The 368,556-nt window shown below is 48.4% G+C and carries 315 protein-coding genes, 3 tRNA genes and 1 other RNA gene (1 of these 319 running past the window's edge); 188 read left to right on the forward strand and 131 right to left on the reverse strand.

Annotated elements, in window-relative coordinates; translation table 11 throughout:
• The 3 genes from J3369_RS08345 to J3369_RS08355 all read right to left on the reverse strand — a co-directional run.
• Window positions 1-632: the 5' portion of a copper resistance protein B gene (locus J3369_RS08345; RefSeq protein ID WP_349585720.1), read on the reverse strand. Its footprint begins 121 nt before the window's first position; 632 of the gene's 753 nt are visible here — the first part of the coding sequence; its start codon is at window positions 630-632; its stop codon lies beyond the left edge, outside the window.
• Window positions 625-2,529, reverse strand: coding sequence for a copper resistance system multicopper oxidase (locus J3369_RS08350; protein WP_349585722.1), 1,905 nt, complete (start codon window positions 2,527-2,529; stop codon window positions 625-627). The genes J3369_RS08345 and J3369_RS08350 overlap by 8 nt, the downstream gene beginning before the upstream one ends.
• 63 nt (window positions 2,530-2,592) lie before the next feature.
• The gene (locus tag J3369_RS08355) at window positions 2,593-2,901 is read right to left on the reverse strand and encodes a hypothetical protein (protein ID WP_349585724.1); all 309 of its coding nucleotides are present in this window, start codon (window positions 2,899-2,901) and stop codon (window positions 2,593-2,595) included.
• Window positions 2,902-3,150: 249 nt separating this feature from the next.
• Between J3369_RS08355 and J3369_RS08360 the strand changes: the two genes are divergently transcribed.
• Window positions 3,151-3,279 (forward strand): hypothetical protein, encoded by a 129-nt coding sequence (locus tag J3369_RS08360; RefSeq protein WP_349585726.1) that lies wholly within the window; start codon window positions 3,151-3,153, stop codon window positions 3,277-3,279.
• 4 nt (window positions 3,280-3,283) lie between these two features.
• Here the strand turns inward: J3369_RS08360 and J3369_RS08365 are convergent, their stop codons facing one another.
• Both J3369_RS08365 and J3369_RS08370 read right to left on the reverse strand, forming a co-directional pair.
• Window positions 3,284-4,507, reverse strand: a complete 1,224-nt coding sequence (locus tag J3369_RS08365; protein ID WP_349585728.1) for an MFS transporter — start codon at window positions 4,505-4,507, stop codon at window positions 3,284-3,286.
• A gap of 41 nt (window positions 4,508-4,548) precedes the next feature.
• Window positions 4,549-5,037, reverse strand: a complete 489-nt coding sequence (locus tag J3369_RS08370) for a GAF domain-containing protein (RefSeq protein WP_349585730.1) — start codon at window positions 5,035-5,037, stop codon at window positions 4,549-4,551.
• Between the two features lie 225 nt (window positions 5,038-5,262).
• Here J3369_RS08370 and J3369_RS08375 point away from each other — a divergent pair, with 225 nt between their 5' ends.
• Window positions 5,263-8,151, forward strand: a complete 2,889-nt coding sequence (locus tag J3369_RS08375; protein WP_349585732.1) for a response regulator — start codon at window positions 5,263-5,265, stop codon at window positions 8,149-8,151.
• Window positions 8,152-8,153: 2 nt separating this feature from the next.
• On the opposite strand, the gene J3369_RS08380 is transcribed toward J3369_RS08375, so the two are convergent.
• From J3369_RS08380 to J3369_RS08390, 3 genes are all read right to left on the reverse strand, one after another.
• A complete protein-coding gene (locus J3369_RS08380; RefSeq protein ID WP_349585734.1) occupies window positions 8,154-8,678 on the reverse strand; it encodes a response regulator transcription factor in 525 nt (174 codons plus the stop codon).
• The gene (locus J3369_RS08385) at window positions 8,678-9,739 is read right to left on the reverse strand and encodes a hypothetical protein (RefSeq protein ID WP_349585736.1); all 1,062 of its coding nucleotides are present in this window, start codon (window positions 9,737-9,739) and stop codon (window positions 8,678-8,680) included. Before J3369_RS08385 ends, J3369_RS08380 begins: the two co-directional genes overlap by 1 nt.
• Window positions 9,740-9,847: 108 nt before the next feature.
• On the reverse strand, window positions 9,848-11,956 hold the full coding sequence (locus J3369_RS08390; protein WP_349585738.1) for a TonB-dependent receptor plug domain-containing protein: 2,109 nt from the start codon (window positions 11,954-11,956) through the stop codon (window positions 9,848-9,850).
• Window positions 11,957-12,228: 272 nt separating this feature from the next.
• On the opposite strand from J3369_RS08390, the gene J3369_RS08395 reads away from it, so the two are divergent.
• Both J3369_RS08395 and J3369_RS08400 read left to right on the forward strand, forming a co-directional pair.
• Complete coding sequence (locus tag J3369_RS08395; RefSeq protein ID WP_349585740.1) at window positions 12,229-12,759, forward strand: hypothetical protein; 531 nt, start codon at window positions 12,229-12,231, stop codon at window positions 12,757-12,759.
• A 406-nt stretch (window positions 12,760-13,165) separates the two neighbouring features.
• Complete coding sequence (locus J3369_RS08400; RefSeq protein ID WP_303574555.1) at window positions 13,166-13,552, forward strand: response regulator transcription factor; 387 nt, start codon at window positions 13,166-13,168, stop codon at window positions 13,550-13,552.
• Between the two features lie 58 nt (window positions 13,553-13,610).
• On the opposite strand, the gene J3369_RS08405 is transcribed toward J3369_RS08400, so the two are convergent.
• Complete coding sequence (locus J3369_RS08405) at window positions 13,611-14,597, reverse strand: endonuclease/exonuclease/phosphatase family protein (RefSeq protein ID WP_349585742.1); 987 nt, start codon at window positions 14,595-14,597, stop codon at window positions 13,611-13,613.
• Window positions 14,598-14,859: 262 nt separating this feature from the next.
• Between J3369_RS08405 and J3369_RS08410 the strand changes: the two genes are divergently transcribed.
• From J3369_RS08410 to J3369_RS08435, 6 genes are all read left to right on the forward strand, one after another.
• Entirely contained in the window at window positions 14,860-15,462 is a 603-nt protein-coding gene (locus tag J3369_RS08410) for a BON domain-containing protein (RefSeq protein WP_349585744.1), read from the forward strand.
• A 407-nt stretch (window positions 15,463-15,869) separates the two neighbouring features.
• Window positions 15,870-16,037 (forward strand): hypothetical protein, encoded by a 168-nt coding sequence (locus J3369_RS08415; protein ID WP_349585746.1) that lies wholly within the window; start codon window positions 15,870-15,872, stop codon window positions 16,035-16,037.
• Between the two features lie 53 nt (window positions 16,038-16,090).
• A complete protein-coding gene (locus J3369_RS08420) occupies window positions 16,091-16,432 on the forward strand; it encodes a hypothetical protein (protein ID WP_349585748.1) in 342 nt (113 codons plus the stop codon).
• On the forward strand, window positions 16,419-17,321 hold the full coding sequence (locus tag J3369_RS08425; protein WP_349585750.1) for an MlaA family lipoprotein: 903 nt from the start codon (window positions 16,419-16,421) through the stop codon (window positions 17,319-17,321). The genes J3369_RS08420 and J3369_RS08425 overlap by 14 nt, the downstream gene beginning before the upstream one ends.
• The gene (locus tag J3369_RS08430) at window positions 17,272-19,719 is read left to right on the forward strand and encodes an efflux RND transporter permease subunit (RefSeq protein ID WP_349585752.1); all 2,448 of its coding nucleotides are present in this window, start codon (window positions 17,272-17,274) and stop codon (window positions 19,717-19,719) included. Before J3369_RS08425 ends, J3369_RS08430 begins: the two co-directional genes overlap by 50 nt.
• Window positions 19,720-19,809: 90 nt before the next feature.
• Entirely contained in the window at window positions 19,810-20,361 is a 552-nt protein-coding gene (locus J3369_RS08435) for a DUF6942 family protein (RefSeq protein WP_349585754.1), read from the forward strand.
• Window positions 20,362-20,405: 44 nt separating this feature from the next.
• Here J3369_RS08435 and J3369_RS08440 read toward each other — a convergent pair whose 3' ends face one another.
• Together J3369_RS08440 and J3369_RS08445 are read right to left on the reverse strand one after the other, a co-directional pair.
• The gene (locus J3369_RS08440; RefSeq protein ID WP_119500971.1) at window positions 20,406-20,600 is read right to left on the reverse strand and encodes a hypothetical protein; all 195 of its coding nucleotides are present in this window, start codon (window positions 20,598-20,600) and stop codon (window positions 20,406-20,408) included.
• A 30-nt stretch (window positions 20,601-20,630) separates the two neighbouring features.
• Window positions 20,631-20,807: a DUF1328 domain-containing protein gene (locus J3369_RS08445; RefSeq protein ID WP_070125299.1), complete on the reverse strand. Its 177-nt coding sequence runs from the start codon at window positions 20,805-20,807 to the stop codon at window positions 20,631-20,633.
• Window positions 20,808-21,100: 293 nt separating this feature from the next.
• On the opposite strand from J3369_RS08445, the gene yfbR reads away from it, so the two are divergent.
• Window positions 21,101-21,745 carry a 5'-deoxynucleotidase gene (gene yfbR / locus J3369_RS08450; RefSeq protein WP_349585756.1) on the forward strand — a complete coding sequence of 215 codons (645 nt, stop codon included), beginning with the start codon at window positions 21,101-21,103 and terminating at the stop codon, window positions 21,743-21,745.
• Window positions 21,746-21,769: 24 nt separating this feature from the next.
• On the opposite strand, the gene J3369_RS08455 is transcribed toward yfbR, so the two are convergent.
• The 14 genes from J3369_RS08455 to J3369_RS08520 form a co-directional block, all read right to left on the reverse strand.
• A complete protein-coding gene (locus J3369_RS08455; protein ID WP_349585758.1) occupies window positions 21,770-22,231 on the reverse strand; it encodes a ferritin family protein in 462 nt (153 codons plus the stop codon).
• Between the two features lie 238 nt (window positions 22,232-22,469).
• Window positions 22,470-23,015, reverse strand: coding sequence for a type II secretion system protein (locus tag J3369_RS08460; protein WP_349585760.1), 546 nt, complete (start codon window positions 23,013-23,015; stop codon window positions 22,470-22,472).
• Window positions 23,016-23,166: 151 nt separating this feature from the next.
• Window positions 23,167-23,742, reverse strand: a complete 576-nt coding sequence (locus J3369_RS08465) for a CC0125/CC1285 family lipoprotein (protein ID WP_349585762.1) — start codon at window positions 23,740-23,742, stop codon at window positions 23,167-23,169.
• An 8-nt stretch (window positions 23,743-23,750) separates the two neighbouring features.
• Complete coding sequence (locus tag J3369_RS08470) at window positions 23,751-24,008, reverse strand: hypothetical protein (protein WP_119500975.1); 258 nt, start codon at window positions 24,006-24,008, stop codon at window positions 23,751-23,753.
• Window positions 24,005-24,583 carry a hypothetical protein gene (locus tag J3369_RS08475; protein ID WP_349585764.1) on the reverse strand — a complete coding sequence of 193 codons (579 nt, stop codon included), beginning with the start codon at window positions 24,581-24,583 and terminating at the stop codon, window positions 24,005-24,007. The genes J3369_RS08470 and J3369_RS08475 overlap by 4 nt, the downstream gene beginning before the upstream one ends.
• Window position 24,584: 1 nt before the next feature.
• Complete coding sequence (locus J3369_RS08480; protein ID WP_349585766.1) at window positions 24,585-24,914, reverse strand: DUF883 domain-containing protein; 330 nt, start codon at window positions 24,912-24,914, stop codon at window positions 24,585-24,587.
• Window positions 24,915-25,100: 186 nt separating this feature from the next.
• A complete protein-coding gene (locus tag J3369_RS08485) occupies window positions 25,101-27,155 on the reverse strand; it encodes a response regulator (RefSeq protein ID WP_349585768.1) in 2,055 nt (684 codons plus the stop codon).
• 35 nt (window positions 27,156-27,190) lie between these two features.
• Window positions 27,191-27,643 (reverse strand): response regulator, encoded by a 453-nt coding sequence (locus tag J3369_RS08490; RefSeq protein WP_119500978.1) that lies wholly within the window; start codon window positions 27,641-27,643, stop codon window positions 27,191-27,193.
• The gene (locus tag J3369_RS08495) at window positions 27,633-29,144 is read right to left on the reverse strand and encodes a sensor histidine kinase (protein WP_349585770.1); all 1,512 of its coding nucleotides are present in this window, start codon (window positions 29,142-29,144) and stop codon (window positions 27,633-27,635) included. Before J3369_RS08495 ends, J3369_RS08490 begins: the two co-directional genes overlap by 11 nt.
• 6 nt (window positions 29,145-29,150) lie before the next feature.
• The gene (locus J3369_RS08500; RefSeq protein WP_119500980.1) at window positions 29,151-29,375 is read right to left on the reverse strand and encodes a histidine kinase dimerization/phospho-acceptor domain-containing protein; all 225 of its coding nucleotides are present in this window, start codon (window positions 29,373-29,375) and stop codon (window positions 29,151-29,153) included.
• Window positions 29,376-29,386: 11 nt separating this feature from the next.
• Window positions 29,387-30,721, reverse strand: coding sequence for a sigma-54-dependent transcriptional regulator (locus J3369_RS08505; RefSeq protein WP_349585772.1), 1,335 nt, complete (start codon window positions 30,719-30,721; stop codon window positions 29,387-29,389).
• Window positions 30,722-30,813: 92 nt separating this feature from the next.
• On the reverse strand, window positions 30,814-32,670 hold the full coding sequence (locus J3369_RS08510; protein ID WP_349585774.1) for a putative bifunctional diguanylate cyclase/phosphodiesterase: 1,857 nt from the start codon (window positions 32,668-32,670) through the stop codon (window positions 30,814-30,816).
• A gap of 178 nt (window positions 32,671-32,848) precedes the next feature.
• Entirely contained in the window at window positions 32,849-33,766 is a 918-nt protein-coding gene (locus tag J3369_RS08515; RefSeq protein ID WP_119500983.1) for a LysR family transcriptional regulator, read from the reverse strand.
• A gap of 131 nt (window positions 33,767-33,897) precedes the next feature.
• A complete protein-coding gene (locus J3369_RS08520) occupies window positions 33,898-34,248 on the reverse strand; it encodes a rhodanese-like domain-containing protein (protein ID WP_349585776.1) in 351 nt (116 codons plus the stop codon).
• Window positions 34,249-34,454: 206 nt separating this feature from the next.
• Between J3369_RS08520 and J3369_RS08525 the strand changes: the two genes are divergently transcribed.
• Window positions 34,455-34,775, forward strand: a complete 321-nt coding sequence (locus J3369_RS08525; protein WP_119500985.1) for an ArsR/SmtB family transcription factor — start codon at window positions 34,455-34,457, stop codon at window positions 34,773-34,775.
• Window positions 34,776-34,819: 44 nt separating this feature from the next.
• On the opposite strand, the gene J3369_RS08530 is transcribed toward J3369_RS08525, so the two are convergent.
• Window positions 34,820-35,569 (reverse strand): PRC-barrel domain-containing protein, encoded by a 750-nt coding sequence (locus tag J3369_RS08530; protein ID WP_349585778.1) that lies wholly within the window; start codon window positions 35,567-35,569, stop codon window positions 34,820-34,822.
• 223 nt (window positions 35,570-35,792) lie between these two features.
• On the reverse strand, window positions 35,793-36,149 hold the full coding sequence (locus J3369_RS08535) for a MaoP family protein (RefSeq protein ID WP_303574533.1): 357 nt from the start codon (window positions 36,147-36,149) through the stop codon (window positions 35,793-35,795).
• A 316-nt stretch (window positions 36,150-36,465) separates the two neighbouring features.
• On the opposite strand from J3369_RS08535, the gene J3369_RS08540 reads away from it, so the two are divergent.
• The 8 genes from J3369_RS08540 to J3369_RS08575 all read left to right on the forward strand — a co-directional run bounded on the left by J3369_RS08540 (window position 36,466) and on the right by J3369_RS08575 (window position 47,871).
• Entirely contained in the window at window positions 36,466-36,630 is a 165-nt protein-coding gene (locus J3369_RS08540; protein ID WP_303574532.1) for a hypothetical protein, read from the forward strand.
• A 126-nt stretch (window positions 36,631-36,756) separates the two neighbouring features.
• Window positions 36,757-37,590, forward strand: a complete 834-nt coding sequence (locus J3369_RS08545; protein ID WP_349585781.1) for a LysR family transcriptional regulator — start codon at window positions 36,757-36,759, stop codon at window positions 37,588-37,590.
• Window positions 37,591-37,836: 246 nt separating this feature from the next.
• Window positions 37,837-38,988 carry a peptidase M16 family protein gene (locus J3369_RS08550; protein ID WP_349585783.1) on the forward strand — a complete coding sequence of 384 codons (1,152 nt, stop codon included), beginning with the start codon at window positions 37,837-37,839 and terminating at the stop codon, window positions 38,986-38,988.
• Between the two features lie 8 nt (window positions 38,989-38,996).
• Window positions 38,997-39,362: a DUF2750 domain-containing protein gene (locus J3369_RS08555; RefSeq protein ID WP_303574529.1), complete on the forward strand. Its 366-nt coding sequence runs from the start codon at window positions 38,997-38,999 to the stop codon at window positions 39,360-39,362.
• Between the two features lie 58 nt (window positions 39,363-39,420).
• Window positions 39,421-39,654, forward strand: a complete 234-nt coding sequence (locus J3369_RS08560) for a DUF2789 family protein (protein ID WP_303574528.1) — start codon at window positions 39,421-39,423, stop codon at window positions 39,652-39,654.
• 175 nt (window positions 39,655-39,829) lie between these two features.
• Window positions 39,830-41,995 carry a S46 family peptidase gene (locus tag J3369_RS08565; RefSeq protein WP_349585786.1) on the forward strand — a complete coding sequence of 722 codons (2,166 nt, stop codon included), beginning with the start codon at window positions 39,830-39,832 and terminating at the stop codon, window positions 41,993-41,995.
• A 142-nt stretch (window positions 41,996-42,137) separates the two neighbouring features.
• Entirely contained in the window at window positions 42,138-43,445 is a 1,308-nt protein-coding gene (locus J3369_RS08570; protein ID WP_349586221.1) for a ribonuclease J, read from the forward strand.
• Between the two features lie 262 nt (window positions 43,446-43,707).
• Window positions 43,708-47,871: an EAL domain-containing protein gene (locus J3369_RS08575; RefSeq protein ID WP_349585788.1), complete on the forward strand. Its 4,164-nt coding sequence runs from the start codon at window positions 43,708-43,710 to the stop codon at window positions 47,869-47,871.
• A 66-nt stretch (window positions 47,872-47,937) separates the two neighbouring features.
• Here J3369_RS08575 and J3369_RS08580 read toward each other — a convergent pair whose 3' ends face one another.
• Window positions 47,938-50,196 carry a xanthine dehydrogenase family protein molybdopterin-binding subunit gene (locus J3369_RS08580; RefSeq protein WP_349585790.1) on the reverse strand — a complete coding sequence of 753 codons (2,259 nt, stop codon included), beginning with the start codon at window positions 50,194-50,196 and terminating at the stop codon, window positions 47,938-47,940.
• Window positions 50,193-50,648 carry a (2Fe-2S)-binding protein gene (locus tag J3369_RS08585; protein WP_349586223.1) on the reverse strand — a complete coding sequence of 152 codons (456 nt, stop codon included), beginning with the start codon at window positions 50,646-50,648 and terminating at the stop codon, window positions 50,193-50,195. Before J3369_RS08585 ends, J3369_RS08580 begins: the two co-directional genes overlap by 4 nt.
• 191 nt (window positions 50,649-50,839) lie before the next feature.
• Here J3369_RS08585 and J3369_RS08590 point away from each other — a divergent pair, with 191 nt between their 5' ends.
• Window positions 50,840-52,516 carry an AMP-binding protein gene (locus tag J3369_RS08590; protein ID WP_502877423.1) on the forward strand — a complete coding sequence of 559 codons (1,677 nt, stop codon included), beginning with the start codon at window positions 50,840-50,842 and terminating at the stop codon, window positions 52,514-52,516.
• Window positions 52,517-52,607: 91 nt separating this feature from the next.
• Complete coding sequence (locus tag J3369_RS08595) at window positions 52,608-53,003, forward strand: hypothetical protein (protein ID WP_349585794.1); 396 nt, start codon at window positions 52,608-52,610, stop codon at window positions 53,001-53,003.
• 65 nt (window positions 53,004-53,068) lie between these two features.
• Here the strand turns inward: J3369_RS08595 and J3369_RS08600 are convergent, their stop codons facing one another.
• A complete protein-coding gene (locus J3369_RS08600; RefSeq protein ID WP_349585796.1) occupies window positions 53,069-53,722 on the reverse strand; it encodes a dUTP diphosphatase in 654 nt (217 codons plus the stop codon).
• 464 nt (window positions 53,723-54,186) lie between these two features.
• Between J3369_RS08600 and recC the strand changes: the two genes are divergently transcribed.
• Genes recC through recD form a run of 3 tightly spaced genes read left to right on the forward strand, consistent with a single transcriptional unit; the run spans window position 54,187 to window position 62,965 of the window.
• Window positions 54,187-57,522, forward strand: a complete 3,336-nt coding sequence (gene recC / locus J3369_RS08605; protein WP_349585798.1) for an exodeoxyribonuclease V subunit gamma — start codon at window positions 54,187-54,189, stop codon at window positions 57,520-57,522.
• Window positions 57,519-61,115, forward strand: a complete 3,597-nt coding sequence (gene recB / locus J3369_RS08610; protein ID WP_349585800.1) for an exodeoxyribonuclease V subunit beta — start codon at window positions 57,519-57,521, stop codon at window positions 61,113-61,115. Before recC ends, recB begins: the two co-directional genes overlap by 4 nt.
• Window positions 61,112-62,965 carry an exodeoxyribonuclease V subunit alpha gene (recD, locus tag J3369_RS08615; protein WP_349585802.1) on the forward strand — a complete coding sequence of 618 codons (1,854 nt, stop codon included), beginning with the start codon at window positions 61,112-61,114 and terminating at the stop codon, window positions 62,963-62,965. The genes recB and recD overlap by 4 nt, the downstream gene beginning before the upstream one ends.
• A gap of 3 nt (window positions 62,966-62,968) precedes the next feature.
• Here the strand turns inward: recD and J3369_RS08620 are convergent, their stop codons facing one another.
• Window positions 62,969-64,009, reverse strand: a complete 1,041-nt coding sequence (locus J3369_RS08620) for a M14 family metallopeptidase (protein ID WP_349585804.1) — start codon at window positions 64,007-64,009, stop codon at window positions 62,969-62,971.
• Between the two features lie 357 nt (window positions 64,010-64,366).
• Here J3369_RS08620 and J3369_RS08625 point away from each other — a divergent pair, with 357 nt between their 5' ends.
• Window positions 64,367-66,730 carry a zinc-dependent metalloprotease gene (locus J3369_RS08625; protein ID WP_349586225.1) on the forward strand — a complete coding sequence of 788 codons (2,364 nt, stop codon included), beginning with the start codon at window positions 64,367-64,369 and terminating at the stop codon, window positions 66,728-66,730.
• An 88-nt stretch (window positions 66,731-66,818) separates the two neighbouring features.
• Here J3369_RS08625 and J3369_RS08630 read toward each other — a convergent pair whose 3' ends face one another.
• The gene (locus tag J3369_RS08630) at window positions 66,819-67,943 is read right to left on the reverse strand and encodes a M14 family metallopeptidase (protein ID WP_349585806.1); all 1,125 of its coding nucleotides are present in this window, start codon (window positions 67,941-67,943) and stop codon (window positions 66,819-66,821) included.
• A 10-nt stretch (window positions 67,944-67,953) separates the two neighbouring features.
• Window positions 67,954-68,709, reverse strand: coding sequence for a HesA/MoeB/ThiF family protein (locus tag J3369_RS08635; protein ID WP_349585808.1), 756 nt, complete (start codon window positions 68,707-68,709; stop codon window positions 67,954-67,956).
• 82 nt (window positions 68,710-68,791) lie between these two features.
• Between J3369_RS08635 and moaB the strand changes: the two genes are divergently transcribed.
• From moaB to J3369_RS08670, 7 genes are read left to right on the forward strand one after another with little or no spacing between them, the layout of a single operon-like run.
• Entirely contained in the window at window positions 68,792-69,298 is a 507-nt protein-coding gene (gene moaB, locus J3369_RS08640; protein ID WP_349585810.1) for a molybdenum cofactor biosynthesis protein B, read from the forward strand.
• Window positions 69,298-69,783, forward strand: a complete 486-nt coding sequence (moaC, locus tag J3369_RS08645) for a cyclic pyranopterin monophosphate synthase MoaC (RefSeq protein WP_303574514.1) — start codon at window positions 69,298-69,300, stop codon at window positions 69,781-69,783. Before moaB ends, moaC begins: the two co-directional genes overlap by 1 nt.
• Window positions 69,780-70,028, forward strand: coding sequence for a molybdopterin converting factor subunit 1 (gene moaD / locus J3369_RS08650; RefSeq protein WP_349585812.1), 249 nt, complete (start codon window positions 69,780-69,782; stop codon window positions 70,026-70,028). Before moaC ends, moaD begins: the two co-directional genes overlap by 4 nt.
• Window positions 70,029-70,505, forward strand: a complete 477-nt coding sequence (locus J3369_RS08655; protein ID WP_349585814.1) for a molybdenum cofactor biosynthesis protein MoaE — start codon at window positions 70,029-70,031, stop codon at window positions 70,503-70,505.
• Window positions 70,506-70,546: 41 nt separating this feature from the next.
• Window positions 70,547-71,299 (forward strand): molybdate ABC transporter substrate-binding protein, encoded by a 753-nt coding sequence (modA, locus tag J3369_RS08660; RefSeq protein ID WP_349585816.1) that lies wholly within the window; start codon window positions 70,547-70,549, stop codon window positions 71,297-71,299.
• 1 nt (window position 71,300) lies between these two features.
• Window positions 71,301-71,966 carry a molybdate ABC transporter permease subunit gene (gene modB, locus J3369_RS08665; RefSeq protein WP_303574658.1) on the forward strand — a complete coding sequence of 222 codons (666 nt, stop codon included), beginning with the start codon at window positions 71,301-71,303 and terminating at the stop codon, window positions 71,964-71,966.
• A complete protein-coding gene (locus tag J3369_RS08670) occupies window positions 71,954-72,967 on the forward strand; it encodes an ATP-binding cassette domain-containing protein (protein WP_349585818.1) in 1,014 nt (337 codons plus the stop codon). The genes modB and J3369_RS08670 overlap by 13 nt, the downstream gene beginning before the upstream one ends.
• Here the strand turns inward: J3369_RS08670 and hemN are convergent.
• Both hemN and J3369_RS08680 read right to left on the reverse strand, forming a co-directional pair.
• Window positions 72,960-74,333 (reverse strand): oxygen-independent coproporphyrinogen III oxidase, encoded by a 1,374-nt coding sequence (hemN, locus tag J3369_RS08675; protein ID WP_349585820.1) that lies wholly within the window; start codon window positions 74,331-74,333, stop codon window positions 72,960-72,962. The genes J3369_RS08670 and hemN overlap by 8 nt on opposite strands.
• 133 nt (window positions 74,334-74,466) lie before the next feature.
• Entirely contained in the window at window positions 74,467-77,022 is a 2,556-nt protein-coding gene (locus tag J3369_RS08680) for a TonB-dependent receptor (protein WP_349585822.1), read from the reverse strand.
• Window positions 77,023-77,173: 151 nt separating this feature from the next.
• On the opposite strand from J3369_RS08680, the gene J3369_RS08685 reads away from it, so the two are divergent.
• On the forward strand, window positions 77,174-77,296 hold the full coding sequence (locus tag J3369_RS08685; RefSeq protein ID WP_349585824.1) for a hypothetical protein: 123 nt from the start codon (window positions 77,174-77,176) through the stop codon (window positions 77,294-77,296).
• On the opposite strand, the gene J3369_RS08690 is transcribed toward J3369_RS08685, so the two are convergent.
• The 3 genes from J3369_RS08690 to J3369_RS08700 form a co-directional block, all read right to left on the reverse strand.
• The gene (locus J3369_RS08690) at window positions 77,286-77,570 is read right to left on the reverse strand and encodes a hypothetical protein (RefSeq protein ID WP_349585826.1); all 285 of its coding nucleotides are present in this window, start codon (window positions 77,568-77,570) and stop codon (window positions 77,286-77,288) included. The two genes, J3369_RS08685 and J3369_RS08690, sit on opposite strands and share 11 nt — an antisense overlap.
• A gap of 391 nt (window positions 77,571-77,961) precedes the next feature.
• The gene (locus tag J3369_RS08695) at window positions 77,962-78,357 is read right to left on the reverse strand and encodes a DUF3718 domain-containing protein (protein WP_349585828.1); all 396 of its coding nucleotides are present in this window, start codon (window positions 78,355-78,357) and stop codon (window positions 77,962-77,964) included.
• A 331-nt stretch (window positions 78,358-78,688) separates the two neighbouring features.
• Window positions 78,689-79,084 carry a DUF3718 domain-containing protein gene (locus J3369_RS08700; RefSeq protein WP_303574505.1) on the reverse strand — a complete coding sequence of 132 codons (396 nt, stop codon included), beginning with the start codon at window positions 79,082-79,084 and terminating at the stop codon, window positions 78,689-78,691.
• Window positions 79,085-79,355: 271 nt separating this feature from the next.
• Between J3369_RS08700 and J3369_RS08705 the strand changes: the two genes are divergently transcribed.
• The 11 genes from J3369_RS08705 to rpsO all read left to right on the forward strand — a co-directional run bounded on the left by J3369_RS08705 (window position 79,356) and on the right by rpsO (window position 91,281).
• Window positions 79,356-79,661 (forward strand): 4a-hydroxytetrahydrobiopterin dehydratase, encoded by a 306-nt coding sequence (locus tag J3369_RS08705; protein WP_349585831.1) that lies wholly within the window; start codon window positions 79,356-79,358, stop codon window positions 79,659-79,661.
• Between the two features lie 161 nt (window positions 79,662-79,822).
• Window positions 79,823-79,899, forward strand: a tRNA-Met gene (locus tag J3369_RS08710).
• Window positions 79,900-79,937: 38 nt separating this feature from the next.
• Window positions 79,938-80,014 (forward strand) — tRNA-Met (locus J3369_RS08715).
• 187 nt (window positions 80,015-80,201) lie between these two features.
• On the forward strand, window positions 80,202-83,522 hold the full coding sequence (locus J3369_RS08720; RefSeq protein WP_349585833.1) for an MHYT domain-containing protein: 3,321 nt from the start codon (window positions 80,202-80,204) through the stop codon (window positions 83,520-83,522).
• 2 nt (window positions 83,523-83,524) lie between these two features.
• Window positions 83,525-84,538, forward strand: a complete 1,014-nt coding sequence (locus J3369_RS08725) for an HD domain-containing phosphohydrolase (RefSeq protein ID WP_349585835.1) — start codon at window positions 83,525-83,527, stop codon at window positions 84,536-84,538.
• Window positions 84,539-84,822: 284 nt separating this feature from the next.
• The gene (gene rimP, locus J3369_RS08730; RefSeq protein WP_303574331.1) at window positions 84,823-85,281 is read left to right on the forward strand and encodes a ribosome maturation factor RimP; all 459 of its coding nucleotides are present in this window, start codon (window positions 84,823-84,825) and stop codon (window positions 85,279-85,281) included.
• Window positions 85,282-85,326: 45 nt separating this feature from the next.
• Window positions 85,327-86,829 (forward strand): transcription termination factor NusA, encoded by a 1,503-nt coding sequence (nusA, locus tag J3369_RS08735; RefSeq protein WP_303574330.1) that lies wholly within the window; start codon window positions 85,327-85,329, stop codon window positions 86,827-86,829.
• 16 nt (window positions 86,830-86,845) lie between these two features.
• Entirely contained in the window at window positions 86,846-89,455 is a 2,610-nt protein-coding gene (gene infB / locus J3369_RS08740) for a translation initiation factor IF-2 (protein ID WP_349585838.1), read from the forward strand.
• Between the two features lie 83 nt (window positions 89,456-89,538).
• Window positions 89,539-89,937 (forward strand): 30S ribosome-binding factor RbfA, encoded by a 399-nt coding sequence (rbfA, locus tag J3369_RS08745; RefSeq protein ID WP_303574328.1) that lies wholly within the window; start codon window positions 89,539-89,541, stop codon window positions 89,935-89,937.
• Window positions 89,937-90,914: a tRNA pseudouridine(55) synthase TruB gene (truB, locus tag J3369_RS08750; protein ID WP_349585840.1), complete on the forward strand. Its 978-nt coding sequence runs from the start codon at window positions 89,937-89,939 to the stop codon at window positions 90,912-90,914. The genes rbfA and truB overlap by 1 nt, the downstream gene beginning before the upstream one ends.
• A gap of 97 nt (window positions 90,915-91,011) precedes the next feature.
• Window positions 91,012-91,281, forward strand: coding sequence for a 30S ribosomal protein S15 (gene rpsO / locus J3369_RS08755; RefSeq protein WP_070125244.1), 270 nt, complete (start codon window positions 91,012-91,014; stop codon window positions 91,279-91,281).
• A gap of 158 nt (window positions 91,282-91,439) precedes the next feature.
• Here the strand turns inward: rpsO and J3369_RS08760 are convergent, their stop codons facing one another.
• Both J3369_RS08760 and J3369_RS08765 read right to left on the reverse strand, forming a co-directional pair.
• On the reverse strand, window positions 91,440-92,231 hold the full coding sequence (locus J3369_RS08760) for a hypothetical protein (protein ID WP_349585843.1): 792 nt from the start codon (window positions 92,229-92,231) through the stop codon (window positions 91,440-91,442).
• Window positions 92,232-92,427: 196 nt separating this feature from the next.
• On the reverse strand, window positions 92,428-93,981 hold the full coding sequence (locus tag J3369_RS08765) for a GNAT family N-acetyltransferase (protein ID WP_349585845.1): 1,554 nt from the start codon (window positions 93,979-93,981) through the stop codon (window positions 92,428-92,430).
• Between the two features lie 162 nt (window positions 93,982-94,143).
• Between J3369_RS08765 and J3369_RS08770 the strand changes: the two genes are divergently transcribed.
• Window positions 94,144-94,803 (forward strand): 2OG-Fe(II) oxygenase, encoded by a 660-nt coding sequence (locus tag J3369_RS08770; RefSeq protein WP_349585847.1) that lies wholly within the window; start codon window positions 94,144-94,146, stop codon window positions 94,801-94,803.
• Here J3369_RS08770 and J3369_RS08775 read toward each other — a convergent pair.
• The gene (locus J3369_RS08775; RefSeq protein WP_349585849.1) at window positions 94,784-98,530 is read right to left on the reverse strand and encodes a PAS domain-containing hybrid sensor histidine kinase/response regulator; all 3,747 of its coding nucleotides are present in this window, start codon (window positions 98,528-98,530) and stop codon (window positions 94,784-94,786) included. The genes J3369_RS08770 and J3369_RS08775 overlap by 20 nt on opposite strands.
• Window positions 98,531-98,621: 91 nt before the next feature.
• Here J3369_RS08775 and J3369_RS08780 point away from each other — a divergent pair, with 91 nt between their 5' ends.
• The 4 genes from J3369_RS08780 (at window position 98,622) to ahpF (ending at window position 104,057) form a co-directional block, all read left to right on the forward strand.
• Window positions 98,622-99,569: a diguanylate cyclase domain-containing protein gene (locus J3369_RS08780; protein WP_349585851.1), complete on the forward strand. Its 948-nt coding sequence runs from the start codon at window positions 98,622-98,624 to the stop codon at window positions 99,567-99,569.
• Between the two features lie 199 nt (window positions 99,570-99,768).
• Window positions 99,769-101,445, forward strand: coding sequence for a response regulator (locus J3369_RS08785; protein ID WP_349585853.1), 1,677 nt, complete (start codon window positions 99,769-99,771; stop codon window positions 101,443-101,445).
• Between the two features lie 382 nt (window positions 101,446-101,827).
• On the forward strand, window positions 101,828-102,391 hold the full coding sequence (gene ahpC, locus J3369_RS08790) for an alkyl hydroperoxide reductase subunit C (RefSeq protein ID WP_119501027.1): 564 nt from the start codon (window positions 101,828-101,830) through the stop codon (window positions 102,389-102,391).
• An 82-nt stretch (window positions 102,392-102,473) separates the two neighbouring features.
• Window positions 102,474-104,057 carry an alkyl hydroperoxide reductase subunit F gene (gene ahpF, locus J3369_RS08795; RefSeq protein WP_349585855.1) on the forward strand — a complete coding sequence of 528 codons (1,584 nt, stop codon included), beginning with the start codon at window positions 102,474-102,476 and terminating at the stop codon, window positions 104,055-104,057.
• A gap of 69 nt (window positions 104,058-104,126) precedes the next feature.
• On the opposite strand, the gene J3369_RS08800 is transcribed toward ahpF, so the two are convergent.
• A complete protein-coding gene (locus tag J3369_RS08800; protein ID WP_349585857.1) occupies window positions 104,127-104,636 on the reverse strand; it encodes a hypothetical protein in 510 nt (169 codons plus the stop codon).
• Between the two features lie 132 nt (window positions 104,637-104,768).
• Between J3369_RS08800 and J3369_RS08805 the strand changes: the two genes are divergently transcribed.
• The 5 genes from J3369_RS08805 (at window position 104,769) to J3369_RS08825 (ending at window position 111,655) form a co-directional block, all read left to right on the forward strand.
• On the forward strand, window positions 104,769-105,338 hold the full coding sequence (locus tag J3369_RS08805) for a TetR/AcrR family transcriptional regulator (protein WP_349585859.1): 570 nt from the start codon (window positions 104,769-104,771) through the stop codon (window positions 105,336-105,338).
• Window positions 105,322-106,422 (forward strand): efflux RND transporter periplasmic adaptor subunit, encoded by a 1,101-nt coding sequence (locus J3369_RS08810; protein WP_349585861.1) that lies wholly within the window; start codon window positions 105,322-105,324, stop codon window positions 106,420-106,422. Before J3369_RS08805 ends, J3369_RS08810 begins: the two co-directional genes overlap by 17 nt.
• Window positions 106,419-109,463: an efflux RND transporter permease subunit gene (locus tag J3369_RS08815; RefSeq protein WP_349585863.1), complete on the forward strand. Its 3,045-nt coding sequence runs from the start codon at window positions 106,419-106,421 to the stop codon at window positions 109,461-109,463. The genes J3369_RS08810 and J3369_RS08815 overlap by 4 nt, the downstream gene beginning before the upstream one ends.
• 228 nt (window positions 109,464-109,691) lie before the next feature.
• Window positions 109,692-110,249: a hypothetical protein gene (locus J3369_RS08820; protein WP_349585865.1), complete on the forward strand. Its 558-nt coding sequence runs from the start codon at window positions 109,692-109,694 to the stop codon at window positions 110,247-110,249.
• Window positions 110,246-111,655: a PepSY-associated TM helix domain-containing protein gene (locus J3369_RS08825; protein WP_349585867.1), complete on the forward strand. Its 1,410-nt coding sequence runs from the start codon at window positions 110,246-110,248 to the stop codon at window positions 111,653-111,655. The genes J3369_RS08820 and J3369_RS08825 overlap by 4 nt, the downstream gene beginning before the upstream one ends.
• Before the next feature lie 34 nt (window positions 111,656-111,689).
• On the opposite strand, the gene J3369_RS08830 is transcribed toward J3369_RS08825, so the two are convergent.
• A complete protein-coding gene (locus tag J3369_RS08830; RefSeq protein ID WP_349585869.1) occupies window positions 111,690-113,891 on the reverse strand; it encodes a YgiQ family radical SAM protein in 2,202 nt (733 codons plus the stop codon).
• A gap of 160 nt (window positions 113,892-114,051) precedes the next feature.
• A complete protein-coding gene (locus tag J3369_RS08835) occupies window positions 114,052-114,513 on the reverse strand; it encodes a hypothetical protein (RefSeq protein ID WP_349585871.1) in 462 nt (153 codons plus the stop codon).
• Between the two features lie 165 nt (window positions 114,514-114,678).
• Here J3369_RS08835 and J3369_RS08840 point away from each other — a divergent pair, with 165 nt between their 5' ends.
• Window positions 114,679-115,152, forward strand: a complete 474-nt coding sequence (locus J3369_RS08840) for an EVE domain-containing protein (RefSeq protein WP_349585873.1) — start codon at window positions 114,679-114,681, stop codon at window positions 115,150-115,152.
• 85 nt (window positions 115,153-115,237) lie between these two features.
• Here the strand turns inward: J3369_RS08840 and J3369_RS08845 are convergent, their stop codons facing one another.
• Window positions 115,238-116,986, reverse strand: a complete 1,749-nt coding sequence (locus tag J3369_RS08845; RefSeq protein WP_349585875.1) for an amidohydrolase family protein — start codon at window positions 116,984-116,986, stop codon at window positions 115,238-115,240.
• 218 nt (window positions 116,987-117,204) lie between these two features.
• On the opposite strand from J3369_RS08845, the gene J3369_RS08850 reads away from it, so the two are divergent.
• The 3 genes from J3369_RS08850 (at window position 117,205) to rluF (ending at window position 119,575) form a co-directional block, all read left to right on the forward strand.
• Window positions 117,205-118,350: a sensor domain-containing diguanylate cyclase gene (locus J3369_RS08850; protein WP_349585877.1), complete on the forward strand. Its 1,146-nt coding sequence runs from the start codon at window positions 117,205-117,207 to the stop codon at window positions 118,348-118,350.
• 98 nt (window positions 118,351-118,448) lie between these two features.
• Window positions 118,449-118,673 carry a hypothetical protein gene (locus tag J3369_RS08855; protein ID WP_349585879.1) on the forward strand — a complete coding sequence of 75 codons (225 nt, stop codon included), beginning with the start codon at window positions 118,449-118,451 and terminating at the stop codon, window positions 118,671-118,673.
• Between the two features lie 146 nt (window positions 118,674-118,819).
• Window positions 118,820-119,575, forward strand: a complete 756-nt coding sequence (gene rluF, locus J3369_RS08860) for a 23S rRNA pseudouridine(2604) synthase RluF (RefSeq protein ID WP_349585881.1) — start codon at window positions 118,820-118,822, stop codon at window positions 119,573-119,575.
• Between the two features lie 68 nt (window positions 119,576-119,643).
• Here rluF and ssrA read toward each other — a convergent pair.
• The 5 genes from ssrA to J3369_RS08885 form a co-directional block, all read right to left on the reverse strand.
• Window positions 119,644-120,001: a transfer-messenger RNA gene (ssrA, locus tag J3369_RS08865) on the reverse strand.
• Between the two features lie 195 nt (window positions 120,002-120,196).
• The gene (locus J3369_RS08870; RefSeq protein WP_349585883.1) at window positions 120,197-122,257 is read right to left on the reverse strand and encodes a hypothetical protein; all 2,061 of its coding nucleotides are present in this window, start codon (window positions 122,255-122,257) and stop codon (window positions 120,197-120,199) included.
• A gap of 216 nt (window positions 122,258-122,473) precedes the next feature.
• Complete coding sequence (locus J3369_RS08875; protein WP_349585885.1) at window positions 122,474-123,175, reverse strand: anti-sigma factor; 702 nt, start codon at window positions 123,173-123,175, stop codon at window positions 122,474-122,476.
• Window positions 123,172-123,705, reverse strand: coding sequence for a sigma-70 family RNA polymerase sigma factor (locus tag J3369_RS08880; protein ID WP_303574299.1), 534 nt, complete (start codon window positions 123,703-123,705; stop codon window positions 123,172-123,174). The genes J3369_RS08875 and J3369_RS08880 overlap by 4 nt, the downstream gene beginning before the upstream one ends.
• 333 nt (window positions 123,706-124,038) lie before the next feature.
• Window positions 124,039-124,260: a VF530 family protein gene (locus J3369_RS08885; protein ID WP_349585887.1), complete on the reverse strand. Its 222-nt coding sequence runs from the start codon at window positions 124,258-124,260 to the stop codon at window positions 124,039-124,041.
• Between the two features lie 181 nt (window positions 124,261-124,441).
• Here J3369_RS08885 and J3369_RS08890 point away from each other — a divergent pair, with 181 nt between their 5' ends.
• Window positions 124,442-125,773, forward strand: a complete 1,332-nt coding sequence (locus J3369_RS08890; protein ID WP_349585889.1) for an NADH:flavin oxidoreductase/NADH oxidase family protein — start codon at window positions 124,442-124,444, stop codon at window positions 125,771-125,773.
• On the opposite strand, the gene smpB is transcribed toward J3369_RS08890, so the two are convergent.
• Window positions 125,718-126,197, reverse strand: coding sequence for an SsrA-binding protein SmpB (smpB, locus tag J3369_RS08895; RefSeq protein ID WP_303574297.1), 480 nt, complete (start codon window positions 126,195-126,197; stop codon window positions 125,718-125,720). The genes J3369_RS08890 and smpB overlap by 56 nt on opposite strands.
• 140 nt (window positions 126,198-126,337) lie before the next feature.
• Between smpB and J3369_RS08900 the strand changes: the two genes are divergently transcribed.
• Together J3369_RS08900 and J3369_RS08905 are read left to right on the forward strand one after the other, a co-directional pair.
• Complete coding sequence (locus J3369_RS08900; protein ID WP_119501059.1) at window positions 126,338-126,766, forward strand: type II toxin-antitoxin system RatA family toxin; 429 nt, start codon at window positions 126,338-126,340, stop codon at window positions 126,764-126,766.
• Window positions 126,766-127,110 (forward strand): RnfH family protein, encoded by a 345-nt coding sequence (locus J3369_RS08905; protein ID WP_349585892.1) that lies wholly within the window; start codon window positions 126,766-126,768, stop codon window positions 127,108-127,110. The genes J3369_RS08900 and J3369_RS08905 overlap by 1 nt, the downstream gene beginning before the upstream one ends.
• An 86-nt stretch (window positions 127,111-127,196) precedes the next feature.
• On the opposite strand, the gene J3369_RS08910 is transcribed toward J3369_RS08905, so the two are convergent.
• Both J3369_RS08910 and J3369_RS08915 read right to left on the reverse strand, forming a co-directional pair.
• A complete protein-coding gene (locus J3369_RS08910) occupies window positions 127,197-127,670 on the reverse strand; it encodes a MarR family winged helix-turn-helix transcriptional regulator (protein WP_119501061.1) in 474 nt (157 codons plus the stop codon).
• 29 nt (window positions 127,671-127,699) lie between these two features.
• Window positions 127,700-129,634, reverse strand: coding sequence for a BCCT family transporter (locus J3369_RS08915; protein WP_349586227.1), 1,935 nt, complete (start codon window positions 129,632-129,634; stop codon window positions 127,700-127,702).
• Window positions 129,635-129,985: 351 nt separating this feature from the next.
• On the opposite strand from J3369_RS08915, the gene J3369_RS08920 reads away from it, so the two are divergent.
• Together J3369_RS08920 and J3369_RS08925 are read left to right on the forward strand one after the other, a co-directional pair.
• A complete protein-coding gene (locus tag J3369_RS08920; RefSeq protein WP_349585894.1) occupies window positions 129,986-132,673 on the forward strand; it encodes a TonB-dependent receptor in 2,688 nt (895 codons plus the stop codon).
• Between the two features lie 89 nt (window positions 132,674-132,762).
• Window positions 132,763-134,730, forward strand: a complete 1,968-nt coding sequence (locus J3369_RS08925; RefSeq protein WP_349585896.1) for a tetratricopeptide repeat-containing sulfotransferase family protein — start codon at window positions 132,763-132,765, stop codon at window positions 134,728-134,730.
• Here J3369_RS08925 and ppsR read toward each other — a convergent pair.
• Complete coding sequence (gene ppsR, locus J3369_RS08930) at window positions 134,727-135,539, reverse strand: posphoenolpyruvate synthetase regulatory kinase/phosphorylase PpsR (RefSeq protein ID WP_119501065.1); 813 nt, start codon at window positions 135,537-135,539, stop codon at window positions 134,727-134,729. The two genes, J3369_RS08925 and ppsR, sit on opposite strands and share 4 nt — an antisense overlap.
• A gap of 221 nt (window positions 135,540-135,760) precedes the next feature.
• On the opposite strand from ppsR, the gene ppsA reads away from it, so the two are divergent.
• Entirely contained in the window at window positions 135,761-138,133 is a 2,373-nt protein-coding gene (gene ppsA, locus J3369_RS08935; RefSeq protein ID WP_349585899.1) for a phosphoenolpyruvate synthase, read from the forward strand.
• Window positions 138,134-138,230: 97 nt separating this feature from the next.
• Here ppsA and J3369_RS08940 read toward each other — a convergent pair whose 3' ends face one another.
• Window positions 138,231-138,461: a PGPGW domain-containing protein gene (locus J3369_RS08940; RefSeq protein ID WP_502877424.1), complete on the reverse strand. Its 231-nt coding sequence runs from the start codon at window positions 138,459-138,461 to the stop codon at window positions 138,231-138,233.
• Between the two features lie 201 nt (window positions 138,462-138,662).
• On the opposite strand from J3369_RS08940, the gene J3369_RS08945 reads away from it, so the two are divergent.
• Complete coding sequence (locus J3369_RS08945; RefSeq protein ID WP_119501067.1) at window positions 138,663-139,082, forward strand: DUF4826 family protein; 420 nt, start codon at window positions 138,663-138,665, stop codon at window positions 139,080-139,082.
• Between the two features lie 50 nt (window positions 139,083-139,132).
• Here the strand turns inward: J3369_RS08945 and J3369_RS08950 are convergent, their stop codons facing one another.
• The 7 genes from J3369_RS08950 to J3369_RS08980 form a co-directional block, all read right to left on the reverse strand.
• Entirely contained in the window at window positions 139,133-139,591 is a 459-nt protein-coding gene (locus J3369_RS08950; protein WP_349585901.1) for a GNAT family N-acetyltransferase, read from the reverse strand.
• A gap of 68 nt (window positions 139,592-139,659) precedes the next feature.
• Window positions 139,660-140,811: a cupin domain-containing protein gene (locus tag J3369_RS08955; protein WP_303574290.1), complete on the reverse strand. Its 1,152-nt coding sequence runs from the start codon at window positions 140,809-140,811 to the stop codon at window positions 139,660-139,662.
• Window positions 140,812-140,817: 6 nt separating this feature from the next.
• Window positions 140,818-142,023 carry an adenylate/guanylate cyclase domain-containing protein gene (locus J3369_RS08960; RefSeq protein WP_303574289.1) on the reverse strand — a complete coding sequence of 402 codons (1,206 nt, stop codon included), beginning with the start codon at window positions 142,021-142,023 and terminating at the stop codon, window positions 140,818-140,820.
• A gap of 76 nt (window positions 142,024-142,099) precedes the next feature.
• Complete coding sequence (gene purB / locus J3369_RS08965; protein ID WP_349585903.1) at window positions 142,100-143,473, reverse strand: adenylosuccinate lyase; 1,374 nt, start codon at window positions 143,471-143,473, stop codon at window positions 142,100-142,102.
• A 14-nt stretch (window positions 143,474-143,487) separates the two neighbouring features.
• The gene (gene hflD / locus J3369_RS08970) at window positions 143,488-144,114 is read right to left on the reverse strand and encodes a high frequency lysogenization protein HflD (protein ID WP_119501072.1); all 627 of its coding nucleotides are present in this window, start codon (window positions 144,112-144,114) and stop codon (window positions 143,488-143,490) included.
• Entirely contained in the window at window positions 144,114-145,229 is a 1,116-nt protein-coding gene (gene mnmA / locus J3369_RS08975) for a tRNA 2-thiouridine(34) synthase MnmA (RefSeq protein ID WP_303574287.1), read from the reverse strand. Before mnmA ends, hflD begins: the two co-directional genes overlap by 1 nt.
• Window positions 145,230-145,420: 191 nt before the next feature.
• Window positions 145,421-145,963, reverse strand: coding sequence for an rRNA large subunit pseudouridine synthase E (locus J3369_RS08980; protein ID WP_119501074.1), 543 nt, complete (start codon window positions 145,961-145,963; stop codon window positions 145,421-145,423).
• Window positions 145,964-146,422: 459 nt separating this feature from the next.
• Here J3369_RS08980 and J3369_RS08985 point away from each other — a divergent pair, with 459 nt between their 5' ends.
• Entirely contained in the window at window positions 146,423-148,648 is a 2,226-nt protein-coding gene (locus J3369_RS08985; protein WP_349585907.1) for an NADP-dependent isocitrate dehydrogenase, read from the forward strand.
• Between the two features lie 153 nt (window positions 148,649-148,801).
• Here J3369_RS08985 and cspD read toward each other — a convergent pair whose 3' ends face one another.
• A complete protein-coding gene (gene cspD, locus J3369_RS08990) occupies window positions 148,802-149,020 on the reverse strand; it encodes a cold shock domain-containing protein CspD (protein WP_119501076.1) in 219 nt (72 codons plus the stop codon).
• A 202-nt stretch (window positions 149,021-149,222) separates the two neighbouring features.
• On the opposite strand from cspD, the gene clpS reads away from it, so the two are divergent.
• Both clpS and clpA read left to right on the forward strand, forming a co-directional pair.
• Window positions 149,223-149,543: an ATP-dependent Clp protease adapter ClpS gene (gene clpS, locus J3369_RS08995; protein ID WP_119501077.1), complete on the forward strand. Its 321-nt coding sequence runs from the start codon at window positions 149,223-149,225 to the stop codon at window positions 149,541-149,543.
• A 24-nt stretch (window positions 149,544-149,567) separates the two neighbouring features.
• Window positions 149,568-151,844: an ATP-dependent Clp protease ATP-binding subunit ClpA gene (clpA, locus tag J3369_RS09000; protein WP_119501078.1), complete on the forward strand. Its 2,277-nt coding sequence runs from the start codon at window positions 149,568-149,570 to the stop codon at window positions 151,842-151,844.
• Between the two features lie 85 nt (window positions 151,845-151,929).
• Here clpA and infA read toward each other — a convergent pair whose 3' ends face one another.
• The 4 genes from infA to trxB all read right to left on the reverse strand — a co-directional run bounded on the left by infA (window position 151,930) and on the right by trxB (window position 154,687).
• On the reverse strand, window positions 151,930-152,148 hold the full coding sequence (gene infA, locus J3369_RS09005; RefSeq protein WP_070124261.1) for a translation initiation factor IF-1: 219 nt from the start codon (window positions 152,146-152,148) through the stop codon (window positions 151,930-151,932).
• Between the two features lie 74 nt (window positions 152,149-152,222).
• A complete protein-coding gene (locus J3369_RS09010) occupies window positions 152,223-152,936 on the reverse strand; it encodes an arginyltransferase (RefSeq protein WP_349585910.1) in 714 nt (237 codons plus the stop codon).
• A complete protein-coding gene (gene aat, locus J3369_RS09015; protein ID WP_349585912.1) occupies window positions 152,933-153,682 on the reverse strand; it encodes a leucyl/phenylalanyl-tRNA--protein transferase in 750 nt (249 codons plus the stop codon). Before aat ends, J3369_RS09010 begins: the two co-directional genes overlap by 4 nt.
• 39 nt (window positions 153,683-153,721) lie before the next feature.
• Window positions 153,722-154,687, reverse strand: a complete 966-nt coding sequence (gene trxB, locus J3369_RS09020; RefSeq protein ID WP_303574283.1) for a thioredoxin-disulfide reductase — start codon at window positions 154,685-154,687, stop codon at window positions 153,722-153,724.
• A 273-nt stretch (window positions 154,688-154,960) separates the two neighbouring features.
• Between trxB and yfbV the strand changes: the two genes are divergently transcribed.
• Window positions 154,961-155,410: a terminus macrodomain insulation protein YfbV gene (yfbV, locus tag J3369_RS09025; RefSeq protein WP_119501081.1), complete on the forward strand. Its 450-nt coding sequence runs from the start codon at window positions 154,961-154,963 to the stop codon at window positions 155,408-155,410.
• 91 nt (window positions 155,411-155,501) lie between these two features.
• Here yfbV and J3369_RS09030 read toward each other — a convergent pair whose 3' ends face one another.
• Both J3369_RS09030 and sppA read right to left on the reverse strand, forming a co-directional pair.
• Window positions 155,502-156,014, reverse strand: a complete 513-nt coding sequence (locus J3369_RS09030; RefSeq protein WP_349585915.1) for a SprT family zinc-dependent metalloprotease — start codon at window positions 156,012-156,014, stop codon at window positions 155,502-155,504.
• Between the two features lie 6 nt (window positions 156,015-156,020).
• On the reverse strand, window positions 156,021-157,880 hold the full coding sequence (gene sppA, locus J3369_RS09035; RefSeq protein WP_349585917.1) for a signal peptide peptidase SppA: 1,860 nt from the start codon (window positions 157,878-157,880) through the stop codon (window positions 156,021-156,023).
• A gap of 232 nt (window positions 157,881-158,112) precedes the next feature.
• On the opposite strand from sppA, the gene J3369_RS09040 reads away from it, so the two are divergent.
• Complete coding sequence (locus J3369_RS09040; protein WP_349585919.1) at window positions 158,113-158,664, forward strand: NAD(P)H nitroreductase; 552 nt, start codon at window positions 158,113-158,115, stop codon at window positions 158,662-158,664.
• A 112-nt stretch (window positions 158,665-158,776) separates the two neighbouring features.
• On the opposite strand, the gene pyk is transcribed toward J3369_RS09040, so the two are convergent.
• The gene (pyk, locus tag J3369_RS09045) at window positions 158,777-160,213 is read right to left on the reverse strand and encodes a pyruvate kinase (protein WP_349585921.1); all 1,437 of its coding nucleotides are present in this window, start codon (window positions 160,211-160,213) and stop codon (window positions 158,777-158,779) included.
• 286 nt (window positions 160,214-160,499) lie between these two features.
• Entirely contained in the window at window positions 160,500-161,351 is an 852-nt protein-coding gene (locus tag J3369_RS09050; protein WP_119501085.1) for a MurR/RpiR family transcriptional regulator, read from the reverse strand.
• 282 nt (window positions 161,352-161,633) lie between these two features.
• Here J3369_RS09050 and zwf point away from each other — a divergent pair, with 282 nt between their 5' ends.
• Genes zwf through J3369_RS09075 form a run of 5 tightly spaced genes read left to right on the forward strand, consistent with a single transcriptional unit; the run spans window position 161,634 to window position 167,260 of the window.
• Window positions 161,634-163,130, forward strand: a complete 1,497-nt coding sequence (gene zwf, locus J3369_RS09055; RefSeq protein WP_119501086.1) for a glucose-6-phosphate dehydrogenase — start codon at window positions 161,634-161,636, stop codon at window positions 163,128-163,130.
• 1 nt (window position 163,131) lies between these two features.
• The gene (gene pgl, locus J3369_RS09060) at window positions 163,132-163,824 is read left to right on the forward strand and encodes a 6-phosphogluconolactonase (RefSeq protein ID WP_349585924.1); all 693 of its coding nucleotides are present in this window, start codon (window positions 163,132-163,134) and stop codon (window positions 163,822-163,824) included.
• A 9-nt stretch (window positions 163,825-163,833) separates the two neighbouring features.
• A complete protein-coding gene (gene edd, locus J3369_RS09065) occupies window positions 163,834-165,663 on the forward strand; it encodes a phosphogluconate dehydratase (RefSeq protein WP_303574277.1) in 1,830 nt (609 codons plus the stop codon).
• Window positions 165,660-166,619, forward strand: coding sequence for a glucokinase (locus J3369_RS09070; protein WP_119501089.1), 960 nt, complete (start codon window positions 165,660-165,662; stop codon window positions 166,617-166,619). The genes edd and J3369_RS09070 overlap by 4 nt, the downstream gene beginning before the upstream one ends.
• On the forward strand, window positions 166,616-167,260 hold the full coding sequence (locus J3369_RS09075; protein ID WP_119501090.1) for a bifunctional 4-hydroxy-2-oxoglutarate aldolase/2-dehydro-3-deoxy-phosphogluconate aldolase: 645 nt from the start codon (window positions 166,616-166,618) through the stop codon (window positions 167,258-167,260). The genes J3369_RS09070 and J3369_RS09075 overlap by 4 nt, the downstream gene beginning before the upstream one ends.
• Window positions 167,261-167,315: 55 nt before the next feature.
• Here the strand turns inward: J3369_RS09075 and J3369_RS09080 are convergent, their stop codons facing one another.
• The 4 genes from J3369_RS09080 to gap all read right to left on the reverse strand — a co-directional run bounded on the left by J3369_RS09080 (window position 167,316) and on the right by gap (window position 171,872).
• On the reverse strand, window positions 167,316-168,560 hold the full coding sequence (locus J3369_RS09080) for a HupE/UreJ family protein (RefSeq protein WP_349585927.1): 1,245 nt from the start codon (window positions 168,558-168,560) through the stop codon (window positions 167,316-167,318).
• A complete protein-coding gene (locus tag J3369_RS09085) occupies window positions 168,544-169,797 on the reverse strand; it encodes a DUF3500 domain-containing protein (RefSeq protein ID WP_349585929.1) in 1,254 nt (417 codons plus the stop codon). Before J3369_RS09085 ends, J3369_RS09080 begins: the two co-directional genes overlap by 17 nt.
• Window positions 169,798-169,898: 101 nt before the next feature.
• The gene (locus J3369_RS09090; RefSeq protein WP_303574274.1) at window positions 169,899-170,750 is read right to left on the reverse strand and encodes a D-hexose-6-phosphate mutarotase; all 852 of its coding nucleotides are present in this window, start codon (window positions 170,748-170,750) and stop codon (window positions 169,899-169,901) included.
• A gap of 126 nt (window positions 170,751-170,876) precedes the next feature.
• Window positions 170,877-171,872, reverse strand: coding sequence for a type I glyceraldehyde-3-phosphate dehydrogenase (gene gap / locus J3369_RS09095; RefSeq protein ID WP_349585931.1), 996 nt, complete (start codon window positions 171,870-171,872; stop codon window positions 170,877-170,879).
• 240 nt (window positions 171,873-172,112) lie between these two features.
• Between gap and malQ the strand changes: the two genes are divergently transcribed.
• The 5 genes from malQ (at window position 172,113) to msrB (ending at window position 180,743) form a co-directional block, all read left to right on the forward strand.
• Window positions 172,113-174,317: a 4-alpha-glucanotransferase gene (gene malQ, locus J3369_RS09100; protein WP_349585933.1), complete on the forward strand. Its 2,205-nt coding sequence runs from the start codon at window positions 172,113-172,115 to the stop codon at window positions 174,315-174,317.
• Window positions 174,318-174,368: 51 nt separating this feature from the next.
• The gene (gene glgB, locus J3369_RS09105; protein ID WP_349585935.1) at window positions 174,369-176,537 is read left to right on the forward strand and encodes a 1,4-alpha-glucan branching protein GlgB; all 2,169 of its coding nucleotides are present in this window, start codon (window positions 174,369-174,371) and stop codon (window positions 176,535-176,537) included.
• 17 nt (window positions 176,538-176,554) lie between these two features.
• A complete protein-coding gene (glgX, locus tag J3369_RS09110) occupies window positions 176,555-178,630 on the forward strand; it encodes a glycogen debranching protein GlgX (protein ID WP_349585937.1) in 2,076 nt (691 codons plus the stop codon).
• A 137-nt stretch (window positions 178,631-178,767) separates the two neighbouring features.
• Window positions 178,768-180,315, forward strand: a complete 1,548-nt coding sequence (gnd, locus tag J3369_RS09115) for an NADP-dependent phosphogluconate dehydrogenase (RefSeq protein WP_349585939.1) — start codon at window positions 178,768-178,770, stop codon at window positions 180,313-180,315.
• Between the two features lie 26 nt (window positions 180,316-180,341).
• Complete coding sequence (gene msrB / locus J3369_RS09120; RefSeq protein WP_303574270.1) at window positions 180,342-180,743, forward strand: peptide-methionine (R)-S-oxide reductase MsrB; 402 nt, start codon at window positions 180,342-180,344, stop codon at window positions 180,741-180,743.
• A gap of 160 nt (window positions 180,744-180,903) precedes the next feature.
• On the opposite strand, the gene J3369_RS09125 is transcribed toward msrB, so the two are convergent.
• Window positions 180,904-181,683 (reverse strand): DUF2989 domain-containing protein, encoded by a 780-nt coding sequence (locus J3369_RS09125; RefSeq protein WP_349586229.1) that lies wholly within the window; start codon window positions 181,681-181,683, stop codon window positions 180,904-180,906.
• A 241-nt stretch (window positions 181,684-181,924) separates the two neighbouring features.
• Between J3369_RS09125 and J3369_RS09130 the strand changes: the two genes are divergently transcribed.
• The 7 genes from J3369_RS09130 to J3369_RS09160 all read left to right on the forward strand — a co-directional run bounded on the left by J3369_RS09130 (window position 181,925) and on the right by J3369_RS09160 (window position 190,159).
• Window positions 181,925-183,370: a glyceraldehyde-3-phosphate dehydrogenase gene (locus J3369_RS09130; RefSeq protein WP_303574268.1), complete on the forward strand. Its 1,446-nt coding sequence runs from the start codon at window positions 181,925-181,927 to the stop codon at window positions 183,368-183,370.
• Between the two features lie 182 nt (window positions 183,371-183,552).
• Window positions 183,553-184,680, forward strand: a complete 1,128-nt coding sequence (locus tag J3369_RS09135; protein ID WP_349585942.1) for a M14 family metallopeptidase — start codon at window positions 183,553-183,555, stop codon at window positions 184,678-184,680.
• A gap of 44 nt (window positions 184,681-184,724) precedes the next feature.
• The gene (locus J3369_RS09140; RefSeq protein WP_349585944.1) at window positions 184,725-186,389 is read left to right on the forward strand and encodes an alanine/glycine:cation symporter family protein; all 1,665 of its coding nucleotides are present in this window, start codon (window positions 184,725-184,727) and stop codon (window positions 186,387-186,389) included.
• 144 nt (window positions 186,390-186,533) lie between these two features.
• On the forward strand, window positions 186,534-186,863 hold the full coding sequence (locus tag J3369_RS09145; protein WP_349585946.1) for a hypothetical protein: 330 nt from the start codon (window positions 186,534-186,536) through the stop codon (window positions 186,861-186,863).
• Window positions 186,860-187,150, forward strand: a complete 291-nt coding sequence (locus J3369_RS09150; RefSeq protein ID WP_119501105.1) for a YeaC family protein — start codon at window positions 186,860-186,862, stop codon at window positions 187,148-187,150. The genes J3369_RS09145 and J3369_RS09150 overlap by 4 nt, the downstream gene beginning before the upstream one ends.
• Window positions 187,140-189,938 (forward strand): DUF349 domain-containing protein, encoded by a 2,799-nt coding sequence (locus tag J3369_RS09155; RefSeq protein WP_349585949.1) that lies wholly within the window; start codon window positions 187,140-187,142, stop codon window positions 189,936-189,938. Before J3369_RS09150 ends, J3369_RS09155 begins: the two co-directional genes overlap by 11 nt.
• Window positions 189,938-190,159 carry a hypothetical protein gene (locus J3369_RS09160; protein ID WP_119501107.1) on the forward strand — a complete coding sequence of 74 codons (222 nt, stop codon included), beginning with the start codon at window positions 189,938-189,940 and terminating at the stop codon, window positions 190,157-190,159. The genes J3369_RS09155 and J3369_RS09160 overlap by 1 nt, the downstream gene beginning before the upstream one ends.
• Window positions 190,160-190,247: 88 nt before the next feature.
• Here the strand turns inward: J3369_RS09160 and J3369_RS09165 are convergent, their stop codons facing one another.
• Together J3369_RS09165 and ansA are read right to left on the reverse strand one after the other, a co-directional pair.
• Window positions 190,248-191,084 carry a DUF2797 domain-containing protein gene (locus tag J3369_RS09165; RefSeq protein WP_303574262.1) on the reverse strand — a complete coding sequence of 279 codons (837 nt, stop codon included), beginning with the start codon at window positions 191,082-191,084 and terminating at the stop codon, window positions 190,248-190,250.
• A gap of 13 nt (window positions 191,085-191,097) precedes the next feature.
• Entirely contained in the window at window positions 191,098-192,105 is a 1,008-nt protein-coding gene (gene ansA / locus J3369_RS09170) for an asparaginase (RefSeq protein ID WP_119501109.1), read from the reverse strand.
• Between the two features lie 260 nt (window positions 192,106-192,365).
• Between ansA and J3369_RS09175 the strand changes: the two genes are divergently transcribed.
• From J3369_RS09175 to J3369_RS09205, 7 genes are all read left to right on the forward strand, one after another.
• A complete protein-coding gene (locus J3369_RS09175) occupies window positions 192,366-193,172 on the forward strand; it encodes an SAM-dependent methyltransferase (protein ID WP_349585955.1) in 807 nt (268 codons plus the stop codon).
• A complete protein-coding gene (locus J3369_RS09180; RefSeq protein ID WP_349585957.1) occupies window positions 193,169-193,381 on the forward strand; it encodes a hypothetical protein in 213 nt (70 codons plus the stop codon). Before J3369_RS09175 ends, J3369_RS09180 begins: the two co-directional genes overlap by 4 nt.
• 39 nt (window positions 193,382-193,420) lie before the next feature.
• Entirely contained in the window at window positions 193,421-195,130 is a 1,710-nt protein-coding gene (locus tag J3369_RS09185) for a GGDEF domain-containing protein (RefSeq protein ID WP_349585959.1), read from the forward strand.
• Window positions 195,131-195,337: 207 nt separating this feature from the next.
• Complete coding sequence (locus J3369_RS09190; RefSeq protein WP_303574258.1) at window positions 195,338-195,901, forward strand: RNA polymerase sigma factor; 564 nt, start codon at window positions 195,338-195,340, stop codon at window positions 195,899-195,901.
• The gene (locus J3369_RS09195; RefSeq protein ID WP_349585962.1) at window positions 195,894-196,934 is read left to right on the forward strand and encodes a FecR family protein; all 1,041 of its coding nucleotides are present in this window, start codon (window positions 195,894-195,896) and stop codon (window positions 196,932-196,934) included. The genes J3369_RS09190 and J3369_RS09195 overlap by 8 nt, the downstream gene beginning before the upstream one ends.
• An 83-nt stretch (window positions 196,935-197,017) precedes the next feature.
• Window positions 197,018-200,158 (forward strand): TonB-dependent receptor, encoded by a 3,141-nt coding sequence (locus J3369_RS09200; protein ID WP_349585964.1) that lies wholly within the window; start codon window positions 197,018-197,020, stop codon window positions 200,156-200,158.
• A 105-nt stretch (window positions 200,159-200,263) separates the two neighbouring features.
• Window positions 200,264-201,391 carry a M14 family metallopeptidase gene (locus tag J3369_RS09205; RefSeq protein WP_349585966.1) on the forward strand — a complete coding sequence of 376 codons (1,128 nt, stop codon included), beginning with the start codon at window positions 200,264-200,266 and terminating at the stop codon, window positions 201,389-201,391.
• Window positions 201,392-201,518: 127 nt separating this feature from the next.
• On the opposite strand, the gene lipA is transcribed toward J3369_RS09205, so the two are convergent.
• The 13 genes from lipA to J3369_RS09270 form a co-directional block, all read right to left on the reverse strand.
• The gene (gene lipA, locus J3369_RS09210; RefSeq protein ID WP_119501113.1) at window positions 201,519-202,481 is read right to left on the reverse strand and encodes a lipoyl synthase; all 963 of its coding nucleotides are present in this window, start codon (window positions 202,479-202,481) and stop codon (window positions 201,519-201,521) included.
• Window positions 202,474-203,058 carry a lipoyl(octanoyl) transferase LipB gene (gene lipB, locus J3369_RS09215; RefSeq protein ID WP_474845973.1) on the reverse strand — a complete coding sequence of 195 codons (585 nt, stop codon included), beginning with the start codon at window positions 203,056-203,058 and terminating at the stop codon, window positions 202,474-202,476. Before lipB ends, lipA begins: the two co-directional genes overlap by 8 nt.
• A 72-nt stretch (window positions 203,059-203,130) precedes the next feature.
• The gene (gene ybeD, locus J3369_RS09220; protein WP_119501115.1) at window positions 203,131-203,394 is read right to left on the reverse strand and encodes a DUF493 family protein YbeD; all 264 of its coding nucleotides are present in this window, start codon (window positions 203,392-203,394) and stop codon (window positions 203,131-203,133) included.
• Between the two features lie 82 nt (window positions 203,395-203,476).
• A complete protein-coding gene (locus J3369_RS09225) occupies window positions 203,477-204,625 on the reverse strand; it encodes a D-alanyl-D-alanine carboxypeptidase family protein (RefSeq protein WP_232373553.1) in 1,149 nt (382 codons plus the stop codon).
• Window positions 204,626-204,872: 247 nt separating this feature from the next.
• Window positions 204,873-205,727: a septal ring lytic transglycosylase RlpA family protein gene (locus J3369_RS09230; protein WP_349585969.1), complete on the reverse strand. Its 855-nt coding sequence runs from the start codon at window positions 205,725-205,727 to the stop codon at window positions 204,873-204,875.
• Between the two features lie 6 nt (window positions 205,728-205,733).
• Complete coding sequence (gene rodA, locus J3369_RS09235) at window positions 205,734-206,849, reverse strand: rod shape-determining protein RodA (RefSeq protein WP_119501118.1); 1,116 nt, start codon at window positions 206,847-206,849, stop codon at window positions 205,734-205,736.
• The gene (gene mrdA, locus J3369_RS09240; RefSeq protein WP_349585971.1) at window positions 206,846-208,759 is read right to left on the reverse strand and encodes a penicillin-binding protein 2; all 1,914 of its coding nucleotides are present in this window, start codon (window positions 208,757-208,759) and stop codon (window positions 206,846-206,848) included. The genes rodA and mrdA overlap by 4 nt, the downstream gene beginning before the upstream one ends.
• Window positions 208,760-208,761: 2 nt before the next feature.
• Window positions 208,762-209,232 carry a 23S rRNA (pseudouridine(1915)-N(3))-methyltransferase RlmH gene (gene rlmH / locus J3369_RS09245; protein WP_303574249.1) on the reverse strand — a complete coding sequence of 157 codons (471 nt, stop codon included), beginning with the start codon at window positions 209,230-209,232 and terminating at the stop codon, window positions 208,762-208,764.
• A 93-nt stretch (window positions 209,233-209,325) separates the two neighbouring features.
• Window positions 209,326-209,643: a ribosome silencing factor gene (gene rsfS, locus J3369_RS09250; protein WP_119501121.1), complete on the reverse strand. Its 318-nt coding sequence runs from the start codon at window positions 209,641-209,643 to the stop codon at window positions 209,326-209,328.
• Between the two features lie 79 nt (window positions 209,644-209,722).
• Entirely contained in the window at window positions 209,723-210,757 is a 1,035-nt protein-coding gene (gene holA / locus J3369_RS09255; RefSeq protein ID WP_349585974.1) for a DNA polymerase III subunit delta, read from the reverse strand.
• Window positions 210,758-210,766: 9 nt separating this feature from the next.
• Window positions 210,767-211,285 carry an LPS-assembly lipoprotein LptE gene (locus J3369_RS09260; RefSeq protein WP_349585976.1) on the reverse strand — a complete coding sequence of 173 codons (519 nt, stop codon included), beginning with the start codon at window positions 211,283-211,285 and terminating at the stop codon, window positions 210,767-210,769.
• Complete coding sequence (leuS, locus tag J3369_RS09265) at window positions 211,285-213,891, reverse strand: leucine--tRNA ligase (RefSeq protein WP_349586232.1); 2,607 nt, start codon at window positions 213,889-213,891, stop codon at window positions 211,285-211,287. Before leuS ends, J3369_RS09260 begins: the two co-directional genes overlap by 1 nt.
• 117 nt (window positions 213,892-214,008) lie before the next feature.
• Entirely contained in the window at window positions 214,009-214,536 is a 528-nt protein-coding gene (locus tag J3369_RS09270) for an SRPBCC family protein (protein ID WP_349585978.1), read from the reverse strand.
• Between the two features lie 231 nt (window positions 214,537-214,767).
• Between J3369_RS09270 and J3369_RS09275 the strand changes: the two genes are divergently transcribed.
• Window positions 214,768-217,173, forward strand: coding sequence for a Lon protease family protein (locus J3369_RS09275; protein ID WP_303574245.1), 2,406 nt, complete (start codon window positions 214,768-214,770; stop codon window positions 217,171-217,173).
• Between the two features lie 37 nt (window positions 217,174-217,210).
• Window positions 217,211-218,338 carry a DUF2891 domain-containing protein gene (locus J3369_RS09280; RefSeq protein ID WP_349585980.1) on the forward strand — a complete coding sequence of 376 codons (1,128 nt, stop codon included), beginning with the start codon at window positions 217,211-217,213 and terminating at the stop codon, window positions 218,336-218,338.
• 5 nt (window positions 218,339-218,343) lie between these two features.
• Here J3369_RS09280 and J3369_RS09285 read toward each other — a convergent pair whose 3' ends face one another.
• Both J3369_RS09285 and yhbY read right to left on the reverse strand, forming a co-directional pair.
• The gene (locus J3369_RS09285) at window positions 218,344-219,135 is read right to left on the reverse strand and encodes a 3-hydroxyacyl-CoA dehydrogenase (protein WP_349585982.1); all 792 of its coding nucleotides are present in this window, start codon (window positions 219,133-219,135) and stop codon (window positions 218,344-218,346) included.
• A 92-nt stretch (window positions 219,136-219,227) separates the two neighbouring features.
• Window positions 219,228-219,524, reverse strand: coding sequence for a ribosome assembly RNA-binding protein YhbY (gene yhbY, locus J3369_RS09290; RefSeq protein ID WP_119501126.1), 297 nt, complete (start codon window positions 219,522-219,524; stop codon window positions 219,228-219,230).
• A gap of 457 nt (window positions 219,525-219,981) precedes the next feature.
• Here yhbY and ftsH point away from each other — a divergent pair, with 457 nt between their 5' ends.
• The 7 genes from ftsH to J3369_RS09325 all read left to right on the forward strand — a co-directional run bounded on the left by ftsH (window position 219,982) and on the right by J3369_RS09325 (window position 225,883).
• Complete coding sequence (gene ftsH, locus J3369_RS09295) at window positions 219,982-221,931, forward strand: ATP-dependent zinc metalloprotease FtsH (RefSeq protein WP_349585985.1); 1,950 nt, start codon at window positions 219,982-219,984, stop codon at window positions 221,929-221,931.
• A gap of 91 nt (window positions 221,932-222,022) precedes the next feature.
• On the forward strand, window positions 222,023-222,865 hold the full coding sequence (gene folP / locus J3369_RS09300) for a dihydropteroate synthase (RefSeq protein ID WP_349585987.1): 843 nt from the start codon (window positions 222,023-222,025) through the stop codon (window positions 222,863-222,865).
• A gap of 1 nt (window position 222,866) precedes the next feature.
• On the forward strand, window positions 222,867-224,210 hold the full coding sequence (glmM, locus tag J3369_RS09305) for a phosphoglucosamine mutase (RefSeq protein ID WP_349585989.1): 1,344 nt from the start codon (window positions 222,867-222,869) through the stop codon (window positions 224,208-224,210).
• A 94-nt stretch (window positions 224,211-224,304) separates the two neighbouring features.
• Window positions 224,305-225,051, forward strand: a complete 747-nt coding sequence (gene tpiA / locus J3369_RS09310; RefSeq protein WP_303574239.1) for a triose-phosphate isomerase — start codon at window positions 224,305-224,307, stop codon at window positions 225,049-225,051.
• Window positions 225,052-225,061: 10 nt separating this feature from the next.
• Window positions 225,062-225,448 carry a preprotein translocase subunit SecG gene (gene secG / locus J3369_RS09315; RefSeq protein ID WP_349585991.1) on the forward strand — a complete coding sequence of 129 codons (387 nt, stop codon included), beginning with the start codon at window positions 225,062-225,064 and terminating at the stop codon, window positions 225,446-225,448.
• A 7-nt stretch (window positions 225,449-225,455) separates the two neighbouring features.
• Window positions 225,456-225,540, forward strand: a tRNA-Leu gene (locus tag J3369_RS09320).
• Window positions 225,541-225,724: 184 nt separating this feature from the next.
• Window positions 225,725-225,883 carry a YqaE/Pmp3 family membrane protein gene (locus tag J3369_RS09325; protein ID WP_119501215.1) on the forward strand — a complete coding sequence of 53 codons (159 nt, stop codon included), beginning with the start codon at window positions 225,725-225,727 and terminating at the stop codon, window positions 225,881-225,883.
• Window positions 225,884-225,885: 2 nt separating this feature from the next.
• Here the strand turns inward: J3369_RS09325 and J3369_RS09330 are convergent, their stop codons facing one another.
• Window positions 225,886-227,190, reverse strand: a complete 1,305-nt coding sequence (locus J3369_RS09330) for a DUF2254 domain-containing protein (protein ID WP_349585994.1) — start codon at window positions 227,188-227,190, stop codon at window positions 225,886-225,888.
• A gap of 28 nt (window positions 227,191-227,218) precedes the next feature.
• A complete protein-coding gene (locus J3369_RS09335; RefSeq protein WP_349585996.1) occupies window positions 227,219-228,838 on the reverse strand; it encodes a diacylglycerol kinase family protein in 1,620 nt (539 codons plus the stop codon).
• Between the two features lie 148 nt (window positions 228,839-228,986).
• Here J3369_RS09335 and J3369_RS09340 point away from each other — a divergent pair, with 148 nt between their 5' ends.
• The gene (locus J3369_RS09340; protein ID WP_303574235.1) at window positions 228,987-229,517 is read left to right on the forward strand and encodes a DUF2878 domain-containing protein; all 531 of its coding nucleotides are present in this window, start codon (window positions 228,987-228,989) and stop codon (window positions 229,515-229,517) included.
• A 57-nt stretch (window positions 229,518-229,574) separates the two neighbouring features.
• Here J3369_RS09340 and J3369_RS09345 read toward each other — a convergent pair whose 3' ends face one another.
• Window positions 229,575-230,126 carry a hypothetical protein gene (locus tag J3369_RS09345; protein ID WP_349585998.1) on the reverse strand — a complete coding sequence of 184 codons (552 nt, stop codon included), beginning with the start codon at window positions 230,124-230,126 and terminating at the stop codon, window positions 229,575-229,577.
• Between the two features lie 409 nt (window positions 230,127-230,535).
• On the opposite strand from J3369_RS09345, the gene J3369_RS09350 reads away from it, so the two are divergent.
• From J3369_RS09350 to J3369_RS09370, 5 genes are all read left to right on the forward strand, one after another.
• Window positions 230,536-231,534: a DNA topoisomerase IB gene (locus J3369_RS09350; RefSeq protein WP_349586000.1), complete on the forward strand. Its 999-nt coding sequence runs from the start codon at window positions 230,536-230,538 to the stop codon at window positions 231,532-231,534.
• 345 nt (window positions 231,535-231,879) lie between these two features.
• Window positions 231,880-233,379: a sodium/proline symporter PutP gene (gene putP, locus J3369_RS09355; protein WP_349586002.1), complete on the forward strand. Its 1,500-nt coding sequence runs from the start codon at window positions 231,880-231,882 to the stop codon at window positions 233,377-233,379.
• Between the two features lie 14 nt (window positions 233,380-233,393).
• Window positions 233,394-234,503, forward strand: coding sequence for a glutamate 5-kinase (gene proB / locus J3369_RS09360; protein ID WP_349586004.1), 1,110 nt, complete (start codon window positions 233,394-233,396; stop codon window positions 234,501-234,503).
• Window positions 234,500-235,747 carry a glutamate-5-semialdehyde dehydrogenase gene (locus tag J3369_RS09365; protein WP_349586006.1) on the forward strand — a complete coding sequence of 416 codons (1,248 nt, stop codon included), beginning with the start codon at window positions 234,500-234,502 and terminating at the stop codon, window positions 235,745-235,747. Before proB ends, J3369_RS09365 begins: the two co-directional genes overlap by 4 nt.
• Before the next feature lie 110 nt (window positions 235,748-235,857).
• On the forward strand, window positions 235,858-236,745 hold the full coding sequence (locus tag J3369_RS09370; RefSeq protein ID WP_502877433.1) for a mechanosensitive ion channel family protein: 888 nt from the start codon (window positions 235,858-235,860) through the stop codon (window positions 236,743-236,745).
• A gap of 2 nt (window positions 236,746-236,747) precedes the next feature.
• On the opposite strand, the gene J3369_RS09375 is transcribed toward J3369_RS09370, so the two are convergent.
• On the reverse strand, window positions 236,748-237,302 hold the full coding sequence (locus tag J3369_RS09375) for an HNH endonuclease (protein ID WP_349586009.1): 555 nt from the start codon (window positions 237,300-237,302) through the stop codon (window positions 236,748-236,750).
• 263 nt (window positions 237,303-237,565) lie between these two features.
• On the opposite strand from J3369_RS09375, the gene pnp reads away from it, so the two are divergent.
• Both pnp and J3369_RS09385 read left to right on the forward strand, forming a co-directional pair.
• Window positions 237,566-239,686, forward strand: coding sequence for a polyribonucleotide nucleotidyltransferase (gene pnp, locus J3369_RS09380; protein ID WP_349586011.1), 2,121 nt, complete (start codon window positions 237,566-237,568; stop codon window positions 239,684-239,686).
• Between the two features lie 107 nt (window positions 239,687-239,793).
• Window positions 239,794-240,084, forward strand: coding sequence for a DUF1244 domain-containing protein (locus J3369_RS09385; protein WP_119501227.1), 291 nt, complete (start codon window positions 239,794-239,796; stop codon window positions 240,082-240,084).
• Window positions 240,085-240,106: 22 nt separating this feature from the next.
• On the opposite strand, the gene cdd is transcribed toward J3369_RS09385, so the two are convergent.
• Complete coding sequence (gene cdd / locus J3369_RS09390) at window positions 240,107-240,550, reverse strand: cytidine deaminase (protein WP_502877434.1); 444 nt, start codon at window positions 240,548-240,550, stop codon at window positions 240,107-240,109.
• 109 nt (window positions 240,551-240,659) lie between these two features.
• On the opposite strand from cdd, the gene nlpI reads away from it, so the two are divergent.
• Entirely contained in the window at window positions 240,660-241,550 is an 891-nt protein-coding gene (gene nlpI, locus J3369_RS09395; RefSeq protein ID WP_349586015.1) for a lipoprotein NlpI, read from the forward strand.
• A 12-nt stretch (window positions 241,551-241,562) separates the two neighbouring features.
• Window positions 241,563-243,047: a tetratricopeptide repeat protein gene (locus J3369_RS09400; protein ID WP_349586017.1), complete on the forward strand. Its 1,485-nt coding sequence runs from the start codon at window positions 241,563-241,565 to the stop codon at window positions 243,045-243,047.
• Window positions 243,048-243,055: 8 nt separating this feature from the next.
• On the opposite strand, the gene cysZ is transcribed toward J3369_RS09400, so the two are convergent.
• Window positions 243,056-243,799, reverse strand: coding sequence for a sulfate transporter CysZ (gene cysZ, locus J3369_RS09405; RefSeq protein ID WP_303574225.1), 744 nt, complete (start codon window positions 243,797-243,799; stop codon window positions 243,056-243,058).
• A gap of 260 nt (window positions 243,800-244,059) precedes the next feature.
• Here cysZ and smc point away from each other — a divergent pair, with 260 nt between their 5' ends.
• The 3 genes from smc to ligA are packed head-to-tail and all read left to right on the forward strand — an operon-like array spanning window position 244,060 to window position 250,824.
• Window positions 244,060-247,530: a chromosome segregation protein SMC gene (gene smc / locus J3369_RS09410; RefSeq protein ID WP_349586020.1), complete on the forward strand. Its 3,471-nt coding sequence runs from the start codon at window positions 244,060-244,062 to the stop codon at window positions 247,528-247,530.
• Between the two features lie 19 nt (window positions 247,531-247,549).
• The gene (gene zipA, locus J3369_RS09415; RefSeq protein ID WP_349586022.1) at window positions 247,550-248,728 is read left to right on the forward strand and encodes a cell division protein ZipA; all 1,179 of its coding nucleotides are present in this window, start codon (window positions 247,550-247,552) and stop codon (window positions 248,726-248,728) included.
• 50 nt (window positions 248,729-248,778) lie between these two features.
• Window positions 248,779-250,824 carry an NAD-dependent DNA ligase LigA gene (gene ligA, locus J3369_RS09420; protein WP_349586024.1) on the forward strand — a complete coding sequence of 682 codons (2,046 nt, stop codon included), beginning with the start codon at window positions 248,779-248,781 and terminating at the stop codon, window positions 250,822-250,824.
• 111 nt (window positions 250,825-250,935) lie between these two features.
• On the opposite strand, the gene J3369_RS09425 is transcribed toward ligA, so the two are convergent.
• Complete coding sequence (locus J3369_RS09425) at window positions 250,936-251,469, reverse strand: DUF2062 domain-containing protein (protein WP_303574221.1); 534 nt, start codon at window positions 251,467-251,469, stop codon at window positions 250,936-250,938.
• A gap of 35 nt (window positions 251,470-251,504) precedes the next feature.
• On the opposite strand from J3369_RS09425, the gene J3369_RS09430 reads away from it, so the two are divergent.
• The 7 genes from J3369_RS09430 (at window position 251,505) to J3369_RS09460 (ending at window position 259,355) form a co-directional block, all read left to right on the forward strand.
• The gene (locus J3369_RS09430; RefSeq protein WP_349586026.1) at window positions 251,505-253,880 is read left to right on the forward strand and encodes a DNA internalization-related competence protein ComEC/Rec2; all 2,376 of its coding nucleotides are present in this window, start codon (window positions 251,505-251,507) and stop codon (window positions 253,878-253,880) included.
• 110 nt (window positions 253,881-253,990) lie between these two features.
• Window positions 253,991-255,739, forward strand: a complete 1,749-nt coding sequence (gene msbA, locus J3369_RS09435; protein ID WP_349586028.1) for a lipid A export permease/ATP-binding protein MsbA — start codon at window positions 253,991-253,993, stop codon at window positions 255,737-255,739.
• 2 nt (window positions 255,740-255,741) lie between these two features.
• Entirely contained in the window at window positions 255,742-256,758 is a 1,017-nt protein-coding gene (gene lpxK / locus J3369_RS09440) for a tetraacyldisaccharide 4'-kinase (RefSeq protein WP_349586030.1), read from the forward strand.
• Window positions 256,748-256,942, forward strand: coding sequence for a Trm112 family protein (locus tag J3369_RS09445; protein WP_119501239.1), 195 nt, complete (start codon window positions 256,748-256,750; stop codon window positions 256,940-256,942). Before lpxK ends, J3369_RS09445 begins: the two co-directional genes overlap by 11 nt.
• Entirely contained in the window at window positions 256,942-257,700 is a 759-nt protein-coding gene (gene kdsB, locus J3369_RS09450) for a 3-deoxy-manno-octulosonate cytidylyltransferase (protein WP_349586033.1), read from the forward strand. Before J3369_RS09445 ends, kdsB begins: the two co-directional genes overlap by 1 nt.
• A 3-nt stretch (window positions 257,701-257,703) precedes the next feature.
• Window positions 257,704-258,363: an SDR family oxidoreductase gene (locus J3369_RS09455; protein ID WP_349586035.1), complete on the forward strand. Its 660-nt coding sequence runs from the start codon at window positions 257,704-257,706 to the stop codon at window positions 258,361-258,363.
• Entirely contained in the window at window positions 258,360-259,355 is a 996-nt protein-coding gene (locus J3369_RS09460; RefSeq protein WP_349586234.1) for a Kelch repeat-containing protein, read from the forward strand. The genes J3369_RS09455 and J3369_RS09460 overlap by 4 nt, the downstream gene beginning before the upstream one ends.
• Window positions 259,356-259,372: 17 nt before the next feature.
• Here J3369_RS09460 and rimO read toward each other — a convergent pair whose 3' ends face one another.
• Window positions 259,373-260,818 carry a 30S ribosomal protein S12 methylthiotransferase RimO gene (gene rimO / locus J3369_RS09465; RefSeq protein ID WP_349586037.1) on the reverse strand — a complete coding sequence of 482 codons (1,446 nt, stop codon included), beginning with the start codon at window positions 260,816-260,818 and terminating at the stop codon, window positions 259,373-259,375.
• 174 nt (window positions 260,819-260,992) lie between these two features.
• On the opposite strand from rimO, the gene J3369_RS09470 reads away from it, so the two are divergent.
• Window positions 260,993-261,538, forward strand: a complete 546-nt coding sequence (locus tag J3369_RS09470) for a DUF2919 family protein (RefSeq protein ID WP_349586039.1) — start codon at window positions 260,993-260,995, stop codon at window positions 261,536-261,538.
• Here J3369_RS09470 and J3369_RS09475 read toward each other — a convergent pair.
• Both J3369_RS09475 and tcdA read right to left on the reverse strand, forming a co-directional pair.
• On the reverse strand, window positions 261,489-261,896 hold the full coding sequence (locus J3369_RS09475; protein WP_349586040.1) for a hypothetical protein: 408 nt from the start codon (window positions 261,894-261,896) through the stop codon (window positions 261,489-261,491). The two genes, J3369_RS09470 and J3369_RS09475, sit on opposite strands and share 50 nt — an antisense overlap.
• A 46-nt stretch (window positions 261,897-261,942) precedes the next feature.
• Window positions 261,943-262,716: a tRNA cyclic N6-threonylcarbamoyladenosine(37) synthase TcdA gene (gene tcdA, locus J3369_RS09480; RefSeq protein WP_349586041.1), complete on the reverse strand. Its 774-nt coding sequence runs from the start codon at window positions 262,714-262,716 to the stop codon at window positions 261,943-261,945.
• A 211-nt stretch (window positions 262,717-262,927) separates the two neighbouring features.
• Between tcdA and J3369_RS09485 the strand changes: the two genes are divergently transcribed.
• From J3369_RS09485 to J3369_RS09500, 4 genes are all read left to right on the forward strand, one after another.
• Complete coding sequence (locus tag J3369_RS09485; RefSeq protein WP_349586042.1) at window positions 262,928-263,887, forward strand: glutathione S-transferase family protein; 960 nt, start codon at window positions 262,928-262,930, stop codon at window positions 263,885-263,887.
• Entirely contained in the window at window positions 263,887-264,720 is an 834-nt protein-coding gene (locus J3369_RS09490; RefSeq protein WP_349586043.1) for a pirin family protein, read from the forward strand. Before J3369_RS09485 ends, J3369_RS09490 begins: the two co-directional genes overlap by 1 nt.
• Window positions 264,721-264,874: 154 nt before the next feature.
• The gene (locus tag J3369_RS09495) at window positions 264,875-266,296 is read left to right on the forward strand and encodes a mannose-1-phosphate guanylyltransferase/mannose-6-phosphate isomerase (protein WP_349586044.1); all 1,422 of its coding nucleotides are present in this window, start codon (window positions 264,875-264,877) and stop codon (window positions 266,294-266,296) included.
• On the forward strand, window positions 266,293-267,753 hold the full coding sequence (locus J3369_RS09500; protein ID WP_349586045.1) for a phosphohexomutase domain-containing protein: 1,461 nt from the start codon (window positions 266,293-266,295) through the stop codon (window positions 267,751-267,753). Before J3369_RS09495 ends, J3369_RS09500 begins: the two co-directional genes overlap by 4 nt.
• 63 nt (window positions 267,754-267,816) lie before the next feature.
• Here the strand turns inward: J3369_RS09500 and J3369_RS09505 are convergent, their stop codons facing one another.
• Window positions 267,817-268,236, reverse strand: coding sequence for a DUF3429 domain-containing protein (locus J3369_RS09505; RefSeq protein WP_349586047.1), 420 nt, complete (start codon window positions 268,234-268,236; stop codon window positions 267,817-267,819).
• A gap of 60 nt (window positions 268,237-268,296) precedes the next feature.
• Window positions 268,297-269,577: a citrate synthase gene (locus tag J3369_RS09510; protein ID WP_303574207.1), complete on the reverse strand. Its 1,281-nt coding sequence runs from the start codon at window positions 269,575-269,577 to the stop codon at window positions 268,297-268,299.
• A 667-nt stretch (window positions 269,578-270,244) separates the two neighbouring features.
• Here J3369_RS09510 and sdhC point away from each other — a divergent pair.
• From sdhC to J3369_RS09580, 14 genes are all read left to right on the forward strand, one after another.
• Complete coding sequence (gene sdhC, locus J3369_RS09515; RefSeq protein WP_119501253.1) at window positions 270,245-270,619, forward strand: succinate dehydrogenase, cytochrome b556 subunit; 375 nt, start codon at window positions 270,245-270,247, stop codon at window positions 270,617-270,619.
• Window positions 270,613-270,960 carry a succinate dehydrogenase, hydrophobic membrane anchor protein gene (sdhD, locus tag J3369_RS09520; RefSeq protein WP_119501254.1) on the forward strand — a complete coding sequence of 116 codons (348 nt, stop codon included), beginning with the start codon at window positions 270,613-270,615 and terminating at the stop codon, window positions 270,958-270,960. The genes sdhC and sdhD overlap by 7 nt, the downstream gene beginning before the upstream one ends.
• A gap of 1 nt (window position 270,961) precedes the next feature.
• The gene (gene sdhA / locus J3369_RS09525; protein WP_349586050.1) at window positions 270,962-272,734 is read left to right on the forward strand and encodes a succinate dehydrogenase flavoprotein subunit; all 1,773 of its coding nucleotides are present in this window, start codon (window positions 270,962-270,964) and stop codon (window positions 272,732-272,734) included.
• A 14-nt stretch (window positions 272,735-272,748) separates the two neighbouring features.
• Complete coding sequence (locus J3369_RS09530) at window positions 272,749-273,459, forward strand: succinate dehydrogenase iron-sulfur subunit (protein ID WP_349586052.1); 711 nt, start codon at window positions 272,749-272,751, stop codon at window positions 273,457-273,459.
• 202 nt (window positions 273,460-273,661) lie between these two features.
• Window positions 273,662-276,484, forward strand: coding sequence for a 2-oxoglutarate dehydrogenase E1 component (locus J3369_RS09535; RefSeq protein WP_349586054.1), 2,823 nt, complete (start codon window positions 273,662-273,664; stop codon window positions 276,482-276,484).
• A gap of 10 nt (window positions 276,485-276,494) precedes the next feature.
• Window positions 276,495-277,994, forward strand: a complete 1,500-nt coding sequence (gene odhB / locus J3369_RS09540) for a 2-oxoglutarate dehydrogenase complex dihydrolipoyllysine-residue succinyltransferase (protein ID WP_303574203.1) — start codon at window positions 276,495-276,497, stop codon at window positions 277,992-277,994.
• Window positions 277,995-278,130: 136 nt separating this feature from the next.
• A complete protein-coding gene (gene sucC / locus J3369_RS09545) occupies window positions 278,131-279,297 on the forward strand; it encodes an ADP-forming succinate--CoA ligase subunit beta (protein ID WP_119501259.1) in 1,167 nt (388 codons plus the stop codon).
• Complete coding sequence (sucD, locus tag J3369_RS09550; protein WP_070124076.1) at window positions 279,297-280,169, forward strand: succinate--CoA ligase subunit alpha; 873 nt, start codon at window positions 279,297-279,299, stop codon at window positions 280,167-280,169. The genes sucC and sucD overlap by 1 nt, the downstream gene beginning before the upstream one ends.
• A 139-nt stretch (window positions 280,170-280,308) precedes the next feature.
• Window positions 280,309-282,306 (forward strand): methyl-accepting chemotaxis protein, encoded by a 1,998-nt coding sequence (locus J3369_RS09555; protein ID WP_502877425.1) that lies wholly within the window; start codon window positions 280,309-280,311, stop codon window positions 282,304-282,306.
• A gap of 423 nt (window positions 282,307-282,729) precedes the next feature.
• Window positions 282,730-285,534, forward strand: a complete 2,805-nt coding sequence (locus J3369_RS09560; RefSeq protein WP_349586057.1) for a TonB-dependent receptor — start codon at window positions 282,730-282,732, stop codon at window positions 285,532-285,534.
• Window positions 285,535-285,836: 302 nt separating this feature from the next.
• Window positions 285,837-286,676, forward strand: coding sequence for a patatin-like phospholipase family protein (locus J3369_RS09565; RefSeq protein ID WP_349586236.1), 840 nt, complete (start codon window positions 285,837-285,839; stop codon window positions 286,674-286,676).
• Between the two features lie 81 nt (window positions 286,677-286,757).
• A complete protein-coding gene (locus J3369_RS09570) occupies window positions 286,758-287,270 on the forward strand; it encodes an RNA methyltransferase (RefSeq protein WP_349586059.1) in 513 nt (170 codons plus the stop codon).
• Between the two features lie 690 nt (window positions 287,271-287,960).
• Window positions 287,961-288,767 carry a PEP-CTERM/exosortase system-associated acyltransferase gene (locus J3369_RS09575; RefSeq protein WP_349586061.1) on the forward strand — a complete coding sequence of 269 codons (807 nt, stop codon included), beginning with the start codon at window positions 287,961-287,963 and terminating at the stop codon, window positions 288,765-288,767.
• 178 nt (window positions 288,768-288,945) lie between these two features.
• Window positions 288,946-290,742, forward strand: a complete 1,797-nt coding sequence (locus tag J3369_RS09580) for an alpha-amylase family protein (RefSeq protein WP_349586063.1) — start codon at window positions 288,946-288,948, stop codon at window positions 290,740-290,742.
• A 95-nt stretch (window positions 290,743-290,837) separates the two neighbouring features.
• Here J3369_RS09580 and J3369_RS09585 read toward each other — a convergent pair whose 3' ends face one another.
• The 4 genes from J3369_RS09585 to J3369_RS09600 form a co-directional block, all read right to left on the reverse strand.
• On the reverse strand, window positions 290,838-292,838 hold the full coding sequence (locus J3369_RS09585) for a glycoside hydrolase family 97 protein (RefSeq protein WP_349586065.1): 2,001 nt from the start codon (window positions 292,836-292,838) through the stop codon (window positions 290,838-290,840).
• 20 nt (window positions 292,839-292,858) lie between these two features.
• Window positions 292,859-294,382: a tryptophan halogenase family protein gene (locus J3369_RS09590; protein ID WP_303574196.1), complete on the reverse strand. Its 1,524-nt coding sequence runs from the start codon at window positions 294,380-294,382 to the stop codon at window positions 292,859-292,861.
• Window positions 294,382-295,869, reverse strand: a complete 1,488-nt coding sequence (locus J3369_RS09595; protein WP_349586068.1) for a tryptophan halogenase family protein — start codon at window positions 295,867-295,869, stop codon at window positions 294,382-294,384. Before J3369_RS09595 ends, J3369_RS09590 begins: the two co-directional genes overlap by 1 nt.
• A 126-nt stretch (window positions 295,870-295,995) precedes the next feature.
• Window positions 295,996-298,911, reverse strand: a complete 2,916-nt coding sequence (locus tag J3369_RS09600; RefSeq protein ID WP_349586070.1) for a TonB-dependent receptor — start codon at window positions 298,909-298,911, stop codon at window positions 295,996-295,998.
• Between the two features lie 402 nt (window positions 298,912-299,313).
• On the opposite strand from J3369_RS09600, the gene J3369_RS09605 reads away from it, so the two are divergent.
• From J3369_RS09605 to J3369_RS09615, 3 genes are read left to right on the forward strand one after another with little or no spacing between them, the layout of a single operon-like run.
• Complete coding sequence (locus J3369_RS09605; protein ID WP_349586072.1) at window positions 299,314-301,164, forward strand: glycoside hydrolase family 13 protein; 1,851 nt, start codon at window positions 299,314-299,316, stop codon at window positions 301,162-301,164.
• A 16-nt stretch (window positions 301,165-301,180) separates the two neighbouring features.
• Window positions 301,181-302,647, forward strand: a complete 1,467-nt coding sequence (locus J3369_RS09610; protein ID WP_349586074.1) for an MFS transporter — start codon at window positions 301,181-301,183, stop codon at window positions 302,645-302,647.
• Window positions 302,644-304,338 (forward strand): alpha-amylase family glycosyl hydrolase, encoded by a 1,695-nt coding sequence (locus J3369_RS09615; RefSeq protein WP_349586076.1) that lies wholly within the window; start codon window positions 302,644-302,646, stop codon window positions 304,336-304,338. Before J3369_RS09610 ends, J3369_RS09615 begins: the two co-directional genes overlap by 4 nt.
• A 42-nt stretch (window positions 304,339-304,380) precedes the next feature.
• Here the strand turns inward: J3369_RS09615 and J3369_RS09620 are convergent, their stop codons facing one another.
• Complete coding sequence (locus J3369_RS09620) at window positions 304,381-305,412, reverse strand: LacI family DNA-binding transcriptional regulator (RefSeq protein ID WP_303574190.1); 1,032 nt, start codon at window positions 305,410-305,412, stop codon at window positions 304,381-304,383.
• 208 nt (window positions 305,413-305,620) lie between these two features.
• Between J3369_RS09620 and glnS the strand changes: the two genes are divergently transcribed.
• Window positions 305,621-307,285: a glutamine--tRNA ligase gene (gene glnS, locus J3369_RS09625; protein WP_349586079.1), complete on the forward strand. Its 1,665-nt coding sequence runs from the start codon at window positions 305,621-305,623 to the stop codon at window positions 307,283-307,285.
• Window positions 307,286-307,406: 121 nt separating this feature from the next.
• Entirely contained in the window at window positions 307,407-308,315 is a 909-nt protein-coding gene (locus J3369_RS09630) for a sialate O-acetylesterase (RefSeq protein WP_349586081.1), read from the forward strand.
• 68 nt (window positions 308,316-308,383) lie between these two features.
• Here J3369_RS09630 and J3369_RS09635 read toward each other — a convergent pair whose 3' ends face one another.
• Window positions 308,384-309,130 (reverse strand): YciK family oxidoreductase, encoded by a 747-nt coding sequence (locus J3369_RS09635; RefSeq protein ID WP_349586083.1) that lies wholly within the window; start codon window positions 309,128-309,130, stop codon window positions 308,384-308,386.
• Between the two features lie 304 nt (window positions 309,131-309,434).
• Between J3369_RS09635 and J3369_RS09640 the strand changes: the two genes are divergently transcribed.
• Window positions 309,435-312,032, forward strand: a complete 2,598-nt coding sequence (locus J3369_RS09640; protein ID WP_349586085.1) for a VolA/Pla-1 family phospholipase — start codon at window positions 309,435-309,437, stop codon at window positions 312,030-312,032.
• 97 nt (window positions 312,033-312,129) lie between these two features.
• On the opposite strand, the gene J3369_RS09645 is transcribed toward J3369_RS09640, so the two are convergent.
• The 3 genes from J3369_RS09645 to J3369_RS09655 form a co-directional block, all read right to left on the reverse strand.
• Window positions 312,130-313,254, reverse strand: coding sequence for a DUF3419 family protein (locus J3369_RS09645; protein WP_349586087.1), 1,125 nt, complete (start codon window positions 313,252-313,254; stop codon window positions 312,130-312,132).
• A gap of 202 nt (window positions 313,255-313,456) precedes the next feature.
• Window positions 313,457-313,681, reverse strand: coding sequence for a hypothetical protein (locus J3369_RS09650; protein ID WP_349586089.1), 225 nt, complete (start codon window positions 313,679-313,681; stop codon window positions 313,457-313,459).
• A 10-nt stretch (window positions 313,682-313,691) separates the two neighbouring features.
• Entirely contained in the window at window positions 313,692-313,922 is a 231-nt protein-coding gene (locus tag J3369_RS09655) for a bacteriocin, lactobin A family protein (protein WP_349586091.1), read from the reverse strand.
• A 325-nt stretch (window positions 313,923-314,247) separates the two neighbouring features.
• On the opposite strand from J3369_RS09655, the gene sohB reads away from it, so the two are divergent.
• Genes sohB through J3369_RS09675 form a run of 4 tightly spaced genes read left to right on the forward strand, consistent with a single transcriptional unit; the run spans window position 314,248 to window position 317,489 of the window.
• The gene (gene sohB, locus J3369_RS09660) at window positions 314,248-315,276 is read left to right on the forward strand and encodes a protease SohB (RefSeq protein WP_349586238.1); all 1,029 of its coding nucleotides are present in this window, start codon (window positions 314,248-314,250) and stop codon (window positions 315,274-315,276) included.
• Window positions 315,277-315,290: 14 nt separating this feature from the next.
• Window positions 315,291-315,920, forward strand: a complete 630-nt coding sequence (locus J3369_RS09665) for a TetR/AcrR family transcriptional regulator (protein WP_349586093.1) — start codon at window positions 315,291-315,293, stop codon at window positions 315,918-315,920.
• A 28-nt stretch (window positions 315,921-315,948) separates the two neighbouring features.
• Window positions 315,949-316,710, forward strand: coding sequence for a Nif3-like dinuclear metal center hexameric protein (locus J3369_RS09670; protein WP_349586095.1), 762 nt, complete (start codon window positions 315,949-315,951; stop codon window positions 316,708-316,710).
• A gap of 23 nt (window positions 316,711-316,733) precedes the next feature.
• Window positions 316,734-317,489: a methyltransferase domain-containing protein gene (locus J3369_RS09675; protein WP_349586097.1), complete on the forward strand. Its 756-nt coding sequence runs from the start codon at window positions 316,734-316,736 to the stop codon at window positions 317,487-317,489.
• On the opposite strand, the gene J3369_RS09680 is transcribed toward J3369_RS09675, so the two are convergent.
• Both J3369_RS09680 and J3369_RS09685 read right to left on the reverse strand, forming a co-directional pair.
• A complete protein-coding gene (locus tag J3369_RS09680) occupies window positions 317,473-318,474 on the reverse strand; it encodes a 2-hydroxyacid dehydrogenase (protein ID WP_349586240.1) in 1,002 nt (333 codons plus the stop codon). The genes J3369_RS09675 and J3369_RS09680 overlap by 17 nt on opposite strands.
• A 22-nt stretch (window positions 318,475-318,496) precedes the next feature.
• Complete coding sequence (locus J3369_RS09685) at window positions 318,497-318,982, reverse strand: glutathione peroxidase (RefSeq protein ID WP_119501283.1); 486 nt, start codon at window positions 318,980-318,982, stop codon at window positions 318,497-318,499.
• Between the two features lie 144 nt (window positions 318,983-319,126).
• Here J3369_RS09685 and J3369_RS09690 point away from each other — a divergent pair, with 144 nt between their 5' ends.
• Window positions 319,127-319,987 (forward strand): NAD(P)-dependent oxidoreductase, encoded by an 861-nt coding sequence (locus J3369_RS09690; protein WP_349586099.1) that lies wholly within the window; start codon window positions 319,127-319,129, stop codon window positions 319,985-319,987.
• Window positions 319,988-319,990: 3 nt separating this feature from the next.
• On the opposite strand, the gene J3369_RS09695 is transcribed toward J3369_RS09690, so the two are convergent.
• Window positions 319,991-321,649: a response regulator gene (locus J3369_RS09695; protein ID WP_349586101.1), complete on the reverse strand. Its 1,659-nt coding sequence runs from the start codon at window positions 321,647-321,649 to the stop codon at window positions 319,991-319,993.
• A 273-nt stretch (window positions 321,650-321,922) separates the two neighbouring features.
• On the opposite strand from J3369_RS09695, the gene J3369_RS09700 reads away from it, so the two are divergent.
• The 5 genes from J3369_RS09700 to J3369_RS09720 all read left to right on the forward strand — a co-directional run bounded on the left by J3369_RS09700 (window position 321,923) and on the right by J3369_RS09720 (window position 327,640).
• Window positions 321,923-323,413 carry a CoA-acylating methylmalonate-semialdehyde dehydrogenase gene (locus J3369_RS09700; RefSeq protein WP_349586103.1) on the forward strand — a complete coding sequence of 497 codons (1,491 nt, stop codon included), beginning with the start codon at window positions 321,923-321,925 and terminating at the stop codon, window positions 323,411-323,413.
• 11 nt (window positions 323,414-323,424) lie between these two features.
• Window positions 323,425-324,579 (forward strand): acyl-CoA dehydrogenase family protein, encoded by a 1,155-nt coding sequence (locus J3369_RS09705; RefSeq protein ID WP_349586105.1) that lies wholly within the window; start codon window positions 323,425-323,427, stop codon window positions 324,577-324,579.
• Window positions 324,566-325,765, forward strand: a complete 1,200-nt coding sequence (locus tag J3369_RS09710) for an enoyl-CoA hydratase/isomerase family protein (RefSeq protein WP_349586107.1) — start codon at window positions 324,566-324,568, stop codon at window positions 325,763-325,765. Before J3369_RS09705 ends, J3369_RS09710 begins: the two co-directional genes overlap by 14 nt.
• Window positions 325,762-326,655, forward strand: coding sequence for a 3-hydroxyisobutyrate dehydrogenase (mmsB, locus tag J3369_RS09715; RefSeq protein ID WP_349586109.1), 894 nt, complete (start codon window positions 325,762-325,764; stop codon window positions 326,653-326,655). The genes J3369_RS09710 and mmsB overlap by 4 nt, the downstream gene beginning before the upstream one ends.
• A gap of 157 nt (window positions 326,656-326,812) precedes the next feature.
• Window positions 326,813-327,640 (forward strand): putative RNA methyltransferase, encoded by an 828-nt coding sequence (locus J3369_RS09720; protein ID WP_349586111.1) that lies wholly within the window; start codon window positions 326,813-326,815, stop codon window positions 327,638-327,640.
• A 93-nt stretch (window positions 327,641-327,733) separates the two neighbouring features.
• Here the strand turns inward: J3369_RS09720 and J3369_RS09725 are convergent, their stop codons facing one another.
• Entirely contained in the window at window positions 327,734-329,251 is a 1,518-nt protein-coding gene (locus J3369_RS09725; protein WP_349586113.1) for a DUF3413 domain-containing protein, read from the reverse strand.
• A gap of 12 nt (window positions 329,252-329,263) precedes the next feature.
• Complete coding sequence (locus J3369_RS09730) at window positions 329,264-329,476, reverse strand: YejL family protein (protein WP_349586115.1); 213 nt, start codon at window positions 329,474-329,476, stop codon at window positions 329,264-329,266.
• 152 nt (window positions 329,477-329,628) lie between these two features.
• Here J3369_RS09730 and yejK point away from each other — a divergent pair, with 152 nt between their 5' ends.
• From yejK to J3369_RS09745, 3 genes are all read left to right on the forward strand, one after another.
• Window positions 329,629-330,684: a nucleoid-associated protein YejK gene (gene yejK, locus J3369_RS09735; protein ID WP_349586117.1), complete on the forward strand. Its 1,056-nt coding sequence runs from the start codon at window positions 329,629-329,631 to the stop codon at window positions 330,682-330,684.
• A 135-nt stretch (window positions 330,685-330,819) separates the two neighbouring features.
• The gene (locus tag J3369_RS09740; RefSeq protein WP_349586119.1) at window positions 330,820-331,695 is read left to right on the forward strand and encodes a 6-carboxytetrahydropterin synthase; all 876 of its coding nucleotides are present in this window, start codon (window positions 330,820-330,822) and stop codon (window positions 331,693-331,695) included.
• A gap of 23 nt (window positions 331,696-331,718) precedes the next feature.
• Window positions 331,719-332,528 (forward strand): M23 family metallopeptidase, encoded by an 810-nt coding sequence (locus tag J3369_RS09745; RefSeq protein ID WP_502877435.1) that lies wholly within the window; start codon window positions 331,719-331,721, stop codon window positions 332,526-332,528.
• A gap of 58 nt (window positions 332,529-332,586) precedes the next feature.
• Here J3369_RS09745 and J3369_RS09750 read toward each other — a convergent pair whose 3' ends face one another.
• Window positions 332,587-334,362 carry a M61 family metallopeptidase gene (locus J3369_RS09750; protein ID WP_349586121.1) on the reverse strand — a complete coding sequence of 592 codons (1,776 nt, stop codon included), beginning with the start codon at window positions 334,360-334,362 and terminating at the stop codon, window positions 332,587-332,589.
• A 117-nt stretch (window positions 334,363-334,479) separates the two neighbouring features.
• Between J3369_RS09750 and J3369_RS09755 the strand changes: the two genes are divergently transcribed.
• The 4 genes from J3369_RS09755 to J3369_RS09770 all read left to right on the forward strand — a co-directional run bounded on the left by J3369_RS09755 (window position 334,480) and on the right by J3369_RS09770 (window position 337,686).
• Entirely contained in the window at window positions 334,480-335,157 is a 678-nt protein-coding gene (locus J3369_RS09755) for a flagellar brake protein (protein ID WP_349586123.1), read from the forward strand.
• 59 nt (window positions 335,158-335,216) lie between these two features.
• Complete coding sequence (locus J3369_RS09760) at window positions 335,217-335,678, forward strand: Mpo1 family 2-hydroxy fatty acid dioxygenase (protein WP_303574166.1); 462 nt, start codon at window positions 335,217-335,219, stop codon at window positions 335,676-335,678.
• A 105-nt stretch (window positions 335,679-335,783) separates the two neighbouring features.
• Window positions 335,784-336,848: a sensor histidine kinase gene (locus tag J3369_RS09765; protein ID WP_119501297.1), complete on the forward strand. Its 1,065-nt coding sequence runs from the start codon at window positions 335,784-335,786 to the stop codon at window positions 336,846-336,848.
• A 10-nt stretch (window positions 336,849-336,858) separates the two neighbouring features.
• Complete coding sequence (locus J3369_RS09770) at window positions 336,859-337,686, forward strand: LytR/AlgR family response regulator transcription factor (RefSeq protein ID WP_119501298.1); 828 nt, start codon at window positions 336,859-336,861, stop codon at window positions 337,684-337,686.
• A gap of 50 nt (window positions 337,687-337,736) precedes the next feature.
• Here the strand turns inward: J3369_RS09770 and J3369_RS09775 are convergent, their stop codons facing one another.
• The gene (locus J3369_RS09775; RefSeq protein ID WP_349586126.1) at window positions 337,737-338,735 is read right to left on the reverse strand and encodes a 6-phosphofructokinase; all 999 of its coding nucleotides are present in this window, start codon (window positions 338,733-338,735) and stop codon (window positions 337,737-337,739) included.
• A gap of 212 nt (window positions 338,736-338,947) precedes the next feature.
• Between J3369_RS09775 and J3369_RS09780 the strand changes: the two genes are divergently transcribed.
• The gene (locus tag J3369_RS09780; protein ID WP_349586128.1) at window positions 338,948-339,793 is read left to right on the forward strand and encodes a DUF6279 family lipoprotein; all 846 of its coding nucleotides are present in this window, start codon (window positions 338,948-338,950) and stop codon (window positions 339,791-339,793) included.
• Between the two features lie 4 nt (window positions 339,794-339,797).
• Window positions 339,798-340,751: a DMT family transporter gene (locus J3369_RS09785; RefSeq protein ID WP_349586130.1), complete on the forward strand. Its 954-nt coding sequence runs from the start codon at window positions 339,798-339,800 to the stop codon at window positions 340,749-340,751.
• On the opposite strand, the gene J3369_RS09790 is transcribed toward J3369_RS09785, so the two are convergent.
• A complete protein-coding gene (locus J3369_RS09790; RefSeq protein ID WP_349586132.1) occupies window positions 340,725-342,365 on the reverse strand; it encodes a response regulator in 1,641 nt (546 codons plus the stop codon). The two genes, J3369_RS09785 and J3369_RS09790, sit on opposite strands and share 27 nt — an antisense overlap.
• Before the next feature lie 121 nt (window positions 342,366-342,486).
• On the opposite strand from J3369_RS09790, the gene J3369_RS09795 reads away from it, so the two are divergent.
• The 3 genes from J3369_RS09795 to J3369_RS09805 all read left to right on the forward strand — a co-directional run bounded on the left by J3369_RS09795 (window position 342,487) and on the right by J3369_RS09805 (window position 344,412).
• Window positions 342,487-342,993 (forward strand): VC2046/SO_2500 family protein, encoded by a 507-nt coding sequence (locus J3369_RS09795; protein ID WP_349586134.1) that lies wholly within the window; start codon window positions 342,487-342,489, stop codon window positions 342,991-342,993.
• 118 nt (window positions 342,994-343,111) lie between these two features.
• Window positions 343,112-344,110, forward strand: coding sequence for an oxygen-dependent tRNA uridine(34) hydroxylase TrhO (gene trhO, locus J3369_RS09800; protein WP_349586136.1), 999 nt, complete (start codon window positions 343,112-343,114; stop codon window positions 344,108-344,110).
• Between the two features lie 59 nt (window positions 344,111-344,169).
• Window positions 344,170-344,412, forward strand: a complete 243-nt coding sequence (locus J3369_RS09805) for an EF-hand domain-containing protein (protein WP_119501305.1) — start codon at window positions 344,170-344,172, stop codon at window positions 344,410-344,412.
• A 49-nt stretch (window positions 344,413-344,461) separates the two neighbouring features.
• Here J3369_RS09805 and J3369_RS09810 read toward each other — a convergent pair whose 3' ends face one another.
• The 3 genes from J3369_RS09810 to J3369_RS09820 all read right to left on the reverse strand — a co-directional run bounded on the left by J3369_RS09810 (window position 344,462) and on the right by J3369_RS09820 (window position 347,285).
• Window positions 344,462-345,796: a DEAD/DEAH box helicase gene (locus J3369_RS09810; RefSeq protein WP_349586244.1), complete on the reverse strand. Its 1,335-nt coding sequence runs from the start codon at window positions 345,794-345,796 to the stop codon at window positions 344,462-344,464.
• A gap of 122 nt (window positions 345,797-345,918) precedes the next feature.
• On the reverse strand, window positions 345,919-346,575 hold the full coding sequence (locus tag J3369_RS09815) for a CoA transferase subunit B (protein ID WP_349586138.1): 657 nt from the start codon (window positions 346,573-346,575) through the stop codon (window positions 345,919-345,921).
• A gap of 2 nt (window positions 346,576-346,577) precedes the next feature.
• The gene (locus J3369_RS09820; protein ID WP_349586140.1) at window positions 346,578-347,285 is read right to left on the reverse strand and encodes a CoA transferase subunit A; all 708 of its coding nucleotides are present in this window, start codon (window positions 347,283-347,285) and stop codon (window positions 346,578-346,580) included.
• A gap of 104 nt (window positions 347,286-347,389) precedes the next feature.
• On the opposite strand from J3369_RS09820, the gene J3369_RS09825 reads away from it, so the two are divergent.
• A complete protein-coding gene (locus tag J3369_RS09825; RefSeq protein WP_349586142.1) occupies window positions 347,390-348,295 on the forward strand; it encodes a LysR family transcriptional regulator in 906 nt (301 codons plus the stop codon).
• 13 nt (window positions 348,296-348,308) lie between these two features.
• Here the strand turns inward: J3369_RS09825 and J3369_RS09830 are convergent, their stop codons facing one another.
• From J3369_RS09830 to J3369_RS09840, 3 genes are all read right to left on the reverse strand, one after another.
• Window positions 348,309-348,731: a DUF4124 domain-containing protein gene (locus J3369_RS09830; protein ID WP_349586144.1), complete on the reverse strand. Its 423-nt coding sequence runs from the start codon at window positions 348,729-348,731 to the stop codon at window positions 348,309-348,311.
• Window positions 348,732-348,755: 24 nt separating this feature from the next.
• Window positions 348,756-349,520 (reverse strand): hypothetical protein, encoded by a 765-nt coding sequence (locus J3369_RS09835; protein WP_349586146.1) that lies wholly within the window; start codon window positions 349,518-349,520, stop codon window positions 348,756-348,758.
• Between the two features lie 78 nt (window positions 349,521-349,598).
• The gene (locus tag J3369_RS09840) at window positions 349,599-350,297 is read right to left on the reverse strand and encodes a sensor histidine kinase (RefSeq protein WP_349586148.1); all 699 of its coding nucleotides are present in this window, start codon (window positions 350,295-350,297) and stop codon (window positions 349,599-349,601) included.
• A 267-nt stretch (window positions 350,298-350,564) separates the two neighbouring features.
• On the opposite strand from J3369_RS09840, the gene cysB reads away from it, so the two are divergent.
• Window positions 350,565-351,539 (forward strand): HTH-type transcriptional regulator CysB, encoded by a 975-nt coding sequence (cysB, locus tag J3369_RS09845; protein ID WP_119501312.1) that lies wholly within the window; start codon window positions 350,565-350,567, stop codon window positions 351,537-351,539.
• Window positions 351,540-351,586: 47 nt separating this feature from the next.
• Here cysB and J3369_RS09850 read toward each other — a convergent pair whose 3' ends face one another.
• The 3 genes from J3369_RS09850 to pabB all read right to left on the reverse strand — a co-directional run bounded on the left by J3369_RS09850 (window position 351,587) and on the right by pabB (window position 355,077).
• On the reverse strand, window positions 351,587-352,960 hold the full coding sequence (locus J3369_RS09850; protein WP_349586150.1) for an L-serine ammonia-lyase: 1,374 nt from the start codon (window positions 352,958-352,960) through the stop codon (window positions 351,587-351,589).
• Between the two features lie 127 nt (window positions 352,961-353,087).
• Window positions 353,088-353,663 carry a CoA pyrophosphatase gene (locus tag J3369_RS09855; protein ID WP_349586152.1) on the reverse strand — a complete coding sequence of 192 codons (576 nt, stop codon included), beginning with the start codon at window positions 353,661-353,663 and terminating at the stop codon, window positions 353,088-353,090.
• On the reverse strand, window positions 353,650-355,077 hold the full coding sequence (gene pabB, locus J3369_RS09860) for an aminodeoxychorismate synthase component I (RefSeq protein WP_349586154.1): 1,428 nt from the start codon (window positions 355,075-355,077) through the stop codon (window positions 353,650-353,652). The genes J3369_RS09855 and pabB overlap by 14 nt, the downstream gene beginning before the upstream one ends.
• 150 nt (window positions 355,078-355,227) lie before the next feature.
• Here pabB and J3369_RS09865 point away from each other — a divergent pair, with 150 nt between their 5' ends.
• The 15 genes from J3369_RS09865 to J3369_RS09935 all read left to right on the forward strand — a co-directional run bounded on the left by J3369_RS09865 (window position 355,228) and on the right by J3369_RS09935 (window position 368,417).
• Window positions 355,228-356,757, forward strand: a complete 1,530-nt coding sequence (locus J3369_RS09865) for a fumarate hydratase (RefSeq protein ID WP_349586156.1) — start codon at window positions 355,228-355,230, stop codon at window positions 356,755-356,757.
• 92 nt (window positions 356,758-356,849) lie between these two features.
• Window positions 356,850-358,283 (forward strand): DNA recombination protein RmuC, encoded by a 1,434-nt coding sequence (rmuC, locus tag J3369_RS09870; RefSeq protein ID WP_349586158.1) that lies wholly within the window; start codon window positions 356,850-356,852, stop codon window positions 358,281-358,283.
• Between the two features lie 659 nt (window positions 358,284-358,942).
• Complete coding sequence (locus J3369_RS09875; protein ID WP_349586160.1) at window positions 358,943-359,812, forward strand: DUF8453 domain-containing protein; 870 nt, start codon at window positions 358,943-358,945, stop codon at window positions 359,810-359,812.
• Window positions 359,813-360,434: 622 nt separating this feature from the next.
• Window positions 360,435-360,938 carry a hypothetical protein gene (locus tag J3369_RS09880; RefSeq protein ID WP_349586162.1) on the forward strand — a complete coding sequence of 168 codons (504 nt, stop codon included), beginning with the start codon at window positions 360,435-360,437 and terminating at the stop codon, window positions 360,936-360,938.
• Window positions 360,901-361,644: a hypothetical protein gene (locus J3369_RS09885; protein WP_349586164.1), complete on the forward strand. Its 744-nt coding sequence runs from the start codon at window positions 360,901-360,903 to the stop codon at window positions 361,642-361,644. Before J3369_RS09880 ends, J3369_RS09885 begins: the two co-directional genes overlap by 38 nt.
• A gap of 129 nt (window positions 361,645-361,773) precedes the next feature.
• Window positions 361,774-362,319 (forward strand): hypothetical protein, encoded by a 546-nt coding sequence (locus J3369_RS09890; protein WP_349586166.1) that lies wholly within the window; start codon window positions 361,774-361,776, stop codon window positions 362,317-362,319.
• A 132-nt stretch (window positions 362,320-362,451) separates the two neighbouring features.
• Window positions 362,452-362,880 carry an Sbal_3080 family lipoprotein gene (locus J3369_RS09895; protein ID WP_349586168.1) on the forward strand — a complete coding sequence of 143 codons (429 nt, stop codon included), beginning with the start codon at window positions 362,452-362,454 and terminating at the stop codon, window positions 362,878-362,880.
• Window positions 362,881-363,002: 122 nt separating this feature from the next.
• A complete protein-coding gene (locus tag J3369_RS09900) occupies window positions 363,003-363,614 on the forward strand; it encodes a DUF5677 domain-containing protein (RefSeq protein WP_349586170.1) in 612 nt (203 codons plus the stop codon).
• Between the two features lie 42 nt (window positions 363,615-363,656).
• Complete coding sequence (locus J3369_RS09905) at window positions 363,657-364,130, forward strand: hypothetical protein (protein ID WP_349586172.1); 474 nt, start codon at window positions 363,657-363,659, stop codon at window positions 364,128-364,130.
• 111 nt (window positions 364,131-364,241) lie between these two features.
• Window positions 364,242-365,018 carry a hypothetical protein gene (locus tag J3369_RS09910; RefSeq protein ID WP_349586174.1) on the forward strand — a complete coding sequence of 259 codons (777 nt, stop codon included), beginning with the start codon at window positions 364,242-364,244 and terminating at the stop codon, window positions 365,016-365,018.
• 125 nt (window positions 365,019-365,143) lie between these two features.
• Entirely contained in the window at window positions 365,144-365,602 is a 459-nt protein-coding gene (locus tag J3369_RS09915; protein ID WP_349586176.1) for a DUF4262 domain-containing protein, read from the forward strand.
• A 141-nt stretch (window positions 365,603-365,743) separates the two neighbouring features.
• On the forward strand, window positions 365,744-366,442 hold the full coding sequence (locus J3369_RS09920) for a hypothetical protein (protein WP_349586178.1): 699 nt from the start codon (window positions 365,744-365,746) through the stop codon (window positions 366,440-366,442).
• A gap of 137 nt (window positions 366,443-366,579) precedes the next feature.
• Window positions 366,580-367,449 (forward strand): DUF8453 domain-containing protein, encoded by an 870-nt coding sequence (locus J3369_RS09925; RefSeq protein WP_349586160.1) that lies wholly within the window; start codon window positions 366,580-366,582, stop codon window positions 367,447-367,449.
• Between the two features lie 134 nt (window positions 367,450-367,583).
• Window positions 367,584-368,063: a hypothetical protein gene (locus tag J3369_RS09930; protein WP_349586180.1), complete on the forward strand. Its 480-nt coding sequence runs from the start codon at window positions 367,584-367,586 to the stop codon at window positions 368,061-368,063.
• A 144-nt stretch (window positions 368,064-368,207) separates the two neighbouring features.
• Window positions 368,208-368,417 (forward strand): hypothetical protein, encoded by a 210-nt coding sequence (locus J3369_RS09935; protein WP_349586182.1) that lies wholly within the window; start codon window positions 368,208-368,210, stop codon window positions 368,415-368,417.
• Window positions 368,418-368,556 lie beyond the last annotated feature (139 nt).

Genomic DNA, 368,556 nt, shown 5'->3' on the forward strand with positions numbered 1-368,556 from the left:
AATTCCCGCACCACTTCCTGACGGTAACGTAAGCCGAACCGCACGGATTCAACACCGGCCTCCCTGCCAAAGCGCTCTGAATCTGTCAGGTTGGTATTCACCGTGAACCTGGGTTGAAGATAACTGGTTTGTGTCAGCAAAAAGTCATATTCAAACTCATTCAGCCACTGAACGTCGCCGTCTTCATTGATAAGCAAACTGGAGTCGGTTTCAAAGTAGTAAGGCGCCAGGCCTGACAGACTGAATACTGCATAGTGCTCGGCGTTCTCCCCGGACGACATTTCACCTTTCAGACCAAGCCCGGCCTGCAGTGACCAGAAGGATGAAATCATGTAGCTGTAGCTGATATCTGTTCTTTCAAGGTCGGTGGGATGACCATCGTTTTGCTGATTTTCGCCCTCAGTCCTTAACACAACACGGTGATAATCGCCGCCGTACCAGGCGGTGGCATCCCAGGTAAACACATTTTCTTTATCTGTATTACGGGATAATTCCAGCCTGTCGAGCATGACTTGCCAGGCAGACATTTCCATCATTGGCGACGGCCAGTCTGATTTATCCTCTGCCATTGCGCAGGTTGAGAATGTAATACTGCTGAGCACAGCAGCGGCTAAAAGGTTGTGTTTAATCATGATGATGCCCTCCGTGCTGAACACTGACTACCCTGAACATGCCGGCTTCCATGTGATAAAGCAGATGGCAGTGGAAGGCCCAGTCACCCATAGCATCCGCGGTGATAAGTAATGACACTTTTTCTGAGGGTTTTAAGCTGATGGTATGTTTTCGTGGACGGGGATACTGACCATTTTCCAGTTCCATCCACATACCATGTAAATGGATAGGGTGGTCCATCATAGTATCGTTTACCAGCACCAGCCTTAACCGTTCTCCGTGGCGGAACACTACCGGTCCGTCAACCTCGCTGAACTTTTTGCCGTCAAATGACCACATGTAGCGCTGCATGTTTCCGGTAAGGTGAAGTTCGAGGTTGCGGGACGGTTCCCGTTCGTCCCCCCAGGTTTGAGCACCGGTGAGATCTTTATAGACGAGTACCCGGCGAACGTCATTACCCAGGCCGATGCCGGGTTCGTCCAGTCTTGAACGGGGATTCGCCGCAATCATCGCTGCCCCCGGACCGTGTCCGTCCGCGTCGTGATGGATGGCAATATCATCGACGGCAGGTTTGCCGCTGCCCTGCATGTCGTGATCTGCGTGCTTCATCGCGCTGTGATCCATATTTCCGTGGCTCATACTGCCATGATCCATACTACTATGGTCAACGGGCGTCGTTGCGCCGGAGGCGCTTGTTGCCGGGGGGGTATGGTTCATAGCAGCATGATTCATTCCACTGTGGTCCATGTTGCCATGGCCCGTATCGTCGTGATTCATACTACTGTGGTCCATATCACCATGATCCATGCTCATGGCATCCATTCCACGTTCAGTAATCGTCCGGCGGGGAGGGACGGCGGCGCTCATGCCAGGCCGTGGCGCGAGCGTGCCGCGAACAAAACCGCTGCGATCATAGCTTTCGGCAAAGAGGGTATAAGCTTTGTTCTCCTTGGGCTGCACAATCACATCGTAACTTTCTGCAATGGCAATACGGATCTCATCAACGGTGACAGGTCTTACCGGCTGACCGTCGGCCGCGACAACCGTCATTTCCAGCCCCGGAATACGGAAATCGAAATAAGTCATGGCGGAACCGTTCACCAGCCGCAACCTGACTTTTTCACCCGGATTAAACAGAGCCTCCCAGTTCATCACCGCATCCCGGCCATTCATCAGGTAGGTATATGCGCTGGCTGACACATCGGCAATATCCCTGGGATCCATCCGCATGTTGTTCCACATACTGCGAACATGCCATGTATCGGCCAGGCCTTGTTCTTCCACATCTTTTAAGGTGTCGAAAATGGTCCGTTTCTGGTAGTTGTAATAACCTTCAGATACTTTAAGTTTGCGGAATATTTCGTGAGGATCTTCAAAGGTCCAGTCTGACAGCAGGATCATATGTTCCCTGTCGGCACCAATATCGCCGTCAGCGGGATGAATAACCAGCGGGCCAAGATGCCCAATCTGTTCCTGTAAGCCTGAGTGGCTGTGGTACCAGTAGGTACCGCTCTGTTGCAAATCAAATTCGTATCTGAAGGTTTCGCCCGGCTTGATGCCGGCAAAGGATAAGCCCGGCACACCGTCCATGTTGGCGGGTAAAATGATGCCGTGCCAGTGAATTGACGTGTCTTCGCTGAGTTCATTAGCGACATTAATTACTGCCCGTTCACCTTCGCGAAAACGCAGTAGTGGCCCCGGCATCTGACTGTTGATGGTAATGGTGTTATTTTGCTTGTTGCCAAAAGAAAATGTTTGCTGGCTGATCTTCAGATTAACTTCATCATTACTGGTCTGAAATTCAGTGTTCCCCTGAGCAACAGCCCAGCGGGGGGCGGCCTGATATAATGCCATCGCTGACATTGAGGTCACCGCGCCGCAAAGAAAACGACGACGTGACGAATCCTGATTTTTCATAGCTATTTCCGGTTAAAAATGTAATGTCCGCCTGCATGCAATGCAGGAGGTGTTTAACTGTAATTAACTTAACCGGATAGGTGGCTTGAAGGGCGGACCACCATGAGCAGTCAGCGGTTCTGATATGGTGTTAACGGTATCACTCACCACAACTGCTGCGGTGAAGTGCGTAAAGTGAGACAGCACGAACAGGCTACCGTGGCACATGGAGACATCACAATGACACTCCTGTTTACAGCAATCTTCCTGAGTCATACCAGACATCATTGCATCAGGCTCTGAATGTGCCTGCATGTGGCCGGTCATATTCATTTGTACAGTTTGCATAGCATGGTATCGCGCAGCATCGTGCACATTGCCTTGCGCGTTCATAGTGAACACACCAAGCAGACAAACCATTAAAAATGCAGTGAAGACTTTCATCAGGGGAATAAATTGTTCCTGTTCATTTACCTTTTCAGCATATAACGGTCGCCGGATGCTATGCAAGAACAGACACGCAATCATGCGACTCTGATGCAGGATTTTACGGCGGGCAGCTTCATGCTAAAGTTTAATGTTTAAAAATTGTTAATGTGTGGTAAATTTAAGTTGTTGATAACCAAAAACGGGAAGTCCTCTATGAACCACCGTATTGATAAAATGAAAAACTATCTGAAAGATTGTGTGTCCGATCCGGTACTCTATTGTTTTGCTGCGGGTCTGATGATGCTGCTTATTGTGGAAAACAATCTGGTGGTCAATCTTTAAAGCCTCAGGCTTTTTCTTTCATATCCGTTGAAGTCAGTTTTCTCAGTGAGGGGAATTGCCAGATTCCCCATCCAACCACACCAAAAGCCGTGATTGCTCCAATCAATGCAGCACCGGCGGGCCCTGCTGCGGCAGCTACCGTTCCTGCTCTGAAATCCCCCAGTTGATTTGATGACGCGATGAAGATGGCATTCAGCGCGCCTACACGTCCCCGCAGTGCATCCGGTGTATTATGCTGAATAACGGAGCCGCGGATAACCACGCTGAACATATCTGATGCGCCGTAAATGAATAAGCATGCGCAGGCTATCCAGATACTGGTCGTCTGCGAAAATACCAGTACGGAGCAGGCAAAGACAAACAGGGCAGTGAATAGTGTATAACCGGCGTGGCGGAAGTCGGTTTTAAATTTCGACAGATAAATGCCGATGAGTACCGCGCCGATGGCGGGCATGGCCCTCAGCATACCCAGTCCTTGCGGACCTGTGTGCAGAATATCCGCGGCATAAACGGGTAACAATGCCACGACGGAACCTCCCAGTACGATGAGTAAATCCAGCGACAAACTACCCAGTACGATGGGATTTCGCTGCATGAAATGTACGCCTTCCCACAAGGCTTTTTTACTACGTTGTCCTCCGGTATTAGCAGGACCAATCGGGGGCAGAAACAAGAAACAGATGCTGATCACAAAGCAAATTACGCATACTGTCCAGTACACTTTGAAGTCCATTAACGATATCAGCAGTCCGGCGACGAAGGGGCCGGCGGTTAATGCCAGATTCCACACGGTGCTGGTAATCGCGATGGCTGCGCCAAGCCGGTCGGGGGGCACCAGATTGGGCACAATGGCCTGCATGGACGGAGATATAAACGCTTTGACGGTGCCGAGTGCCATTAATAACGACAGTAAAACCCACTTATTAAAGTTACCGTCGTGCATCTCAAAGGCGATACAAAGAATGATACCCAGCCAGCAAACGGCCCCGGTTTGCAGTACCTTCTTACGGGACATATGGTCGGCAACCCAGCCGGTAAGAATAAAAAATACATACACCGGGACGATTTGAAATAATCCTACCAGCGCCAGGTCGAAGGGGTCTTTTGTGGCCTGATATAAATGCCAGCCAACAGCAGTGCCTAATATGGAGTCTATGACACTGAACAGCCCTCTGCCGGTGAGAAAAGCGTAAAATCCGGGCGGAAAACGTCCTGGTTGTCGTGTCATGGTATCCTTTACTGGTTGAGCATCCTTTTCGGAGCAATGACTTAACGTAGATGTTGGAAAGTTATCTCTTCAATTTGTTTGCCAAGATCCCGCAATACATTGATATCCTGATCCGAAAAAGTGCGGGGCGCATCATAGATAATACACAATGTACCCAGTTCGTAACCATCCGGGGATTTCAGGATCATGCCAGCATAAGCCCGGATAAAGGGTTCACCCTTAACCAGCGGACTCCCTGCAAAGCGGTTGTCCTGTGTGGCATCAGGTACTATCAGGTATTCTTCTTCGGCAATGGCATAAGTACAGAAAGATACATTACGCGGGGTCTCAGTTTTATCCAGACATTGTCTGGATTTAAACCACTGGCGATCTTCTGCTATCAAACTGATAAGGCATATTTTACAGTCAAAATACGCTTGCGCGGCCTTAGTAATCGCATCTAACCGTTCATCCGGCTCAGTATCGAGAATTTTCAGGTCATGCAACGCTTTTAAACGGGCGTCTTCGTGGGGCAGAACGGGATAATCCATACAGGGGTCACATCAGATCCGCAAGGGACCGGCCAATGTTTGTTACGACAGGTATGGGATTCTATATTAACTCTGTCCGGTGAAGAATATTTTTTCTTTAAATTTGAACTATAGTATAGAGACTATGTTTTAATGCGTTACGCTGAACACGGTTTACGTATGTAACATGTTGTGACAGCGGAAAAAACAGGATTTTCTGAGGTGGAAGGTCAGGTAAAGGAATAGATGTTTAAAGTTCAGTCGCACATGCAAAAACTGCTGGTCACTTTTCTGGTCTCGACAGTCTATATATTGTTTGGACTGCTCAGTATATGGGCTGCCATTCCGCCGGGTTTTGCTACGGTAGTCTGGCCCGCTGCCGGCCTCGGTCTGCTGGCCGTACTTTTGCTCGGTCCGTTTGCATTGTTTGGTGTGTTCGCCGGTGCTGCAGTGCTTAATTTCATTATATCTTTAAACTATGCCGGCGGAGAGCCGTCGTTGTTTGTTTCCGGCATGATGGGGGCGTTCGCGGCAACACAGGCGCTGGTCGGGCGGGTACTGATTGTCAGTGTCATTCCCGCGCCGGTTAATTTTGTGCGTCCTGCGGTGGTGGCGAAATTTTTATTGCTCGGAGCAATTATCAGCCCCTTAACCGGCGCCACTTTGAGTAATATTTTTCTCTGGGCACAGGGGGTTATTTCTGACCAGGACTGGTTTAAAAACTGGGTAAGCTGGTATATGGGCGATGCTATCGGCATCGTGTTTACCATTCCCTGGCTGCTGGTATTTACACCGAAAACCCTGTCTTCTCATGTATCCAAGGTCCGCTTTGTTTTTTATTCCCTGATCACTATTACTTCCTGCACGGCGCTGCTGGGTTGGCTGGTGACCAAAACGGAAATGGAAAAACACAAAGTTGAGTTTACTGTTAATGTGAACGTTCTTGAGCGTGCACTCAGCGGTGAACTGTCCAAAGTCTCAGATATCCTTCAGGCGCTGGCGGGGTTTGTCAGAATTCAGGAAGATGTCACCCCTTCAGAATACCGTGTCTTCACGCTGGATCTGCTGAAGCGGAACCCTTCAATTCACGGGTTATCGTGGAATGAAAGACTGGAGGGACGGGAACTGAAGGCGTTTGAAACGGCTATGCAGGCGAGTTACGAGGCCTTCGATCCCACCATTCATTTTGAAGTGAAAGGTCTGGATGCCAAAGAAGATATGGTGGCGGTAGATAACCGTGATACCCATGTGATCGTGTCGTTTATTGAGCCTATGACGGGCAACATAAAAGCACTGGGTCTGGATGTGTATTCACAAATATCCCGCCGGAAAGCGCTGGATAATGCATGGTCCAGCCATCGTTTATTCCCCACTGCGCCAATCAACCTTATTCAGGGAGACCGCTCTGAACCCGGCGTACTGATGTTTATGCCGGGTGGAAAAACCACCGGATCAAATCACTCTGGTTATGCCACTGCGGTTTTGAAAGCTCAGGGAATGATTGAGAATGCTTTTGGTGATTCTCTTTTACCTACCCTGGGCGTACTGGTCTTTGATCCGGCGGCACCTTCAGGCCAATCCACCTTGTTCCGGCAAAATCTCTCCGGCGAAGACGTAGAATACCTGACTACAGGATGGAATAAGCCGGCAGAGGACAGAGCGGGCTTCCTGGCTGAGCGTTTTCCGCTAAATGAGGTAAGAACGATTACTGTCGGGGGCCATAGTTGGGTGCTGCTGCAGGTGAGCGGCAGCAGCTTTCTTTATCAGCCCTGGGGCGTGCATTTACTGCTGGCAGGTTCTGTGTTGTTCGCCGGGCTGCTGGGCTGGTTCATTATTATTGTGGCCGGACATACTGATGAAATTGAATATCAGGTAAAACGCCGTACCCGCGATCTGACTCAGGCTAACAGCAGACTGGTTGAGTCAGAGTATGCTCAGGCTGAAGCGGTTAAAGACGCAGAACGCTCAAACCGTGCGAAAAGTGAATTTCTGGCCAATATGAGCCATGAAATCCGTACGCCGCTGAACGCTATTCTGGGATTAAGCCGTTTAGGGCTGAACCAGGAGCCGCCGGCTAATTTCCGTGACAAGTTCGAAAAAATCAATCATTCCGGCGAGCTGTTGCTGGGTATTATTAACGACATTCTGGATTTTTCCAAAATCGAAGCGCAGAAACTGGAACTTGAGGAACAGATTTTTTCTATAAAGGACATTATCAGCCAGTTGCGGGATTTGTTTCTTGAACAGGCCAAAGCGAAGGGTATTGAACTGCAATTCCGTTTCGACGGCAAACTCCGCCCCTGGCTTACCGGTGACTCGTTGCGTCTGCGGCAGATACTGGTGAATTTACTGAGCAATGCCATTAAATTCACCAGTGAGGGAAGTGTTACCCTGGTGTGCCGGTATGAAGATATCGACGACCATGAATGCTTGCTGGTAATTTCAGTGACAGACACCGGGATTGGGATGTCGGAAAGTCAGCAGAAGGTAGTCTTTGATGCTTTCACGCAGGCGGACTCATCGACCAGCCGCAAATTTGGTGGTACAGGGCTGGGAATGACCATCAGCCATCGTCTGGCAACCGCCATGGACGGGAATATCTCAGTAACAAGCCGGCAGGGCGAGGGCACGACTTTTATAGTAAAACTGCCGTTTAAGTTACCTCAGCCACGGGAAATTGATGAGTTTAAAGCTGAGCGGGCACGGGTAAGAGACAACCGTGAAGGGGCTTTGAGCGGTCACGTATTACTGGTAGAAGACAATGAGATCAACCAGGAAGTGGTGGGTGAACAGTTACGTCATCTTGGGCTGGATGTCACCATGGCAGATAACGGGGCGCTGGCTGTGGCAGCAACGCGTCGCCATCATTTTGATATTATTTTAATGGATATCCAGATGCCGGTGATGGACGGTTATGAAGCGACCCGGCAAATCCGCGAATCAGGCATTAATGTACCGGTTATTGCTCTGACCGCTGCGGCCATGGTGGAAGACAAACGTAAAGCGCTGGAATGTGGCATGGATGATCATTTAAGCAAGCCATTCCGGCAGGAAGAAATGTATGCGGCACTGACCAAATGGTTGAATGCATCAAAATCTACCCTGACGTCACCCCGTGACGACGGCAAGGGGTAATATTATTTACCCGGTGACATCTTTTGGAGTTTTCTTTGTAAAGTCCGGCGGTGCATTCCCAGTGCTTTCGCTGTAGCGGAAATATTGTTTTCGTGATCGTGCAGGGTGCGCTGAATATGTTCCCACTCCGCCTGCGCCGGCGTCATCGGTGTCAGTGATTCTGTTTCATCCGCGGCTGATACCACCCCGAGGCGTTGCAAAATGGTCTGGAAAGAAACCGGTTTGGTTAAGTAGTCTGTGGCACCGCTTTTTATGGCCCGCACGGTGGTAGGAATGCTGGCGTATCCTGTCATCACAATCAGGTGTCGGGGGCAAAAGCGGTCGGCAAGCTGTTCAATAAAATCCAGTCCGGTTTCATCCTGCAGCATCATATCCAGCAAAATTGCATAAACACCGGTTTGCCGGTGGTGCATGGCTTCGCTGGCCGATGCAAAGCAATGTACATTAAATTCTGTTTTAGTGGCGAACCGTCTGGCAAGCACTTGTGAAAGTCTGGGATCATCGTCAATGATGAAGATAGTCTGCATTATTGCTCTGCCGGCAGAATAACTGTGGTTTCAAGTGTGAAGGTGCCCCGGCTATCAATAACTTCCCAACTGACTTTACCACCGAACCGTTCAATTGTGGCGTTTGTCAGCACACTGGCCACCCCGTTTCCTTTTTCGCTGTGAACCAGTTGGCGGCCAATGACCGGCGCGTGTTCAGGTGGTGCATTGTTCAGCGGATTGGCTATCCGCAGTGTCCATTGACCGGAACTGACAACCTGCGTGATGCACACGCCGTTGTCTGTTTCACCGTCCGTTTCTTCACAGGCATTCACGACAATATTGGTGAGTGCAGGCAGCAGGGTCCGGTCAGCATGAATACTGCAATCGTGATTACACGGGGTCCAGTGAATCAGGGCTTCCGGCCTGGCAAGAGTCAGACTATGCCGTAATGCTTTAATTAACCCTGAACTGCGGTAGGTAGTCGTGCGGGACTCTCTGACATCATCAGCCACTTCCCGCCAGTCAGATAACAAACCATTCAGTCTGCTGACCTGTTCACTTAGCTCCTTTATGAGTGCCGGATCCGGGCTGTCCCGCCATTCTTCCAGTAGTAAATTAATTGTCTGAACCGGCGTTGCAGCGTCATGGGTAAGTTGTGCGGCGGCAGTGCCAATAGCCAGGAGTTGTTCATTTCTTAACTGAGTTTCTCTGAGCGCAACTATAGCCGCATTGCGCTTTCTTAACTGGCGGCGGTAATAAAAAATGATGGCTGCAATAAACACGCTGGTGCCGGCAAAACTCCACACCATATTGGCCGCATGCTGCGCCATACCATCGTGATGAGAAGCAGGGGAAGCAAGCAGCTGTAATAACTGGGCACCGGTACTGATAAGCAATACCGCCGTGGCCAACCTGAAGGGAAGTTGTACCAGACCGGCGACAAGGGGGATCAGTAATATGATGGCGTAGGGATTACTGGCCGCACCGTTCAATCCGATAAGCCAGTTTATCAGCACGATTTCCAGCACCGTGCAGACAAACAACGCTACGGCATTCAGCCGGCGCTTTTCGGGTAGCAGGGTGAGCAAGATCAGTAGCATTCGCGTGGATTACCGCATTGTTTGTTATTCCGGCGTACTGTTACTACAGAGCGCGCTTGTTTTTATGGTGCTCTGCGGCGTACAACCGCAGAGTATAAAGTGTTAAGGCTAAAACGCCAGCGTGACACCGAGGTCAAAAGACCGCCCCCGCCCGGCAATCTGCGCGAAGCCCTGTTCCGGCGTTTGCTTAAACTGAGCAATGTTGACACCGCCTGCGGGCTCTTCATACCAGGTATCCAGCAGGTTATGGATGTCGAAGTGGAAAGTCATATTACCCTGTTGCCATGCCGCAGACAGGTGGAGCAGTGACCAGGCGTCAGTGGTGTTCTCATTGCGCCGGTTATCCACATCGTTTTTACTGCCTGTCCATTGCCACGATAATGCACCGGAGAACGACGATATGGCATATTCAAGGCTCATGGTATTCTGTACCGGTATAATTTGGTAAAGATTGCCTTCTCCGTGACGGCGCTCACCTTGTTGCCAGCTGAACGCTGTTTTCCAGGTCAGTGCTCCTGCTTCATTATCAAACAGACGCTTCGATGCTTTTACATCAGCACCGGTAAGGGTGGCGTTTGTGTTCACAAATTGCAGAATGTTTCTCTTTCCTGCAGCGGAGTCTGTGCGGTTGAAAGTACCGGCGACGTCGACGTCAATGTAGTCTGATACCCGCGTGTACCAGATACTCACTTCTGCAGCCCAGTCTGATTTTTCTGCTTGCCAGGACACCGACGCTGTACTGGCCGTTTCAGGTGCAAGATTGATGTTGCCGATATAGCCGTTGCCGTCACCGAACCAGCCAATCATGGATGTGGCCATGGCGCTGGTTCCCCAACTGTAACGTTCATAAAGGTTAGGAGCGCGGTTCTTTCTTGCTATACCAAGTGTGAGGCTTTGATCGCCGGATAATTTGCGTGTAGCCAGCAACGTGGCGTCGATGAGTGTGTCAGACTGACTCCGGTCTGCTGAATTAAAAGCGCTGGCCGCTGCCAGATTGTTTGCCATCATCATCCCGCTGCCCATGGACATGCCACTCATGGACATGCCATCCATGCTGCTGTTTACATATGCCTGAACTTCACCGGTATCCGTTGTAACATATTCAGCGCGCAGTCCCGCCTGGTACTGCCAGTCTTCATCAGCGGCGGACAACCATTCAGCCCAGGCTGCAAGGCGGTCCCGCTCCCCGTCATTAATGTTGATGTAGTCATTGGGGCCCATCATGGCTGAGCCTTCTACGGCCGGCCACCAGTCGTCCAGGCGATTGGCGTAATATTCCTGACCAAAAACGAAGGTACTGCTGTTGTCTGCCGGCATTGTCCACTTCAGCTTCAGTGCAGTGTCGTGGCTGTCTGTGTTCATTGGCATCATGCCGGTTTTCTCCGCCGTGAAGAAACCCATTTCATGGGTGGTATGACGGGTACTGGCGGTGGCATCCAGGGCAATATTTCCGAACTGTCGCTGGTACAGTGCCGTAATGCCTGTACTGGTATTGTCAGTCATGTCCATGTACTGGTTCGGGAAGCCCTGATAGGGGATACGCTGGTGAGAAATGCTCAGTTGCAGGCGTTGTGATGCATCCTGATAACCGCCACCCAGCAAATGGTTTGTGGCTTTATAAAGGGTATCAGGTACCAGGTTACCATGCCCGTCTTCGTAGCTTTCGGCTTTGGACTGATTTCCTGCATAGCTCAGATACCAGGTGTCACTGGCAAAGGTAGCATCAGCGCTCAGGGTTCTGCCATTGTCGTTGCTTTGATAAAAATACCCCAGCGACCCATTCTCAAACGTTACCGTATCACTTGTATTGAATGCCAGTGTGAAAGTAGACAATGCAATAACCCCGGCAATATTGTCACCGCCGGCACTGACCGGAGATACGCCCGGTAAAACGGCAATGGTATTGACCTGATTAGCGGAAACATATGACAGAGGCGGGTTCATCTGGTTACCACAAGCTGCAGTAACAGGCACACCGTCGGTGAGTAGCTGAATGCGGTCACCCATCATACCGTTCATCACCGGTAATGCAGAGACTCCGCCTGCTGCAGAAAACGTGATACCGGCTTGTGCCAGACGGGATGAGAGGTTCTCATCACCATGAAGATGAGGCTGGCGGGTGGTGACTTCGATGGTTTCCACCGGAGTTTCTCCGGCAGAAGCTAATGTACTGAGCAGTGTGGTTGCAGACAACACAGCATAGGGGAATGGTTTCACTTACATGTTCCGGTTATTAAATCCGGCGATAGTGTAACGGCGGCGTCGCAAAACCAACATGCGACAAATTGTCGCACATGTTCAAAAGTTAAGCGTTTGAGAAGTTTGGCGATATTTATTTGGCTTTACGGAAGATAAGCCCTTATTCAGGCTCAGAAATCATGTAACAATAGCCGTTCATCCGGTCCATCCTTGTCATACTAATGATTAGTTGCGGCTTTATCATATTGGTTATACGTTTCAGGTATAAAGTTATTCTGTAGGATATTGTAGTGTCTGATAATCTGGTTTCTGTTAAGACTCTCGATAAAGAGCAACTTAAACACGCAACAATTTTTTCCGGCATCAGCCCGAAGGCCATGCGCCGGGTGTTTGCTGCGTGGTGTATTTTTTGTGTTGTAGTCGCCATTATTGTGGTTATGGCTCCTGATTTATCTCAGGTTTTTCAGCTTACCGTGTCTGGTGTACTGATTGCGTTTACGCTGGCCATGTTTGGTCAAAGCCGTATCGCTGAAGGCTGGCCGGCAGTACTTTCCAGTGACAATGAAATTTGCGTGATCCGCGATCCGCAAAAGCGGGAATTTATATGTGTGCCTGTCAGTCTGGTTACCGCAGCTGAACCGGCGCTGATAAAGCCAAATAAAAAAGCACTGGCGCTCATGCTGGATACGCAGCGGCTATCGGAAAACGATGTCACTACCCTTAATCAGGCGGTCTGGCCACGGGACGACCGGTTGCTGGCTCTTGCGCACTTTATATCCCGCGATAAAGCATGCCGGAAAATTAATTCCTTCCTTTCCTGATATCTATTTTTCCGGTGCCTGCACAAAAAATGAGCAGTCGGTGGAAGGCTTGTCCCAATTTGGTCTGCCATGGGGACAATATTCACAGATAGAATTGTTTTTCAAATTTCATTAATGGTAATGTTGTCTTACCTTTGATCATGATATCAGTACGCTTTTTTCTTTAAGGTATTAATATTTAGGGTTAATACTGATTTCGGTGGTATCTATAATTCGTTATAAACGCCGCTTATACAGAGATGGCGTGAATTCTGCACTCGTAAATCCTGCAGATAGAAGTGCAGAAAGGTAGCAAGTTGATTGCTGCACCTGTAGTACAAGTGAAATGTGCGTTTCCTTAAGTTTTAGGGTCTATGAGACCTGTCGCAGAAATGCGGACAGAGTGTGAAAACAGCAAGGAGGCAACATGACCCCCGGTACAATCTTACAAATTCTGGTCGTTGAAGACGATCCTGTGGTAGCAAGCCAGTTAACCTGCTTTTTGACCGGACTGGGATGGAAAGTGGATTTTGCTGCCAGCGGAAAGCTGGCTATCCGTCTGAGCAAGGCTCAGCGGTACGATGCTATTCTCCTCGATGTGGCGATGCCGGATTTACCCGGTGCGGATATACTGGCACAAATAAAACAAGCCTGTGATTCGCCGGTATTACTGATGAACCCCGGGCAAGACCCCGCAGGTAACGCTGCCTTTGCCGCAGCAGATGACAGTGTTCCTGACCCTTCAGACTACCGTGACATTGTGAGTCGTTGTCAACGCTATGCCACACAGGAACCGCTGGCAATCACAGCCTGACAAAACGCGTTTAAAAGAGTGTCCATGAAAACCTGTAGCTGAAAAGCCACAGGTTTTTTTATGCCTGTTCAACTGATTGATTGGCTTTTAATCTCAGTGTTGTGAGCAAGGGAAAGTGATCTGAGCCTACATCCGGCATTCTTTCTATTTTGACCAGTTCGAAATGCTCAGTATGAAAGACATGGTCAAGGGGCCAGCGCAGCAACGGATAATCCGCATGGAAAGTGTTGAAAAATCCACGGCCACGACGGGGATCCAGCATGCCACTTATTTTTCTGAATTTTCGGGTCGTCGGTGACCATGCCACATCATTGAGGTCGCCGGTAACAATCGCCGGCTGCTTTAACTTTGCCATTTCTTTTCCTACCCGTGTCAGTTCCTTATCCCTGGGTTCGGCAGATTTATTTTCTGTAGGACTTGGCGGTTTTGGGTGTACAAAATGGATTTTTACCTGAGTACCGGCCATTTCCTGCCAGATTTCCATAGACGGTACGTCATCTTCAATAATGAACCGGATTTTTTCGTTGCCGAAGGGACGCCGGCTATAAAGATGCATGCCGTAGAGATTTTCCAGCGGGCAGGAAAGGCGGTAAGGATAGTCATCATGAAGGACCGACAGTGCCTGCTCCCAGTCTTTGTTGCTTTCCAGCGTCACCAGAATATCCGGTCTACGTTGCCTGGTAAGATTAATCAGTGCGTCATAGTTATCGTTAGTCATTAATACATTGCTGGTCAGAATGCTTATTGTGCGGTCGTCATCAGTTGCTGGTACCTGATTCACTTCCGTGCGCCATACCGGTGTGTAAGGGATTACCCATGCCAGTTGATAGAGCAAAGCACAGACAGCACCGGCCTGCATGCACAGCGCCAGTAAGGGCGTTTCGATATACCAGTATGTCCAGACTAAGGTGAGCACAAGTAAACTAAACGCCTGTTGCAGACGGGGAAACTCCCATACGCGGATTGACCAGTGCTGGCCGGGTATGTGAGGCAGTATTGCAGCCACAATAAAGAAAAGGGTAATAATAGAGAGTACTGTTGTCATGGTTCGTCCGCTGAAATTACTGTCCGGAATCAAATTATTTAGCTTACTTATATAAAGACTTTCTGCCCTGTTCGATCAAACGAGGTGATTTCAGCAATTGTAAATGCAAGGTAAAAAATACGGGGTTCTGAGAAAAGTTTGCATGAAGGGAAAGAGTTGAAAATTAGAGTTAACGATAAAAAGTTATATTTTTCAGTTCTTTAATCTGCTGGCATGAAGTTGGCTTCAGTTATTTTGCTTGATAATTAAGGAGAGCAAAATTATGAAACGTTCAATTCTTTCACTGTTAGTAGCTGGTACATTAACTACTTCTGCTTTTGCAGGATCTATGGATACTGCGAACAAGTGGGAGGAAGGTGCCAAGGATGCCTGGATAGACGGCAAAGCTGAAGCAACATTACTGTTTAATGGTAATCTGAATTCTTTTGACATCAACACCGACGTTCAGGATGGCAAGGTTATTCTGACCGGTAAGGTAGACAACTCGGTTGATAAAAAGCTCGCGGAAGAGCTGGTAGCGAATATCGACGGCGTAACAGATGTTGATAACCAGCTGACCATTGTAGAAGAGCATGACTCTGAAGCTATGGACGGCGACGACATGGATATGGATTCTGCAACCGGCAAACTGACAGATGCTAAAATCGCGACTGTAATCAAAACCCGTTTACTGATGGACTCTGACATTTCCGGTTTTGATATCGACGTGGATGTTGAGCAGGGTAATGTTACGCTTACCGGTACAGTAGACTCAGACGCTGAGCGTGACCTGGCCGTTGAGATTGCGAAAAACGCCACAGATGTTACAGACGTTGAAGACAACCTGAAGGTCGTTCAACCGAAAACAGCGATGAAAAGTGAATAATACTTTTTAACTGCATAATCCGGAAAGGGCTGAATTATCTCAGCCCTTTTTTTATTGCATTCCTGTTTGTGAATCCTGCTGAAAAACCTTCCTTCCCGTCTGTGAAAATATTTCCCGCCTGTAGTAAAAAAGTATCATCAAATTCCCGGGTCAACGGAAATTATTTGGGTCTTATTGCCTGCATCTTTTTCCTCTGATTTTTTTCTATGATTATGAATCAATACTTAAGTCTAATAAAACAGTAGGTTACGGAAAGGCCGGTCATGAGGTTGAAGCGTGGCGGTGGCTTTTGCGGCGTTTCTGTTAGGTCTTTAAAAATATGGCGCGGAAATTGGAACATTAAAAATAGTTGTGAGAGTAAATAAGTCATTTACCGGAATTCAATTCTACGCACGCAAGGGAGCAGTATGAAATTTCTGAAGACTAAACACCGTCCGTTACCGTCAACGTCATTTGAGCGTCTCATTCACTCGCAGCCAGTTTTTAACTGGTTCGATCGCTATGACAAAAGTGACCACAAAGCCGGCAAGGCAACGGCAGGTGCAGTGATGGCGGAGGCAGCGACCGCTAAGTAAGTACAGGTAAGCGATCCGGACGACCCTTGAATTAAACAACGATGGTGAAAAACATGAATTACTTAAAAATTGCAGTAATGACAGTGTTACTTCTGACCAGTCTTGTAGCTCTGGGTTCCGGAAAGCAACTCTCAACCTGGCTGGGGGAAACGCCGGCAGAAGCATCAACTGGTGCTGATCTGGCAGAAGTTGAAGCGGTATTTAAAGAGTTGGAGTTTGACCCGGCGAATTCGTTTCATCAAATTCGTAAGCAAAGGATTGAGCATTATCTTAATTTGGCCCGTAACTATGATGATAGTGACTGGGACTACAGCAGGGATGAAGCTCTGCAGCGGGCTCAAAATATAATGAATCACCACGATAGGAAGGAAAGTGGTATCTATGCCAGCTTATAGACAAGGTGCTTTCGCCTTAATTATTTGTTTATTTTTATTGGGTGGCTGTGCCAGCGCGCCCGACACGCCTGAAAATTCTGCTGTACAACCGCAGGACAACAAGCAACCTCAAAATAACGAACCCGCACTGGCTGAAGAGCTTGCGAAAGGTAAGGACGTTATCGTACAAACCAGCCAGGGAGCCGTATCTGTTTCTCCGGTAGTGGTTGCAGTAGGTGATACCCGTGAGTCAGGGAATACCGGTGATGAGGTGTATTACAATGATCCCTGGGAAGGTTTCAACCGGGCCATGTTCAGCTTTAATAATGTGTCTTATCAGTATGTACTTTTACCGCTGGCAGACGGTTATCATTATGTAGTGCCAGGGGTGGTAAGAGACAAAATTGGTAATGCCTTTGATAATCTCAGAGAACCGTTGAATCTGGTCAACAACACCTTTGCAGGCGAGTTCAGTGAGGCTGGTGCAAACTTAGGGCGCTTTCTGATCAATTCTACGGTGGGACTGCTCGGCTTATTCGACCCCGCATCCGACTGGTTCGACATCAAACCGCAAAAGCAAACCATCGCAAATACCTTACAACGCTATGATATTGGCTCCGGCCCGTATCTGGTTATTCCCATTTTAGGTCCGTCTGATCCCCGCGGCGCGTTATCAACACTAACCGAAGGGTTTGTCCATCCGGTAAATTACATTGCCGAACCACCGGAAAGCTATCAATTGAGGATTTTTGAAGGTTTTGATGACTTCTCAAATCAGTCGGATACGTACAGAAAACTGTATGAGCAGGCTGAGGATCCTTACATCTATTTCCGTAATCAGTACATTCAGGGACAGCGACGTGACGAACTCTTCGAACTCAGTGAACGCGAACAGCAAGATAACCAGTAAGCTGGCGGCAGGAATCATTTCAGCCCGCTGGGGTATTCTGGTTTTCTTTATTGCGGCTTTAGCGTGGCTGGGATTACACATATCGCAATTTCGCATTGATGCGTCCGCAGACACCTTACTGGTCAAAGATAACAAGCTCTACATTCAGACTCAGGTTGCTGATGAGACGTTCGCCCCGCAGGAATTTATTCTGCTGGCTTATGAGCCGGTTTCTCATGATCTGTTCAGCCGGCAGACATTTGATGATATTGCTGCGCTATCGGCAGAAATAAAGAAAATCGACCGTGTAGAAGCTGTGACATCCATTATCACCGTGCCACTTATTAATGATGCCGGTGCACTTACCGGTGATACCGACGTGGCTTCTCTGTCATGGGAAAAGCAGCAGTATTCTCCCGCACAAATGAAATCTATGATTTCAGGCCATCCGATCTTTACTGATCTGCTGGTTAACCGTCAGGAAACCGCAACGGGTATTCAGATCGTTTTTAAAGACAATCCTGAACTGGTAGGAATAGACAAAGAAATCACCGCCATTCAGGCCAAAGTACTAGACGGTGAGAGCCTCAGTGACGCCGACAATAAGAAAATTGAAGCGTTAAAGGCGAAGGCAGACCCTATCCGGCAGCAACTGACCGCACAGCGCAAAGCCGAAATAGAACAAATTGAACAAATCACGCAGTCTGTGTCTGACAGAGCGAACACCTACCTGGGCGGGGCCTATGTGGTGGGCCAGCATCTTATTGATATTATCAAGTCAGACCTGGTGAATTTTGGCACCGCAATCGCTGCAGTTATTGTGTTACTTCTGGCCTTACTGTACCGGTCATTTAAGTGGGTATTCTTTCCGTTACTTTCCTGTGCAGTCAGCGTATTTCTGACCATGGGCCTGTTCGGGCTGCTGGATTTACGTACCACAGTCATTTCAGCCAATTTTGTGGCTTTGCAACTTATCCTTACCCTGGCGGTGATGATCCACGTCATCGGCAGCTACCGTGAAATAAGCCGGGATAACCCGGCGTATTCTCAACGCGAGCGTATTATCGCTACGTTGGAAGACAAACTGTCTCCCTGTTTTTACGCCACGCTGACAACCTCTGTAGGATTCGGCGCTCTCATCTTTTCAGGCTTGCAGCCGGTGGTCGCATTTGGATGGATGATGCTGGCTTCCATGTTGATCACCATGGCAGTAAGTTTGCTGCTGTTCCCGGCTTTGCTGTCATTTTTACCGGCCAGTAAAGAAACGAAAGAGTACGGTTTTATTAAAGCATTGCTGGAACGCCTGCGCCGGCTATCGATGCGCGCTCCCCTGGCTGTCAGCGGGTTTGTGCTCATTGTGTTTGCTGTTATGGCAGCGGGCATCACACGGCTTAATGTTGAAAACTCCTTTATTAATTACTTTGATAAAAACACGCAAATCTATAAAGAATTGGCGTTTATCGATCGCGAATTTGGTGGTTCTACCGCCCTGGATGTAATCATTACACTGGATGAACAAAACGCGTCGCAGGAACTGGTGCTGACGGCAGATTCTGTCGCACAGTTGCAGCTGGCGCAGGCGGCCATTAAGGCATTTGACGCTACAGGCAGTGTGACGTCGGTAGTGAATTTTACTGAACTGGCAAAACAGTTAAATGGTGGAAAACCTCTTACTGAGTATGAGCTTACCTCTATCTACCGTTTATTGGATGAAAAGGTGGTAAATCAGCTGGTGGGGGCGTATTTTTCTGCTGAAGATAATGCCTTTCGTATTTCTACACGTATTCAGGACACCACTGAGGGGTTGAACCGTCAACTGTTTATGACACAACTGCAGTCTGACTTGAAAGCCACGGGGCTGGATGACTCTCAGTATGAACTGACTAACCTGTTCGTGTTATATCAGGATATTCTCAGTCGTCTGTTTGACTCCCAAATTAAAACTCTCGGTATTGTGTATGCAGTGCTGGCGCTGGTGCTGTTTGCTATTTTCCGCTCGCTTAAGGTCACACTGATTGCGCTGCTACCGAATATTCTCACCACGTTGGGAATTCTGGGGATCATTGGCTGGTCCGGTATTTCCCTTGACATTATGACTATCACTATTGCAGCCATTGCCATGGGCATAGCTGTCGATGATACCATTCACTTTTTACACAGTTACCTGTCTGGTATGAGACAGGGAGATGGCAGCGCAGACGCTGGGAGCCGTTCAGCCTTCGGGCATTCCGGACTGGCTATATTGTTCACCTCTACCATTATTGCAACGGGTTTCTCACTGTTCGGTTTTTCTGACTTTTTACCCAGTGTGTATTTTGGCTTGCTGACGGCACTGGCGATGCTGCTGGCACTGTTTACTGACCTGAGTTTATTGCCGGCGCTGCTAAACCGTTTTGTTGGTAAGAAAAGTAGCGAGTAATGCCCCTGCAATCAGGTAAGATATATAGACGAATAAAGGCTTGCAGCGATGCAGGCCTTTTTTACTGATGGCTGAGAAAGGAGCTGAGCAATGCCTGAGGCAGATTCCGTTGCAGGGTTAGGGTGTGAAGAGGCGTGTATTCAGGTGTTTATGGCAAACCGGCCTGATTATCCTCTGACGGGGCCTTCGGGACAATTGTTGCCGGCAAATAATACCCTCATTGAGAACATAAACCGGGAATGTGGAAACGGCTGGCGTAAAGTATTTAATGTCTACGCAAAATGGGTATTTCCCTTGTCAGAGAGTGCCGGCACAACACAAGGCATTTCCTCATGGCAGCAGTATCGTGACGAGCTATTGCTGACAGAGCAGGGAAGTACTGCACTCTGGTTTAAAGCGCCGGAACACTTTAACCCCGCCAGATTAAACATTGTGATGGGCAAAACCTTTGCCGGGACGTTGGGACTAACAGACAGTGTGGAATGGCTGACGGCTGATTTTGCTGTGTGCTTGCAACGGTCGCTGGTTGTGACGCCGTATTTTGACTACCGGCAGCTGACAAATGAAAAAATTGGTTTTCTGAATTATCTGATCAGAAGCAGGCCGGCTTTGTTGAAACAGGCTATGGGGTGTCAGACATAAAAAAACCAGACCCGGAGGTCTGGTTTTGATTTTCTCAGAACTGATTAGCAGTCTTTGTCTTCTGCATTCATGCCTTCTTTGGCATCTTCACAGGCGTCTTCAACTGCGTTACCAGCATCGGTAACGACTTCGTCAAGTTTTTCACCTGCGTTTTCTGCTTCACCGTCGCCGCAAGCGGCCAGTGAGAATGCAAAACCTGCTACTAACAGTGCCTTAAGCATTAATTTAGATAAGTTCATAGTCCTTTCTCCTTGTTCCAATGTATATTGTTAGACTCTAGGTGATTTGCCGCGTAATGCATTTGCGATCAGAGAGATCACCAGCAACGCTACAAACACGAAGAATAAAAACTGAGCAATGCCTGATGCTGCACCGGCAATGCCGCCAAAGCCAAAAACTGCTGCGATAATGGCGATAATGAAAAATGTAACTGCCCAACCTAGCATAATTATTTCCTCATATTGCTCTAGTAAATGACATATTAACTTATGCTGGTATTGTGCCATTATTTAAGTTGTTGAAAATTAAGGGTTAGTTGTTGTTTTGTTGTGTTTGAGCCTGATGAACAGGGCGGTAGTTACAACTTACTTGCATTTTTTACACAGTCTCCGGAAAGCTTTCATGCAGTGCATGAGAGACGCTGGTACACTAGATTTATATTTCATCATTTATTTAACCCGGCTTACCTGTGGCCCGCCAGCCGTTGCCGGACCCGCTTTCGATACACGGACAACTATTCATGAGTAAAAACCATTCTGCATTTATCGGTTTGATGCAAAGTGCAAGAAACGTAAAACGCTGGCCATTGATGGCGCAGTTTCAGGAAGAAATGTTATCGACGCATATTTATGAAGCCGCAGTGGTTGCTCACATGCTCGGTGCAATCGCAAAAGACGTATTTAACGAAGATGTTGAGCCTGACCGGGTAGCCTCGATGGCTATTTTCCATGAAGGCAGTGAAATTGCCGGTATGAGCGACATCCCCAGCCCGGTAAAATATCACGACCCTGAAACCACCATGGCGATTAAGAAGCTGGAGCGAAGGTTTGAAGCCATGTTACTTCAAACGTTACCTGAACCACTACGTCAGCGTTATCAGCCTCTGATTGAGCAGGATAAAGAAGATATTCACGTGGCGCTGGCGAAAGCCGCAGACGTTTTGTGTGCTTATCTGAAATGTGACTATGAGTTATCAAAATCCAACTCAGAGTTTTCAAATGCTATGCACGAGATGGACATACAACTGAAAAAATACCGGGACACGTTTAAATGTGTGGATTATTTCTGTCAGGTATTTCTTGAAGATGCAAAAGGAACGCTGGATGAGCAGACCCGCGATTTAGACTGGGTCGAAAGGGCTAATACGCTGAATATTAAAGAATAACAGGGAAAGTTTAACGCCCTCAGTTCAGGCGCGGTCTTTCAATAACTGCGTTCTGGCTTGTTCCAGGGATAATAATTCATCGTAACATTGCTGCATGCGTGTGCGGATTTTCCGCAACAGCTGAGCACAAGACTGGCTCTGTTTTTCGTTTAACGCATCATCGAACTGTTTCAGAACCCGTGATTCCAGTGCTACCAGTTGATCAACAAACACTTGCTCACTGTCTGCAGAAAGCTTACTGACTACATGGGTATAGAGTTTTCTCGCTTCGATAAGCAGAGACGTTTCGGTAAAGTCACTTTGTTGATTTGCATAGGGCATGAGATCAGTACAGGCTTGTTGCTTCTCTCTTAATATACGGGAAAACAAGGCGCGGGTACTGTCGCAGCTCACGGCTTTAATTCCGTCACTGTAAAACGTGATACCGCTTTGCAGCACATTGATGAGATATGAAATATTATCAGACGGATAATTAGCAGCAGACACAGCGGATTCCCTTTGTTGCAAAACTCTGTATGGGAAAGTGCAGGGATCAGGCCATATGCTGTCTCTGCTAGTAAAAATTTATATTTATGATATATAAGGACTTTTTTCTGGATGCTTAAACAGGCAGCGTGTGGAAGAAACGGGTAAATACGTCTTTACAATTTGCTCTGTAAAAAAGTAAAAGCCGGCATTGCGAACAATGCCGGCTTTTAAGTGCTGTTAACAATAATTACAGCAATTACAGGTTATACATTTTTACATCGCCTGCATTACCGGAATAGGTAGATACAGTGAGATCCTGCGTGAAGTACACAAAATGAACCTGAGTCGGGTTGCCGGTGTTATCGTAAAACACATCGCCGGTATTACCGAGAATATATCCGCAGGCGCCACTGTAGTAGTAAGTATTCCAGCCGTTTACCAGCGGACTGTTATAGCTGGCCAGCGCATTCACCGGTTCAGGGCTGCTGTAAACTTTGTTCCAGAGGTCCACACAGCCGGCGGTGTCCGCAGTGCTCCCCTGAGCCCAGCCATCGGATGTGAAATCTACAGATTGTCCACCGATATTTATCGGCGTTGTCCGGCGAATCTGATATTTGGCCTGTAACAGTGTAATGCCTGATTTAAATGCGCCCATCTGACCCTGAGTAACGGCATTGGTGGCATCTTCAGATAAATCAATAAAACGGGGAGCGGCTGTTACTGCCAGTACGCCAAGAATGACAATGACGATGACCAGCTCGATTAATGTAAAGCCTGCAGAATATTTAATAGTTTTCATCATGGTATAAGGTTCTGATTAACAACATGATGAGAATAGAGGAAAGGAACCTTTGCGCCAATAAAGAAACGCCTGAAACGGGTATTTCAGGTGTTTGTCAGGTATAGAGCAGAATAAGTAAATGACTGCCCCGGCGATGCTTACAATTCAGATATCAGGCAGGTTTGTTTGCCAGCAGTTCACTGACTGTAAAGGCTTTTTTACCCAAAGTCGCCGCATCATTGCTCATTCTTACCATGATTGAAAAATACACGTCTTCCATGGTCTGCGTTTCAACGGTCATGTCTGTGGTTTGCGCCGGGAATGGCTGGGCTACGCCGGAACAGCCTGACATTGTGCATTGTTGTTCCTGCAGTACAGGGATCTGCGCAGCACTGGTGTCTTTTACGAGGCGTTTGCCGGTAGTCATTTTACGTTCAACATCTGTTTTCACGATAGCCAGATACTCATAGCCGGCAGCCTGAGCGATTTCAGCGGCGCGGTATAAAGTATATTCCTGCACCAGCGCCGCATCGGTGGCTTCTGTGGCGCGGAACATCACCCTGTACTCCGCATCAGAAAGTTGAACAGATGAATATCCGTACTGTTTCTCAGATTTTGCCGCCTTATATGGCGTTGGCGCTGAGTCCGGAACACTGCTGCAGGCACTGAGAACCAGCACACTCGCCGTTAGAACCGGTAAAAATACGTTGCGCGTTTTAAACATTAATCCTGATGCAAAACCTGGCATATGTGTCCTTATCCTAAGAAATTGAAAACTGCGGTGCGGGCAAAAGCAAACAGGGCTTGCCGGCGCTTGCCTGGCGGATCATCACTGGTTGCACCTTTCCAGGCACCGGCACCGAAACAGGTAAGCAGAGTTTCGGGACGGGCAACAAAAAGTCTTGCCGTCACTTTAGCATGGTTCACTGCAACCGCACTTTCATATTGCGATATTTCGTAGTTTTCCTGCGCCTTGTCACGGGCGCGCAGTGCCGAAGTTAAAAACAGGTTCATGATTTTGTTTCCTCCTGTTTTTCCTCTTTGTTCACACCAACAGCCTGCAACAGCGTTCTGATTGCAGGCATCAGCGAAATGTAGCGGTAAGCATTTCTGGCTATCGCAAATGCAGCCACCGCCAGGGCGAGATTAAGTACAAAAACAATCAGCGCTGTTATGCCGTTGTGAACGTTAAAATGATGCAATGTAATGGCGATACCGATATTGGCGATGAGCCAGCAGAAGCAGGCAAACACGAACGACGCCAGAATTGATATGCCGGTGACGACCACTGATTGCTTAGCCACGTTCACTTCGGCTGCGGTAAGTTCAGTCAGTGCTATCAATTCCTGTTGCTTTTGGAACAGCACCCATTGCGCGTTGGTGATCATGTCGTCCAGCGAAGGATCAGACTCATCGAAAGTCTCTGTGTCTTCGTTGCCAGCGTCTTCAGCGTAAGGATCCTGACGGCCTTCCGGTAATTCTGAACGGGAAGGAGAAAAACCCCGGTCAGTATCACTGACCAGGGCTTCGTCGGGAATGTGCCCGGTGACCATCTCTTCACCGGGACCAGTCGGCTCCCTGACGCTCATGTTACTTTTTACGTAAAAGTGAAGTAACCAGCATGCCTGCAGCAAACGCGATACCTGCAGTAGCTACCGGGTTTTCAATGGCGTACTTACGTACCCCTGAAGCCTTCCACTTAGCATCCATCTGGGCCTTACGAGCTGCCATATTGTCAGCAGAGTCAGACGCGGTGGAGCGGATATTCTGTTCGGCACGGGCCGCTGATTCAGCCAGCTTATCTACGGACGAGTGTAGAGAAGCTTGAGCTTTGTCTGTAAAAGGATGTGTCGAATCAGTCACACCGTTAGATGTCTTTGTTGCTGAAGCTGGTGAAGCGGTTGATGCTGCATTAGCCATAATAATTTCTCCTTTTTGGAATGTTCACAAGGAGTATTGCAAGGCCAATACCAATACGAGCATTGAGGCAAACTGTTGATAATTGGTGTTTTTTTGTTTTCGCGGAATTGATGTGGTTTGCGAGGAACGGCGTTTGTTACAGGTTGCCTGTAATAATTGCAGGCAACCTCTTACCAAATCAGCGTGTTACTTAAACAGCGTGGCAAGATCGTTCCGGTTGACAGGTTTGAGCAATGTACCGGCGACATCGATGTCTTTTAAGTCATTTTCATCAGGCTCACGGCCACTGACAATGTATATCTTCAAATCTTTGTGATCCTGACGGATATCGCTGGCAAGGCTGATTCCGTCAGCATCCGGCAGAGTTAAATCCAGCAGGGCGGCATCAAATGGCTTAATGGCAATGAGGGATTTCGCATCACGTGCATTATGTGCAACCTCAACCCTGTGGCCCAGGTGACTGAGTAACAACTTCATCAGTTCTGCAGCATCGTGGTCATCTTCAACCAGTAATACCTGTTTTCCGTCAGAATCACCGGTCTGATTGTCACTGGTATCCGAAAGCGGGGAAGAGGACTCCGTTTCAGTTGTTTTATAAGGTACAAACTCCAGCGCTTTATTGACATTGGGTGCTTCATCTTCTGAAGGCTTTGCCATTCCCGGTGTGCTGATAAGATAACGATCCAGTATTTCGAACAACGCAGGCTTATCGATGGGCTTGCCCAGCACATCATCAAATCCTTCGTCCAGCAGCGACTGTCTCAGGCCTTTTCTGCTGGCGGCGGTAATTGCCACTACGGCGACATTACACTGGTGTTTACGCATGGCTTTAAGGGCATCAATGCCGTTCATCACCGGCATGTGTATATCCATCAGCACCAGGTGATAAGGTTTACCCGCTTGTTCAGCCTGCAAAACGGCTTCCAGCGCTTTAACACCATTCTCAGCATAGGACACAGTTGCATGACACTGACTGACCATATGACCGGTCAGCTTTCTCAGTTCACGTAAATCGTCGACGATAAGTACCCGGCCGGTGACATGAAGATGGTTATTGCTGAGTTCATCCGGCGTTGGCGCTGATAACCGGAAGACGTCAAAGTGCTGTTCGCTGATGTCACCCGGATCAATGGTGAAGGAGAAAGTGCTGCCGCGGCCAAATACTGACTCAACACTGATTTCTCCGCCCATTTTGGACACCAGTTCACGGCATATCGCCAGGCCCAGACCCGCGCCGCCATGGTTAGCCCGCATAACATCTTCAATCTGTTCAAAAGGACGAAAGATGTCATCCAGTTTGTTTGGGGGCATGCCGATACCCGAATCGGTGACCCGGAATAACAGCAATTCTTTATTATCAGATTTTCGGGGAGGCAGGGTTTCCACTGACACCCGGATGGTGCCGGTATCAGTAAACTTAACCGCATTACTGATAAGGTTGATTAATACCTGTCTGAGCCGGGTGGGATCGGCAGTAATAAAATCCGGAATATCGTTTTGCGAAAAGACTTCCATGGACAGCCCTTTGTCTTTCGCAGCCAGATTCATCAGTGAATGGACGTCTGTGAGAAAGCCGTTGAGATTCACTTCTCTGAGTGAAAGCTCAAGTTTATTGGCCATAATACGTGACATATCCAGCAAATCGTTCAGCAAACTGAGCAGGTGTTTGCCATTGGTGTGAATAATCGACAACTCCTGGTTCATCGGTTCGTTGGCTTCATCGTCAAGCAGCAGCTCGGTGTAGCCCAGAATCGATGTCAGCGGTGTGCGTAACTCATGGCCAAGATGTGCCAGGAACTTATCTTTTGCTTTATTTTGCTGCTCAACTTTATGACGTTCGATGCGCTCGTTTTCTATCTCGCGACGAACCATGGCATATCGCATAGTCCGCATGAAACGGGGGGATTCAATTTCGCTTTTGTTCAGATAGTCAGCCGCACCGGCACGCATCACCATGTCATCCACCTGACTGTCTGTCTGTCCGGTCAGAATGACAACAGGAACGGTGATACCCGCAGCTTTAAAGGTGGCAAGCACATCAAGTGCATTTTCCGCCCCTAAAATGTAATCCAGCAAACAAATGTCAAAGGTGCGCTTCTGAAAAGCATCGATGGCGGCCTTGCCATTTGTCACCCATGTGATGTGGAATTTAGGGTCATCACACTGGGACATATAGTCGGCGGTGAGGAAATAATCATCCTCATCGTCTTCTACCAGTAAAACCCGAATAACTTCTGCCACGCTCGTTTCCCCGTGCACTATTTATTGCTGACCACTTAATCGTGGGGTAACTCTACAAACTCAATCCAGTACCGTCCTAATGCCCGCATGAGGTCCACCAGGCCTTCAAAATTCACCGGCTTGGTAATATATGAAGCGCAGCCAAGATCATAGCCTCTCAGCATGTCTTCTTCTTCTTTCGAGGTTGTCAGAATGACCACAGGAATGCCTCTCAGAGACGGGTCAGCCTTGATTTCCTGTAAGGCTTCACGGCCGTCCTTCCTGGGCATATTTAAATCCAGGAGAATGAGACTGGGGCGGGGCGAGTCTTTCGGATCGGCATATTTTCCTTCACGGCGAAGGTACTCCAGAAGTTCGACACCGTCTTCGACACAATACAAGTTATTGAGTACACGGCTTTCTTTTAGTGCATCGAGGGTAAGCAGGCGATCGTCTTCGTCGTCATCTGCCATCAGAATATTTATCGGGGTGCCATGTTTAAGAGACATGTTTTACTACTCCTTCGCTGTTTGTCGCAAACGGTTCGCCATTGACAGGCATCGTAATGACAAAGCGCGATCCTTTGCCAGGTTCACTGAATGCTTTTATAACGCCATTGTGCCGCTCTACAATCCGGCGGCACACGGCAAGCCCTATGCCCGTTCCTTTGTAGGCACTTCGGCCATGTAAACGCTGGAACGGCGCAAAAATTTTCTCAGCAAAAGACTGTTCAAAGCCAATGCCGTTATCTTCAACTGTGATAGTTACCCATTCGTATTCGTCTTTCAATAAAATGGGTTCGAGCTCTTCCTCTGTAGACGGACGGGAATTCAGGGAAATAACCGGTGGGGCATCTTCAGATCTGAACTTAAGTGCGTTGGACATCAAATTGAGCAACAGTTGTTCAATCTGCGTTTTATCGCACTGCGCCACCGGCAGGGGGCCTGCATTGATAGTTGCTTTGCATTCTTCAATGGCAATTTCTAAATCGTTGGTGACATTGTCGAGGATCTCAGACAGGGCAACCTCTGAAAAGTCCTTACCTCTTGTGGTCACCCGGGAGAAGGCGAGTAAGTCGCTGATTAACATCGACATCCGTTCAGCTGCATTGAGCATGCGCTGCAGAAAATCTCTTCCCCGTTCATCCATCACATCAGCATAGCCGGCTTCCAGACGGTTACCGAAAGCGCGAATCTTTCTTAACGGTTCCTGCAAGTCATGAGAGGCGACGAAAGCGAAATCTTCAAGTTCGCGATTGCTCCTTGACAGTTCATCAGCATACAGTTTGAGTTCTTGCGTGCGATCCTCAATTTTATCTTCCAGTTCTTCGTTGTATTCTTCAAGATCCCGCTGATGTTTAACGGTTTCCCGCAGGTTAAGACGCAACAAGATAAGAATAGCAATAATCAGCAAGCCGGTGGTTATACCGGAAATGATGAGGGTAGTTACCGAGTCCGAACGCAGGCGCATCAGGCTGTCGAGGTGCTTAACCTGTGCCTCCCTTTCTGTGGCATCTACCCTGTCATAACGTAAATCGAATTCATCGTATAAGCTCAGGCCCAAATCGGTATTGACCATAGACAGTGCTTCGGCATATTCGCCTGAACGGGTAAGCTCAACAGTTGTGATGAGTTCGTTAATCTTCGCCTTACTCAAATCGATTAAATCTTCAATATTATCTTCCTGCTCAGGAAGAGCCGATTCCACAGACGCAGTCTCAACTTCTTCAAGCAATTCATTGAGCTTGTTCAGGGTGATGGTGTAATCTGTGAGGTAGGCTTCGTCTTTGGTTAACAGGTAACCCCGTTGCCCGGATTCAGCACGTAGTACAGCCATGTGAAGTTTATTGATAGCATTGATCACGCGATTAGTACTGAACAGCCTGCTCTCAAGAGAGGCAAGCTCATCCAGTGTACTGACAACGTAAAATGCATTACCGGTAATAATAACAATGACCACGGTAACCAGCGTGATCCAACTGTAAGCAGATTGAGCAACTTTATTCAGCATACATTATTATTCCGCCGTGCCGCTGGCCAGTTCATCCATCATTTCTGTCAGGGCGTGGCTGCAATCTTTTGTGCTTACGATAATTTTATCCAGCGCTTCCTGCGCTTTTTCTACCGGAATATCACCGTTCAGCGCCATCTTTACCAGTTCGGCCTGCATGGAGATGCGGTTGAGCGGTTTTCTTGCATCATGTACCCACTTTGCAATTACCGCCAGCTTTTCATCAGTCATGGATCCTTTCCTCAGGACTCGTCTTTGCTCAAATCACCGTATGCGTGCAAACGGTTATAGAGTGTCTTGGTACTGATCCCCAGCATTTCTGCTGCCAGTGTTTTATTACCGTTCACTTTCTCGAGAGTGGCATAGATTAATTCTTTTTCCACATCCTCAATGGTCCGTCCGGCTTCCAGCGCAGTCGTCGTCGATTGTTTTTTAGCGAAAGGAGATTCAATTGTCTTCGGTAATTCTATGTTGGTTTTGTCCGGGTCGCTCATGATGGCAGCACGGTGCACAAAGTGGCGCAATTCACGTACGTTACCCGGCCAGTCGTAGGCTGTGAGGGTATCGAGCTGGGCTTCATCCCATTCAAAACGGGTATCGTTTTCTTTATTAAATTCTTCAATAAATTGCATGGCCAGAAGCGGAATATCTTCCTTGCGTTCCCTCAATGGCGGGATCGTGATGGGAAACACGGCGAGACGAAAATAAATGTCTTCCCGCAGTACTTTACTCTCAGCGATTTCTTCCATCCGGCGGTTTGTTGCTGATACGACACGGCAGTTTACCGGAATAGTTTTTGTGCCGCCCACGCGGATGACCACTTTATTTTCCAGTACCCGTAACAGGTTAGGCTGCATATCGATGGGCATTTCAGTGATCTCATCTAAAAACAGCGTACCGCTTTCAGCCTGTTCAAATACCCCTTCCTTACGGTTCACTGCGCCGGTAAAAGCACCTTTTTCGTGACCAAATAATTCACTGCCGATCAATTCTTTAGAAAACGCACCACAGTTGGTGGCGATGTACGGGCCGGTTACATCAGAGGCCTGATGAATTGAGGCGGCAACCACTTCTTTACCCACGCCGCTTTCACCCAGCAACATGACGTTTGCGCTGGTGCGGCTTACCCGTTCAATAAGTTTATACAGTTCTTTCATTGGCGCCGATTCGCCAATGAGATGACCGAAATACTTCTTAATTTTATTACCACCGGAAGCCGGTTTTTCTTTTTTACCGGACAGGGCCGCTTCGATTTCTTCACGCTGTATGGGCTTGACCAGATAATCGATATTTGGTCCGCACAGGCCCTTGATAATGCCGCGGACAGAAGGATGGCCGGTGATTAACGTCACTTTGGGACGTTTGGGCAGGGCATCGAGTTCTTCAAAAAGGTGGACGCCACTGCCGTCGGGGAGCATGAAATCCAGCAGAACATGGTCGAAGGTTTCTTTTTCCAGCCATTCCCTGGCTTCAGCAAGGTTGCCTGCGGTCAGAATGTCATGACCCAAAAATTCGATAATTGTGCAAGCTACCTCGGTAAACTCAGGGTCGTCATCCACAAGTAAAACAGTCAGCACTGTGTTAGTCCTTTAGTAAAAATTATTGTCGCAATGTACGTATTACAGGGTGTCTGCGGATTAAGATCACGCATTATTTTATAATTATAAAGTCAGTGACCGCCGGTGTGAGTGCGGTTTTGCGGTGATGTCAGGCAAGTACCGTCCTGCATCACAGAAAGGATGTCTTTTGCCGGCATGGGTCTGCCGTAAAGATAACCTTGTGCGATGTGACAGTCCAGCCGGGTCAGCAGGCTGGCTTGTTGCTGTGTTTCCACGCCTTCGGCGATCACGTCGATCCCCAGGTTGCGGCATAAAGACACAATCCCTTCCACTATTTTTGCGTCACGGTTTCCGTCAGCCAGACCACGAATAAATGACTGGTCAAGTTTGACAGTATGAATATCCAGTTCCCGCAGGTAGGCAAATGAGCTCATGCCGGTACCAAAATCGTCAATAGATGTGGCAATGCCCATTTCTCTGAAATCTGACAGTACACGGCGGCTTACCGCGATGTCCACCATCGTGGCGCTTTCAGTGAGTTCAAACTCCAGCAAGGCGGGTTTAATACCTGACTTTTCCAGCAAACTACGGACAAAGGGGATGAATGCGCTGTCCATTAAATTATAAGCAGACAGATTGACCGACACAGGTAATTCAAACCCGCAGGATGACCAGGCTTTGATTTGATTGACCGCCATTTCCACCGTGTAACGGGTAAAAGCATGAATAATTCCGCTTTGTTCGACCAAATCAATGAATAACGAAGGTTGCAGTAGTCCTTCTTCAGGATGCTGCCACCGCACAATGGCTTCGGCGCCTGCCAGTCTGCCACTGCCAATTTCTACTTTGGGCTGATAATGCAGTACAAATTCTTTATTGTGCAATGCTGAGCGAAGCTGACTGCGCAAAGTTACTTTAATGGTGCTGTTATATGCCAGTCTCTCATTATAAATTTGCACGCCAAGACGCAATTTTTTTGCCCTGTGCATGGCGTTTTCAGCGTTCCTGATCAGCATTTCGGGATGGTGACCATGCTCAGGGAAGCAGACAACACCAATACTGCAACTGACCTCAAATGCACTGTTTCCGATAAATAACGGTTCACGGCAATCGTACAGCAGGGTAAACGCGCGGCTGAGTACATCGTCTGCCGGCAGATCAGGGTGCCAGATAACAAATTCATCACTACGGTAGCGATATACCTTAACGCCTTTTCCGGCAATATTTTTTAACCGCTGTGAAAAAGCAAACAACATTCTGTCACCCATAGCGTGTCCCAGCGCATCATTAATTTCTCTGAAGCGGTCGAGATCAAGAAAAAACAACGCGCCATGGGTTGAATTGAATGTATCACCGGACAGCAGCGCATTGCGGTTGGGAAGTTTGGTCAATGCATCTTCAAGAGCCAGTCGCTCCAGCGTGTTATTAGCCTGCTCAAAGCGGCGGGCAATGAAGGCGGACATCAGCAGGGCAGCCCACACTGCAACCCAAAACGTAATAAAACCGGCGAGAGAAAGGGTGTTAACGATCTGTGAGGATATTTCAGTGAGATCTTTTGTGCGCCAAATAACGGTCAACGGGGCTTCATCTGCGGTTGAAGGCAGCTCACGGATATACAAACGCAGATTGTTAAATTCTGTCACCGGCTCGCCTGAATTTGCCGTCAGTGTGTCAGGAAGGTCAGCTATGCCGGACTTTTGATACAAGATTTTTGAGCCCCGTTTTACCACCATTACCGCATCAGGCATGAGTTTTTTGTTGATGGCCGGCTGACTGGCAAGGGTGCTGATAAAAGGCATCTGGCTGTCGAAATACTGTTTTTCAAAATCGGTTTCAAGCTCAATCAGAATACCATGGCCGAGGTAGCACAATACGCCTATCAGCAGCATAGATAAGCCTGTGGAGCCTGCCAGCAACCGTTTGCGTAAGCTGGCTTTATTATGTTGAATTTCGACTCTATGCGGCATTGATTGTGGTATCCGCTTTGGAAGGCTGAATCTCAGGTGCAGACCCTTTGGTTCCAGAATAATAATAAATGATGATATGTGGCACGGGTCCCTCCTTTGTTATTATTTTATACGGGACCTGTTTGTTATACCTGCTTACGCTTTTTGGGGCAACTTTTGCGCCCGATTTGCGTGCTGTTTAACGAATTAAAAAGCCTTCCGCCTCTGCTGTGGGGAGATTCATTGACTGATAGCGCAGTTCGCCAATAAAAGCTCGGGCAGCGGGTCCGAGACGGTCTCCGTCTTCAAAACAAAGATACAACAGGCCTTTACGTATACCGCTGGTCTCCATCGGAAGTGGTTTCAACAGTCCCTGATTCAGCTGTGGCTTGATAATAGCCAGTGGCAGCCATGCGAAACCCAGACCTTTGCATATAATGTCGATTGATGTACGTACGTGGCTTACTGTCCAGCGTTGGTCGGCACCCAGCCAGCCGGATTCGGCTTTGCGTTCTGCAGACGAATCTCGCACCACTATCTGACGGTGAGATTTCAAATCTTCTACGGTTAACGCACGTTCAAGCTGATGCAGCGGATGGTCCGGGTGGGCAACGGCAACAAATTCAATTTCGCATAAATCTTCGCTGAAACCGTTTTTAACAGCAAAAGGTGAGATAGCAATATCCACTTCAGCAGCTTTTAATAGTGAATTTGCACCATTAAGTACGGTTTCCATCAGTTCTATCCGTAAAAGCGGATATTCCTGAGAGACTTTATTTAAAACATTATATAAAAGCGTAGGCGGGAAAATAATATCAACAGCAATGCGTAATTGCGTCTCGGTGCCACTTTGCAGGTTCGTTGCAACGGCTTCCAGTTTGTGCGCTTCATCAAGGAGAAAATTAGCACGGCGCAGCATCAAATCACCGGCCTCTGTTAATTTAACTTTTCGCCCGTCATTTTCAAATAAAGTAATGCCAAGGGCTGTTTCCAGTTTTTGAACGGCGTGATGCACACTCGACTGACTTTTATGTACCAGCTGAGCTGCCTGATTAAAGCCACCTGCATCCACGACGGCTTTAAACATCCGCCACTGCTCTAACGTTGCTTTCAACATAATTTTCCGTGTCTGTCTTTAATCAACCACTAAGGTAATTTTGCTTCTGTTTCTGATAATCAGTTTACCTCAGAGCGCACGCTGGTAAAACACGAAAGCATAAAACGCTATCAGCCGGTTGCGCCGTTCCGTCATTCAGGGAAGTGTTTACAAATATCTATAACAGGACAGGTGATGACAGAGACATTTTCGTATCCCATCAATGCAAGTTGTTCTGCAGCCAGTTTGGCACGGACCCCTGATGCGCAATGTAAATAAACCGGTTTGGCGGCGTCAGGGAACTTTTCGGCCATCTTCATCTCTAATACCCCCCTGGGGAAATTGATAGCGCTTTCAGACGGTTGGTTCTGACATTCTCCCGGCTCACGAACGTCAATCAATACGCCGTCATTGCCGGCACATTCCGACGCTGCCTCTTGAGCTGTGATAATTCGTAAGGGCAGGGTGATAGAAGCAATGCGTTCCTGAATCGTCTTCAGCATGGTTATTCTCCGGAAATGGTCGGGTCATGACAGTCATGTCCCCCGATAGTGATAACATTTACAATATAAGCTAAATGTAATATAGCTTGCGGTAAATAAACAGTGGTAATACCTTGGAACGCATGTTATTTACGATGAACATTGTTGATAAGTGAGAATCATTTACGCTTTAATACCCACAAATAAATAATAAAGAAGTACTACTAATGACAGCGACTGCAAACAACATTGACACAGAAGAATTGTTATCCCATGCCTCCGAGGCTGAGCGATATTTAAAGCAATTAGCGAACAAAACCCGCCTTATGGTGTTATGTTCTCTGCTAAATGATGAATTTTCTGTATCTGATTTACTGACCCGGATTCCGGTAACTCAGCCGGTACTTTCTCAACATCTGGCACTTTTACGTGAGGCCAACATGGTGGCCACCCGTCGTGACGGGCAGACAATTTACTATAGTCTTGCTGACGACAGAGTGAAGCAGACTATAGGCCTGCTATATGGTTTCTTCTGTGCTGCAGAGTGACATCTCCGGTTCTTATTGAATAAAGGCGGCGGCTGCCGCCTTTATTATTTTCGATCTGTCATTAATGGTTTACTTGCCAGAGACGCAAGGTAGTCGGCGTCATCAAGGCGATCATCATCCACTTCCGGTAATGCCATCAGGTCATCATGACTCATGTTCACATTGATCTTATGCGTCGACCAGTCGATATCTTTTATCAGCGCGGGTGCGAGCGCAATTTTTTTCCCGCCGGGCAGCCAGTTTCGTGTATCAATAATAAAAAGTTGAATGGCCCAGTTGCGTTTGTCGATGACAAAATCACATACGTGACCTGTGTCCTCGCCCTGCGCACTGATATCGTATCCGTTTACTTCTTCGCAGGACCGTAAGTGATTTTCAGGCTTGCTTTCAAGGGTGTCCATGTCGTCCAGCATACTTTGCTGGTCAACAAGCTCTGTAGGATGTGAGAAGTCGCCCCAGGCACCCGGACCCGTCCAGTAATAGCCATAACCGAAATATTTAAATAAGATTTCTTCATATTCCCGCGATAACGGTTTGTGATCGTCGATGGACGGACTTTCTTTCAAAGCATCTTTGGTCATAGACACATAGAGTTTTTCTTCTGTGTCATTCACCTCAGTAAGTGAAATGGGGGAGAGTACTACTTTGCGGCCAAGGGGCAGCCACTTGTGTGTATCGGCCACAAAGTAGCGGATAACGAAATCCTGCTCATCAAACAAAACATCTTTGCACTGACCAATGTCGCCGTCAGTGGCATGAATTCCGAATTTTGTCAGGGTATTAAAAGCAATCATCTTTTTGTCCTTTTTGCCTGCTTAAACCATAAGCGCAGTGAAATCCCGGTCTTACAAGTACTGAGATTGCACGGGTATACATGCTGTTTCGTACAGGCAATCTAAAAAGATCACAAAAAGCTGCGGGAAAAAGTAAAAAGTTAAGGCGTGAATAAAACGGCAAAACCTGACCGGTTCCGTGAAAGAAACCGGGCAGGTTCATAAAGATGGCTGTGAAGATGAATCAGGCGACGTCGAATGTTTCGTCTGAGTAGTCATCATCAAATTCGGCCGCGTTGCTGGCCGAACTGTGTAACGTGTAGAAGTTACGTTTTCCACGGGCAAGGTGTACGTACTTTTGCCACGCTTTTTCCAGTCCATTCTCAGCCGGAACAGTACCGGAAATGAAAGCGACAAAGTGTTTTTCATCAGCGGATTCAGGTTGTATTGTGCCTGATTCCAGATCACACAAAGTTTTACCGTAACGGGTCAGCAAGTCGGCCTCAGGTATACTGAAGTCTCCGGATTTTTTAAAACCGTACGGAAATTTTACCCTGTCGATGAAGGGCTTTGGAGCTGGTCGGATATCAAACGTTTTCATGGCGAAGTCTCGAAAAGGAGTAAACTCAGCAGACTTTTAAATCAATAAAAACATCATGGGAAACAAATTTTTTTTACCTTTAAGATAAATAATTTTGAATGTGCTTTTGTCAGGACGACAAGCACCGTGAGCAGTCCGGGAAACGGGCTCAACGGGGAAATCAGACCTTTAACGCTACACTAGTGAGGTAGCTCATGAACAGAGGGTGGTTGATTTTTGTTCAGTGAAATTATTCATCGTCACGATGATTAATTTTTGTTTCCCATTTTTGTCAGCACACTGATAATGGAGATGTGGCAATAACTATGAGACTGCAATGAGTAAAGACTATCGTTACCACCGTGAAGAATGGGACTCGGTAGAAGATGGTGACATTCACGGCAAAAAAAGCCAGGACCGTCGTCATCAGGTGAAAACTAAGCAAAAGCGTGACGTCCAGCGTCGCGAAAAACAGCGAAGGCTTCACCAGGAAAGTTACTGATAACACGCGATTAATGTTATCTGAGCAACGCATCAGTTTTCTGATGCGTTGTGTACATTTTTGTTTTACAACCATAGAAAGCTGTGAGACCGTATACCCTGTAACGTGACTCGCTGTGTAGCATCTATGGATATCCGCTTTTTATCTACCTTTCTTGAAGTTGTTAAGACCCGGCATTTTGGTAAAGCCGCAGAGAATCTTTATCTGACGCAATCTGCTGTCAGCGCCAGAATTAAATTGCTGGAAGAGTATTTTCAGACCACTTTATTTATACGCCACCGCAACAGTATTCAATTGACGCAGGCTGGTGAGAAACTCCTTCCTTTCGCGCATCAACTGACCGACACGCTAAAAAACGCCAAACGGGAACTGCAAGCCGAATCCGGCGAATTTGTGGTGTGCGCCGCTACCCAGCTGGCCAGTGAAATGGGGTTCACGTCTGTGCTGGGAAAAGTTCATCAGGCATTTCCAGACTGGTCTGTAAAAGCCGAAGTGCTTACGCTGGACAGCTTATCCCGTCAGCTTCATGAAAGAACCATCGACATTGCATTGTCTTCAGAACCGCTGAAGTCTGAAGAAATTCTGAGTACCGAGTTGCTGTGTGAGCCCCTTGCTATGTTTGCTTATGGTACTGAAGCAGAAGAGCCTGCGCCGAACACCTATGTGTCTGTAGAGTGGGGCAGCAAAGTCAGGGATAAGTTACAGCAAATCAGTCCTCAGCTCCGTGATGCCAGACTCAGTACAAATTCTCTCCGGCTGGCTGCCAGCAGCCTTACTGAAGAAGGCGGCTTTGCGTTGTTACCTGAATCGGTTGCAAAAAAACTGTTACCGGCCGGGGAACTCCGTTGTGTCAGTACTTTTGAGGATCTCTCTGCGACGGTTTATCTTAATACAATGAAATCGGTTAAACGTCCCGGGCTACCCGCACTGCTCGATTTACTCACATCCGCTCAAGTGTGATATTACCGGTATCGTCCGGTCACTCACCTTTTTATTTACATCGTCAGACTGGCGTAATACCAGTCTGAATCTGGAATTTAATTCTGTTTGGGTTATGATACCTGCATACGGTTAAACTTTCGCCAGGCTGGCGGATTAAAGTTACCGTTTATCTCTGTGTCTGACGGATTTAGCACAGATGAGAACCAAATCACTATTAATACTGTATTGACTGACAGAATATGCGGCCATGGAAGGAGTAAAAGCATGCGTTGTCTGAAAATATGGGGTCTGGTAATCGCGTGTTTGACCTCATTGGCGTTAACAGCCTCTGTTGAAACTGTCTCTGCGGAACCAGTTCCGGCGAAATATTCCTCATCTGTTACCAGTGCGGTACAGCTACAGCCTGCCAACGGCGAAGTGTTCAATTCTGTTGCTCAGCGCACGATAACGTTCACCCTGGAAAATGGCCTTAACGTGGTCATGCTGCCCATGGATACAACAGCCGCCGTCACCTTACATTTGCAGTTTGATACCAACAGGTATCCTGATAAACCATTGCCCGGATTACCTGCGCTGGCTTTCGACGTACTGGCAGCAAATCCCGCTTTGTCAGATTTTAACGGTGATCTCCAGTTGGTCAGCGGCGCCCGTACCAGTCAGGTGAGCGTGGATACGTCCGGCGAAAAAGCTATAGAAGCGACTAATGTGCTGGCACAGGCTGTACGCTATAACGGTATTGATGAAGACATTCTGGCAAGAACAAAAGCCGAACACTGGCGGAACTATGAAATTGCCGGTTTGCAAAAAGCCACCGGTATTGAGGCCGGTAATTTAAGCCGCGGGACAGTGCAACCGGAAGCGGCTTCATTTTTGAATATCACCGGCGATGATATCCGCAACTATGTGACTGACACATTGGTGGCCAGCCACGCCAGACTCTTTGTGGCAGGTGATTTTATGCCGGATAAACTGGAACAGGCCATACGACGGGCATTTGCCGGCATGCCGGCAGGAAACGCAGGTGCGTCCGCCGGTAAAAACCGCTATGCCGGCTACACGTTAGTTCACCGTGAAGTGGCAACGCCCGCCAGCCGGTTAACAGCAGCCTTTGGGCCGGAAAAACGCTTAACGGCGGAGGATAAAACTGCTTCCAGCTTTGTGTTACCGCAACACCAACGCGGTGAATTAATTAATCAGTTAGCAAATCTTTACGCTTTTGACTTGCAGGAAAGAAGTCTGACCCAATATATCAGCTATATTCATCAAAGATCAGTCGTCCGGTCTGGTAATACTGTGGAGAGAAATCCCATGGCAGATTCATTATCATCGGGTAACGGAAAGCCGGAATATCAAACACAGGATGATAAGCCGGATGCTGATAAATTTAAGTCAGATAACCGCTTGCCGGTTCTGTAAGGAAATGTATGTCTTTATCTCACCCTCTACTGGAAGTCAGTGCTGAAAAACGCCTTCAGGCCACCGTTGAATCCGTCATTGAAAATGGCGAGGTGTGGATTTTAAAAGATGACGATGGTTGTGTGATGCTCACTTCTGATGAAGAAGACGGTGTGCCGGTATGGCCTGATGAGGCGCTGGCTGCACTCTGGGCTACGGATGAATGGTCTCACTGTGAGCCGTTACGCATTTCCCTGCAGGACTGGATGCAAAAGTGGACACCTGGCCTGTTGAAAGACGCGCTGGTGGTCATGGTTTGCCCGGTACCGGGTGAAGAAGGCGAGATTATTGAACCGGATGTTATGGCGGAGAAAATTCTCGCTGCAAAAGGCTGATCGCAGGGGCTGCCTCTTACGTTAAAACCGTATCAGAAATGAATAAAAGGAGCAGCGCATGTTATTGCAACAACCCACAATGCAGGATCTGTTCGCTCAACTGGGTCTGGACAACAGCGATGAAGCGATGGAAAGTTTTGTCGAAAAACACCGGGGTTTGAACGACAGCAGACACATTGAAGATGCACCTTTCTGGAATGATGCACAGGCTACATTTTTGAGAAGTGCGTTGCTGGAGGATGCTGAATGGGTCGAAATTATCGATCAACTGAATGCTGAATTGCATCATTAAATAAAGTCACGCCCTGCATCTGACAGGGCGTTATTTTTTTGCTCTTTCCTGACACATTTTCTCACACTCTTTAGCGTCTCAACGCGAACCAGAGTACTTTTGCAATTTCCATTCTGATGTCTGCCGGGTAAACTAGGGACGTAGAATAACGACGGAAAAAAGCAAAGGAATCAAGATGTCCCGAAAAACAATCATTGCTGCGTCAGTAGCATTTTGCTGTGCAGCGCTTCCGGCACTGGCAAAAGAAGGTATGTTTACCCCTGAACAGCTCCCGCAAATAGCCGGTGATCTTAAAAATACCGGTCTGGAGATTTCTCCTGAAACACTCTCTGACTTAACCGGTTTTCCCATGGGCGCGATTGTTTCCCTTGGCGGTTGCTCTGCTTCCTTCGTTTCCGCACAGGGTCTGGCCGTTACCAACCATCACTGTGCCCGGGGCTCAGTGCAGTACAACAGTACACCTGATAACAATTATCTGGAAAACGGTTTTCTGGCAAAGGAACTGGCAGATGAGTTGCCGGCTGCACCCGGCACGCGCATGTTCGTTACTGTGGATTTTGCTGATGTGACCAGTCAGGTGACCGGCATGCTCAGTGAGGATTTACAGGGGCGGGAACGATACGATGCCATCGAGCAAAGCCGCAAGGCGATTATTGCTGAATGCGAAGCAGAGCCCGGATACCGCTGTTCCGTACCGGCTTTTTTCCAGGGACTGGAATATAAATTAATCAAGCAAATGGAAATACGCGATGTGCGTATCGCTTATGCACCGGCGGAGTCCACAGGGAAATACGGCGGGGAAATTGATAACTGGATGTGGCCCCGCCACACCGGGGACTTCTCATTTTACCGCGCTTATGTGGGACCTGACGGAAAGCCGGCAGACTACAGTGAAGATAATGTCCCTTATCAGCCTTCACAAATACTGAAGGTCTCTGCAGCTGGGGTGGATGACGGCGATTTTGTGATGGCCGCAGGTTATCCCGGTTCGACAAACCGCTATGCCAGACTTTCACTGGTTTCCTATACGTTTGACTGGTTGTATCCCACGTACCTTGATTTGGTGGGGCAGTGGGTTGATACCATCAAGGGCGCCTCTGAAGAGGGCAGCGATGGGCGGATAAAATATGATGCCTTGCTCGCCAGCCTGAATAATTTCCTGAAAAATACTCAGGGACAACTTGAAGGCGCTAAGCGGGTGGGACTGGTATCGCGCCGCGCTGAAAGAGAAGAAGCACTGACTTCCTGGCTTACGTCGCAGGGTAAAAATGCCCTGGTTGACAATATCACTCAACTGGACAGCGTCATGGAAGAGCGCATCAGAAATAACAAGCAAAATTTCTGGTATAAAAATTTGTCCCGTGCACAGTTATTGTCAGTGGCGAAACAGCTTTACCGCAATGCAATAGAAAGTGAGAAACCGGATGCTGAACGTGAACCGGGTTTTCAGGATCGGGACCGTTCACGGCTGGAAGAAAGCCTGACCCGTGTAGATCGTCGCTTCGATGCCGCTGTTGATAAAGCGGTATGGAAAAAAATGATTTCGCTTTACATAGCTCAGCCTGAAGAAGCCCGGGTGAAAGCCTTTGATAATGCAATGGGTCTGAAGGCCGCTGCTGATAAAGGAAACCTGGATGAAGTACTGGATACTTTTTATCGTGAAACTACACTGAAAGATACTGAAATGCGGGTGAACTGGCTTAAGGCCGGTCGGAGTGAATTTGAGAGCAGTAAAGATCCTTTCATTCGTCTTGCTGTGGCGTTGTATGACACCGAAATGCAAATCGAAGATGCCACAAAAGCGCTGCAGGGGCAGTCTGCTGCCTTGCAGCCTTTGTACATGCAAGCCATTATTGACTGGCAGAAATCAAAAGGTAGTCTGGCGTACCCTGATGCCAACAGTACACTGAGGGTGACCTATGGAAATGTACTCGGCGGCTCGCCAAAAGACGGCTTAATCTATGAACCGTTTACCCGTCTTGAAGGTATTTTAGAGAAAGACACCGGGGAAAGTCCCTTCAATGCACCGGCAAAATTGTTGTCGCTGATTGAAGAAAAGCAGTACGGACCTTATAAACTGGATAGTATTAACAGTGTACCGGTCAATTTCCTTACCGATCTGGATTCCACCGGCGGTAATTCAGGCTCCGCAACGCTGAATGCCAACGCTGAGCTGGTTGGTTTGTTGTTCGACGGTACATTTGAAAGTGTTAACTCAGACTGGGATTTTGATCCCCGTACAACACGTACTATTCATGTTGATGCGCGATACATGCTGTGGGTAATGGAATATGTAGACGGCGCAACCAATCTCATTGATGAAATGACCATCGCGAAATAATTGCCCGTTCTGACTACGTACGGCCTGTGATTGACAGGCCGTTTTTATTTTACTTCTTAATGGGGAGGTGATTATCAGCTCACTTAATCCGGCAAAAGATGATTTATGGTTTATTCCGCTGGGCGGTACCGGTGAAATTGGCATGAACCTGAATCTTTATGGACACGACGGACAGTGGTTAATGGTGGATTGCGGCGTCTCTTTTAATGAGTCTCTGTATCCGGCTGCTGAAACGGGCGTCACAAAAGATGCCTTATTTTCTGTCGTCGCGCCGGACCCGGAATTTATCACCTCCCGCAAAGAGCAACTGGCCGGGCTGGTGATAACCCATGCTCATGAAGATCACGTCGGTGCGGTTCCTTATATCTGGCAACGGTTTCGTTGTCCTGTTTATACCACGCCGTTTACTGCCGAAGTGCTGCGCCGCAAACTGGCAAGGGAAAATATGGCCGGACGGGTGCCTATCATAGAAGTGTCGGAAAACAGCACCCACACGATTGGGCCTTTCACCGTGCGCTGGCTGGCTATTACTCATTCCATTCCTGATCCCTACGCCATATTGATAGACACCTCAGCAGGTAAAATTTTTCATACTGCTGACTGGAAAATCGATGCGCAGCCTGTGTCAGGCAAGCCTTTTCAGCACACGCTTTATCAGGCACTGAAAGAAGAGAACATTCTGGCTATGGTGGGGGATTCTACCAATGCATTGAAGCCGGGCATGTCACTGTCTGAACGTAATTGCTTCGATGGCTTGTTATCAGTCATCAAGCCATTGAAGGGCAGAGTAGTGGTAGCCTGTTTTGCCAGTAACATCGCCAGACTGATTTCTCTGGCACGGGTTGCTCAACGGACCGGGCGTTACCTTGCCCTGCTTGGCCGCTCACTCATCAACATGGTCAGCATTGCCAGGGCTCAGGGCTTCTGGCCGGAAGATATTACGCTGGCAGATCCTGAACATATTGGCTACTTACCACCCGAAGAAGTGCTGGTGGTGGCAACAGGCAGCCAGGGAGAGCCCCGGGCTGCGCTCTCCCGTCTGGCAACAAACAGTCATCCGCAACTGGAGCTGGCCAGAGGCGACCATGTTATTTTTTCCAGCATAGTGATACCCGGTAACGAAAAGCCGGTAGAGCGGTTGCTGTCCCGTTTTGCAGCCATGGGAGTCAGTACGTTGCTCAGTGAAGACAGCCCGTTGCCGGTTCACGCCAGCGGTCACCCCTGTGCTGAAGAACTTAAGCTTATGTATCACTGGGTGAAGCCGGAAATTGCCATTCCTGTACATGGCGAAGCTGCACATCTGCAGGCCCATGCAGATATTGCAAAATCATGCGGTATCCGGAAAACCTATGTGGGCACCAATGGTGATCTTTACCGCCTCGCTCCTCAGGCCGGTATCAAACGCGGCGCGGTGAAAGCCGGCCGGATCCCTATCAGGGAAAAGGACTGACACGTATTAACAGCTTCTTATTTTTCAATGAGGTATGTAAATTTATCCTCAGGTCAGGCAGTGCCGCTTTCAATTATGTGCAGAATCGTTAAACTGCACACCATAGACAAATAGCAATTGCGGTTCGCTGTGTCTGACCGGTAAAAAAACGGTGCACGGCGAAGTTGTCAGGCCCGCTGAGGCCTCTCATGTCGAAGTGAAACGACACCTGATGATAACAATGAAAATAATGCGCCAGTTCCCGGACATCAGGGAACGATTAATGACACTGTTGTTTTTTATCCTGTTTTTTCTTACTGGCACGGTGAATGCCGCTCCTCTTATCGAAGATCCCACTTTTTTACAGCTCGGTACCGCCGATGGTCTGGCTCAGGACAAGGTTCAGGATATCGTGCGCGACCGTGACGGATTTATCTGGGTGGCGACAGAAGGGGGCGTGAGCCGCTGGGACGGTTACCGCTTTGTTACCCTGGAAGGTCCTGACGGATTGTTCGTCAACAACGAAATCCGTAATTTGTTTGTCGACAGCAGCAATCGTCTGTGGGTTTCCACTTATTCTGACGGCGTTTATTTTTTTGATTTAAACAGTAACCGTTACCAACTGGTCAGCAGAGTCAGTTATTTTGATGAAGAAGGTTGGACGCAGGGTGCTGATGCCTTCGAAGAACTGGCGGACGGTTCTATGGTGGTAGCGCTGGAACAGCACATTATCAGATATTATCCCCAAACCGGTGAAAGTACTGAACTGTATCGTCTTACCAAAGAGCATATCGAAGAGGGGAACGTAATCAGGGATGTAAAGAGTATGGGCGACCAGCTCTTTATCGCCACAAGTTACGGCCTGGAAGTTATGTCACTGTCAAAAGGGCTGGCAAGTCTTAAAACTCTCAACTATCTGCCTGCCGGCGATATCTCCAATCTTTCTGTTAATACAAAAATCTTATATACCCCATCTCCGGATACATTATTTATCGGCACGGTAGGGGGGCTCTTTTCAATCCCGGTGACTGACCTTACCAAAAAAGATGGTGATGTTATTGAGGTTCAGGGCAGCCGTGTCGTTAAAGATCGCAATATCTGGACAATGACACCGGCCGGTAACGGAGAGTACTGGCTGGGCACAGACCTGGGACTGTTCAGGTTGTATCGTGAAAATGACCAGTGGCAAAACAGCCATATTCTTTATCCTCATGCAGGCATCATTGCGCTGGCTGACAAAAGTATCCGCAGCTTGTTGTCAGATGAGCAGGGGAACTTATGGATGGGCAGTGTATATGGTGGTCTTTTGTTCTGGTATGCCAAGCCATTAGGTATCGAGACGTATCAGAACACCATTCGTGACGATAAGCCGGTCTTGGCAGATAACACCGTGTGGTCATTTTTGCAGGAAGACGACATTCTCTGGGTGGGTACCAAAAACGGATTAACAGCATTCAATCTTAAAACAGAAGAAAGCCGGCATTTCCTTCGTGAAAATGATATCGCCAACAGCAGCGATGTCAGTATTATCATGAATATCTATCCTGCACCGGGTGACAATTTAATTCTGGAGACATACAGAGGACTGCGAATGTTCTCTAAGCAAACCGGAAAAATCAGTCTGCTGCCGGCACATACACCGGAGGCTGAAAAAGTCTTAAACGATTGGAATTTTGGCACAGCAACGGACAACGAAGGCCGCATTTATTTTATTTCCCGGGGCTTCTGGCGCTACGATCCGGCCACAGAAAAACTGGAATCTCTGCCGCTGGATATCGAAGGCATTAACGCCAACTATTCCTTTACCTTTCTTGGCGCAGATAAGCGCTACCCCGGCAAGATCTTCTTGTCAGTAAGAGACGCCGTACTGATGGTGGATACTACGGATTTCGGGATCCGCGATGTCTACCGGTTTCCTGAAAAGGAACGGAATAATATCAGTGCTGTTACCAGCTTCATGGTCGACAGTCACGATGTACTCTGGCTGGGCTTTCCCAGTTACGGCATGGTGGGTTTAGACGCTGAAACCTTTGTTGTGAAAACATACCTGAACGGAACAGAGTCGTTGTTCACAGACATTGTTTACAGCCTCACCGGAGATGAAAGCGGGAACATCTGGTTTACTACCCATGGATTCCTCGGGCGTTATTCACCCCTTTCCGGTTCCGTAGAGCGGTACCGTTACGGAGAAGACATCAGAGTCTCTGAATTTAATGATGGCGCAGCGTTAAAGCTTAGTGACGGACGTCTGGCATTTGGTTCTACGGCAGGATTCGTGTTGTTTGATCCGGAAAAATTGCTGGATAAAGCAACGCAACGGGCCCGTAGCGTGAAAAAAATGGTGATCAGCAACGTGTTGCTGGACTCCCGCATGATCCATGAACCCATGCGAAACCTTAACGGTGAACATGTTACGTTTAATCATGACGATTACGGCATAACTATCCAGTTCACTGCGTTGTCGTCCAGTTACAGCCGGGATACGACATTCCGCTATAAGCTTGTCAGGGAAAATTCGGTGGTCAGTGAGTCGGTCTCTAAGAATGGGAGTGTCACATTTGCATTCCTGTCTCCGGGCGAATATCACTTTGATGTGTCTCCGTTAAAGCAGGACAACGATGTGGTGCTGCTGCCGGCTTCTTTGTCTTTTACCATTCCGTATCCGCCGCTACGTTCACCGGTGGCCTACAGTATTTATTTTTGCTTTCTGCTGGTTTTACTTGCCAGTTATCTCTTTCACCGGCAGCGTCAGCAAATCCGCTTACATCAGGCTCAACACCAGGTGCGTTTGTTCGGTGACGCGTTTCAGCACACCCGTGACTGGGTAATGATTTTCGACAACGCCTATATGCCGGTGGCTGTGAATCCTTCATGCTGTGCAGCATTCGGGCTCGACAGCGACAAGGGACTGGAACGCCAGCTGAATCGTATGTTTGAGAACTCGCCGCGACTGGGTAAAACGTTAAGAGAAAAATTATCTGTTCTGAAAGCCGGCGAGTTCTGGAAGAGCGAAGAAAGTCTCACCGGTGCTGATGGCCGCCATTATGACGTACTGGTTGAAGTCTCTGTGACCGGCACGATGACTGATGCGGATAAAATCGACCATTACCTCATTATCATGTCAGATATTACGGAGCAGAAAAACGCCGAAAGAAAGCTTATTAAAGTGGCGAACTACGACAGTCTGACCGGTCTGGTTAACCGGACACTGTTGCTCGAAAGGCTTGAACAGGCCATTGAGCGTGCCAATCACCATGGTAGCGAAGTGGGGGTATTGTTCGTCGATCTGGACAGGTTTAAAGGCATTAATGATTCTTTAGGACATGATTATGGCGATAAATTACTCAGGATTGTTGCCAACCGCATGCTGAATCTGGCATCACCGGACGATACTGTAGCCAGACTGGGCGGTGATGAGTTTGTTATTGTGACTGAAAATGTTACTGACAGGCAGAGAGTCGGTGAGTTTGTCGGTCATCTGATTGAGTCCGTAGAAACCCCTATCGCCCTTGGCAACGAAGTAGTGCGGGTGTCTGCCAGTGTGGGGATTTCTTTTTATCCCGAAGATGCCTCTGAGCCTGCTGAATTGCTGAAACAGTCGGATGTGGCCATGTATACGGCGAAGAAAGATACTGTGTCCGGCTTCAGTTATTTCACTGAAGATATGAATGCTAAAGTCCGTGACAGACTTAAGCTGGAAAACAGGGTGAAAAAGGCCTGGCAGGAACAGTGTTTTTACAATCATTATCAGCCCATCATTAATGCGAAAACCGGCAAAACTGTTGGCGTCGAACTACTGCTTCGTTGCTCACTCAATGATCCTCCTTTATACCCGTCCGAATTCATTCCGGTACTGGAAGAGTTACGTTATGTGATTGATGTAACCCGTGCTGCTATGCAGGGCGCCGTGGAGGATCTGAAAACATGGTATGCGGACGGCTTTGAGGGGTATGTGGCAATTAACCTCTCAGCTTTACACTTTAAAACCGAGTTCGATATTGATGGTGTGAAAGCCTTACTGGATGAGGCCGGATTGCCACGGAGTGCATTGCGCTTCGAGCTTACTGAAGGGATCCTGATGGATGATGCGGAAGGTGCTCTCCGTCAGGTTAACCGGTTTATCGAAGCCGGTTTTGTACTGGCACTGGATGACTTTGGTACCGGCTATTCATCATTGAGTTATCTGAAAAAATTCCCGCTTCAGGTACTAAAAATCGACAAAAGTTTTGTCGATGATATTGAGCCCGATGGCAGTAACGATGCGCTGGTGCTGGCAACCATAGAAATGGCAACTAACCTGAATATGCGTTGTGTCGCTGAAGGGGTAGAAGAAGCCGGGCAGGTAGAATATTTACTTGAGAAGGGATGTATTTACCATCAGGGCTATTATTATTCCCGCCCTGTAGAGGCGAAATATGTGCCTGAATTACTGAACCGGCAATGGTAATAGCCATTCACCTGTCATAACCGGCAAAATGCCTGTACTGAGTACAGGCATTTTACTTTTTAACGCTTAGCTTTTCAGGTTGAGTTTTAACGGTAACGGCAAGGTTTTAAAACGCTGGCCGGTAGCGGCAAATAACGCATTGCACAGCGCCGGCGTAAATGGCGGCGTCGGCGGCTCACCGACACCGGCTGCCGGCGCATCACTGTCGACGATATCAATCTCAAAGTGTGCCGGTGCATGTTGCATGCGCGCCACGGTGTAATTGTGGAAATTGCTCTGATCTATCGCCCCGTTTGTGGCTGAAATCTGCCCCAGCGCACAGCTCAAACCATAAACAGAACCCCCTTCACACTGCGCCCGTACGTGTTCCGGGTTTACGATGGTGCCGGCATCAATACTGACCCAGGTAGCCGGAATTCGCCACGTACCGTCTTCTTTCACTTCTATTTCCACCACGGTTGCTGTGTAACTTAAAAATGAGCGGTGGGCTGCCAGACCGAGGTAGCGACCCTGTGACTTCCGTTTATCCCAGTCTGCCATGGCCGTCACTCTTTCAATTACATTGATCAGGCGGCCGGTATCCACAGGGTATTTTTCAATGGGATCGCCATAATTTTCATACGCCGCGCCTTCCGCTTTTAAGTCAATCAGACGGGCAGGACCAATGAGTGACAGCAGATGGGCTTTGGGATCCTGACCGGCGTGATGGGCCAGTTCGTCAGCGAAACTCTGCACTGCCCACGCATGGAAAATATTGCATACGCTGCGTAGCCAGCCGATCCTCACATGGTTAACCGCTTCACCTTTTTGCAGCAACATATTATCGATACTGAAAGGGTTATCCATGAATCCCAGACTCAGCTCGCCGTTAGATGGTGTGGTAACGCCGCCGGCGAAGGTGGTGGAAATTGACGGAAATGCGGTGCAGTGTTGCCAGGCCAGCGTTTTTCCATTTTCATCCTGCGCAGCCTTAAGGTGCTGGGCACTCACACTGTGATAATAGCCATGCTGAATGTCGTCTTCCCGCCGCCAGATAAGCTTAACGGGAGCGCCGGTTTGCTTTGAAAGCAGCGCGGCTTCAGCAGCATAATCCGGCTTTGATTTACGTCCGAAACCGCCACCGAGCAAGGTCACGTTGACCGTTACATTGTCAGCCGGGATCCCAAGGGCACCGGCCACGTTGTTGCGGGTAGCCTGAGGTGTTTGTGTACATGCCCAGATTTCAGCTTTATCACCCTGTACGTGTGCTGTTGCCGCGGGTGGTTCCATAGGAGCCTGTGCGAGAAGGGGGGCGAAGTAAGTCGATTCAATGACCTGTTCAGATGATGCCAGTACAGCCGGAGCATCTCCTTTCGACCTGACGGTTTCGCCACCTTTTTGGACTGAGGCAATCAACGCCTGCTTTTCATCTTCAAACTGATAATGGCTATGTTCGTTTTGTGTCCACTCAATGTTCAGCGCTTTTGCGCCCTGCATGGCAGACCAGGTGGACGCAGCTACGACAGCAACGCCACCTAACGGATTAAACATGGCCGGCGCTGCAGCAGCCGGCATGGTGATAATATGTTTTACACCTTTGACCTGTTTCGCTTTGCTGTCGTCCAGCGATTTTACCGTCGTGAACATGACAGGAGGGCGCACAATGACAGCGGTAAGCATACCTTCACGTTGCACATCCTGACCATATACGGTGCTTCCGGCTACCACATCCGGTAAGTCGACGCTGGCCATGCCTTTGCCGCTGTATTTTAAAGCGGACTTTTCCTTAACAGTGACATCTGCTTCGGCAGGGACAGACAAGGTTGCTGCAACAGGAACCAGACTGGCAAAACCGGCTTTGCGGCCTGTCGGCTTGTGTACTACGTAATGGTTTTCACAAACGCACTCACTGCTGTCGGTTCCCCAGCCTTTTGCTGCGGCTTGCCTGAGCATCAATGCAGCGGTAGCGCCTGCTGTTCTCAGCCGGTCGTAATTCCGGCGGATACTTCTGGAGCCGTCTGTATTCTGGTCACCGTAAACCGGATCGCCTGTTGCCTGAGTCACCTTGACCATGGACCAGTCGGCATCCAGTTCGTCAGCAATGATTTGCGCAATGGCGGTGCGGATTTGCTGACCCATTTCCGAGCGGTGGCAGGTGACAGTAATCACACCTTCCTCACTGACAGACACAAAAAGGTTCGGCGCAAGACGCTCTGCTGATGTGGCCATTTCTGCGCCCGGGGCATGAGAGGCCGGCAGCAATGTCACGGACAGGGAAAAGCCACCGGCAGCGGCAGATTTTTTCAGAAACGAGCGGCGTGACAGATTCAAATCAGACGTAGTCATTTTCCTGCCTCCGCTGCTTTTTTAATGGCTTTTTTAATTCTGGGATACGTACCGCACCGGCAGATATTGCCCGACATGGCCCGTTCGATGTCTGCGTCATCAGGCGAAGGATTAGAGGCAAGCAGGGAAGCTGCCTGCATAATCTGACCACTCTGGCAGTAGCCACATTGGGGAACATGTTCTTCAGCCCAGCTTATTTGTAACGGGTGAGCATTGTTTTCATCCAGCCCTTCTATTGTGGTGACTGTTTTACCGTCTGCTGCAGACATGGGTAACTGACAGGAACGCGTAGCCTGACCATCCAGATGTACAGTACATGCGCCGCACAGTGCCTTGCCACAGCCGTATTTCGTGCCGGTCATCTTCAGATCATCACGGATGTACCACAGCAGGGGCATGGCCGGGTCGCCGTCATACTCCTGAGTTTTGCCATTAATTGTAATTTTCATGATTTCGCCTTGTTTGTTCATTCCTTGTTCCCTGGTCAGTGCCGGGAGCGAAAAATGTATGCCTGTTAACTGGTTTAAGTGGTGTAAGTGTCAGTATCTACTATGATTAACCATGAATAACGCTTAGATTTATATAACCGCTTTGTGAATTTAATGTTAATCTCTGCGATACAATAGCAATAAAAACGGATGTAATGTCAATGACTCTAGCCGTCGTAAATGAAAATCAGCAAGTTCAGTATAGTCCTCTGGCCATGCTGTACCATTGGGAAAATACCCGACCTGCCGATACCTTTCTCGTTCAGCCTTCAGAGGGTCATTATCAACCTTATTCCTACGCGCAGGTTGCCGGTCTTGCAAGACGGGTTGCCCGACGGTTAACTGAGTTGTCACTGCCTGCCGGCAGCCGTATCGGTATTTTCGCTAAAAATTGCGCGGAATGGTTTGTCGTTGATCTCGGGATCATGATGGCTGGTCATATTTCGGTACCCATTTTTGCCTCTGCCGGCGGGGATACACTGAATTATGTTATTCGCCATGCAGATATTAAGCTCATGTTCATCGGCAAACTGGATAAGCCCGATACGCAATTACCTGCTGTGCCGGCTGACTTGCATACTGTGGCAATGCCTTATCCCGGGATCCCTGCCAGCGAGCAATGGGAAGCCTTTATTGCCTGCGAACCGCTAGCCGGCTCGCCTGATCGTGATCTTGATGATGTAATGACCATTATCTACACCTCCGGCAGCACCGGCGAGCCTAAAGGTGTGGTGCACAGTTTTCGCAGTATCTGCTGGGCAGCGGCTAATTCACTGGAAGCGCTGACGTTCTGTGCCACCGACCGGATGATGAGTTATTTGCCGCTGGCGCACATCACCGAACGGGTACTGGTAGAACTGGCCAGTTTCTATGCCGGCGGAAAAATCCACTTTGTCGAATCCCTTGATACCTTCCAGCGGGACGTAAAACATTGTCAGCCCACCTTGTTTATTTCTGTACCGCGGCTGTGGACCAAGTTCAGAGATGGTGTGCTGGGCAAAATGCCGCAGAAAAAATTGTCTTTGCTGTTAGCTATTCCTTTTATCAATTCCATGGTGAAAAAGAAGATACAGCAGGGATTGGGGTTATCAGAAGCACGCTTGTTTGCCAGCGGTTCAGCACCATTGGCTCCCGCTATTATCAGTTGGTTCAGTAAGATTGGTATTCCCATCAGTGAAGGCTGGGGAATGACGGAAAACAGCGCATACGGGTCTGCCTGCGTACCGTTCCGGCAGGATAAAATAGGTAAAATTGGAAAGGCCTATAAAGGTGTGGATATCCGTATCAGCAGTGAAGGCGAAATTCAGGTTAAATCTCCCTGTAACATGGTGGAGTATTACCTGGACCCGGTAAAAACGGCGGAAGTCCTGACCCCTGACGGCTTTCTGAAAACCGGTGATAAGGGAGAAATTGACAACGAAGGGTACGTGAAAATTACCGGACGCCTGAAGGATATATTTAAAACAGAAAAAGGAAAATATGTGACGCCGGCGCCTATTGAAGCCCGCATCATGGAGAATGATTTAATTGAGCAGGTGTGTGTCGTCGGTACCGGATTGCCTCAACCGGTGGCCTTACTGGTGTTATCGGAGGAAGCAGCTAAGCAACCCAAACTGACACTCGAAACCCGTTTGCAAAGCACACTGAACGCAGTAAACAGCAATCTGGAAAGCCATCAGAAGCTTGATCATATGCTGGTGATCAATGAGGAGTGGACCATCGACAATGGGTTACTCACCCCCACGCTGAAAGTGAAGCGACATGTGCTGGAGGAGCGGTATAAGTCAGTGATTCTGGCCGGATACCGGGAACCGGTTGTGTGGATTAACTAAATTTTTTGGTTAAATTTAATACAGTTTTCAGTTTCTCTGTTACTATTGAAACTCTCCGGGTCGCCGGGGTCCGGCATGCAAAGGAACGCTTATGAAAATGAATGTATTACCCGCCACATTAGTATTCGCTTCACTGGCCTTATCTGCTTCAGCACACGCTGACGTTGCTGACTACATGAAAGCTGCCGGTGCGTTCTGCGACAAGCTGAAAGTGTGTATATCGCTGGAAATGGAAAAAGAAATGGGCGGCGAAGTTCCCCCTCAAATGCGCGGGATGGTAGAAGGTATGGCCGACCAGATGTGTCAGCAATATGTACCTGAAATGTTCGAAGAGAAATTTGCTGCGCACGAAGACATAGTGGAGAAAAGTACAGAGTGTCTTAATGAGATGCTTGATATTGACTGCAGTGAGTTTGAAGACTTAAATGAACCCGCTTCATGCAAAGAAGCTGAATCTATGGCAAAGGCCAGGGGTCTGATTGAATAGCCTCTTAGCCCGGATGAAAAAGTAGAAAGCTCACTAAGAAGTGAGCTTTTTACTATGATTTATTCTCAGGCAGGATAGCGTTCTGCCAGTCCTGCGTAAACCTGATCAGCGTAGCCTTCGTGGTTGATATCAAGCGCCGCTAATACTTCCACAAGGTGTTCATTATCTTCCCGGCCTTGCCACTCTTTAATATAGGTTCCGGCTTTATAACCATTATCCTGACGGAAAAAGTTCAGCACATTCTTACCCACATACTGGCGAAACAACTCATCACTACTCATTTCGCTTTGACCGGCGATATACATAAACAATGGCACACTGAAACGTTTTGCCGCACAAAGGCCGGCCATCAGTTCCAGGTTATCCAGCAGCGACTGCTGTTCCGGATGATATTCTGTGCCATCAAACTGCACTTGCACTGAAGTCTGTGCAAGTTGTGCCGCCAGTGCATCAGCAGTTGCCTGCACATCACCCTGATAATCAATAATGCTTGCAGACAGGGCAAAGTGCCAGATATCGACCAGCTCCATCTGTAACTGAGGTAAATCTTTCTGTTGCGCTTTCCACCACTTCCAGCCGTGGTGCTCAATAGCCTCTACCGATTCCACCATCGCGGCACGCAGGTAACCATATCCGGCGGTTAACCACTGAGGGTTCACTTTGGTGTTCATTTTATTTTGCAGCGAGAGCATGGTGGCGAGTTGTTGTTGGCTTAGCATGATTTTCTTTATAACGACTGTTTGATGAAGGAATTGTATAGGAACCGGAAACGGGATAAAAGCACCTTCAGGTTGCCTTTTCTTGGTGCGTTTGCACCAAAACAAAAAAACTGCTTTCGCAGTTTTTTGACAGGGTTAAGGCTAAGCTTTTGAATTTTATAGATTATTGTTTTATGGCACGCATAGTGCCTTATCTAAAGTGTTATCTGTGCTTTCTCCTGGCGTTAACCTTTTCCGGTGCCAGGCAACGCCGCGAACCGGTTGTCACGAGTGAGCCCGTAACCTTGCCCATACAGATTTTTCGTGTCCTGAGGTCTGTATGGGTTTTTTTATCCGCACAATTCTACCTCAAGGCCATTTTTTAGCCAACCGTTTATTTATTGAACTTTAGTCTGTTTTTTGCTGCTGGCTCATTCTCACGTTATCCCGTAACATGGAAAAAAACGCGTGAATTCAGGTGATCATTGCTAGCCCTTTATCCCTCAAACAAGCTCGAACATCTCAGTTTTTTATTGTCAGCGTTGCTTAGCCAACAGAACCAGTCGGAAGACACGGCCACTCTGTTCACACCGCAAACGATTCTGGTTGAAAGCCCCGGTATGCAACACTGGCTGAACATGTCACTGGCTCAGGACCGTTCCGTGGCGATGAACCTGTCATTCCCTTTGCCGGTCAGGTTCATGTGGGATACCGCACGTAAAATACTCGGGGAAGAACGGGTGCCGAAGCAGTCGCCGTTTCGGCGGGAAGTGCTGGTATGGCGGATTGACGCCATCATCCGCAGCGCTGCATTCTGTGAATTGCCGGAGGCTGAAGCGGTAAACCGTTACTGGCAGCAGTGCAGTAATGAAGAGGAAGCCAGTGTACAGCGCCTTCAATTTGCCACGGCGCTGGCAGACGTATACGAACAATACTTGTTATTCCGGCCTCAGTGGCTGTTCGCCTGGGAAGAAGGGAAGGGGGCAGACACCGGTAACAGCGATGAAATCTGGCAGGCTGTTATTTGGCGCGCGCTGGTAAAAGAGAACCGCGATCATCCGGCCCGGCTTCATGCCGGTGCGATGCAAGCACTGGCAGAACGGGGCAGCGAACTGTCCTTACCGGAAAATATCATTGTTTTTGCCATTAACACCATGGCCCCGCAACTGGTGCAATTTCTCGATGCACTGGCTGTGCACACACATATCCATGTGTTTCACCTTAATCCCAGTGTGAATTACTGGGGCGAGGTAAAAAGTAACAAAGAGCAGGCGAAACTGTTACGGGAGTCCGGCCTGGCCCAATGGCAGGAAGCCCGGCCGGACAACCCCCTGTTAGGTAATCTGGGTCAGCAGGGGCGTGATTTGTTTAACCTGCTTACCCCCCTTGAAAGCTATGAAGTCAGCGCATTCGACACCGATCCCGTGGTGACAGAAGAGCTGGCCGGCCGGCGCCTGCATGCCATGCAGGAGGATATCTTACATGCCTGCGCACCTGAAGCCCGTTCCGGTTTTAACAGCGAAGACAACAGCATTACAGTTGTCAGTGCCCATACGGCGCTGCGGGAAGTTCAGGCACTGCACGATTACCTGCTGACGTTAATGAATACCGCTGGTGCTGACGGTGAAACCCCGTTAAAACCCTCTGATATTGTAGTGATGTGTCCTGCAATTGAAGAATATGCCCCGTTTGTGGAAGCGGTTTTTCACCGCGTGGGTACGCCGTCACCGGGCGATACTGAACCGCCCCGTATTCCGTGCTCCATCGCAGACCGTGCGCCCCTTGATGCCGAACCTATGATAGCCGCTTTTGTACGGTTACTCAGTTTGCCTGACAGTCGCTTTGAGGTTAGTCAGATCATTGATTATCTGCGTCTTGAACCGGTTCAGCGAAAGTTCCGGCTTACCTCTGAAGACATCGATATGATGAGCGAATGGTTGCACCGGGCACATGTGCACTGGGGTCGAAACGCTGCACATAAATCTGCCTTACTTGATAAGGATGCGGCTGAGACCTTTACCTGGGCCTGGGGATTGCGACGTCTGCTCACCGGCATGACCATGACGGACTCGCCGTTAATAGCCGGCGATATTCTGACTATTCCTGATGTGGAAGGGCAGAGTACAGTATTGCTGGGTAAGCTGATCCACTTACTTGAAGCGCTTTCGTTATTTGCCTCAGAATTGAAAGCGCCGCGAAATGCTGAAGACTGGCATGATTATCTCAATGAGATGAAAGCAGAATGTTTTGAAGCTACACCGGAAGATATGCCCGGCTGGGAAGCAATATCCAAAGCCACTGCTGATCTGGTAACTCATTGTGAGCAGGCTGGTTTCAGTGATGAACTTACACTGAGTCAAATCCGTGCGGTGCTGGTGAAAAAATTCACAACGCCGGATGCGGCTAACCACTTCCTCACTGGTCAGGTAACCTTTTGTTCCATGTTGCCTATGCGTAGCATCCCTTTCAAAGTGGTGTGTATTCTTGGCCTTAATGACGGTGAATTTCCCCGTCAATCAGCGCCGCTCAGCATCGACTTAATGGCAAAGACGCCCCGTAAAACCGGTGACCGTTCAAGACGTCTGGAAGATCGCTATCTGTTTCTGGAAGCATTAATCTCTGCCCGTGAATACTTGTTTCTGAGTTATCAGGGACGGCGGGGAAAAGACAATACAGAACGTCAGCCGAGCCTGGTGTTATCAGAATTACTTGCGGTTCTCAGCAGCGGGTATGAATTTAAGCCATCCTGTGTCCGGCAGTTACCTTTACATCCGTTCAGTCCCGCCAACTTTGCCGGTGATATGCCATCGTTTGAAAGCGGCTGGTTCCGTCTGGCCGGTGCGGTAACGACTGTACCTGACGGAAGTCAGGGTGAGTTTGCTGCTACTTCTGCCCCGTTGCCACAGGCTGTTGTCAGCACGGACGATATGGCAGGCGTTTTCGACAACCCGCTGCGGGCATTTGCCGGTCAGAGGCTGGGTGTCCGGCTGGAACAGGCTGAACCTTTGCTCGCCGATGAGGAGCCCTTCAGTGAAAACAATCTGCTGCGGTTTAATGCGTTAAGGGCCTTTACGGAGGCGGGTATTCACCAGCAGGATAAGACACTGGTGAGAGAAACGTTACAAAAAAGCGGTGACTTTCCTGATACCCCGCTGACACCTGCACTGATGGAAAGCTGGGAACAGGCAGGCGCACAATTATCTTCAAGCCCGGGTTTGCATATGGCAGAGCAGAACTATGTCAGCGCTGATCTTGGGGAATTACAGTTAGAAGCCGGTGCCTGGCTTGGCAGCGACGGCCTTAAAATGCTGCATTACGGTTCGCAGAACGCTAAAAGGATGATGGCTCAGTACCTGACGTTGTTGTGTTTTAACGCAAACGGGAATGATATGCCCCTGCAGGTTTTTTACCTGAAATGGGCAAAGGGACAGGCAGAGCTCAGGCAGGCGACATGGCACCCTGTCATGATGGAAGAAGCTCAGCAACGTCTTGAAGAAATTGGAGCATTGTACAGGCAGATATTAAGCGAACCGGTGCCTTGTTTTGCCGGGCTGGCAGTAGAACTAACGAAAAAATATACCGGTGGCCGGAAAAAAGAAAAGCCACAAATCCCGCTATCACAATGGTTGTCATCGCCTGAGGGCTTAAAAACCTGGGAGAACGCACTGGACAGCGGTTTTATGCAGGCAAGCATCAACGACGACCCGTATGTGCGCTGGTTCTTCCCGCAAGGCTTGCTACCGGATCAATTTCCCTGTGAAGCCGCAGAGCGGTTTTTCGTGCCGCTGTTGTTAAATCAGAAAGATGGAAAAGTCTCGTGAGTGTATCTTCCGTGCAATCTTCCCCCCTTGATGTTATTGCCATGCCCCTTCGCGGCCGGCACTTAATTGAAGCCAGTGCCGGAACCGGTAAAACCTTCAATATCACCCGTATTTACCTGCGGCTGTTGCTGGAAAAAAACTTTACCGTGCAACAGATCCTGGTCATGACGTTTACCAAAGCGGCCACAGAAGAAATTAAAGGGCGTATAGGTGAAACCCTTCGCGAAGCTGTTGATTTGTGGCGGCATGCGGCTTCTCAATCATCGTTACCGGACAGCGCCGATCCGGTATTTCACGCGCTGTATGCTGTTGCTCCGGGTGAGCAGGGGCTGGCAAAGCTGGAAGCGGCTCTACTGGAACTGGATGAAGCCGCGGTATTCACCATTCATGGTTTTTGTAATCACGTGTTGTCCCAACTGGCGTTTGCCAGCGGCTCGCCCATGTCTCTGACGCTTGAAACGGAAACACAGGCTCTCTGGGAAGAAGCGGCGGCAGACTGGATACGGGTTATGGCATTGCAACCGCACCAATATGCGTTGCTCGCAGAAGCGGGCTGGCATGTGCCCGGGCAGTTTATCGCTGAATTTAATCAGGCTATTAAGAGTGAGCTGGAGCCGGAATACTGCGATGATGAAGCTGTTCTGCGCCAGTATGAAAAAGGGCTGTACAATCTGAAAGTGCGCTTTCAGCACACGTTTCATGATTTATACAGCGAACTGAAAATCCATGAAGCGCTCATCAGCGAAAAACTTATTTTAAGTAAAAAAGGCAGTGAGCGGGATGAGCGGGCAGCAGAATGGGAAGTGTTGCTGAACTGGCTGGAAGCGAAGCGGATTAGTGCTCCGGATAAAGCGGCGAAAGAATTTGTCAAAGGCACCAGGTATGCCAGACAAAAAGAGGTGAAAGCGGTCCTGGAGCCGGTTAAAGATTTCATCAATACCCTGGAAAAAGAGCTGGCGCAGCTGGATGCGGCAAAACAAAAAAATGAACAGCAACAACCGCTGTATAAACTGGTCTGTGAAGGCTTTGCATGGATACGGCAGCATGTGGCTAATGCAAAACGCAGGTTGGGCATTGTCGATTTTGACGACCTGATCCGTCTGCTGGCGCAGAAGGTGAGAGGTGGCGATGACACGCTGAAAAAAGCGCTGCGGGCGTTATATCCGGTGGCACTGATTGATGAATTTCAGGATACCGACGACAGCCAGTACAGTATTTTATCTGCGGTTTATCCTTCCGGCAGTGATGATTTGACCCTGATGATGATTGGCGATCCTAAGCAGGCGATTTACGGGTTCAGAGGCGGGGATATTTTCACTTATCTGGAAGCTGGCCGTCAGGCGGATTACCGGTGGGTGATGGACACAAACTGGCGCTCTGTTGCGCCCATGGTCGACGCCTATAACCGTCTCTTTTACGGTGCGCCTGTCGAAACGCAAGCTCGCGATGTCTTCGGTTACGGCATCCGGTACGAGCCGGTAAAATCGACTGAACATGCCAAAGCCGCGAAACATCCCTTAAGCGATCCTGCTGAACGTGCCTCACTGAATTATGTGGTACTGGAAGCTGAAGAAGACACGCCGGCCAATGCCAATACGTTGTCCCTGCAACTGGCTAACTGGATGAGTCATGAGATCCAACGCTTGCTGTCTGAGGCAATGTTGGGAGATACAGCTTTACAGCCTGCTGATATCGCCATTCTCGTCCGCTCCGGGCCGGAAGCCGATCTGGTCAAAAAGGCATTGCGGCAGGTCGGGCTGGGTTCGGTTTATCTCAGCACCAGTACCTCTTTGTTCGCATCGGCAGAAGCTGCAGATTTATACCGTGTACTCGACGGCATATGGCACAGTGAGCAAATACGGCGTCTTTCTGCTGCCCTTGCCAGTCCGCTGATGGGGTATCCCCATGAAGAGCTCGTTGCCATGCTTCATGATGAAGACGATGACCTGTGGGAAGACTGCATGGCGGAAGTGGGCACACTTCGCCAGATATGGCTGAAACAGGGTTGTATGGCCGTCGTACTGAATTTGTTGCGGCGCAGGTTCCGGGTCACCGGCCGGGATACTGAACGGCAACTGACCAACTATATGCATCTCGCGGAAGTGCTGGAACAACAGGCGTCGGCCACATTGCAGCCAGAACAGCTACTGCAATGGTTGCATCGTCAGGTACATGATCCTCAGTACGGTGAGGAACAAATCCAGCGCCTTGAGAGCGATGCGCGGCTGATTCAAATCATTACTCAGCACGGCTCTAAAGGCCTGGAATACCCGGTGGTTTTTGTGCCTTTTGCCAGCCGCTACCGTGACCCGGTAAAACAGGGCACCCGGGATCTGACAATTTATAAATACTACAACAGCGAAACCGGAAAGCAGACCCTGCAACTCGGGGCCACTGAGGAAGTGGCGGCACAGGTCCGTGATGAAGGTGAAGCGGAAGCCATGCGCTTACTGTATGTGGCCATTACCCGTGCGGCACACCGGTGTTACTTAGGCGTAGCCCCCTATAAAAACAATGAACGCTCAGCGCTGGGTAAAGCCGCTGATGTGAAAGCCGGAGAAAGCTGGTACTTGCCGCTAAACAAAGTGGAGCAGGAGAACGGCGGGCATACCCGCTATTTGCAGGCCGCTGAATTACCTGCAGAGCCTCATTCTGATCACACTGCTTTCGCGCAAGCCAGTGAAGTACCACTGGCAATCAGCCAGTTCAGAGGCTCCGTTGAAGATGCATGGCGCTTATATTCTTTTACCGCGCTGACCAGACAGCAGATTGCGGTTAAACAGACGGCCCGTGACGAAGAAACCGACCTTGCAGTGCCGGGAAACGAGCCTGTAGCAGGCGAATTACCCATCCGTTTTACCCTTGAAAAAGGGGCAACGGCCGGTAACTTGCTGCACGATTTGCTGGAAGTAACCGATTTCACTGCGCCAGACTGGCAGTCTCATCGCAGTCTGGCCAATCGCTTAAGCCTGAGTGATGATGATTTCAGCGCGCTCAGCTGCTGGATGGACGAAGTACTCGCCACGCCGCTCTGCGCCCCGGGACTGCGCGTTCCCCTCAACAGCCTGTCGCTGCCCGTTACATTGCGGGAGGCAGAATTTTATTTTCCGGTAGAGAAAGCCAACTGGTGGTCAATAAGCCGTATCCTTACTGCCCATCGCAGCGCAGTAAACGGCGATAACGCGCTGGCAGTACCCAAGTTATCGCGGCCCATGCTGGAAGGTATGATGCACGGCTTCATCGATTTAATCTTTGAACATGACGGGCGTTTTTATGTGGCGGATTATAAGTCCACCCATCTGGGCGATGCGTTCACCGGTTATTCTTTCAATGCGCTGGCGCACAATAATCAGCACCATTTGTACGACCTGCAATATTTATTGTATGCACTGGCATTGCACCGGTTTCTGACGGTCAGTAAACCGGATTATGACATTCACCGCCACCTTGGCGGGGTGTTTTATCTTTATGTGCGCGGCATGCATCCTGACAACAGCGGCAGTGAAGGCGTGTTCTATACGCCCCTTGCGGCTGAACTCATTCTTGCACTGGATGCCGCCTTCAAAGGTGAAACCGGGGAGGTCGCGTTATGACAATACCTGCCATGAAAACCTACGCTGGTATCGAATCCATTGATTATTATTTTGCCCGCCATTATGCGCAGGCAGTGGATGCTTCAATCCGCACTGACGCGTTTCACTTGCTGGTGGCATTGTCATGGCACTTGCGTCAGGGACATACCTGCCTGCCACTGGCAGAAATTGCCGGAAAGCAATTGTTTGATGATGAGGAACAGGAATGTGACGGGGTGACGTTTGCGGAACTCACACCCCTCATCAGGCTGGCAAGAACACTGGCTGAAACCTTTGAAGATCCGCAACAGATGGTTTATCACAGAGGCAAGCTATATACCGCCCGCTACCATGATTTTGAACAGGTTGTAGCAAAAGGAGTAGTGCAGCGACTGCACGCCAGACAATTTGCTGATGAAGACTATACGCGGTTGCAAAAGATCTGGCGGTATCTGTTTCCGGTGACGCCGGTTCCGGAACAGGACTGGCAGCAGATCGCGGTTGCCTGTGCGCTGACTCGGGAATTTGCAGTGATTAATGGCGGCCCCGGGACAGGAAAAACTTACACCGTAGCCCGTTTACTGCTGGCATTGCAGGCATCGTCGGAAAAAGCGCTGAACATTAAACTGGCGGCGCCTACCGGAAAAGCGGCTCAACGTTTAACAGAGTCAGTGAGTGACAGCCTGAATGGCATTGCCGGCGCAGATGTTGAGCCACTTAAAGCGCGCATAGTCACACAGGCCAGCACCTTGCACCGGTTACTGGGGATCCGGCCAAACCGGGTCAGACCGCGGCATCATTCCGATAATCCGGTGCAGTGTGACGTACTCATTATCGATGAGGCTTCAATGGTGGATCTTGCCCTGATGGCGCGGGTTTTCCGTGCCTTACCGGATCACGCCAGGGTATATCTGGTGGGCGATGCTAATCAGTTACCTTCCGTTGAGTCCGGCAATGTGCTGGAAGCGCTGGCTGGCAATGATGACGACCGTCATCTTACTGTGCCTGCCGGGCTTGCTGCACACGTACATAAATTGTGTCCGCATCTACCCGGTCTTGCCACCGACGATGACCAGCTTACTACCGTGTTTTCTCTGAAGGTCAGTCAGCGTTACAGCGGAAAACTGGCAGAAATTGCAGTGGCGGTGAGAACCGGTAACAGCGATGACATGCTGGCAAGGCTGACGCGGGTGAGTGAGCCGGTAACCGGTTTGTTGAGCCCGGAAGATGTAGTGCTCATGCCGCCACCTGAAAACGCGGATTTCACCAAACTGGTAAAAGACAGCTTCGCGCCACTGCAGCAGGCAACATCACCGGCTTCTGCACTGGCTGCAATGGGGCAATGCCGGTGGCTGACGCCGGTACGTAACGGCAAACAAAGCGTTAGCGAACTGAATGCGTCCATAGAGCGCATTTTGCAGCCCGGTAAGCTGAATGGCCGGGACATCCATTATACAGGAAGGCCGGTGATGGTCATGGAAAATGACTATACACAGCGATTGTTTAATGGGGATACGGGCGTGATCTGGCCGGATGACAACAAACAGCTTAAAGCATGGTTTACTGATGACCAGGGCGCGTTAAGGGCGGTGAGTTTATCCCGGTTACCTGCAGTAGAAACGGTGTATGCCATGACCATACACAAATCACAGGGATCGGAGTTTCAGCGGGTGGTAATGTGGTTGCCGGAAGCAAGCGGTAAAGCAGCCAGCTTATTTACCCGCGAACTGTTATATACCGGACTGACCAGGGCGAAAAAAGGGTGTGTGATGATAGGTCACACTCAGCGGATCAAAGAGATAATCGCTCAGCGGGCTACCCGTTTCTCCGGCTTACAGGCATGCATTGAAGAAAACTGGCATCACAGCTGAACATCAAACCTGAAAATAAAACAGGCAATCTGATTTAGCCGTTTCTGCCAGCCGGTTTACTACAATGAGCATCATGGGCATGGTCACTGTAAGACAATGATCGTCAGCACAGAACCAGGTGCTGACGGCTTCTCTGGGGCTTCTTCCGGCGATGCGGAAGTGGTTGAGTTTATGATGGTCCACCCATCCGAGTACATCGCCGGGATTGACCTGTGTAAAACTCAAACCGGATATGTCCTGCCGCAACGTGCAATTGACACCAAACACCGGTTTATCTGAATACGTCAGCGCCGCACTTCTTCGCAGTTCAAGTCTTCGCGGCTGTTTAAGTACGTTAACCAGCTGACGGGGACGGATTGATTCGGTTTGCCAGAAATGCATCAGCCCTTTGTATAACTGACTACGCTGAAGACCGGTATATTCCGCCGGTGCATAGACAGAAATGAGGGGATAATCTGCAGATAAATCCGTAATCGCACCGGTCTTCTGGGGAGACCAGAGCATATTGCCGGAGAAAAAAGACGTCAAAGCACAGGTATCTCTGTTTTCTGTCGCCGAAATGGCAAAGGTTTCTGTGAGCACGCAGGAGTCGTGAATATCAACCAGCGCACCGGGTTGCCATTTGTCAATCTGGTTGAGCAGTGCATTGGCGGGATGTCCGGGCTGGCAGATGAAAGGGTCGCGAAAGCAACGGTTGAGATCCCGCTGACCCGGTAAAAACGGATGACTGAATTGAGGAAGCAGTTTCGCTGCTTCCACCGAGATAATCACAATTTTCATGTCCGTGGCAGGTTCGCCCCCATGGATCATGATGGCCAGTAATGTTCGCAAACTGTTGCTGTTGTCTCCGTGCAGCAGGCTGGTAATCACCCTGCAGGGTGTTTCTTTCCCCTTTTTTTCCTTCCCTTTGATGTACAGTACTGACGGGCCGGGCAATTGAGTTATGAAATCTGTTGCAGAGGCGGGGAGCAGTGCGGTATCAACATCATAAAAGTGATAGAAGCCGTCCTGATCAGTATCGGTTTTCCGGAATGCCGCCGTCATAATTATTCCTGTATCGCCATGAGATCCGTTATTCACAGAAAGCATAGTTGCCCGTGGTTTTTATGCGTTGACGCAGATCAAGAGGAAGGATTTCTGCAGAGATGGCCACAGTCCGGAAGAAATTTCACCCGACATTCGTGGTAAAGGCGGGAGAGTTTAATCGCAAAACCAGCGTTATTCAGCGTGTGATCTTGCACCTTGCGAAATAATCAGGGTAGGGTAGGAAACGGAACTTCCCGTTCACTAAAACATAATAAATATAAATCCGCGCAGGCTTTTCTGCCTGTCGCAGACGTTCAGACACGACACTTGTTGAACTTATAATTTGGAGAACTCACTTTGCGCAAATCCCTCTCGATGTTGCTGCTGCTTGTCAGCAGTAATCTGTGGGCCGCACTGCCGTCGGTATCTGACTTTACGAAGGATATGACCCGCAGTGATGGCTACCTGCCATTCTATTACGATGCCGGCTCAGACAAAATTTATCTGCTGGTTAATAAACCTGATACCCAAATGCTGTTGCAGACCAGTCTGCCCCAGGGGGTAGGTTCTAATGATATTGGTCTGGATCGTGGTCAGCTTGGCCTGGCTCACCTGATTGTGTTTGAACGTCACGGCAATAAAGTGCTGATGAAAGAGCTGAACACCCGCTACCGTTCAGTCTCAGATAATGCTGCCGAACTGGCCAGTATTGATGAAGCCTTTGCAGACTCCGTGCTGGCGGGTTTTACCGCAGTCGCTGAGAACGGTGACAACGTCCTGGTAGATTATACGTCGTATCTGCTCAGTGACGTGCACGGTATATCAAACCGTCTTACCCGTGCGAAGCAGGGCAGTTATAAACCTGACCCGTCACGCAGTGCCGTTTTTCTTCCACGCAGCAAAGGTTTTCCAAAAAATACGGAGCTGGAGTCTATTGTTACTTTTGCAGGTAGCAATCCCGGTGAGTATGTAAAGCAGGTTACCCCCAGTGCGGAAAGTATCACTGTGCATTTGCATCACTCGTTTGTAGAGTTACCTGAACCGGGTTATACGCCGCGGGCATATCATCCTTTTGCAGGGTACGGTAAGCAATATTATTACGACTACGCGACGGATATTACTGAACCTACTGAAGTAAAATACATAGCCCGTCACCGTCTGCAAAAGAAAGACATTGATGCAAAGATGAGTGAGCCGGTAGAACCTATTATTTATTACCTTGATCCCGGTATTCCGGAACCGGTAATGAGTGCGCTTAAAGAGGGTGCAAGCTGGTGGAATCAGGCTTATGAAGCTATCGGCTATAAAGATGCTTTCCAGGTAAAAGTATTGCCTGAAGGTGCAGATCCTATGGACATCCGTTACAACATGATTAACTGGGTTCACCGTGCAACCCGTGGCTGGTCATACGGTTATTCAGTGAAAGACCCCCGTACCGGTGAAATCATTAAAGGCAATGTGACGCTTGGTTCGTTGCGGGTCCGTCAGGATTTTCTGATTGCTCTGGGTATGACCAGCCCGTTTGACGGTGAGCAGACAACAGATGCCCAGAAAGAGATGGCGCTGGCCCGTATCCGTCAGTTGTCAGCTCACGAAGTGGGACACACACTGGGCTTGTCGCATAATTTTGCTGCCAGTGAAGACGGCCGCGAGTCTGTGATGGATTATCCTCATCCACTTATCAGCGTTAAGAACGACAAAATCGTGCTGGATGACGCATATGATACCGGTATGGGCAAGTGGGATTTCCACACGATTGCTTACGGCTACCAGGACTATGCTTCAGAGGAAGCTGAAGCTGCCGGACTGGCTGCATTAATTGAATCGGACCGTGAAAAGGGTCTCGAATTTAAAACCGACTGGGACACCCGTTCTGCTTATCACCCTTCAAGTAATGGTCATATGTGGGACAACGGCAATGATCCGCTGGATGCCTTTGATGAAATGGCCGGTATTCGTAGTCTGGCGCTGAAAAACTTTGGTATGAATTCTATTCCTGATAATGCCAGTTTGTCGTCTCTGGAAGACGTACTTGTGCCGGTTTATCTGTCTCACCGTTATCAACTGGAAGCGGTTTCCAAGCAGATTGGCGGCCTGGACTATGAATATGAACGCAAAGGTGATTACAGCAAACCAAAAGGTGTGAGTTTTGTTGCTGCTGAGCGTCAGAAGCGGGCACTGAAACAATTGCTTGAAGCGACGTCACCGGCTTTCCTGCGCTTACCGGATGAAGTGCTTGCCCTTATCCCGCCTACGGCATTCGGCGATGATATTACCCGAGAGCAATTCAAAAGCCGTATGGGACTGGCATTCGACCCTGTCAGTGCCGCAGAAGCCGCAGCCAACTTCAGTTACAGCCTGTTACTGCATCCTGAACGCCTGAACCGTGTCTCCTGGCAGGCCAGCCAGTCGAAAGGGATCCCTGACGTGGCAGAAATTGCCGGCCGCATTTTTGCTATGCACTGGTACGACAAAAAACAGGCTGATTATGGTCTGAATGCCAGATTGCGCATGGTGGCGCTGAACGCTGTTATAAAAGCGGCATCGTCAGATGAACTGGCGCCGGAGGCGAAGCTGGCGCTGAATGATGCGCTTATGGAGCTTGACGAGTGGCTGGATGATAAAAGTAAATTGCCGGGTTCTGAGCTGTTACATAAACAACTCGGCGTATACTTTGAAACAGGCAGCTGGCCGGGTGCATTCGAACCTAAACCTCTGCCACCGGGTTCACCTATTTAAGCGTTGTCAGCAGTCAGTTTGTCTGCTGAATTTCCGGTATAAAAAAACGGCGCTTCATGCGCCGTTTTTATTTGTGTTCTTTTTCTGCTCAGGCCGTAGTCAGGTAGGTATAGTTTGTAAATACCTTAAATAACTGGGTGCCGCTGAGCACCGATGCGGACGGAAAATGAAGCATGGGAATTAAATCGCAGGGGGCTTCCAGGGTAAAACAGCCGGCCTCTGTATCGAGTTCATCAATGTTGAGGACCCTCGCCATCGTGTCGCCCCGTGTGACTTTCTGACCGGGTTTAACGCAGTACTCCACCATACCGCCCCACTGGGTGAACAATGTTTTGTAGTCTTTCAGCGCCACGCCGATACGGTCCATCCCGGCTGGCTCCAGCGTGGATGCCGGCAATACATCTTTTCGTGTCAGATAAGTCAGAATGCTCAGCGCATCCACTTTCCCCTCAGAGAACTGAATCACTTCCTGACTACCCATTTCAAGGGTGAATCCTTCCACGCCGAATGCGAAAGGCCGGCCGAACCTTGTTGTCAGCGCATCCTGCAGTGTCCACCAGGGACAGAACGTGGCTTCATCCAGTGCACCGGCAAATTTGTTAGGAATAAAAATGCAGTGAGGAAAGTTAAACTGGTAGGCCGCGTCTCTGGCATATTCAGGAATATAAATGTGCCTTGTAGATACCGGTCCGTTGTGTAAGTCCAGCACAAAATCAGCATTCACAGCCAGTTGCTGTAACTTCAGATTCAGTTGTTGAGCCAGCCCCAGTCCCCAGGGCGAAGCCAGTTTTTCGGCAATACACTCTGCCCAGTAATGGCGGAAGTCGTTGCGGATAGTGGCTATATCGTCATTGTCCTGCACCGTTTCTGCAAACGCCAGGACCTTTTCTTCATCATAAAAATAGCCGCGGTTCCAGTTTGTCCCGTTTACCGGGTCAAAGCGCCCCAGGGTGTATTCACCGGCCTTGATGTTGGTGCCAATGGGATTACAGTTCGGAACGAGGATGATTTCACCGGCAATCTGCTGATCTTTCAGTGCCTGAATTAACTGGTATATCACCACGTTACCCTGAACTTCAGCGCCATGGATAGAGCTCTGGATATAGACTACAGGACCGGGTTTTTCTCCCGTGAAACGGTAAACAGGCACATTCATGCTGCGGCCTGATGCATTCTGGGCAACCACCATGTGGTTTTTCGTCATTATTGTCATAATATCTCTTTTATTTTGGCTGACAAATGTCGCAGTCTGGCAGCGGTGGTACGGTAAATTTTTGCCATTGAAAAGTGAGGCCGTCAAAAAGGTGAAGTTCACCGGCGGGTAATGTACCAAAACCGGTCAGTACCTGCATGGCAAGTTGTGCCTGGCAGGCACCGGTGATACTGACTACCGGAGAAAGGATACCTGCTTCGTTACAACTCAGTTCTGTCATACTGAAGCGTTTTTCCACACACTGATAGCAGGCTTTATTGCTGCCGGGAATGCTGACAAAAAGCTGACCTTCAAACCGGATGGCAGCGCCGCTGACAAGGGGTTTACCAAGGCGGTAACTGATTGCATTGATTTGCTTTCTGCTGGCAAGGTTGTCTGTGCAGTCAATAACTATGTCATGGCTTTCTACCAGACGACTCAGCACGTTATCATCCGGCCTTTCGGATACACAATGAATGACACACTCCGGCACGAGTGCAAGTAAACGTTGCCGGGCCGCTTCTGTTTTTAATTTACCGCAATCTTCTGGCGTAAACAGAATTTGTCGGGGAAGATTGTGTGCTTCCACTCTGTCATCATCGGCCAGTGTGATTGTTCCCGCGCCGCCGGTGCACATGAGTTGGGCAACCGTATTACCCAGACCTCCGGCGCCAAGGATTAATACTTTGCTGTTGAACAGTTTTTCCTGACCTTCCAGGTCAAACTGTGGCAGCACGATGTGCCGGTTGTATCGCATAGCTTGAGTATGCGTTAAAGTATCTGGCATAGTAGTAAAAAATCTCTTTTCAGCGACGGTGCGGTACTAAGCGTACACGTGTATTTACCGCCGTATTTTATCAGGAAAACCCATGTCTTCAGCAGTATCTCTTAATATCGCCGTTCTTACTATCTCTGACACCCGGACAACAGACACAGACACGTCCGGTGCTTACCTCATTGAAGCTGTAGAAACAGCAGGCCATAAGCTGGCTGCGCGGGATCTGGTAAAAGATGATATTTATGCCCAGCGTGCGATTGTGTCTGCGTGGATTGCCGATCCTGCTATCCATGCTGTTCTGGTAACCGGTGGTACCGGCTTTACCCACAGAGATTCAACACCGGAAGCGTTATCGGTTTTGTTTGATAAAACTGTTGACGGTTTTGGCGAATTGTTCCGTCATCTGAGTTATCAGGAAATCGGCACCTCTACCATTCAGTCCCGTGCTATTGCCGGATTTGCCAACCGGACTGCTATTTTCTGTTTACCGGGCAGCACCGGTGCCTGCCGCACCGCCTGGGAAGGCATCGTACGCAGTCAGCTGGATTCTGAATACCGTCCGTGTAACTTTGTAAAACACCTTACCGGTGAACTGTAATGAGCGGGTTCAGTCATTTAAATGCCAGTGGCGAAGCCAATATGGTCGACGTTTCCGGCAAGCAGGAGACTCAGCGTGAAGCGCTGGCAGAAGGCTATCTGTATGTGTCTGATGCCGTTATGACAGCCATTTCAGAGCAAACTGTGATGAAAGGCGATGTGTATGCCGTAGCCAGAGTAGCGGGTATTCAGGGCGCAAAACGTTGCGCTGATTTAATTCCGTTATGCCACCCGTTACCGCTGACCAAAGTGGACATCGGCTTTACCGCTGAGCCTGAACAAAGCCGCATTCACACTACCTGCTTTTGCAAAGTCAGCGGCAAAACCGGCGTGGAAATGGAAGCACTTACCGGTGTGAATATCGCCTTACTGACATTGTTCGACATGTGCAAAGCGCTGGACCCGGCCATGCGCATTGAAGGCGTCAGAGTGTTACAAAAGCGGGGCGGTAAAACCGGTGACTGGGAGGCAGAGCAAAAGGCATGATTACCATAAAAACCTTTGCGCAGATCCGTGAAATCAGTGGTGACAGTGAGCTATCTCTTCCCCTGCCGGAAAACTGCACTACCGTTGCCGGTCTGAAAGCGCATCTTGCAACCCGGTCATCCGCCTGGGAGCAGGCCTTGTCGGCCGGGGTGCTCTGTGCGGTTAATCAGTCGCTGGGTGAGGAAACCAGTGCGGTTAACGATGGTGACGAGGTGGCGTTTTTTCCGCCGGTAACAGGAGGCTGAATGTTTGCTGAAGTAACCACAGCCTTACTGGATGAAACGGCTTATGTTGAAAAGCTCCGTCAATCATCGCACAATGCTGGTGCAATAGTAACGTTCACCGGTCTGGTCCGTGACTATAATGCTGACGGTGCAATTGAAGGTATCAGTCTGGAGCAGTACCCCGGGATGACCGCCAGTGCCTTGCAACAGTTGTTACAGCAGGCCTCAGACAGGTTTGCATTGCTCAGTGCCGGTATTGTACACCGTGTCGGTTACATCGGAAATTACGAGCCGGTGGTGTGGGTAGGCTGCAGCGCCAGCCACCGTAAGGCCGCCTTCGACGGCGCAGAATTCGTTATGGATATGCTGAAAAAGTCGGTGCCGCTTTGGAAGAAAGAACATGCTGACGGAAAAACAGCATGGGTTGCCGCAAAGGCATCAGATGAAGAAGCCGCCATGAAGTGGCTCAGGAATGAAGGTTTATCAGACAATTTATGAAGAACAGGATGTGTCGGGCGTATAAAGTCTGTCTCTGTGTCATGCTACTTCTGGCAGGTAAAGGATTTGCCGCAGAACAGGTAGTAAATATTGCCGTTGCCGCCAATTTTGCCGGGCCGGTTAAACATTTCGCCAGTGCTTTTGAAGAAAAAACCGGTATCCGTCCGGTTATCACTGTCGGTTCAAGCGGCACTTTATTTGCGCAAATTGGCCACGGCGCCCCCTTTGACATATTTCTTTCTGCTGATGCAGCCAGACCTGAAGCGCTGGTGGCTGAAGGCAAAGCCGATAAACAAAATCTGCGCAGTTACGCCAGAGGGCGCCTTACACTGGTAACCAGACAATCAGCGCCGTCCGGCCTGGAAGAATTTCTGACAAGGCAGTTCAACAAACCTGTTGCCATTGCCAATCCCAAACTCGCGCCTTATGGTCTGGCGGCTGAACAGGTGCTTTCCACGCTTCCTGAAAATACCGCACTTCCTTTTAAACTGGTACGTGGGAAAAGTATTTTACAAGCGTGGCAGTACTTTACTGCCGGTAATGTGGACGATGCGTTTGTGGCATGGTCACTGGTGAAAAATTCGAAAGCAAATTACTGGTTAATCCCTGCCTCCATGCACGATCCTATCGTGCAAAAAATGGTGATTGTTAAACATAACCAGCACCCTTATGCCGCACGGCGGTTTATGCAATACATGATGTCACCGGCGGTGCAGAACGCGCTGGCAGACTGGGGATATCAGCCGGTAAAAGCGCGGCAAAAGAAAAACAAGGATAAAACCGGTGAGCGGTGACATGGATGCTATCTGGCTGACACTGGAACTGGCGATGATCACCAGTCTGGTGCTGATGCTGATCGCCACGCCGCTGGCATGGAAGTTATCCCGCTGGCAGCATAAAGCAAAGAATCTGGTTCTTGCTGTGGTGGCGCTGCCACTGGTGTTGCCGCCCACTGTGCTGGGTTTTTATCTGCTGGTGGTGTTTTCCCCGGATGCACTTGCAGGGCAATTATGGCAGGCCGTAACCGGTCAGCAGCTGGCCTTTTCTTTTTCCGGACTGGTGCTGGGGTCGGTGATTTATTCACTGCCCTTTGCCGTACAGCCTCTTTATGCCAGTTTTATTCAGCTGGACAGTCGTTATATCGATGTAGCCCGCACAATGGGTATGTCCAAATGGTCACGTTTCCGTCGCATCATTATGCCTATCTGTAAACCCGCCTTTATCGTTGCACTTGGATTAAGTTTCGCCCACACCATCGGTGAATTTGGTGTGGTGCTGATGATAGGCGGCAATATTCCGGGTGAAACTCAGGTGCTGTCTATTGCGTTGTTTGAGCATGTGGAGGCACTTGAATACGGACAGGCGCATGCGCTTGCCCTGGGCTTGCTGGTCTTTTCCTTCCTGTTGATGGCGCTGCTTTACCGCTATAACCGAAACGGAGTGTCGTCATGGAAGTCGTAGTACAGGCAGCATGGGACAACTTGCAACTCAATGCCAGTATTCAATTACCGGCAACGGCACAATTTATTGGCCTGAGCGGACCATCCGGCGCCGGTAAATCAACATTACTGCGTTGCCTGGCCGGACTTACCGGTTCTGCAAAAGTCACCGGGCAGTGGGAAAATAGTCGCATCGCCAGGGTCCGGACCGGACTGGTGTTTCAGGACAGTCTGTTGTTCCCCCATTTATCAGTGGGGCAGAATTTACTGCTGGCGGCAGATTTTGCAAAACAGCAAACCTATCACTTTGATGAAGTCGTTCTGGGGTGTAAATGTAATCACCTGATGACACGTATGCCCGATACACTCTCGGGTGGCGAAGCGCAGCGGGTAGCCATTGCCAGAGCCATTTTAAACTCACCACAAATCCTGTTGCTGGATGAACCGGTGAGCGCGCTGGATGATACGTTAAAGCACGATGTGCTTAAGTATTTGACAAAGCTGGCCCGCAGCGGCCTGAAAATGCTGATGGTGTCACACGACCTCCGTGAACTGGCTTTGTACAGTGAATACATGGCCTGGATGGAGCAGGGCAGTATTGTCCATCAGGGCGCATCAAATGATGTGCTGGCACAGTTAACTCCGTCTATGCCAAATTTCGAACAGCAGTTCAGTGTGCTTAAAGGCGCATTAAAAGCACATCTGCCTGAGCAGGCTTGTTATGCCATAGAATGCGAAGGGCATACGCTCTATGCTCGCCATCCTGTGGTCAGTAAGGAACAGGCCATGCTGACCATCGACGCCAGGGATGTCAGTATCGACCGGCAGGAAGCTAATGCCTCTTCCATTGTCAATGCCTTACCCTGTGTCATTGAGTGCGTGTCTGAAAGCAGGGGCGGGCAGGTGATGATAAATCTGATGTGTGGCCGCAGCAGATTGTTTGCGCTGATCAGTCAGTTGTCCCAGGAACGGTTACAGTTCCGTGAGGGAGAAGCTGTAACCGCCAGGTTTAAACTCAGATAACTCTGGAATACCGGTGCTGAATTGAGGCGCTGCCTTTAAGGTAAGCATCGAAAGTCATACAGATGATGCGGATAAACAGTCTTGCTGACGGAAATACCTCGATACCCGTTCCGGTTACCTGTAATAGTCCATCTTCTTTAAATTCTTTCAGTGCCGCCAGTTCCGGCTCAAAATGCTGGCGGAACTGAATACCAAAAAGCGCCTCTGTTGCGGCAAAGTCCACGGCAAGATTGCACATTAGTTGTTGGATAACGTAGCGTCTGAGAAGATCTGAAGGCGACAGAAACACGCCTTTTTCTGCAACTTCTTCATTGTTATCGAGTTTGCCGTAATAGTCATTCAGGGTTTTCGGGTTTTGCAGGTAAGCATTGCCTGCGGCACTGATAGAGGAAACGCCCAGCCCCAGTAAATCCAGATCCCCCCGTGTGGTGTAGCCCTGAAAATTCCGGTGTAAATTTTTATTCCGTTGCGCTCCGGCCAGTTCGTCAGACGGCAGGGCGAAATGGTCCATGCCAATCATTTCATAACCTGCCTGTGTAAGGCTGGTGATGGCTTGTTTCATGAGTCCTGTTTTTACCTGTGCAGAAGGCAGCCACTCATCTTTTATTTTGCGCTGGGCAGCAAACCGCTCAGGCAGATGGGCGTAGCTGAACAGGGAAATCCGCTCCGGCGTCATCGCCTTTACCGCTGCCAGTGTAGAAGCAAAGGTATCAGCTGTCTGATGAGGCAGGCCATAAATCAGGTCCAGGTTCACAGATTTAAATCCGGCGGAACGGGCGCAATCTACCAGCGTGGCGATATGCGACGTGCTCTGAACCCGGTTTATCGCTTCCTGCACACGGTAATCGGTATCCTGTACACCAATACTCAGGCGGTTATAGCCTAAAGAGGCAAGGTGTCGCAAATAAGCGGGCGTGGTACGGCGGGGATCGATTTCAATACTCATTTCTGCATCGCTGACCACATCAAAAGCCGATTTAAGCATGCCTGCCAGGCGTGTTTGTTGCTGCTCTGTGAGGAACCCCGGCGTGCCGCCTCCTAAGTGTATTTGTTCCGCTTTACGGTGGCGGAAAGCAGGTGCGCGCCGTTGAATTTCTTTTTCCAGATAATCCAGATAACGATCTGCTTTTTCCTGATGTCTGGTCACAATTTTATTGCAGCCGCAGTAATAACAGAGGCTGTGGCAGAAAGGAATATGTACATAAAGTGAAACGCCGCTGGCCTGAGTGACACTCAGTGCTTTTTCCAGAGGCGCTGGTTCAGATAACCCGGAAAACGTTAATGCGGTAGGATAAGAGGTATAGCGCGGCCCGTTAATATTGTACTTCTTCAGGCGTGCGGGATCGAATAATTCGTTTGCTGACATGGTTATTCCGGCTTGAGTAGAATGCACGGAAAGTATAATCAGCAGACAAAGAGGTGTTGTTGATCTACTTCAAGTTTTCGCCAGCCAGTTTTGTAAAACGCAACCGGCCGGCGTTTACACTTCGAAATGACAATCAGAACTCGCGGGTAACAGTCACACCCCAGGAGAGCGGCTGGCCGGGATAAGCCATAAGCTTGCCGGCCTGAACAGGTACATCGAAACCGTTTCTGGCGATGTACTCTTTATTTGTCAGGTTCCTGCCCCACAACGTGATGCGTGTATCCCACTGCGGGACTGACAGTTCAACCCGTGCGTTTACCAGGGCATAACTGCTGCTGTGTTTATACGGATCGTTAGTATCATCAAGGAACAAGTCTCCCATGTACTGATAATCTGCAGCCATGACAACCGGATACCCGCCTGCCATTAATGTGTGCTGCAACGTCAGGCTGGCAGAGGTTTCCGGTTCAAAGCCCAGGCGATCACCGGTTCTGGAGCAGTAGGGGGTATCTGCAGAAGGCCGGCCGGGATCATCCGTCCCGGTGTGCCAGGGATAAGCAACCTGGCAGGTGCCTTTTTCAAAATCATCAAAACCGGTAAGGGTACGGGCCAGAGTCAGGCCGGCACGGGTATCGGAAACAGGAAACCAGACAATTTCAAGTTCATACCCTTTGGTATGTAAGTCGCCGGCATTTTGTAAATTAAAACCAAGACCGGTAAAAGTCGAGGCCTGAAAATCTTTGATTTGGGTATAATGCAGTGCACCGTTAATACGCAGGTTTTGCTCCGGAAATTGCTTTTTCACACCCAGTTCGTAAGCGGTGGCTTTTTCAGCGTTAAATTGGGGGCTTAACCCTTCGGCAATGCGATCTGTATTCATGCCTCCCGATTTAAACCCTGTGCTGGTACTGGCATACCAGAGGCTATTGTTATCTGGTTGCCAGCTTAGTTTCAGCGTCCCGGTAAGTTGTCCGTCGTTACGTTTTTCATCCAGATCACTGCGGGGAAGTACCGATGCTGTACCGAGAAAATAATAGCCCCAGCCCGCCTGAGTAAAAGGAAGCAGCGCACTGAGCTGCGTGTAATCAGGGGGATTGCCGGTTGCCAGGCTCTGAGCAAAGGAGCCAAGGGCGACAGCGGCACTCAGCGGATCAGGAATGTTTTCAGTACCTGTTGGTAATCCGTCTATGCCAGGGCCCTGTTCATCAAAACGGGCGGTCAATGTTTTATCTTCGCGGGTGTATCGTAATCCGGCGGTGACGGTAAGTTCTTCAGCAAATTGCCAGTCAGTCTGGCTGAACACGGCCAGGCTGTCCTGTTGCTGATAAGCATTGTGGGCAAACTGAGTCTGGCCGGGGGTGGCTGGCGCAACAGCGGGGACAAGGCCGGATGTTGCAACACTCAGGGCATTTATGCCGTCAGTCAGGGGTTGCAGGTCAGCCGCAGACGCTGCGAAAAATGCCGGAAATGCGTCACCGGTAGTGATAGCAAAATCCAGGTCAAGGTTCTGGCTGAAATACCACAATCCGGCGATGGTAGTGACATGCTCTCCGGACCATGTTGCCCGCAACTCCTGGGAAAACGCCTGTTGTCGGGCGTTATTGGTAGTGGAAAGCAAGTCTGCATCAGTAAAATCTGTATCTGTCTGGTCGAAGCTGTCAAAGCCACGCCAGGCTGTGATGGAGGTGAGCAATAATGCGGGGGATGTTTGCCAGTTTATTTCTGCAGAAAGCCCCTTGTCCTGCATGCGGGATTCGGGCAGGAAGCTGAGTGCCGTGGTATAGCGATAAAACTCATCACCGGTAAATAAGGTGGCATTGAACGGTGTCATCATCAGCAAGGTGTCTGTTCCGAATTTCCCTTCGACACCTTTGGCTTGCCGGTTATCCTGCAACGTTAATGCACCGCAACAATGTTCATTGAGCTCTGCGTAATCGGCAATCACCCGCACAGATACGTCGTCTGACGGCGTATACAGGGTTTGCAGACGCACACCGGAACGGCTCCTGTCATTAATTGAGTTTTCACCATAGCCTGTATCGCTAATCCATCCATCCCTGCGAGTACTGAAGCCTGATACTCTGGCAGCCAGTTTATTATCAATCACATTGATTGACGTCGCTCCGCTTAACCGGATCAAATCATCATTGCCGGCGGTTGCTGTAATAAAACCATTACCGGTTTCAAAATCAGGTTGTCGCGTTCTGAAAACCACTGCACCAGCCGGTGTATTCTTACCGAAAAGTGAGCCCTGAGGGCCGCGAAGAATTTCTACAGTATCAATATCGACTAAATCATTAATCACCGCATTCTGGCGTGACCGGTAGACGCCGTCCACATAAAGACCGGTAGATGACTCAAAACCGTAATTCTGTGACGACGTACCAATTCCCCGTATGGAAAAACTGGAGTTAACCGCACTTTGACTTTGAAAGGCAGAAAAAGCGGGTACATAACCCTGAATGTCGAAAACGTCCATTGATGCTGTTTCATTAATCATCTTTCCGGTGATGGCAGACATGGCAACAGGCACATCCTGCATATTCCGCGGGCGTTTCTGAGCGGTAACTTCAATATGTTCAAGTTTGGTCGGAGAAGGATCTTGCCGGGCAATACTTTGAAAAGAGGTGATTAAGGCGGTACTGATCAGAGAAAAATAAAACAACCTGCCTGTTGAGCTGTGCGACATGAACAATTCCTGTTTCTTATTTTGTCCGGTCCTTCGCTGCGATGAATAGGTTTTTCAGACTCCTTTTGAAAAACGGCTATTATTCTGCCCGAATAATCAGCAACTTTCATGACAATTTTATCAAAACAGGAACAGGTATGAGCAGGGCAGGATGGACTATATCCGGATTGCAGAAAAAGATGCGGCCCGTAAAACGGGCCGCGGAGATGCAGATGTTACTCTGCTTACCATGTTGAAAGGTTCAACACCTTCCCTGGTGCATGTTACGGGTTAGCCGCAACAAGATGGTCTGGTAAGTTTTTTAAAAGAAGTGTCTTTTTGTTTTCCTGCAGGGAGCTGAAGATGTCTGCAGTCTGTTGTTCTTCTCCGGCTGCCGCCGTCAGAATGGTTTTGTCTAAGGATTTACCTGCGCGAACTTTCTTTTTCACTGAAATCTCTGCAACACCGGAAGCCGCTGCTACGGAAGCTGTTTCGCTGGTGCCGGCCAGAACAACATTGCTGGAAGCCAGCAGAGATAAACCGATTAGTGTTGTTTTGATAGTTTTCATTCTGTTTATCCTGTTTAAAAAACAGGGCGCCGGAAGCACCCGCAAAGATGTTGTTTGTTCGCTGTCTATTAAAGACGATAACAACCCCGTTAGATACGCCCGGGCTGATACTTGGGTATGTGATAAAATACGGTAAATTGAGTATCTATATATTTTACAATTAGTTACGTAATTTTGACGGGTATATTTTCTCCCGCAGATTGTTGTTTTTTACCCCGTGACCAGTTTTAACCAGCTATTTCGTATTTTCAGATATAACTTTTATGAGAGGGTGAATTTCTCTTATTTATCAGATTTATAAAAGAAAAAAGCGACGTTTCCGTCGCTCTTTAGAGTGCAGGCGTTAACCTGCTACCATGTTGAAATGGTATCTTCTGTTTCGTCTGAATCCTTAGAGGCGCTTAGACAAAACATCCGCGATAGGGCTGCCCTGGTTATCAGTTTCGTTTACCCAGGCCTGAAGGGTTTTGCCATCAGCTTCCGGTGCACTCAGGTCGCTCTTGGGCATTTTCTTCACCAGCAAGGTGCCGGTTTCTACTGCGTTGCTGCTGATGGCAGTACGGATAAGGCTGTTGCCTCCACAGCTGATGCCAGAGTAGTAATCACGCAGCTTCAGGCGGTAATCAGATTCTACCAGACGAATTTTCTTACGCAGCTCACCTTTATCGTCAGCTTGTACAATAGTACAAATGTTAGCCAGATCGTCATTGATATCCGCTTGCGCTACGCCAGTAAAACCTAAACCCATTGTTGCTACGATGAGAGAAGTCTTAACAATTTTCAACATGGTTAATTCCTCAGAAATAAAATTAAAAAGTGGTGTTGTTTGTTCGGGTTTAATTAAACTAAATTAATGCAGAATGAAAAATAGCAGGGTGAATACTAAGGTATGTTGTGAAATACATTAACCAGCTAATTGATATATAAGTAATTGTATTTATTGATTTAGTTTTTCTATTTTGCATCTGGGATTTTAATGTTTTTATCTCCGCACATCTGCGAAAAATGCCAGACCGGATTTCAGACGAAAAAAAGCGGCGTTTCCGCCGCTTCTTAAGTGCAGGCTTTCGCCTGCTACCATGTTGAAATGGTACTTTAAATTTTTAGTCGTAATGAAATTACAGACGCTTAGCCAGTTCGTCAGCGATGGGGCTACCCTGGTTACCGGTTTCGTTTACCCATGCCTGTAACGTTTTGCCATCAGCTTCCGGTGCACCCAGGTCACCTTTGGGCATTTTCTTAACTAACAGAGTGCCGGTTTCTACAGCGTTGCTGCTGATGGCAGTACGAATAAGGCTGTTGCCGCCGCAGCTGATGCCGGAGTAGTAATCGCGCAGTTTCAGACGGTAGTCAGATTCTACCAGACGAATTTTCTTACGCAGTTCACCTTTGTCGTCAGCCTGAACGATGGTACAGATGTTAGCTAAGTCGTCGTTGATATCAGCCTGAGCTGCGCCAGCGAAAGTTAAACCCAGAGTTGCAGCGATGATAGAAGTCTTAACAATTTTCAACATGGTTAAATCCTCGAAGTAGTTAAAAGTTTTTGTTGTGTTGTTTGTTCGGAACCTATTAAACAAAAGTTGAAGAGGAAGAAAAATACCGGGGGATAAACATGGGTATTTGAACTGATACCTAACTGAAAGGGGGCTTGTAAAGTTTGCCTCCCGGACTAGTCTGCACTTTCTGCAGACGAACACTTGAAGAGTGAATCCGCTAAGGACAAAGTAAGCGTAATAACTATATAGACAGATTTACACATCTAATAATGAAAGCAGGAGCAGTGAAATGACAGAAAAGTTGGATGACCAGGCGATTGCCGCAGCGCTCACAGAACTGAATGAAGGTTTAGCAGAAGATAAGCAGTGGGTATTAAAAGAAGGGAAGTTGACGAAGCAATTTGTTTTCAGAAACTTTATCCGCGCCTTTGGCTGGATGTCTCAGGCTGCCATATGGGCTGAAAAACTACGCCATCACCCGGAATGGTTTAATGTTTACAATAAAGTAGATGTTGCATTAACGACCCATGATGCAGGTGGAATTACTGAGCTGGACTTCAAATTAGCTACCAAAATGGAGAGTCTTTTACAGTAATTTGTATGCGGATTGAGCGGTCTGCCGGAATATTGTCCGAACAGTCAAAAAATTGCAATATTCTTACTTCTATCCCTTGCCAAGGATTAATGCCTATGTATAATACGCATCACTCAACGGCAGGGGGCTTTCAAACAGCCAACAGCCGGTAAGTAAACGGACGCGGGATGGAGCAGTCTGGTAGCTCGTCGGGCTCATAACCCGAAGGTCGTTGGTTCAAATCCAGCTCCCGCAACCACTTTACTTTTTTTGAGAGCACAATCTATTTAATTCGGACGCGGGATGGAGCAGTCTGGTAGCTCGTCGGGCTCATAACCCGAAGGTCGTTGGTTCAAATCCAGCTCCCGCAACCACTCCGAATGTTTAAGTTCTAAGTTAATTCCCAAATATTTTTCCCACAGATAAGTCATCACTTTTTATTAAGTTGCGCTTCACCGTACTTTTTCGGCATCTTCACGACTTTCGCCCTGCAACCAATTTGTACTTCACTCAATAGCTGTTACGCTAACTATTGATAATAAACTATACACGGACTTACTGATGCTCGAATGGCTGATGTCTTTTTTTGTCATTCCTGACACCTCTCTGTTACTTACCGGCGAATATTCACCTGTTCTGGTAACTATTTCCATTTTTATATCGGTTGCTTCTTCTTATATGGCGTTCCGCGTAGCCGGTCAGGCCGCAGAATCTGAAGATAATAACCGGAGACTAATTTTGCTTGGTCTGGGAAGTCTGGCGCTGGGAGGCGGAATTTGGGCCATGCATTTTATTGGCATGCTGGCTTTTGAATTGTGTACTCCCGTTACCTGGGCTCCGTGGACAACATTTATGTCATTTATTCCCGGGGTGCTGGCAGCATTTGTTGCCTTGCAAAGTTTGACTCACCGGAAAGTGAAATTTTCACAGGTATTTATTGGCGGCGTCCTTGTCGGCTCGGGTATCGGGGCGATGCATTATACCGGGATGGCGGCTATGGAAATGGCGCCTCTGTTACGGTACAACCTGCTTGTTTTTGCTTTATCCATCGTTGTAGCGGTATTGCTGGCGATGTTGTCTTTATGGATAAAGTTTGGTCTGAAGCGATTTGCAATTTCCCGCGGATTTAAAGGTACCCGTGTTATCGCCAGCGTTGTGATGGGTTGTGCAATCACGGCAATGCACTATACCGGTATGGCTGCTGCGCGCTTTGTTGCCCCTCCCGGACTGGAAACCTCTGCTCAGGATCAGTATCTGTCGTACATCCTTGCGGGCTATGTGAGTTTCTTCACGTTACTGATTATTGGCATTGTGATGGGCATTACAATGTTGTTCCGTTATATGGATATTTCTCAAAAAGCTGAGAACAGCCGCCGTACACAGCTTGCGCTGATGGATACTGCTATTGATGGCATCCTTACCGTCAATGACCAGGGAACCGTGCTGAATATGAACCAGGCGGTGACAACCATACTGGGCTGGACAGAAGAAGATCTTACCGGCCATTCTATTCATCGTATGATCCCTGAAGAAATGCGCGGCCGCTACAACGAGCAATTCTTCCGGCAGGAAGTGGTTCCTGTTGATGAACAAATTATCGGAGTCAGCCGTGATGTAGAAGCACTTAATAAAACGGGCCTGCGGGTTCCGGTTCGGGTGGGTGTGGGCCACACCCGATTAGGTGAACAAAATCTGTTTGTGGTCATCGTGGGCGACAACCGCGAACGCATCGAAATGGAAAAGACTATCAGGGACAACGAAGCTAAGTTCCGGTCTTTTTTCCATAATATTCCCGGCATTGCTTATCGCAGTATGAATACACCCGGCTGGCCTTTCGAATTTGTCAGTGCGGCTGTTGAGGAATTCAGCGGATATCCGGTTTCAGCATTTATCCGTTCAGACTCACCGGTTACCCTTGAGCAACTGGTGCATGAGGACGACCGGGAGTCGTTCCTTACTGCCCGCCGTTCCGGCGCTGAGTTTTATGTGGAATACCGTCTTGTTCATAAAGACGGAACAATAAAGTGGTTGCGCGAGTACGGCAACGTTGTACACAGCACCGACAAGACAGTGAGCTGGGTCGACGGCTTTATTATGGATATCACTTCCCGTAAGGAAATGGAGGAAGAGCTGCGTCATGCGAAAAATGATGCCGAGCAGGCCGCTGCGGCCAGAGCCAGCTTCCTTGCTAATATGAGTCATGAAATCCGTACACCCATGAATGCCATTATCGGTTTCAGTGATATTTTACTGGATGAAAAACTCACAGACGGCCAGCATAAACACCTGACAACCATTAACCGGTCTGCGCGCTCGTTACTTCATTTACTAAACGATATTCTCGACAGTGCCAAACTTGATAAAGGCAAGCTAGATCTTGAATACCGTGATTTTTCAATTACCGAAGAAATTGACACGGTGGTTTCTACCTACTGGCTTGAAGCGAAGAGAAAGGGGCTGATGCTGGGGGTCAGTGTTTCGCCATCTTTGTCTGATTACTATTACGGTGCTCCTGAGCGTATCCGGCAGGTGCTGAATAACCTCATCAGTAATGCCGTGAAATTCACTGCCCACGGTGAAGTTGATGTAGAAGTCTACCCGGACGCCGACGGTATGATCGCATTTTCCGTCAGCGACAGCGGTATCGGCATGACCAGCGAACAGGTGAGCAGGGTTTTTGATGCCTTTGCGCAGGCAGATGCTTCCATGAGCCGCAAATATGGTGGTACCGGTCTTGGGACGACAATCAGTAAACAACTGGTTGAGTTAATGGGCGGTACGATTTCGGTGTCCAGCGAACCGGAAAGAGGTACTAATTTCACTTTCACGCTGCCTCTCACTGCGGTGGAAAAACAGGCCAGTGAAATCCGTGCAGCAACAGTTGATTTACCGCCACTGCACATTCTGGTGGTGGATGATATCAGCCAGAATATTGATCTTATCAGTTTGCTGTTAAACCGCGCTGGTCACACAGTTGATTTTGCAGAGAACGGTGCCAGAGCACTGGAAAAAATGAATAAAGGCAGTTTCGACATTGTGTTGATGGATTTACAGATGCCGGTAATGGACGGTCTGACAGCGGCGGCCCGACGCCGTGAATATGAGCAGGTACATCATCTGAAACAACTGCCTATTGTCGCCTTAACCGCCAGTGTACTGGTACAGGATAAACAGGATGCGATAAAAGCCGGCATGGAAGGCTTTGCGAACAAGCCCATCGATTTTCCTGTACTGGTGAATGAAATTGCCAGAGTGCTGGGTCTTGAAACAAAGGAAAGTGTACGTGAAACAGAAACAGCCAGAGAGGCCTGTGCAATAGATTATCGCCGCGGTGTGCAGCTTTGGGGCGATAAGGATACCCTGAATAAGGAAATCTCACAGTTTCTGCGCAACAGTCATGAAACTCTAACTAAACTGGTGAATTTCTTCGCTGATGATGATTACGAGCAGGTTGTGAAATATCTCCACGGCATGAAAGGTGTCAGTGGTAACCTGGGTTTAACGAAGCTGATGAATTTGTGCGGTGAGTTCGAGCGCAGCGCAAGAAATGATCATTTAAGTGCCGAAGATATTCCTACCCTTAAGACGGCACTGCGGGAAGTCGAAAATGAACTCAACCGGCAGAAGGAAGAGCCTGCTGCAGAAGAATCCCGTGAGGAAATCGACATTGCTGCCTTGCGTAACACGCTGAATGCACTGCTGGTTTCAGCGGCCCAGAATCAGTTTGACGAATCTACCTATCAATATTGTGAGGGCCAGTATTTTGGCAGCTACAATGTACCGGTGCAGGGCATTTTGCAGGATATGGATGACTTTGAATTTGAGCGTGCTGTTGAACGAATTAAGCAACTACTTGCATCTACAGAACAAACAGGGGAATAAGTGTGTTTGGTGAAGCCGGAAAGCCCAAATTACTGCTGGTAGATGACGAACCGGTTAACTTGCGGGTACTAAAACAATTATTAGGTAAAGACTATACCCTTTATTTTGCAAAAAGCGGTGATGAAGCCTTAAAGCTGGCTGAGAAACAACGTCCTGATCTTATTTTAATGGATGTGATGATGCCGGAAATGACAGGTTTCCAGGCCTGTACACATCTTAAAAAAACACACGGTCTTAAGCATATACCGGTTATTTTTGTTACAGCCCTTAATGATGCGACTGATGAAGCGGAAGGGTTTGCTGTCGGAGGCGTGGATTATATCACCAAACCTATTTCGCCACCGGTGGTGCTGGCGAGGGTAAAGACCCACCTTTCCCTGGTACAGTCTGAAGAATTACGACGCACCCGTATGCAGGTCATACAACGACTCGGCCGGGCGGCGGAATATAAAGATAACGAAACAGGCATGCACGTGCTTCGCATGAGTCACTTCTCAAAAATCATCGCGCTGGCGTACGGTTTTTCTGAGGCGAGGGCAGATATGCTGCTTCACGCTGCCCCCATGCACGATATTGGTAAAATCGGGATTCCGGACAGTATTATGCTCAAACCCGGCAGACTCACTGATTCAGAATTTGAAGTCATGAAGACCCATCCCAAAATTGGTGCAGAAATACTCGGTGATGCAGACTCTGACCTCATGAATCTGGCGCGAATCGTTGCACTGACACACCATGAAAAATGGGATGGCACCGGGTATCCTGAAGCTCTCGCCGGGGAAGACATTCCCATTGAAGGGCGTATTGTGGCAGTGGCGGATGTTTTTGATGCGCTCACCAGCCGGAGACCATATAAAGAAGCCTGGCCGGTGGATAAAGCCCTCGACTTTATGCATTCTCAGAGCGGTATTCATTTCGACCCGGCACTCATCGCATTACTCGACCAGTGTCTGGATGATATTCTGGAAGTGAAAGAACGCTGGAAAGATGAAGATCCAAACCCGCTACTGAGTTGATATCTGGTCTGAGTACCAGTATAATGCGCTCCAACTAGTTAGTTAGCGGGCTTACTGGAGCATTATACACGGTATACGCCTAACTATTTTGCAAACTTTTCTGCGTATTTTCGTAGTTAAACCTGTATTGTTTGCAACTGCCTCTGGCAGACAGGGTTCAGATTCTTGCAAAAAGCCCCGCTAGTACGGGGCTTTTTGTTGTATTTAAACTGATTTATTCCCTTTTCAGGCAGTAAATTAAGTAGTTGGGCTATATGCCCTTTTTTCGTTTTTGGAGGTAAGGATTGGCAAAGCTTGAAGATAAACTGACCGAGATGCTTGAGCCGGGTGTTGAAGCCCTGGGTTACGAACTGGTAGGCGTGGAATTTGTACGTGCAGGTAAGCACTCGATTTTGCGTGTTTTTATCGACCATGAAAATGGTGTAACCGTTGATGATTGCGCGGAAGTCAGTTACCAGGCAAGTGCGATTCTTGATGTTGAAGATCCAATTACTACGGAATACAACCTGGAGGTGTCTTCTCCGGGTATGGATCGACCTTTGTTCAAGGCCAGGCACTATGAGCAGGCCGTGGGTGAAGTTATTCAGGTGCGTTTGACTGTGCCTATGGATAACCGGCGGAATTTCAAAGGAAAGTTATTGTCATGTGAAAATGGCATGATCAATATCGAAGTGGATGGCCAGCAGTTCCAGTTAGCTGTGGCGAATATCGAAAAAGCAAACATTGTTCCCACATTTGACTAATGGAACAGCACGCTTTCAGCGTAAGAAAGCATCAGTGAGGCGAAAATGAATAAAGAAATTTTGTTAGTGGCAGAAGCCGTTTCAAATGAAAAACAAGTGCCTAGAGAAAAGATCTTTGAAGCACTGGAGTACGCGATTGCCAGCGCAACGAAAAAGAAGAACGAAGGCGAAATTGAAGTACGCGTAAGCATTAACCGCACCACCGGTGATTTTGATACGTTCCGCCGCTGGGAGGTTGTTCCTGACGATCACGAACAGGAAAATCCGTATGCAGAAATGTCGCTGTCTGCCGCACAAGTTGACGATCCTGACGCACAACTGGGCGATTATGTTGAAGAGCAGATTGAATCTATTGCATTCGACCGTATTACTACGCAAACCGCCAAGCAGGTTATCGTACAAAAAGTACGTGAAGCTGAACGCGCGCAAATGGTTGCAGAATACGAAGACAAGGTTGGCGAACTGGTAACCGGTACGGTGAAGAAAGTTAACCGTGACAACATTATCATCGACCTGGGTAATAACGCTGAAGGTGTTATTTACCGTGACGATATGTTGCCCCGCGAAACCTTCCGTCCGGGCGATCGTGTACGTGGTCTGCTTTACGTTATCCGTCCTGAAGCACGCGGTGCACAGCTGTTTATCAGCCGTACTCATCCTGACATGCTGGTTGAGCTGTTCCGTCTGGAAGTACCGGAAATTGCCGAAGAGACACTGGAAATAAAATCTGCTGCCCGCGATCCGGGTTCACGTGCAAAAATCGCTGTGAAGACAAACGATAAGCGTCTTGACCCTGTCGGTGCCTGCGTAGGTATGCGTGGTTCACGTGTGCAGGCTGTATCCGGCGAACTTGGCGGTGAGCGCGTTGATATTGTGCTTTGGGACGAAAACCCGGCGCAATTCGTTATTAACGCAATGGCACCTGCCGAAGTGGCTTCTATCGTAGTAGACGAAGACGCTCATGCGATGGATGTTGCAGTGGAGCAGGACAACCTGGCACAGGCCATCGGCCGGAGTGGTCAGAACGTTCGCCTTGCAAGCCAGCTGACCGGCTGGGAACTGAATGTCATGACAGTTGCCGACCTGAATAAGAAGCACGAAGAAGAAACTGCCAAAGTACTTCAGGTGTTTGTTGAAGGTCTGGATATTGACGAAGATTTTGCAGAATTATTGGCTAGCGAAGGCTTTAGCACACTTGAAGAAGTAGCTTATGTCCCTGTTAGCGAACTGCTGGCCATTGACGGCCTTGATGAAGACACTGTTGAGGAACTGCGTAATCGTGCACGTGCTGCACTGACTACCCGTGCTCTGGCGAATGAGGAAACGCTGGAAGGCGCTGAACCGACTGAAGCGCTGCTGAACCTTGACGGTATGAATAAACACATTGCCTATGTCCTTGCTAGCCGTGGAATTACTGACCTTGAAGAGCTGGCTGAGCAGGGAACAGACGATATTAGTGATATCGAAGGATTGACCGAAGAAGACGCCGGAAAACTCATCATGGCGGCACGGAATATTGTCTGGTTTGGTGAAGAAGAAGGTCAATAAGGGGAAAAAGACTAAGATGGCAGAAGTATCCATAGAAAAGCTCGCCAGCGACATTGGAACAACCGTTGACCGACTGGTAACTCAGTTTAAAGATGCCGGTATTACGAAAGCAGTTGATGATTCCGTTACAGAAGATGAGAAACGTCAACTTCTTGAGCACCTGAGCAAGCAACACGGTAGCGCCGGTTCTGGCGAACCGACACGAATGACGCTGCAGCGTAAAACTACCAGCACGTTAAGTGTAGGCAAGTCTAAGTCTGTAAAAGTTGAAGTACGTAAGAAACGCACGTACGTGAAGCGCAGCGAAGTTGATGAACAGAAAGCAGCTGAAGAAGAGGCCCGTCTGGAAGAAGAACGCGCGCGTCTTGAAGCTGAGCAGAAAGCAGCAGAAGAAGCCGCCGCTGAAGCCGCCCGCAAAGTGGCTGAAGAAAAAGCGCGTGTAGAGGCGGAAGCGAAGAAGAAGGCGGAAGAAGAGCGTGCCCGTAAAGCTGCTGAAGAGAAAGCCCGCAAAGAATCTGAAGCGCCTGAGCTGAGTGCTGAAGAACTGGCTGAGCAGGAAGCTGCACGTCAGGAAGAAGAGCGCCTGCGTAAGCAACAGGAAGAAGAAGCGAAGAAAAAGCTTGAAGAAGAAGCAAAGCGTGCGGCTGAAGAAGCCCGTAAGCTGGCTGAAGAAAACGAGCGTCGCTGGAAGGAAGAAGAAGAGCGTCGTAAACGTGATGAGGCTGCTGAAGTTCACATGCACTCAAACCGTTACGCGCAGGAAGCGGAAGACGAAGAAGACATGCAAGTTGAGCGTTCTTCACGTCGCCGTAAGAAATCGAAGAGAAATGCCGGTGAGCATCTGAAGCAAGGCTTTAATAAGCCGGCTCAGCCAGTTGAACGTGTTGTTAGACTGGGTGCGACTATTACCGTTGGTGAACTGGCTAACCGTCTGGCTGTTAAGTCTAACGAAGTCATCAAGACCATGATGAAAATGGGCGAGATGGCTACGATCAACCAGGTATTGGATCAGGATACTGCCACACTTGTTATCGACGAAATGGGCCACAAGTATGAGCTGGTTAATGACAATGCACTGGAAGATGAACTGATGTCAGAATCCGGTCAGGGTGAGAAAATTACCCGTGCACCGGTTGTTACCATCATGGGTCACGTTGACCACGGTAAAACGTCGTTACTTGACTACATTCGCCGCGCTAAAGTAGCCGCAGGCGAAGCCGGTGGTATTACTCAGCACATCGGTGCATATAAAGTTGAAACGGATAACGGCGAAATTGCCTTCCTGGATACACCTGGACACGCCGCGTTTACTGCAATGCGTGCACGTGGTGCAACCGCAACTGATATCGTAATCCTGGTTGTTGCAGCAGATGACGGTGTAATGCCGCAAACTAAAGAAGCGGTACAGCACGCGAAAGCGGCTGGTGTACCTCTGATTGTTGCTGTTAACAAAATGGATAAAGAAACAGCGGATCCGGATCGTGTTAAAACTGAACTGTCTCAACTGGAAGTTATTTCAGAAGAGTGGGGCGGTGAACACCAGTTTGTAAACGTATCTGCGAAAACAGGTATGGGTGTTGACGATTTGCTGGAAGCTATTAGTCTTCAGGCTGAAGTACTCGACCTGAAAGCCGTACCGAATGGTCCGGGTCGTGGTCTGGTGATTGAGTCGCGTCTTGATAAAGGCCGTGGTCCCATTGCATCGGTTCTCGTTCAGGAAGGTGAAGTGCGTGCCGGCGATATTTTACTGTGTGGTGAAGAGTACGGCCGTGTTCGTGCTATGCGCGACGAAAACGGCAACGAACTGAAAGTAGCTGGTCCTTCTACACCTGTTGAGGTACTGGGTTTATCCGGTGTACCGGTAGCCGGTGAAGATGCAGTCGTTGTACAGGACGAGCGTAAAGCCCGTGAAGTAGCAGCTAAGCGTCATCAGAAGAAACGTGAACTGAAACTTGCCCGCCAGCAGAAAGCGAAACTGGAAAACATGTTTGCAAACATGGAAGCCGGTGATATCAGTGAACTGAACATCGTACTGAAAGCTGACGTACAAGGTTCTGTGGAAGCGATTTCTGAATCACTGCTGAAACTGTCTACTAACGAAGTTAAAGTGAACATTGTTGGTAGTGGTGTAGGTGGTATTACTGAAACTGACGCAACACTTGCAGCGGCCTCCGGCGCTATCATTCTTGGCTTCAACGTACGTGCCGATGCAACTGCACGCCGCGTCATTGAAGGTGAAGAAATCGATCTGCGTTATTACAGCGTTATCTATAACCTGATTGACGAAGTGAAAGCGGCAATGAGCGGTATGCTTGCCCCTGAATTCCGTCAGGAAATTATCGGTCTTGCCGAAGTACGTGATGTGTTTAAATCACCGAAACTGGGTGCCATCGCAGGTTGTATGGTTACTGAAGGTATCGTGAAGCGCAGTAATCCAATTCGTGTTCTTCGCGATAACGTAGTTATCTACGAAGGTGAACTGGAATCACTGCGTCGCTTTAAAGACGACGTGCAGGAAGTACGTAACGGTATGGAATGTGGTATCGGCGTTAAGAACTACAATGACGTAAAAGTTGGCGACCAAATCGAAGTATTTGAAGTCATCGAAGTTGCACGTCAAATTTAGTCCTGAAATGGCTGAATGACAAAGCGGGGGCGTTAGCCCCCGTTTTTGTCCTTATAGCCTGATGCAGGTATGAGGAGTTAACTATGGCACGGGAATTTTCTCGTACAGACAGAGTGGCACAGCAAGTTCATAAAGAAGTTGCCAGCATTCTGCAAAATGAATACAAGCACCGTGTGGGTAATATCCCTATGATCACGGTGGCAGACGTGGAAGTCTCCAGAGATTTGGCACACGCGAAAATCTTCATTTCAATTTATGGTGCCGAAGAAGAAGAGGCCAAAGCGCATACAAAACAACTGGAAGAGTCAAAGGGCTTCGTTCGTTCGTTGCTGGCTAAACGCTTGCGCATGCGCAGTGTGCCGCATTTGCATTTCTTCCGCGATGAATCGCTCACCGAAGGTATTCGCATCTCAAATCTGGTTTCTGAAACCATTGCAAAAGATGAAGCGAAAAGTAAGCAGCGGGACGAAGAGCAGGATTAATGGGCAGACGTCGTAAGGGCCGTAGTATCAACGGTATATTGCTGTTGAATAAGCCAACAGGCGGTTCATCTAACCAGATTTTACAAAAAGTACGCTGGTGCTATAAAGCGGCGAAAGCCGGTCACACCGGCGCGCTGGATCCGCTGGCCAGCGGCATGTTACCCATATGCTTGGGCGAAGCGACAAAGTTTTCTCAGTTTCTGTTAGATGCTGATAAAACTTACGAAGTCACCATGCACCTGGGCGTCAGAACGACGACGTCCGATGCTGACGGGGATGTCGTGGAAGAAAAGCCGGTAAATGTTTCTGAGGACGAAGTCCGCAGTGCCTGCCAGGCGTTTCTTGGCCAGAGTAAGCAAATCCCTTCCATGTTTTCAGCATTGAAGCACCAGGGAAAGCCGCTTTACCACTATGCGCGTCAGGGCATTACAGTAGAAAGAGAAGCCCGGGATATCACCATTTTCGAACTGGAAATTACCCGCATGGCGTTACCTGATGTAGACATGCGTGTGCGTTGCAGCAAAGGTACTTATATCCGTTCCCTGGTGGATGACATTGGTCAGCAATTGGGTTGTGGCGGTTACGTTACCCGCCTGCATCGTACGGAAGTTGCTGATTATCCTGCAGGTAAGATGGTATCTCTGGATGACGTGATTGCTATGCAGGAAGCTCTGGACGAGGGGGAGTTTGACACCCTTGATCAACTGCTGTTACCCATGGACACGGCTGTCTTATCATTACCGGAAATCTTGCTGGACTCACAGCAATATGCCCGTTTTGAACATGGTCAGAGTGTACGGCCTGACAGCCCGGCATCACTTGTTGCCGGAGAACAATACCGCGTGTATATAAGACAAGATGATGAAGTGCTGTTTCTGGGGGTAGGAGAAGGCGTGGTATCGCCGAAAGACCAGCCGCGAGCAGATGCCGGTGAGGTATTTGTTTCGCCGAAACGCAGAGTCGTCTACACAGATTGATTTTACTTGCGTATGGTAACGTCATCGTTATAATACGCGCTCTCATAATTTCGCTGAATTAGTGATCGGCGGAATTTAATCCAATCAGGAGAAAATTATGTCACTAACTAAAGAAGAAACAGCACAAATCGTAGCTGATTATGGCGTTAAAGAAGGTGATACTGGTTCACCTGAAGTACAAGTTGCACTGTTGACTCACAACATCAACAAACTGCAAGGTCACTTCTCTGGCCACAAGAAAGATCACCACTCACGTCGTGGTCTGCTGCGCATGGTTAGCCAGCGTCGTAAACTGCTTGACTACCTGAAAGGTAAGAACGCAGAACGTTATCTTGATCTGATCAAGCGTTTAGGTCTGCGTCGCTAAGACACAGTTCTGAACGAAAAAAGCGCCGAAAGGCGCTTTTTTTGTGTCTGCAGATTTTTCTAGCCGGGGTTAGTATCTGCTGAGCAGACCGGTAGCTGGCAGAAAACAGTCTCTTAAATACTCTGGCTTGCGGCAGACTGTCGCAAGCCGGCAACAGATTACTGAGGTTGAGGCTGACTGACGACGACTTTTGTCGCTATTTCACGGATTTCGTTTTCCATGCCGCTGATACGGCCTGCCAGGCTGTTGTTACGGTTTTCCAGAACTGAAATCTTGTCAGACAGGCTCTTAACCGTTTGCGCCTGTGACGCTTTATCACCAGCTGCCTGTTCAAGTTGAACGTTCAGCGCAAGAATTTCATCAGCCAGACCACTTAACTGGTTGTTTAACGAAACCACCTTGCTTTGCTGCGCTTTTAAATCTTCAGCGACCGCAGTAACTGACTTCTTCAGTCCGTTTTCTGTAGCGTTAAGCTTATCACCCAAATCCGTGATCTCTTTCTGATTACGGCGCCAGGCTGAGGCCCAGAGCTTATCCATTTGATCCCACAACTCCTTGCTTTTATCCGTCAGCTCACTCACTTTCACCTGCAGTGCAACAGTGGATTCACCCATTTCTTCGCCTGTTGCAGAGAGTTTTCTTTCCAGCTGGGCAATACGTGAATCAGCATCTTCAGCAGCGATTTGTTGTTTCTGCAGTTGATCATACAAGTAATAACATCCGCCGCAGCCGGCCAGAGCCACGACGGCGACAAGGGCTATCCACAATCCGTTACCGCCACCGCCACTTTTTTCAGAAACAGGTGACGCCGGTTTTTTGGTGCCTGACGGTGAACTTGTGTCCGCTTTAATGGTGTGTGCAGCGGTGTGCTTTTTTTGCTGGTAGTCGCGGCGATCTTCATCATCCAGTCTGATGGTCGGAAAATCATCGTTTCTTGAATCGTTAGACATACTTACTCTTTTGAAAACTCAACTTCAGGTGATTAATCTTGCTAATAAGGAAGATGGTATCCTTAATCCCATACCAATACCATTCTCCGCGGGAAATAACAATGCACGCAGGCTGCATTGTTATTAAATTCCCACAAGTTACAGCAAAGGGCAGGCCAGTTTGCTGTTTATGGCAGTTAACTGGCCGGTTACCGACTTATTTATCACCAATCCACTGAACACGGTAGAGATCACGACGTCTGTCCAAATAGTTACGGACGGACCCTTCATTCTGCAGTTTGGTGAGCTTGTCGAGATCAAGATCAACAATCAGCGTCATCTCGGTATTTGGTGTTGTCTCAGACACAATGGCATCGTGAGGGAACGAGAAATCAGAAGGTGAGAACACCGCAGTTTGTCCGTACTGAATATCTACGTTATCTACTTTCGGCAGGTTGCCCACGCTGCCGGCGATGGCCACATAACACTCGTTTTCAATGGCACGGGCCTGTGCACAACGACGTACCCGCAGATAACCGTTCTTGGTATCTGTCCAGAAAGGAACAAACAGGATCTGCATTTCCTGTTCTGACTGGATGCGGGCGAGTTCAGGGAACTCCACGTCATAACAAATCAAAATGCCAATTTTACCAAAGTCTGTGTCAAAGACATTCAGGGCGTTACCGCCTTTCATGATCCAGTCTTTCTTCTCATGTGGGGTAGGGTGAATTTTATACTGGCTGTCTATGGTACCGTCGCGGCGGCACATGTAACTGACATTATATAATTCTTCGTCTTCCACAACCGGCATTGAACCGGCAATGATAGTAATGTTGTAACTCACCGCGAGATGAGAAACGGCGGTAAGAATTTCGTCCGTATAGCTTGCCAGATGCCAGATGGCATCTATGGACTCCTGTGACTCACTGAGTCCCATGAGCGGCGCATTAAAGAACTCAGGAAACAATGCAACGTCGCAACCATAGTCTGATAAAGCATCCACAAAATACTCTACCTGTTGCAGTAACTCTTCAACGTTCTCAAAGTAACGCATTTGCCACTGAATACAGCCGATGCGGGCATTCGATTTCTTGCCACCGAATAAACGTGGATTACCCGGTGCATAATAGATATTGTGCCACTGAAGCAGTGTGGCATAACCCCGGGAGGCTTCATCTTCCGGCAAATAGGCCTTCAGAATTTGTTTTACCTCGAAACCGTTGGATAACTGAAATGTTAAGATAGGGTCATAAATGTCTTTCGACTTCACCGCTTCAATGTATTCATACGGCGTCATTTCGTGACTGTGTTTGCCGTAATTCGGAATGCGGCCGCCAGCCATAATAGACTGCAGATTCAGATTCCGGCATAACTCTTTCCGCGCTTCATATAAGCGCCGGCCAAGTCGAAGTCCGCGGTAATCCGGACATACAATGACTTCTACTCCGTAGAGCACATCACCGTTAGGATCGTGGGTGGTGAGGTATGCGTCACCGGTAATCTCATCATAGGTGTGTTTGTCGTCAAACTGGTCGTAATCCACAATAACTGAAATGGCAAACGCAACCACTTTGCCTTTATCTTCGATACAAATCTGGCCTTCAGGAAAGGTGGTAACCTGGGCTTTGTAATTTTTGAATGGCCAGGCGCCTCCCACGTTGGCGTAAACCTTGTCCATCAGTTCTTTTACATCATCATAGTCATCCAGCGTTAAGTTACGCAGTTCCAAATGATGCTCTGTTTCTTCGTTATGATGAATGTCCTGATTCATTAAATTCGCCTTACTCTCTGATTTTACTACACCGGATGTATACACCATGACAGAAAGAAAAGATCCTTTCCATCACGTTGTCACAGTGGTTAAAAATTGATTGCCAAAACCACTTTCCCGTCGTATAAGTCCGCCAGTTTTTTTACTTACTCAAACACAATAATGACTGCACTTCTGGCTGATGACATTCCTGTCGACACGTCGCTTTTTACCCGTATCGCGGATGACATTTATTCGCAGGGATACAGCGTACAAGAATATGCTTTACCCGAAGCATTGGCGAATGCTTTATTTTTGCAAAACAATGCGATGAGTGAAGCTGAGTTTCAGGCTGCCGGCATAGGCCGCAGTACTGACTTTCAGGAAAACAGCTTCGTGCGCCGGGATGAAATTTGCTGGATAGACGGCTCGTCAGCAGCGGGTGCTGACTGGCTTTCCTGGACAGCACAGCTTAAACAGTTTCTGAACCGTAATTTGATGCTGGGTCTGTATTCCTTTGAAAGCCATTTTGCCGTGTATCAACCCGGGGCATTTTATAAACGTCATCTCGATGCCTTTAAAGGTCAGGCGAACCGTGTTCTGTCTCTGGTCACCTACCTTAATCCGGACTGGCAGGAGGCTGACGGCGGTCATCTGGTTATTTATACCAGTGAAGAAGACAAAACCGGCATTCGCGTATTACCTAAATTCGGTACCGTTGTGGTGTTTCTTAGTGAGGAGTTTCCTCATGAAGTATTGCCGGCTACCCGCACCCGGTCGTCTATCGCTGGCTGGTACAGGGTCAACGGTACCACCGGTGACATCATTGACCCTCCTCAGTAACCAGCAGACTCATCGCTTCTTTGTAATCAAGGTTTATGATGGCAGTGATAATGGCATCACTGCCGGCCTTACCGTACTTTTCTTCCAGTGTATTCCGGTGAGGTTCAACGTCGCTCTTGCGCAGATATTGATGGTTTTTAACGGCCAGAATTAATTCATCCAGCCCGGCTTTCGCTTCCCCGACATCCGGTTCGATAAAGGGTTTGCAGGCTTTAAGCGCCTTACCGGTATTGTTGTACACGATATTAAATTCTTTTCTCAGATCCCGCGTTGACTGCAATTTACCTGACTTGTGTAAGTGTTCTGCTTCTTTAACCAGGGTTTCCAGCCGGGTGGCTCCGATGGACATGGATAAGCCTTTCATTGTGTGCAGGCGCCGGCCAATCTTTTCATCATCGCCATGCTCACCGAGTTCCTCATCAAATTTGGCAAAATGAAGATGGAAGTTTTCCAGCAAACCCAGATACGTCACTACATCATTTCCCAGTCTGCCTGTGGCGGCGTCAATGTCGAAGCCAATGAGTGTAGTTGCCAGTGCTTTGCGGATAGCTGCATCATCCTGATCCTGTTGGTCCCGGGGCAATCTGACGACTGAATCTGCTCTGGCAATTTTTTTAACGAGTACTCTTTCCAGCAGATTGTATAAGTCTTCTCTGACTACAGGTTTGGCGATATGTCCGTCCATACCGGTCGACACCACTTTTTCTTTATCCGACTCCATCACCGCAGCAGACATGGCATAAATGGGAATAGTTTTACCTACCGGCAAGTTGCGAATTTTGCGGGCAGCGGTAAATCCGTCCATATTCGGCATCTGCAAATCCATCAATACAATATCAAAAGGTTTTTTCTGAAATTTACTGATGGCTTCGACACCATCTTCAGCCACGACTACTTCCAGCCCTACAGCATTCAATAACTCTGTAGCGACAAACTGGTTTGTTGGATGATCTTCCACAAGCAGCACAGATGCGCCGCTGAACATCAGGGGCGGTTTTTCTTTTGTCCTGTCTTTTAATGTGTGATTGCGATTTAAAATAGCGGTAACGGATTCTTCAAGGTCGGACAACACAAAAGGCGTGACAAGCCAGGCCGATGCAGTGCTTAAAATAATATCACTGGCTTTTTCATGAAAATGGCTTTCAGAACTCAAAAAGATCACGCCTTTCGTTATCATATTATCGTGCTGATTGCTGAGCAGTGCTTCCATAACTGAGCCTTTTTCTGCATTATTCAGTGTCGTCATATCAATCATAACAACGTCGAAGTCCGTGTCCCATTTCTGATGCAGGTAGTTGTAATTGTCGACAATGCTGACCTCGCAGCCTACAGAGGTAAAATATTGCTCTATAACAGGAATGTGTCGGGATGAATTTCCGATTATCAGTGTCCTGGCATTCAACAATTTCCCTTCCAGGGTGGTGGCATGGTGCGCGTCAGCGATAAGTGGCAGGCTGAGAGTAAACGTGCTGCCTTCACCCGGTGTACTTCTTACTGTCAATGAGCCGTTTAACAATGTGGCAAGGTGTTTACAAATTGACAGGCCCAGACCGGTGCCGCCAAACCTGCGGCCAATAGAGCTGTCAGCCTGAGAGAAAGACGTGAACAGACTTTCAAGCTTCTCCTTATCAATGCCGATCCCGGTGTCAGATACCGCAAACTTCACCATATACGTGCCGGATACGGGGCTCAGTTCCGCTGTTACAGACAGGGTAACTTCCCCTTTTTCAGTAAACTTAATCGCATTACCTAACAGGTTGTTGATGATTTGAGCAATGCGTGTGGCATCACCAACAACAAACCTGGGAACGCTTTTTCCGACGTCTGAATCGATAAACAGGTTCTTTTGTGTCGCCGTGGTAGAGAACAGGTGCAGGCTGTTTGATAACATTTTGTAGAGATCAAAAGGCGTGTTATCGATTTCCAGTTTGCCGGCTTCCAGCTTAGAGTAATCAAGAATATCGTTGAGAATTTGCAGTAAAGAGCGGGACGATGCCTGTACTTTTTTCAGATATTCCCGCTGTTTATTGCCCATTTCCATTTTCAGCACCATGTCTGTTAATGCGATCACTGCATTCATAGGGGTGCGAATTTCATGACTCATATTGGCCAGAAATTCACTTTTAGACTGATTGGCATCTTCAGCACGGTCTTTCAGTGATAACAGATTGTCCTGCATCTTTTTCAGTGGCGTGATATCCAGAAAAGACCCCATGATTTTAAGTGGCCGGCCTTTATCGTTTCTGTCGAAGACCACGTCCTGAGCCATTAACCATAACCAGTTTCCGTTGACGTGTTTTACACGGTACTGGAGAGTGTACACATTACCGTCGGTAGGATCGCTGAGCAGATGATGGAAATGATGTTTCACCTTGCCCAGGTCTTCGGGGTGGATCAACGAACTGATACCTCCGTTCAGATTATTGAGCTGTTCAAGAGAATATCCGGTAATCGCAGTATAGCGGTCGTTAACAAACTGATTTTTTCTGTTTTTCACATCGAAAATGTAGACGCCTGCAATGGAAGCGTTAATTGCTCTTCGCGTAATGCTTTCACTTTCAATGAGCTGTCCCTGAAACTGTTTTGCTTCAGTGACATCTTCAAACATGGCGACCAGCTTCCCCGGCGAAGTTGGAAACAAATACAACTGAAGACTCTGTAAACCGGGAACGGGGAGGGTAATTTCGGTTTTGATCGCTTTTTCATGGCCTTCTGCGACAGATTGCATCTTTGCTGTTAGCGCAGGGTGTGAAACAAAGACATCAGACTCGCATTTTGATAGCAAACCGTCAGCAATAGTATTTGATTTCAGCAATGAAAACTTGTTTTGCTGATATTGATAAAAATGGACCCCCAATGGCATATGTTCAATGAGACTGTCGGTGGTGGAGCGGCTGGCCGCTAGTGCCTGTTCGTTGTTTAGCCGTTCGCTGATGTCCTGCACCGATACATAGACGGTGTGTACGTCATGTTGTGCACGGTTAAGGCGGATCTCGAGTGGCACAGGGCTGCCATCTTTTTTATAACCTGTGACTATCCGGTTCATGTTCAGGGCAGCATCACTGGCGATGCCGTTGATGAATTGTTGCATGAGTTGATCATGTTTTTCTGTAAACTCAGTTGCCACTAACAGATTGATATGGCGATTTTCAAGTTCATCTTTTTCATAGCCAAAAATAGAGCAGGTCGTTTTGTTAGCAACGGTAATAATACCATCAGAAGCCAGCACCATGATGCCCACATGGGCACTGTCTGTACTTTCACGCAATATTAAATCCTGCTGGTGTTCATTTTCCAGGCGTAAATTTTCCAGCCTGGCATTGCTGGCGTCTTCCATCGCTTTTTTTAACTGATTAACGTTTGGCAATTGCAGAGCGGCAGGAATGGAACTATATACTTTATAGGCGGTAATACACGAAACAATGGCGGTGACGAGTTTGGCAATACCATGGAGGCCGTATGCACCATGCCAGATGACGAAGATACTGATGAGATGCGTCACACCACACAAGGCGATGAACAGAGAGAAAAGGATAAAAATACCTTTAAACTTTAGATCGCTTCGTTGCCTGACAAAGTAAAAAATGGCAATGGGAATTGAGAAGTATGCCGTGGCAATGAGCAGGTCAGAGATGACATTAAGCCACAAAATTTCCGGGTTCCACAGATAGCAGTGACCGTGCGGCATGAAGTTAGTACGCAATAAGTTATCTAATACGTTGGACATAAAAAGTCGTTTTGTTCGCCATGTATTTCATAATAGAAAGGTTTTTGTATTACTGCGAGTTGTTATTGGTTTAAGAAACAGGATTTCACAAATGCCCATATCACGTTCCCGCGTGCTAATTGTCGATGATGACATTACGACAATCAGGCTGATCGCCGAAGCACTGGCGACAGATTACGAAGTGATTATTGCAACGGATGCAGAGGACGGCCTCGAACAGGCTATTTCAACTGAGCCTGAGCTTATTCTTCTTGATGTACTGATGCCGGAAATTAACGGTTTTTCTTTATGTCGGAAATTAAAGTCTGACGAGCGTACCCGCCGTATTCCCGTAGTGTTTGTTACCGGTTTAACTGAAGTGAGTGACCAGGCTAAAGGTTTCGAAATTGGTGCGGTTGACTACATTACCAAGCCTATCGAAGTGCCGTTGATGCGGGCGCGGGTAAAAACCCATGTGCGCCTTTACCGGCAAACTATGCAACTGGAGTCGCTGGCCGCCACAGATCCCCTCACCGGGCTTTCTAACCGGCGCAAGTTCGATGAGAGTCTTGCCCATGAAATCGAGCGTTGTCAGCGTAGTCAGAGCGAACTGGCATTGCTGATGATCGATATAGATGATTTCAAAGCCTATAATGATAAATACGGCCACGGTAAAGGTGACGATTGCCTGATCACGGTAGCTAAATTACTTAAAGACAATGCACGCAGGGGAACGGATTTATGCTGTCGTCTGGGCGGGGAAGAATTCGGTATTATACTGGGTGAGACCGACAGAGCCGGCGCAATGACGCTGGCTGAGTACATCATTTCTGTGTTCAACGAGTTAAAGCTGCCTCATGAAACGGCCTCAGCCTTCCCTTTTTTGACTGTAAGTATTGGGGTGTCAGTTATGGATATGCGCAGTGCCCTGAAAAACCGCGTATATGGCCGTGACCTGGTAGACAAAGCGGATGAAGCGTTATACCGGGCTAAATCTCTGGGCAGGAACCGCGCCGAATTTATGCCTCTTGCATTTCCTATGGTAAAAAAAATAGGATAAAACCCTTGGCTGGTCTGCTTCATCATTGCTACTAAAGTCGTAACAGTTTATTGTAAACGGTAAATATTGCGAACTTTACACAGATGGCAGGCCGCATTTCATTCCGGTGAAACGGAATTAACATGGTGAGTGTGTGCAGCCACTGATCAGGGAAGAAACGCAAAGGCATTCGGATTAGCAGTAAGATTGGATACACAAATTGGAAAAGTTTCCTCCACTTGTCCCCGCAGAAGAGTTAAAAGTCCTGATTATCGATAATCAGGGTCTGGTTCATGATGTTATCAGCAACGCCTTAAAAGAAGTCGGCATCCGCCGTGTGGACAGTGCATTTAATGCCTTTCACGCTGTTCGCCTTTGTGAGCAGAACACTTATGACTTTGTCATGATCGCTTTTAATGTGAGTGTGGATAAAGACGGCTTTCATTTGTTTGAAGAGCTCAAGCACCACCGTCATATCACAGATAAGACCACGGTTATCTTTCTCAGTGCCGAAACCAGTCAGGCGCTGGTGAACTGCATTGTTGAGTTGCAACCTGCAGATTTCTGGGTCAAACCGCTGGATCGCAACCGTATTGAGCAACGGTTGCGCTATCTGATTAACATCAGAAGTAAGCTGCATAAGCTGCAATGTTGTCTTAATCAACAGGATTATTCTACCGCTGTTTACTACGCAGAGCGTCAACTGATGGATAAATCCGTCAGCGAATACCATCCCCGCCTGAAGCGTATAATCGGCGAAAGCTATCTTTCATTGCGTGACTACACCACTGCAGAAGTGTATTTCAGGAAACTGCTGCAGCAATACGATCATGCCTGGGTGCATATGGGACTGGCCAGATCGTTACTTCGTCAGAATAAACTGGAAGAAACTGAAACCCTGGTGGAAGATTTGCTGCAACGTGATGATACCCGCTTCCTGACATATGATTTACTTGCACAGTATTACATTGAAAAGGAAGAGTTTGATAAGGCGTATGAGCAGATGCGTGAAGCCAGTAAGCTGGCACCGCGGAATATCGAACGTAACAAACGCTTATGGGATCTTGCCAGGTTAAACCATGACAAGCCCGGTCAGTTAATGGCTGTGCAAAATATGGCAAAGTACGCCAAAAATTCAATTCACGATTCGCCGGAACTGACCCTCAATGTTATGCGTGCAACGCTCGATATGGCTACCACCGCTTCTGCCGGTGACGCTGAAAAGCTGGTGAGAAAAGTTGAAGCAGAACTGGCGGAACTGAGTAAACAGCAGGGACTGGATAAAGTACTGACCGAGCAATTTTCTGTACTCAATGCCAGAGTACTGTGTTTGCGTAATCAGAAAAAATCCGCCGAAGCGATCATGAAGACCAAAAAGCCGGATACGGACGGTCTGTCTATGGAAGACAACCTGGATAAAATGAAAGCGTTCCATGAACTGGGTATGCGGGAGCATTGCCTGGCGTTACTGGAAAAACTGCATAAACAGATTGCCGGGGATACCTTTACCAGTCAGGTTGTTGATGAATACCTGAAACAGGAATCTATCGAGCGCAAAGAGATTAATTTTACCACCCGTGAACTGAAAGACATGGCTGCGGTAAATTACAAAGAGAATCGCTTTGTGCCGGCGTACAATAACCTGCGACAGGCACTCACGTTATCTCCCGGCAATAAGCAAATTGCGCTGAGCCTGCTTAAGGTACTGGTGCAACTGAATAAGAAAGAACCTTTGAGCGACGAACAGCTGGAGCAGGCTGTAAAAGCTGCTACTACGTTATCCGGCGACGGTCTGGGCACTACCCAGGCAGAAAAGCGCAACGAATACGTGCATTTGCTGAATATCGAAGAGCAACTGAGCGGGGTTGATGAACCAGCCTCTTCTTTACTGACCTGACACACCGCCCGATGCCGGCAGCTACGGGTTAGCTACCGGCGCCTGCGTTTTAGCTGCCGGCATCCCGGGCCGCTGTGCTGTGTTGCGAAATCTTCATTGTATTGTCACTTGATCTCGGCAACATACTTTGCCAAACTATAAATTGCATTTTCCGCTCAAATTCAAATCTAATAATCAGAAAAACTGATTAAGCCTTTCAATATTACCAATTATCTTTTTGAACCCTGCACGACTATTCTAATCACAAGTCAACGGGGACGGGTTCAACAAACCATAAAGTTCGAACCATGTTTCTGATTAATTCGTAGATACCGTGTCCATTAGTCAACCGGTTGCCCGGTGCGAACGACACACAACAAACTAACTTAATGGAGATTAACCAATGGCAATTATCAACACTGCTATCAAACCTTTTAAAGCAAATGCATTTAAAGACGGTGAATTTGTTGAAGTAAGTAGTGAAGACATCAAGGGTAAATGGGCGGTATTTGTATTCTATCCTGCAGACTTCACTTTTGTTTGCCCGACTGAGCTTGGCGACATTGCTGACAAGTACGAAGAGCTGCAAGCCCGTGGCGTAGAAGTATTCTCAGTATCAACTGATACACACTTCACTCACGCTGCATGGCACGCGTCTTCTGAGACTATCGGCAAAATCAAATTTGCAATGATCGGCGACCCTACCGGTGAGATCACACGCAACTTCGATTGTATGCGTGAAAACATGGGTCTGGCTGACCGTGGTACGTTCGTTGTTGACCCTGACGGTATCGTGCAGGCAATGGAAATCACCGCTGAAGGTATCGGCCGTGAAGCAGACGACGTAGTACGTAAAGTTAAAGCAGCACAATACGTTGCTTCTCACCCTGGTGAAGTATGTCCTGCTAAATGGAAAGAAGGTGAAGCGACATTAGCGCCTTCATTAGACCTGGTAGGCAAAATCTAAGGTAACGTTGTTTACCAACTCTTTGTGACGGTGCAGGCAACTGCCTGCACCTCCTTAACACTAAGCAAAAGGCAGAATTACCGTGTTAACTAAAGAAATTTTACAGGCATTGAAAGGCTACACCGCGTCAATGCAGAAAGAAGTAACATTCGTTGTCCAGACTGGCGAGCACAGCAAGCGTGGCGAATTGGTTGAATTTCTGTCTGGCGTAGCAAGTGTAAGCGACAACATTAAGTTGGAAGAACGTGATACAAATGGCGTTTTACGCAGCGCGACAAGCTTCTTACTTGAAGCTGACGGTGAAGATACCGGTATTCGTTTCTCCGGCATCCCGGGCGGACACGAGTTTAACTCGTTAATCCTGGCTATCTTACATGCGTCAGGCACAGCGCTGAAAGTAGACGACAATCTGCAAAACATCGTTAAAGGTGTCAACGAGCCGCTGCACTTTGAAGTGTTCATCAGCTTGAGTTGCCACAACTGTCCTGATGTTGTGCAGGCGCTGAATCAGTTTGCATTATTAAACCCTAACATCACATCTGAAATGATTGATGGCGGTGTTTATCCGAAACTGATCGAAGAAAGAGACATTCAGGGTGTACCGAGTGTTTACTTAAACGGCGAATTATTCGCTAATGGCAAGGTAGATGCGTCTACACTGCTTGATAAACTGTTAGAGCGCGACCCGTCGCTGAAAGAAGCGAATAAGGGTAAAAGCATGCCGCTTCAGGACGTAACCGTGATCGGTGGTGGTCCGGCAGGTGTGAGCGCTGCAATCTACAGTGCACGTAAAGGCTTAAACGTGACCATTGTGGCTGACCGTTTTGGTGGTCAGGTAAAAGATACCATGGGTATCGAAAACTTAATCTCAGTGCCGAAAACCACAGGACCCGAACTGGTGGGCAACCTGATGGAGCACATGAAAGATTATGACATCACGTTGAAAGAGCACGTGAAAGTCGAAAACATTGAACGTGGCGACATTAAAATCGTGTCGTTGTCATCCGGCGAAGAAATTCGTACCCGCTCCATCATTGTGGCCACAGGTGCCCGCTGGAGAGAACTGGGTGTTCCGGGTGAGAAAGAAAACGTAGGTAATGGCGTGGCATACTGTCCGCACTGTGACGGCCCTTTCTTTAAAGGCAAAGATGTGGCTGTTATCGGCGGGGGTAACTCAGGCATCGAGGCTGCTCTTGACCTGGCAGGTATCGTGAAGTCTGTCACCGTGTTCGAGTTTATGCCAACGCTGAAAGCCGATGATGTTCTGGTTAAGCAGGCTGAAAAGCGTGACAATATTACCATTTTGCGCAATGTAGCGACGAATCAGATTGTGGCAGAAAACGGCAAAGTAACGGCCATTGAGTACACAAATCGCGAAACGCAGGAAGTGACCACGTTACCGCTGGCAGGTGTGTTCGTCCAGATTGGTCTGGTACCGAACAGTCAGTTCATGCAAGGTGTCGTGGATATGACCAAACACGGTGAAATCATCGTTGATAATAAATGTATTACTTCTGAGAAAGGCATTTTTGCAGCCGGCGACGTCACCACCGTGCCGTACAAGCAGATTGTCATCTCAATGGGTGAGGGCGCAAAAGCATCTCTGTCAGCCTTTGAATACCTGTTGACTCACGAAGTCCCTGCAAACGAACAGGCAGATGCATAACGCATCGCAATAAAGAACTGACCGGCATCCTGTGATGCCGGTTTTTTTATGTCCGCCGTACTGCGATAGTTATTCCCGCCATGCCCAGTCTGCATGCTTCAAACCCAGCAGGGTAATGAACTGGGAGTAATCGTTTTTGCCCATCGCCATAGCAACGGTTTTAAATACCGACTTTGCCCGTGAAGCTTTTGCCTGAAGCAGCTCAAGGCGTTTCTCTGAATGGCTGTCGAAGCGGCTGGCGAGGATGTCGTCTATTTTATTTACGGTATGCCAGTACGCCAGAACGTTGCTGATAAGCTTCTGGTAAATGCTCACCAGTCTTTTGTCCTTAAATACGTTTTCCAGTCCGGCACTGCTCACAGCCTGCTGAAAAGAGTGCACCGTTTCAAGTTCAATCATGCCTTCCAGCGCTGACAGTTCTCTGAGTAAATCATTCAGGTATTTTTGATGTTCAGCACCGGCGTAAAAACCGCTTTCCTGCATTTCGATATCACTGAGAAGGATATCTATATTCACCAGGTGCCGCTGTGTCGTGGCGATCATTACAACATCAGAATAAAGAAAATAATCAGTGAGCATACACGAATTTCCCGCGTAAAGGGTAGGGGTACCTGATAAACCCTCACTGATCCATAAACAGATCTGCATATTGATTGACAAAAGCGCTTATTTGATTTAAAAACCGACCAGTTGGTTTTTTTTGGGTGGATGATGACAGAATCAAAAGCGGATACGTCGCGAAAGCGTATTTTGGATGCCGCCACAAAAATTGCTATTGAACAGGGGCCCAAGGTGCTTACCCTGGACAACGTGGCAAAGCAGTGCGGAATGAGCAAAGGTGGTGTAATGCATCACTTTAAAAACAAAGATGCATTACTGGCCGGTATGGTGGAAAGCATGATTGGCATGATGAAAACTGAACTGTGTGAAGTTGAGAAAGCCCATGCTGATGCGTTACCCGTGACAAATTTGTTGCGTACCCGCCAGCGTGCACACGAAAAGCTCGCTGTGCATCAGGCCAAAATTTTGCTGGTCGCGGCGGTGGAAAATCCGTCGTTATTGTCACCCATGCTCGAAATGATGCAAAGCAAACGTGAAGAAATTGAACAGCACGACGCGGTGGATGAAAGCACCCTGTTGTGGCTGGCGGCTGATGGACTAAGCTTTCAGGAGCTGATGGACATCAGTCCGTTCACAGCAGAAGAGCGCATCGCCCTGCGCGGAAAATTAATTAATAAAGCGATTGCCTTAGAGGAAGCACGAAATGAACATCAGGATTAAATTACCGTCAATTATGGCAATCGCAGCAGCATCTGCGGCTTTTCTGCTGGCCGGATGCAGCGGCGAAGCGCAGGAACAGAAAGCGCCGCCGCCACCTTTGGTTCAGGTGTATGAGGTCGGTGCTGACGATCAAACAATTGTCAGACACTTTGTTGCCAGAGTGGATGCTCTGAGTACGGTGGACTTATCTTTTCAGGTTGCAGGACGCATAAACCAGCTGGCAGATCGCCAGGGGGTTGTGGTACCGGAAGGTGAATTACTGGCAGCACTGGATCCGCAGGATTACGATCTGGCCCTGAAACAATCTGAAGCCAGTTTCCGCAAGGCAAAATCTGATTTTGAACGTGGAAAACAGCTGCAGAACGATAATTACATCAGTCAGAGTGAATTCGATGCCCTGGAAACCGCATATGAAAACGCGGAACTGGCTGTTGAGAATGCCGGCATCAATATCGAATATACCGAATTGCACGCGCCTTTCGATGCGCTGATCACTAACCGTCTGGTTGAAAAGTTCTCGTATGTGCAACCGAATCAGTCTGTGCTGCGGGTACAGAACATTAATTATCTGCGGGTTCACGTGAATGTGCCTGAGCAGCTCATGCGCTACGCCGTGGAAGAAAACCCGGTGTACCAGGCGTATCTTGAAGATGAAGACGGTAATCTGATTTCGGGTGATGATGGTAAACCGGTAACCTTAAGTTATCTGGAGCATAAAACTGAAATTAATACATCAACGCAAACTTATCAGGTGACATTTAAACTGCCCCGCCTTGAGCATCTGGACTTGCTGCCGGGTATGGTGCTGACCGCGCGTATTGTCGTGGCAAACCCCATCGGGCCGGTTGGCCTGTGGGTGCCGGTGAGTGCTGTTGATACGTCGGGCAGTGAAGACTTTGCGGTATGGCGGCTGGAAGGGGATAAAGTGGTTTATCACCCGGTGACAGTAGGTCTTATCCGTGATGATAAAGCGCAGGTAACAGCTGGACTGGAGGCCGGTATGCGGCTGGTGGCTGCGGGCACAGACAGTCTGCAGGATGGTATGACAGTACGGGAGTTTAACAAGGAGAAGCCTGTACTATGAGAATCGCCACTTATTCAATTAAGAATCCGCTGACAGTATGGCTGCTCATGCTGATCTGCCTGATTGGCGGTGTCACCGGTGTCGTTGCCATTGGCAAGCTGGAAGATCCGGCTTTCGCGGTGAAAACCGCTATTGTTACTACCACGTATCCCGGCGCCACTGCCGAGGAAGTGGAGCTGGAAATTACCGAACCGCTTGAATCTACTATTCAGCAGCTGGCGCAACTGGGTGATATTACCTCCCGCTCCTTGCCCGGTCAGTCTCAAATCACGGTGGAAATCCGTGACGACTTCAACAGTGACAATTTGCAACAGGCGTGGGATGAATTGCGCCGTAAGGTGTCTGCGGCAGCCATGAAATTGCCGTCAGGAGCAAACAGTCCGGTGGTGAATGATGACTTCGGTGACGTATATGGCATGTTTTACGCTGTGGTGGCTGAAGGTTTTTCAGACCGTCAGCGCCAGGAGCTGGCAACACGGTTAAGACGTGAAGTGCTCACTGTGCCGGGCGTAACACAGGCACAACTGGCCGGCGTGCCGGAAGAAACTATTTATGTGGAAGTGACGCAGGAAAAGCTGGCCAGTCTGGGAATTTCTATGTCCAGTATTGCCAGCGTATTTCAGACAGAAAGTGATATTGCCAATGCGGGCAGCATGCGTCTGGGCGAGCGCCGGATCCGGCTGGTTTTGCCTGCCGGTGATGATTCCGAAGAAACCATTAAAGGTTTGAAATTCGGTGTGCCCGGCACCACCGAACAACTGCACATCGGCGACATTGCCCGTGTGTACCGTGTGGAATCTGAATCGCCGTCACAGGTTGTAAGACATAACGGTCACGAAGCGTTTACCCTGGCCATTGCCGGTCGCAGTGACCGGAATATTGTAGATATAGGTCACGCGGTCGAAGCGCACCTCGATGAATTGCGTAGCCACTTACCCCTTGGTGTGGATATTCTGCCAATTTATGAGCAGCATATTGTGGTAGATACAGCCATCAGTGACTTTCTGGTGAACCTGGCGGCTTCTGTTGCCATTGTTGTTGCTGTACTTTTGCTTGTGATGGGCTGGCGCGTGGGCGTTGTGGTTGGCGGTACATTGCTGCTTACGGTACTTGGTACCGTGCTTACCATGTGGATATTTGAAATCCAGATGGAGCGGATTTCCCTGGGCGCACTTATTATCGCCATGGGGATGCTGGTGGATAACGCCATTGTTATTGCCGAGTCTATGCTGTTAAGCATGCATAAAGGTCAGGACTCGGTATCCGCTGCCGAAGATGCGGCACAACAAACCCAGTATCCGCTGCTGGCTGCCACCGTCATCGGCATTCTTGCCTTTGCTGGTATCGGGCTCTCACAGGATACCACCGGCGACTTCATGTTCTCGCTGTTCGCGGTGATCTGTATTTCATTGCTGCTCAGCTGGATCCTGGCTGTTACGGTAACGCCTTTGCTGGGGCACTATCTGTTTACTCAAAAAGAAGCTGGTGAAGATGCCGGTCATTATGACGGCGTTGGCTACCGCTTTTACAAGGGGTTACTGGGTGCAGCGTTGCGCTTTCCCCGCATTACCGTACTTGTGCTGGTTGCCACGACGGCGGTGAGCGTAATGGGTTTTGCGCTGGTGAAACAGTCCTTTTTCCCGCCGTCAAATACGCCCATTTTCTATATTAACTATACCTTGCCTCAGGGCAGCGACATCCGTGCTACTGAAGCTGACATTGCTGATATAGAAGCACTGGTGAAAGCCCGTGACGAGGTAGTAAACGTAACCAGTTTCATCGGTATGGGCGCCAGCCGGTTTATGCTGACGTATTCACCGGACCTGCCAAATCCGTCTTTTGGTCAGTTAATTGTGCGCACGCATAACCGTGAAGAAATACCGCTGGTGATGAACGAATTGCGGGCGCAAATTCGTGAACGGCATCCTCAGGCTGATGTATTTACCCAGCGTTTGTTCTTCGGTCCGGCTACCGGTGCGAAAATAGAGGCACGTTTTAAAGGTAATGATTCTGCCGTGCTGCGGGAACTGGGCGCAAAAGCTGAAGCATTAATGCGTCAGGAGCCTACTATTACCGATGTGCGTCAGGACTGGCGTCAGCGCGAATTCACCATCTATCCGGTAGTGGATGAGCAGAAAGCGAAAATTGCCGGTCTGTCGCGTACTGATATTGCCGATGCAACGGAATTTGCCACGGTAGGTAAAACCGTAGGTATTTATCGTGAAGACGAACGTCAAATCCCGGTGGTGATCCGTCCGCCTGTGTCAGAGCGTCAGAACATGGACTGGCTCAGAGACCGCCTGATATGGAGTGAAGTGCAACAGGACTTTATCCCTATTACACAGGTAATTAAAGAGTTTGACGTGCAGGCACACGACGGCATTATCAAACGCCGTAACCGCGTGCGCACGCTGACCGTTCAGGCAGAACCCGCCGGCGATTACACCGCGGAGGAAGCCCGCAGGAACGTGGCAGCCGTGATTGAAAACATGCCTCTGCCGGACGGCTACAGTTTTGAGTGGGGCGGCGAGTTTGAAAGCTCCCGTGACGCGCAACAAGCGCTGGGACAGCAGTTGCCGCTGAGTTTTCTCAGTATGATCCTGATCACCGTATTGCTGTTTAATGCGGTCAGGCAGGCATTGCTCATCTGGTTTATTGTGCCGATGGCGATTTGCGGTGTTACAGCCGGCCTGGTGTTTACCGGCATGCCGTTCAGCTTCACGGCATTACTCGGGTTGTTAAGTCTGTCGGGCATGTTGATTAAAAACGCCATCGTTCTGGTGGATGAAACCGATCTGCGCCGCAAAGAGGGCGGAGCACTGAGAGACGCGATTGTCGGTGCAAGCCTCAGTCGTGTAAGACCGGTCGTGCTTGCCGTGTTAACCACTGTTCTCGGCATGATCCCGCTGCTGTGGGATGCGTTCTTTGCAAGTATGGCTGTGACTATCATGTCCGGTCTGACCTTTGCCACGTTACTCACGCTGGTGGCGGTACCGGTATTGTATTCGCTGTTTTTCAGTGAAAAGGACATGGGTCACTGATTACGACTTATTTGTGTGTGAGTGTCATATCCCTTCGTACCGGCGCATATTTTGCGCCGGTGCTTTTTCTGCTCCGTTAATCACGGCGTATACTGCGCTGCAGTTTTCGTGATATTAATGATAATGAATATCTTTTACATTTCTTAAGGGTGTTTGTATTATTAGCGTTTAAATGACTAAGTGCACAGGACAAGTGCGCAAATCTGCCTTCAGGTCAATCCGGACGTTATGACAAATATCATTCTTTCCTGCGGGATCAGTGCCTTATCACTGGTTCTGCTTTATGTAAGCTGGCAGAAGCAACATCGTGTCTGGCTGTGGTTTTCTCTGCTCGCATTCGCGGTATCTTTTTTCATATGGAGCAGGGCAACCGGCTGGGAGACAGGCAGTGTGTTTGCCCTATGTTTGCCTGCTATCGGAGTGTGGCCGTTAATTTTAGCAAACCGGCAAACGCTGCCGTCACCTAAAAATCAGCCGGCACCCAAACCGTTGAGTTTCGTCAGACGGGAGGTGTTGCAGCACGCCGGCCACTATCTGGTGATCCTGATCGTACTGTTAGTCGTCAGTTTACTGTCCAGTCTCGCTGTCAGTCTGGCGCTGCCCATGACAGAAACAGGACAACTGGCTACCTGTATTGTGTTGTTGCCGGTTATCTGGGGCCTGCTGGGATATCACTACTTTGCCGTTGCATCAAAACCAAAAGCCCTGGCGCTTTACACAGTACTGGGTGCACTCAGCGCAGCGTATCTTCTTTTCATTCCGGCATTTCAGGCAGTATCAGTATGAATAAAACAACAAAACAAGCTGCATTAAATGCCCACAGCTGGGTGGGTGTGTTTTTAAGTGTATTCCTGTTTCTGGTGTGCTGGTCCGGTACGCTGGCTGTGTTTCATCAGGAATTTGAACGCTGGGAGCAACCGGGTGTTACGGAACTGGAAACGGTATCAGGAGACGTTATTGATACCGCCATGGCTAATTTCCGTGCTGAACATAAAGAAGAAACTCATCATCTCTTCGTCGTTTTGCCAACCTCGAATATTCCCAGGCTTGTGGTTGAAAACGATCACACCGCCTGGTTTGCCGGTGCATCCGGTGAACTGCTGGAAGAGGAATCTGTGTCCTTTACTAAAATGCTGGTGGATTTGCACCTGTATCTCAATTTGCCGGCAAGCTGGGGCATGATTCTGGTGAGTGCACTGGGTGCTGTCATCGTCACGTTAGTGATAACCGGTATTGTGGCGCATAAACGCATCAAAAAAGATGCCTTCCGCTTACGCCAGGGCGGAAACGGCCAGCAGTATCAAATTGATTTACATAACCGTTTCGGGTTGTGGGCATCACCGTTTCATCTGATCATTGGTATCACCGGTGCGTACTTTGGTCTGGCGGGTCTTGTGCTGGTGCTGGTCGCTCAATTGTATTTTGGTGGTGACCGTGATGCGGTGATGGAAAAGATTTTTACACCTGATCCTGAATTATCCCAGCCTGTTTCGACTCCGCAAATCGGTAAAGCCGTAGAACAGATGGCCACCATTGCCCCTGATAATCAGCTGATTTTCCTCACCGTGCATGAGGTGAATACACCGGAGCAATTCATCGAAATTTATGCCCGGGTGCCGGGTAAAATGATTTACTCAGAGAATTACCGGTTTGACAGTGCGGGGAATTATCTCGGCACAGCCGGCTATGCAGACGGGCACTGGGGCAAACAGGTGGTTTACGCCATGTACCGTTTGCACTTCGGTGATTTTGCCGGTATTCCCTCTAAGCTGTTGTATTTCGTCCTTGGCATTATGCTTACCGTGTTATGTATTTCCGGCATGGAAATCTGGTTGGCGAAGAAGGCTAACCCGCCGTTGGCTACACGCTTGTGGCATTGTGTGGTGTGGGGAAGCGTATCAGCCCTGGCGCTCACTGCGCTGGTTGATATGTTTGCTGCTATCCCGCTTATCCCGGTTTTTTGGATAGTGATGGCCCTCAACCTCATTCTTACGGTGGCGGTTAAGTCGCTGGATAAATCCGCCTGGCTGGGAATGTCGGCGCTGTCGGTGTTAGTGATGCTGTTCGCTTATGTCATCTGTCACGGCGGGGATGCTATGTTACTGCCGGCACTGCAACTGAACATACCTATGCTTGCTTATGTTGGCTGGGCAATACTCAGGTGTAAACAGTTAAGGGCGGGAACGAACTGAAACAGGAGGCTGATGCTTCCTGTTTTTTATGTTTTTAGCGGGCTCTTTGCTGACGCTGACCGGGTTTCCCTTTTGCGCCGTTTTTGCCTTTACCAGAGGCATTTTTTTCGCGGAAGCCTTTAGGCGGTAAACCGGTGTGCTTCGTTAAAGCGCGTTCACCCCGTTTGCCTTTTTGCACCTTCTGGCGTTTTTCGTCTGCGGTTTCCGGTGGAACCAGATGCTGAGGGCCACGACCAATCAGATCTTCACGTCCCATTTTCTTCAGTGCTACGCGGATTTGCGCAAAATTCTTCGGATCATGGTAACGCAGCATAGCCTTGTGCAGACGGCGGTGAATTTCACCTTTTGCTGAGGGTACCTGTTCACTGTCTTTATTGACCTTACGCAGCGAATTCACCCCGGTGTGATACATCGTGGTGGCTGTCGCCATAGGCGACGGATAGAAATTCTGTACCTGGTCCAGCTTAAAGCGGTTTTCTTTCAGCCAGATTGCCAGGTTCAGCATATCTTCATCCGTTGTGCCCGGGTGAGAGGCGATAAAGTAAGGAATCAGATACTGTTTTTTACCGGCTTCGGCAGAATACTTATCAAATAATTCTTTAAACCGGTAATAACTGCCCATACCGGGTTTCATCATCTTACTGAGTGGCCCTTCCTCGGTATGCTCCGGCGCAATTTTCAGATAACCGCCGGTATGGTGAAGTGCCAGTTCTTTCACGTATTCAGGGTCTTCAACCGCCAGGTCGTAACGCACGCCAGACGCAATCAATACCTTTTTGATGCCGGGTAATTCCCGTGCACGGCGATACAAATCGATAGTCGGCTTATGGTCGGTATCCATATGTGCACAGATAGACGGGTACACACAGGATGGACGGCGACAGGTAGCTTCCGCTTTGGCACTTTTACACCGCAGGCGGTACATGTTTGCCGTCGGGCCACCGAGATCAGAAATGACACCGGTAAAGCCCGGCACCTTATCGCGGATCTCTTCTATTTCACGAATGATAGAATCTTCAGAACGGCTCTGAATAATGCGGCCTTCGTGTTCTGTAATTGAACAGAATGTACAACCGCCGTAACAGCCTCGCATGATATTGATGGAAAAACGAATCATGTCGTAAGCCGGTATTTTTGCATCACCGTAAACCGGGTGGGGGATACGCTGGTAAGACAAATCAAATACCGCGTCCATTTCATCGGTTTCCAGCGGCATGGCCGGCGGATTAATCCAGATGTGACGGTCGCCATGGCGTTGCATTAATGCACGGGCACAGCCAGGGTTGACTTCCTGATGCAGGATACGGGATGTATGGGCATAAAGTGCTTTGTTGTCTTTCACCACTTCATAAGCAGGCAGTTTGACATACACGTGTTCCCAGGGCTTGCGGCGTTCAACCGGCTGGATAACAACCCCTTTCGCTTCCGGTGCTTCAGAGGACGTTGTGTCTTCTTTATCACATTCCGGCAATTCCTGATAAGGCGAGGGGATCGGGTCTATTTTGCCCGGGCGATCCAGAGACGTGGAGTCGACACCCTGCCATTCCGGCAGTGCCTCTTTTACGATAATCGCTGTACCGCGCACATCACGGATTTCAGCAATATCTTCACCGGAGGCCAGTCTGTGGGTGACTTCAACCAGCGGGCGCTCGGCATTACCGAAAAATAACATGTCAGCTTTACTGTCAAACAGCACGGAACGTCTGACTTTCTCTGACCAGTAATCGTAGTGTGCAATCCGGCGAAGGCTGGCTTCAATACCGCCTACAATAACCGGCACGCCTTTAAAGGCTTCACGGCAGCGCTGGGAATACACGGTTACCGCACGATCAGGCCGTTTGCCGCCCACATTGCCGGGGGTATAGGCATCGTCATGGCGAATTTTCTTATCCGCGGTATAACGGTTGATCATGGAATCCATATTACCGGCGGTCACACCGAAATACAGATTGGGTTTCCCCAGTTTCATGAAGTCGTCTTTGCTGGTCCAGTCAGGCTGGGCAATAATGCCCACGCGGAAACCGTGGGCTTCCAGTACCCGACCGATCACCGCCATACCAAAACTGGGGTGATCCACGTACGCATCACCGGTGACCAGAATAACATCACAGCTGTCCCAGCCGAGCTCGTCCATCTCTTCCTTTGACATGGGTAAAAATGGCGCAGTACCGTAGCAATGAGCCCAGTACTTCGGATAGGAAAACAGGCCGCGGTCAGCCTTGATGGTAGCTTGCATGACAATAAACCGGAAAGAACGACGTAAAGGCGTAATTATATCAGTTACCCGCGGGGTGACGATAGTTAAATACAAAAAAGCGTGCCCGGTCCGGCACGCTTTTGCCGTGTTTCAACCCCCGGTTGCCACACGGCAGACCACATCGTTGCCTGCAGGCGGCTCAGGCGGTGGTATTAATGCCAATGCTGGAAGTGAGTCTGTCCATCAGAGATGCGGACGCAGAACCCATTTGTTCATTGCTGGCATAGGTTTGTGTCTGGCTGTTACCCGGCGGCGGTGGTGGCATATCAGTCGCTGATGACTGTCTGGCAGACTGCTGAACGTGCTTCTGCTGAAAAAAACTTTCCAGATTGATGCCGTTCTCTTCGGCAAAAGCCTGCATGGTGGCCGGCGCGTTGGCGGCGAGGCTTTGCGCATCAAATTCGCCTGATGTTTCCATGTCCATTATGCTCTGCATAAAAGCTTTTACATCTTCATCACTGCCGGATTCCGCCATGTATTCTGATAATGCATCCTGCTGAGGTGGCGGTGGTGGCGGGCTCTGGTTTTTAATACTATCAACGTTACTGGTGCCGGTCAGTGTGCCGGTTTGCATGGCACTGTTTAGTTGAGAGATTTCCATTAGGTTGCTCCTGTGGTCGATGCCCGAATTGGCATGATGTTAAAATAGCAACCTGTATTCCGGTGTGTGTCAGTATTGTGTAAAGGTGAGTAAAGCGGACGTTGTCCACGAAATCGGATGCTGTGATAGACTGCATTTTTAAAGAAAAGGTTTTCAGGAGACATTGTGGCTTACTGGCTGTTTAAATCAGAACCGGATGCATTTGGTATTGACGATCTTGCTGCCCGTCCGGATAAAACTGAGCCCTGGGACGGGGTCAGAAACTATCAGGCAAGAAATTTCATGCGCGATGAGGTGAAAGCCGGGGATTTACTGTTTTTCTATCACTCAAGCTGCAAGGACGTTGGCATTGCCGGTGTTGCAGAAATTTCCCGTGATGCCTATCCCGATGCGAGTCAGTTCGATCCCGAAAGCAAATATTACGATCCTAAATCAGGTCGCGATAATCCCCGCTGGTTTTGCGTAGATGTGACGTTTAAAGAGAAGTTTGCTTCGGTGCTTCCGCTGGCTACAATTAAAGCCATGCCGGAAATAGAGCAACTGGGTGTGGTTAAAAAAGGGCACCGTTTATCGGTGATGCCCGTTGTACCGGATGAATGGGACGCACTGTACGCAAAGGCAAAAGCTTCCCGTAAATAAAAGCCTCCCGTAAGTAAAAACCTGCGCTGCTAAACCAGGCACAAAACAAGCCACGACCCGGCGTCAAAAACCGGCCTGCCTTACGTTAATAGAAACTGATGTCGTCCATTGACATCCATACTGAATCACCGGCTTTACCGTGCTTTCCGGTCTCCAGCATCAACAACTGTGTACTGTCCAGTTTTCCGTTACAGAATGCACTGAAAGGTAACTGCACCGTTTGCCACGCCGGTGTGGCTGAGAATGAGGTTTCACATTCGCCGCTGCCCGTGGTCAGGCTGACAAAATATTCTCCCTCACCACGTACTGAAAGCGTGATGCCTGTATAAGCGGAGGCGTCTACCGGTACCACAGCGCCCGGAGTAAAGTGCATCCGTACTGAAGCTTCCGGTTCTTCCTTATTAGACAAAGCAGCCTGCATGAAATAGGCATAGCCACTGCCATCTTCTTTCGGCACCCGCTGAGACAATGACCGGCTGTGTCCTACGCCGGTATCCCGGTGATTAATATACACAGTATTTAATGCCGTTCTGCCCGATGAAGACTCAAAATCATCAATCAAAGCAGTGGCTTTTACCGCTGCCGGTAAGCCTTCGGGCTGCGCCGTGACAAGACTGTTGTTACGCGCCTTCAGTTCGCCGTCAATCCAGACCTGTTCAACCTTGCGGGTATCTGAGATTGACTCCCAGGGTGTGCCGTCAATGATCACAAGATCAGCCCGTTTACCGGCTTCCAGAGTCCCTCTGTCTTCCAGCAAGTTCAGGGCGGCAGCACTGTTTCTGGTTGCAGCAACCAGTGCCTGCTCCGGCGTCAGTCCTCCGGCCACCAAAAGCTCCATCTCACGGTGAGTGGAACTGCCGTGTGGTGTTTTAGGCATACCGGCGTCAGTCCCTGTTGCTACAGGAATGCCAGCTTCACTGAACAACTTTAAGTTAAACATAGAGTGTTTCTGACGGTTGTCTGCCATGGCCAGTGCTTCTTCGTCGTAATAAGCCTTTTTCGCTTCTGTGACTTCATACACTGCCAGGCTGGGCGAATAGGTCATGTTAGCTGACAGCATGGCCTGAACCAGTTCTTCATCTGCGTCACCGTCCTGAACAGCATGTACCAGCACATCCACACCGGCACCGGCAGCTTTCTTCGCCCGGTCAACCGTTACCACGTGAGCCACAACAGGCAGACCCAGAGGGTGAGCAGCATCAGCCATCCCCTTCATGGTGAGTTCATCCATGCTGGTATTTTCTTCCTTACGGCCATAGCGCCAGCCATCAGCAAATAATTTGATGAGATCAGGCTTATAGGGCGCCAGCGTTTTCATGGCAACAGCGGCATCTTCCGGTGTGGAAATTTTATACGTGGTGTGGTTATCTGCCCACATTGCGCCATGACCACCCGGTGTGCTCATTCTGGCAGCGAAAGCCACATGCGGGGCACTCAGGTTCGCCAGCCAGGCGCGCTTGGGTGCATAAGACTCCGGCGCAGAATGAAAATCGGTGACCGTGGTGACACCGTGAATGACATATTGCTCAGCAATGGCCGGAATGGAAGGTGGTTCACCACCCGGTGTCCAGTGCACGTGGATATCAAAAAAACCGGGTAACATGGCTTTGCCGCTGGCATCTATAACCTCAGCATTTCCCGCGTCGCTGATGGAAGCGGCTATCTGACTGATGCGACCGTCTTTTACCAGCACATCTGAAACGAAAGGTTTTTTACCCGTGCCGTCGAACAGCGTAGCCTGTTTAAAAAGGGTATCTGCACAGGCAGCGTTGAATAGCGAAAAACAAAAAGAACCGGCCAGAACAAGAGATGAACCAGTTGGGCGTAAACGCATAATAACAATCCGTATTGTTTGCTCAAGCGTTGGCAGCGCGTGAAGCGGGTAGGGCGTCCTGACAAATCCGATATTTGCAGATGGCTGCCGGATAACCTACTGGCTAAAGATAAATCGCTAATAAAATGCGTTCTGTGACATATAGGCTATACTTTTGTTGTAGAGATTGTGGTTGCAAAAAGTAGCCGCTGTTTTTTCTCAGGTAGCAGGGAAATACCTTGAATAATCACAGTACACCTATGTCAGCTCAGCCATTACTGAACAATCAACTGGCCTTCACCGAATTGCTTTCAACTCTGACCTCAAGATTAATCAATGTAAAACACGCTGAGCTGGATCCTCTGATAGAGCAGAGCCTTGGCGCATACGGTAAATTCCGCGGTGTTCAACGGTGCTACCTGTTCCGTTTTTCTGCAGACAAAATCACCATGGACAATACCCATGAATGGGTAGCAAATGGTGTGAAGCCCTATAAGCAGCAATTGCAGGGCGTGGTAACAACAGAACTCCCTTACTTTACCCGCGCCATTTTCTCTGAGCAGCTGTTCAGAATAAATGATGTTAATGATCTGCCGGAAGAAGCCGCCGGTGAAAAGGCGGAGTTTCAGCGTGAAAATATCAGTTCTATTTTGTGTGTTGCCATTCGGATCAACGATGAGCTCACCGGATTTGTCGGGTGCGATGTGGTGGGTTCACCCTATGAGTGGCAGGACAACGACGTACGTTATCTTAAGCTCATCGGCGAAATTCTGAGTAATACACTGGAAAGTCAGGCAAACCGCATCGCCCTCGAACGGGTAAGTAACGAATTGCTGGCCGCGAATCAAAAACTGGATGTACTGGCAAATTCAGACGGACTGACCGGTATTGCCAACCGGCGCTTTTTCGACAACAGTTTGCTAAGGGCCATCCGCCGTTGTGCCAGAAGCTGCAACACGTTAAACCTGGTCATGCTGGATGTGGATTTCTTCAAGCAGTACAACGACACATACGGCCATGTGGCCGGTGACGAAGTACTGAAAAATATCAGTGAAGTATTGAGCAGGGTTGCACGCAGACCGGATGATGTGGCTGCGCGGTATGGTGGAGAAGAATTTGCTGTACTGTTGCCCTGTATTCCCGCTGAAGAAGCGCACAGTATTACACAAACGTTGCTGGATGAAATTTCTGCGCTGGCAGTACCTTTTCCGGAATCTGCAGTGAGTGATTTTATCACTGTCAGCGCCGGCATTGCGTCTTTGCGTTGCGACAAAAACACCCGGCCGGTAGAGCTTATACTACTGGCAGACAAAGCCCTTTACCGTGCAAAGCAAAACGGCAGAAAAGGAATTATCCACGGAGAAGTGAATAATACGCAGGGTTGATTCAGATCGGGTTTAAAGAAAAAAGCAGCCCTTACACCTTGATCCCCGACGCTGAAAAGGAATAATACGTCACTCAGTTCATCTTCCGGAGTTTTCTGGTGAAATACCTTCCGCTTTTACCGTTATTTTTGTTCGCTGCCCCCTCTTATGCAGCAACCGGCACCACCTTCATCGGCATGATCATCGTTGTGGTTTTTGTCACTATTATGCTGGTCCTTTATTTCCTCGTGGTAACCGAAGCCGGCAGCAAAAACAAAGAAAGCGGCAATGACAGTGAACAGGCTGCTGCCCCGGCGGAAGAGCGCAGAAAAAAAGAGCGTTAATCCGCTGATTCAGCGTATCAGCACTATTTTGGCTATTTTCTGGTCCGCAAAGTGTTCTCAGGTGAAGTTTACTAAGTGAAAAAGCCGTGAATCATGTATCCTTGGCGACTTCATAAAAAGTTGTCAGTTAAAGGTTATTCCCCGTTATGAGTTCAGATCAGGCAAAACGTCTTAATAAATACATCAGTGACACCGGTCACTGTTCCCGGCGCGAAGCAGATAAACTCATCGAACAAAAACGGGTAACCATTAATGATAAGCTCCCTGAACTGGGCACCAAAGTGGCGCCGGGGGATAAAGTCAAAGTTGACGGTAAGCTTATAGGTGCGGTGGCTGCGGATAAATCAGACCGGATTTACATTATGTATAACAAACCGGTTGGTATTACCTGTACAACGGAACGTCACGTCAAAGGCAATATCATCGACGCGATAGGCCATAAAGAGCGGATATTCCCCATCGGTCGTCTCGACAAACCTTCCGAAGGCCTGATCCTGCTCACCAGTGACGGCGACATTGTGAATAAAATCCTGCGGGCAGAAAACGCCCACGATAAAGAATATGATGTGACTGTGAATCAGCCCATCAGCGGACGCTTTTTACAAAAAATGTCCCGTGGCGTACCCATCCTCGGCACAGTCACCAAACCCTGCCAGCTGGAATCCCGGGGCCGGGATCGCTTTACCATTATTCTGACTCAGGGATTAAACCGCCAAATCCGCCGAATGTGCGAATTCCTAGGCTATGAAGTCACCAAACTGAAACGCACCCGCATCATGCACCTCACTTTAGGCAATCTTCGACCGGGTCAGTGGCGTAACCTCACTGAAAAGGAACTGGATTTACTGAATAAAGCTGTTCAAGGGTCTAAGAAGACAGCGCCGGAAAAAACAGAGAAGTAAAGCTGCTTACACACCCGAAATGAAAAAGGGACGTAACTCATTGATTTAGAGTTACATCCCTTCGATGTTGGTGGAGCTGGCGGGATTTGAACCCGCGTCCAGAAAATGTCTACCTTTGGTACTACATGCTTAGTTTGTCTTTTATTTAACTACTTTGGACCCCGACAAACAGGGTTCCTGGTAGCTGTCCTGATACTATTTCGCGGTTCAACCTCAGGAGAGTTTCCCTCGCTAGTTTGCTTTAATGACCTTCCAAAATCCTGGCTAGCAGACAAAGCTTAGGGGGAAGGGCCTATGCCGGTTATTAAGCGGCTAGTGCGTAGTTTTCGTCGTTTGCGACTATTTAAATGCGGCTTTTTAAGAGGCAAACCGCTCCTCTGCATGCACCTCCAGCTTCCTAGATCCTGTCGAATCCTAATCAGCCCCGGCGATCGCCTGTTTCCAGGTCATTCAATAACCTTAAAACAACATGTTACTGAATATTGGGTGGAGTCTAACTTATTCAAGTGTACGCCACAAATTAATTCAACATTAGTACGTCTGTTTGCTCAAAAAGTTTACGATATAGCAGAAAATGGCCGGCATGCTGCCGGCCATATCATGAGTATTACCTGTCAGTACTTACCACAAATATTCTGGCAGTACGGCTACTGATTCAGGTGCTGTGAATGAAACGCTGTAATCCGGTGCCATGTCACCGCTTGCGGCATTCATAATGTCATCGAATCGCAGGATCATACCGTTGGATTTTTCTGCCACGTATACATTGCCGTTGCTGAGCATAATATCTACCGGATTACCCAGCATGCTTGAGGGGCCGGCAATATTAACAGTCATATCTGTGAGGCCTTCTGCCATGCCGGCATCAGGAATGACATACAATTTACCGTCTGTGGCACTGTCGGCACTGCCCACATCAGAAATGACCAGCGCATCACTTTGAGCATCATAGTCAATGCCGTGAATATTGGTGGGTGCAGCAATCGCCTCACCATTCATAGCCGGTATGAGCAGGCGGTCTTCACCCGTAATTTCGCTGGTGCCGCTCATCATCTTGCGGGTAACTTCATCAAACACTGCAACAGTGCCATTTGTCAGGGCGAGGAAAGCGCGGTCAGTTTCAGCGTCGTAATCCACATCCCACGGGCGCGCGCCGTCAGAAGCTGTCAGTGTCATCACAGGCATTACATTGCCTGCGGCGCAGCCCGAAAACACGCGGACGGCGGGTGTAGTTTCATTGACATCTGCTACAAACACCAGAGCGTGCTCACTGTTTACGTCCAGTCCTTTTGGCGCAACCAGACCTGTCATGTCGCCCATAATTTCACGGTCCTGAGACAGGCTGAACATGCCGTCATCGCGCATGGATGCCATCCGGTTCACTACCAGTAGTCCGCCCATGGCTGTTTCCGGGTCATCATAGGTAACGAAGCCGTCACCGTTGACTGAGTAAGCAACGCTTTCGATACTCATGCCAGTATCGAACATAGCAGTCAGACTACCGAGAGAGGCATCAAACTGCACTACCATGCCTGTTGTATCGCCGGCAGTAGCAGGGTTACTGCTGGCACTGACACCGCCGATGGTCACATCTGCAAGGGCCTGGTCAGAAAAATCTGCCATTTCAGGCATATCCGTCATTTCTGCGAGGGATTCGGGTTTTACTGAAGACGTGGAAAGGGTCGGGGCAATATCGCCACTGTCACCACTAAATATATTTGTATAAACAAGAATCGCGTCGTTGGATTTTTCCGCGACACGCAGTGTGGTGCCCGACAGAATAATATCAACAGGGTTGCCCAGCATCGTTGACGGGCCTGCGATGGTGCGCGCCGGTTCCACGGCACCATCAGCGGTGGAAGCGTTGTTGATCACAAAGATCTGCCCGTCATCGGCAATACTGGCATCACCCACATCGGAAACCACCAGACGGTCCGAGTCTGCGTCGTAGACAATGCCGTGGCTGTTTACGGAAACCTGTGTGCCACTGGCATCTGACGGTACAATAATACGCATCACTGACGGCGCGAAATCCGAATCCATAACATTGTCATACACCGCGATGGTGCCGTCGGTAAGCGCCACATACATCCGGTCAGCGTTTTCATCTACGGCCACATCCCAGGGCTGTGCCGGCAACATGATCTCAGCAACCGGCGCTACATCACCTGCTGCAGCACTGCCGAAAACAGCAATTCGCATTGCGTTAAAGTCAGCCACATAAATCATGCCGCTGTCATCAGCCAGTGCTATACCTTTAGGATTGGTGAGACCGGTGTTTGCTCCCATAATCTGGGAATCGACAGACGACATCATCATTCCGTCTTCCCGGCCTGCAATACGGCAAAATGCGCCAAGCATGGGTTCACCGCTGTCTCCTGCCTGATAAAGTGTGCCTGAAGAGGACAACACAATGCCTTCATTGGCACCGGTTTCGAAACTGCTCAGCATGTCCCCGTCCTGATCTATCCAGTCCACCGTGCCCCGGTTTTCGTCACCGTTGTTCGCCCGCAGAAACGTTCCTGTGGTCAGAGCCGGCGTACCATCCTGGCCGTCGGCACCATCCATACCATCCATGCCGTCGTCGCCATCACTGCCGCTGCAACCAGCCAGCGAAACAGCCAGTAACGTTGCGAGAAGAGAATATTTGAATGATGCGTTTTTCGTCTGAGTATTCAGCATTGTTGTCTCCGTATGTGACATGCATTTTCAAAGACGCGCCTGCTTTTCTGCGTCCGTACAACGAGCCAAACGACTGAAAGATGCAACCGGATGCAAAAAATATAAATTTTTTTAAATTTTTTATTTTTTGAAATTTAACGGGGTAAATGGAAAGGGATAAAACGGGCTCGGCGCAGTACGTTGTCGTGCTGCGCCGGTAGCCGTGTTATGAGGGCTTTAAACAGAAAATATGTTGGTGTGGTAAAGCACGTCAGTGGGTGAACCGTTTGGCGAGCCCCCGGGTGGCTCCATGCTGACAGCCAGTACTGTAACGTTTTTGTCCAGCAACATGGAGGGAGGAATACGGGTGATATCTCCGCTTTTGGGAAGCAGTCCCAGGGAGATTGGTGCTCCGCCACCGGCCGGCGCCATCCACAATTGATAGTCCTTGTCAGGTCTGGCGGCAAGTGCTCCGGTAACTCTTACATTCAGGGAGTCACCGGAAATTTCGATGATCCATAAAGGCTGATTATCGGAGTCATTAAATATTGCGACCCGCTCAACAGGGGCGGTGACAGGTTCCGTCATGGAAACGAGTAACACGGCCATCATCAGCGCGGCAGCGGCGGCCACGCCGGAAAACAGACGCCACTGTTTTCTTCGTTTACGTTCGAATGCGACAATGTTACCGGACGTATCTGTCCGTTCTTCAGGATTAATGCGTTTCTGGATGGCCTGCCATACGCGCGGAGGCGGAGTGACCGGCGGCAACCTGTGGTTCAGTCCGTCGAGATATTGTTCCCATAAGGCGGTCGTTTCAGCAATAACCTGATATTGCATCATCAGCTTCTGATAACGCACTCTGGCTTTTCCCCGCAACGTACCCAGTACATATTCAGCAGCGAGGGCGTTTCTCCGTGCTTCAGTAAGATAATTCATAGTGACAGACACCTCTGCAAACTTTGTAATCCGCGACGGATCCAACTTTTGATAGTGCCCAGCGGAGACGCCATGTGGCTTTCCACTTCGTGATGAGATAAACCGTTAATGTAAGCGAGATGGATAGCCTGCCGCTGGGCAGGTTCAAGTTCATCCATACAGGCTTCGAGCTTCTTCTGCTCCGTATCAGACAAATTGGATTCGTCCGGGGAAACAGGTAAATGTGTATCTTCAGACAAGTCCACTTCATTGCGCACTTTATGATAGCGCATCAAATCCAGTGCACGGTAGCGGGCTATACTGAGCATCCAGGTAAACACAGTGCCTTTGCCACGCTGATATTGACCGGCATTGTGCCAGATTTTGACATAAGCATCCTGAATGGCTTCATCCGCCAGTTCAGGCCTTTTCAACATCTTCAGTGCGACTGCATACATTTGACCGCTGGTCAGTTTATACAATTCTGAAAACGCTTCTTTGTTGCCGTTTGCCGTTTCACACAAGAGTGGAAACAATGTTTCGTGTTCCATGAAATCTCAGTTTCCGCTGTCTGCTGTCACTATTTACACATTATTAACGTTTATTCCGTTTACTATCAAGTTGAACCTACCTGAACCAAACGACTGAACGCTCAGATCGGATGCAAAGAAATGCATATTAGTAAAAGGTAATAGTGGCTTGTCAATGTTGACGAAGCCATATCACGCCCGGTAGTCATGTTTTTAGTCATATCAATGATTTAAAGCCGGCAAAGACACGCTTGATAGTGCGGCATGTGATTGTTGGTAGTAAAAAGTGTTCAGCCGGTTTACGGGCAGTGACAGGGCGCCGGAAAGAAAACGGATAAGGTACGGGTTAATGGATTAACGACAAAAAGTCTCAACATACAGCGCTTCCACTTTGGCCCTGGCCCAGGGAGTACGGCGCAGAAATTTCAGTGACGACTTCACCGACGGTTCGTTGTAAAAGCAGTTCAGGTGAATGCGCTCATCCAGTCCGTCCCAGCCATAATGATCATGCAATTGCACGATTATCTTTTCTAACGTCACACCGTGTAAGGGATTATTTGGCTGTTGATGGCTCATGGCAGGGCTTCCGGTAATACAAACCGCCGTAGTGTAACAGATAACCAGTCCGGTGGGTCAGTTCCTGTCTGTTGATCTGTATCATTTACGTAACGGCAAAATGAAAAATAACGCACATGAAGCATGAAAGCGCCGGGCATTTCCTATAAAGTAGTCGCGCTTAAGCTTCAGACACGGAATCATGCAGCAAAATCAAATATCAATGGCGACACCGGTAACGTTGCCTTGCGGGCAGGTTGTTAAAAACAGGATTGTTAAAGCCGCGATGGAAGAAAACATGGCGGATAAGCAACTTCAGCCGGATCATGCGCTATATGCACTTTACCGGTACTGGGCACATGGCGGTGCCGGAATGATCATTACCGGTAATGTGATGATTGATGCAACTGCTATGACGGGCCCGGGCGGTGTGGTTATGCCGCTGGAAGGCGACTTAAAAGCCTTTGAAAAGTGGGCGGCAGTGATCAAATCCGGTGGCGCAAAAGCCATAATGCAACTTAACCATCCGGGCAGACAGATGCCCCGTGAGATTGGTGAAGTGGCATGGGCACCCTCAGACGTTCCACTTTCTCTGGGACGATACACCAAACGTTTTGCTAAACCACAGCCGATGTCCTGCGAACAAATTCATCAAATCACCCATCAGTTTGCCCAGGCGGCGAGACGTGCAAAAGAAGCCGGTTTCGACGGTGTGCAAATTCATGCTGCCCATGGCTACCTGTTAAGTCAGTTTTTGTCTCCGCTGGCAAATCGCCGGGAAGACGAGTGGGGCGGTTCTCTGAAGAACCGTGCCCGCCTGTTACTGAACATTGTTTGTCAGGTACGGGCATATTGCGGCAATCATTTTATTGTGATGGTGAAACTGAATACGGCAGATTTTCAGCGTGGTGGTTTTACTGCGCAGGAGGCAACTGAAGTAGCACAGTGGCTGGCAGGATTAAATGTGGATGTAGTGGAACTGTCCGGCGGAAACTATGAATCTCCGGCTATGCAGGGAACCGCGCAGGAAGGTTTTGCCGTATCCCGTAAAGACGCTTACTTCGCAGATGTGGCAAAGCAGATTTCTGAACAGGCTGACATACCGCTGATGACCACAGGCGGTATTGCCCGGCAGGAAACTGTGCAACAAGTTTTAGACAACGGATGTACGTTCGCGGGTATGGCAAGCGCTCTGGCATTTACGCCGGACCTGATGAAAAAATGGCAGCAAAAGCCGGATTATGCGGGGATAAAACCGGAGTGTGACTGGCAGGATAAAACGCTGGCATCGCTGGTGAAAATGGCAAAAGTACGCCGGCAACTGAGACGTTTAGGCAACGATCTGACGACGATGCATAACCCGACGGGTTTCTGGAGCTTGTTTCTGGATATTCTGCACCGCAGAAAGATGACGATGGTTTACAAAGCGTATATCAGCGCAAAGATCAAAGAGACCATTGCGCCGATGCAACCTGAGGTTACACGCTGTGCTTCATCACCCGTTGTTTCTGACGTTCCCAGTCGCGATCTTTAACGGCATCACGTTTATCGTGTTCCTGTTTACCTTTCGCCAGGTAAATCTCGAGCTTCACCCAGCATTTTTTCCAGTACATGGCAGTGGCAACAATGGAGTAGCCCTGACGCTCGCGGCCGCCGATAAGCCGGTCGATTTCTTTTTTATTCAGCAGTAATTTGCGGGCCCGCTCGGGTTCGCAAATCACGTGGGTGGAAGCCTGATTCAGCGGCGTAATGCGCGCACCTACCAGCCAGGCTTCGCCGTTTTGCAAAATAACGTACGTGTCAGTAATGTTCACTTTACCTTCACGGATACTCTTTAATTCCCAGCCTTGCAGCGACACACCTGCTTCGAATTTGTCCTGCAGATGATAGTCGTGACGCGCTTTCTTGTTCAGCGCGATGGTGCCGGTTGAGTTTTGATTTGATTTGTTCTTTTTCATGCCCGCCATTATACCGATTGCAAACAGAATGTCTTTTCATTTCCATGGTATATGGGGGCGATAGCACGCGCTTAAAGGGTAGGTGACAATAAACAGTCGTGGTAGACTTAACAGATTATCAGAAATAAAAAAGTGAGTTTATGCCAAGTATCCAACGCAGTGCGTTAGTGGCATACAGTGCCGGGGCCATGTTTGATTTGGTCAATGATGTAGCTGCCTATCCACAATTTTTACCGGGCTGTGCCGACAGTCAGGTTTTGGACCACAGTGAAAGCCACATGAAGGCGTCGTTACTGGTATCGAAAGCCGGTATTAAGCAATGGTTCACAACACTCAATACTCTGGAGCCGGCAAGACGTATAGATATGCGTCTGGTTGACGGCCCTTTTAAGCAATTATCAGGCGGGTGGACGTTTTCCCCGCTATCTGATGACGCCTGTAAAATTGCGCTTAATCTGGATTTTGAATTCAGTAACCGTTTAACTGAAATGGCCTTCGGTAAGGTATTCAGCGGGCTGGCCACCAGCATGGTGAATGCATTCACTGAGCGGGCGCGGAGCGTGTACTGATGAGTGACGAAATAACGGTAGAAGTTGCCTACGCACTGCCACAAAAGCAGTCGCTGGTGGAAATTTCGGTGCCGGCAGACAGCACTATTGAAAGCATTATTGTTGCTTCCGGTCTATGTGAACTTCATCCTGAAATCGATTTGAAGAAAACGAAAGTGGGCGTATGGAGCCGTGTGGCCAAAATTCGCGACACGGTTAATGATGGTGACCGGATTGAAATATACCGTCCGTTGATTGCCGATCCGAAAGAGATCCGTAAACGCCGTGCTGAAAAAGCCGTTGAAGAAGGTCGGGCAGATAAAGTGACCGGTGGCCGGCCGAATCCGCTGAAAGCAAAAGAATGATAAATGAAGGTTAAGTGACATCCGGCGGGTTAATACCGGAAACAGACCCCCTTAAAGAGAAGCCACGGCAAACACCGTGGCTTTTTTTATTTGTCCCGCAGTGAACCCACTTCCAGAAACGGTGAGGCATCAATATCTTCAGCGTCCATCATGGAAGCTATACGTTGCATCGTTGCAACCATCTGGCTTTGTTCCCAGTCCTTCATATTATTGAACCGGTCAATGAAGTGTTCCTGTAAAGGGCGGGGCGCGTTTTCCAGCGATGCTTCACCTTTGTCCGTCAGATACACGCCTACCTTTCGCTTATCGGTGGTACTTCGGATGCGGGTAACCAGTTCACGGGCTTCAATGCGATCAAGAATATTGGTAATGGTAGCAGGACTCAGATTGATGCTTTCCGCAATTTCCCGCACCATGATGCCGGGGCGTTCCTGAATATTTTGCATTACCAGCAACTGCGGGCCGGTCAGACCCACATCTTTACTCAGTTGCTTACTGCGTAAATCAACCGCGCGGATGACCTTACGAAGGGCAACCAATAATTCTTCTTCTTTTCTCATAAATAAGCCCGTCCTGTGAACTGCTGATTTCACACTAACCGGTGTAAAAAGTGCTGGTGTTTGTGGTACTGATCGATGACATCGTTGATAACAGCAAGTGTCGACCAGCCCATGATGTCGTAACCCTGTCCACCCTCACTCAGGTGAACTTCGGCGCGATAGTACGTGTCATCACTATCTATGTCCAGCGTACCGTTTAAATCCGGTTGTACTGTGGATGTAGGATAAACCGCATAGATAAAATCAGGCTGCTCGTTGAGTTTCACCGTCAGCATCATGAACTTATCTGTCTGCTCAATTTCCACATCAAAATTCAGTTTACCAAATTCCTCTTTTACATCATTAAATGCCGGCAGTACCGTTTTATCCAGAAAGCGATTTACGGCTTTTTTGTTAGGGAAAGACACGATGTTTTCCAGCCTCGAACGCCAGTTTTTGTCACTGTCACCGGTACTGGTCTGAAAACCACTTATTTGCATACTTTCCCGCTTGTAATCTTCCACCCGCAGGGCCTTCATCAGGCCAAACAGTGCAACAAGCAATATAACCGAAAAAGGCAGTGCTGCGACTATCGTCATGGTTTGAAGTGCGCCCAGCCCGCCGGCGTAGAGCAGGATGGCAGCCACCACACCCACGCTGACAGCCCAGTAAATACGTTGCCATAACGGCGTATCGTTGCGACCGTTAGAGCACAGCATGTCGACAACCATGGCGCCTGAGTCACAGGAGGTTACGAAGAAAATGACTACCATCAGTACTGCCAGTAACGTCAGTACACTGCTGAACGGGAAGTTTTCTAAAAAGACAAACAGGGCCACTGAAGTGTCTTCGTTTACCATTGAGGCCAGCGCGTCTTTGCCCTGTACCAGTACCATATCGATAGCGGTGTTGCCGAACACGGTCATCCACAACAGGGTAAATGCAGTCGGGATAAGCAGTACACCCATGACAAATTCACGGATGGTGCGGCCATAAGAGATACGGGCAATGAACAAACCAACAAAGGGCGCCCAGGCTAACCACCATCCCCAGTAGAAAATTGTCCAGCCGCCAATCCAGTCTGTTTTGGCGTAGGCAAACAGGTTGAGGGTATTCCGCACGATGTCGGAAGCATACGCTCCCATGTTTTGCAGGTAAGCCTGCAGCAGGAATACCGTGGGGCCAAGCACCAGTACGAAAACCAGTAATGCCACTGCAAGTAACATATTTGCTTCGGATAACCGGCGGATCCCCTTATCAAGACCGGTAGTCACAGAAATGATGGCAATACCCACCACACCGGCCATCAGGCCAATTTGTACACCTGTTGTGCTTGGAATGCCGAACACATAAGACAAACCGGCATTAATCTGCGCAGCACCGAAACCCAGCGACGTAGACACACCGAAGATAGTGGACGTAACAGCAAATATATCCACCAGGTGGCCGGGCCAGCCGTAGATACGCTCACCAATTAAAGGGTAGAGCGCTGAACGTAGTGTCAGCGGCAGTTGGTGACGGTAGGCAAAGTAACCCAGCACCAGCGCAACCGCGGCATAAATTGCCCACGGATGCACGCCCCAGTGGAAAAAGGTGGTTTTCATGGCTTCTTTCACTGCGGCAATACTGTTCGGGTCGGCAGTGGGCGGCGCGAGGAAGTGCATGACCGGTTCGGCAACACCGAAGAACATCAATCCTATTCCCATACCGGCGGCAAATAGCATAGATAACCATGTCAGCTTACTGAACTCCGGCGTGGCGTGATCGGGCCCCAGGCGGATATCGCCATACCTGGAAAATCCGAGGATCACCACGGTAAAAAGAATAATGGCTACCGTGAGGATGTAAAACCACCCGCCATTTTGCGCCACTGTGTCCTGCAGTGACTGGAAGAATGTATTGGCCTGGTCAGGGTTGCTGGCTGCATAAATCAGCAAAACAAGAATGGCCAGAGAAGAGGTAAAAAATACCGGTTTATTTAACATTGCACCCGGTTTACTGGTTTCTGTCACTACGGCTTCCTTTGTCTTAATAAATATTAATTATGAATGAATACGACAATTTTGGCGTTTCGTTTAAGGCTCATTCATATTTGCCATAATTATAATAATTAGTGTTCAACTTGATTTTATTGTCTCCGAAAGGGATCATAGACAAGTTTTTTGACTTATCTGCTATAATTAAAGGGTTTGGTAACGCTATCACCGCGATTGCGTATGAACCAAATTGTTAGCGAACAAGTATATCTGCTTGCGATTGCTAAATAAATGATAAGCAAATAGCACGACATAAAATATTTACTCATCTAAGTAAAACAAAGAACCAGAGGAACACACATGCACAAAACACGTCTAAGCTGTGCCATCGTTGCAGCGCTGGCGGCATCTCCGGTGCACGCACAGGAAGCACAAAGCAAAGCGAAGATCGAAACCATTGAGGTAACGGCAACCAAACGTAGTGAATCTATACAGGATGTACCGGTCGCGGTCAGCGCGCTTGATGGAAAAGCATTGGAAAACCTTGGCATTGACAGCTTCCAGGATTACGTTGAATTCTTACCTAATGTGGTATTCCAGGGTACAGGCCCGGGTCAGAATGAAATCTATATCCGTGGTGCTGCAACCACACAATCAAATATCATGTTGTCATCTGTTCAGGCACTGCAACCTTCAGTTGCTTTTTACCTGGACGAACAGCCGGTATCTATGGCCGGCCGTAATCTCGACATTTACGCCGCTGACATCCAGCGCGTAGAAGTACTGCCCGGTCCTCAGGGCACACTGTTCGGCGCAAGCTCGCAGGCGGGTACAGTGAGAATGATCACCGCTAAACCTGATCACTCAGGTTTTTCTGCCGGTGTTGATACGAATATTGGTTTCACCAAAGGCGGCGAGATGAGCAATGCGGTTGAAGCTTACTTCAATATGCCTCTGACTGATGACCTGGCTGTTCGTGTTGCTGCATATAACGACAGACAGGGCGGCTGGATTGATAACGTGCTGAATGATCCTGGAAACGGTGGCTACATCGGCAGTGCACAGGTAATCAGCCGTATTTCCGGTGGTGTATTAACCAATCCCGCAGGCATGGATGCAAACCGCATTACTAATCCTGAGATCACGTCTCCGGTAGATGCTGACGTAGTGTCACCGCGAAATGATTCGCTGGTTGAAGACGATTTCAACGATGCAGTTTATGCCGGTGCCCGTTTTGGTCTGTCATACCACATCAATGATGACTGGGATCTGCTGGTGCAGCACACACAGCAAACGTTACAAACAGAAGGTGTATTTGCATACGATCCGAATCTGGAAGGTGAAAGCTCCACTAACCGTTTCCAGCCTGAAGAAAACCAGGATGAATTCGGCCTGACCACGTGGACACTGGAAGGCCGTCTGCAAAAACTGGATGTGGTTTATACCGGTGGTTACCTTGACCGTGAAATCGATACCCTTGCAGACTACACCGGTTACACTAATGGCGGTTTATTCTCAGCGTACTATGTATGTAGTTACGACAGCTCTGACGCAAACAGCGAAGACCGCTGCCTTGACCCTACAAAGTTCTACCGTGAAGACACCACTTCAACCCGTATGACCCATGAGCTGCGCTTCAATACCACCATGGATGAGCCATGGCGTGTTACTGCCGGTCTGTTCTATGACGACCAGGAAGTGGCTACTGTCGGTCAGTTTAACATCGCCAGCACTGAGTTATTCCCGGATATGGCAAGGAATCTGGTAGGTAGCGAAGGCATTAACAGTGATGGCGGCCCGTTCCCGGCTGATATCAGCTTCGTAAACGACATCACACATACCATTGAGCAGGTAGCAGTGTTCGGTCAGTTTGAATACGATATCACCGATACCCTGACCGCCAGTGTAGGTGCCCGCTGGTACCAGATTGACGACGAATACAAAGGCTCTACAACCACCGTTGATGTTTCACGCCGTATCCGTGCATTCGGTACAATGGACGATGCTGAATTAGCTGCAGTGGGACTGGATCCTGCTTTGGTTAATGAAGCTATTCAAAGCGGTCAGCTGGAAGTGGACCTGCTGGACTCTGACGGCGTACTTACCGTTGATGACACTATCTGGAAATTCTCACTGGACTGGAAAGTGACAGACGACATCTTACTGTTTGCTAACTATTCAGAAGGTTTCCGCCCGCCGGTAACTAACCGTGTTGGTGGTGGCCTGGCGTCTAATCAGTCCGGTAAGTTCGAGAACTTCCGTATTCCTGTTTACTCTACAACGGATACGCTGGACAACTATGAACTTGGTCTGAAAGGGGATTTCTTTGACGGACTGGTACGTGTGAATGCAACTGCGTACTATTCTGAAATCACCGACCTGCAAACTTCACGTTTCGATCCGACCAATATCTCGTTCCTGGTATTCACCGACAACGTGGGTGATGCTGAGATCCGTGGTCTTGATGCCGATATTACCTGGCTTGCCGGTGATGATTTAATCATCAGCAGTGCATTCAGCTTGCTGGATACTGAGCTGACCCGCGTGAACTCTGAGCTGGAAGGTATTTCTGCCGGTGTCGGTTCTGAACTGCCTTACTCTGCGAAGTTCTCAGGAAACGTAAACGCCCGTTATTTCTTTGAATTACAGGGTGACAAGCGCGGTTACGTGAATGCTTCTGTGAGCTACACCGGTGACAGACTTGCCGGTATGGTGATGGATGCCTACGTAATGGAAGATACCACGCAACTTATCTACGGCACGGGCTCAGGCCTTAAAATCGAAGACGAAGCCGCAGTCTATGAAGGTGTAACCTATGCAGACAGCAACGGCGAAACGTTCCGTGGCGGCCGTTATGTACAGGAAGCCTATGTACTGACAAACTTTGCGGTGGGTGTGACCAATGATGAGTGGAAAGCTGAATTGTATATAGACAATGTATTTGATGAGAATGCTATTTTGAACATCGATACGCAGCAATTCACGCCGAAAGTGGTAACTAACCGTCCGCGTACCATTGGTGTGCGTTTGTCTTACGATTACTTTTAAGTTATCCGTTGCGTAAGTAATTACGTTAATATTGAAACGGCAAGCCTTTGCGGGCTTGCCGTTTTTTCGTTGTTTAATGCAGGATTAACATGACCCGTTCCGTTCAGTCTCGTCTAAATGAAGCCAAAAAAGCCCTGATGCAGTCTCAGTTCACGCAGGCAGTGTCGTTATGCAAAGAATGTTTGTCGGGACATGACAATACCCTGACAGACCGTGAATGCCTGTATCTGATAGCTGTGGCTTTACGAATGGCAAAAGAGCCGGCGCAGGCCCTTCCTGTACTGGACAGATTACTGAAAGCTTTTCCGGATTATGGCCGGGGATATCAGGAGCAGGGGTATTGTTTTAAAGCGCTGCAGAAAGGCCGGGAGATGGCCAATGCGTTTTACCGTGCTACACGATTTAATCCGGCTCTGCTGACTGCCTGGCGGGAGCTGGAACAGGTATACCGCCAGACCGGTAACACCGACGCACTGGCGCTGGCAGGACAACATATTCAGTCTTTATCGTCACTGCCAAAACCACTGTTGGGGGCCATGGATTTACTCCATGAAGGGCAGTTACAAAAAGCAGAACAAATTTGCAGGGACTTTCTGAAACAACATAAACATCATCCCGATGCCATGATGTTACTTGCGGAAGCCGGCATGCAACTGAAGGTCTATCATGATGCAGAATTCCTGCTGGAAAGTTGTGCAGAACTGTATCCGGATAATGAAGCTGCAGCGACTGCGTATCAAAGTGTGCTGGGTAAGCTGGGTAAGTTTCCCCGTGCGGCGGAATTTGCCCGCGGGCGCCTGGCACGTCAGCCGGATAATTTTCAGGCAGCCGTAGCGCTTGCCCATGCTCTCACCGGCACCGGAGAAGTAGATGAGGCACTGACTTTATACCGCACACTGCTTGATAAAAACAGCAGGCGACCGGCGTTATGGGTACAGTATGGCCATGCGCTGAAGGCCGCAGGCGACGCCGCTGCCGCTGTGGCCGCCTACGAAAAAGCAGCAGAGATAGCGCCTGATTTTGGTGATGCTTACTGGAGCCTGGCGAATACTAAAACGTATAGCTTTCCACCTTCTCTGACTGACAGGATGAAAGCGGCAGCAGAGAATGAAAATACTGCGCTGGACGATAAAATCCATCTGTATTTTGCGCTGGGTAAAGCCAGTGAAGACGGTAAAGCGTTTGATGATGCTTTCCTTTATTACGACAACGGTAACCGGCTGAAGCGCCAGACACTCCGTTTCGATATTTCCCGTACTGAACAGGCGATGGCGTCACAGCAGTCCGCCTGCAATGCGGCTTTGTTTGAGCACGCAAAAGGCTGTGATGCTCCTGATCCGATTTTCATCGTGGGCTTACCCCGTGCAGGTTCTACACTACTGGAACAAATTCTGGCCTCTCACTCTATGGTCGACGGTACGATGGAACTGCATGATATTCTGGGGATCGCATCAGGGCTCAGCCATCAGGCGGTGCCTTATCCGCAAAACTTGTCATCCCTCACAGATGAGCAATGCAAAAAGCTGGGAGAGCAGTATATTGCTCAAACCCGTGCATACCGCCGTGGTGCCCCATTTTTTATTGATAAGATGCCCAACAATTTTATTCATACCGGACTTATCAAAAGCATTCTGCCCAATGCTAAAATCATTGATGCCAGACGGGATGCTGTGGCTTGCTGTTTCAGCGGGTTTAAGCAGCTTTTCGGCGAAGGACAGGAGTTCAGCTATTCACTGAATGACATCGGACGTTATTACAATGCTTACCGGAAGCTGATGGAGCACTGGCATGAAGTGTTGCCGGGACAAATCCTGACGGTGCAGCACGAAGATGTGATTGACGATCTTGAAGGGCAGGTCAGACGCATGCTGGACTATTGCGGATTACCTTTTGAAGAAGCCTGTTTGAACTTCCATGAAACGAAGCGCGTGATTAAAACGCCCAGCTCAGAGCAGGTAAGACAACCGATTTACCGTTCCGGCATGACGCAATGGAAAGGCTTTGAACCTTACCTTGCGCCACTGTTTTCGGTACTGGACGGGGAGTCTGAAGCTTAGTATTTCTTCCGTTGCAGTCCGGTTTCAGCCAGAATTTTCGCGGAAATTTCTTCTACGGAATAGCGGGTTGAATTTAAAAACGGAATGCGCTCGCGACGATAAAGGTTTTCTACTTCCCGAAGTTCCATACGACACTGCTGCAGTGACGCGTAGCGGCTGTTGGCCCTGCGCTCAGAACGGATCTGACTGAGCCTTTCCGGATGGATAGTAAGGCCGAACAGCTTCTGTTTATAACGGCGCAATGCAGGGGGCATCTTCAGCATGTCCCCCATGTCTTCCTCAGTGAAGGGATAATTAGCCGCTTTAATGCCGTACTGAAGCGCCAGATACAGACTGGTGGGTGTTTTACCGGAACGGGAAACACCCACTAATATAATGTCTGCTTCTTCGTAGTTTTTGATGTTGGAACCATCATCATTGGCCAGTGCATAGTTCACCGCTTCAATACGAATGTCATAGGTTTTTTCGTGAATACTGTGGGTACGGTGTTTTTCTGGTTTTGACGGTACACCGAGCACTTTTTCGACAGGCGCAACGAATTGATCGAGAAAATTATAATTAATACCCACTGAACGGGAGATAATTTTGCGCACATCGACATTCACAATTGTATAAAAAACGAGCGGCCTTTCTCCCGTATCTTGAAAACTTTCAGAAATTTTCTCCAGTACCTTATAGGCCTGTTCCTCGGTTTCAACGAAGGGAATCGTGGTGTGATTAAACTGTATAGGGAACAGAGACAGTAAGGCGTGGCCGAAGACCTCAGCAGTGATGGCAGTACCATCTGAAATGTAGTATGCGGTACGCAAAACAAATCCTTAACATTGTTGTAATTTTATTACGGAATACAGAAAGATTTTACTTTCGATTTTTCACCATTCTAAGATGAAACCGTCGAAAAGCCAGCATGCTATGAACAGGTTGGCACTAACCTCGGCGAATATCGCAAAGTTTCGTGATAAACATTTCGTAACACAGGTTGCGTAAATTAGCGGAACTGACAAGTTTAATAAAGCTGGAGGCTTTGGCCGTGCAAGAATACGTACTTTGGTACCAGGAATTGGGGATGCATGATGTAGGTCGCGTTGGCGGCAAGAATGCATCTTTAGGTGAAATGATTTCTAATTTGGCAAATGCAGGTGTGCAGGTGCCGGGCGGTTTTGCTACAACTGCAGATGCATTTAACGAGTTTCTTGAGCAAAGTGGTCTTGAAGCACGGATCCATGATGTACTGGATACCCTGGATGTTGACGATGTGACAGCACTGGCTGAAGCAGGTAAAAACATCCGTCAGTGGATCATCGACACGCCGTTCCAGCCCGCGCTGGAAACTGCAATTCAGGAAGCGTTTGCAACGTTACAGGGCGATGCCGGTGATGAGGCGTCGTTCGCAGTCCGCTCTTCCGCAACAGCAGAAGATATGCCTGATGCGTCTTTCGCAGGGCAGCAGGAAACTTTCCTGAACGTGAAAGGTTACGATGCGGTGCTGGTGGCCATCAAGCACGTATTTGCCTCACTGTTTAACGACCGTGCCATTTCCTATCGTGTTCACCAGGGCTACGACCATAAAGGGGTTGCACTGTCTGCCGGTGTACAACGCATGGTACGAAGCGACATCGCGTCTTCCGGTGTTATGTTCACCATTGATACAGAATCAGGCTTCGATGATGTGGTATTTGTTACCAGTTCATTTGGTCTTGGTGAAATGGTGGTGCAGGGTGCCGTTAACCCTGACGAATTCTATGTACACAAGCCAACGCTGGCCAATGGCAACCCGGCTATCCTGCGCCGTAATCTGGGCAGCAAGCTGACAAAAATGATTTATTCTGCAGATGAGTCTCATGGCAAGCAGGTATCTATTGTTGATATCGACAAAGCCGACAGTCTGCGCTTCTCTCTGACTGACGATGAAGTACAGGAACTGGCTAAGCAGGCTGTAATCATCGAAAAGCATTATCAGCGTCCTATGGACATTGAATGGGCTAAAGACGGTACGGACGACAAGTTGTACATTGTTCAGGCCCGTCCTGAAACGGTTCGCAGCCGCGAAGACAGTCAGACAATTGAACGTTTCCACCTCAAAGATAAGAGCAGCATCGTTTGTGAAGGCCGTGCTATCGGTCACAAGATTGGTGCCGGTGAAGCGAAAGTGCTTGGCTCAATTGAAGAGATGGACAAGATTCAGCCTGGTGATGTGCTGGTCACTGACATGACGGATCCTGACTGGGAACCCATCATGAAAAAAGCCTCTGCCATTGTGACTAACCGTGGTGGCCGTACTTGTCACGCCGCAATCATTGCCCGTGAATTAGGTATTCCGGCAGTGGTAGGGTGTGGAAATGCCACAGATTCTATCGCCACCGGCGACAAAATCACGGTTTCCTGTGCGGAAGGTGATACAGGTTACATCTACAGTTCTGAGCTGGAATTTGATGTGGTGACTTCACGCATTGATGCTATGCCGGATTTGTCACTGAAAGTGATGATGAACGTAGGTAACCCTGACCGTGCATTTGATTTCGCCCGCCTGCCAAGTGCCGGTGTGGGTCTGGCCCGCCTTGAATTCATTATTAACCGCATGATTGGTGTTCACCCTAAAGCTTTGCTGAATTTCGACAGCCAGCCTGAAGAGCTGAAAGAAGAAATCAGTGAAATGATTGCCGGTTACGAGTCACCCCGTGAATTCTACATCCAGAAACTGGTAGAAGGGATTGCCAGCATCGGTGCTGCATTCTCACCGAAGAAGGTGATTGTTCGTATGTCTGACTTCAAGTCGAACGAATACTTCAACCTGGTAGGTGGTTACCAGTACGAGCCGGATGAAGAAAACCCGATGCTGGGCTTCCGTGGTGCCAGCCGTTACATCTCAGATGATTTCCGCGATTGCTTTGCGCTGGAATGTGAAGCTATCAAGCGCGTTCGTAATGTGATGGGGCTGACCAACGTTGAAATTATGATCCCCTTCGTCCGTACACTGGAAGAAGGCCGTCAGGTTATCGAAATCCTGGCTGAAAATGGTCTTAAGCAGGGCGACAATGGTCTGCGGGTTATCATGATGTGTGAACTGCCGTCCAACGCATTGCTGGCCGACCAGTTCCTGGATATCTTCGACGGTTTCTCCATCGGCTCAAACGATATGACACAGCTTGCGCTGGGTCTTGACCGCGACTCAGGCTTAATTGCTCACCTGTTCGACGAGCGTGACCCTGCCGTAAAGGCGTTGCTCTCTATGGCAATCCGTGCGGCAAAAGCCCGTGGCAAATACGTAGGTATTTGTGGTCAGGGACCATCGGATCATGATGATTTCGCTGCATGGCTGGTGGAAGAAGGTATTGATTCTGTGTCACTGAACCCGGATACTGTGGTAGAAACCTGGTTATACCTGGCAGAAAATCACGGATAAGCTATAGTTAGCTTGTAGTTTAAAGAAAGCGGGCCCATCCCAACCAGCCCGCTCAGACACAAAAGCCGCTTAAAGCGGCTTTTTTATTGGCTGTTCTTCAGCGTGCTTTACGGGCCAGCTTGCGGGAAAGCAGGAAGGTATCGAGCTTGCGGGCACCCCGCTGCATGCTGCCCTGTACCACCTTAAGCCACACACGGGCCTTTGGTATGTCGTAGCTGAGTACAACCAGACCGGCCAGGATCAGCAGTGTTGAACCGGGAATAATGGTCAGTACAACGCCGGCAACGGCGAGCAGGGCACCAAGTGTAATTCGGATTGCTTTTATCATCATAAGTCCGGTTTTTCTCCAATGCTGACAGACTACTTTATTTATAGCAAAAACCAAGAGAATTGATGTAAGTAAGTGTAAACGCCCCTGCTGATAGCGATAGTGATAACTATCAAGCCGGGAATAATGACGAAAAATGGCGTTTGTGGTAGTTTACGAAACAGGAAAGCATTAAAAACACCATTAAAAAAGAAGTGAAGTATGACAGAGCAAACAACGCCGCAAATCACAGAACAACAACGTCAGCAGTGGCTGAATGAGCAATTTAAAAAAGCAACGAAATATCTGGCAGAGAACGGAGTCGTGGTATCCACCGTTGATGATGCAGCCAGCCGGTATCTTTATCCGTTGTGGGCAGTTCTGAAAGTGAAAGCGATGGACGGTGCAGCATTCTGGGTACTGAGTGGTGACTTACCGGTAGATTTTATCTCTGCAGGTAATGCAGCGAACGGTCGTGATGCATTACGCCACTTTGTTATGAGCTGGCAGCTAAAAGCAGAAAACATTCAGCGCTCGGGGATCACCGATCAGACTCAGCTACAGTTTGCAGCCATTATGCAAAACCGTGCAGAGCAACTGTATAAGTTTGTTGAGAAAGATGAAATTTGGGGTTCTGTCTGAGCTGCCAGATATTGAGTAAGACGGAGACTGTTAAGGTTTAAAGTCTCCGCTCAATGGCATTCCTGCACGTCCGGTAGCCTGAAACGGTTGATAGGGCAAAACATACGTTGACGGGGAATGCCCGCTTCCATGAATACCGGGCCTTCCGGTGTGTAACCTCTGGCTTTATGCTCATCCACACTGGCCAGATTACAAACCACTTTCACCTGATCCACTCTGGCTGTTTTGCCCAGTCTAATTAAAGAACGGAACAGAATTTTGTACACATCCAGCGTGCGGTAAGCATGCAGCACGGCGATCCGGCCAATTTCACCGTCTCTGGTAATTCTGCCGGTGGCAACCGGCTGATGATTTTCGTCTGAAACAAGGATGTGCAGGGCGTCAGGATCCCTGTCGTCGAATTCTGCCTGTCGCGGAATACGCCATTCCACAACAAATACCTGTTCGCGAAGTTCTGTAAGTCGATTTTTACCGCTCATCCAATCAACATTTTCGATTTGAAAACGCATGATTCAAGCTCTGAGTTGCCTGTACGCTGCGGGACTTTCTTCATGAAAAACGCAGCGAGCCAAAAGGACTAGTTCCTTAGTTCCCAGTAACCTTTATTGATCAGTATAGACAAAAGTTGAATCATCGCAATGTCATCTGCGTCAGCAACAGGCTGTTCCGGCGGATACGGCTGGCCTGCGAGAACGGGCAGTAATAACGGTTTTAATGAGGACGCAGCACTGAATCTTTCACCATTCACATAAAACGAAAATTCTTCATCTGCCTGATTTTCACTGTATACCGGCTTGCAGCCGGGCGCACGGAAAACAGCACATCCTGTTTCAACCGCTTCAGTGATTTCAGCAAGGGTATAGGGCTCTCCCGGCACGTTTTCCGGCAGGTGCTGAGCGCTCAAAATACTGAGCAATCCATCCTGACCCTGGTCAGATTGCAGGTAATCAATCATTAGCTGTTGTAAACCTGATAACGCATCATTGCTTACCATGGAGGGATGTTCCTGCGGCAACAGGTGCGGGTCGCTGTATCGTCGTGGTGTAACACCGGCTACTGACGGAGCTGCCGCAAGATGGTCTGCCAGTTGTTGCAGTAAATCGTTCTGGTCAGGTGCACGGAAGCCAATGGAATAAGTGAGGCAGTCTTCCAGTGCAGTACCTTCGTGGGCCCAGCCCGGAGGGATATAAAGAATATCACCGGGCTTTAGTACCACATCGATGTCGGGGTTAAAAGAGGCAACCTGCTGTAAATCTTTGTGCGGGCGGCACACTTCAGCATTGTCGGGAGGCGCAACGCGCCAGCGGCGGGAACCTTTACCCTGAATTAGAAAAACATCGTACTGATCGGTATGTGCACCCACGCCGGCCCCTTCTACGGCGAAACTTATCATTACGTCATCCATTCGCCAGTAGGGGATAAAGCTGAACAACGACATTAATTCGTCCACCTCATCACTGTAACGGTCTGTCGCCTGTACGAGCAACGACCATTTGCCGTTGCATACCTGGTCGAAATCTTCAAACGGGCCGTGGGCAACGTCCCACTTGTCACCGGTCCGGCTGACGATGCGGCTGTCGATGTCAGCTTCCATCGCCATGCCGGCGAGGTCATGTTCATCCAGGGGATCATCGAAATCAATAATGCCGCTGCGGATAACTAACGGGGCTTTTTGCCAGTAAGTGGCGAGAAACTGATCAGTTTTAAAATCAGTATTTAAGGTGTACATAAATAGTTAATCTTTTTGTAATCGCAATGAATGGGCAACCAGGTTGTCGCCGACGACAAAGCTGTTAGAGAATTCAAATTGAGAGGCTCCGGCATCGACGAGTTGTCCCCGGGTTCTGGCGCACACGGTGATTGTGCCCGGCTGACTGGCCTGTTCAAGCCTTGCTGCGCGGTTTACCGTTTTTCCCCAGATATCAAAATGGGGTTTATGGGCACCGATTATCCCGCCCGTGACAGAGCCGGTTGCGATTCCTATCCGGATATTACAGCCAAGGTCTTTTTCTTTTGCCAGTTCATGAAAGCTTTCTAAAATTACGCTGGCAAAGGTACACAGTGTCACCGCAGTATTCTCCTGAATATATTCAGGTACAGTAATGGTAGAGGGGATACCGGTAGCGGCCATGTATTCATCGCCGTTGGTTTTTACTTTTTCAATGCCCAGGCGCAGGGCGTGGGCATCGAACAGACGATAGAGATCGTCCAGAATCGCAACAATGCCAATGTCATCGTATTTTTCGCTGAGCTTTGTATAACCCTGAAGGTCTGCGAAAAGCACTGAGACATTGGTGATTTTTTCTGTGTGGCCTAAGGGCCAGTGTTTACTCTTATCGTCCGGCGCTGCCGGCAACATGCTCTTCAGCAAGGTTGTGTTGCGGCGTTCCGACAACAACAAGGCTTCCGCCTGCTTTTCAATTTTATCTCTGACCAGCCTGAGCATGACAAGCCCGCCGGAAACCAGAATGATGGCATTAGAGAGGCGAAGTGTGGCCCAGGTATGGGTTTCACTGAATACAATTACGCCTTCCACGATGATGTACAACAGGCCGTAAGTATATTCAGCGAAGCGGCGTTGTTGCTGTTCGCTGCGGGGAAAAATAAAGCCGCTGGTGATCATACCGACCAGCAGAAGCTGTTGTAATCCGGTGTCTTTTTCCCACATCAGTGATAAAAGCGTGATGAGGGTCATACAACTGGTGACAAAAATAAACCGTGCGCGATCTGCGGCATCCGGCTGATTACGGTAAGTCAGCGCAAGGGTGCTGCTGAACAGGAGTGCATGGGTGGCGATAAGCAACAGAATCGATACTGAATAGTCTTCAAGAATAAAAACAACAATCAGTGTATAGGCAGCCAGGCCGGCTAAAACCGCAAGTGATAATGTCCGTACCAGTGAAAGCATTGAAACACTGGTTTTGCTAGCATGTGAATTCACAAGTATCCTGAAAAGAAGAAGGGCTGCACAGCAGCCCTAATATTCATACCGGTGACTAAATAGTATACCGTGACATTTATTCCGGCAACTGATCAACAAGGCGAATTGCATCACCGATGTAGTTAGCAGGAGACAATGTTTTCAGTTCTGCTTTCACTGCATCAGGCAGAGCCAGACCGTCGATGAATTCAGCCATCACTTCTGCATTGACTTTCTTACCACGGGTCAGCTCTTTAAGCTTCTCGTATGGCTTTTCAATGCCGTAACGACGCATAACGGTTTGTACCGGCTCAGCCAGCAGTTCCCAGTTATTGTCCAGTTCTGCAAGCAGGCTGGCTTCGTTAACTTCCAGTTTGCTGATCCCCTTCAGGGTCGCCTGATAAGCAATAACCGCATAACCCACACCAACACCCAGATTACGCAGAACTGTAGAGTCAGTCAGGTCGCGCTGCCAGCGTGATACAGGCAGTTTGGCGGCCAGGTGGTCGAAAATTGCGTTTGCCAGACCCAGATTACCTTCTGAGTTTTCAAAGTCGATTGGGTTGACTTTGTGCGGCATGGTAGATGAACCGATCTCACCGGCAATGGTTTTTTGCTTGAAGTGACCGAGCGCAATGTAGCCCCAGACGTCACGGTCAAAATCCAGTACGATGGTGTTGAAACGGGCCACGGCATCAAACAGCTCAGCAATGTAATCGTGAGGTTCGATTTGTGTGGTGTACGGGTTCCATGTCAGGCCCAGGCTGGTAACAAATTTTTCTGACAGGGCGTGCCAGTCAGTATCTGCATACGCAGACAAGTGAGCATTATAGTTGCCCACTGCGCCGTTGATTTTACCCAGCAGGGTAACCGTTGCAATCTGGTCGCGCTGACGGCGTAAACGCATGGCAACGTTCGCCATTTCTTTACCCATAGTCGTAGGCGATGCAGGCTGGCCGTGAGTACGGGCCATCATCGGAATGGTTTTGTATTCCTTCGCTAAACGGGTAAGCTCACTGATTAGCTTATCACAGTAAGGCAGAAGCACGGTATCACGGGCTTCGGTCAACATCAGGCCGTGTGACAGGTTGTTGATGTCTTCTGAGGTACACGCAAAGTGAATGAATTCACTGATAGCGTTTAATTCGCTGTTGCCTTCTACTTTTTCTTTTAAGAAGTATTCAACCGCTTTTACATCGTGATTCGTTGTACGCTCAATCTCTTTAATGCGCATTGCATCATCAACAGAAAAAGAAGCAACAATGTCGTTCAGCTGTGCGTGAGATTCATCGCTAAAAGAAGGGACTTCAGTAATTGAAGCCTGTTCAGACAGCATTTGTAACCATCTTACTTCTACCTGAACACGGTATTTCAATAAGCCGTATTCACTGAAAATGCTGCGCAGCTCTGCACTTTTACTTGCATAGCGGCCATCGACAGGGGAAATTGCGGTTAACTGAGTCAGTTCCACCTTTAGCTCCTAAACTAATTGATTAATCTCAGTGCAAGGGTTGCACTGTGTAAAATTTGTTTGCGGTTAAAGAGTATCTGGCGGCGCCGGCCGCCCATTTGCCGCCACATGACGGCAGCACGCACACCCGCTAGCAGCAGGGCACGGACCCGCTGCTGATTAAGGGGACGGCTTAAATGTTCTGTATTGCCGGCTACCTGAATTTTCGGTGCCAGCGGGCTGATAATATCACTGTAAATACTGGCCAGGGAGGCAATGATCTGACTGTTGTCAAAATCTACGTGTGCCAGCTGTCGCTGAACGTGGGAAATACGCTGGCTCAATTCATTCAGGGCTGCCGGTTTGGCGCTGAGTTTTCTTTCCAGACCAAGCAGGCTGGCAACATAACGGGTGAGTTCGGCATCTTTATGGCTGCTGCGGCCGGAGAGCTGGGAGACTATGCTCTGATAACCCATCTTTAAATTGCTTAACTGCCCGAAAACATGTTGTGGTGATTCGGGGTCGGTTACCAGGATACTCGACAGGCTGGCCTCGCAGGCTTCGGTATCCACTGTGCCTGCGCGTGCGACTTTTTGTACCAGTGCTGCGGCCTGACAAACGCCTGCCAGCGCAATATGTTGCTCTATTTTAGGATCCAGCATCACCGTATGTAACTCTCAATGATTCCGCCACCCAGACAGACTTCTTCCTGATAAAACACCGCAGACTGGCCGGGCGTCACGGCTTTTTGCGGCTCATCGAAGAGCACTTCTATCAAATCATCATTGAGCGGACGGATAGTGCAGGGGATGTCTGTCTGACGGTAACGGGTTTTAACGACGGCACGCACCGTTTCAGTTACAGGGGTTCTGTCTACCCAGTGCAGTTGCCGGGCGATCAGTCCTTTGGAATACAGCCGGGGGTGATCAGCACCCTGACCGACGATGAGCACATTACGTTCAACGTCTTTGTCTACCACGTACCACGGATCGTCACCATGGGCCGCCAGACCACCAATGTGTAAACCTTTTCTCTGACCCAGTGTGTGATACATCAGGCCTTCGTGTTCGCCGATAACTTCGCCTTCAGCGGTTTCGATAACACCCGGCTGTGCGGGAAGGTACTTAGACAGGAAGTCTTTGAATTTACGCTCACCGATGAAACAAATGCCGGTGGAGTCTTTTTTGTCAGCCGTTACCAGTCCCTGTTCTTCAGCGATTTCACGGACACGGGGCTTTTCCAGTTCGCCAACAGGGAACAACGTTTTAGCGACATGTTCTTCGCCCAGCGTATAAAGGAAATAACTCTGATCTTTATTACCATCCAGGCCACGTAACATTTGCCAGTGACCGTCTTTCTCACGGCGGCGAACATAGTGGCCGGTAGCAATGTAATCTGCACCTAAGTCTTCAGCTGCAAATTCCAGGAAGGCTTTAAATTTAATTTCTTTATTACACATGATGTCCGGGTTGGGCGTTCTGCCGGCTTTGTACTCTTCCAGAAAGTACTCAAATACATTATCCCAGTACTCAGCGGCGAAATTGATCGTGTGTAATTCAATGCCCAGTTTATCAGCCACGGCCTGTGCATCAGCTAAATCTTCTGCAGCTGCACAATATTCGTCGTTGTCATCTTCTTCCCAGTTTTTCATGAAAAGTCCTTCTACCTGATAACCCTGCTGCTGCAAGAGATACGCAGAAACAGAAGAATCTACACCGCCGGACATACCGACAATGACTTTTTGAGATGCAGGTGAAGGTGTTGAATTTGATGACATATTGACTCTTCGTGGATTTCCAATTTATCTGGCTGACTCAGGGTCGCGGATTCTACCAGAATTATCTGGCTATGGCACGGCAGTAACCCGGCAATTCAGCTATAACTTGTGCCTTTTTGTAAAAAGTATAGAAGCCTGCCGCTATTGCACAATTGCCGGTACGGATTTTCCTCAGGCTCTGTCAGGGAAAATTACTGAATTTGCAGGTATTCGCCGTTAGCAATGCCATCAATGGTCCAGTTGCCGATACGGTACCGGATCAGTCTGAGCGTCGGGAATCCCACGTGGGCTGTCATCCGTCTGACCTGACGGTTTTTGCCTTCGGTAAGGGTCACCGATAACCAACTGGTGGGAATGTGCTGCCGGAACCTCACTGGCGGATTGCGCGGCCACAGTGCCGGTTCATCCATGCGGTGTACTTTTGCCGGCCGCGTAAGGCCGTCTTTCAGTTCCACACCATCACACAGCTGTTGTATGGCCTCATCTGTAGGCTCTCCCTCAACCTGCACCCAGTAGGTTTTACTGGTTTTGGCTTTAGGATTTGCCAGACGGTGCTGCAGTTTGCCATCGTCAGTGAGTACCAGTAACCCTTCGGAATCTCTGTCGAGCCTGCCGGCTGCATACACGCCGGGAACGGGAATGAAGTCTTTCAGGGTTTGTCTGCCTTCCTGATCGGTAAACTGTGTCAGTACGTTGAATGGCTTATTGAACAGCAGAATTTTGCCCGCCGGCATTTGTCACTCCCGGAAAATAGTCAGAACCGGTGCGCATGCTACCGCAAAAATGCCGGCGGGGCGGACTGTCTGTGTCACTTTTTTGAAGAAAAAAAACGAAATTGCAAAAAAAGATCAGGAAATTGACAAAAATTAGATTGATCTTCACGCTTAAGACAATGGTATGACTTGTAACTCCTACGTTCGACCCTATACTATTGAGCGCGGTAATTTCGGCAGGACAGGGTGCGTCTGCAAGGCGGGCCCGCAAAAATGACGAATTGGGTGTAGTGTTCGTGGGCGAGAGGACATTACACAGTGATCTGTAAACTACAGATATAGACCAGACTGAAAGGTTATTTCAGTAATCGTGATCAGAATCTTACGATATTACCGGAATGCCCTGCATATTATAGCGATTCCACGCGGGGTTAATGGAATAAATCAGGTAGCTCTTTACCGACAACTTTGAGGTATATAATGACCAAAGCTAAGTCGACTATCATCTACACAAAAACAGATGAAGCGCCAATGCTGGCGACTTACTCTTTACTGCCAATCATTGAGAAATTTGCTAAATCTGCTGACATCGACATCGAGTTAAGCGATATTTCACTGGCTGCGCGTATTCTCGCCACCTTCCCGGAATACCTGAACGACGATCAAAAAGTGCCTGACGCACTGACTGACCTGGGTGAAAAAACGCAGGATCCAGAAGCAAACATCATTAAACTGCCTAACATCAGTGCATCTATTCCCCAATTGCGTGCAGCAATCAAAGAATTAAACGCCAAAGGCTATAACGTTCCTCCGTTCCCTGAAGATCCTAAAACGGACGAAGAAAAAGACATCCGTGAACGTTACGGAAAAGTACTGGGTTCTGCTGTTAACCCGGTTCTGCGTGAAGGTAACTCAGACCGCCGTGCACCTACAGCGGTTAAAAACTTCGCGAAGAAACACCCGCATTCAATGGGTGAGTGGAGCCAGGCTTCACGCTCTCACGTTGCGCATATGCGCGGCGGCGATTTCTACTCAAGTGAGAAGTCCACTACTGTTGAGAAAGATGGCTACGTTAGCATCGAATTTACCGGTAAAGATGGTAGCAAGAAAACCCTGAAGCCACGTGTAGATCTGCTGGCGGGTGAAGTTATCGACGGTATGTTCATGAGCAAGAAAGCCCTGTGCAAATTCTTCGAAGAACAAATCGAAGATGCGAAGCAAACCGGCATTCTGTTCTCACTACACGTGAAAGCGACCATGATGAAGGTGTCTCACCCCATCGTATTCGGTCACTGTGTAAAAGTGTTTTATAAAGAACTGTTCGACAAGCACGGCGATCTGTTTAAAGAACTGGGTGTTAACCCTAACAATGGTTTAGGCAGCGTTTACGACAAAATTGCATCTCTGCCGGAATCACAGCGTTCTGAAATCGAAAAAGACATCAACGCCTGTTACGCTGACCGTCCGCCTATGGCAATGGTTAACTCAGACAAAGGTATTTCTAACCTGCACGTACCTTCAGACGTTATCGTTGATGCGTCTATGCCTGCAATGATCCGTAACAGCGGTCAGATGTGGGGACCAGATGGTAAGGCGCACGATACTAAAGCGGTTATCCCCGAGTCTACTTATGCGACTATCTATCAGGAAGTGATTAACTTCTGTAAGACCCACGGTGCATTTGATCCTACTACCATGGGTACAGTGCCTAACGTTGGTCTGATGGCGCAGAAAGCGGAAGAGTACGGTTCACACGATAAGACATTTGAACTGGAAGCTGACGGTACTGTACAAATCATCGATCAGGACGGAAATGTACTGATTGAGCACAATGTTGAAGAAGGCGATATCTGGCGTATGTGTCAGGCGAAAGACGCGCCGATTCAGGATTGGGTTAAACTGGCCGTTACCCGTGCCCGTAACTCTGGTATGCCGGCAATATTCTGGCTGGACGATGAGCGTGCCCACGATGCACAGCTGATCAAGAAAGTTGAGAAGTACCTGAAAGACCACGACACGAATGGTCTGGAAATCCACATCATGTCACCTGTACGTGCGATTCGTTTCTCAATGGAACGTGCAATCCGCGGTCTGGACACCATCTCTGTAACAGGTAACGTTCTGCGTGACTACCTGACTGACCTGTTCCCGATTCTGGAACTGGGTACCAGTGCGAAGATGCTGTCTATCGTGCCTCTGATGGCCGGTGGTGGTCTGTACGAGACCGGTGCGGGTGGTTCTGCACCTAAGCACATTCAGCAGTTCGTTGAAGAAGGTCACTTACGCTGGGATTCACTGGGTGAGTTCCTGGCACTGGCAGTGTCTCTTGAAGAGCTGGCTATCAAGCACAGCAACTCTAAAGCGAAAGCACTGGCGGTTGCTCTTGATAAGGCGACTGAGAAGCTGCTGAACACCGGTAAGTCACCTGAGCGTAAAGTGGGTCAGCTGGATAACCGTGGCAGCCATGTATGGCTGGCGCTGTACTGGGCTGAAGCACTGACTGAGCAGACTGAAGATAAAGAGCTGGCTGGACTGTTCAAGCCAACTCTGGAAGCGATGACTGCGAACATCGACAAAATCATCGAAGAAATCGATGCGTCTCAGGGTCAGCCACAGGATATCGGCGGTTACTACTTCCCTGACGAAGACAAGTTGTATGCAGCCATGTCTCCAAGCAAAACGTTGCAGGAATCCCTGTCTAAGTAAGCGTTTAAGCAAGAACCAAAAAACCCGGCTTTCGCCGGGTTTTTTATTTGGTAGCGGTAAATTTGAAGACACCGCTGAAAATGGCGCATAAAAAAGGCCTTCTACCGACTGCCGAATCGCAGTAAAAAGCCCTTTGAGATGCTTTTTTGAATTTTAACGTTCAGGTTCTTCGACAACACCAATGTTTTCTGCGTGAAGGCCCTTAGGACCCTGCTGTACATCAAACGTTACTTCCTGGCCTGCCTTGAGAGAACGGTATCCATCCATCTGAATGGTGGAGTAGTGGGCAAAAATGTCCTCTCCGCCGTCCTCAGGAACGATAAATCCAAATCCTTTAGCATTGTTAAACCATTTAACTTTACCAACCGCCATACATCGACTTCCTCTTAATCCTTGAACTCATAATACTATGCCCCCACAATAGAAATATGAGGAGCACGATGGCTATGCGCGTCACTCGCATGGCCATAGTTAAAACTGTAGATATTTTAACCATTGAATGTCAAGCGTAAATTAAAGATTATTTATTTACAAAAAAATCGGCTAATCTGCGCTAAGGCACTATTATTGTACTATGAGTAAAGACAACGCGATCAGTATAGACAGAGAAAAAGAGAGGCTTGCGGAGCGACAAAAGACGCAGCCGCCGCCAATGTATAAAGTGTTGTTGAACAACGACGATTACACGCCGATGGACTTCGTGGTCGAAGTACTCATGCATTTTTTTAATATGGATGCTGAGAAGGCCAATCAGACTATGCTCACCGTACATTATCAGGGACGTGCTGTGTGTGGCATATTTACTGCAGAGATTGCAGAAACCAAAGTGATGCAGGTCAATCAGTATGCGCGTAAGCATCAACACCCGCTTATGTGCACTATGGAACAGGCATAGGTCTATTAACAGAGGGCGAGCGATATGTTGAATAAAGAGTTAGAGCAAACGCTGAACGAAGCTTTCGTGTTTGCCAGAGAACATCGTCACGAATTCATGACGGTAGAGCATCTGTTGCTGGCGCTGATGGATAATTCTGCCGCCCGGGACGCACTTAAAGCGTGTGGTGCCAATATCGAGCAAATCAAAAGCGAACTTATCGAGTTTGTTAAAGATACCACGCCACTCATTATGGATGAGCAGGCAAATGACCGTGAGACGCAGCCAACTTTAGGTTTCCAGCGTGTACTTCAGCGCGCGGTTTTTCATGTGCAATCATCAGGCAAAGACGAGGTAACCGGTGCGAACGTGCTGGTGGCTATTTTCTCCGAGCAGGAATCTCAGGCGGTTTATATTCTTAAACGTGCTGACGTCACCCGTCTTGATGTGGTGAATTACATCAGTCACGGTGTCAGTAAAAATGAAGACGAAAGTCCTGCCGGTGCTGAAAGTCAGGAAGAGACTGCTGAGGGCGAAGAGTCAGGTTCTGCACTGAGCAAATATTCTACTGATCTGAACCGTCAGGCGAAGGACGGTAAGATTGACCCGTTAATCGGACGTGATGCGGAAGTTGAGCGTACAATTCAAATTCTGTGTCGTCGCCGTAAAAACAACCCGCTGCTGGTGGGTGAAGCCGGTGTCGGTAAAACGGCTATTGCGGAAGGTTTAGCTTACCGCATCGTTAACGATGACGTGCCGGACGTGATTGCCGACAGTACGGTGTATTCTCTGGACTTAGGCGGCTTGCTGGCCGGTACCAAGTATCGCGGTGACTTTGAGAAACGGTTAAAAGCTATTCTCAAAGAACTCAGCAAAGACGAAAACGCCATTTTATTTATTGATGAAATCCATACGATCATCGGTGCCGGTGCGGCATCCGGTGGTGTGATGGATGCGTCTAATTTGCTGAAGCCAAAACTGAGTTCCGGTGAATTACGTTGCATCGGTTCTACCACCTATCAGGAATACCAGGGCATTTTTGAAAAAGACAGGGCACTTGCCCGTCGCTTCCAGAAAGTCGACGTGGTCGAGCCCTCAGTGAGCGATACGACCAAGATCCTGCTGGGTCTGAAGTCCCGTTACGAAGAGCACCATAGCGTTCGTTTTACCCAGAAAGCACTTCAGGCTGCTGCAGAGCTGTCTGCCAAGTACATCAACGAACGCCATTTGCCGGACAAAGCCATTGACGTCATGGACGAAGCAGGGGCCAGCCAGCGTTTGCTGCCGGTGTCCCGCCGTAAGAAAACCATCAATGTGGCTGATATCGAGCAAATCATCGCTAAGATGGCCCGGATCCCTGAGAAGTCCGTGTCTGCCTCCGACCGTCAGGCGCTGAAACATCTTGGCCGTGACCTGAAAATGGTGGTATTTGGTCAGGACAAAGCCATTGAGACGCTGACAGACGCGATTCACTTATCCCGTGCCGGTCTGGGCAGTGAAGAGAAGCCTATCGGTAGTTTCCTGTTCGCCGGTCCTACCGGTGTAGGTAAGACGGAAGTCACACAGCAACTGGCAAAAATCATGGGTGTGGAGCTTATCCGTTTCGATATGTCGGAATATATGGAGCGCCACGCGGTAAGCCGTTTAATCGGTGCGCCTCCGGGATATGTCGGTTTCGATCAGGGCGGTCTGCTTACCGATGCAGTCATTAAAAACCCGTATTCGGTAGTGCTGCTGGATGAAATCGAAAAAGCCCACAGTGATATTTACAATATTCTGCTGCAGGTCATGGATCACGGTACGCTGACGGATAACAACGGCCGTAAGGTTGATTTCCGTAATGTGGTACTGGTCATGACAACCAATGCCGGTGTGCAGGAAACCGTACGTAAATCTATCGGCTTCCAGCAACAGGATCACAGTCATGATGCCATGTCGGAAATCAACAAGGTGTTCACCCCTGAGTTCCGTAACCGTCTTGACGGTATTATCTGGTTCAATCACCTTGGCACCGACGTTATTCTGCAGGTGGTTGATAAGTTCCTGGTGGAACTGGAAGCACAGCTGGATACCAAAGGTGTTACCTTTGAAGTCACGCCGGCAGCAAGGGCGTACCTTGCTGAGAAAGGTTACGATAAATCTATGGGCGCACGGCCTATGTCACGCCTTATAAAAGAGGAAGTGAAGAAAGAGCTGGCTAACGAACTGTTGTTCGGAGAGTTGAGCAAAGGTGGCAGTGTGAAAGTTGATTTGGGTGAAAACAAACTGGAGTTCTCATTTTCCGGTGCGGAAACCCGGAATGAAGAGGCGGAATCCAACTAAGGATTTCGCGTTCAACCCAACTTAAAAACAAAAAGCCCGGTGATATCACCGGGCTTTTTTTTAAGATTCTACAGACTACTGAGTATTATCTTGCACGATAAACGATGCGACCTTTAGTCAGATCGTACGGCGTCATCTCTACGGTTACCTTGTCACCAGTAAGAATGCGGATATAGTTCTTACGCATTTTGCCGGAGATGTGTGCAGTCACAACGTGACCGTTCTCAAGTTCAACGCGGAATTGTGTGCTTGGAAGTGTGTCAACCACGGTTCCTTCCATTTCGATAGAATCTTCTTTTGCCATGAAAAGCAGTTACCTCAGTAAGTCAAAATTTTGCCGCGCAGACATTAACCAATAAACGCCCGTGTGTAAAGGGTTCAGGCTTTATTTGAGCTGAATTTTTGCCAATTCATGTCAAATAAACGTTCATGAGGCAAAAATTTCGTTTTGTAATTCATTTTATTGCACTCGTCTATCTGGTAGCCGAGATACAAAAAACTGCGGGCATCGGATTTAGCATGGGCGATTTGTTGTAATACCATCCACGTGCCCATTGACGAGGACGATAACTCAGGAGCAAAAAACGTATACAGCGCTGAGAAAGAAGCTGTTCCGTCACAATGACGGATGTCATCGGTAACAGCCACTGCAACCAGCTCATCTCCGTCTCGCGCTTCAATAAATACGGGGGGATTCCAATTGCAGAAAATGAAACTGTTATACTGGTCTCTGTTAGCCGGATACATGCTGCCGTCGGTATGGCGCTCATTAATGTACCGTTCGTAAAGCGGGTAGTATTCGTCTTTCGGTGTTGATGACAGCGTAGTGGTGAGGTGACTGTTGCGCTTCAGCACTCGTCGCTGACTTCTTGACGGCGAAAACTGTGCCACAGGAATACGTACCGACTGACAGGCTTCGCAAGTAGGGCAGTGGGGCCGGTAAATTTGATCGCCACTGCGACGGAATCCGGCCTGAATCAGCTGTCCGTAACGATAGCGGAGATCCTGTTCAGTTTCTGCAAACACCAGTAACTGTTCATTCTTATCCGGTAAATAACTGCAGGCGAAAGACTGCGTAAGCCCAAACTTCATGGCGTTATATTTCCACCTTGCCAACTACTACGATATGAGGCAGTTATTCTGCCGTCTTCGTCTATTGTAGCATTATGTTGACGTAAGCGGTCAATAAATGTGCTTCTGGGAATGGTTTGCGCCCCCAGGGACTGCAAATGTTCCGTAGGTAACTGGCAGTCAATAAATGCAAGATTATGGTTTTGCATGTGTTTTACCAGCGCCAGCATGGCCAGCTTGGATGTATTCGGTTCTTTGTGGAACATGGATTCACCACAAAAAACACCACCTACTGCCACACCGTATAAGCCGCCGGCCAGTTGATTGTCGTCATTCCACACTTCAACAGAGTGGGCAATGCCGGCTCGGTGGAGCCTTTCGTAGGCGGTAATCATGTCACCGGTGATCCAGGTATCCGACGACAGTTCATTACTGTCAGGCCGGTAGCGGGGAATGGATGAGCAGGCACGGATAACCGCGTAGAAATCTTCATTCAGCGTGACGCGGTACTGTTTTCGTTTTGCCAGTTTTTTCAGACTTTTAGATACGTGAAAGCCATTCAGCTCAATGATTGCTCTTGGATCCGGCGACCACCAGAGTACCGGCTCATCATCGCTGAACCAGGGGAAAATGCCGTTGGAGTAAGCCTGAAATAACCGGGGGGCGTCGAGAGTTGCGCCGTAAGCCAGCAGGCCGTCAGGTTCTTTCAGTGCAGTTGAAACAGGCGGAAAAGGCGTATCAACATTCAGGTAAGGAAGTTCAATCATGGAATCACGGGGCAGGGAAGCTGCCCCGTACCTCAGTTATCAGCCTTGTTCCGGGCGGAAACCGTCGAGGAATTTTTCTGCATCCAGTGCAGCCATACAACCGGTGCCGGCTGAGGTAATAGCCTGACGGTAAATATGATCGCTCACATCACCGGCAGCAAAAATACCTTCCACCGAGGTTTGTGTGGCATTACCCTGCAGACCGCTCTGAACAACAATATAGCCGTCTTTCATTTCAAGCTGACCTTCGAAAATATCCGTGTTCGGCTTGTGGCCAATGGCAATAAACAGGCCCATTACATCGATTTCTTCTTTGGCATCAGACTGCGTGTCAGCAATACGGACTTTCGTTACGCCCATTTCATCGCCCAGCACTTCGTCCAGCGTTTTATTCAGGTGCAGAACCACGTTACCGTTTTCTGCTTTGTCCAGCAGACGCTGCTCAAGAATTTTTTCACTGCGGAAAGTGTCACGACGGTGAATAACGTGAACTTCAGACGCGATGTTTGACAGATACAGTGCTTCTTCCACGGCAGTATTCCCGCCGCCCACAACCGCTACTTTCTGGTTACGGTAGAAGAATCCGTCACAGGTTGCGCAGGCAGAAACACCTTTACCTTTAAATGCTTCTTCAGATTCCAGACCCAGGTATTTCGCAGAAGCTCCGGTTGCGATGATCAGTGCATCACAGGTGTAAGTGCCGGAATCACCGTAAAGGGTGAACGGACGCTTACTGAAATCAGTTTTGTTGATGTGGTCAAAAATGATTTCTGTATTGAATTTCTCTGCGTGTTTTTGCATGCGTACCATCAGATCAGGACCTGTCAGTCCTTCAGGGTCGCCCGGCCAGTTTTCAACTTCTGTGGTTGTTGTTAACTGTCCACCCTGCTGAATACCTGTTAACAGTACAGGTTCAAGGTTTGCTCTGGCCGCATAGACTGCTGCGGAATATCCTGCCGGGCCAGAGCCCAGAATAAGTAGACGGACGTGTCTGCTTTCTGCCATTTCTATCTCCAATGCTTTCACTCATCGCCGCTGACAACGAGCCTTTAAATGATGGTATCTTTATGTGGGTCAATATCGCATATTCAACCTGAATTGAGTATGACTTTTCATTACAATATATGTCAGTAATGTTACCTGAGCCGTTAACCGGGCTATAATAAACCAAACCGCAGCATATTTAGTATAGAATGCTGAATACATCCGGGATTTTTTGTAGTTTAATAAAATAAAATCCAGACGTTGACCGGGGTCAGCACCGGCAGGAGAGCAGGCATGTCACAATCAGTAATTACGCTTCTGCGTGACGGACAAGACTATATGAATACCTGGCCGGTAAAACGGGAGCTTTATGCTTTCTTTCCGGAGTGCCGTGTCGTCAGTGCTACAAAGCTGGCTATCAAAGCCATGCCGCCTCTGGCCATTGTGGCCGCGGGAATGATGTTAAATGTGCTGGGAAGTGCATACCTGCCGCAGGCGATGGCAATTGGGTTGTTCTTCATCAGCCTGCCCTTACAGGGCTTACTCTGGTTGGGACACCGCTCGAATCAGACTCTGCCGCCGCAAATTAAAAGCTGGTATCAGGAAGTTCACCGTAAAATGGCAGCAGAAGGTTGTGAATTGCAGGCAATGCGTTCTCAGCCTAAATATCGTGAACTGGCGGCCACGCTGAAAACAGCATTCAGTGAACTCGACCGCGTTTTCACGCAAAAATGGTTTAACTGAAACCCGTTCCTGCTACCGGTGACGTGTTACTGCGTCACCTGACTGCCAGGTTTTTAAACCTTTTTTAAGCCTTCTTATCTTTTCAGTCAGCTTACGTTGCTTCGCTGTTCTTAACTAATACCAGATTTTCCCCGCATCGTCTGCAGCGATAAGTCATGCCCTTTTTCACATTATTATGCCTTCTCACCGACAACTCTATGGTTTGACAGCCACAGCGGTAGTTATAGGTTGTCAGGCCCAGTACGGATAAGTCGAAATTATGTGTCGTCGAAGGGGATACGCCGTAAACATGTTGCATGACAGCCTGCCATTCCTGACCGTGAGGTTTCACTCTGCGTCTTTTGCCTGCTGTATGCCACGTTATCAGATGACTGACTTCATGTGGGATCACATCACTGAAAAATGCCGCTTTGTTTGCAGCCAGTAATACAGGATGAAAGTTAACCCTGTTCTGCTGTAAAAAGGCGGTGCCGGCGTTTTTACCGCTGCGCCTGAAAGACACATCGGGCAAAGGGAAAGGGCGGTTAAAATAACGTTCTGCAACAGCAAAGAGGCGGTGAACCTCACGGATCACCGCCTCTTTTTCAGAGTGATTAAGTGTCACCGGTACTTAGTCCACCTTACACTGAAGGCACAGGGTGTATACACCGCGTGGATCATTCAGGCTGGTCACCGTGCCGGTTTCTGCTAACAGGTTCTTCACCATTTTCATCAGGTGACTGTCGTTATCAGCGAATTGCATTTTTGCACCCCACACCAGCGCCTGGCCGAAAAACTCTTTCCAGAATTGTTCCTGAGGAGACAGGATACGCTCTACGTACTGGGTGTCCCAGGTTTCCAGACCGGCAATTTCAGCAGCGGATGCGACGGCATCATCAAGGTCGCCCAGTTCGTCTACCAAACCCAGTTCCAGTGCCTGACTACCAATCCATACACGGCCCTGGGCAATTTTATCAACCGCTTCAGGGCTCATACCGCGGGATTCACCCACCATGGTGATGAACTGGAGATAAGCACTTTCCACATTGCGCTGGAGGATTTCACCAAAGCGGGGATCCAGCTCGCGCAGTGCTGACATACCGGCAATTTCGGTAGATGCAACACCGTCGGTGTTAATGCCAAGGTATTCCAGTGAATCCTCGAAGGTAAGGAACATACCAAACACACCGATGGAGCCTGTGATAGTGCTGGGAGAAGCAATGATTTTATCTGCCGGTGCAGAAATCCAGTAACCGCCGGATGCTGCATAGGTGCTCATAGACACAACGACAGGTTTACCGGCGCTTTGCAGTTCCAGCACTTCCTGACGGATAATTTCGGATGCAAATGAACTGCCTCCCGGTGAATCGACCTGCAGAACGACAGCTTTCACCGTATCATCCAGACGGGCCTGACGTAATAAGCGTGCTGTGCTGTCCCCACCGATTGTGCCGGCGGGCTGATTACCGTCGAGGATTTCGCCTTTGGCTACCACAATTGCGACTTTATCCTTCGTGTTACCCATTTTGGGTAACGGCGGATTAACGGCTTTCAGGTAAGTATTAAAAGGGGTAACGTTGACACCCAGTTTGTTTTCATCCGTTCCGACTAAAGCAACCAGTTCCTGACGGACTTCTTCCCGGGTTTTAAGGGCATCCACCCAGCCGTTGTTCAGTGCATATTTAGCGAAATCTGCACCGGCTTCTTCAAACTTGTTCAGCAGAACGTCCAGTTCTTCATCGAAGTTACTGACATCAATACCACGGGCAGCAGCCACATCAGCTTTATATTGTGACCAGTAAGTGTCGAGCCACAACTTGTTTGCTTCTTTTGCCGCGTCAGACATGTCATTACGGATAAACGGCTCTACGGCAGATTTGTACGTACCCACACGGAAGATATGTGTCGTAATGCGTAATTTCTCCAGCATGTCTTTAAAGTACATGCCAAAGCGGCCGTAACCTTCAAACATCACACCGCCCATTGGATTCAGGTAAATATGATCAGCACGTGCTGCAAGGTAATATTGATTCTGGCTGTAGTAGTCGCCGATAGCGTAGACCGGTTTTTCGGTCTTAAAGTCATCGATGGCAGCGGCTACGGTGCGGAGTTTATCCAGTCCGCCGCCCTGTAACCCGGACAAATCCAGAATGAGCGCTTTTATGCGGGAGTCCTGTTTGGCGTTATCCAGTACCTTAACCACATCACGTACCAGCACTTCCGGGTTTTCCGGTTCTTCACCAAACGCTTCCTGCATGAATTGTGAAAACGGGTCGACCTGTTCTTTTTCAATGACCAGGTTACCGTTCAGCTGCAATAATAATGCACTGTCAGGTTTTACCGAGATGGGATCTTCACTGCTACTGATGGCAATAATGACGCCAATAACAAGAACCAGAAAAATAAGATTAAATACGAGTTTTCTGGCGAAATTCAGTACTGTCCATAGTCCTGTGAATAATGCTTTCGTCCAGCTTCCTTTTGCTGCCATATTGCTTTGTACCTCAGACGGATGTTTAGTTCATGGTAACGGAACCACGAAGGATAGCTAACTTAAATTGTAATGAATTGTGATAGCGGTAAACAAGCGCTACAGGCCTGATTTACTGTGAATATACATCATTGAGGGATAAGTTTGGTAAAAGCTGTTTCATCTGCACCACGCCGCTGATACATTGTGCTTTCATCAATGTATTTCCCGATGTGTATAAGGAGAACCGCAATTGGAAGCTCTTGACCTGCTGTTAAACCGTCGTTCCCAACCCAGACTCAAAGCCCCTGCGCCGGAGGGCGATGTCCTGGAAAATATTTTTCAGGCCGCTTTACGTGCGCCGGACCATGCGGCGCTTACGCCATGGCGTTTTATTGTGTGTGAAGGGCAGGGGCTGGTAAAACTCGGTTCTGTGTTTGAGCAGTCTGCTATTGAAAACGACAAATCCGCCAAAGAAATAGAACGTGCCCCGCAGTTGCCGATGCGTGCTCCTATGGTAATTGTGGCCATCACAACGTATAAAGAGCATGAAAAAGTGCCCCGTGTAGAGCAGGTCGCGTCGACAGCCTGTGCGGTAATGGCCATGCTAATGGCTGCTCAGGCGCAAGGGTTTAACGGAATATGGCGGACCGGCGCATACGCCCATTGTGAGCTGGTGAGAAAGGCATTGTCGTTAAATGAAGAAGATGAAATAGCCGGGTTTTTATATTTAGGTACACCGGCAATCGATACGCCGCCGGTAATACGTCCGGACAGCACGCCGTTTTTCACTTACTGGCGCTGATCGTTTCAATCCTGACCGGCGTTGACCGCACCAGTGATAAGCACAAAGCAAAAGGCCGGCAACATTGCCGGCCTTCCCGTATCCGTTGAACGGACATTAAATTGAGTCAGTATTAATCTACCTGAACAATTTTCAGCGCGTTGGTCGCACCGATTTTTTCCATTTCATCGCCGTAAGTCATGATCACACTGTCACCTTCTTTCACCAGACCGATGGCTTTCAGTGCTGCCATGGTGTCGTGTTTCAGCTGACCCGGTTCACTGTCGCGGGAATCAAAGAATACCGGCTTCACACCACGGTAAAGTGCCATTGCATTAAGCGTGGCTTCGTGACGTGACATGGCTATGATAGGTAAACCGGTGGTAATACGTGACATCAGCTTAGGCGTATTACCACTTTCAGTTAATGCAACAATAGCTTTGATGCTTGGCAGGTGATTAGCAGCATAAACTGCAGACAACGCCACTGTTTCACTGACCGTAGAGAACACTGTATCCATTCTGTGCTTGGACAGTTTAACGCTGGGGTGTGTTTCTGCACCTTCACAAACCCGTGCCATGGCTCTCACTGTTTCAACAGGGTAATTACCGGCAGCAGTTTCCGCCGATAACATCACTGCATCCGTACCGTCCAGTACGGCGTTCGCCACGTCCATCACTTCTGCACGGGTTGGCATCGGGCTGGTGATCATTGATTCCATCATTTGCGTGGCAGTAATGACAACTTTGTTCAGTTGACGAGAGCGGGCAATCAGTTTCTTCTGAACACCTACCAGCTCTGCATCACCGATCTCCACACCCAGGTCACCACGGGCAACCATAACGGCGTCAGATGCACTGATAATATCGTCAATGGCTTCATCGGTAGCAACGGCTTCAGCACGTTCTACTTTGGCACAGATTAGTGCTTCACAACCGGCTTCGCGGGCCAGCTCGCGGGCGTAGTTCAGGTCTGCACCTGAACGGGGGAAGGACACTGCCAGATAATCAACGCCGATTTTAGCGGCCGTTTTAATATCTTCTTTGTCTTTCGCAGTCAGAGCTTCGGCCGACAGACCACCGCCCTGACGGTTGATGCCTTTATTGTTGGACAGTTTTCCGCCTACGGTTACTTTTGTATGCACTTTACGACCGGCTACTTCAGTAACTTCCAGTTGAATACGGCCATCGTCGAGTAGCAGAATATCGCCGGTGTTTACATCGTCAGGCAGCGCTTTATAGTCGATACCTACTGCGTTCAAGTCACCGTCATCTTTCGCCATTTCAGCATCAAGGGTAAAAGGTGCGCCCACATCAAGATTTACTGCGCCTTCTTTAAACCGGGCTACACGAATTTTAGGGCCCTGCAAATCACCGAGAATGGCTACATATTTATTTAAGTTCTTTGCTGCCTGACGTACTTTCTTCGCACGCTCAATGTGATCTTCAGCCTGACCGTGAGAGAAGTTCATCCGCACTGTATTTGCACCAGCTGCGATGATGGCTTCAATGCGTTCGATGGTATCTGTTGCTGGTCCTAATGTGGCAAGTATCTTTGTTCTTCTGGTCATATGATTCGTCGCTTGTTCTTCGTCGTTAACAGGGAGGCTTCTACACACGTTACTTACATTGACAATAATGTCGAATAAATGTTCGATTTATGTTGCTGTAATGCTTTTACGTAATTTTATTACAGAATAGTAGAGCAATCTGACAAAAATGTGAATGCAAAGAACTTTTTTCCTCACTGGCCTTACCAGTGAGGTGTGAACTAATCTGAACGCAGGAAGAAGAAATAATGGTTAAAAAAAGACCGCTGGTAAAAGCGGTCTTCAATAAATCAGGTGGAATGAACTGTTACAAGTCACGCTTGTCAAAGCGGGAACCGCGAAGGGTGTCTTTGACCCGCTTGAGATTTTCTCTGAACTTATTGCCACGACGCAGGGTGAAGCCGGTGGCCAGTACATCAATTAAGGTAAGCTGGGCAATACGGCTTGCCATGGGCATGTACATGTCAGTGTCTTCCGGCACTTCCAGAGACAACACGTAACTGCATTCACGTGACAGCGGGCTGTCTGCAGAGGTGATACCAACGACAGTGGCATCGTTACTGCGGGCAATCTGGGCAATCTCGACCAGGCTTTTGGTTCTGCCGGTATGGGAAATCAATACGACCACATCGCCGTCTGTGCAGTTCATGCAACTCATGCGTTGCATCAGAATATCTTCAAAGTAAACCACGGGCACATTGAAGCGGAAAAACTTATTCAGCGCGTCGTGGGCCACAGAGGCCGAGGCGCCGAGGCCAAAAAATGAAATTTTCTGTGCCTGCGTCAACAGATCAACAACCCGGTTAACAACATTGACGTCAATGGATTGCCGCGCAACTTCGAGGGAAGCCATGGTGCTTTCGAAAATTTTGTTTGTGTATTCGCCCGGGCCGTCACTTTCATCTACATGACGGTTAACATACGGTGTGCCATTCGCTAAGCTTTGTGCCAGATGTAATTTAAAATCCGGGAAGCCTTTGGTGTCCAGGCGGCGGCAAAAACGGTTTACTGTCGGCTCACTGACATCAGACATTTTAGCGAGCGTTGCTATACTCGAATGAATTGCCGTTTGCGGGTTGGCCAATATTATTTCGGCAACTTTGCGCTCAGACTTGCTGAAAGCGGCTTTATTTTGCGTAATTTTCTCAAGAATATTCATACGGATATAGCGAAAAGTAAGGTAAAGTTATAGTCATTCCAGCTTTCTATACTACCCAAAGTGACTCGGGTGACAAGAAAAATGTAATTTTTTGACAATCGAAGCAACAGAATGGTGGGTATTCAGCGAATAAATACCTCTTTAACGTGTCATAGATGACTCAAGTTGTAATTTTACTACATTTGGTGTTAACTATGTGCTAACAACGACGAGACAGTTCATCTGCGTTGCCTGACAGTATCGAACTGTTATCTGGATTATCATTAAGAAGGTCGACGAAATATGGTAATGGATAATTCCTTTGAACCCTGTGATTTTGTGCTGTTTGGCACGTTAGGGGATCTCTCACGACGGAAACTATTGCCGTCCTTATATCAGTTGGAAAAAGCTGAGCTCATTCACCCTGATACCAAAATTATTGGTGTAGCGCGTCAGGACCTGAGCACTGAGGACTACAAGAAAGAAGTCCGTAACAACATCGAAAAATTTGGTTCCAAACAAGTTTGCGAAGATACCTGGGCCCGCCTTGAAGCCCGTCTGCAATATGCTTGTGTGGATATGAAGAATACTGAAAGCTACCGCGTTTTTGATTCAGTAGTAGATGCAGACCGCATTATGGTTTGCTATCTGGCGACTCCGCCGGCTATCTACGGTGACATCTGCCGTGGTCTGCACAGCTGCGATATTATCGACAGCTCCGTACGTGTAGTGCTGGAAAAACCAATCGGTCACGATCTTGAATCTTCTAAAGTCATTAATGACCAGGTTTCAGAATACTTTAAAGAATCGCAAATCTACCGCATTGACCACTATCTGGGTAAAGAAACCGTTCTTAACCTGATTGCCCTGCGTTTTGCTAACTCCATATTTGCTACCAACTGGGACCACAACTCCATTGACCACGTACAGATCACTGTTGCTGAGTCGGTAGGGATTGAAGGCCGTTGGGGCTATTTTGATGACGCTGGTCAAATGCGTGACATGGTGCAGAACCACCTGTTGCAAATTCTCAGTCTGATTGCCATGGAACCGCCGGCAAACCTGAATGCCGACAGTATCCGTGATGAAAAACTGAAAGTACTGAAAGCCTTACGTCCGATTAACCTGAGCAATATCAACGAATCAACAGTTCGTGGTCAGTACACGTCCGGTTTCGTTAAGGGTGAAGAAGTACCTGGCTATCTGGAAGAAGAGGGGGCCAATACCCGCAGCCGTACTGAAAGCTTCGTTGCCATCAAGGCCGACATCGACAACTGGCGCTGGGCCGGCGTGCCGTTTTATTTAAGAACAGGTAAGCGTTTGCCGACCAAAGTGTCTGAAGTTGTGATTTACTTCAAACGCCAGCCACACAACCTGTTCGGTGACAGCTTCCAGAATCTGCCGCCTAATAAACTGGTTATCCGACTGCAGCCTGACGAAGGTGTTGAAATCACCGTAATGAATAAGGTACCGGGTCTGACCAGCTCAGGTTCAATGGACCTGCAAAAGTCAAAACTCGACTTGAGTTTCTCGGATGCATTCGGCGATGACCGCATTCCTGATGCTTATGAAAAGCTGTTACTTGAAGTGATGCTGGGCAACCAGGCTCTGTTCGTTCGCCGTGATGAAATTGAACAGGCGTGGAACTGGGTTGATTCAATTCTTGAAGCGTGGAAGCAAACTAATGAGCCACCGGAGCCGTATCAGGCTGGTACGTGGGGACCGGTAGATTCTATCGGGTTGTTAGCCCGCGCTAACCGTAGTTGGTATGAAAGCAAAACAACACGGAAGAAGAAATAAGATGGCTTTGACAATTAATGCTTTTGACAATGCAGATGCGCTGACCAGTGCATTTGCAGACACGATTATTTCACTGCTGGAAAAAGGCATTGCTGAACGTGGCCGCGCCAGTCTGGTAGTGAGCGGGGGCAGAACACCTCTGGCTCTGTTCAAACAGCTTAGCCAGACTGACCTTGCCTGGGATGAAGTTGACATTACGCTGGCTGATGAGCGTTGGGTTGATGAAAATGACGACGCCAGCAATACAAAGCTGGTGCGTGAAAACCTGATTCAGAACAAAGCGGCAGCCGCTAATTTTGTCACTTTGAAAACGGATGATGCAGATGCCAATGATGGTATCGCCGAGGCGGAAAACCGCCTGTCCAGTTTCAGCCAGCCTTTCGACGCGCTTATTCTCGGTATGGGCGAAGATGGCCACACAGCATCACTGTTTCCCTGTTCGGAGCAGGTTGCGGATGGTCTGGATCTGGCGAGTGGTAAAATTTGTATCGCTACCCAACCCACCACGGCCCCTCACCAACGTATTTCACTGACACTGCCTGCGCTGTTAAACAGTCGCAATATCTTTATTCACCTCACCGGTGAAAAGAAAAAAGCGGTTTTAGAAGACGCCATTGCTAATGCAACTGAGCTGGATAAACCCGTTACCGCAGTTGTCAACCGTGCTGATGTCACGCTGATGTGGGCACCCTAGGAGCAGATCATGAATTCTCAAATTGCTGAAGTAACACAGCGAATTATTGAACGCAGTAAAGCAACCCGTAAGGCCTATCTGGAAAAAATAGAAAAGGCCCGCCGCCAGGGGCCGCACCGTGGTGTGCTGTCCTGTGGTAACCTGGCTCACGGCTTCGCCGCTTGTGGCAGCGATGACAAAGCCGATTTGCGTTCAATGACGAAAGCCAATATCGCAATCATCTCTTCTTATAACGATATGCTGTCGGCTCACCAGCCGTACGAAGCGTATCCGGCAATCATTAAAGAGGCCATCCGTCAGGTGGGCAGCGTAGCGCAGTTCGCCGGTGGTGTACCGGCCATGTGTGATGGTGTTACTCAGGGTAACCCGGGCATGGATCTGAGCCTGATGAGCCGTGACATTATTGCCCAGGCGACGGCAGTGGGTCTGTCTCACAACATGTTCGACGGCGCTCTGATGCTGGGGATCTGTGACAAAATTGTCCCAGGATTACTGATGGGGTCACTGGCCTTTGGTCACTTACCGACTGTTTTCATTCCTGCCGGACCAATGCCTTCAGGTCTGCCAAACAAAGAAAAAGCCCGTGTCCGTCAGGAATTTGCACAGGGTAAAGTCGGGCGCGACAAATTACTTGAAGCAGAATCTCAGTCTTACCACTCTGCCGGTACCTGTACTTTCTACGGTACAGCGAACTCTAACCAGCTGGTGGTTGAGACTATGGGTCTGCATCTGCCGGGGTCATCGTTTGTTAATCCTGGCACGCCGCTACGTGATGCACTGACGAAAGCTGCATCCGTTCAGGCAACCCGTATCACTGACCTGGGCGACAACTACACGCCGATTGGTCATATTGTTGACGAGAAAGCCATTGTTAACGGAATCGTCGCATTACTGGCGACTGGTGGTTCAACAAACCACACCATGCACCTTGTAGCGATCGCCCGCGCAGCCGGTATTCTGGTTAACTGGGATGACTTCTCAGATCTGTCTGATGCCACGCCGTTAATTACCCGTATCTATCCGAATGGTCACGCTGACATTAACCATTTTGTCGCTGCCGGCGGTATGTCGCTGTTGTTTAAACAGTTGCTGGATGCAGGTCTGCTGCACAATGACGTTAAGACAATTTGTGGTGACGGTCTGGATCTATACACCAAAGAGCCGGTTCTGAAAGACGGTGAACTTGAATGGCGTGACGGTCCGGTTGAATCTCTTGATAAAGAGGTACTGGCCACTGTTGAGAAACCCTTTAAGCCTGACGGTGGTGTTTGCGTACTTCGCGGGAACCTGGGTCGTGGCGTTATCAAAACGTCTGCACTTAAGTCTCCGGTTTGCCATATCAAAGCACCTGCTGTGGTGTTCGAAGATCAGTTCGAACTGGATGCGGCGTTCAAATCCGGTGATCTGGACAAAGACTGCATTATCGTTGTGCGCTTCCAGGGCCCGTCAGCGATTGGTATGCCTGAACTGCACCGCTTAACCCCACCTCTGGGTGTGTTACAGGACCGCGGATTCAAAGTCGCGCTGGTAACAGACGGACGTATGTCCGGTGCGTCAGGTAAAGTACCTGCTGCTATCCATGTTACCCCGGAAGCCTATAAAGGCGGCATGCTGGCAAAAGTGGAATCCGGCGACCTCATCGAACTGAATACAGAAACCGGTGAACTGACATTGCTGGTTGATGACGAAACTCTGGCTGCACGTACCGCAAAAGAAGCGGACCTGGCGCATCATCAGGAAGGTATGGGACGTGAACTGTTCTCCGGTTACAGAAATATTCTGTCCGGTGCTGAAGAAGGCGCGTGTTCATTGTTTGTAACTCAGGAGCAGGCGCTATGACGGCACTTTTCGTTGCAGATGTCGGCGGGACGAACATTCGTCTTGCCCGTGTAACTGATAGCGGTGTAGACAATATCATCAAATACCAGTGCAGAGATTTTGCCAGTATTGATTTGGCTATTGGCCAGTATTTCGCAGATTTACCTCAGTTCGCCTTTACGTCAGGTTGTATTGCTATTGCCTGTCCGGTACTGGGAGACCAGGTAGAGATGACGAACCACAGCTGGGCATTCTCACAAACTGCATTACGTGGTCAGCTGAAGCTGGATAATCTGTTTGTGATCAATGATTTCACAGCCGTGGCGCATTCATTACCGGTATTAGGTGATGATCAGGTGGTGCAAATCGGAACCGGCACAGCGAAAACCAACGGCAATATCGCTGTATTTGGCCCAGGCACCGGGTTAGGCGTAGAGCACATCACCATGACGTCTTCAGGCTGGCAAACCCTGGACGGCGAGGGTGGTCATGTTGATTTCGCCCCTGTTGACGAGACAGATGTGGTGATCTGGCGCTACCTGCAAAATGAACACGGTCGCGCATCTGCCGAAGAGGTGATGTCTGGTCGCGGACTGATGAACATCTATAAAGCGCTGGCGTTACACAATAATGTACCGGTAACACACACAGAACCGTCTCAGGTTACTGAACGTGCGTTGTCCGGTGAATGCGATGTGTGCGTACAAACTCTGACTCAGTTCTGCCGTATCATGGGCAGTTTTGCCGGTAACCTGGCACTGAACATGGCTACCACCGGTGGTATTTTCATCGGCGGCGGTATTGCGAACCGTTTTGCAGAATTCTTAAAAGAGAGTGATTTCCGCGCCCGCTTCGAGGCCAAAGGCCAGATGAAGCATTACGTGAAAGACATTCCAACTTATCTGATTGCAGAGCCCGACCACGGATTATTAGGTGCATCTGCATACCTGAAACAACATACAGCGAGTGAACTATGACAACGAACGCTAACTATACACCGGCAGACATCTTTGCTGCTGGCCCGGTAGTCCCGGTACTGGTAATTAAGGACCTGGACAAAGCTGTGCCACTGGCAAAAGCACTGATTGCAGGTGGCATTAAGGTGCTGGAAGTCACACTGCGTACACCTGTTGCTCTGGATGTGATCAAGAAAATCGCAGACGAAGTACCTGAAGCGATTATCGGTGCGGGTACTGTTACCAATGCACAGCAGCTTAAGCAGGTTGTTGAAGCCGGTGCGAAATTCGCTATCAGCCCGGGTCTGACAGAAGCACTGCTGGAAGCCGGTAAAGGCTACGATATTCCGTTAATTCCGGGTATTTCTTCAATTTCTGATCTGATGACAGCGAAGGATGCGGGTTATGATCACCTGAAATTCTTCCCTGCTGAAGCATCAGGTGGCGTGAAGGCGCTTAAATCTATCGGCGGTCCTTTCCCTGATGTGACATTCTGTCCTACAGGCGGTATCGGTCCGGCTAACTACAACGACTACCTGGCTCTGTCTAACGTTCGTTGTGTTGGCGGTTCATGGGTTGCACCTGATGATGCCATTGAAAGCGGAGACTGGGACAAGATCACCCAACTGGCGAAAGAAGCTTGTGACGGTGCCAAAGCCTGAGTACAAATTCTCTGATTTTGCTCATAAACCGGATGTTGAATAACATCCGGTTTTTTTATGTCTGCTTAAATGCTTGTGCCTGATGGTGTTGGATTCCGGCTTGTGAAGGCGGCAGTTTGAAGGCGGTTATCACTGCAGCAATCAGTACCACAGCACTTATCAGCCATGCATAACCCGGTTCTGTCACAATGCGCTCTGTCAGCCAGTTAAAGCCAAAGCAAGCTGTCAGGAAAGCAAATATGGCCCGCGTTATTGCAAAAGCAGTATAGCGGGATGCCATTAACAGCAGTGGCAGTACTACCACACTCAGCGCGGCCTGAAATACCTCAACCCCTGCGTTAAACCCCGCCACCGCGAGTAACCTTGTGACTGTATCGAGCGGCAGCCCCTGCATGACTTCTGAAAAGGCGACGCCATGGATCACGCCGAACAGTAATACCGGCACATTGTGAAGCCGTGCCGGTTGAATCAGCAACAATACCGCTGTCACCAGAACCGTAGCAGCCACGCACGCTTCAGTTAACCACACAGGCATGCTCAGTACACCGGTCGCAGATAAAGCCAGTGATACTGTATGGCCAGCGGTGAATAGGGATATCATGATCAATGCCTGCCGCCACGTATACCCTTTACGCCAGTTATGTTGTTTTGATGCACTGACTACAGTGAACAACAGACAAAACAGGAACAGCAAATGGTCTGTACCGGCAAAGATATGATGGAGGCCGGCAGTAAAGTAGCGGATGAGCAGATCTGTGACGCTCAGGGCTGCAGCTTTCAGGCTGACAGACGTATGCCGCCAGGACAGCACGGTAGCATGGCTTGCAGGGCCGTCTCCACTTGCATTGCTGACTGACACCAGGGTGCGGTGATTGCGCACCCTGTGCGTGATGCCATCGTACTGAACCACCAGTGATGATGTCTGATGTGCGTGCTCAGTTGAGGCTGTTACGCTCACAACCAGGCAGGTCTCATAATCACACAGCTGAAACCGGGGAGCGTCAGTTTGTATGGTATAAGCTTCTGTGTGCATCGTGTCCGCGGCAGTGACAATCAGGTGTTCGTCAAGATATGCAGCCATGCGGTTGTGCAGCTGAGAAGGACTTTCAGCGGTGAGCGCAGGCCACAGGGGATTGGCCTGCTGTAACTGGTCCAGTGGCAATGATAATTCAATCTTCAGCGTACCGGCGCTCTGATAAATTGTCATTTTAGTGGCAGAAGCCGGGTGAGCGGCAACCGGCAAAGTTACCAGCCACCAGGCTACTGCCATCAGAAGTAACAGATTACAGCGTATTGCCATAATCCATTTCCTTATCACGATAGACAGTGTGATAGTGGGTCTGACCGCGGATGACTACACCGCCCTGACAGGCGACTTCAATCCATACGCGGGGACCGTCGATCCTCATGTAAGTGCCGCTCTGGTCGACATCAACGCCTGCTGATTCCGAGCCTGCCCATGCGATATAGGTATCCGCCAGTGCCGCTTCTGTTATGTAATCTGCCATCAGAGCGTCAGAAATATCGCTCTGGTAGTCATCCACCCATTCGGCGATTGCCGCAATGACCAGCGCCTGCTGCGTTTCGCTTAATGCAGCTACGTTAATACCGCCGCGATCGTCGCCTACAGGATAGTCATTTGGCTGTACGCCACTTCCGTTGTCAGGCCCCACAAGCACATCAGAATAAGATTCACCGCTCAGATAAGCGTCTGAGAATTCATCGTCAGATAGCGCTTCAAACATGGCTACCATCGCATCACCTTCATCTACCAGCGGCGCATACGTCGTACTGTTGAGTTCAAAAGCAGATTTAGGCTCTGATGCAATATGATTAGGCACAGGGTAACCGGTACCTTCAACCATAGTCACGTTGTAGGCGAGGTGATGGCCACCGAGCTGAATCATCCAGTTATCTTCACGGCCGGGGGTTCCGAATATTGCGATGTAATAATTCGCAGAACTGTAAGTGCTGCCGCCTCCCTGTTCCTGCAGATAATCATCAGCAGCCAGTACGCCGCGAAAATCTTCGTATCCGGCATCATTTAATAATGTTTGTGCAACTGTGATGAGCGCGTCGTAAGCTGTATCTGATAATTCGCCAATGCGCATACCATTTCGCTGCACATTGCCGGTGGGTAAATTTGACCAGATTGTCCGTTCAGTATTGGAATTATCCCAATCATACAAAATGGCTGATTGTTCAGAGGTGGTGAGGGTAGCGATGAAGTTCTCGGTGGCGCAAATCAATTCGTCCATTTGCGCTGTGGACGTATCGTCACACTGACTTTCCGTGGTCGTCTCTTCAGACGCTGAATCGTCTGCGGCTTCATCGTCGCTGTCGTCTGCAGTGTCGTCATCACTTTCGTCTGAGCCATCTGAAGACGAATCGTCGCTGCCTGTATCACCGGTTGAACTGTCATCTGATGTTGAACCGGTTTCTGTTTCAACTGTGGTTGAATCTGAACTGTCTGAACCGCCGCAACCGGACAGTAACAGTGCAGCCAGGAAAATATAGATAAATGGGGTAGGTTTCACAAAGCGCTCCGCAACAAATAAGAACAGATCTCATTATTTACTGCGGAGTACTTGCAAAAAAGCTTTTTAACAATACTTTACACAGCCTTTACCCTGGCTGACTAAAGGGGGGAAACAATTTGCGTGACGCTGCGGCTTTCGCCGGGTGCTAATGTGCATCCATTGGTCACGGCTGTCTCAATACATAACATATGTCTGAAACCAAAAGCGTCCATGTCAGCGATAGAAGCAGCCCCTTGCCAGGGATTCCAGACCACCAGAGAATCGTGTCCCATAGACGTTACACGGGTAAATGGCTTCTCTTCTACATAAACGGTTACGTCAGGAGCAGCATGCTGATGAATGCGGTCTGTTTCACCACTGAAAGTATACGGGGACGGGGCAGGTTTTAATGCCCAGTTTTCCAGTTTGTCTTTGTACTCGCCTTCAATACCTGTAATTTTGGTATGCGCGATATCTGCCACTGAAAAATAGGTGTGCATTGCTGCATTGAATGAAAACGGCACGATTCCGGTGTTTTCTGTTTTCAGGGTAATCGACAGGGTTTTACCCACCAGAATTTCGTAGCTGACTTTGCAATCATATTCAAAGCCTTCACCACGGCTGAATGTGGGGGTAAGAACAATGCGTGTGCCGTCTCCGGTGTCTTCAGATGACTGAATCTGCCAGCTTTGGGTGCGCAAAAAACCATGAGAGGGGAGTTCACCTTTCTCACGGCCATGGTCATCACTGAACCAGGGCCAGCACAGAGGAATTCCACCACGAATCGGGCGCTCACCGTTTAAGAACGCATGAGGACTGAGCCATAAACGGTCACGATCATCAGATTTTGGAATGAATGACAGTACATGCGCGCCAAATAAGCTGATACGGCTGCTGGCAAACTGATTGTCTACGTTTAAAAAGGTAATCCCTGAAGATTCTTCAACAGTTACAGAGTCGGGAATACTCATGTGACATCTCCTTGCCAAAATAAAGTCCGGTTATTATTGTGCATCTAAAAACAAAAAGGTGCGATAGCAAATCGCACCTTTTTTAAATTTTTATCTTGCTTATCACCCGGTTAGGGCGTGTTCGCATTATTTTGAAATATGCTGAACCAAATCAAGTACTTTATTTGAGTAACCCCATTCGTTGTCGTACCAGGATACAACTTTAACGAACGTGTCAGTCAGAGCGATACCTGCATCTGCATCGAAGATAGAAGTGCGTGCGTCACCCAGGAAGTCATTAGACACAACAGCATCTTCGGTGTAACCCAGAATGCCTTTCAGTTCACCTTCAGACGCTTCCTTCATTGCTTCACAGATAGCTTTATAAGTGGTTGGCTTTGCCAGATTTACTGTCAGGTCAACAACTGAAACATTCGGAGTAGGCACACGGAATGCCATGCCGGTTAATTTACCGTTCAGTGCAGGGATAACTTTACCAACGGCTTTCGCAGCACCGGTAGAAGATGGAATGATGTTCTGGCTTGCACCACGACCACCGCGCCAGTCTTTGTGAGAAGGACCGTCAACCGTTTTCTGTGTTGCTGTCGTCGCGTGAACAGTCGTCATCAGACCGTCAACAATACCGAATTTGTCGTTCAGTACTTTCGCCAGAGGCGCAAGACAGTTTGTGGTGCACGACGCATTAGAAACGATAGTCTGGCCATCGTATTCACCGTGGTTAACACCCATAACGAACATAGGCGTGTCGTCTTTAGATGGTGCAGACATCACCACTTTCTTTGCGCCGGCTTCAAGGTGAGCTGAAGCAGTATCTTTTGTCAGGAACAAACCTGTAGATTCAACAACAACGTCAACGTTTACATCGTTCCATGCCAGGTCAGCAGGGTTTCTTTCTGATGTAACACGGATAGTTTTACCATTTACTATCAGCTGGTTATTGTCTACCTTTATTTCACCATCAAAAACGCCATGGGTTGAATCATATTTCAGCATGTAAGCGATGTAATCTGTGTCCAGCAGATCGTTGATAGCAACAACTTCAATGTCGTCACGCTTTTGTGCAGCGCGCATTACCAAACGACCAATGCGTCCAAAACCATTGATACCGATGCGAATAGTCATGTCATACCTCTAATTGTATTTTGGTACAAGTGAAAAAAAATTACGTAAAGTATGGATCAAAATGGCATAATTGGCAAAGTAAAAAGCAAAAAATGTTGCAAAATTACAACTGTGAACTATGCAAACGTATTCAGTTTCGTTGTATCGGGTCTTTAACTGATAATGCTCAAAATAATGTGTTGATGAGAATGCGCGGCCGTTGCCTTAACATTATCAACACGGGAAACAGGAATAGATAAAATGACAAATCCCGTTTTACAACAGCTGGTTGAGATGCGCGGCATAGAGACCCACTATGTTGATGCGTGGGGCAAACCTGCCACGATTTCAGAATCAAGCCAGACCAAATTACTTAATGCACTGGGTTACGACACCAGCAATGAAGCTGCTATAGAACAACAGCTTTCAGAAGAAGCCAGAAAAATCTGGCAGACTCCGCTCAACCCGGTACAGGTTTTACGCCAATCAGACACCGTTCCGTTTTCTGTACGGTTACCGATAGAGCTGGTAACCGATGAGTATACTGTAGCGCTCTCTTTTGAATATGGACAGACATTCGTCCACACTTTTGCACCGGTTGACGAAACACTGGTAAATGTCGCCCATCTGGAAGACGTGGAATATCACGAATACGCTGTCACACTGCCGGTTCAGGCGCCCACGGGTTATCATACACTGAGCTTATCGGTGGAAGGGGATGATGAACCGCTTTGCAGTATGCGGGTTATTATTGCACCTTCAGCCTGCTTCATCCCTGAATCCATTGCTGCCGGTAAAAAGATTTGGGGTCTGAGTGTGCAACTTTACTGTGTACGCAGTCAGAAAAACTGGGGTATGGGCGACTTCTCAGATCTGGCTTTATTAACCGAAAAGGCCGCTGCCACCGGAGCAGAGTTTATCGGTCTGAACCCTATTCATGCGCTGTATCCGGCGAACCCTGATGCCTGCAGCCCTTACGGACCGTCTTCACGTCGCTGGCTGAATTATTTATACCTCGATGTGACTGCCATGCCCTGTTTTGACGACGCCAGTGTGCAGACCATTGTGAATGATGCGGCTTTTCAGGAAAAACTTGCAGCAGCAAGAGCGGCTGACCTGGTTGACTATGCTGCCGTTGCGTCTCTTAAACTGCCTGCACTCTCCGCGTTGTTCGACGTGTACTACAACAAGTACCTGACTAAAAATACAAAACAGAACAAAGCATTTAAAGCGTTCGTGGAAGCCGGTGGTGAAAGCCTTGATATGCTGGCGGTGTACGATACGTTGCAGGAAAAGCTGGCTGAAGAAGTTAAGCCTTCCTGGGGCTGGCCGGTATTTCCTGAGGAATTCCGTGAATACCACAAACCTGATGTAGCGGTATTCAGAGAACAGAATAAAAAGCGGGTTTCTTTTTACCTGTTCCTGCAATGGCAGGCTGCGTTGCAATTACAGGCCGCCAGTGATGTGGCAACTAATGCCGGCATGGCTATCGGTTTATACCGTGATCTCGCCGTAGGTGTCAGTGAAGGCAGTGCAGAAATTTGGGGTAACAAAGACTTGTACTGTACCGGTGCCTCTGTGGGAGCGCCGCCGGATATTTTAGGGCCACTCGGACAAAACTGGGGGCTGCCGCCCATGGACCCTTACAAGCTTTACGAACAGGCCTATCAGCCAATCATAGACTTGTTTGCTTCCAACATGGCCGGTTCCGGTGCTTTGCGTATTGACCATGTTATGGCACTGCTTCGTCTGTGGTGGGTGACTAAAGGTGACCATGCAAAGGACGGTGGTTACGTTTATTATCCTGTCGATGATCTGCTGGCCATTCTGGCACTGGAAAGCCACCGGAATCAGAGCCTCGTGATTGGTGAAGACTTGGGTACAGTACCGGAAGAAATCCGTGAAAAACTGGCGGATAACGGTGTCCATTCGTACCGTGTATTCTTCTTTGAGCAAGCTAAAGACGGCGGCTTTTATTCACCGGCCCATTACCCCGTGCAATCTATGTCGACACTGACAACCCACGATATGCCAACTTTGACCGGCTTCTGGCATTGTCTGGATCTTGAGCTGGGTAAAGAGCTTGGTTTGTATCCTACTGATGAAATATTGTCTGTGTTGTATCACGACAGGCATAAGAATAAACAGGCGATACTGGATACCTTGCACGGTCACCATTCCATCAGTGACAACATCAGCCGTGATGTGAATGTGACGGGAATGACTACCGAACTTAACCGCGGTATGCAATTGCATATGGCGGCAGGTTCCAGTGCGTTACTCAGTCTGCAACTTGAAGACTGGTTGGAAATGGATAAGCCTGTTAATGTACCGGGTACGTTTAACGAATATCCTAACTGGCGCAGGAAGTTATCTCAGCCTTTAGAGACTATTTTTGACAATCAGGACATCACTAACCTGGCAGCTAAGCTGACCGCTGTCAGAAAGCAGGCCAGCACAGATTAGGGATGTTCTGCAGTCTGCCGTATTGTGCGGCAGACTTTGCAGGAGTAACAAATGGTAGTAGAGCAGCAACTGGCACAAGCGCGGTGCAGTCAGCCTTTTTCCGTACTTGGTAATCAGCAAAGCGAAGATGGCGTAACGGTTACCGCGTATATCCCTGAAGCCAAAACAGTGTCAGTCCGCTGTTTAAAAACCCGCAAAGAAATCATCAAACTCAAAAAACAGGGCGACTCAGCTCTGTTTTCTGCATTATCAAAAAAGTTAAAGCCTGCGCAGCGTTACGAACTGCAGGTGACAACGGCAGACAGCGAATACAGCTTCACCGACCCTTACCAGTTCCGTGAAGAAGCATTTCATGCTGTGCACTTTATCGACCATCAGCCTGAAAATCTTTACCGGCAGGGCGGGGCACATCTGCTAACCACAGATGGCATTACCGGAACACGTTTTGCTGTTTATGCCCCTAACGCATCTGCGGTTTCCGTCATCGGTGATTTTAACCGCTGGGATGGCCGTACTCATCCTATGCAACAAACTGACATGGGCTACTGGGTACTCTTCATTCCGGGACTCGTTGCCGGCGAGCGCTATAAATATCAGTTAAAAGATGCCTGGGGTAACGATTTACCTCACAAGGCTGACCCGTTAGGCTTTGCTGCTGAGCAGTATCCATCTCACGCTTCAAAAGTGTTCGATCACAATGCCTATGAGTGGAATGACAGTGCCTGGATGGAGAAGCGGCAGGCAGACAAATACGCAAATCCCATGAGCGTATATGAAGTGCATCCGGGTTCATGGCGCCGGCCTTCTGAAGAGAGCGGGAAACGCTATCTCAGTTATCATGAACTGGCAGATTCACTGATCCCCTACGTGAAAGAGATGGGGTATACCCATATAGAATTGTTACCCGTATCAGAGTTTCCTTTCGACGGTTCCTGGGGGTATCAGCCGGTGGGGCTTTACGCACCGACAAGCCGCTTCGGTTCACCTGACGATTTTAAATATTTTGTTGATCAGTGCCACCAGGCAGATATCGGCATTATCATTGACTGGGTACCGGCGCACTTCCCGGAAGATGCCCATGGCCTTGCGCGGTTCGATGGCAGTCATGTGTACGAATATGACGATCCCCGCCGTGGCTGGCATCCGGACTGGAATTCATGCATTTACGATTTCGGTAAAGATACTGTTCGCCAGTTTCTGGTTGCCAACGCACTTTTCTGGTTGGATAAATTTCACATTGACGGCTTGCGGGTGGATGCAGTGGCGTCCATGTTGTACCTGGATTATTCCCGTAATGAAGGGGAGTGGATCCCCAACGTTCACGGGGGCAATGAAAACTACGAAGCCATCAGCCTGCTGAAATGGATGAATGAAGAGGTTTACCGGCACTTCCCCGGCGCAATGACCATTGCTGAGGAGTCCACTTCATTCCCGGGTGTATCCAGACCGGTGAGCGAAGGCGGTCTCGGATTCGGCTTTAAGTGGAATATGGGCTGGATGCACGATTCATTGCATTACATCAGTAAAGATCCGGCGTATCGCCGCTATCATCACGGAGAAATCACCTTTTCCATGGTGTATACATTCGATGAAAACTTTGTATTGCCGATTTCCCACGATGAAGTCGTACACGGAAAAGGCAGCATGATTGGTAAAATGCCGGGAGATGAATGGCAGCAGGCGGCAAACCTGCGTTGCTATGCCGGTTTCATGTATGGTCATCCGGGCAAAAAACTGAATTTCATGGGTAATGAAATTGCCCAGTCAAGGGAATGGAATCACGATGGTGAGCTTGACTGGTGGTTGCTGGAGTTCGACAAGCATAAAGGCATGCAGGCACTTTACCGTACGCTTAACCATCTGTACCGGACTATGCCTGCACTGTATGAGCAGGATCACAATTATGAAGGTTTCAGCTGGATAGACCATAATTATGCTGAACTAAGTATGTTGTCCTTCGTAAGAAAAGGCAAAGACGACAAGCAAAAAGTCTATGTGGTGAATAACTTTACGCCTTCTCCCCGTGAGAAGTTCCGCATTGGCGTGGAAGACCCGGGCACTTACTCACTGGTACTAAATACCGACAGCGGTGAGTTCTGGGGCAGTGATTACCCTGCACCTGAAATTGTTACTGCTGACGCGGTGGAATGGAACAATCAGCCGTATTCTATTGAAATCACTTTACCGCCACTGGCAACACTTTACTGGGTTTATGAATAACAGGAGAACCGGCAAAGGTGAAGCAAGACTCACTTATAAACTATAACGTTAAGGCTGGCGTGCCGTATCCGCCGGGGGCGACTGTCACCGGCGACGGCTGCAATTTTGCTGTTGAATCGCCGGACGCCAGAGCTGTCGTGCTGTGCCTTTTCCAAAGTGATACAGAGGAACCGGTTGCAGAGATTGTGATGCCGGCCAAAACCGGTTCAGTCTGGCATTGTGAAGTAGAAGGTGCCGGCGAGAATCAGCATTATGCATACAGGGTGGAGCGTGGTGAAGAATCCCTTCACCACGTGCCGACAGACAAGCTGTTAATCGACCCTTATGCCCATAAACTCAGCCGGCCGCTGCACTGGAATGCCAGACACTATGAACATGACTCACAGTTTATGGTGCCGAAATGTGTTGTGGTGCGTCATGATAATCATGACCGGCCGCCGAAACCTGCCTTTCAGCCCCATCAGCGGATTATTTACGAAGCCCATGTGAAAGGGCTGACTATGCTGCACCCGGCTGTACCCGACGAAGATAAAGGTAAATATACAGGGGCGGCCCATCCGGATGTCATAAAACATCTGGTTGATCTCGGTGTGACCACTGTGCAGTTTATGCCTTTGTCAGCGTTCATGCCGGAACCTTACATTACTGAAAAGGGCATGACCAACTACTGGGGTTACAATCCGGTAAACTACTTTGCACCTGAACCCCGTTACGGAAAAGCGGATGCTGTCCGTGAACTGAAAGCCATGGTGGATGCCTATCACGGAGCCGGCCTGGAAGTCATCATTGATGTGGTTTACAACCATACCGCTGAGGGCGGAGATGGCGGACCGGTATTGTCTTTCAAAGGCTTCTTCCCCCACCAGGCCTATTTGTACGAACAGACCAAAACCGGTGAGATTGTTTACAGCAATCACTCAGGATGCGGAAATACTGTAAATACTGCCAGTCCGGTCATGACGACGATGATTATGGATGCCATGCGTTACTGGGTTGAGGTTATCGGTGTAGACGGATTCCGTTTCGATCTCGCCGTATGTCTGGGCAGAGATCCGCAACAGTTTTCGCCTCACTCCGGTCTGCTTAAATCAATTTCACAGGATCCGGTGCTGAAACAGGTTGTGCTGGTAGCGGAACCCTGGGACATTGGCCCGGGCGGTTATCAGTTAGGCGCTTTTGCGTATCCGTGGCTGGAAGTGAACGACCGTTACCGTGACACCTTAAGAGCATTCTGGCGGGGTGATCACGCTATTACCGCGGAGTTTGCAACACGGCTGATGGGGTCACGGGATATTTTCCATAAGGGATTCCGGCCTGTTTATACATCGGTAAACAATGTGACCTACCATGACGGCTTTACCCTTCACGATTTGGTGAGCTACACCGAACGCCACAATGAGGCGAACGGTGAAAATAACCGTGACGGGCATGGTCACAATTTATCAGCTAATTATGGTGTGGAAGGACCCGCTCAGGACGAGAAAATTCTCCAGCTTCGTGAGCGTCAGAAACGAAATATGTTTTTTTCGATGATGCTGTCACAGGGGATCCCTCATGTGCTGGGCGGTGATGAGCTGAGTAAAACCCAGAACGGAAACAACAACGCCTATTGTCAGGACAATGCCCTAAACTGGTATGACTGGGAGCTGAATAAACGGGAGTCTGATTTTCTGCATTTCTGTCAGCACGTGATTCAACTGCGTCGTAGCAGCGAGTTGCTGAGTCATTTACTGCTCGAAGACGATTTGTTTCAGCTTGATACGAATGTGGCGGTGATCCGCTGGTATAAACCTGACGGACAGGATAAAGAATCGGAAGACTGGCAGTCACCGGACAGCCAGTCCTTTGGCGTTGAAATCCGCGGTACAACAAAAGATGAAAACGACCCTGAACACTGGTTCCTGTGTTTTAATGCCAGCCTGCAGGACAAGCGTTTTAATCTGCCCGGGATCTCGCCTCAGTGTGCCTGGCAACTGATAGTCGATACCCGGTACGGTTCTTTACCTGAACAACCGGATATTTGTATTCAGAGAGTGTTTTTGCAGGCGGGCAGAAGCGTAGCCGTGTTTAAACAAAGCCAGATAGCACCGTAAAGGGTTTACTGCTGCACGGCAAGTAAGCAATCAGTCATGATTTGAGCATAATTCGCAGAAAATCAGTCATAAGTTAGTGTTCGCACTATTATCGGGTGGTATGATCCGCAGCCATCTGTAACTTGAGGTGACACCCAATGCAAAAAGAAGATGGAAAGCACACTGAAACTAAGTGTGATATCGGTTTTATTGGTTTAGGCGTAATGGGCGCCAACCTGACGCTTAACCTGGTCGATCATGGTTATCGCGTAGCCTGTTTCGACCTTGATCAAACCAAAGTCGATGCGATTATTGCTAAAGATGCTGAAGAGCGTGGCGACGCGGCTGCCCGTGTAGAAGGCTGCAGCTCATACACCGAATTACTCAGCAAATTGAAGTCACCTCACATGGTTATTTTGTCGGTGCCTGCCGGCGAACCTGTTGACCATGTTTGCTCTCACCTGATTGATGCCGGCATCCAGGCCGATGACATTGTTGTGGATACCGGAAACAGCTTGTGGACGGATTCTGTCGAACGGGAAGAAAAGTATAAAAGTAAGTTTATCTTCTTCTCTACTGCGGTTTCCGGCGGTGAAGTGGGCGCACGTTTCGGCCCTTCTCTGATGCCTTCAGGCAACCCGTATGCGTGGACACGCCTTGAGCCGGTATTGAAAGCTATTGCAGCAAAAGTCGATGCTGAGACAGGTCTGCCGATTGAATCTTTCACCCCGGGTAAGCCGGTGCTGGAAGGGGAAGCCTGTGCCACGTACATCGGTCCTGTGGGTGCCGGTCACTACGTTAAAATGGTGCATAACGGTATTGAGTATGCCGACATGCAACTTATCTGCGAAACCTATCAGGTCATGCGTACCGCTTTACACATGTCTGCTGCTGAGATTGCAGAGGTTTTCCGTCGCTGGAATAAAGGCAAGCTGAACAGTTACCTGATGGAAATCAGTGCAGAAGTGCTGGAGCAGCTGGATCCTGAAACCGGTGTACCACTGGTAGATGTCATTCTTGATATGGCTGGTCAGAAAGGCACGGGTCTCTGGACCGCCGTCAGTGCGCTGCAAGTGGGAAGTCCTGCCCAGACGATTACTTCTGCGGTATTTGCCCGCAGTCTGTCCAGCCTCAAAGACGAGCGTGTCGCAGCCAGCAAAGTTCTGCAGGGACCGGAAGTCAAAGTCCTTTCTGATGAAGAAAAGTTTGCGGCTATCGACAAGCTGGAATATGCGCTTTATTGCTCAAAGATTTGTGCATACGCGCAGGGTTTCCAGTTGATGGCTGTTGCTTCAAAAGAGCACGGTTGGGAACTGGACTTCGGTGGTATTGCGAAAATCTGGCGTGCCGGCTGTATTATCCGTGCGGTATTCCTCCAATCTATTTCCAAAGCCTACGAAAACAACGAAGATCTGGCGAACCTGTTGCTTGATCCTTTCTTTGCTGATCAAATCACCCAATATCAGTCTGACTGGCGGGAATCGTTGGCACAGGCTGCTCTGGCAGGTATTCCCTGTCCGGCAATGATGTCAGCGTTAAGTTATTACGATTCTTACCGCACCGCAGTACTGCCGGCCAACCTGCTTCAGGGCCAGCGTGACTACTTTGGCGCACACACGTATCAGCGTGTAGATAAACCGGCGGGTAAGAAGTTTCACCTTGACTGGAGTGATCCGGCGCGTCCTCAGATTGCTATCAAAAAGTAATCGTGTAAACGAACACAGGAGCAAACATGGCTGTCGATAAAGACTGGAAAGCAACGCTGTCGCCTGACGAATATCGTGTCACCCGTCAGGCTGGTACAGAGCGTCCTTACACAGGTGTATTACTGGACGAGAAGCGTCCGGGAACCTACATATGCAAGTGTTGCGGTGCGCCGCTTTTCAGTTCGGATGCTAAGTTTGATTCTGGTTGTGGCTGGCCTTCATTTGATCAGCAAACAAATGACGGTAATGTGTTGTACCGTGAAGACAATAGTCACGGAATGCGCAGAACGGAAATTATCTGTAAATCCTGTGACGCCCATCTGGGCCATGTTTTCCCTGACGGACCCACAGAGACCGGCCAGCGGTATTGTGTAAATTCGTTATCACTGAATTTGAAAACTGCTGAGGATGAAGTCGTCCGCGGCTGACATGTTCACTTCTGGTTAAAAAATAAACACCGCTTTATTGTAAAGCGGTGTTTTTGTTTGTGACTTCGTCATAATGGGTGGAAATACTGAAATTTCCTGTGAAAGTGACTTACAGGATCCGTTGAAAAAAGCGACCCCGGTAAATGCTGAAGTCTGCCGGTTACAGTTTGGTAAGCCCGAGCGCCTTTGCATCGAATTCACCGTCTTCCAGTGCGCCGGTTATCTCATCTGCTACGTTATTCATCAGTGACGCCGGTAACTGAAACTTTGTTGCCATTGCTTCCAGTTGTTGCGTATTGATTGAGTCGGAGTAGTGACTGGCGACTTTTGACCAAATCCAGGCAAGTTTGTACTTCTTCTGTTCCATGCTGATGGTTGTCAGCGTATGAAATACTGAGACATCCACATTTTCATCATCTTTGTAAAGACTCAACGCGCGGTATAGGGTGTCACGGGTGCGGTTCATGTCATCTTGCGCCTGTATTGACGCCAGGGCGATCAGTTGTTCCGGCGTGTTAAGGCGACCGGCACTGGCTGCAGCCATAAACCGTTTCAATGCGTCTTCATCACCGGAACGGGACCAGTGATACCAGGCGAGCAGGGGCTCACTGCTATTGCGGGTTTTACGGTTGAGACGATCGAGTTCTTTGCGTGCTGTCAGCACACCTTTCATCCGGTCTGCTTCTTTGTCCCGGTATTTTTTGTGGGTCAGGCCGGAGGCGTTAACGATACAACGCTGGTAGTCTTCAAACATCAGCATCAGGCGATAAATGTCTTCACCTTCACCGTCGTCAGGGTGGCGGTAGCGTTGCTTGATTATCTCTGCTTTTTCCCCGCGGCACCATTCATCACTGTTGAGATCGTTACACATTTGCGGATTATCCTGACAAATTGTGGCGACTTTAGGCGCAAACATATCACCGCAACCGGGCAATACCACTGTCCCAATCAGTAACGGCAGGCATTTCGCCAGTTGTGTTGGAAAATTACTAAAGGATCGGGGTGTTTGCAGCTTAAATGATGAAATACTGAAAATTTTCAACAGTTTGGTCTTCCTTGATGGTTTTCTTAGAATAAGTCCGTTCCACGCAGACAACGACTTTTACACCTTAGTGTACCCTACAATTATGAAGCTTTCTGCGTGGACTGTCCGGTTAATTTCTAATGGTTAAGGCAAAGGCATGAATCAACAGTTTGAACAGGAATTGCAAAGTAGCTGGCAGGAACGTCAGGAATACGCGGAAATGATGATGCCGCTCATCGGTAAGCTCTACAGAAATCATTCAGTAGAAGTGTCTGTGTATGGCCGTTCGTTACTGGGTGCCAGTGTCATCGATATCGTTAAAGCGCATCGCAAAGTGCGTTTACATGAAGGCATTAAATTACGTTTACGGGAGAGCTTTCCTGTACTTGAAGCGTTAACAGCAATGCCCCTCGCACCGGCACAAATTGATATTGGTAAACTGGCTTTTGATTTCCATTACGGCAGTGCCGTCGATCAAACCGATTTGAATGCTTATTTGCAGGAAAAGCTGGCTGATGTAGCCGGTAAAGACGATGAGCAGACGCCTCAGGATGTGGTACTTTACGGCTTTGGCCGTATCGGCCGCTTACTTGCACGTCTGCTGATAGAAAGACAGGGTAAAGCGAACAAGTTGCGCCTGCGTGCAATTGTTGTGCGCGGCGGCAAAGACGGCGACCTGGAAAAGCGCGCAAGCTTACTTCGTCGTGATTCGGTACATGGTCCGTTCAATGGCAGTATCACAATTGATCACGAGCGCCAGGCCATTAAAGCTAATGGTTCTTTTATTCAAATCATCTATGCAAACAGCCCGGATGAAGTGGACTACACCAAATACGGTATCGATAATGCTATCGTCGTTGACAATACCGGTATGTGGCGCGACCGCGACGGTCTGGGTCTGCATCTTAAAGCCAAAGGTGCTGCGAAGGCATTACTGACTGCTCCGGGTAAAGGTGACATTAAAAACATCGTTCACGGCGTTAATCATGAAGACATTCTGGCAGAAGACACAATCCTGTCAGCCGCCAGTTGTACAACGAATGCAATCACGCCTGTGCTGAAAGCGCTGGATGAAGAGTATGGTATTGATTCCGGTCACGTGGAAACCGTACACAGTTTTACCAACGACCAGAACCTCATTGATAACTACCACAAAGCTGACCGTCGTGGCCGCAGTGCACCGCTTAATATGGTTATCACTGAAACCGGCGCTGCGAAAGCAGTAGCAAAAGCCTATCCTAAACTGGCTGGGAAGCTGACTGGTAACGCGATTCGTGTGCCTACACCAAACGTATCGATGGCTATTCTGAACCTTAACCTGAAAACTTCCACCGATAAGCTGGCGGTGAATGAGTTCCTGCGGGATACGGCTCTGTTCTCATCGCTGCAGCATCAGATTGACTATACGGCCAGTAAAGAAATCGTTTCAACTGACCTGGTGGGTTCACGTGCTGCGAGTGTGGTGGATTCACAGGCAACAATCGTCGCTGATAACCGTCTGACGCTGTATGTGTGGTATGACAATGAATTCGGATACAGCTGCCAGGTGATGCGTGTAGTGCGCGACATGGCCGGGATCACTTTCCCAACGTTACCTGCATAATTGTTAGCGCAGGCGTTATTACCGGTATCGCTTCGGCGTTACCGGTTTTTTTGTCTGCAGAAATGTAAACCTTCGTGCTGTTCATTTCCCGGGCATAACCACCGGACGGATGTGTTAAACATGGTATTTACATTCCCGACTATGCTAAATTAGCGGCAAAAATAGAAGGACACGACAGATCCATGCATATCTCAGCACAGTTTGACAGCGGAAATATCCGTGTCATCGAAGCCGCCTCTCCGCAAAAAATCGTTCTTGGCATCAACAAAGACAATCAGTCAGATTTTTATCAGTGGTTCCATTTCCGTTTATTCGGGGAAGTATTCGAAACCCATCACATCACGCTCACTGATTTGGCTAAATCTGCGTATCCCGATGGCTGGAAAGATTACAATGTACTGGCTTCTTATGACCGCCAGAACTGGTTTCGCGTAGACTGCGAATTTGACGGTGATAATCTTTCATTCAGCTTCACACCGGAACAGCCAGCCGTCTATTTTGCCTATTTCATCCCTTACAGCTATGAACGGCATCTGGATCTGGTTCACGATGCACAAATGTCTCTGCGCTGTGAACACCGCCTGTTAGGCGAAACGCTGGATGGTCGTGACATTAACCTGTTAGTTATCGGTGACGAAGAGCCGGCTAAAAAGAAAATCTGGATCACAGCCAGACAACACCCCGGCGAAACTATGGCCGAATGGTGTGCAGAAGGACTGCTTTACCGCCTGCTGGATGAACAGGACGGTCTGTCCAGACAATTACTGGACGACGCTGTTTTCTATATTGTGCCGAACATGAATCCGGATGGCGCTGCACGGGGCCATTTGCGTACGAACGCGGCGGGTACTAACCTGAACCGTGAGTGGGCAGAGCCCGGCGCAGAGAAAAGCCCGGAAGTCTTGCATGTGTTAAAGGCCATGACAGACACCGGTGTAGACATGTATCTTGATATTCACGGTGACGAAGCATTACCGTACAATTTTGTCGCAGGCAGCGAGGGGATCCCTTGTTATTCTGCACGCCTGAAAGATCTGGAGGACACGTTTAAAGCAGCATTACTGTCTGCTACGCCGGAATTTCAGGACGAATATGGCTATCCAAAAGACAAGCCGGGTGAAGCAAACCTGACCGTGGCATCCAATGCTGTTGGTCAGAAATTTGATTGCCTTGCCTACACGCTGGAAATGCCGTTTAAAGATAATAATAATTTACCTGATCCTGTGTATGGATGGTCAGTGCAACGCTGCCGCCAGCTGGGAGAAGACCTTTTGATTGCCGTGCGTGCGGTAGTGTCAAAACTACGATAATAAAAACACGCAAAATAACAACAAAGTATTGAGGGGAACTCGTCTTGGAAGGCTTGTATAATTTTCTTGTGTCAATAGATGGCATGCTCGGGGGAGCACCTTGGTTCCCCTTCGTTCTGCTGGGTGTCGGTTTGTTCTTTACCGTGTACCTTAAATTTCCGCAAATCCGCTTCTTTAAGCATGCCTGGCTGGTCGTCACCGGCAAGTATGATAAAGAAGGCGAGGAAGGGGATACCACTCACTTCCGCGCGTTAACCACTGCACTTTCCGGCACAGTGGGTACAGGTAATATCAGTGGTGTTGCTTTCGCAATCTTTCTTGGCGGTCCTGCGGCGTTATTCTGGATGTGGGCAACAGCCTTTCTGGGTATGACCACTAAATTTGTAGAAGTGACACTTTCCCACAAGTACCGTGTTAAAACGGAAGACGGCACCATGGCCGGTGGTCCCATGTATTACATGGACCGTCGTCTGAACATGAAATGGTTAGCCGTAGCCTTTGCTATTGCGACGGTAATCAGTTCATTCGGTACCGGAAACCTGCCACAAAGTAATGGCATTGCACAGAGTATTGAAGCCACTTTTGGTATTGATCCGGTTATCGTCGGTAGCGTGCTCGGTATTCTGCTGGCACTGGTTATCTTAGGCGGTATTCAACGTATTGCAGCATTTACAGCCAGAATTGTTCCCATTATGGCGATGGTGTATCTGATTGGTGCGCTGGCGGTAATTTTTGCTAACCTGGAAAATATCGGGCCGTCATTTGCTGCTGTTATCGGAGATGCATTTACCGGTTCCGCTGCTGCAGGCGGATTCCTTGGTGCATCACTGGCTTATGCATTTAACCGTGGTGTAAACCGGGGCCTGTTCTCTAACGAAGCTGGTCAGGGTTCAGCACCTATTGCTCACGCCGCTGCGAAAACCAGTGAATCGGCATCTGAGGGCATGGTATCTCTGCTTGAACCTTTCATCGACACCATTTTGATTTGTACAGTAACCGGTCTGGTTATCCTGTCTTCAGGTGTATGGAAAGAAAAGCATGAAAACGTGTTTGACCGCGCAGATATGTATTTCGTACAGGGCGTATATACTGATGAACAGCCGCAGGATCGTGAAGCACTTTACAAATACTTAAACGGTGTCGACGGCAGTGGCGTTGAGGCTTATACCGGCCCGATTTCAGTGGTTAACGGTACGGCAGTCAGTGAGGGCTTCACCCTGATTAACTCCCGTTCTATTGCGGAAGACGTAACCTATTCACTGGGTGACGACGACGCTTACACCGGCACGCTGCAAATTAAGAATGGTAAACCGGTTAAAGACAACCTGGAAGTGCAGGGCAAGTCGCTGGTGCATTCTGCCGCACTGACTACCATTGCTTTCACCCGTGGGTATTTCGGTGACTTCGGGCAGTACATTGTATCTATTGGTCTGATGTTATTCGCTTTCTCCACCGCTATTGCCTGGTCGTATTACGGTGACAGGGCAATGACCTATTTGTTAGGTCCCCGTTCTGTTATGCCTTACCGGGTGATTTACGTGGCTGGTTTTATCTGGGCTTCGTTTTCAGATACCACGCTGGTGTGGGCTTTATCGGCGGTCGCAATAGTTGTTATGACACTGCCTAACCTGTTTGGTATTATGATGCTGAGCAAGGAAATGAAGCAGACGGTGAACGAGTACTGGGCCAAAGTCCGGGACGATAAGTAAACCGTCAGCGTATTCCGGCTGACACTTATGTCAGCCGTCGAATTGAAAAGGACACATTGGTGTCCTTTTTTGTATAAGCGGGCCACACGCAGGGTTCCGCAATGAAACTTATTTAAGTACCAGTAAAACAATCCGGGAGCAATAATGGCATTAACAGATTGTCCGTCATGTAATAAAAAAATATCCGATAAGTCTGAAGAGTGCCCCCATTGCCAGTTCAGAGTGGGTGATGCTTCAGCTGAAGATGTGTTGAGAAAGCAGAGTTTGCAGCGCTACAAGAAAAAACAAAGGATACAAAATCAGTCACTGCTGGCAGTGCTGTTGTTTGTTGCCGGATTCGGCTTTATGTACTGGGGCGGCACAAAGCCCGGTGATATTCAGCATAACCTGGCGATTTTAGCCGCTGTGGCCGGCTTTATGTGGTATGTTGTGAACCGTGTCAGATTAGTCATTATTAAACGTTTTTCCTCATGAATATAGATGCATTACTTGCCGCTATGACGCCCGATGTGTACGCACGTCTACGTCAGGCAGTTGAAACCGGCAAATGGCCTGATGGCACTGTACTGTCTGAAGAGCAGCGGGACAGTTGCATGCAGGCGGTATTGTTGTACCAGTCCAAAATCGAAAAATCCTCCGAGCACATGACAATAAATGCGCAGGGAGAGATCGTGCAAAAAAGTAAAAGAGAATTCCGTGATGCGTTGCAGGCGGAACAGGATGAAAACACCATAGCGCGGTTCAAACAGGATGATATTTAGTCGACTTTTTTCCCCAGCGCACACCAGTTCAGACCCGCAAAAACGACTTCAGGCCATTGCCGGATTATCGGTAAGTAAACCAGCAGAACGCTCGGCGTTGCATGAACTGGCTTTCAACGACAGCAACAGCGATGTGAGTCTGGCCGCACTGGAAAAACTGGATTCCTTTCCTCTGTGGATGAAAATGTCACAGACAGCCCGTGATGACAAAATCCGGCGCCGTGCGGTTGCACGGGTGGAATCCGCCATTATTGATGCTGACAGTGCTGATATGTCTGCTAACGACCAGTATGAGTATGTGCTGAAGCAGGCCCCTGCTGAACTGGCACGCAAGTTAGTGGAATCTCCCCGCCGGGAAACCCTGACGGACGCTCAGATTTTTGCGTTGCTGGAAAAAATCGGCCGCAGTGACTACACACGGGAATTCTTTGGAGCATTTGCATCTGTGTCGATGCAAATGCGTATCGCAGAACAATGCGATGATGCAGTATTGCTGGGCCGTTTAATAAAAAAGACGGACGATACGCAGGTACAGACGTTTATTCAGGATAAACTGAGCGCCTTACAGGAAGCGGCAGAAAAGCCGGCCAGAACTGAGCAGGCTTATACGCTGGTGTTGTCAAAGCTGCAGGCAGTCACTGACCGTTTTGATTATGAAGATGTGGATGCACGTTTGCAGGCCTGTGCTGAAGAGTTAGATGCGCTGTCAGCGGATTTATCCGTTCTCGCTGAAAATGTTGTTGCAACGATCACTGAAAAGCAAACCCGTTTACTTGCACGCGCGCAGCAACACCGTGATCGTCTGAAGGTCGACTGGGATACGCAACAAGCAGAAAGGGCATTGCAGCAAGAGTGGTTGTCATTCAAGGCTGCATTGTCTGCAGCGGAAGAAAAGGTTGCCTGGCTGTTTAATGAGCGTTTGTCAGAAGCAACACTCTCTGATGTCGAATCTGTCAATGATGCGGTAAGGGAACTGGAAGGCAAAGCTGACAGCTTCGCACAGTTAAAGCCTGCCGGGGAACGACAGGCACTGGCAGATACAATTAATGAGCTTGCCGGTAAACTGGATGCATTCTCAGCACAACAGCAGATCGCCATACGGCTCAATGCGGTGCTCAGTGATGCTGAACGTACCGCTGCGGATGCCGGTGGCGCAGAAAACATCGACGATGAAGTGTGGCGTGCGCTGGCAGGCCGCTGGGCAGAACACAAAGACTTATTGTTCCCTGTAGCGGATGCGTTAAAGCAACGCTGGAATGTACTGTCGAAAGCGAAGAAGCGTGAACAGACTCAGCGTTGTGTGGCTCAGGACAATACGCTGAAGCAGGTCCGGAGATTATCATCTGTAGTCAGTAATCTTATTGAAACCGGACGTTTCAGAGCTGCCATGACGCGGTTCACTGAACTTCAGACATTATATGATGCACTCGGTGAGACCAACCGGCTATCCGTTGAGCGCAAATACGGGCAGCTCACTGAAGAGATAGCCCGTCTTGAGGGCTGGCAAACATATCTGGCTGCGCCGCGTAAACCGACGATGCTGGAAGAAGCACGACAGCTCGCTGCAACAGCTCCTGCTGATATTGCTGCCAGGGCGGCAGCTATCAAACAACTGCGTAAACAATGGCAGTCACTGGCAACCTCTCAGGATAAGGATGAAGCAGATATCGCCTTTGACGAAGCGCTGGAACAGGCTTTTGCGCCATGTCGTGCCCATTATGCTGAACAGGAACAGCAGCGGCTCGCTGCGCAGCAAAAACGGGAAGGGTTGATCAGCGAGTTATCGTCACTCACACCGGCTTGTGATGACCCCGCGTCACTGGCTAAACAGCTGGATAAATTGCGTCAGCACTGGCGCGATGCCGGTGCTGTAGACAAACCCGTGTATGAGGCGCTCAAGAAACGTTGGGATGCTGCGCTGGCGCCTCTCAGTGACAACGTCAATCAGTGGTTTAATGACAACCGCGTGCGCAAGCAGGCCATTATTGAACAGGCCCGTTCTCTGGCGTCTCAGGAAGACAGTGCTTCTGTGTCTGAACAGGCAAAAGCACTGCAAGTAGAATGGAAAAATACCGGTCATGCCGGCAAGCGCCATGAAAGTCGTTTGTGGCAAACCTTTAAAAGCATCAATGATGAGCTGTTCGCCCGGGTGAAAGAGCAGCGGAATGCCGTTGCTGAGGAAGAAAATGCACAGCTGAATACGCTGCTTGAAAAGGTTAAAGTAGTTGGCAAATCAGTGAAACAACATCCGGAAGAAATGGATGCGGCACTGGTACCTGTGGTCGAAGCGATGCAGACCCTTGACGCAAAGAAACAGGCGGTGGTGCAGCAGCGTATTGACCGGCTTCGCAAAAACGCGCAGCAGCAGGTTCAGGAGCAGGCACTGGATGATCGTAAAACAGCCATGTTGTCATTGCATGATGTGCTGAAAAGCTGGCTGGCGAATGATGCTCTACCGGTGGATAGGGATGCCTGGGCTTCATTACCAAAAGCATGGCGTAATGCACTGACAGGTCAGTCTGCTGCAGATAAATCCCGCGACTGGTACACCCATGTGCTTGAGCTTAAATTAAATATTGATGCAGCACCGTCTTTGCAGGCGGAGCGTCGTAACGTGCAGCTTGCGCTGATGACAGCGAAGCTGGAAAAGGGCGATGATATCAGTTTCAGTGAGGCCCTTTGTGCATGGCTTGCTCACGGAAAACCCGGTGATGCTGAGTTCCGGCGGTTACTGAATGTCATCGGTCAGGTGCAGGAAAATGCCGTGTTACTGAAAGAGGTCGTGTAGTGCAGGTGCAACTGGAATTTGTGTTCGATACGGAACCGGACGCTTACCGTTTCTTAAATACAGCGAAGCATTTTGCTGCAAAAGACCTCATCGTTAAACGGGGCAGGACTTCACAGCATGTGTTGATCCGCTACCGTTATGCTGACGGGGAATTCGATGATACAGCTGCAAAGCTTGACGATCTGGCCCGTGAAATGGGCGGTGAAGAGTTTTCCGGCTAATAAAGCGACCGGATGAGACAGGGAGCCGGCTTTTCCCGCTCCCTTTTATCTTAATGCGTTTTCTTACCTGCCAGCTTGCCGGCAAGCATTAAAAAGATAATGTTGCCCGGTAACCCGCGTATTTGCGGATGTTTATGACCCTGTCACCATCGAGCATAAGATACTGGCCCTTAATGCCATGCAACGTGCCCGTGAATGCAGGGGTTTTGTCCAGATTAATTGATTTGATTTTTACCGGATAGTTATCCACCGGATAGTGGATAGAGACCGCTTCTGCGGTGGTTTCGCTTACCGCATCAAGCCCGTGTTCACGGCGTATATCTTCCAGACCATCAGCGATTTTCTCCATCAGACTGGCTTTCAGAGCCGGTAAATCTGCCGCTTCCGCTTCGCCTTTCAGCATTGTCCGCCAGTTGGTTTTATCCCCGATGTGGGCTTTACATAAGGTTTCCACCAGACCACTGGTCAGGCGGTCTTTGACACGAAGAAAAACCATAGCCTGACTGGCGCCCTGGTCCATCCAGCGGCTGGACACCTGATCAGATACATGACGGGTAATGCCAACCTTCAGGTTGCCGGTATTCGCCAGATAAACAAAGTGGTCACTCAGACAATGGCTTTCTCCCCATTCCGGCTCCCTGCAGGTGCCTTCTTTGTAATGGCAAAGTTCAGGTTTGATAATACAACTGTCGCATTGAGCCAGGGTGATCAGGCAACGGTAGCAGTAACCCTGATTGAAACTTTTTTTGGTTTTCGCATCACAATGAACACAGCGGATTTCACCTTCTGTGGTCAGCGTTATTTCTTTCCCGATGAGACTGTTCATATCTACCGTCTCATCACCCAGCGGTAATGTGTAGTGGACAAGATGACTGGTATTAACGGTTACCTTCATCTTGCCAAGTGCGCCTGTAAATGATTGCATGTTTACTCTTTTTTTATTCGCTTAGCTCACCACGTAAACTGGTTGTCAGCTTTGATTTAATCTCTTCATAACTTAATGACTGGCTGAGCAGATAGTGCAATTTGGCAAGGGCTGCTTCCGGCGTCATGTCACTGCCGGACAGTACGCCGGCTTCTTTTAAACTGTTACCCGTTGCATAGCCACCCATATTCACCCGGCCCCGGAGACATTGTGTGCAGTTGAGTACAACGATTTCTCTGTCTGCCGCGTACTTGAGTTGTTGTAACAGAGCAGGCTGTTGTGGTGCGTTGCCTACACCGTAACTTAACAGAATGAGTGCATTGACCGGCTGCTGAAGCGTGTTTTTAATCACTTCAGGTGAAATCCCGGGGTACAGGCTCACCAGACCGATGGGTTGTGATTTAACACGGCAGACTTTCAGTGGTGTTGCTGCCGGTTTGGCCAGCTCTCCGGCTTTGACACGGATATTAATTCCGGCTTCCAGTAACGGCGGAAAGTTTGGCGAGTCAAACGCATTAAAACCGTCGGCATCGACTTTACGGCTCCGGTTTCCTCTTAAAAGGCGGTTGTTGAAGAACAGGCTGACTTCTGCAATGGGATAGTTCGCCGCAACGTAAAGGGCATTGAGCAGATTAACCTGACCGTCAGAGCGCAGTTCCGCCAGCGGAATTTGTGAGCCGGTAACGATAACCGGTTTACTCAGATCCTCCAGCATAAAGCTAAGGGCAGATGCCGTGTAAGCCATGGTATCCGTACCATGGAGAATAATGAATCCGTCATATTTATCATAATTATCTGCGATATCATCAGCGATACGCTGCCAGTCTGACGGGTTCATATCAGAAGAATCAATCAGGTTGTCATACTCATGCAGAGTATATAAAGGCATTTCAGGACGATGAAACTCAGGCATGTTGGCGAGGGTGTTGCCAAGGAATCCCGCTGCGGGCACATAGCCTTGTCTGGAGGGTTTCATCCCGATAGTACCGCCGGTATAGGCAATGTATATATGTTTTCTCATAGGGACTCCTGTTTTTAGCGGCGTATTGTAACAGGCTGGCAGGGCAAGTCATCATGCGCCGCCGCGAATTGAGGAGGGTAGCATCATTGATTTGCCTCACATGTCTGATTAATAAAGGTAAGACGGACATAATTCATGCTTGCTCAGCAAAATTATCAGGGCATAATTAGAATAAATCGCTCAGACAATATACAGCCCTTAACGGGCTGGTCTGAAACCGTTTATAAAATCATAAAAAATACAGCAGTACGGTTATTACTATGCAAAGTAACACAGGAAGTTTGGTCTGCGTGGGGCCGGGAATGACCCTTGGTGCTCATATGCCGCTGCGCTGCCGCAGTCACATTGAAAACGCTGATGTGGTCTTTACCAATTGTCACCCTCTGATGGAGCAATGGGTCAGCACCATGAACAAAGATACCCGTTCTTTACAGCCCCTTTATGCAGAAGGTAAAGATCGCCGTGACACTTATCGCGAAATGGTCGCGGCGATGATGGCGGAAGTGACTTCGGGCAAACGGGTGTGTGGTGTCTTCTACGGGCATCCGGGGGTATTTGCTCAGGTGCCGCATACAGCTATCGCTCAGGCAAAGCAGGCAGGTTTTCGTGCGCACATGGAGCCGGGCATTTCTGCTGAAGACTGTCTGTATGCTGATATGGGCATCGATCCCGGTGCCTATGGCAGTCAGCATTTTGAAACCACTCAATTCATGATGTTCTCACGTAATATCGATACTACCGCGTATCTCTTCCTCTGGCAGGTCGGTCTGGCAGGGGACTTATCCATCACAAAAAAATCAACGTCGGTGGCTCAGCGTAAAATACTTACTGAGCTGTTAATTGATGATTATGGCTATCCGCCGGAGCACCGTGTTGCGTTGTATGAATGCCCTGTGGTGATAACGGATAAAACCCGAATTGAATGGCTGCCTCTGAATACGTTACATGAAGCCGCGTTATCCTTGATCACTACCCTGGTGATACCACCATGCAAGCGATTAATTAAAAACGAAAAAATACTAAATAAACTCAACTCACTCTCTTCTGACAAGGAAGCAACATCATGAATAAGACCATAGAAATACTCGCTGCACTGGCAGAGGATGTCACCCGTTCGGTAGATCAGTTATCACCGGAAGAAATGGCAGGTATCGCACGTTTAAAAGCAGAAACTGTTAGAATGAACCCGCTGATGGCTATCGTGGAGCCTACTGATCCCGACGAGCCTTCACGGGAACCGGAGCGTGAGTCCGACAGAAACCCGATTGTGGCGTAACTGCCGCAAAAGAAAGTTGTTTAATACTGAGATTGCTGAATGCGCTGTTTTCTTTTCATTTTGTTGTTTATTTCGTTCGTCTGCACAGCAGCGGATGATCATGAAAGACTGCAGCGCATTGAATCCCTCGCTTTGTCTGACTGGGACACGGCAAAAATCCTCCTGAAAGAAGTTAACCCGGAGTTGCTTGCACCGGCAGATAAACATTTTTACCGCTATTTATCCATTTACCTTTCTACGAAAGATACGCCTCTTGAAACTGTTGTCGGTCAGTATAAAGGGCTTTACCGCACGCTGCCGGATGAGGCGGTGAAAGTTAAAGTCGCTAAATCACTGCTGGCACTGGAAGCTTACCTGAACGAATGGGACCATGCGTTCGGCCTGGCAAAAGAACTTGAAGCGCAAATCGCCCGGCTGAATGACGTACAGAGTAATTTATCCGCCTGGAAAGGCATGGTGGTATTTTACAGCCAGGCCGGTTTGTATGACATGGCGTCTGATATGGTGGGGAAAATCCTTGCAACAAAAGAGGCCGGAGATGATTTGCGTTGTTTCGCACTGTCGCTGGGTGAAGAAATAAATCTTCATAACAACACGGCGTCTGAAAAAGGCTTTAATCATGCGATTGATGTATGCAGACGGGCAGGGCAAAACTACTACATAGCTTTCAATTACGTCCACCTGCTTGATTTATATGTAAAGGAAGAGGCTTTCAACAAAGCACGCATTATCGAGAAGGAGGCTACCTGGCGGGTAAACGAGAGTCAGTTTCATCATTTGATGGCAGGATTCAGTTTATCGCTGGCAGAGATGCGCCTCAGCGAAGGAAAAGTAGAAGATGCTGAAGCGCTGGCACTGGGTGTGATTCAAAAGGATATTCGTGAGGAGTTTAAAGAGGCACTGCGGGATGCATACCGTATCCTGGTCGGAATAGCCGTTGAAAAGCAGCAATATCATAAGGCGTTTGATTACATCAGCAATAAACAACGCAAGGAAGACGCGCTGCATTCAGAACAAAGCATTAAAGAGCTCGCATTTCAGAAAGCCATGTTTGATTTATCCAGTAAAGAAAACGAAATTCTCCTGCTGGACAAACAAAACAAGTTACTTCAGGCAGAAGCGAAATACAGCAGCCAGAAAATGAAGACTACGGTACTGGCCCTCTCGCTGGTGTCAGTAATGGGTGTTGCTCTGCTACTGTGGAGCTACCGCAGCCGCAGGCTTGCCAGACGCCTGCGCTACCTGGCTACCCGCGACAGTCTGACAGGTGTTTATAACCGGGGTTACTTTACCGACCTTGCCGCAGAAATACTTAAACGCTGCCAGAAAAATGAAACGTCTGTGGTGATGTTACTTCTGGATCTGGACTTATTTAAAGGTCTTAACGACACCTATGGTCATCAGGTGGGAGACTGGGTTCTGCGGGAAGTGGCCCGTGTTCTTAAAAATTGCTGTCCGGAGAAAGGTCTGGTCACCCGCATGGGCGGAGAAGAATTTGGAATTCTGGCCGAAGGAATGACAACAGAGCAGGGGTTCGAGCTGGCGGAACGCTGCAGGCAGGCCATTGAAGAAATTGATTCCGGGATATCCGGTCATAAGTTTACTGTATCAGCCAGTTTCGGGGTCAGCAGTTCATCGCAGGTAGGATATGGTCTGGATAACCTGTTTTCGGCTTCGGATCTTGCGCTTTATCAGTCTAAACGCTTCGGCCGCAATCAGGTTTATGAGTACAGTCATTCAATGAGTTAAAAAACCCGGCATTTGCCGCCTTCCAATTGGTTAATCGGGTGGATGCTTTCATTGCTATCTCATATCCGTGCCAGTCAAGTTTCATATCCTATGTGAACTCATACCGGTTTAAATATTGAATCGAGAATAAATAATTTTATTTTCTTTTGAGGGAAAATGATTGCTGTCCGTATAGTACTGTGTTGGTAAAAAGCAAGGTGAAGAGGCTTGGAAGTAATCTACCTGAAAAAATTGGTCAAAAATGCTAATGACAATAGTGAACTGGTTACTTCCTTGTTGGAAGAACACGGTAGTGCGTTACGCCGTTTTATTCGCGTACGATCTAACTTACCTATGCATGAATGTGAGGATGTCATGCAAATGGTTTGTGAACGTCTGCTCAAAGTAGATAACTTGACTAAACTTGTCGAAGGCCGGCTGGATACTGTTCGTGGTTATCTGTTCCAAATTGCTGTTAATTTGCTAATTGATAGAAAGCGCCGAAATGACGCCAGGCAGAGCCAACAACACGTGGGAGAACAAGATGTGACGATATTCACTAATCTCTATTCGCCAGAGCGTGAGCTTGAAGGTAAGCATCGCTTACGTCGTATTCAGGAAATATTAAACGGAATAAAATTGCCGTATAAACAGGCATTTTTGCTGAGTCGTGTGGATGGAAAAAGTTATCGTGAAATCAGTGATATTTTGGGCGTTTCTGTAAGCACTGTAGAAAAATATGTAGCCAAAGCATTGTTAGCTGTCAGAAAGGGAGTGGGTGAACATGAGTAAACCTGATTCTCTGGATTTGATTCAGTATCAAGCTGCAAAATATGTTGCCCGTGTCTATTCAGGGGATTTAAGTGCGACTGAAGAACAGACTATTCGCGATTGGTGTGCCGCCGATCCGAAACATCAGAATGAGTTTGACTATATGATCGATGTTTGGGATACCAGTCGTGAATTGTACGAGGAGACAGAAGCTAAATTGCAGGTGCGCGGATACAAGGTTGCGTTTAGTATCGCTGCAAGTGCAATGATTACGCTGGCAGTAATTTTGTCAATTTTGCTTCCTGGCTCTGTATTCAAGAAGCAAGGCGAAATAGCCGCTGAAATTCCAAATGCACAACCGCAACAAATCGTAGCGGCTAATCGAGTTGCAGATAATTATAAAACTCGAATTGGTGAAGTAAAAAATGTAATGCTGCCAGATGGCTCCCTGGTTGAGCTGAACACTAATACAGAAATTAGGCTCGATTTCAATGATTCTGTGCGTAAAGTGATACTGGTTCAAGGGGAAGCATTTTTTGCAGTTGCTAAAAACCCCTCCAAGGTTTTTATGATTGATACTGGCGAGCGCACCATTCGCGTTATTGGTACCCAGTTTAATGTTCGCAAGCAATCTCAGTCATTGCAAATTGCGGTTAAAGAAGGGCTGGTTGCAGTACACCCTACTAGCGAACAGCACATAGCATTCGAACATAAGAGTGATGATATTTTGTTGACTGCCGGCACTATTGGCGCTTTTTCTGGTGAGGGACAACTTATTTCCAGGGATCAGTCGGATAAAGTAGACAGATTACAAAGTTGGCGATTCGGGCTGTTTAGATTCGACAATGAGTCAATGGAAACTGTGGTTGCAGAGCTAAATCGATACCAACCCAAGCATATTATTTTGTTAGATGATGAAGTTAAATCCCTGCGAATCAGTGGTGTTTATTCACTAACTGATCAGGACAGTTTGTTCAAGGCGCTCGAGCAAGTATTACCTATTCGCGTGACAACACATTCCCAACAAATCTTAATTGAGGCAAAAAAAAGCTGAAATAATCAGGAGGGATTTTTATCCGACTGCGTATACCTTCATGAGGAAATAAATTCATATAAAAATATAAAGGAAAATAACTTATGATGCGCAAGAGGCGATTCACACTCAGTCTTTTAACACTTAACCTCTCGTTAGCAATGGGTAGCCAAGTTGCCCTTGCTCAACAGAATACCCCCGTTCAGATTAACCTGGCTGCCCAACCATTACAGCAAGCTTTGCTTGAACTCGCTGAAGAAAACAAGGTTCAAATTTTGTTTTCCCCAGATGAATTACCGAACATTACCACTAAAGCAATGAACCAAAACAGCAGCGTTGAAGAGGCGATTCGCTCACTCATTGCCAACAGTGATTTAACTCTGATTAAGCAGGATGCACAGACATTTATTATTAAGTCTGCATCAAAAAAGCCTTCGACCGCTAAAGCAAAAAGCGCTGCGGCCGGAGCTGACAGCGCTAGAGTAGCCAAAGAATCTTCGATTGAAAAAATTCAGGTAGTGGGTTCGAATATTCGCGGTCAGGAAGATCGCGGAACGCTACCGGTTACTATTCTGTCTGCGGAGGATTTTGAAGATAGCGGCATAACCAGCGGGGCCGAATTATTGTCTGAACTACCTCAGCAAGGTGCGGTAAGTTTTAACAGTGAGCGTGTTGTTGGTGGTGTAAATGATGCCCGTGGAGATGTATCGTCGATTAACCTGCGCGGATTGGGCACGGGTTACTCGTTAACATTACTTAATGGTCGTCGACTAGTGCTACACCCAGGCACTCAGGCTGAAGATCTGGTACCTGTTACTACCGTTAACTCAAATACATTGCCAGTTAGCGGCTTAAAACGTGTAGAGGTTCTGCGAGATGGTGCGGCTGCTATTTACGGAACAGACGCTATTGCCGGAGTCATTAATTATGCGCTCAAAGATGAAAACGATGGCGGTGTAGTTAATATACACTATGGCGTGAACGATGGTACAGATCGCGAAACGGTCAGTATGTCTGGTTCTGGTGGCTGGTACCTTAATGACGACAAGACTCATGTGACGCTGAGCGGTTCAATTTATGACCGCGGTATGCTTATGGCATCTGAACGCGCGTATTCCGCCAGTTCCGATAACCGCGAATATAAAGAAGTACCAGATGAATTTTTGGGTGATACCGATCTTGATGGTCGTACTACCAGTACTCCCTGGGGGGAGTTTAGTTCAGATACGTTAGGCACTTTTCATATACAACCCTCGTCAGATTCAGGCTGTGTAGTAGAACTGGAAGGTAACGTGTGTGCTGATTCGGGTAGCAATACGCGGGATTTACGCTACGACTCTAACTCCGAGCGATCACTCAGTTCAGCGGTAAGTCGCTATAATTTATATACCCTGGTGACGCATCAACTGAGCGATGAACTTGAGCTATACGGCGAGGCACTATACTACCAGGCCGAAGCCGATCGGCTTCGTGAACAAAGCGGTAACTTAACTGCACAGCGCTTTACTATTGCAGCGGATGCTTATTATAACCCATTCGGTGAAGACGTTACGTTAAGGCGCTATCGCCCGATTGATACTGGTGCACGAGAAATCAACGTAAAAGACTATTCCTATCGCTTACTGGGTGGTTTACGGGGCTATTTCGGTGACTGGGACTGGGATAGCGCAATGTTATACTCAAAGGCCAATACGCTTGATAAGGCCAACCGTATTGATACGACCTTATTCCAGCAAGCAGTGAACAGTACGGACGTAGCAACGGCCTACAATGTATTTAGTGGCGGAAGCCTGAGTAGTCCGACAATTGGTGATGATACCGTCAATAGTCAGGACGTTATCGACAGTTTCATGGTTAATATCGAACGTGAGTCCGAAACTGAACTGGCGCTCTGGGATTTCAAATTGTCTAATGCGTCACTGTTTTCGCTGCCCGCAGGGGACGTGGGTTTCGCCACCGGTGTTGAGTATCGCTACGAGAGTTTCTTTGATAAACGCAGCGATTTGCTCAATGGAACCACAAGTTTTGTTGATTATATTACTGGTGATGAAAACGCCCTTGCCAGTAGGGTATTAGGTAGTAGTCCCACTCCTGATTCCGAAGGTAGCCGTAATGTATTTTCAGCTTATACCGAATTTGCCATTCCGGTGCTTGCAAATTTACCGTTAATTGATCGTATTGATATGCAACTGGCAGCTCGTTATGAAAGTTTCTCTGATGTTGGTGATGTCCTGAAACCGAAAGTAGCCATGTCCTGGCAGATCAACCCGCAGGTTAAGGTGCGTGCCGCGTACTCAAAAGGTTTCAAGGCTCCCGGTCTGCCACAAATTAATGCAGTTGACGTTGCACGTTCCAATACCCGCTCAGATCCAGTTTATGGTGTCAGGCAAGGTACACTGGAATTACGTAATGGTAGCGATACACTAAAATCTGAAAAGAGTACCAATAAGTCAGTCGGCTTGGTTGTGGTTCCTGCAGAAAATCTGGTACTAACTGTCGATTACTGGAAAATCAATCAAACCGATATCGTTGGAATTTTGAGTAGCCAAACACAAATTCTTTATGATGCGTTGCTGCGCTCTGAAGGCTCGTCTAATGAAAATGTTGTGCGTGATGAAAGCGGTGAAATTCAGTACGTAGCGAATGATTATCTAAATCTGCTTCCGCGGGAAATTGCAGGTATTGACTATAGCGCGTCTTATCAATTAGAAACCAATATTGGTGACTTTAGCTTTGATTTAAACGCTTCAAACCTCCGCCAGTTTGATCAGGGGGTGGATTGGATGACAAATACAGTTGTTGCTGCACAGGAAAGTGGTAATGAAGCGTTACTCTACAACGGAGAGACGGTTGAGTTATGGGGGAGCGACGGTAGCTTGTTACGTCAGGGAGGGCATCCTGAGTGGCGCGGAAATCTGGGTGTTAAATGGCAGCTCGAGTCTTGGGGGGCTGGTGTGAGATACAAATATATCAGCTCGGTTATCGATACAGGACTGTATTACTCGGATACCGAGGGTAATACGATCTACTACACCATTGATAGCTGGTCTACTATAGACGCATACGTCAACTATAGCTTTGATGACGAAGGTAATGGAATATTGAATAAGACAAAGTTGACCTTTGGTGCTAGAAATCTGGAGGATAAGGATCCACCCTTCAGCAGCAGTACGTTCGGTTATGACAGTTCATTACATTCTTCCGGTGGTCGTTACTTATATCTGACCCTGTCTAAACGTTTCTAAACCTCTTTCAATTTATATAGTAACAATAACCCCTGGGCAGATTTCTGCTCAGGGTCATTCAGGATACATAATTTTATGCTTCGAAGATGTAGTATCGTATCGTTCTTGTTTTTATCTACCGCTGTATTTGGTTGCGATTTTGAACAGGTGAGTTTTTCTGATGCCCTCCCCATGGGACGCATGGGCCAGTGTGAACAGACTGCCGATGGCCGTTATCAACTTACCCTGGAGCCGGAAAATACGTCGATAAATCCTAGCCCCTGGTATCATTTTGGTGTGACATCTAACCAATCGGATTCTATTCCGGTTACATTAGCAGTAAATGGCTATCTTCCTCGATACCTGCCCAAATACAGTAGCGATGGTATACATTGGCAATCACTCCCCTTTGATACAGCTGATAATAAGGTGATGTTCGATGTACCCGGCGTTGCAGGAAAAATGGTCTACGTTGCTGGACAACATCCGATTGGAAATCAGGATTATATAGAGTGGCAGAAGGCCCTTGCCCGTACTCATAATGAGCTGGAATTTATTGTTCTGGGCAAGTCCAAACAAGGAAAGGATATCCATGCTTTCACACGCCATCAGGCTGATAATAATGAATGGTTAGTCGTACTGGGTAGACAGCATCCTCCGGAAATTACGGGGGCACAGGCACTCCTCGATTTCTCTGAGGAAATTTTACAAGAGAGCCCATTGTCTCATCGCTTCTTTAATCGCTTTAATGTTCTTTGGATTCCGAATATCAATCCAGATGGGGTAGCAGCAGGAAATTGGCGTCATACCAGTGAAGATCAGGACTTGAATCGTGATTGGAATAAGTTTACTCAGGTAGAAAGTCGCCTTGTGAAAGAAAAGCTCAAAGCTATTACTGATAAGGGGGGCAAGATAGTCTTTTCAGTAGATTTTCATTCGACCTATTATGATGTGTTTTATACTATGCCTGAAGGTTACGAGCTGGCTCCTAAGAATTTAACATCGTCATGGCTCAAAGATTTGCAGGATTATACGAATGGCATTTTCAAGGTAACGATTAAGCCAGGATCTAATCCGGATAACGGTGTTTATAAACAATTTATCGCTGACACTTACAAGGTACCTGCCATTACATACGAGGTGGGTGATAATACCCCAAGAGAAAAAGTTCGATATATTGCCACTGCAGCAGCTAAAACGTTAATGACAAGCATGTTGTCTTACGCTCCTGAAGAATATCATTATGTAGAGTAAAAACTAACTTTCTACATTATTGACCCTGAAGGGGAGTACAAGTTGAACTGTCAATGTACTTACAAGGCATAAAAATGCCAGTCAGCCAAACTGACTGGCATCAATCATCTCAGCTTGTTTAGCAAACTTACTTCACTTCTTTACCGGCTGCCTGCTGGTCAGCATGGTAGCTTGAGCGAACCATAGGACCGCATGCCGCGTGCACGAAGCCGATATCTTTCGCGTAATCGCCAAGAGCATCAAATTCGTTCGGGTGCACATAACGTTTCACCGGGTAATGGTGACGGGAAGGTTGCAGGTATTGACCCAGAGTCAGCATGTCCACGTCGTGGGCACGTAAATCACGCAGTACACCTTCGATCTCTTCGTTCTCTTCACCCATGCCCATCATCAGGCCGGACTTGGTTTTCACGTCAGGGTGCTGAGCTTTAAACTTCTTCAGCAGATCCAGAGACCACTGATAGTTCGCGCCCGGACGGCATTCTCGGTAAAGGCGAGGAATGGTTTCAAGGTTATGGTTGAATACATCCGGAACACCGCTTTTGAAAATCTCCAGTGCACGATCCATACGGCCACGGAAATCCGGTACCAGTACTTCAATGGTGGTTGACGGACTGTGTTCACGTATTGCATTAATACAATCAACAAAGTGCTGAGCACCACCGTCTCTGAGATCATCACGGTCTACTGAAGTAATCACCACGTATTTCAACTTCATTTCCGCAATGGTCTTAGCCAGTTTTTCCGGTTCTTCGGCACTGGGCGGTAATGGTTTTCCGTGAGCGACATCGCAGAAAGGACAACGACGTGTACAAATATCACCTAAAATCATGAAGGTGGCAGTTCCGTGGTTAAAACACTCAGCCAGGTTAGGGCAGGAGGCTTCTTCACATACGGAATGCAGTTTGTTTTTACGCAGCGTCTGTTTGATTTCGTCAATACGATCAGTTGTACGTGGAAGCTTAATCTTGATCCATGACGGTTTACGAAGCATCTCCTCTTTTTCGGTAGGGACGATCGTAATCGGAATATGTTTTACTTTCTCATCATCGCGGAGTTTTACCCCGGCTTTAGGACGTGCGTTACTCATCAAAACCTTCTTTGTTTATGACTTCCTGAATATTTAGAATATTCAGAAGGTGTTGCGTGAGAGCCGGGCCTGCAATTTCCAGCGAATCAGGCCCTGCTAACCGCGCAGTATCAATCATTTCCATGCCGGCATAGCCGCAGGGATTAATCCGGTTGAACGGAGCTAAGTCCATATTAACATTGAGTGCGAGTCCATGGAATGAACAACCTTTACGGATCCGTAATCCTAAGGAACACACTTTCCGTTCATCAACGTACACACCGGGGGCATCTTTCTTAGCGCGGGCTTCTACACCGTAGTCTGCCAGTAATGCAACCACTGCATCTTCCATCGCCGTCACCAGCTCCCGCACACCCAGTTTTCGACGCTTAATATTCAGCATCAGGTAAATAACCTGCTGGCCGGGACCATGGTAGGTAACCTGACCGCCACGGTCTACGTTGACTACAGGAATATCTCCCGGCATCAATATGTGTTCGGCTTTACCCGCCTGACCCTGGGTAAACACAGCGTCATGCTCTACCAGCCAGATTTCATCGGTTGTGTCTGCGTCACGCTCATCGGTGAACGACTGCATTTTTTGCCACACCGGCAAATAAGACTGACGGGCTAACTGACGGACAATTACAGGATGATGTGTTGCGGTCACTTACAATACAACCCTGACCAGTTCAATTTTAGCCAGCTCGGTATAAATGGTTTCCATGTGCTCTTTACTGGTTACACGGACACTCACCGACACAGAATGGTAGTTACCTTTAGCACTGGGCTTAACGGTAGGAGAGTAATCTCCCGGCGAATGCTGCTGCAGACAGGTAATCACCTGCTGCGGTAATTCTTCATGGGCTACACCCATTACTTTAAACGTCTGGAAACAGGGAAAATCCAGCAACTCATCGAAACGGGTATCCATTACGATATCCTTACTTCTTTATATAAACAAAACGGCCAGATTATAACAATCTGGCCGCTGATCAACTAGCACTACTGACCGGTTATTCGTCCCAGCCAAGCTGCAGCATGACATAATCAACCATACGATCGAAGAAACCACCTTCATTCACTTCCTGCAAAGCAACAAGGGGATAGTTGGCAACGTCTTCGCCGTCCAGTTGCAGGTAAAGTGTGCCAACCACCTGGCCTTTTGCCAGTGGCGCTTCCAGTTTCTTATCTAACTCAAAACTGGCTTCCAGGTTACCTGCCTGGCCACGGGGAATGGTAATGGGGGTAGATTGATTAATTCCAAGGTCTACAGTTTCGCGGTCACCCATATAAATGCGGTGAGCAACGAAGCTTTCACCGGCTTTATAAGGGGTTACAGTTTCATAGAAACGGAAACCGTAACGCAATAATTTTTTGTTTTCTTCTTTTCGGGCGCGTTCACTGTCTGTGCCCATCACAACAGAAATTAAACGCATATCACCTTGTTTGGCCGAGGTGATGAGGCTATAGCCTGCGTCAGAAGTGTGACCGGTTTTAATGCCATCCACATTCAGGCTCTGATCCCACAGCAAGCTGTTACGGTTGTACTGTTTGATACCGTTGTAGGTGTACTCTTTTTCGCTGTAAATCGCGTAGATTTCCGGCGTCTCAGCGACCAGCGCCTGAGACAACAGCGCCATGTCCCGCGGCGTTACGTAGTGATCGGGGTCGTGCAGGCCGTGACTGTTCACAAAATGTGAAGAAGACATACCCAGCGCCTGCGCGTGGGCATTCATCATGCTGGCAAAAGCACTTTCAGAACCGGCGATATGTTCAGCCATAGCAACGCAGGCATCGTTACCGGACTGAATAATGATACCGCGAACCAGGTCGGCCACTTTTACCTGTGTACCCACCTCAATGAACATTTTTGATGATTCCGGAAAATTCTTCGCCCATGCATTTTCAGAAATGGTTACTTCATCGTCCATGCTGATATTGCCGGCTTCCAGCTCTTTTCCGATGACATACGTCGTCATCATTTTAGTCAGACTTGCAGGCGGCAACTGCATGTCTGCATTTTTCTCTGCGATAACCTGACCCGTTTCGTTATCCATCAGCACGAAGCCTTCAGCGGCAACACTTGGCGGCGGCGGGATCACGACGTTGGCGTGGACTTTGGCAACATAAGACATGCACATCATGATAAACATGGTGAGCATGAAAGACGGTTTAGCGCGATTTATAATTTTATGCATGGGAATATCAATTACCGTTTTTTATTTAAGATAAACTGTTTTGAATTTTAACGTAAGCAACAAGCCTGGACCAGAGTCAGTGCAGCTTTGTTCCTTATATAAAGAGCAAAGTGATTCAGATGCTGATTTGTACCTTAAAAGTCTACCGGATTACAGTGTTGCTGACCGATTTACCCGGCAAATCCACAAGTTCGGCAGATGAATGCCATATTTACAGGTTGCCGCCCACAGTATAAGCACCGGGATAGCCATTTTTCTGCAAATCATCCAGCAGCATTTTTGCCTGAAAGCGGTCAGCCAGCGGGCCCAGTCGTAATTTGTAGATATTATTAATTAGCGGTATTTCAGCAGGCACCTGATAAAGTTGGGACAGGACGGTAGATACTGATTTGGCACGTTCAGGATCACTTACTGCGGCGACCTGAATATAAAGCCCGTCGTCAGCAGCAGAAACCGGCTCAGCTTCCGGCTCTTCAGGCAGAGGAACAATGCCGGCATATTGTTCATAGCTGACAGTAGGCTGATTGCCTACAGTCACCTGATTGTTCTCATCAAAATGAATCACTTCCAGCTTCACCTTTGCCGTGCCGTGCTGCTGGTAATCCAGCTTTTTCGCTGCGGCATAAGACAAGTCGATAATCCGGCTGGAATGAAAGGGACCACGATCATTTACCCGCACAATGGCTGTTTTGCCATTACTCAGGTTAGTCACTTTAACAAATGAGGGCAGCGGCAAGGTTTTATGTGCCGCTGTCATTGCAAACATGTTGTAGGTTTCACCGTTAGAAGTGAGATGCCCGTGAAATTTCTGGCCGTACCAGGAAGCCAGCCCGGTTTCCACAAAACCTTTACCGGATTGCAACGGAAAATATCGCTTATCCAGTACTTCATAGGGGCGGCTGTTCCATTCACGGTAAGGTTCGTATTGCGGATCTGCGTCAGTGTAATCCGGCTCGTCATACACAAACGTTGGGGCTGAATCGCTGTGCTGGGCATAGCGACCTGAAGACTGGCAGCCGCATAACACGACTGCACATAGCAGTAAGATACAGTATTTAGCGCACATAACCGGTTATCGGGATAAGAATCTTTTTTGTGTTCCGATTGCCATCAGAATGCCAAAACCTGCCATCAATGTCACCATTGACGTACCGCCAAAACTAACCAGTGGCAGTGGCACTCCTACTACGGGCAGTAAGCCTGACACCATACCCATATTTACAAACACGTAAACAAAGAAGGTCAGGGTTATCGAACCCGCCAGTAACTTACTGTAGGCGTCCTGAGCACGGTTGGCAATGATCAGGCCGCGAATAATGATAAACAGGTAAATCGCGAGTAATCCGATGACGCCGGTCAGACCGAATTCTTCACTGAAAACTGCAAAAATAAAATCGGTGTGACGTTCCGGCAGAAACTCAAGCTGTGACTGGGTTCCCTGCAACCAGCCTTTGCCCTGAAGGCCGCCGGAACCAATGGCAATTTTAGACTGGATAATGTGATATCCGGCGCCCAGAGGATCGGATTCAGGGTTTAGAAATGTGATTACCCGCTGTTTCTGATATTCCTGCATCAGAAAAAACCACATTACCGGTGCAAACGCACCACCCATGGCGGCAACAATACCAATAAGACGCCAGCTCATGCCTGCCAGAAAAATAGCAAAAATGCCCGAACTGGCAATGAGAAGTGACGTCCCTAAATCCGGTTGTTTAGCGATGAGGATTGTGGGTACGATAACCAGAGTGAAGCCAATGCCTATCTGAATAAGACGGGGGGGCAGGGTAAATTTACTGATATACCACGCCACCATCATGGGTACGGCAAGCTTCATCAGTTCCGATGGCTGAAAACGAACAAATTTGAGGTCAAGCCACCGCTGGGCACCTTTACCCACGTCGCCGAATAAAAGCACAGCAATCAGCATCAGCAAGCCGGCAATGTACGCGTAAGTGGATAACCGCCTGTAGGCCATAGGTGGTACCTGCGCCATGACGCACATCACACCCATGGCAATACCGAGACGGGCAAACTGCCGTTCCATCTGGCCGGGATCCTGACCGGAGGCCGAGTAAAGGGTATACAGGCCGACCACCATTAAAACCAGCAATCCCAGCAACAGCCAGCCGTCAATATGAAGCCGTTCGAGTAGAGTAGACTGATTTTGCTTTATCGTTGTACGTTTCATTCAGCCTGTTCCTTTGACGCTTGCTCCGGCGGTACGTAATCAGGCTGCATAAAGTCCCGTTCGCGGAAGAAAAAGTCAATAACCTGACGGGCTACCGGCGCGGCATTGGAACTGCCGCCACCGGCATTCTCAACCACAACCGCCACAGAGACTTCAGGTTGCTCGTAAGGGGCGAAGGCCACATACATGGCATTATCACGAAGATGTTCAGAAACCTCTTCTTCGTTATAAGATTCGTTTTGGCCCACTGAAAAAAGTTGTGCTGTACCGGATTTACCCCCGGACTGGTAAGGGGCATCAGAGAATGACTTGCGGCCGGTACCTTCATCTGAATGATTAACATCGTGCATGGCACTGAGCATTAGGTCCCAGTTTTTTCTTTCTTTCACCATAATCGGACGCATGGTTTTTAAAGGCTCCTGCGAGACCTCGCCATTTTCACTCATGAATCCCATCATAATTTGCGGAACAAACCGTTCGCCGTGGTTTATCAGTGTATTTATTGCCTGATTCAACTGGATCGGTGTCGCGGTCCAGTAACTCTGGCCAATCCCTACAGGAATCGTATCACCGATGTACCAAGGCTGATTAAAACGGGCACGTTTCCAGCCGCGGCTTGGCATATTGGCGTCGGATTCTTCGTACAAGTCTACGCCGGTGTAATCGCCGAAACCGAATTCAGACATCGCATCACTGATGCGGTCAATACCGAGCTTGTAGGCAAGGTCATAGTAGAAAGTATCGCAGGACATCATAATGGCCCGCTCAACATTCACTTTCCCGTGCCCCCATTTTTTCCAGTCACGCCACACATGGCTGACGTTGGGGAGCTTGTAACGTCCGGTGTCATTGATAGTGGTCTTTGGTGTAATGACACCGTCCTCAAGGCCCACCAGACCAAGCAGAGGCTTGATAGTGGAAGCCGGCGGATATTGTCCCTGCGTAGCGCGGTTAATCAGAGGCCGGTCAGGGGAATTAAGTAAGGCACTGTAGTTTTTGCTGCTGATCCCGTGGACAAACAGGTTAGGGTCGTAACTCGGGCTGGAATACATGGCCAGTACACCGCCGGTATCAGGCGCCGAAACGACCAAAGTACCCCGCTTACCATCCAGCGCTTTTTTTGCAGCCAGCTGCAGGGCAAGATCAATATTCAGCACAATGTCTTTACCTGGCACCGGCGGATCAACACTCAACGTACGGATTATCCGTCCCTGACTGTTAACTTCTACCTGCTGATAACCGACCTGGCCGTGTAAGTCTTCTTCATGGTATTTTTCGATACCCAGTTTACCGATGTCGTAGGTAGCTGCGTAGTTATCTTCCTGACCGGCTTCCTGCAATTTCTGTAAATCTTTCTTATTAATTTTTGCTACGTAACCAAGTACGTGAGTAAGCGTTTCACCGTAGGGATAGTAGCGCGAAAGACGGGCTTCCACAGAAACACCCGGAAAACGGTGTTGCTGGGCAGAAAACAATGCCACTTCTTCTTCATTTAGCTGGGTACGCAGAGCAATGGGCTTAAACCGTCGTTGCCCGCGGTATATTTTGAGAAAATTGTCCCTTTCTTCCTGCGTGATCCCCATGAGTGCAGACAGGCTGTCAAGGGTGTCGTCCAGACTGTCGACTTCTTCAGGAATGACTTCCAGGCTGAATACCGGCCGGTTTTCAGCCAGCAAAATACCGTTGCGGTCGTAAATCAATCCCCGGTTAGGCGCAATGGGCAGAACCTTTATGCGGTTACCGTTGGAGCGGGTCTGATAAGCATCGTGCTGTTCCACTTGCAGTACGTAGAGGTTACTCACCACGATACCGAGCATGGCAAACACAATAAGCAGTGAAACAGCGGCGCGGCGGGCAAACAGGTTCGCTTCCGCTGTATGGTCACGAATCGCCTGACGTTTACGGGCCATGACTATTCCCGGTGATACGGATGGTTCTGGGTAACAGACCAGGCGCGATACAAGCTTTCCGCCACAATGATGCGCACCAGAGGGTGGGGTAATGTCAGATTAGAAAGTGACCAGCGCTGTTCCGATGCGGCAATACACTCAGGAGCGAGTCCTTCCGGGCCTCCGATGAGTAAACTTACGTCACGCCCGTCCATCTTCCAGGCATCGAGTTGTCTGGCAAGTTGGGGGGTATCCCATGGCTTACCGGTGACTTCCAGTGTGACGATGCGGTTTCCCTTGGGGATTGCCGCCAGCGTTGCTTCTCCTTCCTTTTGAAGGATGCGCGGGATATCTGCATTTTTACCACGCTTTCCCGCGGCAATTTCAGTAAAGCTGACAGGCATGTCAGCGGGAAAACGGCGCACAAACTCATCAACACCTCTGGCAACCCAGTCAGGCATTTTAGTTCCTACCGCAACGATTTGAATTTTCACCGTTTTACAACTTCCCGGTTGAGCGATTTGAAGTGATAAGTCTTGCCGGAACGCCGCTGACAGTCAACGCCGTGGCATACTGATGGCTGATGTTCAGCCCCAGAGCTTTTCAAGCTGGTAGAAATCTCTCGCTTCATCCTGCATGACGTGCACGATGATGTCACCGAGATCAACAAGAACCCATTCACCGGTCTCTTTGCCTTCAATGCTCAGAGGCGGATGTCCGGCCTGTTTCATTTCTACATGCAGATTATCCGCGATAGACACCACGTGTCGCTTGGAATTACCCGAGCAGATAATCATCAGGTCAGTAATTGTCGACTTACCTTTTACGTCCAGTTGAATGACATCACGGGCTTTCATGTCGTCGATTTTATCTAACACGAATTGTTTGAACTGGTTACTGTCCAAAAGTTCTCCTCAAATACACAAAAAATTAACGTACAACATTTTAACTATAGCGAATTTTACCGCAATTCCCACACCGGTGTCAGTGCAGGTCCGGCATCAAAGTTAATCCGTTAAGCTCTATGCCCATGAACAACATACAAAGGTGTGCAAGCTTGATATAAGGCCTTTCCACTGTATTTTGTTTAAAAGCAAAGTCGGCCTGTTCCAGCGCCTCTCTGATATGGACAAGGTGGGCAGCGCTCAGCCGGTTCAGTGCCGACTGATAACAGCCCTGACGATTTTTCCAGATCCCGAACTTCATCCACTGGACAGGTTGTCCGGACGATCTGACTTCGTGTAACTGGCTTAAGGTCTGCCATTCACGAATAAATGCCCAGATCAGGATATTAGGTTCAATGCCTTCACTTTCCAGACGGTACAACATGCGGATACAGCGCTGCCGGTCTCCGTTCAGCATGACATCAACCAGCTGAAATACATTGAATCTGGATTGATCGACAATGGCCGCTTCTACCTGTTCAGGTGTAATGGCCTGTCCGGCATAAACCAGCGATAACTTCTGGATTTCCTGATGAGCGGCCAGCATATTGCCCTCACACATATCTGCAATCATGCGGACACAGGCTGCATCGCCGTTAAGTCCGGCTTTTTGCATAGTCTGCTGGATCCATGTGTGAAGATTATTACCTTCCAGTGCATAGCAAATGGAATGAATGCCGGTATCGTCAAGGACCTTGAACCACTTGGCTTTCTGCACATCTTTGCCAATACGGGGACCGTGGATCAGTAACAGAATGTCGTTACCCAGATTCGCTGCTACCGATTGCAGGGTCTGACTACCCTCAGTACCGGGTTTTCCGGTAGGTAGTTCCAGTTCAATAATCTGTTGCGAAGCAAATAAAGACAGAGATTGTGTAGCCTCAATTAACTGACTCCAGTTAAAACCACTGTCGGCAACTAATACTGTCCGCTCAGTGAAGCCCTGAGCTCTGGCTTTTTCCCGCACCGCTTCGATCATGGAAAATTTTTGCTGTGGCTCATCACCAAACAACAAATAACAAGGCTTGAGGCCTTTATCGAGTTCCGCTTCAAAACGGTTCGGATAGATTTGCATAACAGTTGTTTATTCCGCCACTGCCTGAGAAGACTGGCTGGCTATACGACGGATAATTTTGTCTGCCGCTTCATCCCGCATTTCGCTGAGAACCAGTTCCAGTTCCCGGGATTTTGCCAGCACCTGTTCAGGATCATCCTGATAATCCCGCAATACTTCAAAATACGCGGGCAGGGGAGCCTTGTCAGGGAAGGTCACTGTATAACGGACACCGTAAATAAGCTCGTATTCAGCTACCTGACCGGTAGAAAACACGGACAATAAACGCCGTTCCAGTTGCTCCGGCTGAATGTTGATCAGAACTGACATGTCCGGAGACGGGCTGTCTGCCAGTGTACCGCCGTGGAGGTCGTACACTGCCAGTTTTTTCTTCAATGCTCTGGCCAGGGGCGCATGGGCCTGCGCAGACGTTACTGCAACGTAATTAACCGATGGCGGCAACGCTTCATTACCGCGCAAATGAAAGCCGCAACCGGTAAGAACCAGTGCGGCTGCGCCTGCTGTTACCAGCCGGAAGAACGTCTTCATCAGTTAGCTACAATGTTAACCAGCTTACCGGGTACTACGATGATTTTGCGCACCGTTTTACCTTCGATAAACTGTTGAACATTGACCTGGGCAAGGGCGTCTGCTTCGACGGCTTCTTTTGCCGCATCTGCTGCCACGGTCATTTTAGCGCGCACTTTACCGTTAACCTGCACTACAATCAGCTTCTCATCTTCTACCAGGGCAGCAGGATCAGCTACCGGCCAGCCGGCATATTCTACAGGTGTATCATGGCCAAGTGCCTGCCACAGGTGATGACAGATATGCGGCGTGATGGGGTTTAGCAAACGCAGCACGCCTTCGACCGCTTCACGCATAATAGCGTGGTCAGTTTCAGACTCCTGAGGTGCCTTTTGCAGATGATTCAGCAATTCCATTACCGCAGCTACGGCAGTGTTGAAGGTCTGACGACGACCCAGGTCATCACTGACCTTGGCAATTGTCTTATGCACTTCACGACGTAACGCTTGCTGATCTTTATTCAGTGCTTTTGCATCAACCTTGCCCGGTGTGCCGGAAACTTCAATGTGCTCACTGACCAGTTTCCAGATACGTTTCAGGAAGCGGTTTGCCCCTTCCACGCCGGAATCAACCCATTCAAGGGTTTGCTCAGGTGGCGCGGCGAACATTGTAAACAGGCGTACAGTATCTGCACCGTACTGATCAATAACCGCCTGAGGATCGATTCCATTATTTTTCGACTTTGACATTTTAGTCATGCCGCCGTGTTCCACGGGCGTACCGTCGCTGGTTAGCCAGGCTTTCGTGATCCGGCCTTTATCATCTTTCTCAGTGGAAACAGCCAGCGGCGAATACCAGGTTTTCTTACCGTTTTCATCTTCACTGAAATAGGAATCTGCCAGCACCATACCCTGACATAACAGGCGCTTAAACGGCTCATCTGACTCTACCAGACCTTCATCACGCAGCAGTTTGTGGAAGAAACGGGAGTAGAGCAGGTGAAGAATGGCGTGTTCAATACCGCCGATGTACTGATCTACCGGCAGCCAGTAATTGGCCTGAGTTGGATCAAGCATGGCATCGCCATTTTGTGCGCAGCTGTAACGGGCATAATACCAGGATGATTCCATAAAGGTATCGAAGGTGTCGGTCTCACGCAGGGCCGGTTCACCGTTAAAGGTCGTTTTTGCCCATTCAGGATCAGCTTTGATTGGCGAAGTTACACCATTCATTTCCACGTCTTCCGGTAACACCACCGGTAATTCACTGGCGGGAACCGGCACAGATTCGCCGTTTTCCAGATTCAGCATTGGAATAGGAGCGCCCCAGTAACGCTGACGGCTTACGCCCCAGTCACGAAGACGGTAATTAACTTTCTTAGTGCCCACACCTGCGGCAGATAATTTTTCTGCTATTGCATTGAAGGCGGCGTCGAAGGTTAAGCCATCAAACTCACCGGAGTTAATTAAGGTGCCTTTTTCAGTATACGCAGACGCAGTTAAGTCACAGGCTTCACTGTTACCATCTGCAGGTGTAATGACCTGCTTAACCGGCAGATTGTATTTGGTAGCAAATTCCCAGTCACGCTGGTCATGGCCGGGAACGGCCATGACAGCACCGGAGCCATAGCCCATCAATACGAAATTAGCAGCCCAAACCGGTACTTCCTCGCCGGTGAGCGGGTGAGTCGCTGTTAATCCGGTATCACACCCTTTCTTTTCCATGGTGGCCAGTTCTGCTTCAGCCACTTTCGTGTTCTTGCATTCTTCGATAAAGGTTGCAAGAGCAGGGTTATGTCTGGCAGCAAATTCTGCTACAGGATGCTGGGCAGCAACGCCCAGGTATGTAACACCAAAGAACGTATCAGGGCGTGTGGTATAAACCGTCAGGGTTTCCACATCTCCGGCAGGTGTTTTCAGTTTAAAGGTAATATCTACACCTTCTGAACGGCCAATCCAGTTTGCCTGCATGGCGCGAACCTGATCAGGCCAGTCTTCAAGCTGATCCAGGTCAGATAACAATTCTTCAGCGTAGTCAGTTATTTTAATAAACCACTGAGGGATTTCTTTTTGTTCTACCAGTGCGCCTGAACGCCAGCCACGGCCGTCGATAACCTGTTCGTTGGCCAGTACTGTCTGGTCCACCGGATCCCAGTTAACGGTGGCGTTTTTCTTATATACCAGCCCTTTTTCGTACAGGCGGGTGAAAAACCACTGCTCCCAGCGGTAATAGTCAGGTTTACAGGTAGCGACTTCGCGATCCCAGTCATAACCGAAACCCAGCGATTTCAACTGTCCTTTCATATATTCAATGTTTGAATAAGTCCAGTTTGCCGGAGCCGTATTGTTATTGATGGCTGCATTCTCAGCAGGTAACCCGAATGCGTCCCAACCCATTGGCTGCAGGACATTTTTATCCTGCATGCGCTGAAAACGGCTGATTACGTCACCGATGGTGTAGTTACGTACGTGTCCCATATGGAGACGGCCGCTAGGGTAAGGGAACATTGAAAGGCAGTAGAATTTTTCTTTAGACGCGTCTTCTTCTGCTTTGAAAGACTGATTGGATTCCCAGTACTGCTGGACATCCTGCTCGATTTGTTTCGGGTTGTACTGATTTTCGGCCATCGTGAATAAGGCTTCCGCGTTGGTATTAATTACTTCGTGATTAGCCGCATAGAATACCCCGGCGCGCAGTGCACTCACAATAGGCGGGGGCTACTTTTATCCTTATCTGGCGGGATTTTAGTCAGTTTTGGCAGTGGTTAAAAAATCTGCCAGCGCTTTAAGTTGTATTCCCTGGACATGGTCGACAACAGGCGCGAGGTCTTTGTATCCGCTTTCACTGTATCCCTGAACGTGGTATCGAAGTGATATTGTTGTATCTGCGCCGGTTTGTTCAAGTTGCCAGTTCAAAGCGCCGGTCATGCCCATGGCTTGTAACGGCCCCAGTCCGCCGGTCATTACCAGCTGCTTTGCAGGGTCAACAAAACTTATCCGCATATGTTCAGCACTCCGCTCACCGGCCCGTTCGCAAAAACAACCGCCGGCACGGGCATCAATACTAAAGGTGCCCGTCCACCATGAATGGTCCCCGGGCCACCACTGGTCGACGTCGTTTATCAGCGCTCGCCAGACAGTGTCTGCCGCTGCGTTCACCGTAACGGTATTAAGAACAATAAAGCCGCCGTTACCACTACTTTCCACTTTGGCGGAGGTGTTAAAGGAAAAAATTAAACTCAGGAGGGCAAGTGCTGCAGTGGTTTTAGTCATAGAAGCTCATTATCCATAAAATTTTGCTGGCAATACGTTCAATAATTCCCATTAAACCGTAATGTGGTGCTTTTTGATACAATTTATCAAATCAGGTGGAGAAAAATGGTTGATACAGCCTTTTTATGGTTTGACAGTGGGAATTTTTCGCGTTTCACTTGATCTTATCTCCACAAAATCAAACCTGCCGGCTACCGGAGCAGTTTGATGATATAAGGTAAACAGGCAGTTATGACCGACCTTTCCGTTCTGCGCGCTAAATATGCTCTATCTCCCGCAGCACTGACACCGTCGCTGAACCGGCGGCAAATAAACCAGGCTTTAAAAGATGAAGAAGCCGTTAATGCGACCTTTATTGGCCAGGAGCGTGCCCGTGAAGCATTGTCGTTCGGTCTGGGCGTACGCAACCGCGGATATAACCTCTATGTGATGGGGGAGCCGGCCACCGGGCGGTTCTCGCTGGTAAAAGATTACATTGAGCGTCAGGTGGCATCATTGCCTTCACCGGAAGACTGGGTCTATCTGAATAACTTTGATGAAGAACGTGAACCGTTTGTTCTGCGCATGGCGCCGGGCGAAGGCAAAGATCTGGTTAAAGATATAGACGGTCTGATTGATGACTTGCTTGATACATTTCCTGCTGCTTTTGACAACCCGGGGTACCAGCGTCAGAAGTCAGCCATTTCCAGAGAATTTGAGCGCCGTTATGATGAAGCCATCGATGCAGTGGAACGTTACGCGCAGGCTCATGATGTAGCCCTTTATGATGAATCTAACGCCATTACCTTCGCCCCGATAGTAAACGGTAAACCCGTTACCGATGAAGAATTTGCCGTACTCGATGATGACAAGCGTCAGTATTTTTATGACTTGATTGCTGAACTTGAAAACCGTCTCAGTGAAAGTTTACTCGGGCTGCCGGTATGGAAGCGTGAAAGTTCTGAGCGTATCAGGCAACTGAATAAGAAAACCGCAGAGCAGGGGATCAGACCCTTACTCAAAGTTCTGGAACATAAATATGCCGGCCATCTCGGCGTACTGAAAACCTTGCGGCGGATGCGTTCCCATCTGGTAGACACCATCGTGTCACTGCTGGCAGAAGAGACAAAAGAGGATAAGCCCGACGAACTCGACAGACGGCTTTATCTGGAAGAACTTTATTTGCCTAATGTGCTGGTGGGTCATCAGTTACAGGACGGGGCGCCGGTGGTGTATGAGCCGAACCCTACCTATCAGAATCTGTTCGGTAAAATTGAGTACACCAACCTGCATGGCAGTGTGTATACCAATTACAGAATGATAAGAGCAGGGGCTTTGCACCGTGCCAACGGTGGCTATCTGTTACTGGATGTTGATCAGGTCATAGAGCAGCCCTTCGTGTGGGATGCATTGAAACTGGCGATAAAATCCGGCTCATTGAAAATGGATCTTCCCCAGCAGGATGTGGGTATGGTGAACGCCATCACATTGAACCCGCAACCGGTGGAGCTGGACGTGAAAGTGATACTGCTGGGCTCACGGGATCTCTATTATACCCTGCAGGATTATGATGATGAATTTGACGAACTGTTCAGAGTGCTGGTGGATTTCGATTACGAAATACCGGTAACCCGTCAGTCTACTTTTGATTTTACGGGAAAGGTGCGTCATCACCTCAGCGAATGCGGCCTGAGCGGGATTTCCTCTAAAGCCATGCAGCGGCTGGTGGAATATTCCCTGCGTATGGCGGAACATCAGCAAAAATTCTCAGCTCATTTTGCCGAAGTCATAGAGCTTATCAATGAGGCCCGGTATTTTGCGGCTCAGCAGCAAAGCACCCACCTTGAACTGGAGCATATTGAAGTTGCTCTCAGTGCAAAAAAACGCCGCACCGGCCGGGTGAGTCATGCGCTGCTAAACGACATTAAAGAAGGTCATGTCCTTATCGCTACAGAAGGTAAATCGGTGGGCACTGTTAATGGCCTGACAGTACTGGAAGTCGGGGGGACGGCATTCGGCACGCCGGCCCGTATCACCTCTACGGTGTATGCCGGTGCCAACGGCGTGGTGGATATTGAACGGGAAGTTGAACTGGGGCAACCCATTCACTCTAAAGGGGTTATGCTGTTAACCGGTTATCTTGGAAACAAATATGCCCAGCATTTCCCGTTAACCTTATCAGCCAATATAGCGCTGGAACAATCCTACGGACACATTGATGGTGACAGTGCCTCGCTGGCAGAACTTATTGCACTGATATCTGCATTGACGGAGATACCAGCTACCCAGTCTCTGGCAGTTACCGGCTCGATTAACCAGTACGGTGAAGTACAGGCCGTAGGCGGCGTGAATGAAAAGATTGAAGGCTTTTTCGATTTATGTCAGCACCGCGGGCTTACCGGCAATCAGGGAGTGATTATCCCCAAATCCAATGCTATTAACCTGGTACTGGATAAAGCAGTCATTGATGCAGTGAAAAAAGGGCTTTTCCATATTTACACGGCTGAAACTGTGGATGATGCCATTTCACTGCTGATGGAAAAAGAAGCCGGCAATATGACGTCCCGCGGGCGTTATCCGAAAAATTCGGTGAATTATCATGCCGTGAACCGCCTTTATAACATTGCATTGATTGTTAACGGAGGCGACGATGAATAAACACATAATAAGAAAACATCAAAAGGTGGCAGGAAAGATGAAAAAGTTATTTGCGGGGAGTGGAATTACCGGAATGGTAACGGGCAGAAAACTAACAGTTTTAGTTGCCCTTACGCTATTCAGCACGGGCGCATTCAGTACACCTGAAACCCCGGAGTTATCTCTGCAGGAGGCTGAGCGGTTGTCAGAGATGCCGCTGCATTGTGTAACGACAGAGTACCCGAACAAGTTAAATCAAACGTTATCCGGTCCACAGGATTTGCAGGGACCGGCTTCACTGCACCCCGCCTTTTACGGGTGTTTTGACTGGCACTCCAGCGTACACGGTCACTGGATGCTGGTAAATCTGCTCCGCCATTTTCCTGATCTGGCCAAAGCGACAGAAATCAAAGCAAAACTTAAGGAAAACCTGACCACTGATAAAATTCTTCAGGAAGTGGCATATTTTGAAAAACCACAAAATGCCAGTTTTGAACGCACTTATGGCTGGGCGTGGTTACTGGCTCTGGCCGCAGAACTGAAACTGTGGGATGACCCCCTGGCTGCTGAACTGAGTCAGAACCTGTCTCCCCTGACTGAACTGATTGTTGGAAAATATCATCAGTTCTTACCAAAGCTGGTGTATCCGGTCCGTACCGGCGAGCATCCGAATACGGCTTTCGGAATGTCGATGGCACTGGATTATGCCCGGATTGCTGATGACAAAGCATTGCAGACGCTCATTACAGAGCGGGCTGTGCACTGGTTTGGCGACGATAAACAGTGTCCGCTTTCATGGGAGCCAAACGGCTTCGATTTTCTTTCTCCTTGTTTTGAAGAACTGGATCTGATGCGAAAAGTGATGGATAAGAAGTCCTTCATGCATTGGGCAAAAAGTTTTCTGCCGGCGTTAGACAATGCTGACTTTCACATTGATGTGGCACGGGTAAGTGATCGTACTGACGGAAAACTGGTGCATCTGGACGGGCTAAATTTCAGCCGTGCCTGGGTGATGTATGGCCTTGCAGCAGAATATCCCGACGAATTTGGTCACCTGCGGGCGCTGGCAGGCACACACGTGACCCATTCATTGCCTGCCATCGTTGATGAAAATTATGAAGGTACACACTGGCTGGGCAGCTTTGCTGTTTATGCGTTACAACAACGTGCCCGCGCCACAGAGTAAATCATTTATTTAGGTGGCATACGGAGTGCGCCATCAAGACGGATGGTCTCACCATTTATATAAGTGTTAAGTGCAATGTGCGCCACCAGTGCTGCAAATTCCTCTGGCAGACCAAGCCGTTTAGGGAAGGGCACGTTGGCGCTTAATGCTGCCTGAACGTGCTCCGGCATGGCCAGTAACATGGGGGTGCCCATTACGCCGGGCGCAATGGCATTAACACGGATCCCCACTACGGCCAGGTCTCTGGCCATGGGCAGTGTCATACCGATAATGCCCGCCTTACTGGCCGCGTAGGCCGTCTGTCCGGTCTGCCCCTCGTAGCCGGCAATAGATGCGGTATTAATAATTACACCCCGTTCACCGTTTTCATCTGCTTCCTGTGCGGCCATGGTCTGAGCAGCAAGCCGGCTTACGTTGAAGGTACCGTTGAGATTGATATCGGTTACTTTACGGAACTGATCAAAAGAGGCAGCATTGCCTGATTTATCAAGCGTTCTCGCTGCCGGTGCGATTCCTGCACAGGAAACACAAAGGTTAATACGTCCGGCTTTCTCCCGGAAAGCTTGCAATGCATCAGAAACCTCGTCTTCACTGCAAACATCGACGGGGTAAAAATGTGCATTTCCACCTGCCTCACGGACAGCCTTTTCCCCTTTTTCACGGTCTATATCAAAAAGAGCAACGGTCGCGCCACGCTGTAACAGATGCTGCGCGGTAGCAAAACCCAGTCCTGAACTGCCACCGGTAATGACGGCTGTGATGGAGGAAAGCGGAAGTGTGGTTTGTTCTGACATCATTCTCTGCCCGTTATCAGGTTTACGTTGACGTAAGTGTAACGTGGCAGAGTTTGTTAACAAAGTGATTACATAAAAGAAGATGTAAAAAGACTTTATTGTTTTGGCAACTGAATTTTACGCTCTTCGGAAGGGCGGAAGATGATCAGTGTGTGTCCGATGGACTGTACTTTTACAGATTCGGTTTCCCGCACAATAGCATCCATGATCAGTGTTTTTTCTTCACGATCATCTGTAGGCACCTTCACTTTAATCAGTTCGTGGTGTGCCAGTGCGCTGTCAATTTCAGATACAACACCCTCTGTGAGGCCGTTTGCACCTAATTGCACAACGGGTTTCAAAGAGTGGGCCAGGCCCTTGAGGAATTGTTTCTGTTTATTGGAAAGTTTCATTTCGTCGTTTTTCTTTACTATTGATAAATTTGTTTAACCTAAACACCGGGCCACGTGGTCATTGACTGAACGTAAAACCAATTATTTTAAGTTAATGCCTTGAAATGCCATATTCTAACGCCATCTTCGTAACAATCCTAACGACATTATGTGTGAATGACAAAAAAGTCGCATAATGCCACCAATTATATAAGCAATACTGAACAGAATTGCACACTTGCACGTAAAACGTTACAAGGCGTTAATTTACGTGGTAGCGGGAACGTGTATTGGTGGCTACGGTCTATAATTTGTAGTAGGCTGTAATTTGACGAAGTAAGGATCGCATTTCGTACGGAAACAATGGGAGCGGAGCATGTTCCGGACGCCGGTTTCACCTTAGTGAGCGGTAAATGAACATGTTGGCAGTAAATTGTCATCAATCCCGGATGTTCCGGTATTTTTAGAGGTTAGTAGCTTGAGCGATATGGCAAAAAATTTAATCTTATGGTTGGTTATCGCCGTTGTGTTGATGTCGGTGTTCCAGAGCTTTTCACCTGGTGAATCGACACGTGCACAAACGGATTACACAACATTCCTGAAAGAAGCGAATCAGGGCAATGTCCGCGAAGTTCGCATTGACAGTGAGTCCCGCGAAATCCGCGGCACGAAACGTAACGGCGAAACATTCGTTACCTATATTCCCTATTTTGATGATCAGCTCATTTCAGATTTGGTGAAGAAGGATGTACGTGTATTAGGTGAGCCGCCTGAGAAGCCGTCTATCCTGACGTCTATCTTCATTTCATGGTTCCCCATGCTGCTGTTGATTGCAGTCTGGATTTTCTTCATGCGTCAGATGCAGGGTGGTGGTGGCCGCGGAGCCATGTCATTCGGTAAAAGCAAAGCCCGTTTGTTGGGTGAAGATCAAATCAAAACCACTTTTGCCGACGTTGCCGGTTGTGACGAAGCGAAAGAGGACGTCGTAGAACTGGTAGACTTCCTGCGCGATCCTTCAAAATTTCAGAAGCTTGGCGGTAAGATTCCTAAAGGCGTTCTGATGGTGGGTCCGCCGGGTACAGGTAAAACATTGCTGGCTAAAGCCATTGCCGGTGAAGCAAAAGTACCGTTCTTTACTATTTCAGGTTCCGACTTTGTTGAAATGTTTGTGGGTGTGGGTGCATCCCGTGTCCGTGACATGTTCGAGCAAGCCAAAAAGGCTGCGCCTTGTATTATCTTTATCGATGAGATTGATGCGGTAGGTCGTCAGCGTGGTGCTGGTCTTGGCGGTGGTCACGATGAACGTGAACAGACACTTAACCAGATGCTGGTAGAAATGGATGGTTTTGAAGGTCACGAAGGTATTATCGTTATCGCAGCGACTAACCGTCCTGATGTACTTGACCCAGCACTGTTACGTCCCGGCCGTTTTGACCGTCAGGTTATTGTAGGTCTGCCCGATATCCGTGGCCGTGAGCAAATCCTGAAAGTCCACATGCGCAAAGTACCGGTTGGTGACAACGTGGAAGCTTCTGTAATTGCCCGTGGTACGCCCGGCTTCTCCGGTGCTGACCTTGCGAACCTGGTTAACGAAGCTGCTCTGTTCGCCGCCCGTGCTAACAAGCGCCTTGTGTCGATGGAAGAGTTCGATAAAGCCAAAGACAAGATCATGATGGGTGCTGAGCGCAAATCTATGGTGATGTCTGAAAACGAGAAAGCCATGACAGCCTATCATGAGGCTGGTCACGCAATCGTTGGTCGTCTTGTACCTGAACATGATCCGGTATACAAAGTGTCGATCATTCCCCGAGGCCGTGCACTGGGTGTTACCATGTATCTGCCGGAGCAGGATCGTGTGAGCCATTCCAAGCAACATCTTGAAAGTATGATTTCAAGCCTGTTTGGTGGCCGTATTGCTGAACAAATCATTTACGGCGACGACATGGTGACCACCGGCGCGTCTAATGACATTGAACGTGCTACTGAGATTGCCCGTAAGATGGTCACGCAATGGGGCCTGTCCAGTAAAATGGGTCCGATGTTGTACGCAGAAGACGAAGGCGAAGTGTTCCTGGGCAAGTCTATGGCTAAAGCCTCGCACATGTCTGACGATACTGCCCGCGCCATCGATGCAGAGATCAAGTCGTTTATCGATGCGAACTATGACCGTGCTTATAAAATTCTTGAAGAGAACATTGATATTCTGCATACAATGAAAGATGCCCTGATGAAGTACGAGACCATTGATGCGAAGCAAATTGATGATCTGATGGCACGCCGTGACGTGCGTCCGCCTGCTGACTGGGACGATCGTGCGCCGAAAGGTGGAGACAATCCTCCCGGCGGCAAGCCTGCCCGTGAGGGCGAAATTACCGACGATGGTTTGGATAAGCCACCGGTAGGTAAACCCGGCGACCTTCCGGGCTAAAATCTCCAGGCGCCAGTTTCAACTGGCGCTTTTTGTTTGTGCTTTATAAAGCCAGCTTTCCTCTTCATATTCATAAAGACAGATATACGTTATGCATTTCAAACATACCGAAATCGACCTCAATCAGGCCCGCGTTATGGGTATACTCAATGTCACACCGGATTCCTTCTCAGACGGCGGAGCCCACAATACGGTAGTTAAAGCCGTTGAACATGCCATGCGGATGGTAGAGGCCGGCGCGACATTTATCGACATAGGCGGTGAATCGACACGTCCGGGGGCGCCGGAAGTGTCTGAACAGGAAGAGTTAGACCGCGTGGTGCCGGTGGTAGAGAAACTGGCCGGGCTGGAAGGCGTAGTACTCTCTGTGGACACCAGTAAGGCCGCTGTAATGCGGGAAAGCGTGAAGGCCGGAGCGGGGTTAATTAATGATGTCCGCGCCTTGCAGGAACAGGGGGCACTGGAGGCCGCAGCAGAAGCAAAGGTACCTGTGTGTCTGATGCACATGAAAGGTCAGCCGCGAACCATGCAGGCCAGCCCTGAGTATGATGATGTGGCAGACGAAGTGATAAATTTTTTATTGTCACGTATAGATGCCTGTAAGCATGCCGGCATTGATGACAGCAGCATTCTTCTGGACCCGGGCTTTGGTTTTGGTAAGAGCCTGGACCACAATTATCAACTGCTGGTTGAAATTGGAAGGGTGCAACATCTCGGTTATCCGCTACTGGTTGGTATGTCGAGAAAATCTATGATTGGCCAGCTGCTGGATAAACCTGTAACAGAGCGGCTGGCGGGCAGCATTGCCCTTGCCACTATTGCGGCGCAAATGGGCGCAAAAGTGATCCGTGTTCACGATGTGGCAGAAACAATGGATGCGATGAAAATCGTGAATAAGATTCAACAAATAAAAGACAATATTCAAGGAGCCTGAAATGGGTCAGCGCAAGTATTTTGGTACAGACGGCATCAGAGGGAAAGTAGGTGAAAGCGCTATTAATCCCGAGTTTGTCACCAAGTTGGGCTGGGCAGCCGGTAAAGTGCTGGCAGGCCATGGTACAAATAAAGTACTGATAGGGAAGGATACGCGGATTTCAGGTTATATGCTTGAGTCTGCGCTGGAAGCAGGCTTGTCCGCAGCCGGTATTAATATCGGTTTGTTAGGTCCGATGCCCACACCGGCGATTGCTTATCTTACTAAAACATTTCGCTCAGAAGCCGGTATTGTGATTTCTGCGTCTCATAATCCTTATTATGATAATGGCATTAAGTTCTTTTCATCCGATGGTTTCAAACTGGATGACGATATCGAAATTGCCATTGAGTCCATGCTTGATAAGCCAATGACATGCGTTGCTTCCAATAAGTTGGGTAAGGCAACCCGTATCAACGACGCAGCCGGACGTTACATTGAGTTCTGTAAAGGCACGTTCCCGTCAGATCTGTCGTTAAAAGGCATGAAGATTGTTGTCGACTGTGCCCACGGGGCGACGTATCACATAGCACCGAATGTGTTGTCAGAACTTGGTGCAGAAGTTATCGAAATCGGTACTAAGCCGGACGGCCTGAACATTAACGATAAAGTCGGTGCTACTTCAATGAACGCCATCGTGGAAAAAGTGCTTGAGACAGGCGCTGACATGGGGTTTGCTCTGGACGGTGACGGCGACCGTATTATGCTGGTTGATCACTTGGGTAACGTGCTGGATGGTGATCAGATTTTATACATTATCGCCCGCGATGCGCTTAAGTCAGGTCGTTTATCCGGTGGTGTAGTGGGTACACTCATGAGTAATCTTGGTCTGGAAGTGGCTTTGAGCAAATTATCTATTCCATTTGCCCGCAGTGCTGTAGGCGACCGTTACGTAATGGAGTTACTGCAGCAGAAAGGCTGGGCTATCGGTGGTGAAAATAGTGGTCACGTGCTGAATTTGAATGTGGCATCTACCGGAGACGGTATTGTCGCCGGCCTGCAGGTCATCACTGCTATGTTGCGTTCGGGCATGGATTTGCACGATTTGAGCGGCGGGTTTGATAAATTTCCGCAAAAACTGATTAATGTCCGTTATGATGAGTCCTCAGATAATCCGTTGGCCATGTCTGCTGTTACAGATGCAGTGAAAGAAGCTGAAAGTTCACTGGGTAAAACAGGGCGTGTATTACTGCGTAAAAGCGGTACAGAACCGTTGATCCGGGTGATGGTAGAATCCGATGATGAAATGCAGTCTCTGAAATGGGCAGAGTTTATCGCCGATGCTGTACGCAAAGTGGCCAATTGATTGATTCGTCATAAATATTATTATTTTTAGGCTTGTATAATAGGGCGGATATCGTTAATATCACGCCCGCTTCAGGACAGGGCAGGGATAAATTGTGGATACAGTGAGTCGTAAGCTTCTGGTTGCCGGAAACTGGAAGATGAACGGAAGCCGTTCATTGGTAGAAGAATTTGCAGCGTCTTTTGATAAGGCTGCAGCAGAAAATATTGATGTTGTGATTTGTCCGCCATCAATTCTTATTCCAGCTTTCTCAGGTAAAGGTATCGCCACCGGTGCTCAGGATGTGAGTGCATGTGATAATGGTGCACATACCGGCGATTTATCCGTCACAATGCTGAAAGAGTTTGATTGCAAATATTGTATTGTCGGACATTCAGAGCGTCGTGATGACCATGGTGAAACCAGTCAGCTGGTTGCTGAAAAAGCCCTGAAGTTGATTGAAGCAGGAATTACACCGGTAATTTGTTGTGGTGAACCTCTTTCAGTAAGAGAAGCCGGACAAGTTAACGAGTTTGTTGAAGCACAGTTGAAAGCCGTATTCGATTTGATTCCGGTGTCTTCACTGAAAAATGCCGTTATTGCTTACGAGCCAATCTGGGCAATCGGAACGGGTGTTACAGCGTCGCCGCAGGAAGCTCAGGATGTTCATAAGTTCATTCGTGAGTTCATTGCTTCATATGACGGTTCACTTGCTGCTTCAATACAGATATTATACGGCGGCAGTGTGAAGCCGGATAACGCAAAAGAATTGTTCGGCCAGCCTGATATTGATGGCGGCTTAATTGGCGGAGCAAGTCTTAAAGCGTCAGATTTTAACGCAATCTGCCACGCGGCAAATTGACGAGGTAATTATGTTATACGAAGTGCTTTTAGTCGCTTATTTGATTGTAGCGTTGATGCTTATTGGTTTTGTACTTATCCAGCAGGGTAAAGGTGCAAACATGGGCGCTTCGTTTGGTAGCGGTGGTTCTAATACCGTATTCGGTTCTTCAGGTTCTGGTAATTTCATGACCAAAACCACGTCTGTACTGGCTACCTTATTTTTTGTATTGAGTTTATTTTTAGGTAACATCACAGCGAACACAGAAAAAGCCGAAGACGGCTGGCAGGATCTTGAAGTTCCTGTAGAGCAACAGGAATTCCCTGCTGTTGATGATGTTCCTGCTGCAGATGCATCTGATGTTCCGGTTTCTGACGTGCCGGCAACAGATTCAGCAGAAGGTGATATTCCTAACTAAAAGTTTTGCGGAAGTGGTGGAATTGGTAGACACGCCATCTTGAGGGGGTGGTGACTTCGGTCGTGCGGGTTCAAGTCCCGCTTTCCGCACCAAACTGAAAGCCCCGGCTTAAACGCCGGGGTTTTTTTATGTCTGCAATAGTTGTTCTTCTTTACGGTTAGCCGGAGGTAACTCTCTGCGGACATTCCGGTTTTTTATATCTGCCCTCATCATTCTGGCATCATTCTGGCTTTATCCCTTGTAACCGTATTTATTAGTCAACAGAAAGGGAAAACTATGGATATTCTTCGCATATTACTGTCAATTTTACTGCCTCCGCTGGGTGTATTTTTACAGGTCGGCATCGGGGTACAGTTCTGGATTAATATTCTGCTGACGTTACTGGGTTACATCCCGGGAATCGTTCACGCAGTGTATATCATCGCAACCCGTTAAGTTCAGACCGTTGCGGCTGCATTCACGGCAGCCGCAACATCTTTCCTGTCTTTTTCGCAATGCAGATGTGGCGCTGCAAGGTCATTGACAGCCTCAACCTGCTTTTGAATTGTCCCTTTGTATTCTTCCGGCAACTTTTCTTTCAATGTTTTGAGACAGCCAAGAAGATGCAACATTACATCTACATGAGATGAGCCCGCCTGCCTTATCTGGTCAAACGCAGTGTTAAGAACAGATTCAAAGGTGTAAGTCCTTCGTTGCATCCACACATCGACATCACTTTTCATCACCGTGTCACAGGGAAATTCACATCCGGACATCAGTAAGCAAACGGCTGTGAGACGGTCTGCACAGGTCATTGCTGTTATCGGATCATTAATACCGGGCGACAGTGCTCTGAGTGCCACTTCCACAAGTTGCGTTAATGAAAACTCCGGGTCCTGCAATGATGTTCTGCGCTTACCCGGCACAAAACACGAAAGATAAAAATCACGGCTGTCGCTGCTGAGCTGTTCACTGCTGTGCACAGTGATGATCGTTTCTCCCGGTACCACATAATCGCCGGCACGAACATACACTTTCACGCCGTCAATACCGTCGCCGGACAACAAACTGAGATAGTCTATGGTTTGAATATAACCGGCTTCGTCCAGCGAGAGATGCGTAGTGAAAGGACTATCGTTGATCAGGGCCGGTGCAAGGCGATGGTGGCCCTTTTCCTCGTCGGTCAGAGCAAATAAATTTTTCAGGTTGTCAGTGCACTCGCGGTAACAGCGGTTAATGATTTCATCCACCTGAATAAATCTGGCGATATGGTGAATGTAATAAATTAATACCAGGGTGTCAGCAATACCGATGGCAAGGACAATCAGCGAGAGCACTGAAGATATAACCATATCGGTGTCACTGACACTGATGCGGTGGAGTGCGCTTAAGCAAAAGATAAAGGTGGAGGTGAGGATCCCCAGCACGCACTGTGTACCGCGGTCGTCCATAAATGTTTGCAGCAGTCTGGGCCCGAACTGTGAAGATGCCATGGTCAGAGCGACCAGTGTCATTGAGAACGCAATACTCGTGGCAGTAATGATAGACGTTGCAATTGCAGAGATAAGATCACTGGCTTCTTCGGCAGGCACCGGAGGGATCAGGTTTTTAAATACTGCTTCTGACACTACCTCAGGCGTATAGTAAATCAGAGTGTAGCCCAGCAAAAATGCAGTAAACATCATGCATACCGGTATAAACCAGTAACTGGCTCGTATTCCTTCCCATCTTGCTCTGGCAAAGCTGGTGACAGGTTTTATCATAGTCAGGTTTTCCCTTTTCCTGTTTGAATTAATCGCGGGCCGTCAGTACGGTGAGGTTGCCGGGTATCGCTTTTACTTCCAGCTTATCTGCTTCACGTATTTCTCCGTCGATGGCATAACTCGCCTGCTCAGGAAGGGTGACGGTGATACTTTTTACCTGTCTGTGTTTTATTCGCCCTGAGTTTTGCTTACTGGTTTTAGTCGTGAAGATAAGTTCGGCCAGTGAAAGAAACTGTGTTTCACTGTCCTCCTGTGAGGTCAGCCAGGTAATGTCCAGTTTTCCGTCGGTTACGTCCGGTTCGTCGCCGCCCTGAGCCAGTGCTGTAGTCACCGGTGCAGCATTCGCTATAACGAAGCTCGGAGTAGTAATGGTCTCAGTTTCATCATTGTCAAAACTGACCTCCAGTTTCATGTCGGTGTTTGCAGATATTGCCTGCCATAAACCGCGCAAGTAAGCCATCTGTCCGCCTTCGTTCTTCTCTTCACGGTCAGCAGACGCAATCATTTCCTGTTCAAAGCCTACGGCTGCAACCAGTAACATAAGTTCTCCGTTGCACATTGCAGTGTCAACAGCCCGGGTGTGTCCGTCGATAATGACATCACAGGCTGTCTGAATGGGCATGAGTTTGCTGATATAACCATGGAATACCTGACTGAGGGCATTTGCCGTGCCAAGAGGAATAACACCCAGCACCGCACGGTTGTCTGTGCATACACTGGCAACTTCAGTGACTGTTCCGTCACCGCCACAGGCGACAATGATATCTGTACCCTGATTGAGCGCCTTCTCAGCAAGCCCCGTTGCTGAGCATTCCGGGGTGGTTTCACTTACCGTTACCCTGAAATGGGGGTTTAGTTCTGAAAGAATATGTTCTTTTTCCTGCTCCCATTTACCGCCACCGGCGACCGGATTGGCGATGAGGCACAATGTACGTGTCAATTTGAGCCGGCCACCAGATTTAACACTCTTAAGTGCCGCCAGTTGCTTTTTGTTTAACCTGGCCGTTTCTCTGACAGACTGGATTTGATTCATGGCATCCATCACTGAGAGCGTCTGATCTTTTGCCAGTAACCAGGCTGCAACTGTCAGTACTGAACGTCCCCGTCCCAGTGCGCAATGTACAACGACTTTTTTTCCTGCTGACGTTTGCTGCTGGATCCAGTTTATGGCAGTGGTAAGTTGTTCAGGTGTCGGACTGGTATGATCAAGAACAGGGATATTCAGATAAGCACAATCATATTGGTACGCAGACCAGTCAAGGCCATCAAATTCAGCCGTGACATCAAGAATGGCATCCACGCCTTCTTCTTTCAGCGCCGCGACATCACTACCAGACAACCTGCAGGCAAGATACAACTGAGGCTCAATTTTTTGGATAGGAGGTACTTTGTCGTATTTTCTTGCCCATGCATTATAGGCTCCCGTACCGAGCAAAAAAGGGATGAATATCCACCTGATGTAGAAGGGGATAGAGCCGTCTTCACGTTTACGGAAAAGAGCAGGGTAGTTTACGATGTACGCCAGTGAAACGGCTGCCAGTGAAAATCCGCTCCACCATAAAACAACAACTGCAGGCCACCAGGGAATAAGAAAACCCAGTGCAAATGCTAATATCGCGCCAGCCAGATAATACTTCACCATTTTCACAAAGTGTCTCCTTTCCTGTATTGAACTATGCTGCTGTCATTACGTAATGAAATACTAAAACGGTTAAAAATCCTGTTAGCAACATGGGAAATATATTCACTGTTGTCACTTTCGTTTTATCTTTAACCTGATTACCTGAAGGAAACCTATGCCGGCCTCTGCGATAAGAAAAGTGTTGTACTTTGTCTGGTTTCAAACTATCTGGTTTCTGGCCATTCTTTACACCTCGGAGCATGTCGCCATTATCGGGCTACTTATTGCCGCGTTTTTCATCCTGTCTCCGCGTAAAAAAACGGACCTGATAATGGCTGCAGGGATTGCCATTTATGGCTGTGTCATTGATGGCGTGCTGCTCTGGTCAGGATTTTTTGCATTTAGTGATCATGAAGGTTGGGTGATACCTATATGGCTTATTTCGTTGTGGATTGCCTTTGGTTTAATGTTACGTGTCAGCCTCGATTACTTGCAGGGCAGATATGCTCTTGCTGCAGTGTTGGGCGCCGTGTCAGGTCCGCTGAGCTATTACGCCGGTGCACAGGCAGGCGCCGTTGTATTTCCGGCTGATACGGTATTGACCCTCGGCATACTCAGCGCGATATGGGCCGTTACGGTTCCGCTTTGTCTCAACGCAGATGCCTTTCTCAATGGCCGGGAAGGCAAAACCGCTGCTGAGAGCTGACTGCAGCCGGGACGACAGGGCAATCAGACCAGACATCCGTCAGCTCAGTCATCCGTATTACTGAATTGCTTCAGTGACCTTGTGTCCCCGTGAACCCAGTAGCGTTTTTATGTTGTTTACCTGTTGACCCTTTTTCAGGTTCACAACAAGTGCGTACTTCTTGCGCTTTATAGCCGATCTGACAGTTTCTATAATTTCGTGCCGGTCAGGACGTAATCCTGTCAGTCCTGCGATGAATAGCCCGATAAACAGTCCCGGACTGATTAGCGCGATGTACGTGAATAAGGGATTGTTTTTAGTGAGTGCCGGTCCGAACTGGACGAGCAGAGCCGCGACAATTAAGCCGGCAACAAGCCCGGCAAAGCCCAGTTTCAGGTGAGACGACCATAATGTTTTGCCTATTTTACTACTGGCTCTTTCCAGTTTCTCACTGAAATGAGGATCCATAGGGTTTATCAAAGTAATCTGATCTTTTTCAACTGCGGTTTCAGCGATAACAGACTCTATCGAATTTAGCGCATCCTGCTGTGAATCATAGACAGCAGCTACCTGAATGTGTTCAGCATGTACAATCGCATGAATGTCAGTCAATGTAGCTTTGTTACTCATATTTCTTACCTTTACGTTCCTTTCAGAGCGGGATTAAGACAACACGTATCACTCTTAAACTAGTTCTTAACACCGGGCCTGATCAACATACTCAAATAATCATGTGCAGACAGGTATATTCAAACTTTATTCCTTTTTTTCAGGTTGTTGTTTTTATTGTACTTACTTGAGTGTTGGAGAGGTGAATATAAGGTTTTCCAGGTTTTGTCTGAATAATTTTCGTAACCACTGAAAATTATTCAGACTCATCAACCAGTGTTTCCGACCGCAAAAAACCTGTGCACCAGCGACATAAGTTGCCTGTAAGCATCACGAAGGGCTCTGGCTTTTTATTTGCTTAGTTTTATTTACTTAGTGTTGTTAAAGGGCGCACCAGAGCATCCATCTTTTTTTATGGCCGGACTGTAACATGGAAAAAAGTGAATTGAATATTGTGCGTCAGCGCAGAGGTAAGGGCTTCAGTTATTGCTACGAGAGTGGCAGGCAACTGCAGGATAAGCGCAAGCTTAATCGCATCCGCAAAATGGTAATTCCTCCTAACTGGCGTGATGTACACATTGCGGGTGACGTATCCGCACCTCTGCAGGCAACCGGTATCGATGCAAAGGGTCGCAAACAATATATTTATCACGATAACTGGCATAAACAGCGTCAGCAGGAAAAATTTTCGAAACTCAGCGACTTTGCAGACGCTTTACCGGAATTCCGGCAATTCTGCTGGCGTGCTGTAGACACTAAAGGATGGTCCCGCGAAAAGAGTCTGGCCCTCGTTTGCCTGATGTTAGACCACACTGGCTTGAGAGCGGGTAATAAGGTCTATTCTCAGCAAAACAGTACCTTCGGATTAACTACATTACGCAGGCAGCATCTTGAGAAAGAGGGTAAAGCGGTGTCGCTGAGTTTTACCGGAAAGCACGGAAAGGAGCGTCATGTAGATATCTCAGATCCGAAATTAGCCAGCCTGGTGTGTGACAGTGCGCAGGCGCAAGGTTACGCAATTTTTCGTTACACCGGTAATGATGGCCGCTGGCAGGACGTTGACAGTGGTGACGTAAATGCCTTTATTCACTCCCGTCTCGGAGATGAGTTTTCCTGCAAAGATTTCAGAACTTGGGGGGCATCCCGTTTCGGTCTTTTGTCACTGCCGGATGTGGAGAATTTGTATTTGCAAAACCAGCGCCGGCGCTGGGATACGACTTTTGTTAAGCACATTGCTTCCATGCTCGGCAATACGCCCTCAGTATGCCGGCAATATTACATTCACCCGAAACTAATTTCTCTGTGTGAAGAGGAAGAAAATCGTCAGCAGACACTGATGGAGATCGAAGGGATATTGGAAAAGAATAAACCAGGCAACAAGCTCACTTCGGCTATTGAACAGCGTCTTGCTGAAATTATTGTGTCATAAAACTGTCAACTTGCTGAACAGGGTAGTTTTAATCTGAAAAACAATTTTTAGCGTGTAACTGGCATGAATTGCTATGTATGATAGCTGCGCTAATTTATTCTTATGTTGTTTATATTTTCTAAAACAATGGCTTGTGTTTTATTTTCTTGCTGGAGTGCTGCTGAGTTCAGTAATGATTAAATTGGCAGCAAGATGCCGGAAAGTCAGTGTTTCAAATAATTAGACTTGAAGTTAATTGTGTTTTTTTGTTATAGTTAGAACTCAAATCAATTAGTCAAGTAAACAAAACGGCGCATGCGGCGCCTTTTTCTTTATTTGTTTAGAGTAAGGAGCTGAATACCGGTTATGCAATTTGAAGGCTACATCTCTTTAGCCCTGTATTTTCTGGCAATGCTGGGAATTGGTTTATTTGCGTACAGGCAATCTACCAGCGATATCTCAGGCTATATACTCGGCGGCCGGCAGGTCAGCCCTCAGGTTACAGCATTATCAGCAGGCGCCTCAGATATGAGCGGCTGGATGTTAATGGGATTACCGGGAGCGATGTATTTATCGGGATTTGATGCGCTTTACATAGCTATCGGTCTGGTTGCCGGTGCACTGGCCAATTACCTGTTGGTGGCACCCAAACTGCGGGTTTACACAGAAGTAGCAGATGACTCACTGACTGTGCCCGAATTTTTCGCGAAACGGTTCGGTAAATCCGATGCAAGAGTGCGAATTGTTTCTGCAGCCATCATCGTGATGTTTTTCACGCTTTATACGTCTGCTGGTCTGGTGGCCGGGGGCAAGCTGTTTGAGAGTGCTTTCGACGTACAGTACCAGTGGGGATTATTAATCACGCTGGGTGTGGTTGTGTCCTATACTCTGCTGGGTGGTTTTTTAGCCGTCAGCATGACCGATTTCGTTCAGGGATGCATTATGTTTGTCGCTCTGGTACTCGTACCGGTTGTTGCATTCACAGAGTTTGACAGTATTGCACAGATGAATAATGCAGCTTATGAGTCGATACCTGGCCTGGCCGCATCCTGGGAAGGCATCACTTTGATTGGACTGGTGTCCAGTCTGGCGTGGGGGCTGGGATATTTTGGTCAGCCGCACATTATTGTACGGTTCATGGCAATCCGGTCAGTGAAGGCAATTTCTACCGCCCGGAATATTGGTATGTCGTGGATGCTGGTAACCATCACAGGTGCACTGGGAACGGGGTTTGTCGGTATCGCTTATGCTAATCAGTTTGGCCTTGCGATTGATGATCCGGAAACAATTTTTATTGTGTTTTCTCAATTATTGTTTCATCCGTTAATCAGCGGTTTTTTGATGGCGGCAATTCTGGCTGCGATTATGAGTACGATTTCATCGCAGTTACTGGTATCGGCGAGTTCACTGACTGAAGACATTTATCGTGTGGTCAGTAAGAAACAGGTCAGTGAATCAGACACCGTGAAAATTGGACGTTTTGGTGTAGCAGGTGTTGCGATAGCAGCGTTGCTGCTGGCACTGGACTCGTCGAATACAATTTTGTCTCTGGTGAGCAATGCGTGGGCAGGTTTTGGTGCAGCCTTCGGACCACTGGTATTGTTTTGTTTGTATAAACGTGACCTGACACACAATGCAGCGCTGGCAGGTATTATCAGTGGTGCGGCAACAGTATTGTTCTGGATTTATGTTCCTGTCCTGGAAGACGGGAAAACACTGAGTAGTGCTATTTACGAAATTATCCCCGGGTTTGCTGTAAGTACAGTAACACTGTGGTTGTTCTCCGCTATGGGCAAGACCCCGTCGTCTGAAGTATCGTCGATGTTCAGCGAAGCGAACCGGGAACTGGCGAATCAACAATCTTAAGGTAAATTGATATTATGATACGTAAAAATTGGAATCGCATTGTCATTAAAGTCGGTAGTGCTTTAATTTCACCGAACCGTAAAGGCTGCAGCAGTCACTATCTGCTCAGTATTGCACAGTTCATTGTGAAATGCCGTGCGATGGGAACACAGGTTGTGCTGGTATCTTCAGGCTCAGTAGCCGCAGGTGCACATCAGTTCCCTGATGGAGAACGTACCGATATTACTGTGAAGAAGGCGATGGCCGCAGCGGGTCAGACTGAAATGATGGCTACCTGGGACCGGTTATTTGACTTTCCTTCAGCACAGATGTTGCTGACACATGCTGATTTACGTGACCGTGAGCGTTACGTGAGCATACGGGACACGATTTTCAGTCTGCTTGATCACAACATTCTTCCTATCGTTAATGAAAACGATACGGTAACGACAGATAAGTTGAAAGTTGGCGATAATGATAACTTGTCTGCGATGGTAGCAGCAGCCGCTGATGCGGATGCATTAATTATTTGTTCTGATGTGGATGGTCTTTATGATAAAAATCCGCATACCAATGATGATGCATCTTTACTGTCGGAAGTTGAGCATATCGACCAGCGAATTTATGACATGGCTGGTGGCGCTGTTGAAGGTGGTGTGGGCACCGGCGGCATGCGCACGAAAATTGAAGCAGCAGAGAAAGCGGTATCGCATGGTATAGATACTTTCATTATTAATGGTTTTACTGAGCTTTCGTTTAATATGCTGCTGGACGGAAAAAATCCGGGTACCCACTTCATTGCTCATGAGAAGCCGATGGCAGAAAATGAGCACTGGATGAGACATACAACCCGTGCGCTGGGTGAAGTGATTGTAGAAAGTGAATTTGCGCCGATCCTGTCTGAAGATGCAGAATCGCTGACCAGCAAAGAAATTGTGGATGTTAAAGGTGAGTTCTCGGTGGGAGACACCATCATCGTCAGAAAAGATGACGGGACCAAACTGGTGAAGGCACGCTCGAATTACAGCAGTTGCCTGCTTAACTTTATCGCCAATCAGGAAAATGATGAGTTTGCGTCGGAGTTTGAAGAAAAAACCGGCCCCATCATTTCGAAAAAGAATTTAGCAAATCTGGAGAAAGAATGAGTTTAATTACGACATTAGCAAAAAATGCCAAACAAGCCGCACAGAAGTTAGCGGTACTGGATGAAAGCACGAAGAATGCCGTGCTTAAAGACATGGCAGCGGCTCTCCGTGCTAATACAGCGTCAATTAAACAGGTCAACACCGAAGAAGTTGCACGGGCTAAAGAGAATGGTCTGGATGCAGCTATGATTGACCGTCTGACGCTGAATGATGAACGCATTGAAGCTATGGCGGAAGGCATCGAAGTGATTATTTCGCTGGACGATCCTGTTGGGCAGGAACGTGTTATCGGTACCCGTCCGAATGGCATTGAAATTAGGAAAATGCGTATCCCGTTAGGCGTCGTGTGCATGATTTATGAAGCTCGACCTAATGTGACGGCTGATGCCGGTGCACTGTGTTTTAAATCCGGCAACGGCGTTATCCTGCGTGGCGGTAAAGAAGCGCTGGATACCAGTCTGGCAATTGCCGGTCTGTTGCAGGATGTACTTGAAAAGCACGGGTTACCGAAAGAGCTGATCAGTGTAGTTCCTGATCCGGACCGTGCGTTAATGCAGGAGTTGATGGAGCAGCGTGATTATATTGATGTAATTATTCCGCGCGGTGGTGAAGGGCTCATCAACTACGTTACAGACAATTCTAAAGTGCCGGTAATCCAGCACTTTAAAGGCGTGTGTCACTTATACGTAGATAAAGATGCTGATCTGGATAAAGCCATGGCGCTGCTGCTGAACGGTAAAACACAGCGTACCGGTGTGTGTAATGCACTGGAAGGCCTGGTGGTGCATCAGGCTGTTGCCGGTGATTTTTTACCTCAGGTAGCGAAAGCCTTTGAAGAGCACAATGTGAAAGTGCATGTAAATGACAAAGGTGCGCAGTACTTCGATAATGCAGATGTTATTGCTGATGATGCCTTTGGCGAAGAGTACCTTGGACTGGAAATCGCCGTGCGTGTGGTTGAAGACTTCGATGCCGCTATTCAGCATATTGCTGATTTCGGCAGTAACCACACCGAAGTTATTTGTACCGAAAATGCTGATGCAGCGAACTACTTCCAGCGTGCTGTAGACGCCTCAGTTGTGATGGTAAATGCTTCGTCACGTTTTTCTGACGGCAGTCAGCTTGGGCTGGGAGCAGAAATTGGTATCGCAACCACTAAATTGCATGCCTATGGCCCGATGGGTCTGGAATCGCTCACCGCTGAGAAATTCCTCGTTAACGGAACAGGGCAGGTGAGATCATAACTTTTCACTGGTCCGCATTGTACTTACGGTACTGAATTGCGATAATCCAAAGCACCGGGCAACAGCCCGGTGTTTTTTTATGTTAATCCGGTTCTTACGTAGGTTTTATGATAGACATCAGCGTTGATTTTCAAGCCTGGTGGCAACAGGTTGCCGATTTTTCCCAGTCCCACAAACTGCCGGCGTCTGCAGTCCTGATCATTGTTTTTTTGCTGACCAAACGTGCCATTTTACGTTTGCTTAAAAAACGCAGTAAAAAAACCGGTGAAGACAGACGTCATTCCATTAACATCATTGAACAGTTGGGTAACGCAACCTTACTGGTGTTGTTGATCATGGTGTGGTCCACCGAAATCCAGAACCTCGCAATCTCCATTGCTGCTTTTATGGTGGCCATTGTTTTTGCTACCCGCGAATTCATTCAGTGTTTTATGGGGTTTATCTATTACCTCGGCGCCCGGCCGTTTCGCGTGGGTGACTGGATTGAGATGAACAATATCCGTGGCGAAGTGGTGGAAATGGACTGGGCTAAAACCGCGCTGCTGGAAGTCGATCCCGAATCCCATACCTATACCGGTAAGCATTTGTATATTCCGAACAGCCAGCTGGTTACCCAGCCAATCAGAAATCTTAACTTCCTGCGACGTTACACCCTGCACAGTTTTACCCTGGTCATGGAGCCGGAGACAAATCCTTATGCAATTCTGCCTGCTTTTAACATCCGGACGCTGAAGCATTGCGAACATTTCCGTGAAGTCGCCGGACGTTATAAAAGTTTAATCGAACGCCATATGGAAGCGGAGTTTATTGATATCGATCCGGATATCGCAATTGAAACCAATCAGTTTGCCAAACTTCGCATCACCGTGTCTTTGTTCTGCCCCATTGATGAAGCCCATACGTTACAGCAAAAGATATCAGAAGACTGGATGGCGCTGTGGCACAGTGAAATTGCCACAGCCAATCGCCCGTCCGGCAAGACGGTAGCAGAGGAATAATGCTAAACGCCTTCCTGCCAGTTACGCTGTCGTGAAAAGTGACTGCTCAGAAAAGCCATCTGGTCAGCCAGAATACGCCGGTTCATCAGGTAGAAGCGTTCATAAAGATTTGGCCTGAAAGGAACGGCAAGCAGCGGCATGTTAGCTTCTTCCGGTGTACGGGCTCCCTTAGCGTGATTACAGCGCCCGCAGGCCGTGGCGACATTCGTCCATTTATCCTGACCACCACGGGATCGCGGAATGATATGGTCACGGGTGAGCTGGCCGGGGCTGAAACGCTGACCGCAGTAAAGGCATAAATGATCATCCCGGCGGAAAAGATAACGGTTACATAATGCAACCTTTCCGCTTACATCAGTCACTTTTCCGTCGCAGGCAATAATGCTGGACAACGTCAGTTCGCTCCTGATACCGGCATTATTCCAGCCGCCGTGCAGGGTACAGGCGGTCGCACCAAGTTCGAACAGCACTTTGTCCTGACAATAAAGCCTTGCAGCCTCTTCGGGCAAAACCCATTCCTGTGGCATACCCGCTTTGTTGAGTCTTAATACCAGCATCAGGGACATCTCCTCATGTGTGACTCTTATAGCATACTGCTTTATATTTCAATATGATGAAAAAGTAATCAATTGCCAAGTTTTTTTGTTGTTTAATTCGCCTGCAGACAGCAAATCAAAAAATCTTTGCAGTTTAAGGAGATAAATCCGGCAGTCAGCGGCTTTCAGGCATTTGATAATGGCATTAGGTAATTATCGCGGCTATACTATGCGCCGCGTTCAAAAGCGAATATATATATATTAAAGAAAATAAAGGACAAATAGTGACTCCTATTACTCATTCTTTTCAGTATGGTCAGCATACTGTAACTCTGGAAACTGGCGTTATCGCACGTCAGGCAACTGCAGCCGTCATCGCCAGCATGGACGATACCTCTGTGATGGTAACTGTAGTTGGTAAAAAAGAAGCGAAAGCCGATCAGGATTTCTTCCCGTTAACGGTTAACTATCAGGAAAAAGCTTACGCTGCCGGTAAAATCCCGGGTGGCTTTTTCAAACGTGAAGGCCGTCCTTCAGAAGGCGAAACACTGACAGCCCGTCTGATTGACCGTCCAATCCGTCCACTGTTTCCGGAAGGTTTTTTCAATGAAGTACAGGTTGTTGTTACCGTACTTTCTGCGAACCCTGAAATCCCGACTGATATTATTTCTCTGATCGGTACTTCTGCGGCACTGGCAATCTCTGGTATTCCTTTCAACGGTCCTGTTGGTGCAGCCCGTGTAGGTTACAAAGATGGCGAGTACATCCTGAATACACGTTTCTCTGAGCAGCCTGAAAGCCAGCTTGACCTGGTTGTTGCCGGTACTGAAAGTGCGGTACTGATGGTTGAATCTGAAGCCAGCGTGCTGTCTGAAGACGTAATGCTGGGTGCGGTAATGTTTGGTCACGAACAGTCACAGGCTGTTGTTGAAGCGGTTAAAGCATTTGCTGCTGAAGTCAACACCCCTGCATGGGACTGGGCGCCTAAAGCAGAAAACACTGAGCTGAAAGCGAAAGTAAAAGAACTGGCTGAAGCCGGTATGACTGCTGCTTACCAGATTTCTGACAAGCTTGAGCGTAAAGACGCAGTAACGAAAGTTACCGGAGATGCGCTGGCTCAAATCCTGGAAGCGAATCCTGAACAGGACGCTAAAGAAGCGTCAGACCTGCTACACGATCTGGAAAGTGACGTAGTACGTTCACGTATCCTGGCCGGTGAGCCACGTATCGACGGTCGTGATCCTGCTATGGTTCGTGCTCTTGACGTTGCGACTGGCGTACTGCCACGTACTCACGGTTCTGCTGTTTTCACCCGTGGTGAAACTCAGGCTCTGGTTGTTGCCACTTTAGGTACAGAACGTGACGCACAGATGATTGACGAACTGCAGGGCAAGCGTGACAGCAAGTTCATGCTGCACTACAACTTCCCTCCATATTGTGTGGGTGAAACCGGCATGATCGGTTCACCTAAGCGTCGTGAAATCGGCCACGGTCGTCTGGCGAAACGCGGTATTCAGGCAGTTATGCCTTCTGAAGAAGAATTCCCGTATGTAGTTCGTGTGGTTTCTGAAATCACTGAATCTAACGGTTCATCTTCTATGGCGTCTGTATGTGGTACTTCTCTGGCGCTGATGGATGCCGGTGTACCAATTAAAGCATCAGTTGCTGGTATCGCGATGGGTCTGGTTAAGAGCGACGAGAACTTCGTGGTTCTGTCTGACATTTTGGGTGACGAAGATCACCTGGGTGACATGGACTTTAAAGTAGCCGGTACTAACGACGGTATCACTGCACTGCAGATGGATATCAAGATCGAAGGTATCACCAAAGAAATTATGCAGATTGCACTTAAACAGGCAAAAGAAGCCCGTTTACACATTCTGAGCGTAATGGATAAGGCGATCACCGGTCACCGTGAAGAGCTGAGCGAATTTGCTCCGCGTATCTACACCATGAAGATTGATCAGGACAAGATCCGTGATGTAATCGGTAAAGGTGGTGCGATGATTCGTTCTATCACTGAAGCGTCTGATACCAACATCGAAATCGAAGATGACGGTACTATCAAGATCTTCGCCACTGAGCGCGCTAAAGCAGATATCGCGATCGGCATGATCGAAGGCGTAACCGCTGAAATCGAAGTAGGCAAAACCTACAACGGTAAGATCACCCGTATCGTAGACTTCGGTGCATTCGTAGAAGTTCTGCCTGGTAAGGAAGGTCTGGTTCACATTTCACAAATCGCTCACGAGCGTGTGAACAAAGTGACCGACTACCTGAAAGAAGGCGAAATGGTTGACGTGAAAGTCATGGAAATTGACCGTCAGAACCGTGTACGTCTGAGCATCAAAGAGCTGCTTGAAAAGCCGGCTCCTGCAGAAGCAAAAGAAGATAAAGGCGAATAAGCTTTTATTTTCACCTTGTTGAAAAGGGCGCTTCTGGCGCCCTTTTTGTTTTTTACCTGTCCGTTGCCGGCTCGCCGTTGCACACGGATAATGATCAGGAGTGGAATATGACCAGCGATGAACAGACCAGAATTGAAGCAGCAACCTTCCGCCGGTTACTGAAACATCTGGATGATAATAAACAGGTGCAGAATATCGACCTGATGATCCTTGCGGATTTCTGTCGTAACTGTCTGGCTAAATGGTACAGCAAGGCAGCGGCAGATGAAGGTGTTGACGTAGACTACGAAGCGGCCAGGGAAGCGGTTTACGGTATGCCTTACAGCGAGTGGAAGGAAAAACACCAGTTGCCGGCTACCGCTGAGCAGCTCGCAGCCATGGAAGCGAAGAAAAAATAGAAAACGGCCGGCAGGCCGTTTTTTATGCGTGTTCTTTATCAGCCTGTAAATTACTGAAACGAAAAGCATGGGGCAGTAAATCGCCAACAGTATAGGTTTCTGTTTTACCGTCGTCAGTCACCAGAATCACCGGTGTCTCATCACCTGCAAACTCAGCTATTTTTTGCCTGCATCCGCCGCAGGGGAAGCAGAAGCTGTCATTGGGACTGGCTATTACAATGGCCTTAATTTGTCGGGCGCCTCCTGCAATCATTGCTCCGATGGCTGTGGCTTCTGCACACTGACCAAGCGGATAAGCCGCGTTCTCTACATTGCAGCCGGCAAAGATACTGCCACCGGTGGTGAGCACGGCGGCACCTACATGAAAACCGGAGTAGGGGGCATGGGCATGTTGCTTTGCTGCCTGGGCTGTTTCTTTCAGTTGTGTTATTCTTTTATTTTCCATTACATCTCTCTGGTGGCTCAGGCTTTACTTTTTTTACCAAATCGGCGATGGTGTCAGCCATCGGATGACTGTCAGGAAGACAGTTTGCCCGCGCCACGTCATTTTCATAGCGAGTGAATCCATTTTTAACATGCGTAAAGTCATTAGTCTCATCTTTTTTTCTTATCTGGCGGTCTCTGTGTCAGGCTGTGCCAGTTCACAACAAGCGCAACCCAAAGGAGAAATGGGGAATCTGTTACTCGCAGAACCAGCGCCGGTTAATCCACGCTCTCAAATGGCAATTGCGCGGTACAATCAGGTACTGGCGAATGCGACTATTCCCGACGGGGATCGTGCTGAGTTACTTTATCAGCGCGGTATGTTGTACGACAGTGTCGGCCTGGCAGGTCTGGCGCAGTATGATTACACGCAGGCTTTGCAACTGAAGCCGGACATGGCGGAAGCGTATAATTCAATCGGTATTCATTTTGTGCAGCAGCTGGATTTTATTCAGGCATACGAAGCATTTGATTCGACCCTTGATATCGATCCGGAATACGACTTCGCATTTTTAAACCGTGGTATTGCACTGTACTACGGCGGTCGCGCTGATTTGGCCATCGACGATCTCACCACTTTTCAGACCAAAGACGAAACAGACCCTTTCAGAGTGTTGTGGACATTCTTTGCCAAACACGATATCGATCCGGTTGATGCCAGGGCCTGGCTGGTCGCCGTGCGGCCGGGGCTTAATCCCGGACACTGGGCGGTGAAACTGGTTGATTTGTTTTTAGGCACATCCAGTGAAACGGCGTTACTCAATTCGCTTATCGAAGGCATCTCCAGCCAGAAAGAGCTGACAGATCGTCTTTGTGAGGCTTATTTCTATCTCGGTAAATACCATAGCGCGCTGGGAAACAAGGGGATCGCTTCAAATTATTTCAAGCTGGCTCTCAGTACCAATGTGTACGATTATGTGGAGCACCGTTATGCCAGAATTGAGCTGAACCGTTTGCGCCATCCCGCTGACGATACTGAATAAACCGAATCCTGTATGCGTGGATTTATCGTAGCACTGCTGGCTATATTGCTGGTAGGGTCTGACTCAGGTCGTGATACCCGTCAACTCCTTCACAATGCAGAGTCCGCATCGAACCCTGCTTCATTGTTATGGCTGGCAGCCTCAAACGGCAGCGGTGTAGCAGAAGACCGCCTTGTAGCCTGGGCCACTATGCAGGGTTCAGCGTTCTGGCTTAATAAGCTGGTTGCTCTGGATAACGCCGATGCGGCCTGGGCACTGTATCAACTGGTCGGCGATGATGCGAAAAGTGACCGGTTGATGAGTCTGGCAGCTATCGGCAATGTGCCCGAAGCTCAGCTTGCCTTCGCCATGACAACGGATGACCCGGTAAAACGGGAAACCTGGCTCAAACGGGCCGCCGGACAAGGTTATTTGCCTGGTCAGGCGGCACTTGCCGACTGGTACTTATTGCATGCCCAACCGGAAGAAGCGAGACCCTGGCTTCGTGTAACCGCTAATGATTATCCGCAAAGTGCCTTTCAGTATGGCAGGTTGCTGTGGGCAGACGGTAAACGTAAGGCTGCCGGTAAATGGATTGCTCAGGCAGCTGACAGCGGTCATGAAATGGCGGGTAAGGTCAGACGTATTTTGTCAACCTATTCGCCCTACAGTGCAGCCTCAGTGCCGGCTAAAGCCAGAACCGATGAAAGTTGCAGCCAGAAAATAGGTCTGTTTGCTACTTCGTTATCTACCATCGTAAAGGCCGATGAAATCGTAACAGAATTCCGCAAAGACAAGCGCCTGCAATCACTGGCAATTTGTCTGGATACGCCGGTGTGGCTGACGGATGATAGTATTAACTGTGGTGGCGACTGGAAAGGACAGGGACGCCTTGGCTGTGATGTAAGGCCCCTTGCCAACGTGGTGGAAAAGCGGGGATTAACCCACGCTGTCATAATTGCAGAGCAGGGTAAAGCCAACGTAAATAACGGTGTAATGTTTCTCGACCTGATTGACTCCTATGCGGTTTTTGTTCATGAGCTGGCGCACTTTGCCGGATTTGTTGATGAATATGCGCTGGGGAAAAATGCTGCAAAACGCTACTGCGGCAGTGAGGATGCACCGAATCTGATTTTCGACGGCAAAATTACCTATTCACCTCTCTCCACACTGGATAACTGGCGGGCATTGCAGCCCGGTGTCGGGATCTGGCCGGCACAAAGTTGCGCCCGTTCCGATATCCGTGCCTATAAACCTTCCGGGCATATTACCTTTCTTGAACACCATGACAGCGGTGATATTCCACCAATCTACATGGCTTTGTGGCGTCAGCAACTTTCACGCCCTGAAGCCCAGCGTCCGGTATTCATGAATTTGTTTCAGTCCTTTCAAAAGGCAGGGCAAACCCGCAAGGCCGGAAAATGGCTGGATAAATACAATGCCTTTCTGGGAGCAGGAAAGGGAGACCCGGAAGAAACGGTTCCTGAAGAAGACGACGAGGAACCGTTACCGTTTTAAAACTGCTTTCAGCGGCTTTGTAAATCGGGCTTCAGACGTTCAACCCACATGGCGGTGGCACCACAAATAGCCACCGGCATGACGATAAAGTTCACAAGCGGGATAAGGGAAAATAAGCTCACGCCCACGCCGAACGAGAAACACAGTGTCTTATGTTTTCCCAGGTGCGCCCGCATCACCTTAAACGGTACTTTATGGTTGTCGTAGGGATAGTCACAATACTGAATGGCCATCATCCACGCATTGAACATAAACCATAACACCTGGCCGATGACAGGGATAAGCAGAAACAGGATTAAAAACACAATGGCTCTGGGGATGTACCAGATTAACTTGGCGAATTCTCTTCCCAGCATCCGTGGTACATCTTTAATTAAGTCCAGCAGACCATCATCGCCGATTGGCTGTCCAGTGAGGTGTCGCTCAACTTTTTCGGCAAGAATGCCGTTAAAAGGAGCGGCTATCCAGTTAGCGAGGGTACCGAAAACCAATGCAAATATCAGCAGCACTGACAAGACTGCAAGAGGCCACAGGAAAAAGCTGATCACGCCACGAAGCCAGTCCAGCCATTGCGGGATTAAGCTCATCAGCCAGCTAATGCCTTCTCCTATTTCGCCGAACAGAAAGTAAAATGCCACGGAAAAAAGCAGCAAATTAACCGTCAGCGGAATGAATACAAACCGTTTCAGGCCCTTTGTTTTTATCAGTGAAAAGCCGGTCATAAAATAACTGAGTCCGCTTTTATTTTGCATTACGTCTCCTGAAGCTGCGCTTGAAAATGGGTTCTGAACCGGATTCAAATTGCCGGGCCAGTATGCACATGCAGTATACCTGTATCCGCATGCGGTGAGAAAACCCAATTGTTACAGCGTGTGAGTTTTGATAGAGTCAGCGGATAACAATAATTTTCCTATGCGCTGATCACCGGTAACTCGTTATTTATGCTGCAATTTCAGGCATTCTTCAGCTTGGCTGATGGCAACTTGAATCTCCTTTTCCCTGAGAGGTTTTTGTGCGCCTGAAAAAAATTAAGCTGGCCGGGTTTAAGTCCTTTGTCGATCCGACCACCATTCCTTTTCCCGGCGATATGACAGCTATAGTCGGGCCCAATGGCTGCGGTAAATCCAACGTGATTGATGCGGTACGCTGGGTGCTGGGGGAAAGTTCAGCAAAAAATCTCCGTGGCGACGCCATGACGGATGTCATATTCAACGGCTCCTCAGCGCGAAAACCTGTCGGTCAGTGTTCAGTTGAACTGGTTTTCGATAACAGCAGCGGTCGCATTGGTGGTGAATTCGCTCAGTATAATGAACTGGCCGTGAAACGGCTGGTAACCCGCGATGCCCAGTCTCTGTATTTTCTTAACGGCACCCGTTGCCGCCGTCGGGATGTGACCGATTTGTTTCTGGGAACCGGTCTCGGCCCCCGCAGTTATGCCATTATCGAACAGGGTATGATTTCCCGTTTGATTGAGTCAAAGCCGCAGGAGTTGCGGGTATTTATAGAAGAAGCTGCCGGCATATCAAAATACAAAGAGCGCCGCAGGGAGACTGAAAACCGCATCCGGCATACACAGGACAATCTTGAACGGCTGGAAGATGTGCGGGGGGAACTTGGCCGGCAACTGGAAAAGCTGCAACGTCAGGCGGCTGCCGCTCAACGCTATAAGGCCCTGAAGGCCAGTGAACGGAAACTGAAAGGTGAGCTGTCTGCCATCCGCTGGCTCAAACACACGCAGCATATAGAAAAGATCGAAGGTGAACTGGCAAAAGAACAAAATGAGCTGGATGCACTGATTGCACAGCAGCGTGGTGATGAGGCCGGTATCGAGAAATACCGCACGCAGTCGGAAGACATTAAAACGGCACTGGATGACGTACAGCAGGCTGTGTTCACCATTTCCACGCAAATTACCCGCATTGAACAGAACACCCTTCACAGCCAGCAGCGTGACAATCAGATTTCAGCTGAACTGGAAGAGCTTCATCAGCGCCGTGAACTGTTAGCTGCGTCGCTTCAGGAAGCTGAGCAGGCACTTGAAAAGGCAGACATGTCTCTTGAACAGTCTGAGCCCGAATTGCTGATGTTAGAAGAAACGATCTTTCAGGCTGAAGAGCGGGCTGAATCTGCGGAATCTGCGTTAAGGGAGTACAACCGCAAGCGCCGTGAACAGGAACAACACTATCATTCTCTTAAGCAAAAGGTGCAGGGATTACACAGCCAGATCCAGTCGGTGACCAGTATGCAACTGCGCACAACACAGCGCATCAGTGAATTGAATGATGAGCTGATGGCACTGGATGATGACACGTTGAGTGAGCGTCTCGAAGAGGCGCAGGCTGAGCAGGAACTGGCCGCAGAAAAATCCGCTATAGCTGAAGATGAAGTGATCATCAGTAAAGATGCGCTTAATGCCGCATCAGAACAATATCAGACGGCAACCGCTGCGCAGGCAGGTTGTCAGCGGGAACTGGACCAGGCGGCATCACGTTTTGCAGCCCTTGAAGCGTTGCAGGAACTGGCGGAAGCTAAAGCAGGCGAACTCCCTGAGGGTGTTGCATTACTGTGGAAAAGTATCAACGTAAAGCCGGGTTTTGAGGCGCTGATTGAAAAAGTCACTGTGTGGTTGAATGACCCGCTGGTGGCAGCAGAGTATCCAGTGGAAACCCTCATAGCGTCTGCAGAACATTTTCCGCAGGGGCACAGGATTTTGCCTCTTCATACAGACAAACCACCTGCAGAAGGCACACTGGCGTCATGTTTGAATGACGGCTACATCCCGTCATTGTTTTACCGTATCCGTCTTGTCGCTGATTTGGCGGCAGCGCGCACGTTATTGCCGACACTGGCTGCCGGTGAATCGGTAGTCACTGAAACCGGAGAATGGATATCTGCAGACTGGCTGTTAAGAGGAACCGTACAGGAAGACAGTGCAGGTGCACTGCAGCGTCATGCGCAAATGGCGCAATTGCAGAGCGAAATTGACAGCCTGAGTGCACAGCTTGCAGAACTTCAGTTTCAGGCAGACAGTGCCGCAGAGGAAAAAACACGGGCGGAAGAGCATCTTGAAATCACCAGGCAGACACAGGTGCGCTCTGCTCAGCAACAACAGCAGGCTGCACATCAGGTAGCCATGCTGAAGCAGGAAGTTGCCCAGTTAGCCTTGCGGCAGCAAAAAATCCGCGATGAACTTACCCGGCAACAGCAGACTCTGGCCGTGGATGATGAGCAACTTGATACATTGACGGCTCAGCTTGAAGTGCTGGAAATGCAGTTGATGGATGCGGAGGAAGAGGAGCAGAGTGCGTCGTCAGAGCGGGAAAGGTTCGAGCACGAACAGCAGGATGCGAGGCAGTCTGCAGAGCAGCAGAAATCCCGTAAACATCAGCTTGAACTGTCTGTACAGCAGCAGCGAAATCAGCAGCAATTATACCGCGAACAGGTAACGCGTAACCAAATGCAGCTGGCTGAATACTGTCAGCGTGAGGACGCGTTAACACAGGAAAAACAGTCCCTTAGTCAGCCTATGGCGATGCATGAAGCACAACTTGCGCAATTACTCGAAGACCGCGAAGTGCAGGAAGCGTTGCGTATAGAAAAGCAGAATGCGTTAAGCGATGTTGAAGCCCTGCTGAGGGAAGCGCAGCAGGGGCATCATGGCGTTGCTGTGAAAATTCAGCAGCGGAACACCGTTATTGACGGGTTAAAAATTGATATCGAAGGTGCCCGTGTAAGGGCCATGTCGGTACTCGAATTATTGCAGGAAACCGGTCAGTCTCTGAAAGAAATTTTACCTGAACTGGATGACACCGCTGATGAAAAGAGCTGGCAGCAGGAACTGGAAAAAACTACCGCAGCGGTTGCCCGTCTGGGGGCGGTGAATCTGGCGGCCGTGGAAGAATATGAGACGCAGGCGGAACGAAAACAGCATCTCGATACGCAGTTTGATGACCTGGTATCTGCGCTGGATACGCTGCAAAGCGCTATCCGTAAAATAGACAAAGAAACCAAAACCCGTTTCTCAGCAACCTTTGAACAGGTGAATGAGGATTTGAAACAACTCTTTCCTAAGGTATTTGGCGGCGGCTCTGCCTATCTGGCACTGACAGATGATGATCTGCTTGAGACCGGTGTGACAATTATGGCCCGGCCGCCCGGTAAGAAAAATAGTACAATTCACCTTTTAAGCGGTGGAGAAAAAGCGTTAACCGCTTTATCATTGGTGTTTGCAATTTTCCGGTTGAATCCGGCGCCCTTCTGTTTACTTGACGAAGTGGATGCGCCGCTGGACGATGCCAACGTGGGGCGTTTCTGTAAACTGGTATCAGAAATGTCAAAGTCGGTGCAATTTATCTATATCACCCACAATAAGATTGCGATGGAAATGGCAACGCACCTCACAGGTGTCACTATGGCAGAGCCAGGGGTTTCCCGCATGGTTGCCGTAGATGTTGATGAAGCCATGGCCTTCGTCGAAGCATAACAAAGGGCGAACGAATTAAATGGATGAACTACGTTTATCACTCCTTATCCTGGGTACCTGTTTTATTATTGGCGTGCTCGCCCATGGTATCTGGAAGATCAGAAAAAATAACAATGCGACCAAGAAAGAGCGTATTGAACCCGGCCAGTGGCAGGATGAAAATTCAGAAGAACAGGACGACTGGTCTGCAGAGCAGGGCGACGATCATAAAGGTTATGATGATTTAGGTCTGGGAGCGGTAAGAGTGGTTTCTTCTGCCAAACCTGTAGCAGACACCGGCGGTGACGCAGAATCTGAGCCGTCAATCTCCCGTCCCGTTAATGAAGACGCGGACGAAAAGACAGTTTCGAAGCCTGAACCTCAGACGCAGGCAACCAAGCTGTATGGTTCAGTGGTGACCAACCCTAAACCTCATATGCAGGGTAGCCGGCATGTTCCGCCGGAGCAGGCAGGTGACGATCTCATCCCGGATCCGCCTGAGTTTCTTATCCGTAAAGAGCAAAAAGCCGTCGCAGATGAACCGCAGGCTGATGATTTTACGCTGGATGCCCAGCAAGTTGAGCCGGCAGTTAAAGGCAATGCGTCTGACGAACAAAGCTCAGACCATGACATCGATACTGACAGTAAGAAAGTTGCTAAGAAGCGGGGTTTGCTGCGTCGTCGTCAGGAACCGAATTTCGGTGATGACCAGATGAGAATTGATTTCGACGACAGTCAGAGCCAGCCGGCTGCAGAGTCCGGCGCTGCGCCTTCAGAGGATGTGGAGCAGGAGGTGCTCGTTGTTAACGTACGGGCTCAGGACGACAAACCTATTTCAGGTGCCGCATTATTGCCTTTATTACTCACATTAGGGTTTAAGTTCGGTGATCAGGATATTTTCCACCGTCATGTGAATTCAAATGGTAAGGGACCAGTACTCTTCAGTCTGGCCAATATGTTCAAGCCGGGGGTTTTCGATATTGATAACCTGGAGAACTTTACTACTCAGGGTGTGTCATTATTCATGATCCTGCCCATCGACGGGGTTGATGCCCATCAGGTATTCAACATGATGCATAATGCAGCCCGGAAAATTGCTGACGAATTCAATGCGCAAATTCTGGACAGTCGCCGCAGTGTACTGACCAAACAGGGATTGCAGCAATACATGGAAAAAATCCGCGAATTTGAACGCAAGCGAATGATTACCCGCCACTGATCAATCAGCGCTGTTACCCTGCTGTAGCAGCGCTTTGCAAGAGACACTTTATGTCAACAGATAAAGCCTCCGTTGCCAGTCGTATAGAGACACTGCGCGACACTATCACCCGTTATAATACCCAGTACTATGTGGAAGATGCACCTTCTGTACCTGATGCTGAATATGACCGGCTCATGCAGGAGCTTAAATCGCTGGAAGCCGCCTATCCGGACCTGCTGACAGCGGATTCGCCGTCTCAGAAAATAGGTGGTGCGCCCCTGGCCGCCTTTGAGCAGGTCACCCACGAAGTTCCTATGTTATCGCTGGATAATGCCTTTGATGAAGCTTCACTGAACGCCTTTGAAAAACGTATTGGTGACCGCCTGAAAGACCATTCTACTTTAATGTTCAGTTGTGAGCCTAAACTGGATGGCCTGGCTGTCAGTATTCTGTATGAAGACGGTGTGCTTGTGCAAGCTGCAACACGGGGTGACGGGCAGACAGGGGAAAATATCACGCAAAACGTTAAGACCATCGGCAATGTGCCCCTTCGCCTTAAAGGTAACGATTTGCCCGCCCGTATCGAAGTGCGTGGTGAGGTGTTTATGCCAAAGGCCGGCTTTGATGCACTTAATGAACGGCAACGTGAAAAGGGCGATAAAGTATTTGCCAATCCCCGTAATGCCGCTGCTGGCAGTCTGAGGCAACTGGACAGCCGTATTACTGCAAAACGGCCACTGATGTTTTACGCCTACTCACTGGGTGTCGTTTCGCCACAGGATTTCGGACTGGAAGATACTCACAGTGCACGGCTTAAAACACTGGGTAGCTGGGGCCTGCCGTTGTGCCCTGAGGTTGATGTGGCTGAAGGCGCGAAAGGTTGTCTGGCTTATTATCAGCGTATTCTTGAGCAGCGTGAGCAGTTACCTTACGACATCGATGGTGTGGTATTCAAGGTTGACCGCATAGACTTGCAGCAAACACTGGGTTTTGTCGCCCGCGCTCCCCGCTGGGCAATCGCACAGAAGTTTCCTGCACAGGAAGAAATGACCCGCTTACTGGATGTGGAGTTTCAGGTTGGCCGGACCGGTGCTATTACGCCTGTGGCACGTCTGGAACCTGTGTTTGTGGGCGGTGTTACGGTATCTAACGCTACGCTTCATAATCAGGATGAGATCCAACGTCTGGGTGTCAAAGTGGGTGATGTTGTGGTTATCCGCAGAGCCGGTGATGTGATACCACAGGTGGTTTCTGTGGTTGAGGCAAAGCGGCCTGAGGATGCTACGGATATTGTATTCCCTGCCAATTGCCCCGTGTGTGATTCTCATGTTGAGAAAGCTGAGGGCGAAGCAGTAGCAAGATGTACTGGCGGACTGGTATGTGCTGCACAACGCAAACAGGCACTTAAGCATTTTGCTTCACGCAAAGCTTTCGATATTGACGGCCTGGGCGATAAGCTTGTCGATCAACTGGTGGATGCCGGACTGGTGAAAAGTCCTGCTGAATTCTTTCATTTGTCGTTAGGTGATCTGGTCAGTCTTGAACGGATGGCAGAAAAGTCAGCTTCGAATTTACTTACTTCACTGGAAAAGGCTAAAACCACCACCTTGCCCAGATTTCTTTATGCTCTGGGGATCAGGGAAGTAGGCGAAGCGACAGCGTCGAATCTGGCCACACATTTTAAAGATCTGGATGCGTTGTTTGCCGCAGACATTGAAGCCCTTAAGGAAGTGCCGGATGTGGGTGAAGTGGTGGCGACACACATTTATCATTTTGTACACGAAGAGCATAACCGTGCCATTATCGATGACCTTGTTGCTGCAGGTGTGAACTGGCCGGCTATTCAGGTTGCAGATGCAGGGGATTTGCCTCTGGAAGGCCAGACCTGCGTACTTACCGGTACCATGACGGCCATGGGACGCAATGAGGCAAAAGCATTGCTGCAGCAGCTGGGGGCGAAAGTTGCCGGTTCTGTTTCAGCGAAAACACACTTTCTCGTAGCCGGAGAAAAAGCCGGCTCAAAACTGACCAAAGCGCAAGATTTAGGCGTTGATGTGTGGGATGAAGAAAAGTTGCTCAATTTTCTTCGCGAACATAATCTTTCCGGCGAATAAATTAAAACCTGCTAACAGTTTGCCGGTGCTGTGATACCGGCAAGCTTTTTGTGCGGACGTAATTTGCTGAAATATCTTACCGAAAGATTAGTGAAGATTGTTAATTCCGTTTTATGCTTTTGAAGCCCGTTGTTTGCGGGCTTCTTTACGTGCATTCCATGATTTTCTCACAGAGAAACGCCATATCCAGTTCAGTCCGAAATACCCCAGCAAACCAAATATGACTGAACAGATCCCGCAGCCGACAAGGAAGGCCGGGCCGATGGTGCTGATACTTTCAATTATCCATTTCCAGCTGAACTGTAATTCAAAGTGTCTGGGCTCTGTACCCAGTACCGTTGTACCTACCTTGTAAGCGCCGTAAAAAATTGGCGGCATGGTAAACGGGTTCGTGATCCACACGGTTGCTACAGAGAGGGGGAGATTTGCACGGAAGGGAATAGCAGTGGCGGCAGACAACCACATTTGAAACGGAACAGGCCAGAAAGCGAAAAACAAACCAATACCAAACGCGTTAGCTGCTGAACGACGGTTCAGATGCCACAGGTTCGGCTCATGCAAAACTGTGCCGAAGATCCGTAGCGCACGATTGTGCTTTATCGTTTGATGGTCTGGTAAAAAACGTCGTATAAATTTTTTTGGCATAAACCGTATTTCATTTCATCCGAAGTAACCAATCCATGCATCAACACGCTGCGCTATGGCTGCTGGCATTCTGCCTGACTTCGCTGTCTGCGAGGTTCTGGCCGGTATTGCCGGGAAAAATCTGGATTGTACTTCTTGCCTGTATCGTCTCCATTATCCACACACACAATGTTAAAATGCACATCCGCACCACCCTGAAAGCAGGGTGTCGTTTATGTGGTGTTACAAACTGGTACGTGCGCAGTAAAAAACAGTTTAGTGTACTGCCGTATTTATTCAGCGGGATAATGTCCGGATTGATTTGGATGGCAAGTGTAGGGCATTGCTACCTGGCTTGGCAACTCCCTGCCGGCAAAATTCAACAAGATGTCATAGTTACGGGGCAGATAACGTTTACGCAGAGAAATGACAATGGTCAGTGGTTGCATGTTGCTCTTTCGACACTGGGTGACAGGCATTATTTCTTCCGTCCGGTCATCGGTGTTCACTTGCCACAAAATATGGGTGAGCTGGCTGTTCATCAACAGGTGAAGTTAATGGTTAATCTGAAGCCGGCTTCGCCGTTAATGAACCCGGACGGCGATAGCCGGGCAAAAATGGTCAGCATGAAAATGATAGCCACTGGTTCAGTCAAAGCGTTCGGAAACGGTTCTCTTGTTTCTCCGGCTGACAGTCTGCATTATCGTGCGAGTCAGCGTTTGCAGAAAGCGGGTTACTCCCGCTGGCTGGTGGCTTTAATGACTGGCGACCGTTCTTTGCTGACAGACAAAGACTGGCAGTTGCTTCAAAAAAGCGGAACAGGGCACCTGTTTTCAATTTCGGGTCTGCATGCAGGTATGGTGGCTTTATGGTCTGCCTTGCTGACCAGCGCTGTGATCAGTTGTTTTGCCCGTCTTATCAATGCCGGGCACAACGGCATGAATATACGGCTTACGGTTGCTGTGGCAACACTCCTCATGACTGCCCTCTATGCGGCGCTGGCCAACTGGCAGGTACCGGTAACCCGCGCGTGGCTGCTTATTTTATTATTCACATTGCTGCTTATTTTTAAAGTCTGCTGGAGCTGGCGGCACCGGCTGCTGATGATGGTGATTTTGTGTATTATCGTTTCTCCCTTCAGTGTATTCAGTAACAGCTTTTATCTGAGTGCCGGTGCGGTATGCGTTTTAATATTCATCGGCTGGCGGTGGAAACCTGCATCGTACTCATACTTTCACCGCATCATGTTTGTTATTCGCGCCCAGTGTCTGATTTCATTATTTTTAATGCCGTTTACGCTGATATTTTTCGGTTCAGTGTCTTTGCTGACAGCAGGCGTTAATCTCATCGCAATTCCTGTGATCACACTGCTGATGCCCGCCGGTCTGGCAGGGCTGGTACTGAACTATAACGATGGTCTCACAAACACGTTGCTGGATTTGGCTGATACCATCCTGCTATGGATGACGCAGCAACTCAGCGTGATTTCCCCGTATATGGCGGCCTTTGATAATACAGGCGTTAGCGGTGAGGCTGCATTCTGTCTGCTCCTGTCAATGCTGCTGTTGGCATTGCCGGTGTTTCGCTACCGGAAGCGCAGTGCCATGATGCTGGCGGTGCCGGCGATCAGTTTCTGGTTCCCGCTCAGTACAGATGCCTGGCAACTGCACGTATTTGATGTGGGCCAGGGCACGGCACTGGCAGTTTCAAGGGGAAATCGGGCGGTCATTATTGATACCGGTCCCTCATGGGAAACAGGCAACGCACTGACAAGTACGGTACTGCCGGCGCTGAAGGCGGCCGGTATTCTTCACGTTGATCAACTAATTGTTTCTCACGGCGATGATGACCATGCTGGCGGTGTTCCTGCCTGGTTTGATCGCAGGGCTGATCATCCGCTGGAGCTCAACCGGAGTTTGTTATCAAATACAAATGGCTGTCAGAGCGGAAAACGATGGCGGTGGCAAGGATTACAGTTTCGTGCCATGTGGCCGGAAAAAGGCAATATGGAAGACAGCAACCGGTTATCCTGTGTTTTACTGGTATCCGGAAATGGCTATTCAGTGTTGCTCCCGGGTGATATAAACCGCAGTGCCGAATACGCACTTTTGTATAACAATGCAGCCCTTAACGCCGATATACTACTGGCACCCCATCATGGCAGCAGCACTTCATCATCAATGGCTTTCATAAAAGCAGTATCACCTTCGTTCACCGTATTTACGTCCGGCTTTTATCATCGCTGGAAATTACCTGAAGACGTCGTTGAATCCCGTTACCGGGAAGCCGGTTCAGTTATTCTGCTGACTGCCCTGAACGGCTACATACAATTCACCCTGGCTGATGAGGGGATCGGCGTGAAACGCTACAACAGAGATATCAGCCGCCGCTGGTACGACTTACGGACACAGGTATCTCTGCCTCAGCATTGAAAATACAGCCGTTAATGACCATAACAAAGGCCGGCATTAACACCGCGCATTGGGAATTTAGCCGATTCCAGTTACAATGGGCCGGTTATTCGAATAAGTGATGAAAATAAATGCAAAATTCCGACCCGGCGGCCAGTAACCAACGCCGCTTTTTTACGTATCTGCGAAACTATAAACTCGCTTTTTTCGTGGCCGTAATCGGTATGATTGGGTATTCCGCGCTGGATACCTACGTAATATCCAACCTCAAACCTCTGATAGATGACTCCCTTGGTAACGGTGACAGCGACTTTCTGCGTATAGCGGCTATTGCCATCGTACCACTGTTTATCCTTCGCGGTATTTTTAACTTTATGGGCACCTACACCCTCAGTTGGATTGGCTCACAGGTTGTAATGACCATGCGCCAGCAGTTGTTCGAAAAGTACATGCATTTACCGGTGTCATTTCATGATCAGCAGGCTGTCGGGGCACTCATCAGTAAAGTCACATACGACACTGAACAGGTGGCTAATGCGGCCAGCAAGGCGCTGCTGACCATCGTTCGTGAGGGGGCGCTGGTTATTGGTTTGTTAGTCGTAATGCTGTATCAGTCCTGGCAGTTGTCTCTTATTTTTCTCATTATCGGCCCGCTGGTGGCAATCATTGTTGCAGTGGTCAGTAAGCGGTTCAGAAAGGTCAGCCGCAATATACAACAGTCAATGGGAAGTGTGACGGCGTCGGTTGAGCAGGCGGTAAAGGGCCATAAAGTTATCCTGATGTTCGGGGGCCAGGACTTCGAACGTAACCGCTTTGCACAGAAAAATAACCACAACCGTCAGCAAACGATGAAGCTGGCAGTGACGCAAATTTTAAGTGTGTCGTCTATCCAGATCATTGCCTCCGTCGCACTGGCTGTGGTGTTGTTCATGGCAAGTCTGCCGGGCATTATGGCAAATCTGACCGCAGGCACGTTTATCAGCGTTGTGTTCTACATGGTGATGTTACTTAAGCCACTTAAACAACTGACCACTGTGAATAATGAATACCAGCGCGGCATGGCTGCCTGTAACAGTATTTTTGAAATTCTGGATGAAGAGATTGAAGTGAATACCGGCACTAAAAAAGTGGAACGTGCGCAAGGTAACATCGCGTTTAATCATGTGACTTTCACCTATCCCGGCAAACAACGTCCGGCCCTGACCGACATCAGTTTTTCAGCCAGACCGGGGGAAACCATTGCGCTGGTCGGTAAGTCCGGCAGCGGTAAATCTACCATTTCTTCTCTTCTCACCCGCTTTTACCTGCCTCAACAGGGGGAAGTGCAGTTGGACGGTATGAATATTAATGACATTGAGCTGCGTTCGCTGCGCGAACAGTTTGCCACTGTTTCCCAGCATGTCACCTTGTTCAATGATTCCATCGCCAACAACATTGCATACGGCGTAACGGATAAAGTATCGCGGGAAGATATCGAAAAAGCGGCAAAGATGGCCCATGTTACCGAGTTTGTGGATCAGCTTGACGAAGGCCTGGATACTGTCATCGGTGAAAATGGTCTGATGCTCTCGGGTGGTCAGCGTCAGCGTATTGCCATTGCCCGTGCAATTCTCGCCAGAGCGCCGGTACTGATTTTAGATGAAGCTACATCGGCGCTGGATACGGAATCAGAAAAACTGATTCAGGATGCACTGGAACAGCTGCAAAAGTCCTGTACATCCCTGGTAGTGGCCCACCGCCTGTCAACAATTGAAAAGGCAGACCAGATCATCGTCATCGATCAGGGGCGTATCCTTGAGCAGGGACGTCACAGCGAATTGCTGGCGAAAAAAGGCCATTATGCTCAGTTGCATGCATTACAGTTTGGTGAAACTCACTGAGCATGGATATCAACAAGCTGTGGTACCAGAAATCAAAGCGGGTATGGCTGTTGTGGCCCCTGGCGTTGTTATTTGCCTTTGTGAGTGCCTGCCGGCGATGGTTGTTTAAGACCGGTTTAAAAAAGCGTTCTCATCCCGGAGCGTTTGTTATTGTTGTGGGCAACATTTCGGTTGGCGGAAATGGCAAAACGCCGGTGGTGCTTGCCATCACAGAACATTTTAAAAGAAAAGGATTGAAACCCGGTGTACTCAGCCGTGGTTATGGCGGCACGATGCAGCATCATCCGTATCGTGTTATGCCCGGTGACGATGCTGCTGTTTGCGGTGATGAGCCTGCGTTAATTGCAGGACGTACCGGCATGCCGGTTGTTATAGACCCGGTACGTGCTCGCGGGGCTAAAATGCTGGCGGAAGAATTACACTGTGATGTCATTATCTGCGATGACGGGCTGCAACATTATGCGTTGGAACGGGATCTTGAGCTGGTAGTCATGGACAGCAGGGGAACCGGAAACGGTCATTTGCTGCCCATGGGCCCGCTGCGGGAGAAGCCCTGGCGACTGACGTCTGTGGACGGAATAATATTGAATGGCAACGCTGATCTAACGGCTTTGCCACAACAAATCACTTTACCGCCTGCATTTAATCTGACTCTTGAGGGGCGTTACTTTTGTAATGTACGGGAGTCCGGACGCAAGACGGGTATTCAGGATTTTTGCGCAAAATCCGGTATTCATGCCCTGGCGGGGATTGGTCATCCTGAACGTTTCTTCCGTCAGTTAGAGATGTACGGAATGACGTTATCATCAACACAACTGCTTCCCGATCATCATCATTTCTCCGCCGCAGATATTCCCCCGGGCACGGTGGTCATGACTGAGAAAGACGCTGTGAAAGCAAGAGCGTTTGCCCATGAAGATTGTTGGTATTTGCCGGTGGATGCCGTATTACCTGAAGAATTTTATGACTTACTGGATACCCGGTTTGAAGCCGGAAGAAGGATAAACAATGAGCTTTGACATTAAATTATTGGATGTACTTGCATGCCCTGTATGCAAAGGTAAATTGATCCTGTCACAGGATAAGCAGGCCTTGTTGTGTCGTTTTGACCGCCTCAGCTATCCGGTGAAAGACGGTATTCCCGTGTTAATGGAAGTGAACGCCACAAAATTATCAGTAGACGACATGGATGCGGCCCGCTGATGGACTTTACCGTTATCATTCCTGCCAGATACGGCTCTTCCCGGTTTCCGGGTAAACCTCTTGCTGATATCAATGGAAAGCCAATGATTCAGCATGTGACGGAGAGGGCGGCAGAAGCGGGCGCATCGGCTGTGATTGTCGCTACTGACGATAGCCGTATAGCGGCTGTAGCGGAGGGCTTCGCACGGGTGGTGATGACGTCGGACAAACATGAATCCGGCACTGAGCGTCTTGCGGAAGTCATTCAGAAAGAGAACCTTGCGGATGATACCCTTATCGTAAACGTGCAGGGCGATGAACCTTTCGTACCTGCTGCAAATATCCGTCAGGTTGTGGAAAACCTGTCACAGCGCACTGATGTGGCCATGACCACACTGGGCACTGAAATGCACAGCGCGGATGATGTACTCAACCCGAACATGGTGAAAGTTGTACGAAACGTCAAAGGTGAAGCACTCTACTTTTCCCGTTCGGCGATCCCCTTTGAGCGTAGCAGCATGATGGCCGATCCGGGCAGAACTGATCCCTCCCTCTATCTTCGCCATATTGGTTTATATGCTTACCGTGCAGGTTATGTGAATCAGTATATCAGCTACACGCCCAGTGCGCTGGAACATACAGAGTCACTGGAACAGTTACGGGCTTTATGGTACGGCGACAAAATTCATGTTGATGTGGCATCCGAACCACCGCCTGTGGGCATTGATACACCCCATGATCTGACACGACTTCTGGCACTGCTGAATGACGGAGAATGATTTATGAATGTGGTAATTACCGGTGGTAACCGCGGGATTGGACTGGCGCTGACCAAAGCGTGTCTTGCCAGAGGAGATAACGTTTATGTTGCCTGCCGTAACAGCTCTGACGCGCTGAATGCTACCGGTGCAACGGTGTTGACCGGCGTGGATGTTTCTAACCCGGATGCGTTACCGGCTGCACTTGCACCTCTGCTCGATATTCACATTGACCTTCTCATCAATAATGCCGGCGTACTGGCCAGGGAAACCCTGGATGAACAGGAACCGCATACTATTGATTATCAGTTCAGAGTAAATGCTCTGGGGCCTTTACTGGTATCTCAAATCCTGCTCCCGGCCATGGTTGAAGGCAGCAAAATCGGCCTTGTGACCAGCCGGATGGGCTCTATGGCGGATAACACATCAGGTGGATATTACGGTTACCGGATGTCAAAAGCAGCATTGAACGCTGCCGGTGTCTCCATGGCTAACGATTTGCGTACCAGAGGCATCGCAGTGGCTTTACTGCATCCGGGCTTTGTGCAGACGGAAATGGTAAACAATGCCGGTGATGTTGATGCAGATACAGCCGCTGCCGGTTTGCTGAAGCAACTTGATAATCTTTCAATGGAGAATACCGGTAGCTTTGTTCATGCAAACGGGGAGTCACTGCCTTGGTGATTCGCCGCTCTGCAGCAGTTGCACTCCTTTTTTGTGCAGGCAATGCCGTCGCAGCCAGTAATTATCACTGGCAACACGGCCCTTCATTACCTGCACCGGTGCAGGAAATTTACCCCGCAGTACACAAAGAGAGTATTTATGTGGCTGGTGGCCTGACATCCGGAACCCCGAATTTCACGGTATCAGACCAGGTTTTTCGTTTTCAGCAGGGCAGTAAAAACTGGCAAACACTGCCGCCTTTTCCTGTTGCTGTGCATCACGCTATGCTTGTGTCTGCGGGTGAAAAATTATGGTCCTTCGGTGGTTTCACAGAAAACGAAGACGGGCAGTGGATTAATTCCTCTGCGGTTTGGGAATTTAATGATAGCGACGGCAGCTGGATAAAGCGTAATCCCATGCCGGTTAAATTGTCTGAAAGCATTTCTGCCGTCATAAACGGGAAAGTGCACCTCGCCGGCGGACGGACCACGACAACAGATAACTATCACTGGCAGCATCATATGGACTCAGACTGGCACGGCGTGTTTGATCCGGAAACGTCGGTGTGGCAGTCAGCAACGCCAATTCCAACCCCGCGCAACAGTGCATGCAGTGTGGTGTATGACGATAAGTGGCATGTGATTGGTGGCCGCACAGTGGACAACGGTAACACTGCTGTGCATGAAGTATTTGATGCAGCAAAAGACATCTGGATAACCGGAAAGCCTATGCCGGAAGCAGAAGCGGGGATTGGTTGCGCGGTGCTTCACGGCAGTATTTATGTTTTTGGCGGCGAATATTTTGACGATGCCGGAGGTGGTGTATTCCACAAGGTCTGGCGATACGAAATTAATCGTAAGCGCTGGTCTGAAGCTACGGTTATGCCAGTGCCGCGACACGGGCTGGGCGTGGTGAGCTTTGAGGATGCCATCTGGTTAATTGGCGGGGCAGGTGAGGCAGGTGCGAAAGACACCCGCCATATCGTCAGTCAGTTTACGGTTGCCACTGACTGAAACTGACGGCCTGTGGATCAGGCCGTTTCCATCTCTTCGTCATCGTCAGGGCTCAAAACGCCCCAGACATCGTGCTCGTCAGCATGAATGATTTCTGCCCAAACACGTTCACCCGGTTTCACATCGTGCACACCATTGAGGTGAACGACGCCGTCGACTTCCGGGGCGTCCGCATAGGTACGGCCAACGGCACCTTCGGCGTCAACACTGTCAATGACCACCAGATATTCTTTACCGATACGTGACTTCAGGCGTTGTGCACTGATTTCGCTTTGTACTGCCATAAAGCGTGCAAGCCGGTCCTGCTTAACGTCTTCCGGCACCGGGTCAGGCAAATCATTGGCCTTTGCGCCTTCAACCGGACTGTAAGCAAAGCAGCCAACGCGGTCCAGCTGTGCTTCGCGAAGGAAAGTCAGCAATTCTTCAAATTCTTCTTCCGTTTCTCCCGGGAAACCAACAATAAAGGTGGAGCGGATAATGAGCTCAGGACAAGCTTCACGCCAGGCTTTGACCCGCTCGATGGTACGTTCTGCACTGCCGGGACGCTTCATCAGACGCAGGATACGTTTGCTGGCATGCTGAAAAGGGATATCAAGATACGGCAGAATACGACCTTCATTCATTATCGGAATAAGATCATCCACATGAGGGTAGGGATAAACGTAGTGCAGACGCACCCACATATCCAGTTCACCGAGTTTTTCACACAACTGTTGCATATGTGCCTTAACCGGCATTCCATTCCAGAACCCGGTGCGGTGTTTGATATCTACACCGTATGCACTGGTGTCCTGGGAAATGACCAGTAATTCACTGACACCTGCTGATTTCAGTCGTTTCGCTTCATCAAGTATTTCACCCACCGGACGGCTGACAAGATCTCCCCGCATGGAGGGAATAATGCAGAATGTACAGCGGTGGTTGCAGCCCTCGGAGATTTTGAGGTAGGCGTAATGTCTGGGAGTCAGTTTAATGCCATGATCCGGTACAAGGTGCTCGAACGGATTGTGAGCCGGCTTCGGCAAATGACTGTGAACCTGTTCTACCACGCTTTCATAAGCATGGGGGCCGGTGATCGCGAGCACATTCGGATGCACCTCGCGGATTTCATCTTCTTTGATCCCAAGACAACCGGTCACAATCACTTTCCCGTTTTCTGTCAGTGCTTCACCAATCGTATCTAATGATTCCTGCACAGCAGAATCGATAAAACCGCAGGTGTTGACGATGACGAGATCGGCATCGTTATAAGTAGGGACAACATCGTACCCTTCGGTGCGAAGCTGGGTGAGGATCCTTTCTGAATCCACGAGGTTTTTCGGGCAGCCTAAACTGACAAAACCAATCTTCGCAATGGGATTTTCCACGGTGGATGCCGGGCTGTCGCTACGCTGTGACTCAAGTACTTTGACCGGAGTACTGAGTGTGGTGGTCGCGTTCGGGGTGTATTTCTCTACGGACATGAACTTCTACTGTTAACACATTATCGTCACATTATATCAGGCTTATTGCAGAGTAATAAGATTAGCCTTCGTTCCGGCAGCGATTTCCTCTTTTTTCATTCACCTGTTAGACTGCCGCACCTGAATAATCCTGTGTGTCCGGGCGTTACCCGGAGGAAAAAGCGTTCACTCCTCATGTTATTGCCGTTACATTGCTATGATGAAGCCGGTCGCATCAAACCGCCATTCTGGCTTTACTGGATGCTGTTAATACTTTGCAGTGACTGGATTGCATTAGTCTTTTCTCTGGTCACGTTTGGCCAGACATCAGAATTACTTTCCGTACTTTATCCTGATAAAACAGTACTTGGCTGGCGCTTGCTTGCCACCTGGCCTTTTTTAACAGTCATTTTGCTGATGGGTAACCGGGAGCGGTTGTGGAAGAAGGAATTGACCGGCTGGCGACTGGGGATCATGCCGCTTATCTGGACGGGAAATATCGTCAGTATCGCAGCACAAATGCAGACCGTGCTGCACGACCAGTGGGATTTCCACTGGACGCCGGCTTGTTTTATTCTGGTCAATGTTCTGGTATTCGTCACTGTCATGCGCAGCCGGCATATACGGTTAATGGTCAGTGACTGGCGTGATCCGGCCACCGGAGACAGTGGCGGCACAGAAGATAAAAAAATTACTGACGCTGGCGTGACAAAGCCTGGTCAAAATACATCGCCACACTGACATTGCTGTCGTTTACCAGGCGCTCATAACAAATACCGGCAAACGCGTAAGAGTACTCTCCGGCGTCCAGTACAACAAAGGGCGCTTCGGGATTTGAATCGTCATATCGCCAGTCGCCGCCAGCAATCTTTCTGTATGTCTCACCAAGATACGCACCGTAGACATTACAAATGGTAAAGACGGCGGAGTCTTCCAGCGCTTTGTCGTGGTACTTGTCCAGAAAAGATAGCAGTATGTCGTCAACGCTCTTTGTGCTTTCAGGGCTGTAATCCAGTTCAATAGCGAATTCATCATGAGCCGCCCGGACAGCGTCGGCAGAGCATTCTTCCATTAATTTTTCGAGTTCAGCTTGTTGCATCGTGTTCTCCTTTTTCTTTTATTGTGCGCGTTGTAGCCCGATGTGTCTATTTCGCCGTGATTTTATTAATCACACTGGCCGCTGCAAACATGCCAAATGTTGCGGTTACCGTTACCACTGCACCAAAACCGCCGGCGCAATCGAGTCGCGTACCGCCTTCAAGTGCAGATTTACTGTGACACACTGAACCGTCCGGTTGGGGGTAGCGTAACTGTTCCGTCGAATAGATGCACTCCACGCCAAACCGGCGTTTCGGATTTTTCGTGAAGTTATAAAAGCGTCTTAATTCACTGCGAACCTTTGCCGCCAGCGGATCCTGAATAGTTCTGGCGAGGTCGCCCCGTGTTATCTGTGTGGGATCAATTTGACCGCCGGCACCGCCAACGGTCACAACATGGCACTTGTTACGCTTGCACCAGGCAATGATAGCCGCTTTGGCCTTCACACTGTCGGTGGCTTCAATCACACTGTCCATATCTGTATGCAACACTTCACGGACATTCTCAGGTGTCACAAAGTCTTCTACCGTAATTACCTTGCAGGCCGGATTAATTAACTTAATGCGTTTAGCCAGCACGTCGACTTTAGCCTGACCTACCGTGTTGTCCAGAGCATGGATCTGACGGTTGATGTTGGTCGTACACACATCATCTAGGTCAATCAGAGTAATCGTACCCACACCGCTGCGTGCCAGCGCTTCAGCACTCCATGCGCCAACGCCCCCTACACCTGTTACACAAACGTGGGCTGCTGCCAGTTTTTCAGTGCCATCAACGCCGTACAGCCGGCTTATTCCGCCAAATCGTTGTTTTTCGCTCATAGTTCCTGCTGATTTAATATAAAACCTGCGTCGCTGAAGGTAATTCAGGCGACAGGCAGTATTTTACAGGGAATTTGTTGTTAATGCAGTGCGCAGTGCGGATTTGACGGGGATTATTCTAATTATCCGGATAATCAATCCTTGAATTGCCAAAATACGTTAAACGAAAGGTGTGGTTAAATTTCAAAATCTAATTTAACAGGAGCTTTCCATGGGACTACTGGTAGACGGTAAATGGCAGGATAAATGGTACGATACTGATGGCAACGGCGGGAAATTCAAACGGGAACAGTCTGTGTTCCGTCATCATGTTGAGAATTCAGATAACGCGAAATTTCCTCCTGAAAGCGGGCGATATCACCTTTACGTGTCGCTTGCCTGTCCGTGGGCACACAGAACCCTGATTTTCCGGAAAATTAAAGGACTGGAACCGCACATCAGTGTTTCCGTTGTATCGCCGGATATGCTGGATAATGGCTGGACCTTTGATAAATCCGCAGGTAGCAGCGGCGATGATCTTTATGATTTCGATTTCATGCATCAGCTATACACCAAAGCTAAGCGGGGCGTAACAACGCGGGTTACGGTACCTGTGCTCTGGGATAAGAAAACCGCATCTATTGTCAGTAACGAATCGGCGGATATTATCAGAATGTTCAATACGGCATTCAATGACATAACCGGTGATACGACGGACTATTATCCTCCGGCGTTACGGGAAGACATCGATAATATCAATGAACTGGTTTATCACAACATCAACAACGGTGTGTATAAATGTGGTTTTGCTACTACCCAGAATGCTTACGAAGAGGCATTTGAAGCCCTGGTCAACGCCCTGAACTCCGTTGAATCCAAATTGAGTCATCAACGATACTTGTGCGGTGACAAACTTACTGAAGCAGACTGGCGTTTGTTTACCACGCTTATCCGCTTTGATCCTGTCTATCACGGTCATTTTAAATGTAATCATAAACGGGTCACGGATTATCCCAATTTGTACGATTATATGCGGGAGCTGTATCAATTTCCCGGTGTGGCTGACACAGTGGATTTTGCTCATGTCAAACGCCATTACTACTACAGTCATACTATGATTAATCCGACACAGGTCGTGCCGGCGGGTCCGGCACAGCAACTGGATGTGCCCCATACCAGAGAGAACAAATAATGAGCACTAAAACTGTATTGTCACTTCATCAGGGAAAACCCACACAAGATGGTGCGGGCGTGTCGCTGACCCGCATAATAGGACAGCCGTCGCTTCCCCGTCTTGATCCCTTTCTGATGCTGGATTTTTTCGGTTCTGATAATCCGGGTGAATACATCGCCGGTTTTCCTCCCCATCCGCACAGGGGATTTCAAACGGTGACTTATATGCTGGCAGGTAAAATGCGTCACCGGGATTCCGTAGGCAATGAAGGCGTCATTGAGGCTGGTGGCATCCAGTGGATGAACGCGGGCAGGGGACTCATTCATGAAGAAATGCCGGAACAGGAATCGGGGTTGTTGCAAGGCTTTCAATTGTGGGTGAATTTACCGGCAAAAGAAAAAATGTCAGCGCCGGGATATGAAGATATCCATCCTGATGCCGTGCCGGATGTTGCAATAGGGCAACAGGTCAGGGTGAAAATACTGGCTGGTGAATTTAATGGCGTCAGTGGTCCGGTTAAAAGTCATTCTGTCGATCCGCTGTTTATTGACGTACAAAGCGCTGCTGAAGAGGAAGTGACGTTGTCGCTGGCGGATGAACACAATACATTTGTTTACTGCTACGAAGGTGGCCTGCAAATTGCTGAACAACCGGTAAGTCATGGAAAGTTGGCTGTACTCAGTAAGGGAACAGAATTAACGATGTCAATGCAGGCCGGCACAAAATGCATTATTGTCAGCGCTGCGCCTATTCAGGAACCTGTGGTGCAGTACGGACCATTTGTGATGAACACCGAAGCTGAAATTCATCAGGCCATTAAAGACTATCAGAACGGGCGTTTTGCTGGTTAAACAGGCATTTTTAAGCTGCTTTGTGTCGAAATTGTTAAAATTGCATGGTTTTGACGACTTTCCACTGACAAACAATTGAACCAAAGCAGCCACTCGCTTAGTATTCAGTGAGGCAGGAAAAAGAATTAGCCGTACTTATAAAACAGGAAAGTCAATGAAACCAGTTATCTTAGCCGGTGGGACAGGGAGTCGATTATGGCCCAAATCCCGCGCAGCACTTCCAAAGCAATTTCTCGCGCTTACGTCAGAACAAACTATGTTGCAGGAAACGGTTACCCGTCTGAAAGGGACCGATTCTGAAAGCCCCATTTTTATTTGTAATGACGCCCATCGTTTTCTGGTTGCAGAACAGTTACGCATACAGAACATTGCCCATGACGGAATTTTGCTTGAGCCGGTAGGGCGCAACACTGCCCCTGCGATTGCACTGGCTGCGTTGCATGCAACCAAAAATGGTGAAGATCCTATTTTACTGGTACTTGCAGCAGACCATCTGATTAAAGATACGCCGGCTTTCCATCTCGCCATCGAAAAGGCGGAGATCCTGGCACGAACAGGTAAGCTGGTAACCTTCGGGATTGTGCCGGACCAGCCGCATACCGGTTACGGTTATATCAAAGCCGGAGACGGAATTGATAACGGATTTGTGGTTGATGAATTTGTAGAAAAGCCGGATCTTGCTACTGCGGAAAGTTATGTGTCTTCCGGTAAGTATTTCTGGAACAGCGGCATGTTCATGTTTAAAGCAAGCCGTTATCTGGAAGAGTTGGAAAAATTCAATCCAGACATTCTGTCAGTTTGCCGTGATGCCATCGATACTGAGTCTGCTGATCTGGACTTCATCCGTGTTGACGCAGATGTATTTGCATCCTGCCCGGACGATTCAATCGATTATGCGGTGATGGAAAAAACCGACAGTGCGGCAATGGTGCCACTCGACGCTGGCTGGTCTGATGTTGGCAGCTGGTCATCCTTATGGGAAACCGCTGAGAAAGACACCCGTGGCAATGTTATTGTCGGTGATGCCATTCTTGAAGGCGTTAACAACAGTTATATTAATGCCGAACAGCGTTTGATTTCTGTTATCGGACTGGATGATGTTGTTGTTGTTGAAACAAAAGACGCCATCATGGTTGCGCACAAAGACAAAGTACAAAACATCAAAAATGTGGTAAACCGTCTGAAAGCAGAAAAACGCCCTGAATTCGAATTCCACCGTGAAGTATTCAGACCCTGGGGCAGCTACGATTCCATAGATAACGGTGCCCGTTTCCAGGTGAAGCGTATTACGGTTAAACCGGGTGAAAAATTATCGGTACAAATGCACCATCACAGAGCTGAGCACTGGATCGTAGTAAGCGGCACAGCCAATGTTACCATCGGAGAAAAAACGCAACTGGTGACAGAGAACGAGTCGACCTATATTCCGATCGGTGAAGTTCATGCGCTGGAAAATCCGGGCAAGATCCCGCTGGAGCTGATTGAAGTGCAATCCGGTGGCTACCTGGGTGAAGATGATATCATCCGTTTCTCTGACCGTTATGGCAGAACAGAAAAAAAGGATGGTAAAGCGTGAGTCAGCCAATTACCTGTTTTAAAGCCTATGACATCCGCGGAGAGCTGAACAAGCAGCTCTCCGAGGAAGTGGCTTACCGTATAGGCCGCGCTTTTGCTGAAGAACTGAAAGCGAAAACTGTAGTTGTTGGTGGTGATGTGCGCCTTACTTCTACACCATTGAAACTGGCTTTGTCAGCGGGCCTGATTGATGGCGGTGCAAAGGTTTATGACTTAGGTGATACCGGCACGGAAGAGATATATTTTGCCACTAAGCACCTGGGTGTTGACGGTGGTATTGAAGTAACTGCCAGCCACAACCCGATTAACTACAACGGTATGAAGCTGGTTAAGGCCGGTTCTGTACCTATCAGTGGTGATACCGGGTTAAATGCGATTAAAGCGCTTGCAGAGACATACAGTGACGAAGCGGTAGCAAGCCGTCTGGCATTTTATTGCAATGATGCCAGCATTGATGCTGAAGCGTTCTTCAACGGCCACAGTCATATTGATATTGCGAAGCTTAAGGCTTCCGGAGCCTACGAAGAAAAAGACTGCCTCACAGATTATGCTCACCACGTTGTCTCGTATATTGATACAGCCAACCTGACGCCTCTCAAAATTGTCGCGAATGCGGGTAATGGTGCGGCCGGTAAGGCGCTGGATGCCATTGAAGCGTTATTCGCTGAAACTGGTGTGCCGGTGGAGTTCATCAAAGTTCATCATCAGCCTGACGGTACATTCCCTAACGGGATCCCCAATCCCCTTCTGCCTGAAAACCGTGCGGATACTGCAAAAGCGGTTATTGCCCATAACGCTGATTTCGGCATCGCCTGGGACGGTGATTTTGACCGCTGTTTCCTGTTTGATGCGAAAGGGGAGTTTATTGAAGGCTATTACATTGTAGGTTTGCTTGCTCAGGCGTTCATCGACAAGGAAGATAAAGCCAAAATTATCTACGATCCCCGCGTGTTCTGGAACACCGAAGACATCGTAAAAACATCTGGTGGGACGCCGGTTAAATCCAAAACCGGTCATGCGTTCATCAAAGAGCGTATGCGTAAAGAAGACGCTGTGTACGGCGGTGAAATGAGTGCTCACCACTATTTTCGAGACTTTGCTTATTGCGATTCAGGTATGATCCCCTGGTTGCTGGTGGCAGAGCTGCTCTGCACAAAGCAAACATCGCTGGCTGATATGGTGGCAGCACGGATTGAAGCATTTCCGTCCTCAGGGGAAATTAACAGCGTGCTGAAAGACGCAGATGCCGCGCTGGCGCGGGTTAAAGCAAAATATGAAACAGACGCTGAAGTTATCGACGATACTGACGGTATCGGTTATGAATTTGCTGAGTGGCGCTTTAATTTGCGTAAATCGAATACGGAGCCGGTAATACGCCTGAACGTTGAGTCCCGCGGTAACATTCCGTTGATGGAAGAAAAAACACAGGAATTAATTACGCTTATTCGATCTGAATAATAGTCATTCCTTAAATGTCTAAAGCCTCGTTCTAACGAGGCTTTTTCGTTTGTATAACCTGATTCAGAACAGGAAAATCAACCAGGCATGGGACAAAACAACCACCGTTGTTAAAGCCATCCGCAAGGTGATATAGCTGACAATCGCTGATTTATCTAATGCGAGTACTTGCTTGTCATAAAATAATACTGCCAGATAAGCCACCGACAGCACACCCAGCGTAGACAGGTTGCCTGCAAATACAAGACATAACCAGCCAGTAATCGTCGGCAGCATGGCAATCACCAGTTGCGGACCATACGCTTTTTTATTCAGGGCATCCCACCAGTAAATACCACCAAAAAATGAAAGCAGGACGGCAGAATACTGGGTGAAATAACGGGCACTTTCATGCAACGGCAACAGGTTAAGGACTGCTGCAAGAGGCAAAAATAAAAAAGGGATCAGTCCGGCAACCCCTAATAGCACAGCCTGATAGGGCATATTCACTCCTTAAAACAAAAATAGCGCCATAAGGCGCTATTTTAACTCATCGGGAAAAAATTACTTTTCCAGCGGTGAGAATTTACGTTGGTTGTAACCTGTATACATCTGACGTGGACGACCGATTTTTTGCTTCGGATCGCTCATCATTTCATGCCAGTGTGAAATCCAGCCAACTGTCCGGGACAGAGCAAAGATACACGTGAACATGTTGGTAGGAATTCCAATCGCTTTTAAGATAATGCCTGAGTAGAAATCAACGTTCGGGAACAGTTTCTTCTCAGCGAAGTACGGGTCGTTAAGGGCGATTTTTTCCAGTTCCATTGCTACATCGAGTAATGGATCCTGTACGTTCAGCTCTTTCAGTACTTCGTGACAGCTTTCACGCATTACTGTGGCGCGCGGGTCATGGTTTTTGTAAACACGGTGACCGAAGCCCATCAGACGGAAAGGATCGCTCTTATCTTTCGCACGTGCAATAAACTCAGGAATACGGTCCACACTGCCGATTTCTTCCAGCATTGTCAGACATGCTTCGTTCGCACCACCGTGCGCAGGGCCCCACAGAGATGCAACACCGGCAGCGATACACGCATAAGGGTTAGCACCTGAAGAACCTGCAAGACGTACAGTAGATGTAGAAGCGTTTTGTTCGTGGTCAGCGTGAAGCGTGAAGATACGGTCCATAGCCAGTTCAACGGCAGAACTGATTTTGTATTCTTCAGCAGGTACTGAGAACATCATATTCAGGAAGTTTGCAGCGTAGCTTAAGTCGTTACGTGGATAAACAAACGGCTGACCGATGTTGTACTTGTAACACATAGCTACCAGCGTAGGCATTTTCGCGATTAAGCGGTGTGCACTGCGCATACGCTCTTCAGGGTTAGAAACGTCCAGGTCACTGTGGTAGAAAGAAGACATCGCACCTACAGTGCCGCAAAGCATGGCCATCGGGTGGGCATCATTGCGGAAACCGTGGAAGAACATGTTGATTTGTTCATGAACCATTGTGTGACGGGTAATTGTCGCACGGAAATCTTCATATTCTTCTTTAGTTGGTGCTTCGCCGTTTAACAGCATGTAGCACACTTCGAGGTAGGACGCATCACGTGCCAGCTCTTCGATAGGGTAACCACGGTGCAGTAATACACCAGCCGCGCCATCGATATACGTAATTGCAGACTCGCAAGAGCCTGTCGCCATGAAACCGGGGTCGAACGTGAAATATCCGTGTGCACCCAGTGAACGTACATCAATTACATCTTGACCCTCGGTGCCGGACAAAATCGGTAGTTCGATCTCTTTATCACCGGCTTTCAGAATGGCCTTCTGATCTGCCATAAATGCTCTCCTCAGAATGGTTCTTTGGCAACGTTCTCGCTTAAAAACTAAACGAGTTAGTTGGAAAAAGTGGCGTAGTTTTACTTTATTATGCAGCTAAAAGTCAATTTAATTGCAAAATTGTATAATAAATATTCCAAGTTATTAAAAGTTATATCGAAACTGTATTACAACTTATTTTTATTTTATTTACGCACTAAAAAATAAGTTGTATTTGAAGTGAAAAGAAATGGTTTCTTCATGACAGATTAACAATCATGTGAAATGTCCATGGATTACATCTGTTTCATCTAAATGCATAGATTTTCAGGTGTGTTATATTAATACGCGACGCCATAGGTGTTGAGTGTAGATTGCCTGCTGCACTTGCGCTTGCTTCGATAAGCAAAAGTAACGCTCTCATCATACACCCCGCCATCCGGTGTTCAGAAGTTATACGACTAAAGTCCTAATAGGGTACAAAAAATTGTAATTGTACAATGCGCTGGATATACTCAGGCGTGCTTGAAACGAGGCACCATTGCCTTGTTAATAAAGCAATAAATACTTCACAAATTGTTAACAACTCATTGGACGAGACTATTAACAGGTAAACAACCGAATTACTCTGTCAGGACATAAAAACAGCGGGTAATTCATATCCCTACGGATTAAACAGGCATAAATTGTGAAAAAGCAAAGACCAGTAAATTTAGACCTCAAGACAATTAAATTTCCTCCCTCTGCTGTTTCTTCAATTCTCCACCGCGTCACCGGCGTAGCCATGTTTTTCGCACTTTTATTTGTTATCTGGGCATGGGCAGTTTCTGTTTCATCACCAGACGGCTTTGCTAACGTGCAAACAATCATGGACGGAGTAATTGGAAAACTGATTGCTATCGGTACAGCTTCCGCACTTACGTATCACATTCTTGGCGGTATCCGTCACGTTATTATGGATATGGGTCACTGGGAAGAATTAGAGTCAGGTAATAACAGCGCCCGTGCAATCATCGCACTGTGGGTTGTTCTTACTGTCGTTTTGGGAGTCGCACTATGGTAACTAACCAGGCAAGCATTAAGCGCGACGGTGTACAAGATTACGTTACACTGCGCACAACCGCCGCAATCATCACCGCATTTTCATTTTTCATGGTGTGGTTCTTCATCACCACCGATGAACTCAGCTATGAAATCTGGCGTGGTCTGTTTACTGGCTTAGGCATGAAGGTCTTCACATTTGCAACGCTGGTTGCTGTTATGTTTCACGTTCGTGTTGGTCTGTGGCAAGTTCTTACCGATTACGTTAAAGCGCCCGGCCTGCGTGCTGTTATCCAGTTCGTATTGAACCTGATTGCGTTTGTATACGTTCTTGTTGGCCTGTTTGTTTTGTGGAGTATCTGATATGAATCTACCAGTACATGAATTTGACGCCGTTGTAATCGGCGCAGGCGGTGCGGGTATGCGTGCCGCATTGCAAATTTCTCAGTCAGGTAAATCCTGCGCCTTATTATCTAAGGTTTTTCCTACCCGTTCTCACACCGTATCTGCGCAGGGTGGTATCACCGTAGCGCTGGGTAACTCCCATGAAGATAACTGGGAATGGCACATGTACGATACCGTAAAAGGTTCTGACTACATCGGTGACCAGGACGCGATCGAATATATGTGTAAGACCGGCCCTGAAGCCATTATCGAAATGGAAAACATGGGTCTGCCATTCTCTCGCTTCGAGAACGGCAAAATCTACCAGCGTCCTTTCGGTGGTCAGTCAAGAAACTTCGGTGGCGAACAGGGCGCTCGTACCGCTGCTGCTGCTGACCGTACTGGTCACGCGCTGCTTCACCTTCTGTATCAACAGAACGTGAAAAACAAAACTAAAGTCTTTTCCGAGTGGTATGCACTGGATCTGGTTAAAAACCAGGACGGCGATGTAGTAGGCTGTACTGCTATCGACATCGAAACGGGTGAAGTGGTTTATTTCAAATCACGTGCCGTTGTACTGGCTACCGGTGGTGCAGGTCGTATTTATGCGTCTACTACTAATGCTCACATCAATACCGGTGACGGTGTTGGTATGGCACTGCGTGCCGGTGTTTCCGTACAGGATATGGAAATGTGGCAGTTCCACCCGACAGGTATTGCCGGTGCCGGTACGCTGGTAACCGAAGGTTGTCGTGGTGAAGGTGGTTACCTGCTTAATAAAGACGGCGAACGTTTCATGGAGCGTTATGCACCAAACGCGAAAGACCTTGCCGGTCGTGACGTTGTTGCCCGTTCAATGATGACGGAAATCCGCGAAGGTCGTGGTTGTGAAGGCCCCTGGGGTACTCACATTAAATTGAAGCTGGACCACCTGGGTAAAGACGTTCTTGAGTCACGTCTGCCTGGTATCCTTGAGCTGTCACGTACATTCGCTCACGTTGATCCGGTTAAAGAACCTATTCCGGTAATCCCGACTTGTCACTATATGATGGGTGGTATTCCAACCAACGTTCATGGCCAGTGTCTGACTGTTGATGAAAACGGTAACGACTCCGTAGTAAATGGTTTATTCGCCTGTGGTGAGATTGCTTGTGTATCTGTACACGGTGCAAACCGCCTGGGTGGTAACTCACTGCTTGACCTGGTGGTATTCGGTCGTGCGACCGGTCTGCACCTGGGTGAAAAACTGTCTGAAATCGCGCCAGCCCGTGATGCTTCTCAATCTGATCTTGATGCGGCTATGGCCCGCTTCAATCGATGGGAGTCTTCTGAAAAAGGTAAGGGTGAAGATCCGGTTCAAATTAAAAAGGACCTGCAGCAATGTATGCAACTTAACTTCTCGGTATTCCGTGAAGGTGATGCAATGGCTGAAGGTTTACAACAACTTAAAGAAATCAGAGAACGCCTGCAACACGCCCGTCTTGATGATAAGAGTTCTGACTTTAATACCCAGCGTATTGAGTGTCTTGAGCTTGATAACCTCATGGAGACAGCATACAGCACTGCAGTGGCTGCGAACTTCCGTACGGAAAGTCGTGGTGCACACAGCCGTTTCGACTTCCCGGACCGTGACGATGAGAACTGGTTATGCCACAGCATCTATCGCCCGCAAACCGAGTCTATGTTGAAACGTGACGTCAATATGGCGCCAAAGTTACGGGAAGCATTCCCGCCTAAAGTGCGTTCGTATTAAGAGAGGCAAGTATCATGCAATTACATTTTTCAGTTTATCGCTACAACCCTGACGTAGACGACGCACCTAAGATGCAAGACTACAAAATGGAAGTGGAAGAAGGCCAGGATATGATGGTGCTGGATGCACTGCTGCTTCTTAAAGAACAGGATCCTACGCTGTCTTTCCGCCGCTCATGCCGTGAAGGTGTATGTGGTTCAGATGGTATGAACATGAATGGCAAGAATGGCCTGGCATGTATCACACCATTATCTGCTCTGGGTAAAGGTAAAATCGTGGTTCGCCCGCTGCCTGGTCTGCCGGTAGTGCGTGACCTGGTTGTTGACATGACGCAGTTCTACAACCAGTACGAGAAAATTAAACCGTTCCTGATTAACGACAGTAAGCAGCCGCCTGCACGTGAACATCTGCAGTCGCCTGAAGACCGCGCAAAACTGGATGGCCTGTACGAGTGTATTCTATGTGCTTGTTGTTCAACGTCTTGTCCGTCGTTCTGGTGGAACCCTGACAAGTTCATCGGCCCTGCTGGTCTGCTTCATGCTTATCGTTTCTTAATCGATAGCCGTGACACCGCTACCGAAGAGCGACTCAACGACCTGGATGATGCATTCAGCGTCTTCCGCTGCCACGGTATCATGAACTGTGTCAGTGTATGTCCGAAAGGATTGAACCCGACAAAAGCTATCGGCCAGATTAAGTCGATGCTTTTACAACGGGCTGTTTAGTACAAATTTCTGTCACTTTTTTAGTTTCAGATTGTAATTAGCTAAATGGCCATCCATCGAGGATGGCTATTTTTTTATATATACGGCATAAACGGTTGGTTTTTATTCACAATATGATCATAACTATTGGTTCTTATGAAAATAACCGTCATAATATAACACCGTGTTAAAGAATATTTCCTAAACGTAGCAAGGCACAATAATGCAAGAAAGCGTGATGAAAGCGTGGTGGGATTCCTCGCATATGGCGGGCGCCAATGCTGCCTATGTGGAAGAGCTGTACGAAATGTACATCGACAATCCACAAAGCGTTTCAGATACATGGCGTCAAGTATTCGATACCCTACCGAAAGTTGACGGCGTAGAACTGGAAAGCAACCATACGTCAATTCGTAATCAATTCAGGCAGCTCGCTGCCCTTGGACCAACAGCCAGGATGTCTTCATCTGCCAGTCAGGAAGGCTCCGCTCCTTCAGATGACCGTCAGGTTAAAGTTCTTCAGCTGATTAACGCGTATCGTTTTCGTGGTCACCAGAATGCAAATCTCGACCCGCTTGGACTTTGGAAACAAACTAAAGCCCGCGATTTGGACCTCTCTCATCACTCTCTGACAGATGCAGACCTCGACGTTAACTTTAATGTCGGTTCGTATGCTATCGGTCAGGACAGCATGTCGCTACGTGACCTGTTCAAATCTCTTAACCGCACTTACTGCGAATCTATCGGTGCAGAATACATGCACATTACCGATACTGAGCAAAAGCGCTGGTTACAACAACGCATCGAATCTGTAGAAGCCAGCCCGCAAATCTCTAAAGAAGAGAAGCTTGCTATCCTTAAAGGGCTGACAGCTGCTGATGGTATGGAAAAATACCTGGGTGCAAAATTCCCGGGTGCCAAGCGCTTCTCACTGGAAGGTGGTGATGCACTGGTTCCTATGCTTAAAGGCCTTATTACTGAAGCCGGAACCGTTGGCACTAAAGAAGTGGTAATCGGTATGGCTCACCGTGGCCGTCTGAACGTACTTATTAACGTGCTGGGTAAAAACCCCTCTGTGTTGTTCGACGAGTTCTCCGGAAAACATGACAACACGTTAGGTTCCGGGGACGTTAAGTATCACGCAGGTTTCTCATCAGACTTCGCAACGCCCGGCGGTAATGTTCACCTGGCGCTGGCGTTTAACCCGTCTCACCTTGAAATTGTTAACCCGGTAGTTATGGGCTCTGTACGTGCACGTATTGACCGCCGCAATGACGATTTCAATAAAGTGCTGCCAATTACCATTCACGGTGACTCTGCGATTGCCGGTCAGGGTGTTGTGCAGGAAACCTTTAACATGTCTCAGACACGTGGTTTCGCTGTCGGCGGTACTGTGCGTATCGTCATCAACAACCAGGTTGGTTTCACAACGTCCAAGACTGAAGATACCCGTTCGACTCAGTATTGTACTGACATTGCGAAGATGGTTCAGGCGCCTATTTTCCACGTGAATTCTGACGATCCTGAAGCGGTGATGTTTGTGACTAAACTGGCCCTTGAGTATCGTAATAAATTCAAAAAAGACGTGGTTATCGATCTGGTTTGTTACCGTCGTCATGGTCACAATGAGTCTGATGAGCCGAATGCGACTCAGCCGTTGATGTATCAAAAAATTAAAAAGCATCCTGTTCCCCGTCAGATCTATGCTGACCAATTAATTGCTGAGGGTACAATTGAAAGTCGTGATGCTGAACGTTTCATTGAAGAATACCGTGCAGCATTAGATCATGGTGCCTGTGTGGTAGAAGAATGGCGTCCGATGACAGAGCATTCTGTAGACTGGACTCCGTATATTGGTCACGATTGGGATGCACCTTACGATGGCAGTTTGTCTATCGAAAAACTGAAGTCTCTTGCTGAAAGCATCAGTAGTTATCCGGAAGACTTCAAACTGCATTCACGTGTAAATAAGGTCTATCAGGACCGTAAGGCCATGGCATCCGGTGAGAAACCTCTTGACTGGGGTATGGCTGAAAACCTGGCGTACGCATCGATTGTTAACGATGGAAGCAGCATCCGTATGACCGGTCAGGACTCAGGCCGTGGTACCTTCTTCCACCGTCATGCCGTTCTGCACAACCAAACTGACGCTTCAACTTATATGCCTTTACAGAATATCCGTGAAGGTCAGGGTGAAATCGAGATCTTCGATTCTGTATTATCAGAAGAAGCGGTTATGGCGTTCGAATACGGCTTTGCTACCGCGGAACCCGGTACGCTGACTATCTGGGAAGCGCAATTCGGTGACTTTGCTAACGGCGCTCAGGTTGTCTTTGACCAGTTCTTAAGCTCAGGTGAAGCGAAGTGGGGCCGTCTGTGTGGTCTGACTGTGTTACTTCCACACGGTTACGAAGGGCAGGGACCAGAACACAGTTCTGCACGTCTCGAACGTTTCCTGCAATTATGTGCTGACCACAACTGGCAGGTATGTATCCCGTCTACGCCGGCTCAGGTGTTCAATATGATTCGTCGTCAGGTTGTACGTCCAATGCGTAAGCCTCTGATTGTCATGTCACCTAAGTCATTGCTGCGTCACCCGCTGGCTATTTCTTCTTTAGAGGAACTGTCTGAAGGCGTGTTTAAGAACGTTATCGGTGAGATTGATGATATCGATCCGGCTGGCGTGAAACGCGTGGTGATGTGTTCAGGTAAAGTGTATTACGATCTGCTTGACCAGCGTCGTAAGAATGAACAGACCGATGTGGCTATCATCCGTCTTGAACAGTTGTATCCGTTCCCTCAGGAAGAAGCAGCAAAAATCGTTGCCGAATACAGCCATGTTAAAGATTGGGTATGGTGTCAGGAAGAGCCTCAAAATCAGGGCGCCTGGTACAGCAGCCAGCATCACTTCTGGCAAGCCATCCCTGATGGTGCAAAATTATCATATGCGGGACGTGAAGCATCGGCTTCTCCTGCCGTAGGCTATCTATCCGTTCACAACCAGCAACAGAAAGCCCTGGTTGAAGACGCACTCACGATTAAATAAAGGAACAGTGATGACAATTGAGATAAAAGTTCCGGTTCTGCCTGAATCAGTTGCCGATGCGACCATTGCAACTTGGCATGTTAAAGCCGGTGATGCAGTTAAGCGCGATCAAAACCTGGTTGATATTGAGACCGATAAAGTGGTTCTGGAAGTGGTAGCACCCGCAGACGGTGTTATCGGAGAAATCCTGAACGAAGAAGGCGCGACTGTATTAGGTGAGCAAGTGATTGCGAAGCTGAGCGAGGGCGGTGAAGCACCGGCTAAATCAGAAAGCAAATCTTCTGAAGCTAAAGCTGAATCTAAAGAAGCCGCACCAGCAGCTTCCGGCAAAACCAGCGATGTAAAAGTACCGGTACTGCCTGAGTCAGTTGCTGATGCAACCATTGCTACATGGCATGTTGCTGTGGGTGAAGCAGTAAGTCGCGACCAGAACCTGGTTGACATCGAAACCGATAAAGTGGTTCTTGAAGTTGTTGCACCTGCAGATGGTTCTCTGGCAGAAATTCTGGCAGAAGAAGGTGCTACAGTAACGGCTGAAGAAGTGATTGCTAAGTTTGTTGAAGGTGCGGCTTCCGGTAAAGCGGCTCCTGCAGCGGCTGAAGAAGCTGACGACAGCGATGATGGCGATGCGTTAAGCCCGTCTGTACGTCGTTTACTTGCTGAAAAAGGCGTTGATGCGTCTAAAGTAAAAGGTACCGGCAAAAACGGTCGTATCACCAAAGAAGACGTAGAACAGTATCTGAAAGGCGGTAGTGCAGCACCTAAAGCAGCTGCAGCTGCTGAACCGGCAGCTAACCTGCCTGTTGGTGACCGTAGCGAAAAACGTGTACCTATGACACGTCTTCGTAAAACAATCGCTACCCGTCTGCTGGAAGCGAAAAACTCGACTGCGATGCTGACAACCTTCAACGAAGTGAACATGAAGCCAATCATGGATCTGCGTAAGCAGTATCAGGACAGCTTCGAGAAGCGTCACGGCATTCGTCTTGGTTTCATGTCTTTCTACGTGAAAGCAGTCACTGAAGCGTTGAAACGTTTCCCTGAAGTAAATGCATCTCTTGACGGTGATGACATTTGCTACCACAACTATTTTGATATCTCTATCGCGGTTTCTACCCCGCGTGGTCTGGTAACGCCAGTGCTGAAAGACACTGACAATCTGGGCATGGCAGGTATTGAAAAAGGCATCAAAGATCTGGCTCTGAAAGGTCGTGACGGTAAACTGTCAATGGCTGATCTGCAGGGCGGTAACTTCACCATTACTAACGGTGGTGTGTTCGGTTCTCTGTTGTCTACGCCAATCATTAACCCGCCACAAAGCGCGATTCTGGGTATGCACAAGATCCAGGAACGTCCAATGGCAGTGAATGGCAAAGTAGAAATTCTTCCTATGATGTACCTGGCCCTGTCTTATGACCACCGTATTATCGATGGTAAAGAGTCAGTTGGCTTCCTGGTTACTGTGAAGGAAATGCTTGAAGATCCAACACGTCTGTTACTGGACGTATAAGTTTTCAGGTAGTCATTGTGTGCAGGCAGCAACCCATTGCTGCCTGTCACAGCGCTGGTTTCGAAGAATGAGGCCGGTCATACTAATCAAGTCGCATAAGCGACTTTTGTCTTACTAAAAATCGGATAGAAACACCATGAATTTGCATGAATACCAAGGTAAGCAGCTATTCAAAGAATACGGTTTACCTGTTTCTGAAGGATACGCATCAGACACACCAGAAGGTGCTGTAGAAGCGGCCGACCGCATCGGCGGTGACGAGTGGGTTGTGAAATGTCAGGTACATGCCGGTGGTCGCGGTAAAGCGGGCGGCGTTAAACTTGTAAAAGATAAAGAAGACATTCGCGCATTTGCAGAGAAGTGGCTTGGCAAGAACCTGGTAACTTTCCAAACTGATGAGAAAGGTCAGCCAGTAAGCAAAATCTTAGTTGAATCTTGCACTGATATCGCAAACGAATTGTACTTAGGTGCGGTTGTTGACCGTGGTACACGTCGCGTTGTTTTCATGGCATCTACTGAAGGCGGTGTTGAAATTGAGACCGTTGCAGAAGAAACGCCTGAAAAAATCCTGAAAGCTGAAATCGACCCAATCGTTGGTCCTCAACCTTATCAGGCACGTGAAATGGCATTCAAACTGGGTCTGGAAGGCGTACAAGTAAAACAATTTACGCAAATCTTCCTGGGTCTGGCGAAAATGTTCGAAGACCTTGACCTGGCGCTGATCGAAATCAACCCGCTGGTAATCAAGACCGACGGTAACCTGCACTGCCTTGACGCCAAACTGGGCGTAGACGGTAACGCACTGTATCGTCAGAAGAAAGTGAAAGAAATGCACGATCCTTCACAGGAAGATGCCCGTGAAGCACATGCTGCCTCTTTCGAGCTGAACTACGTTGCACTTGACGGTAACGTTGGCTGTATGGTTAACGGTGCAGGTCTGGCCATGGGTACCATGGACATCGTAAACCTGCATGGCGGTAAGCCTGCAAACTTCCTGGATGTTGGTGGCGGCGCGACTAAAGAGCGTGTAGCTGAAGCATTCAAAATCATTCTGTCTGACAGCAATGTTAAAGCAGTACTGGTAAACATCTTCGGTGGTATCGTGCGTTGTGACATGATCGCTGAAGGTATCATCGGCGCAGTAAAAGAAGTAGGCGTTGAAGTACCGGTTGTTGTACGTCTTGAAGGTACAAATGCTGATCTTGGCCGTGAAGTTCTTGCTAACTCAGGTCTGGATATCATCGCTGCTGAATCGCTGACTGATGCAGCAGAAAAAGTTGTTGCTGCAGCGGAGGGCAAATAATGTCAGTTTTAATTAATAAAGACACCAAAGTAATCTGTCAGGGTTTCACTGGTGGTCAGGGTACTTTCCACTCTGAACAGGCTATTGCTTACGGTACGCAAATGGTTGGCGGTGTAACGCCGGGCAAAGGCGGTACTGAGCACTTAGGTCTGCCAGTATTCAACACTGTACGTGACGCAGTAGAAGCGACGGGTGCGACTGCATCTGTTATCTACGTACCGGCACCTTTCTGTAAAGATTCAATCGTTGAAGCGGCTGATGCTGGCATCGAGCTGATCGTTTGTATCACTGAAGGTATTCCTACGCTGGACATGCTTTACGTTAAAGAATACGTAAATGCGAAAGGCGTTCGCATGATCGGTCCTAACTGTCCGGGTGTTATCACTCCGGGTGAGTGTAAGATTGGTATCATGCCTGGTCACATCCACAAGCCTGGTAAAGTAGGTATTGTTTCCCGCTCTGGTACGCTGACGTACGAAGCGGTTAAACAAACTACTGACGAAGGTTTCGGCCAGTCTACCTGTGTTGGAATCGGTGGTGACCCAATCCCTGGTTCTAACTTCATCGACATCCTGAAAATGTTCCAGGACGATCCACAGACTGAAGCGATTGTTATGATCGGTGAAATCGGTGGTACTGCTGAAGAAGAAGCGGCTGCGTTTATTAAAGAAAACGTAACTAAGCCGGTTGTTTCTTACATCGCGGGTGTTACTGCTCCTCCGGGTAAGCGCATGGGCCACGCCGGTGCAATTATCGCAGGTGGTAAAGGTACTGCTGACGATAAATTCGCAGCCCTTGAAGCAGCAGGCGTTAAGACTGTTCGCTCTCTGGCTGACATCGGTAAAGCACTGCGCGAGCAGACGGGCTGGTAAGCCTGGCTTTTTGACGATTATAAAGCCCGCTGATAGCGGGCTTTTTTAATATAAATCAATGGTTACTCTTTCTGATCCTGTATCGTGAACTATAGTTATTGCTATATCCAGCCTGTTCATGATGAATTAAAGGATGCCTATGTTTTTTGGAAAGAAGAAAACCACCACCACTCAGGTCACATCGTCAGTACTGACCCGTTCAAAAAGTCTGCAAAGCAATCGAATTTCTGAATCATTTCTCAGAGATCTGGCATTCGATGAAGGCACGGCGTTTATCATTGCTTTTGTCTCTCCTCACCTTGATTTTGCATCCGTAAGCAGACAGATAACCCAATCCGCCAGCTTCTGTAAACATGTCATCACAATCATGACTTCAGGTGAGTTAGGTGGGGGAATGACTCTTTACCATCCTGCTCCTGAACGGTGGGACAACATTGTTATCCATAGTTTTTCTTCTGCACTGATTAGTCAAATCAGTACTCACAGCGTGCCTTTATACAGTGATGATATTAAGAAGGGGAAGCCGGAAATGCCACCTGCTGAGCGGGTAAAACGTATCGCTTCAGAGTTAGCCAAAGTAAATGTACCTTTTGATATAGGTAGCAGGGACACCTTTGCCTTGACCTATTTTGACGGCATAACAGCCAGTGAGGATTTTTTCACTCAGGCTTTGTACAAAGTGAAACGGTTCCCCTGTTTCTTCATAGGTGGCAGTGCAGGGGGAAAGCTGGATTTTAAACAGGCTGACATTGCCCTTAACGGAGAAATAAAATCAAATCAGGTTTTACTCGCATTCTGTAAGTTATCCCGAAACTACCGTTACGGGATCATGAAAAGCCATAACTTTGTGACCACGGGTACGGGTTTTACCGTGGCCAAATTCGACCCGCTTACCCGAACCCTGCATTCAGTACTTGATAAAGATATGTCGCTGCGCACACCAGTTGATGCATTAGCGCGGCATTTTAAATGTTCTGCCGCAGAACTGGACAGCAAACTGACCAGTCACTCATTCGGTATTGATATCGACAAGAGTATTTATATCCGCTCTGTAGCTTCAATCAATGATGATGGCAGCATCCGTTTCTTCAGCGATATGGGGTTTGGCGAATACTTACAACTGGTTAAGGCCACAGATTTTAAGCAATCTTTGCAGCGGGACTTTGATAATTTTCTGAGAGGGAAAAACGGAAAACCTGTGGCGCTGATTGCCAATGACTGTATTTTAAGGCGATTAAACAATCCGGATAATTTAAGCGGGATTGGTACATTTGAACAGGTGGTTGTGTCAGGTTTTTCCACATTTGGTGAATATCTGGGCTTACACCAGAACCAGACGGTAACGGCCATCGGTTTCTTCAAACATGATGAGCAACAGTCATATTTTGATGAATATGTTACGAATTTCCCGTTTCACCTGGCTGCATTTTCAAATTATCACATGCAGGCAAAACTTATCAGTATGAGCAATATCAATATGTTGCAGAGCAAGTTAATTGAGCAGACTGAGAAATTCCATCCCTTACTCAAAGAATCAACCGGACAGTTAAAGTTTGTTGCATCTCAGGCCAGTGATTCTGCAAACCGTCAGTTAGAGCTTAGAAAGCAATTTGATTTCTTCATGCAACAAATTGCCCGTCAGGAGCATGAACGTGCTGAATTATCTGGCGGTATGGACAGGCTCCGTGAAAGTGCAGAGAAGATTGTAAACATTATTCAGTCTATCAGCGGTATTGCTGAACAAACTAACTTACTGGCGTTAAATGCAGCAATTGAGGCTGCACGTGCAGGTGAAGCCGGGCGTGGTTTTGCTGTTGTGGCTGACGAAGTCAGAGCGCTCAGTCAGCGTACCCAGTCAAGTCTTAAAGAAACCGGCGATACGATCAATGAAGTCTCTGCGTCTATAGACGGGATATCCTCTGCTATCGACAGTATTAACGGATTGCTACAGGAAATTGAGTCTGGATCGGTAAGTTTAAGCAGCGAATTAGCGGCCTTATCGGAGTCTTCTTCCGGTGCAAGTCAACGTGCTGAAGAAGGTATTAAGCGGGCAGATGCGGCATACAGTCAGATGCAGGAAATTGAAGCCGAAACCCAATTGATAGATAAACTGAATCAGCTTGCTAAATCTCAATAGAATAAATGGCCGGTAAATCGATTTTGCCGGCTGTTCCTCTTACAGGCATACCTTTTTACATCTGTGAAAACAAGTCCTCTCAGAAATCATATTTGCGCCAATAAACTTAATCGATACAGTCCGCGCTTTTAAAGGTTTCGTGAGACAACTGGTCATCCGGTTGCCTCTCCGACGGCATTACTACAATGTTAAGTTATTGTTTTAATTGTTTTATGAATACGTATGCAGATGATTGAGCAATTTTTATCTTCCCGATAGGATGCACGCGACACAGAGAATTGTCATTTAACGGTAATAAAAATAACTAATGGCGTTCTCAGGAACTGTTTCGCGGCGGGCCCCAATCAGCGTACCGGCAGCCCATTCTGGAGGTATGTTACCGCCGCGATAACAGATTGCCCGCATAACCTTAGGGAAAGATTGATGACACAATTTAAACCAAATTTAATTCAAATGGCGATGATCGCCACCGGATTATCCCTTACCTCTGTACCCGTATTCGCACAATCTGATGACACTCAGGCGGAAGATAATGTAGAAGTTATTCAGGTTTCAGGGATCCGCGGAAGCCTTCAGCGTGCTCAGGCTATCAAGATGGACAGCACCTCTATTGTTGAAGCGTTGTCAGCAGAAGATATCGGTAAACTGCCTGACACCAGTATTGCAGAATCATTGTCCCGTTTGCCCGGTCTTGCGGGTGAACGTCGTAACGGACGTACCAGCGGTATTTCAGTCCGCGGTTTTAACGAGAACTATGTAGGTACATCTCTTAACGGTCGTGAACTGTTAGGTATGGGTGACAACCGTGGTGTTGAATTCGACCTTTATCCTACCGAAATCATTTCTAACATTCTGGTGTATAAAACACCTGAAGCCGGCATGACTACGCAAAACATTGGCGGTTCTATTGATTTGCAAACCGTTAAGCCGTTATCTGCAGAAAGTACTGTTACCCTCAACGGTACATTAGAAAAGAACAAAGAAGATGCTGCGAACCCTGATTTTGATAATCAGGGACACCGTTTGTCCTTTAACTTCGTTGATCAATTTCTTGATAATACGTTAGGTGTGGCGCTTACGGTTGCGACCATGGAGTCACCACGTCAGGAACAACAGTTCCGTGGCTGGGGTTATGCTGATGCGAATCCGGATAAAGCGGCCAGCGGTGTTGATGTGCCGGAAGGAACACTGGTTCTGGGCGGTCATGACTCCTTTGCCCGATCTGCCATGATGAACCGTGATTCTGTCGCTGCAGTAATCCAATGGGCCCCGCAGGATCAATTAAATATTCAGTTCGACGCCCTGTATATCGACTTCCTCGAAGATGATGCCCGTCGCGGTGTTGAAGAAGGTGGTGCAGAGTGGGGAACCGGTGACTACACGATTACCGGCGTTGAAGATGGCCTGGTCTCTTCGGGCTATTACGATGGCTTCTACAGTGTGGTACGCAATGATGTACGCCGGCAGGAAGCTGAGCTGAAAACCTTTGGTTTGAATGTTGAGTACATGCTCAATAATGACTGGAGTATCACAGCAGATATTTCAACCGGCAGTGTCGATAAAACCATTACTGACGTAGAAAGTTACTCCGGTGTGGGCCGTACCGGTACTGACGGACGCCCCATGACAGCACGTTCGTGGGAAATGACATCCACCGGCGTGATGTATTCAGATCACCCTGAAATTGCGCCGGTTGATTTAACCGACGCCAGCTTGATCACACTGGCAGGACCGCAAACATGGGGTGCTCCCATTGTTGGTGGTGACGCCCAGGATGGCTTTGTTAACCAGCCTGTATTTGAAGAGAGCCTGGATTCCTTCCGTCTTTCTACGGAAGGTTTTGTGGAATGGGGAATTTTCTCCGGTCTGGAAGTCGGCATGGTGTATTCTGACCGTGAAAAATCCAAGGTAAATAACGGCGCTTATCTGACAGCTCCTTCTTATCCTGATGACGCTGCTATTCCTGAAGTACTCGGTGTTGTTTCCCTCGGTTTTATAGGCATCAATGGTGTGCTGGCGTACGATTCTATTGGCTTGTATGACAGCGGATATTACATTGCCACGGACGCAAAACTGGTTGATGCCGGTCGTTTGGGTGATACATACACGGTGAATGAAAAACTCACCACATTGTACGGCAAACTGGATATTGATACCTCTGTAGACGATATCTACATCCGCGGTAATGTGGGTGTTCAGGTTGTGCGTGCCGATCAAAGTTCTCAGGGCTTCAGTACTTCTGTTAATCAGGATGGCCTGGTGGAAGCTGTGCCTGTTACGGGCGGAACCGATTACACCGATGTATTGCCGACTCTGAACCTCAGCGCAGAATTTGCCGAAGGCCAATTTCTGAGAATGGGATTAAGTAAAGTACTGACCCGTCCGCGTATGGATGATATGCGTCCGAATACTCAGGTGACTTTCTCTTACAACAACACCAATATTCTTTCCAATAATGTTGAGAACGGTCCATGGGGTGGCAGCTCCGGAAACCCTGAGTTGCGTCCTTACGAAGCAAATCAGTTCGACTTGTCTTACGAGAATTATTTTGCTGATACTGGTTACGTAGCCTTGTCTTATTTCTTTAAAGACATTAAGAACTGGCATCGCGAGAACGGATTATTGTCTGACTTTACTCAGGACTATATTCCGGAAATTCACCATACCCAGGATGAAGCCGCATTAGCTCCGGTCTTGTTCGAAGGTTATAAAACCAAACCTCAGGACGGCTTTGAAGGTCTGGTCCGCGGTTATGAGATCCAGATGAGTCTGCCGGGCGATCTTATTGCTGATGCACTGTCCGGATTTGGTGTGTTTGCCAGTGCCACATTCATGGACGGTCATGCTGACGCCGCCGGTGAGGGTGGTGAAACACGGATCCCGGGATTATCCGATGAAAACTACAGCCTGACCGTTTTCTACGAAAACAGTGGTTTCGAAGTGCGGGTAGCCGGTACCAAACGTTCTGATTATCTTACAGAAGCCCGTGGTCTGAGTCTGGCCTTGTCTGATACTACCAACCAGGGTGGTACTTTCATCGACGCACAGATTGGCTATGACTTCAGTGAGTCAGGTATTGAATCACTGGAAGGCCTGCGTGTCACATTACAGGCTCAAAACCTGACCGACGAAGACGATATTCAGACATCGGGAACTGACAGCCGTCAGGTCCTGCTGTATCAGGCTTATGGTGCTAACTACCTGTTAGGTTTCAACTACACCTTCTGATCGCTTATTAGCTGACATCCTGTGATTAAACCGTCTGTACGTGAGTGCAGACGGTTTTTTTAATTACAGCCATCGATTTTTCCTGTCTGCAATATTTACCCTGCCCGGATAATATTTCCCTGATATCGGGGAAACATCACAAACTGGTGCACATCCCGCTAGTGTTTTAGTCTGCACTTTTCCTGTTAAGCCTTTGTTTTATTTGTTGATTTCATTAGGCATGGAACCGCTGCACGATTGGTACAATATATGCTGGTCATACCAGATAGAGAGTGAAAGACAGGAATAATAAAATGAGCGGGATTAAATCAGCACTGGTAGTCGAAGGCGGGGCAATGCGCGGGATCTTTGCCGCGGGTGTGCTCGACAAATTCATGGAAGTAAAACACTACGGATTTGATTTCGCCATCGGTGTTTCCGCAGGTGCAACAAACCTTTCTACCTATGTGTCCGGTGCACAGGGTCTGAGTAAGAAAATCATCACTGAGTTTGCAACGAAAGCCGAATTTTTCAGCCCCCTTCGTTTTATCAAGGGGGGTCATATGACAGATGTCCACTGGTTATGGCATCACGCGAAAACGGTTTTAGGCATACCTGTACCGGGTGAACAGAGTGCAATTCCCCTCTACGTAGGTGTGACAAATACACAAACCGGCAAATGTGAATATCACCTGGCCACACCGGACACCGTTGACGATTTGATGGTAGCTTCTTGTGCCATACCTACAGCATTCAGGGAACAGCCGGTGATTAATGGCGTACCTTATGTAGACGGCGGAGTAGGGGATTCAATACCGGTTAAACATGCCTACGGGATGGGAGCCAGAGACATTACCGTGGTGCTGTCACAACCTGCGGGATTTTCCAAGCCTGAAGTGAAAAACGCCTGGCTACTGACTAAGCTGTACGGTCATCAGCCTGCTTTGCTCGAAACCATGCTTCAAAGGGCGCGCATGTATAATGAAACGCTGGCCTTTCTGAATAATCCTCCTGCCGATTGTAAAATCACCGTAATTGCACCGGATGCCGGATTTTGTGTAAAACGACTCACGATGGATAAGCGCAAACTATTACTTGGCTATGCGCAGGGAAGAAGGATGGCCAGACGGCTGTTATCCTCCCGTAAAAAGCTCGCAGCATAACAGTAAATATTTTTTCTTTGCCTGCTGGTTAAGCGGATTGCTTTTTGCGATACTGCCGCGGTTTTTCCAGCGGGGTACGTAATGTCATCGTCAAAACTTTCATATATCGGTCTGGTTAACCCGAAAAGTCCGGTGAATGTGGCCTCAGTGCTCCGTGGCGCGGGTTGTTTTAATGCCAGCGCTGTGTATTACACCGGTGAACGGTATACCCGGGCCAGAGAGTTCTGTGCGGACACCAAAGACGTTCATAAACAAATACCCGTTGAGGCTGTTCCTGATTTGCAACAGGTCATACCCGAAGGCGCAAAAGTTGTTGTAATTGAACTGGTTGAAGGAGCAATTCCGCTACCTGAATATCAGCATCCGGCTAACGCATTTTATATATTCGGGCCTGAAGACGGTTCTGTGCCTGCCAGTCTGGTCGCGCGGGCGGATGATGTTGTTTATGTGCCAACGACAGGTTGTATGAATCTGGCTGCGACAGCGAATGTCGTGCTTTATGACCGGCTTGCAAAAAGCCAGTATCAGCATGGTGACGAGCTTATAAGAGCTTCGCGGGACCGTAATAATCAGTTACGGACTGAGAAATCCTGAGGTCTTGTAAAAGGGTGTTTCCATATGGCTACACCCTGGTAACCATATCTTTGAAAGTGTCAGAGTTTTTTACGATCTCACGCTTAGATCCGGATCTTGTGACACGGGATCTAAAAATATCTCACCCTCAATTAAATTAATTTATGCTTATGGATTTACCTGTTCTGAACGAAATTTCGGCAGGTTTTTCATAGGTTTAGATTTGCCGGTTACAATTAATAACAAATTAAATCATACAGTTATGAAATTAGTTTTCATTTTGCGTAAAGAAACTGAAGTTTAAGTCTTACTTAAAAATATTATTAATACTCTTTGATAGTATTGCGGGTTCATAACTATTTTCGATGATCCTGATAAAGTGGTCTGAAACTTGTTTAAGAAAGTACGCAATGGGTTTATACAAAAAATACAAAAACCTATAGAAGTTGACGCTGTAAGTATGCATTTGAGTTGTGGCATTAATAATTATAATCCGTTATTCAACTGATCTCACAGGGTGACTCTCACACCTCACGGGTGTGGTTTGTTTGGTTAGTCACGGAAGCACCAAGTAAGACTCATTAATAGAATAAAAAATCCTCTTTCGAATCGTTGGGAGTCAGAGTGAAACGTCGCTTGTTAAACGCTTTTAAAAAAGTGCATCAAGTACCTGGTGTCAAACATATGGTGAAGCCTCTTGTCAGGCGCCAGATGAACAAAGCCATAGATGCAGCCGCCAATCACTTCTTTGAGCACTTTACCCTTGTTGTGGCAAATGAAGAAAAAGATCAGAGAGCCTGTTTTCGTACACGCCATCAGGTGTACTGCGAGGAAATGGGGTTTGAGGAAGTGCGTCAAACCAAAATGGAGTTTGACGAATTCGATGAATATGCGATCAGCTGTTATATACAGCACAAGGCCACCGGAGATTGCGCCGGTACTATCCGCGTGGTTATGCCTCAGCACAGCGGACAGGTACTGCCAATAGAGCAAAATTGTGCAGATGCCATCCGGATGGATGAGAACAGTCCGACCCGCTTGCCGCGCCACTCGGTGTGTGAAATTTCCCGCCTGGCCATTCCAAAACGCTTTCGCCGTCGCGAAACCGATACAAATCTTTCTCCGGTGACGGGTAAGTCACTCGACAAAGGTTTCAAAAGAACCAAACCCGATCGAAATTTCCCTTATCTCACACTGGCACTGTATTTCTTTGCAGCAACAATTTGTGTGCTGAGGGATGTAGAAAATGTATACGTTATGATGGAGCCGAAACTGGCCAGAAGTCTGCGTATGCTTGGCATTGAGTTCAATCAGCTTGGTCAGGTTATTGAATATCATGGTAAGCGTGCAGCCTACCGCTTATCTCCTGAAGAGTTTTTCCATCAAATCTCACCGTCGCTGCATCGTTTCTACCGAAAAATTATGAAAGAGCTGGAAGATGTACCGAACTTTGGTTCGATCCACAAACCAGTACCTTCCACATTGACAGGAAAAGGGCAAAAAACACGCGCTGCTTAATTATGAATACGTATGTTTGTTGCTGAAAAAGACCGGGTCGTTATGCTCGGTTTTTTTATGCATGGAGTTTGCTGTCGTGTCAGCCACTTTACTTTCCTTCCGGCTTCCCGCCATACTGATATGTGTTATTACTTCCAGTTTATTTGTTGTTGCCTGTCACACAGAACCTGAGGCCCCGATGACAACAACCCGGTTAAAGTCCAACGATACCGCAGCAGATACCGCTGAAAAGCTGGTAATCTATCAGGTGTTCACCCGATTGTTCGGTAACACCAATACGACCAACAAGCCCTGGGGAACCATTGAAGAAAACGGGTCGGGCAAATTCAGTGATTTTTCAGAAAAGGCGCTGGATGAAATCAACGCGCTGGGCGCAAACTGGATATGGTATACCGGTGTTCCCCATCACGCTTCTGTGACAGATTATTCTGCTTACGGCATTGCAGGGGACGATCCTGATGTGGCCAAAGGAAGAGCAGGTTCGCCTTACGCAGTGCGGGATTATTACAATGTGGACCCGGATCTTGCTGATGAGCCGGCAAGCCGGCTTGAGGAGTTTGAAGCACTGATCTCCCGTACTCACGCAGCCGGCCTCAAGGTCATGATTGACATTGTGCCTAACCATGTTGCCAGACAGTACTATTCAGAGGTGAGACCACAGAGCAGCTTTGGCGCCCGTGACGACACATCGGTCACCTACAGTAAAAACAATAATTTTTACTATATCCCGGGAGAACCTTTTGAGGTCCCGGATTTCACCCCGGCAACAAAACCGTTAGGTGGTGCAGCACATCCTCTGGCAGACGGTCATTTTGATGAATCACCGGCCCGCTGGACAGGTAATGGTTCCCGTAATGCTAAACCTGATGTCAACGACTGGTATGAAACCGTTAAAATTAACTACGGTGTTACGCCGTCGGGTGACCATGAATTCCCTGATGTACCGGAAGAGCTGCGTTTTGCGCCGGCTAAGGCTCACTATCTGTACTGGTCTGATAAAGTCGTACCGGATTCGTGGGTAAAGTTTAAAGATATCACACAGTACTGGCTGGAAAAGGGCATAGACGGGTTTCGCTATGATATGGCTGAAATGGTGCCGGTGGCGTTCTGGTCATATTTAAACAGTCACATTAAGCACACTTCTGCGGATGCGGTATTGCTTGCTGAAGTCTATCAGCCAGCGCTTTACCGTGACTATTTGCAGTTGGGTAAAATGGATTACCTGTATGACAAGGTGGATTTTTATGACTCACTTAAAGATGTTGTGCAGGATAATGGCGATGTCGCAAAACTGGCTGATATTCAGAAACAATACGGAGATATCCGTCAGCATCTTCTTCATTTTCTTGAAAACCATGATGAACAACGAATAGCCAGCCCTGAGTTTGCCGGTAATGCTGAGTCAGGCAAACCTGCTCTGGTTGTGTCTGCGCTTATCAGTGAGTCTCCGGTTTTGATTTACTTTGGTCAGGAAAATGGCGAAGACGGTAGTGAAGTCGCGGGATTCGGCCAGCCGTCAAGGACTTCTATTTTTGATTACATCGGGGTGCCGGCTCACCAGCGTTGGATGAACAACGGCAAATTTGACGGCGGACAATCAACCAAAGCAGAGCAGGCACTGCGCGATTATTATAAAACCGTACTGAATATCGCCGTTTCAACCCCAGCAGTGATATCCGGTAACTACCAGTCTTTACACCAGTCGTTAAAGGTAAACGGCCAGCTTTCCGACGCAAAAGTATTTGCTTTTGCGCGCTGGAACAATGATGACATTTTGATAAGTGTCAGTAATTTTTACAGTGAAAAAGAGGTGCAGGCAGAACTGGATTTGTCTGAATTGCCCGCAGAATTTTCTGACTTGAGTGAGTTAGAAGATAAGTTGACCGGGGCCAGAGTGAAATCTGAAGGTAAGGACGGCAAACGAAGCATATCCTTTAAATTATCACCGAATCAATCGGTTATATTAACCGGATGAGGGTTATGCGTAACCCTTGTCTGGCCGGTACATGGCGGACTGCCTTATCAGCCGCCATGTTTTCATGTCATTTCAGTGCATGCCTTAAAGAATGGTCACAAAGGAACAAACTGGAGTGCTGCACCACCACCGGGCGCAAGGTTCAGTTTTAATGTGTCTCCGCCTTTCAGCCGCTGACTCTTCATTTGCCAGGCTGAAGGGTTGGTTCGCCAGTGTGAATCTGCTGCATCCTCATAGCGTGTAACGAGATATTCTTTGCCCGGGACCAGAAAGTGCGTGGAAACAGTTAACTGTCTTTCTTCATGGTTTGTCACCGCGCCCAGATACCAGTTCTCAGAATGCCGGTCCTGTCTTGCAGTAACGAGAAATTCACCAATTTCTCCGTCCAGCGCCACAGAGGATTGCCAGTCGACGGGAACGTCTTCAATCCATTTAAATGCCGGATGGCCTTCATAGTTTTCCGGTAAATCAGCGGCCATCTGAAGCGGGCTGTACAGCACGACATACAATGCCAGTTGTTTCGCCAGCGTGGTTGGGACACGGTTATGAGGCCGGTGCTTCTGATAATCAAAATTGAAAATACCGGGAGTAAAATCTATGGGGCCGGCCAGTCCCCTGGTAAAAGGAATGATCACCGTATGAGAGGGTAAATTACCGGTATCCGGACTGCCGCCGTTATATTCCATCCCCCGCACAGACTCCCGCGTCATGATATTTGGCCATGTCCGGCTTAAGCCGGTACCTTTGATGGTTTCATGGGCGTTCACCATCACGCCGTTCTCAGCAGCTATTCGTACAACACGGTTAAAATGCCGCACCATAAACTGACCATGATGCCATTCTTTCCCTTCCAGCCGTGTCCCCACATAGCCCATTTTCACTGAACCGATCCCCAGGTCCCGGTAAAACGCGAAAGCGTCCTCCATCTGGTTTTCATACCAGCTTATCCCTGCGGTGGTTTCATGATGGCCGGTAATAGTCACGCCTTTTGATGCGGCATAACGGGTGACTTCCTGTAAATCAAAACCCTCCACCGGTGTGGTAAAACTGAAGGTAGCTTTTCTTTTCCACCATTCACCTTCCCAGCCTTTATTCCAACCCTCAATCAGCACACTGTCAATGCGATGGGCGGCGGCAAAATCGATGTATGTCTTAGCCCGCTCTGTGGTTGCTCCCTGATTTTCTCCCGGTGACCAGCTTTTTTCTCCGGTGTGCATTTCCCACCAGATCCCCATATATTTGCCGGGTTTGATATAACTGGTATTGGTGTCCGGTGCGGGCGGCGCATTCAGGTTAAGTAAAATATCCGAATTCAGTAAATCTGCCGCTTTTGTGCCAACCTGAATAACCCGCCATGGCGAGAAAAACGGTGTTTGCACGTAGGCTTTATCGCCGTTTGCCCAGGGGACCAGATCGGCATTAAAAATGATTTGATTGTCATCGATATTTTTCAGCACCATGGACGGGTAATCAATTAATGCCGCTTCATGGATTGCCATCACCACATCGTCGTCTTCCAGCGTAAGTGGCGTGTGAACCGCATCAGCACTGCTCAGGGCGGATTCACTGTACTGGTATTCATAACGCTGATTACGGTAAGCCGGTATCCACCACGCGCGGAAATTTCTGTCAAAGGCAAATGTGGTGTGTTCTTTAGTAATCGTCAGCCGGTTGAGTTCTTGTTGCTGCGGGATAAAATAACGGAAAGCGATGCCGTCGTTCCACGCTTTGAAGATAACGGAGAACCGGCGCTCAGAGGCACCTGTCTCTTTTACGTTAACGGTCAGCGCGTTGTGCTTGTCTTCAATAAACCTGCGCTCACCCCATACGGTCTCCCATCGTTCATCATGATTGTTTGTTTCTACAGATTCTGTAGTCAGGTTCAAAGCCAGAGAAGGCTGGTGTTTAAATGAAAATCCCAGATTGGAAGGCCGGATCAGCGGGCTTCCGTCTGATGACAGGGCATACGTCACACCTTTCTCATCAACAGACACCGTTACCAGCAGCTTGTTATCCGGTGAGCGTAACTCATGCGTTTGAGCTACCAGTGTGTTACTGCAATAAAGCAGGAGCAGAACGAGTACAGATTTAGACATAGGTGTGCACCGTGAGTGATTTATACCAGTGGGTGAGCAGGGGATCTACGTGCAACGTCTTTAAGATACGCACTGTGATCGGGGAAATTTAACAGGCAGCCTTTAAAAAATGCCTCAGTGTCATTGTCTTTATAAAGATCACCCTGTCCGGGCTGCTGTTTAGCCAGCGGGGGAAAAATGCCGTATCCGGCGAGCAGGCAATGCCATGATGTAATGCCAAAGTGAGACTGAATGTTCTGCCGTTGAATTTCTGCCGGAAAATCGCCTTTCCGGTACCAGACATCCAGAAGTTGCAACAGGGATTCAGATAAAGCCATATTATTACGGTTATCCCGCCAGTATGCCGAATCGTCACGGGTATTGAGTTTGTAATGGGCGACGATGTAATCCCTTACTCTAGAAAACCTTTCAGTGACGTCTTTATTAAACTTGTCCTGTAAAGCGGGACTGAAGTTACCCTGTTCATAATCTTCCATGAAAAATTCGACGGACAGTTGCACCAGATGCAGCGCTGTGGCTTCAAGCGGTTCAATAAAACCCTGAGCCAGCCCCAGCGCCAGACAATTCTTGTGCCAGTGCTTTTCAACCTGACCAACACGCATAGACAGGAAACGCACATCACCTTCATTGTCCTGCACGGAAAGATGACGGCGCAGTTCAGCCTCTGCTTTATCGTCTGAGAGATGAGCTGAAGAAAAGACATAACCGTTTCCGGTACGGCTACTCAAAGGGATAGACCACGCCCAGCCATTGCTGAGCGCCGTGGACGTTGTTTCCACCGGCAGTTGTGCCTGCGCCGGTGTCGCCAGTACCGCAGCCCTGTCGTTAAACAGGTTTTCACTGAACGAATTAAAACGGATATCCAGTGTCTGCTGTAACAACAAAGAACGAAAGCCGGTACAGTCGATGAAAAAGTCACCTTCAACTATCTCGCCGGATTGCAATTTCAGCGATGTAATATGACCCGAAAGACTGGTAATGACGTCGTCAATTTTCCCTTCAATGTGATGTACACCCAGGCTGAAGGCATGGCGTTTCAGATACCGGCCCAGCAAGGCAGAATCAAAATGGTAGCCATATTCTATACGAAAAGGGAACGAGGGCGGCGTCACCGGGGCTTTACCTGCCCGGGCAAGCCACCCGTTAAGCAGAAATTGTTCAGGGGTAACGTTCACGTCCAGACCCAGCCGGCGGTTGTGGCAATTCACATAAAAGGGACGCTCTGTGAATGCATCCGGTTGTGAAATGAACGGGTGACTGTAACTGGCGGGCCCGCTTTGAGGGCTCCAGCCTTTAAACCGGATATTTACCTTATAAGTGGCGTTGCAGGCCGGCATCCAGTCACTTTCCGCAATGTTCAGGTCGCTGAAAAAGCGCTTCAGTGTAGGGGTTGAGCCTTCTCCCACGCCCACGGTGGCAATATCAGCCGATTCCACCAGCGTAATGCTCACTGGCTTATCACGCCAGTGGTGCGCCATGAGGCAGGCAGCAATCCAGCCGGCGGTGCCGCCACCGGCGATAACAATACGATGAGGCGCTGACATTATTGAGTAAACCGTTTGAGAAATTCATCATGGGGAAGCATCTGTGTAAGAGGCTGCTGTTTTGCCTGTAATACTTTTCCCATGACATCGAGTAATTGGGGGACGGTTTGTGTATTAGCTGCAGGATGATGATCCCGTGGCATGATCCCCTGGCCCGCCATGACCTGAAGCCAGGAAGCATCACGGAAGATATCGTTCTGTTCGTTAAAGATAGTGGCGGTATCTTTAAACGCGTTGATTTTCTGCTCCAGTCTCGCCGGAATGGACATGGTTTTTATATCCCGCCAGAATTCAGAGTCATCACGTTCATTTACCACATAATGCAAAATGATAAAGTCGCGGATGGTTTCAAATTCTTCCTTCGATTCCGCGTTATACATGGTTTCCATCGAAGGATTAATTTCCTTATGCGGAAACATCTTCAGTAACCTCACCAGACCGCTTTGGATAAGATGAATGCTGGTCGATTCCAGTGGTTCAAGGAAACCGCTGGACAAACCGATCCCGATCACATTTTTTGACCATTGCTTTACTGTCCGGCCAGTGCGGAAACTGATTTTTCGTGGTTCATCCAGTGCCGGCGTATCCAGGTTTGTCATCAACAACTCCCTGGCCGTGTCATCGTCCATATATTTTGAACTGTACACCAGGCCATTACCGTTACGATGGGTGAGGGGGATTCGCCACTGCCAGCCCGTTGAACGTGCTATGCTGCGGGTGAACGGAGCGGTATGCTCATGCCTCTGTGACGGCACTGCCCATGCTCTGTCAGCACATAACCAGTGAGACCAGTCCTCGTATTCTGTACCCAGCGTCTTTTGTAAAAGCAGGCCGCGCATGCCGGTGCAATCCAGAAATAAATCGCCGGCTATCTGCTCACCACTTTTTAACTGCAGTGCTTCCAAAAAGCCTGTGGTTGCATTCTGCTTCACATGTTCAATCGTGCCTTCTGTGCGTTTTACGCCGGCGTTTTCTGCCATGCGTCTTAAGAACTGACCATACAGGGTGGCATCGAAATGATAGGCATAAGGCAATTGATACACCGGATTGTCAGTTTGAATTTTATTAAACTTTCCCTCCAGACAAGCCAGGTAATTCAGATCGAAATCCCACAATGACTGAGTCAGCCCGTTTTGTGCTGCCCGTAACCAGTAGTGCTGGAAGCCGACAAAGCCCAGTGTGGCGCCAGGGGCTCCGAATGTGTGGTAATAGCTGCTGCCTTCCTGCTTCCAGTTTTCAAAGCGGATAGCCAGCTTTATGCTGGCGTGCGTTTCTTTAAGAAACGCTTTTTCATCCAGACCAAGATATTGATTGAAGGTTTGAATAGGGGGGATGGTTGCTTCACCGACACCGATGATGCCAATATCTTCTGATTCAATCAGCTCTACTTCGATGTTGTCTGCGAGGACTTTCTTAAACAGAGCGGCAGCCATCCAGCCGGCGGTGCCTCCGCCGGCAATGACTAATTTGCGCACACCTGAGGTCATTCAGTAATCCGTTGATGCTATTGATATTAAATTTACTATAAACACTTTCGTAACCGTTTTTGTAGTAAAAGCTGCTACGAAAATATTTAAAAAGAAGGGCGGCAGTAAAGCTGCCGCCAGGATTGATTAATAGAAAGAGTAGTTGAAGTTCAGCATATAAGAAGGTCCGAACTCCCGTCTCAGGGTGACGAAACCATTCGAATCGCGGGTCTCTTCTTTTTCATCGGTCAGGTTCGTTCCCTGCAGAGATATACGCAATCCTTCGAGGTATTCAATACCGCTGTCTTCGAAGTCATAACTGATTTGCGCATCCACCTGGGTAACCGCATCCCGTGTCGCACCTTCAATTTTGTTTGAACCGCCGCGCTGATAGGTGAAGAATTCACCCCGGTCTGTCGCAGCAACACGCACTTCAAAGCCGTTCATTTCGTAATAGGCAGTCAAAGACGTAACTCTTTCTGACTGACCGGGCACCGGTGAGTCATCTTCCAGAGTCGCATCAATGTAAGTATAAGAAGCGGCGATACCAAAACCGTCCAGTACGTCACTCACCATACGCAGGGGTATCTGAGCGGTAACCTCAGCACCTTTTACGCTGCCGGTCAGACCATCTTCGAAGAATGAAAATGTACCTGTATCCGGTGGAGTGATGTAAGTGCCGGGCGCATAGACCGTGCCGTCCGGACCTACCAGCCCGTCGGCACCCACGGTTCTGTCATGGAATCCGGGAATGAAGTAATCTGCGCCATCATTGGTGGGGTCGTTGGTGAAATCTATAGTCAGGTTACCGTCCCGTGTCCAGTTAACCAGGTCTTTATAGAATAACGCCACTGACACATAACCTTCATCTTCAAAATAGTTCTCGAAAGACAGGTCATAGTTATTTGCTTCCAGAGGACGAAGACGGGGGTTACCCTGGAACTTGGACCATGGTGTGCCGTATTCGTCTACTGCCGCCTGAGTATTTGGAATAGCAATTAGGTTGATGTTCTGGTCGAATTTCACGAAGCCCGATGCTTTCATCTGATCGATACGGGCACGGCTGATGGTTTTATTCGCTGCAAAGCGGACAAACTGATTATCGCCCACTTCAACAGAAACGTTCAGGCTGGGCAGGAAGTGATTGTAGTCATCGGAAATGTCTTGTTCGCACTCAGCATCAATAATGCCGTTATCATCGCCGTCACACACTTTGAAGTTTGCGCCAACAACACCGATGTAGCCGGTTGAGCGCTGATCGGTCTGAACGTACTGCGCACCGAAATTACCGGTGACAGGGAAATCACCGATTTCTGTTTCAAAATCAAATTTGGCAAACAGTGTGGTGACTTCTTCATACACTTTGTAGGTGTCGCCTAAACGGTCCGGCTCGAGCAGACCGGCATCATTTAATTCATACTCGCCGTCGTTATATGGCGCAAAACCGTCGTACGCTACCACATAGCCCATACCAGCCCAGGTCAGATCCGCCAGACCGTTGTACAGGTATGAAGACGGGATAGATTCAGAATTAGGATAACTTGAAGCAGTAGCAAAGAAGCCTTTGTTATCTTTCGATTTGTAACGGTCGCTGTATGCAACACCCACGTTTACTTTGTTTACAATGCCCCATTCAACAAAGCCCTCTGTTTCAAGACGAACCGTTGTCAGTTCTTCTTCAAAATCTGCATAGTTCAGGAAGCCATCCTGCGCGTTGATGAAGGTATAAGGTGTGCCGTCTGCGCGAAGAACATCAGTATCGAACTGATCGGCAAGCGCCGCCATGCCGCCACCCCATTGCTGCGGACCGGTAAGTTGTAACAGGTTAGGATCGGAGAATGCACCCAGGCCGGTTGAACCGGTAAAGTAAATACCGTCAGGTCCCATCACAAAGTCACGGGTACGTTGATCGCCGGCAGCAATTTCAGCTCCGCTACGGGCAAGACCGGCGTATGATTCACCGCGCAGATCACGCTTACTGGAGCTGCTGTCAGCTACATCCAGTTTCACCGACCATTCATCATTCAGTTGATAATCAATGTTCAGGCCCACCGTCGTAAGCTCGCCGTCTTTCTGTGCAGGGTCAGTACGCAAAACCGGATTCGCGTTTGTCTGGGTACCGGTAGAATTTGCACCACTGCCATTTAAAGAGCTGGCATCCAACTCGAAGGGTTCGATGAAACCGCGGATCACACCGGAATCAGAGTAATCGATGCTAAGTACGTCTACCACAATGTCCAGATTGTCTGTGGGGCGCCACTGGAAGATTGCAGAAACGGTATCACGTTCCAGCACGCGGCTGATTGCCTGACTGTCAAGACCGAAGGGCAGGGAAGCACCGTTGTTATCACCGTAACCCCATACGCCGTATTTTCTCTCGTTACGGGGAGACTCTGTGGTGGCCAGAGCGACAGCAATACCGACCGTGTCATCGGCGAATTTTTCTACAAAAGACAAGGCATAGCGTTTGCCCGTATTGTCGAATTCAGGGTTATCAGAGTCATTGCCACCCATTTCATACACACCGGTGAAGGTCAGTGTTTCCTGTGCGGCCAGCGGTCTGACTGTTTGTAAATCAACAGTACCACCGATACCCTGAACCAGAAGAGATGCATCGGTGGTTTTATAAATCGTGGCACCGGTCATAATTTCTGAAGGATACAAATCATATTCAACACCACGGTTGTCACCGATGCCGATAAGCTCACGGCCGTTTAATGATGTACCGATAAAGTCTTCTTTGAAACCACGGACTGAAATACCGGATGTACGGCCACCTACACGCTCACCGGCCATACCGGGTAACCTTGCCAGCGATTCTGCAATGGATGAATCCGGGAGCTTACCAATGTCTTCAGCAGAAATAGCTTCCACAATAGACGAGTTGTCCATTTTAATAGCCTGCGCCCGCATCAGAGAGCCGCGAATACCTTTTACCGCGATAACCTCAACATCCTTAGCTTCTTCGTTATCTGTTTGTTGTGCCTGGATGACACCGGGGAAAAGTGCAGAGCTGACTGCCAGGGTCAGTAGTGCAGGTTTAAATAACTGTTTTTTGGTCATTTTTGTGTGCCTTTCTCATTAACATGAATGTGCGTATATGCAACATTAATTTAACAATAGTTCGCTTTTTACAGAACATCAAGTGAAAAACACAAAAAAACTTAATCAATTAAGATTGGTGGGACATATGAAATATATGCAATCTTGTCCGGAATATAAAACACGCTTAATTGATTCAGCTAGGCGCCGGATGCTGATATCTCAACCATGTCGCTGCCTGTGAAGACAAAGCAGCGTTCTGACATTCTGAAAGTTAACGGTGCTTTCAAAAGCATAGACGCTTTTTTGTAAAATGCGCTGAATACGTATGCAGAACATTGGCGCAGTCCGGGCATCCGGTTACTATCCCGAAAAGTTTAACGAAACATTAACAGCGCTTGTTAAAAAGCCGGAAGTATTACAATGAAAAAAGCAGCAACGGTGTGCGGAGCTGTACTGGCAGTAAACTTACTCTGTGTACCTGCTTACGGTGTATCAGTGTCACCACCGGACTGGTGGGTGAACATGGCCGACTCCCGTTTACAACTGATGATCCGGGATAAAGATCTGGGCAAAGCAAATGTAAAAACCAGTTACCCGGGCGTTCACGTCGATAGTGTCCACCGGCCTTCAAATGCAGATTATATTTTTGTCGATCTCACGTTGTCAGACAACGTAAAACCGGGCGTCATTCCGTTTGAAATCACCAAAGAAAACGGCGGACGGGTGTCTTTCTCATATGAGTTGCATGAACGTAAAAAAGGTTCAGCACAACGACAGGGCTATTCCGGAAAAGACACGATCTATCTGCTCACTCCTGACCGGTTCGCTAACGGCGACGAATCCAATGATTCTCTTGAAAACTACACAGATAAACTAAACCGTGAAGAAGCCGGGGGCAGGCATGGTGGAGATATTCAGGGGATCATTGATCACCTGGACTATCTGTCAGACATGGGATTTACGCAGATATGGAGTATGCCATTGCTGGAAAATGCCATGGACAGTTATTCTTATCATGGCTATGCCATCACTGATTACTATCAGATTGACCCGAGATACGGTTCAAATGACCTTTATAAGACACTGAGCGAGCGTGCAGCGGAGCAGGGGATCGGTGTGATCATGGATATGGTGTTGAATCATATTGGCAGCGGACACCCCTGGACCACCTCACCCCCTGATAAAGATTGGATCCACCACGACGGTAATTTTTCTGCCACCACGCATATCCGCGAAACTCTGCATGATCCTCACGGTGCAAAAGCCGACAGACTGGCATTCAGTGACGGCTGGTTCGTTCCGTCAATGCCGGACTTAAATCAGCAGAATCCCTTTCTCGCTAATTATCTGATTCAAAATGCTGTCTGGTGGGTGGAGTATGCCGGTTTAAGCGGTATTCGCGTGGACACTTATTCCTATTCCGATAAGGACTTCCTGTCTGCATGGACAGCCAGGCTGATGAAGGAATATCCGTCGCTGAATATTGTCGGGGAAGAATGGTCGGTGAATCCGGTAATTACCTCTTACTGGCAGTCCGGCACCCTCAGACAGGACGGTTATGAATCTTCGCTACCGTCAGTGATGGATTTTCCTCTTCAACACACCCTTGTCTCTGCCCTGAAAGAAGAAGAGTCGTGGGGAAGCGGGCTGAAAAAATTGTACGAGTTACTCGCCGGGGATTTCATCTACGGTGATGCCGGTAACCTGGTGGTATTTGCAGATAACCATGATATGAGCCGGATCTACACACAACTGGACCAGGATATGGCGCTGTGGAAAATGGCCATGACGGTGGTGCTGACAACGCGGGGTATTCCGCAGGTATTCTACGGCACTGAAATTCTGATGGATAATGCGGGCACCGAAGATCATGGCATTATTCGCAGTGATTTCCCCGGCGGCTGGCCGGGAGATGAGTCACCGGCATTTTCTTATGAAAGCGACAGTGCCCGCTCTGTGGAAGCACAGCAATTTATCCGTCAGCTTTTACACATCAGAAAGCAGTATCCGTTACTTTTCGAAGGACAGCTCACGCAGTACGTACCCGGGGACGGCACTTACGTTTATTTCCGGCATAACAGGAAAACGGATACGCAAATTATGGTGGTAATTAACAAAAACGGTAAAAAGGACGTAAACTTACAGCGTTTCAGTGAGCGCATGGCTGGTGTAAAAACGTTACAGCAGGCCGGTGACGATGAAATAATGGCAGCCGGAAACTCCTTGTCAGTGCCTGAGCACAGTGCAACGGTGTGGATCCTGAATCAATAATAATAACGGACAGAATATGAATAACAAACAGCCTGTATTACCGTTCTGGCAAGTCTGGAATGTCAGTTTTGGCTTTCTCGGCGTACAGTTTGGTTTCGCTCTGCAAAATGCCAACGTCAGCCGCATTTTATCTGATCTCGGTGCAGACCTTCATTCGCTGGCACTGTTCTGGCTGGTGGCGCCGGTGATGGGGTTGATTATCCAGCCCGTGGTCGGCAGTGCGTCTGACCGCACATGGAATCGCCTTGGCCGACGCCGTCCATACATTCTCGCCGGTGCCTTTGCCGCCGGCCTGGGTATGATCCTGATGCCGAATGCTCCCTTATTTGTCACCATCATGGCGCCCATGTTATTCGGCGCATTGATGCTGGCATTGATGGACGCCTCCTTCAATGTTTGCTTTCAGCCATTCCGTTCTCTGGTATCGGATATGGTGCCAGCCAGCCAGCGCAACCTGGGTTATTCGGTGCAGTCATTACTGATCAACATTGGCGCAGTTATCGGCTCAATTCTTCCTTTTGTTCTGACTAATGTAGCGGGTCTCAATAATACCGCATCGCCCGGACAGGTGGCTCCGTCGGTAATTTGGGCATTCTATATTGGTGCTACCGTATTGCTTGGCTCAGTACTCTGGACGGTGTTTCGCACTAAAGAATACGCGCCGTCAGATTACGCCCGTTATAAAGGATTGCAGACAGATTCTGAAGATAAGACTGAGAAAACCGGATTCTTCAAACTTGTGGCAACCATGCCCGCCACGATGAAACAACTTGCAGTGGTGCAGTTTTTCTCCTGGTTTGCGCTGTATATCATGTGGGTTTACACCATGCCGGCTATCACCCAGCATATCTGGGGAGTGGATAAACAGTGGTTTGATCCTGCATTTATTGCTGCTGCGGGCACTGTGCCGGCTGACATCATTGCTGCGAAAGGTGCTGCCGGTGACTGGGTAGGAATTCTTTTTGCCGCATACAGTGTGTTTGCCGCCGTATTTTCCGTGTTTCTTGCCCGCCTGGCAGATACATTTGGCCGCAAAACCGTTTATGCCTCTTCACTGGTTTTAGGGGGACTGGGTTATATCAGTTTCCTGATATCCGGAGACATCAGTCCGGTACACGTGAATTTACTCATTACAGACGTCACGGTACCACAGGGCGCTGTAAATCTGGTGTTTCCCATGATCGGAGTAGGAATTGCCTGGGCTGCTATTCTGGCTATGCCTTATGCCATGCTGGCCGGCGCACTTCCTGCAGATAAAACCGGTGTGTATATGGGCATATTTAACTTCACAGTAGCCATTCCGCAGATCGTTGCAGGACTCACTGCAGGCTGGGTACTGAGCAGGGTATTTGAAAATACCGCCATCAATATCATTGTGGTGGCCGGTGTTTCCATGCTTTGCGCAGCAGTGGCGGTATTTTTTGTTAAAGAAAAAGAAATCCATGCCGTCGCCTCACAGAATACGGCAGGAGAATTACAATGAGAATAAGCCACATAATGTATGCGATTGCCAGCGTATTAACCCTCAGCGGGTGTGAAAATACGCCAGATTCTTCCCTGTCAGAGGGGATGCCGGAAAGTACAAACACACCTTTTATAAGAGGTACTGCAGAGCCTTTCAGTGCTGAAGCCGTCTACTTCATTATGACTGACCGTTTTGTCGACGGTGATAAACAAAACAATTACGAAACTCAGGGCGGTGATCACCCCAGCTGGAATTTGCCTCTTAATGGTCCCGACGGTGCAACAGCTAACGTAGGCTACATGGGCGGTGACTTGCAGGGTGTGGTCAACAATATTGATTTCATCAAAGATATGGGCTTTACCGCGGTGTGGTTAACACCGGTAGTCGATAACCCGGATCAGGCATTTACTGGCAGTGAACCTATTACGTTTGGCGGCCAGTTTAAAGATGGGGGTAAAACCGGTTACCACGGCTATTGGGCGACAAATTTTTATCAGCCCGACGAACATCTGATCAGTGCCAGCTTGTCGGTCAAAGACTATAGCACTGTCATGCATGATGCCGGCCTCAAGACCGTGTTTGATATTGTCGCCAATCACGGCTCTCCCAGTTTTTCCATGCCACAGGATCAACCGGGGTTCGGTGAAATTTATGATGCACAGGGAAAGCTGGTGGCCGATCATAGTAATACTCCGCCTTCTGAACTGGATACCACTCAGCCTTTGCAGGCATTTTTCCATGACTACCCGGACCTGGTGGAGCTATCTAATCTCGATGAGTCAAATCCGGACGTTCAGGATTACCTGATTAAGTCTTATCTTTACTGGATAGAGCAGGGCGCTGATGCATTCCGGATCGATACTATCCGGCATGTGCCTCATCATTTCTGGCGCACGATGTCTGACCGCATACGTGCAGAACATCCCGGTTTCTTTATGTTCGGGGAGAGTTTTCAGTATGATGCGAACTTTATTGCCCAGCATACGCTGCCCAAAAACGGCAATATCAGCGTGCTGGATTTCCCCATGCAAAAGGCTATGGTCAGCGTATTCGGGACTGAAAATGCAGGATTCGAAACGTTAAGCGGGGCACTGCATCTTACCCACGGGCCTTATCAGAATCCCTATGAACTGACGACTTTTTACGATAATCACGATATGCCGCGGATGAATGCTACGGATGACGGCTTTATCGATGCCCATAACTGGCTGTTCACTTCACGGGGTATACCGGTGGTTTATCAGGGCTCAGAGACCGGCTTTATGCGCGGCACAGCAGAGCACAGCGGAAACCGTAACTATTACGGACAAGACAATGTGGATAAGGCGCCGCAGCATCGTATCTATCAGTCTCTGTCTGCTATTGCTCATGTTCGTAAAGCCACACCGGCATTACAGCGTGGCTTACAAACCATGCTCGAACTGAATGGTGAAAAAGCCGCCTTCTACCGTGTTTTACAGGATGACAGCGCACAACAGATAGCCCTTGTATTGTTGAATAAAGGTGGTACACCACTTTCTTTTGAGATAGCAGAGTACATGCAAAACGGACGCTGGAGCGAACAATTAAGTGGCAGTAAAAAGGAAGTGAATAACCGCGTTTTAACCAGTGAAGTCAGCCCTCACAGCGTACAGGTCTGGTTGCGGGACGGTCCGCTCAGTGATGACAATTTTATTCAGCATCTGCATGAGCAGATAGCGAATCAGTAATGACACAGGGGTTGCAAAAGCAACCCCTTTTCTTTTTGATTTTCAGTATTTTTTTCCGCCACAGGACTCGCGGATGATGAGCTCTGCAGACATCAGAAAATCACTGACGATTTGTTTATTAATCGCCTTAAGCAGGCTGGTAACCAGTAATTCGCCTGCCAGCCTGGTATCCTGTTGCACGGTGGTCAGGGCCGGCGTAGTAAAAGCGGAGATACTGATGTTGTCGTAGCCGGTGACGGCGATGTCCTGCGGTACCCTGTATGGTGTTTCTTTCAACGCCTGTAACACACCGGTAGCAATCAGATCTGATGCACACACCACGGCGTCAGGCTTTTGTTCAGAATGAAGAATTTTACGGATAGCCTGCGCACCGGCTTCTTCAGTAGAGTTTGCATCAATACGGATAAAGTCACCGGCATCAATGCCGGCGTCTTTTAATGCCTGTGTGTAACCCTGATAGCGGGCCAGGAATTCCGGCGCATGTCCGCCGGCATCACCGATAAACGCAAACCGCCGGTGTCCATTTTTCACCAGGTGGGTGGTGAGATCATAACCGCCCTGAAAGTTATCACAGCCGATGCTGATACCGGGATGGTCTGCATCTTTAGCCCCCCAGCGCACAAAATGGGTACCCTGATTTTCCAGTTGGGCCAGTTTGTCCCGCCAGGCGGTGTAGTCTCCGTAACCGAGCAGAATGATACCGTCAGCTTTTTTGGAGTCTTCAAACTCAGCGTGCCAGTCATCGTCCAGATTCTGAAAAGACACCAGCAAATCGTAACCGGCGGCAGAACTCGCCCTTGTTATGCTTCCCAGCATGTTAAGGAAAAACGGGTTTATCATTGAGTCGTCGGACGTGGGATCTTCAAACAGCAGTAAAGCAATTGTATTGCTTTTCTGTTTACGCAGGTTGCTGGCGTTTTTGTCTACTTTGTAGTTCAGTTCTTTGGCAATACGCTGCACCCGCTCGCGGGTTTCTTTATTTACCAGCGGGCTGTTACTGAGCGCCCTTGAGACCGTGGACTGCGATACGCCGGCCAGGTGAGCAATATCAAAAGACGTGGCTTTTTCTTTCATGCCTGTTACTGAAAGCGTTTAAAGTGGCTTATGTTACCATACTTAACGATGATAAGTGTCTGAGTTAATTGCCCGGACAGCGGTTTTCGTTGTAAATTTAGCCGTTCGGGCAGGGCGATTTCAATTAATCATAGTGACCCGCCGGGCAACCGGTTATACTCGGCGATTATTATGTCAGAACAGATTTTCATTTAAGGGGAAAGGGCGAATGGCGGAAACGGAACATCATCCGACCAATTTTATCCGGCAGATTATTGAAAAAGATCTTGCTGCAGGTGTTCATGATTCTATAAAAACACGTTTCCCACCGGAACCGAACGGTTTTTTACACATTGGACATGCGAAGTCTATTTGTCTGAATTTTGGTGTAGCCAGTGATTACAACGGTACATGTAATCTGCGCTTTGATGACACTAACCCTGCTAAAGAAGATATCGCTTACGTCAATTCCATCAAGGAGGACGTAAACTGGTTGGGTTTCCAGTGGAATGGTGATGCCCGTTATTCTTCGGATTACTTCGATTTGCTGCATGGCTATGCGATGGAGCTTATTGATAAAGGTCTGGCTTATGTGGATTTCTCCAGCCAGGAAACCATGCGTGAACTGCGCGGGACACTGACAGAATCCGGTAAAAACAGTCCTTACCGTGATACCGATCCTGCGACCAACCGTGCAGAATTTGAGAAAATGACTGCCGGTGAGTATGCGGAAGGTCAGTGTTCACTGCGTGCAAAAATTGATATGACATCCCCGTTCATGTGTATGCGGGATCCGGTGATCTACCGCGTGAAATTCGCACACCATCACCAGACAGGTGAGAAATGGTGCGTCTATCCTATGTACGATTTCACCCACTGTATTTCAGACGGCATCGAGGGGATCACCCACTCTCTGTGTACACTGGAATTCCAGGATAACCGCAGACTCTATGACTGGGTGATTGAGAATATCTCAATCGAATGCACACCCCGTCAGTATGAATTCTCCCGGCTGAATCTGGAATACACGGTGTTGAGTAAACGCCGTCTTATTCAACTGGTTGAAGAAAATCACGTGAGCGGCTGGGATGATCCCAGAATGCCTACCATCGCCGGTTTGCGCCGCAGAGGCTATACGCCTGCGTCTGTGCGTGAATTTTGTAAGCGTATCGGCGTAACCAAAATGGATAACATGGTGGAAATGGGCATGCTGGAAGCCTGTATCCGCGATGATCTGAACGTTAACGCTCCCCGTGCAATGGCCGTTCTTGACCCGGTTAAACTGGTTATTGAAAATTACCCTGAGGGTGAGTCTGAATCATTGCAGGCACCTAATCATCCCAATGATGAATCCATGGGCAGCCGCACAATTCCTTTCAGCCGCGAAGTGTGGATTGAAGCGGAAGACTTTCGTGAAGAAGCGAATAAGAAGTTTAAGCGCCTGGTACTCGGGAAAGAAGTCCGTTTACGTAATGCTTATGTGGTAAAAGCTGAACGTGTCGAAAAAGATGCGGATGGTAATATCACTACCATTTTCTGCACTTATGACGATGAAACTCTGGGTAAAGATCCTGCTGATGGCCGCAAGGTTAAGGGGGTAATCCACTGGGTTGATGCCAGTGCCGGTGTGAAAGCAGAATTCCGCTTGTATGACCGTCTGTTTAACGTACCGAATCCGGCAGCGGAAGAGAATTTTACGGATGCCATAAATCCTGCTTCTCTTGAAGTGAAATCCGGTTTCGTTGAACCGGGATTAACGGAAAATCCGGTAGCCGGAGGCTGGCAGTTTGAGCGCACCGGTTACTTCTGTCTGGATAAAGATTCATCTGATAGCCTCAGTGTGTTTAACCGCACAGTGGGACTGCGGGATTCCTGGGCAAAGATTGCTGACTAGTCCTATTAAAGTTTCTTATTTAAAACCGCAGTTTATCTGCGGTTTTTTTATGCGTATTTCTCATTGATGCTGGCCGTAGTGTTGCGTAATCTGTAAAAAACAGTTCATAGCAGGGATCATCATGAAACGGGGAATTCTGGCACTCACTTCACTTTTGTCTTTCTCAGCCATGCCGGCAACCTTTCCGGTGTACTTTCTCGGCGGACAATCCAATATGCAGGGATACGGCGTCAGTAAAGATCTTGAACCTCTTTATAGTAAACCTGCTGACAATATTTATATGTTTGCCGGCAATGCGGTTTCAGATGATGATCTTACCGGTGGTAAAGGTGTCTGGGCACCACTGCAGACCGGTACGGGTAAGGGTTTTAAATCTAATGGCCGGGTGAGCCTGTACAGTGACAAGTTTGGTCCGGAAGTTTCATTTGGTCATCAACTCTATTCACTGAACAATAACCAGCCCTTTGCCATTATAAAGTACGCCAAAGGAGGCTCGGCGATTGCTGAAGGGGTTGGCCACGGCAGCTGGTATCCTTTTTATAGGGAGAACACCGGTGTTAATCAATTCGACCACTTCCTCACGACTATCCGCAATGCATTTTCTCCAGTTGATATCGATCTTGACGGTGAAATCGATAACCTTGTGCCGGCTGGTATTGTGTGGATGCAGGGTGAATCTGATGCGGCAGAAACGAAAGAGCTTGCAGCCGCGTATCAGGCTAATTTAAAAGAGCTGATGGCACTGATAAGAGCGGCCTTACGGGATGATGATTTACCTGTCGTGATTGGAAAAATTACCGATTCGGGTATGGATGAAGCAGACGGCATGCGCATGAATTATCATAAAATTGTTCAGCAGGGACAGAAGGCTTTTGTGGAAAATGATGTGTGTGCGGCTTATGTGACAACTCTGGACAAAGAGACGCATCTGGATGACGGATGGCACTATCAAAGTGAAGGATATGTCCATCTGGGCGAAGAATTCGCAGCTGCCATGCTTAAATTGCAGCAAACCTGTGGTCAGCGGTAAGCGTTGGATGGCGCATGGAAAACGGGGAGCGTAACGCTCCCCCGTTTTGTATTTATAAGCAATAAACCTTATTTCGGCTGACAGTCAATTGACTGACCATTCACATTCAGACTGTCATCACCCATCAGATACAGATACGCCGGCATCAGATCAGCCGGAGTTTTTAATGTGTCAGGATTTTCTGCCGGGTATGCACTGGCGCGCATGGCAGTGCGGGTAGCGCCGGGATTAATGCAATTAAATCGCAGGCCACGGTTTTCAAATTCGGATGCCAGCACCTGCATCATACCTTCGGTGGCAAATTTAGACACGGCATAGGTGCCCCAGAACGCACGGCCTTTTTTCCCGACGCCTGAGCTGGTAAAAATAACCGAAGCAGAAGGCGCTTTACGCAGTACGGGGATCAGCGCCTGCGTCATCACCGCAGCACTGTTTACATTAACCTGCATAACATCCATCCATTCCTGCTCAGGAATATCGCCGAAGGCACTTAAGTGGCCAAGCATTGATGCATTGTGCAGTACACCATCAAGTTTTCCGAACTGGTCAGTAATGGTTTGTGCCATGTCCTGATAGTTTTTCAGTGTTGCACCCTTCAAATCAAGAGGGACAATGGCGGGCTGTGGTCCGCCATTTTTTACAATACGGTCGTAGACCTGTTCCAGCTTTGAGACGGTTTTACCTAATAAAATACAGGTAGCCCCGTAAGCTGCAAACGTCGTGGCAGCTTCTGCACCAATTCCGGCGCCGGCACCGGTGATGAGTATGGTTTTTTCTTTGAGAAGTCCGGCAGGTGCCTGGTAGAGATTCGGCATAGGGTCTAACCTTGATCTGTTAACTATGGACAAAGTGAGGCTTGATGATACTCAGCTCCCGGTGGTTGTAAATATCTAGCCCTATAATTCTCAACAGATTTTAGTGGCGTAAAATTAATTTACGAAAAGTTAACAAACCTTTGCAAAATTCGGGTAATGACCATAATATTAAGCTACAACCAACTGGTCATACTTGTTTGAAATGTGTGTTACCACTTGTCATCAGGTGGATTGAAACAAGCATTTACATTGCCTTGACTGTAAAACAGACAATAACAACAAAGCCTTTTATTAGGGAGAAAAAATGAGAAAACTCTTTATCAGTACCAGTGTTGCTCTGGCACTGGGTTTAACGGGTTGCGGTGGCTCCAACGAAACGCTGGAGGACATTGAGTCCGGAACGCCCGTTCAGAAGCCTTTCTCTCGTGTCGTTTTTGATCCGTCTAACGGCGTGCTTAACATACCTAACGATCTGCTCATGCTGCCGGGTGATGACGGCTTCTTCGACTATACACTGAACATTCCGGTAGATGACCCGACAGATTTTACTGATCCGCAAAACGCACTCAACGTGCTGGACGGCTGGTCAACCCAACATCCTTTTGTTATCGACGTGACAACACCGTCAGGGGTAACACTGGATGAGTCAACATTATCTGCTGGTGTCATGCTGTACGAAGCAACGCTGGGGCTTGACCAGAGTGATCCTGATTGTGCGGGGGCCGCAATACCGTCCTCCGGTTGTAAAGTCGGTAACCAGTTACAGTACGGCACTGATTTTGTGCTTTCGCTGGTGGACGGCGATACTATTTCCGTTGTTCCCCTGAAGCCATTGAAACCGGCACACGGCTATATGCTGGTGATGACAACAGATTTGAAAGACAGTGAGGGGAACGGCGTAATGGGTTCCACATCATGGGAACTGGTTCGTCAGGACATCAATACATTACCGCTTTCTTCCGACGCTCAGTTGCAGTTGCAAACGCTGGTCAACTCGCTGGTCGATCCTCTGATTGAAATGGGCTATGACCGTGAAGACATTTCCTATGTCTCTGCTTTCACAACCCAGAGCACAGACATCGCCCTGCAATCATTGAAAAAAGTGATGGTGGCTGAATTTGCTGCCCGTTTTGCCGCAGGTGACCCTACAGCGGCTGCCGCGCTGCCGGTTATTACTGTAAACGACCCTGAAGGTGCCACCAATGCGATGGAAGCTTTGGATCTGGTCGATGATGCAACCCTTGCCGGTGCGGTTCAACTGGGCATCAATGCCTTACCGGAGTCCGCCGCAGCATTCATTCCAACTATTGAAGCCACACTGGATGCCGGAGGTTTCGCACCGTTACAAACCTGCGCCGGATTGCTGGGTACTGTGTCAGGTCAGCTGTCTGCTACCTGGGGCGGATTAAATGATTTCGCCGTGGGTGTCTCTACCGGCATTCTTGCTCAGGCAGGCCCGTTCTGCGCCGCGTCTCATTATGAAGGCTCTGTGTCATTGCCGTATTATCTGCCTGTGCCTTCCGCCGAAAACCCGCTGGCACCGACTACCGGTTTCTGGGAAGCGGCCTGTGACAGCGGTATTGTACTGGCGGGTGCACCTGATGAGGTACTTGCTTCGGCTACGCCCGGTCCGAACTTCACCTTGTGTGATCAGCTAGGCCTTGCTGATTTACGCATCGGGGAAGCGATGCTGGACTCAGCCCGCAATATCACAAAATTCAACCCTGTACCGCAAACTCAGGCCTTTCCTTCACTGGATGTACAGGTAACCGTGCCCAATGCTACCGTAGCCGGAGCGTTAGGTTTCCCCATCGCTCAGCCTGAAGCCGGCTGGCCTGTGGCTATTTTGATGCACGGTATCACCAGTAAAAAAGAAGATATGCTGGCGATTACCGGGGCGCTGTCACTGGCGGGAATAGCCACCGTCGCCATTGACCACCCGCTACATGGTAGTCGTGGTTTTGACGTGAATGGTGACGGTACCGACGACATCAATGCGACTACGGTCAGCGCGACTCATTACATGAATCTGCAATCACTGCCAACTGCACGGGATAACGTCCGTCAGAGTGTTTCTGATATGCTGGGATTACGTCTTGGTCTGAACGCAGTGAACGATCAGACAACCGGCGGCGCAGCATCGTTTGACTTAAGCCGTGTTTACTTCATGGGCGTGTCTTTAGGTGCGATTACCGGGGCTGAATTTGCCGCAGTAACTAACAGCACAATGGGTGACGAACTGGCAGCGCTGGACGGCATGTATAGCGTGCAGGCAGCATCTCTGGAGTCTCCGGGAGGCGGTCTGGCTCAGTTCCTGATTGAGTCGCCAACCTTTGGTCCTCTGATCCAGGGGCTGTTGTTATCTCAGTCTTCCGAAGAGTTTCAGGCGTTGTTAGTGCAATTGTACGAAACAACTGATGTCACTCAGGCGCAGCTTGTTGCCGCGGTGGAAGTGTTCCTTGCGAACCTCACTGATGCACAGATGGCGGAAGTGCAGTCTGTACTGAATCAATTCGCGTTCGCCGCGCAGACGGTTCTGGATGCAGGTGATGCAAACAACTATGCCGCTACACTGGCGTCAAACACGCCGGTACATATGATGACTGTGGTGGGTGACGGTGCGGATAATTTACCGGATCAGGTGATTCCGGTATCTACAGCGCTGCCACTGGCTGGCCAGCTGCCATTTTCAGCCTTAGCCGGACTGGAGCAGGTCAGCAGCACTGCCACCGGCGATCCGGTAAGCGGTATTGTACTGTTCACAGAAGGTGCTCATGCATCCAGCCTGAGCCCGGAAGCCAGTGCTGCGGCTACCACTGAAATGCAAAAAGAAGTGGCGGGTTACATGTCTACGGGTGCAACAGTACTGCCCATTACCGATACTTCAGTGGTGCAAAACTAACTTCACAGCGACGTAATCGTCGGCTGTCAGCAAAGACCCCCTGCGGAAGAAGTTTCCAAAGGGGGTCTTTTATTATCAAAGACAAAGATAAACGACTTTAAGCATATTCAGGTATCAGGGGTTGATGTAGTAATTCGTTTTTAAAGTCTTTCGGGCCGGTCTTACGATAAATGTAGATGTTATAGAAGGGGGTTGTGTCACGCCTGATCACCGGAGCAAATTCTTCTGAAACGCTGATAAGTCTGCGAAGTGCGGAATGGGACTGAGAGGTAATACTTCTGCGATAAACCAGAATACCGTTCTCTGTGAGCGATTTTTCCAGACTGTTCATGAAATTATGACTGTCACTTTCTTTCAGATAATCCGGCACATTAGACAATGAGATAAAGTTATATTTGTTATGTGCTTTCTCACAATGCTCAATGATATCGGAGTTTATGTATGTAATCCTGCAAGCTTTCGCTGCCTTCTTACAAAGACTGAAATATTTCCCGTCAATTTCTGCAGTAGGCGCCTGGTTGCTTTTGTAAGAACCTGTTAAAAGTGCGCTGTAGTAGAAATTGTTTTTGATCAGAAAGTTCTCAAAAGCATGACTTATTGACTGGGTAAAAAAGCGGTAAAAATGCCCGGGTGAGGACCATGAAAGATGAGTTCTTCTCAGCATGAGTTTCTTTAACAGCACCGTTAAAGTAACTGATAGGGTCAGAAAAAAAGCCATTAGTTTTAGTTTTCGTCTCAATGACAAATAGAGAAGCTTTTGGCTTTCAAGGGAGTCACAGTTAATCAGTTTTTTACTTAAGTCTGGATAACTGAGGCGAAATAAACGTGCAGAGTTTGCCAGTTTTAATTCCCAGGCGCCTGAGAACAACAAACTTTGCCATCCTGTTCTGCGGAAAAATTCGCCTAAGCTTTTTTCTGTCTGAGTGGTAAGTGATAATTTCTCAAACAGCTTTTTTCGTTCATCGGGCTGCGCATACTGATATCCCAAAAGCTTGCAAAACTCAACGTATTCAAGTGCTCTCAGGGCTTCTATCCTGAACTCTGTTAGAGCAAGCTGCTGTTGAGATGAATCTATACAGGTCAGCTTTTCAGGCATTTTAGCGAACAACGGTATGACTCTTGAACCACTGCCGGCAATAGCTAATACGTGCTCAGATTGTTTGGGTAACAAACTTTGTTCAGTGTAACTATCTTCATTCGCAAAGGTGTATTCAAACTTCACGGTTTTCTCCTGAAGAGACAGGGGCAGACAAGCCTCCGTTTGTATTATTCCTCTTTCTCCGGTTTGATGAATAGTAAGGCTATTAATGACGCGCAGACGATAATTCCTTTAAGTGCCAATGGTATTGGCAATATCCCTGAAATCGCTGCAATGGCCCCGACGGCGCAAACCTGGAAAAAAGATTTATGCGTTTTCATATTCATCACATCGAAAGAACAAAAGCGGAGTAAGTTCCGGTAATTGTACCTAACATGCCACCTATCAAACCGCCTATGAGAATACCCGGGGGCCCGCCAACAGCTCCAACAGTAGCTCCTAACGACATACCTCCTCCGAAACCACTAAGGCCACCAACGACTGCTGTTTCAGTGAGGCTCATTTCTCCACCGCCAACTAAGTTAATTTCCCTTTGATTTAATTCGTTCATTGTTTTCTCCTCAAGCCGATAAATAGCCATATCCGGCACCTAATACTGCACCGGCAGCCAGTCCGATAAATCCGCCCCATCTCCCCCAACTCGCTCCTGTCAAAGCACCATTCATCACTGCTGCAAGAGTACCGGCACCTGAACCAATACCTGTACCAGCGGTTGCTCCGGTGATTGACCATGCAAGTGTATCGCTGCCTCCATTAACCAGTTGCAAATCTTCAGGTTTCAAAACTTTCATATACAATTTCCTTATCGTTAAAATTGAAAACTGGAAAATCCAGCTACGACAAAGTAACTAATATAAGAACGAAATGAAGCTGATCTGAAGACGGTAAATAACGCTAAACCCGGGCCGGTACAGGTATAGCATATCGATATTTGTAAACAGTTTAATCAGTATAAATGCATTAATTTCCATATCGCACGGGCCAGATGAATCCAGCTGTCGTCAGCGTGCGTAAACGCTGCTACACTATGCCGCTGTTTAACGGGCATTTTTTAATCATTTGTCCGGGTCTGGCATGACGATACTTGCCGCACAGAATAATAATCAGGAGAACATGTTGGAGTTTTTGTACGAATACGGATTATTTCTGGCTAAAGCCGTGACGCTGGTAGTAGCCATAGTGGTAGTACTTATTGCTATCGTCGCCAGTGCCAGCCGGCAGAAGCCCGGAAAAGGGCACCTTGAAATCGTGTCTCTGACAGAGCAACTGAACGATATTAAACATTACGCCCGTTCTGTTCTGCTGGATAAAGCCGCTATGAAAAAGCTGGCGAAAGAACAGAAAAAAGAAGGCAAAAAGGCTAAATCAGATAAAGATAAAAAAGAGGATGAAGAAGCTTCACGTCTTTTTGTTATCGATTTTACCGGTTCCATGGATGCCCATGAAGTTGAGCGTCTTCGTGAGGAAGTGACTGCTGTACTGTGTGTGGCACAAAAGCAGGATGAAGTGCTGGTCAGGCTGGAAAGTGGCGGTGGCGTTGTTCATGGTTATGGTCTGGCAGCGTCACAATTGCAGCGCATTAAAGAGAAAGGCATCAAGCTGACGGTAGCAGTTGATAAAGTAGCTGCCAGCGGTGGCTACATGATGGCCTGTGTGGCGGATACGTTGCTCTCAGCCCGGTTCGCTTATATCGGTTCAATTGGCGTGCTGGCGCAGATCCCTAATGTGAACAAACTGCTCAAAAAGCATGACATTGAGTTTGAGCAACATACTGCCGGTGATTACAAACGTACGTTAACGGTGTTTGGCGAAAACACTGAAGAAGGCCGTGAAAAATTCAGAAAAGATCTGGAAAACATCCATGTTCAGTTTAAAGACTGGGTGAAGTCTCAACGTGAAACACTGGATATTGAAAAAGTGGCTACCGGCGAAGTATGGCTGGGCAGTGAAGCGAAGGAGATGGGACTGGTAGATGACATCATGACCTCTGATGACTACATTCTTTCTCACCATCCGGCCCGTGAAATCTTTGCAGTGAAATATGCGACAAAGAAAAGCATGGCAGAGAAATTAGGGATCTCAGTATCTGCAGCAGCAGAAAGCACTGTGATGCGCCTGTTGTCCAAATCCCGCCACTGGTTCTGATCTGCTGATTTCACATGGCGAAAGATACTAAAAAACGTATTCTGGATGCAGCTGAAACCCTGTTTGCTGAACAGGGTTATGCACAAACTTCCATGCGTGCAATTACCGCCCGCGCAGATGTGAATCTGGCGTCGGTAAATTATCACTTTGGCAGTAAAAAAAATCTGATTCAGGCAGTGCTGAAGCGCTATTTTGATGTATTGATGCCACAAATTGATGATGTCCTGAGCAGCACCGGCACAGAGACCGGTGCGGACGGTGTGGAAAGTCTTTTGCTTTCCCTGGTTCCGCCCATGATGACGTTGTCGGATATCCGCCCTGAAGGTACTGCACTGTTTGTCCAGCTACTGGGCAGGGGCTACAACGAAACTCAGGGACATCTTCGCCGTTTCATCATGCATGACTACGGCAGTACGGTAGCTAAACTGATGATGGCCTTACATGCCTGTTTACCCCACGTAGAAGATGATGAACTATTCTGGCGTCTGCATTTCGCCATCGGCAGCTTTGTTTTTTCCATGGCATCCAGCCGGGCACTGACAGAAATCGCGGAAGCAGATTTTAACCAGAAAGTGGATATTAAAGCCGTGATCCTTCATCTTGTTCCCTTCGTTTCACAAGGTATCGCCGGCCCTCAGGTCTGAGTTACACCGCTTATTTCAGGAGAATGGTATGGCAATCAGCAGACATGAGCTGGTCTGTGCGCTGGACACATTATTACGCCCTCAGGATGTTCAGGATTATTGTCCTTATGGCTTGCAGGTTGAGGGTGCTGACCGGATCCGTAAAGTCATTACCGGTGTAACAGCCTCACAGGCACTGATTGATGAAGCCGTCCGCCGGGAAGCAGACGCTATCCTTGTGCATCACGGTTATTTCTGGAAAGGGGAAGACCCCGTAATCACCGGCATGAAGGGAAAGCGTATCCGTACATTGCTCGCCAATAACATCAATCTTATCGCCTATCATCTGCCGGTAGATATTCACGCCAGTTGCGGCAATAACGTACAACTTGGCAGTTTGATGGAACTCAGCAATCTGGCTCCTGCGAAAGGCGTGAAGCCCGAGGGGATCATCTATACCGGTGAGAGCAGCGAACCTGTTCTGGCTTCAGAATTTAAAGCCCGTCTTGAAAATAAACTCGGCAGGTCTGTACTGCATGAAGGAGACGCCGGTGACCGGCTGGAAACCTTCGCATGGTGTACGGGCGGCGGTCAGGGATATATAGAGAAGGCGGTTGCAATGGGCGCAGATGCGTTTATTACCGGTGAGGTCTCTGAACAGACCATACATGTTGCCCGTGAACTCGGCATTCACTTTTTTGCTGCCGGTCATCATGCTACAGAGCGCTACGGTATTAAAGCGGTAGGAGAGTGGTTGTCTTCCTCTTTCGACATCACTGTTGATTTCATCGATATTGATAACCCTGCCTGATCTCCGGCGCAAAGAAACGACTTATGAAATCCACCGACCAGTATTTTGATGGTATCGCAGATAAATTCGCAAGCAACATCTACGGCACGACCAAGGGCCGTCTGCGGCATCTTTTGTTACTTGATATCCTTAAACCTCTCCTTGAGAAGTTGCCGGTCAGCAAGGTAATTGATCTGGGCGGCGGGACGGGCATCATGACCCGTGAAGTTGCACAGATGGGTCATGATGTCACGTTGGTGGATGCGTCTGCAGATGTACTTGTGCTGGCTCAGGAATATCTGGGCAGTGTGGAAAATGTGACGTTCAGAAAAGGCACTATTCAGTCTGAAACCGATCTTCAGCGCTATGATGTGGTTATCTGTCATGCTGTTCTTGAATGGCTCGCCAGTCCGCTAGAAACCCTTTCGGAAATCTGTCTTAACATGCGCCCGGGGGCGCTGCTGAGTCTGACCTTTTTTAACCGCGATGCGGCGTTATTTGGTAATGCTGTATATGGAAATTTTGATTACATTGCCAAAGGCATGAAAGTCAAAAATCAGGTCAGACTGAATCCGCAGAATCCGCTTGTCCCTGCAGGCGTAATCCGCTGTGTTGAAGAAGCCGGCATGGAAGTAAAGTCGTTAAGCGGCATCCGCTGTTTTCATGACTACATGAGAGAGAGACATCTCAGCGACAGTCAGTTTGAAGAGCTTGTTGCACTGGAAAGACAATATATGAATACCGAGCCGTTTTGCCGGCTCGGCAAGTACATGCATTTGCTGATCAGCAAGCCGGCTTAACCAGAAAGGTTGTGGTATCCATGGTGCCGTTTGCACAGGCTGCCACATTGCTCAGCGTGGTTTGTGCAATCTGTCCCAGTGCTTCCTGAGTAAAAAAGCCCTGATGGCCGGTGATCATAACGTTGTGAAACGTGGATAAACGCTCAAAAACATCGTCCTGAATAATTTCACAGGAATGGTCTTTAAAAAACAATTCCGATTCCATTTCATAGACATCAAGTCCCAGATAGCCGATTTTGTGCGACTTTAACCCGTTTATTAACGCCTGCGTGTCGGCAAGACCACCCCTTGAGGTGTTGATCAGCATCACACCATCACGCATTTTACTGATGCTCTCTTCGTTGATCATATGATAACTATGTTGGTTCAGAGGACAATGTAAACTGATGATATGTGAGCGGGACAACAACTCTTCCAGGGTGACAAATCGTGCCCCGGCATCCTGCAACTGACGGTCAGGAGCCGGGTCGTAGCATAATACTTCACAGCCGAAACCCAATAGGATTCGTGCAGTGGCACGGCCTATATGACCGGTGCCTATAATACCTGTGGTTTTTCCGGCCATGTTGAAGCCCAGCAAGCCGTTTAAGTCAAAATTACCTTCTTTAACCCGGTTGTATGCTTTATGCATACGCCTGTTTAACGTCAGCATCAATGCTACTGCATGTTCTGCAACCGCTTCAGGTGCATAAGCCGGCACGTGCGACACCGCGAGCCCCAAACGTTTCGCCGCCTCCAAATCCACATTGTTATATCCCGCACAGCGCAGAGCAATATGACTCACCCCTGACGCCTGTAATTTCTCCAATACAACGGCATTTACCGTGTCATTTACAAATACGCAAACAGCGTCGAGACCGTCGCACAGTGGCACGGTGTTCTCATCCAGACGGGCAGGGAAGCAGTGCAGATGGACATCCCCGCCGGCCAGTTTGCTGATTGACGCCTCATCAAAGGGCTGGCAACTGAATATACCCATTTGTATGGTCATGAATATTATGCTCCGTCTATTCCCGTATGATCGGGTCAATAATTTTTTGCAGTGCGTCGGGTTTGGTTACCGGCGCATAGCGTCCACGAACCTTACCGTCACGATCAACAACAAACTTGGTAAAATTCCATTTAATTGCCTTAGAGCCAAGCACGCCCCTGGCTTCATTTTTAAGATAAGTAAACAAGGGATCTTCGTCCGGTCCGTTCACGTCTATCTTAGCCGAGATGGGAAAGGATACACCGTAGTTGAGTTCGCAAAACTGTTTAATATCGTCATCACTGCCGGGTTCCTGGCTACCGAACTGATTACAGGGAAAACCGATAATCATTAAATCGTGAGGCTCATACCGGAGAAAGAGCTTTTCGAGACCTTCATACTGAGGCGTAAATCCGCACCGGCTTGCCGTGTTAACAAAGACAATGACGAAGCCCTTCAATTTACTGAGCGCCAGCGTTTCGCCGGTGTTTAATGTGACGGTATAATCATAAATTGAAGACATAGAGTTAATCCTTTACGGCATGTGAAACGCGGTCAAAAGCTACTTTTAGCATGAAATTTGTTATTATTCAGCCGGTTTCGGTACAGTCGGTTTCTTTGACCGGCTTGTTATCACTTTTGCAGCCACACGGAGAATAGGTAACCTGTGAAAAAATTAACGTTTCTTGGACTTGGTGTCATGGGCTACCCCATGGCAGGGCATCTGCAAAAAGCAGGATTTGACGTAACAGTTTACAACCGCACTACTGCTAAGGCAGAGGCCTGGGTGAAAGAGTATGGCGGGTCTTTTGAGCCTGCTGTAGCGGCTGCAGTTCGTGGTGCTGAAATCGTATTTATGTGCGTCGGTAATGACAATGACGTTATGGACGTCGCCGGTCAGGCAACAGAGGCGATGGATGCCGGTGCCACTCTGGTAGACCATACAACGGCGTCAGCAGATGTGGCGCGCACGTTGTGGGAAACCTGCAAAGCGAAACAACTGGGTTTTCTTGATGCCCCGGTATCCGGTGGACAGGCCGGCGCTGAAAACGGCCAGCTTACTATTATGACCGGCGGAGATGAAGCTGTGTTTGATGTGGTAAAGCCTGTCATGGACAACTATGCAAGACACAGCCAGTTACTGGGAAAGGCTGGTAGCGGACAGCTGGCCAAAATGATGAATCAGATTTGTATTGCCGGCATTGTTCAGGGGCTGGCTGAGGCGCTGCACTTTGGTCAGCAGGCAGGGCTCGATTGTGCAGCCGTGGTTGACGTTATTTCAAAAGGTGCAGCACAGTCATGGCAAATGGAAAATCGTGCAGCGACCATGCTGGATGGCAAATATGACTATGGTTTCGCCGTAGACTGGATGCGTAAAGATCTCGCCATTGCACTGGATGAGGCGCGCAGGAACGGTTCTACGCTGGCACTGACTGCGCTGGTCGATCAATATTACGCTGATGTACAAAAATCCGGAGGTGGTCGCTGGGATACTTCCAGCCTGCTGACCCGTTTAGCCGCTAAATAACTGCTAGCCGGCAGAGGCTTGTGTGTCGTCTGCCGGTGTTACCGGTGTCGCTGTCAGAAAGTAAGCCGCGTCAGCTTCGGCAACTTTTCTCAACCTGAGCAAGCGTTGTCTGTTGGCATTATTCAGCGCACCGGTATCAATTTTGTCCAGTAATGTGGCGACGGTGTAATTACGGTAACTGTGATGACGGGATTCTAGCATACACTGCAGCAGGTTGAGTCCGAATGCCTGCGTTGCCGGCATCATTTGAAAGGCCTGATAGAAGTAATACATTGCACGGACATAATCTTTACCGGTAAACATCCGCATGCCCGTTTCATTCAGCTCCAGCGCTCTTTCACTGGCCAGCCCCATACTTTTTTCAGCCCGGGTGAGTACGCTTTCATTTAATGTCTGCGCAGACAAATCATCGTCCAGATGATTTCTCTCATGTGCCATAGCCAGTAAGTCTTTGGCTTTCTCTGTATTGCCTAGCGCATTATTGATTTTGGCGGCCACGATGAGGGTGGCGGGATCAGTGCGCACAAACATGTCCATGTGTTCGTGAGTCAGGTATTGTTCCGCTTTTGCCGGGTCATTTTCAAGCACCGCAGCGAAGGCAAGAAGATAGTCTTTCTTCTGTAGTTGTTGCTGATCGTTCTGATTACGTCCTGCAATCCCTACCAGCCGGCGGGCCTGAGTCAGGCTTTCGTCCCGGTTAGATTTTGGCTGCTCTTCCGCGATAGAAAGGTAAAACTCTGCCAGCTCAAAGGTGAATTCGTTAAACCTGTCCCGGGTACTGCGGTTGTAATCACGTTTCTTCTGCAGCAGTTCGATCCCTTCCAGTACTTTGTCCTGCTTTTGATAAGTTAACGACTTCAATCGTGTTGCCGGCACACTTAAGTCACTGGTTTTGATGTGGTTCAGATAAAACTCTGCCTGCGACCAGGCCTCTTGTTCAAAACACAGACAGGCGAGCCACTCAAATGCCTTATCCCGAGCCAGTGAATTGGTCATCAGATCGGACAATTCTTCTTTACAGTCTGCCCAGTTACCCGCCAGGTACTCGCATTTTATTTTTCCCCACTGGGCCCAGAGCACACGTTCTGAGCGCGCCAGCACAGACTCGTATAAGGCTTTAGCCGCCAGTAACTGACCATTCTGAAACAGGATCCTGGCGTGAAGTTTCAGCACATCGTTTTTGAGCTTTGCCGGCGTTTTCTGATTATTCAGTTTAGCCACAATTTGCAGCGCGCCGGCGGGATCGTTATTGTCCAGTGCATTCAGTGCCTGTTTGACATAATTCCGGTAACTGAGGTAGTGACTGAGACCACGTGAAAGGGTGGCAATGTTGTAGGGCTTGATGATCAGCAAATCCGGCTGTGCATCGATGATCTGGCCCACCGTTTGTGGCAGCCGGTCTGCCGTAATAAACACGATACCGGTACTGGGCCGGATAAACTGGCTTTGCCGTAGTTGATGTACCCATTCCACACCGTTTTTACCTTGCCCGAGGTGAAAGTCCATCAGAATAATTTCAAAGTGTTGCCGGCGCAGGGCTGACTTGAGCTCTGCACCGTTACTGAAACTGCTGATTTCGAATTCGCCCACAGGCAAAAGGTGGCTTCTTATTGCTGAACGCGCAGTGGCATTGTCTTCGATAATCGCCAGACGGTAAGGCATGAAGGGCACCAGTAATGTAATGAAAGTACGAACTTTGTCATACCGGAATTTAATAAATATATCAGCGCTTTGACGGTTCGTCATCTATACGAAAAGATAATAGTCCCGGGAGCAGGCATTATTTACCGGTATACCGGTAGTCTGGTTTGTCGCCCAGAATACCCTTTATGTCACAATATATTTACAAAATAGTTTTGTTTGTTTTACGTTTACGTTTACGTAAACCTGTGTGATTGTTTAAGGTAACAGGGTATTCACTAACAAGAGAACCCTATGCAACAGGTGCCGATGCTGATAAACGGGGAATGGGTTAACGGACAGTCAGAAGACAGGATTGTCGTTACCAACCCCGCCACCAATGAACCCATTGCACAAATTTGCAGTGCATCACAAAACGACATGGATGCAGCCGTTGCCAGTGCTGCAAAGGCGTTTGAAAGCTGGCGTGATGTGCCGGTGACCGAACGGGCCCGCGTGATGATGCGTTACCAGGCGTTACTGAAAGCGCACCATGACGAATTGGCGACATTGCTTGCCAGCGAGACCGGCAAGACCTTCGACGATGCCAAAGGTGATGTATGGCGCGGTATTGAAGTGGTTGAACAGGCGATGAACGTGCCGTCTTTAATGATGGGCGAAACGGTGGAAAACGTTGCCCGTAACATAGATACCGCCAGCTTTATTCAGCCGCTGGGTGTATGCGCCGGCATCACACCGTTTAATTTTCCGGCCATGATCCCGCTGTGGATGTTTCCGCTGGCCATTGCCTGCGGCAATACCTTTGTACTGAAGCCCTCTGAGCAGGATCCGCTGACGCCTAACCGCCTGGCAGAGTTGTTTATGCAAGCCGGTGCGCCGGCAGGCGTGCTGAACGTGGTGCACGGCGGTAAAGAGCAGGTTGATGTTCTGCTTCATCATGAAGACATTAAAGCCGTGTCATTTGTGGGGTCTGTTCCCGTTGGTCAGTACATTTACAAAACTGCCACCGCCAACCTCAAACGTGCCCAGTGCTTCGCCGGTGCGAAGAACCATACGGTGATCATGCCCGACGCGAACAAAGAACATGTTCTGAATAACCTGGTGGGTGCATCGGTCGGGGCAGCCGGGCAGCGTTGTATGGCAATTTCTGCTGCAGTGTTTGTGGGCGGGTCTGAAAAGTGGATCCCTGAGCTGGCTAAACGTATCAGTGAAATTAAACCGGGCTTGTGGAATAACCCCGAAGCCGGTTTTGGTCCGCTGATCTCTGCAGCAGCAAAACAACGTGTGTTATCGCTGATAAAAGCCGGTAAAGAAGAAGGCGCAGAATGTCTGGCAGACGGATCTGACTTTACTGTTCCGGGATGTGAAAAGGGTAACTGGGTAGGTCCGGTGGTGTTTGACCGCGTAACGCCGGAAATGACCATCTACAAGGAAGAGATTTTCGGTCCCGTCTTGTCCTGCATGCGGGCAGAGTCTCTGGAGGATGCACTGAAGCTGGTAAATAATAATCCTTATGGCAACGGCACCAGCATATTCACTAACAGCGGTGCAGCGGCCAGAAAGTATCAGCGTGAAGTCACTGTGGGCCAGGTGGGAATTAATGTGCCGATCCCAGTGCCGCTGCCATTCTTTTCGTTTACCGGCTGGAAAAATTCGTTTTACGGTGATTTACATGCTTACGGTAAACAGGCAATCCGCTTTTATACCGAAACCAAAACGGTAACCAGTCGCTGGCTGGATGATGATATTCCGGGTGGTCCGAACCTGACTATTTCCATGGATTAGAGGAGACGACGATGGATTTTTCATTAAATGAAGAGCAACTGGCATTCACAGACACTGCTCGTCAGTTTGCCAGGCAGGAATTTGCACCGTTTGCCGCGCAGTGGGACAGAGAGCATCACTTTCCGGTTGAGGCCATTAAAAAGGCCGGCGAACTCGGTTTCTGCGGGTTATACACCCCCGAAGACGCTGGCGGTCTGGGCTTATCGAGGCTGGATTCGTCGTTGATTTTTGAGCAACTGGCTATGGGATGCACTACCACTACGGCCATGCTGACAATCCACAATATGGCGACATGGATGATTGCATCCTATGGCACAGAGGAGATAAAAAGCAGCTGGTGCGACTCACTGGTGAGCGGAGAAAAACTGGCGTCGTATTGCCTTACCGAACCGGGCGCCGGTTCTGATGCGGCTTCACTTAAAACCAAAGCGGAACGCACCCCTGACGGGTATCGTCTGAACGGCGCAAAGGTATTTATTTCCGGCGCCGGCGCAACAGATGTACTGGTGGTCATGGCCCGTACCGGCGGGCCCGGTCCGTCGGGTATATCTGCTTTTGTAGTACCGGCGAAGGCCGAAGGGGTGATATACGGCAAAGCCGAAGAAAAAATGGGCTGGAATGCACAGCCTACCCGCATGATCACATTCGATAATGTGCTGGTGGATGAAAGCAGTTTACTGGGCGCAGAAGGTGAAGGGTTTCGTCTGGCGATGCAGGGGCTGGATGGCGGCCGGGTGAACATTGCGACCTGTTCTGTGGGCACGGCACAGCAGGCACTGGAAACCGCGGCAACCTATATTCAGGAGCGTGAGCAGTTCGGTAAGCCGGTGGGGGCGTTTCAGGCTATCCAGTTCAAAATGGCCGATATGGCCACAGAGCTGGTGGCAGCCAGGCAACTGGTGAGGCTGGCGGCCTGGAAGCTCGACTGCAATGACAAAGACAAAACCACTTATTGTGCAATGGCCAAAAGTTTTGCCACAGACACCGGGTTTATGGTGTGCAACGAGGCGCTGCAGATTCACGGCGGGTATGGCTATATTAAAGAATATCCGCTGGAGCGGCACGTAAGAGATGTGAGAGTGCATCAGATCCTGGAAGGCACCAATGAAATCATGCGTGTGATCATTGGCCGCCGTCTGATGGGTGAAATGAATGACATTCTCTGACACAGTAACGGGCATCATCAGCACTTTCGAAGGACAGGTCATGTCTGCAGAACAACGCATTATTATTAATGAACACCGCACCGGTTGTGGCCGGATAGCAGGGCACATTACATTGAATAAGCCGGCGTCTCTGAATGCGCTGGATCTTGATATGGCATCAGCCATGCTGAACCAGCTGAATGTATGGGCACAGCAGGAAGATGTGCTGTTCATCATTATCGACGGAGCCGGTGAAAAGGCTTTTTGTGCCGGTGGCGATATCGTTTCCATGTATCATGCGATGAAATCCGCGCCCGGTACTATTCCGCCGTTTATCCGTGATTTCTTTACCGTGGAATACGAACTCGATTACACCCTGCATACTTACCCCAAACCTGTTGTGGTGTGGGGCGACGGCATTGTGATGGGGGGCGGTATGGGCTTGTTGCAGGGCGCTTCTCACCGTGTTGTGACGGACAAAAGCCGCCTTGCCATGCCCGAAGTGACGATTGGCTTATTCCCTGATGTGGGAGGCAGTTATTTTCTTCCCCGCTTAACCGGTCAACTCGGCCTGTTCCTTGGCCTGACTGCGGCGCAGGTAAATGGTGCTGAAGCGGTAAAGTATGGTCTGGCCGATCATTTGTGTGCCCACAGCGACTTGGCTGATCTCATTACACAATGGAAAAGTACTGAGTGGAAATCAGGCAGCCGTGAGGACGTTGCCGGTATGCTGGCAAAGAGCCTGAATGCCGGTACAGCAGATGCGTCACCTGAAAACAGTCAGCCCGGTGACCGGATTGCGCCATGGCTTGAACGTATCAATGCAGCTTGTTCACTACAGTCTATACAGGACGTCGTTGCTGCCATTACAGCTATCGATGCCGGTGGTGATAAATGGATGTTAAAAGCTCAACAGGCGCTGGCATCCGGTTCACCACTCACGGCTGCGCTGTTTTACCGCCAGTTTCAGAAAGGTAAAACACAGTCACTGGCAGACAGTTTCAGGATGGAACTGAATATGGCCTGCCATTGTGCACAATACGGCGAATTACAGGAAGGGATCAGGGCGTTGCTGATAGATAAAGACGGCAAGCCGGGCTGGCGGTTTAACTCCGTTGCCGGGGTCTCTGATTCAGACATTGATCCGTTCTTCTCATCCCCCTGGCAGTCAGGTCACCCGCTGGCCGGACTGGGAGAATCTATATGAAAAACATTACTTTTATAGGTCTTGGCAATATGGGCTCGCCCATGGCGGCGAATCTGATTAAAGCCGGATATAACGTGACGGTTTTCGATCTGGTGGAAAGTGCAATGGATGCGCTGTGTGACACAGGAGCCCGTAAAGCGGCAAGTGTGTCTGATGCCGTGTCGCAGGCTGAAGCGGTGATTACCATGCTGCCGGCTGCGGCCCATGTACGCAGCTTATATTGCGGTGAAGCAGGCATACTGGCTTCACTGAACACATCCTGTTTGCTTATCGACTGCAGTACCATTGACGCAGACACTGCCAGAGAAACCGGCAATAAAGCGGAGCAGGCGGGTCATCGCTTTATCGATGCGCCGGTTTCCGGCGGCGTTGCCGGCGCCACAGCCGGTACCCTTACTTTCATTGCGGGAGGCAAAGCAGAAGTGGTGGAGCAGGCATCGCCTCTGCTGAATGTCATGGGGCAAAACCTGTTTCATGCAGGGGATACCGGTGCCGGTCAGGTTGCCAAAATTTGCAATAACATGTTGCTGGCTGTACTGATGGCCGGGACTTCAGAAGCACTGCAACTTGCCATCGATAACGGGCTGGATCCGAAAGTCATGTCTGACATTATGTTACAGAGCTCCGGTTGCAACTGGACCCTGCAGAAATACAATCCGTGTCCCGGTGTGATGGAGTCTGTACCGTCATCCAATGCTTATCAGGGGGGCTTTATGGTCAAACTGATGAATAAAGATCTTGGCCTGGCAATGGACACCGGAGCTAAAACAGGCAGTTCACTGCCCATGGGGTCAGCGGCACAACAGCTTTACCGGATGCATCAGCGCAAAGGGAACAGTGAGCTGGATTTCTCCAGTATATTCACGCTTTTCAGTAAAGATACTATCTGATCAAAGTACTACCTTCCTTAAGAAAAGCCGTCTCGTCCCGTTAATGTTAGTTCAAAGGTAACATTAACGGGCAGCCGGCTTCATCTTTTTGAACCTTGCAGTTCCTCCTCATTCTGTTACATTCCCTGCGTTTTCACAGGCAGAACAGGTTTTCATTATGTGGCAATGCCCTATTTGTCAGTCTCCGCTGGTGTGCGGTAACACATGGCGCTGTAACAACAATCATAGTTTTGATGTATCCAGGCGGGGATACGTTAACCTGTTGCCTGTACATAAAAAAAGCAGCAAAGATCCCGGCGACAATAAAGCCATGCTCGACGCCAGAAAGACCTTCCATCAATACCGCATTTATCAGCCGTTGATGGACAAGATGGCCGAAGTCGTATTAAAAAGCGAAGTGATGTCCGCGTCAGGATCCGTTGTTCTCTATGATGCAGGTTGCGGTGAAGGCACGTATTTACACGTGATTAAATCTGCGCTGGAAGCGGCCGGAAAGTCTGTGGTGGCCAGTGGCAGTGATATTTCCAAAAGCGCAGTGGATTTGGCCGCCAGACAGCCACGGGATGCGCAGTTTGTTGTGGCCAGCAGTTTTGATTTACCGGTTCAGGACAGTCAGGTTGATCTGATGCTTCAGGTTTTTGCCCCGGGCCGTGACGACGGGTTTGCCCGCGTTCTCAAGCCTCAGGGTTTATTACTTCATGTTACACCGGGCCCGGCACATTTGATGGCACTGAAAAAAGCTGCTTATAAAATCCCCCGTGAACATGAATTGCCCGCTGATGAAAGACGCGGTTTCACTTTGCTGAGCCGGCAGCGGATTCACTGGCAGGCCACTCTTGAAAATGATTCGCAACGAAAGGCGCTGCTTCAGATGACACCGTTTGCCTGGCGTCTGGATGAGGAAACCAGGGACTCATTGTGCCGGTCACTGACAGATGTTGAAGCGGATTTTTATGTTTCCTTGTGGCAGGTAAAACAAAAATAGCAGGCGAAATAAAAACGCTGCCGGAGAAGGCAGCGTTTCTGAATTCCCAATTCCCATTATTCAGGAAAGGTGAAATAAATCCGGTAACGGTTTTTACCGTGAAAAATGGGTCAGGTGCTTGATGGCACGACTGAGTAAATCCACATTCAACGGGTCGTTGCTTCGCTCACGGCTGTCAATGTCCGATATTTCAAAGCTGCCGTTACTCAGCACTTCAATTATTTGCTGATTATGCAGCACCACCACTTTTTCACCGGAAGTACTCACCAGCCAGTTACGTTGTGGTTGCAACAGATTTTGTCCGGTGGAGTAGAACTGGACCGGCGCTGCGCAGCCTAATGCATTCAGTACCGTAGGCGCTAAATCTTCGGTGCTGGCAATACTGCCTTTTACATCCAGCGTCGTAAGCAGTTTTCCACGGCGGGTACCGCCACCTTCAGAGAAGCCGGTGGCAATGATCACGTCACTTTGCGCAAACACATCGTCGCTCAGCATATCTGCAATTTTGTCACCCGACAGGAAGGCAATGTGCAATCCGGCATGATTATTACTGACAGGCTGTCGGTAACCGTCAAGCATACTGGCAGGCAGTGCTTCGTCGACGTGAATAGACACAGGCATGCCCAGACCCACGGGTAAGGCCAGCAAAACCGGTCTTTTCTGTTCCAGTGTATCGCGGTAAATTTCCGGCACCCCGAACAGGGTAGTCAGGATCAAGCCGTCCAGTGACGAAGCTGTAGAGAAATAGTTGTTCATTTCTCTGAGATCAAACTGTGGCATGTCAGGCAACGGTGTATCGTCTGTTTGCACGACCAGAGCCAGGGTACGGTCAACTTCAATATTGCAGTAAACCGGTTCCGTTGGGTAGGTCACCTGATGAATTTGCGGATCAAACTGCAGCTGTTTGCGTTCCTTATAGCGTTCCAGATCCAGCAGACCATAGCGGGACATGGTGGTTTTTGCCGTAGCCGGATAGGACAACGGAAACATATTGTCCTGTTTCACGATAGGCTGATACAACTCAGCATCAGCCCACACATGAATCGCATGGCTGGCGACAAAACAGGTAAGGAAAAAGCCGGTTACCGGCGTACCGATTTTGTGATGCTGTAAACGCTCCACACGTTTCCATAACGCATTGGCCAGTACAAGCTGAAAACCGAGCCAGACCACAAACAGCAGTAATAAGTACATCCACTGTTGTAAACCAAACTGACTGATTTGATTTTGTGCTTCGTTGCGCAGTAGATCGGCAGAACTGAAGCTTAAATGAAAGCCTGTGCGGTTGAACAGCAGGGCGTCAAACGCCATCAATGCCAGCCCGGTTGCCGCGATGGCGGATGCCGCAAACTTGATAATTCTCGGATTCGTCGCCAGGTAGCACAACGGCAGAATGAATATGACAAAACCGGAGAAGGTCATAAAACCAATATGACCGAACCAGTTAAATACCAGATACAAGGCACCTAAGGCCGTACCCGGTGAAGGAGAGGAAAAAATAAATACTGAGGCGATGATCATGGCGATGGCTATATTAGCCAGCGCGAACCAGTGGCCCCAGTTTACCAGGCGTGTGACCCGCTGACGGCGAGGTGACTCCGCTAAAATCATTATTCAGCCCTGTTAGTTAACACTTTTCTGTAATACCGAAGCGAATTGTTCCGCCATGGCTTTGCGGTTAGCAGCGGGAACCTGTGTATTAAGAATGTGCGTGATGACATTGCCCAATACCATGAGCTGTAAATCACGACTGGCCTCATTTTCCTCGAGTGTGAGGATGACTTTATCCATTAGCGCTTCAAAATCCGAATCGGAATAACGGCTTTGCTGGGGCATTGTAACGCCTCTTTTACTGTTTTCTTTACTAAAAAAGAATGGAATTTAATTTTAAATGATTATAATCGTTGTCTGAGTGATAACAATCATTCATTCGTAAATCCCGCGAATTCCACTGTAAATTCTCAACTAAACAGGATCCCAGATAGTCTATGAGTGCACTGATTCATCATTTTGTTGTTCACCGGTTAGTCGTCAGCGGCGAAGACAAGCTGTCCATCATTCCACGGGACAAGTGTCTTGCGGTGACGCCGGAAATCGAATCACTGGCTCATCAGATCAATCACAGTTTTAACAGCAAGCCCGGAAAAGGTGTGGGCCATTTCACTGAAGAAGCAGCAGGCGGTGAAGATACCATTCCTTTTAAAACGTCACTGGCAGAATTCATACACGCGCAAAAAGAGCGCGTGGACAACCTGGAAGATATCTTCCATGCCTTTACGCTGACTTCCGGTGACAAGCTGATTAAAGCCCTGACCGATACCGGTACAGTGCAAACAGGTTTTCTGATTTTCTGTCAGTATGAGTTTCTGGCAACACAGTATCTGATGATCACGTTACTGAATACCCGTTCCCACGTGGAAATCAATCAGGCACTGGAGCTGAATGCCCGCGAGCACCTTGATTTGGCGAAGATGCAACTGGCAGTACGCATTGACCTTACTCAACTTGAGATCCAGCCGGAGCAAAAACGCTACGTAAGCTTTATTAAAGGACTCATGGGCCGCAAGGTGTCTGATTTCTTTATGGATTTTATTGGTTGCGAAGAGCTGGTGGACATTAAGCAGCAGAACAAACAACTGATTTCTTCGGTAGATGCTTATCTGGCCAGTGAGAATCTTGACCGTGAAGAACAGCAACAGCACCGTGATGAAGTGAAGTCTTATTTCAAAGAAAAGATAGACAGTGGTGAAAGTCTGTCGATTAAAGAGTTATCCGGACGGTTATCGCCGGACAGTGACAGCGAACACAGTTTTGAGGCGTTCACGCAAACGCTTGAGGCACCGCTGGAAGAGAATATTCAGCCTGATCCTGCTGCGCTGCGTCAGCTGGCTAAATTTACCGGACAGGGCGGCGGTATTTCCGTTAGCTTTGAACGTAAACTACTGGGAGACAAAATCATCTACGACCCGGTGTCAGACACACTGACCATTAAAGGTATTCCCCCAAATTTAAAAGACCAGTTGACCAGACAGTCAAAAAATTAGGTACAATAGCCGTTATTCACCCGTAACAGTAACAAAATGCGGGCTAACGTTCGTAAGCAGGCAGGTGAAACCTGCCTGCTTTGTTTAATTTATCGTATAATGCCGGCAGTTTAAGTTCCGGCAACAAGGTTTTACATGCAATTATTTGTCAACGACCTCACCGTCATGGATTTTTCTTACCTGTGCCCTGAGCGGGGAATGGTGGGAGAAAGCTGGATCGTGGATGTGATCCTGTCCGGCGATCTTAACGATGAGAGTATGATTCAGGACTTCGGTAAGGTGAAAAAAAACCTGAAGCGACTGATTGATGATTATGTCGACCATAAATTGCTGGTACCTGCTGACTACGCCAACGTGGCGATTGTGCATGAAGACAACAGCGAACATGTGGATGTACGGTTTACCTGCAACGACGGCAGGGTGATTCAGCTATATTGTCCGGCAGAGGCTTACGCATTCATCTACGGTGAAACGGTTACTAAGGACTCCACCGGCAGCTACCTTCGCGAAGTGATTGCTACTCATCTGCCGGAAAACGTAGATAACCTTGAGCTGATTCTGCGCACCGAAGTGATCACCACGCCGTTCTATCACTACACCCATGGCCTGAAAAAACACGATGGCAATTGCCAGCGTATTGCGCATGGTCACCGTTCTAAAATCGACGTGTTTGTAAACGGTGAAAATAGCCTTGAGAGTCAGCAATACTGGGCATCACGCTGGGAAGATATTTATATTGCCTCGGAAGAAGACAGACTGGCTTTTTCAGCCCGTCAGGCATCAGGCACTGTGCCGGCAGACAGAGAGTATTGCTGTTTTGCCTATGAATCATCGCAAGGCTACTTTGAAATATTGTTGCCTGAATCAGATTGTGAAGTCATAACTACTGATTCCACCGTGGAATGTCTGGCTCAGTTTATTTTTGATGAAGAAAAAGCTCGCCAGAATGGTGGCTTTGTGAAAGTGCTGGCTTATGAAGGCGTAGGAAAAGGAGCACTGGTGTGCGACTGATCCCGCTGGCTCTCATTGCGCTGATTTCACTGTCTGTTTTTTCCTTGCAACAAAGCCTTGCTGCCAGTGAAGCCTCTGAAGCCGGTGCGCTGGTTCTGAATGGTAAATTTACGCAGGGCAGTCTGTTTCGTGGACAGTTGCCGCCCGGAAGTCAGGTTACATTGAATGGCGAAGCACTCAAGCTCAATGCGCAGGGCAAATTTGTATTTGGTTTCGCCCGTGAATCAGCACTTAATCATACTTTATCCTGGACGCTGCCTGATGGCACAACAGGTTCAAGAGACATTGAACTGGAAAAGCGGCAGTACAACATTCAGCGTATTGACGGTTTGAAGTCTTCCATGGTTTCGCCGCCGGAAGAAACACTTAAACGTATTCGAAGAGACAGTACTGTAGTAGCTAATGCCCGCGGGAATATTTCTGATCTGGATGCTGTATTTACCGGTTTTATCTGGCCGGCAGAAGGCCCGGTAACCGGTGTATACGGTAGCCAGCGGGTGCTTAACGGTATTCCTAAAGCGCCGCATTATGGCGTTGACGTTGGTGCACCAACCGGTACGCCTGTTATCGCTCCCGCAGCGGGTGTGGTGAAATTATCAGATGATTTGTATTACAGCGGCAATACCGTGATCCTCGATCACGGAATGGGTGTGTTCTCTACGTTTCTGCACCTTGACTCTTCGAAGGTGAAAGCCGGGGATGTGGTCGCGCAGGGGGACGCTATCGGTACCATCGGTGCGACCGGCAGAGCAACAGGTCCCCATCTTGACTGGCGGCTTAACCTCGGTAAAACCAGGCTGGATCCAGCGTTACTGGTACCGCCCCGCCACTAATAACTTATGTTCAGTTAACCCTGTAAAAGTAATCAGCCCCTGTACGGGGCTGAATCATTTATGCTGTAGCCAGCCATGCTGCCAGCTTTTCCTTATCTTCAATGGTGAAGTAACAGGCTTCCTGCCGCTCTTCAAGCACAGGCAGTGATAACGTCAGCAAACGGCCATCACGTACTACCGTCAGCGGCAAGGCAGATTCACCGGTTTGATTCAGCAGACGCTGCAGCAGAATGTCATTCACTACGTAGCCATCCAGTGCAATGATCCTGTCGTTGACCTGTAGTCCTGCCCGGCAAGCGGTACCGTCTTCAAATACAACCTGAACCGTTACGCCGGTTTCTGCATTTTTAATGGCAGCCCCTAAATGATGTTTCTGGTAAGCCGGTAAAGGCGGCACACCACCGCGGTCAGATGCTGAGTTTTTCGGCCTTGTATGCAGCGTTACGCCAATATCAGCCAGCCACTGATTCAGGGGCACGTCTTCTTTGCCGTAAACAACAGCCTGAAGATACTCTGATACATCAATATTGAAAGTTTCACGGCAAACTGTCTCAATCACATCATCAGGGGTGCCGGTTTCCTCTGCACCGAATTGCTGCCACAGTGCCTGCATTAAACTGTCCAGCGACACGTTACCCTGCGACTTTCTGCGTAACAGCAAATCGAGTCCAAAGGCAATGATGCCACCCTTTACATAGTAACTCACAATATTGTTGGGAGCTGATGCATCCTGTTTGTAGAACTTGGTCCATGCATCAAAACTGGACTCTGCCACTGACTGTTTGAAACGTCCCGCTGTCACCTGTAAACGGGTGAGGTTCTGACCAACAATTTCCAGATATTTTTCAGGGCTGATAAGGCCCGTTCTCGCCAGCGTCACATCGTCATAAAAGCTGGTAAAGCCCTCATAAATCCAAAGCTGGGGGGTATAGACTTCTGCGCTTAAATCCGGTTTCAGGAAAACGGAAGGACGAAGGCGCTTAACATGCCAGGTGTGAAACAATTCATGACAGCAGAGGCTCAGAAAGGTGACGTACTGATCAGTTTTGCCACCGCCTTCACGTTCCAGCGGTAAGTCAAACCGGGGATAGAGCAGGGCCGTAGAGCTCCGGTGCTCAAGGCCGCCAAAGCCACTGTCGCTCAGCAATGTCATGAACACATAGCGGTCCACGGGCGAGGGCTGACCAAACAAATTAAGGTGATGCTCACAAACCGGCACCATGTCTTCACATATTCTCTTCGTGTTTACCGGCGTTTTGCCACTAAAGAGGAATACAAATTCCACGCCCTGAACCGTTACACTGTCGAGCACACACTCACCCATGATTACAGGGTGATCAATGAGCTCCGCGTAATCTTCGCAGATAAAATGCGTACCGTTTGTGTCATCAGGCTGCATGCTGGTTTCAACATGCCAGTGGCTTAAGGACTCAGGTAAAGATACCGTCACTTCACAGGACGCTGCGGGGAGGTCGTTGACCTGCAAGAAGACACTGGTGCCATTAATAAAGCCGTATTCGTCGTTCAGATAAGCTGCACGTACGGAAAGATCAAAGGCATAAACGGTGTATTCCACAGTGACTGGCTGTTTACCTGCTTTAATTTGCCAGGTCTGTTTATCTGTTTTCGCGACAGGTAAGGGATTGCCTGCGTTGTCTGCAGCTGTCAATGTGATGATGTGTCTGGCGAAATCCCGCACCATATAGCTGCCGGGGATCCACGCCGGTAAGCTCAACGTCATTATATCAGTGTCGCAGGCGGGAATTGTGAGGGTTACTGCGAAAAGATGTTGAGAGCGGGAGCGGACGGAAAGATCGTATCGCAAAGAATTCATGTAAATATCCGTGAAAAGTCATGCAGAGTGCTATCATGCATCACACCGGACTTTTTGTCAGCATCAGCGAAAAGGGAGTATGATAATGTCACTGACTGAAAAGGAGTACAGCCTGCTGTGAGTAAAGCCGAAACCACCTCTTTAAGTAAAGATGACATGACTGCATTGAAAAGCCTGGCGCCCGGCACCGTTGTCGATTTACAGATAGAGACACCCACTGCACCGCAACGCCTTAAAACGCACTATGTGGGTATGGATATTCCTAACGCATTTATTTTCCAGGTACCAAATACCCATAAATGGGCCAACATGCGTGATTATCTTGTTGCCGGCAATGAAGTGGTCGTAAGGTTTGTGATCGAAGGCGGGCTGGGGCAGGTTATTGCCTTCAAAACTACGATTTTAAAGTGTTTCAGCAAACCGGTCAGTATTCTTATCACCGGGTTTCCGTCTAAGCTGCAAACCATGGGGCTACGCAGCGACCGGCGTTCCCAGCCGGGCATTCCTGTCAGTGTCTATTTAGATCAGGAAGAGCAGGAGAGAGTCCGGGGCCTGATCATTGATGTATCGAAAACAGGCTGCAAACTGGCCATAAAAACGGGTTCAGAGGACAGTAAGCTTGAAGTTAACAAAAAAATAACATTGGGCTGTAAATTGGATGGTGAAACCATTAGGATAGACAGCAACGTGCGGAACGTTGCCGAAGTAAAAGGATACTATTATTACGGTATTCAGTTTACCAGTGAGCAAAAGGCGGTCGAAACCTTAATTGAACGCTATATTCTGGCTCTGTAGCAGAAAAAGCTCAGGCTTTCCGTTACCGCCGGCGGATCCATTTACGGAGTGTTATTGATATGCGACAAATTGATAAGTTGTTATTGCAATACTCGGAAAGCCACCAGAATAAAACGAATGTGTTAATCCACGCCGTCGCGGTGCCGTCTATTTACCTCGTTACCCTGGGTTTAATATGGAGTATTCCGCTCCCCGGCTTTCTGCAGCAAACCGATCTCACCTGGGCCCACCTGCTTGTGCTGCCGGTCCTGTACTACTATTTCCGCCTGTCCGGTCCGGTAGGCGCGGCTATGACGCTACTGACAATTATCAGTTTCGGTGTCATCAATCTGATTGATGGCAGCCCTGTGGCTGTGTGGGAATTTTGTCTTATCTTGTTTGTTGTCATGTGGATCCTGCAGTTTGCCGGTCACAAAATCGAAGGCAGGAAGCCGTCGTTTTTCGATGATATCCGTTTTTTACTCATTGGCCCGGCCTGGTGGTGGACTCACTGGTTTAAGCGGTTAAATATAAGTTATTAAGCAAAATACACTGCGACAAGGTGCCGGGGAAGCACGACCAAGATTGCCATGAACCCGTTTAATATGCGTATAATTGAAATTACTATTTGATTTTACGGTAATAAAGTGAGTCGTTGGCAACAGTTATTCGAAAGTAACGAACGCTTATTCTGGACCTTGCACAGCGTGGGCTGGGCGGGTTTTGCGTTAATTTATTATATTGGTTCGTTTCTTCATGATGTCCGGCCTATCTGGGTCTTTATCATTTTGCTCAATGCTTATGCCGGCTGGTTACTGACCATTCCGTTACGGTATGTGTTTCGTTGGGCCAGAAAACTGTCTCCTTTGAAAATGATCACTACCGTCATTCTCGCCTGTTATGTGGTGGCGCTGGTATGGGCAGTAGTAAAGAACGTCAACTACTGGGAAATCTATAAGCACGGCTACCGGCCCGATGCCTGGTATCTGTACTTTACCAATACGATTAATTCTCTGATCATGGTGGGCTGCTGGACGGGTACCTATTTTGGTATCAAGAACTTCCAGATGCTGCAAAAAGAAAAGCAGAATGCATTAAAAGCCAGTACCATGGCACATCAGGCGCATATTAAAATGTTGCGCTATCAGCTTAACCCGCACTTCCTGTTTAATACACTGAACGCCATTTCCACGCTGATCCTGCTGAAAGAAAATGATATTGCAGAAGCCATGGTGTCACGGTTATCGGACTTTTTACGCTATTCTCTGGATAATGATCCCATTAAGCGGGTTACTTTGGGTGAAGAAATCAAAGTACTGCGTTTGTATCTTGAAATAGAAAAAGTACGATTTGATGACAGATTAGATGTAGTATGGGATATTGAACCTGATTGTGAGTCAGCCCTGGTGCCGGGGATGATTTTGCAACCGCTTATTGAAAATGCAATTAAACACGCCATATCCACTATGGAGAACGGCGGTCAAATTTCCATTTCTGCACGTACCTTTGGCAACGACCTGTTAATGGATGTCGCTGATAACGGGCCCGGTGCGGAAATAAAGGATGGTCAGCTGCATCGTGAAAACGGTGTGGGGTTAGTGAATATAAAGGAACGTCTGCAGTCTTTATATCAGCGTAATTTTGCTTTTTCGGTTGAACATAATCAGCCGTCAGGCATACGTGTGAGACTGCGGATCCCTTACGAAGTATAAGACGTAAAGCATGAGTGATCGTAAAATAAAAACTGTCGTGGTAGACGACGAGCCGTTGGCAAGGAAAGGGTTACGCACACGTCTGGAACGTCACGCTGATGTAGAAGTGGTGGCGGAATGCCAGAATGGTCTGGATGCGGTAAGCGTAATTTCTAAAAACCGGCCTGATCTGGTTTTTCTGGATATCCAGATGCCGGGTCTGAACGGGTTTCAGGTTATTCACAAGCTCCGTGAACTGAACCAGCCAATTCCCATGATTGTATTTGTCACCGCTTATGACAGCTATGCCATCAAAGCGTTTGATATTCATGCAGTTGATTATTTGCTGAAACCGGCTGATGATGCCAGATTGTCAGATGCGCTGGTGAAAGTAAGAGAGTATTTCACTACCCGCGACCAGGATGAGCAGTCCCGCAAGCTGGTAAATCTGGTGGCTGAACTTACCGGTGATGATACAAACGAAATTCTCCGTAAACTTGCCAGTGGCGAGTCTATCGACACCAATCCTTATCCTGAAGTACTGGCCATTAAAGACGGCTCTGAAGTGACCCGTGTTGCCGTGCAGGATATCCAGTGGATTGACGCTGCCGGTGACTATATGTGTGTTCATGCGTTGGATGGTATGCATATCATGCGTAAAACCATGAAGGAACTGGAACAGGAACTGAATCCCCAGTGGTTCGTGAGAGTTCACCGTTCTGCCATTGCCAATATCCGCTTCGTCAAGAAGCTGGTCAGTCATATCAGTGGCGAGTATCACCTTATTCTGCAGAATGACACCGAGCTGAAAGTCAGCCGCAGTCACCGCGATAAAGTCAAAGCCGCGATGAAGATGTAGAAAAACGGAGCATAATGCTCCGTTTTTTAATTTATCTGCCTTGGAACAGGTTACGCATAACGGTTGTTCATAAGCAGTGTCATGGTATCAACTGACAGGTCGTCCAGCGGTTTACGTTGCTTCCAGGTACCTTCCAGCGGTACCTGAACCGGTTTACCATGTTGCTCTCCAATCATCACGCCGGTTACAGCACTGCCCGTCAGTGTTGCCGCATAGGCACCCAGTTTAAGTGCCAGCAACCTGTCCTGAGAGACCGGCGAGCCGCCCCGCTGCACGTGCCCGAGAATAACAGGACGCACTTCTGTTTCAGTAAGCGATTCCAGTCGTGAGGCTAAATCAGCAATCCCGCCGGGCCAGAGGTTTTCCGCCAGCACGATGATATAACTCACGTTACCGCGCTGTTCCCGGCGTTCATTGAGCTGAGTCAGGATGTCTTTTAATGTCTTTTCTTCGCTTTCAAACAGTTCCGGCAAAATGACATAGTCTGACGCTGAGGCAATTGCTCCGTTCAGGCCGAGGAAACCGGCATGTCTGCCCATCACTTCTACCAGAAAAACACGCTCAAATGCATCAGCTGTATCCCGTACTTTATCCACGGACTGGACAGCGGTTTCAATGGCGGTGAAATAGCCGATAGTGGCGTCTGTGCCGTTAATGTCGTTATCAATGGTACCCGGTAAACCAATGATCTGACCCTGCCAGAATTTTCCAAGATGGGCCGCGCCGCGAAAAGAGCCGTCACCCCCAATGATAAAGAGGGTATCTATACCGAGCGCAATAAGATTAGCTGCAGCAAGCTTACCGGACTTATCTGTCTTGAAAGGCTTGCAGCGGGCACTGTGTAAAATCGTGCCCCCGCGCTGGGCGAGGTTGTGTACCTGACGACTGTCCAGCGTCATGTATTCCTGTGACAGCAAACCGTTATAACCATGCAAATAACCGACGATGTCATGGCCGGCCCGTTCACAAACCAGCACAATGGCACGAATACAGGCATTCATGCCGGGAGCATCTCCTCCCGAGGTGAGTATGGCTACTTTACTGTTCACGTTCCGTCCTTATTGAATCAGAGCCGGCAAAGTATGCCAGCGGGTTGAACTGCAAGTGTTGATACGAATCATATAAGCCACAGAGAGACAGAATTGTTACTAAAAATTAAATAGTATTTACTGTGATTTTCAGGGCTTTATAGTGATAACACATTACCGTGAAGCATAGAGGTGAGCGTATCATTGTTCAATGGTTTCAGGCAGGAACAGTCATGAAAAAATGGGTAACGGTTATATTTGTCTTATTGCTGGGCGGATGCAGCAGTAAACTGGCTTACAACAATCTGGACTGGCTGGTTTACTGGTACATGGATGATTACATCGAGCTGAATAATCGCCAGGAAGCCATGTTTGATAAGCAGCTGGACAAGTGGATTGACTGGCATCGCAGTAAAGAATTGCCCGCCTACATCAATCATCTGAAACTGGTGAAAGAGGATTTGGCAGAGAACCGGCTGACAGAACAGCGCCTGTTGTCTCATTACACCAAAGCCACGGAGCACTGGCAGCGTTTGCGGGAGGAAATCACTCCGCCTCTGGCATCAATGGCGGGCGAACTGTCTGACGAGCAGGTGATCAGACTGTTTGCTGCACTGGAAAAGGACAACAAGGAAACAGAGGAAAAGATAGAAGAAACCAATGAGTGGTCAGAACAGGAACGCATGGAAGACCGTGTAGAAAGCCTGGAAGAGGATATGGAAGAAAGAATTGGCGGACTGACAGAGGAACAAAAACAGTTAATTCAGGATATGGCGCCCGGCTTCATGCCGTCACGGGAATTGTGGCTGGCATACCGGCGTGATTTACAGCAGCGGGCGAGGGTGTTATTCGCCGGCCGTAAGAGTAATCCTGATTTTACTGAGCAGCTGACTGCACTGATGCTCAATCCTGAACAGTACCGGTCTGAAGCATTTCTTCAAGTCTGGCGAAACAATCGACAGCAACATGCCAGACTGGCGTCATCTGTCGCAAGTTCTCTGACAGCGAAACAAAAAAGCAAGCTGGAGGATGAGATCAACGATATGATTACCAGTCTCGAAGATTTGCTGGACGAATAACTGCTTGGAATCCCAACTCAGACCGGTCTACGGTTTTTTACTCTCACTGCTGACCGCTTTTTTGTGGGGCGTGCTGCCCGTGGCGTTAACCCTTTGCCTGAAGGTAATGGACAGCCCGACAATTACTTTTTACCGGTTCCTGACGGCAGGGCTGGTGGTATTTTTTATTCTTAAAATACGTCGCAGCCTGCCTGTTGCCGCATCGCTGACCCGCAATGGCTGGCTGCTGGCGGCCATTGCTACGGTGATGCTGGTAACCAATTATGTCACCAACGTTATGGGATTAAATTACCTCAGTGCGTCCAGTGCCCAGGTTCTCATGCAAATTGCGCCGTTTGTGCTGATGACCGGCGGGGTGTTGTTGTACAAAGAGTCGTTTACCAAAGTGCAGTTTGCCGGCGCGGGACTTTTGATCCTCGGGCTGGGATTGTTTTTCAATCAGCGATTGCCTCAGATATTCGCCTCAGAAACAGAAAGTATTGCCGGCCTGTTCATCATCGCCGGTTCAGCTGTCGCATGGGCTATTTATGCACTGGCGCAAAAACCATTGTTACGCACTTTATCAGCCAGACAACTCACGCTTATCATGTACGCCGCAGGTGGCATGTTACTAATCCCGCTGAGTACCCCGACAGAGCTGATGTCCATGGACGGTCTGCAAATGGCTGCACTGGTGTTTTGCTGCCTGAATACACTGGTTGCCTATGGTGCTTTCACCGAGGCGATGCGTGTATGGTATGCGTCGAAGGTATCCGCCGTGCTGGCAGTACAACCTGTGTTTACTTTCATCAGCATGACGTTAGCTGAGAAAATTATGCCTGATACCTTCCATCAGCCGGAACTGGACAGTGTTGCTTATGGCGGGGCATTGCTTGTGGTCACCGGCTCGATGATGGCCGCGCTGGGAAGGAAAAAACCTGTTAAAGTGTTATCAGGCAGCCTTTCCGGTAAGTCCTGATAATTCTGCTCTCAGTTCCTCAAACTTTTGCAGGAACTGAGGTTTCATGAACATACCATCCAGCAGTTTCAGCAGCCGCTTGCTGTCTGTTAATAAAGCCGGCTGCTCTTTAGTATCGGTGTTCAGCAGTTTAATCACGCATTGCAGCAGGTTGAGGGCAACCCCGGTATTCACCGGTGCAAACTGCAGGGCTTTGGTGAAAGACGTGCGTGCCGCTTTAAAATCGCCCTGCTGATAATGTTCAATGCCTTCTTTGTTATGCATAGAGTAAAGCTGTTGTTTTTCAGCAGCCTTTTGCTTGTCAGTATCCAGCATCTGTTTTACAGAATCGTGCAGGTTACCTGATCGAATTACATTCACCAGAGCGTCTGCTTCATCATACTCGCCGATGGCATACATCACTTTTAAACTGTCCGGCGCATAGGTTTGCGGATAAGACTCGTATTTGTGTTGTATCGCTTCCTGGCCACTGTTCAACGCCCGCTTAGCTTCAATGAGCTTTCCTTCAATGCTGTGAAGACGGGCTGTGAATATTTGTTCATAGATCACGAAATCGAATTCGTCGTTATTACGGCTGAGGTAGTCGTCAAACTTACCCCGCTGTACGGCAAGATGGGCTTCCTGCTGATAGCGGTTACGGGTTTTCTTATCTTCAGCGTTTTCCGCTACTTCCAGAATACTGCGAATGTAGCTGCACCAGATATCCGCATGCTCTTTCACCGTTTTACGGGACAATAACCAGATTGCCTGCGCACTTTCACTGGCCAGCACAAAATCTTTGTGTTGACGGGCGATATGACAGGCAATGTGATGACGCTCTGTGCAGTAAGGGGAAATTTTGATGGCATGACGTATGGTTTCTGCAGCCCGCTCAGTGTCGTTATTGAGTAACTGGCATTCTGCCACCACGTCATAAGCTTCGGCACTGAAACGGTTACGTTGCAGAACGCTTTGTGCCATAGAAAGGGCCTTGTCCCGCTCATTCATTTTCAACCAGTTTTTAGCCAGTGCCAGTTGCAACCAGGGCACCGGTCTGTCTGTATCAAAATCGCTCAGTACGTTCAGAGCACCGGCGAAATCTTTCTGCTGCCAGCAGATGCCGGTAAGCAACTGCACTACGGAGCCACGGTAAGGCCGGTTAGTAGCAAGTAATTTTTCCGCCTGCTTTCGGGCAAGGGCAGTATCGCCTTCATGGAGAGCATGATAAACGGGCAGCAGGACCTGGCGTTTTTTCCAGGCCCGTTCAAGACGGGTTTTCAGCTGGTTCTGGGAAAAGGGTTTTATCAGGTAGTCGTCAGGTCCGCGATCAATAGAGCCCAGTACGAAGGGGCGGGTGCTGTCAGCACTGATCAACATCACAATGGCTGAGGGTTTTGCCAGTTTCTGACTACGCAGCTCTTCGATAAATTCAAAACCGTTCTTTTTGTCAGAACCCAGATGAAGGTCGCTGATGATGATATCAAACTTGCGTTTCCGGCACAGGGATAACGCCTGCTCAGCAGAGGGCTTGGTGACAACTTCGGTTGCACCCATTGAATGCAGCAGTCCCCGCAAAACCAGCAGAAAAGGGCGCTGATCTTCTATAATCAGTACACGTTTATCTGCGTAATTCATCTACCTGTTACCCTGAAACCAGACTTTAGTATAATGATCGGACCATTACGCCTAAAGTTCAAGTATGTAAATTTGTACGGATCTGTCTTTAGTTATCCCGGTCAATGCCGATAAGCATAGTATGAGTACACCTGATTTACCCTTTGACTCTGGCCGGCTACCGGCACTGATCCCTGATCGTGAATGGAACGGGGAGCTTGCCCGTGCGGCAGGCAAAGGCGCACAGTTCTCCCTGTTCCTTGCCATGCATTGTCATCCCGGTGCTGAGCACTTTTCACTGTTACCTGCAGAGGCAGACGGGGTTACCGGCGATCCTCATTTTCCCGACCGTCTGAATCACTATAAACGGTCACCGCTTAAACCCTCTGATGCAGATTATCTGGCGCTCAATACCACGGCAAAGATGGCGAATTCCGGCTCAGCAGCAGCTTTTTCATTATGGCAGTCTATGCATCCTGATCCGTTAAGTGCCCATGACAACGCCACGCTCATTCCTCCCGAAATTAAGGAAAATTGCAGTCTGGCAACCCGTATGCGGTTGCAGCATATTTCCCGCGCGCCGGAACCTGTAGATGAAACTATGCTGGATGAGGTGATAAGTGGTTCTTCCTCATTGCTGACTGCCTGAAAAAATGCTTATTTTTTGTTAGATCCTGAGCTGATTTGGAAAATCGCAGACGTTCTGGTATATTTCGCGCCGCAATTTGCACTGGTCTTACGCTCCAATCAGCAAAGGTAAATATAAAATGACTCAATATATCGTTTGCGCGATGTACAAATTCGTTGCGCTTGAAAACTATGAAGCCATGCGCCAGCCCCTCCTCGAAAAGATGGAAGAGCAGGGTATTAAAGGCACATTACTGCTTGCCAGCGAAGGCATTAACGGCACAGTTTCCGGTCCCCGGGAAGGGATTGATAGCTTACTCGCTTATCTGAACAGCGACCCGCGAATCAACCCTATCTCTTATAAAGAATCCCTGCATGAAGAGCAGCCGTTCTATCGCACCAAGGTAAAACTGAAAAAAGAGATCGTGACAATGGGGGTGGAAGGTATTGATCCCCGTCATACGGTGGGTACATACGTTAAACCCAAAGATTGGAACGACCTTATCAGTGATCCTGACGTGCTGGTTATTGATACCCGCAACGATTACGAGATTGAAATCGGTACTTTCAAACATGCCGTCGATCCAAAAACAAAGACCTTCCGTGAATTTCCTGATTATGTGAAAGATAACATGGACCCGGAAAAGCATAAGAAGGTGGCCATGTTCTGTACCGGCGGTATCCGCTGTGAGAAATCCACGGCTTACCTGAAAGAGCAGGGATTTGACGAGGTTTATCACCTGGAAGGCGGTATTCTGCAATATCTGGAAGATGTACCGGCAGAAGAGTCTTTATGGGAAGGTGACTGCTTTGTATTTGATAACCGTGTTGCGGTAAATCATGATTTACAGAAAAGTCAGTATGATGCCTGCTATGCCTGTCGTTTGCCGATTACTGAAGAAGACAAACAGTCTGATAAGTACGAGCCGGGTGTGAGTTGCCCCCATTGTCACGGTACACACAGTGACGACCAGATTGCCCGCTTCCGCGAGCGTGAAAAACAGGTTCAGCTGGCGAAAGCACGCAGCGAAGAGCACGTGGGTTCTGATGCAAGACTGGCAATGGAAAAACGTCGTCAGGAAAAAGCAGAAGAGCAGCGTCAACGTGCGCTGGCAGCAAAACAGGCACAGGTTAAGTAGACAGCCGGGAAGTTGGGTTGTACACTTTGTTCATAAGTCGTAATTAATCAGGACATTAAGTGAGCACCCAACTTACAGAAGAAAAAATCGCAGAAATCAAAAGTGATTTCAGCTTCTTTGATAAAGACGGTAACGGTCAAATCGATCTGCCTGAATTTATTGAACTGCTGACCGTATTGTCGCCGAAAACGAAAATGAGCCATGTGGAAGAAGGGTTCAAAATTATTGACGACAATGATGACGGCTACATCGATTTTGAAGAATTTCTTGCCTGGTGGCAGGAAGGCTGGTGGGAATATTAATCCTGCATTGTTTTAAAAAAAACGGGCTTATTCAGCCCGTTTTTTTGTGTCATTCTTCTTCGTCATCGTCGATGACGTCATTGCGTTTTTTCTTCATCACCGGCATATGACCGGCTTCATCGCCTTTCATGGTATTCACCCGTCTTTTCACCGGAGGCTTTTGACCGGCAGAGCCGGTTTTACTGCGATTGCGCTCATCCTGTCCTTTTGTATTCTTCAGCTTCTTCTGCTTTTTACCGCTGAACTTCGCCGGTAACAGGGGATGCGTGGTACAGTCAACATCATAGCTGACATGATCTTTAATCGTCAGGTAGCTTGCCCAGTCCCTCGGGCCCACAAATGAAATAGCAACACCCTTGTCTCCGGCCCGGCCTGTACGGCCAATCCGGTGGATATATTCATCAGACTGTTTCGGCAGGTCAAAGTTGACGACTAAGCCTACTTTGCGCAAATCCAGGCCCCGGGAAGCGAGATCCGTTGTAACCAGCACACTATTCTGACCACGACTGAAATTACTCATGATGGCAGCCCGCTGGTTTTGCGGCAAATCACCCCGTAAAGCAACAGCTTCAAGATGCTGCTCATTTAAAATGGCAGCAATGCGGTCTGTGTCTTCTCTGGTTGCTGTAAAGACTACCGCCTGATTGTAGTCCTGTTCTTTAAGTACCGTGAGCAGCAGGTTATCTTTGTGTCCCACGTCATCGGCAAAATACAAAGTCTGGTCGATATCCTGATGGGCAGCAGTAGACTCACCAACGGCCACACGTACAGGAGCCTTTAATAAGTCGCGGGTTAAATGACTCAGGGCAATATTGTCCAGCGTGGCAGAAAACAACATTGTCTGACGCTTACGGTGATCCGCGAAGCGGTTGATCAGGTTAAGCTGATCCGCAAAGCCTAAATCCATCATACGGTCTGCTTCATCGAAAATAAGCAGTTCCAGCCCGTTAATAAAAAATGATTTGTCTTCCAGGTGATCGGCAATCCGGCCAGCGGTGCCCACAATGACATGAGGGTTGCGGCGCAGCACTTTGATTTGATCGTTATAATTTTCACCACCAACAATCAGTGCGCTTTGCAGGCCGACACCGTTAGCAAGGCTGCGTAATTCCGAGAACACCTGTTTGGCAAGCTCTCGGGTAGGGGCAAGAATAAGTGCGCGGGGATCCTGCTTGCTGAGCGCCTTGTTGGTCATTAACCGGTGAACAAGAGGGATCAGAAAAGCAAAGGTTTTACCGGATCCGGTTTTTGACGATGCCATGATGTCCTTGCCCTGCAGAGCCGGCAGAATAGTTTGTTCCTGCACTTCAGTGAGGCTTTCCAGGCCTTTTTCCTGCAAACGTTTGACAATTTTATGGTGAACCGGAAGATCGGCAATTAACAAGCTCAAGTGAATACCCCGTATAAAACAATGGCGGTATTATCCACGAAAGGCTTTGTCAGATAAAGGCGGGAAGCAAAGTAAAAAGGTGCGGTAAGGCACCTCTTTACTTTATGTCAGGAAGATTAAAGTTGCATTTCCGGTACATCATCAGCGGCAATCAGTTTGCCGGCGGTCTTTTCACGGATTTCGTCCACGGAAACACCGGGCGCCCGTTCATACAGATGAAAAGCACCGTCTGCAACTTCAAGTACGGCCAGATCTGTGATGATGCGTGTAATGCAGTTCACGCCGGTAAGGGGCAGGGTGCAGGCCTCTAACAGTTTTGAATTACCGTGTTTGTCGGCGTGAGTCATGGTAACAATGATGTTCTTCGCTCCGGCCACCAGGTCCATGGCACCGCCCATGCCCTTAATGAGTTTGCCGGGAATCATCCAGCTAGCGATATTACCGTTTACATCGACTTCAAATGCGCCCAGCACAGTGAAATCAACGTGCCCGCCACGGATCATGGCGAAGCTGTCGGCGGAACTGAAAATAGAAGCGCCGGTGATAGCCGTCACGGTTTCTTTACCGGCGTTGATCATGTCCGCGTCAATTTCGTCTTCATCAGGATAGCGGCCCATGCCTAAAAGGCCATTTTCTGATTGCAGCATGACCTCTATGCCTTCGGGTACATAGTTAGCCGCCAGGGTAGGAATACCGATGCCGAGGTTTACGTAACTGCCGTCCTGAAATTCCTGCGCCACTCGCATTGCGATTTGATCTCTGGTTAATGCCATGATTACGCCTCCTTCTTCGCGGTAACGCGACGCTCAATACGTTTTTCGAATGTACCTTTAATCACGCGGTCTACGAAAATACCCGGGGTGTGAATTTGAGAGGACTCAAGTTCACCGGGTTCTACAATTTCTTCAACTTCAACCACAGTGATTTTACCTGCGGTGGCTGCCATGGGATTAAAGTTTTGTGCGGTGTGACGGTAAACGCAATTTCCGTAGCGGTCTGCTTTCCAGGCTTTGACAATAGCAAAGTCACCGGTAATAGACTCTTCAAGAATATAAGGCCGGCCGTTAAACTCTTTGACCTCTTTGCCTTCACCGACAGGTGTGCCGTAGCCTGTTGCCGTGTAGAACGCGGGAATACCGGCGCCACCGGCGCGCAGTTTTTCAGCCAGCGTACCTTGCGGGGTCAGTTCGACCTCAAGTTCGCCGTCGAGCAACTGTTTTTCAAACAGGGCATTTTCACCAACATAGGAAGACACCATCTTTTTGATTTGGCGGTCTTCAAGCAAAATACCGAGACCAAAGCCGTCGACACCGCAGTTATTTGATACCACAGTCAGGCCTTTAACACCTACTGTTTTGATTTGTGCAATTAACCCTTCCGGAATACCACACAGTCCAAAGCCGCCGGCCACAACGGTCATGTTGTCAGACAGACCTTCCAGTGCTGCTTCATAACTGGTAACGACTTTATCGAAACCTGACATATGAATCTCCTGTTGATGAATAATGAATCAATTAAAGTATCCGTGACTGATAAAATTTTGTAAAATTGATTTTATATCAATATTAATAAAATATTTTTATCAATATGAGCATATCGTACCGTAACATGCTGGCGTTCATCCGTGTGGCCGAATCTTCCACTTTCGCTGAGGCGGCGGAAAAACTCCATCTGACGCAGCCTGCTTTGTCGTCTGCCATTAAAAAAATGGAAGAGCAGCTGGGCGGCAAACTGTTCAGCCGCAGTACCAGACGTGTCTCACTTACCCCTGAAGGGCAAACCCTGTTACCCAATGCGAAGCGTCTGGTAAATGAATGGGATGAAACTTTCCATGACATGCAAAACCTGTTTGCCATGCAGCAGGGTAAACTTACCATTGCTGCAATGCCGTCTTTTGCCGAGAGTAAACTTCCCGCGTTACTGAATGATTACCACCGCAAGTTTAATAATATCCGTCTCCGGTTGCTGGACGTGGTCATGGAAGCAACGATTGATAATGTTTTACTGGGTAACGCAGAAATTGGGTTTACTTTTGAGCCCGAAATAGCAGATGGTCTGATTTTTAAGCCTTTGTTTACCGATGAATTTATCGCAGTGATGTATCCGGGTCATCCTCTGGCAATGCAGGATGCTGTTCCCTGGCATGAATTGCTGTCCCATCCGTTTATCGCCATGAACCGGGGTTCTGCAGTGCGCCGCTGGACTGAGCAGGCGGCGGAGGGCCCCGGCCAGCTGAACATCATCGCGGAAACCGGTCAGCTTGGGTCAGTCGGCCAGCTTATCGCGCAGGGGATGGGCATTTCTGTGGTGCCGGCTATTTGCCGTCAGCAAATGGAAAGTCGCGGGCTGGTGTGCTGTGCCATCAAAGATAATCCGCTTAAAAAACCCGTGGGTATGATCCGTAGTCAGCGGGGCGGTTTGTCGGTTGCGGCCGGCGAATTCTGGCAATTGTGTGAGCGTGCCTATACCCGGTCAGAGAATAACTCACTATGAAACATCGCGGTTATTAATCGCATGTATTAAGTGTGGTGACAGCCAGTGAGTGATTTTCAGGAGGCGTATCTGACAGATGTACCATGCCGTTTTCGTCTTGCCAGCGATACAGTGTTTTGCCTCCTGTGATTTGACCTGAGCCGGTGCTGCCACAGATTTTGCCCGCTTGGGATTTGGTTGCCTGGCGGTTGCTGTTCTCATCGTCAGCAGAACCTGTCAGTGAAGGTAATTCAATGGATGTTAATTCAGGCAAGTCCGGAAGTTCCGGTAGCGGGATGCCGGGCATGTTAAGTGACGGCATCGCATTGGTGATCTTTTGAATGGCCGGATTGTCTTGCTGTGTAAGTAGTTTAGTCACCGGCTCGCGGACAAGCCAGAGCACGATGCATGCGTTAATGATAAACGCACAGAGTACGAAAAATACCTTTTTCTTCATCAGCCAGGAACAGTTATGTATTCACTACCATTTTTTCTTCGGTGCAAATAATTCATCCAGTTCGTCCCGCTCTGCTTCACGGCGACGCTCGCGGTCTTCAGCATTGGCGTTTTTAAGATCGTCCTGAATGGCTGTGAGCCATTCTTTCAGTGTGGCAGTGCGGGATAAGATGTATTCATCCGGCTGGCTTTGACTTTCCAGAGCCTTGATGGCTTTTTCAAAATACTGTCTGGCAGAGCCCAGCATATTGGATTGCATGGCACCGCGGCCGCGTTTGATTAAGGTTTCGATATTCACCTTTAGCTGCAAACGTTCCAAACTTTTATCTTCTTCAGCGAAAATACGGCTTTCAATTTTTCCTTTGGAATGCTCAGAACGGAGCAAAATACGGAGTTTTTTCACTGCCTGAATATACTGAATAATCAGTTTGTCGTTATCCGGCAGGGAAAAGTCTGCCGTTGCAGGAGAGTCCAGCGACATGGCACTGTTTTTAGAATTCTCAGCGTCTGCTATACGCTGTTTAATATCAGGCGTGCCTGCACCGAGTTCCGCCATGGCTTTTAATGCATTGTGCACGCGGGCTTGAAGGATCCCCATTAAACGCTGGGATACCGGCATGTTTGAGCAGGCCATGATCACATTTTCAGTTTCATCAATAATTTTACGGTGCTTGGATGCCTCATTACGGCGGTCGGCTTCCTGTTTAGCACGGTGTTGTTGAAACGCATTGATCATAATGGCAGCAATGACCAGTACAACAATGAGTATTATTATTATTGTGAAAAACATGAGTATATATCCATTAAAAATGTCTCAATTGCCTGTGTCGCCGGGACTTCACTGATCATCGTCCTATCCAGTTAAAGTTTAAGGCAATTTTACTTCAAAAACACTACCACCCAGAGTACCACCGTTATTTAGTGAAATCTCCCCGCAATGGTTGTTATTTACATGGGCATTGGCAATCAGCCGCGCAAAAAAGAGGCCCAATCCCGTCCGGCCCTGACTCAAATCGAATCCGGCGAGGTCTGCTGTACTTTTTTCCAGCATAGAAGAGGGATAGCCGGGCCCGTCATCTTCTACCGTAATCACAAGCGTTTCGTCACGGACCGCCGCATTCAATATAATTTGTGATGTGCCATAGCGCATAGCGTTAATCAATACGTCATTGATTAACATGAATATGAGTTCGCGGTCGAGATACCAGCTGATGTCATTTTCCACGTTAATGGTAACAAGCAGATTTTTTTGTTCCATATAAATGCGGACGGAAGACATGACATCTTCAAACAAATCGTCGATAAAGCATTCATCAATGGTTACAGGCAGTTGATTGAGTTCGGCGCGGTATAAGGACAGGATCTGCACAAGATTAGTATTAAGCCGTGTTGCCTCATAATGCACGCTGGCAACTTTCTCATTTGCCTGACTGTTTTCAGGAGGCAGGTTCTCCGCCAGCGACTCGATGGACTGGATAAGCAGGCACAGTGAATTTTTCATATCGTGTACGGCTGCTGCCAGTACGGACGAAAAATCGATGGTCTGTAACGGAGATTTTTCCGACATAAATCCTCTGAATGTGCGCGTCTTGTGTTATGAAACAACGGTGTACAGCAATTGTAAAGGATGCCCCGGGCGCATTGAGTATAGCTTACTATTCGTTTATCGGTGATTTTCAGAGAAACTAAATACCTGAACACTAAGTGATTAACGATTATTTGCATTTATAGTACTTTCTTCGGTTATAACCAAATCGACTATAGCAATCGCCTGCGGTTTTAGTTATAACGGTAATCAGAACCAATACGTTCCAGCCGGTGAGGGACACAAAACATGAAATTACAGCAGCTTCGCTACATAGTAGAAGTGCAGAACAACAATCTCAACGTATCCGCAACAGCAGAAAGTCTTTACACCTCACAACCCGGCATCAGTAAGCAAGTCAGGATGCTGGAAGATGAACTTGGTGTGCAAATCTTCGGTCGCAGCGGCAAACATCTTACTCATGTAACAGACGCGGGTAACGATGTGATTAACATTGCAAGAGAAATACTGGCCAAAGTTGAGAGTATTAAATCTGTAGCCCGGGAGCATACGCTGCCTGACCAGGGCAAGCTGAATATCGCCACCACCCATACTCAGGCCCGTTACGCGTTACCTGATGTGATTAAAGGCTTCATGAATAAATACCCTAAGGTGTCGTTACATATGCACCAGGGAACGCCGTCGCAAATTTCTGACCTTGCAGCGAAAGGCGAAGCGGATTTTGCCATCGCTACCGAAGCGCTTCACCTGTACAACGATCTGGTGATGCTGCCTTGTTATCACTGGAACCGCAGCGTGATAGTGAATAAAGACCATCCGTTATCGAAAAAGGGTTCAATTGATATCGCTGATATCGCCAAGTATCCGCTGGTCACCTATGTGTTTGGTTTTACCGGCCGCTCGGAGTTGGACCAGGCATTTGAACGTGCCGGTCTTACGCCGAAGATAGTGTTTACTGCCACCGATGCTGATGTCATTAAAACCTATGTGCGCTTAGGTGTAGGGATCGGTGTAATCGCTTCAATGGCGGTGAGTGAAGAGCTGGATGATGATCTCGTGAAAATCGATGCGTCTCATCTGTTTGACTACAGCACCACAAAAATCGGATTCCGCAAAGGCTCGTTCTTACGTACTTACATGTATGACTTCATTGAGCGTTTCGCGCCGCATCTGACCAAAGACAAAGTCGAAAAAGCCATGATGCTGAAAAATAATGATGAGGTAGAGAAGATGTTCAGAGGCATTACGCTGCCGGTGAAATAACACCTTTGTGAAACAAAACAGGCCGGATTCTTCCGGCCTGTGTTTTATCAGCATTCGATAATATTAACCGCAAGACCGCCTCTGGCAGTTTCTTTGTATTTGGTCTTCATGTCATTACCGGTATCACGCATGGTTTTTATCACCTTATCCAGTGATACTTTATGCTCACCGGAACCGCGAAGCGCCAGACGGCTGGCGTTGATGGCCTTAATGGCGCCCATGGCATTACGCTCAATGCACGGTACCTGAACTAATCCACCGACCGGATCACAAGTCAGCCCCAGGTTATGTTCCATACCAATTTCTGCGGCATTTTCCACAGCAGCTACAGTACCACCCATGATTTCAGCCAGTGCACCGGCTGCCATTGAACAGGCAACGCCCACTTCACCCTGACAACCGACTTCTGCGCCGGATATAGAGGCATTTTCTTTATATAAAATACCGATAGCACCGGCGGTTAGCAGGAAGCGGGCAGCCGTTTCTTCATCAACAGGACGGATGAATTTATCAAAATACGCCAGTACAGCCGGAATAATGCCGGCTGCGCCATTGGTTGGCGCTGTGACTACACGGCCTCCGGCAGCATTTTCTTCGTTCACTGCCAGCGCAAACAGATTTACCCAGTCCATGGTTTGCATAGGATCGGCAGAGCGCTCAGATTGCAAACGGCGGTAGAGGCCCGGAGCCCGGCGCACCACTTTCAGGCCACCCGGCAATATACCTTCATTATCAATACCACGGTCAATACAGGCTTTCATGACCAGCCAGATATCGAACAGCATGCGTTTTACTTCTGCGGCCGGGCGCAATACGCTTTCGTTTTTCAGCATCAGAGAACTGATGCGTAAACCGTTGGCGTTGCACTGCTGGCACAGTTGTTCTGACGTTTTAAACGGGTAGGGCACAGACGCCTGCGTAGCAATAGCAAGGGTTTTGGCTGCGTCAAAGTCTTCATCTTTAATGATAAAGCCGCCGCCAATGCTGTAATAAGTCTGGCTTTTAACCAGTTCATCATTGTTATCGTAGGCAAAGAATGTGAGAGCGTTTGCATGTTTTGGCAGCGTTTTGCGGCGATGAAAAACCACCGCGTTTTTATTCGGGAAGATGACGCTGCGGGTACCGTTAAGCATCAGTTTACCGGCATGGTGTATGGTATCCAGCATGCTGTCGATTGCATCAACGTTAATTGACTCCGGCAACTCTCCGAGTAACCCCAGGATTACCGCTTTACCGGTACCGTGGCCTTTGCCTGTTTGTCCCAGCGAACCGAATAATTCCACCCGCACAGACGCAACGGATTCCAGGCGGTTTTCACCTGCAAGCTCTGAGGCGAATTCCGCACCCGCCCGCATCGGGCCGACAGTATGGGAACTGGAAGGTCCGATACCGACACTGAACATGTCAAAAACACTGATCATACTTAACCGTTTCTCACTTTATTTTAATTATAGTTAATGATCATGCATCTGAACCGGATCAACTACAATACAGAAATCCTAATGCAGGAATAAGTAAACCTAATGGGATGTAAAGAAATGTTGATGGTCAGTCGTCACACAGATGGGAAGACAGGTTTCTGAGTATGGCGGCGGTTGCACCCCAGATAAGGCGGTTTTGCCACGGCATAAAGTACACCGGATAACGTTGTTGTTTACGTTCAATAAAGTGGGCGAAGTGATTCCGCCGGTCCATAAGAAATGCTAACGGTACTTCAAAAGCATCAGCAACTTCGTTACGGTCGATGGTCAAAACCGGGCCGGGCTTCACGAAACCGATAACCGGCGTCATGGCGTAACCGCTGATTGTGCGGTATTCAGGCAGAGCGCCGATGACGTCGACCTCAGAACGGAGTAAGCCAACTTCTTCTTCGGCTTCCCTGAGGGCTGTATCTGCCAGTGTATTGTCCTGTGGTTCTGCGCCGCCGCCCGGGAAACTGATCTGACCGGGATGATGGCGTAAGTGATGCGCACGTTCTGTCAGCAGTACCGTCAGGCCGTCAGGATGATCGATCAGCGGGATGAGCACACCCGCCGCGCGCCCGGTTTTGCGCAGCGGGTAATCGGCTTCATAATCAATTTGCCGTAAATGATGATATCGCTGTAAAAACTCACTGCGGTTCACGCTTTGTCTCCAGTACCGGTAATATCTTCGAGACCTTATCCAGCGTTTCCTGATATTCATCCCCGGCAACGGAGTCTGCCACGATGCCACCGCCTGCCCAGCAATGCAGCCGGCCGTTTTCAGCCAGCAGGGTGCGGATAAGTATGCTCGAGTCCATGTCTTGCCTATGTCCGACATAAAAAATACTGCCGCAATACACATTACGCCGGTCGGGCTCTAATTCATCGATAATTTCCATGGCGCGGATTTTTGGTGCACCGGTGATAGAGCCGCCGGGAAAGGCACCAGCCAGCAAATCAAGAGGGCTTGCTCCTGTATTCAACTTTCCGGTGACCGTACTGACCATATGGTGCACAGCTTCATAACTTTCAAGGGCAAATAATGCCGGTACCTTCACAGAGCCGGGCTGGCAATGTTTACTGAGATCGTTACGTAGCAAATCCACGATCATTAAATTTTCAGCACGGTCTTTTTCAGCCGATAACAAATCTTCCGCACTGGCACGGTCTTTATCCCCGTCGGCAAAGCGTGGGCGGGTGCCTTTAATGGGCTTCGTTTCCACACAACCGTCTTTCACCGATAAAAAACGCTCAGGAGAAATACTCAGGATGGCGGCATCGTTGAGGCGAATAAAAGCGGAAAACGGCGCTTTGTTTGCAGTACGAAGGGTTTTGTAAGCGTCCCATTCGTTACCGTTATATGTTGCCGTGAAGCGCTGGGCCATGTTGACCTGGTAGCAGTCACCGGCGAGCAGATACTCATTAATAGTAGCAAGGGCGCTGATGTATTCCGGCTCAGTCAGGTTAGACTGCCAGGCGCCTGTTAATGAAAACGAGCCGGCTTTAGTCAGTTTATCTTCCCGCGTTATGAAGTCAGGTTGTGAAGGTTTGTTATCCAGCCTGCAATAATATAATTTTCCGGTATCGTTATCTTCAATCAGCGACTGCGAGTACAGTCCGGCAGCAAGGTCGGGACAACGGTAATCATTGCGGGCCTTTGAAGGTAAGGTTTCATAGCTGCGCCCAAGATCATAGCCTGCCAGCCCGACCGTACCTGTTTGAAAAGGTAACTGTTCAAGTATTTCTATCGGTACATCACTCACTGTTTGTAACGCAGAAAAGTAATGGCGCTGAACGGTATCAAGAACTGCCAGAGGTTTACCGTTGACTTCAACGGAGTCATCAGAACCCGGACGGGATACCATAGTGATCTTATTGCGGGTTATTACGGTGATATCCGGTTCCCACACCATAATATTGAACCGGCCAAAGCGTTTTTCGCTGCCGGCAGTATCCAGCAGCATGGCATAAGGCTGGTGCTGCACGCTTTCAAAAAGGCCGGTCAGAGTCGGATAACCACTTATCTCTGATATTATCAGGGTAGTCGACGGCGGGCTGTACAGATGTTCACTCATGGAAGAAACTAGCTTACTGACCTATATAAATAAAACGCATAACCGACACCAAAGTCGCACGTGTAAAGCGTGGTGCAGGTTGTCAAGATGCGCTAGTATACGCTTTTTCCTTTCCCTAACACCACAAAGGCTATAAGAAAAGAGGACGCCATGACCGTTATCCGTCAACAAGACTTCATCGATAGTATTGAAGATGCGCTTCAATTTATTTCCTACTATCACCCGCTGGATTATGTCAAAGCCGTAGAACAGGCCTACCTTAAAGAGCAAAGCCAGGCCGCGAAAGATGCCATGGCGCAAATTCTTATCAACTCCCGTATGTCTGCCGAAGGTAAACGTCCTCTGTGTCAGGATACCGGTATTGTTACGTGTTTCGTTAAAATTGGTATGGGTGTCACCTGGGATAAAACCGATCTGACAGTTCAGCAAATGGTTGATGAAGGCACACGCCGTGCGTATACCAATCCGGATAACCCGCTGCGGGCATCCATTGTTGCAGACCCGGCCGGTGCACGTAAAAACACCAAAGACAACACGCCGTCTGTAGTGCATATCGATATGGTGCCCGGTGAGAAAATCGAAGTGATGATTGCCGCAAAAGGTGGTGGCTCTGAGAACAAATCTAAAATGGTCATGCTGAACCCGTCTGACGACATTGTGGAATGGGTTGTAAAAACTCTGCCTACCATGGGTGCAGGCTGGTGTCCGCCAGGTATGCTGGGTCTGGGTATTGGCGGTACGGCTGAGAAAGCCGCAGTCCTGGCAAAAGAAAGTTTAATGGACCCTGTAGACATTCAGGAACTCATCGAACGCGGTCCTGAAACCACTGACGAGAAACTGCGTGTTGATATTTTCAATGCAGTGAACAAGTTAGGTATCGGCGCACAGGGCCTCGGCGGTTTAACCACGGTTGTTGATGTGAAAATCAAATCAGTAGCCACCCACGCCGCCTCTAAGCCGGTTGCCATGATCCCTAATTGTGCGGCTACCCGTCACGCTCACTTCTACCTTGATGGCAGCGGTCCTGCTGATCTGAAAGCACCTAAGCTGGAAGAGTGGCCGGAAGTGACCTGGGAAGTGGGTGAGAATACCCGCCGTGTGAACATGGATGAAGTCACCAAAGAAAACATTCAGGAATGGAAAGTTGGTGAGACTGTTCTGTTGTCAGGCAAAATGCTGACAGGCCGTGATGCGGCGCACAAGCGCATTCAAACCATGCTCGAGAACGGTGAAGGTTTACCTGAAGGCGTTGATTTAAATGGTAAGTTTATTTATTACGTAGGTCCGGTTGATGCGGTAGGTGATGAAGTGGTAGGCCCTGCCGGCCCGACTACCGCTACCCGTATGGATAAATTCACCGATATGATGCTGGAAAAAACCGGTATTGCCGGCATGATTGGTAAAGCTGAGCGCGGCCCTGCAACTGTGGACTCTATTGCCAAACATAAATCAGTGTATCTGATGGCTGTTGGCGGCGCGGCCTACCTGGTTTCCAAAGCTATAAAGAAAGCCCGTGTAGTTGCTTTCGAAGACCTGGGGATGGAAGCGATTTACGAATTTGAAGTTGAAGATATGCCGGTTACCGTTGCTGTAGACAGCACCGGTGCCAACGCGCACAAAACGGGTCCGGCGATCTGGAAAGCGAAAATTGAAGAGCTGGACAAAGAACTGGCTAAATAAACAGTATTTTTTACTGTAAACGGGTACCTTCGGGTACCCGTTTTTGTTTGTGAGTGGCACAATAGACATTCAATAAAAATGAGAATGACACTATGGACGCGCTACTTTCCTCAACCTACTTCCCCGTTTTTACTGCCGTAATCGCTGCGGCTATTACCTGGCTCCTGGCGGCAATGCGCTCAAACCAGCGCCGGTTACAGGATGATCTTCAGATTAAGCAACTGCAGGACAAACTGGAAGAAAAGCAGCAACAGTGTGAGCAACTTGATGACGAGTTGGCTGAATACCGTGAAAGGCTGTTTAATAATCAGGCGCAACTGGGGGAGCTTAGTCAGAAGGCAGCACTGCTGACACCGCTAAGAGATGAAATTGGTGAACTTAAGTTGCAGTGCCGTGAAGAACAGCGAACCAATGCCGCGCTGACAGCGCAATTGCAATCACAGCAGGCACAGTTTGATGAGGCCAGTAAAGCCAGTACGGAAAAATTAGCTTTAATGGAAGCGGCAGAGAAAAGGCTGCAGGCGCAATTCGAAAATTTAGCCAACCGTATCTTCGAACAAAAAAGTGAGCGTTTTACGCAAATTAACCAGACCGGCATGAATGCGTTACTCGAACCTCTGAAGCAGCAAATCGATACGTTCCGCAAGCAAATGGGCGAACAGCACAGTCGTGAAGGACAGGAGAGAGCATCCCTTAAAACTGAAATCCTCACACTGAAAGAACTGAACAAGCGCATCACCGAAGAAGCGGCAGCACTGACCAAAGCGCTGAAAGGTGACAACAAGCAGCAGGGTAACTGGGGTGAGGTGGTACTGGAACGTATCTTAAAGGAATCCGGTTTACGTGAGGGCCATGAGTTTGAAACTCAGGTGTCGGCAAAGGATGCGAATGGCAAATTGCAGCAACCGGATGTTGTGGTGCATTTACCGAATGAAAAAGATGTCATCATCGATTCCAAAGTGAGCCTGCGCGCCTACGAGCAATTTTTCAACTGTGATGACGACGCATTGCGGGCACGCTTTCTTATTGAGCACGTGAATTCACTGAAATCTCACATTAAAGGCCTGGGCAATAAACGCTACCAGGATTTAAAGTCACTGCGTACTCTCGACTACGTACTCATGTTTATTCCTGTCGAACCCGCTTTTCTACTAGCCGTTCAGGAAGATCCGTCGTTAGTATCGCTGGCACTGGACAACAACATATTGTTAGTCAGCCCCACCAATCTGCTGGTGGCGCTACGAACTATCAACAACATCTGGCAGTACGAATACCAGCATCAGAATGCTCAGCACATTGCCGAACACGCGGGTAAGCTTTACGATAAATTCGTCGGCTTTACGGGTGATCTGGAAAAAATTGGTAAAAGCGTCGAGAGCACCCAAAAGGCCTATGAATCGGCGATGAATAAACTCACTGAAGGGCGGGGCAATCTGGTACGTCAGGTAGAATACTTCAGAGAACTAGGCGTGCAGCCTCAGAAGAAGCTGTCTGCCGGATTAATGGCTGATGGTGAAAGTGAGTAATTTTTTCTATTTACACTGCTTTTGAGCAGTGATATTAGCGGGTGAAATACACCATTTTTGTGACCGCGCTGAATTGTCGCTTTTTATCCATGCTCAGAAACCCGGATAACGACTAACAGATGGATTTGTTTGAGTTTTTGGCTTAGTCTTGGTGTTATAGAATGCAGAAAATACCCCAAATTGGTGTGTTTAAAACAGACTGTTTGGGATCTAAATAGTAGTTAGGCGTCATTTACTTACAGCATTAAAATGTGGGTTAAACCGTGACATTCCTACATCAAGGTTGTTTCGCTAGGTTGTCTTTACAGCTTGCTTTTTCGGTAGTTTCAACGGCTTTAGCAACGCGCTTTTCATCAACATCACAACGCCAACATTCTGCACCTTCAGCTTTCTAAACTCGTTCTCTTATCCAGCATTCCCGTTAACATCTGGCTTTTCGCCCAGGGTGTTTTATCTTAATTTCAATAATTTAAACACGCGGTCTATTTGGCTAGTGGTGGCAGCAAAGCTGCGTACTTTCAGTTGTACGCCTAACAAAACGCTGTTGGCACTCCCTTCGGTCGTTGGGACGCTAACACGTGGGCTGACTCACTTCGTTCGGATTTTAGCCCACGTGCTAGCGCCCCAAAGCTTAGCGTTAGCAGTCTAAGGAAAGTTCTGTGAGTAATTCAAAGAATGAAAGAAGCTTATTACCATTAATTATTCTTTCGGGCATTGTAATTGCCCCATTAATTTTTATTGCCGGAATAATACTCGGTAGTCAAATTCAACTGTCGAACATTCTTACTGCTGATTCACTTTCTTCCTGGATCAGCGCTATTGCTACTGTTTCTATAGCGATACTAACTTTCGTCTTAGCAAAGGAGACATGGTATCTGAGAGAAGCCCAGATCCAACAAGTAAATGAACTAAGGCGTGAGAATATTAGACCAAATGTTTCACTAGCTATGTTAAGTAGTCCTGTTGCTATTAACTTCAAAATTGTTGAGATAGAGAACTTAGGTAAAGGAATTGCGCGTAATATCAAGTTTTCGTTTTGTAATGTAGACGGAAGTGAGTTAGAAGAAGATCCAGTAGTAAATGAGTTTCTACAAATACACATTTTTTCGAGCGGCATTTCATCATTAGGTATAGGGCAAAAAATAGAAAGCTTCATTCTTAGCATTCATGAAATAAAATCAAAGTTGCCAGACGGTGATATTTTCTCACCTGAATTTAAAATTAAAATCATGTTTGAGGATGTAGAGGGTAGCCAATATCAGAATGAAATAGTAATTAGTTTTAAAGAATTCAAGGGTATATCTACAATTGGAGATAGAGCTCCTCTTCATACTATTTCTCAAGACTTGAAAAAACTGCGTGAGCAAGTAGAAAAAATGACATCATCATCAAATAAACGCTTGCAGGTTAATACGTATACCTCAGCAGATCGAATATTTGAAAAAGCTGAGGATGAAAGAGACAGAGAAAAATGGCGACAATTTGCTAAGGAGCAACAAGAAAAACAGCAAAAGCAAGTAGACGGCTAACAATCACATTAAGTCGGTCGCAAGCTCCCTGGGACAGTAACACGTGGGCTCTGTCGCTTCGCTCGGATTTTAGCCCACGTGTTACTGCCCCTTATGTGGGTGTTATACGCCGTTGGCTTTCTCAAATATAAAATGTCGCGGTAACTGTTAAGACAAGGTAGTTTCGCTAGGTTGTTTTGTTGCCCCAGTCTTTGTTCAGATCAAGGCAGTTTCCATAGGTTGTCTTGGTACCTGCCAGTTTTGGTTTTCAAAGCCTCGTATTAACCCAAATTTTTGAGCTCAGCAACGCCAAAATTTAACATTTCTTGTTTTGCTGAGTCGTTCATTTATCATGCAGTTAGTTTATCATCTGGCTTTTGGCAGGTTGTTGTTTTAAGGTAATTGTTATTATCTAAATCAACAGCTTGTAGTAGCAGGTGGTGGCGGCAAAGCCGCGTGGGGCAGGTGTCTCGCGCGAATAACAAACCGCTCAAATCGCTCGCAAGCTCGCTGGGACACAAACGCGGTGGCTGTGTCACTTCGTTCCGATTATAGCCACCGCGTTTGTGCCCTTTAGCGGAGTGTTAGCTGCCATCGAACGTCAAAGCTTGGCATTTAAATTTTGAAAACAAGGAAAGAAACAATGGAAAGTAAAATAAAAATAAAGATGGGTCCCATCGAAATCGAGTATGAAGGTAGCGAGGGATTCTTAAAAGAAGAGTTGCCAGCATTACTGTCTGCAGTTTCTGACTTATATAGAGAAAGTGGGGTCACGGAAGTTCAACCAACTCAGCGGCAACCTTCGACAGCTGAAGCTAGTAAACCAATTACAGAAAATAATGTAGCCAACTTCCAGGGAACTACAGGTTCATTGGCAGCAATTTTAGGAGTTAAGTCTGGGCCTGATTTGATTATGGCTGCAGCTGGTCGTTTGACACTAGCCGTTGGTCAAGGAACGTTTACTCGTTCTCAAATTTCTAATGAAATAAGATCTGCATCTGCTTATTATAAAAGAACATACTCCAATAATTTAACAAAATACCTCAATCAATTAGTTAAAGCGCAGAAGTTAATGGAAACAGGAAAAGACACATATGCATTGAGTGCTAGTGAAAAATCAAATATGGAATCTAGAATTGCTCAGTAACGAAGCTATAAAGCAATATATTTCTGACCCTGAGATAAATCAGAAAGACAAAATTTTGCTGTGCCTTGCTATCGATGTTTCTGAACCCAAACCAGTAAAAAATATTACTCAAATTGGAGTTCAAGCAGGCTATCCTACAATAAAAAAACTTAATATATCCTCGATTCTTTCAAGGCAAAAAGGTCTTGTAATCAGAAGTCCTAATGGTTGGGAATTGACGGAGAAAGGTAAGCAGCATATAAAAAAAATAATTGGTGGTCCTATTGCTGTTCTTTCAAGTACTTTGAGGGCAAATTTAGATTCCATCACAAATACTGAAACAAGAACATTTGCTGAGGAAGCTGTAAGGTGTTTTGAATCTCATTTATATCGCGCAGCTGTAGTCCTTTCTTGGGTTGGAGCTGTTTCGGTTTTATACACTTACGTTCTGAAATTTCACAAACAGACTTTTAACTCATTTGCAGCGAAAAAGAACCCGAAGTGGAAGCCTGCCAACACAAATGATGACTTAACCAGAATGAAAGAAGCCGATTTCCTCGAAGTTTGTGAATCTGCATCAATCATAGGGAAAAGTGTAAAACAGGAGCTTCAAACAGCGCTTACTTTCCGAAATGGATGTGGTCACCCAAACAGCTTAAAGCTTGGTGAGCATCGTGTTTCAGCACATATAGAAAGTCTAATTTTAAATGTGTATTCACAGTACTAGGCAGCTAACAATCACATTAAAACGCTCGCAGGCTCGCTGGGACGCTAACACGTGGGCTGCGTCACTTCGTTCCTAATTTTAGCCCACGTGTTATCGCCCTTTATGCGGGCGTTATGTTTTAGGTGATCCATGGATGCATCATTAGTAATTTCGGTTATCTCTTTAATAATTGCTGGCGCAAGCTTCGTATATTCTGCCTTCAACATTGAGAGGGACCGCTCGAAAGTTAAAGCTTGGGCCGAAGTAATTTCACATTCCTGCCATGACAATGAGGGTTCTAGGGCCAACATTTTAAGACTTACAGTTGCGAATGTTGGTCGAAGGCCAATTATTATTAAAGGTTTTAAAGTGCAGGCTAAAGGGTTAAGTTTTGATATTCCTGCTAAGGACCCAGATTTTGACGTTGTTTATGAGTTTGGACCAGGTTGTGACAATGAAAGTGCCATGAACTCTCTTAGAAGTGATTTCTCCACCAAAAATACCTGCGTAGCTTTGAAGGAAGGCGATTTTTTTGAAAATGAAATTGCAGAAGAAGACTCACACAATGATATGGTAACAATGATAAATGGCACGCTTTACGAAGGCGAAGCTATATACGTCCAAGATATTCAGGGAAACCTTTATCCAGTTGAAAGCTGTGAAGAAAAGATCGCACTTTTCTACGGGCAAACATAACAATCACATTAAGCCGCTCGCAGGCTCGCTGGGACAGTAACACGTGGGCTCTGTCGCTTCGCTCGGATTTTAGCCCACGGGTTACTGCCCCTTATGTGGGTGTTAGCTACAAAATCAATTAAAAGGATGTTTATGAAAAAGAAGTATTTATTAGTTTTACCCTTAACCCTCCTTTCTGCCTGTACCACTATTAGGGTAGATCCTGTTGCCTCTGCAGACTTACCGAATAAAATTTGTATCGAGGAAAATCCGAGAGTGATAGTACATGACTTTTTATCTACTATTCGAAATAGAATAGAAGATCATGGCATCAAAACAACGGTCTACTCTGGGGATATACCGGAAAATTGTGAATTTACTCTCACCTATACCGCATTAAAAAACTGGGACATGGCAACATATCTTCATCACGCTGAACTACGATTAGAAAAGAATGGCAATAAGATTGGTTATGCTGAGTATCATCTGAATGGTAAAGGGGGACTATCCCTAACCAAATGGCAAAGTACAAAAACAAAAATGGATCCCGTTGTTGATCAGTTACTTGGTAAAAGTAGCTAACAATCACATTAAGTCGCTCGCAGGCTCGCTGGGACAGTAACACGTGGGCTCTGTCGCTTCGCTCGGATTTTAGCCCACGCGTTACTGCCCCTTATGTGGGTGTTATACATATCGAGGAAGTTATGAGCCAAGGAGCATTTCAAGAATTGAATTCTTTTCGCTTGAAATATTTATCAGGACTAGAAACTAATACTTTACATGAAAAATATGTTGCCCTACTAACTATTCGTGTTGTTGAGCTTTGTCAGGACTCCCTAGAATTGCTGTGTAGGAAAAATGCGGCGTCAACACCGATAATTCTCAGAAGTGCACTAGAGACCTACATTGATCTTCTATGTTTGATAAAAGACCCCAATTACATTGAAGATATGAATAAATCATTTGATTTTTATAAAGCCAAACTAGCTGGCGACAAGGTTAATTGGAAAGAATTACCAAATATATATGAGAAATTTAAGATAGCAGGTGAGCAGGAGTTATATAATGGATTTTATGCTTATCTCTGTCGCAGTTCTCACGGTAATTTGGAAATGTTAGCTCATTTTCATTCAAAAAATGGCGAACTAATTAGTGGTATGGAACATGAGCCCGCTACTATTAGGCAATTCGTAAATCAAACTATGACAGTATCTACTTCAGCATTAATTGAATGCATTTCGTTCATTAATAGTAATACTAATGTGGACGATTTGAGATCTGTTCAGCATCGAGCTGGCAGTGGAGAATATGTATAACAAACAAATTAAGTCACTCGCTCCGCTCGCTGGGACACAAACATGGCGGCTGTGTCACTTCGTTCCGATTATAGCCGCCATGTTTGTGCCCCTTATTTGGGTGTTAGGCATTTGAGATTAAGCATGGTGAGTTTTAAAGCACTTAATTCAGTGACATCTGTTATAGCATTTATATTATTTGTCAATTTTCTAATCTACCCGGAATTGCTATTCTTTATTTTTGGCATCGATGGCTCGGGCAGTTCGTATTTTATTGCAAGGCGGCTATCTATTTTATTTCTAGGCATTTCAGTATTAACCTGGTTTAGCCGTAGTGTGGAGAATTCTGAGGCGCGACAAGCTATATGCACCAGTATTTATGTATCCATGTTTTCAATGGCAATGCTCGGTTTATTTGAATATTTTCGTGGTGCTGCACATGCTGGAATACTAGTTGCCGTATTTACAGAAATGACAATTGGGTACCTTTATTTTGCAAAATGTAACATCGGTAAAATGCCTAACAAAACGCTATAGTCGCTCGCAGGCTCGCTGGGACACAAACACGTGGGCAGTGTCACTTCGTTCCGATTTTAGCCCACGTGTTTGTGCCCCTAAGCTGGGTGTTAGAGTGCTAGGGAAAGTCACGTGAAAGAATTAGTAGAAGCTGTAAATAATCGTATCAAAACGCCATATTTTGGCTATGCGGTTCTCTCATTTATCGCTTTAAATTGGAGAGGTTTTTTTGTCCTCCTAGTTTCAGAGGGTAAGCCAGAGGAAAAACTAGCTTTATTTGATGCTAGAACGGATATTTACTCATTATTGATTTATCCACTGATTATTGGTGCGGTTGTCGCTGCAACTACTCATTGGTTAAGGTATTTATTTGGACTAATTGAACGAAAGCCAAAAGAACTAATTGAAAACCTACAACTTGAAGCTGAACATAAGAAAACGATAAAACAAACTCAGTTAGAACAGTCTCGTTCAGATTTTTTTGCAGTTAAGGAAAATGAGCTTATTGAAAGAGCAAAGCGAGATGAGGCCGTAGCAGATATTGAAAATTCAGAAACAAAGGAAAAGTTAAGAAAACAGTTGGAAACTATTCGGGTAGAGAGAGAGCAGCTGTCTAATGAACTACAGAAGCAACAACAATCTAAAAATAATCTCTCAGTCGAAGCTAGAGAAATACTTATTGCCGCCTCGGCCGACAATCATGGCAGCATATTAAAACTAAGAACAGATAACGGTAATAATATTCAAGCTGGTAATGATTCTTTTGGTTCAGAAGATCATAAGTCTTTCGTGAAGTATGAAGCTGCATTAGAGCAATTAATTAAGTTTGATTACGTCAAAGAAATTGGGCATAAAGGCGACGCATTTGAACTAACTCATAAAGCGTGGGAATCAGTGGGTGCACTCTAACAAAACGCTGTTGTCACTCCCTTCGGTCGCTGGGACGCTAACTCGTGGGCTGACTCGCTTCGCTCGAATTTTAGCCCACGTGTTAGCGCCCCAAAGCTTAGCGTTAGGGCCCACAAGGAAGTTTTATGAACCAAGCAGAAATTAAGATTATGGGAAATATAGAAGAATACGGATGCCATGTTACTTCTGTATTTGACCCGAAAGAAGAAGATCCTAATTTTACATACACTGTTGGTATCAACAAACAGGAAAGCCTCCCAGAAGTGATCATCCTTGGTCTAAGAAGTGAGTTGTCCTCTTGGATCGCAAATGAATATAATCGCCGCGTTCAAGAAGGTGAAATTTTCACGGAAGACAGCTTTTATGAAGGGTTTCTCGATGGATTTGAAGTTTGCTTTAAACCTGTAGCAAAGAGGTTTAAAGAAGAATTTATGCTTTCGTGTAATTGGATATACAAGGGGACTGATTACCCAGCACTTCAGCTAATCTTTCCTACCGTTGATGGCATTTGGCCATGGGAACCAAATGCCTCAGAAAGCTTTAAAGTATTGCAACCAAGTTTTCAGGAAGTATCGGCATGGTGAGCCCTAACAATCTGCTGTAGTCGCTCGCAAGCTCGCTGGGACGCAAACACATGGGCTGCGTCGCTTCGCTCCTAATTTTAGCCCATGTGTTTCCGCCCCTAAGCAGGGCGTTAGCTTTCAAAGAATCCGTGGAGATTTAGGTTGTTTAAAAAAAACAAATCAAGGAATGGTTGGGAAATTCATGAAGTGTTTGAACCCGAAAATCACACCCGTTACAACAGATATTTTTTCAAAAGAAAGCGAGCGCCAAGAATAGAGCTTAACGGAAACATTGCTAAACAATTAGCCGGATACAGCCTCATTGAGAAAGACTTGCGGAACGTATTAATCTGGTTAGATGAAATAGAAAAACTTCATCCTACAAGCATGAGAGGTGAAACTAAAATATCACCAGACAGGAATATTTATAACCTTGTGAAAGGTTTATATGTAGCAGTGTTAACATTTTACGGAAAATGCTTCACTAAGTGCGAAGGTAGAAGAATTAAATTAGATAAAAAACTAATCGATGAAGATTATAAAAAAGTTCATGATGATGTTATGCACATGAGACATAACTTTGCAGCCCATAGTGGGGCGGATTCATTTGAAGAAGTAAAAATTGTTCTTGTTCTTCCTCCGAATAAAAAGTCCGACGAAAAGCCAGCTATATTTAGGGAGCTGATGCAACCTGACTTTACAGAAAACCAAGATGTATCTTTGAAGAAGCTAGTGTTACATGTTCATGCTAAAGTTCTTGCAAAAATAGAGGAAGTAGAAGAAAAAGTATACGACCTAGAAATTCGAGTTAAAGGAAAAGAATACTGGTATCAAACGGCAAAAAGAAAAAGGTTGTCTTAAGGGTGAAAGCTAACAATCACATTAAGTCGCTCGCAAGCTCGCTGGGATAGTAACACGTGGGCTCTGTCGCTTCGCTCGGATTTTAGCCCACGTGTTACTGCCCCTTATGTGGGTGTTAGCAGTCTAAGGAAAGTTCTGTGAGTAATTCAAAGAATGAAAGAAGCTTATTACCATTAATTATTCTTTCGGGCATTGTAATTGCCCCATTAATTTTTATTGCCGGAATAATACTCGGTAGTCAAATTCAACTGTCGAACATTCTTACTGCTGATTCACTTTCTTCCTGGATCAGCGCTATTGCTACTGTTTCTATAGCGATACTAACTTTCGTCTTAGCAAAGGAGACATGGTATCTGAGAGAAGCCCAGATCCAACAAGTAAATGAACTAAGGCGTGAGAATATTAGACCAAATGTTTCACTAGCTATGTTAAGTAGTCCTGTTGCTATTAACTTCAAAATTGTTGAGATAGAGAACTTAGGTAAAGGAATTGCGCGTAATATCAAGTTTTCGTTTTGTAATGTAGACGGAAGTGAGTTAGAAGAAGATCCAGTAGTAAATGAGTTTCTACAAATACACATTTTTTCGAGCGGCATTTCATCATTAGGTATAGGGCAAAAAATAGAAAGCTTCATTCTTAGCATTCATGAAATAAAATCAAAGTTGCCAGACGGTGATATTTTCTCACCTGAATTTAAAATTAAAATCATGTTTGAGGATGTAGAGGGTAGCCAATATCAGAATGAAATAGTAATTAGTTTTAAAGAATTCAAGGGTATATCTACAATTGGAGATAGAGCTCCTCTTCATACTATTTCTCAAGACTTGAAAAAACTGCGTGAGCAAGTAGAAAAAATGACATCATCATCAAATAAACGCTTGCAGGTTAATACGTATACCTCAGCAGATCGAATATTTGAAAAAGCTGAGGATGAAAGAGACAGAGAAAAATGGCGACAATTTGCTAAGGAGCAACAAGAAAAACAGCAAAAGCAAGTAGACGGCTAACAATCACATTAAGTCGGTCGCAAGCTCCCTGGGACAGTAACACGTGGGCTCTGTCGCTTCGCTCGGATTTTAGCCCACGTGTTACTGCCCCTTATGTGGGTGTTAGCTCTTAGGAAACATAAAGGAAGTTTCTAATGGATGTAGTATCAGCTGTTTTTGCTACTTATTTGGATGCTGTATCAAATTCTGTTCATGACAGGCTAACTGATCAGTTCAACACAGTAGAACAAGCGAAGGTTGTTAAATACGATGGGTTCGAAATACCTTACTCTTACCAGATTTGGAAAATCAAAGATAAATCAGTTTGCGAAACTTACTCGCACAACCTAAATGACAAGTCACTCTGCTCTCAAGCCGCCAAACGCATGTTCAGAGAAATGTGTCTGTATCTTCAAGAAAATCCGCAATCAGGCCCCAAATATGGAAAGACAAAAAATATGTACTGTAATGCGGCAACAAATTATAAGCCTCTTGTTGCAACAGTATCTTTCGACGAAAAGTCACAAAACGACAAGGCTAAACAGGCATGCAGTGTTGCAATCTTGAAGGTTATGGAAAGCCCCTCAAAAAGTAACATTGCAGCGCGAAAAGAAGCTTGCTCTGAAAACGATTAGGTGTTGAGCTAACAATCACATTAAGTCGCTCGCAGGCTCGCTGGGACAGTAACACGTGGGCTCTGTCGCTTCGCCCGGATTTTAGCCCACGTGTTACTGCCCCTTATGTGGGTGTTATGTACTTAAAAGGATAAACAAAATTTTATGGATAATTTCACAATAAAAGCTGAATATAAATTAAACGGCGTAAGTAAAACTCAAGTTATCAAAGTCAAAGGTAACGACGAAGAACACGCAAAACATTTAGTGAAGATGAGAATTCAACAGCATGTTAGTGACCGAGACTCATCTTCCTTAGCTACAGTTGATTCACCTGAAATTGAGATTGTATCCATGGTCGCGTCAAAGGAATAATTTGCACGCACATAACACATATGAGCCCAACTCCGGTCAATAGGTAATAGCAATTCTCTGGCTGCGTGAGCAGCCAGTTCAAATCCCTGTGCTAAACCTCTTAACTTCATCTGTCATGGTCATCGTCAGGCAACGCCTG

The sequence above is a fragment of the Alteromonas sp. NFXS44 genome, assembly GCF_040148705.1.
Lineage (GTDB): Bacteria > Pseudomonadota > Gammaproteobacteria > Enterobacterales > Alteromonadaceae > Alteromonas.

What these genes read in the sequence shown, in the direction of transcription:
- J3369_RS08350 (WP_349585722.1), bottom strand. Translation starts at nt 2,529, where the DNA reads ATGAAAAATCAGGATTCGTCACGTCGTCGTTTTCTTTGCGGCGCGGTG.
- J3369_RS08355 (WP_349585724.1), bottom strand. Translation starts at nt 2,901, where the DNA reads ATGAACGCGCAAGGCAATGTGCACGATGCTGCGCGATACCATGCTATG.
- J3369_RS08360 (WP_349585726.1), top strand. Translation starts at nt 3,151, where the DNA reads ATGAACCACCGTATTGATAAAATGAAAAACTATCTGAAAGATTGTGTG.
- J3369_RS08365 (WP_349585728.1), bottom strand. Translation starts at nt 4,507, where the DNA reads ATGACACGACAACCAGGACGTTTTCCGCCCGGATTTTACGCTTTTCTC.
- J3369_RS08370 (WP_349585730.1), bottom strand. Translation starts at nt 5,037, where the DNA reads ATGGATTATCCCGTTCTGCCCCACGAAGACGCCCGTTTAAAAGCGTTG.
- J3369_RS08375 (WP_349585732.1), top strand. Translation starts at nt 5,263, where the DNA reads ATGTTTAAAGTTCAGTCGCACATGCAAAAACTGCTGGTCACTTTTCTG.
- J3369_RS08380 (WP_349585734.1), bottom strand. Translation starts at nt 8,678, where the DNA reads ATGCAGACTATCTTCATCATTGACGATGATCCCAGACTTTCACAAGTG.
- J3369_RS08385 (WP_349585736.1), bottom strand. Translation starts at nt 9,739, where the DNA reads ATGCTACTGATCTTGCTCACCCTGCTACCCGAAAAGCGCCGGCTGAAT.
- J3369_RS08400 (WP_303574555.1), top strand. Translation starts at nt 13,166, where the DNA reads ATGACCCCCGGTACAATCTTACAAATTCTGGTCGTTGAAGACGATCCT.
- J3369_RS08405 (WP_349585742.1), bottom strand. Translation starts at nt 14,597, where the DNA reads ATGACAACAGTACTCTCTATTATTACCCTTTTCTTTATTGTGGCTGCA.
- J3369_RS08410 (WP_349585744.1), top strand. Translation starts at nt 14,860, where the DNA reads ATGAAACGTTCAATTCTTTCACTGTTAGTAGCTGGTACATTAACTACT.
- J3369_RS08415 (WP_349585746.1), top strand. Translation starts at nt 15,870, where the DNA reads ATGAAATTTCTGAAGACTAAACACCGTCCGTTACCGTCAACGTCATTT.
- J3369_RS08420 (WP_349585748.1), top strand. Translation starts at nt 16,091, where the DNA reads ATGAATTACTTAAAAATTGCAGTAATGACAGTGTTACTTCTGACCAGT.
- J3369_RS08425 (WP_349585750.1), top strand. Translation starts at nt 16,419, where the DNA reads ATGCCAGCTTATAGACAAGGTGCTTTCGCCTTAATTATTTGTTTATTT.
- J3369_RS08435 (WP_349585754.1), top strand. Translation starts at nt 19,810, where the DNA reads ATGCCTGAGGCAGATTCCGTTGCAGGGTTAGGGTGTGAAGAGGCGTGT.
- J3369_RS08440 (WP_119500971.1), bottom strand. Translation starts at nt 20,600, where the DNA reads ATGAACTTATCTAAATTAATGCTTAAGGCACTGTTAGTAGCAGGTTTT.
- J3369_RS08445 (WP_070125299.1), bottom strand. Translation starts at nt 20,807, where the DNA reads ATGCTAGGTTGGGCAGTTACATTTTTCATTATCGCCATTATCGCAGCA.
- yfbR (WP_349585756.1), top strand. Translation starts at nt 21,101, where the DNA reads ATGAGTAAAAACCATTCTGCATTTATCGGTTTGATGCAAAGTGCAAGA.
- J3369_RS08460 (WP_349585760.1), bottom strand. Translation starts at nt 23,015, where the DNA reads ATGATGAAAACTATTAAATATTCTGCAGGCTTTACATTAATCGAGCTG.
- J3369_RS08465 (WP_349585762.1), bottom strand. Translation starts at nt 23,742, where the DNA reads ATGCCAGGTTTTGCATCAGGATTAATGTTTAAAACGCGCAACGTATTT.
- J3369_RS08470 (WP_119500975.1), bottom strand. Translation starts at nt 24,008, where the DNA reads ATGAACCTGTTTTTAACTTCGGCACTGCGCGCCCGTGACAAGGCGCAG.
- J3369_RS08475 (WP_349585764.1), bottom strand. Translation starts at nt 24,583, where the DNA reads ATGAGCGTCAGGGAGCCGACTGGTCCCGGTGAAGAGATGGTCACCGGG.
- J3369_RS08480 (WP_349585766.1), bottom strand. Translation starts at nt 24,914, where the DNA reads ATGGCTAATGCAGCATCAACCGCTTCACCAGCTTCAGCAACAAAGACA.
- J3369_RS08490 (WP_119500978.1), bottom strand. Translation starts at nt 27,643, where the DNA reads ATGTCTCTTAAACATGGCACCCCGATAAATATTCTGATGGCAGATGAC.
- J3369_RS08495 (WP_349585770.1), bottom strand. Translation starts at nt 29,144, where the DNA reads ATGCTGAATAAAGTTGCTCAATCTGCTTACAGTTGGATCACGCTGGTT.
- J3369_RS08500 (WP_119500980.1), bottom strand. Translation starts at nt 29,375, where the DNA reads ATGACTGATGAAAAGCTGGCGGTAATTGCAAAGTGGGTACATGATGCA.
- J3369_RS08510 (WP_349585774.1), bottom strand. Translation starts at nt 32,670, where the DNA reads ATGCCGCATAGAGTCGAAATTCAACATAATAAAGCCAGCTTACGCAAA.
- J3369_RS08515 (WP_119500983.1), bottom strand. Translation starts at nt 33,766, where the DNA reads ATGTTGAAAGCAACGTTAGAGCAGTGGCGGATGTTTAAAGCCGTCGTG.
- J3369_RS08520 (WP_349585776.1), bottom strand. Translation starts at nt 34,248, where the DNA reads ATGCTGAAGACGATTCAGGAACGCATTGCTTCTATCACCCTGCCCTTA.
- J3369_RS08525 (WP_119500985.1), top strand. Translation starts at nt 34,455, where the DNA reads ATGACAGCGACTGCAAACAACATTGACACAGAAGAATTGTTATCCCAT.
- J3369_RS08530 (WP_349585778.1), bottom strand. Translation starts at nt 35,569, where the DNA reads ATGATTGCTTTTAATACCCTGACAAAATTCGGAATTCATGCCACTGAC.
- J3369_RS08535 (WP_303574533.1), bottom strand. Translation starts at nt 36,149, where the DNA reads ATGAAAACGTTTGATATCCGACCAGCTCCAAAGCCCTTCATCGACAGG.
- J3369_RS08540 (WP_303574532.1), top strand. Translation starts at nt 36,466, where the DNA reads ATGAGTAAAGACTATCGTTACCACCGTGAAGAATGGGACTCGGTAGAA.
- J3369_RS08545 (WP_349585781.1), top strand. Translation starts at nt 36,757, where the DNA reads ATGGATATCCGCTTTTTATCTACCTTTCTTGAAGTTGTTAAGACCCGG.
- J3369_RS08550 (WP_349585783.1), top strand. Translation starts at nt 37,837, where the DNA reads ATGCGTTGTCTGAAAATATGGGGTCTGGTAATCGCGTGTTTGACCTCA.
- J3369_RS08555 (WP_303574529.1), top strand. Translation starts at nt 38,997, where the DNA reads ATGTCTTTATCTCACCCTCTACTGGAAGTCAGTGCTGAAAAACGCCTT.
- J3369_RS08560 (WP_303574528.1), top strand. Translation starts at nt 39,421, where the DNA reads ATGTTATTGCAACAACCCACAATGCAGGATCTGTTCGCTCAACTGGGT.
- J3369_RS08565 (WP_349585786.1), top strand. Translation starts at nt 39,830, where the DNA reads ATGTCCCGAAAAACAATCATTGCTGCGTCAGTAGCATTTTGCTGTGCA.
- J3369_RS08570 (WP_349586221.1), top strand. Translation starts at nt 42,138, where the DNA reads ATGAACCTGAATCTTTATGGACACGACGGACAGTGGTTAATGGTGGAT.
- J3369_RS08575 (WP_349585788.1), top strand. Translation starts at nt 43,708, where the DNA reads ATGACACTGTTGTTTTTTATCCTGTTTTTTCTTACTGGCACGGTGAAT.
- J3369_RS08580 (WP_349585790.1), bottom strand. Translation starts at nt 50,196, where the DNA reads ATGACTACGTCTGATTTGAATCTGTCACGCCGCTCGTTTCTGAAAAAA.
- J3369_RS08590 (WP_502877423.1), top strand. Translation starts at nt 50,840, where the DNA reads ATGTCAATGACTCTAGCCGTCGTAAATGAAAATCAGCAAGTTCAGTAT.
- J3369_RS08595 (WP_349585794.1), top strand. Translation starts at nt 52,608, where the DNA reads ATGAAAATGAATGTATTACCCGCCACATTAGTATTCGCTTCACTGGCC.
- J3369_RS08600 (WP_349585796.1), bottom strand. Translation starts at nt 53,722, where the DNA reads ATGCTAAGCCAACAACAACTCGCCACCATGCTCTCGCTGCAAAATAAA.
- recD (WP_349585802.1), top strand. Translation starts at nt 61,112, where the DNA reads ATGACAATACCTGCCATGAAAACCTACGCTGGTATCGAATCCATTGAT.
- J3369_RS08620 (WP_349585804.1), bottom strand. Translation starts at nt 64,009, where the DNA reads ATGACGGCGGCATTCCGGAAAACCGATACTGATCAGGACGGCTTCTAT.
- J3369_RS08625 (WP_349586225.1), top strand. Translation starts at nt 64,367, where the DNA reads ATGTTGCTGCTGCTTGTCAGCAGTAATCTGTGGGCCGCACTGCCGTCG.
- J3369_RS08630 (WP_349585806.1), bottom strand. Translation starts at nt 67,943, where the DNA reads ATGACAATAATGACGAAAAACCACATGGTGGTTGCCCAGAATGCATCA.
- J3369_RS08635 (WP_349585808.1), bottom strand. Translation starts at nt 68,709, where the DNA reads ATGCCAGATACTTTAACGCATACTCAAGCTATGCGATACAACCGGCAC.
- moaB (WP_349585810.1), top strand. Translation starts at nt 68,792, where the DNA reads ATGTCTTCAGCAGTATCTCTTAATATCGCCGTTCTTACTATCTCTGAC.
- moaC (WP_303574514.1), top strand. Translation starts at nt 69,298, where the DNA reads ATGAGCGGGTTCAGTCATTTAAATGCCAGTGGCGAAGCCAATATGGTC.
- moaD (WP_349585812.1), top strand. Translation starts at nt 69,780, where the DNA reads ATGATTACCATAAAAACCTTTGCGCAGATCCGTGAAATCAGTGGTGAC.
- J3369_RS08655 (WP_349585814.1), top strand. Translation starts at nt 70,029, where the DNA reads ATGTTTGCTGAAGTAACCACAGCCTTACTGGATGAAACGGCTTATGTT.
- modA (WP_349585816.1), top strand. Translation starts at nt 70,547, where the DNA reads ATGCTACTTCTGGCAGGTAAAGGATTTGCCGCAGAACAGGTAGTAAAT.
- modB (WP_303574658.1), top strand. Translation starts at nt 71,301, where the DNA reads ATGGATGCTATCTGGCTGACACTGGAACTGGCGATGATCACCAGTCTG.
- J3369_RS08670 (WP_349585818.1), top strand. Translation starts at nt 71,954, where the DNA reads ATGGAAGTCGTAGTACAGGCAGCATGGGACAACTTGCAACTCAATGCC.
- hemN (WP_349585820.1), bottom strand. Translation starts at nt 74,333, where the DNA reads ATGTCAGCAAACGAATTATTCGATCCCGCACGCCTGAAGAAGTACAAT.
- J3369_RS08680 (WP_349585822.1), bottom strand. Translation starts at nt 77,022, where the DNA reads ATGTCGCACAGCTCAACAGGCAGGTTGTTTTATTTTTCTCTGATCAGT.
- J3369_RS08685 (WP_349585824.1), top strand. Translation starts at nt 77,174, where the DNA reads ATGGACTATATCCGGATTGCAGAAAAAGATGCGGCCCGTAAAACGGGC.
- J3369_RS08690 (WP_349585826.1), bottom strand. Translation starts at nt 77,570, where the DNA reads ATGAAAACTATCAAAACAACACTAATCGGTTTATCTCTGCTGGCTTCC.
- J3369_RS08695 (WP_349585828.1), bottom strand. Translation starts at nt 78,357, where the DNA reads ATGTTGAAAATTGTTAAGACTTCTCTCATCGTAGCAACAATGGGTTTA.
- J3369_RS08700 (WP_303574505.1), bottom strand. Translation starts at nt 79,084, where the DNA reads ATGTTGAAAATTGTTAAGACTTCTATCATCGCTGCAACTCTGGGTTTA.
- J3369_RS08705 (WP_349585831.1), top strand. Translation starts at nt 79,356, where the DNA reads ATGACAGAAAAGTTGGATGACCAGGCGATTGCCGCAGCGCTCACAGAA.
- J3369_RS08720 (WP_349585833.1), top strand. Translation starts at nt 80,202, where the DNA reads ATGCTCGAATGGCTGATGTCTTTTTTTGTCATTCCTGACACCTCTCTG.
- nusA (WP_303574330.1), top strand. Translation starts at nt 85,327, where the DNA reads ATGAATAAAGAAATTTTGTTAGTGGCAGAAGCCGTTTCAAATGAAAAA.
- infB (WP_349585838.1), top strand. Translation starts at nt 86,846, where the DNA reads ATGGCAGAAGTATCCATAGAAAAGCTCGCCAGCGACATTGGAACAACC.
- rbfA (WP_303574328.1), top strand. Translation starts at nt 89,539, where the DNA reads ATGGCACGGGAATTTTCTCGTACAGACAGAGTGGCACAGCAAGTTCAT.
- truB (WP_349585840.1), top strand. Translation starts at nt 89,937, where the DNA reads ATGGGCAGACGTCGTAAGGGCCGTAGTATCAACGGTATATTGCTGTTG.
- rpsO (WP_070125244.1), top strand. Translation starts at nt 91,012, where the DNA reads ATGTCACTAACTAAAGAAGAAACAGCACAAATCGTAGCTGATTATGGC.
- J3369_RS08760 (WP_349585843.1), bottom strand. Translation starts at nt 92,231, where the DNA reads ATGTCTAACGATTCAAGAAACGATGATTTTCCGACCATCAGACTGGAT.
- J3369_RS08765 (WP_349585845.1), bottom strand. Translation starts at nt 93,981, where the DNA reads ATGAATCAGGACATTCATCATAACGAAGAAACAGAGCATCATTTGGAA.
- J3369_RS08770 (WP_349585847.1), top strand. Translation starts at nt 94,144, where the DNA reads ATGACTGCACTTCTGGCTGATGACATTCCTGTCGACACGTCGCTTTTT.
- J3369_RS08775 (WP_349585849.1), bottom strand. Translation starts at nt 98,530, where the DNA reads ATGTCCAACGTATTAGATAACTTATTGCGTACTAACTTCATGCCGCAC.
- J3369_RS08780 (WP_349585851.1), top strand. Translation starts at nt 98,622, where the DNA reads ATGCCCATATCACGTTCCCGCGTGCTAATTGTCGATGATGACATTACG.
- ahpC (WP_119501027.1), top strand. Translation starts at nt 101,828, where the DNA reads ATGGCAATTATCAACACTGCTATCAAACCTTTTAAAGCAAATGCATTT.
- J3369_RS08800 (WP_349585857.1), bottom strand. Translation starts at nt 104,636, where the DNA reads ATGCTCACTGATTATTTTCTTTATTCTGATGTTGTAATGATCGCCACG.
- J3369_RS08805 (WP_349585859.1), top strand. Translation starts at nt 104,769, where the DNA reads ATGACAGAATCAAAAGCGGATACGTCGCGAAAGCGTATTTTGGATGCC.
- J3369_RS08810 (WP_349585861.1), top strand. Translation starts at nt 105,322, where the DNA reads ATGAACATCAGGATTAAATTACCGTCAATTATGGCAATCGCAGCAGCA.
- J3369_RS08815 (WP_349585863.1), top strand. Translation starts at nt 106,419, where the DNA reads ATGAGAATCGCCACTTATTCAATTAAGAATCCGCTGACAGTATGGCTG.
- J3369_RS08820 (WP_349585865.1), top strand. Translation starts at nt 109,692, where the DNA reads ATGACAAATATCATTCTTTCCTGCGGGATCAGTGCCTTATCACTGGTT.
- J3369_RS08825 (WP_349585867.1), top strand. Translation starts at nt 110,246, where the DNA reads ATGAATAAAACAACAAAACAAGCTGCATTAAATGCCCACAGCTGGGTG.
- J3369_RS08830 (WP_349585869.1), bottom strand. Translation starts at nt 113,891, where the DNA reads ATGCAAGCTACCATCAAGGCTGACCGCGGCCTGTTTTCCTATCCGAAG.
- J3369_RS08835 (WP_349585871.1), bottom strand. Translation starts at nt 114,513, where the DNA reads ATGGAAATCTCTCAACTAAACAGTGCCATGCAAACCGGCACACTGACC.
- J3369_RS08845 (WP_349585875.1), bottom strand. Translation starts at nt 116,986, where the DNA reads ATGCGTTTACGCCCAACTGGTTCATCTCTTGTTCTGGCCGGTTCTTTT.
- rluF (WP_349585881.1), top strand. Translation starts at nt 118,820, where the DNA reads ATGAGTTCAGATCAGGCAAAACGTCTTAATAAATACATCAGTGACACC.
- J3369_RS08870 (WP_349585883.1), bottom strand. Translation starts at nt 122,257, where the DNA reads ATGCTGAATACTCAGACGAAAAACGCATCATTCAAATATTCTCTTCTC.
- J3369_RS08875 (WP_349585885.1), bottom strand. Translation starts at nt 123,175, where the DNA reads ATGAATTATCTTACTGAAGCACGGAGAAACGCCCTCGCTGCTGAATAT.
- J3369_RS08880 (WP_303574299.1), bottom strand. Translation starts at nt 123,705, where the DNA reads ATGGAACACGAAACATTGTTTCCACTCTTGTGTGAAACGGCAAACGGC.
- J3369_RS08885 (WP_349585887.1), bottom strand. Translation starts at nt 124,260, where the DNA reads ATGAGCCATCAACAGCCAAATAATCCCTTACACGGTGTGACGTTAGAA.
- J3369_RS08890 (WP_349585889.1), top strand. Translation starts at nt 124,442, where the DNA reads ATGCAGCAAAATCAAATATCAATGGCGACACCGGTAACGTTGCCTTGC.
- smpB (WP_303574297.1), bottom strand. Translation starts at nt 126,197, where the DNA reads ATGAAAAAGAACAAATCAAATCAAAACTCAACCGGCACCATCGCGCTG.
- J3369_RS08900 (WP_119501059.1), top strand. Translation starts at nt 126,338, where the DNA reads ATGCCAAGTATCCAACGCAGTGCGTTAGTGGCATACAGTGCCGGGGCC.
- J3369_RS08905 (WP_349585892.1), top strand. Translation starts at nt 126,766, where the DNA reads ATGAGTGACGAAATAACGGTAGAAGTTGCCTACGCACTGCCACAAAAG.
- J3369_RS08910 (WP_119501061.1), bottom strand. Translation starts at nt 127,670, where the DNA reads ATGAGAAAAGAAGAAGAATTATTGGTTGCCCTTCGTAAGGTCATCCGC.
- J3369_RS08915 (WP_349586227.1), bottom strand. Translation starts at nt 129,634, where the DNA reads ATGTTAAATAAACCGGTATTTTTTACCTCTTCTCTGGCCATTCTTGTT.
- J3369_RS08920 (WP_349585894.1), top strand. Translation starts at nt 129,986, where the DNA reads ATGCACAAAACACGTCTAAGCTGTGCCATCGTTGCAGCGCTGGCGGCA.
- J3369_RS08925 (WP_349585896.1), top strand. Translation starts at nt 132,763, where the DNA reads ATGACCCGTTCCGTTCAGTCTCGTCTAAATGAAGCCAAAAAAGCCCTG.
- J3369_RS08940 (WP_502877424.1), bottom strand. Translation starts at nt 138,461, where the DNA reads ATGATAAAAGCAATCCGAATTACACTTGGTGCCCTGCTCGCCGTTGCC.
- J3369_RS08945 (WP_119501067.1), top strand. Translation starts at nt 138,663, where the DNA reads ATGACAGAGCAAACAACGCCGCAAATCACAGAACAACAACGTCAGCAG.
- J3369_RS08950 (WP_349585901.1), bottom strand. Translation starts at nt 139,591, where the DNA reads ATGCGTTTTCAAATCGAAAATGTTGATTGGATGAGCGGTAAAAATCGA.
- J3369_RS08955 (WP_303574290.1), bottom strand. Translation starts at nt 140,811, where the DNA reads ATGTACACCTTAAATACTGATTTTAAAACTGATCAGTTTCTCGCCACT.
- hflD (WP_119501072.1), bottom strand. Translation starts at nt 144,114, where the DNA reads ATGCTGGATCCTAAAATAGAGCAACATATTGCGCTGGCAGGCGTTTGT.
- mnmA (WP_303574287.1), bottom strand. Translation starts at nt 145,229, where the DNA reads ATGTCATCAAATTCAACACCTTCACCTGCATCTCAAAAAGTCATTGTC.
- J3369_RS08980 (WP_119501074.1), bottom strand. Translation starts at nt 145,963, where the DNA reads ATGCCGGCGGGCAAAATTCTGCTGTTCAATAAGCCATTCAACGTACTG.
- J3369_RS08985 (WP_349585907.1), top strand. Translation starts at nt 146,423, where the DNA reads ATGACCAAAGCTAAGTCGACTATCATCTACACAAAAACAGATGAAGCG.
- cspD (WP_119501076.1), bottom strand. Translation starts at nt 149,020, where the DNA reads ATGGCGGTTGGTAAAGTTAAATGGTTTAACAATGCTAAAGGATTTGGA.
- clpS (WP_119501077.1), top strand. Translation starts at nt 149,223, where the DNA reads ATGAGTAAAGACAACGCGATCAGTATAGACAGAGAAAAAGAGAGGCTT.
- clpA (WP_119501078.1), top strand. Translation starts at nt 149,568, where the DNA reads ATGTTGAATAAAGAGTTAGAGCAAACGCTGAACGAAGCTTTCGTGTTT.
- infA (WP_070124261.1), bottom strand. Translation starts at nt 152,148, where the DNA reads ATGGCAAAAGAAGATTCTATCGAAATGGAAGGAACCGTGGTTGACACA.
- J3369_RS09010 (WP_349585910.1), bottom strand. Translation starts at nt 152,936, where the DNA reads ATGAAGTTTGGGCTTACGCAGTCTTTCGCCTGCAGTTATTTACCGGAT.
- aat (WP_349585912.1), bottom strand. Translation starts at nt 153,682, where the DNA reads ATGATTGAACTTCCTTACCTGAATGTTGATACGCCTTTTCCGCCTGTT.
- trxB (WP_303574283.1), bottom strand. Translation starts at nt 154,687, where the DNA reads ATGGCAGAAAGCAGACACGTCCGTCTACTTATTCTGGGCTCTGGCCCG.
- yfbV (WP_119501081.1), top strand. Translation starts at nt 154,961, where the DNA reads ATGTCACAATCAGTAATTACGCTTCTGCGTGACGGACAAGACTATATG.
- sppA (WP_349585917.1), bottom strand. Translation starts at nt 157,880, where the DNA reads ATGGCAGCAAAAGGAAGCTGGACGAAAGCATTATTCACAGGACTATGG.
- pyk (WP_349585921.1), bottom strand. Translation starts at nt 160,213, where the DNA reads ATGACCAGAAGAACAAAGATACTTGCCACATTAGGACCAGCAACAGAT.
- J3369_RS09050 (WP_119501085.1), bottom strand. Translation starts at nt 161,351, where the DNA reads ATGAATATTCTTGAGAAAATTACGCAAAATAAAGCCGCTTTCAGCAAG.
- zwf (WP_119501086.1), top strand. Translation starts at nt 161,634, where the DNA reads ATGGTAATGGATAATTCCTTTGAACCCTGTGATTTTGTGCTGTTTGGC.
- pgl (WP_349585924.1), top strand. Translation starts at nt 163,132, where the DNA reads ATGGCTTTGACAATTAATGCTTTTGACAATGCAGATGCGCTGACCAGT.
- edd (WP_303574277.1), top strand. Translation starts at nt 163,834, where the DNA reads ATGAATTCTCAAATTGCTGAAGTAACACAGCGAATTATTGAACGCAGT.
- J3369_RS09070 (WP_119501089.1), top strand. Translation starts at nt 165,660, where the DNA reads ATGACGGCACTTTTCGTTGCAGATGTCGGCGGGACGAACATTCGTCTT.
- J3369_RS09075 (WP_119501090.1), top strand. Translation starts at nt 166,616, where the DNA reads ATGACAACGAACGCTAACTATACACCGGCAGACATCTTTGCTGCTGGC.
- J3369_RS09080 (WP_349585927.1), bottom strand. Translation starts at nt 168,560, where the DNA reads ATGGCAATACGCTGTAATCTGTTACTTCTGATGGCAGTAGCCTGGTGG.
- J3369_RS09090 (WP_303574274.1), bottom strand. Translation starts at nt 170,750, where the DNA reads ATGAGTATTCCCGACTCTGTAACTGTTGAAGAATCTTCAGGGATTACC.
- gap (WP_349585931.1), bottom strand. Translation starts at nt 171,872, where the DNA reads ATGACTATTCGCATCGGTATCAATGGTTTTGGACGCATTGGTCGTTTG.
- malQ (WP_349585933.1), top strand. Translation starts at nt 172,113, where the DNA reads ATGACAAATCCCGTTTTACAACAGCTGGTTGAGATGCGCGGCATAGAG.
- glgB (WP_349585935.1), top strand. Translation starts at nt 174,369, where the DNA reads ATGGTAGTAGAGCAGCAACTGGCACAAGCGCGGTGCAGTCAGCCTTTT.
- gnd (WP_349585939.1), top strand. Translation starts at nt 178,768, where the DNA reads ATGCAAAAAGAAGATGGAAAGCACACTGAAACTAAGTGTGATATCGGT.
- msrB (WP_303574270.1), top strand. Translation starts at nt 180,342, where the DNA reads ATGGCTGTCGATAAAGACTGGAAAGCAACGCTGTCGCCTGACGAATAT.
- J3369_RS09130 (WP_303574268.1), top strand. Translation starts at nt 181,925, where the DNA reads ATGAATCAACAGTTTGAACAGGAATTGCAAAGTAGCTGGCAGGAACGT.
- J3369_RS09135 (WP_349585942.1), top strand. Translation starts at nt 183,553, where the DNA reads ATGCATATCTCAGCACAGTTTGACAGCGGAAATATCCGTGTCATCGAA.
- J3369_RS09145 (WP_349585946.1), top strand. Translation starts at nt 186,534, where the DNA reads ATGGCATTAACAGATTGTCCGTCATGTAATAAAAAAATATCCGATAAG.
- J3369_RS09150 (WP_119501105.1), top strand. Translation starts at nt 186,860, where the DNA reads ATGAATATAGATGCATTACTTGCCGCTATGACGCCCGATGTGTACGCA.
- J3369_RS09155 (WP_349585949.1), top strand. Translation starts at nt 187,140, where the DNA reads ATGATATTTAGTCGACTTTTTTCCCCAGCGCACACCAGTTCAGACCCG.
- J3369_RS09165 (WP_303574262.1), bottom strand. Translation starts at nt 191,084, where the DNA reads ATGCAATCATTTACAGGCGCACTTGGCAAGATGAAGGTAACCGTTAAT.
- ansA (WP_119501109.1), bottom strand. Translation starts at nt 192,105, where the DNA reads ATGAGAAAACATATATACATTGCCTATACCGGCGGTACTATCGGGATG.
- J3369_RS09175 (WP_349585955.1), top strand. Translation starts at nt 192,366, where the DNA reads ATGCAAAGTAACACAGGAAGTTTGGTCTGCGTGGGGCCGGGAATGACC.
- J3369_RS09180 (WP_349585957.1), top strand. Translation starts at nt 193,169, where the DNA reads ATGAATAAGACCATAGAAATACTCGCTGCACTGGCAGAGGATGTCACC.
- J3369_RS09185 (WP_349585959.1), top strand. Translation starts at nt 193,421, where the DNA reads ATGCGCTGTTTTCTTTTCATTTTGTTGTTTATTTCGTTCGTCTGCACA.
- J3369_RS09195 (WP_349585962.1), top strand. Translation starts at nt 195,894, where the DNA reads ATGAGTAAACCTGATTCTCTGGATTTGATTCAGTATCAAGCTGCAAAA.
- J3369_RS09200 (WP_349585964.1), top strand. Translation starts at nt 197,018, where the DNA reads ATGATGCGCAAGAGGCGATTCACACTCAGTCTTTTAACACTTAACCTC.
- lipA (WP_119501113.1), bottom strand. Translation starts at nt 202,481, where the DNA reads ATGAGTAACGCACGTCCTAAAGCCGGGGTAAAACTCCGCGATGATGAG.
- lipB (WP_474845973.1), bottom strand. Translation starts at nt 203,058, where the DNA reads ATGCAGTCGTTCACCGATGAGCGTGACGCAGACACAACCGATGAAATC.
- ybeD (WP_119501115.1), bottom strand. Translation starts at nt 203,394, where the DNA reads ATGGATACCCGTTTCGATGAGTTGCTGGATTTTCCCTGTTTCCAGACG.
- J3369_RS09225 (WP_232373553.1), bottom strand. Translation starts at nt 204,625, where the DNA reads ATGCTCACCATGTTTATCATGATGTGCATGTCTTATGTTGCCAAAGTC.
- J3369_RS09230 (WP_349585969.1), bottom strand. Translation starts at nt 205,727, where the DNA reads ATGTGCGCTAAATACTGTATCTTACTGCTATGTGCAGTCGTGTTATGC.
- rodA (WP_119501118.1), bottom strand. Translation starts at nt 206,849, where the DNA reads ATGAAACGTACAACGATAAAGCAAAATCAGTCTACTCTACTCGAACGG.
- mrdA (WP_349585971.1), bottom strand. Translation starts at nt 208,759, where the DNA reads ATGGCCCGTAAACGTCAGGCGATTCGTGACCATACAGCGGAAGCGAAC.
- holA (WP_349585974.1), bottom strand. Translation starts at nt 210,757, where the DNA reads ATGCAAATCTATCCGAACCGTTTTGAAGCGGAACTCGATAAAGGCCTC.
- J3369_RS09260 (WP_349585976.1), bottom strand. Translation starts at nt 211,285, where the DNA reads ATGAAGACGTTCTTCCGGCTGGTAACAGCAGGCGCAGCCGCACTGGTT.
- leuS (WP_349586232.1), bottom strand. Translation starts at nt 213,891, where the DNA reads ATGGCCGAAAATCAGTACAACCCGAAACAAATCGAGCAGGATGTCCAG.
- J3369_RS09270 (WP_349585978.1), bottom strand. Translation starts at nt 214,536, where the DNA reads ATGACTAAAACCACTGCAGCACTTGCCCTCCTGAGTTTAATTTTTTCC.
- J3369_RS09275 (WP_303574245.1), top strand. Translation starts at nt 214,768, where the DNA reads ATGACCGACCTTTCCGTTCTGCGCGCTAAATATGCTCTATCTCCCGCA.
- J3369_RS09280 (WP_349585980.1), top strand. Translation starts at nt 217,211, where the DNA reads ATGAAAAAGTTATTTGCGGGGAGTGGAATTACCGGAATGGTAACGGGC.
- J3369_RS09285 (WP_349585982.1), bottom strand. Translation starts at nt 219,135, where the DNA reads ATGATGTCAGAACAAACCACACTTCCGCTTTCCTCCATCACAGCCGTC.
- yhbY (WP_119501126.1), bottom strand. Translation starts at nt 219,524, where the DNA reads ATGAAACTTTCCAATAAACAGAAACAATTCCTCAAGGGCCTGGCCCAC.
- folP (WP_349585987.1), top strand. Translation starts at nt 222,023, where the DNA reads ATGCATTTCAAACATACCGAAATCGACCTCAATCAGGCCCGCGTTATG.
- glmM (WP_349585989.1), top strand. Translation starts at nt 222,867, where the DNA reads ATGGGTCAGCGCAAGTATTTTGGTACAGACGGCATCAGAGGGAAAGTA.
- secG (WP_349585991.1), top strand. Translation starts at nt 225,062, where the DNA reads ATGTTATACGAAGTGCTTTTAGTCGCTTATTTGATTGTAGCGTTGATG.
- J3369_RS09325 (WP_119501215.1), top strand. Translation starts at nt 225,725, where the DNA reads ATGGATATTCTTCGCATATTACTGTCAATTTTACTGCCTCCGCTGGGT.
- J3369_RS09330 (WP_349585994.1), bottom strand. Translation starts at nt 227,190, where the DNA reads ATGATAAAACCTGTCACCAGCTTTGCCAGAGCAAGATGGGAAGGAATA.
- J3369_RS09340 (WP_303574235.1), top strand. Translation starts at nt 228,987, where the DNA reads ATGCCGGCCTCTGCGATAAGAAAAGTGTTGTACTTTGTCTGGTTTCAA.
- J3369_RS09345 (WP_349585998.1), bottom strand. Translation starts at nt 230,126, where the DNA reads ATGAGTAACAAAGCTACATTGACTGACATTCATGCGATTGTACATGCT.
- J3369_RS09350 (WP_349586000.1), top strand. Translation starts at nt 230,536, where the DNA reads ATGGAAAAAAGTGAATTGAATATTGTGCGTCAGCGCAGAGGTAAGGGC.
- putP (WP_349586002.1), top strand. Translation starts at nt 231,880, where the DNA reads ATGCAATTTGAAGGCTACATCTCTTTAGCCCTGTATTTTCTGGCAATG.
- proB (WP_349586004.1), top strand. Translation starts at nt 233,394, where the DNA reads ATGATACGTAAAAATTGGAATCGCATTGTCATTAAAGTCGGTAGTGCT.
- J3369_RS09365 (WP_349586006.1), top strand. Translation starts at nt 234,500, where the DNA reads ATGAGTTTAATTACGACATTAGCAAAAAATGCCAAACAAGCCGCACAG.
- J3369_RS09375 (WP_349586009.1), bottom strand. Translation starts at nt 237,302, where the DNA reads ATGCTGGTATTAAGACTCAACAAAGCGGGTATGCCACAGGAATGGGTT.
- J3369_RS09385 (WP_119501227.1), top strand. Translation starts at nt 239,794, where the DNA reads ATGACCAGCGATGAACAGACCAGAATTGAAGCAGCAACCTTCCGCCGG.
- nlpI (WP_349586015.1), top strand. Translation starts at nt 240,660, where the DNA reads ATGCGTAAAGTCATTAGTCTCATCTTTTTTTCTTATCTGGCGGTCTCT.
- J3369_RS09400 (WP_349586017.1), top strand. Translation starts at nt 241,563, where the DNA reads ATGCGTGGATTTATCGTAGCACTGCTGGCTATATTGCTGGTAGGGTCT.
- cysZ (WP_303574225.1), bottom strand. Translation starts at nt 243,799, where the DNA reads ATGCAAAATAAAAGCGGACTCAGTTATTTTATGACCGGCTTTTCACTG.
- zipA (WP_349586022.1), top strand. Translation starts at nt 247,550, where the DNA reads ATGGATGAACTACGTTTATCACTCCTTATCCTGGGTACCTGTTTTATT.
- ligA (WP_349586024.1), top strand. Translation starts at nt 248,779, where the DNA reads ATGTCAACAGATAAAGCCTCCGTTGCCAGTCGTATAGAGACACTGCGC.
- J3369_RS09425 (WP_303574221.1), bottom strand. Translation starts at nt 251,469, where the DNA reads ATGCCAAAAAAATTTATACGACGTTTTTTACCAGACCATCAAACGATA.
- J3369_RS09430 (WP_349586026.1), top strand. Translation starts at nt 251,505, where the DNA reads ATGCATCAACACGCTGCGCTATGGCTGCTGGCATTCTGCCTGACTTCG.
- msbA (WP_349586028.1), top strand. Translation starts at nt 253,991, where the DNA reads ATGCAAAATTCCGACCCGGCGGCCAGTAACCAACGCCGCTTTTTTACG.
- lpxK (WP_349586030.1), top strand. Translation starts at nt 255,742, where the DNA reads ATGGATATCAACAAGCTGTGGTACCAGAAATCAAAGCGGGTATGGCTG.
- J3369_RS09445 (WP_119501239.1), top strand. Translation starts at nt 256,748, where the DNA reads ATGAGCTTTGACATTAAATTATTGGATGTACTTGCATGCCCTGTATGC.
- kdsB (WP_349586033.1), top strand. Translation starts at nt 256,942, where the DNA reads ATGGACTTTACCGTTATCATTCCTGCCAGATACGGCTCTTCCCGGTTT.
- J3369_RS09455 (WP_349586035.1), top strand. Translation starts at nt 257,704, where the DNA reads ATGAATGTGGTAATTACCGGTGGTAACCGCGGGATTGGACTGGCGCTG.
- rimO (WP_349586037.1), bottom strand. Translation starts at nt 260,818, where the DNA reads ATGTCCGTAGAGAAATACACCCCGAACGCGACCACCACACTCAGTACT.
- J3369_RS09470 (WP_349586039.1), top strand. Translation starts at nt 260,993, where the DNA reads ATGTTATTGCCGTTACATTGCTATGATGAAGCCGGTCGCATCAAACCG.
- J3369_RS09475 (WP_349586040.1), bottom strand. Translation starts at nt 261,896, where the DNA reads ATGCAACAAGCTGAACTCGAAAAATTAATGGAAGAATGCTCTGCCGAC.
- tcdA (WP_349586041.1), bottom strand. Translation starts at nt 262,716, where the DNA reads ATGAGCGAAAAACAACGATTTGGCGGAATAAGCCGGCTGTACGGCGTT.
- J3369_RS09485 (WP_349586042.1), top strand. Translation starts at nt 262,928, where the DNA reads ATGGGACTACTGGTAGACGGTAAATGGCAGGATAAATGGTACGATACT.
- J3369_RS09490 (WP_349586043.1), top strand. Translation starts at nt 263,887, where the DNA reads ATGAGCACTAAAACTGTATTGTCACTTCATCAGGGAAAACCCACACAA.
- J3369_RS09495 (WP_349586044.1), top strand. Translation starts at nt 264,875, where the DNA reads ATGAAACCAGTTATCTTAGCCGGTGGGACAGGGAGTCGATTATGGCCC.
- J3369_RS09505 (WP_349586047.1), bottom strand. Translation starts at nt 268,236, where the DNA reads ATGCCCTATCAGGCTGTGCTATTAGGGGTTGCCGGACTGATCCCTTTT.
- J3369_RS09510 (WP_303574207.1), bottom strand. Translation starts at nt 269,577, where the DNA reads ATGGCAGATCAGAAGGCCATTCTGAAAGCCGGTGATAAAGAGATCGAA.
- sdhD (WP_119501254.1), top strand. Translation starts at nt 270,613, where the DNA reads ATGGTAACTAACCAGGCAAGCATTAAGCGCGACGGTGTACAAGATTAC.
- sdhA (WP_349586050.1), top strand. Translation starts at nt 270,962, where the DNA reads ATGAATCTACCAGTACATGAATTTGACGCCGTTGTAATCGGCGCAGGC.
- J3369_RS09530 (WP_349586052.1), top strand. Translation starts at nt 272,749, where the DNA reads ATGCAATTACATTTTTCAGTTTATCGCTACAACCCTGACGTAGACGAC.
- J3369_RS09535 (WP_349586054.1), top strand. Translation starts at nt 273,662, where the DNA reads ATGCAAGAAAGCGTGATGAAAGCGTGGTGGGATTCCTCGCATATGGCG.
- odhB (WP_303574203.1), top strand. Translation starts at nt 276,495, where the DNA reads ATGACAATTGAGATAAAAGTTCCGGTTCTGCCTGAATCAGTTGCCGAT.
- sucC (WP_119501259.1), top strand. Translation starts at nt 278,131, where the DNA reads ATGAATTTGCATGAATACCAAGGTAAGCAGCTATTCAAAGAATACGGT.
- sucD (WP_070124076.1), top strand. Translation starts at nt 279,297, where the DNA reads ATGTCAGTTTTAATTAATAAAGACACCAAAGTAATCTGTCAGGGTTTC.
- J3369_RS09555 (WP_502877425.1), top strand. Translation starts at nt 280,309, where the DNA reads ATGTTTTTTGGAAAGAAGAAAACCACCACCACTCAGGTCACATCGTCA.
- J3369_RS09560 (WP_349586057.1), top strand. Translation starts at nt 282,730, where the DNA reads ATGACACAATTTAAACCAAATTTAATTCAAATGGCGATGATCGCCACC.
- J3369_RS09570 (WP_349586059.1), top strand. Translation starts at nt 286,758, where the DNA reads ATGTCATCGTCAAAACTTTCATATATCGGTCTGGTTAACCCGAAAAGT.
- J3369_RS09575 (WP_349586061.1), top strand. Translation starts at nt 287,961, where the DNA reads ATGAACAAAGCCATAGATGCAGCCGCCAATCACTTCTTTGAGCACTTT.
- J3369_RS09580 (WP_349586063.1), top strand. Translation starts at nt 288,946, where the DNA reads ATGACAACAACCCGGTTAAAGTCCAACGATACCGCAGCAGATACCGCT.
- J3369_RS09585 (WP_349586065.1), bottom strand. Translation starts at nt 292,838, where the DNA reads ATGTCTAAATCTGTACTCGTTCTGCTCCTGCTTTATTGCAGTAACACA.
- J3369_RS09590 (WP_303574196.1), bottom strand. Translation starts at nt 294,382, where the DNA reads ATGTCAGCGCCTCATCGTATTGTTATCGCCGGTGGCGGCACCGCCGGC.
- J3369_RS09595 (WP_349586068.1), bottom strand. Translation starts at nt 295,869, where the DNA reads ATGACCTCAGGTGTGCGCAAATTAGTCATTGCCGGCGGAGGCACCGCC.
- J3369_RS09600 (WP_349586070.1), bottom strand. Translation starts at nt 298,911, where the DNA reads ATGACCAAAAAACAGTTATTTAAACCTGCACTACTGACCCTGGCAGTC.
- J3369_RS09605 (WP_349586072.1), top strand. Translation starts at nt 299,314, where the DNA reads ATGAAAAAAGCAGCAACGGTGTGCGGAGCTGTACTGGCAGTAAACTTA.
- J3369_RS09610 (WP_349586074.1), top strand. Translation starts at nt 301,181, where the DNA reads ATGAATAACAAACAGCCTGTATTACCGTTCTGGCAAGTCTGGAATGTC.
- J3369_RS09615 (WP_349586076.1), top strand. Translation starts at nt 302,644, where the DNA reads ATGAGAATAAGCCACATAATGTATGCGATTGCCAGCGTATTAACCCTC.
- J3369_RS09620 (WP_303574190.1), bottom strand. Translation starts at nt 305,412, where the DNA reads ATGAAAGAAAAAGCCACGTCTTTTGATATTGCTCACCTGGCCGGCGTA.
- glnS (WP_349586079.1), top strand. Translation starts at nt 305,621, where the DNA reads ATGGCGGAAACGGAACATCATCCGACCAATTTTATCCGGCAGATTATT.
- J3369_RS09630 (WP_349586081.1), top strand. Translation starts at nt 307,407, where the DNA reads ATGAAACGGGGAATTCTGGCACTCACTTCACTTTTGTCTTTCTCAGCC.
- J3369_RS09635 (WP_349586083.1), bottom strand. Translation starts at nt 309,130, where the DNA reads ATGCCGAATCTCTACCAGGCACCTGCCGGACTTCTCAAAGAAAAAACC.
- J3369_RS09640 (WP_349586085.1), top strand. Translation starts at nt 309,435, where the DNA reads ATGAGAAAACTCTTTATCAGTACCAGTGTTGCTCTGGCACTGGGTTTA.
- J3369_RS09650 (WP_349586089.1), bottom strand. Translation starts at nt 313,681, where the DNA reads ATGAACGAATTAAATCAAAGGGAAATTAACTTAGTTGGCGGTGGAGAA.
- J3369_RS09655 (WP_349586091.1), bottom strand. Translation starts at nt 313,922, where the DNA reads ATGAAAGTTTTGAAACCTGAAGATTTGCAACTGGTTAATGGAGGCAGC.
- J3369_RS09665 (WP_349586093.1), top strand. Translation starts at nt 315,291, where the DNA reads ATGGCGAAAGATACTAAAAAACGTATTCTGGATGCAGCTGAAACCCTG.
- J3369_RS09670 (WP_349586095.1), top strand. Translation starts at nt 315,949, where the DNA reads ATGGCAATCAGCAGACATGAGCTGGTCTGTGCGCTGGACACATTATTA.
- J3369_RS09675 (WP_349586097.1), top strand. Translation starts at nt 316,734, where the DNA reads ATGAAATCCACCGACCAGTATTTTGATGGTATCGCAGATAAATTCGCA.
- J3369_RS09685 (WP_119501283.1), bottom strand. Translation starts at nt 318,982, where the DNA reads ATGTCTTCAATTTATGATTATACCGTCACATTAAACACCGGCGAAACG.
- J3369_RS09695 (WP_349586101.1), bottom strand. Translation starts at nt 321,649, where the DNA reads ATGCCTTACCGTCTGGCGATTATCGAAGACAATGCCACTGCGCGTTCA.
- J3369_RS09700 (WP_349586103.1), top strand. Translation starts at nt 321,923, where the DNA reads ATGCAACAGGTGCCGATGCTGATAAACGGGGAATGGGTTAACGGACAG.
- J3369_RS09705 (WP_349586105.1), top strand. Translation starts at nt 323,425, where the DNA reads ATGGATTTTTCATTAAATGAAGAGCAACTGGCATTCACAGACACTGCT.
- J3369_RS09710 (WP_349586107.1), top strand. Translation starts at nt 324,566, where the DNA reads ATGACATTCTCTGACACAGTAACGGGCATCATCAGCACTTTCGAAGGA.
- mmsB (WP_349586109.1), top strand. Translation starts at nt 325,762, where the DNA reads ATGAAAAACATTACTTTTATAGGTCTTGGCAATATGGGCTCGCCCATG.
- J3369_RS09720 (WP_349586111.1), top strand. Translation starts at nt 326,813, where the DNA reads ATGTGGCAATGCCCTATTTGTCAGTCTCCGCTGGTGTGCGGTAACACA.
- J3369_RS09725 (WP_349586113.1), bottom strand. Translation starts at nt 329,251, where the DNA reads ATGATTTTAGCGGAGTCACCTCGCCGTCAGCGGGTCACACGCCTGGTA.
- J3369_RS09730 (WP_349586115.1), bottom strand. Translation starts at nt 329,476, where the DNA reads ATGCCCCAGCAAAGCCGTTATTCCGATTCGGATTTTGAAGCGCTAATG.
- yejK (WP_349586117.1), top strand. Translation starts at nt 329,629, where the DNA reads ATGAGTGCACTGATTCATCATTTTGTTGTTCACCGGTTAGTCGTCAGC.
- J3369_RS09740 (WP_349586119.1), top strand. Translation starts at nt 330,820, where the DNA reads ATGCAATTATTTGTCAACGACCTCACCGTCATGGATTTTTCTTACCTG.
- J3369_RS09750 (WP_349586121.1), bottom strand. Translation starts at nt 334,362, where the DNA reads ATGAATTCTTTGCGATACGATCTTTCCGTCCGCTCCCGCTCTCAACAT.
- J3369_RS09760 (WP_303574166.1), top strand. Translation starts at nt 335,217, where the DNA reads ATGCGACAAATTGATAAGTTGTTATTGCAATACTCGGAAAGCCACCAG.
- J3369_RS09770 (WP_119501298.1), top strand. Translation starts at nt 336,859, where the DNA reads ATGAGTGATCGTAAAATAAAAACTGTCGTGGTAGACGACGAGCCGTTG.
- J3369_RS09780 (WP_349586128.1), top strand. Translation starts at nt 338,948, where the DNA reads ATGAAAAAATGGGTAACGGTTATATTTGTCTTATTGCTGGGCGGATGC.
- J3369_RS09790 (WP_349586132.1), bottom strand. Translation starts at nt 342,365, where the DNA reads ATGAATTACGCAGATAAACGTGTACTGATTATAGAAGATCAGCGCCCT.
- J3369_RS09795 (WP_349586134.1), top strand. Translation starts at nt 342,487, where the DNA reads ATGAGTACACCTGATTTACCCTTTGACTCTGGCCGGCTACCGGCACTG.
- trhO (WP_349586136.1), top strand. Translation starts at nt 343,112, where the DNA reads ATGACTCAATATATCGTTTGCGCGATGTACAAATTCGTTGCGCTTGAA.
- J3369_RS09815 (WP_349586138.1), bottom strand. Translation starts at nt 346,575, where the DNA reads ATGGCATTAACCAGAGATCAAATCGCAATGCGAGTGGCGCAGGAATTT.
- J3369_RS09820 (WP_349586140.1), bottom strand. Translation starts at nt 347,285, where the DNA reads ATGTCAGGTTTCGATAAAGTCGTTACCAGTTATGAAGCAGCACTGGAA.
- J3369_RS09825 (WP_349586142.1), top strand. Translation starts at nt 347,390, where the DNA reads ATGAGCATATCGTACCGTAACATGCTGGCGTTCATCCGTGTGGCCGAA.
- J3369_RS09830 (WP_349586144.1), bottom strand. Translation starts at nt 348,731, where the DNA reads ATGAAGAAAAAGGTATTTTTCGTACTCTGTGCGTTTATCATTAACGCA.
- J3369_RS09835 (WP_349586146.1), bottom strand. Translation starts at nt 349,520, where the DNA reads ATGTTTTTCACAATAATAATAATACTCATTGTTGTACTGGTCATTGCT.
- J3369_RS09840 (WP_349586148.1), bottom strand. Translation starts at nt 350,297, where the DNA reads ATGTCGGAAAAATCTCCGTTACAGACCATCGATTTTTCGTCCGTACTG.
- cysB (WP_119501312.1), top strand. Translation starts at nt 350,565, where the DNA reads ATGAAATTACAGCAGCTTCGCTACATAGTAGAAGTGCAGAACAACAAT.
- J3369_RS09850 (WP_349586150.1), bottom strand. Translation starts at nt 352,960, where the DNA reads ATGATCAGTGTTTTTGACATGTTCAGTGTCGGTATCGGACCTTCCAGT.
- pabB (WP_349586154.1), bottom strand. Translation starts at nt 355,077, where the DNA reads ATGAGTGAACATCTGTACAGCCCGCCGTCGACTACCCTGATAATATCA.
- J3369_RS09865 (WP_349586156.1), top strand. Translation starts at nt 355,228, where the DNA reads ATGACCGTTATCCGTCAACAAGACTTCATCGATAGTATTGAAGATGCG.
- rmuC (WP_349586158.1), top strand. Translation starts at nt 356,850, where the DNA reads ATGGACGCGCTACTTTCCTCAACCTACTTCCCCGTTTTTACTGCCGTA.
- J3369_RS09880 (WP_349586162.1), top strand. Translation starts at nt 360,435, where the DNA reads ATGGAAAGTAAAATAAAAATAAAGATGGGTCCCATCGAAATCGAGTAT.
- J3369_RS09890 (WP_349586166.1), top strand. Translation starts at nt 361,774, where the DNA reads ATGGATGCATCATTAGTAATTTCGGTTATCTCTTTAATAATTGCTGGC.
- J3369_RS09895 (WP_349586168.1), top strand. Translation starts at nt 362,452, where the DNA reads ATGAAAAAGAAGTATTTATTAGTTTTACCCTTAACCCTCCTTTCTGCC.
- J3369_RS09900 (WP_349586170.1), top strand. Translation starts at nt 363,003, where the DNA reads ATGAGCCAAGGAGCATTTCAAGAATTGAATTCTTTTCGCTTGAAATAT.
- J3369_RS09905 (WP_349586172.1), top strand. Translation starts at nt 363,657, where the DNA reads ATGGCGGCTGTGTCACTTCGTTCCGATTATAGCCGCCATGTTTGTGCC.
- J3369_RS09915 (WP_349586176.1), top strand. Translation starts at nt 365,144, where the DNA reads ATGAACCAAGCAGAAATTAAGATTATGGGAAATATAGAAGAATACGGA.
- J3369_RS09930 (WP_349586180.1), top strand. Translation starts at nt 367,584, where the DNA reads ATGGATGTAGTATCAGCTGTTTTTGCTACTTATTTGGATGCTGTATCA.
- J3369_RS09935 (WP_349586182.1), top strand. Translation starts at nt 368,208, where the DNA reads ATGGATAATTTCACAATAAAAGCTGAATATAAATTAAACGGCGTAAGT.